Raw genomic sequence first — 435,274 nt, 5'->3', positions numbered from 1 at the left:
TGAAGCGGTGTACTCACCAAAGCATAGAACGGGTCGTTGTCTTATCATTCCGGTTCAAAGAACCGGCGCAAGGACACCGCCGCCTACGCTTCTCCTTCTTTCTTCACTTGTCAAAGAGCAACATCCGAAGATGCAGTTTCCGAAGACAACAGCGCCTCACTCCGGTTTTACCCGGCTTGAGCCGCCAGCCTGTCAGGGAAACCTCGGAACCGCCTTTTCGGCAGCGCCGCGATGAACCTGATTTAGGATCATTCGTTTTCTTTGTCAACTCCATATTTTCGAGAAACTCGAAAACCGGAGAAGACCCTCACCAGAACATGCTTCGCTTCCCGACTTGCGTCAGGCTGCTGAGCCCGCTTCTGAGGAGGTTTTGGCGCCGTCCGCAATCAGCGGCGGCGTCGATGGGCGGGTTATAGGCCCGGCCTCTCGGGACTGTCAACACGCTTGTGAAAGTTTTTTGACGCTTTCTCGAACCGCCGCGCTTCTCACATGTTTAGCCACGCCTTGCCTCACTCCGGACACAGTGACGGTTGAAGCGTCGTTTCCGCAGCGCCTCTCTTATAAGGATATGCATCGGCGGGCCCTCCCTTGTTAAGCCTGTGCCTATGCCTTCTCTTGTGCTAGAGCGCCCTCAGCCTTTATGCATGAAGCTACTCGATTACGATATTGTCCATCATGAGCCATGTTCCTCCAAATGACGGCCTGTCTAAGGCTTCCCGCCGGGAAGCCTTAAGCTTGGCGTCCGGAGTCGAGCTCGGTCATGAACCGGCCCTCACCGCCAGCGGCGCGGCCGCTCCCGAAATCGACAAGCGCGAAATCAATCTGCGATGGCTTGGCGCCAGCGTTCTGACGGGCGTGACGGGCGCCGTCCTCATCGGCGCCTCCATTCATGTCTCCATCGAGGGCGCCACCACCTCCGTCCAGGCTCCCGAGCGCGCCGCCGTGATCGCCTATCCCCGGTCCGAGCAGGATGGGGAGCGGGCCACGAACGTAGCACGCAAGAGCAACCGTCTGAACATGACGGAGCTGACGGCCTCGGCGAAGCAGAGCTTCAAGGCGCCCATGACGATCCGCAACGGCGACCGCGAGGCCATCAAGGTTCGCCAGTTCGTCAAGATCGCGACGAACCTGTCCCTCTCGGCCGGTACCTACGCCTCCGACATTCCCGCCTTCAACCCCATGCGCCTCTTCGCGGAGGACACTCAGGAGAAGATCGACCAGGTCCCCGAAATCACCGATGCGGACGTCTCGGTTCTGCGCCGGGACCTGGCCGCCATGGTCATCGAGGCGAGCGCGCCGTCCCTCACGGACAACGACGTGATGGCCATGCTCGAAGAGGAGCGCCGCGTCACCAACGAGACCGGGCGGCGCGCCGCCGTTGCGATCCCCGCCCAGCAGATGCTGTCACGTACCCTGCGCCAGCCAGACGGCCTCGGTGAAGCCCTGGGCTATGCCCGTGTCGTGGATACGCCTTTCAGCACCATCGAAGTCCGGGTCATGCCCGAGAACGTCACAGACCTGCCGAAGATCGAGCAGAAGGCCATCGCGCCCCTGATCGAGGAGCGCGACGTGGTGTTCAAGAAGGGCGAGACCCTGGAGACGGTTCTGCGCAGCTATGGCGCGACCCCGGAGCAGATCGCAGCCATCACCAACGCCCTGTCAGTGCGGATGAAGATTGCGAATATGCCTGAAGGCCAGCGCCTTCGCATCCTCATCGCTCCCGGACCGCGCCTGGGCGATCCCCGGCAGATCGTCCGTGTCATCGCCTTCGGCGAGAAGGGTATCGAGGGCATCGCCGCAACGAACGATCGGGGTGCTTTCGTCTCCGTGACGCCCCCTGACGAACCCTTGGACCACGCCACCGTCGCGGACGGGCAGGACGGGGAGGAAGAAGAGGGCGAGGAAAGCAATGGTCGTGTCAGGCTCTACGAGAGCCTTTACGAAACAGCCCTCAAAAACGACTTGCCGCCCGAGACCGTGGAGGAGCTGGTCCGCATCTTCGGCTACGACGTCGATTTCCAGCGCCGCGTTGCCCAGGGCGACAGCTTCGAACTGTTCTTCGGCTCCGACGACGACAGCGGCAATGGTACGCCGGAAATTCTCTACGCCTCCCTGACCGTGGGCGGAGAAGCGCGCCGCGTCTACCGGTTCCAGGGCGACGACGGAGCCATCGACTATTTCGACGAGACCGGACGCTCCTTGAAGAAGTTTCTGCTCCGCAAGCCGATCTCGGACGGCGTTCTGCGCTCGGGCTTCGGCTCCCGCTTCCACCCGATCCTCGGCTATTCGCGTCCGCATACGGGTATCGACTGGTCGAACAAGGTCGGAACGCCGATCATGGCCGCAGGCAACGGCACCATCCGCTTTGCCGACTGGAAGTCAGGTTACGGACGCCATATCGAGATCCAGCACGCCAACGGCTATGTGACGACCTATTCGCACATGACGGGCTTTGCCAAGAGCATGGCTCCCGGCGCTCGCGTCCGTCAGGGTCAGGTGATCGGCTATCTCGGCAGCACCGGCCTCTCGACAGGCCCTCACCTTCACTACGAAGTGCTGATCAACGGCAGCTTCGTCGATCCGCTGAAGATCCGCCTTCCGCAGGGCCGCGAGCTCGACGGCCGCAGCCTCGCCGAGTTCAAGCGCCAGCGCGAGCAGGTGGACGGCCTCATGGGCCAGGCCGGCCCAACGGCAAGCCTCTCCCAGCGCGCAGACCTTCGCTAAGTCATGCTCGACCTGTTTCTGATCGTCTTCCCGGTCTTCGGCCTGATCGGGATCGGATATCTCGCGCGCCGCACGGGCTTCGTCTCCGAGCGCATGGGAGAAGGCCTCTCGGAATTCGTCTTCAGTCTCTCCGTTCCCTGCCTGATCTTCCGCACGCTCGTGAAGGCGGAGATCCCGGCGGTGCAGCCCTGGGGCTATTGGATCTCCTATTTCGTGGGCGTCGCCGTGGTGTGGGTTCTGGCTACCACGATCGGCCGGCATTTCTTCGGGATCAAAGGTGTCTCGAGCGTCGTTGCCGGATTCTCGGCAGGCCAGGCCAACACCGTCTTCGTCGGCGTGCCGATGATCCTCAAGGCCTATGGCGACGAGGGCGCGGTTCCGCTCTTCCTGCTGCTCGCGGTGCACCTGCCTGTGACCATGACGCTTGCCACGGTGCTGGCGGAAGGACGCCAGGCCTCGCCTCTCATCATTCTTCGCCGGTTGGCGACCCATCCTATCGTGATCGGCATCCTGGCGGGCTCCGCTCTCCGTCCAATCGCTCATGCCATTCCCGCACCCCTCTGGCAGATCGTGGATCTGATCGCGAGCGCGGCCGTGCCTTGCGCCCTGATTTCCATGGGCATCGCGCTTCGGCGCTACGGCATGAAGATGGGGTGGAAGCTGCCGACACTGATTTCCGTGCTCAAGCTCGTGGTGCATCCGCTCGTGGTGCTGCTGCTCGCCACTTACGTGTTCGAGATGCCACCCGTCTGGGCGGGGGTTGCGGTGCTCTTCGCCTCGTGCCCTTCCGGCATCAATGCTTATCTGTTTGCCGAGCGATATAATGAGGGCGTTGCCCTGGCATCGAGCGCGGTGACGCTCTCCACGGCTTTGGCCTTGGGCACTACGCTGGTGTGGCTCTATGTGCTGGGCGTCGGCTGAAAGCCGAGGCGCTGCCTGATCTCGGCAGGCGTCACGCCTTGCTCCCGCAATTCATGGAGTGCTTCCGATTTCCGGCTTTTCGCGAGCTTGTCGCCGCCGGGATCGAGGATCAGGCCGTGATGATGATAGCGCGGCGTCGGAAGCTCGAGCAGCTTCTGCAGGAGCACGTGCAGATCGGTAGCAGCTTCCAGATCCTGACCGCGCACCACATGAGTGACACCTTGCAAGGCATCATCCAGCACGACGGAGAGATGATAGCTCGTCGGCACATCCTTGCGCACGATCACCGCATCGCCCCAGCGCCAGGGATCGGCTTCGGCGATCTCCTCATCACCATCGAGCGTGAAGCGTGTGAAAGTGTGCGGGCCGGGAAGGAGCTGGCGCGCAGCCTGCATATCGATGCGCCATGCATGCGGCTCGCCCGCCTCGATCCTTCTTGCGGCCTCATCGTCTGAGAGCTTTCTGCAGATGCCCGGATAGAGTGGCGCCCCATCGGGATCGCGCGGCCATTCCTTGCCGCTTTCCGCCTCGACGGCCTCGATCTTCTGCGCAATTTCTTTCCGCGAGCAGAAGCAGGGATAAGCAAGCCCCTTGCCCTTCAATGCCTGGAAAGTCTTTCGATAATCCGCGAAATACTCCGACTGCCTCCGCACAGGCTTTTCCCATTCCAGACCAAGCCAGCGAAGATCCTCATCAATCGCGCTCTCGTATTCAGGACGGCAGCGTGTGATATCGATATCCTCGATGCGCAAAAGAAAGCGGCCGTTGAGCCGGCGGGCGAGCGTATCGTTGAGCAGGGCCGAATAGGCATGGCCGAGATGAAGCCGTCCGTTGGGGCTTGGGGCAAATCGGAATACGGGCTTCGTCACGGACGGCCTTTGAAGAACGGGAATGAATGGATGGCCACCCTCCTCGAAACGGACGCGGTTCTCAAGAGGGGCCTGAAGGCGCTCGCCAAGCTTGACCCCGTGATGGCGCGGCTTTCGGCGGAGGGCATCGTCCCGCAATTGCGCAAGCGCCCGCCAGGTTTCGAGGGGCTCGCCTGGATCATCACCGGCCAGCAGGTGTCGACCGCAAGCGCCGCCGCGATCTGGGGGCGGGTAAGAGCGATCCTTGAGCCGCCTACCCCAGAACGGTTCCTGAGCCTCTCCGACGACGAGCTGCGGGCGGCGGGCCTCTCGGCCATGAAGGTGAGAACCATTCGTGCCACCGCCACCGAGATCGTGGAGGGACGGCTACCCCTCGACCAGCTGCATGAACTTCCCGCCGACGAGGCGCACAACCTTCTCACGCGGGTGAAGGGGATCGGCCCGTGGACAGCCGACATCTACCTGCTGTTCTGCCTCGGCCATCCGGATGCGTTTCCAGGCGGCGATCTCGCCGTACAGGAGGCGGCCCGGATCGCCTATGCCCTGGAGGAGCGGCCCGACGCGAAGGCGCTCACTGTTCTGGCGGAGCGTTGGCGGCCTTGGCGGGGCGTCGCCGCCAAGGTGCTCTGGGCCTATTACCGCGTGGCCAAGGCGCGGGAAGGCAGCCCCGTTACCTGAGGCTTAAAGAGCGCATCTTTTCACGCAAAACCGGTTCCCACTTTTGCGTTCGATGCTTCAGCCCTGCTGCGCAGCTGCAAGCGACGCTTGGGCTCCGGCCCGCAGCATGCTCATGTCGCTGCCGATGCAGACCATGTTGAAGCCTTTGCGGGCGAGGTCCCCTGCCCGGGCACCGGAGGGCGCGAAGATGGCGGCGATCTTGCCTGCTGCCCGAACCCGGGCGAGCACATGATCGAGCGCTTTTTCGACCTCGGCGCTGGCCGGGTCCACACCCTTGCCGCCTAAGAGCGCGATGGAGAGATCGGCCGGGCCGGCGAAGACACCGTCGATGCCCGGCACCTCGAGAATCTCGTCGATGATGGCGAGCGCCTCCCGGGTTTCCACCATGGCGAAGGACACGGTCAGATCGTTGGCGCGGCGTAAGTATTCCGCAGGCTCCAAGCCCGACAGGGCAAGCGCTCCATAGGCGCCCCAGCTGCGCTGGCCCACGGACGGAAACTTCATGAAGGAGGCAAAGCGCCTGGCATCCTCGATGGTGTTGATCATGGGCGCGATCACGCCCGAGACGCCGGCATCGAGAAAGCGGGAAGCCATGGCGAACTCACCGACGGGAATGCGAACCAGGGCTGGCTTTCCCGCCGCCGCGATCAGGGGAACAGCCCTCAGCGCGGCGGCGAAGTCCATGGAGCCGTGCTGCATGTCCATCGCCACCGCGTCGAACTCCTCCCGGGCCAGCAAGGCCGGGACGGAAGGGTCCGGAAGCCCGCACCAAGCGGTGAGCAGAGGCGTGCCCCCTTTCAGAAGGTCGGGGAAGGATGGGTTGATCAGCATGGCACTCTTTTCTGCAGTTCTTGCTGCTGTTTGGCAGAAATGGATCAATGAAAAAGGAAAAGGGCCGCTACCGGCCCCCCTTAATCTCCTGAATGGCACGCTCGGTCAGCTCGACGAGCTTTGCCTTGAGCTCCGCCTCCCCGGTCGGCTTGCCAGCGCCGTCGAGATCTTTCCCGACCTTGCGCAGGATGTCCGCATCCCCAGCTTCCTCAAAGTCGGCAAGAACGACGCTCTTGGCGTAGGCCTCAGCCTCATCGCTGGTCTTTCCCAGGCGGTCGGCGACCCAGAGACCGAACAGCTTATTGCGACGCGCCGTGGCCTTGAAGCGCAGCTCCTCGTCATGGGCGAACTGCTTCTCGTAGGCGTCTCTACGGTCATCGAATCCGGTCATTGCGTCGTTCTCCTTAAGCTTGAGCCTTCATGCGATATAAGGGCGCACTCGCGCCAGCGCCAGACGCTCCCCATCTAGAAGAGGGTGCCTGAGGGGCCAAAAAGGCCCGTTTCCTCCTCTGCGCGTTGTGCTCGTCTCCTTGATCGGATAGGTTGCCCTGAAGCGGAGCGCCGGTCTAAAGCCGCGCTTAACGCCAGCCGCGGAACAGCACCATGTCTAGCCAGGAGCCCACGGCATTATGGATTTTCTCAAACCACGGTACACGCCTATGAATCGTCGCCGTCGCGTCTATGAGGGCAAGGCGAAGGTCCTCTATGAGGGCCCCGAACCCGGAACGCTCATCCAGCACTTCAAGGATGATGCCACAGCCTTCAATGCCAAGAAGCACGAAGTGATCGACGGCAAGGGTGTGCTGAACAACCGGATCTCGGAATACGTTTTCCAGAACCTGAACGATATCGGCATCCCGACCCACTTCATCCGCCGCCTGAACATGCGCGAGCAGCTGATTCGTGAGGTGGAGATCATCCCCCTCGAGGTCGTGGTGCGAAACGTGGCGGCAGGCTCGCTCGCCAAGAGGCTCGGCCTTGAGGAAGGCACGCAGCTGCCCCGCTCGATCATCGAATTCTATTACAAGAACGATGAACTCGGCGATCCGATCGTCTCGGAAGAGCACATCACCGCCTTCGGCTGGGCCTCGCCCCAGGAGATCGACGACATCATGGCGCTCGCCATCCGCGTCAACGACTTCCTGTCCGGCCTCTTCCTCGGCGTCGGCATCCGCCTCGTGGACTTCAAGCTCGAGACGGGCCGTCTCTGGGAAGGCGAGCTGATGCGCATCGTCGTCGCCGACGAGATTTCCCCGGATTCGTGCCGTCTCTGGGACATCAAGTCCAAGGACAAGCTCGACAAGGACCGCTTCCGCCAGGACATGGGCGGGCTGGTGGAGGCCTATACGGAGGTCGCCCGCCGTCTCGGCATCCTCTCCGAGAACGAGAACATCGTCACCGGCGGTCCCCGCCTCGTGCAGTGAGTGCCTCGTCCTTCCTGCATAAGATCAGATGCCCGGCTTCGTGCCGGGCATTGTTGTTGGGCTTAGGTGTCGCCCTCAGCCTGACTGCCTGCGACTACATTCCCCGCACCGTCGCAGGCCTGCAGACCGACGCCTCCTGGGACGCTCTGCCCTTGCGCAAATGGCTCGCCGAGGATCGGGCGGAGCCCATTGCCCTCTCCTTCTGCGCCCCGCCTGCTTGCAATCCCGGCCTCGCCGTCGGCGTCATCCGCCTGAATGGTAAGGACGCGCAAGTGACGGAAGCCCTGCTCAAGGACCCCGAGCGCCTCGCCCGGGCGCTGCGCTCCCCCGTGGACCGGAAAAAGCCGGTGAAGACCGACATTGCCGTCGAGCGTTTTAAAGGCGCGCCTTATCCGGGCTTTGCCATCACCTTGAGCCCCAAGGACGGCGGCAAGCCTCCGGCTTACGGCGCAGCCATGGGACGCCGCTCCGGGGAGGGCCTGGATGTGGTTCTGGCCATCGGTGTCTCGTCCGAACTCGTGCGGCAGAGCGTTCAAGAAGCGGCCGAGCGCGAGTTCCGCTAAGCCTTCGACTGGTTATCGCAGAGGCTTGCAGGGCAGAGCAAAGTCCACATGGTAATGCTCGTCGTGCCGAACCCAGGCCTGCCGGCGCATGAAGGTCATCTCTGACTGAAGGTAGACCCCTCTTGACGTCGCAAAGAGCAAGGGGAGATAGGCGGGATCGAAGATCACGCGCTCGATCCCGATGCCACGCTTCTTCGCGGAGCGGTCGAGAGCTTCGAGATGCAGGGCCATGGCCTCGAAATCGATCCGATAATCCTTCATTCGCCCCCGGCGGTCGAATTCGAGATCGTATCCGTACCGGTTCAAGGGATGGGTCGGCAGGGCGACCGATCTTCCGGCCTTGTTCCGAACGGGGACCATGAAATCCACCGAGAGCCCATTCTGGTGGGTGCGATGAGGCGGAAAAGGGCCGCCTTTCTCGTGGCCACTCTCGCCATAGACAAAAACCAGATCCTTCTGAGCCTTGGCCAAAGCCGCGTAAGCCTCGCCGACGACATCGGCCACCTTGGAGTGGACGTAGGTCCGGTCGAGGGTGGATGCGAAGCGGCTATAGGCGGTGAAATTCGGCCCCGATTGCGGCAGGGCGACGCCGTTTTCCAGCCGTCCTTTTGCCGTTCCGCCGAAACAGACGCTCTCGGCCCCGAACGCATTGGAAGCGATCAGCATCAGGGACAAGGCGATGAAAGCGCAGGGCTTGGCTCTTAGGAAGGGGATCGGCACGAGGTCCTGCAATTTGGCTTCCTGAAACAAGGTATCATACACAGATCCTTCATAAGAGCGGGTATCTGTTCCAGCAAGGCATGGAAGGTTAAAGGGGATACCCTGTACCACTGCCCGTGAATTAGACGCCAAAGGCGTTGTTTCTTGAGGGCATTAGCTTTATGGCGTGGGGCAAATCTCAAAACCTCGAGGCCTCCCATGAAAGCTCGCGTCACCGTCACCCTGAAGAACGGCGTTCTCGACCCCCAAGGCAAGGCCATCGAAGGGGCCCTGAAGTCCCTTGGCGTGGATGGCATTGCCGGCGTCCGCCAGGGCAAGGTGTTCGATATCGAGCTGGAGACGGGCGACAAGGCCAAAGCCGAAGCCTCGCTCAAGGCAGCCTGCGAGAAGCTGCTCGCGAACACCGTCATCGAAAATTACCGCGTCGAGATCGTTTGAGGCCGACATGAAATCCGCTGTCATCGTCTTCCCCGGCTCCAATCGCGAAGGCGATATGGTGCGGGCTCTCAAGCTGGCGGGCTCCGACGCCCAGAAGGTCTGGCATGCCGAAACCGAGCTGCCCAAGGGCACGGACCTCGTGGTCCTGCCGGGCGGCTTTTCTTATGGCGATTATCTCCGCTGCGGCGCGATTGCCGGACGCGCCACCGTGATGGATGCAGTCCGCGCCCATGCAGCGCGCGGCGGCCTCGTGCTCGGCGTCTGCAACGGCTTCCAGATCCTCTGCGAAGCTGGCCTTCTGCCCGGCATTCTGATGCGCAACGCGAACCTCAAGTTCATCTGCCATCGCCAGTTCCTGAAGGTTGAGCGCAACGACACCGCCTTCACGAAGAACTACGCCAAGGGTCAGGCCATCGACGTCTGCGTGGCGCATGGCGAGGGCAATTACACGGCGGATGCGGAAACGCTGAAGCGTCTCGAAGGCGAAGGCCTCGTCGCCTTCCGCTACTCGGATGCGAACGGCCATGTGACGCCCGATTCCAACCGCAACGGCTCGATGAATTCGATTGCCGGCATCTATTCCGACAAGCTCAACGTGCTCGGCATGATGCCTCATCCGGAAAACCTGATCGAAGACCTCGTGGGCGGCACCGATGGGCGCGGCCTCTTCGAGAGCCTCGTGTCTTCTTTCTCCCGCGCAGCCTAATTTCCAACTCACGAGATAATGATGATCCGCAACGACGTCGCCATCACCCCGGAGCTGGTCAAGGAGCACGGACTGAAGCCTGACGAATACGAGCGTTTCGTGAAGCTGATCGGCCGCACGCCGACCATCACCGAGCTCGGCATCGTCTCCGCCATGTGGAACGAGCATTGCTCGTACAAATCCTCGCGCATCCATCTGCGCGGCCTGCCGACGAAAGCGCCGTGGGTCATCCAGGGCCCCGGCGAGAACGCGGGCGTGATCGATATCGGCGATGGCCTCGCCTGCATCTTCAAGATGGAAAGCCACAACCATCCGTCCTTCATCGAGCCCTATCAGGGCGCGGCGACGGGCGTGGGCGGCATTTTGCGTGACGTGTTCACCATGGGCGCGCGTCCGATTGCGGCGCTGAACTTCCTGCGCTTCGGCGAGCCGGATCATCCGAAGACTCCGCACCTCGTTTCGGGCGTGGTCGCGGGCATCGGCGGCTACGGCAATTCGTTCGGCGTGCCCACCGTCGGCGGCTCTGTTGGTTTCGACAAGCGCTACAACGGCAACATCCTCGTCAACGCGATGGCTGTCGGCCTCGCCCGCACGGATGAGATTTGGTACGCGAAGGCCACCGGCGTCGGAAATCCGATCGTCTATCTCGGCTCCAAGACCGGACGCGACGGCATTCACGGCGCGACGATGGCGTCCGCCGAATTCGACGATGCGTCGGAAGAAAAGCGTCCCACCGTGCAGGTCGGCGATCCCTTCGCCGAGAAGCTCCTGCTCGAAGCCTGCCTCGAACTCATGAAGTCCGGCGCGGTGATCGCGATTCAGGACATGGGCGCTGCCGGTCTCACCAGCTCCGCTGTGGAGATGGGCGCGAAGGGCAATCTCGGCGTCGAACTCGATCTCGACAAGGTGCCGTGCCGCGAAGAAGGCATGACCGCTTACGAGATGATGCTGTCCGAGAGCCAGGAGCGCATGCTCATGGTGCTCAAGCCCGGCATGGAAAAAGAGGCCGAAGCCATCTTCCACAAATGGGGCCTGGACTTCGCCGTGATCGGCAAGACCACTGACACGCTGCGCTTCGTCATCAAGCATCAGGGCGAGGTGAAGGCCGATCTGCCGATCAAGGAACTCGGCGACGAAGCTCCGCTCTATGATCGCCCGTGGGTCGAAAGCCCGAAGCGTCCCGTGATCGATGCTGCAAGCGTGAAGGCGCCGATGTCGGAAGCCGAAGCGCTGCTCAAACTCGTCGGCTCGCCGGACCAGTGCTCCAAGCGCTGGGTGTGGGAGCAGTATGACCACCTCATCCTCGGCAACACGGTGCAGACACCCGGCGGCGATGCCGCCATCGTGCGCGTCGAGGACGGGCCGAAGGGCCTTGCGCTCACCACCGACGTGACGCCGCGCTATTGCGAGGCCGATCCGTTCGAGGGCGGCAAGCAGGCGGTGGCGGAAGCTTGGCGCAATATCACGGCGGTCGGCGGCCTGCCGCTCGCGATCACCGACAACCTGAACTTCGCAAGCCCCGAGCGTCCTGAATCTATGGGCCAGTTCGTCGGCTGCCTGAAAGGCATCGGCGAGGCCTGCAAGGTGCTCGAATTCCCCGTCGTGTCCGGCAACGTCTCGCTCTACAATGAGACCAACGGCCAGGGCATTCTGCCCACTCCCGCCATTGGCGGCGTGGGCGTACTCGACGACGTGACGGTGAACGCATCCGTCGCCTTCAAGAACAAGGGCGAGGCGATCATTCTCGTCGGCGCAACGCAAGGCTGGCTCGGCCAGTCGATTTACCTGCGCGACGTTTGCGGCCGTGAGGAAGGCGCTCCGCCGCCGGTCGATCTCGCCACCGAGAAGCGCAACGGTGACTTCATCCGCCAGCTCATCCGCTCCGGTCAGGTGAAGACGGTGCACGATTGCTCCGATGGCGGCATCGCCCTGTCCCTTGCTGAAATGGCGATGGCGGGCAATGTCGGCGCGACGATCACTGCGGCGCCTGACAACATGCCGCTTCACGCCTTCCTCTTCGGCGAGGATCAGGCGCGTTATCTCATCGCCGTCGATGAGGACGTTGCTGCCGACATTCTCTATGAAGCCGGCGCTCTCGGTATTCCCGCCGTGACGCTGGGCGTCACCGGTGGCGATTCGTTGATTCTGCCGGGCACCCAGGTCATATCCGTGAAGCAGCTGAAAACGGCTCACGAGGCATGGCTACCCGAATACATGACCGGCAAGTCGTAAGGAGTTTGATCCATGCCCATGGATGCACGCGATATCGAGAGCATGATCAAGGCCGCCCTCCCCGACGCGGTCGTGGAGATCAAGGATCTGGCGGGCGACGGCGACCATTATGCCGCCACCGTCACGTCTTCCGCCTTCAGGGGCAAATCCCGGGTCCAGCAGCACCAGATGGTCTATGCAGCGCTGCAAGGCCGCATGGGTGGCGTGCTCCACGCCCTTGCATTGACGACGCTGGCACCCGACAATTGAGAGACGACCCCGGCGCCTTGACCGCTGGGACGCAAGGAGAATTCCATGGCTGACGCCAACCAGATCATCGACAACGAAGTGAAGTCCAACGACGTCGTGCTGTTCATGAAGGGCACGCCGCAATTCCCCATGTGCGGGTTCTCAGGGCAAGTGGTCCAGATCCTCAACTATCTCGGCGTCGACTATAAGGGCGTGAACGTCCTGGAGAACGACGCCGTCCGCCAGGGCATCAAGGATTATTCCAACTGGCCGACCATTCCTCAGCTCTACGTGAAGGGCGAGTTCATCGGCGGCTGCGACATCACCCGCGAGATGTTCCAGGCCGGCGAGCTGCAACAGCTCTTCGCCGACAAGGGCATCCAGGTTCAGCAGAGCGCCTGATCGGCACTGGCAGATGACCACAAAGGCGGGGCTCGAAGCCCCGCTTTTTTATTGCCTGAAACAGCCACGCTCCGCCCGAATGGGGAGCGTCTTATGTCGCATTCCTCAAATGGCTCAGTTTCCGGCATAATCGGTCCACGTTCTTTCCAAGAACCGCCGGCATAACAACACAACGCGGCGGTTCGAGACGGGGGCAAAATCCATGTTCGAGCCGGAGACGAATGTCGTCGCCTTCAAGCCGCGTGCGGGGGTAAGGCATCATCCCAAGACCATCCTGGAGCGGGTCTACGCTGCAGGCTCCCTGGCCGTGGGGGCCGATGACGTTGCCACTAAGACCGCTTGCCTGATCCTGCAGGCCTTCGGCTTTCTCGTGATCGAGGAAGTTCTGGCAGACGGCACGCCGCGCCTGCTTCAGAAAGGCGAAGCGCGAAAGGCCATGGACCGCCCCTGGCGTCTCTCGAAACCCGCCTTCTCCGGCGAGCTGGGCCAGCCCGACGGGGACGGAAGCTTCCGGGTTTAAGTCCGCCCCAGCGCCGTCCTGACGAAAGCCATCGCATCCGGCGAGGCCCATTCGGCGGGGCCTTTCAACAGCGCGATCTCGCAGCCCGATGCATCCACCATGAATGTCGTCGGCAATCCGACCACGTGACCGGACTTCTGCAGGACCTGAAGCAACTTGCCTCCCGGATCGGCATGATAGGCGAGGTTCCTGATGCCGTTCTCCTGCAACCACGCCTTCGGCTTGTCGGGATTGCGGGTATCCACGTTGATCGCCACCACCTCAAAATCGGAGCCGCCGAACTCCGCCTGAAGCTTGTCGAGGGCGGGCATTTCCTCGCGGCAGGGCACGCACCAGGTCGCCCAGAGATTTACGAGGATCGTCTTGCCCTTGAAATCGGCAAGGCTCATCGGTTGACCTTCGGAACCCGCGAAGGCGATCACCGGAGCGGGCTTGGGGGCTTTGCTCACGCCAAGCGCGGCAAGCTCGCCCTTCGCCAATGGATCGAGGCGCTCCGCGACGGCGGTCGAGGCACGGCACTCGCTCGCCGCCTGGGGGACGGTGCTCCCGACATGGGAAAAGCCGTACCAAGCGGCGCCTGCGCCGATCAGGAAAAGAGCGGCGAGGCCAATTGGCCAGAACCGGTTGCGGGATTTCGGTGTTTCCGATGCGTTCGACATGGGCCCGATGTGGCTCTTTTTCGGCCAAGCCTCAAGCCCTTGCGACGCAAATCCGCCATCACGATGCCGTGGAGGCTGAAAGGCCCCTGACAGCCTCACCTTGCCTCTCGCATCTCCTGTCGCTTCCCGTTATGGTGCGGCCACGTTTCGGAGCTTCTGATGTCGACCTGCGTTTCTTTCTCCCGTGCGGCCCTGGTGGCCGGCCTCATCGTTCTCGGCCTCTCGGCCTGCGGCCGCCGTGGCGCGCTGGAGCCGCCGCCGGATGGGTCCGCTCCCCAGGCGCAGCAGCAGAGCACCGCCGATCAGGCCACCCTGCCCTCGCCGGTCGGCACGCCGCGCTCGACACCTCGTCGCGGCTATACCGTTCCCAACAAGCCCTTTATTCTCGATCCGCTGCTGTAAGGCCGCCCGATGCACCATTTCGCCTATCGCGACGGCGTCCTCCACGCTGAGGACGTCAGCCTGCGCCGTCTCGCGGACGAGGTCGGAACCCCGTTCTATTGCTATTCCTCGGCGACGCTCGAGCGGCATTACCGCGTCTTCTCCGAAGCCTTCGCGGATACCGACGCCCTCGTCTGCTACGCCATGAAGGCGAACTCGAACCAAGCGGTGCTCAAGACGCTGGCGAATCTCGGCGCGGGCATGGACATCGTCTCGGAAGGCGAATTGCGCCGCGCGCTGGCCGCAGGCACGCCGGGCGAGCGTATTGTGTTCTCCGGCGTCGGCAAGACGAAGTCGGAAATGGCGTTTGCTCTCGACAGCGGCATTCTCTGCTTCAACGTGGAGTCCGAGCCGGAACTGGAAGCGCTGTCCGAAGTCGCGTTGTCGAAAGGCATGCGCGCGCCGATCTCGATCCGCATCAATCCCGACGTGGATGCGAAGACGCACCAGAAGATTTCGACCGGCAAATCCGAGAACAAGTTCGGCATTCCGATCTCGCGTGCCCGCGAGGTTTATGCGCGCGCAGCGCAATTGAAAGGCATTGAGATCACCGGCGTCGATATGCATATCGGCAGCCAGATCACGGATCTGTCGCCCTTCGACAACGCCACCGCGCTTCTCGTCGAGCTCGCCCGTGACCTGATGGCTGACGGGCACAAGCTTCATCACATCGATCTCGGCGGCGGTCTCGGCGTGCCCTATCGCGACGACAACGCGCCTCCGCCCGATCCGCAGGCCTATGCGCAGATCATCAAGCAGCACACGAAATCGCTTGGCCTCAAGCTCGTCTTCGAGATGGGCCGTTTGATCGCGGGCAATGCGGGCGTTCTCATCGCCAAGGTCATCTACGTGAAGGAAGGCGCGGGCCGCACCTTCGTGATCGTCGACGCGGCGATGAACGATCTCATCCGCCCGACGCTCTACGAGGCGTTTCACAACATCAAGCCGGTGGCTGAGCCCTCACCGAGCACGCCGCACATCGTCGCCGATGTGGTCGGGCCCGTCTGCGAGACGGGCGATTATCTTGCCCTCTCTCGCGACATGCCTGCGGTGAAGCCGGGCGATCTCATCGCCGTCATGACGGCGGGCGCCTATGGCGCGGTTCAAGCCAACACCTACAACACCCGCCTCCTCGTGCCCGAGGTTCTGGTGCGCGGTTCCGAGAGCGCCGTGGTGCGCCCGCGCCCCGCTTACGAGGACCTCATCGGGCTGGATAAAATTCCGGGCTGGCTTGCCTGACGCATCTTCCGCGAACAGGTGTCGCGCTTAGCTGTTGTCCTGACAAGGATGTGAACGCGGCACCCGTGATAATCCTCCCTTGCGGCGCTTTGTGCCCATTTGACGGCTGGTCATCCGGGGCTGGCGTGCTAGCTTCTCGAAGGGGGCTTTAGCACAGAACCGTGCTGCGGAGACTGATTGCATGAGCGAAGGCCCGAACCCGTCGCCTGCGCAAAGCAACCTGAGCAAGAGGTTCGGGCGCCTGATCACTCATGCGCGCTGGTCCCTCTGGTGGGAGGATGCCTGGCCCCGCCTGTGGCTGCCGCTCTCCATCGCCCTCATTTTTCTCACGCTATCCTGGTTCGGCCTCTGGCTCGATCTCACGCGCTTCTGGCGCATGACCGGGCTTGGCCTCTTCGCGGCTGCCTTTCTCCTCTCCCTCTGGCCCTTGCTGCGCCTGCGCATGCCGAGCCGCACGCGCGCCCTCGACCGACTCGACCGGGATACCGGCCTCACCCACGGCCCCGCGCGGGTGCTCGACGACAGCCTGGCGCTGGGTTCCAGCGATCCCGGAACGCGGGCGCTCTGGCTGCTTCACCGAAAAAAAGCGGAGGAGGCTGTCGGACGGATGCGGGTCGCCGTACCCCAGCCCGACATGCCCCGGCGCGACCGCTATGCGCTGCGGGCCGCAGGCATTCTCGCGCTCGTGACCAGCGCCTTCGTGGCCGGCCCGGAGATCGGCTTGCGTCTCAAGGCGGCCTTCGACTGGCGTGAGGCCACGGCCTCGGCGCCGTCCTTCCGCATCGACGGGTGGATCGATCCGCCGCTTTATACCCGCATGCCCCCGCTGATGATCGATCTCGCGAAGGGCCAATCATTGCGGGCGCCGATCCGCTCCACCATCGTCATTCGCGTCGCGGGCGACGGCAAGGCGGAGATTGAGGCGGGCAAGGGCCTGACCGCCCTGCCGCCTAAGAGCACCCAGCGCGCGGATCTGCGCGAGGAACGCTATACCCTCGACGGCAGCACCGAACTGACCATCAGCACGGGGTTTGCCCATAGCGCCATCCTCAAGATCGAAGCCATCCCCGACCGCATTCCGGAGATCGCCTTCACCGGGCCGCCCGAGGTCAACGAGCGCGGCACCTTCACCCTCATCTACAAGGGCAAAGACGATTACGGCATCACCTCGCTCGAAGGCCAGGTCGAGAAGGCAGACGGCAGCAAGGGCCGCTCTCTCGTGCCCGCCCCCTCTCTCACGCTCAGCCTGCCGAGCCACGAGCAGAATGCGCCCGATACGCGTTCTCCCGTCGATCTGACCAACCATCCCTGGGCAGGGGCCCCGGTGACAATCAAACTCAAGGCCAAGGACGAAGCAGGTCAGGAGGCGACCAGCGAAACCATCACCTTCACTTTGCCGCAGCGTCCTTTTACCAATCCGCTCGCCAAGGCCCTGGTTGAGCAGCGGCGCAATCTCGTGCTCGCCCCCGACGACCGCAAGCGCGTGCAGATCGCCCTCGACGCCCTTCTCATCGAGCCGGCGGAATTCACGCCGCAATGGGGCGTGTTCATGGGCCTGCGCATGGCCGCCGAGCGCTTGCGCGGCGCCCGGAACGACGAGGCTCTGACTGAAATCGCGGACTGGCTCTGGAGCATGGCGCTGCAGATCGAGGACGGGAATCTCTCCGACGCGGAGCGTGAGCTGCGTGCCGCCCAGGAGCGCCTCAAGGAGGCCATGGAGCGCGGCGCGACGGAGGACGAGATCAGGCGTCTGACGAACGAGCTGCGGCAAGCGATGGACAAGTTCCTCCGCGAGTTCGCTCAGCGCATGCAGCAGAACCGGCAGGCCGACAACCAGAACCAGCGTATGCCGGACCGGATGATCACGCAGAATGATCTCAACCGGATGCTGCAGCAGATGGAAGAGGCCATGCGCCGCGGCGACATGGCGGAGGCCCAGCGTCTCCTCGATCAGTTGCGCAATATCCTCGAGAACCTTCAAATGGCCCAGCCCAACAGCCGCATGAGCGATCCGCTCGGACGCGAGATGGGCCAGGCCATGCGCGATCTCGAGGACATGACGCGCGAACAGCAGAACCTGCGCGATGAAACCTTCCGCGAGGGTCAGAACAGGCGCATGCAGCAGGGTGACCGCAACAACGGTCAGCGGCAAGGCCGGCGCCAACAGGGCCAGCGCCAGCAGGGACAGCAAGGCCAGCAGGGAGATCAAGGCGACGGAGGCGATCAGGAAAGCCAGTACGGCAGTTCGGATCAGCAGGACCCGTTAGGCCTTCGCCAAAGACAGCAGGCTCTGCGCGAACGATTGCAGGAATTGCAACGCCGCATGGAAGGCATGGGCATGCAAGGCGAGCAAGGCTTTGGCGAAGCCGAGCAGGACATGCGCGAGGCCGAGGGCGCGATTGGCCAGGGGCAGGATGGCCCGGCCGTCGATGCCCAGGGACGCGCGCTCGAAAACCTGCGACGCGGCATGCAGGGCATGGCCCAGCAGATGCAGCAGGGCCAAGACGGCAACCAGCAGGCGGGCGACCAGCCCGGCCAAGGCGAGCCGCAGGGCGCCAACGGACAGGTCAACAGATCAAACCAAGATCCTTTAGGGCGTGAAGCCCGCAAGCCCGGCTATCAGGACAATATCGGTGATATGCTTTGCTCCGGCTGCAGTCCAACTCAACGGGCCCAGCGCATCCTGGAGGAATTGCGGCGCAAGCTCGGCGATCCGATGCGCTCGCAGGAAGAACTCGAATACTTCGAGCGCCTGCTTCGCAGAAACTAGGTTTAGGGTTAAGAGGGGACGGCTTCAGGAACGCGAGGCCCCTTTCCTCCACCGGATTCCGGATTGCCGGCTCCGGACCCATTCATGGAATCACGATGTCCAGTTTTGCCGATATCATTGTCCCCATTGCGGTTTTGGCGGTTGCCTTCGTCCTGCTCCTCGGCTTGGTCAATATGCTGCGCGGCGGCAGCGCGAGCCGGTCGCAGCACCTCATGAGGCTGCGTGTCCTTCTCCAGTTTCTCGCCATCATCGTCATCATGGGCGTAATCTGGTGGAGAGCGGCTTAGCCTTCTTGGTCTTGACACTTTTTCGCCACGGTTTGTATTAAGAGATCATTAGCCATACGGGCGTAGCCTGATGGCTTCAAAATCAATAAGCGGTGGATCTCCTTCTAATGCGCGTCAGCAAAGCCTTAGGCTTGAGCCTTCTGGTCCTGTTTGCAGGATCGACCAGCCTTTACGCCGCCGATGCGAGGAAGCCTTCCGCTCAGGGCTCGAGCCAGCCGAGCCTTCTCTCCGAATTCCGCGGCGGTTTCTCCGCCCAGGACCCCTGGGGCCCCGAGGGTGAGGACGGCTCTGCCAATCTCACCGGCGAAATTCTCTTCGCGAAGCCTTTCACCGCGTCTGACCTGTTCACGAGCTACTTCATCCCCCGCCCCCATATCGGCGGCAGCCTGAACTTCGACGACCGGACGAGCTTCGCCTATGCGGGCCTGACTTGGACGTTCGACATCACCCCGAGCTTGTTCGTGGAAGGCAGCCTCGGCGGCGCCATCCATAACGGCGAGGACAAGGTCACCGATCCCTTCGCGAATCGCCAATCCCTGGGCTGCTCGCCCCTCTTCCGCGAATCCGGCTCCGTGGGCGTGCGCCTGTCCGCCAACTGGAGCGTGATGGCCACCATCGAGCATCTCTCCAATGCCGGCGCTTGCTCCGAAAATCGGGGCTTGACGAATGTCGGCGCTCGGGTTGGGTATTCGTTCTAAACGAAACCCTTAAAACCTGGGCCTTTCATGGTCGTTCTCAATCGAATCTACACCCGCACCGGGGACAAGGGCACGACGGCGCTCGCCGCCGGCGGACGCCGCCTCAAGCATGACCTGCGCATCGAGGCCTTCGGCACCGTGGACGAGACCAATGCCTGCATCGGCATGGCTCGCCTGCACACGAAGGATCTGCCGATCGATTCGATGCTCGGCCGCATCCAGAACGACCTGTTCGATCTCGGCGCCGATCTCGCGACCGTGGAGACGGGCAAGCCGCTCCCCTATGAGCCACTCCGGATTACGCAAGGTCAGGTCGATCGTCTCGAACGGGAGATCGACGAGCTGAACGCGGACCTCCAGCCCCTGCGCTCCTTCGTCCTGCCCGGTGGCACGCCAGCCGCCGCCGCCTTGCATCTCGCCCGCACGACCTGCCGCCGGGCCGAGCGCAATGTGGTGGAGCTGATGCAGGAGCCCGATGAGAAGGTCTCCGAAGAAGTCGCGAAATATCTCAATCGTCTCTCGGATTTCCTGTTCGTGGCCTCACGCCACGTAAATGACAATGGAAACCTGGACGTTCTCTGGGTTCCCGGCCAGAACCGCTAGAGGGATCATGTTTCTCCCGCTTCACGACGGCGTTCCGCTCCAGCACATGAAAACGCCGGTCGTGGCGCGGTCGCTGATCGTGGCCTGCGTTCTCATCCATCTTTTCTATGTCTATGGGCCGCTATCCGCCGATGAGATGGTCGGCGGCCTCGGCCTCATCCCCGCCGTGCTGTTCGGCTACGAGACACTGCCCGAAGGCTATCCCTTCGTGCCGGTGTGGATGACGCTCGTCACCAATATCTTCCTGCACGGATCGTGGTTTCACCTCATCGGCAACATGCTGTTTCTGTGGGTGTTCGGCGACAATGTGGAAGACGCGATGGGGCACCTGCGCTTTCTAGCGTTCTTCCTGATCTGCGGAATCACCGCGAGCCTCGTGCATGCCGTAGCATCCTTCTCCATGGCAGGCGCAAGCATGCCGGAGAGCTTCATCCTGCCGGCGCTTGAGCGTCCGCTCATCGGCGCTTCGGGCGGCGTCTCGGGCGTGGTGGCGGCCTATGTGATCCTTTATCCGCGTGTGCGGATCTGGGCCTTGTTCCTCGGGGGAATTCCTCTGCGCCTGCCAGCCTATTGGGCCATCGGCTTCTGGTTTGCCGTGCAGTTCGTCTCGGCCTTCTTCGGCGCGGACGATGGGGTGGGATGGTTTGCCCATCTTGGCGGGTTCATCGCGGGCGCTATTCTCATCCCCATCATGCGTCATCGCTACGATCCGGTTCTCGCCCGCGCAGCAGCGCAGGAATTGCAGTCATCGCGTTGACAAATGGGACCTTAAAGCTACGGTCCCGCTCAGCCTTTTTCCTATCTGTCCGGAGAGCTTACGATGAGCCATATCCGGGCCTGATCTTCAATGAGGACAGACGAATGAAGCTTCTGGTGTGTGTGAAGCGGGTCGTTGATTACAACGTCAAGATCCGCGTGAAGGGCGATGGGTCCGGGGTCGAGCTTGCCAACGTCAAGATGTCGATGAACCCCTTCGACGAGATCGCCGTCGAGGAGGCCGTGCGCCTGAAGGAACAGGGCAAGGCCACCGAGATCGTTGCCGTTTCCATCGGCCCCGCTCAGGCCGGCGAGACCATCCGCACCGCGCTCGCCATGGGCGCCGACCGCGGCATCCTGGTCAAGACCGATGCCACCGTCGAGCCGCTGGCCGTCGCCAAGATCCTGAAAGGCGTGATCGAGCAGGAGAAGCCCGATCTGGTGATCATGGGCAAGCAGGCCATCGATGACGATTCCAACCAGACCGGACAGATGCTGGCGGCCCTCCTCGGCTGGCCGCAGGGCACGTTTGCCTTCAAGGTGAATGTGGGCGAAGGCTCGGTCGACGTGACCCGCGAGGTCGATGGCGGCCTGCAGACGGTGGGCCTGAAGCTGCCGGCCATCGTCACCACGGACCTGCGCCTCAACGAGCCGCGCTATGCGAGCCTGCCCAATATCATGAAGGCCAAGAAGAAGCCTCTCGACGAGACTTCGCCGGAGACCCTCGGCGTCGATGTCGCTCCGCGCTTGAAAGTGCTCAAGACCACCGAGCCGGGCGGCCGCAAGGCGGGCGTGAAGGTGGGTTCGGTGGCCGAACTCGTCTCGAAGCTCAAGACCGAAGCCGGCGTGCTCTAAGAAGGATCAAGAACAATGACCACATTGCTGATTGCCGAGCACGACAACGCTCACCTGAAGGACGCTACCCACAAGGCCCTTTCCGCCGCCAAGGCGCTGGGTGCTCCCGTGCACGTGCTGGTGGTGGGTTCCAACGCCAAGGCCGCAGCCGATGCCGCCGCCAAGCTCGAGGGCGTGGAGAAGGTGCTGCTGGCCGACAATGCCGCCTACGAGCACATGCTGGCCGAGCCCGTCGCCGCGCTCATCGTGTCGCTGGCAGGCGCCTATGACGCGCTGATCGCGCCCTCGACCTCGAACGGCAAGAACATCATGCCGCGGGTGGCAGCGCTCCTCGATGTGATGCAGGTCTCCGACATCACCAAGGTGGTCTCGCCCGACACCTTCGAGCGTCCGATCTATGCCGGCAACGCCATCCAGACGGTGCAGGCGACCGACGCCAAGAAGGTGATCACGGTACGCACCGCCGCCTTCCCGGCCGCCGGTGAGGGCGGCTCGGCCGCGGTCGAGAGCGTGAACGCGGCCAGCGATCCGCAGCTGTCGAGCTTCAAGGGCGAGGAGATCGCCAAAAGCGACCGTCCGGAGCTGACCTCGGCCAGGATCATCATCTCGGGCGGGCGCTCGCTGGGGTCTGCGGAGAACTTCAAGCAGTATATCGAGCCGATTGCCGACAAGCTCGGGGCGGCGATGGGAGCCTCGCGCGCGGCAGTGGATGCGGGCTATGCGCCGAACGACTGGCAGGTGGGCCAGACCGGCAAGGTGGTGGCGCCGGATCTCTACATTGCGGTGGGCATCTCAGGCGCGATCCAGCATCTGGCGGGGATGAAGGATTCCAAGGTGATCGTGGCGATCAACAAGGACGAGGAGGCCCCGATCTTCCAGGTCGCCGATTACGGCCTCGTCGGCGACCTCTTCGCAATCCTTCCTGAACTCAAGGATGAGTTGACCAAAGCCGGTTAATCGGTCCAGGAATAGGTTTCGAACATTGCATCCGGGCGGGAACGCTCGCCCGGATGCTCAAAGCATGGATGCAGGCGAAGTCAGATGGGCATTGAGATCAAGACGGTTGGCGTGATCGGCGCGGGACAAATGGGCAGCGGCATCGCTCATGTCTGTTCGCTCGCGGGCTTCACCGTCCGGCTCCACGATCTCTCGGAGGACCGCATCAACGCGGGCTTGGCCACCATCAACGGCAACATGGCCCGTCAGGTCGCCAAGGGCGCGATCACGGATGCCGACCGTCAGGCGGCGCTTGAGCGCATCAAGCCGGCCCGAGGCTACGACGATCTCTCCGTCTGCGACATCGTGATCGAGGCCGCCACCGAGAACGAGGAGGTGAAGCGCAAGATCTTCACCAACCTTTGTGCCTCGCTGCGTCCCGAGACGATGATCGCGACGAACACGTCCTCGATCTCCATCACGCGTCTGGCCGCCGCCACCGACCGCCCGGAAAAGTTCATCGGTATCCACTTCATGAATCCGGTACCGGTGATGCAGCTCGTGGAGCTGATCCGCGGCATCGCCACCGACGACCCGACTTACGAATCCTCCAAGGAATTCATCGCCAAGCTCGGCAAGACCTCTACCGTCTCGGAGGACTTCCCGGCCTTCATCGTCAACCGCATCCTGCTGCCGATGATCAACGAGGCGATCTATACGCTCTATGAGGGCGTGGGCTCGGTGGAAGCCATCGACACGGCCATGCGCCTCGGCGCGAACCATCCGATGGGCCCGCTGCAGCTCGCCGACTTCATCGGCCTCGATACCTGCCTGTCGATCATGCAGGTGCTCTACGAGGGTCTGGCCGATTCCAAGTACCGCCCCTGCCCGCTTCTGGTGAAATACGTCGAGGCCGGCTGGCTCGGTCGCAAGACCAAGCGCGGCTTTTACGATTATCGCGGCGAGCACCCTGTCCCGACCCGCTAAACCTATAAGAAGCGGCGAAATAGGTCCGCGAAGAAATAGGCGCCGAGTCCCCAGAAGCATGTCCAGAGCAGCGCTCCCAGGGCATTTGCCAGGACGAAACGCGGCCACGGCATCGCGACCGTGCCTGCCAGAATGCCGTTGAGCTGGCGCAAGCCCACGACGAAGCGCGCCGTCATGACCATGTAGAAGCCTTTCTCCCGGGCGATTTTCTCCACCTTTCCCAAGCGTTCCGGCGTCAGCCCGATGCGCGGCGCCAGCCACAGCAGCACACGCCGCCCGCCGATATGCCCGATGAGATAGCCGGTGCTGTCTCCCAGCACGGCGCCCAGCCACGCAGCCAGAATGATTTGGCCAATGGAATGATCGCTGTGGGCTGCCAGCAGCGAAACGGTGATCAGGGCGCTTTCACCGGGGAGCGGCACCCCGAAGGACTCGAAGTAGAGAATAAGGAAGAGGGCAAAGACCCCGTAAGCGGCAATGGCTGTCTCGACTGACCCGAAAATGTGCTGCAGAAGGGCCATGTTCACCTGCTTCCTCGCATAAGAAACGCCATCCTTAGACGCATTTCCTGTGTGGTGCGTCACAAACGCCTTTATCGGCGAACTTCACAACAGCGTCACAATGCCTATAGTCTACTCAGACGGGGCTACTCTTCTTTGAGAGGAGGCGATGTGACGATACACGTCCAACCTGTTGTAAGGCCGGAGGCCTGTCCGGCTCTGGTGCTCAATGCCGATTACCGGCCCTTGAGTTACTACCCCTTGTCCATCTGGTGTTGGCAGGATGCGATCAAGGCGGTGTTCCTGGACCGGGTGAACATCGTTTCCGAGTACGACAAAGTCGTGCGAAGTCCGAGCTTCGAAGTCCGCCTGCCCTCGGTCATCTCTCTCAAGACCTACGTTCAGCCCTCGCGGCATCCAGCCTTTACCCGCTTCAACGTCTTCCTGCGCGACCGTTTCAGCTGCCAATATTGCGGCACCCGCGAGGACCTTACCTTCGACCACGTCGTTCCCCGTTCCAAGGGCGGCCAGACCACCTGGGAAAACGTCGTCGCCGCCTGCGCGCCATGCAATCTCAGAAAAGGTGACAAGATGCCCCGCGAAGTGGAGATGTTCCCTCGCCAGCATCCCTTCGCCCCCACCATCCACGATCTGCACTCGAACGGGCGGCTCTTCCCGCCGAACTACCTGCATGAAAGCTGGATGGACTATCTCTACTGGGACAGCGAGCTGGAGCCTTAAGGCTTCTCGGCATCTATTGCGCGCGTGCCATGAAGGCGTGTCATGATACGCAATCCGCTCGCGAATGCGGGCGATAATGATGGCTTTCCGTTATGGACGCCTGAGCTCGAAATGCGAGCGGTCCGCATCTTTGAAACTCTGGAAATGTCCACCCCAGAGAATCGGCACTCCGAGCTCTCTGGCAGCCCGCTTCATTGCGGCGGCAATTCGGTTGTGTGCTGACGGATCAAAGACAACATGGCCCTGCGCGTCGAGCGGCCACAAGTCGACCGCGAGACCGAGCACGTGTGGCCCCCCGTTGGTTCTCGACCATCCCCAGGCGACTGCCTTGCGCTGCAGGCTGCCATCGCGCAGGCCCGAGCCTATCACGAAGGCCAAACCTGGGTTATCGGCCTGGGCCTTTTGCACCACGCGGGCAAGCAACGGATGGAGGGCCCGGAGATTAGCCTCGTGGTTTCCTACCGGATCCGGGTTCCAGGCCCTGAACATCGCGCGTTGATCGCGGCCTTGGTCATCCCGCTCAGGGATTTTGGCATAGATGCCTTCGGGTCTGAAGATCGACTGATAAGAATGGCCTGCAGCCGCTCTCTGGCCCACATCACCGTTCTGCTGGGCGACTGCGTTTGCGCCCACGCCGAGCAGCGCGGCGATGAGCACTCCGAAACGGAGGGAATGTCGAAGCAGCTTCACGGCCCAGGCGAAGGGCCGGATAGAAATGTCGCCAGCGCCCTGCAAGCCGTTCACACGGCCGCGCGGCATCGTCACTTTCCAAAGCCCTTGCCTGCCGCGCCCATGGCCGCGAAAGCTGCTAGGCCAAGCGAGATCAGCACATTCCATCCCGCGAGCGACAATCCCAGAAAGCGCCACGCCGCCTCTGTGCAACTCACCACGCGGGTCGTCTGCAGCTGATTGAGGAAATCGCCCACATTGCCGGCGCCCGCTCCCGAGCCGCCTCCGCAATCGCTTGGCCCCGCGAAGAAGCCCCATTCAACACCGGAATGATAGGCGCCGAGCCCCGCGCTCACGAGAAAGACGAGCGCGAGAAGCCACAGGCTTACCCGCGTCCAGCGCGGCGGCAGGAAGGCTGCCACGATCCCGAGCGGAATGGCGATGTAGTAGGGATTGCGCTGGATCAGGCACAGCTTGCAGGGCACGTAGCCGAACACATGCTCGAACACGAGCGCGCCGCCGACGGTCGCCGCCGCGCCGAGCGCGACGGCGAAGGCGACTTGGCGCATGGAGAGGCGGAAGCGCATCGCCATTCCTTAAAACATATACTTGAAGGCCACGAAGCCGCCGACGATGGCGATGATAGCTCCGCCGGCGACCAGATTGAAATTGTTGTCGATGATGGTCTTGATGCGGGGTCCGAACCGGCTCATCAGCAGCGCCACGAGGAAGAAGCGCGCGCCGCGGGTGATAACCGAGAGCAGGATGAACCAGCCGATGTGATAGCCCGCGAAGCCGGAGGTGATAGTCACGAGCTTATAGGGGATGGGTGTCAGCCCCTTCAACAGGATGACCCAGTGGCCATACTCGGCATAGGCATGGCGGAACGTCTCCGCCCCCTCCGTGAGGCCATAGAGCTGGAAGAGCCAGGCTCCGATGGAATCGTAGAGCGCCAGACCGATCACGTAGCCGAAGATACCGCCGATGACCGATGCGATCGTGCAGATCAGGGCGTAGGACCAGGCCTTGTCCGGCCGCGCCAGCATCATCGGCACGAGCATCACATCCGGCGGCACCGGGAAGAACGAGCTTTCCGAGAAGGACACGATAGCCAGGGCATAGGGAGCGGAAGGCTTCGAGGCGAGAGAAAGGGTCCAGTCATAAAGGCGTCTGAGCATCGGATCCCGGCAGGTATGACGTGAAACAGGACTACGTGCGCCCTTTGAGCACAATGGAGGCCCATTGGCGAGAGGCAAGCCTTGCGGCGCAGCTTCACATCTGACTGATTGACCCTGCTCACACCCTCATGCTACTTCGCAGTTCCTTGCCCCTGTGGCGGAATTGGTAGACGCGCTCGACTCAAAATCGAGTTCCGCAAGGAGTGCTGGTTCGATCCCGGCCAGGGGCACCATACCGCTTTTTAGCGATGATTCCTGCACAGCAAAAATACAGACCGCCCCTTCAGGGGAAAGTCCAAGCTGCCTTAAGGTAGCGCGAAAGCGTCAAGCTCAGCGCGACGCCGTCGAAGATGACAATTCGGTAATTTGCCCAGCTTTTATGAAATGTGATAACAACCCGGCGAATTGCGTCGGGGGAGCATACTTTGCGGCTCGGTTACAGAGCAGATATTGACGGCTTACGGGCGATTTCTGTCTTAGCCGTATTATTCTTTCATGTTGAATTTACTCAATTTTCAGGCGGCTTCGTTGGCGTTGACGTCTTCTTCGTCATCAGCGGCTATCTGATTACGAAGATCATCAAGATCGATGCCGAAAATGGCACTTTTTCATTCAAGCGCTTCTATGTTCGCCGCATCTGGCGCTTATTTCCGGCTTTGCTGACAACGATAGCTATCAGCTATGTGGCAGGGTTCTTTATCTTCTCGTCTGAAGATTTCATGAATCTGTCAGCTTCTACTATTTACGCGATCCTATCTTTATCGAACATTTATTTTTGGCTGCAGAGTGGATACTTCGATGCCGGCGCCACCCTCAAGCCTCTCCTTCATACATGGTCTTTGAGTGTCGAGGAGCAGTTCTACCTCGTCTGGCCTGCCATAATTGTCTTTCTGGCGAGAAAGCGTGCCTGGATCCTGCCACTTGTCATAGGCGCCTTGGGCATAGGCAGCTTCGTCGATGCCTTGTCGGGACTAGACACCAATCCAGTTGCGACTTTCTTTCTCTCGCCCTTCCGCATTTATGAATTCGCGCTTGGCGCTTTGGTTGTCTGGGCCGAGAGATATCGGCCCAAAGCTCCCTTGCTGAACGATGCGGCCTATCTCTTCGGCCTCGGGTTGATCATCTATGCCATCCTGAGTTTCGACGAGAAAACGGTTTTCCCAGGCACCGCTGCGCTGGTCCCAGCCCTCGGAACGGCGATGGCAATCCATGCAGGCAGAACAGCCCGGCCAGCTGCTGTCGTCGCCAACCGCGTCATGGTCGGTATCGGGCTCATCAGCTACTCACTCTATCTGGTCCATTGGCCCATCGTTGTCTTTACCAAGTATTTTCTGCTTGAGACAGAATGGACGCACTCCGTTTTCATGATCCTTGCCTCGTTTGCTGCTGCATTGATTCTATACCGTTTTGTCGAGCAGCCTTTCAGGGAAGCACGAGGAGCGAATGAACCTGCGAAGCTTCCTCCATTCCCTCTTTCGCTCTGCGCATACGCAGCGCCACTTTTGCTGATAGCGACAATGAGCTGGGCGCAGAGCGGCTGGGTGTGGCGCCTGCCGACAGAACTGAGGGAGATCAACAATTTCTCTCCCGAAGAAATGCGCCGGCACACTTGGGCGGCTCCGTATGCCCTTAGAGGGAGACGCTTCACGACACAAAAGATAAAAGTCGTCGTCGCCGGAGATTCTCAAGCGGCCGACTTGATCAACATGCTCATCAGTGGCGGCTATGAAGCTTTCGTAGAGATCAGGTATATCCGCATCGTCTCTTCATGCGGCATCGTCGATCCTGCAGGCGAGGACGCCGACAAATATTGGTACGACGGCAACTTCCGCACCGCTTCAGATCCGCGCCTCATTACGCGGTGCATCAAGGAGAACAATACTTTTCTCACGTCCAAGCTCCTTGAACGGGCAGATGCCGTCATCATCGCAAGTCACTGGTATGACTACAATCTCCCCTATATTCCCGACGTACTGGCTCGACTTGAGCAAAGCACCAAAGCTCCGGTCTATATCGCGGGTCGCAAAGACCTTCGCCGAAGCAGCGTGCAGATAGCAAACGCTCATGGACGGCTCGCCGGATTGGAAGCTTATGCCTCGAACGAACGGAATGAGGACGCTCAGAACATCAACGCGACTCTGAAGCTCATATCCAAGGATCGTTTCATAGACCTGATGGCGCTCCTTTGTCCTTCTAAGGATAAATGCGCTGTTCTATCTGAGGGACAACCAATCTTTTTCGATCACACCCATATAACGCCGGCAGGCGCGAAATACTTTGGCAAGAAGTTAATGCAGTCAGGCATTCTGAAAGAGTTCACCCGCCCTCCCAAGCTTTAGTAAACTGACGCCAGCCCTGCTGCGGCCCAGAGAGTTTGGAACTATTGAGCTACCCCTTTTGCACCTTTGCCAAATCGGGAACCTTTGGCGCAAATGACTTCTGTTGAACGGCCAAGCCTTTTCGCCGAAGTCATTTGTAAAACTGCGTTTCAAGGATGGCCGCAAGAAGCAATCACCTTGAGATCAAGGGGCATATATCATGGACCAAGAAGTCGAATACGTTGCTCGCGCACTCTATGAAGCCGAGGAAGATGCGTTTTTATGGGATGCCGAGCCTGAAATCCTGAAAGAGGAATTTCGCATTTATGCTCGCGCAGCGATCGCGTTGCTGCCACGCGACGAACCTCGGGAACGCAAGAGCGAGTTCCATTACGCAGCTTGAGCCTGTTGTCGCTTTTCCAGGAATGACGCCCGTGACACGTTTCTCGCCACGGGCGTCATCGCATCGGTTTGCTGCGAGCCTCAGCCGCGATGCTCAATGACCGTGACGATCTTGCGGGTCTTCGGTTCCACAATCACGACCTGATCGCGGATGATCACATAGCGGCATTCCGGCAGGCCGGCGAGAATACGCACAACCTCGCTTGGGCATGCATGCAGCTCGGTGACGACGGTCTGCGGAACGACCGCGCCGACGCTCACCGTGAAGTTCACGTTATTGATGGGTCGCGCGTCCACGCTCCGGAAGGCACGCGTGATTTCCGTGCGCTGCTCGCCGGTCACATTGATGCTCGTGGAGCTTGCTGTGCTGCCGGTCGTGTTAGGGGCATGGCCGGTCGTGCTGGAAGTTCCGGTCGTTGCACCGGATGTGGCCGCTCCTGCGGCGGCACCGCCCGAGGTATTACCGGTCTTACTGCCCGTCGTACCGCTCTGCATCCCGCTGGATGTGCTACCTGTCGTAGCGGATGAAGCTCCACCCGATGCGGCGTCGGGATTTACCTTGGGCACGCCACCTGATGTCGTACCAGGCATGGCGCCCGAAGCACCGCCGGACGCTCCGCCGGAAACGCTGCCGGCTGCACCACCCGAAGCTCCACCCGTGGTGCCGGAGCCGCTGCTCGTTTGAGCAATGGCTGCTACGCTGAGGGAAAAAGCAGCTGCAGCAACGGTCGTCAACAAAGCCACACGCATAGAGAGAATCCTCCAATTCACAAAAGGCAGACCTCCTGCCTCTTTCGTGATCGTACCAACGGGAAGTGTTGAAGAGTGTTCCTCCGCCCAAGCCCTCTTCATGCCCGCATTCGGCAGTCGTCTTGCAATCTACGATGCTGCTGACGAAAAGAGCGCGACCGATACGTGTGGATACTTGCGAAGCCGAGAGGCAGACGCATCAGCGAAGGTGCGGAACCCACATAGGTATTCGCCACTGATCTTAGGACGTCTTAAAATATGCCAGGATCAGGCTTGGGTTTTCTCGTCGGCTTCCTGCAGCACCAAATGGCTGAAGGCCGCAACGACATTCTCATAGACGCCGCGCTTGAAAGGGATGATCAGCTCCGGCAGGCGATGCATGTCCTCCCAGCGCCACTCGTCGAATTCGGGCTTGTGATGTCCGCCGCCAGGCTGGGTAATGTTGATCTCGCTCTCGCTGCCTTCGAAGCGGAATGCAAACCATCTCTGCGTCTGCCCACGATAACGCCCACGCCATGCGCGTCCGGCCACCATGGAAGGCAGATCGTAGGAATACCAATCGGGAGCTTCCGCGAGCAGGCTCACGGAACGGACGCTGGTTTCCTCGTAGAGCTCGCGCAGAGCCGCCCGATAGGGATCCTCCCCCGGGTCGATCCCGCCCTGAGGCATCTGCCATGCGTAACCGTCTGAGACCTTGTCGGCTTCGGAATGCCGCCGTCCGATGAAAACCTGGCCTTGCTTGTTGAGAAGCATGACGCCGACGCAGGAGCGATAGGGCAGTTCCTTCCTGCCCTGCGGGCTCTTGGCGTTTCTCATCAGAATTTCACTCCCTTACCTGCCCCCTCGCCTACCGATCATTTTAAGTATCGCCGGTCATTGTCGATGGTTCCATCGGTCACGATTCAAGAGTGCCGTTTCAAGCAGTCCGGCACAAGCCGTTCCGTGCGGTTGTCAAAGCCTGAATGAAAAAGCCTGGCGGTCGCCGGACCGCCAGGCTTGTTGTTTCGCAACGGATCGCCGTTTTAATTCGGCGTCGTGGTATTGGCCGCACCCTTGCGCACGCCATGGAGCAGGTCGTAGGCGGCGAGCAACTGCTTGTCCTTGGTCGCATCCGGCGGAATATAGGCGGAGGAACCGCCGCGCTCTTCCTTCTCGCCGCCGTTGCTCAGGTGGCCGCGCAGACCGGCCTCGCCCTTGGTCTCGTCCTTGCCCTTCAGCTCGTCGGGGATGTCCTGCAACACCTCGATATCCGGATCGATGCCCTTGGCTTGGATCGAGCGGCCCGATGGAGTGTAGTAGCGCGCCGTGGTGAGGCGCACCGCGCCGTTGCCGCCGAGCGGGATGATGGTCTGCACCGAGCCCTTGCCGAACGAACGGGTGCCGAGCACCGTCGCACGCTTGTGGTCCTGCAGGGCGCCGGCCACGATCTCGGATGCGGAGGCAGAGCCGCCATTCACGAGCACCACGAGAGGCTTGCCCTTGGCGAGGTCGCCCGTCTTGGCGGTGAAGCGCTGCGTATCCTCGGCATTGCGGCTGCGGGTCGAGACGATCTCGCCGCGGTCAAGGAAGGCGTCCGACACCATGATCGCCTGATCGAGCAGGCCACCCGGGTTGTTGCGCAGGTCGATCACGAAGCCCGCAACCTTATCGGCGCCGATATCGCTGGTAAGCTTATCGATGCCCGTGCGCAGGTTCTCGTAGGTCTGCTCGTTGAACTGCGTGACGCGCAGCACACCGATGTCACCCTCGACGCGGGCGCGTACCGGGCGGACCTTGATGGTTTCGCGGGTGAGTTTCACCTCGATTGGGTCCTTGGCTTCCTTGCGCTGAATCTTCAACGTCACCGAGGAATTGACCGGGCCGCGCATCTTATCGACGGCCTGGTTCAGGTTGAGGCCCTGAACCGGGTCGTTGTCGATCTGCGTGATGATGTCGTTCGCCAGAATACCAGCACGAGAGGCTGGCGTCTCGTCGATGGGGGTCACCACCTTCACGAGACCGTCTTCCATCGTCACCTCGATGCCGAGACCGCCGAACTCGCCGCGGGTCTGGACCTGCATGTCGCGGAAGCTCTTGGGATCCATGTAGCTCGAATGCGGATCGAGCGAGGTCAACATGCCGTTGATGGCCGATTCGACGAGCTTCGACTCATCAGGCCTTTCAACATAATCCGTACGAACTTTTTCGAAGACGTCTCCGAAAAGGCTCAGCTGCCGGTATGTATCGGCGGAAGCAGCTACTGCGCCCGAGGAGAGCAGAGCCGTCTGCGACACCATGGTCGCGCTACCCGCACCGATAGCCACACCGAGAATCAATAGGGAGAGTTTGCGCATTATCCGCGAACCTTTTCGCTTTGCGATTTCGCCCACCAGGGACCTGGGTCGATCGAACCGCCGTCTTTCCTGAACTCAACATAGAGGACGGGATTGTTCTTTTCTATGGCAGAGCCGGTCAAACTCATGAGAGGAGAGTCCCCCATGCTTGCGACTGGCTCGCCGGCGAGCACGAATTGCCCGACATCGACGTTGATTTGGTCCATACCGGCCAGAAGAACATAATATCCCCCGCCCGCGTTGATGATCAAGAGTCGACCATAGGACCGGAAGGGCCCCGCGAAGGCAACCCAGCCATCCGCCGGTGATACTACGGACGCTTTGGGACGGGTCGTGATAGAAATGCCGCGCGTCGTTCCGCCGTAGCTGTCGGTCGCCCCGAAATCCAGGGCAACGTCGCCGCTCACAGGCCGCGGAAGCAGGCCCTTGGCCTCGGAGAATGGAATTTTTGGGGCAAGACGCGCCGGGTCCCGGAAGGCGGCCTGGGCAAAGCGCTCCTTGGCCTCCCGCTCCTGGGCTTCCGCAGCTTTGCGGGCCTCTTCGGCGGCCTTCTGGGCGCCCGCGACCTCCGCCTCCATGCGGTCGATCAACTCTTTGAGAGTGCCGGCTTGGCGGGCCAGCTCCGCCGTCTTCTCCCGTTCCGCCCCGATGCTGCGCTCGACCTCGGCCATCCGGCCCTGACGGACACCCATAAGGGCGGTGAGGCGCTGCTGTTCGCCGTTCAGGGCGGCAAGCTCGGTGTTGAGGGTGGAGCGGTCGGTGGCAATCGCCTCCTTGAGCCGCACAAGCTCGGCAAGGTCGGACGCCAGAATCTCGGCCTCGGCGCGAAGCTCGGGCAGTACCGCGCCTAGGATGATAGAGGCCCTCACCGCTTCGAGCATGTCCTCGGGCCGCACCAGCACGGCGGGCGGTGGGCGACGGCCCATTCGCTGGAGGGACGCGAAGACCTCGACGATGATGCCTCGGCGGCTCTCCAGGGAGCGGCGGATCGCGGCTTCGGAGGCGGCCAAGGTCTGCAGGCGTTGCTCCAAGCCACGAATCCGGTCCTCCGTGTTTCGGACACGGGAGGCGGTTTCGATCAGGGTTGCATTGAGCTTGGCCCGGTCCGTCTTGATCTCTTCGATCTCGGTTTCGAGACGCTTCTGGGCCTCGGCGCTCGCGTTCATCGCGTCTTCCAGGACCTTGAGATCATTCTGGCGCTTCTGCTTATCATCCGCATTTTCCGGCGCGGCCTGGGCCGTCCCGCCCGCAGGCGCGGGCACAGTCTGGGCCCATGCGGAACCCAGAACGGACGTGGCCAGCCATGCGGCAAGGCCTAAAGCCTTGCTGGAGGAGAGAAATTTAAAGCGATTCATGCATTAGGAATCATCGTGCCCGACGCGATGATAAGGGTGTCCGGCAATGATTGTCAGCGCCCTATAAAGCTGCTCGGCCACGAGCGCCCGTACGATCTGGTGCGGCATAGTGAGCGCACCGAAAGAAACCACCAGTTCAGCGCGCTGGCGGATCTTGGGATCGAGCCCGTCTGGCCCACCGATGACGCAGGCCACACCGGGGCGGCCCTCATCGCGCCATTGCCTGATCCGCTCGGCGAAGGCTTCGCTGGAGGGGCTCTTGCCGCGCTCGTCGAAGACGATCAGCACGGAGGACCCGGCCTTCTCGAGAATCGCGGTCGCCTCTTCCGCTCGGCGATCATCATCCCGCCGCGCCCGGCTCTCCGGCAGCTCGACAATATCGAGCCCTGCCAGACCCATGGCCCGGCCCATGCCGTCCACACGCTGCCGATATCGTTCGACCAGCTCCCGTTCGGGGCCGCTTTTGAGACGGCCCACGGCCAGCAAGCTCAGTCGCAACGTTTCAAGCCTTTCCCATGCATCGTCAGAGAACGATGCACTCATAAGGAGTTAGCATCAGATTAATCCCAAAAGTGCCTTCCGCTTTTGGGTCCGATGCTCTAGCTCGCAGCGCGATCCTGAGGACGGTCGGCGCCCCACATCTTCTCGAGGTTGTAGAAGCCACGGACCTCGGGACGGAAAATGTGAACGAGAATGTCGCCGGCATCGATCAGCACCCAATCGCAGGCAGGCAGGCCTTCCACGCGCGGCGTGCCGAAGCCCTTGTCCTTCAGGTCTTTGACAAGACGGTCGGCAAGAGCGCCCACGTGACGGTTGGAGCGGCCCGATGTGACGATCATGGTGTCTGCAAGCGAGGTTTTGCCGGCCAGGTCGATCTCGACCGTGTTCTCGGCCTTCATATCCTCGAGAGATGCCAGGGCGACGGCCCGGATATCCTCATCCTGCGGAGCAGCCGCTCCGGAGAGAGGGGGAAGCGTATTGGTATCCGCTTCGACAGAGTTCAGTCGGTTCAGGTTCAAGCCCTTTCTAAACAGCGCTCAAATGGTAAGCGCCGATCCTTAACATAAGATCGAACGCCCCACTTTTTCAACGTCCTCCGGAAGGAGAAGTTCTCGCCCTTTGCCGCAGGAGGGTGGAGGACAGGTGCGACCGCGGTCCGTGCAGGAACACCCAGGCGGGAGGCTTCAACCTCGCCAAGGCCGGGGCCCTGCCCTCGTCGACGCGCCATTTCGACAGGGCAATCGCCGCCCGCGAGCCCATGGCTTTCAGGGTCCAGCCCGGCCGGTCGATGATGGCGATGGGCATCTGCCGGGCGATCCGCCGCCAGCCGCGCCAGCGATGGAAACCTGCGAGATTATCCGCCCCCATCACCCACACGAAATCCACGCCCGGGAAACGGCGCTTGAGATAGGAGAGCGTATCGATGGTGTAGCGAGCGCCGATCTCGGCCTCGAAGGCGGTCACATCGATGCGTGGATCGTCGGCGATCTCCTTCGCCTGTGCCATGCGCATCTCGGTGGAAGCGAGTTCGCCCGTATCCTTGAGGGGATTGCCGGGTGTGACGATCCACCAGATCCGATCAAGCCCCAATCGTTTGAGCGCCATGAGGCTCACATGGCGATGCCCCGCATGGGCCGGATTGAACGAGCCGCCATAGAGCCCGATGCGCATACCCGGTGTGGCCATCGGCAGACGCGTAAGACCCGAAGGCATAATGCGGAAACGGGAGGGCGGTGAGCTCACGGACGTGTCTGGCCCGAACCGTGGATACGGTACTTGAACGATGTCAGCTGCTCCACGCCTACAGGGCCGCGCGCATGCATGCGGCCTGTCGCGATGCCGATCTCGGCGCCGAAGCCGAACTCGCCGCCATCGGCGAATTGCGTCGAGGCGTTGTGCAGCACGATGGCGGAATCGACCTCGCGGAAGAAGCGCTCCGCTGCCGCTGCATCATCCGTCACGATGGAATCGGTGTGATGCGAGCCATGAGTTTCGATATGCGCGATGGCCTCATCCAGGCCATCCACGACGCGCACAGAGATGATCGCGTCGAGATATTCCGTGCGCCAATCTTCTTCCGTCGCAGGCGTCACACGAGGATCGACGGCTTGCGTCGCTGTATCGCCGCGCACCGCGCAATCGGCATCGAGCAGCATCGCGACCAGTGGCTTCAGATGCGTCTCAGCGCAGGTGCTGTCCACCAGCAGCGTCTCCGCCGAGCCGCAGACGCCGGTGCGGCGCATCTTGGCATTCAGCACGATCTTTTTCGCCATCTCCAGATCGGCCTTTTCATGCACATAGACATGATTGAGCCCTTCGAGATGCGCGAAGACCGGCACCCGCGCTTCATCCTGTACGCGCGCCACGAGGCTTTTGCCGCCGCGCGGCACGATGACGTCTATATTGCCGTTCAGTCCCGACAGCATCGCGCCCACCGCCGCGCGGTCGCGCGTCGGCACGAGGCGGATGGCATCCGCCGGCAAACCCGCCTTCTCCAGCCCCTCGCCCATCGCTTCCGCAATCACCACAGAAGTGCGGAAGCTGTCGGAACCCGTGCGCAGGATGGCGGCGTTGCCCGCCTTGAGGCAGAGCGCGCCTGCATCCGCCGTCACATTCGGGCGGCTCTCGAAGATCACGCCGATCACGCCGAGCGGCGTCGCCACGCGTTCGATCTTCAAGCCGTTGGGACGATCGAACTGCGCCAGCACGCGCCCGACTGGATCGGGCAGATCGGCAACGCTCTCCACCGCTTCAGCGATGGCTTCGAGGCGCTGCGGATTGAGCACAAGACGGTCAATGAAAGCCGCCGTCTGCCCCTTGGCCTTGGCCTCAGCGAGATCCTCGGCATTTGCGGCGAGAATGTCTGATGCGCGCGCGCGGATGCTGGTTGCCATCGCGCGCAAGGCGGCGTTTTTCTGCTCCGGCGAAGCCAATGCAATCCGGCGCGCCGCTTGTCGGGCGTCTCGCCCCATGCGTGCCATCAGCTCCGTTATGTTGCCGCTATCGACCAGCTTGAGAGCTTCCATGATCGGTCCGTATCTCAGGAATGCGTTGTTCCGGTATCGAGCGCCATGTCATCGCGATGCACCATCTCGGCACGTCCTGCATAACCGAGGATTGCCTCGATCTCTCGGCTCGGACGGCCGATGATGCGGGCAGCTTCCTCAGCATCGTAGGCCACGAGACCACGCCCGAGAACGCGGCTCTCGTCGCGGATGGTCACCGCATCGCCGCGATGGAACGTGCCCTCGATGCGCCGCACGCCGACGGGCAGCAAGCTTGCACCGCCTTGCAGCGCGCGCGCTGCGCCTTCATCGACAATGAGCGTGCCGCGCGGCTCGAGCGCGCCTGCGATCCATGTCTTGCGCGCAGTCGCAGGATTGGACGGGGTGAGGAACCACGTGCAGCGTCCGCCATCGGCGACGCGCTTCAGCGGGTTCTTTGCGCGCCCATCGGCGATGATCATATGCGTACCGCTGGCGGTCGCGATCTTGCCCGCTTCGATCTTCGTGCGCATGCCGCCACGCGAAAGTTCGGAAGCGGCACCTCCGGCCATCGCCTCGATGGCGGGCGTGATGCGCTCGACCACGGGAATATGCTCGGCACTCGGATCGGATGCGGGTGGCGCGGTGTACAATCCGTCGATGTCGGAGAACAGCACCAACAGATCCGCGCCGATCATGGTGGCGACGCGTGCGGCCAGGCGGTCGTTGTCGCCGTAGCGAATCTCGGAGGTCGCTACCGTGTCGTTCTCGTTGACCACGGGAACGGCGCGCATGTCGAGGAGCTTCAGCGTGGTCGCGCGCGCATTGAGATAACGCCGCCGCTCCTCCGTGTCGGAGAGCGTGACGAGAATCTGGCCGGTCGTGATGCCATGATGCGCGAGCACCTCCGACCATGTGCGCGCGAGCGCAATCTGCCCGACAGCTGCAGCGGCCTGACTCTCTTCCAGCTTCAGAGGGCCGGAGGGAAGCCCAAGAACAGTGCGCCCCATGGCAATCGCGCCCGACGACACGACGAGAACATCGGCACCCTTCGCGTGGAGATCCGCAATATCTTCAGCAAGCGCCGCAAGCCATGCGTGGTTCAAGCGACCGCGCGCGCGATCCACGAGAAGCGCGGAGCCGACTTTCAGAACGACGCGGCGGAACTGGCTGAGTTGTGGGCTCACGGACGCCACTCTTCCTGAACCTCCGCAGCCCCTTCCTCGGCCTTCGCTTCGTCGATGACCGTGAGCAGGGATTGCAGGGCTTCCTGTACGCCCTGCCCCGATGCGGAAGAGATCACGAGAGGCGTGCGCTTGCAGGCCTTCTTCAGCTTTTTCAGCTGTTCCTTCAGGGTGTCCTCGTCGAGCGCATCGGCTTTCGAGAGCGCCACCACCTCGGGCTTGTCCGCAAGGCCATGACCATAGGCCTCGATCTCGTGGCGCACGACCTTATAGGCCTCGCCCGCATCCTCGCTCGTGCCTTCGACAAGATGCAGCAGCACGCGGCAACGCTCCACGTGGCTCAAGAAACGGTCGCCAAGGCCGATACCTTCCGATGCGCCCTCGATGAGTCCCGGAATATCGGCGAGTACGAATTCACGGCTATAGGCGCGCACGACGCCTAGACCCGGGTGAAGCGTGGTGAAAGGATAGTCGGCGATCTTAGGTCTAGCCGCAGTAACGGTGGCAAGGAACGTGGACTTGCCCGCATTGGGCAATCCGACGAGGCCCGCATCGGCGATCAGCTTCAGGCGCAGGATGATCGTCATCTCCACGCCTTCCTGGCCAGGATTGGCCCGGCGCGGCGCGCGGTTGGTGGAAGTGGTGAAATAGGCATTGCCGAAGCCGCCGTTGCCGCCTTTGGCAAGCAACACCTTCTGGCCCACATGGGTCATGTCGGCGATGACGGTCTCACCGTCTTCCTCAAGGATCTCGGTGCCGGCGGGGACTTTGAGCACCATGTCGGCGCCCTTGGCGCCGGCGCGGTTCTTGCCCATGCCGTGACCGCCGGTCTTGGCCTTGAAATGCTGCTGATAGCGGTAGTCGATGAGGGTGTTGAGCCCCTCCACGCATTCGGCCCACACGTCGCCGCCACGGCCGCCATCGCCGCCGTCCGGCCCGCCGAACTCGATGAACTTTTCACGGCGGAACGATACGGCGCCACCGCCGCCATTACCGGAACGAATATAGATCTTGGCTTGGTCGAGAAATTTCATAACCCGTATCCTTTACGGGACAACATCCCCAGGAGCAACGCGTACAAAAGAGAAGCGCCCCCGAATGGTTTTACGGGAGCGCCTCAGGATTAACGGACTCCGCTCAGCTCGCGAGCGAGATGGAGCGGTCGATCTCGACCTCGACGGAGGCGGCCTCGGGGATGAAGCCGGTATGGCCCCAGGCCTTCAAGCTCTCCCAGGTCCGCCGGTCGAGGCGGAAATGGTCGACCGGATAGAGGCCGCACCGGGCGGGCAGCTCCGAGAGCCCGGCGCCCTGATAGGCAAAACCGCACTTCTCCAGCACCCGCCGCGAGGCAGGGTTGATCACCCGGGCGCAGGTCGTGATCTCATCCCCATCTCCATAAGCGAAGAAGGCATCGATCAAGGCGCGGGCCGCTTCCGTGGCATAGCCATGGCCCCAGGATGGGGTGCCGAGCCAATAGCCGAGATTGGGCTTGCCCGTCTCAGGGTCCGGGCTGATCCCGACCATACCGATGAGGCAGTTCGGCTTGCCTTTCGGGGTGATCGCCAGCTGCAGGCTCTCGCCATTCGCATTGTCCCGCCGCGCCTGGAAGATGAACCTCTCGGCTTGGTCCGGTGAGTATGGATGCGGAATTCGGGCCGTCATGTCCGCGACAGCTTTCTCACCGGCAAGGCGTACGACGGCCTGGGCATCCGCAAGGCGAGGCCAGCGCAGCCACAGGCGGCGCGTCTCGAGACGGAAAACATCGTCACGGGTGAGGTCGGGAAACATGGTCTTGCTCCGATCCGAAATTGGGCCCCCTTGGCCCGGAAAACACGAAGGGGAGGTGGACATCCCACCTCCCCTGTCGGTTTTGGATCTGAGCTGAGCTTGGCTTTTTGGGCCTAACTTGGAGCTTTTGATCCGCCGGGTCGGTGTGATGCCGGCGGGAGCTCCTTCGTTTTGCTCTCGCCGTTTATTCTGCTGCCTCTTGGGCCGGTACGACCGATACGAACGCTCGGCCTTGACGCGTAAGGAATCGGACTCGGCCATTGGCCGTGGCAAAGAGCGTGTGGTCTTTGCCCATGCCGACGTTAGCGCCGGCATGCCATTTCGTGCCGCGCTGACGAATAATGATGTTGCCGGCGATCACTTCTTGATCACCGAACCGCTTGACGCCGAGACGACGGCCTGCGGAGTCACGGCCGTTGCGAGAAGAGCCGCCTGCTTTTTTATGAGCCATGGGTGTGTACTCCCGTGTTCTGTGTCAGTTGCCGACGCTTATTCAGCGCTGGCCGGCGCAGCTTCGTCAGCCGCAGCCTTGGTGGTCTTCTTGGCCGCAGCCTTCTTGGGCTTCGCGCCACCGGCGAGGATCTCGGTGATCCGCACGACGGTGTAATCCTGGCGATGCCCGCGCTTGCGGCGCGAATTCTGGCGACGGCGCTTCTTGAAGGAGATGACCTTCTCGCCGCGGGTGTGCTCCACCACTTCGCCTGCCACGGTCACGCCCTCGATGAGGGGGGCGCCAACCTGGGTCGTGCCGTCGTTGGTGACCATGAGAACCTGGTCGAAGGTAACGGCGGTGCCCGGCTCGCCTGCGAGCGTGGCGACGGTGATGACGTCGTTGGCGGCAACGCGATACTGCTTGCCGCCGGTCTTGATCACTGCGAACATCTTGATCCTCGTGTTCAAACCCAAATCTCTACGAGAAAGCTCCCGCAGGCTTGGCTTTTTGGCAGTTTCCGGCTTCGGTTCACGGCCGTTTGCACAGCCGCATGGATACGAGCAGGCACTTGTCCCCGCTCATAGAGGAGGCTTACCTACGGGCTGCCTTAAGCTTTGTCAATCAAAAACCCCGCAAAAACATGCCCGAGGGTGCTTGAAGAGCCGCCAAGCCCATGATATCCACCCCGCCTCAACCAGCGGGCCTTAGGCCTTCGCGACCCGGAGAGGTGGCAGAGTGGTTGAATGCACCGCACTCGAAATGCGGCATACGGGCAACCGTATCGGGAGTTCGAATCTCCCCCTCTCCGCCATTATCTAAGGCCTTGATATTTCAGGCATTTTCCCTTCAGGCCAATATTCGCAAGTCTCGGTATCCTTTAGATACTCCCCGGTTAACTATTCTCTGAAGCGCCCTTATTCGGAGCAAAATGAGGCCTTCAGGACTCCAGCCTTGCCTCGTTTCTCCGCCCCAAAACTACCCAGTCCGGTTCTGGCATGATGAGCAGGTGTGGGGGTGATGATTGGACCAATGACAGCATTCTGCCCAATACCGAAACATGGGCCAATTGCGGTCGTTCATAAAGGCTGCATAACCTGTCTGTCGTTACCGTAAGCACAGGCGCCCATGAATGGGTAAGCCCAAGCCCTGAGCCTTCGAGATGGCTTTCGTAGCTGCAGTCACCAAGCTGCACGCCCTTGAGAAGCTGGTCGGTTATGTTCGGGTTGTCGGCCGCTGCAAGCAGCGCCGGGGGCCAATCCCTGCTTCAGGAACGTGGATGATTGTGGGTCAGGCCTCTGTCGCAGCTGGACGCTTGAGCCGTACAGCATAAACCGAAGTGTCATCATGGCTCCGCGTCAATCGAGCAATCCCTTCCTCGATCTCTGCTGAGATTCGTCTGATCTCAGTAATCAACTCCGAACTATCGAACCTGTTGAAGCGCGCCTGTGCAAGAACAAAGACAACGCTCCCTAAGATACGCTTTTCAGTATCTCGAACAGGGGCTGCGATACCGACCAGATCATCGAAGACCTCTGAATAGGTGACAGCATATCCATCGCTCCGCATTGCGTTCATTGCCTTGCGGAACTCGTCCCAATTCATTGCCAGACCGCTCTCACGGATCTGATCTTCATTCCACCGATAGACGTTCTTGAGCTGCGACGGTGACAAGTGCGCCAGGATGACCTTCGCCATCGCACCGCGAAAGATCGGCATTGCGCGGCCGCGCTTGTAGATCTCGCCTATGCTGCGATCAGGCCACGCAAAATCAGCGCAGAGAACTTTGTCGCCGTAATAGCTGCAAAGCATGATATTGAGACCGAGATCCTCTGCATTGCGGCGGATCAACCGACCAGCGGCCTTCAGGAGCGGATCGCTCTCACGGATCACCATCTCCAATTCGATGATCCGCGATCCGAGAACGTAGTTTCCGCCTGCCGCAGGCATCAGCAGGCCGCTTTTAGACAGCGATTGAATGTAGCGATAAGCAGTCGCCCTCGATGTTCCGGTCAGCTCCGCGGCTCGAGACACGTCAATCGACAAGTTGTCTTCGTCAAAATAGTTCATAATTTCGAGCATTTTGTCGAGACTTGTCATTGTCTTATCTCAGTCTATTGACCGCCCAGCCAAGTCGCAGGGACGGTGATGATCCCTGGAAAGAGGACGAACAGGATGAGGATTGTAATCTGAGCCAGAATGAATGGTCCGACGCCACGAATAACCTGGGGCAGGCTAACCTTTGAGACGGCAGCGACAACGTTGAGAACCGCACCGACAGGTGGAGTCAGCAGCCCGATTGCGCAGGCGAGCATGAAGACAACACCGAAATAGATGGGATCGATGCCGGCGTCCCTGACGGCGGGCAGAAGGACCGGGATAAGAATAAGAATGATCGGAACCATGTCCATGGCGCAGCCGACGACAAGCACAAGGCCGACCACGATGAACATGAGCAGGGTCGGGTTGTTCGCAAATGGGGCGACAAGGTCCGTGATCTGATCAGGAAGCCCGGCAATGGTAATCATCCAGCTGGACACGAGGGCAGCAGCAACCAGGAACATGACCATGGCGGTCGTTTTTCCAGCCGCAAGGAACACCTCGAAGAGGTCTTTAACTTTTAGCTCCCGATAGACGAACAATGCGACGAATAGAGCATAAACGGCTGCAACGACCCCTGCTTCCGTGGGCGTGAATACTCCGAAGCGCAAGCCCACGAGGATGATGACAGGCAGAAGAAGAGCCCATATTCCCTCCCGAACTTTACCCAACACCACTTCGACTGGCACGCGAGCAGGCGTGGCGATGTTCTCATGGCGGGAGACGAAGTACCATGTGGTTGCAAGAACCGCTCCCATCAGAATGCCGGGAGCAATACCAGCGATGAAGAGTTTCGTGATCGACATATTCCCGACCACGCCAATCAGAATGAAGCCGATGGAAGGCGGAATGATCAAAGCCGTGATGCCGGATGCTGCAATCAGACCGGCAGAACGTCCTTTGTCGTGGCCTGCCTTGACCATCATGGGAACGAGGATCGCAGAAAGGGCGGCTGCATCGGCTGCGGCGGAGCCGGACAAGCTTGCGAGGATACAGGCGGCCAAAACGCCAACATATCCCAGGCCGCCTTTGATATGCCCAACGGCGGCTAGTGCCAAATTGACTATGCGCCGTGAAAGGCCGCCTGCATTCATCAATTCGCCCGCGAGCATGAAGAAAGGCACAGCCATAAGCGGAAAGCTATCCGCGCCGTTCAGAAGATTCTGGGCAACGATTTGAGAATCAAAGAAATCCAACTGCCACATCAGGGCAACACCCGTCATAAGCAGGGCGTAGGCGATGGGCAGACCAATGAACATGCTGCCGAGCAAGGCACCGAGGAAGACAAGCAGCGTCATTATTATTTCTCCAGGCCTTGCGTTACGGCAGCTGTTTCCTCGTCAATCACGATCATTCGATCCATCTGGCCTGTCGCGATCAAAAATAGCCGCCAGACCAGGATGAACATTGTAGAGATACCGAATATCAGGCCGACACCGAAGAACAAGCCCATCGAGAGACCTGTCGCTGGGGCATAGGTGTGGAAATTAACGGAAGCCTGGGTCCAGCTGCCGTCGATGATGAGCCAAGTTGCGAGGATCATCAGCAAATGGCCGACGACCAAGCAGATGCGGCGCAGCGGCCTGGGAAGGCTATTGACAACGAAATCCAGTCCGAGATGGCCGTGGTCACGCAGCACAATGATTGCGCCGATGAACGTCAGCCAGACGAATAGCCAGCGTGCGAACTCTTCCGAGACGGTAATCCCCGAATTGAAGATGTACCTCATGAGCACGTTGCCGAATACAAGAACCACCATGCCCATGAGGCATAAGACGACGATTCCCTTCAAGAGGGCGAAATAAGCGTCAATCGCCTTCGTCAACATCTTCTTCCGTCCTCCTGACCAATATCATGAATACTTTTTGAACTGCATCAACCACGCTGATGTGGCGAGCGAGCCGGGATTGCCCGTTTGAGCCTACGGCCTCCGATAGCCTTCCAGCTCGCCGTCGGGAACATCTGGGAGATTCACGACGATATTGTCCGGCGTACGGCAGGTCAGCCAAGTCAGCGGCTCCGTTACGCTCATGTTCGCCTCGACATGCGGCATGTTCGGGGGCACGAACACGAAATCGCCGTCCTTCATGTCGACGTATTCCTTGTAGTCTTCTCCGAAATAGATACGCCCATGTCCCTTGAGAACGTAGCCCCCGGTTTCTGCCTCTCCATGGTGATGAGGAGGCGAACGGAAGCCGGGCTCATTAGTGACCTGTCCGAACCAAATCTTCGTCGCAGGTGTGTGTTGCGGGCTCACACCGGAACGGCGAACGCAATCCCCGGATTGACCGGTATTGAAATCGAGCTCACCAGCACGGGTTACGACTGGCACAACTTTGGCATTCACTTCATTTCTCCTCGTTAGGGTCGCTCAGCAATTTGCAGCCGGACGGCTTCGCATCAGTTCATGTGCATTCCGCCGTTCACGTCGATCGAAGATCCCGTGATATAGGCGGATTGATCCGACGCCAGGAACAGGCAGGCTCCCGCGACATCATCAGGCGTGCCAAAACGCCCAAGCGGCACCGTCGGAAGCACTTTCGCAGTCAGGTCATCGTCATAGAAATCCTTGGTCATCTGAGACATGATGACACCAGGATTGATCGCATTGACGCGAATTCCGGCGGGGCCGACATCCCGTGCCATCGCCTTAACCAGGCCCAGGACACCGCCCTTGGAGGCCGCGTAATGGGGACCTCCCATAAGGCCGCCCCCGCGCTGTGCAGCGATAGACGCGATGCAGATGATCGAGCTTCCGGTCTTCATCACACGGAGTGCCTGCTGCGACATAATCAGAGTGCCGCGCAGGTTTACGTCCATGATGGCGTCGTATTCATCGCGGGTGATATCGACGGTTTTACGCGGCTGAGTAATCCCGGCATTGTTCAGCAGAATATCGACCCTGCCATACCTCTCCATGGCGGCGGCATACACAGGCTTGGATGTCTCTTGGGATCTGACATCCGCCGCGATCCCGAGAGCATCAATTCCGATCTCGCGTGCAGCAGCTTCGACTCCGTCCTTATCGAGATCAACGAGGATCACGGATGCGCCGTTGCGCGCAAACATTCGAGCTGCGGCAAAGCCTATGCCTTGGGTGTTTCCGGCGCCGGTCACGATCGCAACCTTCTCTTTCAGCAGCATCACGGCTCACTTTCTTTTCTATTGGATTCATCCACCGTGCGCAGGAATGAATCGTTCCACTGGCCGACAGGCGCGCCTACGGAAAAGCGGCTGCACCATCGCCGGCAAACACAAGGATTAAGTGGAGCGGCTGCGCTCGCCAGTGCGAGCACAGCCGTAATCTACACGTTACTGGCTCTTCGCTTTGGCAGCTTCGCGCTCGGCATTAAAGCTCTTCACGACCTCCTGATCGAGGCCTGCTGTAACGCGCTCGATGACAGGCTTTACAGCCTCACGCACTTTCTGCATGTTTTCGTCGGAGATCTTGTTGATCTGCATGCCCTTGTCGGCCAGGAACTTGCGGGTATCGACGTCAGAGGCTTCAATAGCCTTACGGTTGAAGATTGCGGCTTCATCGCAAGCCGCACGCATAGCGTCTTGTTTCTGCGTATCGAGCTTGTCCCAGAATCGCTTGCTGACGAGAACCACGCTTGATGTCGGGAAGTGGCGCGTTTCCGTCAGGTATTTCTGAACTTCATAGAATGAGGTTGCACGCGTGACGTCGTTTGCAACCTCGTTGCCGTCGATTGCCCCGGTTTCAATGGCGGTAAAGGTCTCGGGGAACGGCAGCGGCGTGGGATTCATGCCGAGCGCCTTCAGAACATCGAGATAGACGGCATTCTGAATGGTTCGGATCCGGAGACCATTCATATCCTCCAGCTTCTCGATCGGACGCTTGTTGTTCGTGACATTACGGAAGCCGTAATCCCAATAGCACAGGCCAATCAGATTGGAGGCCGACAGCTTGTCGAGCATTGTTCGGGCGGTCTTTCCGCGCAGAACAGTATCGAGTTCCTGGTAAGTCGGGAATTGGAACGGAAGCTGGAAAAGATCGAAGTCCTTGACCGTGCTCGCAAGCGCGGCGGTGGTCGTCACCGCCATCTCCACGATCCCGCCCTGCGCTGAGGATGCGGATTGGATTTCGTTGCCGAGCTGGGCATCGGAGAAGCCACGGACTTTGAGAGCGCCATTGGTGCTCTTTTCGATCAGGCCACCGAAATGGTCGATCGTCTGACCCATCGTGCTTGTCTTCGCCACAGGGTAGCTAAACTTGATAGTCTGAGCCGATGCACCGCCCGCAAGACCAAGTGCCATGGCGGAGCCCAAGAGAGCTGCATTCAGCAACGTAGACTTCTTCATCGTTATCTCCTCCCGAGTTAATGTCCTCGATGGGCAAAATAATTCTCGCATTATGAGACAAGTCAATAGATCACTATCAGAGTCAGGCTGACTTTCCCTCTCGATAAGGCTTCCGTCTAGATACAATTTTCCCGCAGTATTTTAGGAAACTCAGCCATTTAAGCGCGCCGGTTTACCAACCCGCACGCCTTTTGAAGCAATACCAAAGTCGCATAATATGATAATTATTTGACGTTTATGAGGATGGTCTTATGGTTGGGACCAAGCGGACAAGAAGCTGGGAACAGAGATGACAATCGGGAAGAACAGCTACAGCTTGCAGAACCGCCTAGCCATTATCACGGGAGGCTGCGGACAGATTGGCAGCGCGATCGCAGATATCTTCCTGGAATCCGGCGCCAAGGTGCAGGTTTGGGACAGGCAGAGGCCCTCACAGCTTCGGGGAGATCTCACGTTCCGGGCGGTCGACGTCACGAATGCGGATGCCGTCAATCAGGCCATGGCGGATGCGGCAGGCGATCTCGGGGGCCTCGATCTTCTGGTCAATGCTGCGGGCGTCACCGGGCCGACAAAAAACGTCGCCGACTACACCGCAGCCGAATGGCAAGCAACACTCGCCGTCAATCTCACGAGCGTTTTCTACTGCTCGCATGCAGCCTTGCAGCTGATGAACCCCGCACGTAGCGGCCGGATCATCAACATCGCATCCATTGCCGGGAAAGACGGCAATCCGGGCATGGCCGCCTATTCTACAGCGAAAGCGGGCGTCATCGCCTTTTCAAAGGCGCTGGGAAAGGAATTGGCGAACACTCACATTCGCGTCCACAGCATCGCGCCTGCGCTCATCGAAACAAATCTACTGCAGCAAATGTCCTCTGAGATGGTTGCCACCAATCTGGCCAAGATCCCAATGGGACGTGCAGGTACACCTCGGGAGGTAGCCGAACTCGCCGCATGGCTCGCCTCCGATGGCTGCTCATTCTCGACTGGAGCAGTCTACGATCTCTCCGGCGGAAGGGCGACTTACTAATGGCGAATATTCCGAATGCAACCTCGGCGATGCCGGCTACTCTGGAAGGCAAGGTGGCAATCGTCACTGGCGCAAGCCGTGGTCAAGGCCTTGCTGAGGCCCGCCTCCTCGCGCAGCGCGGTGCAAACGTTGCTCTCTGCGATGTCCTCGAAGATGAAGGCCGGGAAGCCACGAAAGCATTGACCGATGCAGGACTGAATGTTCGCTTCTTCAAGCTGGATGTCAGCCGAGAGGATGAATGGACGACTCTTGTCGAGAGCGTAGTGAACTGGCGAGGTGCGATCGATATACTCGTGAACAATGCCGGCATCATCAACCGCAAATCGATCGCCCAAACTTCTCCCGATCAATGGCGCCGCCTTGTCGATATCAACCTGACTGGCGCCTTCCTTGGGGTTCGCTGCGTGAGCGCCGAGATGGCGCGCAGCAGGGGTGGCGCAATCGTCAATATATCGTCCAACTCGGCGTTCTCAGCCCATTATGACCCGGCCTATACGGCCAGCAAATGGGGATTGCGAGGACTGACCAAGGCCGCGGCCATGGAATTCGCCGGCCGTGGCATTCGCGTGAATTCAGTTTGCCCCGGTCTTGTTTTAACCAAGCTAAACAGCGAGTCGCCCCATCTTGCACCCATGATTGCGATGACGCCCATGAAACGCGCTGCCGCCGATGAGGAAGTCGCACGGCTGGTGGCATTTCTGGTCAGCGAAGAAGCCAGCTTCATCACAGGCGAGGATTTCACGATCGATGGAGGCTTCACCGCCGGCGCCGCATACCGCCGTGTATCGGAAGAAACGGGCCTGCTCGACTAGATCGCAGTGGCCGGAAGAGATCTTTCCGGCGATTCCGCAATGACTTAACAATCAGGATACGACGATGAAACTTGCGTGCGTTAAAGTCGGGGACATGGAGCGGATCGGGATTGTCCGCGGTGACCAGGTTGCCCTTCTCCCCGCATCAAGCGGCGACATGATCGACCTCATCAATCTGGGGCTCGGCATATTGTCTGAGCTGGAAGCCGCTTCCGATGAAACTTTACCGATTGAGAGCGCTCATTTCCTGCCGCCGATCCGGCGGTTCCGCCGGGATGTGTTGTGCACCGGGTGGAACTATTGGGACCACTTTGAAGAAGGCATCGGCAAACGCGACGGGCAGGAGGTCGAACGTCCAACCGCTCCCACATTCTTCAACAAAGCTCCGAACGCTTTGATCGGCGCTCGGGAGGATATCGCCTTCGATCTCCGCATCTCGCAGAAGTGGGATTACGAGGGTGAAATCGCTATCGTCATCGGCAAGGAAGGTCGCAGCATTCCGTCGGACCGTGCGGCCGATCATATTTTCGGCTACACCTTGGCCAACGACGTGTCGCAGCGCGATCTTCAACGCCGACACGGAGGCCAATGGTTCAAGGGCAAGAGCATCGATCGCAGCACGCCGCTCGGGCCATTTCTTGTCACCGCAGACGAGATCGACCTCCCCTCTGTGAGGCTTGAGACCTTTGTCAACGGCGAGAAGCGGCAGGATGCCTATGCGAAACAGATGGCTTTCAATGTTGGTCAGCTGATCGCTGAATTGTCCTTCGGAATGACACTCTATCCTGGAGATATCATCCTGACCGGGACACCCAGCGGGATCGGGATGGCACGCGATCCTCAGGTGTTCCTAAAGAACGGCGACGAAGTCATCGTTCGCGGGACAGGCCTTGGAGAACTTCGCAATCGCGTTGTCGAAACGGATTTGTATGGCAACTCCGACGTCGCACTCGCATAAAGAGCTGCACATCGCTGACTTTCGATCTTTTAGCGTTCGGCAGTATCTCTGCCGAACGTAGACGTGCAGGAGCTTCTACCTGCGCCAATTACAATCGCGTTCCACCTCATCCTCGCGTCATGATGTGTTTTGCACGCTAGCCCTTATTGGATTGGCGAGAAGGCAGTTGGAACGAGTAATCGATTCTCCATCCTCACAATCATAGGCGTGACGGCCGAGAGGTAGTTTTGCCACTCAGGCTCTGCCGCCAGAGCCTCCCGACGCGAAATGCGGTCCTCGAACGAGGTGTAACCCCAAAGATGAACAAGCGTGCTGAGTGGACCAATTTCGCTGGTAAAATAACCAAGTAGATTGCCTAGGATTCGCGTTTGCAAGTCGAGCGGGCCGTTCGTGTATAACGCGAGATAGGTTGGCAGCTTACCTGCCGCGATAGTGTAGATACGCTCTTCAATAAGCATCGTTATCTCTTTCAAATCGAAAACATTTGCCCAGCAAGAATGCGGTAGGTGCTGCACCGATTGGCTCACGCTATCTTTGCTAGACCTTGTGATCCCTACGTGAAGCGCCTGTAGTCCTGCCAGCTGCATCTGTCCAGTCCAAGCAAGCGATCACATGCCGCGCGCTCGAGGTTGAGCCGCATGCTGCAGAACGTGGCGGCAAGTTGTTGTGCGGCCTTCGCGGATATATCACGCGGTTCAGCATTCGGAGCGGATGCACACGCCTTCACTTCACGACCAGACGAAGCGCCTATTCGGTGGGAGCGAGTTACCTTCCAATCGAGATACCACGAATGATCGATGCGATCAAAGCTGAGATCTTAAACACCTCAGGAAGCGGCACAATCGATACAACGGTGCCCGTCACTACGAGGATGCAGTGTGGAAGGCGAGTTTCGCTCTCTTGCATATCACGAGCACGAAGCTAAGGCTCCCCCTCTGCCAGTGCTGTGATCAGACTGCTCCTGGCATCGGCATCCACTCGCTCAGGCTATAGTCGAAGTAGCGCGTCATGGCCTGACCTTTCCACTCGTACTGCAGGTGACGTTCCTGCTTGGGCACCCCAACGACATCCGGCCAGAACGCTGCAATGCAGTGGCCAGCTGTATGACGCACATTGGGATATAGCAGCCCGTTGCTGCCAGCCTCTCGTAAGGTGCGAGCCAGCTCCTAACTGGCTGTATATGACCCTGGATCCAGAACAGCATCGCGCTGATTGACTTGAAGCGTTTCAACCTCATGAAAGCGATTTGAGACCGCTCCCACAAGCACGCGCATGTCCTCACGCCGCGGCGGATCATTCGCATCACGCGCAAAGCTTGCAAAATGGTGGACTGTCTCAGCAATTGCGGTCTCAAGCTGGTCACCCGCGTAGTAGACCCCAAAGCTGCCATCCGCGAACCTCGAGCCCTTTGGATTTACATGCGTGAACGACGCTATCACCCATGAGGCATTGGGACCGCTGATCCGCCGCTCTGGTGGCACTAGATGAATCAAGCCCGCTTCATCCCGGACACGAAGGTTGGTCAGCATCTCAAGCTCGATAAGCGCATCCCACACAGCGGGATTCGATGAGATGCGCTCGAACAGATCAATGGGAGGGTAGCGCGAGGCAATGATGCGCCAGGCCTGCTTCCATTCGACCTTGGCTTCCTGGATCTCAAGATCAGGGAGCACGGGCAGCATCGATGTAAGACCGCACGGCAGCGAGATCGGAGGCTATGTTTTCGCCGTTTCACGCCGTCACGCGTGGGAGGGTGAACACCTTCCAGTGGGCCAGCGCGAAGCCGACGAACGCCCCTGCCCACGCACAGCCCGCCACATGCAGCAGCGTGCCGCTCCAGGCCGGATGAATCGCGGCGCAAATCCGGGCGAGCGCAGCCGCGACAAGCAACAGGTAGAATCCCTGCATGGATGCCGTTGCGATGAGCGCCCTACCCGTATGTCCGAGGCTCGCACGCGACATCACCGCCAGGGTCATGATGCCCATGGCGCCGCCAGTCCAGGCATGGATGCCCGCGCCGGGCGGCAGCACTCCCAAGGCAGCAAGACCCACCAGGACAAAGCCTAAAGGCACGAAGGCGTAGGCAACGTGCAGGATCAGAACGAGACGGTCACGCCACGTGCGCTCGCCCGCCCATCGCGCCAGCCGAACCGCCTGAAGCATGCCCGCGGCGATCAATGCCACGCCGGTGACGCGCCAGTCCGGGCCAACGATCCAGGCCAGGAGCGCGGCGCCCGCAGCAATCATGGAGACCACGTCGAAAGCGCCGAACGAGGTTGGCAGGCGACCGGGATTCTCGCGCGCGAGCCAGTTGCGAGTGAAGCTCGGGATGATGCGGCCGCCGATCAGCATGATCAGCATCATGGTGGCGGCGATTCCGAAGCGGATGCCGTAATCGGCGGCGCCCGTAACATGGGCCTCGACGTGAAAGACGATGTTGCCTGCCATCAGGACGCCGAGCGCGATCAGGACCTTGAGGTTGCGCCAGTTCCTCCCGCTGACGATCTCCCGAGCCAAGGAGACCGCGACGAGCAGCAGGAATGCGTTGTCGATGACGGCCGCGGCTCCCCAACCGATCCAGGCCGAACTCGTCACGGCGAAGCGGCCGGCTATCCAGACAAGAACGAGGACGAGCAGTGGCCGGCCTTGGAGCGGCATGCGACCGGTCCAATTCGGAACTGCGGTCAACAGGAAACCCGTGATCACGGCTGGGAGATAGCCGTAGAGCATCTCGTGAACATGCCAGTCGCGAGGCGCGAAGCCCGTCGACAGCTCCAGCTCGCCGTAGAATATCGGCAGCCACGCGAGGATGGCCAAACCGGCATAGAGTGAGCCGAACAAAAAGAACGGTCGGAAGCCGTAAGAAAGAAGCGCGGGTCCCTTGTAGTCCCGCAGGCGTGGAATTGGAGCCATCGTCGACCTCCTTTTCAGGCTCATGCGGTCGACGGCGACGGGGATCATTGCCCCGGTCTCCGCAACGACCTTGGCGCTGCCGCGACGGACATGCCGCGGCGGCGCATGAACCTCGATGAGAGCGTTACTTGGCCGCGGTCTGGGTTGCCGCGAGCTTGTCGAACAGGGTAGCGAACGTCTGCTTGGCCTTGCCGGGATGGGTGGCGGCCTTGGCTTGGTCCGTATTCGCCGGCTCGCCGACGACGACCATGCCGACCATGCCCATGCCGTAATGCGGCTTGCACTTGTAGCCGTACACGCCAGCCTTGTCGAAGGTGATTGTCAATTCCTCGTTGACCTTGCCGACGAAGGCCTTGCCGCCTTCGGGGAGCATCGTCTCGATGCTCTCGACGTTGTGGCCCTTGTCTACGGCAATGAACTTCACAGTGTCGCCCGGATTGACCTTCACCAGCGCGGGCTCGAACACCATCACACCTTCGGTGCCCTTGTTGAGCATCTTCACCTCGACCTCGGCCGCGCTGGCGGCACCTGCGAAGCCGAGGGCTGCCGCGATGGCGCCGAGCACGATGACCTTCCGCATGATAGTCTCCTGTTGCCTTGCGAAACCGAAGGGCCCTGTCCAGAACCCCTGGGTTGGTGATACGCCTTGCGGAGATTGACGTGATTGATCTTGCGCAATGAGTTGGCGCCTTTTGCGCGATAATCGTCGCTTGGCCGGGGCTTCGTTTACGCAGCGGCGAACGATGTGGAACACCACCCGTTGCCAATCAGGAGCCGTTCCATTCGAACGGAACGGAACGTTTGGCGGTTGTTCCCGTATGACGGCAGGTCCGCAGATGCCACGTCCGCGGCCGCTTCGGTAAAGGCAGGTGGATGCCCAACGTTGATCGATCCCTGGTGGCGGACCTTCCGATGTTTGCCGGTCTTGTGCCGGAACAGATCGACGAGTTGCTCCAGGAGGCGCAGTCGGTGCGCTATCCCAAAGGAACGAACGTGTTCCAGCAGGACGAGGAGGCCCACTCCTTCTTCATCCTGCTGCACGGGCACCTGCGGGTGTTCAAGCTCACCCCGGACGGACAACAGGTGGTGGTCCGCTTCGTCACGCCGGGCGAGGTGTTCGGCGTCGCCATCGCCATCGGCCGCAAGACTTATCCGGCAACTGCGACGGCGGTGGTGGACAGCATTGCCCTGGTCTGGCCCTCTGCCGCATGGCCCCGCCTCGTGGCGACCCATCCCGCCCTTGCGGTCAACACCCTCCAGACCGTGGGCAGCCGACTCCAGGATGCCCACACGCGCGTGGTCGAGATGTCGACTGAGCAGGTCGAGCGCCGCATCGCCCATGCCTTGCTCCGGCTTGCGCAACAGGCCGGGCGCAAGGTCGAGGCGGGGGTGCAGATCGATTTCCCGATCACGCGTCAGGACGTCGCCGAGATGACCGGTGCCACGCTGTTTACCGTGAGCCGCGTCCTGAGCGCCTGGGAAAGCCAGGGGCTCATCGCAGGCGGACGCCAGAAGATCATGATCCGCGAGCCGCACAAACTGCTGCTGCTCGCCGAAGGCTCGCCAAGCTGAGCGGGCCCAGTCAGGTTTGGCACGGGTAGGCGGTGCCATGTGAACGGGCAGCCATCCTGATCTCGGCCAGAAACGCATCGGGATCGACGCCGTGTTCGCGACAGGCGTCCTCGATGGTATGGAAGCAGGCGATCGGGCATCCGACGCAGTGCATCTGACGGTTCAGGAACACGCGGATCGTCGCGGGCCATCGCCGCATGACGTCGTCGACAGGCCGGGTGCATTCGATGGTCATGGGGACCTCCAAGGCTGGGATCGAGCATGAAGCCTAGGCCGAATTCCCACGTCGCTCCTTGTCCTCGCGCAACCAAGCCGCTGTCATGTTGCCGATCCCTCGGCATGCTCATCACCTGCCCTCGTCACGGATCACGGCAGGCAATGATCGTAATCCTGATCGACGACTTCGAGCAGGCGAGGCTCGAGAGCACCATCGCCATCCGGCCCCGACTTCAGTCCGGAATCCCCGCCCGTTCGTCGTGCACCTCCGGCAGGTCCGATCGCAACCAGGCCAGACGGGCGATGGCCTGTCCGGCCAGTTCCTGGACCCGCGCCAGGGACACATCGTCCTTCAAGCCGTCACCCGCTTCGAGGTAGCGGTCCGCGAGCAGCTCCGCGAGCGCAACCGGGTCGTCCGAAATCCCCTGGCCGGGAACGGCCACGGAGACTGCTGCCGGATCGGGCTCGCCGGCATGCCGCCGCGCTTCCTCCGCGAGCCCGGCAAGGCGACCGCGGTCCTGCGGCGGCGCCCTGCCCGCGAGGATCTCAAGCAGGTCGGCAAGCCGGCGTTCGAGAGCAGCGAGATCAGTCATTCCATCGGACCCTTGGGCATCCGGCTGCCACCGCTCGGCATGAAAGGCGCTCCGCCGCTCCCGCCTGAGGATGGCGACGTGACCGAGTTCCTCATGCGCCATGGCCTCAGCCGCCTGCCGGATCTCGGGGGCTTGCGCATGGGCTGCGACGTAGCTCCAGAAGGCGAAGGCGCGCTCCTCGTTGCGCACTGCCATCGAGAGCGCGCGATAGGCGCTCAGCAGCCGGGGATGGGCCGTCGCCACTCCCTCGTCGTCGAACGTTTCCGGCATCTCCCAGCGGATCGACGCCGGATCGGGCGCATGCCCCTTCCTCCTCTGCGACCAATGCATGACAATGTCGAGGTGGCCTTGTTCGTCGGCGGAGAGGCGCTCGAACACCTCCGCCAGTGCCGGATCGCCCTCCTGCCGCATGCGCGCGGCGATCTCGGCATAGCGGGTTGCCGCCTCCCGCTCCATGGCCGCCGCTATCGCGAACAGTTCGTCGAGGGATTTCACGGAATCGGCGGGCTCCCGCTTCAACAGCGACATGGTCCTCTCCTGGCAATTCTGAAACATTGACAGGTCATCTTTCCTGCGATGAGTTTGACGCAGATCAATGTTCACCTGACCATACGAAGCATGATGGTTGTGGGCCATGCGAGATCGATTTCAACGGCCCCGGAAAGATCGCAGCTTTCCATCGGAACCGATCCGATTCAAGGCCGCTGAAGTTTTTCTGTTCAGAAGCACGAACGCTATCCTGGACGGTCCCCTGTTGGCAAAAGCGCACTCGCTTAACCCCGACCGACATCTCGCGAATACCGATTTCAAGCGTCTTTGGATTGCGGCTCTGCTTGGGTTCGTGATCCTCCTTCTCTGGACGGGGCCCGGCATGGCGGCAGGCCGCGTGCAGGAATTCCTCACGAAGGCGCAGCCCGCAGACTTTTTTCCTGGGGCCGACCGCTTCGGAGCACCTCAGGGTGATCCGCCGCTCGTCCCTATCCATCAGGGCGACCGCCTGCTCGGTTACGTCTATCTGAACACTGATGTCACGAACGCCACCGGCTATTCAGGCAAACCGATCAACCTCCTGGTCGGCATCGATCCGAACGGCGTCATCACGGCGATCAAGCTCGTCGATCATAAGGAGCCAATCGTTCTCGTCGGCATCCCGGAGCGGCGCATCGTCGACGCGGTGAATACGCTCGTCGGCAAAGACATGAAGCCGGTCGCAACCGGAGCCGAGCGGCCGCCTCAGGTCGACATCGTCAGCGGCGCAACCGTGACGGTGCTTGTCATGGGCGACAGCGTCGTGCGCTCGGCCGTGCGCCTGATCCGCAGCGGCCGCCTCGGCGCCGCACAAGGCACTCCTGCCACCGCCACGGCGCCAGCCGCCGTAAAGAGCGTCGATCTGTCGAAGAGCGAGATCCGCGACTGGCAGAGCCTGCTCGGTGACGGCTCGGTCCGGCGCCTGTCCCTCACCGTCGGCGAGGTCAATGACCGCTTCGCGCAGGCGGGCAATCGGGAAGCGGCGAACAACCCCGAGACCGCCGATCCAAACGACACCTTCATCGATCTCTACGTCGCCCCCGTGAGCGTTCCTGCCATCGGGCGCAGCCTGCTTGGGGATGTGGCCTACGAGCAGCTCAAGGCGCGGCTCAAGCCGGACCAGCAGGCCGTTGTCGTGGCAGGCGAAGGCGCCTACTCGTTCAAAGGCTCCGGCTATGTCCGCGGCGGCATCTTCGACCGCATCGAACTCCTTCAGGAGGGGCAGGGCACGCGCTTCCGCGACCGCAACCACACCCGCCTCGGCGACCTCGCCGCGGCCGGTGCGCCGGCCTTGCGCGAGATCGCCCTGTTCGTCGTGCCGGAGGATTTCAGGCTCGACCTCACCGAGCCGTGGCAATTGCAGCTGCTTGTGCAGCGCAATGTCGGCGCACGCGACAAGGCCTTCCTGACATTCGATCTCGAATACATCCTGCCGGACCAGTATCTGCGGGTCGAGCAGCCCCCTGCCCGTGCAACGGCCCCGCAGGATCCCGCCCAGGCGCAAGTCCAGCCTGCTCCGTCGATATCGGCACCGGCTCCTGCAGCATCGTCTCTCAGCGACGCGAACGCACTCGCGGCGGGGGAGATCGAGGAGCCGCTCTGGCTCAAGATCTGGAAGACCAACACCGTCTCCATCGGCATCACAGCGTTTGCTCTGTTCGTCCTCACTGCGATCTTCTTCTTCCAGGACGCTTTGGTGCGTCGCCCCGCGGTTTACATCTGGGTCCGGGGCGCTTACCTCACCTTCACGTTGGTCTGGCTCGGCTGGTATGCCAACGCCCAACTCTCTGTCGTCAACGTCCTTACTTTCACCAACTCGCTCATCACCGACTTCAATTGGGAGTTCTTCCTCGCGGCGCCGCTGATTTTCATTCTGTGGGCCGCGGTCGCTGCAGGGCTGCTGTTCTGGGGCCGTGGTCCCTTCTGCGGGTGGCTCTGTCCGTTCGGTGCACTCCAGGAGCTCACCAATACTGTCGCCCGGTGGCTCAAGGTGCCGCAGATCACGGTGCCCTGGGGCCTGCATGAGCGTCTGTGGCCGATCAAGTACGTGATCTTTCTCGGCCTGTTCGGACTCTCGCTTTACGACGTCGCGCTGGCCGAGACCTTCGCCGAGGTCGAGCCGTTCAAGACATCCATCATCCTGAAGTTCGTCCGCGACTGGCCGTTCGTCATCTACGCGCTCGCGCTGCTGTCGGTCGGGCTATTCATCGAGCGTTTCTTCTGCCGCTATCTCTGCCCCCTCGGTGCTGCGCTCGCGATCCCAGGCAAGATCCGCACTTTCGAGTGGCTCAGGCGCTGGCCCGAATGCGGCTCGCCGTGCCAGCGCTGCGCCAAGGAATGCCCGGTGCAGTCGATCCATCCCGAGGGACAGATCAACGTCAACGAGTGCATCTACTGCATGCATTGCCAGGAGCTATACCACGACGATCAGCGCTGCCCGCACATGATCCAGGTGCGGCTCAAGCGCGAGAAGCGCGAGGCACTTTCGTCCCCGTCCATGCGCCAGAGCAAAGACGGCGGCCAGGGCCCTGCTAAACCGATCATCACCCATAAGGGCAAGATGATCGGAACACCCACGGACGCGCCGGGTAAGGCCGACGTCCCCACCACCGCTTCATAAGCGAGAAGGAGGCACACGTGTCACGGGAAGAGAAAACGAACGGTCTCAGCCGCCGTCAGGTAATCGCGACGACCGCAGCCGCAGCTGCGGCAGGAGCCGCCGGTGTCGCGGGCGGCGTTTCCTTGAAGGATACGGGCGTGATCACATCCGCCGAGGCGCAGACGCGTCCGGCCGCGCCTGCGGCACGCCCCGCCATCGCGAACAAGTACGAGGTCAAGCCGGGCGAGCTTGACGAATACTACGTGTTCTTCTCCAGCGGCCAGACCGGCGAGGTCCGCATCATCGGCCTGCCGTCGATGCGCGAGTTGATGCGTATCCCGGTGTTCAACCGCGACAGCGCCACCGGCTGGGGCCAGACGAACGAGAGTCTCAAGATCCTGACCGAAGGTCTCACGCCGCAGAACCGCGAGTTCCTGAAGGATCGCGGCGGCATCTACATGAACGGCGATCTCCACCATCCGCATCCGTCGTTCACCGACGGCACCTATGACGGGCGATACCTGTTCGCCAACGACAAGTCCAACACCCGCGTCTGCCGCATCCGCCTCGACGTGATGAAGTGCGACAAGATCATCCAGTTGCCGAACCAATCCACCGTGCACGGCTTGCGCGTCCAGAAGTATCCAAAGACCGGCTACGTGTTCTGCAATGGCGAGGACCGGGTGCCGATCCCGAACGACGGCAAGATTCTTGACGACCCGAAGCAATACACGTCGATGTTCACCGCTGTCGATGGCGAGACCATGAAGGTCGCCTGGCAGATCAAGGTCGATGGCAACCTCGACAACGTCGATGCCGACTACCAGGGCAAGTATTGCTTCTCGACCTGCTACAACTCCGAGGAAGGCGTCACGCTGGCCGAGATGATGGCCAAGGAGCAGGACTGGGTCGTCATCTTCAACCTCAAACGCATTGAGGAGGCGGTGAAGGCCGGTAAGGCCGAGATGATCAACGGTGTCCCCGTCCTCGACGGCAAGAAGGGCTCGCCCTACACCCGCTACGTCCCGGTCGGCAACAGCCCGCACGGCATCAACACCGCGCCGGACGGCATCCATGTCGTCGCCAACGGCAAGCTCTCGCCGACCGTCACGGTCTTCGACGTGCGCAAGTTCGACGACCTGTTCGACGACAAGATCCAGCCGCGGGATACGGTCGTCGCCGAGCCGGAAATCGGCCTCGGCCCGCTACACACCGCCTACGACGGCAAGGGCAACGCCTACACGACGCTGTTCCTCGACAGCCAGGTGTGCAAGTGGAACATCGACCTCGCGATACGGGCGTTCAAGGGCGAGAAGGTCAACCCGGTCCTACAGAAACTCGACGTCCACTACCAGCCGGGCCACAATCACACCTCCATGGGCCAGACCAAGGATGCGGACGGCAAATGGCTGATCTCGCTGAACAAGTTCTCGAAGGACCGATTCCTCAACGTCGGCCCGCTCAAGCCCGAAAACGATCAGCTCATCGACATCTCCGGCGACCAGATGGTGATCGTGCATGACGGCCCGAGCTTTGCCGAGCCGCACGACGCCACCATCGTGCATCGCTCGAAGATCAACCCGCTGCATGTGTGGAAGCGCGATGACCCGTTCTTCGCCGACGCAGTGCAGCAGGCCAAGACCGACGGCGTCGATCTGATGACGGATTCCAAGGTGATCCGCGACGGCAGCAAGGTGCGGGTCTACATGACCTCGGCTGCGCCCGCGTTCGGCTTGGAGAGTTTCCAGGTCAAGCAGAACGACGAGGTCACGGTTTACGTCACCAACATCGACGATGTGGAAGACCTGACGCACGGGTTCTGCATCGTCAATTACGGCGTCAACATGGAGGTGGCACCGCAGGCAACGGCATCCGTCACCTTCACGGCTTCGAAGCCGGGCGTGTACTGGTACTACTGCACCTGGTTCTGCCACGCCATGCACATGGAGATGCAGGGCCGCATGCTCGTCGAGCCGCAGGCGGTCTGACGCCATGGCGGGCGCTTGCACCATCGTGCGTCTCGGGCTGGCGGCGGCACTCGCCGCCGGCCTCGTCACACCTTCCAGGGCGGAGCGTGTCTCGATCGGTCTTGGAGACATCTCTCAGGACATCATCGACCTGGCGGTGGACGGAGACACTGTGGTGTTCAAGACCGGCGAACATCACGGTCCCATCCGGATCACCCGCAAGCTGATCGTGGAAGGCGAGCCCGGCGCGGTCCTGATCGGATCGGGCAAGGGGAGTGTCGTGACCATTTCGGCACCTGGAGCCATCGTGCGCGGGTTGACCGTGCGCGGCTCGGGCCGCGACCTGGAGAAGATGGATTCCGGCATCTTCATCGAAAAGAGCGCTGCGGGTGCCATCGTCGAGAACAACCGGGTCGAGGGTAATCTCTACGGAATCTATATCCACGGCTCACCCGATGCGGTCGTGCGCCGGAACGAGATCATCGGAATCAGAACAGGCCGCATGAACGAGGCCGGCAACGGCGTCTCTGTCTGGGATGCACCGGGCGCCAAGGTCCTCGACAACAGTTTCCGGTATGGGCGCGACGGGATCTTCTCGATTGCCAGCCGCAAGAACGTGTTCTCCGGCAACCGCTTCCAGGACCTGCGCTTCGCCGTCCACTACATGTACACCAACGACGGCGAGGTCACGGACAACGTGTCGACCAACAACACCGTCGGCTACGCGATCATGTACTCGCACCGGCTGACGATCCGCGGCAACGTGTCGGACGGCGACCGCGACCGCGGCTTCCTGTTCAACTTCGCCAACGGCTCGCAGATTTCCGGCAATGCCGTCGTGGGGCGCATCCAGGCCGCCGAGCGCTGGACCAGATCGGGCCTTGGAGGCAACGAGACGAGCGAGCACGGCCTACCCGAAGAAGCCGAGCCCAAGCAGACATTCGCGACGGGCGACCGCATTGGCCCGGAAAAATGCGTGTTCATCTACAACACAAACAAAAACCGCTTCCGCGAAAACTGGTTCGAAGGCTGCGAGATCGGCATCCACTTCACTGCCGGCTCCGAAGGCAACGAGATCGCGGGCAACGCCTTCATCAGGAACCAGAACCAAGTGAAATACGTCGGCACTCGCTATCTCGACTGGTCCAAGGACGGGCGCGGCAACTACTGGAGCGACAACCCGGCCTTCGATCTCGACGGCGACGGCCTGGGGGACGGCGCCTACCGTCCGAACGATCTCGTCGACCGCGTTCTCTGGACCGCGCCGCAGGCCAAGGTGCTGATGAACAGCCCGGCCGTGCAGGTGATCCGATGGGCGCAGGCGCAGTTCCCGGCACTGCTGCCGGGCGGCGTGGTCGACAGTCATCCTCTCATGCATCCCCTCATGGCCCCGCCCGCACGCCCTAAGCCCGCCGAAGGAGCAAGACCATGACCGGAACCGTTGAGATCAGGAACATCGTCAAGCGCTTCGGCAAGGTCGAGGCGGTGCGTGACGTCTCGTTCATGCTGCCCGAAGGCGAGACGGTAGCGCTTGTGGGCCACAACGGCGCCGGCAAGACGACTCTGATGAAGCTGATGCTGGGTCTGATCCGCCCGACCAGCGGCCACATCAAGGTGCTGGGCGAAGATCCGGCTGCGGGCGAATTCGCCGCCCGCCGGCGGCTCGGCTATCTGCCGGAGAACGTCTCCTTCAACGCGTCACTCACGGGCTACGAGACCCTGGCATTCTACGCCCGTCTCAAGCGCGAGCCGGCGAAGTCTGTTGCAACGCTTCTCGATCGCGTCGGCCTCACCCCTGCTGCGGACAGACGGGTCGGAACCTACTCCAAAGGCATGCGCCAGCGTCTCGGGCTCGCGCAGGCGTTGCTGGGCGAGCCGAGGGTCCTTTTGCTCGACGAGCCTACCACCGGCCTCGACCCTGCCCTGCGACTGAGCTTCTACGAGATCGTCGAGGAGCTGCGCGGGCGCGGCGCGACGCTGCTGCTGTCCTCGCACGCCCTGACTGAGCTGGAGGAACGTGCTGGACGGGTCATCATCATGAACCACGGCATCAAGGTCGCGGACGGAACGCTCGACGAGCTGCGCCGCATCGCGCGCCTGCCGACCCGTATCCGACTCAAGGTGACCGATGCAGGGCTGGCCAACGTGCCGAACTGGCTTGGTCCGGTCGACGGGTGGCGTCAGGTCAACGGCCATATGGTCGAAATCGATGCCGCACCCGAGCGCAAGATCGAGGTGCTGCGGCGCGCCACCGACGAAGGTGCGCCAGTCGAGGATCTCGACGTCATGCCGCCAACGCTCGATGAGCTCTACGCCCACTTCCTTCTGTCGCAGGAGACCGCGCGATGAGAAACATCCTGATCGTCGCGCGCAAGGAGATCCAGGAGGGTCTGCGCAACCGCTGGGTTCTCGCCACAACGCTCTTGCTGGCAGCGCTTGCCCTCTCGCTCACCTTTCTCGGCAGTGCTCCGACCGGCAATGTAGGCGCACGCGCGCTCGACGTGGTGATCGTCAGTCTGTCCAGCCTCACGATCTTCCTGCTGCCGTTGATTGCGCTGCTGATTTCGCACGACGCCATTGTCGGCGAGATGGAACGCGGCACCATGCTGCTGCTCCTGAGCTACCCGGTGGCGCGCTGGCAGGTGCTGCTCGGCAAGTTCGTGGGCCACCTGTCGATCCTGGCCTTCGCGACGCTGCTGGGTTACGGGGCTGCGGCGGGAGCGCTGATCGCAACCGGTGAAATCATCGATGGAGAGAGCTGGATGGCATTCTCATCGATGATCGGTTCTTCAATCCTGCTCGGGGCTGCGTTCATTGCAGTGGGCTATCTCGTCAGCGCGCTCGTGCGCGAGCGCGGAACCGCCGCCGGCATCGCCATCGGCATCTGGCTCGTATTCGTGCTGATCTACGACATGGCCCTGCTCGGGCTGCTCGTGGTCGATCAGGGACAGGTCCTCTCGGGAGGATTGCTGAATGCCCTGCTGTTGCTCAACCCGACCGATGCCTACCGCCTGTTCAACCTGACCGGCTCCGACAATGTCAGCGCATTCTCCGGCATGGCCGGAGTCGCGCAGACCACGACTTTGGGTCCGTCCGTCCTGCTCGCGGCGCTGGCCGCCTGGGCCCTCCTGCCGCTCGGCCTCGCGGCGCTTGCCTTCTCCAGGAGAGAACTATGAGAAAGACCATCCTCTTCGCGGCCTTCGCGGGCGCTCTCGCGCTGGCGGGCTGCAACGCCGAGAAAACCGCCGAGGCTCCGCCGCCGCCACAGGAGATGACGGACTCGGCCATCGGCCATTACTGCGGCATGAACGTGCTCGAGCATACCGGTCCGAAGGGGCAGATCATTCTGGCAAGCCGCAAGGAGCCGGTCTGGTTCTCGTCGGCGCGGGACGCGATCTCGTTCACGCTGTTGCCGGAGGAGCCGAGAGACATCCGTGCGATCTACGTCTCCGACATGGCGAAGGCTCCGAACTGGGACAAGCCCGGCGTCAACAACTGGGTCGATGCGAAACGGGCCTCGTTCGTGATCGGCAGCCGGATGCAGGGCGGCATGGGCGGCGACGAGGCGGTCCCGTTCTCCGACAAGTCTGCTGCGGAAAAGTTCGCTGCCGAGAACGGCGGACGCGTTGTGGCCTTCGCAGACGTGCCGGAAGACTATGTCCTGGGCGGCACCGCAGAAGTGACGGGTTCCGCCGGACAGGCGCCCAACTTAGCGGATCAGCATCAGGGCCATGCCGCCCCGGTCACGAAGGACGGTCACGCTCATTAGGAAAGAAACCATGTTCCCTCGTCTCTCCCGCCGACGTTTCATAGGAGTCACTGCGGCAGCGGTCGGCCTCGGCGTCGTGCCGTTCGGACGCGCGCCAAGGACTGAGGCCCATCTCGTGACGTGGCGCGGCCAGGCGATGGGGGCGGTAGCGAGCCTGCAAGTCCACCATCACGACCGTGCCGTCGCCGAACGCCTGGTCGAGCGCTCGCTTGCCGAGGTCCGGCGCCTTGAGGCGGTGTTCAGTCTCTATCGGGCTGACACCGCTCTGGCGGCGCTGAACCGCCAAGGCATCCTCATCGCCCCGCCTGCGGATCTGGTCACTGTGCTGACCGAGTGTCGCCGCTGCTGGGAGCTGACCGGAGGCGCCTTCGATCCGACGGTGCAGGCGCTGTGGACCCTCTACCGAGATCATTTCTCCAGACCCGATGCGAATTCAGATGGCCCGCCCGAATCCGCGCTGCGCGAAGCGTTGGAGCGTGTAGGCTTCGACAAGGTGACGTTCGACGCCAATCGGATCGCCCTATCCCGACGTGGCATGGGCCTGACGCTGAACGGCATCGCTCAAGGATACGTCACCGACCGGATCGTCAGTATCCTGCACGAAGGCGGGATCGCGAGCAGCCTCGTCGACATGGGTGAGCCGCGAGCCGTGGGTTCGCATCCTTCCGGCGATCCGTGGCGCGTCGGCATCGCCGATCCGGATAATCCGGACCGCGTTGGCGAGACATTGAACGTGGTCGATCAAGCCGTCGCCACCTCCGGGACCTATGGATTCCATTTCGACGTGGCCGGACACTTCAATCACCTGCTCGATCCGCGCACGGGTGCCTCGGCCCACCTGTATCGCAGCGTGACCACCGTCATGCCGAGTGCGATGACGGCGGACGCCCTCTCGACGGCCTTCAGCCTCATGCCGATCACGGCAATCGCCCGGACACTCCGGCAACTCGGAGAGGGGCAGGCCCGCCTGACGACGGAGACGGGGGAGGCCATCGCCCTTCCGTCATGAGATCCGCAAATACGCGCAAACAGGAGTCCCTTCAGCGACGATCATGATTGGCCCGATTCTACCGGCTACCTACGGGATTTCCCTGAATTGGGACGATGTCAGTGGCGGTCCATGCTCCTCATGCAGGCGAACTCCCGGTCCGAGGCGGCCTGACATGGTGAAGCGAATGACACCAACCCGGTCCCGTCGCCAGCCAACGATGCAGTGGAATCCGATGCCGCATTGCCGTTGCATGGCAGGTAGTTGACGTCGCGCCGACAGCTTCCAGTTAGTGAAGCTTAAGCAATCGGGTTCGGGGTTCCTAGCTTGAACCCGTCATGTCCATGGAGAGGGATCGACATGGTTCAGCAGCTAACCTCAGGCGAGCGCCAGAACGCCCTGGTCATTCTTGTTTGCATCTTCGTTGCCGGCCTGGCCATGGCAGCAGCCGGCGGCTCCGATCCGCTCGGTGTGCACGGTGTCATCGTCATGCTCTTCGCCGGAGGGATCGGTGCCCTCGTCATGCGCTCGTTCTACGAACCGCAACCGACCCAGGATCGCCTCTCGCACTACTATGATGATCCGATCAAGGCAGGCATTGCCCTGACGCTGGCCTGGGCCGTCTTCGGCATGTTCATGGGAGTGTGGACCGCAGCCCAGTTGGCCTGGCCGGACCTCGCCTTCGACGCTGGCTGGTCGAGCTTCGGACGCCTGAGGCCGACCCACACCACTGGGGTGATCTTCGGCTTCGGCGGCAACGCCCTGATCGCCACCTCCTTTCACGTCGTGCAGCGCACTTCCCGCGCCCGCTTGGCGGGCCAGATCAGCCCATGGTTCGTGCTTCTCGGCTACAACCTGTTCTGCATCCTCGCCGTGACCGGCTACCTCATGGGCGTGACGCAGTCGAAGGAATACGCGGAGCCGGAATGGTACGCCGACCTGTGGCTCGTCGTGGTGTGGGTTACCTTCTTCGTGCTCTACCTGCGCACACTCGCTCGACGCAAGGAGCCGCACATCTATGTCGCCAACTGGTACTTCATGGCGTTCATCGTCGTGGTGGCCATCCTCCATATCGTCAACAACCTCGCCATCCCAGTCTCGTTCGGGCACGCGAAGAGCTACACGGTCTGGGCCGGCGTGCAGGACGCCATGGTGCAGTGGTGGTACGGCCACAACGCAGTAGCGTTCTTCCTCACCGCCGGATTCCTGGGCATGCTGTACTACTATCTGCCTGTCCGTGCGCAGCGCCCGATCTTCTCCTACCGGCTATCCATACTCAGCTTCTGGGGCATCACGTTCTTCTACATGTGGGCGGGTTCCCACCACCTCCATTATACGGCGCTGCCGCACTGGGTGCAGAACCTCGGCATGACGTTCTCGGTCATGTTGCTCGTGCCTTCCTGGGCCTCGGCCGGCAATGCGCTGCTGACTCTTAACGGCGCGTGGCAGAAGGTCCGTGACGACGCGACCCTGCGCTTCATCATGGTGGCGGCGGTCTTCTATGGCCTGTCGACCTTCGAGGGCTCGTTCCTGGCGATCCGGCCTGTCAATGCGCTCTCCCACTACACCGACTGGACCATCGGTCACGTCCATGCGGGAGCGCTCGGTTGGGTCGCGTTCATCACCTTCGGCTCGATCTACACCTTGGTTCCTTCGCTCTGGAAACGCGAACGCATGTATTCGCCAGCCCTGGTCGAGGTGCATTTCTGGCTCGCGGTCGCGGGGACGCTCATCTACGTCTTCGCGATGTGGAACTCAGGCATCCTCCAGGGCCTGATGTGGCGCACCTACACGCAGGAAGGCACACTCGCCTATTCGTTCCTCGACTCGCTCGTCGCCATGTACCCGTACTACATCGCGCGCGCGTTCGGCGGCCTGCTCTTTCTGCTCGGCGCCATGATCGCTGCCTTCAACATCTGGATGACGGTACGCGCCGTTCCCGTTGCCGCCGAGAGACAGACGGATGCACCGGATACGGGGCTAGCCCCCGGCACCGCAGCGACTCCGGCGGAGTGACATCATGGCCGAACTGTTTCACCGCAAGATCGAACGCACCGCCATCGGCTTCGTGATTGCGATCATCGCCGCCGCCAGCGTCGGCGGCATCGTCGAAATCGCACCGCTCTTCACCATTGACGAGACCGTCGAGGAGGCGCCGGACATGCGCCTTTACACCCCGCTGGAGCTGGCGGGCCGCAACATCTACGTCCGCGAGGGCTGCTACGCCTGCCACAGCCAGATGATCCGCACGCTGCGCGACGAGGTCGAGCGTTACGGCCCGTATTCGCTGGCCGTGGAGTCCAAGTACGACCGCCCGATGCTGTGGGGCTCGAAGCGCACCGGTCCCGACCTCGCCCGCATCGGCGGCAAGTATTCCGACTTCTGGCATGTCGCGCACCTCACCAATCCGCGCGACGTGGTGCCGGAATCCAACATGCCGGCCTATCGTTGGCTCGCCCGGACTGCGCTCGAGACCGCGGACCTCGGGCGACATCTTCAAGCGCAACAAGCGCTCGGCGTCCCATACACCAGCGAGATGATCGCCAACGCCGCCGCCGACGCCTTCGGTCAGGCCGCGCCTGACAGTCCGTTCGCTGCGGGGGTAACCCAGCGCTATGGCGAGAAGACGCAGGTCAGCGCCTTTGACGGCGTGGTCACGCAGCTCACCGAAATGGACGCGCTGGTCGCCTATCTGCAAGTGCTCGGACAGCTCACCAATGCCGCTTATTCCAACACGGCCGCGCCGGAACAGGCGCCCAATCCCACCAACTGACGACAGAGAGGACGGCTGATGGACATCGACCATGACACTCTCGTCGGTTTCGCCAAGAGTTGGGGGCTGTTCTATCTGATCGCGTTTAGCGTCTGCGTCGTCATTTACGCATTCTGGCCGTCGAACCGGAAACGGTTCGACGACGCCAAACGGAACATTCTCGATGAGGACGACCGGCCATGGCAGTAGAGGAACGCGATCCCGTCAGCGGTCAAAAGACCACCGGGCACGAATGGAACGGCATCAAGGAGCTCGACACGGCGGTACCGCTCGGCGTGCTGATCTTCATCGTCGTCACGCACCTGTGGGCGCTGGTCTGGTGGATCCTGATGCCGACCTGGCCGCTGATCACGACCCATACCAGAGGAATCCTGAACACCGATCAGCGCAAGATCGTAGAGCAGGATCTGGTCGCGGCCCAAGCCCAGCGCGCGGCCTGGATGAAGGCCATCGAGACGGGCACGTTCGAGGAAATCCAGGCCAACGAGGACCTGATGAAGGTCGTCCGGTCAACGGGTCACCAGCTCTTCGGCGACAACTGCGCCGCATGCCACGGGGCAGACGGGAAAGGCCGCGCCAACTATCCCGACCTAACGGACGACGACTGGCTCTGGGGCGGCGGTCCGGAGAAGATCGCCGAGACCCTGCGGCTTGGCATCAACTCGCGCCATCAGAACACACGCGTCGCACAGATGCCGGCCTTCGGGCGAGATGCGATGCTCGACCGGACCCAGGTCACGAACGTAGCGACCTACGTCCAATCCCTGTCCAATCCGGCAGCGTCCACACCGCAGAATGTTGCTCAGATCCAGGCTGGGCGAGAGGTCTTCCTCACGACCTGCGCGGCCTGCCACGGCGAGGATGGCAAGGGCAACCGGGAGGTCGGAGCTCCCAACCTGACCGATCAGTTCTGGGTCTATGGCGGCGACCTTCAGACCCTGATCAACACGATCCACGGCGGTCGGCAGGGACACATGCCGACATGGGACGAGCGCCTGACCCCGGCAGAGATCAAGATCCTGTCCTTGTACGTCAATTCGCTGGGAGTCGAGAAGCCATGACGAACGTTGCCGTGACAAAGCGGTCCAGATGGCCCGTTCTGGCGTGGAGCCTGGCAGCGGCTGTACTCCTCGTCGTGGCAGCCGCCAATGTCCATCTCGTCTATGTTGCGGTGGAATCCCAACCCGAATGTGTCGCCCACCTGAAGGAGGTCGGGTCCAAGGCGGGCGCGTTCCGGGCTGCGAAACCAGCCTGCTGAGAGAGATCGACCGATGCACGATTTCGGGGAAGACATATGAGCGAAGAGGATAAATCCTACGGTCTGCTGAGCGAGGTTTCCACGATCGCGGAAACGCGCAACCCCGCGCGGCAGCGTCACTTGCCGGCGCACGCGGCGCTCGACTGGCTGAAGGCGGGCTGGCACGACCTTCTGGCCCAGCCGGGCCTCAGCATCGCCTATGGGGTCGCGGTCTTCGCCATCACTGCCATCCTCGTTTGGACGTTGATCGCATCGGGTCGTGACTACATCCTGTTTCCCGCCATTGCCGGATACATGATCGTCGCGCCCGTACTGGCCATGGGCCTCTATGAGAAGAGCCGCGTCCTGGAGGCTGGCGGGCATCCGACGCTGCGCACCATGGCGCTCGTCCAGCCGAGGGCCGGGGCGCAGATCTTCTTCACCGGGCTTCTGCTCTGCCTGCTGATGCTGCTGTGGATGCGGGCTGCTGTCCTGATCTATGCCCTGTTCTTCGGCGTCCGGCCGTTCCCGGGCTTCGATGGGGTCGTCGGCATGTTGCTGACGACGCCGACGGGCTGGGCCATGCTGCTCGTCGGCATCGCGATCGGCGGGCTGTTCGCAGCATTCGCGTTCGCAATCAGCGTGTTCTCGATTCCCATGCTGCTCGATACGCGAACGGACGCGCTGACGGCCATGGGCACGAGCATGGCAATGGTGTGGAACAATCTCATGCCGATGATCGCATGGGGTGCCATCGTGCTCGCCTTGTTCACCGCCAGTGCCGTGACCGGCTTCCTCGGTTTCATTCTCATCTTCCCGCTGCTGGGTCATGCCACATGGCATGCCTATCGGGCGATGCGCTGATGCATCCGCAACGCGCAATACCCGGCGGAGAACGGCCATGAGCTGTTGCGCGCCCGTCGACGTACAGGTCGCCCTCGGAGAGCCAACCCAGCTCGACACCTTGGCGGACGAAATCCGGCTCGCCAGCCGCGATCTCGGCGACGGTACGTATCAGACGGACCTTTCGGTGCCGGGCGTCAGGTGCGCCACCTGCATCGCAGCGGTAGAGCGGACGCTGGCGCGGCTGCCCGGCGTCGAGAGGGCGCGGGTCAACCTGTCCACCAAGCGCGTCGCAGTCTCGTGGCGCACCGCGGACGGAACTCCGCCCGACATGATCGGCGCCCTGCGCGTCATCGGCTACGAATCCCACCTGTTCACGATGGATCAGGACGCGAGGGATCCGGAGCTTGCACGCCTCGTCAAGGCGCTCGCGTTGGCGGGCTTCTGCGCGATGAATATCATGATGCTGTCGATGTCGGTCTGGTCGGGGGCCGACGCCACCTCGCGGCAGGGATTTCACCTCATCTCCGCGCTGCTCGCCCTCCCGGCCCTCGTCTATTCCGGCCGCGTTTTCTATGCCTCGGCCTGGTCGGCGTTGCGCCATGGCCGCACCAATATGGACGTGCCGATCTCCATCGGCGTATCGCTCGCCTTCGCCCTCAGCATTTATGACACGCTCCACAACGCGCCGCACGCCTACTTCGACGCGGCGACGTCACTGCTATTCTTCTTGCTCATCGGTCGCACGCTCGATCACGTGATGCGTGAGCGGGCACGTTCCGCCGTAGCCGGCCTTGCGAGGCTTGCCCCACGTGGTGCCATAGTCATCCGGAGTGACCGACCGCTCTACGTCCCCGTATCGGAGATCGAACCCGGGGCAACGGTGCTCGTCGCTGCAGGCGAGCGTGTTCCGGTCGACGGCGTGGTCGAGCATGGAATGTCAGAATTGGACTGCTCGCTGGTCTCAGGCGAGTCTGCCCTTCGGCGAATTGCCCCCGGTGAAACAGTGCGGGCGGGAGTGATGAACCTCACCGGGCCGCTGACGGTCAGGGCGACGGCAGGAGCAGAAGACTCCTTCCTGATGGAGATGGTCAGGATGATGGAGGCGGCCGAGGGCGGCCGTGCCCGCTACCGGCGGCTGGCCGACCGCGCCGCCGCGCTCTACTCGCCCCTCGTTCACACGATGGCCCTGCTGTCCTTCCTGAGCTGGCTCTATCTTACCGGGGATTGGCATGTATCCGTTACCATCGCCATCGCGGTGCTGATCATCACCTGTCCCTGCGCCTTGGGCCTGGCCGTTCCCATCGTGCAGGTCGTGGCCGCGCGCCGCCTATTCGAACGGGGCATCATGGTCAAGGACGGCTCGGCCCTCGAACGCATGGCCGAGATCGACGGCGTGGCCTTCGACAAGACCGGCACTCTGACGCTTGGCCGCCCCTCCCTCGCCAATGCGGAGGAGATCCCGCCGTCAGCCATGGGAATCGCGCTCGGGATGACCATCGGTTCCCGCCATCCGGCAGCAAGGGCGATCGCGGATGCCGCCGCGCGTGGGACGAGCCGGATCATGGCGTTCGATCACATCGAGGAGATACCCGGCCTGGGACTCGAGGCTGTCCGGGGCGGTGACAGGTATCGGCTCGGCCGGCCGGAATGGGCGCTCGAAGAAAGACATCCCGACAACGGTCTCGCCGCATCCATGTCCTATCTGGCGAGGAACGGAGAGTTACTCGCGGCATTCGTCCTGGAAGACAGCGTCCGTCCCGATGCGCAGGAGACCGTGATCGATCTGGTGCGTCAGGGGTTGTCGGTAGAGATCGTCTCCGGCGACCGGAAGGCCGTGGTCGAAGGCCTGGCATCGAAGCTCGGCATCCACGCAGTCTCATTCGGCCTGCTCCCGGGAGAGAAGGTCGCCCGGGTCGCGTTGCACGACCAAGCGAACAGAAAGATCCTGATGGTCGGCGATGGGCTGAACGATGCGCCTGCCCTCGCCGCCGCCCATGTCTCCATGGCGCCCGCCACGGCGGCGGATATCGGCCGCAACGCGGCGGACTTCGTGTTCCTGAACGAAAGCCTCTCCGCTGTCGGCGCTACCTTTAGGATCGCGCGCCGGTCCAGGACGCTGATCTTCCAGAACTTCGCCCTCGCGGTCGGCTACAATGCCCTGGCGGTGCCCGTGGCGGTGCTAGGCTACGTGACGCCCCTCATCGCGGCCGTCGCCATGTCGCTGTCCTCGATCATCGTGGTCGCCAACGCCCTGAGGCTCCCATCCATCCCGAACGATGCTGTGAGGAGGAACTGATGGGGTCAATGTGGTGGTTGATCCTCATTGGGCTGGGCATGGCGAGTGCCGGATTGGCCGCGTTCCTCTGGTCGCTGCGGAATGGTCAATACGACGATCTGGATGGGGCAGCGGAACGGGTCCTTCTCGAAGAAGATCCGGGAGACAAAGGTCAGGCCCGTCAGGAAAGGTAATGCTTCCCGCATTGCCGGAGCGCGATCGGTGCCACCGCAATCCAGACGAGAGTGATCAGGCCAGGACTAATTGAAACTATGTAGCCTCTGTTAGGCAAGGTGGAGGATCAAGGCCACCAGCGTCATGCCGAGTGCCGCGAGACTCGGCACCAGCACGGCGGCCCCCGAAGCCACAGCGAGTATCGTCACCCACTCGAACGGCTTATCAACGAAGCGAGGCACGATCCGCTCATCCTTTCCCAATGACACCCAACGGATTCCAGATCGCTTCCGTTCCAGAGGTCAACTCAAACAGTCTGATGCCTTTGGCCCAAAGAGCGCAGAAATCGAGAGCGCGATCACGCGCGCTGGCCGGCAGGTCGGGATGCAAGCATCGGCGGGTCTGAAAGGATGCCTGCACGAGGAGCAGCCTACCGCGCTCCAGCATCCTTGCACGCCTACGGGAAAATCCTGAGACGGACGACAATGGATGCTTGATGCAGATCAACTGTTGCATGGCGCGGATCGCGTAAAATTGCCATCATCACAACATCAGGCTTCACCATGCCCACGCCCATGGGACCGGTCCTTGTCGTCGATGATGACGATGCCGTCCGGCAATCGCTGAAGTTCGCCCTGGAACAGGAGGGCTTCGAGGTGCGCCTCTACGGGGATGGCACCCAACTCCTCGCGGACGGAGCGCTGCCTCCGAGCGGCTGCCTTGTCGTCGACCTCACAATGCCCGGGATGGATGGCATCGCTCTCATGGACAGGCTGCGGGAGCGTCATGTTGCGCTCCCCGCGATCCTGATCACCACATCCGCTCCCCCGCACCTGCGCGAGCTTGCCATGCGGGCGGGCTTTCGGCTGGTGCTTGAGAAGCCCTTGGAAGATGGTGCCCTGCTCGAGGGCATCACCAGCGTCATAAGCCGTTGATCCCAGTTCAGTAGCCCATGGGAGCTGCATAGCTGACTGCCAACGATATCGTTACGCCTTCGCACTCATGGAGCCCGCAGCATGAGGGCCCTGGAGGTGACGCCATCCTGCAACACAGACTCCTGCAGCAGTGCCGCGGCTTGCCGGCGACTCAAGCCGCGCCCGATGCCCGCACATGGTTGAGGAAGGCGGCATTCGCGCAGAAGGCCGGCGGGGCATCGGCTCCCCCGCTCTCAAGCCAGCGATGGCAGTCAGTCGCGTTCGGGCAGGCCAGGCATCGACGGCACGCGGCCGCGAAGCCGCCCTCGAACCCCTCCCGGGCTGTCGCGCCGGGATCAGCTCTCACCCTTTCCATCATCCGGCCGAACAGGCTGGCCTGCTGCTCCACCCATCGGCTTTTCGGCCATGACCGCGCACGCGGCATCGGCCTCTTGGGCACTCTTGATCCCATGGACGGATCCTCTCGATTGGAACATGTACCGACAGTATAATCCGCCTCCGGGCTGCACTCCTTGCTCCAGGGCAATGAGCGAGCATAAGTAAGTTTCGGTCTCACTATTGGGGACGACCCTGAAAACAAAAGCGGGAAGCCCCACTTTCAGGTCCAGGCGCCAGTCATCTGTGAACCTTCATGAACGGGGCGAATGGATGCCGGTCAGATCCATGCCAAGCCGCTCACAGGGTCTTCAAAACGCTCAAGGCTAAGGTCCGCTTATGTCCAATGCCGGAAACATACACAGATCAGCCAAGCGCGTTAGAGGGCCATATTCCAGCAATTGTCTTGTTTGCGATGCCGCAATGGGATGACGAAGATTTCAAGCTGAGCGTGTCCAGGAATGATATCCAGCGGAGGGCTCGAAGCCAGGATCTTTGCGTCAAAATCGGCTACCCTTTTCCATTCACCGGAACTCCCAGTTTGACCAAGGATATTCCCTGTTCTGTCTTACAGTGAGAATGCGTCTAAGCCGCGTGTGCTTCTTCACAATTCTGGCCAGAAGACACTCTGACTGCAATCTGATGAGGTTAGTTTCCCAGTATTTTCGTTGAAAACAGGGAACGTTGACTGGAGACAGGTTCGCAGATGACTGTCTCCACCGCCATTATTTAAGCCTCTGGAATCAAAGAATTTTTGCTACAGAATACTGCCTCCAAGCGTCAGATTTCCCGTGCCACTTCCGCGAACGTCATTCTCCAGCAGGCGTTCTTTGGGCACCGGAGAGGGCTTTTCCGACTTCAGCTTTGCCACTTTGCTCCGCCTAAAAGCCGGTCAGTCCGGTTGTGGGCGACAGGCAAGTGCGTATGCGGTCGATTTGACCAATGACCACTGAGCTTGAGACCTGAACTCCGAGTAAAGTCTGCAATGCGCCAGGAGCGGCCCTTCGCTCAAGGAGTCACCATAGGTTTCTCGGTTGAATACGGCGCAACATACCTCCCAAGGCGAGTTGCAGAGGCGCTCTAAGCCTCGTCATAGTGGCGAGGACACGCTCCAGCACTCGCTTGATATGATCTGAGGGCGCCCAGCTAGGAGAGGGTCATGGAGATAGACGGCCTCCACCATGTGGCTCTCCCATGCGCTGACTTGGAGCGCTCCCGTCGCTTCTACCAGGAGGTCCTCGGCTTGACGGAAATTCCGCGGCCTGCCTTGCCTGTGGCGGGGGCCTGGTTCCGGATCGGCGATCACCAGGAATTGCATCTGGTTGTTGGTGATGCGCAGGCCACATTTCGGAGCAGGAAAGGGATGGATGCCAACGACATCCACTTCGCCATTCGGGTCACCAGCTACACACAGGCTCTAGAAGCACTCAGAGCCAAAGGTTATCGCGAGGATGCTGACCCTGATGATCCACTGAGCATCAGGACTTCGATGCGTGTTGGATATCCGCAGATCTATATTCTCGACCCTGACCGCAATGTCATCGAGATCAACACCACGAGTGCTGACTAACAGGTCTTTAGCTGCTCCCGCTCCACCAACTCTTCCCCAAATAAGCATTGTAAGCCACAAGCCTTTGCGAGGGGCGAGAGCCCATTTTAACCCAGCACCGGGAAAACGAGTTTCCCGAGTCGACGGTTACGCTTGCGCGTGAGATGATGCTGCGGGGGTTGGCTTCCGCGGTGACGTGATGGCACGAGCACGAGCCCAATCGAACCCCGGCAAGGGACAGCGCAAGACCAGCCGGTCGGATGCCTCCTCCCGGCCGAACACGATTAGCAACGCCCCTCAATCCGCTTCCGCGGCGATACCCGACAGCCTTCCTGCCGATGCAAGCACATCGACATCGGTCCCGACGGGGATCCGCGTCGGCAACCGCGAGTTCGCCGGAGTGAGCAAGAAACTCGGCCCGCGCGTGCTCGATATCCTCCCCGACATGCCCGACATCCGGGATCGTCTCTATCTTCCCCACTTGAGATCCCTCCATCCTGGCATCTATCCGCGGATTGCCTTTCCTGTGCGGGATCAAGGCAAGGATTCCAGCTGCACAGGCTTTGCCCTGGCGCACGTGATCGACTTTCTGCGGTGCCGGGAGATCGGCTCCGACCGGCCAGAGCCTGTGAGTTCGCGCATGCTCTACGAGATGGCCAAGCGCAATGATGAGTGGGATGGCACAGCCTATGAAGGGTCGAGCCTGCGCGGAGCGATCAAGGGCTTTTACCAGAACGGAGTCTGCACCGATGCCACCGCGCCGGACGAACCTGGCATCCAGGACTGGGCGCTCACCTACATTATGGCGAAGGAAGCGCGAGAAACGCGGCTCGGTGCCTATTTCCGGCTCCAGCCGGATATCAGCGACTATCACGCGGCGCTCAATGAGATCGGCGTGATCTACGCATCGGCGCAGATCCATTCGCACTGGGAGAAACCCAAGGACGATCTCATCGAGCCCGGCGGCGATCCCGTCGGCGGCCACGCCTTTGCCATCGTGGGATATGACGACACAGGCTTCTGGGTCCTGAACTCCTGGGGACCGGACTGGGGCGTGAACGGCATTGCGAAGTGGACCTATGCGGACTGGGCGAACACGATCATGGATGCATGGGTGCTGCAGATCGGTGTCCGCGCGCCGGCCGCATTCGGAGCCGCCCCAGGGGCAACGCCCACGAGCACAACGGGTCTTTTCGGCTACAACGATCCGACACGAGGCGACATCATCGGCCACTTCATCAATATCGATGACGGGCTTCTCGTCACATCGGGCAAGTACGGCTCACCGACGGAGACGGAGATGCAGGAGACCGTCGAGCGTCTGACCAAGGCCGACGCGAACGACGATCTCGGCTACGAACACCTCATCATCTATGCCCATGGCGGCCTGAACCCGCTCGGGGCCGAGGCTCAGCGCATTGCGACATGGAAGCGGAACAACATCTATGGCCGGAACCGCCTCTACAATTTCCATCTGATGTGGGACGCAGGCTTCATCGACGAGGTGTTCGGGCAGCTGTCCCGGTCGCCGGCCGTCGGCCGCATCGGAGGCGCGCTGTCCGACTGGTTCTTCGAGGCCGGCATCGGAAAGCAGACAGGCTCATATGCCTGGAGAAACATGAAGCAGGATGCTCTGATGTCCTTCAACCGGGGATCGGAGTATGATGGCGGGTTCAAGGGATTGTCGCCGCTGCTCTCGGGTCTCGACAAGGCCCGCCGGCGCCCCAAGCTTCATCTTGTCGGGCATAGTGCCGGCGCAAACATGCTCGGCTACCTGCTCTCCTCTCTGGGACGGTTCAACCTGAGCAAGATCGAGTTGGGATCAATCCACCTGATGGCGCCTGCCTGCACGGTCGCTTTCTTCAAGGATCATTACGAGCCGTATTTAACCGGCAAAGGGGCAATGAAGCTGCAGGACCGGATCTACCTGTATAACCTGACCGATCAACTGGAACAGGACGATACCGTCTCCGCCAATGTCCCCCTGCTGCCGTCCTACGGCCGCTCCCTGCTCTATCTCGTTTCTCGCGCCTATGAGCAGATGCCGAACACGCCGATTGTCGGAATGCAGGCTTATGCGCGGGAGATGCCTTCACACTCGAAACTTGAAATCGCTTACTCGACTGGCAGCGGCGGTAAGACAGCGTCTTGCTCTCATGGCGGATTCGACAACGATGCTGAAACTCTCAAGACAATCATGTCGAGGATTTTAGGAAAACCGGTGCCGCATCCCCCGAAGGCCGACGAGCTGACCGGCTACTAGACGGTTGAGCAAGAGACTTTCGCCCCCCAGTTATTCTCGTAGGTATGGTGCCGCCCGTCAGAGTGCGCTGACCACATCTCTCACATATGGGATATCGTTTCGGGGTCAGATAGCAAGTCTGTGACCATATGCAGACATTCGATCTAGCCCGGAAAGTGCCAAGAGCCATTCTTGATCGTAACTCTCTCGAGGACACGACCTTCGCTGCGGTTTCCTAGTGAATGTTTCCAAACGTCCATGGCGGTCCGGCAGTCGCAATCTGTCAACCCAATGTCTTTCTCAGTCAAGCAGACTTCCAAGCCTCGCTTATAGTGATTCTTCAGCAGACCAAGTTGTGCGTGAAAAGGCCCGCCGAAGCGAAAGGCTTGTCGTCATGACGCTGATCGGACCAGAAATTCATCGATCTCACCGCCATGGGAGCCGTTGCATCCGGGAATGGCCTGGAACTCCCGCAACACATTGCGGAGCACCCGCTCTGCCGGGCTTGAGTGGTCTGCCATGACGGACCGCTTTTCGCCCACGGCCTCTGCGATGTGATCGGCAATGCCTGAGAGTGCGCATCCGACCTCTCCTCGCTCATGCATCGGGCCGATGCCGCCAAGCCTGCTGCATTCCCGAAAACCCGCGCGATGGACAAGAGGCTCACCCTACGTCCACGCCAACCGAAGACAGGAGCTGCGCGTAACGCTGCCAAGGAAGCTCGTCTCTTTGTGCATCGACATACTGTTAGCGCTGCCGACGGGCGGCGCATCACCCGCAGCTGCTAGACACATTGATGAACGATGTCGGGTTTTGCTGCACCATCAGAGAGGAAGATCCCATGAACAGTGATCGTGCGTCTTCACAAGCTCCTGGCGGACGTTTTCGCCTTCGGCACATGCGAGCCAAATCCGCCCTGATCGGAGCGACGGCACTGATCTCTACGGCTATGGCCGCGCCGGCCGTCGCGCAGGCCCCGCAGCAGAAGCCGAACATCCTGTTCATCATGGGTGATGATATCGGCTGGATGCAGCCGGGCATCTACCACCAGGGACTGATGGTGGGTGAGACACCCAATATCGATCGGATTGGGCGGGAAGGTGCGAAGTTCATGACGTATTACGCCGAGCAGAGCTGCACGGCGGGCCGCAATGCCTTCTTCACCGGCATGAATCCACTGCGTACCGGCATGATTCCACCGCAACTGCCCGGCAGCCCCTCCTATCTGCGGCCTGGCACGCCGACGCTGGCTAAGTTTTTGCTCGATCTTGGATACAACACCGGCGAGTTCGGCAAGAACCATCTCGGCGACCACACTGACTCGTTGCCGACGGCTCATGGGTTCCAAGAATTTTGGGGCTATCTCTACCATCTCGACGCCATGCAGGGCGTGAGCTTCCCGGACATCAACAAGACGCCAACCCAGCAGACAGTGGCGCCTGCCTGCCGCAACACGACGATCCCCGGGCTCGCCCAGGATCCCGCAGCGGTGGATCCGAGGACGACCCCGTGCCTGACGCCGCCGAGACCAGTCATCTCGTGCAGGTCGTCCGATGGCACATCCGGCAATCAAATGTGCCGAGACGAGGGCCCGCTGACACTCGAACGCTCGAAGACGGTCGACGAGGAGATCTCGGCCAAGGTCATCGATTTTCTCGACCGCAACGACCCGAAGAAAACCAACAAGCCATTCTTCGTCTGGTACAACCCTGCGCGCATGCACATCACAACCGTGCTGTCGGACAAGTACTTGGCGATGGTGGGCGAGCCCGGCGGCAAGGATTGGGGCGTCAACGAAGCCGGCATGAAGCAGATGGATGACAACATCGGCTACGTACTGAAGAAGCTCGAAGAGTTGGGACAGCTCGACAACACCATCATCGTCTTCACGACCGATAACGGAGCCGAGACGTTTACCTTCCCGGATGGCGGCACCACCCCGTTCAAGGGATCAAAGATGACCACCTGGGAAGGCGGCATGCGCGCTCCGGCGCTCATCCGCTGGCCTGGCGTCATCAGGCCCGGCACGGTCAAGGACGGTATCTTCGCATCGCTTGACTGGCTCCCCACGCTTGTCAACATCGCCGGCGGCGACAAGGGCGATGAGCTGAATAAGCGCATCATGGCCGGCACCTATCCAGGCATCGTCAAAACCAAGCTCGATGGCGTCGATCAGACCGAATACCTGAGCGGCCGTTCGGACAAGTCCGCTCGCGACACGTTCTTCTACTATGCCAGCAGCCATCCGTCGGCGGTGCGATACAAGAACTGGAAAATGTATTTCGCGATCGCTCCCGAAACCGCGTTGGGCTTCAACGTCCCGGGCGTCCAGACCCAGTTCGCAGCTGGCATGGTCAACCTGAAGCGCGATCCATTCGAGACGGCAATGGGTGAGTGGAAGAAGGCGAATTTCTGGATGGCGGGCGCGCTCGCCGCGCCGGCCACGGCCTGGGTATACGACTGGAATCTGCTGCCGATCGGGCAGGCACTATGGCTGAGGGAGCTGGAATCCTACAGGGAGTTTCCACCGCTTCAGGATCCGGCAAGCTACAACTTGGATCAGGTCATGGAACAGCTCAAGAATGCATCGACGCATCCAAGCCAGTGATACGATCCGAAACAACGCCATATGATCGATCAGCCGACGTCGGTGGGCACCCTCAGACCATGTGCCCACCGATCCACAAAAAGGAAAAGCCTGTGCCGGGATGAACCTCGTCACATGTAGCGAGCGTCCAGAGGAGAAGGTCACGATCGCCAAGCAACCAAAGCGCGTCGATCCATAGAACTCCTCAGGACATGATGAATAAGGTGTGGAGAGCAACATGACCAAAATGGGTTGGCTGAAGCTTCACTTCGCCGGCTTCTGGGCTCTGTCTCTGGTTTCGGCATGGCTTTCGATTGCCGTCGCGCAGACCGATCCGCTGCCATCATGGACCGATGGCCCGGCCAAGCAGGCGATCATCGCGTTCGTCACCGATGTGACACGGGAGGGTTCGCAGGACTTCATCCCGCAACCGGAGCGGATCGCCACATTCGACAATGACGGCACGCTTTGGATCGAACAACCGATCTATGTCCAGTTCGCCTTCGCGCTGGACCGTGTCAAGGTGCTGGCGCCACAGCATCCGGAATGGAAGGACAAGCAGCCCTTCAAAAGCGTTCTCGAAGGCGATATGGCGGCGGTGGCGGCCGCGGGCGAGCATGGCGCCGTCGAGATCGTCGCCGCAACACATGCGGGCATGACGCCAGCCGATTTCAAGCAGATTGCCATGGAGTGGCTGGCAACCGCCAAGCATCCCCGCTTCGGCCGCCGCTACGACACACTCGTTTACCAGCCGATGCTCGAAGTCCTGGCCTACATGCGCGCCAACGGTTTCAAGACATTCATCGTCTCGGGTGGCGGCATCGAGTTCATGCGAGCCTTCGCGCCGGAAAGGTACGGCATTCCTTCCGAGCAGATCGTAGGGTCCAGCATCGTCACGAGCTTCGAGCGCCGTGATGGCAAGCCGACGCTATTTCGGCTGCCGAAAGTCAACTTCGTTGATGATGGCCCTGGCAAGCCGGTCGGCATCAATCAGCATATCGGCCTGCGTCCCGTCGCTGCTTTCGGCAATTCCGATGGCGACCTTGAAATGTTGCAATGGACGACGGAGAGCGGCGGGCGGCGTCTCGGCGTTCTGGTCCATCACACCGATGCGGAACGCGAATACGCCTATGACCGCGAATCCAAGGTCGGTCGCCTCGGCAAGGCACTCGATGCAGCAGCACTAGATCGGTGGACCGTCGTCGACATGAAGCGCGATTGGAAGGTCATCTTCCCGCCTGAAGCTCGCTGATCCCGAGCAGTGCGGTACTTCTAACGGCATTCCCGACGGGCTTTTCGGATCATTGCCGTAAAGCCCTTGAGCGGAAAAGCATAAGTAGTTTTGTTGCCGCGCCTCGATGTTGCCTCGACGACCGCTACACGTCCCTTCTCCAAAGCGCGCACGAATTCGGCCTCACGTTCCGTACGACGAAGCCATGCATAATTGCCGCGAGGGATCATGGTGAATTCTTGTCCGTCGATTGAAATACGAATTGCAACCGGCGCAAATGCATAACCGGTCTGCAGGCTGGCTTCCGTACGAACTTTTCCGCTGCCGAGCTGACGGACGAACAGGGTGACCCGCCCGTGATCAAGGTTTTCCGGCTTCTTCGAAGCGGCATCGGAAAATGCATAGCAGACAGCAGCATTTCCCTCCCTGGCCTTCCAAGCACTCCAGCGTTCGTTTGCTCCAAGCAGATGGGGATTTTGCGCGAAAGCGCAGGTGCTCGAGAAGACAAGGAATGCAAAGACAGTGCTCAGAAACTTCATCTACAGGATACTCACTTTGGAAATTGCGGGGCCCGCAAACTTCCAAGGCGAGGTTACCTGAATGTAAACATTCCCTCGGATCGAGAGACAATGTCTAACGCCAAGCCGATTTCAATAGAACTTATAGGAGCTTGCGCCATCTTCAACAGATCGTGAGAAAACGGTTTATAGTCCGAAGATTCTGGGCATCATTCAAAGAGATCCCGCAGCTTTCTCGCCTTGCGCCGCCATGACCTTGGCGGACCGGACCAAGGCAAGCAGCGTTTGAGCCTGAAGCTCACCCGTGACGGGCAGCCCAACAGTGCGCTGGAACTCTTCGACCGCCTGACGCGTCGACGCGTCGATCACGCCATTCGGCTTGAGATTTCCGAAACGGAGCTGCGTCAGCGCCTCTTGAGCAGCAATCACATCCTGTTTTGTCGGGCGCGGCTTGATGGCCATCAGTTCCGGCGAACTGCCGATGCCATGGGGCAATCCATTTTGCAAAGCTGCAGCCGCCCGATTTCTCGCACTCGCAAGCTCAGCATCGATTTCCTTGTTCCTCACCGAGAGACTTTGGATTTCTGCCCTGGATGCCGTGAGCCGTTCCCGGAGGCTGGCATTCTCCTTCACCGTCTTCTCGGCCATCTTCTGCTGCGTCATATACTGTGTCTGGAAATCGCTCAGGGCTGCAGCCTGCTTCTGCAGCTCTTCTTCAATGTCTGCTGACGTGAAGGCCGCATAGCCGAACGCACCCCATCCCACGACAGTCATGAGTGTCAGAACAGGGACAGCCGCGCGATCTAACGTCCAGCCTCTTCCTCTGTGCAGCAGAGCCACGGTATTTCCTCCAACGTTCCGGTTCACGGGCGCCTGAGCCAACGTAGACCAAAACTTGTTCAAACCATGGCCGTATCTGCTCTTGCCTTAGAATATCTCTGAATCGTCATGCACTTGTATCATAGGTGCTTCGTGGACGAATCGCCTCCTCGCCACCGGCGAAGCATCGATCAGCCTCGATAGGCCACGAACACCGCGCCGGCAGCGATGAAGCCGACACCAAGCCAGTTGGACAGCGACAAGCGTTCCCCGAGGAAAGTAACTCCGAAGAGCGCAACGAGGACAACGCTCAACTTGTCAATGGGCGCGACACGCGCGGCATCACCAAGCTTGAGAGCGCGGAAGTAACAGATCCACGACGCTCCGGTCGCAAGACCTGAGAGCACAAGGAAAACATAGCTTCGGCCTGAGATCGACTCGAGCGGCTGCCATTGCCCCGTAGCGACGAGGATTGCACCAAGAGCGCACAGGATCACGCAGGTTCGAATGAAGGTTGCAGAATCCGAATTGACGTTCTCGATCCCGACTTTCGCGAAGACAGCGGTCAGGGCCGCGAAAGATGCCGAGAGAAGCGCCCAGAACTGCCAAGACAGAAGAACCGATCTCATCGGGAAACCTCATCCGTATGAACGACGTCTTCGCGGCAGAGCATTACCATTGCGTCCCTCCCAAAGCTTCCTTGCCGCTCTTTGGCACTCTACGAAACGATCCGCATCGCCGCCACTCAAGGTGAGAAGCGCTGCCGCTGCGGTGGCTGTGATTATGGCGGCGGCGCGCTCGTCATGTATGGCTCCTGTCCAGACGGCGCGCCAATATTCGAGGCTTGCCATGCCCGTCGCTGGATAGGCCGGCGGTTCCGGAACAGCGGGGATGAACAGATGATCCACTTTTCCGGCGACGAGACGAAGAAGCGTACTTGAGCGGAAAGGCGTTGCCTCGGCAGAATCACGACTTGCGCCCAGAACGGTAAGATTGCGGCTGCCGAGAAGCGCCCCCGTATCGCAATGCAGCTCGCGATAGGCCGGACGCACGACGCCCATCATGATCGACGGCGCACCGAGAGGGTTGAGAAGCGGCATCAACGAATTGACGGGCGAGCGCGTCTCGAGCAACCCATAAAGCATATGCAGGCGATGGAGCTGGGACGACATCGCGGCCAGGGGAAGATAGGCGATCCCATGCTCGGCGATGGCGTCTGCGGCTGTTGCCGTGTTTGAGCAAACCGAAATGCCGATGGCGCTTGCTGCCGTAACAAGCTTGCCTTTCGTACCGCTGCCGCCGTCCATGCCGTGGAGAAGGATTTTGTGGCCTGCCTGAGACAGGAGCAAAGCCGCCTGCAGAAACCAGGGCATTCTGCGGGATTTCGGAGAGATATAGGCCGGCCAATCCAGATCGATGCGCGATGTTTCCGGATTTGCAGCGCCTATATGGACACGTGCCGCGCGAACGAAGCCGGCGAGTTCCGCAGCCGTCTCTCCCCTGAAATTCATGATGGAGAGAAGCGCACCGATCTGGATGGGATCTGCTTCGCCATCGAGCACGATGGAGAATGCATCCTCCGCCTCATTGAGTGTGAGAGGACGACTGTGGCCGATCCCCGCTCCCATCGTCGCAATGTGCCTGGCAAGCCTTTTGCGCGTATCCTCGACCTTTCCCAGAGATACGAGCTTGCGTGCGATAGCTTCTGGAGAGGGCTCCCCTTCGATCAGCACACTGCGTCGCGACGTCAAAGGCGCCGCTTCGATGACGGGCGCGGCCGTCCAGGCCTCAAAATCGGTGAGAGCATCATTCGGAGTCTTTTCCTGCGGTTGGCACAACGCCTCGGCCTCCGCGGCCAGAGCGCGCAATCTCTGGCGCATGGCTTCCGCGAACGGTGTCGGGATCAGACGTCGGGATGAGCGTACGAAGAGCGGATCGTCGTAGATCTCACGCACCTGCCCGAGCAGCCTGCTCATCGCAGGCGCGCTCATTCCCAGTCGCTCGGCGGCGCGGTTGACGCTGCCTTCCACGAGCAAAGCGTCCAGCGCCAGGAGGAGCCGGAGACGTCCAAGTTTCAAACCAGGTGCGTGCGGATCGGAATCCAAAATAACTCTGTTTCAAAGGCTAAGCCGCAAACAGCGGACTATTGGTCAGGTTTAGTCGATGTCTTTTGCCTATCCTTATTCCGTCATGCCTTTCAACCCGCAAAAGGTGAGTTTAGAGCTTTTACAAATTGCGTTTTTCTGAACTCAGAACGACTCTCAAACATAGCCGTTGACCCTCTTCTTCCACACAACCTAGTAGCTCCTCCCATCAATGATTTTTCTAACAGGGTTGGGGCAAGCGATGGGATTTGGAGCTTCGGATCGGAAGATTACCGGCAACGGACTGGCAGAAAATAACAGAGCAAGCCGGATGCTCATGCTTCTTGCCTGCACCAGTTTGTCAGCTTCTCTCTCTTTCGTTTCTACGGAAGCTTTCGCGCAGAATGCAGCCCATGTTGCGGCCTCTGCTAACGAAGATGTGATCACGCTGGATCAAATCGTCGTCACGGCCTCGGGCTTCGAGCAAAGCGTCAAGGATGCTCCGGCGAGCATCTCCGTCATCACCCGTGAGGAACTCGAAAAGGGCTCCTTCCGCGATCTGGCGGATGCCTTGAGGGAGGTTCAAGGCGTCACGGTGACCGGGATCGCCAACGAGAAGGACATCTACATCCGTGGCCTTCCCGGCACTTACACGTTGATCCTCGTCGACGGAAAGCGCCAGAGCACGCGCGATGCTCGCACCAACGGCAATTCAGGCTTCGAGCAGAGCTTCATTCCGCCGGTCTCGGCCATTGATCGCATCGAAGTCGTGCGCGGCCCGATGTCGTCTCTTTATGGCTCCGACGCCATGGGCGGCGTGATCAATATCATCACTCGCAAAGTCTCCGACAAGTGGTCGGGCACCGTCATGGCAGACGGCACACTCCAGCAGCACGATTATTTCGGAAACTCTGCTCAAGGCTCTTTCTATACGAGCGGCCCGTTGATTCACCGGATGCTCGGCTTGCAGATGTGGGGACGCGGCTTCGCCCGCGAAGAGGACCAGATCCTGAGCGGCATTACCGGCGCGCGCGAAGGCAATGTCGGCGGACGTCTGACGTTCTCGCCCAACGAGAATCATGATCTGATGCTTGAAAGCGGCTTCACGCGCATTCGCCGCGATGCTTCGAAGTGGGGAACACTCGAAGGGGCCGCCAACGACACCTACAACTATAACGACCGGAAATACTGGTCGCTGACGCATGAAGGCCGCTGGGGACCGACGACCTTGAATTTCTCCATCCTGCAGGAGTGGGCTGACCGGCGGAACTACACGGAAAATCCACGCACCTCCGTCTTCGACAAGAATCCCCGCTCGCCGGAGATCCGCAATACAATCGTCGACGGCAAGTTCACGACGCCCTTCGAGTTGTTCGGTACCCATACGCTTGTGACTGGCGGCCAGTGGAACAACGCCACCCTGACGGATCAGAACCCCGGCTACCGCACCGGCCGCGACGAGACGTTCAGCATCAACCAATGGGCTCTCTTTGCCGAAGACGAGTGGCGCCTGACGGACACCTTCTCGATCACGAACGGCCTGCGCATGGACCACCACGAGGTCTATGGCGCCCATTACAGCCCGCGCAGTTATGCGGTGTGGCATGCGACCGACAACCTCACCGTGAAGGGTGGTGTGTCCACGGGCTTCCGCGCCCCTGAAATCCGCCAGATCGCGCCGGGCTACGCCTACACCACCGGCGGCGCGGGCTGCTCATACGGCCCGAATGGGACCTGCGGCGTGATCATTGCCGATCCGGACCTGCAGGCCGAAACCAGCACGAGCTACGAAATCGGCGCCCTATGGGACAGCCTCACAGGCTTCACTGCCAGCGCGACCTATTTCCACACGGACTTCAGGGACAAGATCACCAATGCGCTGGTGCTGGACGATGCCGGCAATCCCGTGCGGTGGTCGGAAGATCCGAATTATCGCCTCTGGTACAATTACAACATCGACGATGCGATCATCCAGGGCGTCGAGTTGGCTGCCACGTGGCGTGCGACGGACGCGATCTCGGTTCGCGGCAACTATACCTACACGGATTCCGAGCAGAAGACCGGCAACTATGCGGGCTTCCCTCTTGCCCGCACGCCGAGTCATGCCGCGAATGCCCGCGTGGATTGGATCACGCCCGTGACCGGCCTGGAGACATGGGCTGCGCTCAACTACCACGGCTCCGAAATCGTGGGCGGCGCGCGCATCGGCACCAATGGCACCCCGGTGCTCATCAATGGCATGGCGGGCCGCAAATACGACGCCTATGCCACGATGGATGTCGGCCTGTCCTACGACTTCACGGAACAACTGACCCTGAATGCCGCCGTCTACAACGTCTTCGACAAGGAGATAGAGCCTACCGACTACAACACTGTGGTCGAGGGCCGGCGTCTCTGGGTGAGCATGTCCGCCACCTTCTGATCCAGCTGACAGGCGGCCACGATTGTCTCGACGACTGACGCATCGTGCAGCGACAACCGAAACCATTTTCTGGAGAGCAATACATGATGAACTTCTCTTCCCAATTGCCCCGCACCTTTGCCGCCATTCTCGCAGGCGCCCTGTCGCTCGGCGCATTGACAGGGAATGTCAGCGCTCAGGATCTCAAGATCCAGCACGCGAAAGGTGAGACGACGGTCCCTGCAAAGCCGAAGAAGGTTCTGGCCTTCGACCTTGCCTCGCTCGACACTTTGAATGTGCTCGGCGTCGAGGTCTCCGGCGTACCCACCGCACGTTTTCCCGAGTATCTCGCGAAATACGGCTCCGATCAGTACGAGAAGGTCGGCACGCTCTTCGAGCCGGATTTTGAAGCCGTCAATGCCGCCAGGCCCGACCTGATCATTATCGGCGGCCGCTCCAGCGCCAAGTACGACGCCTTGGCTAAGATCGCTCCCACCATCGACATGACCGTCGACCCCAAGGATTACGTCGGTAGCGTCAAGCGCAACGTTCAGACCCTCGCCAAGATCTTCGACAAGCAGGCGGAAGCGGATTCGCAGCTCGCCACGCTCGAACGATCCATGGCTGCTCTTCGTCAGGAAGCCGCGAAAGCCGGCAAAGGCCTTCTCGTGCTCACCACCGGCGGCAAGATGAGCGCCTATGGTCCAGGCTCGCGCTTCGGGCTGCTGCACGGCGAATTCGGTGTCGTGCCGGCCGTCGAGGGGCTTGCCACCACCAATCATGGCCAGGCCGTGAGCGCCGAGTTCATCCTCAAGACCAATCCCGACTGGCTCTTCGTGATCGACCGCGACATGGCCACGGGCCGGGCCGAGGGCGCAGCCAAGAAGGTGCTGGACAACGATCTCGTCGCGCAAACCACGGCCTGGAAAAACAACCAGATCGTCTATCTCGACCCGGTCAACTGGTACCTGATCGGCGGCGGATTGACGGCCATTCAGGCCAGCCTCGACCAGATCTCGAAGGCCTTCGCCAAGAAATAAGGCTTGAACGGACCTGCCCTTCAGGGCATTGAGCGCGGATCGCCCCCTGGGTGATCCGCTTTGTCATGTAAAACCCCTTGAATTGGAGGTGCTCGGCACGAGCGCTCCCGGCCCACTGTGAAACTCCTCCTCGCCGCATCCGTCATCGTCATTCTGGCGTCGATCAGCCTTCTGATCGGTGCCGGCGATCTGTCGCTGACGGCGCTTCTGTGGCCGCAGGACGGGCAGCATGCGGCGCAGATCCTGCTGATCTCCCGTATTCCCCGAACTTTGGCCCTCATTCTGTCCGGCACGGCCATGGCAGTCGCGGGCACGATCATGCAGGCTCTCACCCAGAACCGCTTCGTGGAGCCTTCCACCGCCGGCACGGTGGAATCCGCCAGCCTCGGCCTGCTTGCCGTGACTTTGTTTGTCCCGGATGCTCCGGTCATCGTGAAAATGCTGGTCGCGGCAGGCTTCGCATTGGCCGGAACCACCCTGTTCCTGCGCATCCTCAGGCTCGTGCCCCTGCGCTCCGTGCTGACCGTGCCGCTCGTCGGCATCATGCTGGGCGGCATCATCGGGGCCATTACCACGTTCTTCGCCTATCGCTTCGACCTTCTGCAATCCCTCAACGCCTGGACGACGGGCGATTTCTCTGGCGTCCTGCGGGGACGCTACGAACTGCTCTGGGTTGCGTTCGCGCTGACCTTCCTGGCCTATCTCGCCGCCGACAGGCTGACCCTTGCCGGCATGGGGCAGGACTTCGCCACCAATCTCGGCCTGCGCTATCGCAGCGTCGTATCGCTCGGCCTCATCATCGTATCCATGGTGACCGCCACCATCGTCGTCACCGTTGGCATGCTGCCATTTCTCGGCTTGATCGTGCCGAACGTCGTCAGCCTGATAATGGGAGACAACATGCGCCGCTCCCTGCCCTGGATCGCGGTGCTGGGCGCAGGCCTCGTTCTGACGTGCGACATCATCGGGCGCGTCGTGTATTATCCTTATGAGATCCCCATCGGCACGATCATGGGGATCGCCGGCAGCGCCCTGTTCCTGTTCCTCCTGGTCAAAGGACGCGAACGTCTTGCGTGAGAACAGGCAGCCGATCCGCGCGCTTCTGATCCTGACTGCACTTGCAGTGGGTGTGATCGCGTTGTTCATGACCCTGAATGCCAGGGGGCAATGGGATTTCATCCTGGCTTTCCGCGGCACGAAGGTCCTGACCATGGTCCTGGTCGCCTATGCCGTCGCCGTCTCGACCGTGCTGTTTCAGACGGTGAGCCATAACCGGATCCTGACGCCCTCGATCATGGGCTTCGATCAGCTCTTCATCCTGATCCAGACGAGCCTAGTCTTCACCATCGGATCGGCCGAACTGACCGCGCTGGACACGCGCCTGATGTTCGCCTTCAACGTGACGGCCATGGTGCTGTTCTCGAGTGTGCTTTATCGCTGGCTCTTCTCCGGCAGCAGCCGCAGTCTTCATCTCCTCGTTCTCGTAGGCATCGTCTTCGGCGTTCTGTTCCGCAGCCTGTCGAGCTTCATGCAGCGCATCATCGACCCCAACGAATTCGTCCTGCTGCAGGATCGACTGTTCGCGAACTTCAATACCGTTGATAGCAACCTTCTCGCCATTTCCACGGCGACGATCCTGATCGTCTCGATCTTCGGATGGCGCCTCATGCATGTTTATGACGTGCTGGCTCTGAGCCGAGAGACCGCCGTTAATCTCGGCATCAATCACAACCGCGCGGTCACCCTCATCCTCATGATGGTGGCTGTTCTCGTAGCGGCCTCCACAGCCCTGGTTGGACCAGTCACCTTCTTCGGGTTGCTCGTTGCCAATCTCGCCTACGAGATCGCCGGCACGCACAAGCACCGCTTCGTGCTGCCTGTCGCGATCTTGCTTGCCATCATCTGCCTCATCGGCGGCCAGCTCATTCTCGAGCGCGTCTTCGCCTTCGACACCGCCCTGAGCATCGTCGTCGAGTTCGTGGGCGGGATCGTCTTCCTTGCCTTGCTGATCAGAGGAGTTGCCCGATGATCGAGATTTCCAATGTCCGCAAAAGCTATGGCGATACCTTCGTCGTGCGCGATGTATCGCTACGGATTCCGCGCAAGGGCATCACGTCCATCATCGGTCCGAACGGAGCGGGCAAATCCACGCTTCTGTCGATGATCAGCCGTCTCGTACCCATGAGCGCTGGTACGGTCACGGTAGATGGGCTCGACATCACCAGCACGCCATCCGATGTTCTGGCGAAGCGTCTGTCTATCCTCAGGCAGGACAACCGGGTCGGCTCGCGGCTGACGGTCCGTGATCTCGTTGAGTTCGGGCGCTATCCCTATTCTAAGGGCCGCCTCACCCTCGAGGATCGCGCACAGGCCGCCCGCGCTATCAGTTTTCTCGGTCTCGAAGCCCTGGCAGACCGCTTCCTCGACGAATTGTCGGGCGGACAACGCCAGCGCGCCTATGTGGCCATGGTGCTTTGCCAGGACACCGATTACGTGCTCTTCGACGAGCCGCTGAACAATCTCGATATGAAGCATGCGGTCGGCATGATGAAGCTCTTACGGGAAGCGGCCGATGCATTGGACAAGACCATCATGCTCGTGCTCCACGACATCAACTTCGCCTCCTGCTACTCGGATTACATCGTCGCCATGCGCGATGGAGCTGTCATCCGCCATGGCGCTCCCGAAGACATCATGACGAGCGAGGTGATCCGGGAGGTTTATGACATGGATGTGAAGATCCAGGAGGTTCAGGGGCGGCGGATTTCGATCTATTACGCCTGAATTGAAGTAAGGACTCGGAGGTAAGCTTCTCGGCTGGCGCATGGGCAATCTTGTATCTTGGCTTTTGCCATCATATGTCCGGGCCTGACACCGTACCTCGCCTTCCCCTCTTCCTTCTCCAAAAAATCACAGAAGACCGATGGACCATATTCACGACAAGCCCTCCCGGCCGGCTGCTCTCAAGCCCCTGCCTTCTCTCATCTTCAGCTCGCGCTGGCTTCAGCTGCCCCTGTATCTCGGCCTGATCGTCGCCCAGTGCGTGTACGTTTTCCTGTTCCTCAAGGAGCTGGTGCACCTCGTCCTTCATGCGGCCGACTTCAGCGAGATGCAGATCATGCTGGTGGTGCTGGGCCTCATCGACGTGGTGATGATTTCCAATCTGCTCGTCATGGTCATCGTGGGTGGCTACGAAACCTTCGTGTCGCGCCTGCACCTGCATGGGCATCCGGACCAGCCGGAATGGCTGAGCCATGTGAATGCCGGCGTGCTCAAGGTGAAGCTCGCCATGGCGATCATCGGCATTTCGTCGATCCATCTGCTGCGCACGTTCATCGAGGCGGGCTATGTCGGCACGGCGAAAAGCACCTATACCGAAGCCGGCATCATCCTGCAGACGGTGATTCATTCCGTCTTCATCCTATCGGCCATCGGCATCGCCTATGTCGACCGGATGACGCAGGCGAAAGACCACTAAGCGAAAGCCAAGAATGATGAAGGGCACGGGCGACATTCTCGCCCGTGCCCTTTTCTGTTCTTTCAGCTCGTGCGGAAATTCAGTGCCGTAGCCCCGGAGCCTCCTGGCCCGTACGCGCCACGTATTCGGTGTAGCCGCCGCCATATTGATGGATCCCCTCGGGCGTCAGCTCCAGTACGCGGTTGGAGAGCGCTGCCAGGAAGTGGCGATCGTGCGAGACGAAGAGCATGGTGCCTTCATATTTCGACAAGGCGTCGATTAGCATTTCCTTTGTAGCCATGTCGAGATGGTTCGTCGGCTCGTCGAGCACCAGCAGGTTCGGCGGATCGTAAAGCATCTTCGCCATCACAAGGCGCGCCTTCTCGCCGCCCGAGAGCACGCGGCATTTCTTTTCCGCATCGTCGCCTGAGAAGCCGAAGCATCCGGCAAGGGTGCGCAGCGAGCCCTGCCCGGCCTGCGGGAACGAATCCTCCAGGAACTCGAACACCGTGCGGTCGCCTTCGAGAACCTCCATGGCGTGCTGCGCGAAATAGCCCATCTTCACGCTGGCGCCGATGGTGACTGTGCCCTGGTTGGGCTCGGTAGTGCCCGCGACCAGCTTCAGCAGCGTGGACTTGCCCGCGCCGTTCACGCCCATCACGCACCAGCGCTCCTTACGGCTTACGGAGAAGTCCAGCCCCTCATAGATGCTGCGCGTGCCGTAGCTCTTGTGCACATTCTTTAAGCTGATCACATCGTCGCCGGAGCGCGGCGCAGGCAGAAAGTCGAAGGAGACCGACTGGCGTCGCTTCGGCGGTTCCACACGCTCGATCTTATCCAGCTTCTTCACGCGGCTCTGCACCTGCGCGGCATGCGAGGCGCGGGCCTTGAAGCGCTCGATGAACTTGATTTCCTTCGCGAGCATCGCCTGCTGGCGCTCGAACTGCGCCTGCTGCTGTTTCTCATTCAGCGCGCGCTGCTGCTCGTAGAACTCGTAATCGCCGGAATAGGTGGTGAGTGAACCGCCGTCGATCTCGATGATCTTGTTCACGATGCGGTTCATGAAGGCGCGGTCGTGCGAGGTCATGAGCAGCGCGCCCTCATACCCCTTGAGGAACTCCTCCAACCAGATCAGGCTCTCAAGGTCGAGGTGGTTGCTTGGTTCGTCGAGGAGCATCGCATCAGGACGCATCAGCAGAATGCGCCCGAGCGCCACGCGCATTTTCCAGCCACCGGAGAGGCCGCCCACATCGCCGTCCATCATCTCCTGGGAAAAGCCCAGACCCGCCAGCACCTCACGCGCGCGGCCTTCAAGCGAATAGCCGTCGAGTTCCTCATAGCGCGCCTGCACCTCGCCGTAGCGGGCGATGATCTCGTCGAAATTCGCGGCCTGGTCCGGGTCCGCCATGGCGGCTTCGAGCTGCTTCAGCTCGGCTGCCACTTCGCTCACGGGCCCCGCACCGTTCATCACCTCGGCAGCAGCGCTGCGGCCTTCCATCTCACCCACATCCTGGCTGAAATAGCCGATGGTCACGCCGCGATCGATGGAGACCTGGCCCTCGTCGGGCTGCTCCTCCTTGGTGATCATGCGGAAAAGCGTCGTCTTGCCCGCGCCGTTCGGACCCACGAGGCCGACCTTCTCGCCCTTCTGAAGAGTGGCGGCAGCCTCGATGAAGAGGATGCGGTGGCTGTTCTGTTTGCTGACGTTCTCGACGCGAATCATAATTCCAAGGCCTAAAGCAGTTGCGGCGGCCTTATGGCATGGGTTGCGCCCGGGGACGAGGGTCCTCGGACGGGCAAATTGTCAGGGGCTGACGAGGCCGCTCTTAACCATACCCTTCGGGAAAGAAAGGCGCTCCACTCCCGAGATAGGATCTTCATCTTACCTTCATCTCGGCAGTGGCATCTCGTGCCCCAGACCCTAAATTGGCTCTCCTGACCCATTTTCAGGGCCGCACGAGATTCACGCCCAAAGCCGTTACAAGGAAGTGGCAAGCACCGATGGCGATCACCCGCGTTCAGACCACCCCATTCTCCGATCAGCGCCCCGGCACTTCGGGCTTGCGCAAGAAGGTGAAGGTCTTCCAGCAGCCGCGCTACGTGGAGAACTTTATCCAGGCGATCTTCGACAATGTGGAAGGCGCCAAAGGCTCGACCCTGGTGATCGGCGGCGATGGGCGCTTCTATAATGAGGCCGTGGTGCAGATCGCGCTCAAGATGGCGGCCGCCCATGGCTTCAGTCGCATTCTCGTGGGGCAGAAGGGCCTCTTGTCGACGCCGGCAGCCTCCTGCGTCATCCGCAAGCACAAGGCCATCGGCGGACTCGTGCTCTCGGCGAGCCACAACCCCGGTGGGCCGGATGGCGATTTCGGTATCAAGTTCAACATGTCCCACGGCGGACCCGCGCCTGAATCCTTCACGGAAGCCGTGTTCAAGCGCGCGAGCGCCATCACCGAATACGCCATCATTGAAGGCGCAGACGTCGATCTCACGCGCATCGGCGAGAGCAGGATCGGCGACACCGTCGTCCAGGTGATCGACCCTGTGGCCGATTACGTGGAGCTGATGGAACGGCTCATCGATTTCAACGCCGTCTCCGAACTCTTCCGCTCAGGCTTCCGCATGCGCTTCGATGCGCTGAGCGCGATTACCGGCCCCTATGCCAAGGCTATCCTGGAAGGCCGCCTCGGCGCACCGGCAGGCACCGTCGTGAACGGCGAGCCGATGCCCGATTTCGGCGGTCATCATCCCGACCCGAACCCCGTTCATGCCCATGACCTCATGGAGCTGATGATGGGCCCGGACGCTCCCGATTTCGGCGCGGCATCAGATGGTGACGGCGACCGCAACATGATCGTGGCGCGCGGGCTCTTCGTGACGCCGAGCGACAGTCTCGCGATCCTCACAAACCATGCACATCTCGCACCCGGCTATGCGAAGGGCCTGTCAGGCGTCGCACGCTCCATGCCCACGAGTAGAGCTGCTGACCGCGTGGCGAAAAAGCTCGGCATCAATTTCTTCGAGACACCGACCGGCTGGAAGTTCTTCGCCAACCTGCTCGATGCAGGCCTCATCACCCTCTGCGGCGAGGAGAGCGCGGGCACGGGCTCCAACCACATCCGCGAGAAGGACGGTCTTTGGGCCGTGCTGCTGTGGCTCAACATTCTCGCCGTCACGAAGAAGCCTGCCGATCAGATCGTGCGCGAGCACTGGGCCGCTTACGGGCGCGATTATTATACGCGCCACGACTACGAAGAACTCGAGACTGCGCCTGCGAACGAGCTGATGGACAGCCTTCGCGCGAAACTTCCCACCCTTCCCGGTCAGCGCTTCGGCGGGCTGACCGTGCAGGAATGCGACGACTTCGCCTACACGGACCCGGTCGATAAGTCGGTGACGCCGAAGCAAGGCATCCGCATCCTGTTCAAGGAAGATGCCCGCGCCGTCTTCCGCCTGTCGGGCACCGGTACATCGGGCGCGACATTGCGCGTCTATCTCGAGCGCTTTGAGCCGAATGCCGACCGGCACAACCTGCCGACCGCGGACGTGCTGGCGCCGGTCACAGAAGCCGCAAACGCCATTGCCGAAATCGCTAAGCGCACAGGCCGCAACGAGCCGAGCGTCATCACCTGACGTGCTCGTTCCTATGGGCGATCAATAGGTCGCCCATAGACCGGGCGTTGCCAGTTCCATCACGTGTCCGTCGGGATCGTGAAAATAGATGCTCGTGCCGCCGCGCGACCACGTCACTCGGCTCGCAACTGGAATATCGCGCTCACGCAGTCTCTCTTCCCAAGCGGCAAGCTCATCAGGCTCGATGGCAAAACACATGTGAAGCGGTCCATGCCCATCATGGCCCGGGATAGTGCCGCTCGGCATTGCCATGTCCTCGGCGGAAGCTCCACGCAGGAAAAGCAGGAGGACGCTTCGACCACCCACATCGAAGGCGCACATGCGCTTGTTTTCCATGAGAAGCGGCAGACCAAGATCGCTTTCATAGAAGGTCTTAGCGCGGGCCAAGTCGTCTACATAAAGAGCGGTTTCGAGGATTGCGTTCAGCTTCGGCATGGCGGCTCCCGTAGCAATGTTGCATCAATTTTCATCAGCTTATCCCAAAATCTGCTCATTTCGCCTTGCTGGGCCTGCCTTTTAAAGAGGCGAAAAATTGGGCAGTTATGCTGACCTTTTAATCTTGCGGTTTTATTGGGCAATCCTTACTTATTGCAGTGCAGCACGGCGATTGGCGTCGCAGTGTTGCTGCCCTTCTTGGGCGTTTCCTCCCTAAACTTCGGGCCGCTGGTGACAGCGGCCTTTTTTCTTGTCCGAAGAATGGGTTGAGGTGCGGAGGCTCCTTCCAGGAACCTCGTGCATTCCCGGCGGTTTTCCACCCGAAGGACCCCGGGAGAGTTTAATGGCGACCCGCTCAGATAAACCGAACGATAGAGATATTCCGCGCACGTACACCATCATGCCGGTGGCCGCGCCGCCTATGACGGCAGGCTCGACCTCGGCGCAGCTGAAAGGTGACATCGATAGTGGGCGTACGGGCGACAAGAACCCGGTCCTCGACCCTGGATTGTCACCTCTCGGCACGGATGACGAGGCCGCCGGCACTTCGCCGAGTCCTGAGCAAGTCGACCTCGCGCGCCGCCAGGAGAGTGTGGATCGCTGGAAGAACGACAACGACAAGGACAGCTACGCCCACCAGAACTCTCGCAAGGCGCTTTATGCCTATGTGGGCTTCATCGCCCTTGTCCTCGTGGTCTTCGCGGGCGCCTTCTCCATGTTCTGAGGCGCAGCGACGCTGTCGCGGAACACGAGCTCCGTCTCTAGACGGATGTGCTTGGGCGAAGATCGTCCCTGCAGGAGATCGATGAGGACGGAGGCTGCCGCCTGCCCCAATTCCCGACGCGGCTGATGGATCGTGGTCAGCGCAGGCTCGGCAACGGCCGCGAATTCGATATCGTCGAAACCCGCCACCGAAATATCGTCAGGAACCCTCAGGCCTGCTGACAACAGCGTGCGCATGAGGCCGATGGCCATTTCATCGCTGGTGCAGAAAACGGCGGATGGCCGTGTCGAGCGGGCGACGAGGTTTTCCCCTGCCGCCACGCCGGCCTCGATGGTGTAGTCGCCTGGAAGCACCAATTCCGGATCGAAAGGCAGGCCTGCCGCCCTGAGGCCGTCCTGATATCCCAGGAAGCGCTCGCGCTCGAGAATGTTGCTCTCCGGCCCGCTGACATAAGCGATGCTGCGGTGCCCCAATGATGCGAGATGTTGTGTCATGCGACTGGCAGCCGACCGGTTGTCGATTTCGATCTGGGGAATGTCAGCTGAGGGAATGGCCTCGCAGAGTGCCACGAGCGGAATGCCGGCCTTGTCGGGCGGCCCCTCCCCGTCACGGATCTGGCCGAACAGGTGCCCGTTGAGAAGAATCGCGCCATCGACGCGCCCTGCGGCGATAAAGGCTGCAAAATGCGCCTCCTTCTCGGGCGAGCCGTCGAGATCACTGATGATCATGCCGTAGCCTGCCTCGAACAATCGCTCCTCGATCCCGCGCAGGATCTTGGAGAAGAACGTGTTCGACAGGTCCGGCAGGACGACGAGCACCATGTAGGTTTTCTGGGAGCGGAGGGAACGCGCTGCGGGATTGGGCACATAGCCCGTCTTGGCGATGGCCTCCAGCACCCGGGCGCGCGCTTCCGGCGAGACGCGCTCAGGGGTTGCCAGCGCGCGGCTCACCGTGGCGGTCGAAACTTCCGCAAGCCTCGCCACATCGTGAATGCGCACCGCGCGATGACCGGAAGCATAATCCTGCTCCAGCCTGCCTGAAGACCCACTTTCGTCCATGATCCTCCCCTACCTTGGTCCTGTTTGACAGAACGTGCCGTTGCGGTAAAGTGCCCATGTAATCGTTTACATGGTGGCATTGCCAATCAATGGAATGCTCCTAGTTCGATAAAAGACGCCCCACCAGAGGGCGCCCCAAAAGGCCGGAGGAAAATGAATGCCAGCACGCGCTTTATCCTGCTGACCGCCACCCCCTGATCGCTTTGAACCAACGCTGCCGCGACCGCGGCAGCGAACGGTGTCGCTTAATGTTGTGTCTACTCGGAGCCGCGCATGGATTCCGTTCTTCGCGCAGAGAACATTTCCAAATCCTTCGGACCGAACGAGGTCTTGAGCGGCATTTCGCTCGACCTGAGGCCCGGCGAGGTTCACGCCATCATCGGCGAGAACGGCGCGGGCAAGTCGACCCTCATGCGCATTCTCTCAGGCCATATCGCGCCGACCAAGGGCCAGCTGCATTTGCAGGGCCAGCCGATCACCTTTTCCGGCCCCGTTGACGCCGAAGCCCATGGCATCGTTCTCGTGCATCAGGAAATCCTGCTCGCGCCGGATCTGACGGTCGCACAGAACCTGTTTCTTGGCCGCGAGATCAAGCGCTTCGGCTTCGTGGACGACAGGGCTATGCGCGAGCGCACGCGCGGCATCTTGGCAGAGCTCGGCACGCATATCGATCCGGATATCGCGGTACACCGCCTCTCCATCGCCGACCGGCAGCTCGTGCAGATCGCCCGCGCACTTCTCGTACCGCACAAGCTCGTCGCCTTCGACGAGCCCACCGCCGTTCTCACGCCCATCGAGGCGGAAAGCCTGTTCACCATCATCCGCAAGCTGCGCGAGCACGGTGTGGCGGTGCTCTACATCTCCCACCGCCTCAATGAGGTGAAGGCGGTTGCCGACCGTGTCACGGTCCTGCGCGACGGCCGCCATATCGTGACGCGCGACATCGAAGGTCTGGAGCCGCTCGAAATGGCGCGCCTCATGGTCGGGCGCGACATGTCGAAACTCTATCCCGACAAGCCTGCCACCGCCTCCGACCAGGTCATTCTCTCGGTCAGCGACATGGTGGTGCCCGGCTATGTGGAGCATGCGTCCTTCACCTTGAAGCGCGGCGAGATCCTGGGCTTCGGCGGCCTGATCGGCGCCGGCCGCACGGAACTGTTCGAGGGCATCGTCGGCTTGCGCCCAAGCCAGGGCAAGATCTCTCTCAGAGGCGAAAGCGTTCATTTCCGCGATGCACGCGAGGCCATGGCGGCGGGCATCGTCTATCTCTCGGAAGACCGCAAGGGCAAAGGCCTGCTCTTGCAGCAGAACCTTCGCGTCAATCTCTCTCTTGCCGCCCTCGACAAGTTCACCCGCGGCTCGTTCATCGATGTAGGCGCGGAGGAGAAGGCGCTCGATGGCGCGATCAAGGATTTCGACATCCGCACCCGGGCCCGCGACCTCCTGGCGGGGCAGCTTTCCGGCGGCAACCAGCAGAAGCTGCTGCTCGCCAAGATGATGCTTCTCAACCCGCGCGTCATCATCATCGATGAGCCCACGCGCGGCGTCGATATCGGCACCAAGGAGCAGATCTACCGGTTCATCGCCGGGCTTGCGGAAAACGGTCTCTCGGTCGTCGTCATCTCGTCCGAGATGCAGGAGCTGATCGGCCTCTGCCACCGGGTCGTGGTGATGCGCAACGGGCGCATCGCGGGCGAAGTGCCCCAAGCCGATTTGTCCGAAGATTCCATCGTTTACCTCGCCACTGGCGTTCATGAAGAAAGGGCGGCGGAAATCGCCGCGGGCCACGCATGACCGAAACCGTGCTTCGCACCGGCGCCGAGAAGCGCAAGTTCAAACTCGACATGCGGGCGCTCTCGCCCTTCATCGCGCTCATTGCGCTCGCGATTGCGGGCGCGCTCATCAATCCCGACTTCTTGACCGCGTCGAACATTCTCAACGTCGTCACGCGCTCGGCTTTCATCGCCATCATCGCGGTCGGTGCCACCTTCGTGATCGCAGGCGGCGGGCTCGATCTCTCGGTCGGCTCCATGGCGGCGCTCACCGCAGGCGTGATGATCCTGACCCTGAACAATCTCGGCGGCGGGGACATGGGAACGCTGGCCCTCGGCATGCTGGCCGCCATCGCGCTCAGCGCGGCCTGCGGGCTGGCCAACGGGCTTATCGTCACCTTCGGGCGAATAGAACCCTTCATCGTGACGCTCGGCACCATGGGCATCTACCGTTCGCTCGTCATCTGGCTGGCAGCGGGCGGCACCATCACCATGCGCAATTTCGAGCTGCGCGAGCTTTATCGCCCGGTTTATTTCGGCAGCGTCTTCGGCATTCCGGTGCCGATCATCGCGTTCATCGTGGTTGCCGCCATCGGCGCGCTGATCCTCTACCGCACATCCTTCGGCCGTCATGTGGTGGCGCTCGGTTCCAACGAGGACGTGGCGCGTTATTCCGGCGTGCCGATCTGGCGCGTGCGCACCCTCACCTACATCATCCAGGGCATCTGCGTCGGCATCGCGGTGCTGGTTTACGTGCCGCGTCTCGGTTCGGCCACGCCCACCACCGGCTTGCTCTGGGAGCTCCAGGCCATCACCGCCGTGGTCATCGGCGGCACTGCGCTCAAGGGCGGCGTCGGCCGCATCTGGGGCACGGTGGTCGGCGCCATCATCCTGGAACTCGTCGCCAATATCATGGTGCTGTCGAATTTCGTCTCCGAGTTTCTCGTGGGAGCGGTTCAGGGCGCCATCATCATTATCGCCATGCTCTTGCAGCGGTCAGTCCACCGCGGGCGATGAAGCCGGAACTAAGCCCACCGGCAAGAACTCATGGGCTCAAAACAACCCTCTAGGGAGGAACGGATGAAAGCTACAGCACTGAAGATCGCTCTCGCGGCGGGCCTGATGACGGGCGTCGCCACCGGTGCGATGGCCCAGCAGAAGAATGTGACGATCGGCGTCTCGATTCCGGCCGCCACCCACGGCTGGACCGGCGGCGTCGTCTATCACGCGCAGGAAACCGCCAAGGCCCTCGAGAAGGGCTATCCCGGCCTCAAGGTGATCGTGAAGACCTCGCCGGACGGTGCAGCGCAGGCGAACGCCCTCGACGACCTCACCTCGCAGAAAGTGGACGCTCTCGTGGTTCTGCCGTTCAACTCGGACGAGCTGACGAACCCCATGCGCGAGATCAAGAAGCGCGGTACCTTCGTCACCATCGTAGATCGCGGCCTGAAGGATCCTTCGATCCAGGACATCTACGTTGCGGGCAACAACCCCGAATTCGGACGCGTGGCGGGCAAGTATTTCGTCGACAACCTGAAGCAGGGCAACGTCGTCGTCTTCCGCGGCATTCCGACCGTGATCGACGAGGAGCGCGTGTCCAATTTCGAGAAGGCCCTCGAAGGCTCCGGCGTGAAGGTGATCGACAAGCAATACGCCAACTGGAACCGTGACGACGCCTTCAAGGTGATGCAGGACTTCCTGTCCAAGCATCCGAAGATCGACGCCGTGTGGGCCTCCGACGACGACATGGCGCTCGGCATCATGGAAGCGATCCGCCAGGCCAAGCGCGAGGACATCAAGTTCGTGCTCGGCGGTGCAGGCATGAAGGACATGATCAAGAAGGTCATGGACGGCGACAAGATGATCCCCGCAGACGTATCCTATCCGCCGTCGATGATCTCCACGGCCATGGGCGTCACCGCGGCGCAGTTCTACACCAATGCGCCCATGCGCGGCACCTACGTGCTCAACGCCGAGTTGATCACGAAGGACAACGCGAAGAACCACTACTTCCCCAACTCGCCGTTCTAATCGGCTGCGAGCCCTCGCCCCTCCTCACCGAGGGGCGAGGCAACGGCAAGCCGCCTGCGAATGCGAGCGGCTTCCCCTTGCCTTCTTTCTGCAGCCGCATCTCGGGAGTTCATCCATGAAGACCATGAAGGGTCCCGGCCTCTTCCTCGCTCAATTCGCAGGCGACGAAGCGCCGTTCAACTCACTCGATTCGATCTGCCGCTGGGCAGCTTCCCTCGGCTACAAGGGCGTTCAGATTCCCACCTGGGACGCGCGCCTGATCGAATTGAAGAAAGCAGCCGAGTCAGGCGCCTATTGCGATGAGATCCAAGGCATCGTCCGCTCTCACGGTTTGGAGATCACGGAACTCTCCACGCATCTTCAAGGACAGTTGGTCGCCGTGCATCCGGCTTTCGATGAAGCCTTCGACGGCTTTGCCGCTCCCGAAGTGCGCGGCAATCCGAAAGCGCGTCAGGCCTGGGCCGTCGATCAGATGATAATGGCGGCAAAAGCCTCCAAGCGTTTGGGCCTGAAGACCAGCGTCACTTTTTCCGGCGCGCTCGCCTGGCCCTTCGTCTATCCCTGGCCGCAGCGTCCGGCAGGCCTAATCGAGACCGCATTCGAGGAACTCGGACGGCGCTGGAAGCCGATCCTCGATGCCTACGAGGATGCGGATTGCGATGTCTGCTACGAAATCCATCCCGGCGAGGACATCCATGACGGCGCCACCTTCGAGCGCTTCGTGGATGCGGTCGGCGGACACAAGCGTGCCTGCATCAATTACGACCCGAGCCACTTCCTTCTGCAGCAGCTCGACTACATCGCCTTCATCGACCTCTATCACGAGCGCATCAAGGCATTCCACGCGAAGGACGCGGAGTTCAATCCATCGGGCCGCGTCGGCGTTTACGGCGGCTACGAGAGCTGGATCAACCGCGCGGGCCGCTTCCGCTCGCTCGGCGACGGACAGGTGGATTTCAACGCCATCTTCTCCAAGCTCGCGCAATACGACTACGATTCCTGGGCCGTGCTGGAATGGGAATGCGCCCTGAAGCATCCGGAGGATGGTGCGCGGGAAGGCGCGGAGTTCATCAAGGCGCACATCATCCGCGTTACGGAAAAGGCCTTCGACGATTTCGCAGCAGGCGGAACGGATGAAGCAGCCAACCGCCGTCTGCTCGGCATCGGCTCTTGAGTGAGGGAACGCCATGACCATTGCAGGATCACGCGACCAGAAACTGAACCGCCGCCTCCGCCTCGGCATGGTCGGCGGCGGACGCGGCGCTTTCATCGGTGCCGTGCATCGCATCGCCGCCCGTATAGACGACCGCTGGGAGCTGGTGGCGGGTGCGCTCTCGTCCGAACCGGAGCGGGCGCGGCTTTCGGGCGAGGATCTCCTCCTGCCCGCCGACCGCAACTACGGCAGCCTCCAGGAGATGGCGCAGCGCGAGGCGGAGCGGGAAGACGGCATCGATGCGGTTTCCATCGTTACGCCCAACCACGCTCATGCCGCCGCCGCCGAAGCGTTCCTGAAAGCGGGCATTCATGTGATTTGCGACAAGCCGCTCACCACGACACGGCCGGAAGCCGACAGGCTGGCACAGCTCGCGAAAGAGTCGGGCCTGATCTTCGCCGTCACGCACAATTACACCGGCTATCCGCTGGTGCGGCAGGCGCGCGCCATGGTGGCGGAAGGCGAGCTCGGCGCGATCCGCGTCGTGCAGGTGGAATATGCGCAGGATTGGCTCGCCACGCGCGTCGAGGAGACCGGCAGCAAGCAGGCGGAATGGCGCACCGACCCTTCCCGCTCGGGCCCTGCGGGGGCCGTCGGCGATATCGGCACCCACGCCTTCAACCTCGCCGAGTTCATCGTCGGGGACGAGGTCGCGTCCCTCTCCGCCGAACTGCACACGTTCGTGCAGGGCCGCAGGCTCGACGACAATGCGCATATGATGCTGCGCTTCGCGTCCGGCGCGAAGGGCATGCTCTGGTGCAGCCAAGTGGCTTCGGGCCTCGAGAACGGTTTGCGCATTCGCATCTATGGCGACAAGGCCGGGCTCGAATGGCACCAGGAGAACCCGAACGCCCTGCTGTTCTCTCCGCTCGGAGAGCCGCCCCGGATCATCCGCCGCAACGGTTATGGCGCCAACGACGTATCGCGGGCGGCCTCCCGCATTCCCGGCGGGCATCCTGAAGGATATCTCGAAGGGTTCGCCCAGCTCTATGCGGACATTGCGGAGCAGATCGCCGCGCGAATCGAAGGCCGCGAGCCCAACCCCTTCTCGCTGCAGGTCCCGACTGTTGAACACGGCGTGCGCGGCGTGCGCTTCATCGATGCGGCTGTGCAGTCCTCGCAAGGAAAGGCCGCCTGGGTGGACGTGTAACGGCCATTCTTACGATCCGCTGTCCCGTCATTTGAACGGGACAGCGGGGGATATTCGGCTTTCGATGTGCCCGATCAGCACAGAGCCATGTCCGATGTCTTGAAATCATCCGTACAATCATGACGTATAGGGCTCGATCCAGCCTTCATTGGAAACCCGACCCGTCATGGCCGCACACCATCATCACCATGCCCTTGAGGAGTTGAACGACACGCAGAAGCGCGTTCACCGGATCCTGACGGCTGCTCAGAATCCCCTCTCGGCCTATGAGGTGCTGGACAAGATGCGCGCCAAGGGCGCCGTCACGCCGCCCACGGTCTACCGCTCCCTCGACAAGCTCATCGAAAAGGGGCTGGCCCACCGGCTCGAGAGCCTCAATGCCTATGTGGCCTGCAAGCACCCCCATCACCACGAGATGGCGGCTTTCGCCATCTGTGAGAATTGCGGCCTCGTCACTGAATTCAGCGATCCGAATATCAATGAGCGCCTGACCCAGTGGAGCGACGAAAATTCCTTCTGTTCCAAGAAGGTTACCGTTGAGATACGCGGTCTCTGCGAGACCTGCTCCAAGTGATGTTATAACTTGGAACCTATCCTCTCCCTAAACGTTACTACGATGCACAAGAGCTGATTTTAGGGAAGCACTCTGCCTATTCGCCAACTACCGTAACGTAATATGCGTAATTGCAAATGCTTATTGCAACGATAACACATTGTTCAGGCGGCACTTCCCCTATATGAATATGTAGGTTTTGAAATAACAGGAGCGTGGACCATGAGCACAAGAGCCCTCAGGAAAGAAGAAGAAGACAACCTCCTCCGCCGTGCAGACGACCTCTGCCGTCAGAACAACCTTCGCCTGACCCCCATCCGGGAGCGCGTTTACCGTGAGCTGGTTCAGAGCGGCGGTCCTGTCGGCGCCTACGATCTTGTCGATCGTCTCAGCAGCGACAAGAAGCGTCTGGCTCCGGTCACGATCTATCGCGCTCTCGACTTCCTGCGCGATGCCGGCCTGGTTCACCGTCTCGCCACGCAGAACTCCTACGTGGTGTCCCACGGCCAGCCGGAAGTGAACGCCATGAAGATCATGTTCGTGGATTCGAAGACCGGCGAGACCATCGAGGTCCATTCCACGGAAGTGGCCGAAGCGGTCCGCAAGGCTGCCGAGCAGGCCGGGTTCAAGTCGGTTTCGCCCTTCATGGAAGTCGAAGGCGAACTGACCCGCCAGGCCTAAAAATTATAAGAGGACCAGGAAAAAGGCGGAGGCGCCCAGCGCCTCCGCCTCTCCTTTGGGGAAGATGAAAAAGGCCGGGCATCGCTGCCCGGCCTTTTGTTTTTACTCTGCGGCAAGTGCCCGATGGTGAGCGCGTTCCTCATCCTTCTGCTCGCGGCGCACAGTCTCTTTGGAGATGAAGGTGTAGAACATCGGCACCACGAAGAGCGTGAAGATCGTGCCGATGGACATGCCCGCCGCGATCACGAGACCCATGGAGAAACGGGCCGCCGCACCTGCGCCGCTCGCATAGAGCAGGGGAGCGACGCCGAGCACCATGGCGGCCGTGGTCATGAGAATCGGACGCAGACGGACGCGGGCGGCTTCCTCGATCGCCTCGCGCCTGTTGACGCCGTTCTTCTCCTTCAGGTCGTTCGCGAACTCCACCATCAGGATGCCGTGCTTAGTGATCAGGCCCACGAGGGTGATCAGGCCCACCTGCGTATAGATGTTGAGCGTCGCCAGCCCGACATTCAGGAAGATCATCGCGCCGAACATGGAGAGCGGAACCGACATCATGATGATGAACGGATCGCGGAAGCTCTCGAACTGCGCCGCCAGCACCAGATAGATCACGATGATGGCGAGGCCGAAGGCAAGGAAGATGGAGCTTCCCTCCTGCACCTCGAGACGCGACTGACCGGCGTAATCCACATAGAAGCCCTGGGGCATGACCTCCTGCGCGATGGAGCGCAGCGTTGCCAAGCCTTCCGAGGTCGTCACGCCAGGCAGTGGAAGAGCGCTGACGGTGGCCGAGTTCAGCTGGTTGAACTGTTCGATCACCGCAGGCGCCGCATCCGTCTTGATGCTGACGAGCGCGGAGAGCGGCACCATGGAGCCGTCGGAAGCGCGCACGTAGTACTCGGCCAGACGCTCCGGATTCAGGCGGTCCTGCTGGCGCACCTGGCTCACCACGTCATAGCTGCGGTTGTCGCGGTCGAATTTCGAGATCGACGCGCCGCCCACGAGCGCACCCAGCGTGTTGCCGATCTCGGAGACCTGCACACCCAGCGCCGCTGCACGGTCGCGGTCGATGATGATGCGCGCACGCGGCGTCTCGTAGGAGATCGAGTTCTGCACCACGATGAACTTGCCGGACTTCATGGCCCGTGCGCGGATCTGCTCTGCGACCTCGTAGGCCTGCGCCGGATCGCCGATCGTGCGTAGGACGTACTGGATCGGCAGGCCGTCACCACCACCGGGCAGCGAAGGAGGCGCGAAAGCGAAAGCCTGGACGCCGGCATTCTGATTCAGGAGATTCTGGATGTCCTGCTTGGTGGCCTCGCCCTTCTTCTCGCGTTCGCTCCACTCCTTGAGCTTGAAGCCGAAGAAGCCGCCGCCGCCGCCATCGATACCGATGATCATGAAGCTGTCTTCGATCTCAGGGATCTTTTCCGCCGCGTTCGTGAACTGCTTGGAGAAAGCCTGGGTATACTCGGCCGTCGCATATTTCGGCACGTTGACGATGCCGAGATAGGCGCCCTGATCCTCTTCCGGTGCAAGCTCGGAATTGGTCTTCATGAACAGGAAGGCCGTGGTGCCCAGCAGAACCGCGACGATCACGAGCGTCACCGCGCGATAATCGAGCGAGCCCTTGAGACGGCGCGCATACCAGTTCTCGAGCTTCGTGAAGGTGCGGTCCACGAAGGAGGCGAAGCGGCTCTGCGAGCCATGCGACTTCAGGAGCTTCGAGGACATCATCGGCGAGAGCGTCACGGCGACGATACCGGAGATGATCACCGCGCCCGCCAGCGTGAAGGCGAACTCGCGGAAGAGCGAACCCGTCAGACCTTGCGTGAAGCCGATGGGAGCATACACGGCAGCAAGAGTGATGGTCATCGAGACGATGGGAAGGAAGATTTCCTTCATGCCCACGATGGCCGCGTCGACGGGCTTCAATCCTTCCTCGATATGCCGGTGAATGTTCTCCAGCACCACGATGGCGTCATCCACCACGAGACCGATGGCAAGCACCATGGCGAGCAGCGTGAGCAGGTTGATCGAATAGCCCAGTGCGTAAAGGAAGAAGCACACGCCTATCAGCGAGAGCGGAATCGTGACGACCGGGATCAGCACCGAGCGGAAGGAGCCCAGGAACAGCAGGATCACCACCACGACGATGAGAGCTGCCTCGGCAATGGTTTTGAACACCTCACCGATGGACGCCGAGATGAAGTTTGAAGCGTCGTAGACGATCTCCACCGTCATGCCCTTGGGCAGGGTCGGTCGGATCGTGTCGATGGCCTTCGTCACTTCCTCGGCCACCGTGAGCGGGTTGGCCGAAGGCGTCGGCACGATGCCGATGAAGGTGCCTTCGCTGCCGTTGAAGCTGACGATGGTGTCCGTGCTCTTGGGGCCGAGTTCCACATCCGCTACGTCGCGCAAGCGAACGACCTGATCGCCCGCGGACCGGATCGGCAGCGCGCCGAAGGTGTCAGGCGTCTGCAGGGTGGTCTGCATGTCGAGGGTGTAGGCGACGTATTCGTTCTTCGTCTTGCCGGGAGCGGCAAGGAAGTTATTGGAGTTGATCGCCTGCACCACGTCGCCCGCCGTCACGCCGCGAGCGGCAAGGCGCACGGGATCGATCCAGACGCGCATGGCGAAGTCGCGACCGCCGAGAATCTCGGCGTTGCCGACACCCTCAAGCGTCGCGAAACGCGGCTGCACGACGCGGGTCAGGAATTCCGAGACCTGCTCCGAGTTCATCTCCGTCGAGCCGAAGGTGATGTACATCAGCGCGAAGCTCTGGCCTGTGCCCTTCATGATCACCGGGTCTTCAGCCTCCTGCGGAAGCTGCGCGCGGATCTGCTGCACCTTGGCGGTCACCTCGGTGAGCGCGGCGTTCGGGTCCGTGTTCAGGCGCATGCGCACGGACACCGTGCTGACGCCCTGACGGCTCTGCGTGGTCACGTAGTCCACGCCTTCCGCGCTCGAGACGGATTTGGCGATGGGGGTGCTGATGAAGCCCTGAATCAGGTCGGCGCTGGCACCCACATAGGCCGTGGTGACCGTGATCGTGGTCTCCTTGACCTCGGGGTACTGACGCACCTGCAGGTTCATCAGTCCCTGCGCGCCAAGCAGCAGGATCAGAAGGCTCACCACCATCGACAGGACGGGGCGGCGAATGAAAAGCTCTGTGAAACTCATGGCGTTTTTGCCTACTGCCCGTTTGCGAGCTTGGTCGCGTCGAGCTTTGTCACATCAATGGTGTTATCAATCTTGACGGTCGCGCCGGACTGCAGCTTGTTCTGGCCCGAAGCCACGACCTGCTGACCCGGCTGGATGCCCGACAGGACTTCGAGCACGCCGCCGCGGCGGCGGCCGGTCTTCACGAAGACCTGCTTGGCGACCTGAACCTGATTGCCGGCCCGCTCTTCCTGATCGATCGTGTAGACGTAGTCGCCGTACAAGCTGGTGATGACGGCCGTCTGCGGCACGGTGATGACGTTAGGCTGTTCCGGCAGAACCACTTCCACATGCAGGAACTGTCCCGGCAGGATGGCCCGGCTCTTGTTGTCCTCGATGAGAGCCTGCACGGAGACGAGGCGGGTCTTGGGATCGACGCGCGGATCCTTACCGATCACGCGGCCCTTGAAGGGCAGATCGGTTTCGCTCACCCCCAAGCGGACTTCCTGGTCGAGCTTGACCTGATCGGCCATCTGCTCGGGCACGGTGAAATCGACCTTCATGGAATCGAGATCCTGGAAGCTCGCGATCACCGAACCGGGCTGCAGGTACTGACCCACATCAACGCGCGGAATGCCGATGACGCCAGAGAACGGAGCCTTCAGGGCTTTCTGCTCGATGGTGGCCTCCAGGCGCGCGAGGCGCGAGCGCGCCGCAGCGAGCAGAGCGCTTGCCTGATCGAGATTGGCTTCCGTGCCATAGCCACGAGTCGACAGGGTCCTGGCACGCTCGTAAGCGCTTTCCGCCGTCTTCACATTGGCCTGAACGTCCTGAATGTCCGCGCGTTCGACCGTATCGTCGAGCTGAACGAGCACATCGCCCTTCTGGATCTTCTGGTTCGCCTTGAACTTGATCTCCTTGACGATGCCAGGCGTCTCGAAGGCCAGCTCGACGCCGTTGGCAGCCTTGGCCGTACCGATGGCGCTGATGCTGGGCGTCCAAGTCTTCGCCTCAACCTTGGCGGCAGAGATCACCTGCGGGGGTTGCTGCATGTTCGCGAAGAACTGGGTGATCATCTTGTCCCGGAAGAAGTTGAACCAAATCAGCCCGGCACAGAGCAAAATCGCAAGAGTAAAGACGAGACCGACTACGAGGCGCCGTTTCATGGGCTTCTTCCAGAAGTTACAGGCCCGCCGGGCGGGCTACAGACATTAAAGGTGGAGGTGCGGCAATAGCTCAACTTGCTCTTGACGCCAATGCCGCGGCACCATTTATATACCGACTGGACGGTTTAGTTGCAAGAGTTGCCAATGTTAGAAAATGCCCGAGGCCGTAAGAGTTCCCGCGAGAAGATCCTCGACGCGGCGGCCGAACTCGTTGCCGAGATCGGCGCAGGGCGTCTGACGCTGGACGCGGTGGCCGAACGGGCGGGCCTCAGCAAGGGCGGTCTTCTCTACAACTTCCCCAGCAAGGATGCGCTGCTTCAGGCCATGATCCAGCGCATGATCGACCAGGTTTCGGCCTCCAAGGAGGATCTGCGCGCTCAGATCACCCCCGGCCCGAATCTGGAAGCGCGCCTCGTCGCCACAACCGTTCTCGATATGTGCTGCGGCGGCAAGATGCAGGAAATCGCGACCGGGCTGATGGTGGCGACGGCGGAGAATCCGCGCCTGCTCGACCCTGTCCGCGCCGTGATTGCCGAAACATTGGAACGCATCAAATCCGGATCGGAAGATCTCGATTCCGCGCTTCTCGGCTGGCTGGCCGTCGAGGGCTTGAGCAACCTCGAGATGCACAATCTAAGCCCCTTCTCCGATCAAGATCGTGAGCGGATCGTGCAGGCGATCAACCGCCTGCTCACGAAGGGCATTGCGTCTTAAGGCGTTAGTTCTTTAAGCCTCTTTCCACGCAAAACCGGCACCCACTTTGCGTCCGAGGCTTCCTAAGCCATCCAAGACGGATCGCTTAGCACCTCATCCGTATGCTCGCCGAGACGCGGCGACGGGCGCCTCGCCGCCATGGGCTCGCCGTTCATGACGATGGGCGAGCGCACGGAGGGAATCGCGCCGCCCTTTGCAATGGGCGAGGGAAGATCGATCTTCATGCCGCGCGCGATCACCTGCGGATCGGCGAACACATCCTCGACCGTGTTGATGGGTCCTGCCGGCACGCCTTGCTTCTCAAGCGCCGCCAACAAACCATCGCGCGTCGTCTGAAGCGTGAGCTTGGTGAGAACCGGCACGAGCTCAGCGCGATTCCGCACGCGGCCCGCATTGGTGGCGAAGCGCTCGTCCTGCGCCAGCTCCGGCTGACCGAGCACGGCGACGAAACGGGAGAACTGCCCGTCATTGCCCACCGCCACGATCACGTGACCGTCGGCCACCGGAAACACCTGATAGGGCACGATGTTGGGATGCGCATTGCCCATGCGGCGCGGCGACTTGGCGGAAGCAAGATAGTTCATCGCCTGGTTGGCGAGCACGCTCGTCTGCACATCGAGGAGCGCCATGTCGAGATGCGCGCCCTCACCCGTCTGGTCGCGCTGGCGCAAGGCGGCAAGAATGCCGACCACGGAATAAACGCCGGTGAAAATATCGACATAAGCCACGCCGATCTTCTGCGGCTCGCCTTCGGGATCTCCCGTCAGATCCATGATGCCGCCAAGGCCCTGGATCATGAAATCATAACCGGCACGCGCCGCATAAGGCCCGTTCTGGCCGAAGCCAGTGATGGAGCAATAGACGAGGCGTGGATTGACCTTCTTGAGGCTCTCGTAATCGAGGCCGTATTTCTTTAAGCCCCCGACCTTGAAGTTCTCGATCACCACATCCGCATGGGAGGCGAGCTTGCGCACAAGCTCCTGCCCCTCAGCGCTTTCGAAATCGACCGCGATGGAACGCTTGCCACGATTGCACGAGTGAAAGTAAGCCGCCGACAGATCGCCGCCATCTGCAGCCTCGACGAAGGGAGGCCCCCAACCGCGCGTGTCGTCACCCGCACCGGGACGCTCGACCTTCACCACATCGGCGCCGAGATCGGCGAGTAGCTGACCGACCCAGGGACCGGCAAGAATGCGGGCGAGTTCGAGGACTTTGAGGCCTGCGAGAGGGCGATTGTGTTGTGCAGTCAAGGCCTAATACCCCGTTTGTAGATGACTGAGTCATGCATGCTGTTCTCAAACCGAGATAGCTCTTTTCTAAGCATGCACTGCTGAGTTGTGCGGGACTTCGAAACGAGCACCTGTCGCCCGTTGATAATTTCGGGGATGCCGAATGTCTCGATGTCACAGAAGATATGCTCGGCAGTCCCACAAGCGGGCACATCTGGCCAGCAGACAGCCTTGATTGAGGTGTACGCCATTGTGAAAGGCGTCGCCTCAGTTTGAGCCGCCCCACGCTGCGAAGGAGCAACCTCTTCAGCACAGGCACTATGCCATGAGAGTTGAACCAATGTCATGAAGACAATGAGCGCAAGCGGCCTCATTCCGTCAATCCATCACGGCATCGAGGCCGCGTTTCAGGCCGGTGAACGACGAGACTCGGCGTGCGGCGAGCAGCGTGCCGGTCACATAAGGGGCTGCGGACGATCCGGCATCGTGACGGATCACGAGGCGCTCGTTGTCGGCACCGAACACGGCTTCGCATGAGAGGACGAAGGACGGCATGCGCAGCGAGTGAACCTGCACAGGCTCCTTCGCGCCGAGACCACCGCCACGCGTTTCGCGAATTCCGGTGAGTTCATCGACAGCTTTCGAGGTGGCAGGCTGACGAACATCGCTCAGGAGTTCCGCAAGCTCGCGTGCGGTGCCAGAGGGCGTGTCGGGCTTTTTCGCGGACGCGTAATCGATGACTTCCACATCCGGCACGAAGCGTGCAGCTTCAAGAGCGAAGCGGCGTAGCAGCGTTGCGGTGATCGAGAAATTACCGGCAGCGAGAACACCGCGTCCGGCCTTTTGCGCGACAGCATCGATCTCCGCGTATTCTTCCGCCGAGAGCCCCGACGTGCCGACGACCACGTGGCGGCCATGCGCCAAAGCGGTCAGCGCATGCGCCTTGACCGCGTTAGGCTTGGTGTAGTCGATCACCACGTCGGATGGTGCCTTCAAGGCCTCTTCGAGCGTTGCGCTGATCGCGACGCCAAGACGGGGAAGGCCTGCGGCCTCGCCCGCATCCTGGCCCGCAGCGCTGCGGCTGACCGCGCCTGCGAGTTCCAGATCATCGGAGGCAGCAATCGCCGCCACCAGCGCCTTGCCGACCCAACCCGTTGCTCCTGCGAGAGTGATCCGAAGAGGCATGTGACTCACCATTTCCTTTCACGAAGAACGACGGGATCGCCTCCAAGCCCTCCCCTCGTAAGGAAAAGGCTCGGGTGGCTCAAATCATAAGCTTAGAAGAACGCCTGCAGTCCTGTCTGCGCGCGGCCCAGGATGAGAGCGTGCACATCGTGCGTGCCCTCGTAGGTGTTGACCGTCTCCAGGTTCTGCGCGTGGCGCATCACGTGGTATTCTTCCTGGATGCCGTTGCCGCCGTGCATGTCGCGGGCGATGCGTGCGATCTCAAGCGCCTTGCCGCAATTGTTGCGCTTCACGAGGGAGATCATCTCAGGTGCCATGCGGCCTTCATCGAACAGACGGCCGACGCGGAGCGAAGCGTGAAGGCCGAGCGTGATCTCGGTCATCATGTCGGCAAGCTTCTTCTGCACGAGCTGGGTCGCCGCAAGCGGCCTGTCGAACTGCTTGCGGTCGAGCGTGTACTGGCGCGCGCGATGCCAGCAATCTTCCGCCGCACCCAACGCACCCCAGGAGATGCCGTAGCGCGCGCGGTTGAGGCAGCCGAACGGACCTTTCAGTCCCGACACGTTCGGGAGCAGCGCATCCTCGCCAACCTCGACACCGTCCATGACGATCTCGCCGGTGATGGAAGCGCGAAGCGAAAGCTTGCCGCCGATCTTCGGGGCGGAGAGGCCCTTCATGCCCTTATCCAGCACGAAGCCGCGGATCTCGTTGTCATGGGCCTCCGACTTCGCCCACACCACGAACACGTCGGCGATGGGGGAGTTCGAGATCCACATCTTCGTGCCGGTGAGGCGATAGCCGCCGTCGATCTTCTGCGCGCGGGTCTTCATGCCGGCGGGATCGGAGCCCGCGTCCGGCTCGGTGAGGCCGAAGCAGCCCACGAACTCACCCGAGGCGAGCTTCGGAAGGTACTTCTTACGCTGCTCCTCGGAGCCATAGGCATAGATCGGATACATGACGAGCGACGACTGCACGCTCATCATGGAGCGGTAGCCGGAATCGACGCGCTCGACCTCGCGGGCCACGAGGCCGTAGGCGACGTAAGAGGCACCGGCGCAGCCGTAATCTTCCGGCAGGGTCACGCCGAGGAGACCGAGCTCGCCCATCTCGTTGAAAATCTCGCGGTCCGTGCGCTCCTCGCGATAGGCGTCGATCACGCGCGGCAGGAGCTTGTCCTGGGCATAGGCGCGGGCCGTGTCGCGGATCATGCGCTCGTCATCGGTGAGCAGATCGTCGAGGAGGAGCGGATCTTCCCACTTGAGCTTCGCAAGTTCGTGCTTTGCACCGGCCATGATGAGTATTCCTCTTGAGTACGGCGTACAGGATCATTCTGGAGCGCCGGGTAAACCTGTTGGATTTTGCCGGAAAAATCGCGCTGGACAGAGGAGAAGTAAAGCGACATCTTCGCAGCAGGTTATTCGAAAACGGAATGAACTGGTGCTCCGTCGCGGCTTTCTGCCCAATATCGGCAATCTTCTCGCCTTCGAGGCCACGGCCAGGCATGGCAGCGTCTCCCGCGCCGCCGAGGAGCTGAACCTGACCCAGAGCGCCGTCTCGCGGCAGATTCAGCAGCTGGAGGATTCGCTCGGCGTCTCGCTCTTCAGCCGTTCCCGCCAGCGCGTGGTGCTGACCGATGTGGGCCGCCTCTATGCCTCGCAGGTGCGCGGCACCTTAAGCGAACTGTCGGATGCCACCCATCAGGCGATTGCGCTCTCGGGCACGAGCGGCGTCCTGAATCTCGCGACGCTTCCGACCTTCGGCACCCGCTGGCTCATTCCGCGCATTCCGCATTTCATGGCGAAGCACCCGGATGCGACGGTGAATTTCGGCGTGCGCCTCGTGCCCTTCGACTTCGCCGCCGAGCCCTTCGACGCCGCGATCCATTTCGGCGAGCCGCACTGGCCCGGCGCGATCTGCGAATTGCTGCGCCGGGAAGAGGCCGTGCCGGTCTGTAGCCCTACCTATCGCGAACGCGAAAAGATCAGTGCGCCGGGCGATCTTGCCCGCGCCACTCTGCTCCAGCAGAGCACGCGCCCGACTGCCTGGGCGGAATGGTTCGCGACCGTGAATGTGGATGCGGGCAATCCCATGCGCGGCCCGCGCTTCGAGCAATTCGCCATGGTGGCGCAGGCGGCAGCCGCCGACCTCGGCGTGGGGCTTATTCCGCATTTCCTGATCGCGGACGAGCTGGCCTCAGGACGCCTGGAAATCCTCTTCCCGCAAAGCATCCTGAGCGTCGGCGCCTATTACCTCGTCTATCCCGAGCACAAGTCGGAAGCGCCGCTGGTGCGCTCGTTCCGCGATTGGATCCTCGCCGAATCCAATCAGGGATAAACGCGCCGCGGCTTCAAGGTGCGCATGCTCAACGCAAAGGCCACCCAGCCGCAGAACATGATGCAGCCCACCATCGACAGGGACGTCCCGTTGTAGAGCAGGCTGGTGAGCGCGATCATGACCGCGCCCGTGCTGAGCTGCAGCGTGCCCATGAGCGCGGATGCCGTGCCTGCGATCGGGCCATGCTCTTCCAAGGCCAGCACAGCCGTCGAGGGAATGACGAAGCCGAGGCAGCCGAAGGAGAGGAACAGAAGGCCCCAGAGGACATAGGCGTTGTCGATTCCGGCGAGTGTCAGAATGAACAACAGGCTCACCAGCGCCACGAAACCGGAGATCGCCGTGCGCACGAGCTTCTCCGCGCCGAAGCGGCGCATGAACACGCTGTTGAACTGCGCGCTGCCGATGAAGGCGATCGCGTTCGACGCGAAGATCATGCTGTAATGCGACGGCGAGAGGCCGTAATGCTCGATGAAGATCACGGATGAGCCGGCAAGATAGGCAAAGAAGCTCGCCTGGCTGAAGCCGCCGGTGAAGGTGACACCGAGAAAGCGACGATCCTTCAGGAGGTTTCTGTAAGTGGTGAAGGCCTGCAGGATTCCCCGCTGCCCTACGCCCTCGGGCCGTGTTTCGGGCAAGAGGAACAGCAGCACGGCCATGCCTCCGAGGCCGATGGCGGCGATGGCCCAGAAGATGAAGCGCCAGCTGAAGAACTCGGTGAGCGTGCTGCCAGCAAGCGGCGCAAGAATGGGCGAGACGCTGAACACCAGCATCGTGGTCGCCATCAGGCGGGCGGCCTCGTGGCCCGTATGCAGATCGCGAATGATCGCCCGGGGAATCACCATGGCCGCGCAGGAGCCGACACCCTGCATGAAGCGGAACGCGATGAGCGTCTCCACATTGGGCGCGAAGCTGCAGCCGATGCTGCTTAAGGTAAAGAGAGCCAAGCCGAAATAGAGCGGCGGCTTGCGCCCGAACCGGTCCGAAAGCGGCCCATAGGCGAGCTGGCAGATGGCGACCGCCAGGAAGAAGCTCATCAGGCTCATCTGCACCGCGCCCACATCCACCTGGAACTCGCGGGCAATCGCCGGGAAAGCCGGCAGGTACATGTCGATGGCGAACGGTCCGATGGCGGACAGCATTCCGAGGACGAGCGCGTTGCGCAGAAAGGCGGATTTCATAGGAAAAGGCTTTCGTGACCCCACTCATGCGAGATGGGATTGAGAAAACGTCCGGCACGGCATGTCGGGCGAGAAACGTCTGAAAGGCGATCCTGGGTCGGCGGTCAGGGCCGCTCGGCGGAGGACGCGAGCCCTGCTTTTATGCTCCGCAGGCCGCCCGTCAAGCGCAGGCCTTCAAGTTTGAAGGGACAATAATCCCCGGCCGGGGCCGCTGCTTACTCTTCGTTAACGATGTTTGTCCATGTCTGGTTAAAGATTCATGGGATGCGACAGCCCTTCGGGGACAGCTTCATCCCAGCGACTGGCCGCTGCCGGAGATGACCCTGCCCATGCTGTTTTCCTTGCCCCATGATCGGACAGACCTCGGCGCCCCGGCGCTCGAGAGGCCTGCCGAATCGCGGGGGCGACTCGGCAAGGCCCTGAAGGCAGCGCTTCTGGCGGCACCTCTTCTGGCAACGGCCTGCACGACGAAGTCCGAGCTGGGCTTTGCCACGCTCATGAACGAGGTTCCGGCCACCCGGGCGATCATCGTCCCGCCTCCCGGCGGCCCCTCCGTCGTGGCGGTCCTGGAGCGCAAGTACCAGAACGGGGTCTCGCAGGAGATCGCCCTCTCGACGGCCTCCCTGACCCCCGGCCAGAACGCGTTCTACGTGACCCTCGCCACCGGGGGCGTGGCGCCGCAATCCCAGATCGACGACGTCCTGAGCGTTCCGTCTGCGGCCATGATGCAGGAGCGGGTCCAGGAGGAGATGGAGGAGCGTCTGCCCGGCATCGAGATGCAGACATCCCTGGTCTTCGTGCAGAACAAGTACGGCCCCTTCGGCTTCGCCACGGGCCGCTCCGCCAGCGGCGATGTCTGCCTTTATGCCTGGCAGCGGATCGAGCCCAATGAGCCGGCCGTCTTCGTGCCGGGCGGGGTGATCACCATCCGCCTGCGCCTGTGCGATGCGGCCGCGACCCAGCAGCAGCTGCTGCGCACCATGTATAACTTCACCATCTCGGCCTATTACATGTCCGGTTCCTGGAACCCCTATGGAGCGCCGCCCCGCGTGCCCGCTCATCTCGGCGAGATCGATGCCCCGATTTATCCGCTCGGCATCAACGATGCTCCGGCAACCACGACCGTGGTTCGCGAGCGGCGCGCCCGGACGAGGACCGAACCGGCCTCCCGCCTCATAGACAAGGACACGGTTGCTCCCTCCCAGCCGGCCGCTCCGACGACACAAGCCCCCACCGCCTCCCCGGAAACCGGTTACCCGGTCGTTCCACCGCCACCTTCGCAGTAAAGTTGAAGTTCTGTTTCCTGAATTGGATAACGTTACATCAAAGAATATTTACTAGCGTGACAAAAAATCCCAAACAGATAGGAACAATATTGTATCTCTGCCGATAGACCTTCAGAAGCTCTTAGCTTATGCGTGAGGTTTAACCTATAACAACCTTGACTGAGAACTTTCGCCGATGCGTAGGGGTGCACTCTTAGCCTTATGGGCGGTGGCGGCGATGCTCATCGTCCTGCTGGTCGCCCTTCCCATCAGTCTTCAGACACACTTGGTGGCCGGCCTCGTGGTCGTGGCCTGCATGATCGTGCTGAAGTTCTTCCGCGCGCAAGGGATCTGGCGGGTCATCGCCCTTTCCCTCGGCACGGCTATCGTCCTGCGCTACGTCTTCTGGCGCACCACCAGCACCATCCCCCCGATTACGGAAGTCGCCAACTTCATCCCGGCAATCCTTTTGTACATCGCCGAGATGTACAGCGTGATGATGCTCTTCTTGAGCCTCTTCGTGGTGTCGAGCCCCTTGCCTTCGCGCAAGTCGCCGCAAATCGATCCGCACAACCTGCCGACCGTCGACGTGTTCGTGCCGAGCTACAACGAGGAGACGAGCCTTCTGGCCACCACCCTCGCAGCGGCCAAGGCCATGAGCTATCCGGAGGGCAAGTTCACCGTCTGGCTGCTCGATGACGGCGGAACGGACGAGAAGTGCAATTCGTCCAACGCGCATGCGGCAGAGGCCGCCCGTGCCCGCCGCGCCGAGCTGCAGGCCCTCTGCGCCGATCTCGACGTGAAATATCTCACCCGCGCGCGCAACCTTCACGCCAAAGCGGGCAATCTCAACAACGGGCTTGAGCATTCGACCGGGGATCTCGTGGCCGTGTTCGATGCGGACCACGCGCCGACGCGCAGCTTCCTGGAGGAAACGGTCGGCTTCTTCAGCACGGACAAGAACCTGTTCCTCGTCCAGACACCGCACTTCTTCATCAATCCCGATCCGCTGGAGCGCAATCTCGGCACCTTCCAGACGATGCCATCGGAAAACGAGATGTTCTACGGCGTCATCCAGCGCGGCCTCGACAAGTGGGACGCGGCCTTCTTCTGTGGCTCGGCCGCCGTTCTCCGGCGCGAGGCCCTGCAAGAGACGAACGGATTCAGCGGCCTGAGCATCACGGAAGATTGCGAGACCGCACTCGAATTGCACTCCCGCGGCTGGAGCAGCGTGTATGTCGACAAACCGCTGATCGCGGGCCTGCAGCCGGAGAGCTTCGCGAGCTTCATCGGCCAGCGCTCGCGCTGGGCGCAAGGCATGATGCAGATCCTGCGTTTCCGCTTCCCGCCTCTGAAGCGCGGACTGAAGTTCACGCAGCGCCTGGCCTACATGTCGAGCACCCTGTTCTGGCTCTTCCCGTTCTCGCGCTTCGCGTTCCTGCTCTCGCCGCTCTGCTATCTGTTCTTCTCGCTCGAGATCTTCACCGCGTCGGGCGGCGAGTTCCTGGCTTATACGTTCACCTACATGATGGTGAACTTCATGATGCAGAACTATCTCTACGGCCGTTACCGCTGGCCGTGGATTTCGGATCTCTACGAATACATCCAGACGATCTATCTGCTTCCCGCCGTTCTGTCCGTGATCGCCAATCCGAGGAAGCCCACCTTCAAGGTGACCGCCAAAACGGAGACCATGGATCAAAGCCGCGTCTCCGAACTCGGCATGCCCTACTTCATCATTTTCGGCATCCTGCTCCTGGGCGTCGCCGCCACGGGCGTGCGCGTGTGGCTGGAACCTTACAAGGCGGACCTGACGCTGGTGACGGGCGCCTGGAATCTTCTCAATCTCATCATCGCGGGATGCGCGCTGGGCGTTGTTTCCGAGCGCGCGTCGCGGCGCATGAGCCATCGCGTGCACATGGACCGTCCCTGCCGCTTCCTGTTCGGAGATGAGACCATCGAGGCGACGGTGCGCGACATCTCTGTCGGCGGCGCACGCCTGCATGTGGCGCCCTCCAATGAGCCCAATCTCAAGAAGGGCGCGCTAGGCACCCTCGAGTTCATGCCCTACGCCAACCTGCCGACACAAAAGATGCCGATCGAGGTCCGCAAGGTCGGCATGGACGACCAGGGCCTGCTGCTGGGCTGCCGCTTCCTGATCGACAAGCCGGAACACCACAGGCTCGTGGCCGATCTCGTCTTCGCCAATGCCGATCAATGGAGCGCGTTCCAGAAGCGCCGCCACCAGGATATCGGCGTGCTGCGCGGCACACTCTGGTTCTTCATGGTCTCCCTCTACCAGACGGGACGAGGCCTTTCCTATCTCTTCGGCCTGCAGCGGATCGGCATGTCCAAGCCGCCGGTTCCGTCCGTCACACCGGCCGTCAAATAGAGGCTGTCGTGCGCTCCCTTCTGATCCCCTTCCTCATCGCTTTCGAACTGCTGGGAGCACGGATGGCAGCGGCGCAACCCGCTCCATTCAACATGGGCACGACGCCCGGCGCGCCATCAGCCGATCCGCGTCCGCCCGTGCAGCCTCAGACGCCGCAGCCCGATGCTCCGCCTGCCGCAAGCTTCGACATGCGCGGCTCCTCGCCCACACCGCAATCGACGGCTCCGCAAAGCGCGCCCGCTGCACCGATGAATGGCGCAGCGCCTTTTCAGGTAGCGCCGAATTCCGCGCCGCGTCCCGCTCCCAGGCCCACCATTGCCGCGTCACCGACGCGCCCTGGCGCAACGCGCATCGAGCGTCCGATCTTGCCGTTCGAGACCATGCGCCTCGATGGCGAGACGGACGCGCAATCCTGGACGTTCCACCTGACGCAGGACGAAGCGTCGAGCGGTACATCCATCGCCGTCGGCTACAAGAATGCCGTCGTTGTGATGCCCGAAGCCTCGCGCCTCAGGATCGTGATCAACGGCGAAACCGTGGTCGACACGCCGATCCAGTCCTCCGAGACCATTAAGAGCGTGACTGCCTCGGTCCGCCCAGGGTTGCTGCGTGCGGGATCGAACTTCATTCGCATGGAAGCCTTCCAGCGCCATCGTACGGATTGCACCATCAACGCGACTTATGAGCTCTGGACCGATGTGGATTCGGCTTCCACGAAGCTCATCTTCGCCGAGGGCGCCACAAAGACCCTGCGCAGCCTCGAAGACCTTCCCGCCATCGGCGTCGATGCGAAAGGCGTCACGACGATCCGCGTCGTCGCGCCTAAGGTCTACCGTCCCGAAATCCGTGAACGCCTGCTGCGCCTCGTGCAGCTGATCGCCTTGCGCGGACGCTATGCCCGTCCCGTGATCCAGGTGGTGGAATCCGATCCGGGGCCGTCACCCATCGGCACGATCAAGGTGGTGATGGGACCTGCCGGCGAATTGCGCGGGCTGGTTCCGGGCCTGCCGGATGCGGCCATGTCCCAACCCCTGACCATGATGATGCAGGAGGCGGGCTCCACCGGCTCCACGCTCGTCGTGTCCGGCCCCGGCTGGAACGATCTGGACTCCGCCATCGCCCTCATCGGCGCGCAGGTCACGAATTCCGCGAATGCGGAGAGCGGCATCGTCGATACGGCGTCCTGGCACTGGCCGGATGTGAACACGGCTTTCGGCCGCCACTCCTTCCGCTTCGCGGATCTCGGCATCGCGACGCAGGAATTCTCGGGCCGTCGCCTGCGAAGCCGGTTCATGCTGAATCTTCCGCCGGATTTCTATGCGACGGAATACGGCGAAGCGCTGGTCTATCTCGACGTGGCCTATACCACGGCGGTCAAGCCGGGCAGCCACGTGAATATCTTCGTCAATGACAAGATCGGCACGCAGCTCGTGATCACGGCGCAGGGCGACGTCGTCAAGCGCCACACCATCCGCTTGCCCCTGAAGAACTTCAAGTCCGGCCTCAACACGGTCTCGGTGGAAATCGGCCTCCTGACCGATGCGGATGACCGCTGCGTGCCTGGCGAGACGCTCTCGGAAACGAACCGCTTCGTTCTGTTCGACACCAGCAGCCTCGAGTTTCCGGAATTCGGACGCATGGGACGCCAGCCCGATCTCGGCGTTCTGAGCGCGGGCCATTTCCCCAATGAGGATGTGCCGACGACCGTGGTTCTCGCCCGCCCCGACACGCTGAACGTATCAGCCGCTGGCACGTTTCTGGCGCGCATGGCGCGCAGCGCCGGTCGGCCGATGCGCACACAGTTCGCCAGTGCGGTCTCCGCGGACGATGAATCCGTTCTCTTCATCGGCGCCGTCGACCAGATCCCCGCGGGCCTCCTGAATCGCGTGCGCGTCTCGGAACATCTGCGCATGGTCTGGCCCGCAACGCCGCTCCAGTCCGAGGCATCGTCTCAGAAGCTCGCCAGCACGGAATTCAGCATGAACGTGCAGCAGAACTCCGTAGACCGCAACGGCACGGCATCTACCGACGAGGTGCGCAAGCGCTGGTCGGAATCGTTCCGCAGGCAGGGCGTTCTGCAGCAGACCTTCGGCTCCATTCAGGACTGGATGGAACAGACCTTCAGCCTGTCAGTTTCGTCCCTCTCACTGAATCAGCGTCGGGACAACCCTTATGAGCCGCCGCAGCGCTCGACCCTTCTCATCGCGCAAAACCGGGCTCCGGAAGCAGGCGTCTGGACACTTGTGACGGCGCGTTCCGAAGAGGCGCTGGCGGAGGAGATGGCCCGCCTCGCGGATCCTCTTCTGTGGTCGAAAGTTTCAGGCCGCGCCGTCGCGCTCGACCCGCGCGAATTCAGGCTGCAGGTCGAACCGATTCAGGATTACGAATTCGTCCAGACACAGCCCTTCTCGCTGTGGAACCTGCGCCTTGTCGCGGCGAACTGGATGTCCGCCAACATCCTTCAATATGCCCTGCTCATGGTGGTGTTCTGCCTTTTCCTGGGAAGCGGAACATATCTGCTCCTGAAACGCCTGGGACGGCCTTCATGAGGGGCTTCGCGAAACGGGGCCTGCTTCTGTCCTGCCTTCTCGCGGGAGTGCTCTCGATCGCCTCTTCGATGTCATCAGCCCAGAACGTGAGTGTGCAGCCGTTGAACGTTGTCGGCACCCTGCCGACCGCCGAGTGGGAGGCCTACCGCTCCAAGTTCATCGAGGATAGCGGCCGCGTCGTCGACAATGCCAACGGCAATATCAGCCACAGTGAAGGGCAGGGCTACGGCCTTCTTCTGGCGCTTGCCGCCAACGACCGCGCCGGCTTCGAGAAAATCTGGACATTCACCTTCACCGAACTCCTGATCCGCGACGACGGTCTCGTGTCCTGGAAATGGGATCCCGAGGCCAAGCCCCGGGTTTCCGATCGCAACAACGCGACCGATGGCGACATCCTCATCGCCTATGCACTGGCGAAGGCGGGCACGGCCTGGAACGAGCCACGCTATACGACCGCCGCACAGAAGCTCGCGGCGGCTATCGGCAAGCATACTTTCGGCCGCAGCGGAGGAAACGTCTTTCTTCTGCCCGGGGCGGAGGGCTTCAATGCGGGAGAGCGTCCGGACGGCCCGGTGATCAATCTCTCCTATTGGGTGTTCGAGGCCTTTCCGGTGCTGGCGAATCTCGCGCCGGAATACGAATGGACCCGCGTCTGGCGGGAGGGAGTCACGCTGCTCCAGCAGGCAACGTCCGGCCGGGTTCGCCTCCCCGCGGACTGGCTCTCCATCCAGAGCAGAATGCAGACCAAGCCTGCCGACGGCTTCCCTCCGGAATTTGGTTACAACTCCTTAAGGATACCGCTTTACCTTCTCAGGGCAGGAATGACCGATTTGGAGTGGTTGCGAGCGCTTAAAGTACGCTGGTCCGCCGAGAATGAAGGGGTTGCCGTCGTCAATGTCGTGACCGGAAATGTCCGGGAGCGTCTCAACGATCAAGGCTATGCCATCCTCTCGGCCGCGCTGGCCTGCGTATTGGATGGAACACCCGTTCCGGACACGCTGAAGACGTTCGAGCCGCAGCTCTATTATCCGTCGACCCTGTATCTGATGACGAAGTCCTGGCTCGGTGAAAAACATCCGCAATGCGTCTAGCTAGCAGCGCCATAACGATTGCGGTCCTGGTACTGGGCTTCGCGGCAATCGCGCAACAAGTTGGACCCGGCGGGACACAGCCTTCTCCTGCGCCCTCCCCTGCTCCCGGCACGCCTGCCTCTCCCAATCAGCCGCAGGTGGACGAATCGGCCCTTCGCTATTTCGCATCTCAGGGCGACACCCGCCGCGTGAACGCCGAGATCGCCCGCCTGCGCGCGCTCTATCCCAACTGGACGCCGCCGAGCGACCTGTCTCAGCTGTCGTCCGGCCCTGCCGTGGCCGTCGATCCGATCATCGAGCGCCTGTGGAACCTCTATAAGGAGGACCGCATCGCGGAGGTGCGCGCGGCCATCGCCGAGCGCCAGTCCACGGACCCGAACTGGAAGCCGCCGGAGGAGTTGACGACGGCGCTCAACTCCGTCGAGGCGCGCCGCCGCCTGACCAACGCATCCGATTCCAGCCAGTGGCGCACGGTTCTCACCGTTGCGACGGAAAACCCGAATCTTCTGACCTGCGTGAACGTGGACGTGCTCTGGCGCGTCGCCGAGGCCTTCGCCAAGACCGATCAGGCCAATCGCGCACGAGACGTCTATACCTATCTCCTCACCAATTGCGGCAATCCCGGCGAGCGCCTCGCAACCTTGCAGAAGGCGCTGACCGTTCTTCCCGAAACGCAGGTGGCAGATCTGCTCCAGTTCGAGCGGAAGACGGGCGAGGCGCCCGACAATTTCGACTCGATCCGCGAGGAATTGGCCCGCCGCCGCGTGGAGCGCGCCTCGAACGACGACAAGACGACCGCTTCGGCGGAAGACCTCGCCGTCGTCGAACGGCTGATCCGCAATTCGAACGAGCCCGGCCCCGTGCTGGTTCTGGCCTGGTACAATTATCACCATGGCAATCCCGCGCGGGCGCTTGAATTGTTCAAGACCGCTCTCGACCGCAATGGCGGGAACAAGGCCGCTGAAGGATATGCCATGTCCTTACGCGCGCTGGAGCGCATCGCGGAAGCGGAAGCCTTCGCCTATGACTGGCGCGACAAGGCGCCGGAAAACATGAAGGTCTATCTCGACGTGGCGACCGCCCTGCTGACCCAGGACCCGCCGCCACGTCTCGAGCCCCGCGTGGTGTCGCGCATCGTGCCCGTCGTCACGAGCCAGCGCTTTCCGGACGGGGCCCAGGCTCTGGGCTGGTACTCCTACAACACCAGTCAGTTCGCAACCGCGCGGGATTGGTTCCGCCAAGCCCTGAACTGGCGGGCCGAGGACGAGCCTTCGGCCTATGGCCTTGCCCTGTCCACGCAGCGCCTGAACGACAAGGCCGGCTTCAATGCCATCGTCGCACAATGGCGCAACCGCTCCGAGCGCATCGCGGATCTTGCTGACGGCACCACCCCTGTCCGCCCAGGCCAACCGCGCGTCCCCCAGGCTCAGACGACGCAGCCCGCTCCCGTCCAGGCCGAGACACCGCGCGTGGTGGTCGAGCGCAGCACCGCCGTCGAGGTGGAGCCGAGGGTCCGTACAACCACTGCAACCGGCAGCACGAGCGGACGCCGCAACTGCATCATGACCCGCAGCGCCGATGGCATGGCTCCCGACGCGGCGCTAACTCTCGGCTGGTGCCTGATGGAAGCGAACCGCCCCATGGAGGCCGTGAACGCCTTCGATCAGGCCATCCGGCGCGGCAGTGCCCGCACGCGCGAGGAGGCTGCCTATGGCAAGTCCCTCGCCTATCTGCGCAAGAATCTGACCTCTGAGGCCGCCGTCGCTGCGGCCCAAGCCCCGCAGACCGGCCAGCGCCGGGTGGAGCTCGGCGCCTCCATTCTCGCGCAACGGGCGCTCGCCGCCTATCGCGACGGGCGCTACGTGGAAACGATCCTGGCCTTGAGCGAGCGGGCGCGGATCGTGCCGGAGCAGAACGATCTCATGCTGATCCGCGGCTGGTCCTACTTCAAGCTCGGTCGCCACAAGGACGCTGAGAAAGTTTTCCGAGCCGTCCAGCGCACGGGCTATTCCGAAGAAGCCAGCGTCGGCCTGAATGCCGTCCTGGAAGCGAGCATCCCCAACCGTCAGTAACGCATTCGCTTGGACGACCCTTCCGGTCATGAATCAGACCTGCGGAAGTTGGTCTTAACCTTACCGAAGCTGCATTCCGGCCTGAAACCATCCCGGTTTGCGCCGGCTGTGGATGGAATGTGGCGAAATCCTCGTCAAACACCTTGGAATCTCGGAAAATTGAAACGGTCCGGTTTTTGAAAAAAACTGCGCGAAGCGGCATGAAATGGTAAATTTCTTCTAAAAATTAGCCAAGGCCGTCGTGACAGATTGACTTTATTGGGGCTTCGCACCTTAACTTCGTCACAGAACGGCCATGTAGGCCGTCTCAGAGGACCTAGATAATGAAGAAATCAGCCCTTTTCGCAGCTATCTGCGTTCCGGCTTTCCTGGCAGCCGCCCCGCTGGCAGCCAAAACCCTCGTGTACTGCTCCGAGGGCAGCCCGGAGAACTTCTATCCCGGCATCAACACGACCGGCACCTCGTTCGACGTGAACGAGCACATCTACGACAACATCGTCGACTTCGAGCGCGGCGGCACGAAGGTCGTCCCCGGCCTCGCCGAGAAGTGGGACATCTCTGCTGACGGCACGGTCTACACCTTCCACCTCCGCAAGAACGCGAAGTTCCACTCCAACAAGAACTTCAAGCCGACCCGCAACGTGAGCGCCGACGACATCGTGTTCATGTTCGAGCGTCAGTGGAAGGAAGAGAATCCTTACTTCAAGGTCACGAGCCCGAACCACTCCTACTTCACCGACATGGGCATGCCCAAGCTGCTGAAGTCGGTCGAGAAGGTTGACGACTACACCGTCAAGATCACGCTCAACCAGCCTGAAGCTCCGTTCCTGTCGAACCTCGCCATGCAATGGGCTGGCGTGCAGTCGAAGGAATATGCCGACGCCATGCTGAAGGCCGGCTCCCCTGAGAAGATCGACCAGGATCCGATCGGCTCGGGCCCGTTCACGCTGGTTAACTACCAGAAGGACGCCATCGTCCGCTTCAAGGCCTTCCCTGATTACTGGGGCGGCAAGGCAAAGATCGACGATCTCGTGTTCGCCATCACCCCTGACGCTTCCGTCCGCTGGGCGAAGCTCCAGAAGGGCGAGTGCCACGTGATGCCGTATCCGAACCCGGCTGACCTCGAGGCCATCAAGAAGGACCCGAACGTCACCCTCATGGACCAGCCCGGCCTGAACATCGGCTACCTGGCCTACAACACCACGAAGAAGCCCTTCGACGACGTGCGCGTCCGCAAGGCGCTCAACATGGCGATCAACAAGAAGGCTCTCGTCCAGGCGATCTACCTCGACTCGGGCGTTCCGGCCACCAACCCGATCCCGCCCGCCCAGTGGTCGTACAACAAGTCCATCAAGGACGATGAGTACAACCCGGAAGCCGCCAAGAAGCTTCTTGCCGAGGCTGGCTACGCGAACGGCCTTGAGACCGACCTGTGGTCCCTGCCCGTCCAGCGCCCGTACAACCCGAACGGCAAGCGCATGGCCGAGCTGATGCAGGCCGACCTCGCCAAGATCGGCGTGAAGGCTGAGATCAAGTCCTACGAGTGGGGCGAGTATCGCAAGCGCGCCCAGGCTGGCGAACACCAGATGGTGCAGCTCGGCTGGACCGGCGACAACGGCGATCCGGACAACTTCCTGCACACCCTGCTCGGCTGCGCCTCGGCACAGACCGCTTCCGGCTCGAACGTCGCGAAGTTCTGCTACAAGCCCTTCGACGATCTCGTCACCAAGGCGAAGGTCGTGACGAACCAGGCTGAGCGCACGAAGCTCTACGAGCAGGCCCAGGTGATCTTCAAGGAGCAGGCTCCTTGGTTCACGGTGGCTCACGCCGTGCAGCTGAAGCCGGTCCGCAAGGAAGTCGTCGACTTCAAGCTCTCGCCCTTCGGTCGCCACACCTTCTACGGTGTTGACATTAAGGGTAAGTAAGGCTTTTCCATTGGCCTCCGGCGGAGCAGCTTTCTGGCTGCTCCGCCTTTTTCCGTTTTATAAGACATGATCCGCTTCATCCTGACCCGTCTGAGCCTCCTCATTCCGACCTTTATCGGAATCACCCTGGTGGCCTTCTTCCTGATCCGGCTCGTCCCCGGCGACCCGATCGAAACCATGGCTGGTGAGCGCGGCATCGATCCCGCACGCCACGAGCAATTGAAAAAAGAATTCGGCCTGGATCAGCCTTTGCTGGTTCAGTATGGAATCTATATCAACCGCGTCCTGCACGGCGACCTTGGCAAGTCGGTCGTTACGCGTGAATCCGTCCTGACCGAATTCCAAACCCTGTTTCCGGCAACGGTCGAACTGGGCGTCTGCGCCATCCTGTTTGCCCTGATATTCGGAATTCCGGCCGGCATTCTGGCGGCGGTCCGGCGAAATTCGATCTTCGATCACGGTGTGATGGGTCTATCCCTGACAGGATATTCCATGCCCATCTTCTGGTGGGGCCTCATCCTGATCCTGCTGTTCTCCGTTCAGCTCGGCTTGACGCCGGTCTCAGGCCGCATCGACGTTCTTTATTATATCGAACCGGTCACGGGCTTCCTGCTGATCGACTCGCTCATGTCGGAAGACGAGGGCGCGTTCCTCTCGACCGTTGAACATCTGATTCTGCCGACCATCGTGCTTGGCACTGTGCCGCTTGCGGTCATTGCCCGCATGACGCGCTCGGCCATGCTCGAGGTTCTGGGCGAGGACTATATCCGCACGGCGAAGGCCAAGGGTCTTTCACGCTTCCGCGTGATCGCCCTGCATGCACTGCGCAACGCCATGATCCCGGTCGTGACCGTGATCGGCCTTCAGATCGGCGTGCTCTTCACCGGCGCCATTCTGACCGAGACGATCTTCTCCTGGCCCGGCATCGGCAAATGGCTGATCGAGGCGATTTTCCGCCGCGATTACCCTGTTCTCCAGGGAGGCCTCCTGCTTGTCGGCGCCATTGTCATGAGCGTGAATCTGCTTGTCGATCTCACCTATGGCCTCATCAATCCGCGCATTAGGCATACGCGATGACCACTGAAACCATGGAAGCTCCGGCCGTCGCTGCACCGACGGCCACCCCTCCCCATCCTTTCCGCGAATTCTGGGGCTATTTCAGCGCCAATCACGGGGCCGTTGCCGGCCTTGTCGTGATCGTGATCGTGGTGTTGCTCGCTCTCCTCGCGGATGTGATTGCACCTCACTCTCCCTATATCACGGACACAACGATCGCCCTGAAGCCGCCGTTCTGGCAGGAAGGCGGCTCGATCGCCTATCCGCTCGGCACGGACCCGATCGGTCGCGACATGCTTTCGCGCCTCATCTACGGCGCGCGCCTCTCGCTGCTGATCGGTATCATCGTCGTGGCGGTCTCGATCGTTGTCGGCACGATCCTCGGTCTCATCGCCGGCTATGTGCGCGGCGTGACAGAGATCGCGATCATGCGCCTTATGGACATCATCCTCACCCTGCCGAGCCTCCTGCTCGCCATCGTGATCGTGGCGATCTTGGGCCCCGGCCTCATGAACTCGATGATGGCCGTGGCGTTGGTGATCCTGCCGCATTACGTGCGCCTTGCACGCGCGGCCGTCATCACCGAGGTCTCGAAGGATTACGTCATGGCGGCCCGCGTGAGCGGCGCCGGACCGTTGCGCCTGATGTTCAAGGAAGTGCTGCCGAACTGCACTGCACCTCTTATCGTGCAGGCCTCGCTCGGCATCTCGACTGCGATCCTCGACGCCGCCGCGCTCGGCTTCCTCGGCCTCGGCGCGCAGCCGCCGTCGCCGGAATGGGGCACCATGCTGGCCGACGCGCGTGAGTTCGTGCTCCGTGCCTGGTGGGTCGTGACCTTCCCCGGTCTCGCGATCCTCATCACGGTGCTGGCCTTCAACCTTCTGGGCGACGGCCTTCGCGACGCGCTCGATCCCAAGCTGAAGAGGTCCTGATCATGGCGCTTCTTGAAATCGAGAATCTCGTCGTCGAGTTTCAGACAACCTCCGGGATGTTCCGAGCGGTCGACGGCGTATCGCTGAAAGTGCACGAGCGCGAAGTTCTAGCCATCGTCGGCGAATCCGGCTCCGGCAAGTCCGTGTCGATGCTCGCCGTGATGGGCCTCCTGCCCTGGACAGCGAAAGTCACCGCGGACAAGATGACCTTCAACGGCCGCGATCTTCTGAAACTGTCGGATGGCGAGCGTCGCAAGATCGTCGGCAAGGACATCGCGATGATCTTCCAGGAGCCGGTGGCAAGCCTCAACCCATGCTACACCGTCGGTTTCCAGATCGAGGAAGTGTTGCGCTTCCATCTCGGCCTTGGGCGCAAGGCACGGCGCGCACGCGCCATCGAGCTTCTGACCGCGGTCGGCATCCCCAATCCCGCCGAGCGCCTGGACTCGTTCCCGCACCAGATGTCGGGCGGCCAGTGCCAGCGCGTGATGATCGCCATGGCCATCGCCTGCAACCCGAAGCTCCTGATCGCCGACGAGCCGACCACGGCGCTCGACGTGACGATCCAGAAGCAGATCCTCGACCTTCTCGTGAAGCTGCAGGCCGAGCACGGGATGGGCATGATCATGATCACCCACAACATGGGCGTGGTCGCTGAGACCGCCGACCGTGTCGTGGTGCAGTACAAGGGTCGCAAGATGGAAGAATCCGACGTGTTGTCGCTGTTCGAGAACCCGCGCAGCAACTACACCAAGGCCCTTCTCTCCGCATTGCCCGACAACGCGACGGGCGACCGCCTGCCCACCATCGCCGATTATTTCAAGGACGGAAGCGAGATCGCCGGAGCGGCCGTATCATGAGTGTTGTTCTCGAAGCCAAAAACATCGTCCGGGACTACCAACTGCCCGGAACCCTCTTCTCCAAGGGCGGCGTCGTCCACGCCGTCAAGGGCGTGAGCTTCACGGTCGAGAGGGGCAAGACCCTTGCCATCGTCGGCGAGAGCGGCTGCGGCAAGTCCACGCTTGCGCGCATTCTCACGCTGATCGACCCTGCGACGTCCGGCGATCTCTTCATTCAAGGGAAGAAGGTCGACATCACCAAAGGTGACCTGACGAAGGATCTGCGCCGCGAAGTGCAGATCGTATTCCAGAATCCTTACGGCTCGCTCAATCCGCGCCAGAAGATCGGCGATGTTCTGGGTGCGCCGCTGGTGATCCAAGGCGGCGTGCCGGCCGACGAGCGCCGTGACCGCGCCATGGCCATGCTGAAGAAGGTCGGTCTCGGCGAAGAGCATTACAACCGCTATCCGCACATGTTCTCCGGCGGTCAGCGCCAGCGCATCGCGATTGCGCGTGCTCTGATGCTCAATCCGAGCCTGCTCGTTCTCGACGAGCCGGTTTCCGCACTCGACTTGTCGGTTCAGGCACAGGTGCTGAACCTGCTGGCCGACCTGCAGGACGAGTTCAACCTCACTTATGTCTTCATCAGCCACGACCTGTCGGTGGTGCGCTACATCGCCGATGAGGTGATGGTGATGTATTTCGGCGAGGCGGTGGAATACGGCACCCGCGACGCGGTGTTCTCCGATCCGAAGCACGACTACACCAAGACGCTCTTCGCGGCGACGCCGAATGCGGATCCCGCGAGCATCAAGGCGCGTCTGGCGCGGAAGAAGGTTGCCTGAGAATTTTTAAGCAGTCATCCCGGGGCTGCGCAGCAGAACCCGGGATCGTCCACCAGATTTGCTTAATGTCATGGCCGGGCTTGTCCCGGCCATTTTTCATTTTCAGATCCTCCCACCTCATCCTGAGGAGAAGTCGTAGACTGCGTCTCGAAGGAGGATCCAGTGCGTTCTGGCACATCCTTCGAGACGGCGCTGACGCGCCTCCTCAGGATGAGAGTTTAGGATGATGAAACGAAACCTTTACGCCGGCAGCGGCAGACGCTTTCCCGCATCCGCCTCGTTCGCAGCCTGCTTCGTCGTAACGGTCTGCGGCAACTCCTCTTCGCCCGTGGCGACCTTCAGGCATCGCACCACTGCATCGCGCATCGACGAGACGTAGTAATCCGCGCCTAGGGTCGAGCGCATCGCCTCGCTCTTGAGAACGGCATCCTCCGCAGGCCAAAGCCCGACGAGAATGGGAGCCTTCGGAGCCTGCTTTCTGAGGCGGCGCAGCAAATAGCGCAGATGCGCCGGCGTGCCGCTGATTTCCAGATAGCTGATGCAGATCATCTGCACGCCGCTCATGTCGAGATTGAAGATCGCTGAGCGCGAAACCGCTTCATGGCGCACGAGGCTACTTCCGAGGCCATGCTTGTTCAACAGCTGCGCCAGCATCTCGGAGGCGGCCTCATCCAGCGGACCGCGGCCTGCGATGCACATGACGGCGCCTTCCGTCTTCCACGCCTCGGCGATCTTGTCCTCGTGCGGCATCTCGCCGATCACGGCAGGCTCCTTGATTTCCGGCTTCTCGCTTTGCGGCGACGCAACCGGTTCGTCCTGCGTCTCATGAGGCTTGGGCTCCACATCGTCATGCGAGCCGAGATCCTGCACGAGCGCCTTGATCACATCGCGCACCTGATCGAGCTGGCGATGGGTGAGCACGCCGCGCGTGGCATCGTTTGCCGCAAGCTGCAGGCCTTTGAGCGCAACCTCATCGTAATAGGAAGTGAGAGAGCGCTCCTTTAATAGAACTTCCGCCGAGTCCAGCGCCTCGTCCGGATCGCCGGCGAGCATGCGCTGATAGAGATTTTCCGCTGGCGTCAAAGCGGGCCTGTCGCCGAGCAGCACATCGAGAAATTCGAGTCGCTCTACATGGCGCCCGAGCACGACGAGGCAAAGAGTGAGCGGCGTTGCGATAAGCAGTCCGACAGGACCCCAGATCCATGTCCAGAAGATCGCCGAAATCACGACAGCGAAGGGAGACAGGCCTGTGCTCTGGCCATAGACGACGGGCTCGACCACATGCCCCATCAGCGGCTCGCCGATGACGAACAGAGCAGCCGCCATGAGCGCCATGGACCAACCGGGATCGACGGCGGCGGCAAGCAGAATGGGGGGAGCTGCCGCGAGGAAGGAGCCAATATAAGGCACGAAGCGCATGAGCGCCGCGAAAACGCCCCACAGGGCCGGGCTCGGCACGCCGATGGCCCAGAGGCCGAGGCCCGCCACCACGCCGAAGCTCGCATTCAGCGCGAGTTGTATCAGGAAGTAGCGGCTCAAGCGCCGCGCCGCGTCGTCCATGGCCACGGTGGTGCGATGCAGGTCGCTGGAGCCGAACAGGCGGATCATGCGGTCCCGCAGATCCTCCCGCTGCATGAGGATGAAGACGAGCACCACGAAGACGATGCCCATGGTCGCCAGGGGCTTGAGCAACGGGAGCAGGATATCGCGCGCCACCTGGGTCGGCGACGGAGCCGGCTCATGGACTTCGACGGGCAGAGGCTTCGGCTCCTCCGGTGCGGGCGGTGCTGCCGCGCTGGGAGCCTGGGATGCGGCTTCCTCTTCCGGCTTCTCAGCTACGGCCTTGTCGAACCGGCGTCCGAAATCCCGCATGAGACCCGGTAATTTGCCTAGCGCGCCTTCGCGCAGGGAGCCGACCTTGCTCTCGATGGTGGTCTGGTAGCGAGGGAAGTCGGAGGCCAGGCCCGCCAGCTGGAACCCGATGAGCCCGCCGAGGGACACGATGATCCCCACGGCCACGAGCACCGCAATGATGACCGAGGGAACCCGCCCCAGATACCTGCGCATCACGTCGACGAAGGGAGCGAGCACGAAGGCGAGCAGGACGGAGAGGACGACGGGCAGGAAGACCTCCCGGCCTACATAGAGCCCCGCCAGGACGACGACGCCCACGGCCAGGGTCATCAGGCCGGACAGGCCTGGGACGCCGGGAGGCTGGATCTCCGTTTCCGGGGGCGTCGCTGGGGTCGGCGGTGAGGGCATCGGCTTCGAATCTCTGCTGCGCCGCGAGAACATCTCGCCGGTAGCAAACAACGTTCGGAACCGCAAAAACGATCCTTGGCCGTTGGGCACAAAGCAAACTTGAGACCTTTTGCCATCTGGGACCGTGGCCAACGGTTCCCATCTCAAGGATACCCTCTGGCCTCTTTCCAAGGTTTCCCAAGAATTTCGCCCAAGAATTTAACCCATGTCGCTCACGAGACGCAGCCTTCTTGGCCGGCGCGGCACTCGCCGCCTCCCCTTCCTTCTTCATGCCCAAGAGGATCAAGCCCCATCCATGCCGGTTCAGGAAAAGCGCAATCGCTTCACGAGCGGCGGCAGGACCATTGCCGTCGAGACCTTTCAGACCGCCGGGGCCACGCAACGCCCCGCGTTGCTCATGCTGCATGGGGCCGACGGGTTGAGCTATAACGCGCAATATCGCAAAGGCGCGCAGGAAGTCGCCGCAGCAGGCTATCAGGTGCACCTCGTCCATTATCTCGACCGGACGGGCGAGAAACGGGCTTCCTTCGCCACCCTGTTCCAGAACTTCATGCCCTGGATGAACACGGTGCAGGACGCGTTGAGCTTCGCCGCCGACTATCCCGGCGCGGATGCGGGCCGCATCGGCATCATCGGCATTTCGCTGGGTGCGGCTCTGGGTCTTGCCGTCTCCTCGACGGATCCGCGCGTGAAGACCCTCGTGAACTATTTCGGCCCCCTGCCCCAGGGCGCGATTGCAACCGCCGCGCGCCTGCCACCCACCCTGGTGCTGCACGGTTCAGTCGATCCTATCGTGCCGGTGGCGAACGCCTATGCGGTGGAAGCGTTGCTGCGCCAGCAGAACGTGCCGCATGAGGTAAAAGTCTATCCGGGCCAGGGCCACGGCTTTCGCGGCGCGGCGGAAAAGGACGCCACCCAGACCGCCCTCGCCTTCCTGCGCCGCTATCTGGTCGGAGCTGACGCCGCACCTCTTCCGATGGGCGGCTGAGGCCGCTACAACGGCATAACGAAAACGTTCAGTGGAGCATGCTGGCAATGGCATCGAGCACGACCCTCTCAGGCAACCCTCTTCTCGTGACCTGGAACACGCCTTTCGGCCTTCCGCCGTTCGAGAGCGTTCTTCCTGAGCATTACAAGCCGGCCTTCGATCATGCCCTTGCCGAGCAGCAGGCGGAGATCGCGGCGATTGCCGACAGCACGGAGGCTCCCACCTTCGCCAACACCATCGAAGCGCTTGAGAAGAGCGGCGCTGCCATGAAGCGCGTGGGCGGCGTGTTCTTCAACCTTGCGGGCTCGCACACCAACGATGCGATCCAGGCGACTGAGCGCGAGATGGCGCCCATCCTCGCCAAGCACCGCAACAGCATCTTCATGAACGCGGCGCTCTACAAGCGCGTCGCCGCCCTCTACGACAAGCGCGACAGCCTCGGGCTGAGCGCGGAGCAGGCACGTGTTCTCGACCGCTACCATACGATCTTCGTGCGCGCGGGCGCGAAACTCGGAGCGGAACAGAAGAAGCGGCTTGCGGCCATCACAGAGCGCCTTGCAAGCCTCGGCACGCAATTCGCACAGAACGTGCTGGCCGACGAAAAGTCCTATCAGCTTGTGCTGGAATCCGGGGATGATCTTGCAGGCCTTCCCTCCTTCCTGCGCGAAGCAGCGGCGCAGGCCGCGGAAGAGCGCGGCCTGAAAGGCAAATACGTCATCACCCTGTCGCGCTCCAGCATCGAACCCTTCCTGCAATTCTCCAAGCGCCGCGATCTGCGCGAGCAGGCCTTCAAGGCCTGGGCCTCGCGCGGCGACAACAACGACGGGACCGACAACAAGGCGATCATCACCGAGATGGCGGCCTTGCGCGTCGAGCGCGCGAAGCTGTTGGGCTACGAAACCTTCGCTGATTTCAAGCTCTCCGACACCATGGCGAAAACGCCGGATGCGGTGCAGAAGCTGTTGAACGACGTCTGGACGCCCGCCCGTGCCCGCGCGCAAGAAGAGCGCGACGATCTTCAGGCGCTCGCCCAATCACAGGGCGACAACATCGTCATCGAGCCTTGGGACTGGCGCTTCTATTCGGATCAGGTGCGTCTTGCGCGCCACAATCTCGATGAAGCAACGATCAAGCCGTATTTCCAGCTCGACCGGATCATCGAAGCCTCGTTCGAGACGGCGCATCGCCTTTTCGGCCTGAGCTTCCGTGAGATGAAGGATTTTCCGAAATATCATCCCGACATCCGCGCCTGGGAAGTGCTGGATGCAGGCGGCCATCACATCGGCACTTTCATCGGCGATTACTTCGCCCGCTCCTCGAAGCGCAGCGGAGCATGGATGAGCGCCTTCCGCTCGCAGGAAAAGCTCACCGGCGACATTCGCCCGATCATCGTCAACGTGATGAACTTCGCCAAAGGCAGCCCGGGTGAGCCTTCCCTGCTGAGCTTCGACGATGCGCGCACGCTCTTCCACGAATTCGGCCACGGCCTCCATGGCCTTCTCTCCAACGTGACATATCCGCTGCTTGCAGGCACCGCCGTCTCGACGGACTTCGTGGAGTTGCCGTCGCAGCTTTACGAACATTGGCTGTCGCAACCCGACATCCTGCGCCGCTACGCGACCCATTACAGGACGGGCGAGCCGATTCCGGAGGAGTTGCTCGAACGCCTCATGGGCGCGCGCAATTTCAACCAGGGCTTTGCTACGGTGGAATATCTGGCCTCCGCCTTCGTCGATCTTGAACTCCACCGCCGCAAGGATGTGACGGGTCTCGACGTTTCGGCGTTCGAGAAGGAGACGCTGGAGAAGATCGGCATGCCGCGTGAGATCATCATGCGCCATCGCACGCCGCATTTCCTGCACGTGTTCTCGGGCGACGGCTATTCGTCAGGCTATTACAGCTATCTCTGGTCGGAGGTGCTGGACGCAGACGCCTTCGTGGCGTTCGAAGAGACGGGCGATGCCTTCAACAAGAACATGGCAGAGAAGCTGAAGAGCTTCATCTATTCCGCGGGCAATCTGCGCGACCCAGTGGAAGCCTACACCGCTTTCCGCGGTCGCTTGCCCACGGCGGACGCGCTTCTGGCCAAGCGCGGGTTGGCGGCGTGACAGCAGGGCAGGCGCGCCAAGCGCCTGCCTTTAAGCCATATGGGTTAGAAGCTGCTTCGAAGGCCTCGTCAGGCGAAAGTGAATCCGCACATTCTGCGGCAGACGCTTCGGCGGGGCTACTTCTTGAGGCTGAGACACGGCAGCGGTGGGATACGGACGCAAGACGCTTTTCAGGAAAGCCATTCCCTGAGGATCGACTTTCAAGGCTTTCGCATCGAGCACGGGCATAAAGCGCATTCCCTTCGTGTTGGTGTTTTTTCGGAACGCAACGCTTGCAGGAAAAACGGCCAACTTGTGGCAAGGTTCCCGCCTATCCCGAGAACCTGTATTCGCTGACCTGCCTTGAAACCTGCCCCGGCTCGAGAATGGACGACGGAAAATGGGCGATATTGGGGCTGTCGGGAAACCGTTGCGGCTCCAGGCACATACCCGCGTGACGCCCGTATTTCATGCCGTCCAAGCCTGAAACAGGGATGTCGATCATGTGCCCGGCATAGAACTGGACGCCGGGCTCAGTCGTCCAAAGCTCCATGGTCATACCGTTCTTCGGCGATTCAAGCACCACAGCCTGGCGGAGTACTCCATACGGGCCGCGCAGCACAAAATTCGTGTCGTAGAGCGTATCGTCGTTGATCAGCTCCGCGCCGATGGGACGCGGGCTCGTGAAATCGTAGGCCGAATCCGCCACGCGCAGGATCTCACCGGTTGGAATGAGATCGGGATGCGTCGGCGTAATGTAGTCGCCCGCGATCATCAGGCGATGAGACAGAATGTCCGCGCTGCCGTCGAGGTTGAAATAACCGTGCGTGGTCAGATTGACCGGCGTCGCTTTGTCGGTTGTCGCCGTCAGCTCTACTCGCAGGGTGCGTGAAGGCAGAAGCGTATAGGTGCATGTGGCGACGAGCCTGCCGGGATAACCCATGTCGCCGTCCTCCGACACGAGGCTCAAGGTGACGCCGGATTCTGTGTGTTCGACGATGCTCCAGATCCGCGTGCCGAAACCTTTTGTACCGCCATGGAGCTGGTTCACGCCCTCATTGGCATTGAGCTTGTAGGTCTCGCCGTTGAGAGTGAACTGCGCCTTGCCGATGCGGTTGGCGTGCCGTCCTACGATGGCGCCGAAATAGGGCGAGTGGGCAACGTAATCCTCAATCGAATTCAGCCCCAGCAGCACGCCCTGCGGACCCTTGACTGTCGGCACGATGAGTTCGCGGATCACCGCGCCCCAAGTGAGCACGCGCATTACGACGCCGTCGGGGCCGGTGAGCGTGATCTGAAAAACGTCTTGTCCTTCGACGGAGCCGAAATTCTCGATCGCCATGACATTACCCTTGGAAGAGGTTGGTCTTCAGGCCGCGAATGCCGCCCGTATCGACCTTGAAGAGATGTCCTGCCATCGGGTCCACATGCGGATCGTGTCCGATGGCGGCAGTGGTGATGTAGAGCGTCGTCAGATCCGGCCCGCCGAAAGCGCATTTCGTCACCTGCGCTGTCGGTACTGGCACGGTGCGCTCCACCGATCCGTCCGGCGCGAAGCGCGTGATGCGCGAGCCGCCCCAATGACAGACCCACACATAACCTTCCGCATCCACCGCCATGCCGTCGGGATGGCCCCAGCCCTTCTCGAACTGGACGAAGCGACGACGCTCGCCCACCTGACCGTCATTCACATCGAACGCATGGATCGTGCCGTTCACGGTGTCGGTCGCATAAAGAATCTGCCCGTCATGGCTGAAGGCAGGACCGTTGGTGACGATGAAGCCAGAATGGAACTGTGTGAGTTCCTTGCCATCCCAGCGCCAGAACGATCCGCTCTCGTCGGTCTCGTCGTCGTGCATGGTGCCGAAATAGATCGCGCCGTCTGGCCCCACGTAACCATCGTTGATGCGGTTGCCCGGCAGGTCCTTCTCCGGTGCGACGATGGGATCGACGGAGCCAGACTTCAGGTTGAAGTGGGAAAGGCCGGACTTGAAACCCGCCACCACCACATCGGGATCGGGGGTGAGCGCGATGAAGCCGATGCGCTCGGGCGCCTCGATCCGCGTGTGCTCGTTCGTGTCCGGATGATAGCGCCACACGGCAGGGTTCTTGATGTCGACCCAAAACACGGTGTTCGAACGCTCGTCCCACACAGGACCTTCGCCGAGCAGGCACGCGCTTGCTACCGCCACATGCGGCATTTGAGGGTGGACGATTGGATTGGTCATGGTGTCCCCTTTTTCATCAGGCTGCCTGCCGCGCCTTCATTGGCCGGTAACGGGCATGAGGCGCGCACGGTTCAATTCACGCAACGGCCCCATCCGCGATCCGGCGCGCGAGGGAGACCAGGCTCATATCGGACCCCGCGGGCCCCATGAGGGACAATCCGAGCGGTGCTCCCTGGCGGGAGGCGAGCGGGATCGACACCTGCGGCAGGCCGGAGAGCACCGACAAGCAGAGCAGGTTCAAGGCATTGTTGCGGTAATCGTTGAGGGCATCGTCGCTCTCGGAGAGCAGAGGCGCCACATCCGGCATGGTGGGGAGGATGAGCACCGTGTCCCGCGCCAGGAGGACATTGAACCGGGCCCGGAAGGCGCTGCGAATCACCTGCGCCTCCGTCACCTGCGAATCGGTGACCTCGCGGGAGAACGCGAACCGGTCCGCCACGCCCGGCCCCAGGGGCGGCCGGTAGCGTTCGATCATCGGCCCATCGACGCCCCAGGCCTCCCGGCTCTGGATGTAGCGCATGGTCCAATAGAGGGCAGTGAAGCCTTCGGTAGCCACGGTCACATTCTCAGGCGACCCGAGCAGAGCCTCGACCTGATGGATCGCGGGCGCCAGGACTTCCCTTACCTCCGGACTCAGAATGCCGAACGCATCCTTCGCCAGAAGAACATGGGGCTTGGGTGAGAGCGGATTGCTGTCCGTCCCTAGCAGGACCTCGCCTACCCGCACGAATGCTGCACCGTTGCGGGTGAAGTATCCGCAGGTATCGAAGGAGGGCGCGAGATCGTGGCAAAGCTCCAGGCTCACGCGGCCATGGGTCGGGCGGATGCCGAAGAGACCGCAATGGCTGGCAGGCGCGCGCACGGAGCCACCCGTATCGGTGCCGAGGGCAAAATCGCAGAGCCCGTTGGAGACGGCGGCAGCCGAACCGGACGACGAGCCGCCGGGAATGCGATCCGGCGCGCCTCCGTTCACCGGCGTTCCGAAATGGGCGTTCTTGCCGCTCATGGAAAAGGCGAGTTCATCGGTGATCGTCTTGCCGATGAGCCGCGCCCCGGCATCGAGGAGCCGCTGCACGGTTGGCGCCGTGCGGGTCTTAATGCCGGACATGGCCAGCATGTGAGGCGATCCGGCGCTCGTGGGATAGCCCGCGACATCGAACAGATCCTTGGCGGCAAAGGTCAGGCCTGAGAGCGGACCACGCTCCGCATGAGGCACGGCAACGGCCGGATAAGGCATGAAGGCGCGGGCGGGATCGGCGTCGAGGAGCATGGAACCACGGAAGGATGAGGGAACGGGGGCTGAGAATGTGTCATTCCTTCCTCAGCCTAGGCAAGGTATGAATCCGTGAACCTTGGCAGTTTGGGCTTCCTTCAGGGTGGAATTGGCCCTACATCCACGCCGATCCTTGAAACAGGAACCGCATCATGACGAAGGCTTCGATGACCCGCTGGCTCGCTCTTGGACTGGCTCTGGCCTTCTCAAGCACCGCCGCCCAGACACAGCAGGCTCCGATCAAGCTCGGCGAGCTGAACTCCTATGCCAGGCAGGCGGCCTTCACGGTGCCCTATCGCAGCGGCTGGCAGATGGCGCTCGACGAGATCAACGCCAAGGGCGGGGTTCTCGGCCGCAAGCTCGAGATCGTCTCTCGCGACGACGGCGGAACGACCAGCGATGCCACGCGCGTGGCGGACGAGCTGGTGACCCGCGAAGGCGCGGTCCTGCTGTTCGGCTCATTCCTGTCGAATGTGGGCGTGGCCATGGCCGATTACGCCAACCAGAAGAAGATCGTCTATATCGCCGCCGAGCCGCTCACCGACGCCATCACCATGGCGCAGGGCAACCGCTACACCTTCCGCATTCGCCCCAACAATTCCATGCAGGTCGGCATGCTCATGAAGCAGGCCAAGGCCTCCGGCGTGAAGCGCTGGGCGATCGTCGCGCCGAATTACGAATTCGGCCAATCGGCGGCAGGAGCCTTCAAGCGTCTTTTGAAAGAACAGATCCCCGATGCCGAAATCGTCGCCGAGCAATATCCGGCGCTCGGCAAGATCGAGGCAGGCGCCACCGTCTCGGCCATCGAACAGGCGAAGCCCGACGGCATCTTCAACGTGCTCTTCGGCCCCGATCTCACGCAGTTCGTGCGTGAAGGCAACACGCGCGGCCTCTTCGAGAAGAAGACGGTTCTCTCGCTCCTCACAGGCGAGCCCGAATGGCTTCTGCCCTTGAAGGACGAAGTGCCGGAAGGCTGGACCGTGACGGGCTATCCTTGGGACGAGATCACCGACCCCAAGCACAAAGCCTTCATCGACGCTTATCGCGCGAAGTTCAACGACACGCCGCGCCTCGGCTCGCTTCTCGGCTACATGGTCGTCTACATGATCCGCGACACCATCGAGCGCGCTGGTTCGGCCGATACCGATGCGATGATCAAGGCGCTGGAGGATGCGAAGTTCGACACCGTCATCGGCCCCGTCACCATGCGCGGCATCGACAACCAGGCGACCATGGGCGCGTGGATCGGCAAGCTGACGCTGAAAGGCGCCCATGGCGGCATGACGGATTGGACCTATCAGGACGGCACATCTTTCATGCCGACGGAAGCCGAAGTGAAAGCGGTGCGCAAGGATTGACGCCTCTTCACCCTCCCCTTGAGGGGGAGGGTCGGCGCAGGCCGGGGTGGGGTGGCACCACAACAGAAAACCAGTCATGGCGAACATCGACCGCTTCAGACGTGAAAGAGCAAAACAGCTTCGCTCGAATGCCACCGAGCCGGAGCAAGCCTTATGGCGGGCCCTGAAGAACATCCCCGTCTACGGCAGCCACTTCCGGCGGCAGGTTCCCATTGGCCCGTATGTTGCGGATTTCGCGTGCCTGAAGGCGCGTCTCGTTATTGAACTCGATGGCGGCCATCACTCGCAGGATGATATCGCTGTTAAAGACGAACGCCGTACACGATGGTTGGAAAGCGAAGGCTATCGCGTCATTCGGTTTTGGAATGCCGAGCTGAGCGAAGGCATGTCCGGTGTTCTCGATACCATTCATGCAGCCTTATATGGCTCGCCTGACTCAGACGTTGTCGCGCTTCCCACCCCACCCCGGCCTAACGGCCGACCCTCCCCCTCAAGGGGAGGGTGAGCTGTGGATTATTCCTTCCTCGCGATCCAGGCGCTCAACGGGCTCTCCAGCGCTTCGTCGCTCTTCATCGCCGCCTGCGGCCTTACTCTCGTTTTCGGCGTCACGCGGATCGTGAACTTCGCGCACGGTTCGCTCTACATGATCGGCGCGTACATCGCCGCGACGCTGGTGCCGCGGCTGCTCGAACTTCAATTCGGCCCTGTCACGTTCTGGGCCGGCATTCTCGCCTCCGCGCTCATCGTCGGCATCATAGGCATCTTGATCGAGGTTCTTCTCCTGCGCCGTATCTATGGCGCGCCGGAACTCTTTCAGCTGCTCGCCACCTTCGGAATCGTGCTCGTGGTGCAGGATCTCACGATCCTGATCTTCGGACCCGAGGACATTCTCGGACCGCGCGCGCCGGGGCTTCGTGCGCCCGTTGAAATTCTCGGACGGCGCTTTCCCTCCTACGAACTCGTGCTGATCGCCGCGGGCCCTGTCGTGCTTGGTCTCATCTGGCTTCTGCTGCGCAAGACGCGCTTCGGCGTGCTTGTGCGCGCGGCGACGCAGGACCGCGAGATGATCGCGGCGCTCGGCGTCAATCAGGCGATGCTGTTTACCGGCACGCTCTTCCTCGGCGCATTCCTTGCGGGCCTGGGCGGCGCATTGCAGATCCCGCGCGTCTCGGCTCATGCGGGCATGGATCTCTCGATCATCGCCGAAGCTTTCGTCGTCACCGTCGTCGGCGGAATGGGCAGCGTGCCCGGCGCATTCCTAGCGGCGCTCATCATCGGGCAATTGCAGGCCTTCGGCATCCTGATCTTTCCGAAGAGCACGCTCGTCGTGGTGTTCCTGCTCATGGCCGTCGTTCTTGCCATTCGCCCTTATGGTTTCTTCGGACGCCCCGAAGTGATCGGCGGATCGCATGCGATCGGTATTACAAGCAGCAAGCGCTCGCCTTATGCCGGATTGCTCGCGCTCGCAATCATCGGAGCCTTCGCGAGCCTTCCGCTCTTCGAGGACGCCTACATGCTGAAGGTGGCAACCGAGATTCTCATCTTCGCGCTCTTCGCCTTCAGCCTCCAGCTTCTCATCGGCGTGAGCGGCGTCGTGAGCTTCGGCCATGCCGCCTTCTTCGGTTTGGGCGCTTACGGCGCGGCGCTGAGCCTGAAGTGGTTTTCAATGCCGATGGAGGCAGCGCTGCCTGCGGGACTTCTTCTCGCAGCGATTGGCGCTTTGATCGTCGGCGCTTTCGTCGTGCGGCTGTCGGGCATCTATCTCGCCATGATGACGCTGGCGGCGGCGCAGATCATCTATGCCGTCGCCTTCCAATGGGTGGACGTGACGGGCGGCGACAACGGCATTGTCGGCGTGTGGCCTTCCGCCTGGGCCAGCGGGCAGGTTTCTTATTATCTCCTCACGCTCGCGCTCGTCGTGACCGCGGTGCTCCTGCTGATGCGCATCATCAATGCGCCCTTCGGCTATGCGCTGCGCGCCGCGCGCGATTCCGAGGCGCGAGCGGAGGCCATCGGCCTCCCCATTCGCCTGCATCGCTGGCTCGCCTTCACCCTTTCCGGCGCGGCGGCAGGCTTGGCGGGAGGGCTCTATGCGTTCTCGCGCGGGTCCGTCGATCCGACCCTGCTCGGCATTCCCACATCCGTCGACGCGCTGACCATGCTGCTGATCGGCGGCATCCAGACCGTCACGGGCCCGCTCGTGGGCGCAGGCGTTCTGCAGGTGCTGCGCGATCAGATCATGCCGCTCACTTCGCTGTGGCGATTGCTGCTGGGCTTGAGCATCATCGCCATCGTGCTCATCTTCCCGCGCGGTCTCGTGGGCAGTGTTCGCGCATGGATGGAGGAGCGGGCATGACGCTTCTCTCAGTTCAGTCCTTGAGCAAATCCTTCGGCGGTGTTGCGGCAGCGCGCGAGGTGAGCTTCCTGCTCGAACGCGGCGAGATGCTCGCCATGATCGGCCCGAACGGCGCGGGCAAGTCGACATTGTTCAACATGGTCGGCGGCCAACTGCGCCCCGATCAGGGCGTCGTTCTTCTCGACGGGCAGAACATCACCGCAGCCTCGCCGCAGAAGCGTTTCCGTCTCGGCGTGGGACGCACCTTCCAGGTGGCGCAGACTTTCCTCTCCATGAGCGTCGCCGAGAATGTGCAGATGGCGCTTGTCAGCCACAACCATGAGAACGGCGCGTTGTGGGCCCCCGCGCGCACGCGCCATCGCGATGAAGCGATGGCCCTGCTGGAGCAGGTCGGCATGGCTGACATGGCGGATCATCCCTGCGCGGCGCTCGCTTACGGCGACGTGAAGCGCGTGGAACTGGCCATCACGCTCGCAGGCGAACCCAAGCTCCTGCTGATGGACGAGCCCACCGCCGGCATGGCGGCCCGCGAGAGGGCCGATCTCATGGATCTCACCGCGCGGATCGCGGATGCGAAGAGCATCGGCGTTCTCTTCACCGAGCACGACATGGATGTGGTGTTCGGCCACGCGGAACGGGTGATCGTGCTCGTGCGCGGGCGGATCATCGCCACGGGCTCGCCGGAGGAGGTTCGCCGGAACGAGGACGTGCGCCGCGCCTATCTCGGCGACGAGCACGCGCTGGAGAAGCCGAAAGGGTTGAGCCCCGCATGAGCACGCCTCCGCTTCTCGAAATTTGGAATCTCACCGCTTCCTACGGCCGCGCCCAGGTGCTCTTCGGCCTCAGCTTCGCCCTGCATGCGGGCGAGGTTCTGGCGCTGGTCGGCCGCAACGGCGCGGGCAAGACCACCACCTTGAAGGCCATCATGGGCCTTGTGCCCGCAACGGCCCAGAAGGCCACGTTCAAGGGACATTCTCTCGGACGGCTTCCCACCTACAAGATCGCCCGGCTCGGTCTCGGCTACGTGCCCGAGGACCGGCGCATCTTCACGGACCTGACCGTCGAGGAAAATCTTGAGGCGGGCCGCAAGGCCGCGGGCGGCACCCGCTCTCCCTGGACGCCGGAGCGGTTGTTCAAGCTCTTCCCCAACCTCGCCGAGATGCGCGGGCGGCGCGGCAACCAGATGTCCGGCGGCGAGCAGCAGATGCTCACCATCGCGCGCACCCTCATGGGAAATCCGGATGCGATCCTGCTCGACGAGCCCTCCGAGGGCATCGCCCCCGTGATCGTGCAGATGATGGCACAAGCCATCCAGGCCATGAAGGCCGAGGGCGTGGCCGTGCTGCTCTGCGAGCAGAACTGGGCCTTTGCCGCAGGCATCAGCGACCGGGCCATCGTGATCGAGCGGGGCGAAATGCGCTTCCAGGGCTCCATGGCCGAGCTGATGGCCGATGAACGGCTCAGGGCCGAGACCCTGGGGGTCTGAAAGGCTCAGCCTTACGGGACCCGACTGGGCCGGTAAACCATTGACGCGACGGGCCGAAAGGTCGATATGCAGCCCAAAGGCGCGGGCTCCCGCGCCGTTCCCCTGACTTCACGCGAAGGAATTCCCGCTTCATGGGCGTCATCCATGTGACCGACCGGGCCGGCCAGCGCCATACCCTCGAGGCCATCGAGGGCTGGCGGGTGATGGAGATCATCCGGGATTGGGGCCTGCCCATCGAGGGCCTGTGCGGCGGAGCCTGCGAATGCGCCACCTGCCACGTCTTCGTGGACGGGGAATGGCTGGACAAGCTCTATCCGCCAACCGACGAGGAAGAGGACCAGCTCGACACGGTGGTGACGAAGCCTAATTCCCGCCTCTCCTGCCAGATCATCTGGACCCCCGACCTCGACGGCCTGGAGGTTACATTAGCCCCCACGGGCGGCTAAAACCGCTCTCCTGCCGCATTGCCAAGATCCCGAGACCGTGCTTTTCGAAAGCGGTCTCTCGAAGGAGCCTGTTCATGACCGACCATATCGAAACGGACGTCGTCATCATCGGTGCCGGGCCCGTGGGCCTGTTCGCCGTGTTCGAGCTGGGTCTCCTCGACATCAAATGCCATCTCGTCGACATCCTGCCGAAAGTGGGCGGCCAATGCGCCGAACTCTATCCGGAAAAGCCGATCTACGACATTCCGGGCTTTCCGATGGTGACGGGCCAGGGCCTCGTCGACAACCTGATGGCGCAGATCGATCCGTTCCACCCCACCTTCCATTTCAACGAGATGGTGGAGAGCCTGGAATCCATCGGCACGCCCGAGGCGCCGCGCTTCCGCGTAAAAACCTCCGAGAACGGCACGGTCTTCGAATGCAAGGCGGTAGTGATCGCCGCTGGTGGCGGCTCCTTCCTCCCCAAGAAGCCGCCGATCGACAATATCGAAGCTTATGAGGGCACGAGCGTCTTCTATGCGGTGCGCAAGATGGAGATGTTCCGCGACAAGAAGATCCTCATCGTCGGCGGCGGCGATTCCGCCCTCGACTGGACCGTGAGCCTGCAGCCCATCGCCAAGCGCCTCACGCTTCTCCACCGCCGCGACGCCTTCCGCGCAGCACCCCACACCGTTGAGAAGATGCGCTCCCTCGTTGCCGCCGGCGACATGGACCTGCATCTCGGCCAGGTGTCCTCCCTCAAGGGCGACAACCACGTTCTCCACGGTGCCGTGATCCGCAAGGACGACGGCTCGGAGCATACGGTCGATTGCGACGTGATGCTGCCCTTCTTCGGCCTCACCATGAAGCTCGGGCCCATCGCCGATTGGGGCCTGAACCTTCATGAGAACCTGATCCCCGTCGATACGGAGAAGTTCGAGACCAACGTTCCCGGCATCTTCGCCATCGGCGACATCAACACCTATCCGGGCAAGCTGAAGCTCATCCTCTCAGGCTTCCACGAGGGCGCGCTGGCAGCCCAGAAAATCCACCGCTACGTCTACCCTGAGAAGAAGCTGCTGTTCCAATACACGACGTCTTCTTCCAGCCTGCAGAAGAAGCTGGGCGTCGCGGCCTGATTCAAGAGTTCATGGTTCCGGGCCTGCTCGCCCCTTGCGAAGCAGGCCCGTTCCTGAAACTCTATCTCCATGACCGACCAGACCAATCTCCCCCTCGGCCGCCGCGTGATGGCAATGATCGAGGATCTTGCCCAGCACACGGACGACGTTGGGCGCCTGACGCGCCTCTATCTCTCCCCGGCTCATCGCGCCGCTGCCGACACGACGCTGCAATACATGCGCCATGCGGGTCTCGATGCTTATATCGACGCTCTCGGCTCCGTCGTCGGTCGCCTGGAAGGCCGCGATCCTTCGGCCCCTGCCCTTCTCATCGGCTCCCATATCGACAGCGTGGTGGATGCCGGTCGTTATGACGGCAATCTCGGTGTCGTGCTCGGCATCGTCGTCATCGAGGCGCTGAAAGCGGAAGGGATCGTTCCTTCCTGCCCCATCGAAATCATTGCCTTTGGGGATGAGGAGAATGTGCGCTTCCCCACCAATCTCTCCACGTCTTATGCGCTGGCCGGCCAATACGATGCGAACTGGCTCGACGGCCGGGATGCGGACGGCGTTTCGGTGCGCGATGCGCTGATCCAGTTCGGCGGCGATCCGAACGGCATTGCGGCGCTCGCCCGCGACCCCGCGCGCTATCGCGGCTATCTCGAAGTGCATATCGAGCAAGGGCCGCAGCTCGAAGCGCGCGATCTTCCCGTCGGTATCGTCTCCGCCATCAACGGCATCACGCGTGCGCGGGCGCATGTGATCGGCGAGGCAGGCCATGCGGGCACCGTGCCCATGAATATGCGCCGCGATGCGTTGGCCGCTGTCGCGGAGATGATCGGCATCGCGGAGCGTACAGGCTCGACGCGCACCGATACGGTGGCGACGGTCGGCGTGGCGCAGGTGCAGCCCGGCGCGATCAACGTCATTCCCGCGCGTGTCGATTTCACCCTCGACGCCCGCTCGCCAGACGATGCCGTGCGCCATGCCATGGTGCAGGACATCGTGACCGAGTGCGAAGCCGCGGCGGCGCGGCGCGGTGTGTCCTTCACCATCGAGCCCTTTATGGAATCGCCCGCGACACCCATGGACAAAGGCCTGGTGGCGCAGCTGGAGGAAGCGGTGAAGTTCATCGGCATCGAGCCGATGCACTTGGCATCCGGCGCGGGGCATGATGCTGTGGCCATGGCCAATCTCTGCCCTTCCGCCATGCTGTTCGTGCGCTGCAAGGGCGGCATCAGTCATAATCCGGCCGAGTCGATTACGCTCGAGGACGCGGACACAGCTGCCCGCGCATTGCTAGAGTCTGTCAAAAGGATCGTTGCGTGAATTTCTATCTCGAGCCTCTGGCGAAGCCGCATAACATCGTCCGCCAGATCATCAGTAATGGACTGACCGATTTCAACCGCAGCACGCTTATGCCCGATCTGCATATTGAGGATCTGGCCGTGGTGATCCGCGCCGTCGATTCGAAGACTATCGTCGGCGGCTTATGGGCTCATACCAGTTGGGAATGGCTGACGATCGAATTGATTTTCGTGCCGGAGAGTCTGCGTGGACAGGGTATTGCGCGCAACCTGATCGGCCTGGCGGAGGAAGAAGCCGTCAACCGCGGCTGCCATTCCGCCTGGCTCGATACGCTCAATCCCGAAGCAGTGGGCCTTTATGAGAAGCTGGGCTATGAGCGCTTCGGTGAGCTGAAAGATTTTCCGAAGGGCGGAAGCCGCACTTTCCTACAGAAGAAACTTGCAGCCGCCTAAGCCTTCCAATCCTCGGCAAGAATAGCCCAGCGTTCGTGATCGCGCCATTCGCCGTTGATCTTCAAGTAACGCGGCGAGTAGCCCTCCTGGCGGAAGCCGAGGCGCTTCACGAGCGCGCGTGAAGGCTCGTTGTCAGGTTGGATGTTCGCCTCGATGCGATGAAGCCCGAGATCCGTGAAGGCATGCGTGACCACGAGGCCGACGGCTTCAGCCATCAGGCCGCGTCCGTTCATTCCGGCCACCGCGTAATAACCCATATACGTGCTCTGGAAGAAGCCGCGCACGATCTCGCTTAAGTTGACGACGCCGACGATTCTGTTGCTCTCGCGCTCGCGGGCGATAAAGCCCAAAGAGCGGTCGCCATCGCATCGGGCGACGTAACCCTGGAAGCTCGCCATATCGCGGCAGGGAGACACCCATGGTTCGTGAAGCGCGATGCTGGCGAGGTTGGCGGCAACCAGCTCGACACCATCCTCAGCCTGAACGCGATTGATCGTAACGCGAGGCAACATACGGTTCATCCCTTTTTCAGGAACCATGATCCAGACATCGAAGTTGTCGTCAGTCCCCAATAACGAAGGATAGGACTATGCGAGCTTTCATCATCCCTGCCATCGCTATTGTCGCCGGTGCCGGCTTCTTCAGCTCCGCTCAAGAGGCCCAGGCCCGCTTCAGCCCGCAGAGGATCGAAGCGCCATCCCTCGTCGACAACGTAGCCTGCGTGACGCGGCGCGTTCGCACGGTGCAGCCGAATGGACGCGTCGTCTACCGCACCGTCCGCCGCTGCGGTGTCCCGGCCTGGCAGACGCGGCCCCGCAACTGCCGGATGGTGCGGGAGCGTGTCTATCGCCCCAACGGCACCGTGATTGTGCGCAACGTGCGCCGCTGCCGCTAACTCAAAGGCAACGTTGATTTCGCGGGCTCGGATCATTCCGGGCCCTTTCTTATTCCAACGACCCGATGGCGCTCTCGACCGCCTCGACGACAGCGCCGGAACGCACGAGGTCGAGAGCCTGGCGCATCTCGTTGGCATACCAGCGATCGCCATCGAGCGCGGGCGGGATGACAGCGCGGATCGCCTCGATGGCGGCACGCGAACCCTTGCCGAGCGGATAATCCTTCGCCAGTGGCTCCACGAGGGTGAGGGCCTGTGCCGCCATCAGTAACTCGCCCGCCACGATCTGCTCCACGTTCTCCACGATGGTGCGCGCCTTGCGGCCGCACCAGGTGGAGTTCGACACGTGATCTTCCGCGTTGGACTTGCCGGGAATGGAATCGACGGAGCCCGGCGTCGCAAGGCCGCGATTCTCCATCACGAGCGCCGACATGGAGCATTGCACGGTGGCAAAGCCCGTGTTCAGTCCGCGCTTGCCCGCGAGCAGGTTGCGCGGCAGCCCATAGGACATGGTGGGATCGATGAGACGCGCGAGGCGCCTCTCGGAGATCGAGCCGAGGTCAGCCATGGCGATGGCGAGGAAATCCATGGCCTGCGCCATGTACTGCCCGTGGAAATGGCCGCCGGAGATCGAGACGTAACCGCCCTGCCCGTCATCGAAGATCAGCGGGTTGTCGGTTGCGGAGTTCATCTCCGTGCCGACGACCCGCTCCACGTATTCCAACGCCTCGACGGCGGGGCCGTGAACCTGCGGCGTGCAGCGCAACGAATACACATCTTGCACGCGCGGCGCTGCAGGCGTTCCGGGCTGGCGCGGCTCGTCGGGGAAGACGACGTTACGCGCATCTTGCGAGCACCGCTTCGATCCTTCGAGAATGCGAAGCAGATTGCGCGCCACACGCGCCTGCCCCGGATGCGGACGCGCCTTGTGCACGCGCGGATCGAAGGCGGCGAGCTCGCCGCGCATCGCTTCGAGCGAGAGGCACATGGCGATGTCCGCATGCTTCAGGATGCGGCGCGCGTCGCTTGTCGCGAGAGCTGCCAGCGCAAGCGAGGTGGTCGAGCCGTTGATGAGAGCGGACGCATCCTTCGCGCCGAGTTCGAAGTCAGGATCGAAGCCTGCTTCGCGGATGGCCTCGCGCGCCGGCATCAGGCGCCCCCGATAGACCATGTGCGCTTCCTCGAAGCCGCAGACGGCACCGGCCATGTGGGCAAGCGGCGCAAGATCGCCGGAAGCGCCAACGGACCCCTTCTGCGGGATGACCGGATGCAGGCCCGCATTGAGGAAGGCGAGCAACCGCTCGACCAACTCCACGCGCGGACCGGAATAGTTCGAGGCGAAGGCATTGGCGCGCAGCAGCATCATGGCGCGCGTCACATCTTCCGCGAAAGGCTCACCGACACCTGTCGCGTGAGCGTAGACCGTCTTCTGCTGATAGGCCGCCATGTCGGCGATCAGCACGCGCTGGTCCTTGAACAGGCCGACGCCGGTGTTGAAGGCATACATGAGCGGCGCGTCGTCATGCATCCAGGTGCGGTCGATATAGGATCGCGTCGCCGCGATCTGCTCCCGCGCCTCGGGGGCCAGCTCGGCTTGCGCGAAACCGCCCTTCGCATCCGGGCGCGCCACGCGCACCACATCCTCAATCTGAAGCGTCGCCCCGTCCAGCTTGACCGTCATCGCCATCCCTCGTGTTTCCCCTAAAGGGATAATGGGACGGCCCTAAACGCGCAACAGCCGCTCCGAGGGAACCCGGAGCGGCTGTTCGTGAAAGAGCTTGGCTTGAAACACTGACCTCATCCTGAGGAGGTCGCGTGAGCGACCGTCTCGAAGGAGGTTCCAGAGTACGCCGGAGCCGCCTCGCCCTTCGAGACGCGAGCAAGCTCGCTCCTCAGGGTGAGGCTTAAAGGCGTTTACTCTCAGTCGCGGCCCAGACGCTTCGTGGTCTGCGGGTCGAAGAGGTGGACGTTCGCCGGATCGATGGAGAGCGTCAGCTTGCGGGTATCCGCCGCGATCTGGCCCGTGGAGGCCTGCACCACGAATTCCGTACCGGCGACCTTGCCGTGGAAGAGCTGGGTTGCACCAAGCTCCTCGACGAAATCCACGTCCATGGAGATGCTGCTGGAGCCCGAAGCGCCGCCCGCCTGCACGTCCTCGGGACGCAGGCCCACTTCGATGGCCGAGCCGACGCTAAGGCCTTCGCGCATGTCCGTGACCGAGATGGTCTGACCACCCACCGACACGCGGCCGGGGCCTTCCACCTTGCCGGGCAGGATGTTCATCGGCGGGGAGCCGATGAAGGTGGCGACGAAGCGGGTCTCGGGACGGCGATAAACTTCGGACGGAGTGCCGACCTGTTCGATCTGGCCGCCGGACATCACGACGAGCTTGTCGGAGAGCGTCATGGCCTCGACCTGATCGTGCGTCACGTAGACCGAGGTCACGCCGAGAGCCTTCTGCAGGCGCTTGATCTCCACGCGCATCTGCACGCGCAGCTTGGCATCGAGGTTGGAGAGCGGCTCGTCGAAGAGGAACACCTGCGGCTTGCGCACGATGGCGCGGCCCATGGCGACGCGCTGGCGCTGGCCACCGGAGAGAGCGCGCGGCTTACGCTCGAGGAAGGGCTCGATGGCGAGGATGCGGGCTGCTTCCTTTACGCGCTTGTCGATCTCGTCCTTCGGCGTCTTACGGTTCTTCAGGCCATAGGCCATGTTGTCGTAAACGCTCATGTGCGGATAGAGCGCGTAGTTCTGGAACACCATCGCGATGTCGCGATCGGCGGGTTCCACCTGGTTCACGACGCGGTCGCCGATCTTGATGTCGCCGCCGGAGATCGTCTCCAGGCCGGCGATCATGCGAAGAAGAGTGGACTTGCCGCAGCCCGACGGGCCGACCAGCACGCAGAAAGAGCCGTCCTCGATGCCGAGCGACACGCCTTTCACGGCCTCCACATTGCCCGCATAGATCTTGCGAACGGTGTCGAGCGTTACCCCTGCCATTGTTTCATTCCTTTTCCGTCAGCCGGTCCTCACGAAGGGCGCCTGGCTGAAAATTCCGTTAATCCTTGTGAGCCTCTCCCACACTTGCGGGAGAGGCGATGCGCGAGAAACGCGCGTTACTTTTCCGTCTCGACGAGGCCCTTCACGAAGAGCCGCTGCATGAAGATCACCACCAGAACCGGCGGCACCATCGCGAGCACGGCCGTCGTCATGGCGATCTGCCATTCGGTCAGCGCGTCGGTCGTCGTGATCATCTTCTTGATGCCGATGACGATGGTCTGCATGGAGCTCTTCGTCGTGATCAGCAGCGGCCAGAGATACTGGTTCCAGCCGTAGATGAACTGGATCACGAAGAGAGCGGAGATCGTCGTGATGGAGAGCGGAAGCAGCGTGTCCTTGAAGAAGCGGAACGCGCCAGCGCCGTCGATCTTGGAAGCCTCGAGAAGCTCGTCCGGGATCGTCATGAAGAACTGACGGAAGAGCAGCGTGCCGGTGGCCGAGGCGATCAGCGGCATGATGAGGCCCGTATAGGTATCGAGCAGACCGAGATCGGCGACGATCTTGTAGGTCGGATAGATACGCACTTCGACAGGCAGCATCAGCGTGATGAAGATCACCCAGAAGGCCGTCTTGCGGAACGGGAACTTGAAGTACACCACCGCATAGGCCGACAGGATCGAGATCAGGATCTTACCGAAGGCGATGCCGAGCGCCATGATCATGGAGTTCATCATCATCATGGACACGGGCTCGCGGGCGAGCTTGCCGCCGTAGAACAGGGCGCGGGTGTAGTTCTCGCCTGCCTGATCGCCCGGGGTCAACGGCATGTTGCCGTTGATGATCGTCGCGGTGTCGAAGGTCGACGCCATGATGGCCAGATAGACCGGGAAGGCCACGATGATGACGCCGATGACCAGCGTCAGATAGGCCATGAATTGCGTGAAGGGACGATTCTCGACCATCAGTACTGCACCTTGCGTTCGACATAGCGGAACTGGATGGCCGTGAGCGCGATCACGATGACCATGAGAACCACCGATTGCGCGGCCGACAGGCCGAGATCGCCGCCGGAGCGGCCGTCCGCGTAAACCTTGTAGACGAGGGTCGTCGTCGATCCGGCAGGTCCGCCGCCCGTCACGGCATCGATGATGCCGAACGTCTCGAAGAACACGTAAACGATCGTGACGACGAGAAGGAAGAAGGTGGTCGGCGAGAGCAGCGGGAACACGATGGTCCAGAAGCGGCGCATCGGCCCCGCGCCGTCGATGGCGCCGGCTTCGATCACGCTCTTCGGGATCGCCTGCAAGCCTGCGAGGAAGAAGAGGAAGTTATAGCTCACGTGCTTCCAGGTGGCGGAGAGCACGAGCAGGATCATGGCATCCGTGCCGTCGAGCATCGGGTTCCAGTTGAAGCCCATGGCGTTGATCGGGCGGCCGAGCGTGCCGAGCGTCGGGTGGAACATGAACATCCACAGCACGCCTGCGATGGCGGGAGCCACCGCATAGGGCCAGATCAGCAGCGTCTTGAAGCCGTGCCCGCCGCGGATGTTCTTGTCGGCCTGGGTGGCGAGAAGAAGCGCGATGGACATGGAGAAGAAGGCCACCAGCGTCGAGAAGATCACGGTCGTGATCATGGCCCGGTAATATTCGGGCTGCTCGAACAGAGCGGTGTAATTCTCGAAGCCGACGAATTCGGAGGCGAGGCCGAAGGCGTCTTCCCGCAGGAAGGACTGCCAGATGGCCTGAGAAGCCGGCAGGTAGAAGAAAATGACGGTGATCGCCATCTGCGGAAGGATCAGCAGAAGAGGCAGCGTCCACCCTGAGAAATGAGCTCGTTTTTCCATCGCGTTAACGCTTGTCCGGTGATGGGCAGATGACGGCATCAACCGGTCTGCAAGGTTATCTTATAAGATCATCCCGGGCAGCTTGTCGGCTGCCCGGGATGAAAAGTCTTTACTCAGTCAGGCTTAGCGAACGGTGCGCTCGAACTGACGGAGGATCTGGTTGCTGCGCGACACGCCAGCGTCCAGAGCGTCCTTGGCGGACTTCTGACCGGCGAGAGCAGCCTCGATCTCTTCCGAGATCACGTCGCGGATCTGGACCATGTTGCCGAAGCGCAGACCGCGGGAATTCTCGGTCGGCTCCTTGTTGGTCAGCTCGATCAGAGCCGTCTGGAGAGCGGGGTTCTTCTCATAGAAGCCCGACGCCTTGGTCTTCTCGTAGGCTGCCTTCGTGATCGGGAGGTAACCCGATTCCTGGTGCAGCTTTGCCTGGCGGTCCGTGTCGGACAGGAAGGTGAAGAACTTGGCAATGCCCTTGTACTCGTCAGCCTTCTTGCCGCCCATGACCCACAGCGAAGCGCCGCCGATGATGGAGTTCTGCGGAGCGCCAGCCACATCCGGATAGTACGGCATCGGAGCGTTGGCCCAATCGAACTTCGCGTTGGCCTTCACGTTGCCGTAGAAGCCCGACGAGGTGAGGAAGATCGCGCATTCGCCGGAGGTGAAGCGGCCCTCAGACTTCGAGTCGCGGCCCGAATAGTCGTAGGTCTTGTCCTTCTGCATATCGACGAGGTTCTGCAGGTGCTTCACGTGGAACGGCGAGTTGAACTTCATCTCCGTGTCGAAGCCGTCGAGACCGTTGGCCTTCGTGGCCATCGGCACGTTGTGCCAAGCGGAGAGCTGCTCGACATTGGCCCAGGAAGCCCAGGCATTCGAGAAGCCGCAGGTGTTGTGGCCAGCGGCCTTCAGCTTCTTGGCGGCGTCGAACACCTGGGGCCAGGTCTTCGGAACCTCGGCAACGCCGGCCTTCTTCAGCTCATCCTTGTTGACCCACATGACCATCGAGGAGGAGTTGAAGGGGAAGGAGAGCATCTCGCCCTTGGCGGTCGAGTAGTAACCGGTGATGGCGGGCAGGTAAGCCTTGGGGTCGAACTTCTCGCCGGCTTCCTTCATCATCTCGGCGACGGGCTTCACGGCGCCCTTCGCGCCCATCATGGTCGCGGTGCCGACTTCGAAGACCTGGAGGATGTGGGGAGCGTTGCCCGCACGGAACGCGGCGATGCCAGCGTTCAGGGTGTCGGCGTACTGGCCCTTATAGCTGACGACGACCTTGTAGTCTTTCTGCGAGTTGTTGAACTCTTCTGCGAGGCGGTTAACCACGTCGTTGTTGGCACCCGTCATGGCATGCCACCAATGGAGTTCCGTCTGAGCGAAAACGGACGTGCTCGACACGAGGCCAAGGGCCAGAGCGCCGAAGAAGGACTTCTTCATCATAATATAGTCTCTCCCGTATCATCCCCCTCGGGGACGTTCTTGTCGTTCATCATGCCGGCACGAAGGCCGGATGACGTTTTAATGACACATCCATGACAATCATAGCCGGCTCCAAAATGGAAGCCCTTTTCCTTGAAAAGACTTAACAACTGGGGATTGGAATAGGCCAAGATGCCCTTCGTTGGTGGGGTATCCCTGGGGAAGAAGCGCATGGGCCGCAGGACCGCAGCCGGATTCCAGGCTCATCCAGCCGCCCGTCGACGGATTGCCGGCAGCGAATCGTGGATGAGGCTAGAAAGGCAAGGTCTCAGCCTACCCGCCCGATATGGAATAAGGGAGGGACGGGCAGGCTCAGCTATGGTGCAGTGCACAAATTGCTGCGGTCGAAGTGGGTTAGATCACGTTGCGCTCAAGAAGCGGGCGGTTCGCCAGCACGCGCTCGTAGCCGAGCTCGGAGAGATCGAGCGTGCGGTAGCCGCCGTGCACGATCAGCTCCGAGAGGGCGCGGCCGACGGCGGGCGCCTGTTGCAGACCGTGGCCCGAGAAGCCGTTGCACAAGTAAAAATTCTCGATCACGTCCGTCTTGCCGATGATGGCATTGTGATCGAGCAGGCTCATGTCGTAGGGGCCCGACCAGGCGCGGCCCGGCTTGATCGCCTCGAAAGCGGGAATGCGCGTCGCGAGCGACGGCCAGATGAATTCCTCGAAGAAGGAATAATCGATCTCCTGGCTCGCCGGATCATCGTCGTGCCAGTCGGGATCCATATCCGCTTCCGGCGACGCGCCGCAGATGAAATGTCCCTCGCCTTCCGGACGCACATAAGCGCCCGAAATGTCGATGAGCAGCGGCAGGTTTTCCACCGGCTCCTTGCACGAGAAGGTGAACACGTAGCGGCGCTTCGCCTGCACGGGAATCTTGATGCCGGCCATCTCGGCGATGGCACGACCGCCCGAGCCCGCGCAGTTGATGAGCGTGCCGCAGGCGATGCGCGTGCCGTCCTTCAAGCGCACGGCAACGACGCGGTTGCCTTCACGCTCGACCTCTGCAACTTCGCCCTTCACGTATTCCGCGCCGAGCGAACGCGCCTTCTTGCGGAATGCCTGCAGCAGGCCCCAGCCGTCGAACCAGCCTTCGCCTGAACGGCCCCACGTGCCGGCGGCGAGATATTCCACGTTGAGCCAGGGGAAACGCTGTTTCAGTTCGTCCGGCTTGAGGAAAAGAATGTCCGCGCCTTCCGCCGCCTGCAGCGCTTGGTTCTCGCGCAGGATCTGCTCACCCGCCTCCGTCGCGCAATAGAGATAGCCACCCTCCTTCAATCCGAGCTCCGGCTTGTCGCCGTCGACGGTGAGGTAATCGGCGATGTTGCGCAGGAAATGGATTCCATGCAGCGAGATGCGGATGTTCACCGCGCTCGAGTATTGCTGGCGGATCGACGCCGCAGACAACGCGGATGCGGAGAGCTGATAGGTGTGATCCTTCTCGATGACGACGACGCGTCCCTTGAAACCGGAATCGGCGAGGAGATGATAGGCGGTGGAGGAGCCCATCACGGCGCCGCCCACGATCACGACATCGGCAATCTGAGAAGAAGAGGTCATCGTTCGAATTTCGTTGAGAGGATGATGGAGGATTGCGTGCGCTCCACGCCCTCCAGCGCGCCGATCTTGTCGATGGCCGCGTCGAGCGTCGGAACGTCTTGTGCCTCTACCACCGCCAGAAGATCAAAGACACCGGCAACGGAATGAAGCGCGCGCAACTCTGGCATGCGCTGCAGCGCCGTGGCAACGGCGGCAGATGCTTTCGGCGCGACCACGATGGTGACATGGGCGCGCACCATGCGGCGGCTGACCTCCTCCGCGAGCCTCAGCGTGTAGCCTACGATGACACCACGCCGCTCCAGGCTCTCCACCCGCGCCTGCACGGTGGTGCGGGAGAGTTTCAGGCGGCGGGCGGCCTCGGCATGGCCGATGCGGGCATTCTCCCGCAGGAGGGCGATCAGGGCGCGGTCGGTCTCGTCGAGCATCACATTGACCAGTCTTTACGGCGATATGCCGAAAACTACTCGGCTTTCCGTCGGCTTGTCTATGGCGCTTTGCAGGGTTTTGCCCTTTTTTCTTGTTCAACCCCAGGGAGATTCCACAATCATGAAGTCCATTCTCGTCATCGGCGCCGGCAAGATCGGCTCCACCATCGTCGACATGCTCAACGACACCGGCGACTACACCGTCACCGTGGCAGATTCGTCCGCCGAGGCCCTGAAGGCTGTGGCTAAGAACGGCATCAAGACGGTCCAGCTCGACTTCAGCGACGCGGTCGCCCTGCAGAACGCCCTCAAGGGCCACTACGCCGTGCTCAGCGCAGCGCCCTATCACCTGACCGGCCATGTGGCCCAGGCCGCGCGCCTTGCCGACGTGAACTATTTCGACCTGACCGAGGACGTCGCCACCACCCGCATGGTGAAGGAGCTCTCGGAAGGCGCCACCACCGCCTTCATTCCCCAGTGCGGTCTTGCCCCCGGCTTCATCTCCATCGTGGCGCACGACATCGCCAGCCGCTTCGACAAGCTCGACACGGTTCGCCTGCGCGTCGGCGCGCTGCCGCAATACCCGTCGAACGCCCTGTCCTACAACCTCACCTGGAGCACGGACGGCGTCATCAACGAGTATATCGAGCGCTGCGAGGCGGTGGTCGACGGCAAGCTGCGCGAAGTGCCCGCCATGGAAGAGCTGGAAGAGTTCTCCCTCGACGGCACGCGCTATGAGGCCTTCAACACCTCCGGCGGCCTCGGCACCCTGTGCGAGACGCTCGAAGGCAAGGTGCGCAACCTCAACTACAAGACCATCCGCTATCCGGGCCATTGCGGCCTGATGCGCGTGCTCCTCAACGATCTGGGGCTGCGCAACCGCCGCGAGGTCCTGAAGGACATCCTGGAGAACGCCGTTCCCGCCACCATGCAGGACATGGTCATCGTGTTCGTGACCGTGACCGGCGAGCGTGACGGCCGCTACGTGCAGGAGACCTATGCCCGCTCCATCTACGGCCAGAAGGTCGGCGGCACCCAGCGCACCGCGATCCAGGTGACCACCGCCGCCGGCATCTGCGCCATGCTCGACCTGCTGGTCGAGGGCAAGCTGCCAGCGAAGGGCTTCGTCCGCCAGGAGGAGATCGGCCTCGACGCCTTCCTCGCCAACCGCTTCGGCCGCGTCTATGCGGGCGTGCGTCTGGATGCGGGCGACGAGCCGGCTGCGAAGAACATCCGCCTCGACGCCGTTGCATAGCAGCTTGGTCATGATGTTTCGGAACAGGTTTCTGTCTCACCTCAGATAGGAACCTGTTCAGCTTCTTTCCGAAATCGCATGACCCTATTCGGGAAAAGCAGTTCCCACATTTCCCGATCATGCTTTAAGACGGTGGCCAGAAGGCCGCCGTCGTCTTGTTTTATAAGCACAAGCGAAGGCGGCGGGCTCAACTGACGAAGCCCAAAGCCCCGTTTCCATGGGAGAATGACAATGTCCGCCTCGCATTCCGTTTCGACCTCGTCCGCCAGCGTGGCGGAAGAAGCCCGCGCCATTCTTGCCCGTCTCGGCGTGCCGGACAGCGCGTTCGCCTCCACGGGCCGTCCCGCCACCTCCCCGATCACCGGCGAGGTGATCGCTCATGTGCGCGAGACCACGCCGGATGAGGCCAAGGCCGCCATCACCCGCGCCGACGCCGCCTTCAAGGCCTGGCGCAAGATCCCCGCTCCCAAGCGCGGCGAGTTCATCCGCCTGCTCGGCGAGGAGCTTCGCGCCGCCAAGGACGATCTCGGCCGTCTCGTAACGCTCGAAGCCGGCAAGATCGTTTCCGAGGGCCTCGGCGAGGTTCAGGAGATGATCGACATCTGCGATTTCTCCGTCGGCCTTTCCCGCCAGCTTTACGGCCTCACCATCGCCACCGAGCGCGCCGACCATCGCATGATGGAAACCTGGCACCCGGTGGGCGTGTGCGGCGTCATCTCCGCCTTCAACTTCCCCGTGGCTGTGTGGTCGTGGAACGCAGCTCTTGCCATCGTGTGCGGTGACTCGGTGGTGTGGAAGCCCTCCGAAAAGACCCTGCTGACGGCGCTTGCCACGCACGCCATCGCTCACCGCGCAGCCAAGCGCTTCGGCGGCGTGCCGGAAGGCCTGTTCGAAGTGATCCTCGGCGGCCGTGAGATCGGCGAGATCCTCGTGGACGATCACCGCGTGCCGGTTCTCTCCGCCACCGGCTCCACCGCCATGGGCCGTCAGGTCGGCCCGAAGCTCGCCGCGCGCTTCGCCCGTGCGATCCTCGAGCTCGGCGGCAACAACGCAGCCATCGTCGCTCCCTCCGCCGATCTCGATCTCGCTTTGCGCGGCATCGCCTTCGCAGCCATGGGCACTGCAGGCCAGCGCTGCACCACGCTTCGCCGCCTCTTCGTGCATGACAGCGTGTACGACCAGCTCGTGCCGCGCCTCGTGAAGGTCTATGGCAGCGTGAAGATCGGCGATCCGCGCGCCGAGGGTACGCTCGTCGGCCCGCTGATCGACAAGGCCGCTTTCGAGGGCATGGAGCGCGCACTCGATGAATCCCGCAATGCCGGCGGCAAGGTGCATGGCGGCGGCCGCTACACGGATGTGGCCGGCGACGGCGTCTATGTTCGTCCCGCTCTCGTGGAAATGCCGCAGCAGACGGGCCCTGTCCTGCGCGAGACCTTCGCTCCGATCCTCTACGTGATGCGCTACACCGATTTCGATCAGGTGATCGAGCAGCACAACGCGGTCGGCGCAGGCCTCTCCTCCTCGATCTTCACGCTCAACATCCGTGAGGCCGAAGCCTTCATCTCGGCGGCGGGTTCGGATTGCGGCATCGCCAACGTCAATATCGGCCCTTCGGGCGCTGAGATCGGCGGCGCGTTCGGCGGCGAGAAGGAAACGGGCGGCGGACGCGAATCCGGCTCCGATTCCTGGAAGGCCTACATGCGCCGCGCCACGAACACGATCAATTACGGCAACACTCTTCCGCTCGCACAGGGCGTGAAGTTCGACGTGGACGCCTGATCGTCTGAAACGACACACGGAGGGCAGAGATGCCCTCCGTTTTTTCTTGTTTTCTCTCTTACATCGCGAGCCTTCCATGACAGCGACCTCCCGCACCGGCGGCCAGATTCTTGTCGATCAACTGACCCTGCACGGAGTCGATCACATCTTCTGCGTTCCGGGCGAGAGTTACCTCGCGGCTCTGGACGCGCTCCATGATGCGAGCATCAACGTCACGATCTGCCGCCAGGAAGGCGGCGCCGCGATGATGGCGGAGGCCTACGGCAAGCTCACGGGCCGCCCCGGCATCTGCTTCGTCACGCGCGGCCCGGGTGCGACGAATGCTTCGCCCGGCATTCACATCGCGAAGCAGGATTCGACACCGATGATCCTCTTCGTGGGTCAGATCGAGCGCGGCATGCGCGAGCGCGAGGCCTTCCAGGAACTCGACTACCGCGCGGCCTTCGGACCGCTCGCCAAATGGGCGACGGAAGTGGACGACCCGGCGCGCTTCCCCGAAATCATTTCCCGCGCCTTCCATGTCGCGACTTCTGGCCGTCCCGGCCCGGTCGTGATCGCGCTGCCGGAAGATGTGCTCACCGAGATGGCCGCTGTCGCCGATGCTCCACGCTATCAGGTGATCGAGACGCATCCTTCGCTCGCGCAGATGGCCGATCTGCAGAAGCTGCTGCACGGCGCGAAGAAGCCGGTTGCGCTTCTTGGCGGCAGCCGCTGGTCCGAGGTCGCCGTGCAGCGCTTCGTGCGGTTCGCCGAGCGCTTCGAGCTGCCGGTCGCCTGCACCTTCCGCCGCCAGATGCTCTTCCCCGCCGATCATGCCTCCTATATCGGCGATCTCGGTCTTGGGGTTAATCCGAAGCTGCTCGCTCGCATCAAGGAAGCCGATCTCGTGCTGCTCGTGGGCGGCCGCCTCTCCGAAGTGCCGAGCCAGGCCTACACGCTTCTCGACATTCCGGCTCCGCAGCAAAAGCTCGTGCATATCCATCCCGATCCGAGCGAGCTGGGCCGCGTCTATTCTCCGCATCTCGCCATCAACGCCTCGCCTGTCGCTTTCACCGCGGCGTTGGAAGGCGTGCACCCGCCCGCATCCCTTCCCTGGGCCGAGAGCACCAAGACTTCGCACGCGGATTACCTGAACTGGAGCAACCCGTCGCAGATCCGCGTTCCCGGCTCCTTACAGATGGGCGAAGTGATGGCGCACCTGCGCGAGGTGATGCCGTCCGACACGATCTACTGCAACGGCGCGGGCAACTTCGCCACCTGGGTCCACCGCTTCTGGCCCTTCAAGCATTTCGGCACGCAGCTTGCCCCCACCTCCGGCTCTATGGGCTACGGCGTTCCCGCCGCTGTCGGCGCGAAGCGCGTGCAGCCCGACAGCACTGTCGTGGTGTTCGCGGGCGACGGCGACTTCCTCATGAACGGTCAGGAATTCGCGACCGCCGTGCAATACGATCTGCCGATCCTCGTGGTGCTGCTCGACAACGGCATGTACGGCACGATCCGCATGCACCAGGAGCGCGAATATCCGGGCCGCGTCTCGGCCACCGAGCTGAAGAACCCGGACTTCGCCGCCTACGCCAAAGCCTTCGGCGGCTATGGCGAGCGCGTGGAACGCACGGAAGATTTCCCCGCCGCGTTGCAGCGCGCGCTCACCTCCAGCAAGCCCGCGATCCTGCACTGCCTGCTCGACCCGGAAGCGATCACGCCGTCGATGTCGCTCTCCGCGATCCGCGACAAGGCCCGCGAGAGCAAGAAGTAATCAAAAACAAAGGGCGGTGAAATTTCACCGCCCTTTTTTCTTAGATGCCTGAAAACTCTCGTTACGCAGCCTTCGCTTCGTCAAGGTGCTTCGCGACGAGCGAACGCAAGCTGCGCAGATCCTTCACGAAGGAACGGATGCCCTCGGAGAGCTTTTCGGTCGCCATCGCATCTTCGTTCATGGCGAAACGGAAGCTCTTTTCGTCCATGCGCGGCAGAGGCGCGATCTTCTCAACCTTGTCAGCCGAGAGCTTGCGCGGCAACTCGCCTTGCGCGTTCGCCAGCTCGTCGAGAAGCGCGGGCGAGATGGTGAGGCGGTCGCAGCCGGCGAGCGCTTCGATCTCACCGATGTTGCGGAAGGATGCGCCCATCACCACGGTCTTGATGCCCTGCGCCTTGTACGACGCGTAGATATTGCGCACCGAAATCACGCCCGGATCTGTCTCGCCCGTGTAAGGACCGCCGCCCGCCTTCACGTGCCAGTCGAGAATGCGGCCCACAAACGGCGAGATGAGGAACACGCCTGCTTCCGCGCAGGCCTGCGCCTGGGCTTGCGAGAAAAGCAGCGTGAGATTGCAGTCGATGCCTTCCTTCTGAAGAACTTCCGCCGCGCGGATGCCCTCCCAGGTGGAGGCGATCTTGATCAGGATGCGGTCGCGCCCGATGCCGCGATCCTCGTAAGCCTTGATGATGGCGCGCGCCTTGGCGAGCGTCGCTTCCGTATCGAAGGAGAGATCGGCATCGACCTCCGTCGAGACGCGGCCCGGCACGATGCCGGCGAGTTCCGCGCCGAAGGCGACAGCCAGACGGTCGCAGATCGCGGCCACCACGCCCTCGCGGGAGCCGCCTTGGCTACGACCCCAGTTCAGCGCCTCCTCGACGATATGGCCATAGGCCGGATTCTCGACCGCTTTGAGCAGCAGGGTCGGGTTGGTGGTGCAGTCCTGAGGCTTCAGGCGGCGCACCGCGTCGAGATCGCCGGTATCGGCGACGACCACTGTCATGGCGCGCAATTGGTCGAGCTTGGAGGGCATTCCGGTCTCCGTGGGTTTGTGTTGAGGCCAGACTTAAGGGGTTAAGGCGCCTGAGTGAAGACGCTTTAGTGTCATTCCCGGCCGAAGAGCAGCGGAGGGGAAGGGAATCCATAGCGCCGCGCTTGTGGGTGGATCCCCTTCCCTCGCCTACGGCTCGCCGGGGATGACACCGGAATCCGATCACATGAACAACCCGCGGTTCGCCTTCACCCTATCAAGCATGAAGGCATGAACCTCGGCGATGCGGTGAAGGTTGCGAACCTCCGCGTGGGTGACGATCCAGTAGGTGCGGGTGAAGGCGATCTCCGGCAGCACCACCTTCAGCTCGGGATAAAGCCTTGCCGCGTAATCGTGCAGGATGCCGATGCCGACCCCTGCCCTCACGGCCTCCATCTGCGCCACCACGCTGGCGCATTCGAAACGCCGGGGGCCATACTTTTCGAGGCCGGAGAAATATTCGAGAGCGGGGCTGTAGATGAGGTCGGCCACATAAGTCACGAGCATCCGGCCCGCCAGATCCTCGGGCACCGCTGGAATGCCGTGCCGCGCGATGTACTCATCCGAGGCATACATCCGAAGGCGGTAATCGGTGAGCTTGCGGGAGACGAGCCGCCCCTCGGTCGGCTGCTCGACCGTGACCGCGATATCCGCCTCGCGCTTGGAGAGCGAAAAGGTGCGCGGCAGGGCCACGAGCTGGATCGTGAGATCCGGATGCTGCTCGGCAAGCGCGCCGAGCTCCGCCGCCAGGAAATACGTGCCGAGCCCGTCCGGCGCGCCCACGCGCACGGTACCTGAGAGGGCGAGATCGGAGCCACCTACCTCGCTTGCCACTGCCAACGCCTGGCTTTCCATACTTTCGGCCTTGGCGAGCAGGCGTTCGCCCTGTTCCGTGAGGGTGTATCCTTGCGGCTTGCGCTCGAACAGCTTGGCCTGGAGCGCCTTTTCGAGAGACGAGATGCGGCGGGAAACCGTGGTATGATCCGCCTCCAGGCGGCGGGCGGCGACCGTGAGGCGGCCGGCCCTTGCCACGGCGAGGAAAAAGCGGAGATCGTCCCAATCGAAAGCACTCATTCCTAGAGCTTTATCATATTGGGATTTTTGCACAACGGAAGCCTCATCTTCACCCATAGTCGTGCAGTTTCGACAATGCTAGAACAGGGCACCTAAAATCAGGAGAGAAACGCCATGCGCGAAGTCGGACATTTCATCGGCGGCAAGCACGTTCCGGGCAAGTCGGGCCGCACCACCGAATTCTTCCAGCCCATGACCGGCGAGGTGATCGGCCGCGTCGCGCTGGCCTCCAAGGACGAGCTGCGCCAGGCGGTCGAGAACGCCAAGGCCGCGCAGATCGGCTGGGGCGCCACCAACCCGCAGCGCCGCGCCCGCGTGATGATGAAGTTCCTCGAACTCATCGCCAAGGAAACCGATTCGCTGGCCGAGCTGCTGGCCCGCGAGCACGGCAAGACCATTCCCGACGCCAAGGGCGACATTCAGCGCGGCGTCGAGGTGGTGGAATTCGCCTGCGGCATCCCGCATCTCCTGAAGGGTGAATTCACGGAAGGCGCAGGTCCCGGCATCGACATGTATTCGATCCGCCAGCCGCTGGGTGTCGTTGCCGGCATCACGCCGTTCAACTTCCCCGCCATGATCCCGATGTGGAAGTTCGCGCCCGCCATCGCGTGCGGCAACGCCTTCATCCTGAAACCCTCGGAGCGCGATCCGGGCGTGCCGATGCGCCTTGCCGAGCTGATGATCGAGGCAGGACTGCCCGCCGGCGTCCTCAACGTCGTCAACGGCGACAAGGACGTGGTGGACGCGATCCTCGACGATCCGGACATCAAGGCCGTGGGCTTCGTCGGCTCTTCGCCAATCGCGCAATACGTCTATTCCCGCGCGACCGCCAACGGCAAGCGCGCGCATTGCTTCGGCGGCGCGAAGAACCACATGATCATCATGCCCGACGCCGATCTCGACCAGGCCGCAGACGCGCTCATCGGCGCAGGCTACGGCTCGGCGGGTGAGCGCTGCATGGCGATTTCGGTCGCGGTGCCGGTCGGCAAGGCCACCGCCGACGCCCTCATGGACCGTTTGATCCCGCGCGTCGAAAGCCTGAAGGTCGGCCCCTCCACTGACCCGTCCGCCGATTTCGGCCCCATGGTCACGAAGGCGCACATGGAGAAGGTGCGTTCCTACGTCGATCTCGGCGTGAAGGAAGGCGCGAAGCTCGCGGTCGATGGCCGTAACTTCAAGATGCAGGGCTACGAGAACGGCTTCTACATGGGCGGCTGCCTCTTCGACGAGGTGACCAGCGACATGCGCATCTACAAGGAAGAAATCTTCGGCCCCGTTCTCTCGGTCGTCCGCGCCAAGAACTACGACGAGGCGCTGCGCCTGCCGTCCGACCACGAATACGGCAACGGCGTCGCGATCTACACCCGCGACGGCGACGCCGCCCGCGACTTCGCCTCCAAGGTGAATGTCGGCATGGTCGGCATCAACGTGCCGATCCCGGTGCCGCTGGCCTATTACACCTTCGGGGGCTGGAAGGCCTCCGGCTTCGGCGACCTCAACCAGCACGGCCCGGATGCGGTGCGCTTCTACACCAAGACGAAGACGGTCACCTCACGCTGGCCGTCCGGCATCAAGGAAGGCGCGGAATTCTCCATTCCGACGATGAAGTAAAACACAGAAGGCCGGGTCATCGCCCGGCCTTCTTCGTTTGGAGTGGACGACGAGAAACCTTTTTGGAGTTTTGCCGATGCCCATACGCCAGACAGCTTTCCTCTTCGATCTCGACGGCACGCTCGTCGACAGCGTCTATCAGCATGTTCTGGCCTGGCATGAGGCTCTGGAGGCGGAGGGGATCGAACTCTCCGTCTGGCGCATCCATCGCCGGATCGGCATGTCGGGCGGCCTGTTCACCAACATGCTCTTGCGTGAGACGGGGCTGACCATCGAGCCGGAGCGGATCGAGCGCCTGCGCCAGCTCCATGCGCAGGCCTACAACCAGCGCTCCGGATCGATCCGCCCGCTGCCGGGCGCCCGCGAGCTGCTGGCCTATCTCACCGACGCAGGCATGCCCTGGGCCATTGCGACCAGCGGACGGATGGAAACGGCAGGTCCGGTCATCCGCAATCTCGGCGTCGATCCGCAGACAGTTCCCGTCATCACCCGCGACAAGGTGAAATACGCCAAGCCCGACCCGGATCTGTTCATCGCCGCCGCCGAGGCGCTCGGCCATCCCATCGAGAACACCTGCGTGGTCGGCGACAGCATCTGGGACATGCTGGCCGCCCGACGCGCAGGAGCGTTGGGCGTAGGGCTTTTATCGGGTGGCTATGGCGAGGACGAACTCGTCCGCGCAAGCGCCTACCGGGTTTACCAGGACCCTGCGGATCTCCTGGAGCATATCGACGAGGTAGGCCGGAAGCTTTGAGCCGAATCCTTCGGCTCTCAATCCAAAGTCGGGGTGCACGAAGCGCTCTTCTCATGACGATCTAAGGCCATGACACAGTTCTCCTTGACCGAAGACCAGATCGCCGTCCGAGACATGGCTCTTGCCTTTGCTGCGGACAACATCGCGCCCCATGCCCTCGAATGGGACGAGACAAAGCATTTTCCCGTGGATGTTCTGCGGGAGGCAGCCTCCCTCGGCATGGCCGGAATCTACACCCGCGACGATGTGGGCGGGTCGGGCATGACGCGGCTTGACGCGGCGCTCATCTTCGAGGCGCTCGCCACCGGCTGCCCCGCGATCTCGGCCTTCCTCTCCATTCACAACATGGTCGCCTGGATGATCGACCGCTACGGCTCGGAGGAGCAGCGCCAGCGTTTCCTGCCGTCTCTCTGCACCATGGAATTGATCGGCAGCTATTGCCTCACTGAGCCGGGCTCGGGATCGGACGCAGCAGCGCTGAAGACCCGCGCGGTGCGCGACGGCGATCATTACATCGTCAACGGCGTGAAGCAGTTCATCTCGGGCGCGGGCACGTCCGATCTTTACGTGACGATGGTGCGCACGGGTGAGGATGGACCGTCCGGCATCTCGACGCTGATCATCGAGAAGGACATGAAAGGCGTGTCCTTCGGTGCGCAGGAAAAGAAGATGGGCTGGAACGCGCAGCCCACCGCCGCCGTGATCTTTGAAGATGTGCGCGTGCCTGTCGCGAACCGTCTCGCGGATGAAGGCATGGGCTTCAAGATCGCCATGTCCGGCCTCGACGGCGGGCGCCTGAATATCGGCGCATGTTCGCTGGGCGGCGCGCAATCCGCGCTCGACAAGGCGCTGTCCTACGCCAACGACAGAAAAGCCTTCGGCAAGCGCATCGCGGATTTCCAGGCGCTGCAATTCAAGCTCGCCGACATGGCGACCGACCTCGAATGCGCGCGCACCTTCCTGTGGCGCGCGGCATCCGCCCTCGACGCCAAGGCGATGGATGCGACGAAGCTCTGCGCCATGGCCAAGCGCATGGCCACCGATACCGGGTTCAACGTGGCGAACGACGCGCTGCAGCTTCACGGCGGCTATGGTTATCTCGCCGATTACGGCGTCGAGAAGATCGTGCGCGATCTGCGCGTGCATCAGATTCTCGAGGGCACCAACGAGATCATGCGCCTCATCGTGGCGCGCGATCTCGTGGGGCGCGGCAACCGATGACCCTTCGCGCGCTGGGCCTCGGCCTTGGCCTCACGGCTGCGATCTTCGCGCTGTTCTCGTTCGCAGGGCATTTGTTCTTTCTGGAAGGCCGCAGGCCCTTTCAGTTGAACTTCGCGGCGGGCGCGGCCTTAGGGTTAGTTCTGGGCCTGCTCATTCATCGCATCCTGCGCGTGCCTCATCAGAAGGCTGCTTCCGCCATGGCGCTCACGGCTGTTCCCGGCATGCTGATCATGGCGGCTGTCGGCTCGCATTTCGCGGTGTTCTTTCCGGACCTGAACCCATCTCTCGACAAGGTGTTCGGCTCCCTCATGCTCTGGTTCTACGGTTTTTGCCTCGCAGGAGCGCTTTGGAGCGCGCGCCGCCCATAGCGGCGGCGCCATCCAGTTCCTGCGATCATCGCCAAACAACAACACGGGAGGATAATTATGACCAGCATCGCCTTCATCGGCCTCGGCAACATGGGTGGCCCCATGGCCGCCAATCTCGTCAAGGCGGGCCATAGCGTCACCGGGTTCGATCTGTCTCCCGCCTCCTGCGATCAGGCGCGCAACGACGGCGTAACCATTGCCGGTTCCGCGCATGATGCGGTGCGCGAGGCCGAAATCGTGATCACCATGCTGCCCGCAGGCAAGCACGTGCTCTCGGTCTATGCCGATCTTCTCTCGTCAGTGAAGGACGGCGCGCTCGTCATCGACTGCTCCACCATCGACGTGGACAGCGCACGCAAGGCGCATGGCATGGCGCAGGAGCGCAAGCTGATGAGCCTCGATGCGCCGGTCTCCGGCGGGGTCGGCGGTGCGAAGGGCGCGACGCTCACCTTCATGGCGGGCGGCGCCAAGAATGCGTTCGACCGGGCTGAGCCCATCCTCTCGAAGATGGGCAAGAAGGTCGTGCATTGCGGCGAGGCGGGCGCGGGTCAGGCGGCGAAGATCTGCAACAACATGATCCTCGGCATCTCGATGATCGGCGTCGCGGAAGCTTTCGTGCTCGGCGAAAAGCTCGGGCTTTCGCATCAGGCCTTGTTCGATGTGGCCTCCACATCCTCGGGCCAGTGCTGGTCGCTTACCACCTATTGCCCCGTGCCGGGCCCGGTGCCGACCTCGCCTGCGAACAACGGCTACAAGCCGGGCTTCGCAGCGGCTCTCATGCTCAAAGACCTCAAGCTCGCGCAGGAAGCAGCCCTCGCCTCCGGCGCATCGACGCCCTTGGGCGCGGAGGCCGCGCAGCTCTATGCGCTCTTCAACGGCGCAGGGCATGAGGGCGACGACTTCTCCGGCATCGTCAACTTCCTGCGCGGGCAGAAGGGATGACTGGGAGAACCGGCATATAGCCTGGCCAGGGAACAGGTCCGGCGGCATTTCAGGGTCGTTATGCAGCCGGCACTAAACCAAAGGTTTGGCATGTGTTGCATCGCACCTACAGCTTTTGCGCGATCCGTGCATTAGCTTGACCTTCTCCTGGTCGCTCAACCGACGATTGTCTGCCCCGCATGGTCCGCTCCGCCCTCCCCATGGCCAATCCTTCCGCCGATGCCGCCGCCCTGCTGCGGCGCCTCGGCTTTGCGATTCTGCTGTTCGCCATTCCTTTGGCCGCACTCTTCTCCCGCCGCGCCCTCGTGGTGATGGCTCCCCTGGCCGTGGCCCTCATCGTCCTGGCAGCGTTTCTCGATGGCAGCGCGAGAAACCCCGGCCAGAAGGCGATGAGCTTCGTGACCTCGCGGGCAGGGCTTGCCGGGCTCGTTCTGGTGCTCTGGGCAGCCCTGTCCCTGATCTGGACGCCTTTCGTGCCGCAGGCCTCCGAGCGGCTTCTGAACATCGTCGCCATGGGCCTGATGGGCGTTGCGGGATATCTCGCCCTGCCGGAGCGCATGCGCTCGGCGAATCTCTATCTGCTGCCGGTCGGCGTCGGCCTCGCCGCCCTGATCGGCATCGCCATGCTGTTCCGAGGCGGCGGCCATCTCGATCCCGATGGACTGGGCGTGGAGCGCGGCATGGTCGTGCTCGTCCTGCTGCTCTGGCCTGCGGTGACGTGGCTCCATTCCCGCGGCCGCAATCTGGAGGCCGTGGCGCTTGCCCTGGCTGTCGGCATCGGCGCCTTCCTCACCGCCGATATTCTGCCGCTCATCGGCCTCGTTGTCGGCGGCCTGACCTTTGCCCTGACGGCGATGAGCCCGCGAATCGGCTCCCGCCTGATCGGCTTCACGATGGCGGCTCTTCTGATTCTTGCGCCCTTGCTGCCCTTCCTGCTGAAGCCTCTCGCAGGCGGCATTTTCGGATCGGCCTCCTCCATCGTGATGGGGCTCGACGCCTGGCAGGGCCTCATTCTCAAGGAGCCCGCACGCCTTCTGACTGGCCATGGGCTGGAGACATCCTGGCGTGGGCGCATCTTCGGCCTCGTGCCCAACGAAACGCCGTTCAGCCTGCTGTTCGAGATCTGGTACGAGCTCGGGCTCGTGGGCGCCGTCTCCGGCGCGATCCTGCTCTCGCAGGCGGCTTTGAGCGCCGGAGGGCACCGTCCCATCCTCGGGCCCGGCATCATGGCCTCCTTCGCCTCGGCCTTCGCGCTCGGCTCCTGCGGCATCGGCACCGCTCAGGTCTGGTGGTTCACGGCGCTCGTCGTGCTCGTGCTGGTCTTCGTGGCGGTGGAGCGCGGACAATTCCGGACCAAGCGCCCGAAGGCCATCCTGCGCCGGCTGCGCTAAAGCATCGGAAAAGCTTTCCCTCCATAACCATTGACCCATGCCCCCTGCCTCTGGTTGGCTGGCGGCTTATCGATTCATGGAAAGGACTTCCCATGCCCATCATCAACCGCGTCGCCGACCTGGCCGACGAGATCGCCGCCTGGCGCCGGGATTTCCATGAGAATCCCGAACTCGGCTATGACGTTCACCGCACCGCAGGCATCGTGGCCGAGAAGCTGAAGGAATTCGGCTGCGACGAGGTGGTGACCGGCATCGGCCGCACGGGCGTGGTCGGCGTCATCAAGGGCCGCACAAATTCATCCGGCAAGGTGATCGGCCTGCGCGCCGACATGGACGCGCTGCCGATCCTGGAAGCGACCGACCTGCCCTACAAGTCCAAGACGCCCGGCAAGATGCATGCCTGCGGCCATGACGGCCACACGGCGATGCTCTTGGGCGCAGCGAAATACCTTGCCGAGACGCGCAATTTCGACGGCACGGCGGTCGTGATCTTCCAGCCTGCGGAAGAAGGCGGCGGTGGCGGCGACGCCATGGTGAAGGACGGGCTCATGGAGCGCTTCGGCATCCAGGAGGTCTACGGCATGCACAATTGGCCGGGCGTTCCGATCGGCCATTTCGCCATGCGTCCAGGCCCCGTCATGGCGGCGGCGGACCGCTTCACGATCACCATCGAGGGCAAGGGCGGGCACGCCGCCTATCCGCACAACTGCATCGACCCCATCGTCACGACGGCGCATGTGATCACCGCTCTGCAGAGCGTTTCCTCGCGCAGCATCGATCCGCTGGAATCGGTGGTCGTCTCCGTCTGCACCGTCAAGGCGGGCGATACGTTCAACGTCATTCCGCAGACGGCGACCCTGCTCGGCACCGTGCGCACGCTTTCGCCCAGTGTTCGCGATCTCGCGGAGGCGCGCATCCGCACTATCATTGAGAGCACCTGCGCGGCTTTCGGCGCGACGGCGACCATCGAATATAACCGCGGCTATCCGGTGACGGTGAATAATGCGGAGAAAGTCGACTTCGTCGCATCGGTTGCGAAGGATCTCGCAGGCGAGAGCGCCGTGCAGACGAATTTCCCACCGGAAATGGGCGCGGAGGATTTCTCCTACATGCTGGAGAAGCGCCCAGGCGCCTACATCTTCGTCGGCAACGGCGACTCGGCGGGCGTGCATCACCCGGCCTACGACTTCAACGATGCCGCCGCCCCTTACGGCGTGTCGCTCTGGGCAAAGATCATCGAAACCGGAATGCCGGCGCGCTGAGCGCCGGTATTCAGCTCAATCCTTGTTGGAGCAGGCGAGCAGGCCTTCCAGGTCGATGTAATGCCCGGCGCGATCCCGCTTGGCCGCGAGATAGCTCACGTTCTCCGCCGTCGGGCGGCCCAGCACGCGGTGATCGGAGATCACCTCAAGACCCGATTCAGAGAGAGCGTGGATCTTTTCCGGATTGTTGGTCATGAGGCGAACGGCACTGACGCCGAGTTTTTTCAGCATCACGGCAGCAAAGTCGAACCGGCGCTGATCCGCTTCGAAGCCCAGCATCTCATCGGCCTCGTAGGTGTCGTAGCCTTGCGACTGGAGCTTGTAGGCGCGGATCTTGTTGGCGATGCCGTTCCCGCGCCCTTCCTGATCGAGATAGAGCAGGATGCCGCCCTCGTTTTGCGCCATGAAGCGCACGGTTTCGCGCAGCTGGTCGCCGCAATCGCATTTCAGGCTGCCGAAGAGATCGCCCGTCAGGCAGGCGGAATGGAGCCGCACGGTGACGGGCTTCGCGAGATCCGGCTTGCCGACGATGATCGCCACCTGATCGCGCAGGCCCTCGCCGCCGCGAAACACCACGAACTCGCTCGTCGGCGCATGTTCCAGCGGCACCGGGGCGCGGCTGACGAGGGAAAGATCGGCTGCTTGGCTGCGACGATAATCACGGATCGCATCGCCCGAGACGCGCACTAGGGATGCATCGACCTCGATACCGGATGAAAGCGGCACCACGATCACGGCGGGCAGAACGAGAGACAGCCGCGCAAGCTCCAGCGCTTCCTCGTCGAGAGCCTCGATGGGCCTTACCGGCGCATCGATGCGCCCGTCGAGCTTGAGGGCGAGTGTCTCGATCCGCTCCCGCTCCACCACGGGCAAGGCCACGCTTCCGGGAATATCCCGCTCGAGCCCGAGACGGCGCAGGCGGGCAGCCGGAAGAACTAGATGGGCATGGCCTGCCGCCACGGCTTCGATCTCGGTGCACCGGGCCTTGTCGAGGTCTTCCACGCCAACCACGAGCGCGCTGCCGTTCGCCCCGTCGATCACGACGGGACGGGCGCTGCGAAACTCCATGATCGCCCGCTCGACCGCGGTCGTGGCAGGGTTATCGGACAGGCTTAAGGCGAGGCGCATCATCGATGAACTCTAGGGAGGCCCTTTTCGTGGCGGAAAGTGAGGGCCAACAGGCCACTGACAGCCAAGCTGCTCATGAAGGGCACCTTATCACAGGGCTCGGTCGAACTCTAATCCCACAGATAGGATGCCAGCCATGCCCTATCAACAAGCCCGCTCGACGGGATGGCGGAGCCGGGCTATCTGTGCCGCTGACTTGGCTTTAGGCAGTTTCTTCGAGGCGTTTCGATGGTCCGCACCTCCCTCCTCCCCCGGCTTCTCGCTCTTGGCGTCCTCGGCTTCGCCTACGCGGCGCAGGCCGCCACCCTCGACGGTCTGGCCGTTCATGTGACGAACACGAGCGAGCCGGTGCTCTGCGCGGAGAAGGACAACGTGGCGATCAACTTCGCCTCACCTGAGGTGAGGAACTTCCGGATCGAGGCGGTGCACCCGGCCTATATGGGCACCCTCCGCCAGGATCGCTGGGAGCCGGACTGGACGGCCTGCGAGGACATTTCCGAGGCCACGTCCACGAAGCCGCATCCCACGATGCACACGCTCTTCGAGGATGATCAGGTCAAGATCATGGGCCTGTCCTTCAGCGAGTTCTGGCGTCCCACTGAAACCACGGTCACCATCGGCGACAAGATCACGCGCAATATTCACTTGATGCAGCTTCTGAAGAAGCACAACGGCAAGGCGGAAGAGGTGATCGCCATGTATCCGGGCGACGGCTACTGGCGCATCAAGCCGCTGCCGCCGCAGCATCTCGGATGGACCGCCTATGGCTCGTCCTTCATCGTCGGCCCTATCGAGTTCGACCAGCGCCCCGTCGCGAACCTGAAGGATGTGGCTTTCGATCCGAAGACCATGACCTTCGCTCTCACGCTCGCCAAAGGCGGCAAGGCCCATGTTCAGATCACCAATCTGAACGAGGAGCGCATGACGCTCGATGTGAGCTTCGACGAGGCGATCTCAGGCACGCCCTTCGCGACGCTGCGCTCGATGTATGTGACTGAGTTCAACGCGGATGTGGCGCGCATCGCCGTTCGCGAACAGAAAGCCCACTCCTGGCGCGAGGAGATGATCATGAATTTTCGCGACGCCACGGCGACGGACGCGTGGATGGGACGGCTCGTCCCTTCACGTCACAACACCAGCGCGCCGGACATGATGTTCAATCACTTCCGTGGACCACTGGGCGCTTCTCGCTGAAGAATCGGCCGAACGCCGAGGCAGGTCTCCCGTCGATTAGCATCAGCCCTGCCGCGATCAGCGCCATGCCGGCCATGTGCCGCAGCTCCAGCGTCTCACCAAGAAGCAGCACGCCGAAGAAAACGGCGCTGACCGGAATGAGAAACGTGACCAGCCCCGCGTTCGTCGCCCCTGCTCGCGCGAGCAAGCGGAAGAAGATGAGATAGGCGAACGCCGTCGAGACGAGCGCCAGCGCAAGAAGCGACAGAACCGTGGCAAGGCTCGGCATCGTAAGCGTCCATGGCCTGTCGACGATCAGGCTGACGGGCAGAAGCATGCAGCTCGATGCCGTGACCTGCCCGGTTGCAGCCACCAGAGGCGGAATGCCGAGAGTCTTGAAGCGGCGTCCGAACACACCCGAGAAGCCATAAGACAAGGCCGCTCCCAGAATGGCGAGCTGCGCCAGCACATTGGCGTTCAGCGAGGTCAGCGCGGCGGAGCCGATCATCACCGCCACGCCGATGAAGCCGACGATGACACCGCCGAACCGCGAGCCCGTCAGCTTCTCATCGCTCGTGAAGTAATGCGCCACGATCACGGTGAAGAGCGGCGTGGTGGCATTGAGGATCGAAGCAAGCCCGCTTGCGATATGGCTCTGCCCCCAGACGATCAGGCTGAAGGGAATGACGTTGTTGAGAATGCCCATGCCGAAGAAAGTGGCCCAGGCCTGACGTTCGCGCGGCAAGCTCAAACCCATGACGCGCAACACCACCTGCAACGCAAGCGCCGCCAACGACACCCGCAGCGCCACGATGATGAGCGGCGGCAATTCCTTGACGGCTACGCCGACGAACAGGAAGGAGCCGCCCCAGATGACGGAGAGAAGGCCGAGCAGCGCCCAATCGGATGCCGAGATGGTTTTTTGAATGGGCGCCTGAATCATGAGAAGAATCCCGAACAATTGGGCCTCTTCATGCCATGGGAAGCGCGCCTCCGCGACACGATTCCTGTGATGGGGATCATAAGCGGTCCTTATCCTCGCGCTCGACCTTCGGGAATTGTTGCGGAAAGGATTGGTTTACGAAGATTGTGGGTTGTTCCGGACCTTTACCGCTCGTTCATGCCTTGAGGCGAGATTGGGGTCATCCACGCTCCTGGAAGCCTCCGGCATGACCCCGCAAAGCTCTCACCACCCGTCCTATACCGTCGGCTCGCGCAGCCAGGCCCGGTCGAGCTTTTGCATCATGCCGCATGTTCACGGGCCCGACCGCAATACCAGCTTCATCTTCGGCCGTTCGGATTCGCGCATTCGTCCGCTTCTCAATCAGGCGCAGCGGGACCGGCTGCATTGCTGGTCCATGATCGTCGCCCTCGTCTCTTCCGCTGCTGGAACCACGCTTCTCCTGACCGCGATCCTGCGCTGATCCCTTTCCTTACTGGAGAGGCCAGAACAACATGATCAGCGGCGTTCCCACGACGATCACGATGATCGAGAGCGGCAGGCCGAGCCGCCAGTAATCGCCGAAGCGATAACCGCCGGGGCCCATCACTAGCGTGTTGCACTGATGCCCGATGGGCGTGAGGAAGTCGCAGGCCGCGCCAATCGCCACCGCCATCAGGAACGCATCGGGCCTGAACCCGAGCTGGGTTGCGAAGCTCGCCGCAATCGGCGCCATCACCAGCACAGTCGCCGCATTGTTGAGGAACGGCGTCACCGCCATTGCCGCCGCCATGATAAGCACGAGCGCGCCGGTGGGAGGCAGCATCTGCGCCGCCGCCGACAACCAGCCCGCGATCAGATCCGTTCCGCCCGTGGTGCGAATGGATTCACTGACCGGAATGAGCGCGCCGAGCATGACGATGATCGGCCATTCGATGGTCTCATAGGCCTCGCGCAGGGTGAGCGAACCGAACAGAACCAGCAGCACGCCCGCACCGAAGAACGCGATGGAGACAGGCAGCACGTTGAAGGCGACCAGCACCATCGTGATGCCGAGAATCGCAATCGGCAAAAGGCTTCGTCGCGCATTGCCGAGGCGTATCTCGCGCTCCGCGAGGGGAAGGCAGCCGAGATGCCGAAGGGTATCGGGAAGCTTTTTCAGATTGCCCTGCAGCACGATCACGTCACCGGGGCGTAGGGTGATGGTGCGCAGGCGCTCCTTGAAGCGCTCGCCGCTGCGGCTGACCGCGATCAGGTTGACGCCGAACTGCTCGTAGAGGCCGATACGCTCCGCCGAGTATCCGGTCAGGGAGGAGCTGGGTCCGACGATGGCCTCGATCACGCCGATCTCATCCGTTGCTTCTTCCGTTTCCGGCAGGTGGTGCTCGCGGCTGAGTTTGAGACCGGCCCGCGCAACTGTGCTTTCCAGGGCATCGGGCTCGCCTTCCAGCATCAGTAGATCGTTCTCGCGGATCGTCACATCCGGCAACGGGCTGGAGCTGCGCGTCTCGTTGCGGATGATGGCGGCCACCTTCACCTCACCGTTGGAGAGATTGCGCAGATCCGCCACGGTCTGCCCCACCACATCGGATTCAGGGATGACGCGCGCCTCCGTGACGTAGTCCTTGATGTCGAGCGCCTCGTCCAAGGTCGCCGCGCCCTTGCGGTCTTTGGGCAGAAGGCGATAACCGAAGGCGAGGAACGCGACACCCGCCAAGGCGATCCCGATGCCAACGGGCGTGAAGTCGAACATGCCGAAAGGCTCGCCCAGCAACTCGCCTCTCACCCGCGACACGATGATGTTGGGCGAGGTGCCCACAAGCGTCACGATGCCGCCCAACAGTGAGCCGAAGGCCATCGGCATGAGAAAGCGGGAGGGCAATGTCCCGCTGCGCCGCGCGATCTGGAACGCGACCGGGATCATCATTGCGAGCGCGCCGATATTCTTCACGAAGGCGGAAAGGACCGTCACGACGGCGACCAGCACGATCACCTGGGATTGCTCGGTGCGCAAATAGGGTGCGGCCCGGTTCAGTGCCGCCTCCAGCACGCCGGACTTCGCGACCGCCGCACTGACCAGAAGCGCGCTCGCAACGATGATGACGATGTCGTCGCTGAAGCCCGAGAAGGCCTTGTCGGCAGGCACGATGCCGACCACCACAGCGGCCAGCAGCGCCAATGCGGCAACGAGATCGTACCGGAAGCGTCCCCAGACGAAGAGCGCCATCATCCCGGCGACGACGGCGAAGGAGAGCATTTGCTGATGGGTCATGGAGGGCGCGCGAAAGAGGAAACCATGTTCCTAACGCGCGACCGCCCCGCTTTGTGCCCGCCGCCTCGGCGCGGACGGAGCTGGCTTACTGGCCCAGCACGAGAGCCCAGTACCGTCCGTAGCGATTGTCGGCGTCCGCCCGGGCAAAGCCGATCTTGCGGGCCTCGGGCATCAGCAGGTTGACGTTGTGGCCGGAAGACCGCTTCCACCGCTCGATGGTGCCATCGACGTTATCCGCACCGGCCGAAAGGTTCTCGGCGGAATAGCCGATGATGCCGAACTGATCCATGCGGCTGGCGAAGTTGCCGTGGCTGAGACGGCCGGCCGCCGCCACCACGCGCGCCTGATGCTCGGCGGCCTCGTTGAGCTTCGAATCCACGATCACCGGGCTCAGGCCCTTGGAGACGCGGTAAGCGGAGATGAGCCGGGCGGCCTCGCCCGCATCCCTGGTGGAGCTGGCGAGAACGGTGTCTCTCCCCATAAGCGACGCATCGCTGGCGCAACCCGCAAGCGCCAGCGCGATCAGGGCGCAGAACGACAATACACGCATCGATATTCCCCTTTGAGCCGCTTCCACATTCGTGGAACCAGCTCCCCTTCTTGAGTTTCCGCATTTTTCGGCGAACCGGAATCCACTTCGCCGAAAAATGCTTCGGGGGCAGTGTTCAAGCACCGCTCCCCTTGCAAAAAAGTCCGTTGGTGGTCATGTGCAAGCCACGACTCGATGCGTTGAATGCCATGGCGAAGCGTGAGGGTCCATACCACCTTCTTGCCCTTGTCCCGCGTCAGCTGAGCGCATGCCCCTCACCTCCCCCACACGTCAGGCCGCTATCATCGGCGGCGGTCCAGCCGGTCTCTTTGCGGCGGAAACCCTTGCGCGTGAGGGCCTTGGCGTGACCGTCTACGAGCGCATGCCCTCGGTGGGACGCAAGTTCCTGATGGCGGGACGGGGCGGCCTGAACCTTACTCATTCGGAGGATCTCGGGCGGTTCCTCACGCGCTATTCGCAAGCCCAGCCGATCCTGACGCCTCTGATCGAGGCCTTTCGTCCGGAGGATCTGCGGGCGTGGTGCGAGGGTCTGGGGCAGGAAACCTTCGTGGGATCGAGCGGGCGGGTGTTCCCGAAAGCCTTCAAGGCCTCCCCCCTCCTGCGCGCCTGGCTTGCCCGGCTGGAAAGCATCGGTGTCCGCTTCGCCCTGCGCCACACCTGGCAGGGCTGGGACGCGGACGGCGCCTTGGCCTTCACCGATGCGACCGGCCAGCCTGTCACAACCAAGCCCGATGTCACGATCCTGGCGCTCGGCGGCGCGAGTTGGCCGAGGCTGGGCTCGGACGGTTCGTGGACATCGATTCTCGGCGCGAAAGGGATTGCTGTCGCCCCCTTACGCCCGGCCAATATGGGCTTCACCCTCCCCTGGTCGGAGGTGATGCGCAGCCGGTTCGAGGGCGAGCCCTTGAAGCGCATCGCGCTCACCTTCGAGGGCGCGACCGTGAAGGGCGAGGCCATCGTGACCGCGGACGGGATCGAAGGCGGCGCCGTCTATGCGCTCTCGGGCAAGCTCCGCAACGCCATCGAGCGCCAGGGCAGCGCCACCCTCCATCTGGATCTGCGGCCTGATCTGTCTCAGGAGGCGCTCACCAAGCGCCTGAGCGCTCCCCGCAAAGGCCAATCCGCCTCCACCTTCCTGCGCAAGGCGGCGGGCCTGAACCCCCTCGGCATCGCCCTGTTGCGCGAATCAGCCCCTCAGCTGCCCATGGAGGCCGAACCTCTGGCCCGGCTCATCAAGGCCGCGCAACTGACGCTGACGGGTACCAAGCCCCTGGAACGGGCCATCTCCACGGCGGGCGGCATTCCCTTTGCAGCTCTCAACGGCAATCTCATGCTCACGAAGCTGCCAGGGGTATTCGCCGCGGGCGAGATGCTGGATTGGGAGGCCCCGACCGGCGGCTACCTGCTCCAGGCCACCTTCGCCACCGGCTGTGCTGCGGCGAGAGGCGTGCTTTCCTTCCTTCAGATTCCCGATGCCGCATTGACCTCGAATCCGTGATCGGCCACACCCCCAACGTGATCGACCCCGCCAAGATTCTCCACGATGTGTTCGGCTTCCCCTCCTTCCGCGAAGGACAGGAGGAGATCGTGCGCGCCGTGTTGGCGGGCGAAGACGTGCTCGCCGTCATGCCCACCGGCGCCGGCAAGTCGCTCTGCTACCAGCTGCCGACCCTCGTCCGCGAGGGCCTGACCGTCGTGGTCTCGCCGCTGATCGCCCTCATGCGCGATCAGGTGGCGGCGCTCCGCCATTTCGGCGTCGAGGCGGGCAGCCTCAATTCGGCGAACGACCAGGACGAGAACCGCCGCGTGGTCGATGCGGTTCGCGACGGGCGCATGCGTATTCTCTACGCCTCGCCCGAGCGGCTCGCGAATACCGGCACTACCGAATGGCTCGGGCGCTCCGGCGTGAACCTGCTCGCCATCGACGAGGCGCATTGCGTCTCGCAATGGGGCCACGATTTCCGTCCCGAATACGCCATGCTCGGCGAAGTGCGCCGTAGACTCGGCAACGTGCAGACCATCGCGCTCACCGCCACCGCCGATGTGGCGACGCGCGGCGACATCATGCACCGCCTGTTCGAGGAGGAGCCGCGCCTCTTCATCCATGGATTCGACCGCCCGAACCTGCGGCTCGCCATGCAGGCCAAGGAGCATTCGCGGCGCCAGCTCTTCTCCTTCCTCGACAAGCACCGGCATGAGAGCGGCATCGTCTATTGCTCGTCCCGCGACGCCACCGAAAAGCTCGCGGATTCGTTGAGCCAGGCAGGCTACCGCGCCATGCCCTATCATGCGGGCATGCCTCAAGGAGAGCGCGCCAAGAACCAGGACATCTTCCTGCAGGAAGACGGCGTGGTGATGGTGGCGACCGTCGCCTTCGGCATGGGCATCGACAAGCCGGACGTGCGCTTCGTCGCGCATGCCGCCTTGCCGAAATCCATCGAAGCCTATTACCAGGAGATCGGCCGCGCGGGCCGCGACGGCGCGCCCGCCGACACGCTCACACTCTATGGCCTCGACGACATGCGCCTGCGCCGCATGCAGATCGAGCAGAGCGAGGCCTCCGACGAGCAGAAGCGCGTGGAGCGCCAGCGCTTCAACGCGCTTCTGGCCTTGTGCGAAGCGCCGCGCTGCCGCCGCCAGACCCTGCTGTCCTATTTCGGCGAGAGCACGGAACCTTGCGGCAATTGCGATCTGTGCATCGACGGCGTCATGTCCTTCGACGGCACCATCGAGGCGCAGAAGCTTCTCTCGGCCATCGTGCGTACCGGCGAACGTTTCGGCACGGAACATCTCATCAGTATCCTCGTGGGCGACGAGACGGACGCCATCCTCCGCTTCGGTCACGACAAGCTTAAAACCTTCGGCGTCGGCAAGGACCGATCCAAGAACGAGTGGCGCTCTCTTCTGCGCCAGATATACGCTGCGGGCTTGGTCAGCCTGGAACTCGCCGAATACGGCCGCTGGACGCTCACCGATGCCGGTATTGCCGTGCTGAAAGGACAAGAGCGGATCGAGCTTCGCTCCGACGTTCTCATGAAGCCCGCCGACCGCAGGCGTCGTCGCTCGCGCATCGAGGCGGAATCCGTCGTGCCCTCGGACGATCCGCTGCTTCTCGATCTCAAGGCCCTGCGCACAAAGTTGGCGAAGGAAGAAGGCGTGCCGGCCTACGTCATCTTCTCGGACCGCAGCCTGATCGACATGGCCGCCAAGCGCCCGACAACCGTCCGCGCCTTCGGCGAAGTCCACGGCGTCGGCCAGGCCAAGCTCGACCGCTATGCGGATGCTTTTTTGGATGTCCTGAAGGCGCATGCGGCTTAACAGAGCAGGCACATGCAGTCATCCCGGACGAAGCGTAGCGAAGATCCGGGATCGTTTCCAGGATAAGTCGCTATTCTCGTCACGCGATCCCGGGTTCTGCTGCGCAGCCCCGGGATGACGCCAGTTGGTCACATCTCCATCCACCGCCCCTCATGCGCGCTCTTCGCCATGGCATCGACAATGCGCTCAATGCGTATGCCGTCCTCGAAGGTGATGAGATGCGCCGCCTCTCCCGCGATGCGGCGCATCAGCTCACGGCACTCGATCACTTTCAAATCGTTGAAGCCAAGGCCGTGGCCGGGTGCGGGGATGAACTTGTCGTAGGGCGGATGCTGCGGACCGATGAGGATGGTGCGGAAACCTTGAGTCTCACGCGCGCCGTCCGCTGCATAAACCTGCACCTCGTTCATGCGTTCCTGATCGAAGACGATGGTGCCTTTCGAGCCGAAGATCTGCACGAAGATGCGGCCCTTGCGGCCCCAGGCGGAACGGTTGAGCGCGACGAGGCCCGACGCGCCGTTCTTCAGCTCGATCAGGACCGAGGCGATATCGTAGGTTTCGACTGGGCGCCGCCCGCCGCTTTTGACGGGACGATCCTTGTAAGGTTTCGCCATATGGCAGCAGACCCGGCTCACGTCGCCGAACAGAACGGAGGTGAGGCTCAAGGCATGAACGCCGAAATCGTCGAGCGCTCCATGACCGGAAGAGGCTTCGCTTTTCCAGTAGAAGAGCTCCTCCGGATCGGCCATGAAGTCCTCGTCCATCTCGATGCGGACATGGCTGACATCCCCGATTTGTCCCTTGTCGAGCAGACGCCTGATCAGGCGCATCGCCGGATTTTGGATGTAATTGTAGCCAAGTGCCGCCACCTTGCCGGAAGCCTGTGCCGCCGCCAGCATGCGCTCCGCATCCGCGAGCTTGGTCGCCATCGGCTTCTCGCACCAAACATGCTTGCCAGCCTCCAAGGCCGCAATCGCCATCTCGGGATGGAAGGCGTTGGGCGTGGTGATCGACACCACATCGATCTCAGGATCGTTCACAAGCTTTCGCCAATCGCCGGTGGCGCGCTCGAAACCAAGCTCACGCGCTTTTCGCTCGGCAAGATCCTGCGAAGCCTCTGCGAGCATGGCGAGGCGCGGACGAGGCACATCGCCGAACACGGACGCCACCGCGTTCCAGGCGAGCGCATGGCATTTGCCCATATAGCCGGTGCCGATAAGGCCGATGGCGAGACTTTTCATACTATTGCTCCCCTAATCTGGATGATCGTGGTTTTCGAAAAGTATGAAGTCATTCTCGCGCACGAGTCGGGTTGGGTTTCTATCCTTGCAAGCGACCAGCAGCTTTGGATGCCAGACGGACTAATCCACTTAAACCCAGGACAACTGACGCCACCCAAAGAAATCCAACGGGCATTAGGATTGGCACGGAGGAAAGAAAAACAATAACCTCGATTTCCTTTGTCCAATAGAGAGCTAGGCTCAGTAGATTCTCAAGAATTTCCCCGCCCCAACTAGACCCACAATCCACGTAGTCGAACCAGTCGCTCGAAAGAACGCATCCGCTAAATTCTTCGCCTCGCTGCACCCGCATTAGGCTGGTCGTGTAGAAAGCAGTAGCGCTTCCAGCCGCTATCCACCAAGACATAGAAGCCGCCTCGAAGAAGCGGAGAATGCGTCGTCCAAGCATCGGTTGGCCCTCTTATGAAGACAACCGATATATCTGTTATATTATCTCTATACCATCCCGCCCAATTCCTCCGACACTGCCTGCAATTCCTTGCCGCCTGCCATGAGGTTCTGAAGTTCCTCAATCTGAATTGCAGACTTGGCATAGGTGCCGAGCGTCTTGCCACGATTGAGCACTGTGAATCGGTCGCCCACCGCATAGGCATGGCGCACATTGTGGGTAATGAAGATGACGCCGAGGCCCTTTTGGCGCACCTGATGAATGTATTTCAGCACCATGGAGGTTTGCGCCACGCCAAGCGCCGAGGTCGGCTCGTCGAGGATCAGCACCTTCGCGCCGAAATAGACCGCGCGGGCAATCGCCACGCATTGGCGCTCACCGCCTGACAATGTACCGACCGCCTGATGCGGATCGCGCACATCGATGCCGATCTTGTGCATCTCTTCACGGGTAACCTCGTCGCAATGGTCAAAATCGACATTGCGGAAGGGCCAGAACCCCTTCACCGGCTCGCGGCCCATGAAGAAATTGCGCGTGACCGACATGAGCGGGATCATCGCGAGGTCCTGATAGACCGTGGCGATGCCCGCATCCAACGCATCGCGCGGGCTGGTGAAGGCAACGGGCTCTCCCTCCACCATGAACTCGCCGGAGGTCGGCTTGTGCACGCCCGCCAACGTCTTGATGAGGGTGGATTTTCCGGCACCGTTGTCGCCGAGCAGGCACATGACCTCGCCGCGATGAACGGAGAGCGACACACCGGAAAGTGCGATGACCGATCCGAAATGCTTGACGAGATTGCGGATCTCGATGAGCGGAGCTTCCTTAGCCATCAGCGCTCTCCCGTGACTTTGCGGCGGATGAAGTTGTTGAAGAGAACGGCGAGCAGCAGCATGGCGCCGAGGAAAACCTGGAACCAGTCGGAATCGAAGCGGGTATAGGTAAGCCCAATCGACACCATGCCGAAGATGATCGCGCCGAAGAACGCGCCGATGGCCGAGCCGTAGCCGCCGGTCAGCAGGCAACCGCCGATGACGGCTGCGATGATCGCCTCGAACTCCTTCTGGAAGCCGCGCCGTGCGTCCGTTGAACCCGCATCGAGTACTGTGAGAATGGCAACCAGCGCAGCGGCGCAGGCGGTGAGCATGAAGAGACTGGTTTTCACTCGGTCCACCGGCACGCCGGAATTGCGCGCGGCATTGGCGTCACCGCCGGAGGCGAAGATCCAGTTGCCCGCACGGGTGCGCAGCAGCAGCCACGTGGCGACGAGCGCGAGGCCGATGAACCAAAGAATGGAAACCGGAACGCCCGTGACGGTCGGCGTGCCATTGGGGAATTTCGCGATGAGATTGTTGGCGGCCAACCAGGAGAACAGGCCTTCCAAGGCGGTGCCGGAAAAGATCTCACGCACCCAATCCTCGCCCGATTGCACACCGATGCCGCGCATCTGCGTGGAGCCACCGGTCGCCCACTTGAGACCCACCAACGAGAGGCCGCGCAGGATGAAGAGGAAGGCGAGCGTGACGATGAAGGACGGCAGCCTCGTGCGGATGACGATCTGACCGTTCAGACCACCGAGAATGGCCGCCACCACGAAGGTCGCGGCAATCGCCAGCAACAAAGGCCAGCCGGTGAGCGTGATGAAGGAGCCGAAGACGAGGCCCGTGAACGCCACCATGGAGCCGATGGACAGATCGAACTCGCCGCCGATCATCAGCAAAGCGGCGGCAATGGCGAGAATGCCGAGCTGCGATGCGGGCGAGAGAATGTTCATCACACCGGCAAGCGTGAACATGGAGGAATCGGCGGTAGAGAGGAAGAAGATCGTGACCAGGACCAGGCCTGCCAGTGCGCCGAGCTCGGGGCGGCGCATGATTTTCGTCAGAAGCGAAACCTCTTTGAGGCGCTCGTCCTGAATTTTCTTGATGGCGGGCGCCGGAGACAAATCGGCGGTCGGCTGGGTGGTGTGCACCATGAAAGCCTCCCCTGAAACAATCGCATGAAAGAAGAAGCCTGCGGTCGGAATGGACCGCAGGCTTCATGAGGCTTAGCGAATGCCCTTCGCGGACAGATCGATCACCTGACTGGCCTTTTCCTTCGTGATCAGGTTCGGGCCGGACGGAACATTGCCTCCCGGCATCAAGCCGTATTTCGCGTTGAGCGCGAGGAACGTCACGGGCAGATAGCCCTGCAGATATTGCTGCTGGTCAATGGCGAACACCGCCTCGCCCGCAGCAACCGACTTCAGGAAGCCTGCGGACATATCGAAGGTCGCGACGCGAACGGCGCCGGTCTTGCCGGCATCCTTCACCGCCGCAACGCTGGGCTCGCCCGCCGTGCCCGCGCCGAGCGCGAGAATCGTGTCGATGGAGCTGTCAGACGCGAGCGCCGCCTTCACCTTGGCGCGGATATCGGTCGGGTCGTTCGTGACCGGCAGCACCGTCACCTTGCCGCCGAAACCTTCCGAGAAGCCCTTGCAGCGCAGATCGAGCGAGACGTTGCCGACCTCCTGGTTGACGCAAATGCCGGTCTTGCCGCCCATCTCTTTCAGCTTCGCGCCGGCGATGCGTCCGGCCTCGACCTCGTCCTGACCCACATGGAGCATCGCGCCGAGCTTCTTCGACACGTCGGAGCCGGAATTCATGGAGATCACAGGGATACCGGCGGCAACCGCCTTCTGGATCGACGCGGTGAGCGCCGAGGCGTCAGGGATCGACACCACGAGGCCTGCGGGCTTCTGGTTCACAGCGGCATCGATGAGCTGGCTCATGGCCACCATATCGAAGGTCTCGGGCGCGCGGTAATCGACCTGGACATTCATGTCCTTGCCCGCTTCCGCCACGCCGTTCTTCACCACGGACCAGAAGGGATCGTTGGCTTGGCCGTGGGTGACGACGATGATGCGGTTGTTTTGCTGGGCTGCGGCGGGTGCGGCGGCAGCTATGGTCAGGGCCGCTGCGGCAACGAGACCGGTCAGATAAGACTTCATGTGCTTCCTCCCAAATGGGTTCTTTGGCGCTACGCATCGGATGTCGACGCGCAGGGCGCTAGGCCCGAAGCCCCCACTTGAGAGCAGAAGGAAGCAATGTTGTTTTCAGGCCGAATCACCGGCCGTTGATGGCGCTTCCTCTGTCGATCCGGTCATTCAAAAGATAGAACGCCAGAACCTTTTTGTTTATAGAGTGGAATATTCATTCCATTTTTTACAGATCAGTGTCAAGGTCCGACCTTAGGATCAAGGTAGAGGACATGGAGACCGAGAGAAGCATCGAAGTGACAGAAGCTGCCAAAGAAGTGCCAGACGATTACGAGGGCTTGCGAGCGCTGCTGCTCAGCCGCCGCGAGGCGATGCCGAAAAGGCTCAAGCAGCTGGCAGCTTTCGCCATGGAGCACCCCGAAGAAGTGGCCTTCGGTACGGTGGCCGGCATTGCCGAGCATGCGGGCGTGCAGCCCTCGACCCTGGTCCGCTTCGCCAAAAGCCTCGGCTATGACGGCTTCTCTCATCTGCAGCAGATCTTCCGCGATCGCCTGCGCGAGCGTTTTCCGGATTACCGCGAACGGTTGAAGGGGCTGCGCGATCTCGAAGGCGACCATGTTCATGCGGCCTCCCTGCTCGAAGGCTTCGCCAATGCAGCAGTCTTTTCTCTCGAGAAGATGCGCGAATCCGTGCGGCCTGAGGAACTCTCCCGCGCTATCGAAACCTTGGCAAAGGCCGATACCATCTATCTTCTCGGCGCGCGCCGCGTGTTCCCCATCGCCGCCTATTGCGCCTATGCCTTCGGCAAACTCGGGGTGCGCGCGATTCTGATCGACCACATTGCCCAGCTCGGGCCAGAACAGCTCGCCACGGCTTCCGAGCGCGACGCGGTTCTCGCCATCAGCTTCACGCCTTATGCGCCAGTCACGGCGGATCTTGCCGCAGTCGCCGCACGGCGCAACATCCCCATAGTGGCCATCACGGATTCCGCCTTCAGTCCGCTCGTGACGAGCGCCGATGTATGGATCGAAGTCGCAGAGGCGGACTTTGGTGCGTTCCGCTCATTGTCGGCGTCCTTCGCGCTTGCGATGGCGCTTGCCGTCGGCACGGCGGAGAAGCGGGCGGAGGGCTGACAAAGCACGTCATCCCGGACGGCGGAGCCGATCCGGGATCGTGTGCAAGATAAGGCGCTATTCTCGTCTTGCGATCCCGGTTTCTGCTGCGCAGCCCCGGGATGACGCGTATGGTTAGACCTTCACCGGCTTTCCGCTCTGCGCAGATTCCGTTGCCGCATCCGCCAAACGCTGCGCCATCAGGCCGTCGCGGCCGGTCGGGTTGCACGGCTTGCCGTCGCGGATCGCGTTGAGGAACGTGGTGAGCTCGTCACGATAGGCGTCGGCATAGCGCTCCAGGAAGAAGTCCTGCACCGGATCGGCGGTAACGCCCGACGCATTCGCCACTTCCACCGTGGTGCGGTGAATGTTGCCCGCGCGGATCATGCCCTTCGAGCCATGCACCTCGATGCGCTGATCGTAGCCATAGGTGGCGCGGCGCGAGCACGAGATCTGCACGATCTTGCCCTTCGCGGTCTTCAGAAGAACGGCGGCGGTATCGACGTCGCCCGCTTCGCCGATGGCTTTGTCCACGAGGGCGGAGCCGACCGCATGCACTTCCACCGGCTCGTCGCCGAGCAGCAGGAAGCGCGCCATGTCGAGATCGTGGATCATCATGTCACGGAACAGGCCGCCCGAGGTCTTGATGTAGCTCACCGGCGGCGGGCCGGGATCGCGGGAGAGGATCGTCACGAGTTCGACGTCACCCACCTCGCCATCGGCGAGACGCTTGCGGAGCGAAGCGAAATTCGGATCGAAGCGGCGGTTGAAGCCGATCATCAGCGGCGTGCCGGCCTTCTCGACCACATTGAGGCAGCTCACAATACGCTCGCTCGACAGATCGACCGGCTTCTCGCAGAACACGGCCTTGCCCGCCTTCGCGCCGCGCTCGATCAAATCGGCATGGGTCGTGGTCGGCGTGCAGACGAGAATGGCGTCCACATCGGAGCGCTCGACGATCTCCTCCAGGGAGGCAACCTCGGCCCCTGTAGCCGCTGCCAGCTCCTGCGCGGAGGGAGCATGCGGATCGGCGACCGCCACGAGGCGGGCGTCGGGATGGCTGGCGGCGTTGCGCCCATGAATGCGGCCGATGCGGCCGGCGCCCAGAACGGCGATCCTGATCATGTTTCCCCCGGTGTTGTTTGCCGGCTACCGGCAAAATTGGAATTGATATTCCAGGATAAGATGCTAATAGAATAAACGTTCTATAACTGCAAGGGCCAGAACGGAGCCCTGACACGGTCACGTAAGACCGGCAGCGGGAGGAATAGCATGAAGCCAGCCCTGGATGTGATCACCATTGGCCGCGCCTCGGTCGATCTCTATGGTCAGCAGGTCGGTGGCCGGCTGGAGGACATGGCCTCCTTCTCGAAGGCCGTCGGCGGCTGCCCGGCCAATATTGCCATCGGCACGGCCCGGCTTGGGCTAAAGTCTGGCCTCATCACCCGCGTCGGCGACGAGGCCATGGGCCGCTTCATCCGCGAACAGATGGAGTGCGAAGGCGTCTCGACGAAAGGCATCGTCACCGACAAGCAGCGCCTCACCGCGCTCGTGATCCTGGGCGTCAGGGATGAGGATTCTTTCCCGCTGATCTTCTACCGCGACAACTGCGCCGACATGGCGCTGACTGAAGACGACATCGACGAGAGCTTCGTGGCATCCTCTGCCGCCATCGTCGTCACTGGAACGCATTTCTCCCGCGAAAGCACCGCCGCTGCGCAGAAGAAGGCGATCCGTATCGCCAAGGCGAACGGGCGCAAGGTCGTGCTCGACGTGGATTACCGCCCTAACCTTTGGGGCCTTCTCGGGCACGGCGCGGGCGAGTCGCGCTATGTGCGCTCGGATGCAGTGACCGAGCACCTGAAGCCGATTCTGGCCGATTGCGATCTCATCGTCGGCACGGAAGAAGAACTGCATATCGCAGGCGGCTCGGAGGATACGCTTCAAGCCATCCGCACCATCCGCTCGATCTCGAAAGCCACCATCGTGTGCAAGCGCGGCCCCATGGGCTGCGTGGTGTTCCCCGGCGACATTCCGGCGTCGCTCGACGACGGCGTGAAGGGGCCCGGCTTCCCGGTGGAAGTCTACAATGTGTTAGGCGCGGGCGATGCCTTCCTCTCCGGCTTCCTGCGCGGATGGCTGAAAGACGAGAAGCTTGAGACCTGCTGCGCCTATGCCAATGCAAGCGGCGCGTTTGCCGTCTCTCGCCTGCTCTGCTCGCCGGAAATTCCGACCTTCCCCGAGCTGCAGCACTTCCTGAAAGAAGGTAGCCGTCACAAGGCGCTGCGCTTCGACGAGGACATCAACCACATCCATTGGTCGACCACGCGCCGCCCTGCTTCCGACACGCTCATGGCGCTCGCCATCGATCACCGCATGCAGCTCGAGGTGATGGCGAAGGAAGTGGGCGCCCCCATCGAGCGCATTCCCGACTTCAAAGTGCTCGCCGTGAAAGCCGCCGCCAAAGTGGCGAACGGCCGCGAAGGCTTCGGCATGTTGATCGACGGCACCTATGGCCGCGAGGCTCTGTTCCGCGCAGCCGACCATCCGTTCTGGATCGGTCGCCCCGTTGAACTGCCGGGTTCGCGTCCGCTCGATTTCGAGGGACAGGGCAGCATCGGTGCGCAATTGGTCGAATGGCCCGTGGGCCACACCATCAAGTGCCTCTGCTTCTACCATCCGGACGATCCGCCGGAGCTGAAGGCGCGCCAGGAGCGTGAACTTATGCGCATCCACGACGCCGCGCGCCGCATCGGCCGCGAATTGCTGGTCGAGATCATCGCGGGCAAGCATGGGCCGCTGAAGACCGATACGGTCGCAGGCATCTTGCAGCATCTCTATGATCTCGGAATCAAGCCCGATTGGTGGAAGCTTGAGCCGCAGCAGGACAAGGCGGCCTGGAATGCCATCGGCAAGGTGATCACGAAGAACGATCCCTATTGCCGCGGCATCGTTCTGCTCGGCCTCGAGGCACCGGAGGACGAGCTGGAAATGGCCTTCGCAGCCGCCGCCAGCGAGCCGCAAGTAAAGGGCTTCGCGGTCGGGCGTACGATCTTCAGCGATGCCGCTCGCCGCTGGCTGAAGGGCGAGATGTCGGATGAAGCCGCCATCGCCGACATGGCGGGCCGTTTCCAGCGCCTTGTCGATTGCTGGCAGCGCGTATCCGGCCAGGCCAAGGCTGCCTAAGACGAAGGGCGGAGCCGATCATCGGCTTCGCCCTCTTTTCATGACCGACAAAACCTGAGAACGCTGCCGACATCGCATTCGGCGCATTTTGAGAGAAACGCCCATGAGCACGATCCGCCTCACTATGGCGCAAGCCATCGCCCGGTTCCTCACCGCGCAGAAGACGGAGATCGACGGACAGATCCTGCCGCTCTTCGGCGGCGTGTGGGCCATCTTCGGCCACGGCAACGTGGCAGGCATGGGCGAGGCGCTGCACGGCGTGCGCGATCAGCTTCCCACCTTCCGCGCCCATAACGAGCAGGGCATGGCGCATGCCGCGGTTGCCTTCGCGAAAGCCTCGCGCCGCCGCCGCATGATGGCCTGCACCACATCCATCGGCCCAGGTGCGACAAACATGGTGACGGCAGCAGCCGTGGCGCATGTGAACCGCATTCCCGTGCTGCTTCTGCCCGGCGACGTGTTTGCCAACCGCAGGCCCGATCCGGTGCTGCAGCAGATCGAGAATTTTTCCGATGGCACGGTGTCGGCGAACGACTGCTTCAAGCCTGTCTCCCGCTATTTCGATCGCATCTCGCGGCCCGAGCAGATCATTCCCGCGCTCCAGCGCGCCATGGCTGTGCTTACCGATCCCGCCGATTGCGGACCTGTGACACTGGCGCTTTGCCAGGACACGCAGGCCGAAGCTCACGATTATCCCGAGAGCTTCTTTGCGGAGAAGGTCTGGACGCCGCGCCGCATTCGTCCCGATGAAGCTGAACTTGCTGAGGCCGCCAACCTCATCCGCAATGCCAAGAAACCTTTCATCGTGGCAGGCGGCGGCGTGCTCTTCTCTGGCGCCGAGAAGGTGTTGGCAGATTTCGCGCAGAAGCACGGCCTCTTCGTCGGCGAGACGCAGGCCGGCAAGTCGAGCTTGCCCCACGACCATCAGTCTAATCTCGGCGCTGTCGGCGTGACCGGCACGGGTGCCGCGAATGCGCTTGCCGAGGATGCCGATGTGGTGATCGCGGTCGGTACGCGCCTTCAGGATTTCACCACCGGCTCCTGGGCGCTGTTCAAGAATCCGAACCGCAAGATCGTCGGCCTCAACGTGCAGCCCTTCGATGCCACGAAGCACAATGCGCTGCCGCTCGTTACCGATGCGCGCGTGGGCCTCGAAGAGCTGAGCAGAGCGCTCGGCAGCTGGAAGGCGCCGGAAGCTTGGGTGTCGAAGGGACGCGAGGAAAAGGCGCGCTGGTTCGATTCCTCCGCCCGCTTCACGGATCCGACCAATGCGGAGCTTCCCTCCGATGCGCAGGTGATCGGCGCGGTGCAACGCACCTCGTCGCCCACCGACGTGGTGGTCTGCGCGGCCGGCGGCCTGCCGGGCGAGTTGCACAAGCATTGGAAGGCGAGCGCAGCGCTCGGCTACCACATGGAATACGGCTATTCTTGCATGGGTTACGAGATTGCGGGCGGCCTCGGCGTGAAGATGGCCGATCCCAAGCGCGAGGTGATCGTGATGGTGGGCGACGGCTCCTACCTGATGATGAATTCGGAACTCGCCACCTCCGTCATGCTCGGCCAGAAACTCACTGTCGTTCTGCTCGATAATCGCGGCTATGGCTGCATCAATCGCCTGCAGCGCGCCACCGGCGGCGAGAGCTTCAACAACCTGCTGCAGCACACGAACCACGTCACACTGCCGGACATCGACTTTGCCGCACATGCCGCAAGCCTCGGCGCGCAATCGCTGAAGGTGAAGAGCATCGCGGAGCTCGAGGACGCGCTGAAGAAGGCGCGCAGCGCGGAGCGCAGCACTGTCATCGTCATCGACACCGACCCGCTCATCTCCACTAACGAGGGCGGCCATTGGTGGGATGTGGCGGTGCCGGAAGTCTCCGTGCGCGAACAGGTGAAGACCGCCCGCAAGAATTACGAAAATGCCCTCGGCGCGCAGCGCGTGGGCGACTGATTGAAACAGAAGGAATAAGAGCCATGACGATCCGCATCGGGGCGAACCCCATCGGCTGGTCCAACGACGACATGCCGGAACTCGGCGGCGAGACGCCGCTGGAGGTGTGCCTGGCCGAGGCCAAGGAAGCCGGCTTCGAAGGCATGGAACTCGGCAACAAGTTCCCGCGCGAGCCGGAAGCGCTGAAGAAGGCTCTCGCACCCTTCAACGTGGCCTGCGTCTCCGGCTGGTATTCCGCCGAGCTTCTCAAGCGCGACGCCGATGCCGAGATGAAGGCGCTGCGCCCGCATCTCGATCTCCTGAAGGCCATGGGCTCGAACGTGCTCGTGTTCGCCGAGACCTCGAACGCCATTCACGGCGATCGCTCGAAGCCGCTCTCGCAGCGTCCTGTGATGAAGGACGGCGATTGGGCCGAGTTCGGCCGTCGCCTCACGCAGGTGGCCGAGCGCACGCTGCAGGAAGGCGTGCGTGTTGTGTACCATCACCACATGGGCACCATCGTGGAATCGGAAGCCGACATCGACGCCTTCATGCGCTCCACGGGCGATGCGGTTCATCTGCTTCTCGACACGGGCCATGCCACCTGGGGCGGCGCAGACCCGGCAGCACTTGCGCGCCGCTATCGCAGCCGCATCAGTCACGTTCACACGAAGGACGTGCGCAAGAGCGTGATGGAGAAGTCGAAGGCTGAAGGCTGGAGCTTCCTCGATTCCGTCATCGAAGGCGTTTACACGGTGCCGGGCGACGGCATGGTGGATTTCGTCTCCGTGTTCAAGGAACTGCCGGGCTATAGCGGCTGGGTGGTCATCGAAGCGGAGCAGGACCCGAAGAAGGCCCATCCGCTCACCTATGCCAAGATGGGCTATGCCAATCTCACCCGCTTCCTGAAGGAAGCCGGCCTGCGGTAGTTTTTTGCTGACGCATTTTCTTTCCGGAGAACCGATCATCACTTCTCCGGAAAATGCGGTAAGGAATACACACGATGTCCAAGCTTCTCGTCAAACCGTCGAAGCCCGATTCAACCGGGCGCATCCACGCCATCACGCCGGAATCCGCCGGCTGGACCTATGTGGGTTTCGAGGTCTACCAGCTCAAAAGCGGGCAGAGCTTGAAACAGCAGACCGGAGACCGGGAAGCTTGCATCGTGATGCTTTCAGGCCGCGCGCATGTGGGCGCGGCCGGTCAGGATTTCGGCACGATCGGTGGGCGCTCCTCGCCGTTCGAGCCTGATCCGTGGTCGCTTTACGCACCGGCCAAATCCGAATGGTCGTTGAAGGCCGAAACGGATTGCGAAATCGCGGTCTGCACTGCACCGGGAGAAGGCAAGCTTCCGGCGCGCGTGATCCGTCCTGATCAGGTCGGACAAGAAACGCGCGGCAAGGGCACCAACACGCGCCACGTGCGCAACATCCTGCCGGAGACGGAGACGGCGGAAAGCCTGCTGGTGGTGGAAGTCATTACGCCTTCGGGCCATTGGTCGAGCTATCCGCCCCACAAGCACGACCGGGACATGCTGCCGAACGAGTCGCTGCTGGAAGAGACCTATTACCACCGTCTCAATCCGCCGACGGGCTTCGCGCTGCAGCGGGTCTACACGGATGACCGTTCGCTCGACGAGACGCTGGCTGCCAGCAACGGCGATGTGGTGCTGGTGCCGAAAGGCTATCATCCCGTCGGCGCGCCGCATGGCTACGAGCTGTATTACTTGAACGTCATGGCGGGCCCGAAGCGGATCTGGAAGTTCCACAACGATCCGGATCACGAGTGGATGCTGAAGACGGCCTAACAGCCGTCTTTACTTGTCGATCTCGACCTTCAGCTGAATCACATCGGCGGAGACGCCGAGCACCTGCGCGATCCGCAGGCGGGCTTCGTCCAGGATCTCAGGTACGCTCGCGCCTTCACTGGCAGGAACCAGGGGTACAGTCTTGTTCGTCGCGACAAGTCCCTCGTCGGCATCGAGAAACATGACGCCGTGGTGCCGCCCGTCATACCACATGATCTGGGCACGCCGGGTAAGCTTCCGCTTCGGGATCTGCAACTCGAATTCCCGGGGCACCTTCACCGGCTGAGAGAACACGAGACAGGCACCGGTTTCCGAAAGATCCCGTACCGTACATTCCATACGGGAAAGGCGATTGTTGTAAACAATCAGCCCCTCAAGGAGAGTGCGCGTACGCGGACTGGCGCGACGCTGCTCAACCGGATTCATGAATCCCCCATCGTTTCGTCCCGCTTCTCAACATGAGACAGGACAAACCTGTCAGCTCGACTCCCTTGATTTTCCACCAAGTCTCAGGAGCCTTCGCGGAACGAAGGCACCGAGCGAGCCGACACTATATAAGTAATATGGTAACGCGCATTTCAACAACCTAGCGTGGCATTATTTCAAAGTAATCTTGCATAATCGCCTTTACGAAAAGGAAGCTAAACCCGCAGCGGTTGAAAAGGCATGCTCCCCCTATCGTCCGACACGAAAAATCAGCGTGTCGAGGCGCAACAGTTGAATCTCTACAAGGAAGCTGTCCTTGCGAGAGGGGGCCGAAGCGAGAGCGAAAAAGGGGGGAGAATGGCGCACCCGACACGATTCGAACGTGTGACCTTTGCCTTCGGAGGGCAACGCTCTATCCAGCTGAGCTACGGGTGCGTGAGGCCTTGGGCCTGACCTCTTCCCTACCCGATCAGGGCTCTCAAGACAACCTCTGACCGGGGATCGCGGACGCCAGGTTCAAGCGTTCTTGGCGGGCGGCAGGATCAGGGCGAGGTCGGCTTCGGTGAGAAGCCTGTACTGGCCGGGCTCCAGATCTGCCGGCAGGGCGAGATCCCCGATCTTGTCGCGGTGAAGGACAGTGACATGGTTTCCCACGGCGGCGAACATGCGGCGCACCTGGTGATAGCGCCCTTCGGTCAGCGTGAGATAGGCGCTTGTCTCTGACAAGACTTCTAACTTCGCAGGCAGGAGCGGCTTCTCCTCGCCTTCCAGCATAAGCCCCCCAGCAGCGAAGATCTCGGCCTCGTCGCCGCGCAAGGGGCGATCGAGAGTCACCTGGTAGCGCTTGGAGATGTTCGCGCGGGGCGAGATCACCCGGTGCAGCAGATTGCCGTCATCTGTCATGAGCAGGAGACCGGAGGTTTCCTTGTCGAGGCGGCCGATGGTGGAGATCGCGGGGTCGCGACGGCGCCAGCGCTCGGGCAAAAGGCTATAAACCAGCGGGCCTGCCTCCTTGTGCGAGCATGTCACGCCGAGCGGCTTGTGCAACATCAGCGCCAAACCCGGCGGCGGATCGAGCGGCTTGCCGCGCACGAGCATGCGCTCCGAGAGATCGCGTGTGACGGCGATGCGATCATCCGCATCCTCGATGGTTTCGCCGTCGAGGGTGACGAGGCCTGCATAGACGAGCTGCTGCACCTCGCGGCGCGAGCCATAGCCCAGATTGGCGAGCAGCCTGTCGAGGCGGAGAGTGGGCGTCTTGCTCATTTCTGGGCCTCGTAGATCTTGTAGCCGGCCGCTTCCATCTTCGGCGTGACGCGCTTGAACAACGGCTTCAGCACACCCTCGTAAGGCAGGTGCCTGTTGGCGACGAGCCAGAGCACGCCGCCCGGACGCAAGGCTTCCGCAGCCTTGCGGATGAAGCTCTGACCCAAGCCCTGATCCTCGGCGCCACCGTCATGGAACGGCGGATTCATCACCACGAAGTCGAGCCCACTCGCATGTAGGCCTGAGCGCACATCCGCCCAGCGGATCTCCGCGCGTGTATCCTCGATGTTACGCTCCGCCATCTCGGTGGCGCGGCGATCGATATCGAGCATGAGCAGATGCGTGACGTTCGGACCTTTCAGGATCGTGCGCGCGAGAGTTCCGGTGCCGCAGCCGAAATCGGCGCCCTTGCCGCTGAAGGCAGGCAGGTTCTGTTCAAGGAGGGCGCTGCCCGGGTCGAGACGATTCCAGCTGAACACACCGGGTTGGGTCCACGCCCCTAGTGCGTCGTCGAAGCGCGGCGCGCCCTCGGCCAGGGCCTCATCGAGACCGCTGAGCTGAGCAGGTCTCTCGCAGGTGCAGATGCGGTGATGACGGCGGGAGGTTTCGCTGATCTCGCAGCCGAACCCTTTGAGTTCCTTGGCGAGCCGCGAGCCGCCCTTGTCCTTGGGCGCGAGGACGGTCAGCCTGCCGCCGGGCGCGAGTGCCTTCAGCGCCAGCGCGATGGTGTAGCGCCGCTCCACCGTGCCGGGCGGAGCCAGCACAACCATCTCCGTCAAGGACGCGTCCACCTGATCCTCCAGCTTTCCTGAGCCGGGAATCAGAGGAGAGAATTGTCGGCTGCCCGGAGGCGCCTCAGCCAGCTCAACTGGGGGCGTCCCATAGATTCCGGTCGATGTGATGTCTGGCAAGGCTGCTCGATCCACGCTGAAGGAGCCGTGTTCTTATTATGCCGAGGCCCGGAACGTAAACCTGGAAGCCCGGATCTACTTCAAAGCCTCTTTTCCGAGCATTGTCTTAATTGACCGAAAGCGGCCCTGGCTTTGCAGCAACGGCTCGGATCTCGGATTCTCCGACGGCCCGTTGGGCGCCGCTCGTGGTGTGCCGGATCCTGTAGCCTAACTCTCCATTGGTTGCCTCTGGCATGAGACGGACGATCTCGTACACGCCGTCCGTCCGATCGGCGAAGCGTGTTCCGGCAGAGTGAACCAGCTGGCCCAGTGAAAATTTGTGACTCATGTGAATCTCCTGTGTCTCGATCAGTTGAGGGACATCGGCCGGGGAAGAGTGTGAGCCTTAATCGGCAGGGTGTGCTCGACCTCGGCATCGATCTCCTGATCGAGGATTTCCGCCAGCACCATGGCATCCTCGGCGTCCATGGCGGTGGCGGGATAGATCTGAAACTCGCTGCTGCTCTCGACGACAACGGCGTCGCGGCCAAAGCGCAGAATGCAGTTGGTCTGGCGCATCAGCCATTCCGGCACCAAGTCGCCGGCCTCGAACGTCCAAGTCTTTTCATGCATCGTGGACCTCTCCCGGGCTGATGAATTCAAGCCCTGCGCCACTCAGCGGCGGCGGAATTGCGGGCGACGGGCACCTGCCGGACGGGGCGCTCCCGATCCGCTGTCCTTGTGACGGAAGATGAGCCGGCCCTTGTCGAGATCGTAAGGAGACATCTCGACGGTCACGCGGTCGCCCGCCAGCGTCTTGATGCGGTTCTTCTTCATCTTGCCGGCGGTGTAGGCGACGATCTCGTGTCCGCTCTCCAGCTTCACGCGATAGCGGGCATCCGGCAGGATCTCGATAACCTCGCCTTCGAATGTGATCAGCTCTTCCTTGGCCATGGAGAAAATCCTTTTGCTGAAAATAAAAAAGCCGCTCCCGAAGGGCGGCTTTGCCAAGCGGCGCGATATACGCGCCGCTTGGTGATGATCAGAGATCTTAGGCCGTCTGGATGTTGTTGACAGCGATCTTGCCGGAGCGGCGGTCCTCAGCCGTGTCGAAGGTGACCTTCTCGCCTTCGCGAAGGCCACGGATGCCGGCGCGCTCGAGGGCGGTGGCGTGGACGAACACGTCCTTGTCGCCGTTGTCCGGCTGAATGAAGCCGAAGCCCTTTTGGTCGTTGTAGAATTTTACGGTACCCGAAATCATGGGAATATCCTTGAGTTATGCGTCAGTGCACGTGAGCTTGACGAGCGTGCGGAAGCACGCCCTTGCTCGGGTTAGTCGATGTTTGGGAAGGCTGTCTGAACGTGCGCCTGGCATGCCAAGGCGTAACGGCCCGATTGTCCGGCCAAATGTCGATGAGAATTATCTAGTGCCCTATTAGGGCGAATACAAGGCTGAGAATGGATTTAATTGACCTTTATCCTCTCATGCGAGCGGACGAACCATAGCTTTTTCCTGAAACGACTTTTTCTGAACTTGATAAAGTTTCTTTGAAGGCCATCCTCCTCGCAGAAATAATATGCGTTTATTGGCAGATGATCCGGGCGTCGGGGCACGTGGCCACATAGGCCGGCGTCGGGCAATAGGTCTGCCGGAAGGTCTCCGTGATGGTGCAGGTCACATGCACCCGATAGCCGCGCTGCGGCACCCCGCCGATGGGCTCGTGCAGAACGGAATAACCGAGATCCTGATCAGCGAGGCGGGCAATGGCGCGCTCGGTCACGATGGGAGTCATGCGGCTCACGCGCGTGGTCCGGGTCACGGTGACATGCCCCAGATCCGCCGCGTGAGCCGTCTCCTGGGCCAGAAGGCCGGCCACGATTGCAACACCCATCAATTGAAACTTCATCTCAAACGTCCTCCGGCCGCGCGGCCAACCGCAAAGGCTCTGCGAGAATAAATGCCGAGAACGGCTTTCGGATCCGAGCCGATCTTGTCGGCGCTATCCACAGAGGGGCTTGGAAGCGCCCGGCTTTAAACAAGCGGTAGGATGTTCTGGGCGATAACCCTGTCGAAACGTCGTGAAGTGAACGGGATCACATGCATCACATCCACCTTGCCGAGGGGTTGCGGCTTCGTTTTCCGGCGCGCAGCACCGATTTCGCCCAGGGGGTCGAGGTCGGCGTATTGGCGGCGCTCATGAGCCAGGACGTCTCGGAATTCAGCCGCCGCATCTCCAAGGCCAATCTGGGCCAGATCCGCGCCGTGGCGGACCAGTTCGGCTACCGCCTGGTCGAGGGTGAAGCCACTGACGATTGCGTCGAGCTTACGTTCTACAGCCGCGCCGCGCGTCCGCGCCTGCGCGTCGTGCATTCGGGGGCCTGAGCCTTCAGGCTTCCCCACGCCTCTGCCGCATGCGTACACGTTCCCGATAGGCGGTATAGAGGCCGCTCGCTGCGATGATGCAGGCGCCGACGATGGTCCAGCCATCCGGCAGCGCCGCGAAGACCAGATAGCCGAGCGCTCCCGCCCAGATCAGCTGCACATAAGAGAACGGCGCGATCACGGATGCATTGCCGTGGCGATAGGCCAGCACGACAAGCCATTGCCCGATGGTGAAAGCCAAGCCCATCAGAAAGGCAGCGCCCCATTCGCCGGCGGAGGGCGCCACCCAATTGAAGGGAAGCGTCACGCTTAAGATAAGGCAGCCGACGATGGCGGAATAGGCCACCGTCGTCAGCGGATGATCGACGCCGCTCATCTTGCGCGTCACGACGGCACCAGCGGCCCAGCTCGTAGCGCCCATTAGCGGGAGAAGCGCGGTCGCCTGAAAGGCATCAGTCCCAGGGCGGATGACGACCAGCACACCCACGAGGCCCACCAGTGACGCGACCCAGCGCCGCCACCCCACCGATTCTCCGAGGAAGACAATCGACAGGGCCATGATCAGGATCGGCGAGACGAAATAGATCGCCGTTGATTCAGCAACTGGCAGGTAACGCAGCCCCTGCGTGAAGAACAGGGTCGATCCGATCATGCCTAAGCTTCGCAGCACCTGAAGGCCGGGACGCTTCGCGCGAAACAGCGATGTGCCGCCCATCAGCAGAACGACAGGCACGACCAGACAGGAAAAGATCGCATAACGGATCCACGCGATTTCTGACGCAGGCAGCGTGGCCGCCAGGTACTTGGTCGAAACATCGCAAACGGAAAAGAAAACCGTCGAGGCCACGAGCAGCAGAATGCCCCGCACCGGCGAATAGGCCGTGGGCGCACGCAAGGGCTGGTCGACGACTTGCGACAACGCCTCGCTCTCGGAGGGTTTGGAAACAACGGTCATGAACGACTCAAAAAAGAGGCCCGCAGGCGGATGCTGCGAGCCTGGAGGCAATGATCGTCCCACTAAAGGTTCGTTTCATCGGAATGAGAAGTGCAAAGACCACACCGGCACCATGCTCCCGATGAATGGATCTTGTTTCTATAAGGCCAAGCTTCGCTTTAACGACAACGTTTCCTCATCAAGCTTCAGGCTAATATGAACTGATCGTTACAATGTTTTGCGATGAACATGAATTACTGTTCAGTATATCTGATATTACTGAGCCAAGATGAATCATGATAGAGGTCTCATTGTTGCCTCATTAGCTTCCATTTTGCGCATCCACGTATAACAACAAGGGAATGCATTGTGGATCAACGCAAGACAACGCTCAAAGTCGCAAGCCTTTTTCTATCGGCCCTCGCTTTTCTTCCCGCCTCCATGGCGCAAGCCCAGCCGAAGGATGATGCCGGAAAGGTCATCCAGAGCGGCCGCGCTTCCTGGTACGGCCCTGGCTTCCACGGGCGCCGGACTGCGAGCGGCGAGACCTTCAACACGAATGAGCTGACTGCTGCGCACCGCACCCTGCCCTTCGGTACCAAGGTCCGTGTCGTGAATAAGAAAACCGGCAAGTCGGTGGTCGTGCGCATCAACGATCGCGGTCCTTACGCGCATGGCCGCGTGATCGATCTCTCCCGCGCCTCCGCGCAAGCCATCGGCATTACGGGCGTGGGTTCCGTCACCGTCGCGGAACTCTGATCGGACTCTTTCCCGTCACGCGTTCGATGGAACTCCAAACGGCCCCGTCCGCTTTTCCCCGGTCACCTTTTTGAATTCAGAAGGCTGTTCGGAAAGAGCATATGCAGACGGGCCGGTTGCTGACATCGACACTTTCCATCGCCGCGCTTCTGTGGGCCGGCGGCCCCATGGCCTTTGCTCAAGGAGCACGGCCATGGGTCGATCCGCCACCAGAGAATGGAGCTGCGGCACAACCCGCGCCGCCTCCGCTATCTCCGCAGCCTCTCCCCGCCGAACCGGTTCCGGAAGCGCGGCAGCCCGCGCCGGCGCCCGCGCAACAAGCGCAGCCGCAGCCGCAGCCGCAGCCGCAGCCGCAGCCGCAGCAATCTGCCGAACATCGCGCATCGCGGCCAGACGCCGCCAAGAATTTCGCCATCGATTATCTGGCGTCGTGGTCCGCGCGCAACGATATCGCGCTCGATGCCACGGCCGAGCTTTATGCGCCGCGCGTTCTCTTCCACGGCAGCACCGTAAGCCTGGATCGCCTGTATAAGGAAAAGAAGCGCTTCACACAGCGCTGGCCCGAGCGCGAATATCGTCCTCGCAAAGAATCCATCGGCACGACATGCAATCCTGCCGGAACGGTCTGCACCGTGCATGCGGTTTTCGATTACACCGCCGCCAATCCGAAGCGCCGCCGCCTCTCGCAAGGATCGGGTGCGCTCCAGCTCATTGTGGAATTCATTGGAGAGAAGCCGCTGATCGTGGCTGAGCACAGCACGTTGATTCAGCAAACACGTAAGCGCATTCTTACTTCGGAGGGTTCATCGAATGAGTGATGCCGCCTCGCGTCACGATATATCCAGAAGTCTTGGCGACACCCCGATCGGCAATGCCGTTCAGATGCGGGAGCAGATGCGCGATCTCATCCATGCCGAGATCGAGAAGCTCAATCCCACCGACGATGCGCGTCGGGCTTTGGAGCTCATCATCGAGTCGTCCTTACGTCCCTCCCGCGTCGACGGAGAGCTGAAGCTCACCGTCATCAACTCCCATGGCGAGCCCAGAGTGATGGAGCGGAACGGACAGACGGTTCCGTTGACCTTGCAGGATCTGATCGCCGAATTGCGCAGGGATCATCCATTTCTTTTCAAGGCCCATCACAAGCAAGAACAGGCTGTCGAGACGGTTGAACCGGCACCTGTCGAGAAAAAGCAGAGCCGTGATTGGCTGGACCTTGCTTCCTCCACCACACCGGAACCGAACAGAAAACTCGCGCCATCACTCGGCACGCATGCGCTCGCCCATTGGCGCAGGGGTAAGGTTCGCTTCCATGGCTGGACTCAAAACCTGTCCGGAAAGCTGAAATTGCCGGAGGCTTTGGCAGAGTCCGGCACGATGGCAGGCGTTCGAAACTCCATCGCCGAATCCAAGGAACGGGCGCAGGCCTTCTTCGACAATATTCAGGACAAGCCCGTATCCCGCCGCCCTGGCTTCGCCTTGAGCGTCGCGGCAGCCTTCCTGGTGCTGCTGGGCGTGGGCGCCTTCTTCGCGCTTCGTCCCGATGACACCACGCAAGCCGGTCTCGCGGGCCCCTCGGAGACCGGGGCTCTTGGCGCTGCAGAGGTTGCGAATGCGCGGCCCGAGACAGCGCGCGCATCCAGCAGGCAAACCTTGCGCGGCGTGCCGGATGTGATCGACACCGCCACCCTTTCCTTGAATGGGGAGGTGGTACGTCTCTTCGGCGTGGAATGGGCACCCGGGGCTGGCAAGCCGGAAGATTTGACGAATTATCTTCAGGGCCGCGAAGTTACCTGCGAACCTACCGGCGGCAACGACACCTATCGCTGCCGGGTTGGCGAGCAGGATCTGTCACGGGTCATCCTGTTCAACGGCGGCGGACAACCGAATGCGGAAGCAACGCCTGAACTGAAGGCCGCCGCCGACCAGGCGCGCGAGGCAAAGCTCGGCGTGTGGAACAAGCAGCCCTGAACGAAAAACGGCCCCCGCAATGCAGGGGCCGTTTGAATGCTTTTCACGATACCGATCAGCGCGCGCCGACGGGTGCCGGAATCTCGACTTCGATCTCGAGGGTGGAGATGTCCGAGTCGCGGTTCATCTTCACCTGAACGTTGTCGTGCTCGACCATGACGTGGCGGCGGACGACGGCAAGGATTTCCTCGCGCAGCTTCGCCACGAGGTCGGGCTGTCCGCCCACGACGCCGCGCTCGTGAGCCAAGAGGATCTGCAGGCGCTCGCGCGCTACAGGCGCCGACGTGCGGCGGTTGAAGAAGCTCATCAGGCTCATGCGGCCCTCCGTCCGAACAATTTGCCGAGCAGGCCCTTCTTGTCGCTCGGGATCGTCATCTCGAGCGTTTCGCCCTTGAGGCGGCGCGCCGCGTCGAAATAGGCGCGGCCCGGTGCACTTGCCGGATTGTTGAGGGTGACCGGCGAGCCCATGTTCGACGCCTTCAGAACCTCTTCGCTCTCGGGGATGATGCCGATGAGCGGAATGGAGAGGATTTCCAGCACGTCGTCCACTTTCAGCATCTCGCCGCGCTCGGCGCGGGCGGGATCGTAGCGGGTGAGCAGCAGGTGCTTCTCGATGCGGTCGCCTTTTTCCGCCTTCTCGGTCTTCGAGTCGAGGAGGCCGATGATGCGGTCGGAATCGCGGACCGAGGAGACTTCCGGATTGGTGACCACGACAGCCACATCCGCATGGCGCATGGCCATGGTCGCGCCGCGCTCGATGCCGGCGGGGCTGTCGCAGATGATCCAATCGAACTTCTCGCGCAGTTCGTTGAGAACGCGGGCCACGCCCTCTTCCGTCAGCGCGTCCTTATCGCGAGTCTGCGAGGCGGGAAGCAGCGACAGGTTCTCAATGCGCTTGTCGCGGATGAGAGCCTGCGAGAGCTTGGCGTCGCCCTGCACTACGTTGATGAGATCGAACACCACGCGGCGCTCGGCGCCCATGACGAGATCGAGATTGCGCAGGCCGACATCGAAGTCGATGACGACGACCTTATCGCCGCCATGCGCCAGCGCCGCGCCCAGAGCTGCCGAGGACGTTGTCTTTCCAACGCCACCTTTGCCGGATGTTACGACCAAGACTTTGGCCATTGTCGTCTCTCTTTCTCTCTATCAATCCAGGGTTTGCAGGATGATCGAATCGCCATCCAGATTCACCTGGATGGGTTGACCGTGGAACTTTGAACCGAGATCGTCGGCGGTCTTGTAGAGACCGTCGATGGCGATCAATTCTGCCTCGAACTTTCTGCAGAAGATGCGGGCGCGGGAATTGCCCGTGCAGCCGGCAATCGCACGACCGCGCAGCGCGCCGTAAACGTGAATGGAGCCGCCGGCCACGATCTCCGCGCCCGAGGCGACGGAGCCGAGAACCGTCACATCGCCCTCCGGATGCAGGATCGACTGACCCGAGCGCACGGAGCCCTCGATCATCAGCGTCTTGTCGTCGGCGGGAGAATGCGCAGCCGGGGTTGCGGCCGCAGCCGCGTTCTCGCTCCCTTCATGGATGTCGATCTCGCCCGCAGGCTTGCCCCCGGTAATCTGCGGCGGCATGTCGGGCTCGACATTTTCAGGCGCGGCGCCTTCGAGGCCGACGATGCGGATGTTGCGCATCTTGAAGGCGGCCAGAAGAAACTTCAGCTCGGATTTGGAGGGCTTGAGGTTGGAGACATCGGCAATGATCGGGCGGCCGGAGAAAAATCCGGGCGAACGCTCCGATACCGCGTCGAGATCCTCGAGCCAGTCCCTCAAGGGCACTTCAGGCGCAAGCACCAGGGCCAAAAAGGACCTGCCACGGAAGCGAAGAGCGGGACGGGGGCGAACGGCGATGGTCACGGGAGTTCAAATTCCTTTAATACCCCCTGATTTCGAACGCTTATGGTTAATGGACCGTTAAGGAGCCCCCGCTCTCGCTAACAATTTTTCAGGGAAACCCCGTAAATTTCCACTTTCCCAAGAGAGCGTGGCAGGCGATTTGATAAGAATTTCAGCTGTTCCAAGGAAAATAAAGATAATATCTATTACTTTGTGATTATCCCCTAGCACTTCTTGAGTATTAATCCGCCAGCAAAACTGAATTGACCCTATTTGCAATGGACCTACCATAACCGTTCCTTCGTTGCGCCTTCCGAAACTATCGTGATTATTTTCATATCGCGGATTCGCCAAGCAAAACGATTGAACAACAAACGGCCAATCGGCCAGTCCAGGGAGGACGAGGTATGGCGGGTCGAGTTAAGGGTTTTCTCTCAAGACGTGTTCCTTCAGCCCGGCAGGTCATGCGGATTGCCGTCTTCGCTGCAGGCCTTCTCTCCGGCATGGTTTATGCCTCGGCCCAGACTCCGGCTCCCTTGCAGGGGCAGAGCACCAGCGCCAGCCGGGCCAATAAAGGCACGCTCGGCGTAATCTCGGGCGGAGCCGACGGCACCTATATCCGCATCGCAGCCGATCTCGCGAATGTTCTCGACAACAACGACCTGCGCATCCTTCCGATGATCGGGCGCGGATCGCTCCAGAACCTCAAGGACATCATGTTCCTGCGCGGCGTGGACATCGGCATCGTGCAGATGGACGCGCGAGAGCAATTGCAGGCTGAGAACCTTCAGGATGACGCCGTGCAGCGCTTGCGCTTCATCACGCGCCTCTACAACGAGGAAGTCCACATCATCGCGAGCAACGACATTACGGATATCCGGCAGCTCGAAGGCAAGAAGGTGAATATCGACAAGGTGGGAAGCGGCACCAACCTCACCGCGCAGCTCATTTTCAACAAGCTCGGGATCAAGCCGGAGCTCACGACTTTCGATCAGGCCTCGTCTTACGCGAAGCTGAAGTCGGGCGAGATCCAGGCCGCTCTTTACGTCGCCGGGCGCCCGGTCCGCGCCATCGCGGAATTCCAGACCGACGGTCGCTTCCATCTTCTCTCGATTCCGTTCGAGGGCGAGATTGCCGAATCCTATTTCCCGGCGCGCTTCGAGAACAAGGATTATCCGCAGCTCGTCGCCTCCGACAAACCCGTGGAGACCCTGGCGGTCGGCAGCCTTCTCGTCGTGTACAACTGGCCCGAGAACTCGGATCGCTACAATCGTGTGAAGCGGTTCGTGGACGCTTTCTTCTCCCGCTTCGATGAATTCCTCCAGCCGGGCCGCCACCCGAAATGGAAGGAGGTCAATCTCGCAGCGACCGTTCCCGGCTGGGAACGCATCAGGGCCGCGCAGGATTGGCTGGATCGCGCGGCAACCGCCAGCAAGCCCTCCGCCGAGGTGCAGAGTTTCGAGAGCTTCATGCAAAGCCGGGGCATCACCGTGTCGCCGGAACAGCGCGAGGCCCTCTTCAGGGATTTCCTCGCCTGGCGCAACGACCGCCAGAGAGCGCCCCGCAGAGTCACCCGACAGGATTAAGACAACAACACACAACAATCAGGACCGAAGCCGAGGGCTCATCATCGAGCCTTCGGCGACCGCCCTAGGAGGTCCGACATGAACAAGCGGGATCATCTCCGGCTTTCGCATTCCGCCACCGAAATCCTCACGATCGCTTTGATCAGTCTCTCTCTCGCAGGCCCCGCTCTCGCCGAGAACGCTCCGGGTCAATATCCCGAGGCAACAATCGATGAGGATGCGGCAACCTGGAGGGGGAACACCAGCGATCTATCGGCCATGCTTCCCTTCCTCGTCACCTCTCCCGACCGGGAGCGGCTTGCGGTGCAGCTTCTCTCCGCCATGCAGCGAGGCGACCTGAAGGAGGCGGAAACCACACTCAACGCAGCCATCGAGGCAGGCACGCTTGCCATCGCGCTCATCGACCGCATTCGTGATCCTGATCTTCTGTCTTCCCTGCAAGGCCTTGGCCTTCAGGCCGCACAGAACTCGCCCGGCTCTCCATCGGCATGCATCGCTCCCGCCCAGTCCAGTGAAGACAACCTGGCCGATCTGCAGGAAGCGCTCGACCGGGAGCAATCCCACAGCGCGGCGATCACACGGACGCTCTCCGATCTCACGAAGCAATACAATGCCCTCACAGTGCGCCTGGAAACGGAGTCCTCCGGCGCCAACATCAAGGTTTCGGGATTGCAGCACGATCTGCAGCAGGAGAGGCAACAGCGTGAAGCCATCATGCAGCAGCTCGCCAATCTGCAGACCGATTATCGCGCACTCCAGACCGCAGGAGTAACGGGCGCAATAGCGAAGACGCAGGAGGTTTCCAAACTGGAAACGCTGCTGCAGCGCGAACGTGAGCGCGGTGACACCATCGAGCGCCAGCTCGCCGATGCGCGAGAGGAAATGCGCAACCTGCAAGCCTTGAAAGAACAGGAAGGAGAATCCGCCATCCGGATCGCGGAACTGGAGGACATTCTCTCTCAGGCGCAAGTGCGAGGCGATGACTTCGCCCAGAGGCTTGCAGACACGGCGCAGGAGCTACGCTCGCTTCAGGGGACGCAGGATCCGAACGTGGCTTCGCCAACGCCCGGATCTGCAAGGATCAAAGCGGAGACTTTCACATCCCTCGGGCAGGGAGACGGTCGCGCACCCTCACCTTCCGTCGTTCCCGTAAAGGAGGAACCGGCGCCGGGATCCGTCACATCCGCGCTGCCCGCCAAGAGCCCTGCAACAGTGGCAATCACACAATTGCCTGAGGCCGCCCGCCCCCTTTCGACGGCTCGCATCGCTCCCGCCGCGCCTCCGGCAGCTAAAGAATCTTTGCCTGAGCCTAAGGCGAGCCAGATCAGACCAGATGACCGGCTGGTGGCACGCGCGGAAGAGCTGTTTCAGAAAGGCGATGTGAGTGGAGCGCGCCTGCTTCTCGAACACGCCTTGTCGAACGGCCATGCGCGAGCGGCTTTCTTGCTCGCAGAGACGTTTGATCCTCATATTCTCTCCAAGCTCGGCGCACGCGGCATTCGCGGCGATGTGGGCAAGGCACGGGAATATTATGCGCAGGCCCAAGCGCTCGGAATGAGCCAAGCCTCCGAGCGCATGGAAGCACTGAAATGAGACGAAGAGAGAATTGTTAAGCTGGTGTCGAAGAGGCCGTTAGAACGGCACCCATTCGCCATTCTCCGTCAGGGACTCGACGGCGCGCTCGAGGGAGGTGCCGGCATCGAGGAGTTGCTGGGCCGTCTGCTGAATCTGCAGGGAAGGGCCGGTCAGGGCTGCAACGTGCTCGGTCATCTCCCGTACCCGCTCGATCAGATCGATGAGATCCGCAGCCAGAGTCGCCCGCTCCTCCGCCTCCGTGGCGGTGGACCTGGCCTGTTTCAGGCGCGGGGCGAGAGGGATGATGTTCGACATGTGTTCTAACATCCGCCCTTGCCGCCTCGAGGGCAATGGACGCCAAAGCTGCGATCCACAGGAAACCACGGGTTTTTAGAGGCAAATCTTCCTTTTTTGCCAACTTTGACCGGCTAGACGTTCGCCCAATGGGCTTGTCAGACATCTTCGTGCTATCCCGCACCTTCACTCTGTCTGCCTCTTCTCATCGAACAGAACGGATCATGGAACTCACCACTGCAGCGCTTCTCGCGGCTTCAGGCCTTGCCGCAGGTCTCGTCAATGCCATTGCAGGCGGCGGCACTTTCTTCACCTTCTCGGCTCTCGTCGCGGCGGGATTACCTCCGGTGGTAGCCAATGCCACGAGCGCGGTGGCGGTGACGCCCGCCAATCTGTCGAGCGCCTGGGCCTATCGGCGCGAACTCGCCGCCAACGCACGACGCTTCGCGGCACTCGGCGTCGTAAGCCTGATCGGCGGCCTCGGCGGCGCCTATATCCTCACCATTACGAACGAGGCTTCGTTCAGCAAGATCGTTCCGTGGCTCATCCTGTTCGCCACCGTTCTATTCGCTGCAAGCCCGCGCATCGTGGGCCTCGCGCGGCGCATCGGGAAAAGCGAGGGGCCGCATCCTTCGACGAGAGCTTGGGTTGTCGGGCTCGCTTTCCAGCTCTGCGTCGCAATTTATGGCGGTTTCTTCGGCGCCGGCATGGGCATCGTCATGCTCGCGGCGCTCGCGATCACCGAGGGCGATGATTTTCATTTGATCAACTCGGCAAAGCATCTTTGCTCCACGGTGATCCAGCTTGTGGCCGTCGTGGTGTTCGTTGCAAAGGGCATTGTCAGCTGGCCCGAGACAATCATCGTCGGCTTTGCGTCGATTGCCGGCGGTTACATCGGCGTCGTCTTCGGACGCCGCTTGCCCATTAACGTTATTCGGTGGCTGGTGATTGCAGTCGGCGCAGCTCTAACACTTATTTTCTTCATGCCTGCCCGCGCATAATCTTTTCGCGAGGAGCAGGCGCATTTCTTGTGCGTCTGCCCGATTCACGCCACAACCATCCCGCTTTCTGTCACGGTTCTAATCCAAGTGCTTTCAAAGGATGATCCCGTGGCAGAAAATCAGAAACTTGCAGAACTCAGCAGCACGCAATCGGTGAGTGCTCTCGGACTGCGCTGGGCCGCCTTACGCGGCATGCTGAACTCGCCTCTGATCACCAGCGAGGATCAGCGGGCTCTTCGCGATGAGCTTCTGGTGGAGCTCACCACCGTGGAGCAGGATTTCAGCACGTTGCAATCCCGTAACCCGATGGAAATTTCCGCGAAGGTCGACATCGCGAAATCCGCCCTGCGGGACAAGATCGATGCGAGCGAGATGTGGATGATCGACCTTCTCGACAGCATTCAGGCCGATCTTCAAAACTTCAACGCGGTCGCGAAAACCAACTCTGCCCAGCCTCCGCGTCCGCCGGTCAATCTCTCACGCACGCACACGCAGCGGCCTGAAGAGAGCGAAGCGACGGACAGCAACACCACCCCGTCCGCGGCCTGAGACCTCTCGGAACCGTCTGACGCCCGCCTCATGTCGCTATCAGGCGGGCGTCCTTATTAGGGATTGTTACACAAGGCCCGCATCAATTGTGGTCTTACGCTCCAGCCATTCAGGCACCGGCAGATTCTTCTCGCGCAGGAAGTTCGGATTGAAGAGCTTCGACTGGTAGCGTGTGCCGTAATCGCAAAGCACGGTAACGATGGTGTGCCCAGGACCGAGATGACGGGCGAGACGGATCGCGCCCGCAACATTGATGCCCGACGAGCCGCCGAGGCACAGGCCTTCATGTTCAAGCAGCTCGAAAATGACCGGCAATGCCTCCTCATCGGGAATTTGGAACGCCATATCGATAGGCGCGCCTTCCAGATTTTTCGTGATGCGGCCCTGGCCTATCCCTTCCGTGATGGATGAGCCCGTCGCCTTCAACTCACCTGCCGTATAATAATTGTAGAGCGCAGCACCCATGGGGTCGGCAAGACCGATCACGACTTTCGGATTTTTTTGCTTCAACGCTTCGCCTACACCGGCGAGCGTGCCGCCGGTTCCCACCGCGCAGATGAAGCCGTCGACATTGCCATCCGTCTGCTGCCAGATCTCGGGGCCTGTCGTTTCCACATGCCCCTGCCGGTTGGCGACATTGTCGAACTGGTTGGCCCAGATCGCTCCGTTCGGCTCGGACGCAGCAAGGCGCTCCGCAAGACGGCCGGACACCTTCACGTAGTTGTTGGGATTGGCGTAAGGCACGGCGGGCACCTCGATGAGTTCGGCGCCCGCAAGCCGCAGCATATCCTTCTTTTCTTGCGTCTGCGTCTCGGGGATCACGATCACCGTGCGATAGCCCAGCGCATTGCCCACGAGCGCAAGGCCGATGCCCGTATTGCCGGCGGTCCCCTCGACGATGACGCCGCCCGGACGAAGCTCCCCGCGCCGGACCGCATCCTGGATGATGAAGAGCGCGGCGCGATCCTTTACGGACTGCCCAGGATTCATGAACTCGGCCTTGCCCAGGATCGTACATCCCGTCATCTCGGATGCGCGATGGAGTTTGATCAACGGCGTGTTGCCGATCGCATCCACGATCCCTTGATGGATCATCGCTTGTCTCCCCTCCTGCATGCCTTGTAGCGGGCTCTAGTCCCACCGCACTCCCGAGAGAGCGTCAAGGGGGATCTTCAGGTAACGACGGCCATTTCCCTCGGGCTCGGGCAGGCGACCGGCCGCGATGTTCACCTGAAGCGCGTGCAGGATGAGCTTCGGCATCGGAAGTGTCGCGTCTCGGGCCTTGCGGAATTCCACGAAGCGCTCCTCGCTCGGAGCCTGCACGAGATGAACGTTCCGCGCCCGCTGTTCGGCCACCGTGCTCTCCCAGGCAGGCGCGCGACCGCCCGGCATGTAGTCATGCCCCATGAAAAGGCGCGTGTCGTCCGGCAGGGCGAGAATGCGCTGCATGGTATGCCACAACTGTGAGGCATCGCCGCCGGGAAAGTCGCAGCGGGCGGTGCCGTAATCCGGCATCAGCAGCGTGTCGTGCACGAAGGCCGCGTCTCCCACGACATAGGTGATCGAAGCAAGCGTGTGTCCGGGCGAGAACAGGACCGTCGCATCCAATCCGCCGATCCGAAACCTTTCCCCGTCCGCGAAAAGGCGATCCCATTGCGAACCGTCAGTCGGAAAACTGTCGGGCAGGTTGTAGATGTCCTTCCAGAGTTTTTGAACGCCGACGACCTTCTCGCCGATCCCGGTTCGCGCACCTGTCTTTCGCCTCAAGTAATCCATGGCGGACAGGTGATCCGCATGCGGATGCGTGTCCAGGATCCATGCGGGCGTCAGATTTTTCTCGGAGATGTACTGAAGAATCTCATCCGCCGAATGGGTGGCGATCGACCCCGACTTTTCGTCGTAGTCGAGAACAGGGTCGATAACGGCGCATTCGCCTGTGCCTGGGTCGGACACCACATATTGAATGCTGAAGGTGCGGCGCTCGAAGAACGCCGCAACATGCGGCGCTGCTGTCCGCGTCCCGGCACCGGAGTGCGGAGGGGCCTCTATGCTCATCTCTTAGCGCTCCTCTGAGACAATCCCCGAACGATCACCGGGAACCGGGCTGAGGGACGATGCGCATATAGGGCTTCGGAGCCTTCCAGCCACCGGGGTAGAGTTTCTTGGCCTCATCGTCCGACACGGACCCAGCGATGATGACATCCTCACCCTGTTGCCAGTTCACCGGAGTCGAAACTCTGTGGTTCGCTGTCAGCTGAAGCGAGTCGATGACGCGGATCACTTCATCGAAGTTGCGGCCCGTGGTCATGGGGTAGACGAGGATCAACTTGATCTTCTTGTCGGGACCGATGACGAAGACGTTGCGTACCGTCTGGTTGTCGGCAGGCGTGCGTCCTTCCGAGGTACCGCCGGTGCTCGCAGGGAGCATGCCATAGAGCTTTGAAATGTGCAGGTCGGAATCGCCGATCATCGGATAATTAGGCGCATGGCCTTGAGTTTCCTCAATGTCGGCAGCCCATCTGGCGTGATTGTCGACGGGATCGACGCTCAGCCCGATGATCTTCACGTTGCGCTTGTCGAACTCGGGCTTGATGCGGGCCATGTAGCCGAGTTCCGTCGTGCAGACGGGTGTGAAGTCCTTCGGATGTGAGAATAGCACGCACCACGAATTGCCGATCCAATCATGGAAGCGGATATGGCCTTCGGTCGTTTCGGCTTCGAAATCCGGTGCGACATCGCCAAGCTGGAGCGTCATGAAAACCTCCCCGACTTTTATCCTGTGCTCCTGAAGAGAGCTCGCAACATATCATAAGCGGGAATGGCTGACAGCCGTCCCTCCATACCCGAAGCTGACCTATTCGGAGTGGATCACGTGCCCGGCGCCCTCTCTGCATGACCGAGGTTCCCTCGGCCTTGTTCCTTCTGCCGAAGGTCTCTGATCAGATCGGCGAGGGCCGAAAAGTCTTGCTTGCGCCCCGATGTTTTCCGCCAGGCGAGACCGAGCGTGCGCATGGGCGGGTTCTCCGGGAACGGTATGAGCGCAACGCGATTGCGGTCCACTTCTGTCGCCGCGCACAGCTCCGGCAGAAGCGTGATACCGTGGCCCGCGGCCACCATCTGCATGATGGTGGTGAGCGAAGCGGCGGCGAGCGCCTTGCGCGCCTGCGTATTGGCGACCTGACAATAGTGCAGCGCCTGATCGCGCAGGCAATGCCCTTCTTCCAGAAGCAGCAGCCGCTCCTGCCCGATCCATTCGAGCAGATCCTTCGAGGCCCATTGATCGGCGGCTTGAGCCTGCACGGCTACGAGAAAACGGTCCTCGAAGAGAGGCGCTGCTTCCAGCTGCGGGTTCTGTACAGGCAGCGCAACCAGCACCGCATCGAGTTCGCCGCGAAGAAGTTCGTCCAGCAACGGATCCGTCTGAGTCTCGCGAATCTGCAGCTCGAGGTCGGGATAAAGCCGGTTCGCTTCTGAGAGGATCGCGGGCAGAAGATAAGGCGCCACGGATGGAATGATGCCAAGGCGCACGGGTCCGGAGAGCACGCCATGGTGCTGACGAGCCAGTTCCGACAACTCCCGCACTTGGGTGAGGATCGCTTCCGCCCGCCCGGCGATCTCCTGCCCCGCCAGGGTGAGCACGACACTGTTGCCGCGCCGCTCCACCAGCTCGATGCCAAGCTCCCGCTCGAATTCCTTGATCTGCATGGACAAGGCAGGCTGCGTCACCGCGCATTGATCGGCGGCCATGCCGAAATGGCGCGTGCGAGAAAGCGCCTCGAAATAACGTAGCTGTCTGATTGTCACCATGGCGTCGATAAGAATATCTGATCGCATTTTGTAATCAATACAATTGGACCTGATCTCCCCTCCCGGTCATGGTGCGCCCGATTCAATGGGGACGACCATGACCAAGACGACGCTGACGACCACCGCCGGTGCGCCGATCGCCGACAATCAGAACAGCCTCTCGGCCGGCGAGCGCGGCCCGCTGCTGCTTCAGGATTACCAGCTGATCGAGAAGCTGGCGCACCAGAACCGCGAGCGCATTCCGGAGCGCGTGGTGCATGCCAAGGGCTCGGCTGCTTACGGCACGCTGACCATCACCAACGACATCAGCAAGTATTCCAAAGCGAAGGTCTTCTCCGAAATCGGCAAGAAGACGGAAGTGTTCCTGCGCTTCTCGACGGTCGCCGGCGAGCGCGGTGCGGCCGATGCCGAGCGCGACGTGCGCGGTTTCGCTCTGAAGGTCTACACAGAGGAAGGCAACTGGGACATCGTCGGCAACAACACGCCGGTGTTTTTCGTCCGCGATCCCGTAAAATTCCCCGATTTCATCCGCACGCAGAAGCGCCACCCCGCGACGAACCTGCGCTCGCCCACCGCCATGTGGGATTTCTGGTCGCTCAGCCCCGAGAGCCTGCATCAGGTGACGATCCTGTTCTCGGATCGCGGCCTGCCGCAGGGCTACCGCTTCATGCACGGCTTCGGCTCGCACACCTATTCGTTCATCAACGAGGCCGGTGAGCGCTTCTGGGTGAAGTTCCACTTCAAGTCCATGCAAGGCATCAAGACCTGGACGAATGAAGAGGGCAATGCCGTCATCGCCAAGGACCGCGAGAGCGCCCAGCGCGATCTGTATGAAGCCATCGAAGGCGGCGATTTTCCGCGCTGGAAGTTCTGCGTGCAGATTATGCCGGAGACGGATGCGGAGAAGACCTCCTATAACCCGTTCGACGTGACCAAGGTGTGGCCGCATGCGGAATATCCGCTGATCGAGGTTGGTGTTCTCGAACTGAACCGCAATGCCGCTCACTACTTCGCGGAAGTGGAGCAATCCTCGTTCTCGCCGTCGAACATCGTGCCGGGCATCTGCTTCTCACCCGACAAGATGCTGCAAGGCCGCATCTTCGCCTATGCGGACGCGCACCGCTACCGCGTCGGCACGCATTACGAGGCGCTTCCCGTCAACCGTCCGCGCTGTCCGGTGCATCACTACCATGCGGATGGCTCGATGCTGTTCGATACGCCCAATCGCGGCGATGCGTATTATGAGCCGAACTCGTTCAACGGTCCGGTGCAGACGCAGCGCGCTGCGGAGCCGCCGCTGAAGATCTCGGGCAATGCGGATCGCTACGACCACCGCGCCGGCAACGATGACTACACGCAGCCCGGCAACCTCTTCCGCCTCATGACCCCGGACGAGCAGAACCGGCTCATGGACAACATCGCGGCAGCGATGCAGGGCGTGCCGGAAGAGATCGTGAAGCGCCAGATCGTGCACTTCTATCTCGCCGACAAGGCTTACGGTCTCGGCGTGGCAGATCGCATGGGCCTGAAGGGCGCCGTGATGATCCAGGCAGCGGAATAAAAAATCAAAAGCCGTAGGGGCAAAGCGAAGCGGCTCGGGAGCAATCCCGGGTCGCTGCTATTTTCAGAGGAGCCCCTCGCCTTGCAGGAACGGATTCGTCTGGCGCTCCTGACCGAAGGTGCTCATGGGGCCGTGGCCGCAGATGAAGGCGATGTCGTCGCCGAGCGGCAGCAGCTTGTCCTTGATCGAGCTGATGAGCGCCTTGCCGTCGCCTCCCGGAAGATCGACGCGGCCGACGGAGCCCTGGAAAATCACGTCGCCAACAATGGCGAAACGCTCGTCTTTCGAGACCAGCACGACGCTGCCCGGCGAATGGCCTGGGCAGTGCAGAACATCGAGCGTCAACTCGCCGACGGTCACCGTGTCGCCTTCATCAAGCCAGCGATCCGGCGTGACGGGTCGCGCAGGGATACCATAGGCCTGTCCCTGATCGGCCAAGCGCTGAAGCATGAAATCGTCCGCCTGATGCGGGCCTTCGATCTTCACGCCAAGCTCATCGCGCAGGTCTGCCGCGCCTGCGGCATGGTCGATATGGCCATGGGTGAGAATGATCTTCTCCACGCTCACGCCGCTTTGCGCAATCGCATCACGAATGCGCTCGATGTCGCCGCCGGGATCGATGACAGCCGCTTTCTTGGTTTTCTCGCACCAGAGTAACGTGCAGTTCTGCTGGAACGGCGTGACGGGAATGATGGCGGCGCGAACATTGGGCACAGGCAGATCCTTCGATTGTCGAGACGACACATATGATCGGAAGGCTCTTATGGAAAGCCCGGATAAGGAGACTGACTTCCATTGACCTAGCGTGAGACCGGTTCACATACTCCCGCACCGAATCGCATGAGGAGAGAGACCATGGAGACGCGCGCTGCTGTTGCGTGGGAGGCGGGCAAGCCGCTTTCCATCGAAACCATCCGCCTGGACGGCCCGAAAGCCGGCGAGGTGCTCGTCGAAATCATGGCCACCGGCGTCTGCCACACCGACGCCTACACCCTCTCCGGCCTCGATTCCGAGGGCAAGTTCCCGGCCATCCTCGGCCATGAGGGCGCCGGCATCGTGCGCGAGGTCGGCCCCGGCGTCACCACCCTCAAAGTGGGCGATCACGTCATCCCGCTCTACACGCCTGAGTGCCGCAACTGCAAATCCTGCCTGTCGCGCCGCACCAACCTGTGCACCGCCATCCGCGCCACCCAGGGCCAGGGCGTGATGCCCGACGGCACGAGCCGCTTCCGCTGCGACGGCGAGACCGTGTTTCACTATATGGGCTGCTCGACCTTTGCCAACTTCACCGTGCTGCCCGAGATCGCGCTCGCCAAGGTGCGTGAGGACGCGCCCTTCGACAAGATCTGCTACATCGGCTGCGGGGTCACCACCGGCATCGGCGCGGTGATCTATACCGCCAAGGTGTGGCCGGGCGCCAATGTGGTGGTGTTTGGCTTGGGCGGCATCGGGCTCAACGTGATCCAGGGCGCGCGCATGGTCGGCGCCGACAAGATCATCGGCGTCGACCTCAACCCGGCCAAGGCGGAGATGGCGAGGAAGTTCGGCATGACCGACTTCATCAACCCGAAGGAGGTCGGCTCCGACAAGGTGGTGCAGGCAATCGTCGACCTGACCGGGGGCGGAGCGGACTTTTCGTTCGATGCCACCGGCAACACGGAGGTGATGCGCCAGGCCTTGGAGTGCTGCCATCGCGGCTGGGGCGAGAGCATCATCATCGGGGTGGCGGAAGCGGGCAAGGAGATTGCGACGCGGCCGTTCCAGCTGGTGACGGGGCGGGTGTGGAAGGGCACGGCGTTTGGCGGCGCGCGCGGACGCACGGACGTGCCGAAGATCGTGGACTGGTACATGGAGGGCAAGATCAACATCGACGATCTGATCACGCACACCATGCCGCTGGAGGAGATCAACACCGCGTTCGATCTCATGCACGAGGGCAAGTCCATCCGGTCCGTCATCGTCTATTGAGCGGAGGCGCATATGAGTTTCGAGACCGTCTCGCAATCGCGCTGCTTCGGCGGCACGCAATTCGTCTATCGCCACAACTCGCAGGAAACCGGCACGCCCATGCGGCTTGCGGCTTATGTTCCGCCGCAAGCGGCCAAGGGCAAGGTGCCGGTGGTGTGGTTTCTCTCAGGACTGACCTGCACGGAGGAGAACTTCACCGTCAAAGCGGGCGCGCAGCGCATGGCTTCGGAACTCGGCCTCATTCTCATCGCGCCGGACACGAGCCCGCGTGGCGAAGGCGTGCCGGACGATTCCGAAGGAGCCTATGACTTCGGACTTGGCGCGGGTTTCTATGTAGACGCCACGCAGGAGCCATGGGCGAGGAATTATCGCATGCGCTCCTATATCGAGCGCGAGCTGCCGGCGCTGATTGCACAGAACCTGCCTGCCGACATGAACCGTCAGGGTATCACCGGCCATTCCATGGGTGGACACGGCGCACTCACCATCGCCTTGCGCAATCCGGAGCGTTTCAAGGCCGTCTCGGCCTTCGCGCCCATCGCTTCTCCCATGAACTGCCCATGGGGTGAGAAGGCGCTGTCGAACTACATCGGCTCAGACCGATCCACGTGGCGCGAATACGATTCCTGCGCGCTCATCGAGAGCGGTGCACGCGCGCCCGACATCCTTGTCGATCAGGGAACGTCAGACAGCTTCCTTGAAAGCCAGCTGAAGCCGCAGCTGCTGGAAGACGCCTGCGCCAAGGCAGGCCAGCCTCTCACCCTGCGTCGGCAGGAAGGTTACGATCACTCGTATTTCTTCATCGCAACCTTCATAGAAGATCATCTGCGCTGGCACGCCGAGCGCCTGCGCTAATCCTCGAAGGCCTGCGGATATTTCAACTGCAGCGCCTGCACGAGGATAGCCGTCTTCATGTCGGCAATTCTGTTGGAGGTGAGGTGCTTCGCCAATTCGCGAAAGCTCACCTCCAGCACCTCGATGTCCTCGTGCTCGTCGGCAAGCCCTCCGCCCTCGCCAACACGACTGGCTTGCGTATAGGGCGCGAGGAACAGATGCAGGCGCTCCGTCGTCATGCCGGGCGCGGACCAGAAATGGCCTAACGGCTCCAGGCGCTCGATGCGCAGGCCTGCCTCCTCCAAGCTCTCGCGCCGAGCACACGTCTCGGGCTCATCCTCGTCGAGCAGCCCTGCTATTGCTTCGAGAAAATCCGGATGGCCTTCGACATGCATGACAGGCGCGCGGAACTGCCGGACGAGAATGACCTTGCGCCGCTCCAGATCGTAGGGCAGCACGGCGGCAGCTTCGCCGCTGTCGAGGACCTCGCGGAACATGGTCCGCCCATCCGGCATCTGGACTGTAAGCTTCAGAAGCCTTTTCCATCCCTCATAAACGGTCTCGATCTGCTTGATCCGATAGGCTGTCACGTCGGGCCCTCCCTGCCTGAAGCCTTCATTCTCAAGACAATATCCGCAACGCTCAAGTTCCATGGCTCAAGTTATTCGTGATTTTTGAGCCCGATAGCCCTGCTCAAGCGTTATGGACGGCGAGTGACGTTGTCAGGAGCGTTGTGAAGTGCTGGACGATCTGGTCGGGGCCATCAGGAAGCGGCAAGCGATCCTGTTTGCCGGGGCCGGTGTCTCGATGACCGTGGGGCTGCCTTCCTGGAATACCTTGATCGAGCATGTGGCGCAGGAACTCCATGTCGAGCTGGCCGACTTGAAGGAGATCGAGCTGAACCACCTGACGCTCGCGGAGTTCTATCGCATCAAGCAGGGCAGCATCGGAGCCTTGCGCAGCTGGATGGACAGGAACTGGACCATTCCGGAAGACAAGCTCAAAGCCTCGAAAGTTCACGAGCTTATCTGCAAGCTCGATTTTCCCATCATCTACACGACGAATTTCGACCGCAACCTGGAAACCGCCTTCGACCTCCAGAACAAGGATTACGTGAAGATCGTCAACGCCAAGGACATCGCCCGTGTCCAGGAGGGCGTGCCGCAGATCGTGAAATACCATGGCGATTTCGACGATGACGATTCCATCGTGATCACCGAGACGGACTACTTCGACCGTCTGTCCTTCGAGTCGCCCCTCGACATCAAGTTCCGCTCTGACGCGCTCGGCAAAACCATTCTGTTCATCGGCTACAGCATGACGGATCTCAACATCCGCTTCCTCATGCATCGGCTCTGGAGAACATGGAGCGGATCCGGCTACGAGCGCGACAGGCCACCTTCATATGTTTTCATGTTACGTCCGAATCGCGTGGAGCAGACCGTTCTCGAGCAATGGGGGCTTCGCGTTCTGACAGAAAAAGATTGCCCGCCCGAGCAGGCATTGGAAGTCTTCCTGACCAAGCTCTTCGAAGAGCTTGAGAAAGCAGAAATTGACTCGAACTGTCACGCTTCGGCGAACATGAATTTTTTGTAATTCGATCCCCTCACCACCCGGTGATAGCCTGAATTCTTCATCGATGCATTCGACTGCATCCTGCCTTGCATTGCGCCGAGGCAACCCCGTCGCCGCCTTGGCGTTTCATATACCGTTAGGAATAGAAGAGCAGGTCGATGGCAGCCTTGGAGCGGAATACGACGATCGATTTTTGGCGAGGTCTCGTCCTCGTGATCATCTTCGTCAATCACATTCCAGGCAATCTCATCGAGCACATCACGCCGCGCAATTTCGGGTTCTCAGACTCGACAGAGGCGTTCATCTTCATATCGGGGCTGTCGGTTGCGCTCGTCTATGGCCCGAAACTTCCGCAGGGCGATCTGTTCGGCGTGGTGAAGCGTTGCCTGAAGCGCGCCTTCGAACTCTATCGGATTCACCTCGCCCTGACGGCGGGCGCCATCGTTCTTTTCTCCATCGGCTATGAACTGAGCGAGGAGATCGGGCTCATCGAAGAACACGGGCGCAATGCTGTGTTCGGCGATACGGCCAAGGGCATCACGGGCATCATCCTGCTCGGACACCAGCTCGGCTATTTCAACATTCTCCCGCTCTATATCGCTCTCATGCTCTGGGCGCCCGTCGCGCTCATCCTGGCGCGAATTCATGCGGGCGTCGCTCTCCTGGTGTCCGGCGGCGTCTATGCACTAGCCCGCATGGGCGTGCTGACCCTGCACAGCTGGCCCGAGCCGGGAACCTGGTTCTTCAATCCGTTTGCCTGGCAATTCCTGTTCACGCTCGGAATCCTGACGGGGCTTCTGATGCTGGAGCGGCCGGTTCCCTACAAGCGCGGCCTTTCCGTCGGCGCTGTCATTTTCCTCGTGTTCTCGGCCCTTGTCACTTCAGCCGGTCTCGGTCTGTGGCCGTGGCTTCCTGAAGTCGCTGCAGCGAAGCTCGACCTTACCAAGCACGATCTGGGCCTTGCCCGCATCCTGCACTTCCTGGCGCTCGCCTATGTGTTGGCGCAGTACAAAATTGGCGATGCGCTGAAGACCACGCGTATCGGGCCTGACCTGATCCGACTGGGGCAGAATGCGCTCACAATCTTTGCCGTTGGCTCGCTCCTGAGTGCTGCAGGGCAGGTCATCATGACGCTGGCGGCCGTTAAATCCTCCGCTAGTCCGCAATTGATCGGCATGGTATTCACCATTCTTGGTATCATTAGTCTTCTTGCACTGGCGCGATATCTCGAATGGAACAAACAAAAGGTGCCTGCCCGCAGAAAAGAGCAGGCAAAGGGGCTCGAATTGTCGCCATCACCGGGGCGGCTTTCTTCCTAAGCTTGGCTTTATTCAACGTGCCGGCCACGGCGTCTTCCGACAACATGGCCTGCGCGACGAAGCGCAATGTTTTCACGGTCAACGACACCGTGCCTTCCCTGACCCGGAAGGTCGCGCGCCATGAACCCATCCGCATTCTCGCCATCGGATCATCCTCGACGGAGGGCGCTGGCGCCTCGTCGCCCGATCACGCTTATCCGGCCCAGCTCGAAGACGAGTTGAGCGAGAGCTGGAAAGACGGCGTCACCGTCGTCAATGCCGGCAAGGGCGGCGAGACGGCTGTCGAAACCATCGAACGGCTTGAGGCTGCCCTCAAGGACCAGAGCTTCGACCTCGTGATCTGGCAGGTCGGCACGAACGACGCCGTCAAGGGCGTCGATGAAGGCGCCTTCCGTGCGCTCCTGGAGCGCGGCATCTCGGCCGTGAAGTCCTCTGGGACGAGCCTGATCCTCCTCGACCAGCAATATTTCCCGACCATCAAGGATACGAGCCGCTACGAACGCTTCGTCCAGGCGGTGAGCACCCTCGGGCAGGAGCGGAAGGTTTCCGTCTTCTCGCGTTACGCCATGATGCAGGATTGGAACAACCGGTCCGCGGAGGAGCTGCGCTCCATGCTCTCGGCCGATGGTTTTCACATGAGCGACAAGGGCTACGATTGCCTCGCCGATCATGTGGCCGATGCCATCGAGACCCTGGTGGAGCAGCCTGTGGCCCAAGCCCCGGCGGCAGGGGCAACGCAGCTCGCGACGGCGCGTTAACATCTCCGCAAGGGCTCGGGTGCCAGCTTCACGCTCGGCCCTCAGGGGCTTAAGCTGAATCATCAATCGAGCCTTTCATGGTCCAAGCCAAACGCCGCCTCACCTTCCGCGATGTCCTGACCGACGGGCGCATCGCGCTCATGCTGCCTTTGGGCTTCTCCTCGGGCCTGCCCTTCCTGCTGGTGTTCAGCACCCTCTCCACGTGGCTTCGTGAAGCCGGCATCTCGCTCACGCTCATCGGCCTGATGAGTTGGGTGGGCCTTGCCTATTCCTTCAAATTTCTCTGGGCGCCCATCGTCGACCGCTATGACGTGCCGGTGCTCGCCCGCCTTCTCGGACGGCGGCGCGGGTGGATGGCGCTGGCGCAGCTCGGCGTGATCGCGGGCCTCATCGGCATGGCCGTCACGGGGCCGCTGGTCAGTATGCCGCTCACCATCGTCTCCGCCGTGCTGATCGCCTTCTTCTCGGCCACGCAGGATGTGGCGATCGACGGCTGGCGCATCGATGCGGCACCCACCGAGCGGCAGGGCATGATGGCGGCAAGCCTCCAGCTCGGCTACCGTTTGGCGCTTCTCTGCGCGGGCGCGGGTGCGCTCTACATCGCGGAACTCGTGAACTGGCCCAGCGCCTATCTGGCGATGGCGGCGCTCATGATCGTGGGCCTTGTCGGCACCCTGCTCGCGCCGCGCATCGATGAATTCCAGGCCCGCAAGAACGTCCCGTTCGCTCAAGCCATCGTCGAACCACTCGCCGATCTCTTCCAGCGCAAAGGCATGATGCTGGTGCCGATCCTGGCGCTCGTCGCCTGCTATCGCCTGCCGGATTTCATGGCGGGCATCATGGCGAACCCGCTCTATATCGACCTCGGTTTCTCGAAGGCCGACATCGCCAATATCTCGAAGCTCTACGGCGTGTGGATCGGCATCGTCGGTGCTTTCAGCGGCGGCTTCGCGCTCACGCGCCTCGGCCTGTGGTGGACGCTTCTGATCGGCGCAAGCCTCGCCGCCGGATCGAACGTGATGTTCTCCTGGCTTGCCGCAGACAATGCCACGCTGACGGGCCTGACGCTCACCATCAGCATCGACAATTTCGCGCAAGGCTTCGCGGGCGCTGCCCTCATCGCCTACATGTCCGGCCTCACCTCACCCGGATTTGCGGCGACCCAATACGCGCTTCTCAGCTCGCTCTATGCACTGCCTGGCAAGCTGATCGGCGGCGCATCCGGCGCGGTGGTGGATGCTTACGGCTATCCGCTGCTCTTTACCGGCACGGCGGCTCTCGGCATCCCGCTCGCAATCCTCTGCCTGATCGTGCGGCGGGATACGCTGGAGACGGTGCGCAAAAAAGAAGAAGCGGAAGCCTCGGCTTCCGCTCCAGTTGTTGCAGGGTCTAGGGCTTAATTCACAGCGTCATCCCGGACGAAGCGAAGCGCAGATCCGGGATCGTGCGCAGAATAGAGCGCTAGTCTCGTCATGCGATCCCGGGTTCTGCTGCGCAGCCCCGGGATGACTGCACTTCTTAACTTGCGCCTGGTCCCGGCGTTGCGCCTGCGGGACACTTGCCGAGGATGATCATGCCGAGCACTTCGTCCTGCGTCACGTCCTGAACGTTGGCGGAGCCCACGAGCTTGCCGTTCTTCATCACGCTGACGCGGTCGGCGAGGCCGAACACGTCGTGGATGTCGTGACTGATGAGGAAGATGCCGATGCCTTCCTTCTTCAGCTGCAGCACGAGATCCGCTACCTGCTGCGTCTCGGCGGGGCCGAGTGCCGCTGTAGGCTCATCCATGATCAGCACGCGCGCGTTGAAGTAGATCGCACGCGCGATTGCCACCGATTGCCGCTGGCCGCCGGAGAGTGCTTTCACCGGCTCCTTGAAGCGCCGGAAATGCGGGTTGAGCCGCGCCATGACCTTGCGGGTCTCGGATTCCATCGTGGCGTCGTCGAGCGTGCCGTAGGGCGTCAGAACCTCGCGCCCGAGGAAGATGTTGCCCGCCGCATCGATGTTATCGGCGAGCGCCAGCGTCTGATAGATCGTCTCGATGCCGAACTTCTTGGCATCGCGCGGCGTGGAGATGTCGGCGTGCTGGCCGTTGACGTAGATCTCACCCGCATCCGGCTTGTAGGCGCCGGAGAGAATCTTGATCAGCGTCGACTTGCCGGCGCCGTTATGGCCGAGCAGACCCACCACCTCGCCGGGTCGCAGGTCGATGGACACGTCGTCCACGGCCTTGATGCCGCCGAAGGCGATGGAGATGTTGCGCATTTCGACGAGAGGCGCGGTTCCATTGTTTTGCATGATACGCGTCCTCTCTTACTTGATGCGACGGCGATAGAGGCTATCGACCCATACCGCCAGCACGAGCACTGCACCGACGACGATGTTCTGCAAGGGCGTATCGACGCCGAGCAGCACCATGCCCGATTGCAGCGACTGCATGACGAGCGCACCGAGCATTGCACCGGCAATCGTGCCGATGCCGCCCGCAAGCGACGTGCCGCCGATGACGGCGGATGCGATCACGTAAAGCTCATCGAGCGTGCCCGCTGCATTGGTGGCGGCGTTCAGGCGCGCAGTAGAGATGCACGCGGAGATACCGCAGAGCAGGCCCATGAGCCCGAACACCTTCATCAGCGCCCAGCGGGTATTGATGCCCGACAGTTCCGCCGCCTCCGGATTGCCGCCGATGGCAAACACGTAGCGTCCGAAGCGGCGGCGTGTGGCGATGAACGTCATCACGAGACCGACGATCACGGCGATCAGCACCGGCAGCGCGACGCCCTGCGAGATGAACAGGCCACCTTCGGGCCAGGTGATGCCGCGAGCCTCGGCCCAGGCGCGGGCCGTGCCCATGGGCATCGGATAGGAATTGGCGATGGCAGCCGCTCCCAGCACTGCACCGCAGGTGATGAGAGCGATCACTGCATCCGCCCAGCCGGGACGCACGGGGAAGCCGAAGCTCAATCGACGGCGGCGGGAGAGCCCGAGCCCGATGATGATGAGGCCGCAGGCAATGGCCGCGATCACCCATGTGGCGGTCGCGCCGAGCGCGCCTTCGACACCGCCGCCGAAAGCCTTGAAGCGCGTATCCATCGGCGCGACGGTCTGTCCCGTCGTGACCCACCAGGCCGCGCCGCGCCACACGAGCAGGCCGCCGAGCGTGACGATGAAGGAGGGAATCCCGAGATAGGCGATGAGCCAGCCCTGGAAGAGGCCGATGGCGCCGCCGACAGCAATCGCAAGCAGCACCGCGAGCGGCGCGGTGAGCCAATGCTCGAGGCCGAGATAGGCGGGCAGCCACTGCACCTGCGCGACGCCGATGATCATGCCGGTGACGCCGAGGATCGCGCCGACCGACAGGTCGATGTTGCGCGTGACGATGACGAGCACCATGCCCGTCGCCATGATCGCGACGGAGGCGGTCTGCACCGAGAGATTCCAGAGATTGCGCGGCGTGAGAAAAACGCCGCCGGAGAGAAGATCGAAGCCAAGCCAGATCACGGCGAGGGCAGCCAGCATGCCGAGCATGCGCACATCGATCTCGAGCTTCGACAGAAGCGAGCCGGATGTGGTGCTGGGAGGCGGCGCGGTTGTGGCAACAGGTGCGTTCATGGTGTCACGCAATTCATCAATGAAGTGTCATCCCCGGCGAGCGAAGCGAGGGAAGGGGATCCACAGGCCAGCGCGCATATGGATCCCCTTCCCCTCCAGCGGCTTTGCCGCCTCCGGCCGGGGATGACACGGAGGCGGCGTATTTTGCAAAAGTCTGCTTAGTTGCAGGCCTTCACCGAGCCTGCCTTCACGCCCTGGCAGACGACTTCCTTGGAAGCCCAGCCTGCCTTGATGACCACGTCGAGGTTGTCCTTCGTGATCGCGACGGGGGTGAGGAAGAGAGCGGTCATGTTCTGCTTCTTCGGGCCGAGGTTCCACGGCTTCGCGCCCTGGATGTCGGCGAGCTTCTTGCCGCTGGCGAGCTGCACCGCGATTTCAGCGGCGTTGCGGCCGAGTTCGCGGGCGTCCTTGAACACGGTCACGGTCTGCGTGCCGAGAGCGACGCGGTTCAGAGCGGCCTTGTCGGCGTCCTGGCCGGAGACCGGCACGGTGCCTGCGAGACCCTGTGCGCTCAGCGCTGCGATCGCGCCGCCTGCGGTGCCGTCATTGGCGGCGATCACGGCGTCGATCTTGTTGTTGTTCTTGGTGAGGAACTGCTCCATGTTCCGCTGCGCGTTGGCGGGCAGCCAGCCATCCGTGTAGGCCTCGCCGACATTCTTGATCTTGCCGGAATCGATGGCGGCTTTCAGCACTTCCATCGAGCCCTGGAACAGGAAGTTGGCGTTCGGATCGGCGCCCGATCCCTTGATGAAGGCATAATTGCCCTCGGGCTTCAGCTTCAGCACTTCACGGGCCTGGAGACGACCCACCTCGACGTTGTCGAAGGTGAGATAGAAGGCCTGCGGAATTTCGATGAGGCGGTCATAGCCCACCACCGCGATGCCTTCGGCGACCGCCTTCTCGACGGCCGGGCGAACGGCGTCCGCATCCTGCGCCAGAATGATCAGCGCCTTGGCGCCGCGGGAGATCAGGCTTTCGATATCGGTGAGCTGCTTGGCGGGCGAAGACTGGGCGTCGGCCGACACATAGGTGCCGCCGGCCTTCTCGACCGCAGCCTTGATGGCGGCCTCGTCCGTCTTCCAGCGCTCTTCCTGGAAGTTCGACCAGCTCACGCCGACCACCGGACCCTTGGCCTGCGCGAGGGCGGCGGAGGTGGAGAGAGCCAAGGCGGCAAGGCTGATGAGAGCGTGCTTCTTGAACGACATAGATTTCCTCCTGGGCCCGGAATTCCCTGCAAGGCCCTGTGCTCATGGCAGGCTGTCTCCCCTTGGCGGGTTGACGAACGTTGGCTCACGCTGCCATGCGTTATATTTCGAGCGGGGAAATAATTATCCTACTCAACCTAGCGTTCAAGCGGCTGCGATCTCATTATTTGGTCGGATAGCCTTTTTATCCCACGATGATTTATTCGTTGCGTGAATAAATAAATGCCATGACCACACCTCCCCTCTCCCCCCGCGAAACCGCCCGGCGGCGTCTTCTGGACGCTTTGCGCCGGGAAGGCCCCATGGCGCGGGTGGAAATCGGCCAGCATCTCGGCATGAGCCCGGCGAGCGTCTCTGAGCTGACGGCGAGTTTCCTGGACGAGGGAATCCTGATGGCGGACGAGGCGGCGGATCAAGGCACGGGCCTGATCCGGGGCCGCCCCAAGACGCGCCTGTTCTTTGCGGATTCGCTGGGCTGCGTCATCGGCGTATGGACCGGCTTCAACCGCATCGAGCTTCGCCTGGTGGACAGCGCAGGCCGCAACCGGGCGAGCCGCCATATCGAGAAGCCGCTGCGCAATCTCGGGGCCGAGGAGCTGATGGATGTCCTGGCCGAGACCATCACCGCCTTCGCCAAGGAAACCGGCGCAACGGATGTGAAGGCCATCGGCCTCGCCTGCCAGGGCTATGTGGATACGCGGGACGGCGTCGTGGCCTGGAGCCCGGTGCTCGGCACCCGCGATCTCCCCTTGGCGGCGGGCCTGAATGAGCGGCTCGGCAAGCCAGTGCTGATCGAGAACGACGCCAGCGCCATGGCGTTTGCCATCGCCCAGCTCAATCCCGATTTCCGCTCAGGCCGCACCGCCTGCCTGATGGTGGGCGACGGCGTTGGCATGGGCTTTCTCATCCAAGGCGAGCTGTATCGCGGCGCGCGCTTCGGCGGCAGCGAGTTCGGCCATGTGCGCCTGCGCCGGAGCGGCCCGCAATGCCGCTGCGGCGGGCGCGGCTGCATCGAGGCTTATCTCGCCGATTACGCCCTGCACCGGGACGCGCAGCTCATCGACCACCGCCCCGCCCCCACCCTGCTGCTGCCGGGCGAGGAGGCCATGGGCACCATCGTGGAGCAGGCCCGCGCGGGGGATCCCGCCCTCCTCAACCTGTTCCAGGAAGCCGGCGAGGTGCTGGGCGATGCGGTGGCGATCCTGATCCAGACGCTGGAGCCGGACCATATCGTGATCTGCGGCCCCGGTACCCGGGCCATGGGCCTTTTGCGCCCCTCCTTCGAGGCCGCCCTCGAATCGCAGACCATTCCGGAACTCAGGGCGCTTGCCGCCATCCACGTGGTGGAATCCTCCCTCGATCTTCTCACCGAGGGCGTGGTGATGCAGGCGCTGAGGGAACTCGACCTCGATTTGGCACGCCTCAAGGCTGCATAACGAAGCCGCGGACGTAGCCATCGGCCCCTGAAAACACTATCTGTAGCGGGTCGAATTCTCTCAACGTCCGAGACCCATGGCTTCCTCCCGTCCCGTCCAAGCCGGCGACCACATCTTCCTCGTCGACGGCTCCTCCTTCATCTTCCGGGCCTACTTCCAGTCCATGAACCAGGACCAGAAGTACAATACCCGCAGCTCGGACGGCATGCCGACGGGGGCCGTGCGCCTGTTCGTCACCAAGCTGCTGCAGTTCATGCGTGACGGCGCGGCGGGCCTGAAGCCCACGCATCTCGCTATCGTGCTCGACAAGTCCGAGGGCTCGTTCCGCAAGGAGCTCTACGAGGATTACAAGGGCCACCGCCCCGACGCGCCGGAAGACCTGAAGGTGCAAATGCCGCTGATGCGCGAGGCGATCCGCGCCTTCGGCCTGGAGCCCGTGGAGTTGCAGCGCTACGAGGCGGACGATCTCATCGCCACCTATACGCAGCAGGCGAAGGCGCGTGGCGCGGATGTGCTCATCATCTCCTCCGACAAGGATCTGATGCAGCTCGTCGGGCCGAAAGTGTGCTTCTACGATTTCGAATCCGGCTCCAAGGGCAAGCCGGGCTACCGCCCCGAGCGCAACCTCGATGAAGCCGCCGTCATCGAGAAATGGGAGGGCATTCCGCCGGAGAAGATCGGCGACGTTCTCGCGCTCATGGGCGACACGTCGGACAACGTGCCGGGTGTGCCCGGCATCGGCCTCAAGACTGCCGCGCAGCTGATCAAGGAATATGGCGATCTCGAAACGCTTCTGGAGCGCGCGAACGAGATCAAGCAGCCCAAGCGGCGCGAGACGCTGATCAACAACGCGGAAGCCGCACGCCTTTCCAAGAAGCTCGTGACGCTCGATTGCGAAGCGCCGGTGCCCGTGCCGCTCGACGATCTGCGCATGCCGGAGCCCGATGCCAAGACTCTCGTCGGCTTCCTGAAAGCCATGGAGTTCAGCACGCTCACGCGCCGCATCGCGGAAATCTACGATGCCGACCCCGCCGCCATCGAGCCCGATCCGCGCCTGATGCCGGGCGGCGAGGCGATCAAGTGGGAGCGCAGCGGCGGATTTGGCGGAGCGAATACCGAGCCGCCGCTGTTCGAGAAAGGCGAAGCGGCTTCCGGCGATGTCGATCCTTTCGCAGGCATGGACCTGCCGGAAACGGGCGCCGCACGCAAACCCATCGAGGGTATCGGCACGCCGTCGCAGCTTGCGGGCAAGCGCGCGACGGAAGCCTCATCCGTTCCCATCGACACGTCGTCCTACGAGACGATCACGGATCTCGCGCGCCTGAAGGAATGGGTCGCGCAGGCCACTGCACAGGGCTATGTCGCCGTCGATACGGAAACGAGCGATCTCGACGCGAACCGTGCGGACATGGTCGGTTTCTCGCTGGCGCTCGCACCGGGTAAGGCCTGCTATGTGCCGCTGCAGCACCGCGACGAATCCGATCTCTTCGGCGGCGGTCTCGTGAAGGGACAGATCCCGGTCACCGACGCGCTCGATGCGGTCCGCCCGATGCTGGAGGACGCATCGGTGCTGAAGATCGGACAGAACCTGAAATACGACTGGATCGTGTTCAAGCGCCACAACATCGATCTGCGCCCCATCGACGACACGATGCTGATCTCCTACGTGCTCGATGCGGGCAAAGGCTCGCACGGCATGGACGAGCTGTCGCGCCGTCATCTTGGACACGCGCCCATCAGCTTCTCCGAGGTCGCCGGTACGGGCCGGAACAAGGTGACCTTCGACAAGGTCGAAATCTCCAAGGCGACCGCTTATGCCGCCGAAGATGCGGATGTTACGCTGCGTCTCTGGCAGGTTCTGAAACCCCGTCTCGTCTCCGAACATCGCGCCACTGTCTACGAGACGCTGGAGCGTTCGCTCGTCGACGTGATCGCGCGCATGGAGATGCGCGGCATTCTCGTGGACCGGCAGATCTTGAGCCGCCTGTCGGGCGATTTCGCGCAGACGCTCGCGCGCCTCGAAGACGAGATCCACGAGATGGCGGGCGAGAAATTCGCCCTCGGCTCACCGAAGCAGATCGGCGATATTCTTTTCGGCAAGATGGGCCTGCCCGGCGCGAAGAAGACGCCTTCCGGCCAATGGGCGACGCCCGCGACACTGCTCGATGAATTGGCTCAAGCTGGTCACGAACTGCCCGCGAAAATCCTCGAATGGCGCCAGCTCGCGAAGCTGAAATCCACCTATACGGATACGCTGCAGGATCACATGCATCCCGAGACGAAGCGGGTGCACACCTCCTTCTCACTTGCGGCTACGACGACGGGCCGCCTCTCCTCATCCGATCCGAACCTGCAGAACATTCCGATCCGCACCGAGGCGGGCCGCAAGATCCGAAAGGCTTTCGTTGCGCCCGAAGGACACAAGATCATCTCGGCGGATTACAGCCAGATCGAGCTGCGCCTGCTTGCGCATATCGCCGACATTCCGCAGCTTCAGGAAGCGTTCGCGAATGGCATCGACATTCATGCGGCCACCGCCTCCGCCATGTTCGGCGTGCCGCTCGACCAGATGACATCCGATCTGCGCCGTCAGGCGAAGACCATTAATTTCGGCATCATCTACGGCATCTCGGCCTTCGGCCTCGCCACGCGCCTCGGCATCGGCAACTCGGAAGCCTCAGCCTTCATCAAGCAGTACTTCGAGCAGTTCCCAGGCATCCGCAACTACATGGACGAGACGAAAAAGTTCTGTAAGGAGAAGGGCTATGTGACCACGCTCTTCGGGCGCGTGTGCCACTACCCGCAGATCAAGTCGCCGAACCCATCCGAACGTGCGGGCGTGGAGCGTCAGGCCATCAACGCGCCGATCCAAGGCACCGCCGCCGACATCATCCGCCGCGCCATGATCCGCATGGAGGATGCCCTCAAGGCCGAGCGCCTCTCCGCGCGCATGCTGCTGCAGGTGCACGACGAACTGGTATTCGAAGCGCCCGACGACGAAGTGGAGGCAACGCTTCCCGTGATCTCGCGTGTGATGACGGAAGCGCCCTTCCCGGCCGTGACCCTGAAAGTCCCGCTAGCCGTTGAAGCCCGCGCCGCGCAGAACTGGGACGAGGCGCATTAGGCCAAAGGTGCTCGATGAAGAGTTCGGCGCTTCATGTGCGGAAAGCCGTGGCTGATGATGCGGAAACGATCTTCCGCCTCACCGCAGGCCTGATCGAGGATCATCTGCCAGGCCAAGCGCCTTGGGTCTCGGCAGATGACATCAAGACGAACGGCTTCGGCGCCGATCCGCTCTTCGAAGCTTTGATCGCCGAGCGCGGCGACAAACCTGTCGGTTTCATCTCGTTCTTTCGCGGCTATGCCGGATGGCGCGGCAAGCCCATGGGCATCGTCCATGCTCTTTACGTGCAGCCGGAAGAGCGCCGCTCAGGCGCTGCACAGGCGCTCATGGCTGGCGTCGCGAAGATCGCGCGTGAGCGCGGCTGGATCCGCATCGAACTCTTTGTCGAGGAAGGGCGACCCGCCATCCGCTTCTACGAGGCCATCGGCATGCGCGATCTTCACCACCGGCATTTGCGCCTCGAAGGAGAGGCCCTGAAGAGAATGGCTGAAGACAGCCTTTGACATCGGGCATGGCAGCACCATCCTTCCTCGTGGTGATGCAGATATCCGGAGCCTTCCATGTCGTACGAACTCTATTACTGGCCCACCATCCAAGGACGCGGCGAGTTCGTGCGGCTGGCGCTGGAGGAAGCGGGAGCCGATTACATCGACGTGGGGCGGGAGTCGGAAGGCATCGCCGTAATGATGCGGATGATGGACCATGCGGAGCATCCGCCTTTCGCGCCACCCTTCCTGAAGGTAGGTGAGACGATCATCGGCCAGACGGCGGCGATCCTTCTTTTTATCGGAGCGCGGCATAACCTTGCACCGAAAGACCCGGCAGGAGGTCTTTGGACACACCAGATCCAACTCACCATTGCCGACTTCGTCGCCGAGGCTCACGACACGCATCATCCCATCGGTGTCGGTCTCTACTACGAGGACCAGAAGGAAGAAGCGCTCAAGCGCTCCGCCGAATACCGCAAGGAGCGCATCCCGAAATTTCTCGACTGGTTCGAGACGATCATCACGCGCAATCCATCGGGCAGCGGGCATCTCGTCGGGAGCTCGCTCACTTATGTGGATCTCTCCTTGTTCCAGGTGGTGGAAGGCCTGCTCTATGCCTTTCCGAAAGCCGCGAAGCGCGCGCTGAAGGAAGCGCCGAAGGTTTCAGCCCAGCATGACGCCGTCGCCGAGCGTCCCCGGATCAAGGCCTATCTCGAGAGTCCGCGCCGCATCCCCTTCAACGAGGAAGGCATCTTCCGGCACTATCCGGAGCTGGATGGTTAACCTTTCTCGGCAACAATCCCTTAAGAGAGCCTGCGCGATGGAAAGCTCTGACAGAACATCACACCAGGAGCCGACGATGATGGAAGGAACGGAAACCGTTGCGAGCCGCCTCTGGCGCGACCGGGTGCAGTTACGGGAGCAGGAGCGCAACGAAGCGCAGGCCCGCCTGCGCGTCGCGGAGGAAAAGGTGGCGATCCTCATGGCCGAGAATGATCGCCTCGCCCTGGAGAATGCCCGCCTGCGCGCACTCCTCAATCCGGATGCGGACGGCCCTCAGGCGCAGGCGGAAACCCAATTGCAGATGAAAGCGCTCAAAGACGCACTCTTGCCGCTGCTCTCGGGCGGCAACGGTTCCGTGAACTGACGCCCAGCTTCCCGGGCTCAGCTTGACTCTGAAGAAAAGGGCTGTCCAAGCCCTTTCTTTTCTTCAAATAGGTTTCGTAGACCTTGATTTAATCGGAAACTGTATAACATATTGACCCTGGGTCAGTTTCCATAAGCTCGAAACCGCCGGTTTAGAGCGAGGGCTCGCTGAAAGTCCTTTCGGGAAGCAGGGTCACGGATGAGACGCAGAACGGCGACAATCCTGGCCAGCGACGTCGTGAGCTTCTCACGGCTGGTCGCTGAAGATGAAGAGGGCACGCTCCGGAGGCTGACAGCCTATCACCGGGCCTGCGAGACCTTTATTGCCCGGCATGGCGGAAAAATCTTCAACACGGCCGGCGACTCGATCATGTGCGAGTTCGAAACCCCTTTGAAGGCCGTGCGTGCCGCCATCGACATCCAGGAAGCGATCAGGGCGCGCAATCTGTCCCATCCGCCCCAGCGCTGGCTGCAGCTCCGCATCGGCATATCCATGGGCGAGGTCACCGAGCGCAACGGCGACCTCCTCGGCATGGCCGTCAATCTCGCCGCCCGCCTCGAAAATCTGGCGAAGCCCGGCGGGGTTTGCGTCTCGCAAGCCGTGCATGAGGTGGTTGCGGGCGAGGTTTCCGTGCCCTTCATCGATCTCGGTGAGCGGGCCGTGAAGAATATTCCCGCCCCGATCCATACCTTCGCCATCGCATGGCCGGGAACGGAGATCGAGGCGGAAGCGGCGCGTCCGATACCGGGCATGAATCGAAAGGCGGCTCTTTGGTTCGGAGGCGCATGCCTCGCGGCGATCCTGCTGGCCGGAGCAGGCCTGATCGGCAGACACCTTGCCTTGCCTGCCGAGCCGCAGATCGCCTCCGTGGCCAATCCCTCTCCTGCTCAACAGGTCGCACAGGGCCTTGTGCTGTCGACTAATCCAGCGGAAACCTTTTCCAAAATTTCGCAGAAAGGCGGATTGATCGAGGATTCCAAATCCGCGCCGGGTCTTTATTACAAAGCTCTGCTCTTCGAGGCGAAGGGCGAAATCTCCGGGGCTCATCGAGCCTATTACAATTTCGCCCGCATGGGTCTGGAGTTTATCGATCCTCACCTGCGCTATGCGGCTCTCGTGCGCGAGCATGAGGGCCCTGCCATGGCGCGTCAGGTCTATGCCGAACTGCATGAGGATGCGCCCACCCGCGCCACTGCCCTCTTGCATGCTCTTCAATTCGACGCCGTGGAACGGGATGCGAGACTCAAGGCCCTTGTAAAGGAACATCCCGATTTTGCGCCGGCCCATTACTTCCTTGCAGAAGAACATTCGGAGGAGCGGCTTGGCGTCTGGTATTCGCCGAGGGATCGTCGGATCGAGCTTGCGTCTCTCGCCGCGTTTCTGAAGGCGTATCAGGAAGGAAGGCTCGACGATTTCTTCCTTGATCATGCCGTGGTGACGGATTGGGTCGACCGAGCCCGCAAAAAGCGCGACCAGCTGGAAGGCCAGCAGAAGAGCGCATCGGCAGAATTATTTAAACTCTTCGAATGATGAGTTCGATCAGGCCGCGAGCTGAGCCATGGCTTCGTTGAGGCAGTGCACGGCCACCGGCTGGCCCGCCCGCGCCACGAGGCTGCAGCCCTTCGGCACCTCGCGCCAGCCGCGCGTCTTGTCGTCGATGGGCTCGGAGACCACGAGCAGGTTGCCTTTTTCCTCGCGGAAATAAAGCGTCGGCGGCTTGGCATCGCAGGCCCAGCGATAGGCCCAGAGATTCTCGCCGTCGGTAAAGGCGGCTGTGAAGCGCAAGGCCTCGTCGATGGCGGCCTCTTCCATCAGGCCACGAATCTGCTTGAGGGTCCGCGCCATCGCGCTCACCGGCTCGTCGGCCAATCCGTTGGCGAGCGCCACGAGGAAGATCGCCTCCGAATCCGTGGTGCCCTGACGGCGGTCGTAAAGCTCGTCGGGGATCATGGCCTCAAGCTTGCGCTTGATGCGGTGATAGCCGCCGATCTGGCCGTTATGCATGAAGAGATAGCGGCCGTGGGAGAAGGGATGGCAGTTCGCCCGCGTCGTCGAGGTACCGGTGGAGGCGCGCACATGGGCGAAGAAGAGGCCGGAGCGCACCTGCTCGCAGAGGCTTCTGAGATTCTCGTCGGACCAGGCGGGGCGCACCTCGCGGTAGATGCCGGGCTCGCTCCGCTCGCCGTACCAACCGATGCCGAAGCCGTCGCCGTTGGTCTCGGTCTTCGCTTCCACCGCATGAAGCGACTGGTGGACCAGCGAATGCGCGGGGGCGCAGACCAGTTCGTCAAGGAAGATCGGCTCTCCCCGGTAGGCAAGAAAGCGGCACATCGGCTCACAACCCCAGGCGCAGCAATATTTTGTAATCTTGTTGTATCTTCTTTCGTTCAAGGTGAATAGCCGGTTAACGCTCCTGCCATTGCGAGGAGAAAAACCTTCCCTTAAACCGTGTCCATAACATCACAGACACGCCGGAGACCCGGCCAAGGGGGAAACCAGATCATGCTTCGCATCTCGAGCGTGGCGCTTGCCGCCGCCCTGACCCTGCTGCCGCAGGTAGCCTTCGCGGCCGAACTCGACGGCGCGGCATTGAGCCTCCTCTGGGCCCTGCCTTTCGCGGGCATCCTTCTCTCCATCGCCCTCTTCCCGCTGCTGGCTCCCCATTTCTGGGAGCATCACCAGGGCAAGATAGCAGCTGTCTGGGGCCTGCTCGTGCTCGTGCCCATGGCCGTGATCCTGAGCCCCTCCACGGCGGTTCAGGCTCTCGCTCATACCGCCCTTCTCGAATACATCCCCTTCATCCTGCTGTTGCTCGCCCTGTTCACGGTGGCGGGCGGAATCCTGGTGCGCGGCAACCTGCATGGCTCTCCCGGCACGAACACGATTCTGCTTGCCATCGGCACCGTGCTTGCGAGCTTCATCGGCACCACCGGCGCATCCATGGTGATGATCCGCCCGGTGCTGCGCGCCAATGACGACCGCAAGCACAACGTCCACGTCATCGTGTTCTTCATTTTTCTCGTGTCGAATATCGGCGGCTCGCTGACGCCCTTGGGCGACCCGCCGCTCTTCCTCGGCTTCCTGCGCGGCGTCGACTTCTTCTGGACCACCACGCATCTCTTCCCCGAGACGCTGTTCGTGAGCGGCATTCTGCTCGCGCTGTTCTTCGTGGTCGACGCGGTGATCTACCGTAAAGAAGGACACGTGAAACCGGACCCGACGCCCGACAATCCGGTGCGCGTGACGGGCGGCATCAACTTTCTGCTCATCCTCGTCATCATCGCCGCGATCCTCATGAGCGCGACGGTGAATCTCGGACGCGTGACCGTGCTGGGCTCGGAGGTCGAAATCGCCAATGCGCTGCGCGATGTCATCATGATCGCGGTGACGGTGGTTTCCCTCATGCTCACGCCGAAAGCGAACCGCGCAGAGAACGGCTTCTCTTGGGGGCCGATCAAGGAAGTGGCGAAGCTGTTCGCGGGCATCTTCATCGCGATCATCCCCGTGCTCGCCATGTTGAAGGCAGGCGCGAACGGGGCCTTCGCGCCTCTCGTGGCCCTGGTGACGAACCCGGACGGCACAGCCAACAACGCCGCTTATTTCTGGCTCACGGGCGGCCTGTCGTCGTTCCTCGACAACGCACCGACCTATCTGGTGTTCTTCGAGCTCGCCGGCGGCAACGCACAGGCTCTCATGACCACCGGCGCGATGACGCTCGCAGCCATCTCGGCCGGTTCGGTGTTCATGGGCGCGAATTCGTACATCGGCAACGCACCCAACTTCATGGTCTATGCAATCGCCCGCGAGGGCGGCGTGAAGATGCCGAGCTTCTTCGGCTATCTCCTCTGGTCCGGCGGCATCCTGCTGCCGATCTTCCTCGTCACGACGCTGCTGTTCTTCAGGGCGTAAGCACAAACGTCATCCCGGACGGCGTAAGCCGATCCGGGATCGCTCTCAGAATGCAGCGTCCTTCTCGCCACGCGATCCCGGGTTCTGCTGCGCAGCCCCGGGATGACGTTTGACATCAAGCGTCCAACCGCTCCGCCACATCCTCCGCAATCGAGAGGCACGAGGTAAGCCCTGGGCTCTCGATGCCGAAGAGATGCACGAGACCGGCAAGCCCATGCTCCGCCGGTCCGTCGATCATGAAATCCGCCGCCTTCTCGCCGGGGCCCGTGAGCTTTGGGCGGATGCCTGAATAATCCGGCACCAATGCGCCATCCGGCAGGCCGGGCCAATAGCGGCGGATGGAGGCGTAAAAGCTCTCCGCGCGTGACGGCTCGACTTCGTAAACCTCACGCTCGACCCATTCCACATCCGGCCCGAAGCGCATGCGGCCTGCAAGGTCGAGCGTCACGTGCGTGCCCAGGCCGCCATCGACGGGTGCGGGATAGATCAGGCGCGAGAAGGCGGGCTTGCCGAGGCAGCCGAAGTAATTGCCCTTGGCGAGCACGAGCGGCGGCACCCGCTCCGGCGCGTAACCTTCCGTGGCGCTGGCAATTCCTTGTGCGCCGAGGCCCGCTGCATTGACCACCGCATCGACGGCGATCTCCGTGGGCTCAGGCCCGCCCACATGCACGTTCCATCGCGTTCCATTTTGCGCGATCCGCTCGACAGGCGCGTGAAACGCGATCATGCCGCCAGCCGCTTCGAGATCACCCTGGAGCGCCAGCATCAGCGCATGTGAGTCGATGATGCCCGTCTCACGCGACAGCACGGCTCCGGTGCAGGAGAGGTTCGGCTCGAGTGCTTTCGCTTCTTCCGCGCTCAGGAAAGACAGGCCTTCGACGCCGTTCGCGATGCCCTGCTGGTAGATGCCCTCGATCTTCGCCTGCTCGAGATCGTTCGTCGCAACGATCAGCTTGCCGCATTTTCTGTACGGCACACCATGGCTGTCGCAGAAGGCGTAAAGCATGCGCCGTCCGTTCACGCAGTGGCGCGCGCGAAGCGAGCCTTCCGGATAATACATGCCTGCATGGATCACCTCGCTGTTGCGCGAGGACACGCCGTTGCCGATGCCGCCGGTTTTCTCGGCCACGATCACACCATGGCCTTGCATGGCAACAGCGCGAGCTATCGCCAATCCGACAACCCCGGCACCGATGACGAGAACATCCATGAGAACTCTCTTGAAACGAAAACGGCGGCCCGAAAGCCGCCGTTTCTATAACTTAACAATCGCAGTTTTTAAGCCGCAATCGACATTTGCGGTGCTGCCGAGCGCACGTCGGAATCGACGTGGTTCTCGAAGCGCTTGAAGTTCTGATTGAACATGTCGATCAGGCGCTTGGCGGTCTCGGCGAACTCCGCCTTGTTCTGCCAGGTTTTCACGGGATACAGGATGTGCGGCTCGACGCCGGGCACCGAGGTCGGCACCGCGAAACCGAAGTAAGGATCGCGGCGGAAATCGGCGCGGTTCAGCGAGCCGTCGAGGGCAGCGGTGAGCAGGCGGCGCGTGACGCGGATCGGCATGCGGCGGCCGACGCCGTATTTGCCGCCGGTCCAGCCCGTGTTGACGAGCCAGCAATCCACGTGATGCTTGGCGATGAGATCGCGCAGCAGGTTGCCGTATTCCGAAGGGTGACGCGGCATGAAGGGCGCGCCGAAGCAGGTGGAGAACGTCGCCTCCGGATCCTTCACGCCCTTTTCCGTGCCAGCCACCTTGGCGGTGTAGCCGGAGAGGAAGTGATACATGGCCTCGGCCGGCGTGAGCTTGGCGATGGGAGGCAGGACACCGAAGGCATCGCAGGTGAGCATCACGATGTTCTTCGGAATGCCCGCGCGGCCCGTGGCGCTCGCATTCGGGATGAAGTCGAGCGGATAGGCGCAGCGCGTGTTCTCCGTGCGCGACGCATCGTCGAAGTTCGGAATGCGGGTGATCGGGTCGATCACCACGTTCTCCAGCACCGTGCCGAAGCGCTCGGTGGTGGAGAAGATTTCCGGCTCCGCTTCACGCGACAGGCGAATGGTCTTGGCGTAGCAGCCGCCTTCGAAGTTGAACACGCCGTTCGGGCCCCAGCCATGCTCGTCGTCGCCGAGCAGGACGCGGTTCGGATCGGCGGAAAGCGTCGTCTTGCCGGTGCCGGAGAGGCCGAAGAACACGGCGACATCGCCGTCATGGCCCACATTGGCGGAGCAATGCATGGGCATGACTTTTTGCGCGGGCAGAACGTAGTTGAGATAGGTGAAGACCGACTTCTTCATCTCGCCCGCATAGGAGGTGCCGCCGATAAGCACGATCTTGCGGGTGAAGTCGCAGGCGATCACCGTCTCGGAGCGGCAGCCGTGACGGGCCGGGTCCGCCTTGAAGGACGGCAGGTCGATGATGGTCAGCCCCGGTACGTAATCCTTCAGCTCGCCTGCCTCGGGGCGGATGAGCAGGTTGCGGATGAAGAGCGAATGCCAGGCGAATTCCGTGAACACGCGCGCCTTGACCCGGTAAGCCGGGTCCGCGCCGCCATAGAGATCCTGCGCGAACAGCTCCTTGCCCTCGGCATGAGCCAGGAAATCCTGCAGCAGGGTGTCGAAATGGCCGGGGGTGATGGAGCCGTTATTGTCCCACCAGACGGTGCTCTCGGTGGCCTCGTCGCGGACCACGAACTTGTCCTTGGGCGAACGGCCCGTATGCACGCCGGTCTCAGCCAGGAGAGCGCCGCCCTTCACGAGCTTGGTCTCGGCTCTTTGCAGGGATTGCTCGTAGAGTGCGGGGGCCTCAAAGTTCCAGTAGACTTTCTTGAGATTGCGGAAGCCGATAGCCTCCGCGCCTTGAGCGCTGTTGAAGACGCCGATGTTATCCACGGAAGACTTCTCCTGGTCGCCGATCGCCGAGCGGCCGGATGCGCCGCTCTCCGATGGCCTTATGTGATTACCTTCAGGCGGCGGCGGTCATAGTCCCGCGAAACCGCCCGAACTAAGCATGTTTAGGTCAGCGGCCCTTGCCGTCAACCGAGGCATTCCATGGCATTCTATTTTTTGCGACGCTAGGTCTAAACGCGCCGGTTGGGGCCGATTTCCCGCATTTGCCGCAATTCTTTGGGAGGATTGACGGATTGTAACGTTCCCGCGCAATGCTTTCAGGTTCCGGGCGGATGACCCCGAATGCGGCATAAAACGGTTCTCAATCCGTTCATCCCCGGTTGAACCTACACCTCTTAGACACCACTATCGGGAGGCCCCGCCCTGGAGATGGGCTGGGGGCAACCATATTTATGCCATCAGTAAGGCGCAGTTGGGCACGATTTGAGGCCGATTGCGTTATCGAACGACATGTCACGCGGGCCTCGTCCGTGTCAGCCAGGGAAGAGTTCATGCCCACGATCGCCCTTGTCGATGACGATCGCAATATCCTGACTTCCGTCTCGATCGCTCTCGAGGCGGAGGGCTACCGCATCCAGACCTATACCGACGGGGCCTCTGCCCTCGACGGCCTGAAGCATGCGCCGCCGGATCTTGCCATCTTCGACATCAAGATGCCCCGCATGGACGGCATGGAGCTTCTGCGCCGGCTTCGCCAGAAATCCGACCTGCCCGTGATCTTTCTGACCTCCAAGGATGAGGAGATCGACGAGCTGTTCGGCCTCAAGATGGGTGCGGACGACTTCATCCGGAAACCCTTCTCCCAGCGCCTGCTGGTCGAGCGCGTGAAGGCGGTTTTGCGCCGCTTCGCGCCCAAGGACCAGAGCGCCCCCAAGGAAGCCGATCCGAAGGCCCTGGAGCGCGGCCAGCTCAAGATGGACCCGGAGCGCCACGCCTGCACCTGGAAGGGCGAGCCGGTCACGCTCACCGTCACCGAGTTCCTGATCCTGCAGGCGCTCGCCACCCGTCCCGGCGTGGTGAAGAGCCGCAACGCCCTCATGGATGCGGCCTATGACGACCAGGTCTATGTGGACGACCGCACCATCGACAGCCACATCAAGCGCCTGCGCAAGAAGTTCAAATCCGTTGACCAGAGTTTCGAAATGATCGAGACCCTTTACGGCGTCGGCTATCGCTTCAAGGAAGCCTGATGCCGTGAGACTGCCTGTCGAAGGCAAAGGACAACCAGGAAAGACGGTCACGCTCCGGAAGCATCTTTCGGATCGTGCCTGAATGAGCGGCATGAAGGCTGATTTCATCCACGCCGAGGCAACCGACGATCCGCCCGAGCCTCGCGGTTTCCTGGCCCGGCTGAAGAACTTCGGCCGCATGCTGTCCCAGCGTGCCTCGTCGAGCCTGACGCGCCGGATCGTCATGCTCAACCTGGCGGGCCTCATGGCCCTGCTCGTCGGCTTTCTCTATCTCAACCAGTTCCGCGAAGGCCTCATCGAGGCGCGGGTGCAGAGTCTGCTGACGCAGGGCGAGATCATTGCCGGCGCCATCGCCAGCTCCGCGACGGTGGAGACCAACACCATCACCCTCGATCCGGACCAGCTCCTGCAGATGCAGGCGGGCGAGACCGAGCGCCTCAACGACGAGAGTCTCTCGTCGCTCGAATTCTCCATCAATCCGGAGCGCGTCGCGCCTCTGCTGCGCCGCCTCGTGACGCCGACCCAGACCCGCGCGCGCATCTTCGACCGCGACGGTCTGCTTCTGCTCGATTCCCGCAGCTTCTATTCCCGCGGCGATATCCTGCGCATGGACCTTCCGCCGGTCGCCAACGTGGAAGACACCGCAAGCTTCATCGAGCGTATTTGGAACAGTGTGCGCAAGATGTTCAGGCGCACGAAGCGTCCCGTGCTCGAAGAGGCGGGCCCCGCCAACGGCAGATCCCTCACGGAAGTTCAGCAGGCCTTCTCAGGCCAGCAATCGAGCGTGGTGCGCGTGAACACGCGCGGCGAGACCATCGTGTCCGTGGCGGTGCCGATCCAGCGGTTCCGCACGGTGCAGGGCGTGTTGCTGCTCTCGACGCAGGAAGGCGACATCGACGCCATCATCGCCTCGGAACGCTTCGCATTGCTGCAGGTCTTCCTCATCGCCGCCCTCGTGATGATCGTGCTGTCGCTGTTTCTGGCAGGCGCAATCGCCGGTCCCGTGCGCCGTCTCGCGGAAGCGGCGGAGCGTGTTCGCTGGGGCACGAAATCACGCCAGGAAATTCCGGACTTCACCAACCGCTCCGATGAGATCGGCCACCTCTCGGGCGCGCTGCGCGACATGACGAAGGCGCTCTACAACCGCATCGACGCCATCGAGAGTTTCGCGGCGGATGTGGCGCACGAGTTGAAGAACCCGCTCACCTCCCTGCGCAGCGCCGTGGAAACGATGCCGCTGGCCCGCAGCGACGATTCCCGCGCCCGGCTCATGTCTATCATTCAGCACGACGTGAGGCGTCTCGACCGTCTCATCAGCGACATCTCCGACGCCTCGCGTCTCGATGCGGAATTGGCCCGCGCCGATGCGGAACCGGTGGACATGGCGCGTCTGCTCGAAGCCGTAGTGTCGGTCGCCAACGAGCGCCGGCAGGAGCACGATCCGCATATCGAACTCAACCTTGAGAAACACGCGCGCGGCCGCGATGCCTTCCTCGTGCTCGGGCACGACAGCCGCTTGGGTCAGGTGTTCAACAATCTCATCGACAATGCCCGCTCCTTCTCGCCGCCCGATGCTGCCGTTCGCGTGACGCTGCGGCGGCGTAAAGCGGATGTGGAGATCCTGGTGGAGGACAGCGGCCCCGGCATCGAGCCCGACGCCCTCGACCGCATCTTCGAGCGCTTCTACACAGACCGGCCAGAGCAGGGCTTCGGCCAGAACTCTGGCCTCGGGCTCTCCATCTCCCGCCAGATCATCGAGGCCCATCGCGGCACGATCCGCGCCGAGAATCGTCCCGGCCCGCCGGATGAAGACGGCGAGCCGACGCGCCTGGGCGCCCGCTTCATCATCCGCCTGCCCACGGCGGAGAGCCCGAAGGGCAGGAAGGAACAGGCGAAAAAAGCTCAGGGAGCGAAAACCCCTTGAGCAAGCCGGAGACCATCCAAGCTTCCTGCCATGCCTCCTGCGTCGTTATCGGCGAGGCAGGCGTCCTGATCCGGGGACGCGCGGGCTCCGGCAAGTCGACGCTCGCCCGCGAGATGGTGCTCCACACGATCCAGGCGGGCCGGTTCGGCTGCCTCGTCAGCGACGACAGAACCTGCCTCAGGGCTGAGCACGGACGCCTTCTGGGAAGCCCGGTCGAGCCCCTGGCCGGGCATCTCGAGATCCATGGCTTAGGCATCGTCCGTCAACCTTACGAAGAATCCGCCGTCATCCGCCTCGTGATCGACCTGAGCGAAGATCCGCCTCGCCTACCGGAACCCGAAGACGGCAACATTGTTCTATGCGGCGTCATGGTCCCTCGCATCCGCATGCGTGCGGGGGCAAGTTTTGCAAGCATCGCGCTGGGCCGCCTGAGTGGTGTTTGCGACACGGTCGTGACACTGTGATGAACTTTTCCTCTCAACGCACTTGCGCTAGGCTTCGCGGTGCACAAAATAGCGGCTCCGCTCTCGGAGCGTTCGGACCTGGAACATTATGATTGGAATGGTGCTCGTCACCCACGGGCAGCTCGCGACGGAATTCAAAGCCGCGCTGGAGCATGTCGTGGGCCCTCAAGAGCAGCTCGAGACGATCACGATCGGCCCTGACGACGACATGGAAACACGGCGTAAGGACATCATGGCCGCCGTGTGCCGGGTCAATTCGGGCCACGGCGTCGTGGTTTTGACCGATATGTTCGGGGGTACGCCCTCGAATCTGGCGCTTTCCTGCATGAACGGCGGCTCCGTCGAGGTGGTCGCCGGCATCAACCTCCCCATGCTCATCAAGCTGGCTTCCGTCCGCGACGAGGAGGCCTTGGGCGACGCGGTCTCGCACGCCCAGGAAGCCGGGCGGAAATATATCAACATCGCCTCGCGCGTCCTGTCTGGAAAATAAGAACCATGGATCGGTCCCTCGACCAGGATTGTCCCCCCGCTCCTATTCCCGAGGGGGCTGAGGCCAGGGAGCTTCCCATCATCAACAAGCGCGGCCTTCATGCCCGCGCCTCGGCCAAGTTCGTGCAGACGGTCGAACGCTTCAATTCCGATGTCACCGTGACCCGATGCGGCGAGACCGTGGGCGGCCGCTCGATCATGGGTCTGCTGACGCTAGCCGCGGCCCAGGGCACCAGCATCACCGTTACCGCCAAGGGCCCGGATGCCCAGGATTGCCTCCAGGCCATCGACGACCTGCTCGCCAACCGGTTCGGCGAGGACGAGTAAGGTTTTTTCGCTTCAGCGCCTTACCCCTCTATCATCCCCGGACTTGTTCCGGGGATCCACGCCCTTACGCCTTTGCGCTTCCTTAGGGCGTGGATGGCCGGGCTTGTCCCGACCATGACGGGGAAGAACCGATCCGTCGCTCCTCCGAAAAACATATAAAGACATCTTTATATCTTGATTGCCTCTCGCGCCGCTCTCTGGTAGAGACAGCGCCAATTCAATCCCCAAGGGTAAAGACGGAGGCCAGCATGGCTCAGGATTATATCGTTAAGGACATCGGCCTCGCCGATTTCGGCCGCAAGGAAATCTCGATCGCCGAGACCGAGATGCCGGGCCTCATGGCCATTCGCGAGGAATACGGCCCGAAGCAGCCCCTGAAGGGCGCCCGCATCGCCGGCTCGCTCCACATGACCATCCAGACCGCGGTGCTGATCGAGACCCTGAAGGCTCTCGGCGCCGACATCCGCTGGGTCTCCTGCAACATCTATTCCACCCAGGACCACGCCGCTGCCGCTATCGCGGCCGCCGGCATCCCGGTCTTCGCCTATAAGGGCGAGACGCTCACCGAGTACTGGGACTACACCGCGAAGCTGTTCGACTGGCATGGCGGCGGCGTCCCGAACATGATCCTCGACGACGGCGGCGACGCCACCATGCTCGTCCACCTCGGCCTGCGCGCCGAGCAGGGCGACGTGGCCTTCCTCGAGAAGCCGGGCGCCGAGGAAGAGGAAGTTCTCTTCGCGCTCATCAAGCGCCTGCTGAAGGAAAAGCCGAAGGGCTGGTTCGCCGAGCTCGCCAAGTCCATCAAGGGCGTCTCGGAAGAGACCACCACGGGCGTCCACCGCCTCTACATCATGGCCAAGGAAGGCAAGCTGCTCTTCCCGGCGATCAACGTGAACGACTCGGTCACGAAGTCGAAGTTCGACAACCTCTACGGCTGCCGCGAGTCGCTCGTCGACGGCATCCGCCGCGGCACGGACGTGATGATGGCCGGCAAGGTCGCCATGGTCGCGGGCTTCGGCGACGTGGGCAAGGGCTCGGCCGCTTCGCTCCGCCAGGCCGGCTGCCGCGTGCTGGTGTCGGAAGTCGATCCGATCTGCGCGCTTCAGGCCGCCATGGAAGGCTATGAGGTCACGACGATGGAGGACGCTGCTCCCCGCGCCGACATCTTCGTCACCGCCACCGGCAACAAGGACGTGATCACCATCGAGCACATGCGTGCGATGAAGGACCGCGCCATCGTCTGCAACATCGGTCACTTCGACAACGAGATCCAGGTTGCTGGCCTCAAGAACCTGAAGTGGGACAACGTGAAGCCGCAGGTGGACGAGATCACCTTCCCCGACGGCCACCGCATCATCCTGCTCTCGGAAGGCCGCCTCGTGAACCTCGGCAACGCCATGGGTCACCCGTCCTTCGTGATGTCGGCTTCCTTCGCCAACCAGACGCTCGCCCAGATCGAGCTCTGGAACAACGCCGGCAAGTACGAGAAGACGGTCTACACCCTGCCGAAGCACCTCGACGAGAAGGTCGCCTCGCTGCACCTGGAGAAGATCGGCGTGAAGCTCACCAAGCTGCGCCCCGATCAGGCTTCTTATATCGGCGTGTCGGAGAAGGGTCCCTTCAAGCCGGACCACTACCGCTACTGATCTTCGCTTCCATTGCGGAAGATTTCAGAAAAGCCCGGCGCAATGCCGGGCTTTTTTCATGGTCTCAGGCCCCGAATCGAGAACATTCCGCAACGTCATGCATGTGTCGAAAATGCAATAGGTTTCCACCAATTGCGCACAGCTTCTCCAAAGGAAGATTAAGCCGGTGTTAACCCTCTTCCTGGCGGAGTCAGGGGTAGTCTAAAGTGGGCGCGATTCGACCGGCAATACCGTGGTTTCTTCACAAACCATGCCGGCAGTTCCGTTCATGCGTAGGCGGTATCTCCTCTGAGCAGACACAGCACCAGAGGCGTGAACATATTGGCCTGATCACACCAGGAGGACCGCACGGCATGGCCGGGCAAAGCGAGCTCAAGAACGGCGACCCGGACAAGGCCAGCACCCTCGCAGGCCTCATTCGCGTGCCCTTGAGCCTGACGCTGCTGTCCGGAACGTCCCAGGCGGCGCTCGCTGCCGACGTACCTACCGACCTGCTGAAGCAAACCTCCGACGTGCTTGACTATCTCTACAGCTTCAACCTGCACAGCGCCGCCGCCTTCGGCCTCTTCATGGGGCTTGTGTCTCTCACCACCATCACCTCTCTCCTGCTGATGATCGAGCGCCGCCGCTCCGGGCGCGCGGAGCGAGCCTTGCGCAAGGAGCTTGCAGCCCTTCGCGGCTCAGACGATCTCGCGGCTTTGCTCATGGGTTCCGAGCGGCAATTGCTGGTGAGCTGGCAGGGCCGGGACAGCGAGCCGCGATTCCAGGGCGATCCGTCCATCATCGGCGAAGGCGCGCCCGCGCAGCGCGCGCTGGCCTTCGGCACATGGATGCAGCCGGGCGATACCGCCGCTGTTGAAGCCTCGCTCGAACAATTGAAGCAGCGCGGCGAAGCCTTCCGCCAGGTTGCTCAAACGCTGTTCAACCGTTTCATCGACGTGGAAGGCCGCACCATCGGCGGCCGCGCGATCTTGCGCCTGCGCGATGTCACCGGCGACCGTGCGGATCTTCTGAAAACCCGCGCTGAACTCGCCACCGCACGCAGCGATCTGCGCTCCATGACCATGCTGCTCGACGATGTCGCCTATCCGCTTTGGATTCGAGATGACGACGGCAAGCTTCTTTGGGCGAACCAAGCTTATCTGCGCGCCGTCGAGGCACCGAACCTCGACGATGCGATTGCACGTTCCGTTGAACTTCTGAGCGAACGCGCACGCGAGGATGCGAGCCGCAAGCGCAGGAATGGCGCAACCTATGCCGCGCGCGTGACCGCCGTGGTTGCCGGCCAGCGCGCCGTGCTCGATGTGATCGAGCGTCCCACATCCGGCGGCAGCGCCGGCATCGCGGTGGACGTATCCGAGCTGGAGGCCGTGCGCGCCGATCTGCAGCGCCAGATGGATGCGCATGTGCGCACTCTCGATCAATTGCCGACCGCGGTTGCGATCTTCGATGCCGCGCAAAACCTGATCTTCAGCAATGCCGCCTATCAGCAGCTCTGGAATCTCGATGCTGCCTTCCTCTCCTCGCGTCCGACGGACAGTGAAGTGCTCGACCGTCTGCGCGCCGCGCGCAAATTGCCGGAGCAGGCGGATTTCCGCGCATGGAAGGCGGATTTCCTCACCGGCTACCGCTCCGTCGAGCAGCAGGAAACCTGGTGGCACCTGCCGGACCGGCGCACCTTGCGCGTGGTGATCAACCCCAATCCGCAAGGCGGCGTGACCTATCTCTTCGACGACGTGAGCGAGCGCTTCGAGCTCGCCTCGCAGGTCAACTCGCTGACGCAGGTGCAGGACGAGACGCTCAACACGCTGAAAGAAGGCGTGGCCGTGTTCGGCTCGGACGGACGCCTCAAGCTGCACAACCGCGCCTTCGCCGACATGTGGAACCTGCCCGCCGACGTGCTGGAGCAGCATCCGCATGCGGATGCGATCATCAAGATATGCCGTCTGCTCGCGCCGCAGGACGAGCCGTGGATCGATATTCGCGGCGCCGTGCTCGGTCTTGCCGACATGCGCATGGGCCATTCCTGCCGCATCGAACGTCCCGACGGTTCGGCACTCGATTGCACCGCGCAGCCCCTGCCCGATGGCGCGACGCTTCTCAGCTTCACCGATGTGACCGCGAGCGTGAACGTGGAGCGTGCCCTCACCGAGCGCAACGACGCGCTGGAGCGCGCCTCGCGCCTGCGTGACGAGTTCGTGCATCACGTGTCCTACGAGCTGCGCTCGCCGCTCACCAACATCATCGGCTTCACGCAGCTTCTCGGCGACGAGACGGTGGGCGCGCTCAATCCGCGCCAGCGCGATTATGCGGATCACATCATGCGCTCCTCGGCGGCGCTGCTCGCGATCCTCAACGACATTCTGGATCTCGCCTCCATCGATACCGGCTCGCTGGAGCTGATGCCGGAGATCGTGGATATCCGCTCCACCATCGAAGCCGCCATGCGCGGGCTGGAGGACAGGCTCGCGGAATCCTCGCTCCATCTCGTCATCGACACGCCGGACGACATCGGCACCTTCGTTGCTGACGGCAAGCGCGTGCGGCAGATCCTGTTCAACCTGCTCTCCAACGCGGTGGGCTTCTCCTCGCCCGGCCAGACCATCACGGTGGCGGCGCGCAAGCGCGGCGGCGAGGTGATCTTTGACGTGAAGGACCAGGGACGCGGCATTCCGCCGGAGATCAAGGCGCGCATCTTCGAGCGTTTCGAGAGCCATACACTCGGCACCCGCCACCGGGGCGTGGGACTGGGCCTGTCCATCGTCCGCTCCTTCGTGGAGCTTCACGGTGGGCGCATCGAGCTCAATTCCATGCCGGGCGAGGGCACCATTGTCACCTGCATCTTCCCCAGTGACCGGCAGGAATTTCCTTCCAATGGCCGTACCGGCTCATCTGCGCTAACTCCTATAGCTGCCGAGTAGGATGACCGATGGTGAATGGATTAGCCCGCATGTCCGAGTTGGATGTCTCCCAAGCCGCATGGATCGTGTCGCTTCCCGACCACGAGTCCACGGAAGATTTCGCGCGCAAGCTCGCTGAGGAGCTGAAGGCCGGCGATCTCGTGACCCTCTCGGGCGGCTTAGGAGCCGGCAAGACCACCTTCGCCCGCGCCCTCGTGCGCACGCTCGCGAACGAGCCGGAGCTGGAGGTGCCGAGCCCCACCTTCACGCTCATGCAGGTCTATGACGGGCCGCTCTGCCCTATCGTTCATGCCGACTTCTATCGCCTCTCCGGCGGCTACGAGCTTGTGGAGCTGGGCTGGGAGGAGATGACGGAAAGCGCCATCGCGCTCGTGGAATGGCCCGAGCGCGCCGAGGATGCGCTGAACCCCGACCATCTCGACATCCGCCTCGATTTCGCGCCCGGAGGCCAGGGCCGCATTGCCATGCTCACCGGCACCGGCGCCTTCGCCTCGCGCCTGCAGCGCATCAAGGCCTTTCGCAATCTGGTGGATCGCTGCGGCTGGTCGGAGGCCGTGCGCCTGCCGATGTCGAGCGATGCCTCCGTAATCCGTTCCTATGAGCGGCTGATCAAGATGAACGGCGAGACCGCGCTGCTCATGATCTCGCCGCCCCGGCCCGTCGGCCCGCCCGTGCGGCGCGGCAAGCCCTACACGACCATCGCGAAGCTCGCGGAAACCGTTCATGCCTTCGTCGCCATGGACAAGGGCCTGCGCGCCTTGGGATTCAGCGCGCCTTACATCTACGGCGAGGATCTCGACGCGGGCCTTCTGCTGATCGAGGATCTCGGCGCCGATCCCGTGGTCGACGAGAACGGCCCGATTCCCGAACGCTATGCGGAAGCTACGCGCCTTCTCGTGAAGCTGCACAGCACCGAGCTGCCGCAGGTGCTGCCGGTGGCAGACGGCGTCGAGCACGAGATTCCGCCCTACGATCTCGAAGCCATGCTCATCGAGGTGGAGCTGCTCGCCGATTGGTATGTACCGCACATCATCGGCACGCAGCTCTCGGGCTCCGCGCGCGCGGAATTCGTCAATCTCTGGACGGAAGCGCTGGGCGAAATTCTCGCAGGCCCGGTGACATGGACATTGCGCGACTATCATTCGCCCAACCTGATCTGGATGGGCGAGCGTGAGGGCCTGCAGCGTGTGGGCCTCATCGACTTCCAGGATGCGACCCTCGGCTCGCCTGCTTACGACGTCGCATCGCTTCTGCAGGATGCGCGCGTGACCGTGCCTGCCGAACTCGAACTGAAACTCATCGGCCTTTACGCCCGTGAGCGTAAAGCCGCCGATCCCGCCTTCGATGTTGCTGGCTTTGCCCGTGCCTATGCGATCATGGCGGCGCAGCGCGCCACCAAGATCCTCGGCATTTTCGCGCGCCTCGACCGTCGCGACGGCAAGCCACATTACCTCAAGCACCTGCCGCGCATCGAGGCTTATCTCACCCGCAATCTCGCGCATCCCGCCTTGGCGAAGCTCAAGGTCTGGTATGAAAATTACCTGCCGCGTCTCATCCCGCTCGAGGATGACACGCCGCCATCGTCTTGAGTCATTTCAGTGTCCCAGTTTTCCCAGCGCAAGCCTCACACGGCCATCGTTCTCGCAGCGGGCCTCGGCACGCGCATGCTGCCGATCACGGCCACCATGCCGAAGCCCCTCGTGAAAGTCGCCGGGCAAAGCCTCATCGATTTCGCGCTCGATAAGCTGCATGAGGCCGGCATTGGCACGGTGGTTGTGAATGTGCACCATTTCGCGGACATGCTGGAAGCGCATCTGCGCACGCGTACTGCTCCGGAGATCGTGGTGTCCGACGAGCGCGCGGAGCTGCTCGAAACCGGCGGCGGCGTGAAGAAAGCTTTGCCGTTGTTAGGACAGGATCCCTTCATCACCTTCAATTCCGATTCCATGTGGATTGAAGGCGAGACTCCGAATCTCAAGCGCCTCGTGGGGGCCTGGGATGCGGAACGCATGGACATCCTGATGCTCGTCGCCCCGTTATCCACAAGTGTTGGCTACGAAGGAAAAGGCGATTTTCACCGCGATGCGGATGGAGCTTTACGCCGTCGCGGCGAGGACCCGAGTTCGGATTTCGTCTATGCGGGCGTGGCGATCGTGAAGCCTGAGATGGTGACGGGATCGTCTGACGGCGCCTTCTCGGCCAATGCCTTCTACAACCGCGCCATCGCCAATGGCCGCCTCTACGGCTTGCCTCTGGAAGGCCAATGGCTGCATGTTGGAGAGCCTCACACGATCGGAGAGGCAGAAAAGTGCCTTGCCGCCAGCAAGCGATGAGGTTTTGTCTTGTCGAGCACGCCGCGCGTCTTTTCCATTCCTCCGGGTTGCGCCTTCCTGCCGACCCTGGTGGACGCGCTGCTTGACGGACGCCTTGTCGGCCCGCTCGAAGACGATCCCGCGGCGTTAGCCGACATCACCATCTATGTCCCGACCCGCCGCGCCACCCGCGCGCTGATCGCGCTTCTGGCCGAGCGCGGTGCAGGCCGCGCGCAACTCCTGCCGCGCATCGTGCCACTTGGCGAAACGGATGAAGCCGAGTTCGAGCTGACGGGTCTCGAAGGCACGCCGTTTGCGGAGACCGCCAGCCTCAAGCCGCCCATTCCGCCGCTGGAGCGCCGTCTCATCCTCACGCGCCTCGTGCAGCGCTGGTCGGCGGAAGTGGACCGCGCATTGTTGCAGCTCGGCCCCGAAGTGCCCTTCATGGTGCCAGCCTCTCCTGCGGATGCAGTGAACCTCGCAGGCGATCTCGAAACGCTGATGGATGCCTTCACCACGGAGGGCATCGATTGGCACGCGCTCGAACTGGCGGTGGATGCCGATTACTCGAAGTATTTCGAGATCACGCGCCATTTCGTGCAGATCGCGAGCGAGAACTGGCCGAAAATTCTGGCCGAGCGCGCCGCCAGCGATCCGGCGCAGCGGCGCACAGCCTTGATCGAGGCGGAAGCGCGTCGTCTCACCCGCGAGCGCCCGAGCCATCCCATGATCGTTGCGGGCTCCACCGGCTCGGTGCCGGCGACCGCTCATCTCATGGCGACCATCGCGCGCCTGCCGCGCGGCGCCATCGTGCTGCCCGGCCTCGATACGGATCTCGACGAGGAAAGCTGGTCGACTATCGGTGCAGGAGGCGATGACGAGAGCGACCCGGTGCACAGCCACCCGCAGGCCTCGCTCCGCCGTCTGATCGACAAGAACCTGCGCATCAAGCGCTCCGAGGTCGCCATCCTCGGCGAACCGTCGGAACAGGCGCGTGCGCGCAATCACCTGCTCTCGGAAACCCTGCGCCCCGCCGACACCACGGACCGCTGGGCTCTGATCTCGTCGGAAGAGCGCCTCGCGATGAGCGGCAAGGGCTGCGAGGGCCTGACCATCATCGAGGCCATGGACGAGCGCGAGGAAGCATTCTCCATCGCCATCGCCCTGCGCGAGACGCTGCAGCATCCCGACAAGACAGCAGCGCTCGTGACACCCGACCGCGCCTTGGCCGCGCGCGTGACAGCGGAACTCGCGCGCTGGGGATTGGGTGTCGAAGACTCTGCGGGCATACCGCTTGCCGACACGCCCGCAGGCCGCCTCGCACGATTGACGGCGGAGGCCGCTGCCGACGATTTGAGCCCCGTGCGCCTGCTCTCGCTGCTTGCGCATCCGCTGGTGCGTCTGGGCTTTCCGCGCGCCACCGTCGAACAGGCGGCAAGCATTCTCGAAATCGGCGTGCTGCGCGGTCCCGCGCCTGCTCCCGGCATTGCGGGCATGCGCGCAGCCCTCGCCACGCGCCGCGCGGAGAAAGACCATCGCACGCCGCGTCCCCGCGCGCGCCTTTCGGAAGCGGATTGGGACCTCGCCGACGAATTGCTGCGGCGGCTCGATCTTGCGTTCCAGACCTTCACGCCTGCCGCGCATGGCGAGGAGCGCATCGATCTGATGGCCTTGGTGGAGCATCACCGGCGCGCTTTCGATTTGCTCTGTGCGGCACCGGAAGACGACGAAGGCGAGAGCGAGCCCACCCTCGAACCGCTCGCCGCCCTTTTCGACGATCTCGAGAATTCCGACATCCGCGAGGAGGAAGGCCATCCGCTTCTCGGCCGCTTCGTCGATTATCCCGCTTTCTTCACGGCGCTCGCCAAGCAGCGTAGTTTAAGCCCCTCGCCGCGCTCCACCCATCGCCGCCTGAAGATTCTCGGCCTTCTCGAAGCGCGCCTTCTCTCCGTGGATCGTGTCGTGCTCGGCGGGTTGGACGAGGGCACATGGCCGCCGCGCACGGTGACGGACGCGTTCCTCAACCGCCCCATGCGCGCCCGCGTCGGCCTGATGCCGCCGGAGCGGCGCATCGGTCAGACGGCGCACGATTTCGTGCAGGCCCTCGGCACGCATGATGTGGTGATCACCCGCGCGCACAAGCGCGACGGCTCGCCTATGGTGCCCTCGCGCTTCCTGCAACGCCTCAAGGCTTTCACCGGCAAGGATGTGTGGGAGCGGATGGTGAAGGCGGGCGAGACTTATCGCCGCCTTGCGCGCACACTCGATACGCCGGAGCCCGCGCCGCCCTTGCCGCGCCCGCGCCCGAAGCCCGATCCTGCGCTCTTCCCGCGCTCGCTCAGTGTCACGGAAGTCGAGACGCTGGTGCGCGATCCCTATTCGATCTTCGCGCGCCACGTGCTGAAGCTCGATGCGCTGGAGGCGATTGCGGTTGCGCCGAGCGCCGCCAATCGCGGCACGATCATTCACGATGTGGTCGGCCAGTTCGCAGAGCGTTTTCCGAGAGAGATTCCGGCGCACGCGGACGAAATCCTGCTTGGGCTCGGAGAGGAAGCTTTCGGCGAAATCCGGGAAGCCTATCCCGAACTCTATGCCGAATGGTGGCCGCGTTTCGAGCGGCTCGCCATCGCCTTCCTCGATTGGGAGCGGGAACGCCGCCCCAGCATCGCGGAGGTTTATGCCGAGCGTTCCGGCAGGCTTTCGATCCCGATGCCCGACGGCTCGATCTTCAATCTGCGCGCCCGCGCCGACCGCATCGAGTATCGCCGTGACGGCGGCTTCTCCATCATCGACTTCAAGACCGGTCAGCCGCCCGGCGTGCGCGAGGTCTATGCGGGCTTCTCGCCGCAGCTGACCCTTGAAGCGGTGATGCTGATGAAAGGTGCGTTCAAGGGCCTGCCGATGGCGAAGGAGACGCCGGAACTCGTCTATGTTCACACCACGGGCGGACGCGAGCCGATCAAGCCGCGCACAATCGAGCCGGGACGCAACGAGGAGCGCTCGGTGCCCGAGATCGTGGAAGAGCATCGCCGCCGCTTCGAGGGCATGATCGCGCGTTTCGTGAAGGGCGAAGCAGCCTACGTGTCGCGGCCCTTCCCGAAATATGCGCGGCGCTTCTCCGAATACGATCACTTGGCGCGGGTGAAGGAATGGTCGCTGGCGAGCGCGGGCGGGGTCGAGGGCGGCGAATGAGCAACGATCTCGTCATTCCCGATTACACCAAGGACGCGCAGCGCCGCGCCGCGAACCCGAGCGCGTCGGCCTGGGTGTCCGCCAATGCGGGCGCAGGCAAGACGAAGGTGCTCACCGACCGCGTGGTGCGCCTGCTGCTGGCGGGTTCGCTGCCGGGACGCATTCTCTGCCTCACCTTCACCAAGGCTGCCGCCGCCAACATGGCGATCCGCGTGTTCGAGCGCCTGGGAAAATGGGTGACGATGGACGAGGACAGCCTCGTTGCCGAACTCACCGAACTCGAAGGCCGCAAGCCCACGCGCCAGCAGGTGAAGCTCGCCCGCACGCTTTTCGCGCGCGCCGTGGAAACGCCGGGCGGCTTGAAGATCGACACCATCCACGCCTTCTGCGAGCGCCTGCTGCACCTCGTGCCCTTCGAGGCCAACGTGCCCGCGCGCTTCGCGGTGTTGGACGAGAGCCAGACCGACGAGATGCTGGCGCAGGCCGTGAAGAACGTGCTCGCCGATGCCTCCAACGGCAATTTCCCGCAGCTGAAGGATGCGCTCGACATCATCAGTGTCGATGCGGTGGGCGATGCGCTCACCTCCGCTCTCAACGCGGCGCTGCGTTGCAAGGACTTTTTGCACGATACCACCGGCATCGCGCGCCTGATCCAGGAGCTTGGGCTGAACCCTGATGAGACGCTCGAGAGCATCGAACAGGCGATGCTGGAAGGCGGTTTCAAACCGGAAAGCTGGCCTGCCATCGCGCAGGACCTGATGACGGGCAAGGCCACCGATCAGGAGCGAGCAGAAGCCTTCATCGCCGCTGCGAATGCCTCTGAACCCTCCGAGAAGCTCAAGCACTACCTGTCGGTCTTCCTGAAGGAATCCGATGGCTTGCCGCGCGCAGAATCGCGCCTCGTCACCAAGTCCGTCGATCCTTCGTTGAAGGAGCGGCTGCTCGACGAACAAGGCCGCATCTGGCGTCTCATGGACAAGCGCAAGGCTGCACGCGCGGTCGAGCGCACGCAAGCGCTGTTCCTGCTGGCCGCCGAGATTCACGACCGTGTCGAGCAGGCGAAGATGCGTCTCGGCGCGCTCGACTTCCAGGACCTCATCGACAAGACGCTTGCGCTTCTCTCACGCGGCGACACGGCCTGGGTTCTCTACAAGCTCGACCGCGGCATCGATCACGTGCTGATCGATGAGGCGCAGGACACGAACCCGCAGCAATGGGAGATCCTACGCAAGATCACCGAGGACTTCACCTCTGGTGAAGGCGCAGGCGGGAAGCGCATCCGCACGCTTTTTGCCGTGGGCGATCCCAAGCAATCGATCTACGGCTTCCAGGGCGCAGCGCCGCAGGAATTCGAATCCACCCGCCGCGACTGGTCGAAGAAGGTGCGCGAAGCCGAGCTTCTGTTCGAGGACGTGTCGCTCACCATGTCCTTCCGCTCCGCCAAAGCCGTGCTCTCGGCGGTGGATGCGACCTTCGCGGTGGAGAAGAACTTCAAGGGCCTCTCTTTCGAAGACAAAGCCATCGGCACCGTGCATGAGAGCGCGCGCCCGCATGCGCCGGGGCTCGTGGAAATGTGGCCGACAGAGACGCCCGCCGACGAGGAGGAGCCCGAGGCCTGGGTGCTTCCCGTCGACGAGCCGGAGCAGCAATCGCCGCCTGTCGTCGTCGCGCGGCGCATCGCGCAGGCCGTGAAATGCTGGACCACCAAGGGCGACGAGCACGGACGCACCTGGACCGCCGGAGACGTGCTCGTTCTCGTGCGCAAGCGCGGTGCTGCCTTCGAGGCCGTGATCCGCGCGCTGAAGGAAGCGGGCGTGCCGGTCGCAGGCGCGGATCGGCTCAATATCGGCGAGCACATCGCCGTGCTCGATCTCGTGGCGGCGGGACGCGCGGCGCTGCTGCCGGATGATGACCTGACCCTTGCAACCGCACTGAAATCACCCCTCGTCGGCCTTAACGACGACGACCTCATCCGCATCGCAACCGACCGCGCCGACGACGAGTCGCTGCATGCCGCGCTGACACGACACGCGGAAGCAGGCGATGCGAAGTCGCAGCGCGGCTGCGAGGCCCTTCAGGCCTGGCGCGAGCTCGCCGCACAGCACGGGCCCTTCGGCTTCTTCGCCACCTTGCTCGGACCGCGTGGCGGGCGTTCGCAGCTTGTCGCGCGTCTGGGCAGCGAAGCGGGTGATGCCATCGACGCGTTCTTGTGCTTCGCGCATCAATCGGAGATGACGGAGACGCCTTCTCTCACCGTCTTCCTCAATCGTTTCGAATCCGCATCGCACACCATCAAGCGCGATCTCGACTCGGTAAACAACGAAGTGCGCGTGATGACGGTGCACGGCGCGAAAGGTCTCGAAGCGCCCGTCGTCATTCTCATCGACGGCTGCGAGGTGCTGGGCCGCGATCCGCCGCTCTTGCAGCTCAAGACCAAGACAGGCCGCACGATCCCCGTCTGGTCCCCGGGCAAGAGCGCCGATTGCAGCGTCATGGAAGAGGCGCGCGATCTCCTGCACGCCAAGGGCTATGAAGAGCACAACCGCCTTCTCTATGTGGCGATGACTCGCGCCAAGGACCGGCTGGTGATTGCGCCCTACAGGACCAGCGGCAAGGAATCGCCGCAGGAGGCCTGGTGCGAGATGATCCGCCACGGCCTCGTCGAAAAGGCGAACGGCCTGGAGCGGTCGGAAGCGCCTTACGGCCCCATCGAGCTTTGGCGCGAGGGCTCGCCGCTCGCACGCACGCTTGCCGCCGAATCGGATGTCGCGCCGCTTGAGCCCTTCGAGGTTCCGGCTTGGCTCACCCTACCCGCCCGGCCCGAGCCGGAGCCCTTGCCCCCGATCCGTCCGTCGAGTGCGCTCGGCGCCGCCGAGCGCATGACCCGTCCCGGCGATGGCCCCTATGCGCCCGACGCACGGCTTCGCGGCACCTTGGTGCACGCCCTGCTGGAACGCCTGCCCGCCTTGGATGCGGAACACCGGGAGAGCATGGCGCGCGCCTATGTGCGGGCCCGCGCGCCGCGCCTTCCCGCAGAGATTCGCGAATCGGTGATCGCCAACGCTCTCGACGTTCTGGGGCACGAGGCGCTCAAAGCCCTGTTCGGCCCCGGCTCCCGCGCAGAGGCCCCGATTGCGGGCAAGGTGCTGACGGCTCAGGGAGAACTCCTGGTTTCGGGCCAGATCGACCGCCTCGCCGTGCTCGGCAGCGAGGTGCTGGTGGCGGATTTCAAGACCACCGCCCGTGCCCCGAGGCCCGGCCAGCCTCCACCCCCATCCTATGTCGCACAGTTGGCGCTCTACCGGATGCTGCTGTCCGAGATCTATCCGGACAAGCGCATCCGCACCTTCCTGGTCTGGACGGCGGGGCCTGTGATCCACGAGCTGATGGAACCGGAGCTGGAGCAGGCTCTTACCCTCATCAAAGCGGCGTGAGGGAAAATAGCCCTTGCTTGATTCCCCAAACCGCCGTTCTTACCTTGACCCTATCGTCGAGCGGCTCGGGTGAGTCGCTGTATCAAAAGTTCAAAGGTGATGTGATGGCGACCGTTAAGGTGACCGACGCAAGCTTCGCGCAGGACGTCCTGCAATCCTCCGAGCCCGTCGTGGTCGATTTCTGGGCCGAATGGTGCGGCCCCTGCCGCATGATCGGCCCGGCTCTGGAAGAGATTTCCAACGAGATGGACGGCAAGGTGAAGATCGCGAAGGTCAATGTGGACGAGAATCCGCAGATCGCCTCGCAGTTCGGCATCCGCTCGATCCCGGCCCTCATGATGTTCAAGGGCGGCCAGGTCGTGGCCCAGAAGATCGGCGCCGCCCCCAAGGGCGACCTGACCAAGTGGATCCAGGCTTCGGCCTGACAGACGTCAAAAGCTGAAGACATGAAAAGGGGCCGAAAGGCCCCTTTTTGCTGTTCCGTTATTCGGCCGTTGTGGGATCGATCGTGGTGCGGACGCGCGAAATGCGATCCGCCGGGAATCCCCCGCGCTTGGCATGCTCACGGATGATGTCCTCATCCGGCGCACGATAGACGCAGTACATCTTGTCGTCCGTGACGTAGCTGTGGACCCATTGGATGTCGGGCCCGAGATCGTGCAGGACATTGCATGAAGTCTGCGATGCGCCCTTCAGCTCCTCGGCAGTCTTGCTGCCTAGACCTGGCATGTTTCGCTCGATCACGAATTGCGGCATGCGTGCTTCGCCGGACGTGCCGGCGCCTCCTGATGGGGCCGGATTAACTCCAGAAGCCGGAGAGGGTCTGCCTCCGCTACGCGAATGGCAAATGCGCAAATGGGTTATCGGCCCTTGGCTGCATCCGGTGCCATGTAGATGATCTCCCAGACATGCCCGTCGAGATCGCTGAAGCTGCGCCCGAACATGAAGCCGTGATCCTCGGGCTCCCGCACTTCGTGCGCGCCTTGCCCCAAGGCTCTGTCGACCAGACGGTTCACGCGCGCCCTGCTTTCGACCGAAAGCGACATCGACATCCCGGTCATTGCATCAGTATTCGCGCTGGGCCTGCGTGCGGTTTCCTTGAACTTCGCTTCCGTGAGCAGCATGGCGAAGATGTCGTCGGAGATTGCCATGCAGGCGGTGCTCTCATCGGTGAAGTCCGGATTGAGACCAAAACCCATCGCCTTGAAGAAGCGCACCGACCGCTGAAGATCTTTCACCGGCAGGTTGACGAAGATTTTGGTGGCCATGGCCGCTGTCCTTATTCAGGCAGCGTTCCGTTGGCTGCCAATACCTCACCTGCCAGATAGAGCGATCCGCAGATCAGGACACGGGGCGGGCGATCCCAAACGTATTTATGCAGCGAAGCGAGTGCGGATTCGACGCTTGCTGCAACAGTTGTCGTCAGCCCCACGCTTCCTGCAATCGCCGCCACCTCTTCCGCAGGGCGCGCGGCGATCTGGCCGGAAATCGGCACCGCGATCACCTCGCGCGCGAGGCCGGAAAAGTTCTTGAAGAAGGCTTGAGCATCCTTGGTGCCGAGCATGCCGGCGATCAGCACGAGCGGCGTGTCGCTGCGCTCGCTCTGGTCGGCCATGGCGGCGGCGAGCACGCGGCCGCCATCGGCATTGTGCCCGCCATCGAGCCACAGCTCGCAGCCGGGAGGTGCGATCTCCGGCAACCGTCCCTTCGAGAGACGCTGCAAGCGGCCGGGCCATTCGGCGCGGCTGAGCCCGGCTTCGAAGGCCGATGTCTCGAATTTCTCGAACCCTGCCGCGCGCAGGGCCGCAATCGCGGTGCCTGCATTCGTGAACTGATGCCGTCCGATGAGCTTCGGGCGCGGCAGATCGAGCAGGCCCTTCTCATCTTGATAGACGAGGCGGCCGCCTTCCTCATGCACGGAGAAATCCTGCTGGCCCACGTGGATCGGCGACGCGCCGATGCGCTCGGCCTCGCTGACGAGCGTCTGATCCGCTTCCACATAATCCTGCGGCGCGATGATCGCCGGGCATCCGCGCTTGAAGATGCCCGCCTTCTCCTTCGCAATCGCCTGCAAGGTTGTGCCGAGATATTCCGCGTGATCGTGGCCGATGGGCGTGACGACGGCGGCGGCCGGCTTGTCGATGACGTTGGTCGCGTCGAAACGTCCGCCCAATCCCACTTCGAGCAGCAGCACGTCGGCGGGCTCTTCCGCGAAGAGAAGAATCGCGGCGGCAGTCGTGATCTCGAACACGGTGATCGGCTCAGCATTATTCACCGCCTCACAGCGGCGGAAGGCTTCGACGAGACGGTCTTCCGTTACATACTGCCCGCCGCCGAACTTGCCGAGGCGGATGCGCTCATGAAAGCGCACGAGATGCGGCGAGGTATAGACGTGAACGGCAAGCCCCGCGCTTTCCAGGATCGCCCGCATGAAGGCGATTGTGGAGCCCTTGCCGTTGGTGCCCGCAACATGGATCACGGGCGGCAGGCGGCGCTCGGGATTTCCGAGCTGCGTCAGCAGCCGCTGAATGCGCCCGAGCGACAGATCGATGGTCTTCGGGTGCAGGGCGAGAAAGCGCGCGATCAGCGCATCGGAGGATTCCATCGCCCTGCTCCCAGCATGATCCGAAAAAGTGGATACCGGTTTTTCGACAAGATCATGCGACAAGAAAATACTTACGCAGCGACCGCGGGCGCCTTCGTGAACAGGCGCGACAGGCGGGCAATGGTCGATTTCAACTCATGGCGGTGCACCACCATGTCCACCATGCCGTGCTCCTTCAGGTATTCGGAGCGCTGGAAGCCATCGGGCAGCTTCTCGCGGATGGTCTGCTCGATCACGCGCGGGCCAGCAAAGCCGATGAGCGCGCCGGGCTCGGCGAGATGCACGTCGCCCAGCATCGCGTAAGATGCGGTGACGCCGCCGGTGGTGGGGTTCGTCAACACGACGATATAGGGCAGCTTCGCGTCGCGCAGGCGGCGGATAGCGATGGTCGTGCGCGGCATCTGCATGAGCGAGAGAATGCCCTCCTGCATGCGCGCGCCGCCGGATGCGGTGAAGACCACGTAAGGCGTCTTCTTCTCGATGGCGGTTTCCGCGCCCTTGATGAAGGCCTCACCTGCCGCCGTTCCCAGCGAGCCGGTGATGAAGCCGAGATCCTGCACGGCAATCGTCATCGGTAGCTCTTCGACGCGGCCATAGCCGATCTTGAAGGCATCCTGCAGGCCCGTCTGGGTGCGGGCATCCTTCAGGCGGTCGATATAGCGTTTGCTGTCCTTGAACTTGAGCGGATCGGGCGCCACTTCGGGCAGCGCCACATCGAGCCACGTGCCGCCGTCGAACATCAGGCCCAAGCGCTGCGTCGCCGAGATGCGCCAGTGATGGTTGGAGCCGGGGATCACCCACTGGTTCGCTTCCACGTCCTTGTGGAACACGACCTGTCCCGTATCCGGGCACTTGATCCAGAGATTGTCCGGCGTCTCGCGCTTGAAGAGCGTCTTGATCTTCGGACGGACGACTTCGGAAATCCAGTTCATCGCTTTATCCTCTCGCCGCGCCTGCCAGGCAGGTCACGGCGCTTTCGAATTCAACTTCAAGCAGCCGCGCGCTTCGATACCGAGCGCACGCCTTCGCTCAATTCCTTCACCAATGTGGTGACGGCCTCGACCGAGCGCGAGGTGGCGCGGCCTTCCGCATCGAGCGTACCTTTCAGCGCGTCGATGAGGGCCGAGCCCACCACCACGCCGTCGGCGCCTTTGGCCACCGCCGCCGCATGAGCGCCGCTCTTCACGCCGAAGCCCACCACGACGGGCAGAGGCGTGTGATGCTTGATGCGCTCCACCGCCGAGGCGACCTTGCCGAAATCGGGGGTCGCAGCGCCGGTGATGCCGGTGATGGAAACGTAATAAACGAACCCTGCCGTATTGGCGAGCACCGCCGGAAGGCGCCGATCGTCCGTGGTCGGGGTGGCGAGGCGGATGAAGGCAAGGCCCGCCTTGAGCGCCGGAAGACACAGCTCGTCGTCCTCTTCAGGCGGAAGATCCACCACGATGAGGCCGTCGACACCGGCTTCCTTAGCGTCAGCGAGGAAGCGGTCGACGCCGTAGACGAAGATCGGGTTGAAATAGCCCATCAGGATCACAGGCGTGTCCTGATCTTCCGCGCGGAAGCGGCGGATGAGGTCGAGGGTCTTGACCGTATCCTGGCCGACCTTCAGCGCGCGCAGGCCCGCCGCCTGGATCGCCGGGCCGTCGGCCATGGGATCGGTGAAGGGCAGGCCGAATTCCACGATATCCGCGCCCGCTTTCGGCAGGCTTTTGAGGATCGCGAGCGAGGTCTCCGGGTCCGGGTCTCCCGCCATCACATAGGTGACGAGAGCGGCGCGGCCTTCCGCACGGCATTGTTCAAAACGGGCTTCGATGCGCTGGGTCATGGGCGGGGTGTTTAGCATGGGACGATGAGAATGACACGTGTGTCATTCCCGGCCGGAGCGTAGCGGAGGGGAAGGGAATCCACCCACGAACGCTGCGCTATGGATCCCCTTCCCGGTCCTACGGACCGCCGGGGATGACACGGGGATCTCAGGCGATCTTGTTCCCCAGATGCTCCGCGATCTGGAACAGATCCTTGTCGCCGCGGCCTGAGATGTTGACCACCATCAGGTGATCCTTCGGCTTCTTGGGCGCGATCTCGATGACCTTGGCGAGAGCATGGCTGGGCTCCAGCGCGGGCAGGATGCCCTCCAGCCGCGAGCAGACCTGGAAAGCCTCCAGCGCCTCGTCATCGGTGGCGGAAATGTAAGTGACGCGGCCCATTTCGTGCAGCCAAGCGTGCTCGGGACCGATGCCGGGATAATCGAGACCCGCCGAGATCGAATGCGCGTCCGCGATCTGCCCGTCCTCGTTCATCAGCAGGTAGGTGCGATTGCCGTGCAGCACGCCGGGACGTCCGCCCGTGAGCGAGGCCGCATGCAGGCCCGACAGGCCGTGGCCCGCGGCCTCCACGCCATAGATCTCGACGCTCTTGTCGTCGAGGAACGGATGGAACAGGCCAATCGCATTGGAGCCGCCGCCGATGCAGGCGACGAGCGAATCCGGCAGGCGGCCTTCCGCCTCCATCATCTGCACGCGGGTTTCGTCACCGATGACGCATTGGAAATCGCGCACCATGGCGGGATAGGGATGCGGGCCCGCCACCGTACCGATGCAGTAGAAAGTGTCGGCAACGTTGGTGACCCAATCGCGCAGGGCCTCGTTCATGGCGTCTTTGAGCGTCTTCGTGCCGGACTGTACCGGCACCACCTTGGCGCCCAGCATGTTCATGCGGAACACGTTCGGCTTCTGCCGCTCCACGTCCACCGCGCCCATATAGACGATGCACTCCAACCCGAAGCGCGCGCAGAGGGTGGCTGTCGCAACGCCGTGCTGGCCGGCACCCGTTTCGGCGATGATGCGCTTCTTGCCCATGCGGCGGGCGAGAAGGATCTGGCCCAGCACGTTGTTCACCTTGTGCGCGCCGGTGTGGTTCAGCTCTTCGCGCTTGAAGTAGATCTTCGCGCCGCCGAGATGCTCGGTCATGCGCTCCGCGTAATAGAGCGGGCTCGGACGGCCGATATAATGCGTCGAGAAATACGCCATGTCGGCATGGAAGGCCGGATCGTTCTTGGCTTCCTCGTAGGCCTTCTGCAGCTCCAGGATGTTCGGCATCAGCGTCTCGGCGACGAAGCGTCCGCCGAACTGGCCGAAATGCCCGCGCTCGTCGGGACCGTTGCGGAAGGAATTGGGCTGAGCTTGAGCTGACACGGGCTGTCCTAAGTTTGAGCATTTCCCGGAAAAGTGGTTGCCGGTTTTCCGAAAGGAAATGCGTCTTTTTCTCTAATGCTGCGCGGCGAATGCCGTTCGGGCTGCCTGAACGAAGGCCTTGATCTTGGCTGCGTCCTTCAGACCCGGCGAGCTTTCAACTCCCGACGATACGTCGACGGCCTTCGGGTGGGTGAGCCTGATAGCCTCCGCCACGTTGTCGGGGTTGAGGCCTCCTGACAACATGATGGGAAGAGCCGGGTCAAGCCCGTTCAGGAGCTTCCAGTCGAAGGACACGCCGTTGCCGCCGGGTAAGGCATCCGCTGTGCGCGGCGGCTTGGCGTCGAGCAGAATGTGCTCGGAGCCCTCGGCATAAGGCGCGAGAGCCTCTAGATCGCTCTTCTCGGCAATGCCGACGGCCTTCATGACCGGACGTTTGACCATAGAGCGGATCTCCGCGACGCGCTCCGGGCTCTCATGTCCATGCAGCTGGATCAGGTCAGGGTTGATGGCCTCGACGGCCTGGGCGATCTCCTCGTCGCCGGGATCGACCAGCAGCACGACGCGAAGCGCACGGCCCTTCGCCTGCAGCGACAGGCGATGGCCGAGATCGAGGGTCACGTGGCGGGGGCTCTTCGGATAACGCACGAATCCCACCATGTCCGCGCCGGCATCCAGCGCAGCCTCCAGGGTTTCGGGGGTCGAGAGCCCGCAGATCTTAATCAGGTTGTTCATTGTTGCATTTTACGACGGATTGGCCTGCAAACGCCATACCAGCATTGCCGCAGCCAAATCCTCCAGCGCCGTGCCCACCGATTTGAACACGGTGATCGCCTTGTCGTTCCGCTGAGGCGGGTTGCGGCAGAGGTCGAACAGCGTGCCGCGCACGTGGCCCTCCGAGATCGCACCCTTCTGGATCGATACGGCCACGTCTCCGCCCTCGGTCTTGGCGGCGTCGGTGTCCACATAGACCTGGGCGCGGCGAAGCGCCTCGTCATCGGCCTCGCGCATCTTCAGGTTGAACGCGCCCACGAGATCGAGATGTGCGCCCTCCTTCAGCCATGCGCCCTTCACGATGGGCGCGGTGGACAGCGTGGCGCAGGAGACGAGATCGGCCTCGCGCACCGCCGCTTCGAGATCCGTGACGGCTGTCACGGGCAGTCCCTCGCCGCGAAGCTCGGCCGCCAGACTTTCAGCCTTCTCCGGCCGATGATTCCACAAGTGGATTTCACGGATCGGCCTCTGGCTCATATGGGCGCGAATGAGGAACGGCGCGAGCGCGCCCGAGCCCACCATTACCATGCGGCTGGCATCCTCACGGACGAGATGGCGCGCCGCGAGCGCGGAGGCCGCAGCCGTGCGCCACACGGTGAGGCGCGTGCCGTCGAGCACGGCGACGGGCTGTCCCGTCTCGCCGTTCATGAGCAGGTACGAGCCCATGACGCTCGGGAGATTCCTGGCTCCGTTCTCCGGAAACACCGAGACCACCTTCACGCCGACGAAGCCGTCCTTCGTGGCGGGCCCCGTCCATGCGGGCATCAGCAGCAGCGTTCCGTGAGAACCACTGCGCTCGATTTCATGATGGTGCCGGACCGGCGTGACCATGTCGCTGCGAAAGGCCTCGGCCAGAGCATCGACCAGAGCAGGAAAGGTGAGAGCCCGATCGATCTCGGCGGAGGATATGACGCGCATGGGAAACAGGAAAACCTGGACGGGCTAGAAGCCCGACGATTGCGGGGACGGCAGGGTGGCCGGCACGTTGGCGGTGTTCTGGCTGCGCAGGCGCTCGGTCTCGCTGCGCAGCTGGTCCGCCTCGCGGCGATAGCGGCGGCGGGCCTTGCGGGTCTTGCCTTGCGCGAGCCAGCTCGCCGTGCCGCCGATAATGACGCCCACGGCGACGGCGGCGAAGATCACGGCGAAGAGCGGCACTTGCGTCGCGAATTCAGGCGCATCCTGCGAGAACGGATCAAGCGACAGGGTCACCGGAGCGCGGTTTGCCACCGCCAGCAGGACCACCAGAACCGCAATCGGCAGTAGAATGAGCGCCTTCAAAAAGCGAATCACGAGCACCTCTCAAAAATTATTGGGCAGCCGCCGCCTTCATCACCTTGGAGGCGGGAGCGTTGAGCCGCTGACGCATTTCCTTGCCCGTCTTGAACACGGGCACGACCTTCTCGGAGATCGAAACGGATGCACCCGTGCGCGGGTTGCGTCCCGTGCGGGCATCGCGCTTCTTCACGGAGAAGGCTCCGAAGCCGCGCAGCTCCACCCGGTCTCCCCGAGCCAGGGCATCGGCGATGGTGTCGAGGATCGCGTTGACGATCTTCTCCACGTCGCGCTGATACAAATGCGGGTTCTGCTCAGCGATTTTGAGCACCAGTTCTGATTTGATCATGGAAAGCTATATCTTTGACGATGCTTTATTTTTCGGAAGGTTGCCAGACGACCAGCAGACCGTCAAGCCGTGCTGCCTCTGCGTGAGCCTCGGTGCGGCGCAAGGCTTCGGCCGCGCTCTCGAAACCGAGCAGGTCGACAGCCGTCGCCGCCATGGCGAAAATGGAAATGTCCCGGTCGGAGCGCGGCTTCCAGTCGCGAATCGGCAGATCCTTGGAAACGCCCTTCTCAGCCTCCAGCCAGGCCACCGCATCGCGCTCGCCGCCGAGCTTGTCCACGAGCTTCATGGGCACGCCCTGGCGGCCACTGAAAACCTGGCCCGTCGAGACCGAGGTCAATTCGCCTTCGTTGAGACGGCGACGCTCGCGCACGAGGGCCTTGAACCAGTCATAGGTATCGTTGACCACCAGTTGCGTCGCGGCGCGCGCCTCCGGCGAGGTCGGCGTGAAGGGATTGGGCTCCGCCTTGAGCGGCGCCGATTTGATCGCCTCCATCTTCACGCCGACATTGCCGAGAAGGCCTGACAGATCGGGATACTGGAACAGCACGCCGATGGAGCCGACGAGCGAAGTCTCGCGGGCGACGATATAATCGGAGGCAATCGCCGTGATGTAGCCGCCGGACGCCGCCGTGCCGTCGACGAAGGTCACCACCGGCTTCTTCTCCGCGAGGCGGCGGATGTTGCGGTAGAGCTCTTCGGAACCCGTCGTGGTGCCGCCGGGGCTGTTGATGGAGATCACGACGCCCGAGACGAGACTGGAATCACCCACTCGCTGCATGAGATCCGCGAGGCGCTGATTGCCGGTGATCACCCCGTCGATGGAGATGCGGGCGATCTGGTGCTGCACGCCGCCATAGCCCATGCGGTCGGCAGTGGCATAGCCGATGGCGGCAACGGCGGCGATCAGCCCTGAGAACCCGGCGATGCGCCAGAATGACAGCTTGCGGCGCAAACGGCGGCGGTCGGCAATGGCTTCGGCATCGATGGACATCGGTTCGTCTCTTAACTCGGTTCACTGATGGAGAGGCTGCACCCTATTGCGAAGGCAGATAGGGCGGCAAGGGAGGCGACCAATAAAAAAGCCGCACGCTCATATCGTTATCGCGTTTGTTCGCCCTCGAGTGCATCGTGTTATATTGGATCGTCGCCCTCGGAGCTTGCCATGAAATTTTACGCAACCGCCCTTTGGCTCGGCCTTCTGCTCATTCCTGAAGCCGGATGGGCGCAAGACGCCAATACGACGAGCGCCACCAAGCTCAACGTGGCCTGTCAGATCGCTCCGGAGCGACGGGGAGCGCCGACTTCATGCTCGGACGTGAGCGACATCCTGCCCGATGCCACCACCGCTTACACTGTCGGAATGGCGATCCTCAAAGAGCGCTACGGCGCGGGGGCCGTGGAATATCCTGAGCCTTATGAAGCGACGTTCGATAGCCGCAATGAGGAATGGTGCGTTGATCGTGCTCTCTTTCCGCCTGGGGTATCGGCTAAGGATCGACTGCCGCGGAAAGGTGGAGGACACCCTTACGTGTGCCTCTCGAAGAAAGATGGGCGGGTGACACTCATCAGCAGAAGCCTTTGAATTTTTCGAATGCCCACACCCGGACAAAAAAATCCCCGGGCCGGAGCCCGGGGATCCATCAGGTCTGAAAAATCAGAGCCCGATTACTTCTTGCCGGCCTTGTTGAGGGCGGCGCCCAGGATGTCGCCGAGCGACGCTCCCGAGTCGGCCGAGCCGTACTGAGCCATGGCTTCCTTCTCCTCAGCGACCTCAAGGGCCTTGATGGAGACGGTGACGCGGCGGGCCTTGCGGTCGAACTGCGTGACGCGGGCGTCGAGCTTCTCACCGGCAGCGAAACGCTCCGGACGCTGGTCGCCGCGATCGCGAGCAAGCTCGGAACGCTTGATGAAGGTGGTGAGGTCGGTATCGACGATCTTCACCTCCAGGCCGCCGTCCTTCACCTCGAGAACCTCGCAGGTGACGATCTGGCCCTTCTTGAACTCGCCAGCTTCGGCGAAGGGGTCGCCAGCCATCTGCTTGATGCCGAGCGAGATGCGCTCCTTCTCCACGTCGACGTCGAGAACCTGAGCGCGAACCATGTCGCCCTTCTTGAACTCGTCGATGACCTGCTCGCCCGGACGGTTCCAGTCGAGATCCGAGAGGTGGACCATGCCGTCGACGTCGTTCTCGAGACCGATGAAGAGACCGAACTCGGTCTTGTTCTTCACTTCGCCCTCGACTTCGGAGCCGACAGGGTGCTTCTCGGCGAAGGCTTCCCACGGATTCTGCAGCGTCTGCTTCAGACCCAGCGAGATGCGGCGCTTCACCTGATCGACCTCGAGGATCACGACCTCAACTTCCTGCGAAGTGGAGATGATCTTGCCGGGGTGAACGTTCTTCTTCGTCCAGGACATCTCGGAGACGTGGATCAGGCCTTCAATGCCCGGCTCCAGCTCGACGAACGCACCGTAATCGGTGATGTTCGTGACGCGGCCCTTCAGCTTGGCGTCGACCGGGTAGCGGGCGGCGATGCCCTCCCACGGATCGGCGAGCAGCTGCTTGATGCCGAGCGAGATGCGGTGCGTCTCGTGGTTGATCTTGATGATCTTCACCTTCACCGTCTGGCCGATGGTTACGACCTCGGACGGGTGGTTCACGCGGCGCCATGCCATGTCGGTGACGTGCAGCAGGCCGTCGATGCCGCCGAGATCAACGAACGCACCGTACTCGGTGATGTTCTTGACCACGCCGTCGATGACCTGACCCTCTTCGAGGTTGGCCACGAGCTCGGAGCGCTGCTCGGCGCGGCTCTCTTCGAGAACCGTGCGGCGCGACACGACGATGTTGCCGCGGCGGCGGTCCATCTTGAGGATCTGGAACGGCTGAGCCACGCCCATGAGCGGGGTGACGTCGCGCACGGGGCGGATATCGACCTGGGAGCGGGGCAGGAACGCCACGGCGCCGTCGAGGTCGACGGTGTAGCCGCCCTTCACCTGGTTGAAGATGGTGCCGTTGACGCGCTCCTGGGCCTCGAAGGCCTTCTCGAGCTTCACCCACGACTCTTCGCGGCGAGCCTTGTCGCGCGAGATGACGGCTTCGCCCAGCGCATTCTCGATGCGCTCGACATAAACTTCGACCTCATCGCCGACGTTCAGTTCACGCTCGCGATTGGGGCCGGTGAATTCTTTCAGAGCGACGCGACCTTCGGTCTTGGCGCCGATATCGATGACCGCGACATCCTTCTCGATGGCGACCACCTTACCCTTCACAACCGAGCCTTCGCTGATCTCGTTCGTGAGGAAGGATTCTTCGAGCAGAGCGGCGAAATCTTCACGGCTCGGCTGCTGGAAAGCTGCAGACATAGGTTCTCCTGAATGGCCCTCGTTTAAGGGGCGACACCGGCGGCTCGTGTGAACGGGCCGTTCCCAGCCGCCGCTGCCAGGGACGCCCCTCCAGGGCCATGTCCAAGGCATACCGCTCGAAAGCGGGCCGGTGCATCACCGGCGGATGGAAACGTTATTATCGTCAAGACCTTAGCGGAACGCTGACACGATGCGGATGAGACATCCTGCATCGGGTAAGACCGTCAATATCTGTCGGATGGGCGTTCCTTTATCCCAAATGGCCTTGGATCACAAGGCTTTCAAGGATTTACCTCCGGCTCGCATCTCCAGCCTTTTTCAGCGGCCGGGATTGTGTGCGACAAAGCCATTGCGGCACCCACCTTTCGGTTGATATAAAGTTTCATGCGCCTACCCGTCTCCTGGAATATCCCTGTGCGTGATTTCATCCTGTCTCAGTTCTCAATTGCCGGTCGCACAAGCCGAAAGGACTTCCTGAGGCGATGGTTGCAGATCAGCTACATCGGCCTCTTCCTTATGGTCGCCGGTATTTTTCTGGCCTCGCAGGGTTTCAGATTTGCAGGCTATGCCACCGCTGGCCTGATCTTGATCATCGTGATCGCCAATTACGCCATGGTCATCCGGCGCTATCATGATCGAAACCGCTCGGGCTGGTGGCTCATTGCATCCTTCGGAATCAACTTGGGCGGCTATTTTGCAGAGCAGTTGGAAAGAACCCATCCGACTGTGTTCCTCCTTCTTGCTCTTGCCCTGCTCATCGCGAATCTCTGGTTCCTGATCGAGCTTTTCTTCCGGCGCGGCACGATAGGCCCCAATCGCTTCGGTGAGGATCCATCCGGCGCTCATCCCCTCGCCCACGAAGCGACCGCTTCTGCGTAATGCCAAGAAGGAACGGTCAGCGGAAATAAAACACCCCCGCTGCCGGAGCAGCGAGGGTGCGACGCGGGACACAACTTGAATGGGGACTTTTAGTCCTCGTGAATGAGGCTGTGCGTGCGGGTGTCCTTCATGCGCAGGTACACGATGAGGGACAGGGCGATCATGATCGTCACGTAGATGAAGAAGCCGTATTCGTGGCCGGCCTGCTTGAACCAGAGCGCCACGTATTCCGCCGTTCCGCCGAACACCGTGTTGGCGATGGCATAGGGCAATGCCACGCCGAGCGCGCGGATATGGGCCGGAAACATCTCCGCCTTCACCACCGCGTTGATGGAGGTGTAGCCGGTGACGATCACCAGCGCGCCCAGCACCAGCGCGAAGGCGGTGTAGGGGTTGGTGGTGCCGGCGAGCGTCGAGAAGATCAGGTAGGTGAACAGCACGCCGAGCACGCCGAAGCCCACCATCAGGGGCTTGCGGCCGATGCGGTCGGACAGCGCGCCCGCCAAAGGCTGGATCGCCATGAACACGAACAGCGCCGCAGCTGTGATCTGGCTGGCGGATTCGCGGCTGAAGCCCGACGTGTTGACCAGGAACTTCTGCAGGTAGGTGGTGTAGGCATAGAAGGCGAGCGTGCCGCCTGCGGTGAGCGCAATGACGGTAAAAGCCTCGCGCGGATATTTGGTGAACAGTGCGAGACCGCTGGAGCGCGGAGCCTTCCCGTCCTTGTTCTGGGCCCCTTGCGCGTTCTTGTAGGACTGCGTCTCCGAGAGGCCGCGGCGGAGATAGAACACCAGAACCGCGAGCACGCCGCCGATGAAGAACGGAATGCGCCAGCCCCAGCTTTCCAGATCCTGCTCGGGCATCGCCTGCTGTAGGATCAGCAGGACTCCGAGCGCCAGAAGCTGACCGGAGATGAGCGTGACGTACTGGAAGCTGGAGAAGAATCCGCGACGGCTCTTGCCGGCCATCTCGCTCAAATAGGTGGCGCTGGCGCCGTATTCGCCGCCGACGCTGATGCCCTGAATCAGGCGCGCGAAAACCAGGATGACGGGAGCAAACACGCCGATGCTGTCATAGCCGGGCGTCACCGCGATCATCAGCGAGCCCGTACACATGAGCGTAACGGAAAGAGTGAGGCCAGCCTTGCGGCCCTTGCGATCCGCGTAGATGCCCATGATCCACGCGCCGATGGGGCGCATGAGGAAGCCCACCGCGAAAACGGCCGCCGCGTTCAGGAGCTGGGCGGTCTGGTCGCCCTTGGGGAAGAAGATCGGGGCGAAATAGAGAGTGAAGGCGGAATAGACGTACCAGTCGTACCATTCGACCATGTTGCCGGCGGAGCCGCCGATGATCGATTTCAACCGCTGCCTGCGATCCGCAAGGCTATTCTGCATCAGCATGAAACAGGACTTTCCAATAATGCATGCATTCCCCGCGCCGGGAGAGCGCATGGCCTGAAAGGCTTTCGATTTTGGAGGGATGCGGCAGCGTTGGCGTTCCGCTGCGGCTTTATGATGCCTGGGGCATACGCCCCGCATGACGTTTGGTCAAATACCCTGACCTAAACAGGGTGCCTCAGCCAATGCCCGGCGAGGCATAAGATCTTGATTTTATTGCAAATTTATCGACATATCCGCATTCACGGAAAAGAAGGCAGCGCCTCTCAGAGAGGAATCTCCGAGCGTCGGGCCTGCGTGACGGCCCATTCGAGCGCCTGCTCCAGCCGGTCGTTGCCCCAGAACATCTCCCCGTCCTCGGCGAAGAAGGTGGGCGCTCCGAAGACGCCACGGGATTGGGCCTCCTCGCTCATCCGGCGCAGGCGCATCTTGTTGGCGTCGGACTGAGCCTCGGCGATGATGCCTTCAGGGTCGAGCCCGAGGCCGTCGAGGATGCCGACAAGAATCTCCCGATCGGAAATATCCCGTCCTTCGCCGAACTCGGCCATGTAGACGGCCTTGGTGAAAATCGGTGTCCAGCCGGTCTCCGTGCCGAGGGCGGCGATGCGGGCGGCCAGCAGGCTGTTCTGGGGAAAGCTCTTTGGCCGGTAGAACGGCAGCCCGACGCGCACGGCCTCACGCTCCATGTCGCGCCACATGTAGCGGCCCTTGTCGGGGTAGACGTTGAAAGGCGAGTTATCCAAGCCCTGCGCCTGGAAGATGGGGCCCAGCAGGAACGGCCGCCACACGACCTCCACGCCCACCTCCTCCGCCAGCCGCTCGATGCGCATGGCGGCAAGATAGGAATAGGTGGACGCGAATTCGTACCAGAACTCGAAAATCGGGCGACGCTGCATGAACCTCTCCTGCTGACAAGGGAGCTAAAGCATCCCCCCGCCCTTGGACAGGCATCCCTTTGGATGGGCAGGGATGCCTGGCGAGCATATCGCGCGCTTTAAGCTTTTGCCGTTGCACTCGAAGGGCTTCCCCGCTAATTCGCGAGCACCCTATCATTGGAACATCGACCATGGCTGAGAAGCGCGTGAACAAGGTCGTGCTCGCCTATTCCGGCGGCCTCGACACCTCCATCATCCTCAAGTGGCTGCAGACCACCTATGGCTGCGAGGTGGTGACCTTTACCGCCGACCTCGGCCAGGGCGAGGAGCTGGAGCCTGCCCGCAAGAAGGCGGAACTGCTCGGCATCAAGCCGGAGAACATCTTCATCGAGGACCTGCGCGACGAGTTCGTGCGCGATTACGTGTTCCCGATGTTCCGCGCCAACGCGCAATACGAGGGCCTGTATCTGCTCGGCACCTCCATCGCCCGCCCGCTGATCGCCAAGAAGCAGATCGAGATCGCCGAGAAGGTCGGCGCCGACGCCGTCTCTCACGGCGCGACTGGCAAGGGCAACGACCAGGTGCGCTTCGAGCTGGGCTACTACGCCCTCAAGCCCGACGTCACCGTGATCGCCCCCTGGCGCGAATGGGACCTGCGCTCCCGCGAGCAGCTCATTGCCTTCGCCGAGCAGCATCAGATCCCGATCGCCAAGGACAAGCGCGGCGAGGCTCCGTTCTCCGTCGACGCCAACCTCCTGCACGCCTCCTCCGAGGGTAAGGTGCTGGAAGATCCCGCGCTCGACGTGCCGGATTACGTCTATTCGCGCACCAACGACCCCGAATCTGCTCCCGACAAGCCGACCGTGATCAAGATCGAGTTCCTCAAGGGCGACCCCGTCGCCATCGACGGCAAGAAGATGGGCCCCGCCGATCTGCTCGCGAAGCTCAACGAGCTGGGCAAGATCAACGGCATCGGCCGCCTCGACCTCGTCGAGAACCGCTTCGTCGGCATGAAGAGCCGCGGCATGTACGAGACGCCCGGCGGCACGATCCTTCATCTCGCCCATCGCGGCATCGAGTCGATCACCCTCGACCGTGGTGCCGCGCATCTGAAGGACGAGCTGATGCCGAAATATGCAGAGCTCATCTATAACGGCTTCTGGTTCTCGCCGGAGCGCGAGATGCTGCAGGCGATGATCGACAAGTCCCAGGAATTCGTGACCGGCGAAGTGACGCTGAAGCTCTACAAGGGCGGCGTCCACATCATCGGCCGCCAGAGCCCCTACACGCTCTACGACCAGGACCTCGTGACCTTCGAGGAAGGCGCCGTCGCCTACGACCACCGCGACGCCGCAGGCTTCATCAAGCTCAACGCCCTGCGCCTGCGCACGCTGGCTCAACGTAAGAAGAAGCTGGGTCTCTAAGGTTCATCAAAAACGATTGCGGAATGGCCGGGCTCGTCCCGGCCATTTTCGTTTCAGAAACTCCCGCCCCCTCTCATCTAGTTGCGCAATGTTGCAGCGTTGAAGGCGTGTGCGCTACCGTAAGTGCCTGTCGAGTTCAGCAAAGAGAACATCATGCAGCCCATTCTCACGATAGACGGAGAGACCAGCCATTATTTCCGCACGCCGGAAGGGATCGTTCTTCGTGGAATGGGCGATAAGCTGTGGCCCCTCACCATCCGCGATCTCGATGCGTTCGAGGCTATCGACAAGAATGTCGGGCGCGATAAAGAAGCGATCTATATGTATGACGAGCCGGTCGCGGGCGCCGATCCGGCGAGTTTCAAGTGGATCGGCTACTCGGAAAGCGACGATCCTTGGCTGCGCCCTCGCTACGCTGTCGACAATACAGCGGTTTGGGCGCTGCGCATGAATTTGCGGGCAAAGACCTGGGAGCTGGTGAAGGTCGCGCGTCTTAATCCGGACACGACGCGTCTTCTCGGCGGCGCTTACGCCTGCGACGGCAAGCGCATCGCCTTCAACGGCACATTGCTCCAGGGCGCGGATGTCGCGAGCTTCGAAATCGTCATCGCCTCACGCTGCATCGCGAGGGACAATAAACGCGTCTACTACACGGGCGTGCCGATCAAGGGCGCTGATCCCGCAACATGGCGGCCTGCAACAGTCCTCGGCCCGGAGGTTCCGGTATCCTACAGCTGCGACAAGCGCGCGGCTTATTTCGAGGAAATAGAACTGCAGGATTCCGATCCGGCAACCTTCGTCGTCCTGAGCGACAATCAATACGTCGCAGCCGATGTCACAGGCCTTTACTGGCGGAACTCGCGGAGTTCGGCCAAGGATCGCGAAAGGTTCCTGACGATTGCGCACCACGAGGCGGCACGCAACGCGCTCCGCCGGCATGATCCGAACCCTGAGCGGTGGTGGAACAAACCACATGCGGAAGAGCCCGATCCTCGCCCTGACGTCGCGCCCGAGATCACATGGGGACATGTGATCGTCGAGGGCCAGCCGTGCTGGCGCGAAACTGGCAACGACAAGACGCGGACGAAGGATGTTCCCATCAAAGCCGATGCAGCGAACTTCGTCGTGCTCAGCAAGATTTATGCACGCGATAAGAACACCATCTTCTGTCGAGGCACCAAGCTGAGTAAGGCTGACCCCGAGACCTTTCGCGTGCTGGAGGGCTATCGCGACAGCACCGGGGCACACACGGCGGGGGTCTGGGCGCGCGACAAGATGCACATCTATCGTTTCAACGAGGTGATGAAGATGGATGCCGCCAGTTTCGAGCAACTCGGCATCTGCTACGCCCGCGACAAGGATCGCGTTTATGCCTATGGCACGGTCGTTCGTGGCGCCGATCCGGCGAAATTCGAGGTCATCGAAGGACCGTTCGGGCGCTGCGGCGCGAAATATTACTATGAGGGATATTCCGTCACCGCGAAGGAATTCGAGGAGGATTACGCGGAATGGAAAATGAGGGATCCAGCTTGAACGCAGTCGAATTCCGGCAGACCATCTGACGAGAAAGCAAGCATGAACGCATCCGTCCTTGCCGTCAGCCGCAGCGCGACGCATTCCTTTTCGAAAGCGAACAGGGAGAGCATCCGGCTCATTGCCGGGCTCGGCATCGAGGGCGATGCGCATGCGGGCGAGACGGTGAAGCACCGCTCCCGCGTGAAGGTCGATCCCACGCAACCGAACTTGCGCCAGGTTCATCTCATTCACGCCGAACTCTTCGACGAACTGGCAGAAAAAGGCTTCTCCGTCGCTGCCGGAGAACTGGGCGAGAACGTCACCACGCGCGGCATCAACCTGCTGTCACTCCCGGCGGGCACGATATTGCACATCGGCTCATTTGCCGTGGTTGCGCTGACGGGCTTGCGCAATCCTTGCGTCCAGATCGACCGTTTCCGGAAGGGTCTCATGAAGGCCGTGCTCGACCGCGACAGCGAGGGGCAGATTGTTCGCAAGGCCGGCGTGATGGGGATCGTTCTGGCAAGCGGTGAGGTGCGCGCGGGCGATGCGATTGCCGTCACCTTGCCGCCGGAGCCACGTCGGCGGCTTGAGCGGGTGTGACGGCTCATTGCGCAAGGCGATACAAAGTTATATCGCTGGCGAAAATTCCTAATCGAGGATGCCGCCGTTGCCTTGCCGCCTGTCTCTCCCTCGCCTGTTCGCTCTCGCCATTTGCGGCACACTCAGCGGCTGCGTCACCGCTCCGGCGCTTCGCCCGACCGCGGCGGATTTGAAGCCTGAAAATATCCGCACCCTGATTGCCAAGCAGCTGCTGCAGACCGGGGCCTTCGGGTCGATGTCCGTTTTCAAAGCCAAGATCATCGATGCCCGGATCAGCGCTCCCTCCGAGAAGCGCACCTTCTCGGGAGAGCCCTACACCTATTATTGCGTGACGGGATTCATCGAAAACCCCCTCTACCCGATTCACCAGACAGCCTTCGGTGAAGTGGAGGTGACGGACAGCAAAGGACAGCGCAATATTCGCGTCCGTTCCCGGATCCATGGTTCCTGCTCCGAAACCAGCTTCGAGCCATTTCCGGAAATCGAGAAGCTGAGCGTGGAGCGCTACGAGAAGGCGCAGTGATCCGATGGGCGGCTATGACGGCAAACGAGTGGCGTCATCCCGGGGCCGCGCAGCGGAACCCGGGATCGTGTGACGAGAATGGCGCAGATCCCCTCTCCCGGGTGGGAGAGGGGCAGGGGTGAGGGAGCGCCCTTGCCGGAGAAGGCATGCCCTCACCCGCCGCGCTGACGCGCGTCGACCTCTCCCGCTCGGGAGAGGTTTCCCGTGCCTTATCCTGCTGACGATCCCGGCTCGGCTTTGCCGTCCGGGATGACGCCCTCCGATCAATGTTCCGCTTTTGTTCTTGACTTTGGTCCTAACCTTGGCTATAGCTGTGGGTGTCCCGGCTCAGAGAGGGGCGCGCTCGCGAGGCGTCGTGATTGTCGGAGCCGGGAGCGGTCCTGTGTCAGGCCTCGCAAGCCTGTCGGCGGGAGGCCCATCGTTGAAAGACACGGTGTACGCCTAAAAGAACCGTGCGCGAGGAGCCGTCGGGTTCTTCACACACTCCACAATCGAGCCGGACGCCTCCTCGCGCCTCCCTCGACCCCAAACCTCGGAGCCACAAGCTCGCAAGGCCGTTCCCGCATGCCTTCGCCCGCGCTCTTTGACAGGCCTGCCTAGAAAGGCGTCAAGACGCCCTATTGCCGCCGCACCTTAATCATTATATTGCAGCGCATCAGATTTATCGCCCGGTACGAGCCAGGGGCGCGGGGACATCCGCCGCGTGCCGGGCCGCTTTGACTTGAAAGACCCCTATGAAACTTCGCAACATCGCCATCATCGCTCACGTCGACCACGGCAAGACCACCCTCGTCGACAAGCTTCTCCAGCAATCCGGCAGCTTCCGCGAGAACCAGCGCGTGGAAGAGCGCGCCATGGACTCGAACGACCTCGAGAAGGAGCGCGGCATCACCATCCTCGCCAAGGCCACCTCGGTGGTCTGGAAGGACACCCGCATCAACATCGTGGACACCCCCGGCCACGCCGATTTCGGCGGCGAGGTGGAGCGCATTCTCAGCATGGTGGACGGCGCCATCGTTCTCGTGGATGCTGCCGAAGGCCCGATGCCCCAGACCAAGTTCGTGGTGTCCAAGGCTCTCAAGATCGGCCTCAAGCCCATCGTTGCCATCAACAAGATCGACCGTCCCGATGGCCGCCATGTGGAAGTCATCAACGAGGTGTTCGACCTCTTCGCGGCGCTTGACGCCACCGACGAGCAGCTCGACTTCCCGATCCTCTACGGTTCGGGCCGCAACGGCTGGATGGCCAAGTCGCCGGAAGGCCCGCAGGACCAGGGCCTCGGCCCCCTGTTCGACCTCGTGCTCGAGCACGTGCCCCCGGCCAAGGTCGAGGAAGGCCCGTTCCGCATGCTCGGCACCCTGCTCGAATCCAATCCCTTCCTGGGTCGCATCGTCACGGGCCGTATCGCATCCGGTACGGTAAAGCCGAACCAGTCGATCAAGGTGCTCGACCGTGAGGGCAACGTGGTCGAGACCGGCCGCGTGTCCAAGATCCTCGCCTTCCGTGGCCTCGAGCGCCAGCCCATCGACGTGGGCGAGGCAGGCGACATCGTCTCCATCGCGGGCCTCGTGAAGGGCTCGGTGGCCGATACCTTCTGCGCGCCGGAAAACGACATTCCGATCCAGGCCCAGCCCATCGATCCGCCGACCGTGACCATGTCCTTCATCGTCAATGACAGCCCGCTCGCGGGCACCGAGGGCGACAAGGTGACGAGCCGCATGATCCGCGACCGCCTGTTCAAGGAAGCGGAAGGCAACGTGACCCTGAAGATCGAAGAAGCCTCCGACAAGGATTCGTTCTTCGTCTCGGGCCGTGGCGAATTGCAGCTCGCGATCCTCATCGAGACCATGCGCCGCGAGGGCTTCGAGCTTGCCGTGTCGCGTCCCCGCGTCGTCTTCGAGAAGGACGAGGCCGGCAACCTCCTCGAGCCCATCGAGGAAGTGGTGATCGACGTGGACGAGGAGCATTCCGGCGTTGTCGTGCAGAAGATGTCCGAGCGCCGCGCCGAGATGGTCGAGATGAAGCCGTCGGGCGGCAACCGTCAGCGCCTCGTGTTCTACGCTCCGACCCGTGGCCTCATCGGCTACCAGAGCGAGCTTCTCACCGACACGCGCGGCACGGCGATCATGAACCGCCTGTTCCACGCCTATCAGCCCTACAAGGGCGAGATCGCCGGCCGCCGCAACGGCGTGCTGATCTCCAACGACGCAGGCGAGGCTGTCGCTTACGCGCTGTGGAACCTGGAAGATCGCGGCCCGATGATGATCGAGCCCGGCTGGAAGGTCTATCAGGGCATGATCATCGGCGAGCACAACCGCGAGAACGATCTCGAGGTGAACGTGCTGAAGGGCAAGAAGCTTACCAACATCCGCACGACCTCGAAGGACGAAGCGGTGCGCCTGACGCCGCCGATCCGCATGACCCTCGAGCGCTCGCTCGCATGGATCGAGGACGACGAGCTCGTGGAAGTGACGCCGAAGTCCATCCGCATCCGCAAGGCGATCCTCGACCCGAACGACCGCAAGCGCGCCGACAAGCAGAAGGAAGCGCTGAGCGCTTAACCCGATCAAAAGGCCGCCCACTGGGCGGCCTTTTTCATATGGAAATTCACCATGCTGAAGATCTACGGCCAGCCGAAATCCATCAACGTTCGCAAGGTTCTCTGGACCTGCACGGAACTCGGCCTGCCCTTCGAGCGCATCGATTGGGGTGGCGAGACCCGTCCCGTCACCGACCCCGAGTTTCAAAAGCTCAATCCCGTCGGCATGATCCCGGTGCTGGAAGACGCGGGCCAGATCTTCTGGGAATCGAACAGCATCGTTCGCTATCTCGCGGCCCGCGAAGGCCGTCATGATTTATTGCCCGACACGCCCGCCGAGCGCGCGCAGGTCGAGAAGTGGATGGACTGGCAGGTCTCAGACTTCAACAACACCTGGCGCTACGCATTCATGGGACTCGTACGCAAGCACCCGAACTTTCAGGACGAGAAGCAGATCGCGGAATCCTGGAACAGGTTCTGCTCTGCCGTTGGCATCGTCGCGCAGGAGCTGACGCGTACGGGCGCTTACATCGCCGGTGCGCAATTCACCTGCGCCGATATCGTCATTGGCCTGTCGATTCATCGCTGGAAGAGCATTCCGCTGGAGCGGCCCAACCTGCCGGAGATCGAGCGCTATTACGAGCGCCTTTGCGAGCGTGAGGGTTTTCGGTTGTATGGACGTGATGGTGGCGTGTGATGGAGACTGCGCTTTCCTTCAAACGTCGTCATCCCGGGGCTGCGGAGCAGAACCCGGGATCGCAAGGCAAGAATAGCGCTTTATCCTGAAACGATCCCGGATCTTCGCTGCGCTTCGTCCGGGATGACGCTTGAATCAACCTTCAGCCTTGCTGCTCTGCCCCTTCTTCGCGCCTTCACCCATCGGATTGGTGGAGTCTTGACCCGAAGCGTTCGGATTTTCACGGCCCTGCGCAGTCAGACGCGGCGCGTCGATGTCCTTGTCGGTCGCCTGATTGGATTTCTTACCGGAAGACTTCATCGCGTTTCCTTTTATATCCTGTCATCGATGCGGCTCAGCCGCTGGATGAATCCGCGTCGCCGCCCTGCTTGTTGTCGGGAAGCGTGCCCGCACCGGGCGTGGAATCGGGGTTCGTCAGTTTGGGATCCGCATGCGGGCCAGCCGGATGCATGCCGGAAGGCGCAGGCTTGTCGTTCGCCGGTTTCTTGGGATCGGATTTCTTGGGATCGGAGCGCTTCGTATCGTCGGTGTGATTGCCGTAGCCTGCATTGCCCATGATGCTCTCCTAGCCTTTGTCCTTGCCGTTGACGGCGGTGGCGCGCTCGATGGCTTCTTGCGTCGCGTCCTTGTCCTTCGGCGAGAGACTGGCATCGCTCAGGTGTTTCGTCGTCTCTGGCGTCTCGGCGGCAGTCAGTTCGGAATGGTCTTCGTCACGGTTGCCGGCACCGCCCATCGATTGCCGATAGGCGTAAGCCTCGCCTCCCGCCTCATCCCACACCTTGCGCAAGGTGGCGTTACCTTCGGGCCCGCCGTCGCGGTTCGGGTCGACGGGGCTGTCAACTCCTCCGCGCTGCTCGTTGCGGATCTGATCCGCGGATTGCTCTTTCAATGAATGCGGCGCTTTGCGCTCAGCCATGATGAACTCCTGAAACATCATCGAATATGTGTCTCAGGAGAACCCGACGATGTCGGGTAAGTTCTTGCCAAGCTTCGAGGCCTTCAAACAAAAAGGGCGGCTCGAAAGCCGCCCTTGCAACATCGATCTTAAAGACTCTCAGAGCCCTTCGAAAAGGGCCGTCGAGAGATAACGCTCGGCGAAGGACGGCGCGACGGTGACGATGCGCTTGCCCTTGAACTCGGGACGAGAAGCGATCTCAAGCGCTGCTGCCACGTTCGCGCCCGTGGAGATGCCGCCCGGAATGCCTTCGAGCTTCGCGAGCTTGCGCGCCGTGTCGAACGCGGTCTGGTTGCCGATGGTCACGATACCGTCGATCTGCGAGCGGTCGAGCACGTCCGGCACGAAGCCTGCGCCGATGCCCTGGATCTTGTGCGGGCCGGGCTGACCGCCGGAGAGCACCGGAGAATCCTCCGGCTCCACGGCGAAGACCTTCATGTTCGGCAGACGCGGCTTGATGACCTGCGCCACGCCCGTGATCGTGCCGCCGGTGCCGACGCCCGCCACGAAAGCATCGAAATGACCGTCGGTGTCGTTCCAGATTTCCTCAGCCGTCGTCTTGCGGTGGATCTCGGGGTTGGCCGGGTTCTGGAACTGCTGCGGAATGACAGAATTCGGAATTTCCTTCAGCAGTTCTTCAGCGCGGGCAATCGCACCCTTCATGCCTTGGGGGCCGGGAGTCAGCTCGAGTTCCGCGCCGAGGAAGGCCAGCATCTTGCGGCGCTCGAGAGACATGGTCTCGGGCATGACAAGGATCAGGCGATAGCCCCGTGCGGCGGCCACGAAGGCGAGCGCAATGCCCGTGTTGCCGGAGGTGGGCTCGATCAGCGTGGTGCCGGGCTTGATCTGGCCCGCCGCTTCCATGGCATCGACCATGTTGACGCCGATGCGGTCCTTTACGCTGGAGATCGGGTTGAAGAATTCAAGCTTGAGGAGGATCTCCGCCTCGATCCCGAGTTCCTTCGGCAGCCGGTTGAGGCGCACGAGCGGGGTGTTGCCGATGGTTTCCGTAATCGAGCCGTAGATACGGCCGCGGCCGGGCTTGGTGCCCGAGGCTTTGAGGGTGTCAGCCATAAGATCCTCCATGAGAATGGAAGGACCTTAATCCTTTTCGCAACGACTGTCGATAATTGATAAAATTTACAAATTTAAATCGTGAAATCGACAGGTTTGGTCGATCCCATGACGGCTTCGTCCTGAGCCCGATTGCACAAATCCTCCACCGTCACCTTGTCGAGCTCGGCCAGAAAGGCCTCTGTACCCTTCGCGACCAAAGGAGCGACCACCGCCTCGGCAAGGCGCGATTCCGGCACAGGCGCGTTCGTCTCGTCGTCCTGCGCTGCCATGGCGATGCGCACGATGTCGCCTGCCGTGATGCGCCGCCGCTCGCGGGCCAATTCATAGCCGCCGCGCGGGCCGCGTACGCCCTTGAGAATACCCTGCCGCACCAGTGCCTGCAGCACGGGCTCGAGATAGCGCGGGGGAAGATTGTGCCGGGCGGCGAGCGCCTTCGCCGAGACCGGCATGGGGCGTGCGTGAAGGGCAATATCCGTGACGGCGGAAATGGCGAGAAGCGAACGGCGAGAGAGAAAATTCATCGCGTGCCCTCAGCTCATCCCCGTCGATCCGAACCCGCCTGCCGCGCGCGACGTATCGTTGACGGCACCGACCTCTACAAGCTCGACCGTGGTCACGGGCGCGACGATCATCTGCGCGATGCGCATGCCGCGCGTGATGGTGAAAGGCTCCGCTCCGAGATTGACGAGCAGCACCTGCACCTCGCCGCGATAATCCGCATCGATGGTGCCCGGCGCATTGAGCACCGTCACGCCATTCTTGAAGGCCAAGCCGGAGCGAGGCCGCACCTGGGCCTCGTAACCCTGCTCCAGCTGGATGATAAGGCCGGTCGGAACGAGCTTGCGCTCCATGGGCGCCAACACAACCGGCGTATCCCCCGGATTGGCGGCAATCAGATCCATGCCCGCAGCGCCCGCCGTTTCATAGCGCGGCAACGGCAGATCCGCGCCGTGGGACAAGCGCTGAACGCGCAGCAAGTGGCTCATGGTTTCACGCCTCCGATCAAAGCGCCCACATGCGCGATCAGCTTTTCGGCCACTTCCGATTTCGAGAGCGTCGGCCAGGTCTCGACACCCGATTTCGTCACGAGATGCACCGTATTGCTCTCGCCGCCCATCACGCCGGTCGCAGGCGACACGTCGTTGGCGACGATGAGATCGCAACCCTTCTTCGCGAGCTTCTGCTTCGCGTGCTCGATCACGTTCTCCGTCTCGGCGGCAAAGCCAACCATGAGCGCCGGTCGATTCTTCGTGAGCTGAGACACGGTCGCGAGAATGTCGGGGTTCTCGGTGAGAGACAGGTTCGGCAACGCGCCGTCCTTCTTCTTGATCTTCTGCTCGCCCGCATTGACTACCCGCCAATCGGCGACGGCGGCGGCGAAGATGCCGATATCGGCGGGCAACGCGCCTTGCACGGCCTCCAGCATCTCGCGCGCGCTTTCAACCCGCACAACCGCGACGCCCTTCGGATCGGGCAGATCGACGGGGCCGGAGATCAGCGTCACGCGCGCGCCTGCCGCGGCAGCCGCTTTCGCGATGGCATGGCCCTGCTTGCCGGAGGAACGGTTGGCGATGTAACGCACCGGATCGATGGGCTCGTGCGTCGGGCCCGACGTCACGATCACATGCTTGCCGGCCAATACACCGGACGGCGCGAGCAGGCGCTCGACCTCGGCTGCGATCTCCAGCGGCTCCGCCATGCGGCCAGGGCCGAACTCGGCTTCCGCCATCGCGCCGTCATTGGGGCCGATGGTGTGAACACCGTCGGCCTGAAGCGCCTTCAGATTGCGCTGCGTTGCCGGATGCAGCCACATGCGCACGTTCATGGCGGGCGCGATCAGGATAGGGAGCATGGTGGCAAGAAGCACCGTGGAGGCGAGATCGTCCGCATGGCCGCCTGCCATCTTCGCCATGAGGTTGGCGGTAGCGGGTGCCACGACCACGAGATCGGCGTCTCGCGCGAGCTTGATATGGCCGATATCCGCCTCGTCCTCACGGTCGAAGAGATCGGTATGGGCGCGTTGACCCGTGAGAGCGGACGCAGCAAGCGGCGTGATGAATTGCTGCGCGCCGTTGGTGAGAACGCAGCGCACGGACGCGCCGCGCTCGCGCAGGCGCCGGATCAGGTCGAGGGATTTATAGGCCGCGATCCCGCCGCCGATGACGAGGAGGATGCGTTTGCCGGAAAGCGCCGTCATGCAAAACCTCTCACCAGCATGATCATCAGCGAGACGGCGATAATCCACAAGGCCGCCACGCCCCAGCGGTTGCCCCGCGCCTCGGCACGGCCAATGGCGGCGACGCTCTCCTGGTTGAGGGAAACGCCTCGCGCCGTCACCTCTTCCATCTGGTTAAGCACCCGCTCGGCGCGAAGGGCCAGTTCCGGCAGGTCGCCGATCACGCCGGCAAGAGTCCACAAGCCACGGCCCGCCTGCTCGACGCGGCCGAGGGGTCCGAGATTGCGCTCGATCCATTCTCGTACCACCGGGTCGGAGGTGGTCCACATGTCGAGCTTCGGATCGAGATTGCGGGCCACGCCCTCCACGACGACCATGGTCTTCTGCAGCATCACGAGTTCGGTGCGCGTCGCCATGTCGAAGAGCGATGTGATCTCGAAGAGCAGCGTGAGCAGCTTCGCCATGGAGATCTCGTCCGCGCGGCGGTCGTGGATCGGCTCGCCGATGGCGCGGATGGCCTGCGCGAAATCTTCCACCGAGTGATGCGGCGGAACATACCCCGCCTCGAAATGCACCTGCGCCACGCGCAGGTAATCGCGGCGGATGAAGCCGAGAAGGATCTCGGCGAGAAAACGCCGCTCCTTCATGCCGAGACGGCCCATGATGCCGAAATCGACCGCAACGAGGCGGCCTTCCGCATCGATGAACAGGTTGCCGGGATGCATGTCCGCGTGGAAATAGCCGTCGCGGATCGCGTGGCGCAGGAAGGACTGGATCACCGTGCGCCCCAGCGCCGCTCGGTCGAAGCCCGCGCGCTCGATGGCCTCGATATCGTTGAGGCGAATGCCGTCGATCCAGGTGGTGGTAAGCACGTCGCGGGCGGTCAGATCCCATTCCGGTTTCGGCACGCGAAAATCGGGGTCGTCCTTGGTGTTCTCGGCAAGCTCGGAGACGGCTGCCGCCTCAAGGCGCAGGTCCATCTCGACGGCGACGGAACGCGCGAGCGTTTCCACCACTTCCAGGGCTTTGAGACGCCGCGCATCGGGCACCATGCGCTCGAACAGGCGGGCTGCGGCGCGCATGGCCTGAAGATCGCGGGCAAAGCCCTCGCGCACGCCGGGGCGCACCACTTTGACGGCAACCGTCTCTTCGCCTTCGGGCGTGCGGATGCGTGCCTTGTGCACCTGCGCGATGGAGGCTGCCGCCAGCGGCTCGCTGAATTCGATGAAGAGATCGTCAATGGGACGGCCCAACGCCGCCTCGATGGTGGCCACCGCCTGCGCGCGCGGGAACGGAGGCATCCGGTCCTGAAGGCGCTCCAGATCGCGTGCAGCCGCAGCGCCGACGATGTCGGGGCGGGTTGCGAGAAATTGGCCGAACTTCACGTAAGAAGGACCAAGCCGCGTGAGCGCCTTCGAGAGACGCGCCGCGCCGTCCTCACTCTGTCGCCGCTCGATGACGCGCGCGATGCGCAAGCCCAGGCGTGCCGACGGCGGCAGGGCGCTCGGATCGAAGAGACCCAATGCGCCTTCGCGGGCGAGGATGAAACCGGCGCGCAGGTTTCGCGCGAGATGGACGATGCTGCCGATCACGCTTAGATTTTCCAGCCCGAGTGAATGGCGACCACGCCCGCGGAGAGCGGACGATAGGTGACACGCTTGAAGCCTGCCTCCTCGATCATGCGCGCGAACGCAGCGGGCGGCGGGAACTTGCGGATCGACTCCACGAGATACTGATAGGACTCCGCATCGCCCGTCACCATCTGGCCCATGCGCGGAATGACGTTGAAGGAATAAGCGTCGTAGATCTTGTCGATAAGCGGCACGTCCACCTTCGAGAATTCGAGGCAGAGGAAACGCCCGCCGGGCTTCAGCACCCGGTGCGCCTCGCGCAACGCCGCATCGATGCGCGGCACGTTGCGGATGCCGAAAGCGATGGTGTAGGCGTCATAGGTGCTGGATTCGAGCGGCAGCTCTTCCGCATTGGCCTCGACGAAATCGATGCGGTCGCCGTAGCGGTCGCCCGCGCGCTCGGCGCCGACCTTCAGCATCTCGCCGTTGATGTCGAGCACGGTCACCTTCGTCTGCGGCCCGCCCGCTTCGAGAATGCGGAAGGCGATGTCGCCCGTGCCGCCGGCCACGTCCAGATGGCGGAAAGGCCGGTCCTTTGGGGGGCGTAGGGTGGAGACGAAATCGCCCTTCCAGAGCCGGTGGAGGCCTGCGGACATGAGGTCGTTCATGAGGTCGTAGCGGCTCGCCACGGAGCGGAAGACCTCGTTCACGCGGTCCTGCTTCTCGCCCAGGGGCACGGACTGAAACCCGAAATGGGTGTTCTCGTCGGTCATACTCTATCACCCTCATGTCGCATCTTGACCGCGATCCATAGCGGAAGCGGGGGCTGATGGCTATGTAAGGAAGCTCAAGAACCAAAGAGATGGTTGATGCCTGAACTGCCCGAAGTCGAAACCGTGCGCCGGGGCCTGGAGCCCGCCATGGTGGGAGCCCGCTTCACCAAGGTGATGCAGCGCCGCCCCGACCTGCGCTTCCCGTTCCCCGAGAGGTTCACGGAGCGCCTGGAAGGCCAGGAGGTTAGGGCTCTGGGCCGCCGGGCCAAGTATCTGCTCGCCGATCTCTCCTCCGGCGAGGTGCTGATCATGCATCTCGGCATGTCCGGGCGTTTCCTGGTGACCAAGGGAGGCGAGACCCGGATGCCGGGGGAGTTTCACCACGAGCACGGGGGCCTGGGTGCCCATGACCACGTGGTCTTCCAGCTCTCCAACGGAGCGAGCGTCACCTATAACGACGCCCGCCGCTTCGGCTTCATGGATCTGGTGTCCCGCTCGGAGATCGAGACCTGCAGGCATTTCGCAGACATGGGCATCGAGCCCCTAGGCAACGAACTATCGGGCGAGACCATCGCCGCCCTGTTTTCGGGCAAGCGTACGCCGTTGAAGGCCGCCCTCCTCGACCAGCGCCTGATCGCGGGCCTCGGCAACATCTATGTGTGCGAGGCCCTGTTCCGCACCGGCCTGCACCCGGAGGCCGCGGCGGGATCGCTCGTCACCAAGGCGGGCAAGCCAACGGAGAAGGCGCATCAGCTCGCGGACGTGATCCGGGACGTGCTGTCGGAGGCCGTCACGGCGGGCGGTTCGACCTTGCGCGACCATGCGCAGGTCGACGGCTCGCTCGGCTATTTCCAGCATTCCTTCCGCGTCTACGACCGGGAGGGGGAGGCCTGCGTGACGCCCCAATGCACCGGAACGGTCTCGCGGCTCGTGCAATCCGGTCGCTCCACCTTCTATTGCCCAATCTGCCAGAAACGGGCACGTGCTCGATAAAGTGATCCGGCTATTTTCTTGGACCTCCTCGAAAAAACCTGAAAGGGCGACAAGTCTTTCCTTATGCAGGTTGCGACCTTCCCGTCGGCATCCTCTCGCATGACAGGCTCGCGACCGCTTGAACTCGAGGTTCAGGAGGGACCGCCATGGCCAGACTCGATGCCTTCTCTCACATTCAAAGAGACCCGGTTTCGGAGCATCTCACCATCCGCCGGATCGGCATGCACGATCTTACCGATGCCTTGAGGCAGGGCGCGGCGGATTTCTGGGCTGCTCCGACGCATATCTTCTTCATCTGCCTGATGTACCCGGTCCTCGGCGTGTTCTTTGCAGGCCTCGCCTTCGGCTACAACATGCTGCCGATCCTCTTCCCGCTCATGTCGGGCTTCGCGCTCATCGGCCCGCTCGCGGCCGTGGGCCTCTACGAGATCAGCCGCGAGCGCGAGCGCGGGCAGGACGTGTCCGTCAGCAGCGTCGCCAACGTCTTCCGCTCGCATTCCTTAAGCTCCATCGCGGCGCTCGGCGTCCTGCTGATGGTGATCTTCATCGCCTGGCTCCTCACGGCTCAGACGCTCTATCAATCCCTGTTCGGCTGGCACGCGCCCACCTCCTTGGGCGGCTTCCTCCATGAGGTGTTCACCACGCAGCATGGCTGGGCTCTCATCATCATGGGCAATGCACTGGGCTTCGTCTTCAGCGCCGTCGTGTTCGCCCTGAGCGTGATCTCCTTCCCGCTCCTGGTCGACCGGGACGTGGGCGCGATCCCCGCGATCCTCACCTCCTTCCGGGCGGTCGCCGCCAATCCCGGCCCGATGATCGTGTGGGCCTTCATCGTCGCCGCCATGCTCGCCATCGGCTTCATCCCGCTCTTCATCGGCCTCGCCGTCGTGCTGCCGATCCTGGGACACGCTACCTGGCACCTTTATCGCAAGGTGGTGGAGTGATCTGACCGAAAAGCGTCATCCCGGACGGCGTAGCCGATCCGGGATCGTGTGCAGAATAAAGCGCCATTCTCGTCATGCGATCCCGGGTTCTGCTCACGCAGCCCCGGGATGACGATAGGCGTAGGCACTTTGATCTTGCCGAGCCCCGCCGCCTCCCGTAACCCAGGGAAGAGAACAGCGGAGGTGGCGCCATGGCCTATGAAACGATCCTCATTGAAACGCGCGGCAAGGTGGGGCTCATCACCCTCAACCGGCCCCAGGCTCTCAACGCTCTCAATTCGCAGCTTCTGAACGAGGTGAACCTCGCCCTCGACGGCTTCGAGGCCGACCCGAAGATCGGCTGCATCGTGATCACCGGCTCCGAGAAGGCCTTCGCCGCCGGCGCCGACATCAAGGAAATGGCCTCGCTCGCCTATCCGCAGATCTACCTCGACAACCAGTTTTCCGGCTGGGAGAAGGTGGCGGGACGGCGCAAGCCCATGATCGCGGCGGTGGCGGGCTTTGCGCTGGGCGGCGGCTGCGAATTCGCCATGATGTGCGATTTCATCATCGCCGCAGACAATGCCAAGTTCGGCCAGCCCGAGATCAAGCTCGGCGTCATGCCCGGCATGGGCGGCACCCAGCGCCTCACCCGCCTCATCGGCAAGGCCAAGGCCATGGAGATGTGCCTCACGGGCCGCATGATGGGCGCGGAGGAGGCTGAGCGTTCGGGCCTTGCCGCCCGCGTGGTGCCGCTCGCCGATCTCATGGCGGAAGCCATGAAGACGGCGGACACCATCGCCTCCATGTCGCTGCCGATCGCCATGATGACCAAGGAAACCATCAACCGCGCCGACGAGATCTCCCTCTCCGAGGGCATCCGCTTCGAGCGGCGCGTGTTCCACGCCATGTTCGCCACCGCCGACCAGAAGGAAGGCATGGCCGCCTTCGTGGAGAAGCGCGCGGCGGAGTTCAAAGACCAGTAAATTGCCCGATATCGGTTTCGACATGATCGCGGCGCTCGCCGCGATCTCTTTTTTCGCAGGGTTCGTGGATTCCATCGCCGGAGGCGGCGGGCTGCTCACCGTGCCGGCTCTCCTGCTTGCGGGCCTCGGTCCTGCGGAGGCGATCGCCACCAACAAGGTCCAGGGCGCATTTGCTGCGGCTTCCGCCACCTATACCTTCGGGCGCCGGGAGCTGATCGAATGGCGCAAGGCCTGGGGCTTTGCCGCCATTGCCTTCGCCAGCGGCATCGTGGGCGCGCTCTGTGCGCGCTTTCTGCCGCCCACCGTGCTCCAGACCCTGATCCCGGTGCTGCTGATCGCGATTGCCGTCTATTTCGCCCTGTCGCGAAAGCTTAAAGATCAGGACGCTCATGCCCGCATGACCACCCTGACCTTCGGGCTCACCGCGCCCGTCGCGGTCGGTTTCTATGACGGCATCTTCGGGCCGGGCGCCGGCTCCTTCTATATGCTCGCCTTCGTGAGCCTGCTCGGCTACGGGGTGCTGCGGGCGACCGCCCATACCAAGCTCCTGAATCTCGCGAGCAACCTCGGCTCCCTCCTGCTCTATGCGGCAACCGGGGCCGTACTCTGGCCCCTGGGCCTCGTTATGGCGGGAGCCTCGTTCCTCGGTGCTCAGGTAGGCTCGCGGCTTGCCATGCGGCTGGGGGTCAAGCTTATCCGTCCGCTCCTGGTCCTGGTCTCGGCCGCGATGGCCCTCAGGCTCCTCCTGGACCCCGCCAATCCCTGGCGCCAGCTGCTCTCCTCAAGCGTCGAAAAAAGCCTCGCGGCGCTTTTTTGACGCGCAAAGGCTGACTCTCGTTGACGATCTGAAGGATCACGTCTATAAGCCGCCTCACACGAGCCCGCGCGTCCCGCGGGCTCTTCGGTTTCCATTCATCATCCGATTGCTGACAGGGCTCTAGCCGCTTCGTCGCGTCGGGATTTAAAAGAACGAGGCTTTGGCCATGGCCAATACCGTTTCCGCCAAGAAGATGACCCGCAAGATTGCGACGCGCACCGCAGTCAACAAGTCGCGTCGCAGCCGCATGCGGACCTTCGTGCGCAAGGTCGAGGAGGCTATCGCCTCCGGCAACCAGAACGAGGCTCTGGCCGCCCTCCGCGCCGCCGAGCCCGAGATGATGCGCGCTGCCCAGAAGGGCATCGTTCACAAGAACACCGCTTCCCGCAAGGTTTCGCGCCTCACCAGCCGCATCAAGGCTCTGAGCGCTTAATCTGCCTCCAGGCACTACAAGATCATCAAACCCGGCTTTGCGGCCGGGTTTTTTGTTGCCCGAAGCCATCGGCTTCCCGTGGCAGGAGGTGAGTTCCGGAGCCGGAACCTGCCAACCTCCACCCTTCGTGAGAGAGATGCCTCGCATCGCGCGCTTTATCGCGCAGGGCCGGGTTGCAAACCCGCCCGGAAAAAGCCGCCAGTGCGAACTGAAGACCTTCTTCTCTTCCCTGCCATCGAGCGATCCATAGGCGATGGAGATGGGGGCTGAAGCGGCCTTTCGATAGGCGGCTCTAGTACCTTGCTCACCCCCTCTCCAAAACAAGGGGAAATCCTTCATTTTGTAAGGAATCTTTGCTGCCTTTTTATCCACACAACAGCTTGACTTTAAGGTGCAAAGACGGGGTGGAATGGGCCGCAACAGAGATTCAAAACGCACATAAAATGCCAAGCTCTTTCAAGCGTTTAGCAGGCAAAGGTTCGCGAAGCTTCGGAATCACACTCCGATTCACGCCGAATCGATCCTGAATCAAGGTTGCGAGAAAAGCTTTTTTCGCGCGCTGAAACCGGCGCTGGCGACACTGTGAATCAGTTGAAGAGTCAGGACTTTATCGTCGCAGCCTGAAACCTGTGGACGGGTCTGTGGACCCCTTTTGGGGATTTGGGCGGGGCGCCTGTTGACTCGACCATGTTGCGCACCCCTCCCCCGCCTGTATATGGTCAACTTACTTCAACGGTTTGCCGTTAAGTCATCCACTCAAGTCACAAGCCATACAACAAAAAAACGGGGTTCGAGCTTTGTTTCAGCCTAACAAGAAGCAAGCGAAAGCGCGCCCCTTACCTAGGGGTAGACTTGATAGAGCTTGATGGGATGCAAAAGAGGCGACGTTTTCGGATCGTCTCACCTTAAAAACGGTTTGATAATCTTCTGTACAATTGGGGGCGCCACGTCTTGAACAACCTGTGAAGCAGGTCTGCTTTTCTTGTTCATGACGGGTCATGCGTGGGGGTTTCCGGCCATTTCCGGCGGAACCTCGTGGAGGGAATTTGATGTATCGCAGCGAGGACCACCGAGCCTTTGCCGCCGCCAACGAAAGCGGCATGGAGGCTTCCGGCGAACAAACGGCAGCGGATGTGTGGGCGCGGGTGAAGCGCCGCCTGCGGGCCGAGCTGGGCGAGGACATCTTCGCCAGCTGGTTCGGACGCCTGGAGGTGGACACGGTGGTGGATGGCTGCGCCTATCTGACGGTGCCGACCCGCTTCCTGAAAAGCTGGATCGAATCCCATTACGCCGACCGGGTTCTGTCGGTTTACCGTTCCGAGACCAAGGATGTGGAGCGCGTGTCGATCGGCGTGCGCAACAGTCTTGGCCGCGAGGCTTCCCCCCAGCGCCGTCCCAACGAAGCGCCCCGCCCGAACGCGGCCCCCATGCCCGCGACGACCCAGATCAGCGAGCCGAAGATGCCGTCCATGGCGCTCCCGGCTGAGGAGCGCAGCGAGAATTCCGACCTCGGCGGCGCGCCGCTCGATCCGCGCCTGACCTTCGAGAGCTTCATCGTCGGCCGTTCCAACGCGCTAGCGCATGCCGCCGCCGACCGCGTGGCGCACGCCCCGAACGGCCAGGTGATCTACAACCCGCTTTATCTCCATGCGGGCGTGGGCCTCGGCAAGACGCACCTTCTTCACGCCATCGGCCATGAGATGCGCGCGCAAGGCCGCCGCGTCATCTATCTCACCGCCGACCGTTTCATGTACGGCTTCGTGGCCTCGCTCAAAGCCCAGACTTCGCTTGCCTTCAAGGAGCGCCTGCGTGGCATCGACCTGCTCATCATCGACGACGTGCAGTTCATCCAGGGCAAGCAGATCCAGCAGGAATTCGGCCACACGCTCAACGCCCTCATCGATGCGGGCCGCCAGATCGTGATCGCTGCCGACCGTCCTCCGGCCGATCTCGAAAACCTCGACGAGCGCGTGCGCTCGCGTCTCGCCGGCGGCCTCGTGGTCGAGGTGACGGCGCTGGACGAGGCGCTGCGCACCTCGATCCTCTCCACCCGCATCGAGGCCCTGAAGACCATTCACCCGACCTTCGAGGTGGGGCCGAACGTGATCTCCTACGTGGCCCGCTCGATCACGGCGAATGGCCGCGATCTCGAAGGCGCGGTGAACCGTTTGCTGGCCCATGCCACGCTGACCGGCTCCGCCATCACGCTCGAGACCGCCGAGACCGCGATCCGCGACCTGGTGCGCAACCGCGAGCCCAAGCGCGTGAAGATCGAGGACATCCAGAAGCTGGTGGCCTCGCGCTACAACGTCTCCCGTTCGGACATCCTCTCCGAGCGCCGCACCGCCGCCGTGGTACGCCCGCGCCAGATCGCCATGTACCTGTCCAAGGTGCTCACCTTACGCTCCCTGCCGGAGATCGGCCGCCGCTTCGGCGGGCGCGATCACACCACCGTGCTCCATGCGGTGCGCAAGATCGAGAAGGCTCTGGGCGAGGATCATGCGCTGTCCGACGAGGTCGAGCTCCTCAAGCGGATGCTGCAGGAATAATCCCCTTATCCAGGTGGTGAGAGGCATGTTCAGGAGCTAGCAGGCCGCATGGCTTGCTTTCTCCGGCAACAAACGCCAATCTTGCCGCCTCGCTTGTCGCGTCAGTGACAGGCCAAAGGTTTCCGTGAGAACAAGAATTTCACCGACAATAGGTGTCGCGTTATGAGAGTTACTGTTGAGCGCGCCGCTCTTCTGAAGGCGTTGGGGCACGTGCACCGCGTCGTCGAGCGCCGCAACACCATTCCGATCCTGTCGAACGTGCTTCTGCGCGCCGAGGACGGAGCCTTGCGCCTGCGCGCGACCGACCTCGACATCGAGGTGACGGAGACGATCCCCGCCGAGATCACGGAGGCAGGTTCCACCACGGTTCCGGCCTACATGATCTACGACATCGTGCGGAAGCTGCCCGACGGCGCGCAGGTCTCGCTGGAGATGACCGCCGATCTGGGCCAGATGCAGATCCGCTCGGGCCGCTCGCGCTTCATGCTGCAGGCCCTGCCGGAAAGCGATTTCCCGGATCTCGCCGCCGGCGACCTGCCGCACAGCTTCACGCTGGCCGCCGCCGATCTCAAGAAACTGATCGAGAAGACGCAGTTCGCGATCTCGACGGAAGAGACGCGCTATTATCTCAACGGCATCTATCTTCACACCATCGATGCCGGCGGATCGCTCGTCATCCGCGCGGTTGCCACCGACGGCCACCGCCTCGCCCGCGTGGAGCTTCCCGCTCCCAACGGCTCCGAGGGCATGCCCGGCGTGATCATTCCGCGCAAAGCCGTGGCCGAGATCGTCAAGCTCGTCGAGGACGGTTCGGAGAACATCACCGTCGAATTGTCGCCCGCCAAGGTGCGCCTGACTTTCGATGGCGTGGTGCTGACCTCCAAGCTCATCGACGGCACCTTCCCGGATTACCAGCGCGTCATCCCCGCCGGCAACGACAAGGTGCTCGTGGTCGAGCGCGGTGATTTCGCCAAGGCCGTGGACCGCGTCTCCACCATCTCCTCGGAGCGTGGCCGCGCGGTGAAGCTCGCGCTGGCCGACGGCCGCCTGACGCTCACCGTCAACAACCCGGATTCGGGCAGTGCTACGGAAGAGATCGAAGTCGATTACGACAACGCGCCCATCGATATCGGCTTCAACGCCCGCTATCTCCTCGACATCACGTCCCAGCTCGACGGCGACACGGCCCTGTTCAAGCTCGCCGATCCCGGCTCGCCCACTGTCATCCAGGACCGCGAGGGTGCGCCTGCGCTCTACGTCCTGATGCCGATGCGTGTGTAAGAAGTACCAACCAACGTCATCCCGGGGCTGCGCAGCAGAACCCGGGATCGCAAGACGAGAATGGTGCCTTATTCTGAGGACGATCCCGGATCGGCTACGCCGTCCGGGATGACGGAATAAGCCTGGCGACACTGCCAACGCTTGATCTTTCGCGTCCGCTCCTGAATGAAGGGAGCGCATGTCCTCCGCCCCCGTCGCCGCTTCCCGAATCGCCCGTCTAATCCTTCAGGACTTTCGCACCTATGCGAGCCTGGATCTCCCCGTGTCACGCCCGCTCGTGGCGCTCGTGGGCGAGAACGGCGCTGGCAAGACCAATGTGCTGGAGGCAATCTCCCTCTTCATGCCGGGACGGGGCCTGCGCCGTGCGGAGCTCGGCGACATGGCGCGCCAGAGTGGCCCCGGCTCCTTCGCCATCTCGCTCACCCTCGATGCGCCCTTCGGCGAGCATCGCCTCGGCACCGGCCTTGAGCCGGTGACGGAGAACGGCAGGGCCTCGCGCGTCTGCCGCATCGACGGCGCAACCGCATCCTCGCCGACGGCCTTCGCGGAATTCCTGCGCGTCGTGTGGCTGACCCCCGATCTCGATGCCCTGTTCCGCGGCCCTGCCGGTGACCGCCGCCGCTTTCTCGACCGTCTCGTTCTCGCGGTCGATGCGGAGCACGGCACGCGGGTGAATGCGCTGGAGCGCGCGCTGCGTTCGCGCAACCGCGTGCTGGAGGAAAATCCCGACGACCGCCTCTGGCTCGACGCGCTTGAGCGCGAGGTGGCGGAGCTTGCCATCGCGGTCGCCGCCGCGCGCCGTGAAACGGTTGAACGCCTCGCGGCTCTCATCCTCGAAACGCGTGCGGAAGACTCACCCTTCCCCTTCGCCACGATGGGCCTGGAAGGCGAACTCGATACGCTCGTCGCCACCCTTCCCGCCGTCGATGCGGAGGACCGCTACCGCGCGATCTTGCGCGATCACCGCGCCCGCGACCGCGCGGCGGGACGCACGCTCGTCGGACCACAAGCTTCCGACCTTCTCGTGCGCCACGGGCCGAAGGATATTCCCGCCAACACCGCCTCCACGGGCGAGCAGAAGGCGCTTCTCATCGGCCTCGTTCTCGCTCATGCGCAGCTCGTTGCCAGCATGAGCGGCATCGCGCCTTTCGTGCTCCTCGACGAGGTCGCCGCCCATCTCGACCCGCGCCGCCGCGCAGGCCTGTTCGCGGCACTGGAATCGCTCGGCGGACAAGTCTGGATGACGGGCGCCGATCCGAGCCTCTTTGCCGAACTCGAAGGCCGGGCGGATGTGCTGCAGGTGTCGCCCGGTGTGATCGAGCCGGTCTCCTGAACAGCAACCTCTCCGTTCATGGAGTTTGCTGGCCGCTTGAACCCAATAAGGATGCTGCCCGTCTCAACGAGGCCGTTTCCTTGCGTACTGCTCTTGCCATCCTGATCGCCTGCGCCGCATTCGCGGCATCGCTGATATGCCTTGTCGTTCTGGATGAAACGTTCGGGAGCGGCGAGATCGAGGCTTCAATTGTAGCCGCCGTCCTTGCGGCTCTCCTCGCCCCCTCTTTTCTCGTGATTGCAGCAGGAGTGATTGCAGCGCCGAAAGCCGGCCTTCGCAGTCATGTTCTCGATAGCGTGCGTGGCAACGTCCCGCACATCGCAGGAAAATGGGCAAGCACCGCTTTCATCGGCTTTTCGGCCTGCCTCTTGGCAGTCCTCGTCTCGGCAACCATTCGGTTCCTGTCGCCTGTCTCATTTACAGCGGAGTATCAATGGCGCGACTTGACCATGACGGATGGCGTCGAACTGGTTGCAGAGTTCTTCATCGCCGCGATTTTCTGCTGGGTCGGGTTGCTGAGCATCCTTGCCTGGATCTGCCTCAAGATCTTCGGAACGGCACGGAGAACTTTCGCTTTGGCGGTGGCGATTGCCGTCCTGGAAGGCCTCGGCCTGGGATTGGTCGCTCTTGTGTCCCTCTATCTCGATTATCCGCTCGATCTTGCCGTGATGGCTGAAAGTTTGGCCTGGTGCATCGCAACGGTCACATGTGCGTGGCTCTATGTGACGCGCACCCTGGAGCATGGCCTTCTAGCCCTCGCATGGTTCCCGGCTTTGATCCTGACCTTGCAGCCGCTCTGGGTTTATCTCGGTGTTTAGCAGGCCTTTTCTCACTCTCCTCGGCCTAGGCCTTCTGGGAGCGATTCCTGTCTTTCTGTTTCCAACCAATCCGCAGCACGCATCGTCGGGGATAGGCACAGGACTTGTTCTTCTCATAACCCTTGCCGCAGCGGTCGCCATCGGTGTCGCGCTTGCGGAGCGTGTGGGCGCCGTTTCCCTGATCCTGCGCCGCGTGCGGAATGAACCGCAAACGTCCGAACCGCAGCATTGGCTGCGCACAATCGATCTCGCCTGCATCGTCGGCGTGTGCCTGATTGAGCTTTCCCTGCTGACATGGTGGCTCTTTCCCGAAGCATATGGGGAGATCGCGAAATACGCAGATCGCCTGGATCCATCCCGAACCTTCTGGTCCGATTCCGTGCTCGGCCTCACATTTTATGCGATCACGTGCGAGCTGATCTTGCGGTTCGGACTGGTGACATTGATCTTGTGGCTGGGCGGCTCCACGGCGGAGAGCCGCGGTCCCGCCTCACTGACCTGGGCTGCCCTTCTGATCCCTCCATTGTTGATGGCCCTCGTATCGTTGATCCTGGGCAGCCCTGTCTCATGGCCGATCCTGTTTTATGAAGGGATCGGCGTCGCCGTGAGCCTCTTCCTTGGTTGGCTCTATGTGTCCAAGGCACTGGAGCATGCAATCCTGGCGAGCATGGTCATAAGCGCGGTCTATGCAGGGCTCGCGCTCTTCCTGGCGATTTTTTCCTTGTCATAGAAATGCTGAACCACTGTGCCGCAGGTTTCAGCCGGTGTGATCGAACACATCAAAACTCGTTGATGGTCTGAGACGCTGCTCCGGCCTATAAGGGAGCCGTAACATCAGTTCTTTGCAGGTCATCGCCATGGAACCCGCAGGCCTCATCCTGTTCTCGTCCGCCCTCTTCATCGCCGCCGCCTCGCCGGGGCCGGGGATTGCGGCCATCGTGGCGCGGGTGCTGGGGCGCGGCCCAGGAGAAGCGATCCCCTTCAGCATCGGCATCGCCCTCGGCGACGTGGTGTGGCTCACCTTCGCGGTGTTGGGCCTTGCTGCCCTGGCGCAGGCTTTCCACGAGGTCTTCCTGGTCGTGAAATACGCAGGCGCGGCCTATCTGCTCTACATCGCCTACAAGCTCTGGACGACGCCCGTCGAAGCACGGGACGTTGCGGCGGAGGAGAAGACAGAGCATCCGTTGAAGCTGCTGCTGGGTGGGCTGGCGCTGACCTTGGGCAATCCCAAGACGATCGTGTTCTACCTGGCCCTGCTGCCCACCTTCCTCGATCTGACGAAGATCACGGTGCTGGGCTATCTGGAACTGGCTGTGGCGACCTTGGCCGTGCTGGCGGTGGTATTCGGCGGCTATATCGTGCTCGCCGCCCGTGCGCGGAGTCTCTTCACCAGCCCTAAGGCGATCCGCATCCTCAACCGCACCACCGGAACGGTCATGGCGGGCGCCGCGGCGGCCGTGGCGGCCCGCTGAGGAGCCGCCTGACGCGCCTTCGCTCAGTACCGGTCGAGACGGCCCTCGCCGCCGGAGAGGTCCTGGAACAGCGGAACCAGCTGCCAGAGCGCCGACAGGCCGACGAGAACGTAGACGATGCGCGAAAGCGCCGAGTCCGGACCGCCGAACAGGGTGGCGACGAGGTCGAACTGAGCCAGGCCCATAAGGCCCCAATTGATTCCGCCGATAATCAGCAGAATGAGGGTGATGATATTGATCGCTCGCATGTTACTCTCCAAGGTTGCAGTGTTCTGTTCGCAACCCGGGAGCTTGAGCAAAGGTTCCTGCCCACTCGGCCTATAAAAGGATGCCCGACAGCGCCCCTTAGCCGGGCCCGAGGATCCTGAGGCAAAGAACCGCCCCCTGAAGGCCCCGAATCGGCACTTTTCCGTGGATTTTGCCCCCCTTTCTCACGCGCGCGTAGGCGCGCGGGGGTGAAATCTCAACCAATCGTCACTAAATATCTGATCTGACGAATCAAAACCCTGGCGCGCGCCTGCCCCTTCCGCTGCGCCTTGCAAGGATCCCAAATGGCCGAACCTGCTATCAACGCGAATGCCGATGCCTACGGCGCCGACTCGATCAAGGTGCTCAAGGGCCTTGATGCGGTCCGCAAGCGGCCGGGCATGTATATCGGCGATACCGATGACGGCTCGGGCCTGCACCACATGGTCTACGAGGTGGTGGACAACGCCATCGACGAGGCCCTTGCCGGTCACGCCACCGAAGTCACGGTCACGCTCAATGCCGACGGCTCCGTCACCGTTACCGATAACGGGCGCGGCATCCCCACCGATATCCACTCCGGTGAAGGCATCTCGGCCGCCGAGGTCATCATGACCCAGCTGCACGCAGGCGGTAAGTTCGACCAGAACTCCTACAAGGTCTCGGGCGGCCTGCATGGCGTGGGCGTGTCCGTCGTGAACGCGCTGTCCAGCTGGCTCAAGCTGCGCATCTTCCGCAATGGCAAGGAACACTTCATCGAGTTCCACCATGGCGATTCCGTGGCTCCGCTGGCTGTTGTCGGCGACGCCAACGGTCGCCAGGGCACGGAAGTGACCTTCCTGGCCTCCACGGAAACCTTCACCATGGTGGAGTACGATTACTCCACCCTCGAGCACCGCCTGCGCGAGCTCGCGTTCCTGAATTCGGGCGTGCGCATCATTCTCACCGACAAGCGCCATGCGGAACATAAGCGCGAGGAGCTGATGTACGAGGGCGGCGTCGAAGCCTTCGTGCGCTATCTCGACCGCGCCAAGTCGCCTTTGATCCAGCAGCCGATCATGATCCGCTCCGAGAAGGACAGCATCGGCGTGGAAGTGGCGCTCTGGTGGAACGACTCGTACCACGAGAACGTGCTCTGCTTCACCAACAACATCCCGCAGCGCGACGGCGGCACGCACCTCGCGGGCTTCCGCGCGGCGCTCACCCGCCAAGTGAACGGCTATGCGGAATCCTCCGGCCTCACGAAGAAGGAAAAGGTTTCGCTGACCGGCGACGATTGCCGCGAAGGCCTGACCGCCGTCGTCTCCGTAAAGGTGCCGGACCCGAAATTCTCGTCGCAGACGAAGGACAAGCTCGTCTCCTCCGAGGTTCGCCCCGTCGTCGAGAACGTGATGAACGAGGCTCTCAACAACTGGCTCGAAGAGCATCCGACGGAAGCTCGCACCCTCGTCGGCAAGGTGGTGGAAGCAGCCGCTGCCCGTGAAGCCGCCCGCAAGGCACGCGAGCTCACCCGCCGCAAAGGCGCGCTCGACATCGCGTCGCTGCCCGGCAAGCTCGCCGATTGCCAGGAGCGCGATCCGTCGAAATGCGAACTCATCCTCGTGGAGGGTGACTCGGCCGGCGGCTCGGCCAAGCAGGGCCGCGACCGCGCCTTCCAGGCCGTTCTCCCCTTGCGCGGAAAAATCCTCAACGTCGAGCGCGCTCGCTTCGACAAGATGCTCTCGTCGCAGGAGATCGGCACGCTGATCACCGCGCTCGGCACGGGCATCGGCCGCGAGGAATTCAACCTCGACAAGCTGCGCTACCACCGCATCATCATCATGACGGACGCGGACGTCGACGGCTCGCACATCCGTACGCTGCTGCTCACGTTCTTCTTCCGCCAGATGCCAGAGCTGATCGAGCGCGGGCACCTCTACATCGCGCAGCCGCCGCTCTACAAGGCGACCCGCGGCAAATCTTCGATCTACCTCAAGGACGAGCGCGCGCTGGAAGATTACCTGATCGATGCAGGCATCGAGAGCGCATCCTTGCGTCTCGAAACCGGCGTCGAGTTCCAGGGCGATCAGCTCAAAGGTCTGATCGACGAAGCCCGCCTCGTGCGCCAGGTGCTGAACAACCTGCATACGCGCTACAACCGCAAGGCCGTGGAGCAGGCAGCCATTGCCGATGCGCTGCGTCCCGACGTGGTCGAAGATGCGGAGCGCGGCCCCAAGGCCGCCGCTTACATCGCCACGCGCCTCGATGCGATTTCGGAAGAACTCGAACGCGGCTGGACGGGTGAAGTGCGCGATGGCGGCTATGTCTTCTCGCGCACCGTGCGCGGCGTGACGCAGACGACCGTTCTCGATCAGGCGCTGATCGCCAGCCAGGAAGCCAAGAAGCTCGACGAGCGCGCCAAGTCGCTGCAGGACGTCTATGCCAAGCCTGCAAAGCTCGTGCGCAAGAACGACGAAGTTCAGATCGACGGCCCGCTCTCACTGTTCGACGCGGTGATCGCCTCCGGCCGCAAGGGTCTGCAGCTGCAGCGCTACAAAGGCCTTGGCGAGATGACCGCGCAGCAGCTCTGGGAAACGACGCTCGACCGCGACATCCGCTCGCTGCTGCAGGTGAAGGTGAAGGACACCACCGACGCCGACGACCTGTTCGTGAAGCTCATGGGCGACGTGGTGGAACCCCGCCGCGAGTTCATCCAGGAGAACGCACTCTCGGTGGCAAATCTCGACGTGTAAGGCTGGAAGCCGTCATCAAAAACGAAAACCCCGCCTCTTCAGGCGGGGTTTTTTCTTGCACGGATGAAACCCAAACAGATGAACTTCAAGCGGCCTTGAGCAGGTCGCTCTTGCGGCGCTCGACGCCTCTATAGGCAACTACTTCGTTCTGCTGGCGCTCCATGGGGCCTCGGCGCAGGGACACTAGGAACTTGCGGACCACATCGGCCAGGTGATCGCCCTGACCGGCGACCTGCCGCGAGGTCTCGAGCACCGAGCCTGCGAGATGCTTCGTCTCCGCCGTGTTCTGGCTTACGCTCTGAATGTTGTCGGTCACGCCCTGCGTTCCAACGGACGTCTGCTCGACGCTGTGCGCGATCTCGGCGGTGGCGGCGGTCTGGCCGGAGATGCTCTGCGCGATGCGCGAGGTGGCATGGTCGATATCCGCCACGATAGTGGAAATCTCCGACACGGCGGAAACGGCGGCCTCTGAGGCGGACCGCAGTTCCGCGATCTCGCTGGTGATCTCTTCCGTTGCCTTGGCGGTCTGGGTCGCCAGAGCCTTCACCTCCTGCGCCACCACGGCAAAGCCGCGCCCGGCTTCGCCCGCGCGTGCGGCTTCGATGGTGGCGTTGAGCGCCAGAAGATTGGTCTGCGAGGCGATGGTGGTGATGAGGCCGACGACGGCGCTGATGCGCTCGACCGCGTTGTTGAGGCTGTCGACAAGAGCCGCCGTGGATTGTGCTTCCTGCGCCGCCTGCCGGGCACGCGTTGCGGAATGATCGGCTTCCGTTCCGATCTCCTGCGCGGAGGCGGCGAGCTGCGTCACGGCGGCGGCGACGGTCTGTACATTGGAGGCCATGTCGGACGCCGTCGAGGCCACAAGGCTCGTGCGGTCGTCGGTAAGGGTCGCGCCCTCCTGCAGCACTGAGGCCATGGTACTCATGTTGGCGGACGATTCCGAGAGCGTCTGCACGATTGTGTTGATCGCCTGCTCGAACTCCGCCGTCGAGTGGTTGAAGGCCGCAAGGCGCCCTTCGATGACCTGCGACGCCTCGTTGATGATGATCGCGCCGTTGAGCATCGAGCCATGCAGCCCATCCGGCAGGATGCGGCGGAAATACTGATTGTTGCGGATGGCGTTCATGGCCGCCGAGGACTCGCGGATATAGGCGTCGATCCGGTCCGTGGCGTCATTGATGGTGCCGTGCAGCTTTCCGAGAGCGCCGCCCTCCCCGCTGCCGACGATTCTCGCCTCGAAATCGCCATGCCCGACCCGGTCGAGAATATCGGTCGCAACCGCCAGCGCGCGATAGCTGCGCAGCAGCATCAACCCGCCGAAGATGAACCCGGCATCGGCGACGAGCACGATGAGCGACGGCATCGCACCATTGACGAGAGAGGCGATGGCCTGCCCCGTCACCGCAAGAGCGGCAACGGCAAAGCCGATGCTCGCCTTAGAGAGAGAAGACAAATTCATCATAGCTGGCCTTGCTCGCCGTCGCGGTTTTCAGGAGATGCTGGTAGGAGGCGCCAAGGCCCTCCTTCGCATTGCGGAAGGAGGCTTCGACGCGGATGAGATCGGCGTAGAGAGGCGTGATGACCTTCTCCACCACGTCTCGCTTCGGCACGCGGCGGTTGGAATGAAAACCGCAGACCTGCATGGCGTTGTCGTAGGAGGGCGTCACATGGGCGAAGACCCAGTAATGGTCGCCGTTGCGCGCCATGTTCTTCACATAGGCGAAGACCTCGCGCCCGTCCTGGATCGAGTCCCACAGAAGCTTGAAGACCGCGCGCGGCATGTCCGGATGACGGATCGTGCTGTGCGGCTGGCCGATCAGCTCCTTCTCCGTATAGCCGGCGATGTCGCAGAAGATCTTGTTCGTATAGGTCAGCCGGCCCTTTAGATCCGTTTTCGAGACGATGAAGGAATCGGGATCGAAGAAGATCTCGCGCTGAGTGGGAGTGACGGCTTGGGACATCGAGCGGCTTCTTGAGAATGGTGCAGCCTGCTTGTCGCAAAGCTTGCTTGCGCGAGCCTGATCGCACCCCAGGGTTGATCTCGCGCCAAGGATGCGCGAAGCAGGAAGGCGCGTTCATCCAAAAGGCTCCTCCATGTCCGCATCCTCCCCCTGGCGTCACCCCGTTTCCCCGATTTCCGATGCCGAGAGGCTGCAACGCCTCGCGCGCCTGAGGGAGCGCATGGAGGCTGCCGGAATCGGCGGGCTGCTTCTCGGGTCCACGGAGAGCCTGCGGTATTTCACCGGCCTCGTCTGGCATGCGAGCGAACGCCTTTGCGGCGCTCTCGTGACGAAGGATCGCCTCGTCTATGTGGTGCCCGGTTTCGAGCGCTCGCGGGTGGAAACATTGCCGCGCCTCGATGCGGAGATCGCTACCTGGGAGGAGGACGAGGAGCCAACAGCCCTTGTCGCGAAGCTGCTCGGACCAAAGGGCACGCTTGCCCTCGACGGCCAGTTGCCGCTCTTCCTCTATCACCGGCTCGCGCAGTCGCTCGGCGCTGAGCGGCTTCTGGATGGCGCACCTCTGATCGCCTCGCTGCGCATGCGCAAATCCGCTGCCGAGGTCGCGCTCATTCAATATGCGATGGACCTCACGCTCGACGTGCACCGGGTTGCTCATGCGGCGATGAAACCGGGTGTGCGTGCGTCCGAGATCGTGTCCCTCATCGATTCCGAGCATCGCAAGCGCGGCGCGGATGATGGCTCGTCCTTCTGCATCGTCTCCTTCGGTGTCGCCACCTCCCTGCCCCATGGTGCGGATGGAGATCAGGTGCTGAAAGCGGGCGACCTCATCCTGGTCGATACCGGCTGCCATATCGGCGGCTACTGCTCCGACCTCACGCGCACCTACACGCTGGAAGAACCCTCAAGCGAGATCGCGCGCATCTGGAATATCGAGCGCGAGGCGCAGCAGGCGGTGTTCGAGGCGGCGCGCATCGGCGCGCCTTGCGAAGCGCTCGACGCGGCAGCACGCCGCGTGATCGAGGCCCATGGCCTCGGGCCCGATTACCGCGTCCCCGGCCTGCCGCATCGCGCAGGGCATGGCCTTGGCCTCAACATCCATGAGGAGCCCTACATCGTGCGCGGCAACCGCACCTTGCTGGAGCCGGGCATGTGCTTCTCCAACGAGCCGATGATCCTCGTTCCCGATGCTTTCGGCGTCAGGCTCGAGGACCACATCGTCATGACGGAGAGCGGTCCCCGCTGGTTCACCCAGCCGTCCACATCGCCCACGAAGCCTTTCGGCTAGAAGCCATCAACGCGGCAGGAGAGCCTGCAGGTCGTCATAGAGCGCCTTGGGAATCCGCACCCCGTTCGCCTTGCTGCGTTCCCGCGCCTCGTAGCGGCGCTGCGAGGGGAGACGCGCGCCTTGCCCGACGATGGAATCGAACATCTTTTCAGCACGCGCCACGTGCTGCGTGGCATCCGCGCCGAGAAACACCTTGGGATCGAAGGCGAGGATCAGCTCACCGTGACAGGGCGCTGCGCCGACGCCCTCGTCGAAGGCCATGGATTCCGCGCTCGTCATGTCGCCGATGAGCGGTCCCGCCATCAGCTCGATCATGGCGGAGAGCGCCGAGCCCTTGTGCCCGCCGAAGGTGAGCATCGCGCCCGCGAGCGCCGCCGTCGCATCGTTCGTCGGGTTGCCTTCGCCGTCGATGGCCCAACCGTCGGGAATGGGCTTGCCCGCGCGCCGATGCAGCTCGATCTCGCCGCGCGCAATCGCACTGGTGGCGAAGTCGAACACGAAGGGCGGCCCGTCGGGACGCGGCCATGCGAAGGCGATGGGGTTGGTGCCGAAGACGGGCTTCTTGCCGCCCGCAGGCGCCACCCAGCTGTGGCTCGGCGTCATGGCAAGCGCCACGAGGCCTTCCGCGGCAATCGCTTCCACCTCCGGCCAGAGAGCGGAGAAATGATAGCAATTGTTGATGGCCATAGCGGCCAGTCCCGTGCGACGCGCCTTCTCGACGAGCAGCGGCCTGCCGCGCTCGAAGGCCAAGGGCGAGAAACCGTAATGGGCGTTGACGCGCACCACCGCCAATGCGTGATCCACCACATCCGGCACCGCGTTCGGATCGACCTTCCCTTCCTTCACCGAGCGCACGCAGCCGAGCAGCCGGTATAGCCCGTGGGAATGGCATTCGTCTCGCTGGCCCGCATAGACGACGGCGGCAATGGCTTTTGCATGCTCCGGCGAAAGGCCGCCTGCTTCGAGCACATCGATGCTGATCCGCCGGACCTCGTCCAGCGAGAGGGCAATGTCTTCACTCATAATGTTACCATCCGTGAATTAAAAACGCTGAGCCGAGAACGGCTTCATATCGAGCAATGTCGGCGTGCCTTCGATCAACTCAGACACGAGGCGCGCCGTGATCGCCGCTTGCGTCAGGCCGTAATGGCCGTGGCCGAAGGCATAAATCACGCGTTTGTCGCAGGTAGCCTGCCCGATCACCGGCAGGGAATCCGGAATCGACGGGCGGAAGCCCATCCAGCGCTTCGCCGGTTGGCTCTCGTCGAGATGCGGCAGGAAGCGTTTCAAGCGCGTGATCATCGCGGCGGTGCGCTCGTGATTGGGCGGAGCCTGCGTTCCAGCGAACTCCACCGCGCCGCCGACCCGGTCTCCCGTATCAAGGGTAGAGGCAACGAAGCCCTCGCCCTCGAACATGATCGGGCGGTTGAGGCCGAACGCACCCTTCGCATAGGTCGCGTTGTAGCCGCGCTCCGTATCGAGCGGAATGTTGTCGCCGAGCTGCTTCGCAAGCGCGCGCGACCAAATTCCGGCGGAGATCAGAACGCGATCCGCCACGACGGACTTCACCGCACCATCCGTGTGGATGTGAACCGCGTCATCCTGAGGCTGAACGGCAAGGGCACGGCCTGCGACGTGCACGGCGCCGCGCTCCACGGCAAGCCGCAGCAGATCGGAGGCGAGATTCGCGGGATCGGATACGTGGCAGCCGTCAGGATAAAGAAGCCCCGCCTCCACATTGCGGAGCGCGGGCTCGATCTCGGCAATCCCACGCGGATCGAGAACCTCCATCGCAATGCCGAAATTTCTCTGCCGCGCCATGATGTCTTCCGCGCGCAGGAAATGGTTGCGGTCGCGCCAAACCGACAGGATGCCCTTTTCGCGAAGATGGCCTTCCAGGCCCAAGGCGGAGAGGCGCTCCTTCCAGGCCGGAAGGGACTGCTCGTTGATGGCGCGGATGGCGCTGATGCTCGACTTGATGCGCGCCGGAGACGAGGCCAGCACGAAACGTGCGAGCCATGGAGCGAGCGCTGGAAGATAGGACGGCCTGATGGTCAGCGGCCCAAGCGGGTCCATGAGCCAGCGGGGAAGATTGCGCCACGCCTTGGGAGATGCCAGCGGCATGATGTCCGTATGCGCGATCCAGCCCGCATTGCCGTCGGTCGGCCGCTGATGATCGGTGCCGGGATCGACGAGGGTCACCTGATGACCCTTGTCGAGAAGAGCATGGGCGGCGTTGAGACCGACGATCCCTGCGCCAACAATCACAATCCGCATCATGAACCCTGTCGTGAAGGTTTGCTCTCAGCGAGCCTGGTCGACCACCTGGAAACCCATGGCGAAGGGATCGCGGTCGTCGATGAAGATGGTGTTGAAGCCCGTCACCCGCGCCCAGCCCTCGATGGAGGGAATGATCGCATCGCGGTCGCCCACTTTCGCGCGGCCTTCGATGCGGCCCGTGAAGGTGGAGCCGATGATGCTCTCATGCACAAAGGCATCGCCCTCCTTCAGCGCGCCCCGCGCGGCGAGATGCGCCATGCGCGCCGAGGTGCCGGTGCCGCAGGGCGAGCGGTCGATGGCCTTGTCGCCGTAGAACACCGCATTGCGCGCGGTGCCTTCCGGCGTCTGTGCCTTGCCGGTCCAGAGCACGTGCGTCAGGCGGTTGATGCTCGGATTCTCAGGGTGAGCGATCTGGTAGCGCGCATTGAACGCCTCGCGCAGCTTCGGGCTCCAGCGCAGCACGTCGGACGGATTGATGTCCGCGAGATCCGAGTAGAGTTTCTGCGGCTCGACAATGGCGTAGAAATTGCCGCCATAGGCCACGTCGACGGTGAGATGACCAAGGCCTTCGACCTCGACTTCATAACCTGTGCCATAGAGGAACGAGGGAATGTTGGTGATGCGCACGCGCTCGATGAACGGGCCGTTCTGCTCGTAGCGTGCTTCGACCACGCCTGCGGGCGTATCGAGCCGCAAGAGGCCGGGCGTCTTCGGATGGATGAGGCCGTTCTCAAGCGCTATCGTCACCGTGCCGATGGTGCCGTGTCCGCACATGGGCAGGCAGCCCGACGTTTCGATGAAGAGAATGCCCACATCGCAATCGGGGCGTGTCGGGGGATAGAGGATCGAGCCCGACATCATGTCGTGTCCGCGCGGCTCGAACATGAGGCCGGTGCGGATCCAATCGTATTCCGCCAGGAAGTGCTGGCGCCGCTCGAACATCGTGTCCCCCTTGAGCTGGGGAATGCTGCCGCCGCCGACCACGCGGACCGGATTGCCGCAGGTGTGACCGTCGATGCAGAAGAAAGTGTGGCGCGCCATGGCTTCGCTCTTCAAAACGAAATGTCGTGAATCGAAAGAGGCGGAGAAGCGAGCGCCTCTCCGCCGTCGTCATTAAGCGGCATTACGCGGCGGGCTTCAATCCCACATCGGGAAGCTTCGGCCGGTTCTTCAACGCCTTGGCCATGACCTCCTCCACATGAGCGCGATCCTTGCCTTCCAGCGCGAGGCGCGGCGGGCGGGTGAGCGCGGAGCCGCGTCCCATGATCTCCTCGCAGAGCTTGATGCATTGCACGAGATCGGGGCGCGCATCGAGATGCAGCAGCGGCATGAACCAATCGTAGAGCGCCTGCGCCTCCTGATAGCGGCCTGCCTTCGCCAGACGGAACAGGGTCTCGCCTTCCTGCGGGAAGGCGTTCGACATGCCGGAGATCCAGCCTGCCGCGCCGAGCATCACGCTCTCCACCACCACGTCGTCGAGACCGGCGAACAGCACGAAACGGTCGCCCACCATGTTGCGCGTGTCGGTGAAGCGGCGCGTATCGCCGGAGGAATCCTTGAAGCAGACGATGGTTTCGCAATCGGCGAGCGAGGCGAGAATGTCGGGCGTCACGTCGTTCTTGTAGATCGGCGGGTTGTTGTAGACCATCACCGGCAGGTCGGTGGCCTTGGCGACGCCACGGAAGTGAGCGGCGGTCTCGTGCGGCTTCGAGGAATAGACGAGAGCGGGCATCACCATCACACCGTCGAGGCCCACGCGCGCGGCTTCCTTGGCCACTTCCGAGGCGAACTGGGTGGTGAATTCGGCAATGCCCGCGATCACCGGCACGCGGCCCTTGGACACTGCCTTGGCGGTCTCCATGACCGCGACCTTCTCGGAGCGGGAGAGTGAGGTGTTCTCGCCCACCGTGCCGCAGACGATGAGCCCGGACACGCCGTCCCGGATCAGGCCGTCCAGAACCTTGGCGGTGGCATCGAGATCAAGCTCGTAATTGGGCTTGAATTGGGTGGTGACTGCGGGAAAGACGCCTTCCCAGCCGATTTTCTTCGCCATTGATCCTGAGCTCCCGGAATCGGTGTTGAATGCGCTTATTGTAGATTGTATAAAATCTGCAGAGTCAAGCCATTCTCCCGCAAGCCTGCTATAGGGATATAAAGTTCAGCACCCAATGATCCCGACGACCATGCCCCCGGCCAAACCTGCCCGCAAATCTCTCCAGCACCGGACGATCTCCTCCGCCGTCGCCGAGGAACTGCGCCGCCGGATCGTGGACGGGGAGTTCAAGTCGGGCTTCCAGCTTCGCCAGGATGCGCTGGCCGCCGAGTTCGGGGTGAGCCGCATCCCCGTGCGTGAGGCGCTGATGCAGCTGGAGGCGGAGGGACTCGTCAAGATTCACCCGCACCGGGGCGCCATCGTCTCGGAGCTGTCGACGGACGAGATCGAGGAGCTGTTCGAGCTGCGCGCCCTGCTCGAGCCGCGCCTGCTCAAGGCCTCCGCCCCGCGCCTGACGCAAGCCGATTACACGCGGCTGAACGAAATCCTGCAGGAATATGCATCCGAGCTTCAGGCCATGCATATCGGCCGCTGGGGCGAGCTGAACACCGAATTCCATAGAGTGCTCTATCAGCACGCGAAGCAGCCGCGCTCGCTTTCCATCGTCGCGAACCTGTTGCAGGAAAGCGACCGCCACACGCGCCTTCAGCTCTCGCTCACGCAAGGCATGGAGCGCGCGGCGGCGGAGCATGCGGAACTTCTCAAGCTGTGCGCGGAAGGAAAGATCACGGCGGCCTGCACGCTTCTGAAGGCGCATATCGAAGGCGCGGGAGAGTCGTTGCGGCGCTATCTCGAAGAGCACCAGAAGGGGAATAGCAGCGGTTAGAGCACGACGCCTTTTACCGCACATCCCCTCTCCCACACGGGAGAGGTATTCCAGCGCGTCACTCGTCAGCCGTTCACATTTTCCGCAAGAAGGAAGAGCAAGCTCTCACGCCGCCGTTTCACCGCGATACGCTTTCTCGAGCGCCGCGAGATCGAGCTTCACCATCGTCATCATCTCTTCCATCACGCGGCGGACTTTCGCGGAATCCTTGTCCTTGATCATGCGGGTCATCGCTTCCGGCACGATCTGCCAGGAGATGTCGTAGCGGTCCGTGATCCAGCCGCAGGCCATGGGCGTTCCGCCATCCAGCAGCGTGTTCCACAACCGGTCGACTTCCGCCTGATCGGCGCAAGGGACGAAGAGCGAGATGGCGGGCGTGAACTGGAAGTTCGGTCCGCCGTTCAGCGCCAGATAGGGTGAGCCCGCCAATGTGAATTCCACCAGCATCACGTCGCCGGGCTTACCGCCGGGCGTCTCGACCGTGTAGGGCAGAACGGCATCGATGCGGGAATCGGGCAGCAGCGAGACGTAGAATTTCGCGGCTTCTTCGGCATTGCCGTCAAACCACAGGCAAGGGGCGATCTTGGACATGATGCTTCTCCTCGATGAAACGATCAAAGGCTTGGGATCAGCAGGCGGCGCAGGTGAGGATTGCGCAGCCACAGGCTGCCCCAGACCGCAAGACCGACATAGACGCCGAAGAAAGTATGAGTGAGCAGAGGGCTCCCGATCCGCGCATGCGTGGCAACCGCACCGCCGAGATAGGCGGTGAGCAGCACGGCACCGAGAACGGCGGTGCGCGGATAAACATAGAGCAGCGTGCAGGCGAGAAGGATGATTCCTAACAGCCGCAAGCTGAGATCATCCGTCGGCCAGCCGAGCTGTGCCGTCGTATCGGCCACGACTTGAAGCGGCACCAGCTTGATGGCGCTGTCGAAGACCAGGAACAGGATGACGAGCCCACTGAGCATTCTGCCGGTCCAGAGACCGGCAGAGCTGATGGCAGGAGCAGCCATGGTGTTTGAAGCGGTACTCTGCATGATGCCGTTCCTCAGTCCTGTTTTTCATTGGTATCAATGAGCGTCGTGAATCCGCCCCAGAACATGCGCTTGGTATCGAACGGCATGTCGCTCATGGCAAGGCGCGGATCTTCCATGACCTTCTTGTTGCCCGCATCGCGCGCTTCTTTCGAGGGCCAGACGATCCAGGAGAACACGACGTTCTCTCCGGCCTGTGCCTTCACCGCTTTCCTGAAATCGGTGACTTCGCCATCCGGAATGTCGTCGCCCCAGCATTCGACGATATGCAGCGCGCCGTGCTCCTTGAAGATCGGTGCCGCGTGTGCTGCGACCTTGCGATAGGCCTCGCGGTTGCCGGCGGGAACGGGAATGACGAAACCGTCTACATAGGTCATGGGAATCTCCTTGCTGATCGTGCTTTAGTGACCGGCCAGTTTCTCGCGGTTGCTCTCGTGCAGCTCGGCGACCTCCGACGTCAGCACCTCGGCAAAGTCCGCCATTTCATAGAGCGGACGAATCTCGATCTCGCTTGGTCCCGGCATGGGGTTGGGACAGCGCTTCACCCATTCCACTGCCTCCGCCATGTCCTTGACCTCCCAGAGCCAGAAACCGGCGACCAGCTCGCTGGTGGCAGAGAACGGCCCGTCGATCACCGTGCGGCTTGCGCCGTCGAAGGCGACGCGCTTGCCATGCGACGACGGCTTCAATCCATCGCCCGCCTGCATGATGCCGGCCTTGACCAGCTCCTCGTTGAATTGGCCCATGGCCTCGAACAGTTCGGTCGAGGGCATGAGGCCCGCTTCGCTGTCCTTCGTCGCCTTCACGAGAACCATCACACGCATCGTCTCTCTCCCCTCAGGCGTTGGCTGTGTCGCACATCGCGGCCTTCGCCGCTTCGAGATCCATCCACATCACTTCCCAGATGTGCCCGTCCGGGTCCTCGAAGCTGCGGCCATACATGAAGCCGTAATCCTGCTGCGGGCCGGGATCGGCGCGTCCACCGGCGCCTGCGGCCTTCGCGACCGTTGCATCCACCTCCTCGCGGCTGCCCGCCGAGAGGCAGATCAGCACCTCGGTCGTCTCGCGCGCATCGGCGATCTTCTTGGGCGTGAACTGGCGGAACTTGTCGTGGGTCAGCAGCATCACGTGGATGGTCTCGGAGATGACCATGCAGGCGGCGGTGTGGTCGCTGAATTGCGGGTTTCTGGTGGCCCCGATGGCCTCGTAGAACGCATTGGCGCGGTCGAGGTCGGAGACCGGCAGATTGATGAACACGAGCTTCGACATGGGCTTCCTCCGTTTGGTTTTGACATTGATTCCAGAGAAAGTTATAAATAGCAACTATGAAGTTAGAAAAAATAACTGAACAGAAGGAAGCCCGGGCGAAGCGTCACTATGACGACGCCTGCGCGACTGCTCACGCCCTCGATCTCGTGGGCGAACGCTGGGCGCTTCTGGTCATCCGCGAGCTGATGCTCGGCCCCAAGCGCTTTAGCGACCTGCGCGAGAGCCTGCCCGGCATCAGCGCGAACGTTCTCACCCAGCGTCTCGAAGGTCTCGAATCTGCAGGCGTTCTCACCCGCCGCAAGCTGCCGCCGCCTGCGGCAGCCCAGGTTTATGAGCTGACGGAGTGGGGTTATGAGAGCGAGCCGATCTTCCAGGCGCTGGGCCGCTGGGCCGCCCGCTCGCCCCAGCACGATCCGACCCTGCCGTTCAGCACCGCCTCCTTCATCCTTTCCATGCGCACCATGTTCGATGCGAAGCGGGCCGAGGGCCTCGATGCCCGGATCGGCTTTCGCCTGAACGAGGGCGACACCTTCCTCGCGCATCTGGCCGAGGGCCGGATCGAGATCGCGCGCAGTCCCCTGGACGACGCCGATCTGGTCTTTACCGGTACGCCGCCGGTGATGGCGGGCGCGATCTATGGCGGCCAGCCGCTTGAGGCATTGGAGAGCGCGGGCGTTCTGAAGATCGAGGGAGACAGGGCGCTGGCGAAGCGTTTCGTGAGCCTGTTCCCGCTGCCGCCGAAGGCGTCACTCGGGTAAGCCGGATTTCACTTTAAGCGCACGAAACTCTTGTGCATCCATGACGCCGCGCTGGTTGTTGCAGGCCTGACAGGCGAGCACAAGATTGGCGGCGTTCAGCGGCCCGCCCTGGGAGCGCGGCAGCACATGGTCGAGGGTGGCGAGAGCGGGCGAGCGGCTCAATCCCTTCGCCAGGCGATGCGTTGCGACACCGCAATAGACGCAGCATCCGCCGTCGCGCGCAAAGATCGTCTCGAACAATTTGATGCGCTGCGCTGCTTTCATGGATGGGAACCTGGGAAGGGCCGGAAGGTTGCTCCTGTCACGAGAGACAGGAGCAAAGCCATGGTAGACACCCGCCGCAGGAATCGAAACCCCTTGAAGGATGACAACGGCTACGGCGATGCACCGAAGGGTACCACGGGCTTCCGTCGCGAACGCAGCTATGCCGACGAGTTTGGCGGCGGCGTGATTGATGATGGACACAGAAGCTCTCTCCCCGACGAAGGCTTCGCACCCGATCACGCACGCCACCGCTCGGGCCTCGGCGCTCTTGGCGACCGCGATCCGAACGATCCTGAGCTTCGCGATGACCGCGACAGCTCGGGCCCGCATCGCGGCCGTGGGCCGAAAGGCTACAAGCGTTCCGACGAGCGTATTCACGAGGATGTCTGCGAGCGACTGACTGAAGACCGCTTCATCGATGCCTCGAATGTGGAAGTGACGGTGAAGGACGGCGAGGTGACACTCTCCGGCAGCGTGGCGAGCCGGGGTCTCAAGCACCGGGCCGAGGATCTCGCCGAACTCGCCTCGGGCGTTCGGCATGTGCAGAACAATTTGCGCATCGAGAGTGGAGCTTAGAGGCCTCCGGCACCCGACGAAGGACTCCTTGCCTTCATGCGCCAAACATCCCATGACCGTGAAACCGGCGCCCGTCGCCTGAAATTCCGGTGGTCTTCTCATGTTCGGCATTCCGCTTTTCGATCTCGCCTGGCTCGTTATCGCGCTTCTTGCGGCGGGCGCCATCACCGGCCTGCTCGCCGGCGTGTTCGGGGTCGGCGGCGGCGCGGTCGCGGTGCCGATCCTCTACGAACTCTTCCGCTTCCTCGAGGTGCCGGACGAGGTGCGCATGCCGCTTTGCGTCGGCACGTCGCTCGCCATCATCGTGCCCACCTCGATCCGCTCCTTCAATGCGCACCGGGCCAAGGGTGCGGTCGACATGTCGATCCTGAAGGTATGGGCCGTGCCGGTGGTGCTCGGCGTCGTGGTTGGCAGCGTGATCGCGCGCTACGCTCCCGCCGATCTGTTCAAGGGCGTGTTCGTGGTGGTGGCGGGCTTCTCCGCCATCCGCCTGCTCTTCGGCAAGGATACCTGGCGGCTCGGCCTCGACATGCCGAAGAAGTCCATCATGGTCGCCTATGGCTGGCTGATCGGCATTCTCTCCGCGCTCATGGGCATCGGCGGCGGACAGCTCTCGAACCTGTTCATGACCTTCTACAGCCGCCCGATCCACCAGGCGGTCGCGACCTCCTCGGGGCTCGGCATCCTGATCTCGGTTCCCGGCGCGCTCGGCTACATCTATGCCGGCTGGCCGCACATGGCGGATTATCCAACCGTCACGGCCTTCCAGCCGCCGCTGGCGCTGGGCTACGTGTCGCTTCTCGGCTTCATCCTGTTCATTCCCACCAGCACCTGGATGGCGCCCATCGGCGCGCGGCTGGCGCACCGGCTCTCGAAGCGGCGCCTGGAAGTCGCCTTCGGTATCTTCCTGCTTCTCGTCTGCGCGCGCTTCGCCGCAAGTCTCTTGACTTAAGGCACCTCGGGCTGCGGCGTCGGATGGAGAACGGGCTTCTCCGGTTCCGGCGGCTGCTCGGGCAAGGACGAGGGAACGCTCGGCGTGATCGGCGGCACGGGGGACTCGGGCGGAACCGGCATGGATGGTACCGGCTCCGTCGGAGGCGGCTTCGGAAAGAACTCATCGGGCTGCGGGCGGCTGCTGGCGCTTAACGTCAAGACCATCGTCTCCTGGGGCTTCGTTCATTAACCGTCCGAAACGATAAAAAGTTCTGCGTTGCAGCGTTCACTCTGCCTTGACCTAAATCGCATCGACGCTCCTGTCATAGCTTGACCTTCCCGGCGTTTACCGTCAGGACGGAATGACCCGATCACACTGACCCGGTGACAACCCATGCGCTTTCCGAAATCCCTCGCACTTGCCACATTGTTGCTTACGGGCACGGCGGCGGTTTCGGCTCACGCGGCGGATCTGACCTTCGCCTCGCCCGAAGTCCTTCCCTCGGGCTGGATCGTGACCGTGAAAGGCAACCTGCGCGCGGGGCCATCCTATCCCGGTTCGGATGATCTGAGCTTTATCGGCTATCCTTCTTTAAGCTTCCGCCGCGCGGGAACGGTCGAGCGCTTCAGCGCTCCCGATGACGGATTGAGCTTCTCGTTTCTCGACGATTCCGCCTTCCGCTTCGGCGCGGTCGGCCGCTTCCAGGGCGGCCGCTACTACGAGGACAACGAGGAGCTGTTCGGCCTCAAAAAGATCGACTGGGCCGTCGAGCCCGGCGTGTTCGTGGAATACTGGATCACGGATTTCCTGCGCGCCCGCGCCGAACTGCGCCACGGCATCAACGGACATCACGGCTTCGTGGCCGATCTCGGCCTCGACGTGGTGCAGAGCTTCGGTGCGTTCACCCTCTCGGCGGGCCCGCGACTGTCGCTTGGCGATGGCGACTTCACCCGCACCTATTTCGGCGTGACGCCGGAGGAGGCCGCCCTCAACGGACAGGTTACGGCTTATGACCCGTCCGGCGGCATCACCTCCGTCGGCGCCACGTTGGGCGCGACTTACACGTGGTCTCCGCAATGGTCGACGACAGCCTTCGTGACCTACAAGCATCTCGTGGGCGATGCGGCGGACAGCCCGATCGTCAAGGAATTCGGCTCGGAGAACCAGGTCGGCGTCGGACTGACATTGTCGTATTCCTTCAGCACCGGCCGATAAGAACCATCATTCAAAAAAAGCGCCTGGAGATATTCCGTCTCCAGGCGCTTTTTTCATTCAGGCCGCGAGATTCTGCAGATCCTCGCCGCGATAGATGCATCCTTCCGTCGAGCCCATCATGCCGCGCTTCAGCTCGACCTCTTCGAGATTCGGGAAGCGCTCCTTCACCTGGCGCCAGATATAGATCGTGATGTTCTCGAGGGATGCGAGGCCGATCTCGTTCTGCTTGAGATCGAGATTGGTGTGGTCGAGGCCCGTGCCGTGGCTGCCCTTCAGCTCATCGATGTAATTCTCGACGTCGTAGAGATTGACCGGCCAGTTATAAACCTCGTCGACTGGGCCGCCGAAAGTCAGTTTCGCAATGAAGGTATGCCCATGCAGCCCCGAATAGGGCTCAACAGAATGGGCCGCCTCGAACGTAAACTCGCAATAGGTCTTCATCGGTCCTGCTCCAATCCAAAGGGGTGAGGTGATCCGGCGTCAGGCGAATTCCACTTTTCGCCTGTCGGTCCTGAGCGTGTGAACGAGTTCGGAAGCGGGCTTCGGCATTCCGAAGAGAAAGCCCTGCACCTCGGTGCATCCGGCTGCGGTGATCTGAAGGAACTGATCCTCCGTCTCGACGCCCTCCGCCACCGTGGCCATGCCGAGGCTCGCGCCGAGGCTTGCGATGGAACGCACGATGGCCAGGCAATCCGCACGGGAGGACAATTCGCGCACGAAGCTCTGGTCGATCTTGATCTTGTCGAACGGAAAGCTGCGTAAGTAGCTGAGAGAAGAATAGCCCGTGCCGAAATCGTCCATGGCGATGCGCACGCCCATGCGGCGCAGCTGATGCAAGGTCGCGACGGTGAGCTCGTTGTCATGCAGCAGCACCGATTCCGTCACTTCCAGCTCCAGGCGATCTGATGCCAGGCCGGAGCGCGCTAAGGCGCGGCTCACACTCTGCACGAGAGTCTTGTTGCGGAACTGCACAGGCGAGAGATTGACCGCGACCTTGATGGTCTTCGGCCACGCGGTCGCCGCCATGCAGGCCTGTTCCAGAACCCAGTCGCCGAGGGACGAGATGAGGCCGATGTCTTCGGCCACCGGAATGAAATCGCCGGGCGAGATCGTTCCGCGCTCGGGATGCTGCCAGCGCAGCAGCGCCTCATAGCCGCCGATCTCGTTGGCGCGCACATTGACCTGCGGCTGGAAGAACAGCTCGAACTCGCGGTTGGGGAGCGCCTTGCGCAGATCCGTTTCGAGCGAGCGGCGCGCCTGCAGCTCCGCATCCATCTCCGGCTCGAAGAAGCGATAGGTTGCGCGCCCGTCGGCCTTGGCGCGGTAGAGGGCCAGATCCGCCTGCTTGAGAAGCTGGTCGGGGGACAGGTTGCCCTCAGCGGCAATCGCGATGCCGATGCTGGTGCCGATGACGATCTCCTGGCCTTCGAGATCGTAGGGCTTGCTGATGGTTTCGACGATGCGCACGGCGAGTGCCGCGCAATCCTCCGGATCGTCGATGGCAAGCTGCAGGATGGCGAACTCGTCGCCCCCGAGCCGGGCGACCACATCCTGCTGCCGGATGCAGCTGCGCAGTCGCTCGGCCACGAGCTTGAGAAGGGAGTCGCCCATCTCATGACCGAGGGAATCGTTCACGTCCTTGAAGCGGTCGAGATCGAGGCACAGCACTGCCATCTTCAGGCGCTCACGCTCCGCCTCTTCGAGAGCATGCTCCAGCTGCTGCCGGAAGAGCACGCGGTTGGCGAGATCGGTCAGCGCGTCGTGATGGGCCATATAGGCGATCTGAGACTCGGCCTGCCTGCGCTCCGTGATGTCCTCGTAGGTCGCGACCCATCCGCCGTCCGACATGGGCTGGTGGGAGATGGCGAAGGTCTGCCCATCGGCCGCCTCATGAATGAAGGCGAATTGCTGCCGCTTGCGCATGAGCTCCTGCTGCTCGGACAGGATTTTCCGCAACGGCTCTATTCCCTTGAGGTGCGGCACTTCCTTCTGCGCCATCAGTCCGCTCAGGGTCACGCCGGGTTTGACGTTCCTGTCGATGCTGAAGAGTTCCGCGAAGCGGTCGTTGAAGACGATGATGTGCTCGGAACCGTCCACCATGCACAGGCCGTGCGACATGTTGTTGAGCGCGGCGTCGAAACGTTCGTTCTGCGTTCTGAGCTCATGCTCCTGGTTCTGCAAAGCCTCGTTGCGCAGCTGCAGCTCCTCATAGGCGCTGCTGAGGGCCTTGTTCGTCTTTTCCAGCTTCAGGGAGATATTCTCGAAATTGTTGGCATAGAGACGCAGCTCCGTATGCGCCCTTTCCAAGAGCCTGTTGTGCCATCCCAGCAGCGCGAGAAGGAACAGGCCGAACACGATCAGACCCGCGGCGAGGCTCGAGAACATCCAATGCAGGCGGATCAGCTCCTGCTGGTCCTGCTCGGCCCGCTGACCGCCATAGTGAAGAGCCGCCGCAGCCAGGCCGGCGAGCTTGGCATCGAATTTCTCTACCACCCTGACAATGCTCAGGGCAGCTTCGGGCGTGTCCAGGTTTTCGATGGCAGGCTGGATCTCGGCAAGCGTTTCAGCCAGCTCATCGACAGTCGCCTGCCATTCGGGAGCAATGCGGAGAAATTCCCTGAAGTCGCCGGACCGCAGAAGATCGGACCGGCTGACCATGATCTCATAGCGGAGGGAAACCTCATCCTTGTCGACGGTCGGGTCGTTCGCCGCATAGGCGCTGAGGCGCTGCTCAAAACGCGCGAATTCCTGCATGGCGGCGCTGGCATGCCAAGGCATGTTGTAGCGCGCGACATGCTTGAGGACTTCCTGACGCTCGACAATCAGAATCGAAATGTAAGCGGCGGAGAGGATGAAGCCCGCAATGACGGCGGCAAGCACAATTTTGAGCGTGCGAAGCGACAAGCGATTTTTCTCCGAAGCACGATGCCTGAAGCCCGACTACTTCACGGTGATCTTGGAGACCTGCCACACTGATCGACCGTAATAGGTCTGGTGCTTCAACTCAGGGTCGCTGTCGAAGGGATAGACGACGAAGAGAGGCCCCTTGTCGCGAACGGACATGTACTGGCCGTTCTGCTTCGTCGCGAGAATGACGTTGTACTTCGTGATGTCCGTGAACGGGATGTCGCTGCTGTAATCGTTCAGCGCCGTAACCACGATATGCTCGCCCTTGGCGCCCAGGTGCTGCATGAGCTTGGACAAGGGCACCCCTTCGAACTTCACCCGCTCGGAATACCAGGGGGTTTCCGTTTCAAACGAAACCGTGCCCACCGCCTCGAGCATGGCGCGGTCGAACACCGCCGTGTTGCCTTGGTTGGTCACCGAGATGTTGCCTGAGACCGTCAGGATCGGCCTTTGTTTCGGCGCGGGCAGCGTCTCCGCCTCCGCCGTGCCGCTTCCGGACAAGCCGATGAACGCAATGAATGCAGCTAGAACAATGTTTCGCATCTGTAACCAGGCAAGCCCGCCCCTATTAGCAATTGGTAGTTACTCTTAAAGCATGAAGCGGGTAAAACCATATTTACACAATGTATTAAATATTTTTCTTATGTAATTATATTATATATCGCATCTTATTATTTGTTCACCTCAGCACGGATTGCGCCTTTTACAAAATCTTGGCGCCTGAGGATAATCCTATGAGACTCTGCGAGAGTACTTACATCATCGATTGAAATCGCCAAGACGGATTAAAGGCGCCTTGCCGCAATGTCATATCATGTAAAATTATAAACGTGTCTTGTGGTCTACACGGATCGACCGTTATTTATTCTCACCCATTCTTCGCGTTGCTTGTTCTGCCCCCACAAGCCTGGACAAAAGCCAGTGTACGCGCGCAGAGCCAGTGAGAGAAAAGATGAAAGATACCTACCCGCAGAAAGACATAAACCAGCAGACATACAAGATTCAAAACGGCGAATTATCGAGCCGCACCGAGCACGACATGTTGCTGGACACGCGCCTTCTCTCACTGTCGAGAGAGCTGCTTCCTCAATACGGAGGAAACTGGAATTTTCATAATATGGTCACGCTCAAGCAAAAAGCGCTGAGCCGCATCATCTATTATCACGAGCTTTATCAAAAGATTCTCGACGTGCCGGGCGTGATCTGCGAGTTCGGCGTTCAATGGGGCGCCAGCCTGGCCCTGCTGCAGAATTTCCGCGGAATGTACGAGCCGCATAACGTTTCCAGAACGATCTTCGGCTTCGATACCTTCGAGGGATTTTCAACGGTCGACAGCAAGGATGGCGGCTTTGCCGAAATCGGCGATTACAGCTCGCTGCCAAATTATGAGGACACTCTCGACGAGATCCTGAGCATCCACGAAGGCCTGCACGCGATCAACCACATCAAGAAGTTCGAGCTGATCAAGGGTGATGCCTCCCGGACCATCGACGCCTGGCTGGAGAACAATCCGCATGCGATCGTGTCGATGGCGATCTTCGATATGGACGTCTACAAGCCGACCAAGGATGTTCTCGAAAAGATCATGCCGCGCCTTGTCAAAGGCTCCTTGCTTGTTTTCGACGAGCTGAACTGCCCGCAGCTTCCTGGCGAGACAATCGCCGTTCAGGAAGTCTTGGGCCTGAACAACATCAAGCTCAAGCGCCATCCGCTTCAAAGCTATTGTGCCTGGGGCGTGTTCGGCGAATGAGCCTGTTCCCGAGCCGCCTCACAGTCATGCGAAGCGGCTCGGGGAATGCATTTAAAGCGGCTTCAAGCCCGCCTCGATCTCGGCCCGGCGCGGCTCGAGGAAAGGCGGCAGCGCGAGGCGCTCGCCGAGCTTGTCCATGGGCTCGTCGGTGGCGAAGCCCGGCCCGTCGGTGGCGATCTCGAACAGGATGCCGTTGGGCTCGCGGAAATACAGGCTCTGGAAATAGTAGCGATCCACCGGCCCGCTCGACGGCGCGCGCAAGGATTGCAGACGCTCCCAGCATTCCTGATAGGTCTTCTCGTTCGGCGTGCGGAAGGCCACGTGATGCACGCCGCCCGCGCCCTGCTGTGCGAAGGGCAGGTCCGGCTCGACAGCCACATGCAGCTCCGCCGCAGGACCGCCCTCGCCCATCGCGAACACATGCACGGGCGTGTCGCCGATGCGGTATTCTTTCGCCAAGCGCATATCCATCGCGTCCGTGAGCACGCGCGCGGTGCGCTCCAGCTTCGGCACGCTAATGGTGATGGGGCCAAGCCCGCGGATCTGATACTCCGCCGGCACGGGGCTGCGCTCCCACGGATGCGCTTCGCCTGCGCCGTTATCATCGACGAGGCTCAGGCGCTGGCCCTCGAAATCCTCGAAGTCGAGAACGAGGCGTCCATTGCGCTCGACAACGTTCTGATGCGCGATGTCGAGGGACGCGAGGCGATCCTTCCACCAGCCCAGAGCCTTCTCGCCGTTCACGCGCAGAGCCGTCTGCGAGATGCTGTGCGTGCCGCGCCGCTCGCGCGTCACAGGCCAGTCGAAGAAGGTGATGTCGGAGCCGGGCGACGCCTTCCCGTCCGCGTAGAACAGGTGATAGGCGCTCACATCGTCCTGATTCACGGTCTTCTTCACGAGGCGCATGCCGAGCGCCTGCGTGTAAAAGGCATGATTGCGGGGCGCGTCGGCCGTGACGGCGGTGAGGTGATGAATTCCAGTCAGTTTCATGGGGATGCTCCATGTGTGTTGACCGGAAGATAGGACTGGGCGCCGCAAGCCGCGAGCCCACCACGCGCCAAGACGACCTTGTCGAAATGCAAGAACCCTGCCGGTTGAGGACAGGGTTCTTGCATGAGTGAAAACTAAGGATTACGCCGCCGAGCGCAGATCGTCCGGCGTCACATCCGGCGGAATGGGGCAGACATATTTGCGCCCGCCGGTACGCTCCTTCAGCTCCGCCTTGGCGCGGGCGACGAGATCGGGGTTGCGTAAGACATCGGCGGCCGTTGCCGCCATGGCTTTGGCCGCAAGCACCATGCCCTTGTGAGCGGCGGGCAGATTGCCCTGCGTGACGAGCTGCCAGGTGTGGAACGGGGTGCCGATGGCAAAGCACGCCGTGTGGCATTGCACGGTGGGCACGATCCAGCTCACATCGCCCACATCGGTGGAGCCCATCATCACGTCCTCGCGCGTGGGCAGCGCGAGAACGCCGTCGTGCAGCACTTCCGTTTTCAGCGACATGTCGTGGCGTTTGACGCTCGCCACGATGTCCTCCGGCGTAATCGCATCCTTCTGGATCTTCTGAGCGAAAGCCCGATCCTGCGCGTCGAAGTCCGGCCCGCCGAGACGCTTCATGTTTTCGAACATGGCCTCCTGCAGCGCCCTGTTGAGCACCACGTTGGAGGTCGCGTCCGTGATCTGAACCTTCACGGAGGTTTCGGTCATCAGGCCTGCGCCCTCCGCGATCTTCTTCACGCGCTCGAAGAGACGCTCCGCATCCGGCAGATGCGGCGAGCGCACGAGATAGAGCGATTCTGCAAAACCTTGCACCACGTTCGGCGCATTGCCGCCGGAATTGGTGATGGCGTAATGCACCCGCGCATCAGAGGGCATGTGCTCGCGCATGTAGTTCACGCCCACATTCATCAGCTCCACCGCGTCGAGCGCGCTGCGCCCGAGTTCCGGCGAGGCTGCTGCATGCGACGGACGGCCTGTGAAACGGAAATAAGCCTGGATGCAGGCGAGAGAGGATGAGCTCTGCACCTCGTTCACCACTTCCGGATGCCAGCAGAAGGCGGCGTCGAGATCGTCAAACAACCCTTCGCGCGCCATGAAGGTCTTTCCCGAGCCGCTCTCCTCCGCGGGGCAGCCGTAATAGCGCACGGTGCCTGCAATCCCTTCAGTTTCCAGCGCATCCTTCAACGCCACCGCCGCGAGCGCGGAGCCCGCGCCCAAAAGATTATGCCCGCAGCCATGCCCTGGCGTGCCCTTCTGCGTCGGCTGGTGCTCGGTCACGCCCGACACCTGCGCGAGATCGGGAAGCGCATCGAACTCGCCGAGGATGCCGACGATGGGACCGCCCTTACCGTATTCCGCCACGAACGCGGTCGCCATGCCGCCCGCATTCTTCGTGATGCGAAACCCCTCGCGCTCCAGCGTCGCAATCTGCTCCGCCACCGAGCGATGCTCCTCAAACGCCAATTCCGGCATCGCCCAGATACGGTCGCTCAAAGCAGTGTAATCGGCAGCCTTCGCGTCGACGCGACGGGCAATTTCATTGAGGCTGAGGGGGTCGTTTTGCATGGATTGGTTCTCTAATTAGGGCTCACCGAAAGCTGCCGGCTCTTCTCACTTATTTAAGTTGAACTTACACGCATGTAGGATGTTTAGATCTGCCTCTAAAAGAGGATCAAGGTTCTATGGCTGGAACCGTCAAGAGCGGATGAGATTCAACTAAAGTCCGTCCGGTCTTTCTATAAAGCGCAAACCTTTTTATCATATCTCTAACAATCTGGACTGCTTGTGCGCGTTCATCTCCGCTAATCCATACGGGATGTGCATGTCGAACTTCACTAGCTAGCTCCATGAGTCTCTTTCCACAATCTGGATGAACGTGAAGAGTTTCTTCTAGCTTTTTTATACCCGCAAGCTTGTCCTTAAGAGAGAATGAAACTCTGAAATCATTAACAAGGGCTTCAAAGGCTCGATAGCAGAAGAAGCCTGTGTCTGGGGGGATTTTCAAAGCATACTTAAGATCTGTAACAGCCTTTTGGAAATACCGGCTTTGTGAAGCTATGCTAAAATAGAAATCCAAATCTACAGCAGTTTGTTCTGTGGGACTTAGCCCGGGAAAATCTATTCCAAAAACGTGTGTGATTCCCCTTCTTACGTCATATGCTGTTTTTATATCGATATCCCTGAAAAACAGCGTATCGATGGACATTAGATCCACAATGCTATGTGCAAGCTCTTCAACTGTATTACGAAGCGTATAGAGGTTATCTATCTCGCTCGACGACTCGAATGTCGCAACAAGCTGGTTAAAAATGATATTGAACGTAAAATAGCCAACCAGGCCAGCATGCGGCGAATTAATGTTGCGCGCAATTGTCTGAGGAATATTAAGCATTGCGCGCTCTGGGTAAATTAGGCCGGTAAAAACATACTTCCATGATGCCTCAGAGGATGAGCCCTGAGGGTCCTTAGAACTTTCAGATGAAATCACTTCTGGTTCCATCACACGCGGCTCTCTGTTGAATTTATTTGTTTGTCTGCCTACCCCGCCGCAAACAAATCCCCGCTAGCCGCTGAACTCACCGGCTCCTCGAATGCGTTCGGGTCGCCCGGGCCTGTTTCCCAGCCCAGATCCGGCAGCGCAATGATGCGCAGGCCGCGGGGGTCGTTGCGGGTGACGACGATGTTGCGGGTTTCCATATAGGCGATGAGGCGGCGTGCGCGGCCCGGTGAGCGGCTGCCGCAGGCGCGGGCGATTTCGCCGTCGGGCGGGCAGGCGGAATTCTCCATCGCGGCGCGGGCGAGGAGCAGATAGACGCCCTGGATGTCCTCTTCGAGATCGTTCGCGAACGCCACCGCGCGATCCCACTCCGTGCCCTCGGCGGTCGCGGTGTCGACGCCCGCGCGCGCCACTGCGAGACGGCGGCGGAAGGCGTTGAGGTTCAGCGGCTCGCCCGACACGCGGCGGATGCGGCAGCGCACGAGAAAATCCTGATACAGAACGGCGACCGAGCGGAACGCGGCTTCGGGATCGTCGAGAATTTCGCGCAAGATCGCATCGAGCGCAGCCTCGCGCTCGGCCTTGGTTTCTTCCGTCGCTTCAACCGGTGCTTCGGGCGTGGCCGCGGCGCGGGTGCGGGCGAGCTGCGCCAGAAGATCGTTGGTGGAGGGTGCTGGCGGCGGAGGCGGCGCGCGGCGCGGCATGACGGGACGCGCCACCGCTTCGTCCTCGCCCGGCGTGAAGATGAGATCGCGCGCGTCTTCCTTCGGTTGTTCCGGCAGCGGCATGAGCTTGAAGGAGCCGGAGCGCGTGGAGGTTTCCACCTCGCCGATGCGGATGGGAAGCGGACGGCGCGACAGCGCGGGGCCCAATGCCACGAAATGTCCGCGTTCGAGATCGCGGAACATCTCGGCCTGTCGGCGCTCCATGCCGAGAAGGTCGGCGGCGCGGGCCATGTCGATGTCGAGGAAGGTGCGGCCCATGAGGAAGTTGGAGGCTTCCGCCGCCACGTTCTTCGCGAGCTTCGCGAGGCGCTGCGTCGCGATGATGCCCGCCAATCCACGCTTGCGGCCACGGCACATGAGGTTCGTCATCGCGCCGAGCGAGACTTTACGCGCCTCGTCTGAGACTTCGCCTGCGGCGGCGGGCGCGAACAACTGCGCCTCGTCCACCACCACGAGCATGGGATACCAGAAATCGCGGTCCGCATCGAAGAGGCCGCCGAGGAAGGCGGCGGCGCAGCGCATCTGCGCCTCGGCGTCGAGGCCTTCGAGCGAAAGCACGACCGAGACGCGGTGCTGACGCACGCGCGCCGCGATGCGCTGGATGTCGCCCTCGGAGCGGGAAGCATCGACAACGACGTGGCCGAACTTGTCGGCGAGCGTGACGAAATCGCCCTCGGGGTCGATCACGGCCTGCTGCACGAGGTTGGCGCTCTGCTCGAGAAGGCGGCGCAGGAGGTGCGACTTGCCGGAGCCGGAATTGCCCTGGACGAGCAGACGCGTCGCCAGAAGCTCTTCCAGATTGAGCTCGGCCCTCGAGCCTCCGGGTGCGGAGGAGAGCACTCCCATGTCGATGCCGACCTTCATCAGCCTCCCTCTTCAAGGCGCTAAAACTGCCCTGCTCCTACCATGCCAAAGCCCGTGGAAGGCCGGGATTTACGGATTCCTCCACAATCTTGCCAAGCTATCCCCAGGCATGAGGCCGCAGGTTTGATGAAACAACCTTTGGCCCCGGCCATTGACGGAGCGAAGCCACGATCTTCCTCGGCCAAGCCCGCAGGAGAGAGCGATGCCGCCGAATCCCCTGCTTCCCGGCGTTCTTCAGCCTCCAGCTCTCCCGGAATGGGGTTCGCCCCTGCCGGTTCAACAGGCGCTCGGCGAGCGCTCGATCCTGGAAGAGGACACATCAACCCGCCCTCACCCGGCCGCCACGGAGCGGGCGGAGAAGATCTTCGAGATCACCGGCCTCTTCCTGATTCTCGTGATCGCCTTGGCCGCCGCCTGGGTTTTGATCAAAGGGCGGCTCTAGAAAGCCGATCAATCGGCGATGGCCGCTTCCGCCGCTTTTACGGCGCTGCCGCGCAGGGGCAGTTCCTTCATGGCAACGAGGAAGACAAGCGCGAGCCCGAAGCCGATGCTTGCGGCCACGAACACATAGGAGAAGATATCGCCCAGATCGACGCCGCTCTGCGCCGCCGTATGCCCGAGCGTCTCGAAGCTCGTAGCTCCCGAGAGCCCCGCGCCGCTGAGCACGATGGCGCCGAACACGGCGACAATGAGCGCGCCGCCGAGCGAGCGGAAGAAGTTGGCTGTGCCCGTAGCAGTCCCGAGTTCGTGCGGTTTCACCGCATTCTGAATCGCGACCGTGGACACCGGCAGAAGCGTGCCAAGGCCCACGCTGATGATGGCGAGCAGCACTTCGATCATCGTGATGGAGATGGTGTGCGCAGAGGCCGCCAGCACGCCTGTCGCCACCATGGCAACGAGGAGGCCGCCCATCGGCAGGCGCTTGTAGTGTTTCGCCTTCGCCATGCTGCGCCCAGAAATGGTCGCGCCGCAGACGGTGCCTGCCATCAGGGGAATGAGCGCAAGGCCGGAGAGAGACGCGGACAACCCGCGCACGGCCTCGAAATAAACCGGCAGATAGATGGTGAGGCCGATATAGGTGCCCATGCCGAAACAGGCCGAGAGCACGCCCATGCGCACCACGGAATTGTTGAGCACGCCCGGTGGAATGAGCGGTTCCGGCGCAAGCCGCATGCGGATCGCGAACAGGCCCCACAGAACCACTGAACCTGCGACGAGCCCGAGAATCGGCAGCGAGAACCACGGAAAGCGCAGGCCGCCCCAACTCAAGGCGAGCAGCAGCGACACGGTCGCCGTGACCATCAGCATGGCGCCGAGCAGATCGAGCTGATGCGGCCTGTCGTGACGCGGCAGCTTCTTCAGCGTGTGGAACGTGATGAACAGCGCGATGAGGCCGAGCGGCAGGTTGATCCAGAAGATCACCGACCAATGCAGATGCTCCGCGAAGAACCCGCCGAGCACCGGGCCGAGAAGGCTCGACGACATGAACACGCTGGCGAAGTAGACCTGATATTTTCCGCGCTCCTTCGGCGGCACGAGATCGGCCACGATGGTCTGCGCGAGCGCGATCAATCCGCCGCCACCGACGCCCTGCAACCCGCGCGCCAGGATGAGAGCGAACATGGTGGGCGCAACCGCGCAGGCGATGGAGCCCACGATGAAGACGACGATGCCGATGAGCATGGTGACGCGCCGGCCGTGACTGTCGCTGAACTTGCCGTAGAGCGGCGTGACCGCCGTCGAGGTGAGCAGATACACCGTCACCACCCAGGGCAGATGCTCCAAATCGCCGAGTTCGCGTCCGATGGTGGGAAGCGCGGTCGCGATGATGGTCTGATCGAGGGCCGCCAGCAGCATGGCCAGCATGATGCCGATGATGATCGTGCGGATCTCGGCATGGCTGAGAGCGGGCGTGGCGGGAGGTTTCGGCTGATCCATCTCAGGTCCTTCGAGAATCCGGAAGCCGCCCTTTTAAAGAAACGGGAGCGGCTTGTCCCTCGCCAGCCATGCTGAGCGAACATGCGTCGGGCCATGAGACGAAGCCTAACGCATAAGTGTCCGGTTGTTTCCAGGGCATCGGGAGGGTGGGGCTTTGCCTATCCAGGATTCGACAGGAGCCTGACATTCACCGGCCGAGATTGCAGGAGGGCTGTCACCGCCCCTTCCCCTGAGTGGGAAAGCGTCCTCCCGGGGCTGCGCAGCAGAACCCGGGATCGCATGACGAGCATGGCGCGGGTTCCCTCTCCCGGGCGGGAGAGGTTTTCCTGCGCCATCTCCTGAGCGCGATCCCGGCTCGGCTGCGCCGTCCGGGATGACGAGAGGCGGAAAGGGATGACGCCTTGGCAGTCGATACCGCAATAATGTTCCTCTTTTGTTCTTGACAAAATGCCTAAGCTGGGCCATATCCGTGGGGTCCATTTCTCCCGAGGGACGCGCCCGAGGCGTCGGTCGTGGAGAGCGGATGCGGTTCTGATGCGCCGGCGGTCTCGCACCCGCCGGCCTCAGGAATCCGAGCGGGGAGGAAGAGGCGCTGAGCTTGTCCGGGCAGGCTGCGCACACGCTCCCCCAGCCTCGCCAGTGCTGGAACACGATTCCAGGGCTGCGCGCAAAGCCGTGCATAAGGCGTCTCTGAGGGTTCGTCCCTGATGGCGCCGGAGCGCCGAGGCCGGGTTCACAACAAGCCGCGCGCGGGAGGCTGATGCTTTCCGAGCCCGGGCGGGTTTCCCGTCCCGCCCCCCTTTCGCGCGCTCCGCTGCGGGTTCGCGAAGCATGAATGCCTCCCGCGCTTTCCCTCTCGAATGCGACGGATAAGGCCAGCGCAAGCCTAAAGCCACCTGCCCGAAACGGCGGGGCAGCAGAGGCGCATCTCTGAGAAACCGTTAGTGGTCAGGAGAGGGAGGAGCCTCGATAGGAGGGGAGAGAATCAGCAACGGGTTGTCGAACCGTTCGAATTGTCCTTACCTGTCCGCTCATCACATCCCTTCGCTCATGGCCCCCCGCACCAAAATCTCCCTCCCCCAAGCCCGCCGCATCGCGCTCGCCGCTCAAGGCTTTCACGAAGCGCGGCCCGACGACGCCAGTCTGCGTCATGTGAAGCGCCACTTGCAGCGCGCGCATCTGTTGCAGATCGATTCGGTGAACGTGCTGGTGCGGGCGCATTACATGCCCCTCTTCTCGCGGCTCGGATCATACGACCGCGATCTGCTCGAGACGATCGCCTATCATCCGAAGAAGCGGGAGACGTTCGAGTATTGGGGCCACGAGGCGTCGCTGATCTCCCTCGACCTGCACCCTCACTTCCGCTGGCGCATGGCGCGGGCAGCCAGAGGCGAAGGCACCTATGGCGGCCTTGCCCGCTTCGGCAAGGAGAAGCGCGCCTTCATCGAACAGGTGCGCCGTGAGATCGAGACGCGCGGCCCCATCGGCGCGGGCGAATTGTCCATCGGCGGCAAGAGCCAGGGAGCCTGGTGGGGTTGGAGCGACGGCAAGCGCGCGCTCGAATGGCTGTTCTGGGCCGGGGAAGTCACCACCGCCACGCGGCGCGGTTTCGAGCGCCTCTACGACTTGCCGGAGCGCGTGCTGCCCTCCGATGTGCTGAACACGCCGACGCCCGACGAGAACGAGGCGCAGCGCGAATTGCTGCGCCGCTCCATCCGCGCGCTCGGCATCGCCTCCGAGCGCTGCCTGCGCGATTACTTCCGCTTGAGTCCGCAGGATGCGAAGGCGCGTATTCCCGAACTCGTGGAAGCGGGCGATCTCGTTCCCGTCACCGTCGAGGGATGGAGCGGGCCGGTCTATCTCGACCGCCAAGCGAAGATGCCGCGTCGCGTCGAGGCGCGCGCCTTGGTCTCGCCTTTCGATCCCATCGTCTGGGAGCGCACGCGCACGGAGCGCCTGTTCGATTTCCACTACCGCATCGAAATCTACACGCCCGCCGAGAAGCGCGAATTCGGCTATTACTGCCTGCCCTTCGTGCTCGGAGAAAAGATCGTCGCCCGCGTGGATCTGAAGGCGGACCGCGTGAAGGGAAATCTCATCGTGCACTCGATCCATCCGGAAGCATCCGTGACGCCGGACGAGATCGCGCCCGCGCTCGGCGACGAGCTGCGTCTCATGGCCGAATGGCTCGGCCTGGGAAGCATCACCGCGCCGAAAGCGTGGCGCAAAAGACTGGAGCTTTGAGATGCCCTCGCCGGATCGCCCCTTGCTCCTATCTCAAGCAGGCATGAACAAATATCTCGCGCCCATCGCCAATGTCTGGCTCCGCCTGCGGCTGAACGAGATCGGCCCTCTCGTGTCTCTCTTTGCCTGCGGCTTGTTCGCCTGGGCCTTCATCGCCATCGCCGATGAGGTGACCGAGGGCGAGACGCATGAGCTCGACAGCGCGATCCTGCTTGCCCTGCGCGACCCCCAGAACCTCGCCGATCCCTTGGGCCCGAGCTGGCTGGAGGAGGCTGCGCGGGATTTCACCGGCCTCGGGGGCTACGCGATCCTTACCCTGCTGACCGCGGCAACGATCATCTATCTGCTCATGGCGGGAAAGCGTGCTGCTGCGCTGCTCGTCTTCGTCTCCATCGTCGGCGGCACGCTGATCTCGACAGGTCTCAAGTTTGGCTTCGAGCGCCCCCGTCCCGATCTCGTGCCCCATGCGACGCGCGTCTACACCGCGAGCTTTCCGAGCGGTCATGCCATGCTCTCGGCCATCACCTATCTGACGTTGGGCGCATTGCTCGCCCGCATCGAGAAGAGCCGGCGCATCAGCGCGTTCATCATGAGCCTTGCCATCATCATGACGCTGCTGGTCGGCGCAAGCCGCGTCTATCTCGGCGTGCATTGGCCGAGCGACGTTCTCGCCGGATGGTCCGTGGGCGCGGCCTGGGCTGCGTTGTGCTGGTTCGTCGCCCTGCAATTGCAGCGTAAGGGTCAGGTGGAAAAACCGGGCGAGACATCGCTTCCGCCCAAGACGAATTCCGCATGAGCGACGACGAAAAGCCGGTCAAGAAACCTCCGCGAAAAGTCACGCCTGCTTATCTGCAGCGGGCGGCGCTCGCTTATCTCGAACGCTATGCCTCATCGGCCGAGAACCTGCGGCGCGTGCTCAAGCGCAAGGTCGACAAGCGCTGTCGCCTGCGCGGCGAGGACCCTGCCGAGTTTTCCGAGATGATCGACGAGGTGGTGGCGAAAAGCCTGCGCACCGGCCTTATCGACGATACGCGTTATGCGGAGGCGCGCGTCGCCACCTTGCGCCGCCGGGGCGGATCGGCGCGCGCGATCCAGGCGAAGCTCTCGGCCAAGGGCGTCGACCGCACCACCATCACTGCCGCTCTCGAAGGCGGCGAGGAGGATGACGAGGAAAAGGCCGCTCATGCCCTCGCCCGCCGCCGCAAGCTCGGGCCTTATCGCCCCGGTGACCGGACACCCTATCGCGGCAAGGATCTCGCCGCCCTCGCCCGCGCCGGTTTCCGGTTCGACGTGGCGCGGCAGGTCGTAGATGGAGAACGTGAGGACGGTCTATCTTGAATATTACCCGGACAATATTGACATCTAAATTTTACCCGGATAAAAGCCTGCTCAACGATTCAGGAGCAAGCAATCATGAACAACGACAAGCCTCAGCACTACACCGCCTTTGCCGGTTCCAGACGCATCGCGTCCGGAGCCTTGGCGGATGTGGCCTTGAAGACGAAAGAGGTGATGGAGACCGGCGAGCTGGAGCCCATCCTCATCCTCGACGACGAGAACTCCCGCGTCGTCGACGTGGATTTTCGCGGCAGCGCGGAGGATGTGGTGCAGCGGTTGAAAGCCCAGCATCCGCAGGCCGAGGCCGAAAACCAGCCACGCGGCCGGGGCAGGCCGAAGCTCGGAGTCGTGGCCCGTGAGGTCACCCTCCTGCCCCGCCATTGGGATTGGCTCAATGCTCAGCCGGGCGGCGCTTCGGTCGCGCTACGCAAGCTCGTCGAGGATGCGCGACGCGCCAACGAGGCCAAGGACAACCGGCGGGAAGGCCAGGAATCGCTCTATCGCTTCATGTCGATCATGGCGGGCAATCTTCCGGGCTTCGAGGAAGCCTCCCGTTGCCTCTTCGCCGGCAAGCGGGCCGAATTCATGGCCCTCATCCAGCCATGGCCGAACGACCTGCGCAACCATGCCGAGACATTGGCGCTGTGCGCTTTCGAGGAGACGGATGGCCGATCGGGCTAAAGCTTGCGCGTCAGCGCACGAACATGATCGTCGGGTTGTCCTTGTAGGTCGTGCGCTGCAATTCCCGGTATCCTGCCTTCTCGGCGACGCGGATCGATGCGGCGTTCTCCGGCGCGATGATGCAGGCCGTGCGGGCGGCTCCGAAACGGCCCTCGCCCCAGGCGATGACCGCACGCACGGCCTCCGTCGCATAACCCTTGCCATGGACCCGCGGAGACAGCGCCCAACCGATCTCCGGGATGCCCTCAAGCGACGGCTCGATCTCGCGCTTGCCTTCGGCGAAACCCGTCTCGCCGATGAAGCGTCCGGTGGCCTTCTCCTCGACGGCCCAATAGCCGAAACCAAGCAGCGACCAATGACCAATGTAGCGCAGCAAGCGGCCCCAGGCTTCTTCCCGCGTCGAAGGCCTGCCGCCGATGAAGCGCGTCACATCCGGATCGGACCAGAGGGCAAAGGAATCCTCGAAATCATCGAGCCTGTGGCCGCGTAAGGTGAGGCGCTCCGTTTCGAGCACGGGAACGATTGCAGGCGAGGGAGAGAGCATGTCTTTGAGCCGGATCGTTAGAGAAGCCCCGCGCCGACATTCACGGCGAGCGCCAGGATGGTGGTGTTGAACAGAAAGGCCAGGACCGTATGGGCGAGCGCTAGGCGACGCATGCGCTTGGAAACGATCACCACGTCGGAAGTCTGGGCGGCGGCGCCCAGATTGAAGGAGAAGTACAGAAAGTCCCAGTAATCGGGCTTGTCCTTGTGCGGAAAGGTCAGCCCCTGCCGCTCGCCTTTGTCGCCGTAATACTCGTGGGCGTAGTGAATGGCGTAGATCGTGTGCACGAAAAACCAGGAACACAGGATCGTGACACCGGCAATGGCGAGCCGGAAGCTCTGCTGCCCATCCACGTTCTTGATCCCCGACAACTCGATGCCGATGGCAACGATGCTGGCCACGGCAGCGGACAGGGTCAGGATCAGGAACACCAGGGATGTCTCGTCCTCTTGAGCTGCGCGGTGCTGCATCTGAGCGGTGGTGGAACGCGCCGCCATCGCCAGGGCCACAGCCAGATAGCATGCGATGCCTATGTCCCAGGCCACCAGAAGTCGTGAAACCTTATCCCAGTTCTGCGGCAACGCGGCATAGACGAGGAGCGCCAGAAGAGCCGAGCCTAAAAGCCGGGGACGCAGACGAGGATTGAGATGAACCATGCACATATCTCGTTAGACGGGCGCAGCGGCAAAGCTGATTTGCGCAGCCTTGGACTGGAGCCCGGTGACCCTTGTCCTACATCACCCAACCTCAACTGTCACAAGGAGACAACGATGAACCGCAAGGCAAGAGCCGTCTGGCAGGGGACTGGCAAGGATGGAACCGGCCACCTCACCTCCGATTCCGGGGTACTGTCTTCCACACCCTATTCCTTCAAGACCCGCTTCGAGAACGAGAAGGGCACGAATCCCGAGGAGCTGATCGCGGCGGCGCATGCGGGCTGCTTCACCATGGCCCTTGCCTTCCAGCTCCAGAACGCAGGCTTCACGCCGACTGAGCTTACCACCGAGGCGGTGGTTTCCCTCGAGCAGGAAGGCGGCGGCTTCGCGATTAAGAAATCGGCGCTCACGCTGAACGCTAATGTTCCCGGCATCGACCGCGCCAAATTCGAGGAACTCGCCCGCGCGGCGGAAAAGAACTGCCCGGTCTCGAAAGTACTCAACGCCGAGATCACGATGGATTTCACTTTGGCCTGAGGTACGGCCAAGTTCGTTGCGATGGCCGGGCTCGACCCGGCCATTCTTTTTTGAAATGCGCAACCGCGACTCTGTGAAGACAAATCACAGAACCAATTCCCACCTCGCCCGTTGAGTGACCAAGCGGCTCCTGATGCCGTACTCACCAATTGGAGGATTACATGGTTGCAAAACATCTCGCTATGGCTCTTCTCGGCTCGGCTCTGATTGCTGCTCCGGCTCTCGCACAGACGTCGTCTGGCTCCGGTTCAACCACCAGCCCTTCGACCAACGCTCCGGCGATGAACAACACCACTGGTTCGTCCAGCATGGGCAGCTCGAGCACGAGCAGCAGCTCCATGAACCAGATGCATTCCGGTCAGTGGCGCTCTTCGAAGATCGAAGGCCTGAACGTCTATAACCAGAACAACGAGAAGATCGGCGACATCAGCGAAATGCTGATCGATCAAAACGGCAAGGTTCAGGCCGTCGTGGTCGGTGTCGGCGGCTTCCTCGGCATCGGTGAGCGCGACGTGGCCATTGCGTTCGATCAGGTCAAGTTCATGAACGAGCCGCGTGCCAACACCACGACGTCGAACAACATGAACACCGGCGCTCCGGGTACCGCCACGACGACGGCGCCGAGCACCACGGGCTCGACCGCTACCGGCACCGCCGGTTCTACCTCTGGCACCATGGCCTCGAACAATGCGGCCGACAACGCCGACCGCATGTCTCCCGATCACGCCGTGGTCAACATGACCAAGGAGCAGCTTCAGGGCATGCCCGAGTTCAAGATGAACCGCTAAGCTCGGAAGAAGCCAATATGAGAAAGGGGCCCTCACAGGCCCCTTTCCTTTTATCCATAAACGTTGAGATCTCTCACATCGCCGCCTTCTTATAGCTGTCGATGATCGCCTGCCCGTCGGCACCTGCCTTCTTGGACCAATCCTGCGTCAGCTGCTCGCCAACCTTCTGCAGTCCGCTTTTGAGTTCCGGACTCGGCGGCAGGACCTTCATGCCCTTCGCAGCCATCTGCTCCGTGTACCACTTGGTCTTTTCCTGAGCCGTCTTCCAGCCGCGCTCTTCCGCCGTCTTGGCGGCCTTGAGCAGGGCTTCCTGCGTCGGCTTGTCGAGCGCATCGAACGCCGCCTTGTTCACGAAGGTGATGTTCTTCGGAATCCAGGCCTGCGTGTCGTAGAAGTGAGAAAGCGATTCCCAAACCTTCGAGTCATAACCCGTCGCACCCGATGTCATGAAGGTGTTGACGACGCCGGTTGCCAGCGCCTGCGGCAGGTCTGCCGCCTGCACCGTCACCGGCTGCGCGCCGACGAGTTCCGCAATGCGTGCGGTGCCCGCATTGTAGGAGCGCCACTTCACGCCCTTCAGGTCTTCGACGGTGTTGATGTCCTTCTTGGCGAAGATTCCCTGCGGCGGCCATGGCACCGCATAGAGCAGCATCAGGCCCTGGCTTGCGAGCTTCTTCTCGATGGCAGGCTTCTGTACGTCCCACAGTTTCTTCGACTGGTCGAAGGAGGTGGCGAGGAAGGGCACCACGTCGAGGCCGTAGACCGGATCTTCGTTCTCATGCAGCGACATCAGCACTTCACCGGCCTGCGCCTGACCCGTCTGCACCGCGCGCTTGATCTCCGGCGCCTTGAACAGCGAGGCGTTGCCATGCACCGTGATCTGCAGCTTGTTGCCGGTCGCATCCGCCACGTCCTTGGCGAAGGCATTGAGGTTCTCCGTGTGGAAATTGTCCGGTGGATAGGCGGCGGGCAGGTTCCACTTGGTCTGCGCGAAAGCAGGAGCGCTCAGGAGCATGGCGCCTGCCAAGCTCAGGGAAAGGCGAGTCCAGGTCTTCATAATGGTTCTCCTCTGGTGTTTTGCTCTTATGAATCCGGGAAGGCGATTTGCGGCAGAAACATCACGATTTCCGGGAACACCGTGATGATCGCCACCGCGACGACGAGCAGGAAGAAAAACGGCAGGGCTGCGAGCGCCACCGTGTTCGAATCCTTGCCCGACATGGTTTGAAGCACGAAGAGATTGAAGCCGACAGGCGGCGAGACTTCCGCCATCTCGACCACGAGAATGAGGAAGATGCCGAACCAGATGAGATCGAAGCCTGCCGTCTTCACCATGGGAATCACCACCGCCGTGGTCAGCACGATCATCGAGATGCCATCGAGCGCCGTGCCGAGCAGAATATACATGATCGTGAGAGCGGCGATGAGCGCGTAGGGCGAGAGGTTCAGCCCATCGACCCAGGTGGCGAGCGCCTGCGGAATACCCGTATAGGCCATCGATGTCGACATGAAGGACGCGCCGGCCAGAATCAGCATGATCATACAGGTGATGCGTGTGGTGCCCATCACGCTCGCCCAGAACGATTCCCACGACAGCGAACCCGACCACCAGGCGATGGCGAGCGAGCCGAGCACGCCCCAGGCCGCGCATTCCGTCGCCGTCGCCCAGCCGAGAAGCAGCGTGAGGAACACGAGCAGGATAAGGAGCGCCACGGGAATGAGATTGGTCGATTCCTTGAGCTTCTCGCGAAACGACATCTTCGGTTCGGGCGGAGGAGATTTCGATGGATTGAGCATCGACCACACGGCGATGTAGCCCGAATAGAGCGCCATCACGAGAAGGCCCGGCAGGAAGCCCGCCAGAAAAATCTGAATGATCGAGACGTTCGCCGCCACCGCATAGACCACCATGGTGATCGAGGGCGGAATGAGAATGCCGAGCGTGCCCGCGCCTGCAAGCGAACCGAGGCTCACCGTCTCGTTGTAGCCGCGCTTCTTCAGTTCCGGCAAAGCGATCTTCGCTACCGTCGCGCAGGTGGCGGCGGACGAGCCGGACACGGAACCGAAGATGCCGCAGGCGAGCACGTTCACATGCATCAAGCGACCGGGAAGCCAGTTGAGCCAGGGCGCGAGGCCGCGGAACATCTCTTCCGACAAGCGTGTACGGAACAGGATCTCGCCCATCCAGATGAAAAGCGGCAGTGCCGCTAATGTCCACGACGCGGAATTGCCCCAGATCGTGGTGGCAAGCACCGGACCTGCTGGGATGCCGCCGCCCACGAATTGCATGCCGACCCAACCGCAAGCCATGAGCGCAATCGCGATCCACACGCCGCCCGCGAGAAGCACCGCGAGAAGCAGCAGCAACAGGCCCGAAATCTCGATGAGTTCCATAGGCCTTACACTCCGCTCTGGATGGCGCGCTCCACCACCTCTTCGGCGGTGGTGGCAGGCGGCTTCTCGTAACGTGGATCGCCGCCGCGCAGCACATGGATGAACTCGTCAACAAAGGCGATGAAGAGAATGACGAGGCCCGTCGCGTAGCCGATCTGCGGAATCCAAAGCGGCACGGCCAGCACGCCCTGCGCCATGTCGTTGAAGCGATAGCTGTCATAGGTGAGCTGCACCGCATGCCATGCGAAGAAGCCGACAAAGCCGAGGCCGATCACGAGAGAGAACATCTCAGCCCACCAGCGCGCTCTGCCATGCAGCCGATCCGTGAGCAGACCGACCCGGATCATCTCTCCGGAGCGGAAGGTATGGGCGAGCCCTAGGAAGGCCATGGCCGCCATGGACCAGGACGCGAAATCATCGCCTGCGGGGATGTTGAACCCGATACCGCGACCCAAGGAAAGGCCCATCATCAGCAGGAAGATCACGAGGAGAAACAGGCCCGCGAGGTAGCCGGCGAAGAGATAAAGGCCGTCGAGAACGGAACGGATCATGCAGGATGTTTTCTTTCACACGTCAGGCGCGTTACGAAATTACCGCTGCGGAAGCATAGGACAAGGGTCCGGATGATTTCCAGTGCAAAAGCCTAAGGCTTTAGTGCATGTATATTCGGCAATTGCCTGCGGAAAATGTCCATTTGGCTCTGGTCATTCCGGACGGAGTGCAACGCAGATCGGGGATCGCAATTCGGAAATGGTGTGGGTTCTCCCTCTCCCTGAGGGAGAGGGTGGGGGTGAGGGGTTACAGGCCCCTTCGGAAAGCGCGCATCCCTCACCCGCCGCGCTCACGCGCGTCGACCTCTCCCGCACGGGAGAGGTAGTCAGCGCTGAGCCCAGGATGACGCTTTGGCCTGGAGCCTCTCCTGTGCGACCTCCCGCCCCGCCTCCATCTCTCGCCTTCTTTCCACGTTCATGCTAGAACAAAACAAGAACAATTCAGCGGAAGGCCCTTGATTCCATGGACGAGAAGCTGAGCCGCAAGCTCCGAATCCTCGCCGACGCGGCGAAATACGACGCCTCGTGCTCTTCTTCGGGCGCGGGCGGACGCAAGGCCGATATCGACGGTCTGGGCTCAACCACGGCATCGGGCATCTGCCACGCCTATACGCCGGACGGACGCTGCGTCTCCCTGCTCAAAATCCTTCTGACCAATTACTGCCTGTTCGTTCTATGAAGTCCCAGCAGTGTTCAGGGTACTCACCTCTCAAAGGGTAAGATCGACTGCTTCTTAGGCTTCAAGCGAGTGAGACACTAGGAGCTGTGCATAGGGGCGAAGCGGCGCGCTTCCCCATAGCGCCGAAGCCGTTTCGCCCCTGTGTGCAGGTCCGGCTTTCAGTTCGCGTTTTCAGTCAACTCAACTGCGATTAAGTGAAATACAACTGATGGGATAAGTAGCTTGTAACTTATACACATAAGTACACATAAGAAGTCTGCGACTGTTCAATAATGATTTGCGTGCGCCGGAAAACTTCTTCTTTTCTGCTGCAAATCTGTCCATGGCTTGGAACGAAGCGGCGCACATCAGTGAACACTTCTCTCAATGTGTACTTTGTTGAACGGCACGACCTTCCTGAGGTTCGTTTGCACGAGCCGTACATCGTGGAAGAGCCGACGATGCGGATCGTCGAGGCACCATCCATATTTTTGCGTGAGGACTTTGTCGAAAGCTCTTCCCGAGCATCCGTCCAGACGTGGCGCTCAGCCGCGTATGAGCTCAAGTATTGGCTGGAGTTCCTAAGGGCGATCGATCTCGACTGGACAATTGCCACGGTGGAGGACTTGAAGACCTGGCGCGATCTCATGATCCGGGGGATTTCACCTCATACGGGCGAGGTCTATGCTCCCAACACTATCAGGACCCGGATGCTCACGGTTCTGGCCTTCTATCGGTTCGCCGGCGGGCAAGGTTGGTACAGCGGTAACCTGGCAACACATGGACAGGACCTCACGGACGATCGGCCGGGAGCAAGTGCAGGCAGGCCCTGCAAGCGCACGAGGCTCCTTCCCAGATCGAAACCCAAGCGCGCCGCCATAAGACCGTTCTCCGTGCAGGAATGGAGAAAGTTCGAGACGTATCTCGGGCCTCTTCCGCGTGAGCGCGAGGCGATGGACCTGCGATCGAGCCGCAACCGTCTTATCGCCGAGATCTCTCTTTGGGGAGGATTGCGGGTCGCGGAAACCGCAAAGCTGGAAATTCATCCGTTTTTGGCAATGACGCCCAATCCGCTGGCCCCCCATGCCCACCAGCGTCTTTGGATTGAGGACGGCAAGGGCGGGAAGTCGGGTTGGGTCACCATCCCGAATTATCTGGTCGAGGAGATTGTCCTGTTCATCCAGGGTGAACGAGAAGATCTTTTGACCGATCTTCGGACTCCAAAAAGCAAACGTCCGAAGGCTCTCTTTCTGTCAGGCCGCGAAAGCAATGATCCGGGTAAACCGCTCACCAAGCGCCGCTATCAGCAGATCATCTCGGAGACGTGCATTCAGGCCGGCCTCTGTACAACCCGCGAGAAAATCAATCCCGAAGACGGCTCAACTTTCACCACGACTGTGCCCAACCACACCTTTCATGACCTTCGGCATACCTATGCCACTTGGACCTACTGGGCGGAGAGAAATCTGGGAAATCCCGAGCCTTGGGTGAAGATCAAGACCCAGCTCCGGCACGCGTATGTGCAAACGACGATCGATACGTACATCCACCTGGTGGAAATCTTCAAAGGCATGATGGTGCCCGTGAATATCAGAGACATGCTCGGATTGGGAAAGCAACGTGAGTAGGCGCCGAAACATTTCCGAGTCGCTGGTCGCCCAATCGAAGCGCCAGTCCGCCATGAACCAAAACGTTGTCAGCCTGAATGAGCGTACCCAAGTCCCTGTAGAGATGGCCGAGGGAATCGATTCGAAGACCGGGCTGCCGACTCTTCGAGTGTTCTTCCCACGCGTCAAAAAAGATGACTCTGTCGACCTGAGTTTTCTGTTCGCACTGCCAAATCTCAAGGCCCCTCTCGCGGAAGGCTTTCGAGAATGGGGGCGCAATGCCGCGCCGACCTCACGGCATCAGCTCGCGGGCGAGCTGAGACGCGGCTTGGTATCCTATCTCATCGAGACCGGACGTCAGGATGCCCGCCTTGAGGATTTCGACTCAACCTTGCTGAACGGTTTCGTTAACTGGCTCAATCAGGTCGATCCAGAGACAGGATCCGCACTGTGGGAGAGACACACTCGTGCTGGTCGCTACTACAGTCTGATCCCGATCCTGAAAGGCCTTTCTTCGAAGGATCGATGGCGCGCCGTTGCTGAAGCCGTGTTTGACAATATGCCGAAGAAGGTATGGAAGAACCTCGAAAACAAGAAGAAGCCGACCGAACGTCTGACAATGGAGGAACTCGACGCGCTTCTTGCCGCGATCAGTAAGGAAATCATAGCGACATCGACGCTGTTGGCGGAGGGACAGGAACTTCTCGAACGAGGCCGCAGCGCAATCCCGCCTGTACCCGCCCTGGCGTCTGCATACCGTGAGAAGGCTGTCTGCCTGGCCACTCTTGCCGCCCTTCCGTTGATGCCGAGCCGGGAGACACTGAAGGACTTAGGTCTCTCGACACTCTACAATGCGTGCCGGCCTCACGGTGGGCTGTTGGACCTCATTCGATATCTTTGTCCGACCAGCAGGACGCTTGTTCCGTTTGTTTTGAACCTGGCCATTGCGACGGCTTACAACCCGGGAACTCTTTTCGGACTCAAGCTCTCCGACATTCAGAGAGATTCTCGGTTGGGTGAAGAGATCATTCGGCTCCCAGGTTCGAAGAAACGAGCCGCTGAAGATCCAATTGTAACCATAGGCGCAGGCTCGGCTCGGCCAAGCTCCACAATATCGACGGGGCCGGACTTAATGAAAGAGGTCGAGGACGATTCGATCGTCCTCTCCGCAGCGTCCGTAGACGGCATTGGGATTGGCCTCACCATCGATTTGATCACCCAGTGGACCGCCTTATTCCGCAACGACCTCGAGGGTGAGGATCGGGATCGGCTCTTCCTCCATCGGAGCGCAACCCGTAGAATAAGGCTAGCCCCACTCAATAATGGTGCAGGTTGGCAGGATGCTCTGGCCAAATTCTGCAAAGATCACAATCTACGCCCATTCAATCTCAAGCAAATTCGGGCAACGATCCTGGACGAGATTCAATATCGGACCGGAGATATTCGAGTTGCGAAAGCCCTAGGCCGTCATCGAAAAATTGCAACCACCTGGAGCCACTACACCTCTGATGGGACAAAGCAGCGTCAAAGAGAAAGACTGGGACTGACCTTTGTTCAGCGTGAGCGGTGGTTTTTGTCCGATGGAACTATCGACCCACGTAGGCGCACCCATGGAATGGATCAAGCTGCGGCAACGCCCGGCTTCCTGTGTCTCGACCCATATGATGGCGTAATCCCCGGGCAACGAAGAGGCTATCCCTGTCTGGCTTACGGGAAATGCGTAGACTGCCCGATGGCAGCTGCAAGACCGAACGATCCTGTTTCCGTAGCTCACTACATTGCACTCGAGCGGGCAATCCTTCAGGCACGGGAGGTCATGGATCCGAAAACATGGATGATGCAATGGGGGGCGCGCCTTCTTGCAGTCCAGGAACTCAATGCATTGGCACCAGACAAGATCCGGCGGCAAGCGGCTGCCTATCCCGTAACTTTGCCTACCGTCGGCTAATCCTGACGTACGGCCATCTGCTTATCGAACCTAAGATCCAAACTCACTGGTACCAGGAATGCTTATCCGGATATGGAGTTCAGTTGCGTGACTGCGAATACCGCCGATATCATACGGAAGACAGCTCCTGTTCCGCTTCACCTTCGCAAAGATGATGGTCTCGCTTCCGAGCATGTCTCCAGTGTGAGTCAATGGAGCTCTCCTCAATGGTGGCTCGATGGACCGACTAAGGGACAGGAGGCGGGAGTCCGGATGATTCCCTGGGACTTCAGGATGCCCGGAGGCACCAATTTCCAGGACGCAGTTTATGCGCCCCTTTTGGATGCAGCACGACGTTTGGTCTGGTCGCTGTTCACGGCTCCAGGGGACGGTGCAAATTGTCTCGCTCCGGGTTCGGCGAGCAATCTCTCGACCGGGCTGAAGCACATGATCACGTGGATGGTCAAGAATGCTTACTCGAGTTTCTCTGAACTTACCCCCGAGGCCCTCGCTCAGTACCTTGATGACCTCGCGTTCGAGGTTGCGGATACGGATAGCGATCTGGAAAGCGAGGCACAAATCTCAGGGCGGCTGCGGATCATTTTCTGGCTGTGGCAGCAGAGGAGAGAGCTAGAAAAGGCTGGGATCGGGTCGCTCCCGTCGCGGCCGTGGCCCGGATATCGCCCGCCTGAGCTTGCGAGGAGGATTGGTGTCAGAGCAGCCAGACAGATTCCGCCCCTCCCGGATGAAGTCGCGCTCCCGGTCCTCAACGCGGCCTATCGTATGATAGGAGCTCCTGCGGACGATATTATTCAGTTATCACGAGCTTTCTTTGATGCTTCGAAAAGTGCGATGTCACGGTATGCCGTGAACGCTCTCACGCGCCAAGTTGTCGAAGCGTTCCGCTTTTCCGACGCGGACGCTTCAGGCAATCCTTGGCACGAACCTTTGCGGGCTACCGCAAAAGGCTCAAGTCCCATAACCGATCTCCGCCGTCTCTTCATTGACGTCTATGGCGCAGCCGTCATCATCATCCAGGCTACGACGGGAATGCGCATCTCCGAGGTTGCGGGTCTGCCCGCCGGCTTGGATAGGAAGACAGGACTGCCGACATGTGTCCGAATTCAACCTTCGGCAAGTGGCCTGCATGAGCTATTTATCCTGAAGAGCGACATGTCGAAAGGCAATGACGTGCCGGACGATGCTGAATGGGTGTTGGGGATGAGGTTGCGTGGGACCAACGATATCCCAGTCCCTGTACGCGCCATTCAAGTCCTTCACGAACTCCTGGAGCCATTGAGATCGTTATCCGGATCGCGAGATCTCCTGCTCACGCTCTCGACAACTCATAGTTTTCCAAGGGACGCAAACGGCGTCGGCCGCGTGCAAACTTACTTTCTTCGAAAGGGGATGCGCCTGTTTATTACGCGGCACGTAGACCTCTCGCAGCTGCCTGACACGTCAAGTCGTGCGATTCTTCCGAACGATCTCGTGCCGTACCGCGTGAGCAGAGGGGGATGCATCAAGACCCACCAATGGCGGAAGACGCTGGCGCATTTCGTCTTCAATACAGACAGCTCGATGATTCCCGCCCTGGCGCAGCAGTTTCAGCATATCAGTACCGCCATTACTGAGTATGGATATCTCGGCCGAAACCAAGCTCTCTTCGAAACGTTCGATAGCGTCCGGGTACAGGAGACGACCGCGTTCATCTATGAGCACATGCTTGGTCGATCCGTTCTGGCCGGGCGCATGGGCGCGACCATCGAGGATCATATCGCCGAGATCCAGGAGGCAACGCAAGGACTTGACCCAGTTCAAGCCTGGCGGAAAGTCTACAAGATCGTCGTCGACGACGGCATTCGTCTCTGGTTTGCGCCTCACGGCAAATGCATGCCGCTCAACCCTGCAAAAATGCGGTGCCATGAGGCAGCCGGAACCGCCTCATGGCGAAACAAGGAACCCAATTACGAAGCGCGTGAGCCTACGTTATGCGCCGGCTGCGGCTGCTTCGTCCTGGACGGCAAGCACGTGCCCTACTGGGAACGGCGATATGTGGAGAATTGGGCGGCGTGGCGCCGGGCCGAGCGAAATGGCACCGAAGGGCAATTCCGCGTCGTCCGTCATCGCGCCGAGCAGGCCCGGAATTTGCTCGCTAAGCTTCAGGTCGATACCGCGACTTTAGATCGGATTGTCGAGCGGAAGCTAACCGATGGCTAGAAAGGTTGCCGAACCGCCGATGTCCTCTCTTGAAAGGGATTTCCACGATGCCCTGGATCGTCTGATCGCCCAGCAGCCGAGGCACAAGGATCTGATCGCCCTCAAGAGCAGGGGAAAGCTCAAGATTAGCCCCACGAGCGTTGCCAAAGAGGCAGGGCATTCCCGCACTCACATCGGGACGAAGAAATGCAAATTTCCAAGAGTACGAGACAGGATCGAGGAGCTTTCTCAGCGCGTTCAAAGCCCAAGTGACTCTAACGATGTCATCAAGGAATTGCGTCGGCAAGTTGCCGAGTTGCGGGACAAGCTTCATCGGCAGCAAGACGAGATGAAGGCCCATTTCAACGCCAGACGCAGGCTTGAGAAGGATTCCGCCCGTTACAAAAGAGAGTATGAACGATACAAGGCGATCTATGACCGCTCGTTGAAAGAGGCCGCCGCCGATGGCCGGAAGATTATCCAGCTCGTGCCGCCCGATCTTGATCTTCCGCCCAGTGCTTAGACATTGCCAATAGGAGGGGCACGCAAGCATTTTACCGAGCAATGCCGCGCTGGACTGCCACGAGATAATCGGCATCTCCGGAATTGCACGGGACGGGTGCACCCATCGTTGGCCTAAGTCAGTTACGAGCCTCGTAGCGCCCCTCGCCGTTATAGTTGGGCGATCCATGTCGGCCGAAGGCATTCCACAGCAGATCGAAGAGCGGACGCAGAAGAGTAGCGATACCCTGCGCGGAATGATCGTCGGCGTCCTCGACCAGAAGCTCTGGAAGCAGCAAATTGGGCCGCCGATAGGGATAGGCGATGGCCTCCCATTGCCTTGACCCGACTCTCGTTCCCCGCACATCGAGCAGGGACACAATAATGTAGAGCGGCATCGGGATGCTCCGCCGTTTCAGGTCAGGTAATGTCCGCGCCATAGCATGGATGAGGGTGTCCTCGATCCCATTGATGGAAATGCGAGCGCTTCCATTCTCTTCATAGGAAGGGATGCGAGCGACAGATTCGACGATCCCATTATGGAATAGTGTCGTGAAAGCTCTGACGCTTTCAAACTTCTCCTCAGGACCGGAGTAGGTCACGAAGCCGTCCATGGACCGCAACGAATTGTACCCGCTTGCATCGAAGGGGGGCACACCGACGTCATGGTGGGCAAAGGCAATCCGCAGCCCGTCCGTAAAGGATGCCTCGGGCACGACGTGGCAGATCAAGCGGGGACCGTCCTCGGCTACGGCAAGGGGACCTTCATTGGCGGCAAGAAGCTCCAATCGCTCTGCCCGAAAACCTCGGATTCTCTGCTCGACCTCCGCAGCGAGCAGGAAGGCTCGTCTGAGTTCGCTGACGTTCATCGGGTGCTTTCCGTTTTCATCACGTGCAAAGAAGCGGTTGTCTCGGGCTGCCGTGACCCTGTGAGGAGCACCGCGACTGCGGGGGACACGAATGAGGATGACACCCTTTCCATCGCCCACGGCGATCCAGCGAATACGAATTCCGATGATCGGCGGCTCGAATGAAGCGCTCAGGGCCTGTTCGATGCCGCGGACGAGCGCATCTGGATCGGATGCCTCGACGCCTGGGATCGACGAGGCAACACCCTTGGATTCCTCGATGCCGATCAGAAGATCTCCACCGACACTGTTGGCCAAAGCCGAAACGTCAGCGGCGAATTCCCGCCTGGCTTCATCGGTACGTCCGTAGTGGTCGCGCTTGAACTCCATTTGCCGGCCTTCCGCGATCCCAATGAGATCATGCAGGTCCGATAGATCGATGTCGTCGATAGGCTTGGCGAGCATGGAGATCCTTGAGACATAGTCACAGATTCAAGCTGGACTTTAGCAACCTTGGATCCAGCGCCAAGCCCTCGAAGCATCCCCACTGACTTCTAATATTGCGGAGATTGGATATCGCCAGCGTCTTAAATCGACCTTATGCGACTGGAACGGACAAATATCAGATTTATGCAACTTTGGCGGACCAATGGCTTGTTCTTTGCGACATTATGAGAAATTATTTATTAGAGCGTGGCGGACAGATCGGCATTTTAAGAGATTTGTACGGACATTTTGGGTCGAGACCCGTCTCTTAGGAGAGGTTTTATGGCAGGTATTCTCTTTACGCCGTCCGGCGACGAGGCCGTTGACCGGAGGATCCGGAGAGATTCTACAGCTGGGAAGCTGACACGGGTTGCGCATGGGGTTTACGTCGAGAATTCGGCTGAACCGCTCGAAACGACCCTTCAGCGGAACTGGTATACAATCTTGGGCAAGCTCGTCCCTGATGGAGTCGCCACCGACCGTACGGGCATGGACAACCAACCTTGGCGCGATCGGTCTTCGGGCTCCCCTGTTGGCGATGCCTACGTATTTGTCAGCGCACCCCGCGCTCGCGATGTGATCCGTTTGCCGGGTCTCGTGATCAACATCAGAGACGGAGTAGGCCCGATCGACAGCGATCCGCCTTATCTCGGGACCAGATTGGCAGGACCGATTCGGAAGCTCCTCGATAACCTCACGCCATCCCGGGCCCGAGGTGGGCCGTCGCGAACGGTCGGTGCCGCCGAGATCGAAAAATATTTGGAAACTGTTTGCTCCAGCCATGGCGAGGAGCATCTCAATCATATCCGCGATCAAGCACGCCTCATCGCGCCGCAGATCGGGAAGGAGGAGGAGTTCGACGAACTCAATGGGATCATCAGTGCGCTCTTGCGCACGCGAGAGGCCAAGATGCGTACTCTTCAAGGCAAGGCTCGCACAATGGGATCACCCCTCGATCCAAATTGTATCACCCGCCTCGTCAAACTGGCCGATTATCTCAATATGCGTGCCCCTCACGTCGTGCCTGATCGGGACTTAACCCCGGGCAGGAAAACGTCTGGGGCATTCATAGAGGCCTATTTTTCGAATTTTATTGAGGGGACTGAGTTCCCCGTCGATGAAGCGGCAGAAATCGTCTTCGAAGGCAAGATCCCCGATGCGCGCCCCGAAGATGGGCATGACGTCTTGGGCGCGTATCTTCAACTGCTGGATCTGGGGACCCGGCCGTCCACGTCTTTAAGCGCCGACGAATTCCTCGATGAAATCAAGGCGCGCCATCATGAGATGATGAAGGCACGTCCCTCTGTGCGTCCGGGGCAGTTCAAGACAAGGGCGAACCAAGCAGGGGATACGACCTTCGTCCATCCCGATCTCGTCGAAGGGACGATCCGGGAGGGGATGGCGGTTCTGCAAAGCCTGAAGGACTCGTTCTCTCGAGCCTTGTTCATACATTTCATGCTCTCGGACGTTCACCCCTTCAACGATGGTAATGGCCGCCTCAGCCGCATCATGATGACGAAGGAACTCATCCAGGGTGGATTGTCGCGAATTGTCATACCGACCGTATTCCGCAACGACTATCTTGATGCCCTACGGGTGCTGACCCGTCGGGGAGACCCATCGATCTTTGTTCGCTCTCTGGAGTTCTGCCAGAAGGTGAGCGCCGCGTGCTCGGAAGAGACGACGGCCTCTGCCGTTGAGACTTGGGCCCGTGCCTATGCATTCTGTGAGAACGCCCGTCATGCCCGGTTGACCATGCCGAACCCCGCTCTCGATGTAGAGTTTCAGGGTGGCACTCCGGCCCCGACAGATTATTGGCAAGCGATCAACCAGGACAGCGATCAAATCTTCAAAATCTAAGCCTCGGGCGCTTGCAATAAGCGTAAGCCTCTTGGCCCAGGACAGCATCGACCTTTGGAAAGCGGCCATGCTATTGCAGTCCCGGACGGAAACTATGTCAAGGCGGTTCAAGGCGCCGGATTCCTGTTCGTCACTAAGGATATGGCAGTTCCGATAAATCGGCACCGTTCTCAAGTGGCCGTACCCAATCAGGCAGGCATCCCAAATAGGTCATTTGCTCCCGAACTCTTGTATCGAACACCTCCGGGATAAGATCGGCGAGAACCGCCCATTCAGCTTCCCACTCGCGACAAAGATTTCCCTCCTTCGCCGCAAATGCCCGTTCCAGATGCTCACCAACGGATTTCGGAAGTCTCCCATTCAGAGTCGTATTCTCGATGAGGTACTGAATGATCAGGGCATATTGCTGCATGCCCAAGTCCTCGCGCTGCATGATCAGGTTGATAAGCTGTGCGGTCGGCACTGGCCGGGTGACATAGCTTAATCGGGTATCGGGTTTTGCTGCATGGGCAGCGATCGATAGAGCGAAGGCGACGAGAAGGCACAAGAGGAAGTCGCTGTCGTCCTCATGGTAGGTCGACATCATGCCATGCTGCTTCTTCAAGGCCTCGATTTCACCTTGTAATGGGTCCGGGATGCGCCTTAATCGGCGCCAATCTCCATCCGGATATCCTTTGAAGACGTTATGCCAACGCCGTCGCATCTCCCGGGACCGTTCAGTCAGTGCCGCTGAAATCCGATCCTCCAGAAACGGTAGCCCTCGTGCGGGATATGTCAGGTCATCCAGATTCACTAGTCTGGGAGGGTCAAACTTACCGTCTGATCCTTTGAGGTAGCAGGACAGAACGACAGTCCCCTGTTCGTTCGATGCCTCAAGGGAACTCTGGTCCATCACGAACGCATTGCCCCTGTGGCGCCGTATAATGTCGTTAAAAGACTGCGGCAACTGCTCGGCGTTGAGATCGAGGCCGTGCAAAACCCAGATCAGGTCCACCTGTTCCTTACTGTAATGATCCTCCCGAGCCGTGATTTCCGGCTGCTGTGCCCTTGAAAGCTGGACCTCGAACGCAGTTTCCGGACGATGGAGCCATTTGACAAGAACATCCGGATAGCGGCCTCTTTCCCCCGTATCTGGTCTCCGATAGGTATCAATCGCACTACTGATGTACCGTTGATCTGACCTCGCGGCATTCTGAAGTGCGCGACATAATCGGGCGTGTAGTTCCGACTCTTGCCGTCCATCATATTGCAGCGCTCGGACCTGATCAGGCGTCCAAGCCTGACTGCCATTCCACGAGCACGGAGTCCTGGCGCCTGAATGATGGGAGAAGAGAGGTAAGTTGCGGACGCCATGCCGGCGTGTACTGATGTACAGCGCCTCACCGCACTGAAGGCACCTGATACTCAGGCCTAGCTTAGGATTCTTCCTGTGCTCAGATGCTCTATCACGAACATGCCCCCATTCTTCGGGAGACATCGACAGCAATTTTCTGGAGGACAGGGTGTAAAGTAGCTCCCTTGTACCTTCAGACGTCAATCTTTCAACGAGCGCTGTTTCAACGGTTCGTTCCGGTTGTCTCATACCTTGCCCGTCTCAGTCTCGTTGGAGCTCTCGCTCAATGGACGCCTCGTTTCGATGACAGGCTGTGGGCGAGGGAGGTTGATATGTCGGTCCTTTTCATGACGTGGTCACCCTCCATGTTGAGAGCTTCAAAAACATAAAAGCCAATAATCGAGCTAGTCGTAAGACCATCTCTCCCCTCGTTCGTATAAAGCCGTTATAGAGCAATGCCTCGCTTAATTCCCTCAAATATTCCGCGTCCATCAAACAAGTCTTCAGACCAATCGTAGTGCAGCGACTTCGTAGCACAGCGACCATCCATACTGATCAGACGCTCAAGAAGCCTTTTGCGAGTGGAATCTCTGTACATGATGCGGGGCTTCGACGACTCGATAAAGAAGCTCTGACGCCAGCGATCGTCCTCGACCAGGTCATTTACGAGCCATCGGAATAAGAGCCATAGTGCCCCAAAAACTTCATTGGGTTTACGGGAGCCGTTGCCGATGGTTGCGTTGAACTTCTCAAAATCCAGGTCCCGGAAGATGCAATCGAGATCTGTTTGCCGGAGAATCTTTCCCGCCTTTTCATAGAAATCAGCCCCATAGCACCGGAGCAGGACGAACCCGCACAATTCAGTGAATAGGAACGGCCCCGAGGCCATCGCAAGCCCAGAGATATACTCCGTTTTGGATGCCAGTGCCTCATCCTGTTCGCGGGGACTTTTACCAGCAAGCCCAAACTTCTCGATCATCGCCTTCTTATGAGTGATGGCGCTGGGAACCAGATTTTTGGCGACCCTATAGGTCAGATTGGCGAGAAGCAGGGCCTCGGGCGTCGGAGAGCTCGGAATGGTCTCTTCCTCAATTCGCTCATTCGAAAACTTATAATCGTAGTCGAAGGCATGCCGCACCATGCGCTCGTTGAAGATCCGGTTGTAGTGGGTCTTCTTGTCGTCGAAGATGAGCCGACGGCGCTGAGCCGCATCATCGACATAACCGACGAATGACAACCACGTCTGGCCGGCCTCCTCATTTCCGATTTTTCGAACCACTGGTCGCCCGGCTTTACCTCTTACTTTGAAGCTACTGGCCGCATATCCCTTCAATGTTGCCCATTGCCGCTCCTCGCGCTCGAATGCCTGCCAGGCAAAATCCTTGCGCTCGTAGAACCAGCTGAGCTTCGCAAAGAGCTGCTCGAACAGAATTTGGTCCTTGTTATTCGAGTGAAGATTGCGGGGCTCCATTTTGTTCTGATTATTCGTGGCTGTGACCAGCTTCGCGACGTCAGAGATGGCTTTCTGGTCGTAGACACGCACGATCAAATAGCAGTTGTCGTCGAAGTACGCCCTCATCTTGGGAGGGAGTGACTCGTAAGCCTCATGGAGCGAAGTCACTGTTTGGAGGCCGTTGACGATCTGGGGGCGGTGAATGCTGACCTTGCCGCCTCTTGGGGCGCTTTTCGACAAACAGGTGATCGTCAGTCCATTGTTCAGGAACAAGAACTCGTCGATGCCCTTTTCCGTCGTAACCTGCTTACGGATGGCATCGTTTACACTGGATTTCGTAATCTCACAGCGGACATTGGCTTCAAAGATCTGGTATCCGAGTCGCCTGTAGGCATCGATGAAATCTTTGGCGCGGCCAAAGAAGATCAGAGCCTTGTTCTCATTGATGAAGCTGGTGGCCGACGACTGGAGAATCATGATCTGGACATGCTCGGTGGTCTTGCCCGTCGCGTCCTGCCATTTGTCGTTCGATGTATGCCATTTCTCCGCCAACAGAGTGTTCAGGTCGATGAAATGGAGCTTGCAAGTGGCAACCTCGCCAAAGATTTCCACCATCTCCGTATTGGCGGCCAGATTGTCGAACTCGGACTTGGCACTGGCCGTCAGGCCATCGTACATCGCCACCACATAGATCTCGACATTGAAGAGCTCCTCCTTATTCGGCTCCGCTCGGTAGGCAGCCGTCACCGCTTGCAGTCGCGACATCAACTGCTTGACTTTGGGATTGGCTACCTCCTTAGCGATATCCTTTGTTTGCAGGATCCCAAGAATGCGAGACACATCCGCGATGATGTCCGCACTCGCTCGGGCCTCAGCGTCGAAGGACTTTGTGAAGTCCTGCGCCTTGAACTGGAAAATCTTGATATTGTCTTCCGACAGAATGTAAGCATCCAGCCCCCGATCGTTGCTTCCATCAACGAAGACGATCCTTTCGTCGTCGTCATACCCCAGCCAATCCAAGGCTACCGATGCGAAAGACTGAGCGAACTTCTCAGTTTCGTTGAATTCCTCCTGCAAGTCGGAGGTGAAATCGGCGATCAGGTTCTTGCGGGCGGCTTGGGGAAAGGCGGAAAACGACATTGGGAGCGGATCCGTCAACTGAAACTCTCATTGAGGCAATGCCACTCTACTGTAAGTTTTTCGAATTTAAACTTGGCAGTTTGCTGTCGTCCCCGACTTTGAGGTTCAACTTGCGTCTAATCATCTAATCGTTGGGGCTTCATGTCTTTTAGCAATAGCCCCCTTGGGCCCAAGGTGAGATGCTGTCCAATCGTCGCCGACGTCAAAGATGTTCATCAAAGCGATCCTCGGCAGGCTCCAAGGGCGTATCAGCACGAACGTCGGTCATGCGCATGACACGGCGGTATCCTCCATGAAGAGGACCCCATTCCGCCGAGAAATCGCAAAGCTCTTCTCCAAGCCGCTGTCGAGCATGATCGTGACCGTACCATCATGGATGCGATAGTGGCCGTGGTCCGTCCACAATCCATCGTAGGCATAATGCCCGTCTTGCCCGAATGCGAAGGTAGCGCCCACCCTGGACGTACAGACCTTTCCCTTGAGGGTGCGGGTGATTTCAGGGGCACGGACCAAGCTGTCGGGCGAGCGCGCTTGGGCGCCCATGACGGATCCGGCCAGCATCATGGCCGCCGCGCTGACTAATCCAGCAAGAGAGGGGTGCTTCATTGCTTCCTCCCGAAAACCGATGCTCCCGACGCGACGGCTTGCCTACCTTCGAGGATGCGTACCACCTCAGGAGTGCCGGCATTGTACCATGGATCGACCGCCACAAGCTTGCCATTCGTGGGGTTGGCCGTTGGCTCGGGGTTCAGGGCCGGCATCACCGCCGACGGTCTGAGCGGCATCGCAATCATGCCGCTCACGTCACGAAAGGATTCCTGACAATCAGGGTGAAAAGCTCGATGCGCGGCATGGATCGGATCGTTGGCTTCCGGGGCCAGCGGTCCGGGCAAGATTCCCCTTGACCTTGCCACCATTGGAAGCCGCAGGCTCCGAATCCTCACCATCGCATAGGAGCGACAAGACATGTGCGGATGCTCGACCCACAACACCGGAAACGCCGGACAGACCGCGATCCCACAGGATGGAAGCCTGATCCTGCGCGTCGAGGATATGACCTGCGGACACTGCGCCGGCACGATCAAGAAGGCCGTCGAGTCGACGCTGCCCGGAACTCAGGTCGATGCGGATCCTGCCTCGAAACTGGTGACCATCCGAGGCCAGGCAGACCTGTCGGCGGTAAAAGCCATCGTCACGGAGGCCGGGTACACACCGTCGGAGGCGGCCTGACCGCCCGATCACGGACAAGGCGGACTATCCGCCTTGTCGAACCAGTAATTTCATGACACATATGCGATTCTGACGAACGGAGAATTCCTTTGCGGCTGATGGGCCTCATCATCGCTATGCTGCTTGCGATCACGGCGGGGATCATCACGATCTCCATGCCGCGTGCGGCTGCGTCGGAGGTTCAGACCGCACTCTCCGCTTCCGTCGATGGCCCTGGAGACCATGCGCACCCGGGCGCGGACCTCGTCCATGAAGGCCAATCGCACGACCACGCTTCCGCCCAGGCGGATTGCGATGACCCGGTTTCGGGATCTCACAATGGCCCCGGCGGCGACTGCTGCAACATGGGTGCCTGTCATGCCGTTCAGATCCTCGCTGCACCCATGATCCATTCGCCTTTCGGCTCCGCCGTTTCCATCACCATGGATGGCGACGAGCAGGTCGAGGGCATCGTCCCCGGCGGCCTCGACAGGCCACCGCGAACCGTCTGATCCAGGCGCGGGCGATCTCCGCCCGCATGCATCGGCATGCCTGCGCTGCAATGCCAGCCATGCCCGACCTGAAGCTCAAGCCGGACATCTTCCCAAGCCAGTGATCGCAACGCCAAGCGCGTGAAGAGAGGCCATGTGCCGCTCTCGCCACCGCTGTTCACGCGCCGATCATGCAGGGGAGGTCCGCTTGGAGACGGATCTCATGATGAAACTCATTTCTCTCGCGGCGCTCGGACTCGGCCTGGCGGCCTGCGTGCCGACCCAACATCCCTCCTATCTCGTTTCGGCGGCAGATCCTGCCGTTGGTACACGTCCCCCCACCTACTCGCCTGTGACAGCGGGCGTTCGCGGGTACGACGTGGTCGAGCCCCTCGACTGGCGCGAGCTGAACCGACGCGTCGGGCCAGGGGGCGATGTGGAGCGGGGCGACTCGGACGATGCCGCACGGCGGGGACGCTAGGCGATGGTCCACACATTCAATTCAATCGCCGCCATGGCAGCAGCACGGCATAGCACGTGCAAGGAAAACAATCAGATGGAAAATAACGGGTGCAGCGGCGGGGCACGGCCGCGAATGGGGTTGCTGGCTAGCGTGGCAGCCACGCTCTTTCTGGGCGGGTGCGTGTCCTTTTCGCAGGACGGAGGCATATCCGTCGCACGAAACATCGCATACGCGGAACTCAACAAGGATGTGTCCAAGATCACGAACGAGGCTGAGGCTCTTGCAGCCCAGCAGCGGGTCACCGAGCTTCTGCGGCGTCCCCTGACTCCGGATACGGCTGTCCAGATCGCCTTGCTGAAGAACAGAGGCCTACAGGCAGCCTTCAACGATCTGGGCATATCCGAGGCGACTTATGTTCAGGCGAGCCTGCCGCCTTCCCCGCGCGTGGTCCTCGGTCGCAGCGGCCTTTTGGGCGGCGCCTCTTTCGAGATCGAGCGGCAGCTCATGATCGGCCTCTTCGAGCTTGCGACCCTGCCGCAGCGCGCGGCTGTCGCCCAGCAGGAATTCCAGGCTGCCCAGTTTCGCACCGCCGAGGCTGTGCTGAGCCTCGGAGCCGAAGCACGCCGGCAATACTACCGGGCCATCGCCGCCAACCAGCAGGTCGCCTTCCTTCAGCAAGCCCTCGCCACGGCGGAGACAGCTTCGGAACTGGCCAAGCAACTCGGCGAGACTGGCTCGCTCAACAAGCTGGAGCAGGCCCGCGAGCATGCATTCTATCAGGAGCTGGGTGCTCAGCTCGCTCAGGCCCGCATCGACCAGAAGGTTGAGCGCGAGCGCCTCATTCGCCAGCTTGGACTTTGGGGACGCGACATCGACTTCAGCTTGCCCAGCAGCCTGCCGCCATTGCCGGCCCGGCTTGCGAGCCAGAAGGATGTCGAGAGTGAAGCCCTGGCCCGCCGTGTCGATCTGCATGCCCTGCGCAATGACCTGAACGCGGTCGCAGGGCAATACAGCCTCGATGTCGTGACAAGCGTGATCAGCGACATCGAACTGGTCGAGGGATCGAGCTTCGGCAAGAACAAGGTCATCTCCGAGGAAGGTGTCGAGATCGAGAAGGAGAAGAGCCGGATCCGCGGCATCGAAGCCTCCTTCACGATCCCGATCTTCGACTTCGGCGAGACAACGCGCCGAGGCGCACAGGAAGCTTACATGGCGGCCGCGAATCGGCTGGCCGAGCGCGCGGTGAACGTGCGCTCCGAGTCCCGCGAGGCTTACGCGGTCTACCGCGGCAAGTACGACCTCGCCCGCCATTACCAGAGCCGTGTCCTGCCGCTCCAGAAGCGCATCCAGGACGAGGCCTTGCTTCAGTACAGCGGCATGCTCGTCGACGTGAGCCAGCTCATCATCGACGCCCGCACCCGCATTCTCAGCAACATCGACGCCATCAATGCCCGCCGCGACTTCTGGATTGCTGCCACCGACCTCAAGGCCGCCCTCGTCGGCGGCGGAGCCGGCAGCGGAAGCAGCGGAGGCGAAACCACCACAGCCGCAGCGGGCGGAGAAGCCGCCGGCGGCGGACACTGAACCTTTGAGGAGAAACCCAATGACCGTATCGCGAAGAGGCTTTCTCGGCGCCGGGGGCTTGGCCCTTGCCGGCGCTTCCATGATCAGCGGACGCACGCAGGCCGCAAGCCTGCCGGAAGCGCCGATCATGACCGAGGCCACCATGCAGCCGCCGCTCTACCCAAAGAGCGGACCGGATTACCAACCCGTGGTCACCCTCAACGGCTGGTCACTGCCGTGGCGCCAGAACGGCGACTGGAAGGAGTTCCATCTCATCGCCGAGCCCGTCGTGCGTGAGATGGCACCCGGCATGAAGGCGCATCTGTGGGGCTACAACGGCCAGTCGCCCGGACCGACCATCGAAGCGGTCGAGGGCGACAAGGTACGCATTTTCGTCACCAACAAGTTGCCCGAGAACACGGCGGTGCACTGGCACGGCCAGCTCCTGCCCAACGGCATGGACGGTGTCGGTGGCTTGACCCAGCCGCACATCCCACCGGGCAAGACCTTCGTGTACGAGTTCGTGTGTCAGAAGTCCGGCACCTTCATGTACCACCCGCATTCGGATGAGATGGTGCAGATGGCGATGGGCATGATGGGCTTTTTCGTCGTGCATCCGCGCGATCCGGCCGAGCGCCGCGTCGACCGCGACTTCGTGTTTCTGCTCAACGCCTTCGACATCGAGCCGGGCTCGTATGTTCCTCGCGTCAACGAGATGACGGACTTCAATCTCTGGTGCTGGAACACGCGTGTGTTCCCCGGCATCGATCCGCTTGTGGTGCGCCAGGGCGACAAAGTGCGGATCCGATTCGGCAATCTCACGATGACCAACCACCCAATCCACATGCACGGCTATGACTTCAAGGTCACGGGCACGGACGGCGGCTGGGTGCCGGAGACGGCGCAATGGCCCGAGGTCTCTGTCGACGTGGCGGTCGGGCAGATGCGCGCCTTCGAGTTCGTGGCCGATGCGCCGGGCGATTGGGCAATCCATTGCCACAAGTCGCACCACACCATGAACGCCATGGGTCATGACGTGAAGACCTATATCGGCGTGAACATGAACAAGACCGCGCCGGCGCTCAAGAAAATCGCGCCGGGCTACATGCCGATGGGCGGGAATGGGATGGGCGAGATGGGCTCGATGGAAATGCCTCTGCCCGACAATACGCTGCCGATGATGACGGGCTATGCCCAATTCGGCCCCGTCGAGATGGGCGGAATGTTCTCGGTCGTGAAGGTGCGCCCCGGCCTCGATCACAACGATTACAAGGATCCGGGTTGGTACAAGCACCCGGAGGGCACGGTCGCCTACGAATGGACCGGCGAAAAGCTCGCCGAGCCTGCCCGCGCGACCCCGCCCGACAGCGGCGTCAAGGCGACGGAGTTCCGCGCCATCGATCCGCGCAAGCGCCCCGTCCGCGCAGCCAATGCTGGCGGGCACAACAATCACTGACCTTTCGTAATACAAGGAACATCCAACGATGAAATACATCCTGACCTTTGGTGCCGGCCTCACAGCCATTGCCCTCTCAGCCGGCCTTGCACTGGCAAGCCCTGGAGCATCTGGGCACGGCCACGATAAGGAAGCCGTATACGGCAAGCCGGGCGATTCGAAGAAAGCCGCTCGCGTCGTTCCTATAAGCATGAAGGAAACCGACGACGGCAAGATGGTCTACTTCCCCAATAAGGTGGAGGTGCGCCAGGGCGAGCAGATCAAGTTTGTTCTGAAAAACAACGGCAAAGTTGATCACGAATTTGTCCTCGATACGGTCGAGAACAACGCCAAGCACAAGATCGCGATGCAGAAGAACCCCGACATGGAGCACGATGATCCGAATGCCCGTCGGCTGGCCGTCAGCAAGGGTGGTGAAATGGTTTGGCAGTTCACCAATCCGGGCACCTTCGAGTTCGCTTGCCTGATCCCGGGCCACTATGAATCCGGCATGCACGGCACCGTCATCGTCAAGTGACGGCGCAATTCCTCCATTCCTGAAAATCCAAAGGAGCTTTCCATGAAACGCATCAACTTCGCCGCTGCTGTCCTGACTGCCGCGCTGACACTCTCAGGCGCCGCTCTCGCGCAGGGCCTTCCGACCGTCTCCGGCACCGTCGAGAAGGTCGACACTGCACAGAGCAAGATCACCATCGACCATGGCGCGATTCCGAACCTCAACATGGATGCCATGACGATGGTGTTCCGTGCTCAGGATCCCGCCCTGATCAAGGACGTGAAAGCCGGCGACAAGGTTCAGTTCACGGCCGATCGCGTGAACGGCCAGATCTCCGTCACCTCCATCAAGAAGAGCAAGTAAGATTGAAGCCGCCCCGTGCGAGATATTGTCCGCGCGGGGCGGTCCCTCTGTCTTTGGAGAGACCCCATGAAACTCTTGACTGCCACTCTCACGGCTGCTGCGTTGACGCTTGTTGGCGCTGTCGTTTCTGCACAGGCTCAGCCCTCCAAGGGAGCGCCCGCTGCCTATGAACGCGTTCGCGAGGTCATGAACGACCGCTTCAAGGACATGAAGCTCGCAGGCGCCCCCGACAAGGATTTCGCCGCGCTGCTCATCGCCCATCATGAAGACCTGATCTTCCTTGCGCGGACCCAGTTGGAGCACGGTGCCGACGAGCAGCTTCGCCGGGTCGCACAGAAGATCCTCGACGAGCAGCAGAAGCAGATTTCCGAACTGAAGGAATGGCAGGTCCGCAATCGGCAGGCAGATTATCGCGCCCGCCTGGACCAGCCTCCTCACGGATCCGGGCCACTGGATCAGCGCGGGACGCAAACGGCGCAAGCCGCTCCGGCTCCGACTGCGCCGGCTCCCGCAGCCACACCCGCGCAGCCCGCGTCACCTGCAAGCCAGGCCCCGATGGTTTCGGGAACCGTCGAGAAAGTCGACACGGCCCAGAACAAGATCACGCTCGATCATGGTGCGATCCCGAACCTGAACATGGATGCGATGACCATGGTGTTTCGCGTCCAGGATCCGGCGCTCCTGAAAGGTGTGAAAGCCGGCGACAAGGTTCAGTTTCAGGCCGACCGGGTGAACGGCCAGATCTCCGTCGTCAGCATCCGAAAGGCACGCTAGCCCCGTTGTTCCGCCTGCCCACAATGGGCGGAGCGTCGCCGGCTGCTGCTGTTCTTCCAGGTCCACAGCAGCGGCCGGCGACAAATGACAGCAAAAACAGGATGTGTTTAGTGTTTACATTGCGAAATCTCATTGTTGGTGTTGCGGCCACTGCCGCCGTCTCCGTCTTTTCATTTTTTCTGCCTTGCTCCGCCATTGCCGATGACGAAGGAGCCGTTTTCGGAGAGGTCACCGTTTCGAACATTGCGGCCACGCCAGCCCGCGTCGGTGAGACGACGATCATTACTTTCTCGATCGAGAACACAGGGAGCGACGGCATTCTCATCACCGGATTGCAGCTGCCGGGTGGAGAGCCTTCAAAAGTCATGGGAGCCTTCGGACAAGGGCAGAGAGGCGAGATCGGCACTCTGCCCGTCCAAGCTGGCGCCACCGAGCATCTCGATGGCACAAAGGTTTGGATCGAGGTCGGTCCCCTTGCCCAGGATCTCCATCCCGACACAACTGCGCCCGCGCTCCTTGTGCTTGGCTCCTATGAGAGCCCGCTGACGCTCCACGTGGGACCAGTCGCCACAGGATCGATCCGGAGCACAGGCCTCGGCCCCACGAAGATCGCCGACCACGCTCCGGCGCCACACGGCTCACGCTCCAGATGCTGATGCTTGCCAACCCTCCGGATCCGCACACGCGCGCAACCGCCGTCCGGGGGAGAACTAGAACTGTCGGACTTCCGGAGCATCTGGAGCAAGACTTCGACCGTCGGGCTTTAGTGCCGCGGCTTCTGGTTCTGACCATGCTTGGCGTCGGCGCTTTCCTCGAATACGGCCATGGCCACCGGGAGGGCCACTGGATCGTCCTGATGGTCTATGGGCTGACAACAATCGTTCTGGCGTTGGCATCGCGCCCTGGCGCAGGATGGGCATGGTTGCCATGGGCCGCCACGGTGACCGACGCCGCCCTGGCAGTCTACGTCATCGCCGACCATCTGCCACGCGATGCGCACGATCTCTTCCTCGCGACGGATGCGGTCAGTCTCCTGCCGGCCATTCTCCTGCTGGTTCAAACCGGAATGAGATTAAGGCGCGATCTTGTGGCCACCTTTGCCGGAATTGTCACTGGCGGCTGGCTCGCCTCGCTTGCGCTGCTCCAGTACTCCGCAACACTGCCTGCAAACGGCATCACGCCCGCCTTCACGTTCCGGCAGACGATGGGGCTCATTTCATTCGCGGTCACCGCGGGATTCGTTCTCTATGCCGTGCATCGAACGCGGCTGGCCTGGGCGGCGGTTCTGAAGGCGCGATGGGACCGGATGCTCTTGTCGCGGTTTCTGCCGGAGGGGATCGCCGCGGAGGTTGTGTCGAGCGAGGACATGACCGAAATCACCGAGCGTCATGCATGCCTGCTGGCCGTCGACATCCGCGGCTTCTCCGCGCTCACCCGGGATCGATCGGCGCGCGATATCATCGACGATCTCATGGCGTTCCGGCGCTTTGTGCACGACGCCGTCTCGCGTCAAGGCGGCATCGTCGACAAATATCTAGGAGATGGAGTGCTTGCGGTTTTCCTCAGCGGAACGCCCGAGGAGCAAGCGGCCCAGGCATTCGACGCGGCCGAGGAAATCCTGCGCCCCCTGAACACATGGCAAAGCCACGACGAAATGCCCTCGGGCACCCATGTCATCGCCACGCTCCATTGCGGCTTGGTCCTGGCCGGCGTCTTCGATGACGGGCGGCGCGCCGAGTTCACGGTGCTCGGCCCTGCGATGAACGCACTGCCACGAATGGAGCGGCGGTCCAAGGAAGCCAATCTAGGGGTCGTCGCGTCAAAGAAATTCCTTCACCTACTCGCACCCTTCAGACGCGAGCGGCTCGACGCTCGCCCGGTCCCACGGCGGCTTGGGGATGAGGACCTGCCGGACCTGTTGTCGGTCCGTTTCGTTGGGAGCAAGGCAGCCTGCCATGAAGGATCCACCCGTTGAACCACATCCTCGAATATGCCGGACTGTTCGCGGCGGCGTTCCTGTCCGCGACGGTTCTGCCGTTCCAGTCCGAGGTCGTGCTGTTCGGGCTCCTGGTCTCGGAGCACTACACGAGGTGGCTGCTCGTGCTCGTGGCGAGCATCGGCAACACCCTCGGTTCGGCCGCGAACTGGCTGCTGGGCCGCCTGCTGGCTCGCTTCGAGGACCGTCCCTGGTTCCCGGTCAAGCGCGAGGCGATCAAGCGCGCCGAGGCTTGGTATCGCCGCTACGGCCGCTGGTCGCTGCTATTGAGCTGGCTGCCCTTCATCGGCGATCCGCTCACGATTGTCGCCGGCGTGCTGCGGGAGCCATTTCCAGTCTTTTTCGCCATCGTCGCGGTAGCGAAGACAGCCCGGTACTTCGCCGTGGTGGCCCTGACGTTTGGATGGTTCTGAAGACGACACCGATTGAGATGCTTGACCTTCCCATCGTGGGAAGCCCCAGTCTTCCCGTATCGCAATGAAGCATAAGCGAGAGCTGCCATGACCCACAGCCCGACCACGAGCGAGCAAGGCCACGAGGGCCACGCCCATCACCATGAGCCTGCGGCGGATACCGGGAAGGTGAAGGATCCGGTCTGCGGGATGCTGGTCGACCCACATACGACCTCGCATCGGGCGCAGTACGAGGGCAAGCCGTATTACTTCTGCTCCTCGGGCTGCCAGTCGAAGTTCATGGCCGAGCCTGCCAAGTATGTTGCGCAGAAACCCGAGAGGAAAGCCGAAGCCGTTCCCGAGGGCACGATCTACACCTGCCCGATGCACCCTCAGATCCGCCAGGTGGGCCCCGGATCCTGCCCAATCTGCGGCATGGGGCTCGAACCCGTCCTGGCGACGGCGGAGGCGGGTCCCAGCCACGAACTCGTCGACATGACGCGCCGCTTCTGGATCGGTCTCGTTCTGTCCTTGCCCGTCGTGGCGCTGGAGATGGGTGGCCATCTGACGGGACTGAGCCACTACGTCAGCCAGCAGCAGTCAAACTGGATCCAGATGCTGTTGGGCACTCCGGTCGTGCTGTGGGCCGGCTGGCCCTTCTTCGTGCGTGGCTGGCAGTCGCTCGTCACGCGCAACCTGAACATGTTCACCTTGATCGCCATGGGCACAGGCGTGGCCTGGATCTACAGCATGGTTGCGACGCTCGCGCCGGATGTGTTCCCGGCAGCGTTCCGCGGCCAGAGCGGCGCAGTGGCGGTCTATTTCGAGGCGGCCTCCGTCATCACAGTGCTGGTTCTCCTTGGGCAGGTGCTCGAGCTGCGCGCCCGTGAAACCACCAGCGGGGCGATCCGCGCCTTGCTCGATCTCGCGCCCAAGACGGCCCGCAAGATCCTCTCCGACGGTACGGAGCAGGAGGTGCAGCTCGACACGGTGCAGGCGGGCGATCGCCTGCGGGTGCGCCCGGGCGAGAAGGTTCCGGTGGACGGCGCGGTGCTGGAGGGGCGCAGCTCGGTCGACGAGTCGATGGTGACGGGCGAGTCGATGCCCGTCACCAAGGAGGTCGGTGCCAAGGTGATCGGCGGCACCATGAACCAGTCCGGCGGCCTCGTGATCGAAGCGCAGAAGGTTGGCCGCGACACCATGCTGTCGCAGATCGTCCAGCTCGTAGCGGAGGCGCAGCGCAGCCGTGCACCGATCCAGCGTCTGGCGGACCAAGTCTCCGGCTACTTCGTGCCGGCTGTGATCGGCGTGGCGGTGCTCGCCTTCATCGCCTGGGCAATCTGGGGACCTGAGCCGCAATTCTCCTACGGCCTCGTGGCGGCTGTCGCGGTGCTGATCATCGCCTGCCCCTGCGCGCTGGGACTTGCCACGCCGATGTCGATCATGGTCGGCGTCGGGCGTGGCGCCGGAGCCGGCGTGCTGATCAAGAATGCGGAAGCACTGGAGCACATGGAAAAGGTCGACACGCTTGTCGTCGACAAGACCGGGACGCTCACGGAGGGCAAGCCGGCTGTGACGGCGATCGTCCCAGCGGAGGGCTTCGCGGAGACCGAGATTCTGCGCCTGTCGGCCAGCGTCGAACGGGCAAGCGAGCATCCGTTGGCAGTGGCTATCGTGGCCGCCGCCGAGAAGGAAGGCATCGCCACCGCACCCGTCGCGGACTTCGACTCCCCGACGGGCAAGGGCGCGCTCGGCACCGTCGAGGGCCGCCGCATCGTGCTCGGCAACAAAGCCTTCCTGGCAGAGCATGGCATCGACGTCGCGCCCTTGGCCGAGCAGGCCGACAGATTGCGGGAGGACGGTGCGACGGCAATCTTCGCCGGCGTCGACGGTAAGGTTGCGGGTGCCATCGCCATCGCCGATCCGGTCAAGGCCTCAACGCCCGAGGCTTTGGCGGGCCTGAAGGCGGAGGGCGTGCGCGTTGTGATGCTCACCGGAGACAACTGGACGACCGCGAAGGCCGTTGCCCGCCGGCTCGGGATCGACGACGTGGAGGCAGAGGTTCTGCCCGACCAGAAGAGTGCAGTCGTTCAACGCTACAAGTCCGCCGGCCGTGTGGTTGCCATGGCAGGCGATGGCGTAAACGACGCCCCTGCACTGGCCGCGGCGGATGTCGGCATCGCCATGGGCACGGGCACCGACGTGGCCATGGAGAGCGCAGGCGTGACCCTGCTTAAGGGCGACCTGACGGGGATCGTGCGGGCCCGGCGGCTGTCGCGAGCCACCATGCGTAACATTCGCCAGAACCTGTTCTTCGCCTTCATCTACAATGTGCTCGGCGTGCCTGTGGCCGCAGGCGTGCTCTACCCGTTCTTCGGCATCCTGCTCTCACCGATCATCGCGGCGGCCGCGATGGCGCTGTCGTCGGTCAGCGTGATCGGCAATGCGATCCGGCTGAGGACCGTGAGGTTGTAGCGCGTTCGTTCAGGCGAGGGGAAACGGCAAGGGTCCGGCCGAACCCTCGCGCTTGGAAGCACATTGGGGCCTGTGTCGGTACCCAAAGGTGTCGGCAGAAGGAATTCGGGGCGGCGGAGGCCGATCAGGGCTGGTGGGCAGATCCCTGCGGCAGGTAGGCCGGCTCCTCGCCGGCGGCGCGGCGGCGCGGCGGCGGGGGCTCGCGGCGGACCAGATCGGCAGCGAGACCCGCGAATGGCCTGATGTCGTGTTGAAGGCTCGCCGCGTCGAGAGACTGCATGTAGCGCTGACGCTCGTCGATCGGGATGACCGTCCACGGATAGCCCCCGGAGGCCAGCTGCGAGTTCATGATGAAGCGGCCGATGCGCCCGTTGCCGTCCGGCAGCGGGTGGATGTAGGTGAACACGAAGTGCCCCAGGACGGCCCGGACCCGCGGATCCTCCTCCGCCTCGAAGCTGTCGAAGAACGCGTCCATGGCATCCTGGACGGAAGCATGGGCAACAGGGACATAGCGCGAGCCGTCGAGATAGATGAAGTGCTGGCGATAGCCGGCGAGACGCTCCGGAAGGAACAGGCCGGCGGCGACCGAAGGCTGGAACATGGCCCGGAACCACTGCATATGACGCTCGGACACGACGGCAGCCGGGTTCGCACCGCCCAGAATGTCGGCGACGGCGCCCCGCACCAGCTTGAAGCAGTCGGCATAGCCCTTGGCAGCCAGCGCATTGCGCTGATCGCGGTCGCTCTGGGACCGTTCGGGACTCCATTCGCCGCGCCGGATCTTGTCGATGAGCTCGGGCGTGACCTGATAGCCCTCGATAGACAGCGAGTGGTAGGCATCCGAAACGTAGCGCTCGTCGAGAGCACTCAGGTAGGAGGCAGTGTCGTCGACCTCGGTCGGCTCGTCCTCGAAGGTCTCCAGGACGCCCGTGCGCATCTGCGCCCAGAGCGCGGTGATCCTGGCGGCGACAGGGGAAACGCGACGGCGGAACGAGAGCCCAGGAGGCACGTCCTGAAGCGGGTTTTCGCCCTCGGTTACCCGATGGCCCGCCGCCGTCATGGCGGCGACGATCTCGTCCGCGACCCCGATCCTGCCGATCGAGCGGAACGCCGTGGCGAGCCGCCCGGCGATCACCGAGTGGCCGCCGCGGATCAGCGGGTCTAGAACCTCCGCGGATGAACCAAGCGACGCCAGCGCCGCAAGGGCGGCAGGTCTCTCCTGCGCGAAGAAGGACGGCGAGGCCTTCACCAGCGCCTCGCCCAAGGGCATCACCCGCATGCCGTCCTTCACTTCGCTCGGCGGAACCTCGCCTCGGGAGCTGAACAGGGAGGTGTTGAAGGGAAATGCCTGATTAAGGTTGTTCCCCTTGGGGCTGACCACGATCACCTGGCGCGGCACCGTGTTCTCCCCGGCATGGAGCCGGAGAGAGGTCTGGGCATCGGCGGCCCACTCCGGTCCGAAGCGGTCCTCGCAATAGAGGGAAAGAAAGCGCCAGAAGTTGGCGAAGAACGGCGTGCTGTCGCCCATCCGGGCGGAGGGATCGACGACCATGACCCAGCCGGGCATGATCTGGCGCAGGTAGCCATGCTGGAGAAGGCGCTCGAGATGGGTACGGGACAGATCCTTAGACCGGAGGACGCCCGCCTGGCCTGTACCAAGCTCCCGGAGGCGCTCCAGCGATGCGGCAATCTTCTCGTTCAGGGTTGGCATGGGACCTCGGCGGCTTAACCTGGGGCGGGATAGGGATTATTATCCGACGCTGCATCAATCTTATTGAATGGCGCTTCATGATTTTTATTAAATAGTGTTTTTCTGAATTTATCAAACGATGTAGCGACAGGCCGGATCGGGGGTTCCCTCGACCGACAGCGAACGGGTCCAGAGTTGAAGCATCCTGACATGGACGCCCACCATGGACGTCACACTCAATCTCCCCCCACGCCGAAGACCTGGCGAACCGTCCTGATCGGCACTCAGTGAGAAACAGGCCATGCCCGCATGGCGACGCGTTCCAAAATGTAGTAGCTTTGCAGGGTGGGACGCACGCCTTGCTTCGGAGGGAAAGCCGTGACACCCTCGATGCACCCGTTGGCACCGCACGCGCTGCCAGTCTTCATCCCGTCTCCTGGCGGCACCGACTTTCTCCTGGTCGCGATGGCGATTTTTCTGATCGCGTTCGTGCTCGCGATCGGGCTCCTCTACATGAGGCTGCACCACCTTCCCGATCACATTGCTCATAAGTCCCAGAAGATTCAGTACGAGATCGTGGCCGTGTTGGGCTTGCTTGCCATGTTCACCCACATCCATGCCTTTTGGATCGCGGGACTGTTGCTGGCGCTGATCGACATACCGGATTTCGGCACTCCGTTGCGTCGCATTTCCGGTGCGCTCGATAAAATTGCCGCTGATCGCCGACGAAGGGTGGCAGGTGACGTGGACGGAAAGCGGCCAGGAGCACTGGAGCCGATTTTCGTGCCTCGGTCCGCTGCCCCGCCAAGCCGTGACAGAGAGCGATCCACCGAGACCGCGGAGACGAACGAACATGGCCCTGTCGATGGCGACATCCGCGCTGAAAGACTCTGAGCATGCCCGTCACCGGGATGCCCATGCCCTGATCGGTGTGATCGAGGTTTGAGCAAGATCAAAGCTGGTGATCCGCAAAGGGTTCAGAGTTATCCCTGTCCTGATTGGGAGGCCGCGCATGAATACCCCCAACACCACGCCGAACAATTCGTTGCCACCGACAAAGAACTGGCGGACCTCTTTGGTCGGCACCCCCTTGGGCTGGGCTGTCACGCTCGTCCTGGCCGTCCTCGGGCTCTACCTGTTCGCGACCCACACGGGCCATATGCTGAGCGCTTTACCTTACCTCCTCCTGATGGCCTGCCCACTGATGCACGTGTTCATGCATGGGGGCCATGGCCATCACGGAAAGCGCGAGTAACCACGCTCAAGCCTGACCGCCTGCGGTTGTCCTCAGCATTGGACTTGGGGTGCCGGCTGTCACCCACATTCTAGCGACCCTTCAGCTCCTGCTCATCGTTGTGGCGGCTCATGTCTTGAGTACATACGATAAGCATTGTCTGGAGGCTGTGATTTACTGCGTGTGCTGGGGACTCCTGACCCTGCTCGCAGCCCGTCTCATGGCATGCCTGTTCGGCATCACATGGTCGGCGTGTCAGCGCCCGATCATTCGGTTGTAGACAGGCACGAAGAGAACCGCCGCGAGCCATGCGGCCGCGGTGCTGCCCACAACGCCCTCAACGAAGGTCCGGACGAAGTTGTCGGGCTGTGTCGCTAACAGACTGACCCAACCGTGAGCCAGGCCCGAGGTCGGCCATACGAACGACAGCAGGTAGCAGATCACGAACAGACCCACGAGGGCGCTTGTCAACGCCCATCCGGTAGCCACGAGATTCATCGATGTCCCACGCGTCTGGGACGAGGACGGCATTGTCTCGATTGTTGAAACTGGCATGATCGCCTCCGCGATATTCCACCCCCACCGTTCATCGAACGCTCAATGGGGTCCCGGGTCATTGATCAGGATCAACCCGGTTTGCCGACGAGGCAGCGTGGCAAGCCCCCGCCGGATTACGGCGAGGGCTTTAGAGGGCTTTATTGAGAACCTTCTTTCTTTGCGTTTTTCTTCAGCCAGTCCTTCATCTCGGCGATTTCCTGCTCCTGCGCCTTGATCACCTTCTCCGCCATCTTCTTGGCCTCGGCATTGTCGCCCGTCTTCAGGACGACGCGGGCCATGTCGATGGCACCCTGATGGTGGGGGATCATCCCGCAGATGAAGGCGACGTCGGAGTCCTTGATCATGTGAGCCGCCATCATCGGGCCGTGCATCTTCATCATGGTTTCCATGTAGCCCTTCTGGGCCTCGTTCATGTTGGCCATCATGCCCTGCATGCCTTGCATCATGCCTGACATGTCCATGCCCTGCATGTTCTGCATCTGCCCGCTGGCCTGCACGGCCGTGCGGCATTCCTCCGGCAGGCTGTCAGCCGACATCGCCATCTGGCCTCCCGCAGGGTGCTGCATCTGTTGCTGCGGCTGGTTCTGTTGGGCCAGCGCCCCAATAGCGCCGGCGGAAACGAAGGTGGCCGCAAGGGCGATCATTCGGATGGTCATGTTGGGATCCTTTCGACAGTGTTTGATGGGCAGTAGGTTCAGGCCGCCATCTTGCGGCAGCTTTCCGCGCAACGGCGGCATTGGTCGACGCATTCCTGCATGCCGCCGACCTGCTCGCAGGACTTCGCGCATTCCTCGCAGATTTCCGCGCACTCGCGGCAGGTGTGCTTGTGATGGGGCGTGCCGATCAGCATGAAATGGGCCGAGGTCCGGCAGATCTCGGCACAGGCCATCATGAGGCGGAAGTGACCGGGCTCCACGTGCTTGCCGCCTTGCTCCAGGCAATGGCTCATCGCCATGCCGAGGCAGGTCTGGTAGCAGCGCAGGCATTCGTCGATGCAGGACTGCATCTCTTTCGACATGTGGTGCATGGTGGTCTCCTGAATTCCAGGCGCAGTGAGTTCACGGCCCGCAAAAGCACGGCGCCTGTCGCGCCGGCGGGCCAGGTTTCATGGCGAACGGGGAGCCACGTCGAGGCGTGCGGCCCCGTCTCTGGCTCAAATGGATTTCGGAGGGCGGTCGAGACCTGAGGGCGTGATGGGAACTGTTCCCCGGTCCCGCGGGATCGCTAGAGTGGTCCATGGCATCGGAGCAGTCGCCAGGCTGGCAAAGCCAGGCACGACGGCCATGACGCAACCGGGATGACAGCAGGACTGCCCCAACGTGTGGATCTTGCCGGCAGTCATATGGTCATGATCCGAGGAAGCCTGGCCGACCTGGGTCTTGTGTCCATGATGGGGCTGGACGACCATCGGCCCGCTCGCAGCTTGGGCGGCCGCATATAGCGGTGCGCTTGCGAGGCCTACTGCCAGCATCGCGACCGTCAAGAGACGGAGCATGAAGCGAAAGTGCGCCACGGCATCATCCTAGGGACATCTCGCCAACGGTCGCACCCCCGCTTAGTTCCGGACATATCCAGTCATCACATGGGTGATGGGCAGCGGACCTGGGACCATCTGTCTCTCGACATATAGGATACCCCCCTATATTACCTGCCGCAGGAGAAGAGGTGCCATGTCCCACACAGTCAAAGAGAAAGCCAAGCTTCTTGCCCGCGTCCGCCGCATCAAAGGACAGGTCGAGGCCATCGAGCGGGCTGTGGAGGAGGAGATCGGCTGCGCTGACGTGCTGCAGCTCGTCGCCTCCGTGCGTGGGGCCATGAACGGCCTGACCGCTGAGCTGATCGAAGATCACATTCACAACCACGTCCTGGAGGCCGCCGACGGCGCCGAACGGGCCCGCGGGGCGGGCGAACTCATTGAGGTGGTGCGAACCTACCTAAAGTAGCCATTGCCCCATCGCTGAACCCTTGAGGCCGCGCGCTTCCGTTCATTCATTCATTGCGAGACCATTCGATGCACACCCATTCCGTTGTCCCCTGGCAGCATGACCACGTCTTCCTGGGCAAGAAGCATGATCGCCACGAGCGCCGGACGTGGTTCGTGGTCGCCTTGACCGCAGTCATGATGGTTGCGGAGATCATTGCTGGCACGATCTTCGGCTCGATGGCTCTGGTGGCCGATGGCTGGCACATGTCGACCCATGCCGCCGCCCTTGCCATCGCGGCCCTGGCCTACCGCTTTGCCCGCAGACACGCTCACAACCCTCGCTTCACCTTCGGCACTGGCAAGATGGGCGAGCTTGCCGGGTTCTCCAGCGCCGTCATCCTGGCGCTGATCGCGCTGTTCATCGGCTATGAGAGCATCATGCGACTGCTGTCCCCGGTGGCGATCGACTTCGGCGAGGCAACGGCCGTGGCCGTCGTCGGTCTGCTGGTGAACCTGGGCAGTGCCTGGCTGCTCTTCGACGAGGATCACCATCATCACGGTCACCATCATCACCATGACCATGGTCATGGACACGAAGCAGATCATCACCACGCTCAAGATGATCATGATGACCACCATGGCCACGATACGAACATCCGAGCGGCTTACATGCACGTCCTGGCCGACGCATTGACCTCCGTGCTGGCCATCGTGGCGCTGCTGGCGGGCTGGTTCTATGGCTGGACCTGGCTCGACCCGGTCATGGGGATCGTCGGTGCTCTGGTGATCGCCCAGTGGTCCTGGGGCCTGATCCGGTCGGCCGGGGCCGTGCTGCTCGACACCGTGCCCAACCAGAAGCTCGCGGCTACGATCCGCGAGCGCCTTGAGACCGATGGGGACCGCGTGACCGATCTCCATTTGTGGCGCCTCGGCCCCGGGCATAGCGGACTGATCGCGGCGCTGGTTTCGAGCGATCCCCGCTCTCCGAGGGAGTACAAGGCGCAGCTCGCCGGGATCGAGGGCCTGTCGCATGTCACGATTGAAGTGAACGCCGAGGATCATAGGTCACATCAGACGGTCTGAGGGGACGTGGCGACGCCGCTTGACCTTGCCATCATGGAAAGGTGCAGGATGCATGTATCGATACTCGAATCGGAGACCATATCATGTGCGGATGCAGCACCCACCAGTCCCAATCGAGCCAGCCCTTGGAGCGCCATTCGGATGCCCTGACCCTGCGGGTCGAGGACATGACCTGCGGCCACTGTGCCGGCACGATCAGGAAGGCCATCGAGACGGGCCTGCCGGGCACCCAGGTTGAGGCGGACCCAGCCTCCAAACTTGTCTCGGTCCGCGGCAGCACCGATTTGACATCCATCAAGGCCCTCGTGACTGCGGCCGGCTACACCCCGACCGAAGCCTGAAGGAGGTTCCCATGCTACACCGCCGTCGTTTCCTGACCTTCCTCGGAGCCGCAAGCGTCGGCCTTGTCGCCCGGGCGGCCATTGCGCAGGAGCCCCTGCCGAAAGTTGTCGTGACCAAGGATCCATCCTGCGGATGTTGCTCCGGCTGGGTCGACCACCTGCGCCAGGCTGGCTTCTCCGCGGACGTAATCGAGACTTCCGAGATCAACCGCATCAAGGTGCGATTGGGCGTCCCGCAGGACCTTGCCTCCTGCCACACGGCGGAAGTCGGCGGTTACGTCCTCGAGGGCCATGTCCCCGCGGATGCCATCAAGCGACTTCTGATGGAGAAGCCGCAGGCCAAGGGCCTCGCGGTTCCGGGCATGCCCGTCGGCTCGCCGGGAATGGAGGTCGAAGGCGTCGAGAACGACACCTATGATGTCGTCCTGTTCGGGCCTGCGGGCCAGAAGACCTTTGCCCGGTATCGCGGGGTACAGCAGGTCTGACGGTGTTTGTCTAACCGGACGTAGATATCCTTAAGGTAGCACCAACATGGGCGGAGCTTGACTCACACTCCGCCCATCCCGTTTTGCGTTACTTCGTGGAGCCTGTCGGCTCGTTCTTGCTCTCGCTTTGGGCATGTTTCTCAACGACAGCGACCAGCTCCTTCATGCTCTTCTCGTTCTCAATGATGGTCTTCTCGGCGAGCTGCTTCGACGCTGCGTTATCGGCCCCTTTCAGGCCGGCCCGAGCCATGTCGATAGCACCTTGATGGTGCGGGATCATGGAGCATGACCTAGGCGACGTCGGCGTCCTTGGCCATCATGCCCGTCACCATCGGGCCATTCATCTTCATCATGGCCTCATGCAGACCCTTCTGAGTCTCATTCATTTGAGCCATCATCCCTTCCATGCCGCTCTGCATGGTTTGAGACATGTTGCCCTGCATGCTTTGCATCTGCTGCATCATCTGGCCCCCGCTGCCGGCCTGAGCTGCTGTGCGGCACACCTCGGGTAAATTCATCGCGTTCTGCTGCTGCCCTGCCATGGAGCTTCCCTGGCTCTGCTGGGCGATGGCGCTTGATGCGGCGATGGTAGCAACGGTGCTCGCGAGGAGTAGGACACGGATCTTCATGACAGTTCTCCATTTTGGGTAAGGAGTTAGGCTGCCATCCTGCGGCAGCTTTCGGCGCAACGACGGCAGGTGTCGACGCAATCCTGCATGTCGCCGACCTGTTCACAGGACTGGGCACATTCCTCGCAGATTTCCGCGCATTCGCGGCAGGTGTGCTTGTGGTGAGGCGTGCCGATCAGCATGAAGTGGGCGGAGGTCCGGCAGATCTCGGCACAGGCCATCATGAGGCGGAAATGGCCGGGCTCCACATGCTTGCCGCCCTGCTCCAGGCAATGGGTCATCGCCATGTTGCACCCGGGATGGCAGCAGACTTTACCCATAGCGTGGGGCTTGGATGAGGCACCGTGCCGATGGTCAGGTTGGCTGCTGCTCGCATGCATGGCATGCGCCTCCTGGGTAGAGATCCCAGGGCCACACGCCATCATTTGAGCGGACGCGGAAAGCGGGGCACTCCCGAGGCCGAAGGCGACCATCAAGCGGCCGATCACCACGCGAAGCAGAGAGGTCACTGCATCCCAAAGAGGTCAACGCGCCAACGGTGCACTGATCGTTCGGTTCCCCGGCATGCCCCGATGATGACACCGGATTCGGGAAACGCCTCTTGACCTTGCCATCGTGGCAAGGCGCAGAGTTCCGGCATCGTCAAGGCCAATTGGAGTTCACATCATGTGCGGATGCAGCACTTCCCAAGCGCAGGAGAACCTCGTGCTCGCCCCGCCGTACGGCTCCCGCGATGAGGATGAGACATGTCGGCCTACCGCCCCCTCAGTGAGACAATCCTGGCCGCTCTGAAGCAGGCCTGCGCGGAAGGTCACATGGATGTGGCCGACGATCTCCTCCGCGCGCTCGAAAAGCTGGACGGGAAACAAGGGGGCAGTACTCCCCTAGGGGAAGACCGCTCGGGACCTCCCAGACTGGTACCCTGCACCAAAAGCCTGAAGCGGGCCCATTGATGAAGCCTAGCCGCGAGGGCAGCTCTGGATGGCCGTCTTCGGGGAAGGTCAGCCCATGTGACGAGCACGTGATCTGAAACGCCTATTAAAATTCGCCAACTTGTGAAACTTTAAGGCATGTCACTCTGGTCAGCCCTTTCCCGGTTTCTCGCGATCCTTGCGGTCGTGAGCCTTGTCGTCAGCGGTGCATCCGCCGCGTCGGCAGGCGCTGGGCTCAAGGATTCCGCACCGATGGTCACAATGGCTGACGACATGTCCTGTTGTGACCAGCAGCCGCCTGACTGCAACGACATCAAAGCCTGCCCCTTCGCCGTGCTCTGCGTTGCCAAGTGCTCCCAGAGCGTACCGATGGCCGGCTCGGTGCTGGTCCGTGCCGCGCACGTAGCGCAGCACGTTCCCTACTTGGCGCGACTTGTCGACGGCCTGCCGGCGCCGCCTCCGGACCATCCTCCCAAAGCCTAGTCCTGCGCTGGTCCGGACCAGCGCCACATCCACGTGACCGCGCGTCGCGCGGCGGATCTTGCATCGTACGGTGTCGGCCTGCCGAACCCGCGATGTTCTCAATGCACATGACTAGGTTGCAGACAGATGTTTACCTTCACCAAAGGCCGTGCCCGCGCGGCGGCCTTCGCGGGACTTGTCCTGATCGGCGCAGCCGTGGTCGGCCTCACGACAACAGACTGGGCGGTCCAATCAGGTTGGAGCCCAGCCTCATGGGCGAAGGCAGCGGCAGGATGGGGACTGGCAAGCCCCGCCACGCTACCCCCGGTTTCGACCGCTGCTCTCAAAGACCATGCCTTCGAGCTCGTCCAAAGTGAGATCAAGCAGGGTGAGGCAATGGTGGACGTGCGCCTCACCGACAAGCGCTCCGGAAAGCCTGTCCCGGGAGCGGTGATTTTCGCGCGACGGATCGACATGACGCCGGACGGCATGCCCACGATGACAGCACCCATCGATTTGATGCCCTCGCCCGAGCCCGGGATTTATCGGTTCAAGACCAACCTGACGATGGAGGGCGGTTGGCAACTTTCATTGGCCGCGAAGATGCAGGGCAAAAGCGGCACGGTTCAGAGCCGGCTTGTGCTCAAGGCGGTGCCATGATGGATCGGATGACCCCATCCCACAACGTCGAGCCATCCGAGCGCCGGCCCTTGGACCGCCCGCAGACCTCCAGGCGCATTCGGACCGCTGCCTTGGTACTCCTGGCTCTTGGAGCCGGCATCTGGCTTGGCCTCCGTGCGGGCCAGGGCGACCTCTCCCTGCCGGGCGGCATTGCGCTCCCGAGCTGGCTTGTTTCCGTCCCGGGAAATAACGGTTCCTCCCCCGCAGCGAACGGCTCGATCGCCTATTACCGGGACCCCGACGGCAAGCCCTTCTACTCCGCCGAACCGACGAGGACGGAGGATGGCCGGGATTACGTCGCCGTGCGGGCCAGCGAGGACGTGAGCTTCGAGGACAAGCCCAAGGACACGCCAACCGCTCCCAGTGCAGCCAATCAGGAGGGTGGGAAGAGGCTTCTCTACTACCGCAATCCCATGGGTTTGCCGGATACCTCGCCGACCCCTAAGAAAGACTCGATGGGAATGGATTACCTGCCCGTCTATGAGGGCGAGGCGGAGGATGGTTCGACCGTCACGGTCTCGCCCGGCAGGCTCCAGCGCACCGGGGTCCGGTCAGAGCCGGCAGAGCGCCGTGTCGTCACCCGTCCGGTCCGGGCCCCCGGCACGCTCAAGCTCGACGAGCGCCGCGTGGCCGTCATCTCCCTGCGCACCGAGGGCTTCATTGAGAAGGTCGAGAACGTTACGACGGGCGAGCGGGTACGCGCGGGTCAGCCTCTCCTGCGGCTCTACTCGCCGGAGATCTCCGCTGCCAGCGCCCAGTATTTGAGCGTCCTCAACGACGGAAGTGGAGCCGCCGGCCGTGCTGCGGTTCTCGAAGGAGCCCGCCGACGTCTCGAGAACCTCGACGTTCCACCCGAGGCGCTGACCGAGATCGAACGTGGGCGCAAGGTGCCGACCACGATCACCTGGTCGGCTCCACGGGACGGCCTCGTCCTGGAGCGTAATGCGACGGACGGAATGCGGGCCATGCCGGGGGACGTCCTGTTCCGGATTGCCGACCTCTCAATCCTCTGGGTGCTCGCGGACGTGCCGGAGCATGATCTGGGGGCTGTGCGTCTTGGGCAGGCCGTCACGATCCGGGTGCGCAGCCTGCCGGGCCAAACCTTCTCCGGCAAGATCAGCTTGATCTATCCGCAGGTGAACCTGCAAACCCGAACGGCCCGGGTTCGGATCGAAATCCCAAACCCGGATGGTCTCCTGCTCCCCGACATGTACGCCGACGTCGAGATCGCGTCCGGCGCCGCCAACCCTGTTGTGGCCGTGCCCGACAGCGCGCTGATCGATACCGGGACGCGCCAGGTCGTGATCGTCGACAAGGGCGAGGGCCGCTTCGAGCCCCGCCAAGTCAGGGTGGGTGCCAGCGGAAACGGCTATGTCGAGATCCGCGAGGGCGTGGCGGCGGGCGATCGGGTGGTCGTGTCGGCCAATTTCCTCATCGACGCCGAAAGCAACCTGAAGGCCGCACTCCACAGCATGACGGCTCCGACTGAGGAGAAAGTCCAATGATCGCCCGCCTCATCGCGTGGTCATCCCGCAACCTCACGCTCGTGCTGATCGGAACGGTGTTCGCCGTCGCGGCGGGGCTGTACTCCCTGCGCAGCCTGCCGCTCGACGCCATTCCCGACCTCTCGGACGTGCAGGTCATCGTCTACACGGAGTATCCGGGCCAAGCCCCGCAGGTCGTGGAGGATCAGGTCACCTATCCGCTCACCACGGCCATGCTGACGGTGCCGCAATCGAAAGTGGTGCGGGGCTTCTCGTTCTTCGGCGTCTCGTTCGTCTACATCATCTTCGAGGACGGCACCGACGCATACTGGGCCCGCTCGCGGGTGCTGGAGTACCTGAACGCGGCCGCACGGCGTTTGCCCGTCGGAGTCACCCCCAGCCTGGGCCCGGACGCCACGGGCGTGGGCTGGGTCTACCAGTATGCCGTGATGGCCAAGAACATGACCTTGGCCGAGTTGCGGTCGCTTCAGGACTGGGTGGTCCGGTTCGCGGCCGCAAAGGGCGAAGGCGTCGCGGAGGTCGCGAGCGTCGGCGGCTTCGTCAAGCAGTACAATGTCATCGTCGATCCGCGGCGGCTGCGTGCCCAGGGCATCTCGCTCCCGGCCTTGCGGGAGGCGATCCGTACCAGCAACGCCGATGTCGGCGGTCGCACGGTTGAACTCTCCGAGTTCGAGTTCATGGTCCGTGGCCGTGGCTATCTGAAAAGCGTCCAGGACATCGAAAGCATCGTCCTGAAGACGGACGCCGGCACACCGCTCCGCCTTGGTGACGTCGCGCGTGTCGAAATCGGGCCCGACGAGCGGCGCGGCATCACCGAGCTCAACGGCGAAGGCGAGGTCGCAAGCGGCATCGTCCTGCAACGGTTCGGAGCCAACGCGCTCAATGTGATCGAGAGCGTGAAGGCGCGGCTGACCGAGGTCGCTTCGAGTTTGCCGAAAGGTACAGAGATCGTTCCCGTCTACGACCGCTCGCAACTGATCGAGGCCGCCATCGAGACGCTCAAGGGCACGCTCATCGAGGAGAGCGTCATCGTTGCGCTCGTCTGCGTCGTGTTCCTGCTTCACCTGCGCAGCGCCCTGGTTGCCATCCTTATGCTCCCCGTCGGCATCCTGATGGCGTTTGGCGCCATGAAGCTCCTCGGGCTTGGGTCCAACATCATGAGCCTGGGCGGCATCGCCATCGCGGTCGGCGCGATGATCGATGCCGCCATCGTGATGATCGAGAACGCCCACAAGCACCTGGAGCGGGCGCCGCCGGACCAGCCACGTGTCGAAATCCTGATCAAGGCAGCGAGCGAGGTTGGGCCCGCACTGTTCTTCAGCCTGTTGATCATCACGGTCTCGTTCCTGCCGATCTTCACGCTGGAGGCGCAGGAGGGACGCCTGTTTGGTCCGCTCGCCTTCACCAAGACCTTCGCGATGGCGGCGGCGGCCGTCCTGTCCGTGACGCTGGTCCCCGCACTGATGGTACTTTTCGTGCGCGGGCGGATCGTCCCGGAGCACCGCAACCCGATCAATCGGTTCCTGATCTGGATCTACAGGCCCGTGATCCAGGGCGTGCTCAAGGCCAAAGGCCTCACCATCGTGCTCGCTCTCGTGGCGCTCGGCGTGACGGTCTGGCCGGCCCGCCAGCTCGGCTCCGAGTTCATGCCGGCCCTGAACGAGGGCACGTTGATGTACATGCCCACCACCTTGCCGGGCCTGTCCATCACCAAGGCGGCCGAACTCATGCAAACCCAGGACCGGATCATCAAGTCCTTTCCGGAGGTCGCTTCCGTCTACGGCAAGGCGGGACGGGCGCTGACCGCCACCGATCCGGCGCCGACGGAGATGTTCGAGACAATCATCACCCTAAAGCCGAAGAGCGAGTGGCGGCCTGGCATGACCATCGACAGCCTCAAGGCCGAGATGGACAAGGCGCTACAGTTCCCGGGTGTGTCGAATGCCTGGACGATGCCGATCCAGGCGCGCATCGACATGCTCTCGACGGGCATCCGCACGCCTGTCGGCATCAAGGTGTTCGGTACCGACCTCGCGGAGATGGAGCAGATCGCGCGCCAGGTCGAGGCTGTGGTCAAGGCGGTACCCGGCACATCGAGCGCCTATGCCGAACGGGTGATCGGAGGCTACTTCCTCGACATCGTGCCGGACCGGATGGCGCTCGGACGCTATGGCCTGACCGTCGGCGACGTGCAGGATGTGATCGCTACGGCTCTCGGCGGCGAAATGGTGACCAACACGGTCGAGGGCCGCGAGCGCTATAGCGTCAACGTGCGCTATCCGCGCGAGCTGCGCTCGAACCCGCAGGCCATCGCCACCGAAGTGCAGGTGCCGATGCCAAACGGAGGCGCCGTGCCCCTGGGCGAAGTCGCGAGCGTCAAGCTCACCCGCGGCGCGACCTCGATCCGCACGGAGAACGGCCAACTCGCGGTCTACATCTTTGTTGACATCACCGGACGCGATCTCGGCGGCTACGTCGCCGAGGCGCGGCAGGCGGTTGCGAACGAGGTCACGTTCCCACCGGGCTACTATGCCCAATGGAGCGGGCAGTTCGAGTACCTTGAACGCGCCAAGGCCCGCCTCATGACCGTTGTACCACTCACGTTGCTGATCATCTTCCTGCTGCTCTACCTCAACTTCAAGACGCTGACAGAAACGCTCATCGTCATGCTGTCATTGCCGTTCGCGTTGGTGGGCGGCATCTGGCTGATGTGGTGGCTCGGCTTCAACATGTCGGTTGCCGTCGCCGTCGGATTCATTGCGCTTGCCGGCGTCGCTGCCGAGACTGGCGTCATCATGCTGATCTACCTCGATCACGCACGTCAGGAAGTTCAGGCGGAGCGGGAGCACCAAGGCCGCCCATTCACTCGGGCTGACCTTTACGCGTCGATCATGATCGGCGCAGTGGAGCGTGTACGGCCCAAGATGATGACGGTGATCGCCATCATAGCAGGCTTGGTTCCGATCCTGTGGAGCAGCGGAACCGGATCCGAGATCATGCAGCGCATCGCCGTGCCGATGATCGGCGGCATGATTTCCTCGACCGTGCTGACGCTCGTGGTCATCCCGGCCATTTACGCGCTGATCAAGGGTTACCGCCTGCCTTACACCGTCAGCGTTGTCGACGGGATCCCGGATGTCAAAGGCCAGAAGTCTACACCAGCATGGTCGCGTGCAGTGGAATAAGGGTGAAACGGTGCCGCCGATCTTCGTCTCCAATCCAGTACCAAGCCAATCCGCATGGAATGCAGCAAAGTGGCTTCATATCCATGATGAGCATGATGGAGCCAGTGCACGGCGGCACCGGGCCACTCGAATCCAGGAATTTTGGAGATGAGAAAGCGGGCGGTGTTGGGAGGTCTCTTGATCGCCGGCGTTGTCGCGGCAGCTGCATTCGGCTGGCTCGGTGGCGGACGATCTTCGGATCAGATTGACCCGGACCAAATCAAGTTGGGCACCCGGCTTTACGCCGAACGCTGCGCGTCCTGTCATGGTGCGAAACTTGAAGGCCAACCGAATTGGCAGGAGCCACTGTCCGACGGACGCATGCCCGCACCGCCGCATGATGCAAGTGGGCACACCTGGCACCACAGTGATGCGGAGCTATTTACGATCACGAAGAAGGGTTTGGGGGCATTTGTGCCCGGATATCGAAGCGACATGCCGGCTTTCGAGGGCACGCTGTCGGACGAGGAGATCCGGGCAATTATCGCCTTCATCAGAAGCACCTGGCCACGGACGGAACGCGAATACCAGCGTGCTCGCAGCACAGCTAGATCATAGTGCGACCGGGAAGGATCCGGCCCCGGATCAGGTACGGCCTACCCCCTTCTCGCATATGTTCGATACGGCATGCCAAAACGTCAGCGATGACGCGAACGGCTTGGTTGCGTCTGTTTACGGGAGGGTTGCTCCGGGAACGGCAGCCACATTGAATTGGATGGCGCGCTCAATCTGGCTGTTTTTCATAGCAGGGCTGATCGCCCGGAAGTCGGCGGAGGTCATCCCGACGCTTGCTCCGATTTGACGCCATTCATCTCGGATCGTGGTTGCCATCGCAGCGGCTAGCGTACGTCCTTCGTCCTCATTCAGTCCGAAATACGGTGCCACATCGACTACCTTCTCGATATCGAGGGCATTTCCATGTATCTCGGAGATTGCGGTCTTCAAGGTTGTGCCCTCCTCCGGAACGGGATTGATGTCAAAGGCTGGAGAGAGCCCCCATTTGCCATTTCCTCGGTAGAGGAAACCGAGATTTCGCAGATGGTCGTCGGTGTTCTGGATGAGAACGTTGAACATCAGCCGACGATAGAGCTCTTGCCTGTCTCCCTCTGGATCATCGGAATGCACGAGCATCAGGTGGGCGACATCGACGTAGTTCCCTGGATCGGTTCCCGGCAGGCCCATAAAGGTCTGGGCCGAGATAAATGGAATGCGGATCTTGCCGGAACGGTCGAAGCGCTTGACCTTCGCGATCGGAAAGAGCTGGCCGCTCTCCAGGACATCCGCAGTGGAGGCTGAGATGCCGACGCGCTCGGCAAGCCTCAATGCCATGACCTCTGCACGCGCAATCGCGTACTGGTCATCGATCTTGGCGAGCTTGACGATCCACAGCGATCCATCGTCAGCAAGGGCATTCACCTTCGGGCGAGCGCCCCCCAGCGAGCCAACTGCGTTCTTCAACAGCCCGCCGCCCATCATCTCTGCGCGGCGCTCGCGATAACGGACGGGATCGGCCTCGAACGCTCGGGCTTCCGCGATCACCTGATTTAGATCGAGCAGTCTTGGAACCGATACGCCGCCTAGTCCTTCACGTGGAGGTGCGAGAGCCATCGCCTCGGCTTCGGGACCGTCAAAGTAGCGCAGTGCGCCGGATCGGAGGAAATCGTCCGACTCCAGAAGATAATCGAGATCAGACGTCACCCGTCCGCCCAAGGCGGCTTTGATGATGGCTCTCCCCCAAGAGTCCGGTGAGCCGTCGGCTATCGGTGACGGCAAAGATGAGCCGCCGACAGCCTTGTTCATGTAGAAAGGGGTCTCAGTGAGCGGCATGTGCGGTGCCAGCGGGAAGGCATTCCTCGACTTGAGCCAAGTTGGATCATAGGAGAACGCCGAGGTTTCTCGGTTCCCTGCTACGTCGACGATCAATTCGCCAACGGGAGCCGCCGCAGCACCGATGCGGACATAAATCTTGCGCGTCGGCATCACCACCCCACGTAGCCCTCGTTGGTCGACACTGGTTCGGATTCATCGGCATCGTCCGGAATCTCGGATTGCGATCCGCCTCGTCTGGAAATCTGCTTCGGAGCCCCTTGGCGCGTAAGCCCGCCGCGTCGCCTGGAGATCCGCTTCGGCGCGTCTTGGCGCATGAGCATGAGGCCAACCTCGTCCTTGGGTTGGTCGACGAGATTGCTGAGAAGATCGAGCCGTCCGAGCGCGAACAGAGCCATAGCGAGCGTATTCAGCGAAACGCCCGGGTCACCGATCTCAAGGCGGTACAATGTAGCCCGCGAGATCCCCATCTGCGCGGCGAATTCCTCGGCCGGGATACGCCGTGTGCGCCTCGCCAAGGAAATATCGTGACCGAGCTTTTTGATCGCCCGCGCCACGGCAGGAAAGATCGGCGAACCCTTTGTTGTCGGAATTCCGCTTTCAGGCCTCATGTTTCACATCCACGACGCTATCCGGTAATAAGTCTCATATATGAGACATAAAGGATTTTGTCGCAAGAGTCCAGAGAAGCGCACTTATGTCTTATATATGAGACAAAACAGCGTCCCCGGTATCATATATAAGACAAATCTGCCCGAACGACGCCGTCGGCGCCTATCGCTGGGAAAACTACCGTTCTTCGCCGGGAAGTACGTATGACAGGGTGATGCCGTGGACATCTGTCATGCCAGGATCGTTCGCAATGGCTGGGTCAATGAAGAGCATCACCGTCGCCTCCATGGTATCGCACGCCTTGAGGATGTTCTCCTGGAAGCAGAAGCATCCATCTTCATGAAGTGGCAGCCGGCCAGCTCGGGCAGGACGTTGAAGGTTTCTTACGATGCCGAGAAAACAGGGGCAGTGAGTTCCGACAGTTCGAATCCTGAAGACGCTCCTGGAAGATCTCCGAGATCCAACGGGAGCGTCCCCACTTTTGCTTGCCGATAAACTTTGGTTGTTGTCACATGCAGGCCGCGAAGGAGTAGGCACCTCCCTCCCACGCGCCCGGGCGAATGTTGGCCAATCAGGATCCCCCGCGCACCTGCTTCACCTCTTGCCCCACCAGATCATAGAGTTGCTGCGGACCGAAATCGGTCAGCGGCTTGCCGTTCACGAAGAAGGTCGGCGTCTGCCGCACATCGGCAACCTTCACGTCGGCGATGTCCAGCTCCAGCACGCGGTCGATGGCGTCGGAGGTCGCGTCGGCCTGCGCGCGCTGCACGTCGAGACCTGCCGCCCGCGCGAACTCCCACGCCTTATTCAGATCGGGTGTCCCGTGCATGGCCCATTGCGGTTGGTTGGCCAGCAAGGCTTCGAGAACAGGCTGGTATTTTCCCTGGATGCGTGCCGCCTCAAGGATCCTGACGGCAACGTCCGAACCTTCATGGAAAGGGGCATATCGCAGGACGAGCCGCACCTCGTTCGGAAAGGTGCCCATGATCTGTTTGACGATGGGATAGAAGGCCCGGCATGCCTCGCAGGACGGATCGAAGAACTCCACGATGGTGACCGGAGCCTGTGCTGGACCGATGATTGGTGAATGCGGCCGCACCAGGGTTTCGGACACGCGGGCGATCGCAGGCGGCGTGACCTTGCTGTAGCGATCGTAAAGGAATGCTCCGCCCACGAAGGCAATGACGACGACCAGAGCCGACAGGGCAATAAGGACACGCTTAGACATTGGATTTCCTCCGGCTGGCGGGAATGAGAAGGACGGCAATGGCGGTGAAGGCGACGAGCGACAGGTAGGGAAGCGGCAGGCCAAGGATGGTCATGTCGGCACTCGAGCAGGAAGGTCCCTGACCGCAGGGCTTGATCGTCTCGGGAACGACGCCGCCATAGAGCAGGGAGTGGAATGCGGCGATGAGCCAGCCGATCACGGCAACGGGCAAGGCATAGCGCCAGACGCTACCGTCCTCGCGGAAGGCCGCCACGCCCAGGATGATGGCAAGCGGGAACATGAAGACGCGCTGATACCAGCAGAGATGACACGGTGTCTGTCCCATGACCTCGCCGATGAACAACGCTCCGAAGGTAGCCACGAGCGCGATTGTCCAAGCGGCAAACAAGTAGGCCCACCCGTACCGAGCGGGTGTCGCAGGCTCTGCGGTCGGTACGGACCTGAGATGGCTGATGGTTGTCCGATTCATGTTCTATCCCTGAATGGCCCGGCGCAACTTGGCGAGCGCGGAAGCCTCATCCTCGTGGTAGTCGATCAGGCTGAGGAGTTCCCCGTTGGCATCGGTGACGATCACCGACGAGGAGTGATCCATCGTGTAGTTGTCGCCCTCGGTCGGCACCTTGCGGTAGGAAATGCGGAAGGCTTTTGCTGCCGACGCAACCTCCTCGGGCGTGCCTGTAAGCGCGACGATCCGAGGGTCGAAGCTCTCAAGATACGTTTTCAGGAGATCAGGCGTGTCCCTTTCCGGATCGACGGTCACGAAGACGACATTGAGACGCTCCGCATCGGGCCCGAGAGTCTTGAGATGTTGCGTCATCTCGAACAGGGTCGTCGGGCACACCTCCGGACAATGCGTGAAGCCGAAGAAGTAAGCCGTTGGCTTGCCCTTGAAGGTATCCTGGCTCACGCGTTCGCCGTGATGATTCACGAGCGAGAACGGGCCACCGATGGCGGGCACACCGGAGGTAGTGACCACGGGTTGCCTATTGCCACGTCCGAGCTTTTCCACCTGAATCCAACCAAGCGCAATGGCCCCGAACCCGAAGAGTGCGACGACCACCAGCGCCCAGGCCGCCCAGCGAATGATCTTGAGAGCCGACATGCTGATCCTCAGTGATTTCCGTGTGCGGAGGGCGCTTCGGGAGACGCCTGCGCTCCAATCCCGGCGACGTGGTATTTGATCTTGAGCACGCCTGCTTTCTCGAACACGAGCATGCCTGCGACCGTGTCACCCTGCTTCAGTCCCTGCCGCAGATTGACGAGCATGGCGTGCATGGTGCCCGGCTTCAGCTCCACCGTCTGACCGGGGCGGATCTCCAGCCCTCCTGTGACAGGCTCCATGCGGGCAACGCCATCGACGACCGTGGACCGATGCACCTCAAAGCGCTCCGCAATGACGGAAGATCCGGCGACCAAGCGGTCAGGCTCCGAGCCTGTGTTCGTAATCCGCATATAACCGCCGGCGACGGTCGCACCGCCGGGCGTGGCGCGAGCCCACGGCGTCTCCACCACGATGGAGCCTGCACGATAGGATTCGGAAGGTTGCGCCATCGCACCCGGCATGATGCCGATGGCAAGGGTGGAAATCAGGGCCGCAAGAAATGGTTTGGTCATTCGGGTGTCTTTCGCCCCTCGGTGGGGTCAGTCGTCAATGTGCGGTCAGGTGTCAGAGCTGACCTTGTCGCGAAGGTTCGCTGTCGGCCGCCATGCACAGGGAGACGGCGGGATCGGCCGATCTAAAATCGGCCATGGCCATGACATCAGCGGCCAGCCTCCACGCATAGCGATGGGTGGAGGCTTTTCGGCGTTTGCGCCGACAGTGGTCTTAAGCTTGTGGGGGTCGCGAAGGGGGAGCCTGAGCCAGCGTCTCCAGAGCGGCATCGTTCCCCGGGACCGGGGCATGCGCAGGGCTGGACCAGCGCAAACCCGCACTGGTCACCGAAACGTCCTGAACGACTTTGACATGGCACAGGGCGGCAAGCGGGCATGCCTTCGGGCTTTCCGGCATCGACGGCTGCGCCGGCATGCAGCACGGCACCTCGGCCGGCGCCCCATCATAGGAAGCTGAAGTACGAGCCAGTCCGGCATCGGTCGCCGCCACGAACGCAATCATCCCGCGGGCTTCCGCAGATGCGGCGAATGACGCAAACACGAATGTAGCGATCGCGAAGATCGAGAGCAGACGTGTGATGGCGGGCCAAGACTTCATGCCGGGAACCTCTCACATGCCTCTTAAGTTGGGAAGTTCGGCATCATCACGAGCTTGTGAACAAGAGCGTGGCAATTGGAAGCCGCCTCTCCATAGCATAGGCAGCCTTCCCGGTTCGGATGAGATAGCATCGGAGAATGCTACGCCACTTTCGGAGGAGCCATGCGATTTGCCGTCGTCTTTTTCCTCTCGACCCTCGTCGGTGTCCCTCTAGCAGTCGCCGAGCCGTTCGACGCCTCTCCGCAGAAATATGCAGGTACGGTCAACACGGCACTGCAACAGGTCGGCACTGATCTGCGCGTTCGGCCCATTTCATGCACGGACGCTGCGCGTTGCCGCTTCGCCGCACGGCGAGTCCAAGTCGAGGCGATCAGTCCGGCAGGACGCTCCGGTACGGAACGGATCACGCTCGCGGTCACGTTTCACCAGGGAGGCGAAAGCGCCGCAAAGCAGTTGATGAGGGATGCCTTGCTCGTTCTCGGAGCAACCATGGTCGCCTATGATCCTACGATGCCAGCTGATCGCCGCAGGGATTTTTTGCTCGAACTGGGAGATGCGGCTCTCACCGTCGGCGAGGCCCATCGCGACAGCGCCAATGTGCACTACGCTCTTTCCTTCGATGACGTCAGCGGCCGCCTTGAGATCATCGCTGCGACATTACGCGCAAGTCACAGCTGACATGAGCGCCGGAACGAAACAGGGTGCGACCTGTTAACTCTCGTTTAACTTTTGCCTTGTGATCGCCCAGATCGCTGTGTCAGGTTTGATGAACAAAACCTTAACGACATGGCGGTGGGGGCAATGCGGCAACCTTACTTCGGGCTTCTGAACGTTCGGCCTTTTTCTACGGCAGTCGTTCATCTCGGTATATTTGCCCTGACATTGACCGTGATCGGCACGAGCGCGCAGGCGCAACCCGTGGCCGCGCTGCCGAAGATCACACAGCCTGTTGAGCAAGTCGGCGCCGCCAAGCCCATGGCTGCCTGGATCCGGTTCTGCGAGCAGAAGCCGGCTGAATGCGCCGTCGATCCGTCAGAGCCCGCTACCATCGAACTGACAGCGCAGAACTGGCAGACGATCCTGCGGGTCAATCGACAGGTAAACACCGACATCACAGCCAAGACCGACAAGGATCATTGGGGCATCGAGGATCGCTGGGACTTCGCCGAGGACGGATACGGTGACTGCGAAGACTACCAGCTCGTCAAGCGCAAGCGCCTTGTCGAGGCTGGCTTTCCTCGCCGCGCGCTGCGCATGACGGTGGTGATCGATGAGGAAGGCGCAGGCCACGCCGTCATGATGGTCCGCACCAACCGCGGCGACTTCATCCTCGACAACAAGAAGAACGCTGTTCTGCCCTGGCATCAGACGGGCTACACATACATCAAGCGCGAGGGCGATCAGGGCGCGATCTGGGCCTCGCTCGGCGGTTTGACATCCCCGACCATGACGGCGAACCAATAGACCGCATTCGGAACGCAGACTTCAGCGTTTCTGGAGCCGTTCGCGGTCGTGATGCGCGCGCAATGAAAAGCTCGGACTTATGCGTCGCGCTCTCATAGCGAGCGACGATCAGCTTCGAAAAGACTGCATGACCTATCGATGGAAAATTCGCTTGAACCTCTAGCCGCTTGAGGTGGTAGCCCGGCAACGGTAATCCGGGAGGTAGAAATGGATGATTGGCAGAAACGAAGACGCCGCAAGAATCTTGCGCTGGCGCTTACGCTGACAACGCTGGTTGCCATCTTTTACGCGATCTCGTTCGTGAAGACCCGCGACCTCGAAACCCTCCGCCATCAAGAGGATCCGCAAGCGCATGCTCCCAACAGCGTGAAGCCCTAAGGTCCACGCCGCTCGATGACAGATTGCCTTTGGTGCGGGCCTAAGGTTCAGCCGCCGAAGAGCGAACGCACGCGGTCAAGCACCGAGCGCTGTGCCCCGCCTGCCGTTTGAGGAGTCTGCTCCGGTCTTTCATTCGCGGCTGGCTCGGCGCCCTGCGGTGCAGCCTGTGCGACCTGCGCCGGAACCCCCGATCTCTGCGACGCATAGGCGAGCGGCGGCGGCGTTTCCTTCGGCCTTCCGTTCGCAGCGAGAATGACCTCCTGCGGTCCCGCAGCCAGCGCCTCGGGTCGGCTTACATCGCCGAGACGGTTGCGTGTGCCGGCATTCACGGCAAGCGAGCCGCCCTCGCTGCCACCGCCTCCAGTCAGGGCCTGCCGGAAGGACTCGTGCCCTCCACCATCATCGTAGACCAGCTTGATCGGCTGCACGCCCTTGGCCACGAGCTCGGCGACTTTCTGTTCGTCGGCTTGGCGTTTTTGAGCCACCGCCGCGATCATCGAAGCATCGCCGCTGAAGGCGTATTGACGGTTGACCACGGAAATCCGCGGCTCCTCGTTCGCGATCTCGAAGTAGTCCGAGCCGTCCTTCAGGTTCTTCCAGAAGGCGATGTTCGGATCGTACCGGTGCTTGGCCAGGTTTTCCGCCGTCATCCGGAACGGATAGGACTGAAACTGGAAACCGCGCTGACCTGCGGCAAACGCTTCCCGGGCGAGCGCGTAGACCTCGGAGATAGCCTCATCCGTCATGGCAAAGCAGCCTTGCGACGAGCAGGAGCCATGCACCATCAGGTGCGATCCGGTCCGGCCATGGGCGCGGTCGTATTCGTTCGGGTAGCCGAGGTTGAACGAGAGATAAAGCTGCGAGTTCGGGTTCATCTGGCCCGGGGTGACCGTGTAGAAGCCCTCGGGCGCCTGACGGTCGCCCTCACGGACCTTCGGACCGAGCTGGCCCGACCAGCGGCACATCGGGTAGGTCTTGAGAAGCGCGTATTTGCCGTCGCGGCCGCGCTTCCAGACCTCGATCTCGGATTCCTTCTTGAAGGACCGCATCAGGATCGGGTCGTTCTGCGACATCCCCTTGGTCGCCATCAGTGACATGGTGGCCGCCGGGATCGGCGCGAGATGCTTCGTGGAACTTGTCGAGCCACCGCCCTGGCAGGCGGCCAGGGCGAGCACGAGGCCCGCAGCCATTGCGATACGCTTCATCATGAGACTTCCCGCGTTCTGATCCATCCGCGTGTTGCTGCCGGATGGTTCCCCGATTTCTTAGTCCTTCAACTTTAACCCCGTCTTACCGCCAGACTCTGCTTTACCCGCAATCAAGGCGTATCCGAGGCGATTGGCGCTTCCTCGCAGAGGACCGGAAGCATTCCCCAAGTTTTGTTCTCGCAAGCGGGTGCACGTTCATGAGCAGTGTCCGCTATCCCAGTCGCGCAAGAGACGGGAAGGTCTCGATGAACCAGATCGCAATCAGGGACATCTGCCCGGTAAGCATGAGCACACCCATGAGCGCCATCGTCGTGCCGGCAACGAGCCGAAGGACGACACCCGCGCGCTTCAATGTCGTCATCCGGCGGCTGAAGCGGCTCATTAGAAGCGCGGCGACCAGGAACGGGAGTCCGAGCCCGAAGGAATAGACGGCCAGCAGGAGCGCTCCCTGTCCCGGATTGGCCGCCGCAAGGGCGAGGATCGCCCCCAGGATCGGCCCGATGCACGGTGTCCAACCGAGGGCGAACGCAACGCCGACGAGATAGGCCGTGCCAGGTCCTCCTGCCCGGCTCGGTCCATGCCAGCGCATCTCGCGCTCAAGGAACGGCAGCCGCACCAGCCCGGTCATGACGATGCCCAGCAGGATCAGCAGAGTTCCAGCCACCATCGTAGCTTCCCACTGGAAACGCAGAAGCAACCCTCCAAAGGCCGAAACCCCAAGGCCGAGAGCAACGAAGACCGTGGTGAACCCCAGGACGAACAGGCTGTGCGTGCCGAGTTCCCTAACCGAGTATCCGCTGCTCGCCTGGGTCACCCCACCGAACTCGCGGCCGGCCACGAAGGACAGGTATCCAGGCACGAGAGGCAGAACGCAGGGCGAGAGAAAGGAGACCGCACCCGCGGCGAAAGCCGTTGCGAGAGCGAGAGGCGAGAGATCCATCGAAACACATTCCTTGTTGGTTCATGCATCCGCATCGGCTGCAACGCACGAGGCCTTGACCGAGCGGCCGATCCAGCGCGGAGCGGCGGCGCGATATGCATCATAATCGCTGCCGTGCATGCGCAGCAGATGCTCCTCCTCCATCCGGATCTGTACCGAGAACGCGACCCAACATGCGGCAAGCACTGCGCTCGTGACGGTTGTCGGAACCATCAAAAATGCGCCGAGCACGACAGCCATCATGCCGAGGAATGTCGGATTGCGCGACCATGCGAACAGGCCCGTCGTCACAAGCCCCGTCCGATCCTGATCGAGACCGATGCGCCAGGACGCTCCCATCTGGACCTGGGCAACGACAATGACAGCGCTGCCCATCACCATGACCATGAAACCGGACCAGGCAACGGCGGGGCGCGACAGGATGGAAATCAATCCGGCCGCGGCATCGACATTCGGAACGATGCTGCGCATGAGCAGGAACACGAACAGGCCCGCTCCGCCGATGCGATAGACACGCCCGACGAAGTCGTGAGCGCTGTCGGTGGTGCCGAAATGATCCGGCGAGCGGCCGATGCGTCGCGCAACACGTCGCGTGAGCATCATGAAGGCGATCCCGAGTGCCACGAGGAGCAGGATGGGCAGGATGGCTGGCGGCATCAAGCGGCCTCCCGGCGGCGCCGGGCTCCAATGCCGAAACTATCCGCGACGAGCCAGGTTGCCCCGACCGTGATGGCGATGTCCGCCACGTTGAACGTCGGCCAGTGATAGTCGGCCACATGGAGATCGATGAAGTCGGTCACCATCCTGTCCTTCACGCGGTCGATCAGGTTGCCGACGGCACCGCTGACGATCAGCGAGAGGGCCGCGCCCTCATGCCTGTTACGTGTCCTGACGCTCCAGATAGCCAATCCGACGGCAATGAGCGCGGTGATGCCGATGAGCGCGCGCACACCCCATTCTCCGTCAGCCGGGAGAAAACCGAAGCTGATCCCCCGATTGAAGCTGAGCCTCAGGTTCATGAAGGGCAGGACCACGATGGCGTCGCCCGAAGACAGAAAGGCACGGGCGAGTGCCTTCGTCACCTGGTCGAGCACCATGATCGGCAGCGTGACGACCAGCAGGAGACCGATCCGGGAAGCGACCGTCATCACACTCGCCCTCCGGCGCCGAGCAGGCGCATGGCGTTGGCGGTCACCAGCACCGTCGCGCCTGTATCCGCCAGGATCGCAGGCCAAAGGCCCGTGATGCCGAGAATGGTGGTCACCAGGAACACGGCCTTGAGGCCGAGCGAGATGGTGATGTTCTGGCGGATGTTGGCCATGGTGTCGCGGGACAGGCGCACCATGCGCGCCACGTCCGTCACGCGCCCATGCAGAACAGCGGCGTCGGCGGTCTCGAGCGCCACGTCGGTGCCCCCGCCCATGGCGATACCAACATCGGCGGCAGCAAGGCCTGGAGCGTCGTTGATGCCGTCGCCGATCTTGGCGACCACCTGTCCTTTGGCCTGAAGATCGCGGACGATGGCCTGCTTGTCTTGCGGCAGCAGTTCAGCGCGTGGCTCGATGCCGAGTCCGGCGGCAATGGCTTCGGCCGTGCGGCGGTTGTCGCCGGTGACCATCAGGGACTTCACCCCGGCATTGTTCAGGGCCTCAAGCCCTTCCTTGGCATCGGCGCGCGGTTCGTCGCGCATGGCGATCAGCCCGGCTACCTGATCGTTGGCGAGAAGCACCGATACGGTCTTGCCCTCGTCGTTGAGCGCGGCGATGCGCGCCGTCTGCTCCGGATCGAGCGCAACCTTCTCGCTTGCCGCCTTAGGCGAGCCGAGGAACAGCGACACGCCGCCGACGTTGCCCGTCACACCCTTACCGCCGACGGCGGCGCCGTTCGCGGCGGGCGGAACCGGAACATTGATCTCGGCGGCCTTCGCCAGAATGGCGGTGGCCAGCGGATGGCTCGATCCCGTTTCCAGCGCAGCAGCCAAAGACAGCACCTCACGCTCGGACCGTCCGACGGGGATCACGTCGGTAACCTTGGGCTTGCCTTCGGTGAGCGTGCCCGTCTTGTCGAAGGCCGCCATGGTGATCTTGCCGAGGCTCTCCAGCACGGCGCCACCCTTCATCAACAGGCCACGCCGGGCGCCGGCCGACAGGCCGGCGGCAATGGCGGCGGGCGTCGAGATGACGAGCGCGCATGGGCAGCCGATCAACAGGATCGCCAAGCCCTTGTAAACCCACTCGCCCCAGGAGGCGCCGACGACGAGCGGCGGCACGACGGCGACGAGAGCGCCGACGACGAGGACGGCGGGCGTGTAGTAGCGCGAGAAGCGGTCGATGAAGCGTTCCGTCGGCGCCTTGCTCTCCTGCGCTTCCTCGACGAGGCGCACGATGCGCGCGATGGTGTTGTCCTGCGCAGCTGCGGTAACGCGCACGCGCAGCGCGCCGTCGCCGTTGATCGTGCCGGCGAAGACCGTGTCGTCGACGCCTTTGCGCTTGGGCGTGCTCTCGCCGGTCACAGGCGCTTCGTCGACGGCGCTCTCGCCGGATACGATTTCGCCGTCGGCGGGCACCCGGTCGCCCGGGCGGATCAGGATGATCGCACCGATCGCGAGAGTTTCGGCTTGAACCTCCTCGGTCTTGCCGTCGCGCTCGAGCAGCGCGGTCTTGGGCACGAGCTTGATCAATCCCTGGATGCTGGCGCGCGCACGCCCGGCAGCGACGCCTTCCAGAAGCTCGCCGACGAGGAACAGGAAGACGACCGCAGCCGCTTCCTCGGTGGCGCCGATGATGACGGCGCCGACGGCGGCGATGCTCATGAGCATCTCGATGGAGAACGGTGTGCCGAAGCGGGCTGCGATGAGCGCGCGCCGGGCAATCGGCACCAGGCCGACCGCCATCGCGAGCAGGAAGGCCCAGCGCTCGGTCGCGGGCGCCATCTGGCCGATGGCATAGGCCGCCACGAGCGCCACGCCACAAGCGATGGTCAGGAGACCACGCTGGCTTCGCCACCACGGCCCTTCGCTCGGACCGTGATCATGCAGATGGCCATGCAGGCCGGCGGAAGCCTCGGCACCATGGTCATGCTTGTCGCCATCCTTGTGATGTTCATGACCGCAGCCTGGTCCGTGCTGATGATCATGAGCGTGTTCGGTCTTCGGCGCAGATGCCTGGGAGCCTGCGGGTTCCTGCCCCGTCACCTTGAAGCCGAGAGTTCCGATCTGCTTGGCGAGGGTATCGAGAATGACCGTGTCATCGTGAATGACGGTCACGGTGCCCGCCGGAACCGAGACGTTGACCTCCGACACGCCGGGCACACGCTTCAAGGCATTGTCGATCTTGGCCGCGCACGATGCACAATCCATTCCGGAGACCCGGTAACGGGTGCGCTGCGTCTTGGCAGGTACGGATTCCGGCTCGCCTTCCGGGGCGCCGGGCAGATTGCAGGCCTCACACATGACAAAACCTCTTCACATCGATTCGTCCGGAGGCTACATCCTCTAGCGGCTAGAGGTTCAAGAGGTTTTTTCGATGTCCCTGACGATTGGCGAGCTGTCGCGGCAGACCCAGGTGAAAATACCCACCATCCGGTACTACGAGCAGATCGGCCTCCTGGCCGAGCCGATCCGGACCGAAGGCCAGCAACGACGGTACAGACCTGAGGACGTTCGGAGGCTCAACTTCATCCGCCATGCCCGCGAGCTGGGTTTTGAGGTCGAGGCGATCCGGCAACTCCTGGACCTCGCGGGCGATCCCGACCGTTCCTGCGGCGAAGTCCATGGCATCACCAAGACTCATCTTGCCGAGATCAACGATAAGATCGCCCGTCTGACGGCCTTGCGCGATGAGCTTGAGGCCATGGTGGCCTGTGATCACCGACGCATCTCCGAATGCCGAATCATCGAGGTCCTGGCCGATCATGGTCAATGTCAGCATCATCAGCATTAGCGAAACCATGCGCTGGGTCTGAGGACTACTCTGGGTCTGAGGACTACTTACGATGGACCGAACTGCTCTTTTTGTCGCCATGCGCCACATAAGGGCCGATTATGTCGCCACAAAAACCTTAACGGAAATTGCTTGGCCTCTCAGGTGTTATGGAGAATGGCTTGAGTTCCTGGTCGATTTCCGAAACTCGGCCACATTGTGGGCCTTCCACCGAAGAGCCGGAAAGGCCTCTATCTGGCGTTTGATATTGTCGTCGACAGGAAGCGTCGATGTATCGATCCGCCCCTCCTCGTAGACAGCATCCAGGAACGCGCGCTCCCCGTCGGAGAAAGTAAACAGGCCAGCGAGCCTATCCTTACATGTTTCAAGAATGGTCTGGGCCCACTGCCGAGGCTCCTCGAAGCCCGTAAGTGCGTCTTGCCGTATAACGCTGATCAACTTCGCTTGCAGTTCCTGATAATCGAGTTCGTAGGTATCCAGCGATGCATTACGCCAATCGTAATCGCGGGATGCCGCGCCGATCGCGAGGGTTCCGGCCTTGATCTTATCCCAATCGAGATCATTTCGGTCGAGCAGCCGCCAGGTATCATATAGGTCTCGTGACGCTCGTCGGGTCACGAGGGCGACAAGCTTACCGGCGGCGATCTCGTTGAGATCCACGATCTTGATGTCCGTAGCCCGATATCCTCCAAGTTCCGCGCTGGCCATTTGCTGGGTGCCGAAGAAAGGCGCGCGGTAGAGATAGTTCGTGTCAATCTCGAGCGTTCCGCGCTGACCAAAGGCGGATCCGTACCTGAAGATCCACTTGCCGCCGGCATGGTCCTGGTCCGGAACCCGCTGTTCCGAGTAGCCGAGACGCCGCATCAGGCTCGTGATCGCCTGCTCTGCTTTCTTCTTGTCTTCAAGCATCTGCTCCCGATCCAATGAGCCGACGTAGTTCAGGTCGATGTCGACGGACAGGCGATCAAGCGCGAGGTAGAAAAGATTGAGGGCGGTACCGCCCTTCAGGGCAAACCGCGAGCCGAGAAACGGATCACGGTTGATGCGATCCAATGCATCGATCAACCGGATCACCCGCTCGACCGTGGCCGGCTGGAACGAGGTTTCGGCTGCGATTTTTTCGAGGCGTTCAATGGATATCATCAGAAGGCAGGTCCCTGTGGAACGTCTTCGAATCTGGGATTGGCGATCAGCTCGGGAAGCAAGATGCGCCATGATGGCACGGCGTATCCATTTTCAGCTGACGTGCCTAGGACGGGTCTCATGCTGCTCGGCATCTCTGCGCGGAGGCGGTCCAGAAGCCTAGGGTCCACCAGGAAGTCCTGCGACCGAGTTTCAAGCCACCAGCCCACCATTCCTGCGAGGACACGGCTTCGTCGCCTCAGAGTCATCTCGACCAGGAACTCGCTGTCTATGGCTTCGACTGCATTGAGGGCATGGGCCAGCTCCTCGATTCCGCCAGCGTAATCAGGATATTCCAGACAATCGACGAGAGTGCGTTCAAGACCCGTTATCGCCACGTCAAGGCCGCGCCGGTCAAGCGTTGTTACTCCGTCCCTTTCGCTGTGCTGCCGCCTCAGAGCCGCTGGGTACATGACGAAGCGAACGGTACCGATTTCCGTTTTGACTGCGCCGGGACGGCTATGGCTGAGGACGAGGATCTCGCTCGCGTCAGAATAGGCCAGGCCGTGAAGATCGAGAGCCGAGTGGAACGCAATAACCCCGTCGGCCCTGATCATCGAAGCGACCAGATACCTATCAGGCTGGAAAGACATATGTCTCAGATGAGCAGGCACGACGGCGTAAACGCCGGGAGCCACGTGTTTGAATCGCCCACTGGCCGTGTGATACCGCAGCAGAGAATCGGCAGAAGATAAGGGCTGTTCAGGGAACAGATCCGATCGAAACATCTCGCGCGTAAACACAGGATGCGCTGCTGCGAAGCGTTCTACCTTTCCCTTGGAGCCAACCATTTCATTGCCCTTTCTGGGGTATAAAATGCCCTAATTTTTGCAATGTCAAGATTATCTCTCTCGAATTATTCCGTCGAATGTTCTGACTAGGGTATTTTTTACCCCAGATCACGCAATGACTTGGAGAACCACCGCTCGGTCACCGCTACCCATTCTAAACGCCACCAGCAATCCATTCTTGACCTCAACCCAATAATTCCATAAGTCTCGATATATGGAATCAGAGAACGTCATCCTTGCTCTCGCAGCCCTGGCCCAGGCGACCCGCCTGGACGTGTTCCGCCTCCTGGTGAAGCATGAGCCCGACGGTCTTCCTGCCGGCGACATCGCCCGGGAGCTGGCCGTGCCGCAAAACACCATGTCCTCGCACTTGGGCATCCTTTCGCGTGCGGAATTGGTCCAATCGGAGCGCCGGAGCCGCTCGATCATCTATCGTGCCAATCTCGATCAGGTCCGGAAGGTTGTGACCTTCCTGCTTCAGGATTGCTGCGGCGGGCGCGCCGAAGTGTGCGCACCGCTGGTCGAAGCCCTCATGCCCTGCTGTACGCCTAAGAAGGAAGCTGCCCATGGCTGACCGTCCCTACAACGTCCTGTTCCTCTGCACGGGCAACACCGCTCGCTCGATCCTGGCCGAGGGGATCCTGCGCAAGGACGGCGCCGGCCGCTTCAACGCGTTCTCGGCCGGCAGCCAGCCGAAGGGCACGGTCAATCCGCTAGCGCTGAAGGTCCTCGGCAGCTTCGACTACCCGACCGATGGCTACCGTTCGAAAAGCTGGGACGAATTCACCGGGCCCAACGCGCCCGTAATGGATTTCATCTTCACCGTCTGCGACAGCGCCGCCGGCGAGGCTTGCCCTATATGGCCCGGCCACCCTGCTTCCGCGCATTGGGGTATCGAGGATCCCGCAGCCGTCGTCGGCACCGACATCGAACGGGAGCGGGCCTTTGTCCAAGCCTTCAAGTTTCTCAAGAACCGGATCTCCGCCCTCCTCGCTCTGCCGATGGCAAGCCTCGACGGGATCGCCCTGACCCATCAGCTGCGGGAGATCGGCCGCCTCGAGGGCGCAACCTCCAGCGCCGTGCTCCCTTTTGACCGCCGCTCCGCCTGAGGCTCAATATGTCCGTCTTCGAACGCTACCTGACCGTTTGGGTTGCCCTGTGCATCGTGGCCGGCATTGCTCTCGGCCATGCCTTCCCGGGGCTATTCCATGCTATCGGTGCGCTGGAGATCGCGAAGGTCAATCTGCCTGTCGCCGCCCTGATCTGGCTCATGATCATTCCGATGCTGATCAAGATCGACTTCGCATCGCTCGGACGGGTACGCGAACATTGGCGCGGCATCGGCGTGACGCTGTTCATCAACTGGGCCGTCAAGCCGTTCTCGATGGCGGCGCTCGGTTGGTTCTTCATCGGCTACGTGTTCAAGCCCTATCTGCCCGCCGACCAGATCAACTCCTACATCGCAGGCCTCATCATTCTCGCGGCGGCGCCCTGTACGGCGATGGTGTTCGTGTGGAGTCATCTGACGAAGGGAGAGCCACATTTCACGCTGTCACAGGTGGCGCTCAACGATATCATCATGGTCGTGGCCTTCGCGCCCATCGTCGGCTTGCTGCTCGGACTGTCCGCGATCACGGTACCATGGGACACGCTCCTGCTTTCGGTCGTGCTCTACATCGTCATCCCGGTGATCCTCGCCCAGGTTCTGCGCGGGCGCCTGCTCGCACAGGGTAGCGAAGCGGCTCTTTTGCGCTTGCTGCGAATTCTTCAGCCACTGTCGTTGGTGTCTCTGCTCGCAACACTCGTACTGCTGTTCGGCTTCCAGGGTGAGCAGATCCTCGCGCAGCCCCTCGTCATCGCCATGCTGGCTGTACCGATCCTGATCCAGGTCTATTTCAATTCGGGGCTCGCTTACCTCCTGAACCGGATTGCAGGCGAGCAGCATTGTGTGGCTGGTCCTTCCGCCCTGATCGGCGCCAGCAACTTCTTCGAACTCGCGGTCGCAGCAGCCATCAGCCTGTTCGGATTCAACTCGGGGGCGGCATTGGCGACGGTCGTCGGCGTCCTGATCGAGGTGCCCGTGATGCTCTCGGTCGTGTGGATCGTGAATCGCAGCCAGGGCTGGTACGAGCGAAGTGAACAGTTGCCGAAGGTCGCAACAGCGGGTCGCGGAACCATCAAAGGGAATTTCTAGGTTTGCTTCCGCGAGGGCTTCACCCTGAAGTCGATGTAGAAATTGTCGTCGATTGGCGCGACCAGGAATTCTCGCTCCCGCTTTCGGGAGGATTGGTCGCTCTTCTCGCCCACGGCACTGCTCCGCCGTCCCGCAAGAGTGGAACGTCTTACATACCTGCTCGGATCGTTCTTGATCTTGACCATCAGTAAGAACCTAAGAGCTTCTGCACATCCTTATGCGACAGCGACTGCTTGCATCCTTCCATGATACGCCGCCGCTGACCACCGTTAACGCTTCTATAGAACTCGGAAGTTCCATCGAGCTTAAGGGTTAGCTCGTATTTTGTTCCGTTTTCGTTCTTCACCCATGTGCTTGTATCAGGGGTTTCGACAAAGTGCCAGTCCAGGATCTGGCCGCTGATGTCGGCCAGGGCATTGGACACCTCAAGGGCCGATCCGTAGCGATCCTTTGGGTTCGGCTCCAGGCAGGTCTTGATGATGTTCTTTAGCTTGGCTGGAATGTGCGGCGGGAAGATTTTCCGATCCGGGAAGCGACCGTTATGCAAGTCGAACCGGAAGCTATCGCGATCGAAGGTGTTGTAAGGACCGTATTTCGCCAGTTGTCGGTAGAAGGCGTTGTTTCCATTGCACATGCGGTAGAGCGTCAGCCCGAATTGGTAGATGTCGAAGGTGACGTCGAAATGGTCGGTCTTCGTTGCTTCCGGCGGAATCATCGGGGTGTAGTGACGATCTTGAGCCGCTTTACCGACGAAGTTCATTTGCTTCGCCTGCCCGAAGTCTGACAGGAGCGCCTCTTCACGCTCCGACAGCAGAATGTTGTCCGGCTTGACATCGAAGTGGATCAACTTCTTCGAATGGATGTTGTGAAGGCCCGTCAGAACTTGGCAGCCCAGCGTCACGATCCTGCGCACACTGAGATGGCGATCGGTGATCAATCCCTTGACTGAGCCCTTTCGATAGTACGGCATTGCCAGATAGATCGCGTCGACATCCTCGCATGCATAATGGATCGGCACGACGTTGGGATGAGCGCTTGCATACAGCGCCTTCGACTCGTCAAAGAAATTTCCGGGTGAGGCTAGCGTCTTCTTGTCGATCTTCTTGATTACGATCTCGGCATCGAGCTGATGATCCCGGGACACGAAGGTCTTGGAGTTGCGGCCATCGGCGCCGATCTCCTTGATCAGGTCGAAAGTGACCTGACCTGTCTGGTACGGTTTAAGCATTCGTCGCCCCTACGGCGCAGAGCACGGCTTCGCGTTGCTCTTTCGTCATTTTGTCCCAGTTCTCGATGTCGTATGCATTCTCGCCATCGACTAGCGGCTTAAAGCGGGCGCGATCAATGCCGAGGCGGGACGAAATCGACGAGATTTGCCCGACGTAATACTTCGCCAAATTGCTACTGGCGAAGGCCTCTTGGATCACCCCTTCGATCTGGATCCGCTCGACACTGGGAGACTGCGCGCTCGGCTCGGTTACTCGCACGCCAGCCTGCCCGACCTCGTACTCGCGCAAGACATCCAGAAGATTGCTGCGAAGATACTTCAAACCGTCCGGCATAGAGAAGGCAGCAGGGATTTTGATTTCTTCGACATTGATGATCCGCTCAGCCTCCGAGTCATAGACTGCAAAGGTGACCACCCGTGGCGCCGCGCGTATGCCGATGGTTATCATTCATGCCCCCAGTTGGCTCCATTTAGCATATTCTGAATAGGTGCGGATTCCTCCTTTAGCATTGCAGAGCATTATTTCGACAAACATCGAAATAGCTGTTGACCAGCGCCTGGGATCGGCTCTACCTTATTTCCATGAAAGTCGAACAAGCAGCCAAGCAGCTCGAAGCGCTCGGGAATGTCACCCGTCTCCAAATCTACCGCTTGCTGGTGCGTGCCGGGGAAGCCGGCCTGCCTGTCGGGCAAATCCAAGAGCGCCTTGGGATTCCGCCTTCGACGCTGTCGCACCATATCCAGCGGCTTCTGCTGACCGGGCTGGTCACACAGGAGCGGCAATCCACGACCCTGATCTGCCGAGCGAGTTACCCGGCAATGAATGGCCTCATCGGCTATCTCGCCGACGAGTGCTGCGCCGACGCAGGATGCGCAACTCAGACGGACAATGCCGCCTGATTATTTTTTGTGCGCTACTTCGATAATTCTAGAAGTAGCGACGAAGAGAGAGGCCGATGCCATTCCGTGCCGCCGATCGACCCCAGGAGAACTGTCCCATGACCTCGCTTGAGAGCCTCCCCGTCGCCGTCGTCGGCGCCGGTCCCGTCGGCCTTGCCGCCGCCGCCCATCTGATCCAACGCGGGATGTCCGTGAAGGTCTACGAAGCGGGAGCAACGGTCGGCGCCAATGTCCGAGACTGGGGTCATGTGCGCCTGTTCTCGCCCTGGGAGTACAACACCGACACGGCGGCCCGCGCGCTTCTCCAATCCCATGGCTGGCAGGAGCCCTCCGGCAAGGCGATGCCAACGGGATCGGATCTGTACGACGCCTATCTAAAGCCGCTAGCCGCCACACCTGAGATGGCAGCCGTGATCGAGACGGGCGTTCAAGTCAAAGCGATCACTCGCCTCGGCGCCGACAAGGTGCTCAGCAAGGGTCGCGAGACCAAGCCATTTGTCCTTGCGGTTTCCAACGGTAGCGGCATGATCCGGCGCGACCTTGCGCGAGCGGTGATCGATGCCTCCGGCACATGGACAGCTCCGAACCCGCTCGGCGCAGGCGGCATCCTTGCTGAGGGCGAGGCCGAGAATGCCGGGAGTATCGCATACGGAATTCCGGATGTGCTCGGGCGCGACCGCCCGGCTTACGAGGGCAAGACAATCCTCGTCGTCGGCGCCGGGCATTCGGCGGCGAACGTGTTGCTCGATCTGGCCCGCTTGGCTGAGAGAAGCCCCGAAACGTCCATTATCTGGACAACCCGTGGCGAGAATCTCATGCGGGTCTATGGCGGCGGGCGCGCTGACCAGTTGCCGGCGCGCGGCGAACTCGGCTCCAGCCTCAAAGCACTCGTCGACAGCGGGCGTATCGCTCTGGTTTCCGGCTTCTCCGCAACCCGCGTGACGGCTATCGGCAATCAGGTCATGCTCGAGGGCGAGACCGCCGGCGGCATCCGCGAACTCGGTCCGATCGACAGGATCGTTGTGTCGACCGGACAGCGTCCCGATCTCAACTTGACCCGGGAGCTGCGGCTCGATCTCGACCCTTGGCTGGAAAGCGCGAAGGCGCTTGGCCCGCTGATCGATCCCAATCTGCATTCCTGCGGATCCGTGCCACCGCACGGTCATCGTGAGCTTGCCCATCCGGAACCAGGCTTCTACACGGTCGGCATCAAAAGCTATGGCCGCGCTCCGACATTCCTGATGCTGACGGGCTACGAGCAAGTCCGCTCCGTCGTTGCGGCCATCGCCGGCGACCTCGCAGGGGCCGACGACGTTCACCTCGTCCTGCCGGAGACAGGTGTGTGTTCGACCAACATTGTCCCGAATGCAGGGCCATCATTGGAGTGCTGCGGAGGACCTGCTCCCTCACAGAGCGACGCCTGCTGCGTCGCGGATGCCGAGGCCAAGGCTGAGGGCAAGTCCGGCTGCGGATGCAGCCCCTCCGACGTCGAGCTGATCCAGCCCGCTGGGAAAGTTGCGGAACCTGCGGGCTGCTGCTGAGATCCGCACATGTCGAATTCGGGGGCCTTAGCCCACCCGCATTGCGGACACTTGAAGATAACAGTATTGAGGTCCGCGTCGGGTCATGAGCAGAATTTCCCTGCACCCGATGAAGGTCCGTTTACCTCTTTATCTCGGGAGTGTATCGGGATCACCTCTGATTTCCACATCTAGCGGATCAACCGACCTCGCCTCTCTCGAAGCCCTCATGAGGTCGTGTAAGGGTGTTATTACCATTTTCGCAAGCTGGTCATAACATATGGGGAAGCTCCCTGATGAGGAGCAATCTCAAGATTACGCTCGGTCCTTTTGCAGCGCGTGACTCAGCCAGCGTCCGGTTCTTGGACCAACTGCGCCACCGTCACCCCAAGCGCCTTCGCGATACACGCCACCGTGATCAGCGTCGGGTTCTTTCGGCCGTTTTCGAGATGCGAAAGATAGGCCTGATCTACCCCTAGGTCAGCATCCAGCGCCTCCAGTCTCTCCACAAGCTGCCATTGCGACAGGTCTGCGGCGAGGCGGTGGCGGCGCACATTCTGGGCAAGGATTCGCTGGATATCCATCCGGCCACTCGAACCGGATCTTGCCAACCGCACATATGGATAATAATCCATATTCGTACATGCAACGTTACATTGAGTCGTCTCCCCCTCCGGCTGAGACCCCACTGCATCGCCTGCATGCAACAAAGGCGCGGCAAGGACTCAATCCCAATGAGACCCGGAGCGCTCCTTCTCCGACGCTCTCATAGGACCCGGTCATGGCCATTCTCAACGTCACCGCCCCCGCAGCCTCCAACTTCGAGTTCTACGCCGACGCCCTCTTCTATGGGGCCGGCATCTCAACCCTCGTCTCGAACAGCGGGACCAAGATCGTACTCACGACCGGGGATGGGTTCAGGCTCGAACTCATCGGAATCGGCTTCATGATCGACGCCGCAGCTACCGCGCCATGGATTGCCGGCACCGTCACCGGAATTCGCCTGCTCGACGCAGCCGGCGCCGTCGGCCTCGTGGAGATGTCAGGTCTCTCCTCCAGCCTCAGTGAGTTCGGCAGCTTTCTCGAGAGCGGGAATGTCGCCGATCTGATGGCCTCCCTCATGTCCGGTAACGACACCCTATCCGGCGGCTTCGGTTTCGACGATCTCCGAGGCGGCGACGGGAACGATCACTTCAGCATGGGCGTCGGACCGGATGCAATTTGGGGCGGCGACGGCTTCGACACCGCCTCATTCGAAGTCTTGCCGGCAGGGGCCCCGGCACCGACGCAGGGTGTCACCGTATCCCTGGCAAGCAACACCGGGTCCAACCAGTGGGGCGAATTCTTCCTCATCACGGAAGTCGAGAAAGTCGTCGGCTCCTCCCTTGCGGACTCCGTCGAGGGCAGCGACGTCGACGACCATCTCTACGGCATGGACGGCAATGACATCCTCGACGGCGGATATGGCGGCAAGGACGTCATCGACGGCGGTAAGGGCAATGACATCATCGTCGGCGGCGACGGCGATGACCTGCTTTTCGGCGGGGAAGGCGACGACACCATCTTCGGCGGCTCTACCAATGGAAGCTGGGGCAGCGAAGGGCCGGGCAACAACGTGGTCGACGGCGGCGTCGGCGCCGATACCTTCATGCTCTTCGGCCTCCGCAATGACTTCACCCTCGTCCGCCTCGCCGACGGTTCAGTCAAAGTGACGGAGAAGTCTTCCGGCCGATACGACCTGCTGTCCGGCATCGAGAGGATTTCGTTCAACGGCACGACCATGTCGCTCGACGATGCGCTCATGGCGACCAATACCCTTCCCGAACAGATCGCCGACGAAGATAGCCCGTGGACGATGACCCTGCCGTCCGGCGTCCTCGATCCTACCGCCACCCGCCTTCAGGCAGCTCTGGCGAATGGCTCGGCGCTGCCGGCCTGGATCCGCTTCGACGCGGCGACCAAGACCTTCTCGGGTACTCCTCCGCTCAATTTCAGCGGCACCATTGACCTGAAGGTCGTCACTCTCGATGGCTCGGCCCCGTCCTCAGTAACCTTCACGCTTTGGGTCCGTGACGTGAACGACGCCCCCGGAGCGATTTCGATCACCTCGACCCAGGTGGCCGAGAACTCCGCGAACGGCACGGTCGTAGGCACTCTGAGCGCCTATGACGTGGATGGCCGGCCGACCTTCAGCCTCCTGGATGACGCGGCCGGCATCTTCGAGATCGTGGGCGACAAGATCATGGTCCGCAATGGCGCTAAGCTCGATTTCGAGCAGGTGAAGATCCACCAGATCAAGGTCAAGGCCACCGACGAGTTCGGCGCCTCGTCCGTCAATACCTTCAATATCACGGTGGCGGATGTCTATAATGAGGTCGTGTACGGCACAACCGGGAACGACAAGCTCGTGGGCGGTGCCGGAGCCGACAAGTTCTTCGGGGGACTGGGCAACGACACCCTGACGGGCGGCAAGGGCAAGGACGCCTTCGTGTTCAATACGAAGTTGAACAAGTCCACCAACGTCGACACCGTCACCGACTTCTCGGTGAAGGACGACACGTTCCACCTCGAGAATGCGATTTTCAAGAAAGTCGGTTCGAAGGCAGGGACGCTCAAGAAGGACTTCTTCACCATCGGCCCGAAGGCCAAGGACAAGAACGACTACGTCGTCTACGACAACAAGAAGGGCTATCTGTACTACGACGCCGACGGCTCCGGGAAGGGCGCCGCCGTGCTGATCGCCAAGGTCGGCAAAGGGCACAAGATGACCCACAAGGACTTCTTCGTGATCTGATGAACGGATCCATGGGCGTTGCTTAGGTCGCGCGCGAAGTTCAGGCTTGCTCCATAAGTTCAACATGGTGGTCGCAGTTCGCACGAACGCTGCGATCATTCGCTCCTTCGGCGCAGGCCTCCCCATTGAGGTGATGGGCGGCCGGCGCGAGGCGGAGTGATCGCATTGGCGGCAAGAGCGTGATAGAGCTTGAAATCAATCCTTTGGTGACGAAACTCTCTTAAAGGGGTTGTTCGGGGCGTTATCCTTGCAGGGAGATGCGCCACCGAGGGTGAACACGGGAGACCGGGAATGTCGAAGAGCTCCACCATCCACACTGATGACGGAATGGTTCGAAGAGCCGTCAGACAGCTCCTGGCCGAAAGGCACGCTGATGATGATGCTGTCGTCGTCGAGGAACTTCGTGCAGCGCGAGGGTCCGCCCGTATGGATCTTGCCGTCGTGAACGGACGACTGTCGGGCGTGGAGATCAAGAGCGATCGAGACCGTCTGGGACGCTTGAAGAGGCAGGCAGACCTCTTCAGCCTTGCTGCCGACCGAATGACTCTTGTCGTCGGTCGTGTCCATCATGCTGCGGCTGTCGCGATGGTTCCGGATTGGTGGGGAATCATGCTCGCCACGGCCGGAGAGAACGGCAATGTCCGGCTCAAAACCGTTAGGCCGGGGCGGCTCAATCGAGCCACGGATTCCGGTGCCTTGGTCAGGCTGCTCGAAAGGGAGGAGTTGGTGGCTTTGTTGGAATGGCATGGATTGGATCGAGGATTCCGAACCGCTCCATATGCTCACCTAGTCGAGAAGCTCGTTTCTTCCCTCTCGCGCCCAACGATCTCCGACGGGGTTCGCAGGCTTATCAAAGCCCGCGCTCGAATTGAGAAGGCTCAAAATCTAACTGCGTTTGGAAAGTCCGCAATCATCTGCCGCCCGCCATCCGTGTGATATGCTGATTGACGCGAACTGAAATCCATGGAGCCGGCGCGCCGAATTTCGCGCCGTTCACGCGTAGGTCTCCCTGCGCCACCTGTTCGATGACCGACGTTCCCCAGCAATCCGTTCTCCGACTCCACTCAGGAGATTTAAAGGTCGTGGCCGCGCAGCGAATGTAGGCGCCAGGGTCTGAATTGCTCTCTTCAAGTTCGATCCGCCAGCTCGTTCCCAGTACGAGATCTACATGAGGGAACCATCCGTTCCCACCTGCCCGCGGCTCACGGCGGGGGAGAGATGCATGATCTCCGTAGCGGACATCCCACGTCCCATTCACGGATGCGAACACATCATGTTCGTCCATCGCGAGCATGCGTGGAAAGTCGCGCAATGATGTCGTCGGAAAGCTTCCTGATACCACGACTTTATCGATCGTGTGGAACGCTTCACCTAACTGGGCCTGCATGGAACGCAGCGCCTGATCGATCCGGTTCGCGGCGTCGCGAATGGAACTCCGGACGTATCCTCCATCGACGATGAGCACCGATCCTGACGGGTCGGTCATTTGCGCGATACCCCTTGCTGCGAGCTGGAGCGTGCGCTCGTCATCGGCCGCGACTCGGAAGGCCAAGGGAGAGGATGAGCGGGCCGCCGCACGGATCTGGACTGCTACGGATTCCTGCGACCCAAGCCGGACGATCGGGATCATGCCCTGCCATTTCAGAGCCAAGCTGATCCACGACGCAGATCCTTCCAGTCCCCCGATGTGAGCGTTGAAAGCCTCCGTCGCGCGTCGCCCCTCCTCGTCGCGTGCCAGCTCGCGTTCGCTTCGAGGGCGGGTCGGCTTGAGCCCGAGTTCCTCTCGGGCCCTAGCCCGCTGACGGCGTCGTTCCGCCGCCTCGGCAGCGGTTGCGACCGTCTTCGGAGCGGCATCGAAGTCCACGATCATGCGGCGCCCACCCGCGGCATTACCAAGTACCTCAAACGAATCCTCGATCGTCGCGGCTCCGCGCTGACGGGTGAGTGTCACTATCGGGGTCATCGAATCCTTGACCTGATCGCTGCATTCCAGATAGGCGCGCAGTTCGAACGGGCTCGTGCTGAAGCAGGGAAAATAGGATCGGCTCTGGGAGTTCATGGGGACTCGGCTGGGCAGAATTGTTTCCTTTTTCATCCTAGCATTGCAACTCACTGCCAATGCAACGAAAAACTGCGATACTGCCGGGACTTTCCCATAGGATCTTGCGTCCACCTGTTTATCGACCGCCCGAAACCATGCAGTGATGCGCTGCCGGCTACTGCCGAGACATGCTCGGCAATCTGAAGCAGGATCCCGGACCCGGCGACGAAAACCCACCGTCGGCCAACCCGACAGGCGTCATCGGAATATGACTGTTTCCGTAAACTCAAATGTGAGGTTTGCCGCACTGGTCGGGGACATCATCCCATGGCGTATCGGGCCATCATCTGACGGGGCCATACCGGGTCTTAAAGAAGAGCTGATCAGGAATTCCCCGTGATCGGCTTCGTGCTATTGAAATCTGTTATAAATGCCATTATATTGGCATTTATCATTAAATATCCGAGTAAGTGCCAATATGCTAACATTTAGCATGACAAGCCCCGCTGATGTGATCAAGGGCATTTCGGAAAGGATACGACGTCGACGGCTTGATCTCGAACTGACTCAGAGAGAACTGGCTGCCAGGGCGGGTGTCTCCTATGGATCTTTAAGGCTGTTCGAGGAGACGGGGAAGATTTCGCTCGAAGCCCTCGTGAAGCTCGCGTTTGTTCTCGAAGGAGAAGCTGAGTTCGAGCACTTGTTTCCACCTCGGCCGCCTAAGACAATCGACGATGTCGTCGACCGTCCGGTCAGGCAGAGGGGGCGAAGGAAATGAAGTTCAATCCAATCCGGAAAATGAGCGTCGTCCTCGATCTCGAGGGGAAACAGACCAATTTAGGGACCCTCGCATGGAGCAACAGCGAACGTAGGGCCTATTTTGAGTACTCGGCGGAATTCCTCGCTGCGCCGTTACTGGTCTCTCCCTTCTATGTGAAAACAAATCCAGGCTTGATCGAAGCGCCGCGTGTTCCGTTCGACGGGCTCCATGGCTTGTTTAACGACAGTCTCCCTGACGGATGGGGTCGTCTCCTTCTTGATCGACGGCTTCAAAGGCTCGGGATCGATTATCACCAGCTCACTCCGCTGGATCGCCTCTCTGCGGTCGGAACGACGGGAATGGGTGCGCTGGCGTATATTCCAGAATTACCTGATGGCGATAAGAAACTCGATGATGACATCGATTTGGATTGGTTCATTGAGCAGGTCGACCTGATCCAAGCTGAGTTGGACGTTGCCGATATCGACACTCTTCAGGGCGCACAGGGCGGATCCGCGGGCGCGCGTCCAAAAATAATGATCGGCTTCAATCAGGTCCAAAATACATTTGTTCTCGATTACGGGCAGAGCATGGAGCCCGGTTTCGAACGATGGATGGTCAAGGCCCGTAGCGCTGATGACCCCGCTGAAATCGGCGTCGAGGAAGCGGCGTATGCTTTGATGGCGCGCGCTGCGGGAGTGGAAATGGCGGAGACGCGAGTCCTCAATACAAAGAAGGGCAATCGTCTCTTCGCCACGAAGCGGTTCGACCGAACGCTCGACGGCCGACTCCATATGCATACTGCCAGTGGCATTCTGAATGCCAGCCATCGCGAGGCGTCGTTGAACTACGAACAGCTTCATAAGCTGACGTTTCTGATGACCCGCGACAGTTCCGAAGTCCTTCGGATGTTCCGGCATATGGTTTTCAACGTATATGCGCGGAACCGAGACGACCACGCCAAGAACCACGCCTTTCTCATGAAAGGGGACGGGCGATGGACTCTTTCTCCTGCTTACGACCTAACATTCTCTTCGGGGCCGGGAGGAGAACACAGCGCGGATGTCGCGGGTGAAGGAAAAAATCCGGACATGCAACACTTGCTGACCATCTCCAAGAAAGCATCGATCCCGGAGCAGGATGCGAAGGATGTCATCGATCAGGTGCGAACGGCGATTGACCGCTGGCCGGAGTTTGCCGAGGAGGCGGGGCTTGCTAAATCCCGCACAACCGAGCTTGATCGAATTCTGAATGCCAGGAAACCTACTCAGGCAATGCGCCGGCCTGCCATTTGAGCCTGCTTGAAGCCACGTCGGCCGCACCGCCTACGGTAGACAAAACAAGCGATGCCCAGCTAGCGACGGTCGTGTCGGGCGGTCATGGCCCTCGATCGAAGTGTTCAGGCGATAAGAGGCAAGAACTGTCCTTTTGTAGCCCATGATTTCAATTAAGAGGCTGAATTCGACCTCTTAACGAGCGGTGCTTCTCGCCGGATAAGAACGGTAGGATCATTTGTCTCTTCGGAGACAAGAGTTCACGGATGGTGTGGGGGGGGCGAGGTCACGAAACTCGCAACACTTCATCGACGCTTCACGGTTACCCGCCTGGTACTCGGCTTCTCAGAAGGTTCGAGTACGACTTCACGACCTTCTGTTCGAAGAAGCCTGTCGTACCAGTGCTCATCGCCCAAAAGGGTGCGCTCAGCAAACTGCGTGAACCATTTCCTGGTGTCGCGGCGTCCTTGGCCTGGACCAAGGAACTCCTGGACTAAATGGAACTGACCATCCTGAAGAAGTTGGGCGATCGTCCGACCTCCAGGCGGGACCTGGGTCAGAAGTGACTGGTTCGCTTCAGCGTCGCCCCGGTCAGTGTAGCGGAGCGTCTCAAGCAGCCCACGGAGACGCTGAAGGCTTGTTGGGTCCGGCTCTTGTCCAAGGGTCCAGCCGTGCAGCACCGAGCGTGGTCTGCCGAGATGGTAGGCAACTTGGTCCCAATTCCAGGCCATCAGTCTTCTGATATGCGCCAGCATGGACGGAACGTAGTCTTCGCCTGAAACCATGGCTTTAGCCCTTTTATGGTTCACTGCTTCACGTGACGGCTTGCCAATGCAATCTCGATCATGCGTCTCAGCGTTCGGAGCGACCCGCCTGTCCAAACGTCCAGAATGGCCTCCATCTCCGTTCCATCGAGGGGCACCAGCCAACGCTCATCGAGGCCCTGCTCGGCAAGCATCTCGCTCATGATCTGTCGGCTCAGTGTCGACAGATCCTCCGGGCGTGGCGCGGGAAACTCAATGACCCGGCAACGGTCGCGTAGCGGACCCGAGACGCCATCGAGCGAATTGGCCGTCATCAGCCAGGACACGTACGAGATATCGCAGGCCGCCTGCACGTAAGGATCGTGATAGCGGCACGACGTCTCGCGCTCGAGGAAGGAAAGCAAAGCGTCATGGACGTTTCCATTATACCGGGAGTTTCCGACTTTCTCGATCTCATCCAGCACAATGCCCGGCCCGGCATTCTTGTATAGGCCAATCAGTGCAACGGGTAGCGATGGCTCGCCTGTGCTCCAGCGTCGAGGCGTTCCAGCAAATGTGCCATCTGACAGACCGCCGCAAGAAATGACGTCGTGCGGCATGCCAATCAATGTCAGCAGTCTACGAGCGAAGCGCGACTTTCCACATCCAGGCGAGCCCACGAGGATCGTTGGGCGAAGTTGAACATAGGGCTGAATCGCAACATCTCCGAGAATGCGATCAATCGTGGCTTTCGCATATGGAAACTCAGACTTTAAAGCCGTCCGTACGCCGACGAGGTCCGGCATCGGCACAAGCGGAAGCGACTTGCCGAGAAGGTCCTTGTAGTGCTCGGCAACTCTCGTGCCTGCTTCAGTGTTTCGATTTCCGGTCTGCTCAAATACGACAACCCCAGGGCGGCTCGCCGACGGTGCCGTCAGGACTGGCGGCATTCCTTGCTCTTTTGGAGCCGACAGTGGATTACGCTCCACCATACCCAGCAGGATGTGGCCCCTGCTCAAAGTTCCATTGAGAATGGAAGCCCAGAAAACGCCACGCGGAACAGCGGCAAGGTAGTTGAATGCCGGATTTGCAGCGGCGAACGATAACCAGCCAAGTGCTGCGCCGATGAGTTCTACGGCTTCTTCTGGCGACCTATCGATGATCTCAGATGCCGTTGCCATCGTGATCGCATCCTGAGCCAACGCCAGAGCGGCATGGTGATCAAGCATGTGTGCCAGATAGATCCGGCATCGAAGCTGCCAGGACTTGGCCTCGGATGGCAGATTGTCCGAGGCTGCTGCAAACGCGCTCGCTAGTTCCTGGATATCCTCAATGTCGGCATTGCCCACAAGACGCTCCAGAGCTCGGACGACGCGCGCCTTGGCCCGATAGCCCGGCTTCTCCCGCATTCGCGGCAGCAAATGTTCGGCAAAGCATTGCATGTCCTGCTGGATGCTATCGGCAAAGAACGGCATTCCTTGGAGGAGCTCGTCCGCGGTTGGCAAACAACGCGCCTCCACAACGGCGCAGGACCGCCGTTCGAAATGGCGGCGGCGTGCTCCAGTCCGCGGCGATTTTTCCCCCTGAGATGACATTGGGTGTCATCCAGCAATCAGGATGCAGGCGTGTCGGACGCTCGCTGTCCGAGGCGGTACCAGCGGGAGATTGTCCGAGCCCATCCCTCTTCTTCATTCAGCACCCATAGGTCAGAGGTTACGATCAGCTGACCCGCTTTTGTCAGGCGTGGGTGTCCGACGACGTGGCCCGCGAGGCAAAATGCCGGCCGCAGCTCGCGGCTCCAGCTTGCGAGGAACGGCGCCTCTGCAAGGTCCGCCTCAGTTGGCCCGCATCCATCCCGGAGTTTCGTTAGATCGACGGCCAGGCGTTGGAGCCGTTCGATTTCGAGCGTGGCATCCGCCAGGTTTAAGGGTCGTGCTGCGGTGATCGTGAACATGGGCTTCTCGGAGGTTATGGTGAGCTGTGGTCGAAGGCGTTGAGCAAATTGATGCAAATGAAGCGTCAGGCAGGGAGGCGCCTTCCGGAATGCATGTGAAAATTCAGGAGGGGTGAAGGATGGTCTCCGTTTCACTCCGATTTCAGTCCGGTGAACCAACTATCAGGCGTCCGTATCGATGCCGCTTCGCCGTTGGCACGCAGAACCGCTTCCGCGAGTCTAATGGCGGCATCCTGCTGCTGCTCGGTCAGAGTGAAGCGGTTCTCATCGTCCCGGAATTCAAGGTCGAGCGGGTCGAGATAGGGAACTCCCGGATGGATGATGGACAGAGCCAATAGAGGTTCTCGCTTAAGGCCTCGGCGCGACAGGATATCGAAGTAGTCCTTGGGCTTCAGGCTTGACGGCCAACCGACGGGAAGGAGCCAGACCTTCGGCAGGAGACCGTCGGATACACTCGCCTCTTCCTGAATTTCATGTACGTCGTGAAGGACTCGCCCAATCTCCTGTAGTCCGTCGCGCATCGGAAGAAGGATTCGCATTCGGGTGTCCGTAGCGTAGGCAAGGACCTTCCGGATGGGCAGCGCAGGGTTGTCGAGAATGATGTGAGAATGCGAGGCACCACAATGCGAACTCGCCTCCAAGACGGCCTCGACCAGCTTCAAATCTCCGCTGCGCGTATAGGAGACCGCGAACGGAAGCTCATCGATCCTGCCGAGAGATGGCGGCATACCCTCCGCGACGAGCTGTGCGTGAACCGGGGAGAAGCCGAGCTCGCGAAGTCCAGCAGCGAGGAGGATGCTTGAGACCGTACGGGCGCTTCCACCCTTGGATCCAGCGAAGATAAAGACACTCATGACGTTCCAGGATGCGTGCGCGGCGGGCCGCTGATTCGCACCAGAGTTACCGCATCCAAGGATTCGATGCCAGCAATTTGGCGTATAGAACGCCAATATTGGCGTATGATACGCCAAATGTTGACAAGCTAGCTTTCTCCGATGGTGCATGCACATTCGGGCCATGAACCCAGCCCCGGATCTCCTGAAAGCGGCGCGAATTGCGCTTAGACTCAGCCAAAAGGACTTGGCTGAGGCAGCAGGAATTGGGGAGCGCTCGCTATCCCGGATGGAGGCGGAACCGTCCGATCAGACCGTCCGCACTCAAATAGCTGTACAGCGGGCCCTTGAAGCGATCGGAGTGGAATTCCTGAGCCAGGACGGTGATCGAGGGCCAGGGTTCAGACTTCCCGCAGGGTGGTACCAGTCAGATTCCTGATACCGGACAGTCTATTGACTCTCAGGTGTACGATCTTATGAGAACATAAAAGGAACATCATTTGCGGGCAACGATTCAGGATGCCTGGAAAGCGTTCCCGCCCCACGTCCGATTGGACACTTCCATTTCATGTAATGGCTTACTGCGCCTATTGCGTGAACCGGCGCTCATCGAATGTGAAGCGGGCTAAGTTCACGGTCGACGAGGTGGTGACGCTCACCATCGAGTTCTACAAGCGCAACTATATCGAAGGCCTGTTTCTCTCCTCGGGCATCATCCGCTCGCCCGACTACACCATGGAACAGATGCTGCTGGTCGCGAAGAAGCTTCGCCGCGATCACGGCTTTCGCGGCTATATCCATCTGAAGACGATCCCTGAGGCGAGTCCTTGGCTCATCGAGGAAGCGGGGCTTTGGGCGGACCGCCTGTCCATCAATTTGGAACTGCCGACGGAGCACAGCCTGGAGCGCCTCGCGCCGGAGAAGGACGGCGCGTCCATCGAGGGCGCCATGGCGCAGATGTTCGAGCGTATCGAGGAAGCACGAGAAGAGCGCCGCCATTTCTCGCCCGCGGGCCAGACCACGCAGATGATCGTGGGCGCGGACGACACGACGGATGCCGATGTGTTGCGTACATCCGCCAAGCTCTATGGGAATTACGCCATGAAGCGCGTGTATTATTCAGCCTTCAGCCCGATCCCGGATTCGAGCGCCATCCTACCGCTGAAATCGCCACCGCTCATGCGCGAAAGCAGACTTTATCAAGCCGATTGGCTGCTGCGCTATTACGGCTTCCAGGTCGAGGAGATCGCGGAGAGTTCCGAGCAGGGCATGCTCGATCTCGATGTGGATCCCAAACTCGCCTGGGCGCTCAAGAACCGCCACCTGTTCCCGGTCGATGTGAACCATGCCGAACGCGAGATGCTGCTGCGCGTGCCGGGCCTCGGCGCGCGTGCAGTCGACAAGCTCGTGGCCGCGCGCCGGCATACGACCTTGCGGCTGGAGGATGTGGCGCGCCTCACCTCCGGCCTCAAGCGCGCCAAGCCCTTTCTGGTCACCACCGATTATCACCCGAAGGCCAGGCTCGACCGGCAGGATTTGCGTGAGCGCCTGATCGAAAAGCCGCAGCAGCTGAGCTTGTTCGCATGAGCTCGGACATTCCGTGTCATCCCCGGCGGCCCATAGGGCCGGGAAGGGGATCCACGATCAAGCACCGAGCTATGGATTCCCTTCCCCTCCGCTGCGCTCCGGCCGGGAATGACAGAAGAGATCAAGCATGAGCCTGCACCGCATCACCTTGAAGAACGGCGCTGATCTCGACGGCTTTCGTCGGGCCGTGCGCTGGCTGATGGCGGAGGAGCTCGCTCCGCAGCACATCCTCTGGTCCCTCGATGAAGCACCCAGCCTGTTCGGTGACGATGATTTGCACGATGCGCCGCCGGTCTCGCTGCCGAAAAGCGTGGCGCGGCTCATCGAGCTGTGCGTGTGCCACAGCGACCCGGAACGTTTCGCCCTGCTCTATCAGCTCGCCTGGCGCGTTTTGAACGGCGAGCGCGACCTTCTGGAAATCGCGAGCGATCCGCTGGTGCATCGCATCGACATGATGGCACGCGCGGTCAGACGCGATCTTCACAAGATGTATGCCTTCGTGCGCTTCCGGCGCATGCACGGTGAGCTTGAGCGCTTCGCCGCCTGGTTCGAGCCTGACCATTTCATTCTCGAAGCCTCAGCCACGTTTTTCATCGACCGTTTCCGCTCCCTCGACTGGACGATCCTCACCCCCATCGGTTCCATGCGCTGGGACCGGCATGCCCTTACCTTCGGCCCGTCCGCGCAGCGCGAGGATGCACCGGACGAGGACAGCTTCGAGGAAGGCTGGCGCGGCTATTACGAGAGCGTGTTCAATCCGGCACGCGTGAACCCCACTGCCATGCGCGCTGAGATGCCGAAGAAATATTGGCGCAACCTGCCTGAGACCGCTTCCATTCCCGGGCTGATCCAAACCGCCTCTCAGCGCGTTGACGCGATGATCGAACAGGAGGCGACCATGCCCACCAAACGCACGCCTGAACGCGCCATCGAGGCGATGTGGGATCAGGAGCCGAAAACACTCGAAGAGCTCAACGCCATCATCGCAAAGGCTGGACCGCTGGTGCCCGGCGCAACGCAGGCCGTGTTCGGCGAAGGGCCGAAGCACGCGGATATCGTTTTCGTGGGCGAGCAGCCCGGCGATCAGGAGGATCTGCAGGGCCGGCCCTTCGTGGGGCCTGCCGGCAAGCTCTTCACCAAGGCCATGAACGAGATCGGCATCGACCGAAGCCAAGTCTATCTCACCAATGCGGTAAAGCATTTCAAATTCGAGCAGCGCGGCCATCGCCGGATCCACTCGAAGCCCACGGCGGGCGAAGTGAAGCACTACCGGCCCTGGCTGATGAAAGAGCTTGAGCTGGTGCGTCCGAAGCTCGTGGTGGCGCTCGGTGGAACGGCTCTTCTGGCGCTCACTGGAAAGTCGACGCCGATCTCGCGCTCGCGTGGTCTCGCGCAGTTCGGCCCCTATCGCGGCTATATCACCGTGCATCCGAGCTATCTGCTGCGCCTGCCCGACGAGGCGACGAAGCGTGAGGCCTACGAGGCTTTCCTCAACGATTTGCGCCGCATCCACGATCTGGCCGAGGCCGACCCCGATACGGGAGAGCTGCCCCTGGCCGCCGAATAGTTTTTCGGCCCGACCACTCAAGGTCTCGTGTTCTTAGATTTGCGGATGCTGTGTAAGCTTGGCTTTTTCCTGGGAATTCCGAGGCTTCTACCGCTTAACCGCCCCTTAAACCGCCACAATTAAGGTGCTCCAGAACGTAAAAGGCCGGAATCACCGGCAGGCAATGCGGGGTTTCTAGGATCGTGGCGAACGGACGTGGCCGGCGGGAGCCGGTTTTCGATGCGCCCGCTGCGGAGGCGGGGGAGCTGGATTTTCACCTCTCGGCCGAAGACCGGGCGGGAGGATCCATGACAAGGCGGCGCGCTTCCAGGCAGGATGACGAGGACAGGCGGCCGCGTCGCGGATCACGTCCCAAGAAGGCCAAGCGCAAGGGCCGCTCTCTCCTCGGCAAGCTGATCTATGCGGGCGTCGTGCTCGGCCTCTGGGGCATCATCGCCGTCGGCGGTATCGTCGCCTATTACGCCTCGCAGCTGCCTCCCATCGACCAGCTTAGCGTGCCGAAGCGCCCGCCGAACATCGCCATCATGGCCAATGACGGCTCGCTGATCACCAATCGCGGCGAGACGGGCGGACGCACGGTGACCCTGAAGGAGCTGCCGCCCTATCTGCCCAAGGCCTTCGTCGCCATCGAGGATAGGCGTTTCTACAGCCATTTCGGCATCGACCCGCAGGGCATTGCCCGCGCGGTCTATCGCAATATCACCAGCTCGGGCGGGCTGCAGGGCGGCTCATCGCTGACACAGCAGCTCGCCAAGAACCTGTTCCTCACGCAGGAGCGCACCGCCTCCCGTAAGATCCAGGAGGCGATCCTGGCGCTCTGGCTGGAGCGCAATTACTCGAAGGACCAGATCCTCGAGCTCTATCTCAACCGCGTCTATTTCGGTGCCGGCGCTTACGGCGTCGAAGCCGCCGCCCAGCGCTATTACGGCAAGTCCGCGCGCCATGTGTCGCTCTCCGAAGCCGCCGTGCTCGCGGGCCTCGTGCAATCGCCCTCGCGCCTTGCGCCCAACCGCAATCCGAAGGCGGCACAGGCCCGCGCGGAACTGGTGATGTCGGCGATGAAGGAACTGGGCTTCATCACGCCGGACATGACGAAGACTGCCCTCGGGCAGCCGGCCGAGTCGGTGAAGCCGAACGGTGCGGGCTCGGCCAATTACGCGGCCGATTACGTCATGGACGTGCTCGACGATTTCGTCGGTACCATCGATACGGACATCGCCGTTTTCACCACCATCGACCCGACGCTGCAGGGCGCCGCCGAGCGCGTGCTCGTGGACGAGCTCAACGCCAAGGGCCAGAAGTTCAACGTGAGCCAGGGTGCCGTCGTCGCCATGAAGCCGGATGGCGGCGTGCAGGCGCTTGTCGGCGGGCGCAATTACGAGACGAGTCAGTTCAACCGGGCCACCTCCGCCCGCCGTCAGCCGGGCTCGTCGTTCAAACCCTTCGTCTATCTCACCGCAATCGAGCGGGGCTACACGCCCGACATGGTGATGGAAGACGGGCCCGTGAACTACAAAGGCTGGGCGCCGCAGAACTACGACCGCAAATATCGCGGGCCCATCGCCCTGCGCGACGCGCTGGCGCTGTCGCTCAACACCATCGCCGTGAAGCTCAACATGGAAGTCGGGCCGAAAAACGTGGCGCAGACCGCGCAGCGGCTCGGCATCACCTCGCCGATCCAGGCAAACGGCTCGCTCGCGCTCGGCACCTCGGAGGTGACGCCACTCGAGCTCGTCTCGGCTTATGCGGCTTTCGCCAATGGCGGCATCGGCGTGACGCCTTATGTGATCTCTGAGGTGAAGACGCTCGACGGCAAGATCGTCTACAAGCGTCCGTCATCCGCGGGCAGTCTCGGCCGCGTCATAGATCCTTCAGCGGTCGCGATGATGAACGAGATGATGCACAACACCTTCGTCATCGGCACTGCGCAGAAGGCGCAGATTCCGGGCTGGCCCATGGCCGGCAAGACCGGCACGACCGACGATTACAAGGATGCCTGGTTCATGGGCTTCACGGGCAATCTCGTGGCGGGAGTGTGGCTCGGCAACGACGACGGCACGCTCACCAAGCGCGTGACCGGCGGCAATCTGCCAACGGAGGTCTGGCACAACTTCATGAAGCTCGCCCTGAAGGACAAGCAGCCCGTCGGACTGCCCGGAGGCGAGCGGTTCCGCAATGACGTGCCCGTGGCCGGTGGCGGTGGCGATCCGCGCTATGCCAATGCCGGCAACGGCGAGAATGCCTGGATCCCGCCCCAGCCGCAGCGCCGCGCCAATTCACGCGAGAAGAACTTCTTCGAGAAGCTGTTCGGGCTTTGAGCCCGAACACTTTACCTGAGATGTAATCGCCACGCCTCCTTGAACACGGCATGCTCGCTTCATCATCAAACGAAGGAGCATGCCATGTCCGCTTACGCCGTTGCCCGTCTCACCGATGCCGTCATGGGTCCTGGGATCGTCGAGTATCTGAAAAGGATCGACGCGACCCTGGAGCCGTTCAACGGCCATTTTCTCATTCACGGCGGCCCGATTAATCGGCTCGAAGGCGCGTGGTCGGGCGACCTGATCATGATCGGGTTTCCCACGATGGAGAGCGCCCGTGCCTGGTATGAGTCGCCCGCCTATCGGGAGATCCTGCCTCTCCGCACCATGAATTCCAAAGGCGATGTCATCCTCATCGAAGGCGTCTCGCCCGACCATCGGGCTTCAGACATCCTGGAAGCCGTGACGGCATAAGCCTCAAGCCGATTTTGTCCGCGCTTTGCCCGTTGCCATAAACACCAGAAGCGCCAGTACGCCCGTGCCTGCGATGGCTGTCGGCAACGGCAGCGCGGAGGCGCCGAGGTTCTGACCGAGCACGATGCCGAGAATGGCGGCAAAGGTCATCTGGCAGATGCCGAGCAGCGACGAGGCGGCACCTGCGCGATCGGGAAACGGCATCAACGCGGACGCCATGGATTGCGGCATGGTGAGGCCGACGCCCATCGCATAGATCGCCATCGGCCCCGTGATCGCGAAAGAGGACGGAACGCCGATGGCCACGAGCGCGAGCATCAGCACGCCGCCGAAGGCCAGGCTCATCACGCCGAAGCGGATCGTGCCATCGAGCCCACGCTTGCCGACAAGAAACTGCGCCAGGAACGTGCCGCCGATATAGCCGATAACCATGAAGGCGAAGGAAAACGCAAAAGCCAATTCGTCGAGACGGTAGACGCCCTGCAAGACGAAGGATGAGCCGGATATGAAGGCGAACAATCCGCCATAAGCGAGCAAGGAGAAGCTTACATAGGTGCGGTAGCCCGGATGCCGCAGCAGCACACCAAAACCGCGCAGGATTGAACCGAAGGAAATCCGGTTGGGGGATTTGACGCGGATGCTCTCGGGCAATCGCAGCAGAACGGTTGCCGCGAGCGCGATGCTGCAGAACACCATCACGACGAAGGTTGCGCGCCACTCATAGAATTGTGCGATCAATCCGCCAAAGACCGGCGCGATGGCGGGCACGACTCCCATGATCGAACCCATGCGCGACAATTCCTTGCCGGCGCGCGGCCCTTCATAGAAGTCGCGCACGATGGCGCGCCCGAGAACGATGGGACCGGAAGCGCCGAGCGCCTGCAGGAAGCGCGCCGCGATCAGTATCTCTATATTGGGCGCAAGCGCGCAGACGAGGCTTGCCAGCGTGAACAGCCCGAGCCCGAAGAGCAGCACGGGCTTTCGCCCGATCCGGTCGGAGACCGGCCCGTAGAAGAACTGACCTGCCGCGAAACCGAAGAGGAAAACCGAGAGCGTGAGCTGCACCTGCCCCGTGCTGGCCTGCAAGCCTGTCGCAATCGCCGGAAGCGACGGCAGATACATGTCGGTCGACAGCGGACCGAGCGCCGTCAGCAGGGCGAGGACGATGGTGAGAGCCAGGGTATCGGGCTTGAGCATGATTGAGATCGGCCAATGGCAAAGGACAGGTTGGGACTAAGCGCAAAAGCCCAGCCTGTCATCTGCCGATCTCTGGATCGGTCAACCGATCCGATGCAGCGCGCTGCCATAGGTTTTCAGCCACGCCTCCGCATCGTCCGTGCGGGAGCAGAGCTGGTAGGTGATTTTCCAGAATCGCTGGGAATGGTTGAGCTCGCGCAAATGCGCGACCTCGTGGGCGGCCAGATAGTCCAGCACGAAGGGCGGAGCCATGATGAGCCGCCAGGAGAAATTGAGAGCCCCATTGGCGGAGCAGGAGCCCCAGCGGCTCTTGGTGTCGCGCACGGTGATCCGCTTGGCGGGGATGCCGAGCTGAGCCGTATGTTTCTTCACGGCTGCCGCGAAATCGCGCTTGGCCTCGGCCTCGAGGAAATCGCGCACGCGGCGGGCCACATGGGCGGCCTCGCCCGTCACGGCGATGATCGGATGGCCCGAATTGTCGTGGGTCGCCTGCGTGACGCCCCGAATCGATGACCAATGGACGATGCGGTGCGGCACGCCGCGCAGAGGCACCAGCTCGCCCGACTCGAAGGGCACCCGGTCGGGTACCTTAGCGAGGCGGCTGGCGATCCATTGACTGTGGCCGTCGGCAAATTTCTGGGCCAAGCCGACATCGGTGCGCTCAGGAATCGTGAGCACGACCTCGCCGGTCGCGTGGGAGACGCGCAGCGTGATCCGTTTGGCGGTCGGACGACGCTTGAGGGCCACCTTAAATGCTTGACCCTCAAAGGAAACTTTCAAATGTGGTGGGTCCGCGGGAACGCGGCGAAACAGAGCGGATTTCATGTCCGCAATCTGCCCGTTTACGTCGATTCTGTCAGCGCAGCCGTTTGCCGCTCCCCAGAACGCATCAAGAACAGACTTGGGCTCTTGACGCGCCCCGGAAGGCTCGTTCTCAGGCGTGCTTCTGTATGAATTCAACGATTCGAGGAGCGATCTGAGCCCTGAAACGAGAACCGTTGAAGACGCCATAGTGCCCGACCCCGGCCTGGAGGTGATAGAGTTTCTTGTCCGAGGGAAGGTTCGGGGTCAAGTCGAGCGTGGCCAAAGTCTGGCCCACGCCTGAAATGTCATCCTTCTCGCCCTCGATGGCCATGATGGCGCAGCGGCGAATGTCCATGAGGTCCACCGGCTCGTCCCGGTGCATCATCTCGCCCTTCGGCAGCTCGTGCTTCACGAACACCTTCTCGACCGTCTGCAGGTAGAAATCGGCGGTCAGGTCCATGACGGCGAGATATTCGTCGTAGAAATCACGATGCTTCTCGGCCGAATCACCGTCGCCCTCGACGAGATGGTTGAACATCTCCCAATGGGCGGAAAGATGCCGGTCGATGTTCATAGCCATGAAGCCGGAGAGCTGCAGGAAGCCCGGATAGACATCGCGCCAGAAGCCCGGATGGGATGGGGGCACCTTCATGATGCAATGCTGCTTGAACCATTCGATGCCGCGCTCCTCCGCCAGCCGGTTCACGGCGGTGGGCGAGCGGCGGGTGTCGATGGGACCGCCCATGAGAATCATCGAGCGCGGAATCGCGGGATCGTTCTCGGCCTCCAGACGGGCGATCGCGGCCGCTACCGGCACCGCCGGCTGGCACACGGCCATTACGTGGAGATCGGGACCGAACTCCCGGAACATGGCCTTGAGGTAATCGATGTAGTCGTCGAGATCGAAGCGACCCTCAGCGAGGGGCACCATGCTCGCATCGGCCCAATCAGTGATCATCACCTGATGGGTCGACAGGAAAGTTTCCACTGTGCCGCGCAGGAGCGTGGCGTAGTGGCCGGACATGGGCGCGACGATGAGAAGCTTGGGCTGATTCGCCGCCAGTGCATGATCGCGCTCGAAGGAGACGACCCGGCAGAAAGGCCGCTCCCACACGATCTCTTCGGTAACAGCGACCTCCTCGTTGCCGATGGTGGTTGTGCCGAGGCCGAAGGCGGGTTTTGTGTAGCGGCGGGTGGTGCGCTCGAAGAGCTCGCAGGCGGCGGAAACAGTGCGCCCGTAGGGCGTATTGGTCAGCGGATTATCGGGATTGTCGAAGACAAGTTTTGTGAAATCGGAAGCTGCGCGGGCGGGACTCAAAAGCCAATGCGCGGTATCGTACCAGTAATAAGAAAAATTCATTACACGTCCCCAAGGGCTGGGTGCCTGATTTCTCCCATGCTGTGGAGTAGGCTTTATCCTCAACCGTAATTTTAAGATTAAAGTTCCCCCTGAATATTGCAACAAGCTTATCGGTATAACCGCCTTTCCTTGCGCTCTACCCCGTCCGGAACATCCTTTCGATGACGATTTAGGATTCTTAACCTTTGCCCAACTGTCGAATGGACTGAACTGCACATTGCTTGGCGAACGGCAGGAAGGCCCTATTCTGTTCGTGCATGGTCGCCATTCCTGCCCATCATCTGAAACCGTCTCCCCGCCAGCTGCGTCTCGACACCCTGGTCCGGCTTCGCTGGCTGGCCGTTGCCGGACAATCGGCGGCCGTGGCGAGCGTACGTTTCGGGTTGGGTTTCCCGCTGCCCTTCGAGCTGTGCTTTCTCGTCATCGCCGCATCGGTCTGGACCAACCTTCTGCTGCGCATCCAATACCCGGCAAGCCACCGACTTAGCGACAATGCCGCGACCGCCCTACTCGCCTTCGACATCCTGCAGCTTGCGGCCCTTCTGTATCTGACCGGTGGATTGGAAAATCCGTTCGCCATGCTGTTTCTCGCACCGGTGCTGATTTCGGCGACGGCACTGACGCCTGAGCGAACGCTCGCTCTCGGCCTCCTGGCAGTGGGCTGCGCCACATGCCTCGTGCTCACGCACAGGCCCCTGCCCTGGTTTCCGGGACAGTCTTTCAGTCTCCCCTTCCTCTATGTATCGGGGATCTGGACGGCGATCCTTCTCGGAACGGTGTTCACCGGCATCTATGCCTGGCGCGTGGCGGAGGAAGCGCGCCAGCTCGCGCAAGCGCTCGCCGCGACCGAACTCGTTCTGGCGCGTGAGCAGCATCTCTCGCAGCTTGATGGCCTCGCCGCAGCCGCAGCCCATGAACTCGGAACGCCGCTCGCCACCATCGCGCTCGTGTCCAAGGAGCTTGGCCATAGCATGCCGAAGGACGGGCCCGTGGGAGACGACCTGCGGCTTCTCCAGGAACAGGTGGATCGCTGCCGCTCGATCCTCACCAAGCTCACCTCCATGGGCGAGGAAGACGAAGAAGGGTTTCTGGAGACCGTCTCTCTCAGCCATCTGGTGGAGGAAATCGTCGAGCTTCAGAGGGCTGTCGGATACGACGTGCGGGTGAATGCTCACGGTGAAGGGCCAGAACCCATGGGTCGCCGCAATCCCGGCGTGGTCTACGGCCTGACCAACATCGTCGACAACGCGACAGATTTTGCCGAGAGCCAGGTCACCATCGAGGCCGGCTGGTCGCCTCACGAGGTTTTCATCGAGATCCGTGATGACGGGCCGGGATATGCGCCCGATATTCTTCTGCATGTGGGCGAGCCGTATGTCACGACACGCAGCGCGGCGGAACGCACGGAAGCCAATTTAGACGAAGGTGGAGGATTGGGCCTGGGACTCTTCATAGCCAAGACTTTGATCGAACGGTCCGGGGCGGAATTGACCCTTACGAACGCCGCTCCGCCTGCAACCGGAGCCATTGCTCGGATCGTTTGGCCTCGTCGCGCGTTTGAACAGGGTGCGGCAATTTCGCCGCAGGGAGATTCCAAGGGGACTCTCAAAGAACAGAGGAAGAATTCCCATATCTAGAACAGGCCGTTCGGCCTGCTTTCAGGAAGGAATTTTTCCCAATGCAAGGAGATGTTCTGATGGCCGATGCGCCTGTTGCGTTCGAGGATCGGGCAGACAAGAGCCTCTTGATCGTGGATGACGACCGGCCCTTCTCGACCCGTCTCGCCCGCGCCATGGAAGGCCGCGGCTACGAGGTGCGCGTGGCCGAAAGCGTAGCCGATGGAATCGCCGCCATCGACAGCGAGCCCCCTGCCTTTGCCGTGATCGACATGCGGCTCGGCGACGGCAATGGCCTCGATGTCATCGAGCGCCTGAAGAACCGCCGTCCCGATGCGCGCGGCGTCATTCTTACCGGATACGGCAACATCGCCACCGCCGTCACGGCGGTGAAGATGGGTGCGTTCGACTATCTCGCAAAGCCCGCCGATGCGGACGAGATCCATGCCGCGCTCATGGCGCAGCCCGGCGAGCGTGCCCTGCCGCCGGAAAACCCGATGTCGGCGGACCGCGTGCGCTGGGAGCACATTCAACGGGTTTACGAATTGTGCGGGCGCAACGTCTCGGAAACCGCGCGCCGCCTCAACATGCATCGCCGCACCCTGCAGCGAATTCTCGCCAAGCGCGCGCCGCGCTGAACCTTACAGGCGTCCGTCCGCGATCCTATCCGGGTCAGCTAATGCGTGCAGGGCGGATGCCGCCGCATGGGCGAAGCGCAGCGTCACCGCCTTGCGGCGAGCACCGGCGAGGGGATGATGCAACGATTCCCGCATCACCGCTGCGCCGAAATTATCGGCGATGATGAGCCCGCGGTCCTCGGGCAGGATGTCGAAGGGCACCGTCTCCGGAATCGCGAAATAGAACCGGTCGCAGAAATCTTCGTAATCGGGCCATTTCCGGTCGGCCCGGAAATCCGCAACGCTCGACTTGATCTCGACGATGGTGAGCGAACCGTCGGGCGCGAGCGCGATGAGATCGGCGCGCCTTCCATTGGCGAGCGTGAATTCCGGCAGCGTCACGTGACCGAGTTCGGCGAACAGGCGCCGCACGCCGCGCTGGATACCGGCGGCCATGGGCGATTGCCGCCCGTCGATGGGAAGGATGATGCTGGAGCGGAGAGCAGCTGACGAATCGGACATGCGGGCAGAGTACCCGCTCCGTTCGCGCCTGCAACGGCAGGAATGTCGCGCATAAGTCTACATCTCTATGGAGCGGGTGTCGGCCAGAACGCCCAGAGAAGAAACCCGGCAGACGCGATCCAGAGAGCGACGATGACGGCTGCTGCCGCGCGGCTGGCAGGCCGTTCGGATCGGTGCTGCGCCTGCTCGCGGAATTCCGCCATGAGCGGGCTTGGAATCATCTTGATCACGAGGGCCATGGCCAAGGGCAGAATGATGACATCGTCGAGATAGCCCAGCACGGGGATGAAATCCGGAATGAGATCGATGGGGCTGAGCGCATAGGCGGCAATCACGATTGCCGCCGCCTTCACGTACCATGGAACGCGCGGATCGCGGGCTGCGATGGACAGCGCGATCACATCCTTCTTGATTGCACGCGCCCAATCCTTCAGACGCGACCCGATTTTTGTCATTCCGCAAATCCCGATCGGTTCAATGCAGCATCAGATTATGCGGCGACAGGTTCTCCAGCATGTCGCGCAGCTCGTCCATATGCGGATTGATGGAGAGCGCGATCTGAAAGGCGGCGCGGGCCTCGTTGAGATGGCCGTTGCGCAGGCACACATTGCCGAAGCCGGAGATGGCGCCGAAATGGCGGGGTTCCAGCCTTAAAGTTTGGGCGATGTCGAGCAGGCTGTCCGCATCGCGCTTCTCGATATAGGCGAGCGTCGCGCGCTTGTTCCAGGCTTCCGCCCAATCGGGATGCTTGGCGACGAGGTGATCGAGCAGGGGCTTGGCCTTCTGCAGTTCGCCCGATGCGATGGCCTCCACAGCCGCCGCCAGAGTCTCCTCCGCCACCCGGTCCTCGTGAGCGCTCCAGAGCGTCCAGATCTGGTCCTCAACCTCCTCCACCGGATGCGCGGGATCGGGTTCGGCCAGCTGCTTGAAGAGCCCTTTCAGGCGGCTCGGCAGGGCGGGAGACGGCGCTCTGTCGGGAACTTCGAGGATGAGCTGGAAAACCGGATCGACCGGCAGGGACGACGACATAATGGAGCCCGGCACCCTCTCTGAAAAGATAGCCTGGAAAGGTGACATAGGGGCGAGAGCCGGGGCGGCGAGGGGCGAATTGCAGAGTTTGGACTGGTCGGAGAGGCCGTGCTTCGCTAGTTTCACTCCCAAACCCGGTTCATGAGACCACAAACGAGGGAGATGTCATGGAGCGCGACCCGTTGCGCCTGGCTTGGAAGGTCTCTCCATATCGTCATATCCTCGGCTTCGGGCTTCTGGTTCTCGCAGGGATTCTCCTGATCGTCGGCCTCGAGCTGATCCGCACCGTCGTGGATCGGGCCGTTGCAGGCGGAAGCGCTGCTCCAGGCACTCTGCTGCGCATCGCCGTCACGCCACCCGCCAGCCTCTGGCAGGAGCCGCTCGTTCTGTTTCCGGGCATCCCCCTTGCGCCTGAGACCTTCGTGATCGCCTCCATCGGCGGCATCCTGCTCGTTCCCATTCTCATTGCGCTGCTGCTGATCCCCCTCGATGGGATCGCCGTCAGCATCGGCTCGCGGGCACTGGCGAAACTGCGCGCCCTGGCGCTGGACGCCATCCTCAAGGCCCCGCCCTCTCTGCAGGACGATCTCTCGACCGCAACCGCGCTGGCCGCCCACGGGCTTGCCCGCGAGAATTCCGTGCTGGGCCTGAGCCTGTTCGTCCCGGTGAAACTTGGCGGCATGATCGGCCTCTGCTTTGCCTATGTGCTCGTGATGGATTGGTCCCTCGGCGCCGCCCTCGCCGTGGTCTTGAGCTTGGGCGCTATCCTCAATGCGCGCCGCGCGCTGCTGCGCTTCGATGCCACCACCGCACGGCACAAGGAAGGCCAGGTCGCCGAAGGCATTCTCGCCGGTCTCGAACACCGCATCCCGGCCATGCGCGCTCATGGCACGGGCTTCTACGAGCGGGACCGGGTGCGCAATCTCCTCATCGAAGGCCACCGGCCGGTCGCTCGGCGCGAGTACCGCCTTGCGCTCGTGGATTCCACCGCCGCCATCGTGCTGATGCTGGCCCCCGTCGTCGTGCTGGCGCTCGGCGCGTGGTTCGCGCAAGCGCGCCCGCTGACGGCGGGCATGGTCGCGTCCTGTGCCCTCGCCTCGGCGCTTGCAGCCTATGGCGTGCGTGAGATCGTGCAATGGCAGCGCATGGCCCTGCGCGCACGGGCGCTTCTGTCCGATGTGGCCAGAACCCTTGCCGCCCTGAAGCCGCGCGACGTCAAGAAAGGCAAGGCCTCGCTGCCCGACAACGGCGCGCTCGTGGCGCAGGGCGTCTCGGCCTATGACACCGCGAGCGGCGCGCGGATCACGGGCGTCAACCTGAATCTCACCTTCCCGTCTCACGTGGCTCTCGTTGGCGACGGCGATTCAGGCCCGCGCCTGCTCGCGGCCCTCATGAGCGGCCAGCTTCATCCGTCGGTCGGGCGCATCACCTATGGCGGCGTCGATCTCGTGGAGGCCAATCCCTTCGAGCGCAGCCAGCGCATCGCGCTCGCAGGCGACACGGTTCTCATCGAGGGAAGCCTGCGGGAGAACCTGCTCTATGGCTGTCATGCGCCGGCCGAGGAACGCGAGCATCGTCTCTGGGATGCCATCACCGTTGCCGGTCTCGACCGACTGACCCATGCGCGCGGCCTGTCGGGCACGCTCGATCCCAAGCGCGAGCCCGAGATTGCCGCAGCCATCGTGGAGGCGCGGCGCTTCGTACAGGCGACCCTGCGCGAAGAGAACCTCGACCGCTTCGTCGATCCCTTCGACGCCGCGCGCTACAACCGCTACGCCACGATCGGCGAGAATCTGCTGTTCGGACAGCCGGTGGGCGACACGTTCCAGCAGGACAGACTCTCCGCCCATCCTTTCGTGCGCGCCATCCTGGAAGCGAACGACCTCAACAAGACCTTGAGCCAGATCGGCCTGTCCATCGCCACCAGCATGGTGGAAATCTTCACGGACATCCCGGACGGGCATCCGCTGTTCGAGCGCTTCTCGTTCTTCTCCGCATCCGATCGTCCTTACTTTCAGGATCTGGTGGAACGGCAGAGCGGCCTGCGGCGGCCCGGGCGCGATCAGGAGCGCCTGATCGGCCTGGCTTTGCGCTACAACGAGAGCCGACATCGCTTGGGGCTGCTCAATGAGGCGCTCGAAGCGCGCATTCTCACAGCCCGCAGCGATTTCTCCCGCATGCTGCCGCTGAGCCTCAGGCCAGCCATCGAGTTCTACGATCAGGCGCAGTTCTGCACTGCGGCGAGCGTGCAGGACAATCTGCTCTTCGGCCGCATCGCAGCGGATCAGGCGGGCGCCCCGGAGGCCGTGCAGGGCGTCATCCGTCGTGTGCTCACCGAGCGCGGCCTCGATGGGGAGGTTTCCCGTATCGGCCTCGATCTTCCCATCGACGTGCAGGGCGACGACCTGAGCCTGACCGAAATCGCCGCCGTCGATCTGGTGCGCTGCCTCGTGCGGCGTCCGAGCATCCTTGTGGTCCAGCGGGCCCTCGACGGCCTGCCAAGTCTCGCCGCCGACAGGCTGGTGGCAGCCCTTCGCCGCTCCATGGTCGGACGCGGGCTGGTCATCGTCACACCCACGATTTCCTCTGCCATGGATCAACCGTCCTTCGACGCCGTTATCCGTTTCGAGCGGGGCGAACCTGTGCTGGTTCCCAGCATGCGTCAACCGGAGGCGCTGAGCGCATGACAGCTCTGACTTGCTATCCGGAATTTCCTGGGGTCATCTTGTTGTCATGTGCGATGCCGCACAGAATTCGAGGTTTTCGCCTGGGCATGATCCGATAATGGTAAGCCGTGTTGCATCTCCTGATGAGCTTCAGGTCCGCTTTTGGGGCATCCGCGGCTCCACCTGCGCATCTGGGCCTCAGTTTGTGGAATTCGGCGGCCATACGGCCTGCGTCGAGATCCGCTGCGGCGAGCGCCTCTTCATCGTGGATGCCGGAACCGGCATTTCCGCTCTCGGCAATGCCCTCGGCGAGGATGTTCCCGATATTGTCGACATTCTCCTCAGCCACCTGCATCTCGACCATGTGGGCGGCCTGCCCTTCTTCAAGCCCGCGCTCACCAAGGAGCGCCTGGTCCGTACCTATTGCGGCAATCTCGATGGCGACAGCGCCATGGAATCCCTCGACAAGCTGTTCTCGCCCCCGCTCTTTCCCGTGCGCCTCAGCCAGTTCCCGGCCCGCTTCGAGCATGTGGGGTTCAAGGCGGGCGAAACCTTGACCTTCGACGACGGCGCCGTCGTCACGACCCATTCCCTGAACCATCCGGGCGGCGCGACAGGCTATCGTTTCAAGCATGGCCATCGCAGCGTCTGCTACATCAGCGACGTGGAACACAGCGAAGCCTGGCCGGACAAAGGGCTCACCGAGTTCGTGCGCGACGCGGACCTGATGATCTATGACGGCATGTTCTCAGAGGCCGAATATCCGCGCTGCCGGGGCTGGGGTCATTCCACATGGGAAAAAGGCGTGGAACTTGCCCAATCCGCAGGCGTGAAATCGCTCGCCATCTTCCACATCTATCCGGGCCACGACGATGCCTTCATCCGCGCCCTAGAAGCCGACATGCAGCGCGTGATGCCCACGGCCTTCGTAGCCCGGGAGAGGCAATCCATCATTCTGGACACATCGGGCCAGCAGGGTGTTGCGGATTGGCCCAAGGCCGTTAAGGTGCCCGCCATCTAGCGACGCGGGTTTTTTCATGTCCTCCCCCATTCTCGTAACCGGAGCCGCCGGTTTCATTGGCTTTCACGTGGTCGAGCGCCTTCTGGCGCTGGGCCATCAGGTGGTCGGCGTGGACTGCTTCACCCCCTATTACGACGTGAGCCTGAAAGAAGCCCGCTTCGGCAGGCTCTCTCCCCGCAACAGCTTCCATGGCGAGCGCGTGGATCTCTCCGATCCGCAGGCCACCCGCGATCTCTTCCAGCGCCACCGCTTCGAGCGCGTGATCCATCTCGCCGCCCAGCCCGGCGTGCGTTTCGTCGATCCGATGCCCTATGCCTCGTCGAACCTCATGGGCTTCATGAACATGCTGGAAGCCTGCCGCCATGGCGGTATCCAACACCTCGTCTATGCCTCGTCGAGCTCGGTCTACGGCGCCAATCGGAAGCTGCCCTTCTCCGAGCACGACACCACGGATCATCCGATCAGTCTTTACGCCGCCACCAAGAAGGCCAACGAGATGATGGCGCATTCCTACGCCTCGCTCTTCGGCCTGCCCTCGACGGGCCTGCGCTTCTTCACCGTGTACGGCCCCTGGGGACGCCCCGACATGGCGGTCTACAAGTTTACCCATGCCATTGCTCAAGGACGCGAGATCCAGGTGGCCAATGCCGGCAAGGTGTGGCGCGACTTCACCTACGTGGACGATATCGTGGAAGGCATCGTGCGGCTCGTCGACAAGGCCCCTGTCGCGAACCCGGACTGGAACGCGGAAGACCCCGATCCAGCCACGAGTGCTGCCCCGCACCGGGTCTACAATATCGGCAACGACAACCCGGAAGAGGTCAACGACCTCATCGCCATCATCGAGGACGCGCTGGGCAAAAAGGCCAACCGCGTGAACGTGCCCCTCCCGCCCGGCGACGTGCTGGAGACCCGCGCCGACGTGACGGACCTGCGCCGCGACGTGGGCTTCGCGCCCTCGACTTCTCTGAAGGATGGCGTCAACCGTTTCGTGCAGTGGTACCGCGAGTACCACGGGGCTTGAGATGATGGTCCGCGATTATCTCAAGCTGCTAATTGGATGGATCGCCATCTTCGTTTCAGGCTTCCTGCTGCTCGCATCCTTCGATGCATTCGCCTTCGTCGGAGCCGCCATCATGGTAGGCGTCCTGCTCGTGGCAAGCTCCCTTTCGGCAGCCCTCATCCTCATCTTGAAACCGCTTCTCCTGCGCTATGCGCTGGCCCGACCCAATGCCCGTTCCAGCCATAAAATTCCGACGCCCCAAGGCGGCGGCATCGCCGTGGTCGGCGCTGCCTTGATTACCGTCCTCATTCTCGCATCTGTTTTGAAATCCTCATACGGAGGGTTGCAGCCATTCCTGGTCCTCGCTGGTGCTTCGATCGCCCTGGCGGCGCTCGGCGCCGTCGACGACATTCGCCCGCTTCCCGCGGGCATGCGCCTTCTGCTGCAGGCTGCGGCCGTAACGGCCGTCATCATCACGAGCGGCATCCGAATTCTGCCGGACTGGATTCCCCCGAGCCTGGAGCAGGCATTGTTGATCTTCGGCGGTGTCTGGTTTGTAAACCTCGTCAATTTCATGGATGGTCTCGACTGGATAACCGTCGCCGAGATGGTGCCCGTGACGGCGTCCGTCGCCATCCTCTCGGAAATGACGTACCAGCCGTTCCCGGTCGCCATCGTTGCTATTGCCCTTTCAGGCGCTCTTCTCGGCTTCGCACCCTTCAACAAACCCGCCGCTCGTCTTTTTCTCGGCGACGTCGGCTCCCTCCCCATCGGCCTGATCGTGGGCTGGCTGCTGCTGCAATTTGCCGGAAAGGGCGCGCTCATCGCAGCCCTCCTGCTGCCGCTCTATTACCTGATGGATGCGACGATCACGCTCTTCCGCCGTCTCGCGAAGCGTGAGCGGGTGTGGGAGGCGCATCGCAGTCATTTCTATCAGCGCGCCACCGATAACGGCTTTTCCGTCATGTCCGTCGTCACGCATGTGTTCGTGCTCAATCTCGCGCTCGCAGCCCTTGCGGCAGTGACGCTCGTCTGGCCGTCGGCGCCTGTGCAGATCTCAGCGCTGCTCGCGGGGGTTCTCCTCGTAGGCTTCGTTCTGCGGCGCTTTTCCCATCCCCGCGTCACCGCATCCCTGGAGGCTTCCCGATGAGCGCACCTCTGATCGCGCTGACCGGCTCGACGGGCTTCATCGGCCGTCATCTTCTCAGTGAGTTGCCGAGGCGCGGGTATCGCGTGCGTGTTTTGCTGCGCCGTCCCTCGGAGGTGCCTGCGGGCGCATCGAGCGCCGTGATCGGCGACATCGCCTCGCCGCACAACATGGCGGCGGCGTTGCGCGACGTGGACATGGTGATCCATTCCGCAGGGCTCGCGCATGCCATGTCGGGAAAGCCCGAGGACGATTACCGCACCATCAACACGGAAGCGACGATCAAGCTCGCGCAGGCCGCCGAGCGCGCGGGCGTGAAGCGTTTCATCTTCCTCTCGTCCATCCGCGCGCAGAGCGGGCCGGTGGCGGAGGGCGTTCTCACCGAGGAGATGGAGCCGAAGCCCACCGACGCTTATGGACGCTCCAAGCTGGAAGCGGAAAAGGGCCTCGCTGAACTCGGGCTGGACTGGGCGGCGCTTCGCCCGGTGCTCGTCTATGGGCCGGGCGTGAAGGGCAACATGGCGGCGCTTCTTACGCTTGCCCAATCGCAATGGCCGCTGCCCTTCGGCGGCCTGAAAGCGCGCCGCTCGCTTCTGTCCCTCGACAACCTGACGGCTGCCCTCGACACGCTCCTGAAGACGCAAGGTCCGTTGCGGCGGCCCTTCATCGCCGCCGATCCGGAACCGGTGAGCGTGCCTGAGATCATCGCCGCCTTGCGAAAAGGTTTTGGGCGCGGCCCGGGGCTCATTCCCGTGCCGGCTTTCGCATTAGGCGCAGCGGCTGGTCTGATGGGGAAGACAGAGGCCTATGAGCGGCTGGCGGGCTCGCTGGTCGCGAGCCCCGCGGCGCTGAAGGCGCTCGGCTGGCAGCCTGTCAATGCGACGCCAGACGGGCTGGCTCAGCTGGCACGGCAGGCTGCAGCGACATCTGCCGGCGCTTGAATTCGGGAATCGCATCCTCGAACACCCGCTCCGCCGCCGCGCGGTCTCCGTCCGCGATGGCTTTGGAGAGAGCTTTCAGCCACTGATCGACCTTCGCGCGATCGGCGAAGATGGGCTTTGCGGCCATGACGCCGTCGATGCCGATCTCGGCCATGGGCTCGTCGCGGGCAAAGAGAATCTCATGCAGGCGCTCGCCGGGGCGCGTGCCCATGACGGCGATCTCGATATCCTCGCCGGGCTCGTAGCCGGCCAATCGGATCATGCGCTCGGCAAGCTCGTAGATACGGACCGGCTGGCCCATCTTCAGCACGTAGACGGAGGCGCGCTCCTGGCCGTTGGTGGCCTCGACGCGAACGCGGTCCTGGTCCGCATGCGATGCGGAGGTGAGCACGAGATCGGCTGCCTCGCGCGTCGTCATGAAGTAGCGCACCATGTCGGGATGCGTGACGGTGATCGGGCCGCCACGGGCGATCTGCGCCTTGAACTTCGGCACCACGGAGCCGACCGATCCCAGCACGTTGCCGAAGCGCACGGCGATGATGCGCGTGGTGCCGTTGAGGCCCATGAATTCCGCATCGAGCGCCTGACCGTACATCTCGGCCAGACGCTTGGTCGCGCCCAGCATGGAGACGGGATCGATGGCCTTGTCGGTGGAGATGATCACGATCTCGGAAGCGCCCGCCTCCACCGCCGCATCGGCCACGTTCACGGAGCCGAACACGTTGGTCTTGATGCCTTCCATCCAGTTCCGTTCGAGATAGGGAACATGCTTGAGGGCGGCGGCATGGAAGACCACGTCGGGACGGAAATCGTTCATCACCTCCTGCACGCGCACGCGGTCGCGCACATCGGCGATGACGCCGTCAACATTGGTATCGCTCTGCTGCAGAGTCGGATTTTCCAGGATGTGATGCAGGGATGGCTCGGAGCTTTCCACGATCATGAGATCGCTGGCGCCGAAGGCCACCACGCGGGTGCAGATTTCAGAACCGATGGAGCCACCGCCGCCGGTGACGAGCACGCGCTTGCCGCGAATGAAGTTCTCAAGACGCTGACGGTCGATCTGCACCGTGGGGCGCAGCAGAAGATCCTCAATCTCCAGCGGCGCCAGCTCGGCATTGCGCATGCCTTCGCCGAGGCTCGTCACGCGCACGAGCGGCAGGCCGAGGCGGCGCGCGCGGGCGAGCAGCCTGTCAGGATTGGCCTCGGGCGCAAGCGCGCTCGGGGTTGCCACGAGACGGCGGATCGGCTCGCCACGCTCCTGGAAATCCTGCACCACCTGATCGAGATCGTTGAAATTGCCGAGAACCGGCACGCCGCGGATCGCCTGTCCGAGATCGTCAGCGCGGTAGGAGAGAACACCCTTCGGGCGCATCTTCTTGACCGTCCCGGTCTCGATGGCGCGCAGGATCACCTCGATGTCGCTGCCACGGCCGAGCAGCAGGGTCGGCGTGTTGGTGTCGCGGTCGAGGGTATTGCGCGAGCGGGCGTATTTCACATAGCGGAAGGCAAGGCGCGGCCCGCCCAGCAGGAACATCTGGATCAGCCAGTAGAGGGCGATGGTGATCTTGCCGAAGAAGAACGACCCGAAGAATTGCGGCGAGAGCAGAACGTAGTCGATCACCAGAAGCGTCAGCGCCAGCACTGTGGAGGCGCGGAAGATGTTGAAGAGATCGGGCAGCGAGGCGAACCGCCACTTGGAGCGGTAGAGGTGGAACACCCAGTAGATGATGCCCGCGAAAGCGATGTAGGGCGGCAGGAAGACCGGCATGTCGCCCAGGCGCGCATGCAGAAGCGGACCCTCGAAGCGCACGGCGAAGGTCGCAACAACGGCCACGCCCGTCATCACGAGATCATGGGCGACGATCAACGCCTTCTTGAAATTCTGCCGATTCATTGCCTTGCCATCTTTTGAACCGGGGGTATCGGCCCGGCTCACCCCTTTGTCAATGTAAGGTTGTCACTCAGTTCCGGGCCTGACGCTTTCATATCCCGGTGCCGGCAGCGGACGGTCCGCCACCACGACGAGGTGTCCGTCCTCGTGCGACACGTGGGCCTGGATGCCGAAATTCGCCGCCAGCTTCTCTTCCGTCAGAACCGCCTCGGGAGCGCCGGAGGCGGCCACAAGGCCATGATTTAAAAGGACGATCTCGTCCGCAAAGCGCGCAGCCAGGGTCAGATCGTGCATGATGACCGCGACCGTCCGGCCCGCACGGGCTTGGGCCCTCAGCACATCGAGCACCACGAGCTGATGGCGCGGATCGAGGGCCGCCACGGGCTCGTCTGCCAGCAGCACCGGGGCCTGCGTCGCCAGGGCGCGGGCGAGGAGTACCCGCGCCCGCTCGCCGCCGGACAGCTCCGTCGCGGGCCTGCTCTCGAACTCCTCGAGCCCCACCGCATGGATGGCCTGCGCCACCGCTTCCTGTCCGCGCGGGGGAAGATTGTCGGGCTTCTCACCATGGGGGAGGCGGCCCAGCGCGATCACCTCGGATACCGGCAGCGGCCAGGCGATGGCGCCTCCTTGCGGCAGGTAGGCGATGCAGCGCGACCGCTCTCCGGCCTGCATGCGCGAGACCGGATGCCCATCGAGAGTCACTTGGCCTGCGGTAGGCTCCAGGAGGCCCGCAAGCGTGCGCATCAAGGTCGTCTTGCCCGCCCCGTTGGGTCCGACGATCACCGTGAGGCGACCGGAGGACAGGGTGAGGTCGACCCTGGAGAGGGCATGGCGCTGACCCAGATCGACGGCAAGGTTATGGGCTTGAAGCGCGCTCATACGGGCATCTCCGAAAGCTCAGCCTTGCGGCGGGCGATCACCCACAGGAAGAACGGCACGCCGAGAATTGCAGTCAGCACGCCGATCTTGATCTCCGTCTGCGAAGGGATGAGACGCACGGCGCAATCGGCGGCGAGCAGCAGAGCCGCTCCCCCCAAGCCTGACGGCACGAGGGTGCGCGCCGGATCGTAGCCCGCGAAAGGCCGCACCAGATGGGGGGCAACGAGGCCCACGAAGCCGATGGAGCCCGCCACCGCCACCGCGGCGCCAGTGCCGACGGCAGCGCCCGCGACGAGCAGCACCCGCAGGCGCATCACGTTCACGCCAAGGCTGCGCGCTGTCTCCTCGCCGAGAGCTAAGGCCCGCAATCCCGTCGAGGAGGCAAGGACGAGCGCGGAGGCCATCACGATGAAGGGCGCGGCAAGCAGCACATGGACGATCGAGCGGTCCTCGAAGGACCCTAGGAGCCAGAACACGATCTCGGTAACCGCGAAGGGATTGGGCGAGAGGGTAATGGCAAGCGAGGTGCCTGCCCCCGCAAGACTGCCGATGGCGAGGCCCGAGAGCACGAGCACCACCACCGTGGCCCTACGCCCGGCAACCGCGACCACGAGCGCGATCGAAGCGAGCGCCCCGAGGATCGCCGCGAAGGGCAAAGCCCAGGAGAGCGCGCCCACGAGACCGGAATAAAGCACCAGGACCGCCCCGAAGGCGGCGGCCTGGGGCGCGCCGAACACCGCCGTATCGGCGAGCGGATTGCGCAAGAGCCCCTGCAGGCCCGCGCCCGTGAGCCCGAAGATCCAGCCGATGAGGATGGCCAGCAGCGTTCGCGGCAGGCGGATGTCCCGCACCACGACGCTCGTGCTGCCCTGATCCGACACGAGCGCCGCGAGCGCGCGCAGAGGCGGGATCGGGGCAGGCCCGATCACGAGGGAGGCGACGCTCAACCCTCCGACAAGAAGGACGAGGCCGAGAATGAGGGGCAGCCGGGGCGAGTGCATGAAGGATTTCGGTGTTGTCGCCTCCCGCGATAGCAATCCTATGCTCACCTGTCATCCATGGTCTGACGCAATGTCATCCCCTTCGCTGCGCTCGCCGGGGACGGCACCTCTTCACGTATCGGAAAACAGGTTCAATCCCGGCGCTTTTCCATGATACGAAGCGCATCGACCAATGCGATTGCTTGAGGATCCGGCATGAACCGTCTGTTCGCGAACCTGCCCACCACCGTCTTCGAGGTCATGTCGAGCTTGGCCCGGGAGACCGGCGCGATCAATCTCGGCCAGGGCTTCCCGGACGATCCGGGGCCGGAGGACGTGAGGCGCGCTGCCGCCGATGCGGTGCTGAACGGCTACAACCAATATCCCTCGATGATGGGCCTACCTGAGCTGCGCTCCGCCATCGCCGCCCATTACAAGCATTGGCAGGGTCTCGATCTCGATGCGAATACCGAAGTGATGGTGACCTCAGGCGCGACGGAAGCGCTCGCGGGCGCGATCCTCGGCATCGTGGAGCCGGGCGACGAGGTGGTTTTGTTCGAGCCCATGTACGACGCCTATCTGCCGCTGGTGCGGCTTGCAGGCGGCGTTCCGAAATTCGTGAGCCTCCAGCCGCCGCATTTCCGGCTGACCGAAGAGGCGCTTGCAAAAGCCTTCTCGCCCAAGACCAAAGCGGTGGTGTTCAACAACCCGCTCAATCCGACCGCGACCATCTTTTCGAACGAAGACCTCATGCTTCTCGCCGAGTTCTGCCGCAAGTTCGATGCCATCGCGATCTCCGATGAGGTCTGGGAACACGTAGTGTTCGACGGCGCCAAGCATCAGCCGGTGCTGGGCCTTCCCGGCATGCGCGACCGCTCGGTGAAGATCGGCTCGGCCGGAAAGATCTTCAGCCTCACGGGCTGGAAAGTGGGCTTCGTGGCGGCTGCCCCGCACATCATGAAAGTGCTGGCGAAATCGCACCAGTTCCTCACCTTCACCACGCCGCCCAACCTTCAAACAGCGGTCGCCTACGGGCTTGCCAAGGACGACGCCTATTTCGAGGACATGCGCAAAAGCTTCGCCCGCAGCCGCGACCGCTTCACGGATGGCTTGCGCACCCTCGGCTTTAACGTGATCCCGAGCCAGGGCACCTACTTCCTCAACATCGACATCACGCCCTTGGGTGAAACCGATGACGTCGCCTTCTGCCGCCGCCTCGTCACCGAGCACGGCGTCGCCGCGATCCCCGTCTCCGCCTTCTACGCGGAAGGCGCGGTAAAGAACGTGGTGCGCTTCTGCTTCGCGAAGAAGGATGCGACACTGGATGCAGGCCTGGAGCGGCTGGCGGACGTGGTGAAGCGGGCTGTCTGAGGAACGGACAGGAATGGGCCCAAAGCAGCCTTGACGCGGCGGCCAAGAGGACTTCAAGTAAGCGCCTAGCCGCTCACGGCTTTTTCTCACTTTCTCTAGGAGTTCCCTCCCCTGATGATCCGTCTTCTCGCTTCGGTTGCTTTGGGCCTTGGCCTTGTCACCGCCGCCGCCGCTCAAGAGCGTGTGGTCAACGTCTATAACTGGTCCGATTACGTGGACCCCAAGGCGCTGGACGAGTTTACGAAACAGACCGGCATCAAGGTGGTCTACGACACCTACGACAACAACGAGATCGTCGAGACCAAGCTTCTGGCCGGCAAGTCTGGCTACGACATCGTGGCTCCGTCCGGCCCCTTCGTGCAGCGCCTGATCGGCGCCAAGGTGTTCCAGAAGCTCGACAAGTCGAAGCTGCCGAACCTCGCCAACCAATGGCCCGAGGTGACGCAGCGCCTCGCCGTGTTCGATCCGGGCAACGAATATGCCGTGAACTACATGTGGGGCACCACCGGCATCGGCGTGAACACGAAGAAGGTGAAGGAAATTCTTGGCGATATGCCGCTCAACACCTGGGACCTCGTGTTGAAGCCCGAGATCGCCTCGAAGCTGAAGGCCTGCGGCATCTACATGCTCGATAGCCCTGAGGATCTCTTCCCCGGCGTTCTGGCCTATCTCGGCCTCAACCCGGATTCCAAGAAGAACGAGGATCTGACCAAGGCGGGCGACGCCCTGTTCCGCGTTCGCGGCAACATCCAGAAGTTCCACTCCTCCGAATACATCAACGCGCTCGCCAACGGCGATATCTGCGTGGCGGTGGGCTATTCGGGCGACATGATCCAGGCCCGGAAGCGCGCCGAGGAAGCCAAGAACAACGTCGAGGTCGCTTACGTGATTCCGCGCGAGGGCGCGCTCATGTGGTTCGACAGCTTCGTGATTCCGGCGGATGCCAAGAACGTGAAGGAAGCGCACGAGTTCATCAACTTCATGATGAAGCCCGAAATCGCCGCCATGAACACGAACTACGTGTCCTACGCTTCCGGCAACCTCGCTGCCAAGAAGGATATTGATCCGGCGATCATCAACGATCCCGGCATCTATCCGGACGAGGCCACCATGAAACGCCTGTTCACCAACACGGCCTATGACGAGCGCTCCCAGCGCACCGTCACCCGCCTCTGGACCCGGGTGAAGACGGGCCGTTAATCGCCCGCTCAGGTTTCATCCGGCAAAGATGCAACGCCCTTTCAACTCCGCCTCCGGGCGGAGTTGTCGTTTAAGCAGGCATCGGACCTAAAAGTGGATTTGCACTTTTGGGATCAATCCGGTGCCCTAGGAAGGACGTTTCATCATGCGCCTCGCTCTCGCCGCCGCTCTTGCGCTTGCCCTCGCCGCTCCGGCCCTCGCCCAGACACCCGCTCCGCGCCAGCCGACGATCAGCGTCATGGGAACGGGCGAGGCCGAGCTGAAGCCGGATTTCGCCACTATTTTCGTCAGCGTGGAAACCAAGGGCGATACGGTCGCCCAGGCGTCTTCCGCGAATAGCGCGGGAACGGAGCGCGTGCTCGCCCGCATCCAGAACCTCGGCATCAAGAAGGAAGACATCCAGACCGCCAATTTCCAGGTCTTCCAGACGCCGATGCAGGTCGGCCCCGACGGCAAGGAGATCAAGCAGCCCAAATTCTCCGCCAATCATCAGCTGCGCATCAAGACCCGCAACATCGATGGGGTCGGGCAGCTCGCGGGCGAGATTCTCGCCAGCGGCGACATGACCTTCCAATCCGTCTCGTTTGGCCTCGACCGCCAGGAGGAAGGCGGCGACAAGGCCCGCGAAGCCGCCGTGCGCGACGCCAAGCGCCAGGCCGATGTCTATGCTGCCGCTGCGGGCGTCGCTCTGGGCCGTCTCGTGGAGATCCGCGACGGTTCCGCCCAGCCTGTCGAGCCTTATGCGAACATGCGGATGGAAATGAGAGCAGCAAAGAGCCCCGAATCCGTCCCGCTCGTGCCGCCCGCCACGATCCGCTACACGGCCAACGTGCAGCTCGTCTGGGAGCTGGCGCAGAAGCCCTGATCGAGTTGGCTCTTCGCTCGGGCAATGGTGAGGTGAGCCGCATCGTGGTACATTGACGGCTCGTCCCTTGAGCCGATCGATCCGGTCGCCTCGTCCATGCCCCGGTGACGCCTGCCGTCGCGCAGGATCGGCTCCTCTCTTCGCAAAGCGGGTCAGCCCGCACGAGCCTGCAGGAGATCGACCCGATGACGAAGACCGTCACCTCTCTTTTTCACAGCGAGCGGCACGCGATCATTGCTGCAAGCCGTCTCGAGCAGGCCGGCATCCCAAAAGCCGAGATCGACATCTGGACCGCTCCGATCAACCTCGCCCCTCTCCTGGAGGATGAGGGCGTGTCACGGGCCGACGCCCATGCCTATTCGGAGGGCGTGATGCGCGGCGGCTCCGTGATCATCGTAAGCTGCGCCGATCACGATGTCGGCAAGGTCGTCCAGATCCTCGATGACGAGGGCGTGCTGGACCTCGACGAGCAGCGGGCCTCCTGGC

420 protein-coding genes, 3 tRNA genes and 3 pseudogenes (1 of these 426 only partly in view) are annotated in these 435,274 nt (G+C 62.0%); 234 read left to right on the top strand and 192 right to left on the bottom strand.

From position 1 onward, the window contains the following. Positions 1-735 precede the first annotated feature (735 nt). Positions 736-2,724: a M23 family metallopeptidase gene (locus MHY87_RS10220; protein WP_239351476.1), complete on the top strand. Its 1,989-nt coding sequence runs from the start codon at positions 736-738 to the stop codon at positions 2,722-2,724. A 3-nt stretch (positions 2,725-2,727) separates the two neighbouring features. Further along, complete coding sequence (locus tag MHY87_RS10215) at positions 2,728-3,645, top strand: AEC family transporter (RefSeq protein WP_239351474.1); 918 nt, start codon at positions 2,728-2,730, stop codon at positions 3,643-3,645. Here MHY87_RS10215 and gluQRS read toward each other — a convergent pair. Continuing rightward, the gene (gene gluQRS, locus MHY87_RS10210; protein ID WP_239351472.1) at positions 3,624-4,514 is read right to left on the bottom strand and encodes a tRNA glutamyl-Q(34) synthetase GluQRS; all 891 of its coding nucleotides are present in this window, start codon (positions 4,512-4,514) and stop codon (positions 3,624-3,626) included. The two genes, MHY87_RS10215 and gluQRS, sit on opposite strands and share 22 nt — an antisense overlap. Before the next feature lie 30 nt (positions 4,515-4,544). Here gluQRS and MHY87_RS10205 point away from each other — a divergent pair, with 30 nt between their 5' ends. Further along, positions 4,545-5,192 (top strand): DNA-3-methyladenine glycosylase, encoded by a 648-nt coding sequence (locus tag MHY87_RS10205; RefSeq protein WP_239351470.1) that lies wholly within the window; start codon positions 4,545-4,547, stop codon positions 5,190-5,192. Positions 5,193-5,249: 57 nt separating this feature from the next. Here MHY87_RS10205 and MHY87_RS10200 read toward each other — a convergent pair whose 3' ends face one another. Together MHY87_RS10200 and MHY87_RS10195 are read right to left on the bottom strand one after the other, a co-directional pair. Further along, positions 5,250-6,023, bottom strand: coding sequence for an HpcH/HpaI aldolase/citrate lyase family protein (locus MHY87_RS10200; RefSeq protein WP_239351468.1), 774 nt, complete (start codon positions 6,021-6,023; stop codon positions 5,250-5,252). Positions 6,024-6,090: 67 nt separating this feature from the next. Then, on the bottom strand, positions 6,091-6,414 hold the full coding sequence (locus MHY87_RS10195) for a DUF1476 domain-containing protein (protein WP_239351466.1): 324 nt from the start codon (positions 6,412-6,414) through the stop codon (positions 6,091-6,093). A gap of 238 nt (positions 6,415-6,652) precedes the next feature. On the opposite strand from MHY87_RS10195, the gene purC reads away from it, so the two are divergent. Continuing rightward, entirely contained in the window at positions 6,653-7,447 is a 795-nt protein-coding gene (purC, locus tag MHY87_RS10190) for a phosphoribosylaminoimidazolesuccinocarboxamide synthase (RefSeq protein WP_239351464.1), read from the top strand. Positions 7,448-7,503: 56 nt separating this feature from the next. Next, a complete protein-coding gene (locus MHY87_RS10185) occupies positions 7,504-8,010 on the top strand; it encodes a hypothetical protein (protein ID WP_239351462.1) in 507 nt (168 codons plus the stop codon). A gap of 12 nt (positions 8,011-8,022) precedes the next feature. Here the strand turns inward: MHY87_RS10185 and MHY87_RS10180 are convergent, their stop codons facing one another. Beyond that, positions 8,023-8,742: a penicillin-insensitive murein endopeptidase gene (locus MHY87_RS10180; RefSeq protein ID WP_239351460.1), complete on the bottom strand. Its 720-nt coding sequence runs from the start codon at positions 8,740-8,742 to the stop codon at positions 8,023-8,025. A gap of 186 nt (positions 8,743-8,928) precedes the next feature. Here MHY87_RS10180 and purS point away from each other — a divergent pair, with 186 nt between their 5' ends. From purS to MHY87_RS10150, 6 genes are all read left to right on the top strand, one after another. After that, the gene (gene purS, locus MHY87_RS10175; RefSeq protein WP_239351458.1) at positions 8,929-9,168 is read left to right on the top strand and encodes a phosphoribosylformylglycinamidine synthase subunit PurS; all 240 of its coding nucleotides are present in this window, start codon (positions 8,929-8,931) and stop codon (positions 9,166-9,168) included. A 7-nt stretch (positions 9,169-9,175) separates the two neighbouring features. Then, complete coding sequence (gene purQ / locus MHY87_RS10170; protein ID WP_239351457.1) at positions 9,176-9,874, top strand: phosphoribosylformylglycinamidine synthase subunit PurQ; 699 nt, start codon at positions 9,176-9,178, stop codon at positions 9,872-9,874. A gap of 21 nt (positions 9,875-9,895) precedes the next feature. Beyond that, positions 9,896-12,106, top strand: coding sequence for a phosphoribosylformylglycinamidine synthase subunit PurL (gene purL, locus MHY87_RS10165; RefSeq protein WP_239351456.1), 2,211 nt, complete (start codon positions 9,896-9,898; stop codon positions 12,104-12,106). A 12-nt stretch (positions 12,107-12,118) separates the two neighbouring features. Further along, a complete protein-coding gene (locus MHY87_RS10160; RefSeq protein ID WP_239351454.1) occupies positions 12,119-12,355 on the top strand; it encodes a BolA family protein in 237 nt (78 codons plus the stop codon). Between the two features lie 45 nt (positions 12,356-12,400). Continuing rightward, complete coding sequence (gene grxD / locus MHY87_RS10155) at positions 12,401-12,736, top strand: Grx4 family monothiol glutaredoxin (protein WP_239351452.1); 336 nt, start codon at positions 12,401-12,403, stop codon at positions 12,734-12,736. A 202-nt stretch (positions 12,737-12,938) separates the two neighbouring features. Further along, positions 12,939-13,256 (top strand): hypothetical protein, encoded by a 318-nt coding sequence (locus MHY87_RS10150; protein WP_239351450.1) that lies wholly within the window; start codon positions 12,939-12,941, stop codon positions 13,254-13,256. Here MHY87_RS10150 and MHY87_RS10145 read toward each other — a convergent pair. Continuing rightward, a complete protein-coding gene (locus tag MHY87_RS10145) occupies positions 13,253-13,915 on the bottom strand; it encodes a TlpA family protein disulfide reductase (protein ID WP_239351448.1) in 663 nt (220 codons plus the stop codon). The genes MHY87_RS10150 and MHY87_RS10145 overlap by 4 nt on opposite strands. 159 nt (positions 13,916-14,074) lie before the next feature. Between MHY87_RS10145 and MHY87_RS10140 the strand changes: the two genes are divergently transcribed. The 10 genes from MHY87_RS10140 (at position 14,075) to MHY87_RS10095 (ending at position 23,487) form a co-directional block, all read left to right on the top strand. Then, positions 14,075-14,317 carry a lipoprotein gene (locus tag MHY87_RS10140; protein WP_239351446.1) on the top strand — a complete coding sequence of 81 codons (243 nt, stop codon included), beginning with the start codon at positions 14,075-14,077 and terminating at the stop codon, positions 14,315-14,317. Positions 14,318-14,326: 9 nt separating this feature from the next. After that, on the top strand, positions 14,327-15,595 hold the full coding sequence (gene lysA / locus MHY87_RS10135; protein WP_239351444.1) for a diaminopimelate decarboxylase: 1,269 nt from the start codon (positions 14,327-14,329) through the stop codon (positions 15,593-15,595). Between the two features lie 181 nt (positions 15,596-15,776). Next, positions 15,777-18,365, top strand: a complete 2,589-nt coding sequence (locus MHY87_RS10130; protein ID WP_239351443.1) for a TIGR02302 family protein — start codon at positions 15,777-15,779, stop codon at positions 18,363-18,365. A 95-nt stretch (positions 18,366-18,460) separates the two neighbouring features. Beyond that, complete coding sequence (locus tag MHY87_RS10125; RefSeq protein ID WP_239351442.1) at positions 18,461-18,652, top strand: twin transmembrane helix small protein; 192 nt, start codon at positions 18,461-18,463, stop codon at positions 18,650-18,652. 107 nt (positions 18,653-18,759) lie between these two features. Beyond that, complete coding sequence (locus MHY87_RS10120) at positions 18,760-19,350, top strand: acyloxyacyl hydrolase (protein WP_239351441.1); 591 nt, start codon at positions 18,760-18,762, stop codon at positions 19,348-19,350. Positions 19,351-19,377: 27 nt separating this feature from the next. Further along, the gene (locus MHY87_RS10115) at positions 19,378-19,953 is read left to right on the top strand and encodes a cob(I)yrinic acid a,c-diamide adenosyltransferase (protein ID WP_239351440.1); all 576 of its coding nucleotides are present in this window, start codon (positions 19,378-19,380) and stop codon (positions 19,951-19,953) included. Between the two features lie 7 nt (positions 19,954-19,960). Further along, positions 19,961-20,710 (top strand): rhomboid family intramembrane serine protease, encoded by a 750-nt coding sequence (locus tag MHY87_RS10110; protein ID WP_239351439.1) that lies wholly within the window; start codon positions 19,961-19,963, stop codon positions 20,708-20,710. A 104-nt stretch (positions 20,711-20,814) separates the two neighbouring features. Beyond that, entirely contained in the window at positions 20,815-21,564 is a 750-nt protein-coding gene (locus MHY87_RS10105) for an electron transfer flavoprotein subunit beta/FixA family protein (protein WP_239351438.1), read from the top strand. Positions 21,565-21,579: 15 nt separating this feature from the next. Continuing rightward, on the top strand, positions 21,580-22,521 hold the full coding sequence (locus tag MHY87_RS10100; protein ID WP_239351437.1) for an electron transfer flavoprotein subunit alpha/FixB family protein: 942 nt from the start codon (positions 21,580-21,582) through the stop codon (positions 22,519-22,521). Positions 22,522-22,605: 84 nt separating this feature from the next. Beyond that, complete coding sequence (locus tag MHY87_RS10095) at positions 22,606-23,487, top strand: 3-hydroxybutyryl-CoA dehydrogenase (RefSeq protein WP_239351436.1); 882 nt, start codon at positions 22,606-22,608, stop codon at positions 23,485-23,487. A gap of 2 nt (positions 23,488-23,489) precedes the next feature. On the opposite strand, the gene MHY87_RS10090 is transcribed toward MHY87_RS10095, so the two are convergent. Continuing rightward, a complete protein-coding gene (locus tag MHY87_RS10090) occupies positions 23,490-24,008 on the bottom strand; it encodes a DedA family protein (protein ID WP_239351434.1) in 519 nt (172 codons plus the stop codon). A 150-nt stretch (positions 24,009-24,158) separates the two neighbouring features. Here MHY87_RS10090 and MHY87_RS10085 point away from each other — a divergent pair, with 150 nt between their 5' ends. Beyond that, a complete protein-coding gene (locus tag MHY87_RS10085) occupies positions 24,159-24,728 on the top strand; it encodes an HNH endonuclease (RefSeq protein ID WP_239351432.1) in 570 nt (189 codons plus the stop codon). Positions 24,729-24,818: 90 nt separating this feature from the next. Here the strand turns inward: MHY87_RS10085 and MHY87_RS10080 are convergent, their stop codons facing one another. The 3 genes from MHY87_RS10080 to MHY87_RS10070 are packed head-to-tail and all read right to left on the bottom strand — an operon-like array spanning position 24,819 to position 26,575. Beyond that, positions 24,819-25,487: a M15 family metallopeptidase gene (locus tag MHY87_RS10080; protein ID WP_239351431.1), complete on the bottom strand. Its 669-nt coding sequence runs from the start codon at positions 25,485-25,487 to the stop codon at positions 24,819-24,821. 2 nt (positions 25,488-25,489) lie between these two features. After that, the gene (locus MHY87_RS10075) at positions 25,490-25,984 is read right to left on the bottom strand and encodes a disulfide bond formation protein B (RefSeq protein WP_239351430.1); all 495 of its coding nucleotides are present in this window, start codon (positions 25,982-25,984) and stop codon (positions 25,490-25,492) included. Positions 25,985-25,993: 9 nt separating this feature from the next. Further along, complete coding sequence (locus tag MHY87_RS10070; protein WP_239351429.1) at positions 25,994-26,575, bottom strand: YqaA family protein; 582 nt, start codon at positions 26,573-26,575, stop codon at positions 25,994-25,996. Positions 26,576-26,723: 148 nt separating this feature from the next. Between MHY87_RS10070 and MHY87_RS10065 the strand changes: the two genes are divergently transcribed. The 3 genes from MHY87_RS10065 (at position 26,724) to MHY87_RS10055 (ending at position 29,296) form a co-directional block, all read left to right on the top strand. After that, positions 26,724-26,808: transfer RNA gene (locus MHY87_RS10065), tRNA-Leu, on the top strand. 192 nt (positions 26,809-27,000) lie between these two features. Then, positions 27,001-28,914 (top strand): acyltransferase family protein, encoded by a 1,914-nt coding sequence (locus tag MHY87_RS10060; protein WP_239351428.1) that lies wholly within the window; start codon positions 27,001-27,003, stop codon positions 28,912-28,914. 199 nt (positions 28,915-29,113) lie between these two features. Further along, on the top strand, positions 29,114-29,296 hold the full coding sequence (locus MHY87_RS10055) for a hypothetical protein (protein ID WP_239351427.1): 183 nt from the start codon (positions 29,114-29,116) through the stop codon (positions 29,294-29,296). Positions 29,297-29,376: 80 nt separating this feature from the next. On the opposite strand, the gene MHY87_RS10050 is transcribed toward MHY87_RS10055, so the two are convergent. From MHY87_RS10050 to rplU, 13 genes are all read right to left on the bottom strand, one after another. Next, the gene (locus tag MHY87_RS10050) at positions 29,377-30,045 is read right to left on the bottom strand and encodes a DUF1236 domain-containing protein (protein ID WP_239351426.1); all 669 of its coding nucleotides are present in this window, start codon (positions 30,043-30,045) and stop codon (positions 29,377-29,379) included. Between the two features lie 267 nt (positions 30,046-30,312). Beyond that, positions 30,313-30,861 (bottom strand): RNA pyrophosphohydrolase, encoded by a 549-nt coding sequence (locus MHY87_RS10045; protein ID WP_239351425.1) that lies wholly within the window; start codon positions 30,859-30,861, stop codon positions 30,313-30,315. A 206-nt stretch (positions 30,862-31,067) separates the two neighbouring features. After that, positions 31,068-32,378: a S41 family peptidase gene (locus MHY87_RS10040; protein WP_239351424.1), complete on the bottom strand. Its 1,311-nt coding sequence runs from the start codon at positions 32,376-32,378 to the stop codon at positions 31,068-31,070. Then, positions 32,378-33,733, bottom strand: coding sequence for a murein hydrolase activator EnvC (locus MHY87_RS10035; RefSeq protein WP_239351422.1), 1,356 nt, complete (start codon positions 33,731-33,733; stop codon positions 32,378-32,380). The genes MHY87_RS10040 and MHY87_RS10035 overlap by 1 nt, the downstream gene beginning before the upstream one ends. Before the next feature lie 3 nt (positions 33,734-33,736). Further along, positions 33,737-34,231, bottom strand: coding sequence for a 23S rRNA (pseudouridine(1915)-N(3))-methyltransferase RlmH (gene rlmH / locus MHY87_RS10030; RefSeq protein WP_239351420.1), 495 nt, complete (start codon positions 34,229-34,231; stop codon positions 33,737-33,739). A gap of 101 nt (positions 34,232-34,332) precedes the next feature. Then, complete coding sequence (gene rsfS, locus MHY87_RS10025) at positions 34,333-34,752, bottom strand: ribosome silencing factor (protein WP_370644881.1); 420 nt, start codon at positions 34,750-34,752, stop codon at positions 34,333-34,335. A gap of 67 nt (positions 34,753-34,819) precedes the next feature. After that, positions 34,820-35,419 carry a nicotinate-nucleotide adenylyltransferase gene (locus tag MHY87_RS10020; RefSeq protein ID WP_239351418.1) on the bottom strand — a complete coding sequence of 200 codons (600 nt, stop codon included), beginning with the start codon at positions 35,417-35,419 and terminating at the stop codon, positions 34,820-34,822. A 53-nt stretch (positions 35,420-35,472) separates the two neighbouring features. After that, positions 35,473-36,759, bottom strand: coding sequence for a glutamate-5-semialdehyde dehydrogenase (locus tag MHY87_RS10015; RefSeq protein WP_239351416.1), 1,287 nt, complete (start codon positions 36,757-36,759; stop codon positions 35,473-35,475). Between the two features lie 14 nt (positions 36,760-36,773). Next, entirely contained in the window at positions 36,774-37,904 is a 1,131-nt protein-coding gene (gene proB / locus MHY87_RS10010; protein WP_239351414.1) for a glutamate 5-kinase, read from the bottom strand. Further along, complete coding sequence (obgE, locus tag MHY87_RS10005; RefSeq protein WP_239351412.1) at positions 37,901-38,935, bottom strand: GTPase ObgE; 1,035 nt, start codon at positions 38,933-38,935, stop codon at positions 37,901-37,903. Before obgE ends, proB begins: the two co-directional genes overlap by 4 nt. 103 nt (positions 38,936-39,038) lie before the next feature. Beyond that, positions 39,039-39,689 carry a GNAT family N-acetyltransferase gene (locus MHY87_RS10000; RefSeq protein ID WP_239351410.1) on the bottom strand — a complete coding sequence of 217 codons (651 nt, stop codon included), beginning with the start codon at positions 39,687-39,689 and terminating at the stop codon, positions 39,039-39,041. Positions 39,690-39,873: 184 nt separating this feature from the next. Further along, positions 39,874-40,140, bottom strand: coding sequence for a 50S ribosomal protein L27 (gene rpmA, locus MHY87_RS09995; protein ID WP_239351408.1), 267 nt, complete (start codon positions 40,138-40,140; stop codon positions 39,874-39,876). A gap of 38 nt (positions 40,141-40,178) precedes the next feature. Beyond that, positions 40,179-40,571 carry a 50S ribosomal protein L21 gene (rplU, locus tag MHY87_RS09990; RefSeq protein WP_239351406.1) on the bottom strand — a complete coding sequence of 131 codons (393 nt, stop codon included), beginning with the start codon at positions 40,569-40,571 and terminating at the stop codon, positions 40,179-40,181. Positions 40,572-40,843: 272 nt separating this feature from the next. Here rplU and MHY87_RS09985 point away from each other — a divergent pair. Then, positions 40,844-40,933, top strand: a tRNA-Ser gene (locus tag MHY87_RS09985). A 476-nt stretch (positions 40,934-41,409) separates the two neighbouring features. Here MHY87_RS09985 and MHY87_RS09980 read toward each other — a convergent pair. The 6 genes from MHY87_RS09980 to dctP all read right to left on the bottom strand — a co-directional run bounded on the left by MHY87_RS09980 (position 41,410) and on the right by dctP (position 46,542). Then, the gene (locus tag MHY87_RS09980) at positions 41,410-42,219 is read right to left on the bottom strand and encodes an IclR family transcriptional regulator (RefSeq protein ID WP_239351405.1); all 810 of its coding nucleotides are present in this window, start codon (positions 42,217-42,219) and stop codon (positions 41,410-41,412) included. 14 nt (positions 42,220-42,233) lie between these two features. Further along, positions 42,234-43,517 (bottom strand): TRAP transporter large permease subunit, encoded by a 1,284-nt coding sequence (locus MHY87_RS09975; RefSeq protein ID WP_239351404.1) that lies wholly within the window; start codon positions 43,515-43,517, stop codon positions 42,234-42,236. Between the two features lie 2 nt (positions 43,518-43,519). Continuing rightward, a complete protein-coding gene (locus tag MHY87_RS09970; RefSeq protein WP_239351403.1) occupies positions 43,520-44,047 on the bottom strand; it encodes a TRAP transporter small permease in 528 nt (175 codons plus the stop codon). A gap of 93 nt (positions 44,048-44,140) precedes the next feature. After that, the gene (locus MHY87_RS09965) at positions 44,141-44,566 is read right to left on the bottom strand and encodes a cupin domain-containing protein (protein WP_239351402.1); all 426 of its coding nucleotides are present in this window, start codon (positions 44,564-44,566) and stop codon (positions 44,141-44,143) included. A 53-nt stretch (positions 44,567-44,619) separates the two neighbouring features. Beyond that, a complete protein-coding gene (locus MHY87_RS09960; RefSeq protein ID WP_239351523.1) occupies positions 44,620-45,363 on the bottom strand; it encodes an SDR family NAD(P)-dependent oxidoreductase in 744 nt (247 codons plus the stop codon). Positions 45,364-45,531: 168 nt separating this feature from the next. Then, positions 45,532-46,542: a TRAP transporter substrate-binding protein DctP gene (gene dctP, locus MHY87_RS09955; protein WP_239351401.1), complete on the bottom strand. Its 1,011-nt coding sequence runs from the start codon at positions 46,540-46,542 to the stop codon at positions 45,532-45,534. Between the two features lie 289 nt (positions 46,543-46,831). Here dctP and MHY87_RS09950 point away from each other — a divergent pair, with 289 nt between their 5' ends. The 3 genes from MHY87_RS09950 (at position 46,832) to MHY87_RS09940 (ending at position 49,342) form a co-directional block, all read left to right on the top strand. Then, the gene (locus MHY87_RS09950; protein ID WP_239351400.1) at positions 46,832-47,572 is read left to right on the top strand and encodes an SDR family NAD(P)-dependent oxidoreductase; all 741 of its coding nucleotides are present in this window, start codon (positions 46,832-46,834) and stop codon (positions 47,570-47,572) included. Further along, on the top strand, positions 47,572-48,384 hold the full coding sequence (locus MHY87_RS09945; protein WP_239351399.1) for an SDR family NAD(P)-dependent oxidoreductase: 813 nt from the start codon (positions 47,572-47,574) through the stop codon (positions 48,382-48,384). Before MHY87_RS09950 ends, MHY87_RS09945 begins: the two co-directional genes overlap by 1 nt. Before the next feature lie 64 nt (positions 48,385-48,448). Continuing rightward, positions 48,449-49,342, top strand: coding sequence for a fumarylacetoacetate hydrolase family protein (locus MHY87_RS09940; RefSeq protein ID WP_239351397.1), 894 nt, complete (start codon positions 48,449-48,451; stop codon positions 49,340-49,342). 143 nt (positions 49,343-49,485) lie between these two features. Here MHY87_RS09940 and MHY87_RS09935 read toward each other — a convergent pair whose 3' ends face one another. The 4 genes and pseudogenes from MHY87_RS09935 to MHY87_RS09920 form a co-directional block, all read right to left on the bottom strand. Then, positions 49,486-49,800, bottom strand: coding sequence for an NIPSNAP family protein (locus tag MHY87_RS09935; RefSeq protein ID WP_239351396.1), 315 nt, complete (start codon positions 49,798-49,800; stop codon positions 49,486-49,488). A 492-nt stretch (positions 49,801-50,292) separates the two neighbouring features. After that, positions 50,293-50,871, bottom strand: a pseudogene (locus MHY87_RS09930) (RES family NAD+ phosphorylase). A gap of 202 nt (positions 50,872-51,073) precedes the next feature. After that, positions 51,074-52,255 (bottom strand): NnrS family protein, encoded by a 1,182-nt coding sequence (locus MHY87_RS09925; RefSeq protein WP_239351395.1) that lies wholly within the window; start codon positions 52,253-52,255, stop codon positions 51,074-51,076. 124 nt (positions 52,256-52,379) lie between these two features. Next, complete coding sequence (locus tag MHY87_RS09920) at positions 52,380-52,835, bottom strand: pseudoazurin (protein WP_239351394.1); 456 nt, start codon at positions 52,833-52,835, stop codon at positions 52,380-52,382. Positions 52,836-53,128: 293 nt separating this feature from the next. Here MHY87_RS09920 and MHY87_RS09915 point away from each other — a divergent pair, with 293 nt between their 5' ends. Next, the gene (locus MHY87_RS09915; RefSeq protein ID WP_239351393.1) at positions 53,129-53,827 is read left to right on the top strand and encodes a Crp/Fnr family transcriptional regulator; all 699 of its coding nucleotides are present in this window, start codon (positions 53,129-53,131) and stop codon (positions 53,825-53,827) included. Between the two features lie 10 nt (positions 53,828-53,837). On the opposite strand, the gene MHY87_RS09910 is transcribed toward MHY87_RS09915, so the two are convergent. Next, positions 53,838-54,062: a DUF1858 domain-containing protein gene (locus MHY87_RS09910; RefSeq protein WP_239351392.1), complete on the bottom strand. Its 225-nt coding sequence runs from the start codon at positions 54,060-54,062 to the stop codon at positions 53,838-53,840. 214 nt (positions 54,063-54,276) lie between these two features. Next, positions 54,277-55,164: a ferritin family protein gene (locus tag MHY87_RS09905; protein WP_239351391.1), complete on the bottom strand. Its 888-nt coding sequence runs from the start codon at positions 55,162-55,164 to the stop codon at positions 54,277-54,279. Positions 55,165-55,507: 343 nt separating this feature from the next. Between MHY87_RS09905 and MHY87_RS09900 the strand changes: the two genes are divergently transcribed. The 15 genes from MHY87_RS09900 to ccoS all read left to right on the top strand — a co-directional run bounded on the left by MHY87_RS09900 (position 55,508) and on the right by ccoS (position 71,812). Beyond that, positions 55,508-57,784, top strand: a complete 2,277-nt coding sequence (locus MHY87_RS09900; protein WP_239351522.1) for a NosR/NirI family protein — start codon at positions 55,508-55,510, stop codon at positions 57,782-57,784. A 17-nt stretch (positions 57,785-57,801) separates the two neighbouring features. Further along, positions 57,802-59,751 carry a TAT-dependent nitrous-oxide reductase gene (gene nosZ / locus MHY87_RS09895; RefSeq protein WP_239351390.1) on the top strand — a complete coding sequence of 650 codons (1,950 nt, stop codon included), beginning with the start codon at positions 57,802-57,804 and terminating at the stop codon, positions 59,749-59,751. A 4-nt stretch (positions 59,752-59,755) separates the two neighbouring features. Continuing rightward, positions 59,756-61,162 carry a nitrous oxide reductase family maturation protein NosD gene (locus MHY87_RS09890; RefSeq protein WP_239351388.1) on the top strand — a complete coding sequence of 469 codons (1,407 nt, stop codon included), beginning with the start codon at positions 59,756-59,758 and terminating at the stop codon, positions 61,160-61,162. Next, on the top strand, positions 61,159-62,079 hold the full coding sequence (locus tag MHY87_RS09885; RefSeq protein ID WP_239351386.1) for an ABC transporter ATP-binding protein: 921 nt from the start codon (positions 61,159-61,161) through the stop codon (positions 62,077-62,079). The genes MHY87_RS09890 and MHY87_RS09885 overlap by 4 nt, the downstream gene beginning before the upstream one ends. Further along, a complete protein-coding gene (locus MHY87_RS09880) occupies positions 62,076-62,906 on the top strand; it encodes an ABC transporter permease (RefSeq protein WP_239351384.1) in 831 nt (276 codons plus the stop codon). Before MHY87_RS09885 ends, MHY87_RS09880 begins: the two co-directional genes overlap by 4 nt. Next, positions 62,903-63,499 (top strand): nitrous oxide reductase accessory protein NosL, encoded by a 597-nt coding sequence (locus MHY87_RS09875; RefSeq protein WP_239351382.1) that lies wholly within the window; start codon positions 62,903-62,905, stop codon positions 63,497-63,499. Before MHY87_RS09880 ends, MHY87_RS09875 begins: the two co-directional genes overlap by 4 nt. A 10-nt stretch (positions 63,500-63,509) precedes the next feature. Continuing rightward, positions 63,510-64,508: an FAD:protein FMN transferase gene (locus tag MHY87_RS09870; protein WP_239351381.1), complete on the top strand. Its 999-nt coding sequence runs from the start codon at positions 63,510-63,512 to the stop codon at positions 64,506-64,508. A 339-nt stretch (positions 64,509-64,847) separates the two neighbouring features. Next, entirely contained in the window at positions 64,848-66,503 is a 1,656-nt protein-coding gene (ccoN, locus tag MHY87_RS09865) for a cytochrome-c oxidase, cbb3-type subunit I (protein ID WP_239351380.1), read from the top strand. Between the two features lie 4 nt (positions 66,504-66,507). After that, positions 66,508-67,260 (top strand): cytochrome-c oxidase, cbb3-type subunit II, encoded by a 753-nt coding sequence (ccoO, locus tag MHY87_RS09860; protein ID WP_239351379.1) that lies wholly within the window; start codon positions 66,508-66,510, stop codon positions 67,258-67,260. Positions 67,261-67,278: 18 nt separating this feature from the next. Further along, complete coding sequence (locus MHY87_RS09855) at positions 67,279-67,449, top strand: cbb3-type cytochrome c oxidase subunit 3 (protein ID WP_239351378.1); 171 nt, start codon at positions 67,279-67,281, stop codon at positions 67,447-67,449. Next, complete coding sequence (ccoP, locus tag MHY87_RS09850) at positions 67,440-68,321, top strand: cytochrome-c oxidase, cbb3-type subunit III (protein ID WP_239351377.1); 882 nt, start codon at positions 67,440-67,442, stop codon at positions 68,319-68,321. The genes MHY87_RS09855 and ccoP overlap by 10 nt, the downstream gene beginning before the upstream one ends. Then, the gene (locus MHY87_RS09845; protein ID WP_239351376.1) at positions 68,318-68,518 is read left to right on the top strand and encodes a hypothetical protein; all 201 of its coding nucleotides are present in this window, start codon (positions 68,318-68,320) and stop codon (positions 68,516-68,518) included. Before ccoP ends, MHY87_RS09845 begins: the two co-directional genes overlap by 4 nt. 36 nt (positions 68,519-68,554) lie before the next feature. Beyond that, positions 68,555-69,361, top strand: a complete 807-nt coding sequence (locus tag MHY87_RS09840) for a DUF2189 domain-containing protein (protein ID WP_239351375.1) — start codon at positions 68,555-68,557, stop codon at positions 69,359-69,361. Between the two features lie 37 nt (positions 69,362-69,398). After that, positions 69,399-71,639, top strand: a complete 2,241-nt coding sequence (locus tag MHY87_RS09835) for a heavy metal translocating P-type ATPase (protein ID WP_239351373.1) — start codon at positions 69,399-69,401, stop codon at positions 71,637-71,639. Further along, positions 71,639-71,812, top strand: coding sequence for a cbb3-type cytochrome oxidase assembly protein CcoS (ccoS, locus tag MHY87_RS09830; protein WP_239351371.1), 174 nt, complete (start codon positions 71,639-71,641; stop codon positions 71,810-71,812). Before MHY87_RS09835 ends, ccoS begins: the two co-directional genes overlap by 1 nt. A gap of 90 nt (positions 71,813-71,902) precedes the next feature. Here the strand turns inward: ccoS and MHY87_RS18740 are convergent, their stop codons facing one another. Next, positions 71,903-72,034, bottom strand: a complete 132-nt coding sequence (locus MHY87_RS18740; protein ID WP_255726489.1) for a hypothetical protein — start codon at positions 72,032-72,034, stop codon at positions 71,903-71,905. A gap of 321 nt (positions 72,035-72,355) precedes the next feature. On the opposite strand from MHY87_RS18740, the gene MHY87_RS09825 reads away from it, so the two are divergent. Further along, the gene (locus tag MHY87_RS09825; RefSeq protein WP_239351369.1) at positions 72,356-72,727 is read left to right on the top strand and encodes a response regulator transcription factor; all 372 of its coding nucleotides are present in this window, start codon (positions 72,356-72,358) and stop codon (positions 72,725-72,727) included. A 151-nt stretch (positions 72,728-72,878) separates the two neighbouring features. Here MHY87_RS09825 and MHY87_RS09820 read toward each other — a convergent pair whose 3' ends face one another. Further along, on the bottom strand, positions 72,879-73,178 hold the full coding sequence (locus MHY87_RS09820) for a DUF6455 family protein (protein WP_239351367.1): 300 nt from the start codon (positions 73,176-73,178) through the stop codon (positions 72,879-72,881). Positions 73,179-74,261: 1,083 nt separating this feature from the next. Between MHY87_RS09820 and MHY87_RS09815 the strand changes: the two genes are divergently transcribed. From MHY87_RS09815 to MHY87_RS09800, 4 genes are all read left to right on the top strand, one after another. Continuing rightward, on the top strand, positions 74,262-74,672 hold the full coding sequence (locus tag MHY87_RS09815) for a VOC family protein (RefSeq protein ID WP_239351366.1): 411 nt from the start codon (positions 74,262-74,264) through the stop codon (positions 74,670-74,672). 178 nt (positions 74,673-74,850) lie between these two features. Next, a complete protein-coding gene (locus MHY87_RS09810) occupies positions 74,851-76,914 on the top strand; it encodes a C1 family peptidase (protein WP_239351365.1) in 2,064 nt (687 codons plus the stop codon). Positions 76,915-77,842: 928 nt separating this feature from the next. Next, on the top strand, positions 77,843-79,501 hold the full coding sequence (locus tag MHY87_RS09805; RefSeq protein ID WP_239351521.1) for an arylsulfatase: 1,659 nt from the start codon (positions 77,843-77,845) through the stop codon (positions 79,499-79,501). 217 nt (positions 79,502-79,718) lie between these two features. Beyond that, the gene (locus MHY87_RS09800) at positions 79,719-80,732 is read left to right on the top strand and encodes an HAD family hydrolase (RefSeq protein WP_370644879.1); all 1,014 of its coding nucleotides are present in this window, start codon (positions 79,719-79,721) and stop codon (positions 80,730-80,732) included. 20 nt (positions 80,733-80,752) lie between these two features. Here MHY87_RS09800 and MHY87_RS09795 read toward each other — a convergent pair whose 3' ends face one another. The 4 genes from MHY87_RS09795 to MHY87_RS09780 all read right to left on the bottom strand — a co-directional run bounded on the left by MHY87_RS09795 (position 80,753) and on the right by MHY87_RS09780 (position 84,126). After that, positions 80,753-81,250 (bottom strand): invasion associated locus B family protein, encoded by a 498-nt coding sequence (locus MHY87_RS09795; protein ID WP_239351364.1) that lies wholly within the window; start codon positions 81,248-81,250, stop codon positions 80,753-80,755. Positions 81,251-81,442: 192 nt separating this feature from the next. After that, positions 81,443-82,069 (bottom strand): peptidoglycan-binding domain-containing protein, encoded by a 627-nt coding sequence (locus tag MHY87_RS09790; RefSeq protein ID WP_239351363.1) that lies wholly within the window; start codon positions 82,067-82,069, stop codon positions 81,443-81,445. A 170-nt stretch (positions 82,070-82,239) separates the two neighbouring features. Next, the gene (locus MHY87_RS09785; RefSeq protein ID WP_239351362.1) at positions 82,240-82,677 is read right to left on the bottom strand and encodes an EamA family transporter; all 438 of its coding nucleotides are present in this window, start codon (positions 82,675-82,677) and stop codon (positions 82,240-82,242) included. Positions 82,678-82,686: 9 nt separating this feature from the next. Then, on the bottom strand, positions 82,687-84,126 hold the full coding sequence (locus tag MHY87_RS09780; RefSeq protein ID WP_239351361.1) for a glycosyl transferase family protein: 1,440 nt from the start codon (positions 84,124-84,126) through the stop codon (positions 82,687-82,689). Between the two features lie 337 nt (positions 84,127-84,463). Between MHY87_RS09780 and MHY87_RS09775 the strand changes: the two genes are divergently transcribed. The 6 genes from MHY87_RS09775 to MHY87_RS09750 all read left to right on the top strand — a co-directional run bounded on the left by MHY87_RS09775 (position 84,464) and on the right by MHY87_RS09750 (position 91,051). Further along, positions 84,464-86,554: a TonB-dependent receptor domain-containing protein gene (locus MHY87_RS09775; RefSeq protein WP_239351360.1), complete on the top strand. Its 2,091-nt coding sequence runs from the start codon at positions 84,464-84,466 to the stop codon at positions 86,552-86,554. An 83-nt stretch (positions 86,555-86,637) separates the two neighbouring features. Further along, entirely contained in the window at positions 86,638-87,573 is a 936-nt protein-coding gene (locus MHY87_RS09770) for a siderophore ABC transporter substrate-binding protein (protein ID WP_370644878.1), read from the top strand. Between the two features lie 117 nt (positions 87,574-87,690). Then, positions 87,691-88,650, top strand: a complete 960-nt coding sequence (locus MHY87_RS09765; protein ID WP_239351359.1) for an ABC transporter permease — start codon at positions 87,691-87,693, stop codon at positions 88,648-88,650. After that, the gene (locus tag MHY87_RS09760; protein WP_255726487.1) at positions 88,643-89,602 is read left to right on the top strand and encodes an iron chelate uptake ABC transporter family permease subunit; all 960 of its coding nucleotides are present in this window, start codon (positions 88,643-88,645) and stop codon (positions 89,600-89,602) included. The genes MHY87_RS09765 and MHY87_RS09760 overlap by 8 nt, the downstream gene beginning before the upstream one ends. Beyond that, the gene (locus MHY87_RS09755) at positions 89,599-90,357 is read left to right on the top strand and encodes an ABC transporter ATP-binding protein (RefSeq protein ID WP_239351357.1); all 759 of its coding nucleotides are present in this window, start codon (positions 89,599-89,601) and stop codon (positions 90,355-90,357) included. The genes MHY87_RS09760 and MHY87_RS09755 overlap by 4 nt, the downstream gene beginning before the upstream one ends. A gap of 139 nt (positions 90,358-90,496) precedes the next feature. Next, positions 90,497-91,051: a TIGR00645 family protein gene (locus tag MHY87_RS09750; protein ID WP_239351355.1), complete on the top strand. Its 555-nt coding sequence runs from the start codon at positions 90,497-90,499 to the stop codon at positions 91,049-91,051. 79 nt (positions 91,052-91,130) lie between these two features. Here MHY87_RS09750 and MHY87_RS09745 read toward each other — a convergent pair whose 3' ends face one another. Beyond that, positions 91,131-92,753, bottom strand: a complete 1,623-nt coding sequence (locus tag MHY87_RS09745; protein ID WP_239351353.1) for an ABC-F family ATP-binding cassette domain-containing protein — start codon at positions 92,751-92,753, stop codon at positions 91,131-91,133. A 278-nt stretch (positions 92,754-93,031) separates the two neighbouring features. Between MHY87_RS09745 and MHY87_RS09740 the strand changes: the two genes are divergently transcribed. Then, on the top strand, positions 93,032-94,663 hold the full coding sequence (locus MHY87_RS09740; protein ID WP_239351351.1) for an alpha-D-glucose phosphate-specific phosphoglucomutase: 1,632 nt from the start codon (positions 93,032-93,034) through the stop codon (positions 94,661-94,663). A gap of 21 nt (positions 94,664-94,684) precedes the next feature. Here the strand turns inward: MHY87_RS09740 and MHY87_RS09735 are convergent, their stop codons facing one another. Continuing rightward, the gene (locus MHY87_RS09735; RefSeq protein WP_239351349.1) at positions 94,685-95,098 is read right to left on the bottom strand and encodes a VOC family protein; all 414 of its coding nucleotides are present in this window, start codon (positions 95,096-95,098) and stop codon (positions 94,685-94,687) included. Positions 95,099-95,441: 343 nt separating this feature from the next. Here MHY87_RS09735 and MHY87_RS09730 point away from each other — a divergent pair, with 343 nt between their 5' ends. Then, entirely contained in the window at positions 95,442-95,822 is a 381-nt protein-coding gene (locus MHY87_RS09730; protein WP_239351348.1) for a hypothetical protein, read from the top strand. On the opposite strand, the gene MHY87_RS09725 is transcribed toward MHY87_RS09730, so the two are convergent. Next, positions 95,762-96,880: a LacI family DNA-binding transcriptional regulator gene (locus MHY87_RS09725; RefSeq protein ID WP_239351347.1), complete on the bottom strand. Its 1,119-nt coding sequence runs from the start codon at positions 96,878-96,880 to the stop codon at positions 95,762-95,764. The two genes, MHY87_RS09730 and MHY87_RS09725, sit on opposite strands and share 61 nt — an antisense overlap. Before the next feature lie 273 nt (positions 96,881-97,153). Between MHY87_RS09725 and MHY87_RS09720 the strand changes: the two genes are divergently transcribed. The 7 genes from MHY87_RS09720 (at position 97,154) to MHY87_RS09690 (ending at position 104,280) form a co-directional block, all read left to right on the top strand. Further along, complete coding sequence (locus MHY87_RS09720; protein WP_239351346.1) at positions 97,154-98,674, top strand: sugar ABC transporter ATP-binding protein; 1,521 nt, start codon at positions 97,154-97,156, stop codon at positions 98,672-98,674. Then, positions 98,671-99,669: an ABC transporter permease gene (locus MHY87_RS09715; RefSeq protein WP_239351345.1), complete on the top strand. Its 999-nt coding sequence runs from the start codon at positions 98,671-98,673 to the stop codon at positions 99,667-99,669. Before MHY87_RS09720 ends, MHY87_RS09715 begins: the two co-directional genes overlap by 4 nt. Positions 99,670-99,732: 63 nt before the next feature. After that, positions 99,733-100,683: a substrate-binding domain-containing protein gene (locus MHY87_RS09710; RefSeq protein WP_239351344.1), complete on the top strand. Its 951-nt coding sequence runs from the start codon at positions 99,733-99,735 to the stop codon at positions 100,681-100,683. Positions 100,684-100,798: 115 nt separating this feature from the next. Next, complete coding sequence (locus MHY87_RS09705; protein ID WP_239351343.1) at positions 100,799-101,857, top strand: sugar phosphate isomerase/epimerase; 1,059 nt, start codon at positions 100,799-100,801, stop codon at positions 101,855-101,857. A gap of 13 nt (positions 101,858-101,870) precedes the next feature. Then, on the top strand, positions 101,871-103,046 hold the full coding sequence (locus tag MHY87_RS09700) for a Gfo/Idh/MocA family protein (protein ID WP_239351342.1): 1,176 nt from the start codon (positions 101,871-101,873) through the stop codon (positions 103,044-103,046). Positions 103,047-103,212: 166 nt separating this feature from the next. Further along, on the top strand, positions 103,213-103,620 hold the full coding sequence (locus tag MHY87_RS09695) for a Fur family transcriptional regulator (RefSeq protein ID WP_239351341.1): 408 nt from the start codon (positions 103,213-103,215) through the stop codon (positions 103,618-103,620). A 201-nt stretch (positions 103,621-103,821) separates the two neighbouring features. Next, entirely contained in the window at positions 103,822-104,280 is a 459-nt protein-coding gene (locus MHY87_RS09690) for a Fur family transcriptional regulator (RefSeq protein WP_239351339.1), read from the top strand. A gap of 102 nt (positions 104,281-104,382) precedes the next feature. On the opposite strand, the gene MHY87_RS09685 is transcribed toward MHY87_RS09690, so the two are convergent. Together MHY87_RS09685 and MHY87_RS09680 are read right to left on the bottom strand one after the other, a co-directional pair. Next, positions 104,383-107,466, bottom strand: a complete 3,084-nt coding sequence (locus MHY87_RS09685; protein WP_239351337.1) for an efflux RND transporter permease subunit — start codon at positions 107,464-107,466, stop codon at positions 104,383-104,385. Between the two features lie 11 nt (positions 107,467-107,477). Next, entirely contained in the window at positions 107,478-108,611 is a 1,134-nt protein-coding gene (locus tag MHY87_RS09680) for an efflux RND transporter periplasmic adaptor subunit (protein WP_239351335.1), read from the bottom strand. 144 nt (positions 108,612-108,755) lie between these two features. On the opposite strand from MHY87_RS09680, the gene MHY87_RS09675 reads away from it, so the two are divergent. Next, on the top strand, positions 108,756-109,325 hold the full coding sequence (locus MHY87_RS09675) for a TetR/AcrR family transcriptional regulator (protein WP_239351333.1): 570 nt from the start codon (positions 108,756-108,758) through the stop codon (positions 109,323-109,325). Positions 109,326-109,387: 62 nt separating this feature from the next. Here the strand turns inward: MHY87_RS09675 and MHY87_RS09670 are convergent, their stop codons facing one another. The 3 genes from MHY87_RS09670 to MHY87_RS09660 all read right to left on the bottom strand — a co-directional run bounded on the left by MHY87_RS09670 (position 109,388) and on the right by MHY87_RS09660 (position 113,031). After that, positions 109,388-110,575, bottom strand: a complete 1,188-nt coding sequence (locus MHY87_RS09670; protein ID WP_239351331.1) for a CaiB/BaiF CoA-transferase family protein — start codon at positions 110,573-110,575, stop codon at positions 109,388-109,390. A gap of 357 nt (positions 110,576-110,932) precedes the next feature. Then, positions 110,933-111,739: a 4-hydroxy-tetrahydrodipicolinate reductase gene (dapB, locus tag MHY87_RS09665; RefSeq protein WP_239351329.1), complete on the bottom strand. Its 807-nt coding sequence runs from the start codon at positions 111,737-111,739 to the stop codon at positions 110,933-110,935. 92 nt (positions 111,740-111,831) lie between these two features. Continuing rightward, entirely contained in the window at positions 111,832-113,031 is a 1,200-nt protein-coding gene (locus MHY87_RS09660) for an acyl-CoA dehydrogenase (RefSeq protein ID WP_239351327.1), read from the bottom strand. Between the two features lie 145 nt (positions 113,032-113,176). Between MHY87_RS09660 and MHY87_RS09655 the strand changes: the two genes are divergently transcribed. Beyond that, entirely contained in the window at positions 113,177-114,073 is an 897-nt protein-coding gene (locus MHY87_RS09655) for a LysR family transcriptional regulator (RefSeq protein ID WP_370644877.1), read from the top strand. Here the strand turns inward: MHY87_RS09655 and MHY87_RS09650 are convergent. Next, positions 114,064-115,251: a multidrug effflux MFS transporter gene (locus MHY87_RS09650; protein ID WP_239351325.1), complete on the bottom strand. Its 1,188-nt coding sequence runs from the start codon at positions 115,249-115,251 to the stop codon at positions 114,064-114,066. The two genes, MHY87_RS09655 and MHY87_RS09650, sit on opposite strands and share 10 nt — an antisense overlap. Positions 115,252-115,580: 329 nt before the next feature. On the opposite strand from MHY87_RS09650, the gene bcsN reads away from it, so the two are divergent. The 10 genes from bcsN (at position 115,581) to MHY87_RS09600 (ending at position 130,217) form a co-directional block, all read left to right on the top strand. Continuing rightward, a complete protein-coding gene (gene bcsN / locus MHY87_RS09645; RefSeq protein WP_239351323.1) occupies positions 115,581-116,537 on the top strand; it encodes a cellulose biosynthesis protein BcsN in 957 nt (318 codons plus the stop codon). A gap of 175 nt (positions 116,538-116,712) precedes the next feature. Next, the gene (gene bcsA / locus MHY87_RS09640) at positions 116,713-118,908 is read left to right on the top strand and encodes a UDP-forming cellulose synthase catalytic subunit (RefSeq protein ID WP_239351321.1); all 2,196 of its coding nucleotides are present in this window, start codon (positions 116,713-116,715) and stop codon (positions 118,906-118,908) included. A gap of 8 nt (positions 118,909-118,916) precedes the next feature. Beyond that, entirely contained in the window at positions 118,917-121,457 is a 2,541-nt protein-coding gene (locus MHY87_RS09635) for a cellulose biosynthesis cyclic di-GMP-binding regulatory protein BcsB (RefSeq protein WP_239351320.1), read from the top strand. Next, positions 121,454-122,548 (top strand): glycosyl hydrolase family 8, encoded by a 1,095-nt coding sequence (locus MHY87_RS09630; RefSeq protein WP_239351319.1) that lies wholly within the window; start codon positions 121,454-121,456, stop codon positions 122,546-122,548. The genes MHY87_RS09635 and MHY87_RS09630 overlap by 4 nt, the downstream gene beginning before the upstream one ends. Next, positions 122,539-124,620 carry a tetratricopeptide repeat protein gene (locus MHY87_RS09625; RefSeq protein WP_239351318.1) on the top strand — a complete coding sequence of 694 codons (2,082 nt, stop codon included), beginning with the start codon at positions 122,539-122,541 and terminating at the stop codon, positions 124,618-124,620. Before MHY87_RS09630 ends, MHY87_RS09625 begins: the two co-directional genes overlap by 10 nt. A 323-nt stretch (positions 124,621-124,943) precedes the next feature. Continuing rightward, on the top strand, positions 124,944-126,545 hold the full coding sequence (locus MHY87_RS09620) for an ABC transporter substrate-binding protein (RefSeq protein ID WP_239351317.1): 1,602 nt from the start codon (positions 124,944-124,946) through the stop codon (positions 126,543-126,545). Positions 126,546-126,611: 66 nt separating this feature from the next. Continuing rightward, entirely contained in the window at positions 126,612-127,622 is a 1,011-nt protein-coding gene (locus tag MHY87_RS09615; RefSeq protein WP_239351316.1) for an ABC transporter permease subunit, read from the top strand. Continuing rightward, complete coding sequence (locus MHY87_RS09610) at positions 127,619-128,533, top strand: ABC transporter permease subunit (protein ID WP_239351315.1); 915 nt, start codon at positions 127,619-127,621, stop codon at positions 128,531-128,533. Before MHY87_RS09615 ends, MHY87_RS09610 begins: the two co-directional genes overlap by 4 nt. Before the next feature lie 2 nt (positions 128,534-128,535). After that, a complete protein-coding gene (locus tag MHY87_RS09605) occupies positions 128,536-129,393 on the top strand; it encodes an ABC transporter ATP-binding protein (RefSeq protein ID WP_239351314.1) in 858 nt (285 codons plus the stop codon). Further along, positions 129,390-130,217, top strand: a complete 828-nt coding sequence (locus tag MHY87_RS09600; RefSeq protein ID WP_239351312.1) for an ABC transporter ATP-binding protein — start codon at positions 129,390-129,392, stop codon at positions 130,215-130,217. Before MHY87_RS09605 ends, MHY87_RS09600 begins: the two co-directional genes overlap by 4 nt. 240 nt (positions 130,218-130,457) lie before the next feature. On the opposite strand, the gene MHY87_RS09595 is transcribed toward MHY87_RS09600, so the two are convergent. Beyond that, positions 130,458-132,479 (bottom strand): AI-2E family transporter, encoded by a 2,022-nt coding sequence (locus MHY87_RS09595; protein WP_239351310.1) that lies wholly within the window; start codon positions 132,477-132,479, stop codon positions 130,458-130,460. 295 nt (positions 132,480-132,774) lie between these two features. Between MHY87_RS09595 and MHY87_RS09590 the strand changes: the two genes are divergently transcribed. Then, a complete protein-coding gene (locus MHY87_RS09590) occupies positions 132,775-133,467 on the top strand; it encodes a dienelactone hydrolase family protein (RefSeq protein WP_239351308.1) in 693 nt (230 codons plus the stop codon). A gap of 47 nt (positions 133,468-133,514) precedes the next feature. Next, positions 133,515-135,575, top strand: coding sequence for a M3 family metallopeptidase (locus MHY87_RS09585; RefSeq protein ID WP_239351306.1), 2,061 nt, complete (start codon positions 133,515-133,517; stop codon positions 135,573-135,575). A 310-nt stretch (positions 135,576-135,885) separates the two neighbouring features. Here MHY87_RS09585 and MHY87_RS09580 read toward each other — a convergent pair whose 3' ends face one another. From MHY87_RS09580 to MHY87_RS09570, 3 genes are all read right to left on the bottom strand, one after another. Further along, positions 135,886-136,896, bottom strand: coding sequence for an aldose epimerase family protein (locus MHY87_RS09580; protein ID WP_239351304.1), 1,011 nt, complete (start codon positions 136,894-136,896; stop codon positions 135,886-135,888). A 4-nt stretch (positions 136,897-136,900) separates the two neighbouring features. After that, positions 136,901-137,782 (bottom strand): SMP-30/gluconolactonase/LRE family protein, encoded by an 882-nt coding sequence (locus MHY87_RS09575; protein ID WP_239351303.1) that lies wholly within the window; start codon positions 137,780-137,782, stop codon positions 136,901-136,903. A gap of 76 nt (positions 137,783-137,858) precedes the next feature. Then, entirely contained in the window at positions 137,859-139,052 is a 1,194-nt protein-coding gene (locus MHY87_RS09570; protein ID WP_239351302.1) for an amidase, read from the bottom strand. 155 nt (positions 139,053-139,207) lie between these two features. Here MHY87_RS09570 and MHY87_RS09565 point away from each other — a divergent pair, with 155 nt between their 5' ends. The 9 genes from MHY87_RS09565 (at position 139,208) to MHY87_RS09525 (ending at position 147,558) form a co-directional block, all read left to right on the top strand. After that, complete coding sequence (locus MHY87_RS09565) at positions 139,208-140,413, top strand: ABC transporter substrate-binding protein (RefSeq protein ID WP_239351301.1); 1,206 nt, start codon at positions 139,208-139,210, stop codon at positions 140,411-140,413. 76 nt (positions 140,414-140,489) lie between these two features. Continuing rightward, positions 140,490-140,918, top strand: coding sequence for an endonuclease domain-containing protein (locus MHY87_RS09560; RefSeq protein WP_239351300.1), 429 nt, complete (start codon positions 140,490-140,492; stop codon positions 140,916-140,918). Positions 140,919-140,921: 3 nt separating this feature from the next. After that, on the top strand, positions 140,922-142,769 hold the full coding sequence (locus MHY87_RS18975; RefSeq protein ID WP_239351299.1) for an ABC transporter permease: 1,848 nt from the start codon (positions 140,922-140,924) through the stop codon (positions 142,767-142,769). Then, positions 142,766-143,542, top strand: coding sequence for an ABC transporter ATP-binding protein (locus MHY87_RS09550; protein ID WP_239351298.1), 777 nt, complete (start codon positions 142,766-142,768; stop codon positions 143,540-143,542). Before MHY87_RS18975 ends, MHY87_RS09550 begins: the two co-directional genes overlap by 4 nt. Further along, positions 143,539-144,255, top strand: a complete 717-nt coding sequence (locus MHY87_RS09545) for an ABC transporter ATP-binding protein (RefSeq protein ID WP_239351297.1) — start codon at positions 143,539-143,541, stop codon at positions 144,253-144,255. The genes MHY87_RS09550 and MHY87_RS09545 overlap by 4 nt, the downstream gene beginning before the upstream one ends. A gap of 131 nt (positions 144,256-144,386) precedes the next feature. Continuing rightward, on the top strand, positions 144,387-144,701 hold the full coding sequence (locus MHY87_RS09540; protein WP_239351296.1) for a 2Fe-2S iron-sulfur cluster-binding protein: 315 nt from the start codon (positions 144,387-144,389) through the stop codon (positions 144,699-144,701). A gap of 74 nt (positions 144,702-144,775) precedes the next feature. Continuing rightward, complete coding sequence (locus MHY87_RS09535) at positions 144,776-145,819, top strand: NAD(P)/FAD-dependent oxidoreductase (RefSeq protein ID WP_239351295.1); 1,044 nt, start codon at positions 144,776-144,778, stop codon at positions 145,817-145,819. Positions 145,820-145,888: 69 nt separating this feature from the next. Then, positions 145,889-147,127 carry an allantoate amidohydrolase gene (locus MHY87_RS09530; protein WP_239351293.1) on the top strand — a complete coding sequence of 413 codons (1,239 nt, stop codon included), beginning with the start codon at positions 145,889-145,891 and terminating at the stop codon, positions 147,125-147,127. After that, on the top strand, positions 147,124-147,558 hold the full coding sequence (locus tag MHY87_RS09525; protein WP_239351291.1) for a GNAT family N-acetyltransferase: 435 nt from the start codon (positions 147,124-147,126) through the stop codon (positions 147,556-147,558). Before MHY87_RS09530 ends, MHY87_RS09525 begins: the two co-directional genes overlap by 4 nt. Here the strand turns inward: MHY87_RS09525 and MHY87_RS09520 are convergent. Beyond that, the gene (locus MHY87_RS09520) at positions 147,555-148,070 is read right to left on the bottom strand and encodes a GNAT family N-acetyltransferase (protein ID WP_239351289.1); all 516 of its coding nucleotides are present in this window, start codon (positions 148,068-148,070) and stop codon (positions 147,555-147,557) included. The genes MHY87_RS09525 and MHY87_RS09520 overlap by 4 nt on opposite strands. 77 nt (positions 148,071-148,147) lie before the next feature. Between MHY87_RS09520 and MHY87_RS09515 the strand changes: the two genes are divergently transcribed. Then, positions 148,148-148,453 carry a hypothetical protein gene (locus tag MHY87_RS09515; protein WP_239351288.1) on the top strand — a complete coding sequence of 102 codons (306 nt, stop codon included), beginning with the start codon at positions 148,148-148,150 and terminating at the stop codon, positions 148,451-148,453. A 49-nt stretch (positions 148,454-148,502) separates the two neighbouring features. Here the strand turns inward: MHY87_RS09515 and hutH are convergent, their stop codons facing one another. The 7 genes from hutH to MHY87_RS09480 all read right to left on the bottom strand — a co-directional run bounded on the left by hutH (position 148,503) and on the right by MHY87_RS09480 (position 156,751). After that, positions 148,503-150,140: a histidine ammonia-lyase gene (hutH, locus tag MHY87_RS09510; RefSeq protein ID WP_239351287.1), complete on the bottom strand. Its 1,638-nt coding sequence runs from the start codon at positions 150,138-150,140 to the stop codon at positions 148,503-148,505. A gap of 233 nt (positions 150,141-150,373) precedes the next feature. Then, positions 150,374-151,453, bottom strand: a complete 1,080-nt coding sequence (locus MHY87_RS09505; protein WP_239351286.1) for a sn-glycerol-3-phosphate import ATP-binding protein UgpC — start codon at positions 151,451-151,453, stop codon at positions 150,374-150,376. A gap of 116 nt (positions 151,454-151,569) precedes the next feature. Beyond that, on the bottom strand, positions 151,570-152,415 hold the full coding sequence (gene ugpE / locus MHY87_RS09500; protein WP_239351285.1) for a sn-glycerol-3-phosphate ABC transporter permease UgpE: 846 nt from the start codon (positions 152,413-152,415) through the stop codon (positions 151,570-151,572). Continuing rightward, positions 152,415-153,296, bottom strand: coding sequence for a sn-glycerol-3-phosphate ABC transporter permease UgpA (gene ugpA / locus MHY87_RS09495; RefSeq protein ID WP_239351284.1), 882 nt, complete (start codon positions 153,294-153,296; stop codon positions 152,415-152,417). The genes ugpE and ugpA overlap by 1 nt, the downstream gene beginning before the upstream one ends. Positions 153,297-153,419: 123 nt before the next feature. Then, positions 153,420-154,724: a sn-glycerol-3-phosphate ABC transporter substrate-binding protein UgpB gene (gene ugpB, locus MHY87_RS09490; protein WP_239351516.1), complete on the bottom strand. Its 1,305-nt coding sequence runs from the start codon at positions 154,722-154,724 to the stop codon at positions 153,420-153,422. A gap of 396 nt (positions 154,725-155,120) precedes the next feature. Then, positions 155,121-156,326 (bottom strand): FAD-binding oxidoreductase, encoded by a 1,206-nt coding sequence (locus tag MHY87_RS09485; protein WP_239351283.1) that lies wholly within the window; start codon positions 156,324-156,326, stop codon positions 155,121-155,123. Beyond that, positions 156,323-156,751, bottom strand: coding sequence for an Lrp/AsnC family transcriptional regulator (locus tag MHY87_RS09480; protein WP_239351282.1), 429 nt, complete (start codon positions 156,749-156,751; stop codon positions 156,323-156,325). Before MHY87_RS09480 ends, MHY87_RS09485 begins: the two co-directional genes overlap by 4 nt. Before the next feature lie 121 nt (positions 156,752-156,872). Between MHY87_RS09480 and MHY87_RS09475 the strand changes: the two genes are divergently transcribed. From MHY87_RS09475 to MHY87_RS09465, 3 genes are all read left to right on the top strand, one after another. After that, complete coding sequence (locus MHY87_RS09475) at positions 156,873-158,006, top strand: saccharopine dehydrogenase family protein (protein WP_239351281.1); 1,134 nt, start codon at positions 156,873-156,875, stop codon at positions 158,004-158,006. 231 nt (positions 158,007-158,237) lie between these two features. After that, positions 158,238-159,785 (top strand): aldehyde dehydrogenase family protein, encoded by a 1,548-nt coding sequence (locus tag MHY87_RS09470; RefSeq protein WP_239351280.1) that lies wholly within the window; start codon positions 158,238-158,240, stop codon positions 159,783-159,785. A gap of 76 nt (positions 159,786-159,861) precedes the next feature. Then, positions 159,862-161,541 (top strand): thiamine pyrophosphate-binding protein, encoded by a 1,680-nt coding sequence (locus MHY87_RS09465; RefSeq protein ID WP_239351279.1) that lies wholly within the window; start codon positions 159,862-159,864, stop codon positions 161,539-161,541. A 61-nt stretch (positions 161,542-161,602) separates the two neighbouring features. On the opposite strand, the gene tal is transcribed toward MHY87_RS09465, so the two are convergent. Further along, on the bottom strand, positions 161,603-162,574 hold the full coding sequence (gene tal / locus MHY87_RS09460; RefSeq protein WP_239351278.1) for a transaldolase: 972 nt from the start codon (positions 162,572-162,574) through the stop codon (positions 161,603-161,605). Between the two features lie 180 nt (positions 162,575-162,754). Beyond that, on the bottom strand, positions 162,755-163,645 hold the full coding sequence (locus tag MHY87_RS09455) for a LysR family transcriptional regulator (RefSeq protein WP_239351277.1): 891 nt from the start codon (positions 163,643-163,645) through the stop codon (positions 162,755-162,757). Between the two features lie 114 nt (positions 163,646-163,759). Between MHY87_RS09455 and MHY87_RS09450 the strand changes: the two genes are divergently transcribed. From MHY87_RS09450 to MHY87_RS09420, 7 genes are all read left to right on the top strand, one after another. Further along, on the top strand, positions 163,760-165,256 hold the full coding sequence (locus MHY87_RS09450) for a CoA-acylating methylmalonate-semialdehyde dehydrogenase (RefSeq protein ID WP_239351276.1): 1,497 nt from the start codon (positions 163,760-163,762) through the stop codon (positions 165,254-165,256). A gap of 76 nt (positions 165,257-165,332) precedes the next feature. Further along, entirely contained in the window at positions 165,333-166,010 is a 678-nt protein-coding gene (locus tag MHY87_RS09445; protein ID WP_239351275.1) for an HAD family hydrolase, read from the top strand. Positions 166,011-166,079: 69 nt separating this feature from the next. After that, a complete protein-coding gene (locus MHY87_RS09440) occupies positions 166,080-167,231 on the top strand; it encodes an isobutyryl-CoA dehydrogenase (protein WP_239351274.1) in 1,152 nt (383 codons plus the stop codon). Further along, complete coding sequence (locus tag MHY87_RS09435) at positions 167,228-167,599, top strand: DUF5367 family protein (RefSeq protein WP_239351273.1); 372 nt, start codon at positions 167,228-167,230, stop codon at positions 167,597-167,599. The genes MHY87_RS09440 and MHY87_RS09435 overlap by 4 nt, the downstream gene beginning before the upstream one ends. Before the next feature lie 57 nt (positions 167,600-167,656). Then, positions 167,657-168,541, top strand: a complete 885-nt coding sequence (mmsB, locus tag MHY87_RS09430; protein ID WP_239351271.1) for a 3-hydroxyisobutyrate dehydrogenase — start codon at positions 167,657-167,659, stop codon at positions 168,539-168,541. 179 nt (positions 168,542-168,720) lie between these two features. Then, positions 168,721-169,932: a peptide ABC transporter permease gene (locus MHY87_RS09425; RefSeq protein ID WP_239351270.1), complete on the top strand. Its 1,212-nt coding sequence runs from the start codon at positions 168,721-168,723 to the stop codon at positions 169,930-169,932. Positions 169,933-170,024: 92 nt separating this feature from the next. Beyond that, positions 170,025-171,194, top strand: a complete 1,170-nt coding sequence (locus tag MHY87_RS09420; protein ID WP_239351269.1) for a M20 aminoacylase family protein — start codon at positions 170,025-170,027, stop codon at positions 171,192-171,194. Positions 171,195-171,209: 15 nt separating this feature from the next. On the opposite strand, the gene ribA is transcribed toward MHY87_RS09420, so the two are convergent. After that, positions 171,210-172,322 carry a GTP cyclohydrolase II RibA gene (ribA, locus tag MHY87_RS09415; RefSeq protein ID WP_239351515.1) on the bottom strand — a complete coding sequence of 371 codons (1,113 nt, stop codon included), beginning with the start codon at positions 172,320-172,322 and terminating at the stop codon, positions 171,210-171,212. 228 nt (positions 172,323-172,550) lie between these two features. Here ribA and MHY87_RS09410 point away from each other — a divergent pair, with 228 nt between their 5' ends. Next, on the top strand, positions 172,551-173,516 hold the full coding sequence (locus MHY87_RS09410; RefSeq protein WP_239351268.1) for a hypothetical protein: 966 nt from the start codon (positions 172,551-172,553) through the stop codon (positions 173,514-173,516). Here the strand turns inward: MHY87_RS09410 and MHY87_RS09405 are convergent. Next, complete coding sequence (locus tag MHY87_RS09405; RefSeq protein ID WP_239351267.1) at positions 173,479-174,438, bottom strand: DMT family transporter; 960 nt, start codon at positions 174,436-174,438, stop codon at positions 173,479-173,481. The genes MHY87_RS09410 and MHY87_RS09405 overlap by 38 nt on opposite strands. A gap of 226 nt (positions 174,439-174,664) precedes the next feature. On the opposite strand from MHY87_RS09405, the gene MHY87_RS09400 reads away from it, so the two are divergent. Continuing rightward, complete coding sequence (locus MHY87_RS09400) at positions 174,665-174,919, top strand: hypothetical protein (RefSeq protein ID WP_239351266.1); 255 nt, start codon at positions 174,665-174,667, stop codon at positions 174,917-174,919. Between the two features lie 9 nt (positions 174,920-174,928). Here the strand turns inward: MHY87_RS09400 and MHY87_RS09395 are convergent, their stop codons facing one another. Next, complete coding sequence (locus tag MHY87_RS09395; protein ID WP_239351265.1) at positions 174,929-176,707, bottom strand: SLC13 family permease; 1,779 nt, start codon at positions 176,705-176,707, stop codon at positions 174,929-174,931. 85 nt (positions 176,708-176,792) lie between these two features. Beyond that, positions 176,793-177,257, bottom strand: a complete 465-nt coding sequence (locus tag MHY87_RS09390; protein ID WP_239351264.1) for a CAP domain-containing protein — start codon at positions 177,255-177,257, stop codon at positions 176,793-176,795. Positions 177,258-177,504: 247 nt separating this feature from the next. On the opposite strand from MHY87_RS09390, the gene MHY87_RS09385 reads away from it, so the two are divergent. Together MHY87_RS09385 and recQ are read left to right on the top strand one after the other, a co-directional pair. Then, a complete protein-coding gene (locus MHY87_RS09385) occupies positions 177,505-178,755 on the top strand; it encodes a TIGR03862 family flavoprotein (protein WP_239351263.1) in 1,251 nt (416 codons plus the stop codon). Then, positions 178,752-180,575 (top strand): DNA helicase RecQ, encoded by a 1,824-nt coding sequence (recQ, locus tag MHY87_RS09380; protein WP_239351261.1) that lies wholly within the window; start codon positions 178,752-178,754, stop codon positions 180,573-180,575. The genes MHY87_RS09385 and recQ overlap by 4 nt, the downstream gene beginning before the upstream one ends. A gap of 128 nt (positions 180,576-180,703) precedes the next feature. Here the strand turns inward: recQ and MHY87_RS09375 are convergent, their stop codons facing one another. The 4 genes from MHY87_RS09375 to MHY87_RS09360 form a co-directional block, all read right to left on the bottom strand. Next, positions 180,704-181,816 carry a Gfo/Idh/MocA family protein gene (locus MHY87_RS09375; RefSeq protein ID WP_239351259.1) on the bottom strand — a complete coding sequence of 371 codons (1,113 nt, stop codon included), beginning with the start codon at positions 181,814-181,816 and terminating at the stop codon, positions 180,704-180,706. A gap of 495 nt (positions 181,817-182,311) precedes the next feature. Continuing rightward, positions 182,312-183,097, bottom strand: a complete 786-nt coding sequence (locus tag MHY87_RS09370; protein WP_239351257.1) for an ATP-binding cassette domain-containing protein — start codon at positions 183,095-183,097, stop codon at positions 182,312-182,314. After that, positions 183,097-184,239: an ABC transporter permease gene (locus MHY87_RS09365; protein WP_239351255.1), complete on the bottom strand. Its 1,143-nt coding sequence runs from the start codon at positions 184,237-184,239 to the stop codon at positions 183,097-183,099. Before MHY87_RS09365 ends, MHY87_RS09370 begins: the two co-directional genes overlap by 1 nt. Positions 184,240-184,311: 72 nt before the next feature. Beyond that, the gene (locus tag MHY87_RS09360; RefSeq protein WP_239351253.1) at positions 184,312-185,253 is read right to left on the bottom strand and encodes a sugar ABC transporter substrate-binding protein; all 942 of its coding nucleotides are present in this window, start codon (positions 185,251-185,253) and stop codon (positions 184,312-184,314) included. Between the two features lie 260 nt (positions 185,254-185,513). Between MHY87_RS09360 and MHY87_RS09355 the strand changes: the two genes are divergently transcribed. Next, positions 185,514-186,374: a MurR/RpiR family transcriptional regulator gene (locus MHY87_RS09355; protein WP_239351251.1), complete on the top strand. Its 861-nt coding sequence runs from the start codon at positions 185,514-185,516 to the stop codon at positions 186,372-186,374. A gap of 114 nt (positions 186,375-186,488) precedes the next feature. Here the strand turns inward: MHY87_RS09355 and iolG are convergent, their stop codons facing one another. Then, positions 186,489-187,478, bottom strand: a complete 990-nt coding sequence (iolG, locus tag MHY87_RS09350) for an inositol 2-dehydrogenase (protein ID WP_239351250.1) — start codon at positions 187,476-187,478, stop codon at positions 186,489-186,491. A gap of 147 nt (positions 187,479-187,625) precedes the next feature. Here iolG and iolC point away from each other — a divergent pair, with 147 nt between their 5' ends. The 4 genes from iolC to iolB all read left to right on the top strand — a co-directional run bounded on the left by iolC (position 187,626) and on the right by iolB (position 193,276). Further along, positions 187,626-189,539, top strand: coding sequence for a 5-dehydro-2-deoxygluconokinase (gene iolC, locus MHY87_RS09345; protein ID WP_239351249.1), 1,914 nt, complete (start codon positions 187,626-187,628; stop codon positions 189,537-189,539). 103 nt (positions 189,540-189,642) lie between these two features. After that, complete coding sequence (gene iolD / locus MHY87_RS09340; protein ID WP_239351248.1) at positions 189,643-191,490, top strand: 3D-(3,5/4)-trihydroxycyclohexane-1,2-dione acylhydrolase (decyclizing); 1,848 nt, start codon at positions 189,643-189,645, stop codon at positions 191,488-191,490. A gap of 23 nt (positions 191,491-191,513) precedes the next feature. Beyond that, positions 191,514-192,398, top strand: coding sequence for a myo-inosose-2 dehydratase (gene iolE / locus MHY87_RS09335; protein WP_239351247.1), 885 nt, complete (start codon positions 191,514-191,516; stop codon positions 192,396-192,398). A 74-nt stretch (positions 192,399-192,472) separates the two neighbouring features. Continuing rightward, positions 192,473-193,276 carry a 5-deoxy-glucuronate isomerase gene (iolB, locus tag MHY87_RS09330; protein WP_239351246.1) on the top strand — a complete coding sequence of 268 codons (804 nt, stop codon included), beginning with the start codon at positions 192,473-192,475 and terminating at the stop codon, positions 193,274-193,276. Between the two features lie 9 nt (positions 193,277-193,285). Here iolB and MHY87_RS09325 read toward each other — a convergent pair whose 3' ends face one another. The 9 genes from MHY87_RS09325 to MHY87_RS09285 all read right to left on the bottom strand — a co-directional run bounded on the left by MHY87_RS09325 (position 193,286) and on the right by MHY87_RS09285 (position 197,765). Then, positions 193,286-193,702, bottom strand: coding sequence for a PilZ domain-containing protein (locus MHY87_RS09325; protein WP_239351245.1), 417 nt, complete (start codon positions 193,700-193,702; stop codon positions 193,286-193,288). A gap of 358 nt (positions 193,703-194,060) precedes the next feature. Beyond that, a tRNA-Arg gene (locus MHY87_RS09320) sits at positions 194,061-194,137 on the bottom strand. A gap of 81 nt (positions 194,138-194,218) precedes the next feature. Then, entirely contained in the window at positions 194,219-194,968 is a 750-nt protein-coding gene (locus MHY87_RS09315; RefSeq protein ID WP_239351244.1) for a pseudouridine synthase, read from the bottom strand. Further along, positions 194,965-195,759 (bottom strand): class I SAM-dependent methyltransferase, encoded by a 795-nt coding sequence (locus tag MHY87_RS09310; protein WP_239351242.1) that lies wholly within the window; start codon positions 195,757-195,759, stop codon positions 194,965-194,967. The genes MHY87_RS09315 and MHY87_RS09310 overlap by 4 nt, the downstream gene beginning before the upstream one ends. A gap of 226 nt (positions 195,760-195,985) precedes the next feature. Next, the gene (locus MHY87_RS09305) at positions 195,986-196,207 is read right to left on the bottom strand and encodes a hypothetical protein (RefSeq protein WP_239351240.1); all 222 of its coding nucleotides are present in this window, start codon (positions 196,205-196,207) and stop codon (positions 195,986-195,988) included. 20 nt (positions 196,208-196,227) lie between these two features. After that, positions 196,228-196,491, bottom strand: a complete 264-nt coding sequence (locus tag MHY87_RS09300; protein WP_239351238.1) for a hypothetical protein — start codon at positions 196,489-196,491, stop codon at positions 196,228-196,230. 42 nt (positions 196,492-196,533) lie between these two features. Continuing rightward, positions 196,534-196,812, bottom strand: coding sequence for a translation initiation factor IF-1 (gene infA, locus MHY87_RS09295; protein WP_047187074.1), 279 nt, complete (start codon positions 196,810-196,812; stop codon positions 196,534-196,536). A 97-nt stretch (positions 196,813-196,909) separates the two neighbouring features. After that, complete coding sequence (locus tag MHY87_RS09290) at positions 196,910-197,119, bottom strand: cold-shock protein (protein WP_239351237.1); 210 nt, start codon at positions 197,117-197,119, stop codon at positions 196,910-196,912. 322 nt (positions 197,120-197,441) lie between these two features. Beyond that, positions 197,442-197,765 carry a hypothetical protein gene (locus tag MHY87_RS09285; protein ID WP_239351236.1) on the bottom strand — a complete coding sequence of 108 codons (324 nt, stop codon included), beginning with the start codon at positions 197,763-197,765 and terminating at the stop codon, positions 197,442-197,444. Between the two features lie 191 nt (positions 197,766-197,956). Between MHY87_RS09285 and MHY87_RS09280 the strand changes: the two genes are divergently transcribed. Further along, positions 197,957-198,241 carry a hypothetical protein gene (locus MHY87_RS09280; protein ID WP_239351235.1) on the top strand — a complete coding sequence of 95 codons (285 nt, stop codon included), beginning with the start codon at positions 197,957-197,959 and terminating at the stop codon, positions 198,239-198,241. Between the two features lie 4 nt (positions 198,242-198,245). On the opposite strand, the gene MHY87_RS09275 is transcribed toward MHY87_RS09280, so the two are convergent. After that, a complete protein-coding gene (locus MHY87_RS09275; RefSeq protein WP_239351234.1) occupies positions 198,246-199,196 on the bottom strand; it encodes a DMT family transporter in 951 nt (316 codons plus the stop codon). A gap of 420 nt (positions 199,197-199,616) precedes the next feature. On the opposite strand from MHY87_RS09275, the gene MHY87_RS09270 reads away from it, so the two are divergent. The 3 genes from MHY87_RS09270 to MHY87_RS09260 all read left to right on the top strand — a co-directional run bounded on the left by MHY87_RS09270 (position 199,617) and on the right by MHY87_RS09260 (position 201,905). Further along, positions 199,617-199,934: a septal ring lytic transglycosylase RlpA family protein gene (locus MHY87_RS09270; protein ID WP_239351513.1), complete on the top strand. Its 318-nt coding sequence runs from the start codon at positions 199,617-199,619 to the stop codon at positions 199,932-199,934. Positions 199,935-200,035: 101 nt separating this feature from the next. After that, a complete protein-coding gene (locus tag MHY87_RS09265) occupies positions 200,036-200,752 on the top strand; it encodes a hypothetical protein (RefSeq protein ID WP_239351233.1) in 717 nt (238 codons plus the stop codon). Further along, positions 200,745-201,905 carry a thermonuclease family protein gene (locus MHY87_RS09260; protein WP_239351232.1) on the top strand — a complete coding sequence of 387 codons (1,161 nt, stop codon included), beginning with the start codon at positions 200,745-200,747 and terminating at the stop codon, positions 201,903-201,905. The genes MHY87_RS09265 and MHY87_RS09260 overlap by 8 nt, the downstream gene beginning before the upstream one ends. A gap of 55 nt (positions 201,906-201,960) precedes the next feature. Here MHY87_RS09260 and minE read toward each other — a convergent pair whose 3' ends face one another. Genes minE through minC form a run of 3 tightly spaced genes read right to left on the bottom strand, consistent with a single transcriptional unit; the run spans position 201,961 to position 203,774 of the window. Continuing rightward, on the bottom strand, positions 201,961-202,221 hold the full coding sequence (minE, locus tag MHY87_RS09255) for a cell division topological specificity factor MinE (RefSeq protein WP_239351231.1): 261 nt from the start codon (positions 202,219-202,221) through the stop codon (positions 201,961-201,963). Continuing rightward, on the bottom strand, positions 202,218-203,033 hold the full coding sequence (gene minD / locus MHY87_RS09250; RefSeq protein WP_239351230.1) for a septum site-determining protein MinD: 816 nt from the start codon (positions 203,031-203,033) through the stop codon (positions 202,218-202,220). The genes minE and minD overlap by 4 nt, the downstream gene beginning before the upstream one ends. Before the next feature lie 21 nt (positions 203,034-203,054). Continuing rightward, positions 203,055-203,774, bottom strand: a complete 720-nt coding sequence (minC, locus tag MHY87_RS09245; protein WP_239351228.1) for a septum site-determining protein MinC — start codon at positions 203,772-203,774, stop codon at positions 203,055-203,057. Between the two features lie 386 nt (positions 203,775-204,160). Between minC and MHY87_RS09240 the strand changes: the two genes are divergently transcribed. Then, positions 204,161-205,339, top strand: coding sequence for a TAXI family TRAP transporter solute-binding subunit (locus MHY87_RS09240; RefSeq protein ID WP_239351226.1), 1,179 nt, complete (start codon positions 204,161-204,163; stop codon positions 205,337-205,339). A 78-nt stretch (positions 205,340-205,417) separates the two neighbouring features. After that, positions 205,418-206,932 (top strand): hypothetical protein, encoded by a 1,515-nt coding sequence (locus MHY87_RS09235; protein ID WP_239351224.1) that lies wholly within the window; start codon positions 205,418-205,420, stop codon positions 206,930-206,932. A gap of 39 nt (positions 206,933-206,971) precedes the next feature. On the opposite strand, the gene MHY87_RS09230 is transcribed toward MHY87_RS09235, so the two are convergent. Next, a complete protein-coding gene (locus MHY87_RS09230; protein WP_239351223.1) occupies positions 206,972-207,229 on the bottom strand; it encodes a hypothetical protein in 258 nt (85 codons plus the stop codon). A 203-nt stretch (positions 207,230-207,432) separates the two neighbouring features. On the opposite strand from MHY87_RS09230, the gene MHY87_RS09225 reads away from it, so the two are divergent. Both MHY87_RS09225 and MHY87_RS09220 read left to right on the top strand, forming a co-directional pair. Further along, positions 207,433-208,209, top strand: coding sequence for a sulfite exporter TauE/SafE family protein (locus tag MHY87_RS09225; protein ID WP_239351222.1), 777 nt, complete (start codon positions 207,433-207,435; stop codon positions 208,207-208,209). A 108-nt stretch (positions 208,210-208,317) separates the two neighbouring features. Beyond that, positions 208,318-208,758 (top strand): hypothetical protein, encoded by a 441-nt coding sequence (locus tag MHY87_RS09220; RefSeq protein WP_239351221.1) that lies wholly within the window; start codon positions 208,318-208,320, stop codon positions 208,756-208,758. A 66-nt stretch (positions 208,759-208,824) separates the two neighbouring features. Here MHY87_RS09220 and MHY87_RS09215 read toward each other — a convergent pair whose 3' ends face one another. From MHY87_RS09215 to MHY87_RS09200, 4 genes are all read right to left on the bottom strand, one after another. After that, positions 208,825-209,853 (bottom strand): cysteine synthase A, encoded by a 1,029-nt coding sequence (locus MHY87_RS09215; protein WP_239351220.1) that lies wholly within the window; start codon positions 209,851-209,853, stop codon positions 208,825-208,827. 36 nt (positions 209,854-209,889) lie between these two features. Further along, the gene (locus tag MHY87_RS09210) at positions 209,890-210,813 is read right to left on the bottom strand and encodes an MBL fold metallo-hydrolase (RefSeq protein ID WP_239351219.1); all 924 of its coding nucleotides are present in this window, start codon (positions 210,811-210,813) and stop codon (positions 209,890-209,892) included. 34 nt (positions 210,814-210,847) lie between these two features. Continuing rightward, positions 210,848-211,513, bottom strand: coding sequence for a peroxiredoxin (locus tag MHY87_RS09205; protein ID WP_239351218.1), 666 nt, complete (start codon positions 211,511-211,513; stop codon positions 210,848-210,850). Positions 211,514-211,626: 113 nt separating this feature from the next. Then, on the bottom strand, positions 211,627-212,592 hold the full coding sequence (locus MHY87_RS09200) for a LysR substrate-binding domain-containing protein (RefSeq protein WP_239351217.1): 966 nt from the start codon (positions 212,590-212,592) through the stop codon (positions 211,627-211,629). A gap of 70 nt (positions 212,593-212,662) precedes the next feature. Between MHY87_RS09200 and MHY87_RS09195 the strand changes: the two genes are divergently transcribed. After that, complete coding sequence (locus tag MHY87_RS09195; protein WP_239351216.1) at positions 212,663-214,126, top strand: catalase; 1,464 nt, start codon at positions 212,663-212,665, stop codon at positions 214,124-214,126. A gap of 63 nt (positions 214,127-214,189) precedes the next feature. Here the strand turns inward: MHY87_RS09195 and MHY87_RS09190 are convergent, their stop codons facing one another. After that, entirely contained in the window at positions 214,190-214,840 is a 651-nt protein-coding gene (locus tag MHY87_RS09190; RefSeq protein ID WP_239351214.1) for an MBL fold metallo-hydrolase, read from the bottom strand. A 141-nt stretch (positions 214,841-214,981) separates the two neighbouring features. Between MHY87_RS09190 and MHY87_RS09185 the strand changes: the two genes are divergently transcribed. Further along, the gene (locus MHY87_RS09185; RefSeq protein WP_239351212.1) at positions 214,982-216,094 is read left to right on the top strand and encodes an S-(hydroxymethyl)glutathione dehydrogenase/class III alcohol dehydrogenase; all 1,113 of its coding nucleotides are present in this window, start codon (positions 214,982-214,984) and stop codon (positions 216,092-216,094) included. A 12-nt stretch (positions 216,095-216,106) separates the two neighbouring features. Next, entirely contained in the window at positions 216,107-216,949 is an 843-nt protein-coding gene (gene fghA, locus MHY87_RS09180) for an S-formylglutathione hydrolase (protein ID WP_239351210.1), read from the top strand. Here the strand turns inward: fghA and MHY87_RS09175 are convergent. Then, positions 216,946-217,518 carry an NUDIX domain-containing protein gene (locus tag MHY87_RS09175; protein WP_239351208.1) on the bottom strand — a complete coding sequence of 191 codons (573 nt, stop codon included), beginning with the start codon at positions 217,516-217,518 and terminating at the stop codon, positions 216,946-216,948. The two genes, fghA and MHY87_RS09175, sit on opposite strands and share 4 nt — an antisense overlap. Before the next feature lie 148 nt (positions 217,519-217,666). On the opposite strand from MHY87_RS09175, the gene MHY87_RS09170 reads away from it, so the two are divergent. From MHY87_RS09170 to MHY87_RS09155, 4 genes are all read left to right on the top strand, one after another. Further along, positions 217,667-218,524: an SIR2 family protein gene (locus tag MHY87_RS09170; RefSeq protein ID WP_239351206.1), complete on the top strand. Its 858-nt coding sequence runs from the start codon at positions 217,667-217,669 to the stop codon at positions 218,522-218,524. Positions 218,525-218,661: 137 nt separating this feature from the next. After that, positions 218,662-219,822, top strand: coding sequence for an OpgC family protein (locus MHY87_RS09165; RefSeq protein ID WP_239351204.1), 1,161 nt, complete (start codon positions 218,662-218,664; stop codon positions 219,820-219,822). Positions 219,823-219,824: 2 nt separating this feature from the next. After that, entirely contained in the window at positions 219,825-220,580 is a 756-nt protein-coding gene (locus MHY87_RS09160; protein ID WP_239351203.1) for an SGNH/GDSL hydrolase family protein, read from the top strand. Positions 220,581-220,657: 77 nt separating this feature from the next. Further along, the gene (locus MHY87_RS09155; RefSeq protein ID WP_239351202.1) at positions 220,658-221,980 is read left to right on the top strand and encodes an MFS transporter; all 1,323 of its coding nucleotides are present in this window, start codon (positions 220,658-220,660) and stop codon (positions 221,978-221,980) included. Between the two features lie 118 nt (positions 221,981-222,098). On the opposite strand, the gene MHY87_RS09150 is transcribed toward MHY87_RS09155, so the two are convergent. The 3 genes from MHY87_RS09150 to xylF all read right to left on the bottom strand — a co-directional run bounded on the left by MHY87_RS09150 (position 222,099) and on the right by xylF (position 225,397). Beyond that, positions 222,099-222,878, bottom strand: coding sequence for an ATP-binding cassette domain-containing protein (locus tag MHY87_RS09150; RefSeq protein WP_239351201.1), 780 nt, complete (start codon positions 222,876-222,878; stop codon positions 222,099-222,101). A gap of 15 nt (positions 222,879-222,893) precedes the next feature. Beyond that, positions 222,894-224,192, bottom strand: coding sequence for a sugar ABC transporter permease (locus tag MHY87_RS09145; protein WP_239351200.1), 1,299 nt, complete (start codon positions 224,190-224,192; stop codon positions 222,894-222,896). A 158-nt stretch (positions 224,193-224,350) separates the two neighbouring features. Beyond that, positions 224,351-225,397: a D-xylose ABC transporter substrate-binding protein gene (xylF, locus tag MHY87_RS09140; protein WP_239351199.1), complete on the bottom strand. Its 1,047-nt coding sequence runs from the start codon at positions 225,395-225,397 to the stop codon at positions 224,351-224,353. 227 nt (positions 225,398-225,624) lie between these two features. Here xylF and MHY87_RS09135 point away from each other — a divergent pair, with 227 nt between their 5' ends. The 6 genes from MHY87_RS09135 to MHY87_RS09110 all read left to right on the top strand — a co-directional run bounded on the left by MHY87_RS09135 (position 225,625) and on the right by MHY87_RS09110 (position 233,122). After that, complete coding sequence (locus MHY87_RS09135) at positions 225,625-226,833, top strand: ROK family protein (RefSeq protein ID WP_239351198.1); 1,209 nt, start codon at positions 225,625-225,627, stop codon at positions 226,831-226,833. A gap of 76 nt (positions 226,834-226,909) precedes the next feature. Further along, positions 226,910-229,957 (top strand): DNA polymerase I, encoded by a 3,048-nt coding sequence (gene polA, locus MHY87_RS09130; RefSeq protein WP_239351197.1) that lies wholly within the window; start codon positions 226,910-226,912, stop codon positions 229,955-229,957. Between the two features lie 14 nt (positions 229,958-229,971). Next, positions 229,972-230,460 (top strand): GNAT family N-acetyltransferase, encoded by a 489-nt coding sequence (locus MHY87_RS09125; RefSeq protein ID WP_239351195.1) that lies wholly within the window; start codon positions 229,972-229,974, stop codon positions 230,458-230,460. Positions 230,461-230,517: 57 nt separating this feature from the next. Beyond that, positions 230,518-231,228: a glutathione S-transferase gene (locus MHY87_RS09120; RefSeq protein ID WP_239351193.1), complete on the top strand. Its 711-nt coding sequence runs from the start codon at positions 230,518-230,520 to the stop codon at positions 231,226-231,228. 76 nt (positions 231,229-231,304) lie between these two features. Then, positions 231,305-231,592, top strand: coding sequence for a hypothetical protein (locus MHY87_RS09115; RefSeq protein WP_239351192.1), 288 nt, complete (start codon positions 231,305-231,307; stop codon positions 231,590-231,592). Positions 231,593-231,790: 198 nt separating this feature from the next. Next, the gene (locus MHY87_RS09110) at positions 231,791-233,122 is read left to right on the top strand and encodes an adenylate/guanylate cyclase domain-containing protein (protein WP_239351191.1); all 1,332 of its coding nucleotides are present in this window, start codon (positions 231,791-231,793) and stop codon (positions 233,120-233,122) included. 9 nt (positions 233,123-233,131) lie between these two features. Here the strand turns inward: MHY87_RS09110 and MHY87_RS09105 are convergent, their stop codons facing one another. Beyond that, the gene (locus MHY87_RS09105) at positions 233,132-233,923 is read right to left on the bottom strand and encodes a class II glutamine amidotransferase (protein WP_239351190.1); all 792 of its coding nucleotides are present in this window, start codon (positions 233,921-233,923) and stop codon (positions 233,132-233,134) included. A gap of 171 nt (positions 233,924-234,094) precedes the next feature. On the opposite strand from MHY87_RS09105, the gene MHY87_RS09100 reads away from it, so the two are divergent. Next, positions 234,095-235,501, top strand: a complete 1,407-nt coding sequence (locus MHY87_RS09100; protein WP_239351189.1) for a sodium:proton antiporter — start codon at positions 234,095-234,097, stop codon at positions 235,499-235,501. A 115-nt stretch (positions 235,502-235,616) separates the two neighbouring features. Here the strand turns inward: MHY87_RS09100 and MHY87_RS09095 are convergent, their stop codons facing one another. Together MHY87_RS09095 and MHY87_RS09090 are read right to left on the bottom strand one after the other, a co-directional pair. Continuing rightward, the gene (locus MHY87_RS09095) at positions 235,617-236,711 is read right to left on the bottom strand and encodes an NAD(P)/FAD-dependent oxidoreductase (RefSeq protein ID WP_239351188.1); all 1,095 of its coding nucleotides are present in this window, start codon (positions 236,709-236,711) and stop codon (positions 235,617-235,619) included. Between the two features lie 68 nt (positions 236,712-236,779). Next, entirely contained in the window at positions 236,780-238,390 is a 1,611-nt protein-coding gene (locus tag MHY87_RS09090) for a phosphoenolpyruvate carboxykinase (protein ID WP_239351187.1), read from the bottom strand. Positions 238,391-238,899: 509 nt separating this feature from the next. Between MHY87_RS09090 and MHY87_RS09085 the strand changes: the two genes are divergently transcribed. From MHY87_RS09085 to trxA, 12 genes are all read left to right on the top strand, one after another. Continuing rightward, on the top strand, positions 238,900-239,598 hold the full coding sequence (locus tag MHY87_RS09085; RefSeq protein WP_036354150.1) for a response regulator transcription factor: 699 nt from the start codon (positions 238,900-238,902) through the stop codon (positions 239,596-239,598). A 91-nt stretch (positions 239,599-239,689) separates the two neighbouring features. Beyond that, entirely contained in the window at positions 239,690-241,522 is a 1,833-nt protein-coding gene (locus tag MHY87_RS09080) for a sensor histidine kinase (protein WP_239351186.1), read from the top strand. Continuing rightward, the gene (locus MHY87_RS09075) at positions 241,519-241,986 is read left to right on the top strand and encodes an HPr kinase/phosphorylase (RefSeq protein WP_239351185.1); all 468 of its coding nucleotides are present in this window, start codon (positions 241,519-241,521) and stop codon (positions 241,984-241,986) included. The genes MHY87_RS09080 and MHY87_RS09075 overlap by 4 nt, the downstream gene beginning before the upstream one ends. Positions 241,987-242,074: 88 nt before the next feature. Further along, on the top strand, positions 242,075-242,476 hold the full coding sequence (locus tag MHY87_RS09070; protein WP_239351183.1) for a PTS sugar transporter subunit IIA: 402 nt from the start codon (positions 242,075-242,077) through the stop codon (positions 242,474-242,476). Between the two features lie 5 nt (positions 242,477-242,481). Then, the gene (locus MHY87_RS09065) at positions 242,482-242,802 is read left to right on the top strand and encodes an HPr family phosphocarrier protein (RefSeq protein ID WP_239351182.1); all 321 of its coding nucleotides are present in this window, start codon (positions 242,482-242,484) and stop codon (positions 242,800-242,802) included. A gap of 248 nt (positions 242,803-243,050) precedes the next feature. Continuing rightward, positions 243,051-244,451, top strand: coding sequence for an adenosylhomocysteinase (ahcY, locus tag MHY87_RS09060; RefSeq protein ID WP_239351181.1), 1,401 nt, complete (start codon positions 243,051-243,053; stop codon positions 244,449-244,451). 353 nt (positions 244,452-244,804) lie between these two features. Continuing rightward, positions 244,805-247,372: a PAS-domain containing protein gene (locus MHY87_RS09055; RefSeq protein WP_239351180.1), complete on the top strand. Its 2,568-nt coding sequence runs from the start codon at positions 244,805-244,807 to the stop codon at positions 247,370-247,372. 29 nt (positions 247,373-247,401) lie between these two features. After that, positions 247,402-248,961, top strand: coding sequence for a tRNA (adenosine(37)-N6)-threonylcarbamoyltransferase complex ATPase subunit type 1 TsaE (tsaE, locus tag MHY87_RS09050; RefSeq protein ID WP_239351179.1), 1,560 nt, complete (start codon positions 247,402-247,404; stop codon positions 248,959-248,961). A gap of 9 nt (positions 248,962-248,970) precedes the next feature. Continuing rightward, positions 248,971-249,705 (top strand): nucleotidyltransferase family protein, encoded by a 735-nt coding sequence (locus MHY87_RS09045; RefSeq protein ID WP_370644875.1) that lies wholly within the window; start codon positions 248,971-248,973, stop codon positions 249,703-249,705. A 9-nt stretch (positions 249,706-249,714) separates the two neighbouring features. Further along, positions 249,715-252,876: a double-strand break repair protein AddB gene (gene addB / locus MHY87_RS09040; RefSeq protein WP_239351178.1), complete on the top strand. Its 3,162-nt coding sequence runs from the start codon at positions 249,715-249,717 to the stop codon at positions 252,874-252,876. Continuing rightward, positions 252,873-256,310: a double-strand break repair helicase AddA gene (addA, locus tag MHY87_RS09035; RefSeq protein ID WP_239351177.1), complete on the top strand. Its 3,438-nt coding sequence runs from the start codon at positions 252,873-252,875 to the stop codon at positions 256,308-256,310. The genes addB and addA overlap by 4 nt, the downstream gene beginning before the upstream one ends. Before the next feature lie 104 nt (positions 256,311-256,414). Further along, positions 256,415-256,735, top strand: a complete 321-nt coding sequence (gene trxA / locus MHY87_RS09030) for a thioredoxin (RefSeq protein WP_091132963.1) — start codon at positions 256,415-256,417, stop codon at positions 256,733-256,735. Positions 256,736-256,793: 58 nt separating this feature from the next. Here trxA and MHY87_RS09025 read toward each other — a convergent pair whose 3' ends face one another. The 11 genes from MHY87_RS09025 to sppA all read right to left on the bottom strand — a co-directional run bounded on the left by MHY87_RS09025 (position 256,794) and on the right by sppA (position 265,495). After that, on the bottom strand, positions 256,794-257,066 hold the full coding sequence (locus tag MHY87_RS09025; RefSeq protein WP_239351176.1) for a DUF4242 domain-containing protein: 273 nt from the start codon (positions 257,064-257,066) through the stop codon (positions 256,794-256,796). Between the two features lie 104 nt (positions 257,067-257,170). Next, complete coding sequence (locus tag MHY87_RS09020) at positions 257,171-257,578, bottom strand: VOC family protein (RefSeq protein WP_239351175.1); 408 nt, start codon at positions 257,576-257,578, stop codon at positions 257,171-257,173. A gap of 11 nt (positions 257,579-257,589) precedes the next feature. Further along, on the bottom strand, positions 257,590-258,915 hold the full coding sequence (locus tag MHY87_RS09015; protein WP_239351173.1) for a folylpolyglutamate synthase/dihydrofolate synthase family protein: 1,326 nt from the start codon (positions 258,913-258,915) through the stop codon (positions 257,590-257,592). A 71-nt stretch (positions 258,916-258,986) separates the two neighbouring features. Next, complete coding sequence (gene accD / locus MHY87_RS09010; RefSeq protein WP_239351171.1) at positions 258,987-259,847, bottom strand: acetyl-CoA carboxylase, carboxyltransferase subunit beta; 861 nt, start codon at positions 259,845-259,847, stop codon at positions 258,987-258,989. Between the two features lie 56 nt (positions 259,848-259,903). After that, positions 259,904-260,743 (bottom strand): tryptophan synthase subunit alpha, encoded by an 840-nt coding sequence (gene trpA, locus MHY87_RS09005; RefSeq protein WP_239351169.1) that lies wholly within the window; start codon positions 260,741-260,743, stop codon positions 259,904-259,906. 148 nt (positions 260,744-260,891) lie between these two features. Continuing rightward, complete coding sequence (trpB, locus tag MHY87_RS09000; protein ID WP_239351167.1) at positions 260,892-262,112, bottom strand: tryptophan synthase subunit beta; 1,221 nt, start codon at positions 262,110-262,112, stop codon at positions 260,892-260,894. A 72-nt stretch (positions 262,113-262,184) separates the two neighbouring features. Next, positions 262,185-262,844 carry a phosphoribosylanthranilate isomerase gene (locus MHY87_RS08995; RefSeq protein ID WP_239351166.1) on the bottom strand — a complete coding sequence of 220 codons (660 nt, stop codon included), beginning with the start codon at positions 262,842-262,844 and terminating at the stop codon, positions 262,185-262,187. A 9-nt stretch (positions 262,845-262,853) separates the two neighbouring features. Then, positions 262,854-263,801 (bottom strand): ornithine cyclodeaminase family protein, encoded by a 948-nt coding sequence (locus tag MHY87_RS08990; RefSeq protein ID WP_239351164.1) that lies wholly within the window; start codon positions 263,799-263,801, stop codon positions 262,854-262,856. 24 nt (positions 263,802-263,825) lie between these two features. Then, entirely contained in the window at positions 263,826-264,173 is a 348-nt protein-coding gene (locus tag MHY87_RS08985; RefSeq protein ID WP_239351162.1) for a LapA family protein, read from the bottom strand. Positions 264,174-264,189: 16 nt separating this feature from the next. Continuing rightward, entirely contained in the window at positions 264,190-264,504 is a 315-nt protein-coding gene (ihfB, locus tag MHY87_RS08980; protein WP_239351160.1) for an integration host factor subunit beta, read from the bottom strand. Between the two features lie 25 nt (positions 264,505-264,529). Continuing rightward, a complete protein-coding gene (gene sppA / locus MHY87_RS08975) occupies positions 264,530-265,495 on the bottom strand; it encodes a signal peptide peptidase SppA (protein WP_239351158.1) in 966 nt (321 codons plus the stop codon). Positions 265,496-265,666: 171 nt separating this feature from the next. On the opposite strand from sppA, the gene MHY87_RS08970 reads away from it, so the two are divergent. Further along, positions 265,667-266,086, top strand: a complete 420-nt coding sequence (locus MHY87_RS08970) for an NTF2 fold immunity protein (RefSeq protein WP_239351156.1) — start codon at positions 265,667-265,669, stop codon at positions 266,084-266,086. Between the two features lie 83 nt (positions 266,087-266,169). Here MHY87_RS08970 and rpsA read toward each other — a convergent pair whose 3' ends face one another. Continuing rightward, positions 266,170-267,867 (bottom strand): 30S ribosomal protein S1, encoded by a 1,698-nt coding sequence (gene rpsA / locus MHY87_RS08965; protein ID WP_239351154.1) that lies wholly within the window; start codon positions 267,865-267,867, stop codon positions 266,170-266,172. 414 nt (positions 267,868-268,281) lie between these two features. On the opposite strand from rpsA, the gene MHY87_RS08960 reads away from it, so the two are divergent. Continuing rightward, a complete protein-coding gene (locus MHY87_RS08960; RefSeq protein WP_239351152.1) occupies positions 268,282-268,746 on the top strand; it encodes a DUF805 domain-containing protein in 465 nt (154 codons plus the stop codon). 89 nt (positions 268,747-268,835) lie between these two features. On the opposite strand, the gene MHY87_RS08955 is transcribed toward MHY87_RS08960, so the two are convergent. Together MHY87_RS08955 and MHY87_RS08950 are read right to left on the bottom strand one after the other, a co-directional pair. Then, positions 268,836-270,146 carry an MFS transporter gene (locus tag MHY87_RS08955; RefSeq protein WP_239351150.1) on the bottom strand — a complete coding sequence of 437 codons (1,311 nt, stop codon included), beginning with the start codon at positions 270,144-270,146 and terminating at the stop codon, positions 268,836-268,838. A 263-nt stretch (positions 270,147-270,409) separates the two neighbouring features. Continuing rightward, a complete protein-coding gene (locus MHY87_RS08950; protein WP_239351148.1) occupies positions 270,410-271,039 on the bottom strand; it encodes a 2-hydroxychromene-2-carboxylate isomerase in 630 nt (209 codons plus the stop codon). A 170-nt stretch (positions 271,040-271,209) separates the two neighbouring features. On the opposite strand from MHY87_RS08950, the gene MHY87_RS08945 reads away from it, so the two are divergent. The 6 genes from MHY87_RS08945 (at position 271,210) to MHY87_RS08920 (ending at position 278,319) form a co-directional block, all read left to right on the top strand. After that, positions 271,210-272,442, top strand: coding sequence for an argininosuccinate synthase (locus tag MHY87_RS08945; protein WP_239351146.1), 1,233 nt, complete (start codon positions 271,210-271,212; stop codon positions 272,440-272,442). A gap of 153 nt (positions 272,443-272,595) precedes the next feature. Beyond that, positions 272,596-273,975 (top strand): DKNYY domain-containing protein, encoded by a 1,380-nt coding sequence (locus MHY87_RS08940; protein ID WP_239351144.1) that lies wholly within the window; start codon positions 272,596-272,598, stop codon positions 273,973-273,975. 42 nt (positions 273,976-274,017) lie between these two features. Continuing rightward, complete coding sequence (locus MHY87_RS08935) at positions 274,018-274,560, top strand: MOSC domain-containing protein (RefSeq protein ID WP_239351142.1); 543 nt, start codon at positions 274,018-274,020, stop codon at positions 274,558-274,560. Positions 274,561-274,627: 67 nt separating this feature from the next. Then, entirely contained in the window at positions 274,628-275,083 is a 456-nt protein-coding gene (locus MHY87_RS08930) for a hypothetical protein (RefSeq protein WP_239351140.1), read from the top strand. A 734-nt stretch (positions 275,084-275,817) separates the two neighbouring features. Next, positions 275,818-277,644: a translational GTPase TypA gene (typA, locus tag MHY87_RS08925; RefSeq protein ID WP_239351138.1), complete on the top strand. Its 1,827-nt coding sequence runs from the start codon at positions 275,818-275,820 to the stop codon at positions 277,642-277,644. A 51-nt stretch (positions 277,645-277,695) separates the two neighbouring features. Continuing rightward, the gene (locus MHY87_RS08920; RefSeq protein WP_239351136.1) at positions 277,696-278,319 is read left to right on the top strand and encodes a glutathione S-transferase family protein; all 624 of its coding nucleotides are present in this window, start codon (positions 277,696-277,698) and stop codon (positions 278,317-278,319) included. Between the two features lie 135 nt (positions 278,320-278,454). Here the strand turns inward: MHY87_RS08920 and MHY87_RS08915 are convergent, their stop codons facing one another. The 9 genes from MHY87_RS08915 to ubiE form a co-directional block, all read right to left on the bottom strand. Continuing rightward, positions 278,455-278,619: a hypothetical protein gene (locus MHY87_RS08915; RefSeq protein ID WP_239351134.1), complete on the bottom strand. Its 165-nt coding sequence runs from the start codon at positions 278,617-278,619 to the stop codon at positions 278,455-278,457. Positions 278,620-278,653: 34 nt separating this feature from the next. After that, complete coding sequence (locus MHY87_RS08910; protein WP_239351133.1) at positions 278,654-278,875, bottom strand: hypothetical protein; 222 nt, start codon at positions 278,873-278,875, stop codon at positions 278,654-278,656. A gap of 9 nt (positions 278,876-278,884) precedes the next feature. Next, complete coding sequence (locus MHY87_RS08905) at positions 278,885-279,235, bottom strand: hypothetical protein (RefSeq protein ID WP_239351132.1); 351 nt, start codon at positions 279,233-279,235, stop codon at positions 278,885-278,887. A gap of 138 nt (positions 279,236-279,373) precedes the next feature. Next, positions 279,374-280,348, bottom strand: coding sequence for a cysteine synthase A (gene cysK / locus MHY87_RS08900; protein WP_239351131.1), 975 nt, complete (start codon positions 280,346-280,348; stop codon positions 279,374-279,376). 74 nt (positions 280,349-280,422) lie between these two features. Further along, complete coding sequence (locus MHY87_RS08895; protein WP_239351130.1) at positions 280,423-280,872, bottom strand: Rrf2 family transcriptional regulator; 450 nt, start codon at positions 280,870-280,872, stop codon at positions 280,423-280,425. Positions 280,873-280,881: 9 nt separating this feature from the next. After that, positions 280,882-281,337: a dUTP diphosphatase gene (gene dut / locus MHY87_RS08890; RefSeq protein ID WP_239351129.1), complete on the bottom strand. Its 456-nt coding sequence runs from the start codon at positions 281,335-281,337 to the stop codon at positions 280,882-280,884. Beyond that, the gene (coaBC, locus tag MHY87_RS08885; protein ID WP_239351128.1) at positions 281,334-282,548 is read right to left on the bottom strand and encodes a bifunctional phosphopantothenoylcysteine decarboxylase/phosphopantothenate--cysteine ligase CoaBC; all 1,215 of its coding nucleotides are present in this window, start codon (positions 282,546-282,548) and stop codon (positions 281,334-281,336) included. Before coaBC ends, dut begins: the two co-directional genes overlap by 4 nt. Next, a complete protein-coding gene (gene ubiB / locus MHY87_RS08880; RefSeq protein WP_239351127.1) occupies positions 282,545-284,119 on the bottom strand; it encodes a 2-polyprenylphenol 6-hydroxylase in 1,575 nt (524 codons plus the stop codon). Before ubiB ends, coaBC begins: the two co-directional genes overlap by 4 nt. A gap of 2 nt (positions 284,120-284,121) precedes the next feature. Further along, entirely contained in the window at positions 284,122-284,871 is a 750-nt protein-coding gene (gene ubiE, locus MHY87_RS08875; protein WP_239351125.1) for a bifunctional demethylmenaquinone methyltransferase/2-methoxy-6-polyprenyl-1,4-benzoquinol methylase UbiE, read from the bottom strand. 96 nt (positions 284,872-284,967) lie between these two features. Here ubiE and mutM point away from each other — a divergent pair, with 96 nt between their 5' ends. The 11 genes from mutM to MHY87_RS08820 all read left to right on the top strand — a co-directional run bounded on the left by mutM (position 284,968) and on the right by MHY87_RS08820 (position 296,476). Further along, positions 284,968-285,864 (top strand): bifunctional DNA-formamidopyrimidine glycosylase/DNA-(apurinic or apyrimidinic site) lyase, encoded by an 897-nt coding sequence (gene mutM / locus MHY87_RS08870; protein WP_239351123.1) that lies wholly within the window; start codon positions 284,968-284,970, stop codon positions 285,862-285,864. Positions 285,865-286,010: 146 nt separating this feature from the next. Beyond that, positions 286,011-286,808, top strand: a complete 798-nt coding sequence (locus MHY87_RS08865) for a DUF2189 domain-containing protein (RefSeq protein WP_239351121.1) — start codon at positions 286,011-286,013, stop codon at positions 286,806-286,808. Positions 286,809-286,999: 191 nt separating this feature from the next. After that, complete coding sequence (locus MHY87_RS08860) at positions 287,000-287,773, top strand: enoyl-CoA hydratase (RefSeq protein ID WP_239351119.1); 774 nt, start codon at positions 287,000-287,002, stop codon at positions 287,771-287,773. A gap of 1 nt (position 287,774) precedes the next feature. Continuing rightward, the gene (locus MHY87_RS08855; RefSeq protein WP_239351117.1) at positions 287,775-288,590 is read left to right on the top strand and encodes a TSUP family transporter; all 816 of its coding nucleotides are present in this window, start codon (positions 287,775-287,777) and stop codon (positions 288,588-288,590) included. 166 nt (positions 288,591-288,756) lie between these two features. Then, complete coding sequence (gene rpsT / locus MHY87_RS08850; protein ID WP_239351115.1) at positions 288,757-289,023, top strand: 30S ribosomal protein S20; 267 nt, start codon at positions 288,757-288,759, stop codon at positions 289,021-289,023. A gap of 1,100 nt (positions 289,024-290,123) precedes the next feature. Beyond that, positions 290,124-291,572, top strand: a complete 1,449-nt coding sequence (dnaA, locus tag MHY87_RS08845; protein WP_239351509.1) for a chromosomal replication initiator protein DnaA — start codon at positions 290,124-290,126, stop codon at positions 291,570-291,572. 162 nt (positions 291,573-291,734) lie between these two features. Beyond that, positions 291,735-292,853: a DNA polymerase III subunit beta gene (gene dnaN / locus MHY87_RS08840; RefSeq protein WP_239351113.1), complete on the top strand. Its 1,119-nt coding sequence runs from the start codon at positions 291,735-291,737 to the stop codon at positions 292,851-292,853. A 178-nt stretch (positions 292,854-293,031) separates the two neighbouring features. Then, the gene (gene recF, locus MHY87_RS08835; RefSeq protein WP_239351111.1) at positions 293,032-294,186 is read left to right on the top strand and encodes a DNA replication/repair protein RecF; all 1,155 of its coding nucleotides are present in this window, start codon (positions 293,032-293,034) and stop codon (positions 294,184-294,186) included. An 80-nt stretch (positions 294,187-294,266) separates the two neighbouring features. Further along, a complete protein-coding gene (locus MHY87_RS08830; protein WP_239351109.1) occupies positions 294,267-295,004 on the top strand; it encodes a hypothetical protein in 738 nt (245 codons plus the stop codon). Next, positions 294,997-295,734 (top strand): hypothetical protein, encoded by a 738-nt coding sequence (locus MHY87_RS08825; protein ID WP_239351107.1) that lies wholly within the window; start codon positions 294,997-294,999, stop codon positions 295,732-295,734. Before MHY87_RS08830 ends, MHY87_RS08825 begins: the two co-directional genes overlap by 8 nt. A 127-nt stretch (positions 295,735-295,861) precedes the next feature. After that, complete coding sequence (locus MHY87_RS08820; protein WP_239351105.1) at positions 295,862-296,476, top strand: LysE family translocator; 615 nt, start codon at positions 295,862-295,864, stop codon at positions 296,474-296,476. Positions 296,477-296,499: 23 nt separating this feature from the next. Here MHY87_RS08820 and MHY87_RS08815 read toward each other — a convergent pair whose 3' ends face one another. Then, on the bottom strand, positions 296,500-296,724 hold the full coding sequence (locus MHY87_RS08815) for a DUF378 domain-containing protein (protein ID WP_239351103.1): 225 nt from the start codon (positions 296,722-296,724) through the stop codon (positions 296,500-296,502). 303 nt (positions 296,725-297,027) lie between these two features. On the opposite strand from MHY87_RS08815, the gene gyrB reads away from it, so the two are divergent. Next, positions 297,028-299,454, top strand: a complete 2,427-nt coding sequence (gene gyrB, locus MHY87_RS08810) for a DNA topoisomerase (ATP-hydrolyzing) subunit B (protein WP_239351101.1) — start codon at positions 297,028-297,030, stop codon at positions 299,452-299,454. 85 nt (positions 299,455-299,539) lie between these two features. Here gyrB and MHY87_RS08805 read toward each other — a convergent pair whose 3' ends face one another. Together MHY87_RS08805 and MHY87_RS08800 are read right to left on the bottom strand one after the other, a co-directional pair. Next, a complete protein-coding gene (locus MHY87_RS08805; protein ID WP_239351099.1) occupies positions 299,540-300,916 on the bottom strand; it encodes a methyl-accepting chemotaxis protein in 1,377 nt (458 codons plus the stop codon). Next, a complete protein-coding gene (locus MHY87_RS08800) occupies positions 300,891-301,415 on the bottom strand; it encodes a PAS domain-containing protein (protein ID WP_239351097.1) in 525 nt (174 codons plus the stop codon). The genes MHY87_RS08805 and MHY87_RS08800 overlap by 26 nt, the downstream gene beginning before the upstream one ends. 133 nt (positions 301,416-301,548) lie before the next feature. Between MHY87_RS08800 and MHY87_RS08795 the strand changes: the two genes are divergently transcribed. Further along, positions 301,549-302,703, top strand: coding sequence for a Xaa-Pro peptidase family protein (locus MHY87_RS08795; protein WP_239351095.1), 1,155 nt, complete (start codon positions 301,549-301,551; stop codon positions 302,701-302,703). A 6-nt stretch (positions 302,704-302,709) separates the two neighbouring features. On the opposite strand, the gene MHY87_RS08790 is transcribed toward MHY87_RS08795, so the two are convergent. The 4 genes from MHY87_RS08790 to MHY87_RS08775 all read right to left on the bottom strand — a co-directional run bounded on the left by MHY87_RS08790 (position 302,710) and on the right by MHY87_RS08775 (position 307,036). Continuing rightward, on the bottom strand, positions 302,710-303,726 hold the full coding sequence (locus MHY87_RS08790; protein WP_239351093.1) for an Ldh family oxidoreductase: 1,017 nt from the start codon (positions 303,724-303,726) through the stop codon (positions 302,710-302,712). 18 nt (positions 303,727-303,744) lie between these two features. Next, positions 303,745-304,983 (bottom strand): FAD-binding oxidoreductase, encoded by a 1,239-nt coding sequence (locus MHY87_RS08785; protein ID WP_239351091.1) that lies wholly within the window; start codon positions 304,981-304,983, stop codon positions 303,745-303,747. 24 nt (positions 304,984-305,007) lie between these two features. Further along, the gene (locus tag MHY87_RS08780; RefSeq protein WP_239351089.1) at positions 305,008-306,024 is read right to left on the bottom strand and encodes a 4-hydroxyproline epimerase; all 1,017 of its coding nucleotides are present in this window, start codon (positions 306,022-306,024) and stop codon (positions 305,008-305,010) included. Positions 306,025-306,106: 82 nt separating this feature from the next. Continuing rightward, the gene (locus MHY87_RS08775; protein ID WP_239351087.1) at positions 306,107-307,036 is read right to left on the bottom strand and encodes a dihydrodipicolinate synthase family protein; all 930 of its coding nucleotides are present in this window, start codon (positions 307,034-307,036) and stop codon (positions 306,107-306,109) included. Positions 307,037-307,151: 115 nt separating this feature from the next. On the opposite strand from MHY87_RS08775, the gene MHY87_RS08770 reads away from it, so the two are divergent. Next, complete coding sequence (locus tag MHY87_RS08770; RefSeq protein WP_239351085.1) at positions 307,152-307,862, top strand: GntR family transcriptional regulator; 711 nt, start codon at positions 307,152-307,154, stop codon at positions 307,860-307,862. A 105-nt stretch (positions 307,863-307,967) separates the two neighbouring features. Here MHY87_RS08770 and MHY87_RS08765 read toward each other — a convergent pair whose 3' ends face one another. From MHY87_RS08765 to MHY87_RS08745, 5 genes are read right to left on the bottom strand one after another with little or no spacing between them, the layout of a single operon-like run. Further along, complete coding sequence (locus MHY87_RS08765) at positions 307,968-308,453, bottom strand: VOC family protein (RefSeq protein WP_239351083.1); 486 nt, start codon at positions 308,451-308,453, stop codon at positions 307,968-307,970. A gap of 23 nt (positions 308,454-308,476) precedes the next feature. Beyond that, entirely contained in the window at positions 308,477-308,902 is a 426-nt protein-coding gene (locus MHY87_RS08760) for a DoxX family protein (protein ID WP_239351081.1), read from the bottom strand. An 11-nt stretch (positions 308,903-308,913) separates the two neighbouring features. Further along, complete coding sequence (locus tag MHY87_RS08755; protein WP_239351079.1) at positions 308,914-309,276, bottom strand: DUF1428 domain-containing protein; 363 nt, start codon at positions 309,274-309,276, stop codon at positions 308,914-308,916. 24 nt (positions 309,277-309,300) lie between these two features. Next, positions 309,301-309,723 carry a YciI family protein gene (locus tag MHY87_RS08750; protein ID WP_239351077.1) on the bottom strand — a complete coding sequence of 141 codons (423 nt, stop codon included), beginning with the start codon at positions 309,721-309,723 and terminating at the stop codon, positions 309,301-309,303. Between the two features lie 13 nt (positions 309,724-309,736). Then, on the bottom strand, positions 309,737-310,168 hold the full coding sequence (locus MHY87_RS08745; RefSeq protein WP_239351075.1) for a VOC family protein: 432 nt from the start codon (positions 310,166-310,168) through the stop codon (positions 309,737-309,739). 56 nt (positions 310,169-310,224) lie between these two features. Here MHY87_RS08745 and MHY87_RS08740 point away from each other — a divergent pair, with 56 nt between their 5' ends. Further along, a complete protein-coding gene (locus tag MHY87_RS08740) occupies positions 310,225-310,926 on the top strand; it encodes a helix-turn-helix domain-containing protein (RefSeq protein WP_239351073.1) in 702 nt (233 codons plus the stop codon). On the opposite strand, the gene MHY87_RS08735 is transcribed toward MHY87_RS08740, so the two are convergent. Beyond that, positions 310,915-311,190 (bottom strand): HNH endonuclease, encoded by a 276-nt coding sequence (locus MHY87_RS08735; RefSeq protein ID WP_239351072.1) that lies wholly within the window; start codon positions 311,188-311,190, stop codon positions 310,915-310,917. The two genes, MHY87_RS08740 and MHY87_RS08735, sit on opposite strands and share 12 nt — an antisense overlap. 60 nt (positions 311,191-311,250) lie before the next feature. On the opposite strand from MHY87_RS08735, the gene MHY87_RS08730 reads away from it, so the two are divergent. Both MHY87_RS08730 and MHY87_RS08725 read left to right on the top strand, forming a co-directional pair. Further along, positions 311,251-311,766 (top strand): BON domain-containing protein, encoded by a 516-nt coding sequence (locus MHY87_RS08730; RefSeq protein WP_239351071.1) that lies wholly within the window; start codon positions 311,251-311,253, stop codon positions 311,764-311,766. Between the two features lie 100 nt (positions 311,767-311,866). Continuing rightward, complete coding sequence (locus MHY87_RS08725) at positions 311,867-312,718, top strand: sulfite exporter TauE/SafE family protein (protein ID WP_239351070.1); 852 nt, start codon at positions 311,867-311,869, stop codon at positions 312,716-312,718. On the opposite strand, the gene MHY87_RS08720 is transcribed toward MHY87_RS08725, so the two are convergent. Continuing rightward, positions 312,715-312,924, bottom strand: a complete 210-nt coding sequence (locus MHY87_RS08720; RefSeq protein ID WP_239351069.1) for a hypothetical protein — start codon at positions 312,922-312,924, stop codon at positions 312,715-312,717. The two genes, MHY87_RS08725 and MHY87_RS08720, sit on opposite strands and share 4 nt — an antisense overlap. Positions 312,925-313,093: 169 nt before the next feature. Between MHY87_RS08720 and MHY87_RS08715 the strand changes: the two genes are divergently transcribed. After that, a complete protein-coding gene (locus tag MHY87_RS08715; protein WP_239351068.1) occupies positions 313,094-313,915 on the top strand; it encodes a MipA/OmpV family protein in 822 nt (273 codons plus the stop codon). 57 nt (positions 313,916-313,972) lie between these two features. On the opposite strand, the gene MHY87_RS08710 is transcribed toward MHY87_RS08715, so the two are convergent. Genes MHY87_RS08710 through MHY87_RS08700 form a run of 3 tightly spaced genes read right to left on the bottom strand, consistent with a single transcriptional unit; the run spans position 313,973 to position 317,365 of the window. Next, on the bottom strand, positions 313,973-314,356 hold the full coding sequence (locus tag MHY87_RS08710; protein ID WP_239351067.1) for a 6-carboxytetrahydropterin synthase: 384 nt from the start codon (positions 314,354-314,356) through the stop codon (positions 313,973-313,975). 39 nt (positions 314,357-314,395) lie between these two features. Further along, complete coding sequence (locus MHY87_RS08705) at positions 314,396-316,819, bottom strand: bifunctional diguanylate cyclase/phosphodiesterase (RefSeq protein WP_239351066.1); 2,424 nt, start codon at positions 316,817-316,819, stop codon at positions 314,396-314,398. Between the two features lie 36 nt (positions 316,820-316,855). After that, positions 316,856-317,365 carry a molybdopterin-dependent oxidoreductase gene (locus MHY87_RS08700; RefSeq protein WP_239351065.1) on the bottom strand — a complete coding sequence of 170 codons (510 nt, stop codon included), beginning with the start codon at positions 317,363-317,365 and terminating at the stop codon, positions 316,856-316,858. A 292-nt stretch (positions 317,366-317,657) separates the two neighbouring features. Between MHY87_RS08700 and MHY87_RS08695 the strand changes: the two genes are divergently transcribed. After that, positions 317,658-318,572 carry a TylF/MycF family methyltransferase gene (locus MHY87_RS08695; RefSeq protein ID WP_239351063.1) on the top strand — a complete coding sequence of 305 codons (915 nt, stop codon included), beginning with the start codon at positions 317,658-317,660 and terminating at the stop codon, positions 318,570-318,572. A 51-nt stretch (positions 318,573-318,623) separates the two neighbouring features. Here the strand turns inward: MHY87_RS08695 and MHY87_RS08690 are convergent, their stop codons facing one another. From MHY87_RS08690 to MHY87_RS08675, 4 genes are all read right to left on the bottom strand, one after another. After that, on the bottom strand, positions 318,624-319,562 hold the full coding sequence (locus MHY87_RS08690; RefSeq protein ID WP_255726479.1) for a ring-cleaving dioxygenase: 939 nt from the start codon (positions 319,560-319,562) through the stop codon (positions 318,624-318,626). 141 nt (positions 319,563-319,703) lie between these two features. After that, entirely contained in the window at positions 319,704-321,137 is a 1,434-nt protein-coding gene (locus tag MHY87_RS08685; protein ID WP_239351062.1) for a M20 family metallopeptidase, read from the bottom strand. 106 nt (positions 321,138-321,243) lie between these two features. Next, positions 321,244-322,071 (bottom strand): hypothetical protein, encoded by an 828-nt coding sequence (locus MHY87_RS08680; protein ID WP_239351061.1) that lies wholly within the window; start codon positions 322,069-322,071, stop codon positions 321,244-321,246. Between the two features lie 38 nt (positions 322,072-322,109). After that, positions 322,110-323,657, bottom strand: a complete 1,548-nt coding sequence (locus tag MHY87_RS08675) for an ATP-binding protein (protein ID WP_239351060.1) — start codon at positions 323,655-323,657, stop codon at positions 322,110-322,112. Positions 323,658-323,859: 202 nt separating this feature from the next. On the opposite strand from MHY87_RS08675, the gene MHY87_RS08670 reads away from it, so the two are divergent. Next, complete coding sequence (locus MHY87_RS08670) at positions 323,860-324,099, top strand: hypothetical protein (protein ID WP_239351059.1); 240 nt, start codon at positions 323,860-323,862, stop codon at positions 324,097-324,099. A gap of 8 nt (positions 324,100-324,107) precedes the next feature. On the opposite strand, the gene MHY87_RS08665 is transcribed toward MHY87_RS08670, so the two are convergent. Next, complete coding sequence (locus MHY87_RS08665; protein ID WP_239351058.1) at positions 324,108-325,595, bottom strand: MDR family MFS transporter; 1,488 nt, start codon at positions 325,593-325,595, stop codon at positions 324,108-324,110. A 1,050-nt stretch (positions 325,596-326,645) separates the two neighbouring features. Here MHY87_RS08665 and MHY87_RS08660 point away from each other — a divergent pair. The 4 genes from MHY87_RS08660 (at position 326,646) to MHY87_RS08645 (ending at position 329,858) form a co-directional block, all read left to right on the top strand. Then, entirely contained in the window at positions 326,646-327,839 is a 1,194-nt protein-coding gene (locus MHY87_RS08660; RefSeq protein ID WP_239351505.1) for a winged helix-turn-helix domain-containing protein, read from the top strand. Positions 327,840-327,882: 43 nt separating this feature from the next. Then, complete coding sequence (locus MHY87_RS08655; protein WP_239351503.1) at positions 327,883-328,635, top strand: phosphatase PAP2 family protein; 753 nt, start codon at positions 327,883-327,885, stop codon at positions 328,633-328,635. Continuing rightward, positions 328,632-329,177 carry a regulatory protein RecX gene (locus tag MHY87_RS08650; RefSeq protein WP_239351057.1) on the top strand — a complete coding sequence of 182 codons (546 nt, stop codon included), beginning with the start codon at positions 328,632-328,634 and terminating at the stop codon, positions 329,175-329,177. Before MHY87_RS08655 ends, MHY87_RS08650 begins: the two co-directional genes overlap by 4 nt. 75 nt (positions 329,178-329,252) lie before the next feature. Further along, the gene (locus MHY87_RS08645; protein ID WP_239351056.1) at positions 329,253-329,858 is read left to right on the top strand and encodes a DUF2239 family protein; all 606 of its coding nucleotides are present in this window, start codon (positions 329,253-329,255) and stop codon (positions 329,856-329,858) included. A gap of 10 nt (positions 329,859-329,868) precedes the next feature. Here the strand turns inward: MHY87_RS08645 and MHY87_RS08640 are convergent, their stop codons facing one another. Continuing rightward, positions 329,869-330,402: a GNAT family N-acetyltransferase gene (locus tag MHY87_RS08640; RefSeq protein WP_239351055.1), complete on the bottom strand. Its 534-nt coding sequence runs from the start codon at positions 330,400-330,402 to the stop codon at positions 329,869-329,871. Positions 330,403-330,419: 17 nt separating this feature from the next. After that, positions 330,420-331,058, bottom strand: a complete 639-nt coding sequence (locus MHY87_RS08635) for a DUF1345 domain-containing protein (RefSeq protein ID WP_239351054.1) — start codon at positions 331,056-331,058, stop codon at positions 330,420-330,422. Between the two features lie 114 nt (positions 331,059-331,172). Here MHY87_RS08635 and MHY87_RS08630 point away from each other — a divergent pair, with 114 nt between their 5' ends. Beyond that, positions 331,173-331,595: an OsmC family protein gene (locus MHY87_RS08630; RefSeq protein WP_239351052.1), complete on the top strand. Its 423-nt coding sequence runs from the start codon at positions 331,173-331,175 to the stop codon at positions 331,593-331,595. Between the two features lie 161 nt (positions 331,596-331,756). Next, the gene (locus tag MHY87_RS08625; RefSeq protein ID WP_239351050.1) at positions 331,757-332,383 is read left to right on the top strand and encodes a PRC-barrel domain-containing protein; all 627 of its coding nucleotides are present in this window, start codon (positions 331,757-331,759) and stop codon (positions 332,381-332,383) included. A gap of 73 nt (positions 332,384-332,456) precedes the next feature. On the opposite strand, the gene MHY87_RS08620 is transcribed toward MHY87_RS08625, so the two are convergent. The 3 genes from MHY87_RS08620 to MHY87_RS08610 are packed head-to-tail and all read right to left on the bottom strand — an operon-like array spanning position 332,457 to position 335,328. Beyond that, positions 332,457-333,440, bottom strand: coding sequence for a TRAP transporter substrate-binding protein (locus MHY87_RS08620; RefSeq protein WP_239351048.1), 984 nt, complete (start codon positions 333,438-333,440; stop codon positions 332,457-332,459). A gap of 26 nt (positions 333,441-333,466) precedes the next feature. Continuing rightward, a complete protein-coding gene (locus tag MHY87_RS08615; protein WP_239351046.1) occupies positions 333,467-334,777 on the bottom strand; it encodes a TRAP transporter large permease in 1,311 nt (436 codons plus the stop codon). 5 nt (positions 334,778-334,782) lie between these two features. Continuing rightward, entirely contained in the window at positions 334,783-335,328 is a 546-nt protein-coding gene (locus MHY87_RS08610) for a TRAP transporter small permease (RefSeq protein ID WP_239351044.1), read from the bottom strand. 463 nt (positions 335,329-335,791) lie between these two features. Between MHY87_RS08610 and MHY87_RS08605 the strand changes: the two are divergent. The 5 genes and pseudogenes from MHY87_RS08605 to MHY87_RS08585 form a co-directional block, all read left to right on the top strand. Then, positions 335,792-335,998, top strand: a pseudogene (locus MHY87_RS08605) (radical SAM protein); the annotation flags it as partial. Positions 335,999-336,357: 359 nt separating this feature from the next. Next, positions 336,358-337,614, top strand: a complete 1,257-nt coding sequence (locus MHY87_RS18970; RefSeq protein WP_239351043.1) for a site-specific integrase — start codon at positions 336,358-336,360, stop codon at positions 337,612-337,614. A 52-nt stretch (positions 337,615-337,666) separates the two neighbouring features. Then, positions 337,667-339,541, top strand: coding sequence for a hypothetical protein (locus MHY87_RS08595; protein ID WP_239351041.1), 1,875 nt, complete (start codon positions 337,667-337,669; stop codon positions 339,539-339,541). A 252-nt stretch (positions 339,542-339,793) separates the two neighbouring features. Then, positions 339,794-341,740, top strand: coding sequence for a hypothetical protein (locus MHY87_RS08590; protein ID WP_239351040.1), 1,947 nt, complete (start codon positions 339,794-339,796; stop codon positions 341,738-341,740). Beyond that, positions 341,733-342,242 (top strand): hypothetical protein, encoded by a 510-nt coding sequence (locus tag MHY87_RS08585; protein ID WP_239351039.1) that lies wholly within the window; start codon positions 341,733-341,735, stop codon positions 342,240-342,242. Before MHY87_RS08590 ends, MHY87_RS08585 begins: the two co-directional genes overlap by 8 nt. A 118-nt stretch (positions 342,243-342,360) precedes the next feature. On the opposite strand, the gene MHY87_RS08580 is transcribed toward MHY87_RS08585, so the two are convergent. Next, a complete protein-coding gene (locus MHY87_RS08580; protein WP_239351038.1) occupies positions 342,361-343,533 on the bottom strand; it encodes a helix-turn-helix domain-containing protein in 1,173 nt (390 codons plus the stop codon). A 303-nt stretch (positions 343,534-343,836) separates the two neighbouring features. Here MHY87_RS08580 and MHY87_RS08575 point away from each other — a divergent pair, with 303 nt between their 5' ends. Continuing rightward, complete coding sequence (locus MHY87_RS08575; protein ID WP_239351037.1) at positions 343,837-345,414, top strand: Fic family protein; 1,578 nt, start codon at positions 343,837-343,839, stop codon at positions 345,412-345,414. A gap of 133 nt (positions 345,415-345,547) precedes the next feature. Here the strand turns inward: MHY87_RS08575 and MHY87_RS18720 are convergent, their stop codons facing one another. From MHY87_RS18720 to MHY87_RS08560, 3 genes are all read right to left on the bottom strand, one after another. Further along, positions 345,548-346,891: a DUF6035 family protein gene (locus tag MHY87_RS18720; protein ID WP_255726503.1), complete on the bottom strand. Its 1,344-nt coding sequence runs from the start codon at positions 346,889-346,891 to the stop codon at positions 345,548-345,550. A gap of 301 nt (positions 346,892-347,192) precedes the next feature. Beyond that, positions 347,193-349,340, bottom strand: coding sequence for an AIPR family protein (locus MHY87_RS08565; protein WP_239351035.1), 2,148 nt, complete (start codon positions 349,338-349,340; stop codon positions 347,193-347,195). Between the two features lie 264 nt (positions 349,341-349,604). After that, entirely contained in the window at positions 349,605-349,946 is a 342-nt protein-coding gene (locus tag MHY87_RS08560; RefSeq protein WP_239351034.1) for a hypothetical protein, read from the bottom strand. Between the two features lie 360 nt (positions 349,947-350,306). Between MHY87_RS08560 and MHY87_RS08555 the strand changes: the two genes are divergently transcribed. The 12 genes from MHY87_RS08555 (at position 350,307) to MHY87_RS08500 (ending at position 361,018) form a co-directional block, all read left to right on the top strand. Further along, positions 350,307-350,570: a heavy-metal-associated domain-containing protein gene (locus MHY87_RS08555; RefSeq protein ID WP_239351033.1), complete on the top strand. Its 264-nt coding sequence runs from the start codon at positions 350,307-350,309 to the stop codon at positions 350,568-350,570. Positions 350,571-350,659: 89 nt separating this feature from the next. Beyond that, a complete protein-coding gene (locus MHY87_RS08550) occupies positions 350,660-351,061 on the top strand; it encodes a hypothetical protein (protein ID WP_239351032.1) in 402 nt (133 codons plus the stop codon). 202 nt (positions 351,062-351,263) lie between these two features. Then, entirely contained in the window at positions 351,264-351,521 is a 258-nt protein-coding gene (locus tag MHY87_RS08545; protein WP_239351030.1) for a hypothetical protein, read from the top strand. 132 nt (positions 351,522-351,653) lie between these two features. Then, complete coding sequence (locus tag MHY87_RS08540) at positions 351,654-353,087, top strand: TolC family protein (protein WP_239351028.1); 1,434 nt, start codon at positions 351,654-351,656, stop codon at positions 353,085-353,087. 19 nt (positions 353,088-353,106) lie between these two features. After that, positions 353,107-354,522: a multicopper oxidase family protein gene (locus tag MHY87_RS08535; protein ID WP_239351026.1), complete on the top strand. Its 1,416-nt coding sequence runs from the start codon at positions 353,107-353,109 to the stop codon at positions 354,520-354,522. A gap of 28 nt (positions 354,523-354,550) precedes the next feature. Continuing rightward, a complete protein-coding gene (locus MHY87_RS08530) occupies positions 354,551-355,039 on the top strand; it encodes a plastocyanin/azurin family copper-binding protein (RefSeq protein ID WP_239351024.1) in 489 nt (162 codons plus the stop codon). Positions 355,040-355,081: 42 nt separating this feature from the next. After that, a complete protein-coding gene (locus MHY87_RS08525; protein WP_239351022.1) occupies positions 355,082-355,381 on the top strand; it encodes a copper-binding protein in 300 nt (99 codons plus the stop codon). A 66-nt stretch (positions 355,382-355,447) separates the two neighbouring features. Further along, positions 355,448-356,155, top strand: coding sequence for a copper-binding protein (locus MHY87_RS08520; protein ID WP_239351020.1), 708 nt, complete (start codon positions 355,448-355,450; stop codon positions 356,153-356,155). A gap of 110 nt (positions 356,156-356,265) precedes the next feature. Next, positions 356,266-356,811, top strand: coding sequence for a hypothetical protein (locus MHY87_RS08515; RefSeq protein ID WP_239351018.1), 546 nt, complete (start codon positions 356,266-356,268; stop codon positions 356,809-356,811). A 134-nt stretch (positions 356,812-356,945) separates the two neighbouring features. Next, positions 356,946-358,130: an adenylate/guanylate cyclase domain-containing protein gene (locus MHY87_RS08510; protein WP_239351016.1), complete on the top strand. Its 1,185-nt coding sequence runs from the start codon at positions 356,946-356,948 to the stop codon at positions 358,128-358,130. After that, positions 358,127-358,564 carry a YqaA family protein gene (locus MHY87_RS08505; protein WP_239351015.1) on the top strand — a complete coding sequence of 146 codons (438 nt, stop codon included), beginning with the start codon at positions 358,127-358,129 and terminating at the stop codon, positions 358,562-358,564. Before MHY87_RS08510 ends, MHY87_RS08505 begins: the two co-directional genes overlap by 4 nt. Positions 358,565-358,651: 87 nt before the next feature. After that, on the top strand, positions 358,652-361,018 hold the full coding sequence (locus tag MHY87_RS08500; protein ID WP_255726476.1) for a heavy metal translocating P-type ATPase: 2,367 nt from the start codon (positions 358,652-358,654) through the stop codon (positions 361,016-361,018). Between the two features lie 124 nt (positions 361,019-361,142). On the opposite strand, the gene MHY87_RS08495 is transcribed toward MHY87_RS08500, so the two are convergent. Next, on the bottom strand, positions 361,143-362,729 hold the full coding sequence (locus MHY87_RS08495; RefSeq protein ID WP_239351014.1) for a Fic family protein: 1,587 nt from the start codon (positions 362,727-362,729) through the stop codon (positions 361,143-361,145). A gap of 357 nt (positions 362,730-363,086) precedes the next feature. On the opposite strand from MHY87_RS08495, the gene MHY87_RS08490 reads away from it, so the two are divergent. Both MHY87_RS08490 and MHY87_RS08485 read left to right on the top strand, forming a co-directional pair. Beyond that, positions 363,087-363,602, top strand: a complete 516-nt coding sequence (locus MHY87_RS08490) for a hypothetical protein (protein ID WP_239351013.1) — start codon at positions 363,087-363,089, stop codon at positions 363,600-363,602. A 118-nt stretch (positions 363,603-363,720) separates the two neighbouring features. Then, positions 363,721-363,963 carry a DUF2933 domain-containing protein gene (locus tag MHY87_RS08485; protein WP_239351012.1) on the top strand — a complete coding sequence of 81 codons (243 nt, stop codon included), beginning with the start codon at positions 363,721-363,723 and terminating at the stop codon, positions 363,961-363,963. 234 nt (positions 363,964-364,197) lie between these two features. Here the strand turns inward: MHY87_RS08485 and MHY87_RS08480 are convergent, their stop codons facing one another. The 4 genes from MHY87_RS08480 to MHY87_RS08465 form a co-directional block, all read right to left on the bottom strand. Further along, positions 364,198-364,497 carry a DUF5676 family membrane protein gene (locus MHY87_RS08480; protein ID WP_239351011.1) on the bottom strand — a complete coding sequence of 100 codons (300 nt, stop codon included), beginning with the start codon at positions 364,495-364,497 and terminating at the stop codon, positions 364,198-364,200. A 140-nt stretch (positions 364,498-364,637) separates the two neighbouring features. After that, on the bottom strand, positions 364,638-365,288 hold the full coding sequence (locus tag MHY87_RS08475) for a DUF305 domain-containing protein (protein ID WP_239351010.1): 651 nt from the start codon (positions 365,286-365,288) through the stop codon (positions 364,638-364,640). Beyond that, positions 365,195-365,527: a four-helix bundle copper-binding protein gene (locus MHY87_RS08470; protein ID WP_239351009.1), complete on the bottom strand. Its 333-nt coding sequence runs from the start codon at positions 365,525-365,527 to the stop codon at positions 365,195-365,197. Before MHY87_RS08470 ends, MHY87_RS08475 begins: the two co-directional genes overlap by 94 nt. 126 nt (positions 365,528-365,653) lie before the next feature. Continuing rightward, positions 365,654-366,013 carry a hypothetical protein gene (locus MHY87_RS08465; protein ID WP_239351007.1) on the bottom strand — a complete coding sequence of 120 codons (360 nt, stop codon included), beginning with the start codon at positions 366,011-366,013 and terminating at the stop codon, positions 365,654-365,656. A gap of 157 nt (positions 366,014-366,170) precedes the next feature. On the opposite strand from MHY87_RS08465, the gene MHY87_RS08460 reads away from it, so the two are divergent. From MHY87_RS08460 to MHY87_RS08445, 4 genes are all read left to right on the top strand, one after another. Next, positions 366,171-366,443 (top strand): metal/formaldehyde-sensitive transcriptional repressor, encoded by a 273-nt coding sequence (locus MHY87_RS08460; protein ID WP_239351005.1) that lies wholly within the window; start codon positions 366,171-366,173, stop codon positions 366,441-366,443. Positions 366,444-366,511: 68 nt separating this feature from the next. Then, positions 366,512-367,507 carry a CDF family Co(II)/Ni(II) efflux transporter DmeF gene (gene dmeF, locus MHY87_RS08455; RefSeq protein ID WP_239351003.1) on the top strand — a complete coding sequence of 332 codons (996 nt, stop codon included), beginning with the start codon at positions 366,512-366,514 and terminating at the stop codon, positions 367,505-367,507. A gap of 83 nt (positions 367,508-367,590) precedes the next feature. Next, entirely contained in the window at positions 367,591-367,848 is a 258-nt protein-coding gene (locus tag MHY87_RS08450; protein ID WP_239351001.1) for a heavy-metal-associated domain-containing protein, read from the top strand. Between the two features lie 11 nt (positions 367,849-367,859). Further along, positions 367,860-368,333, top strand: coding sequence for a DUF411 domain-containing protein (locus tag MHY87_RS08445; RefSeq protein WP_239350999.1), 474 nt, complete (start codon positions 367,860-367,862; stop codon positions 368,331-368,333). Positions 368,334-368,421: 88 nt separating this feature from the next. Here the strand turns inward: MHY87_RS08445 and MHY87_RS08440 are convergent, their stop codons facing one another. Genes MHY87_RS08440 through MHY87_RS08430 form a run of 3 tightly spaced genes read right to left on the bottom strand, consistent with a single transcriptional unit; the run spans position 368,422 to position 369,282 of the window. After that, a complete protein-coding gene (locus MHY87_RS08440) occupies positions 368,422-368,583 on the bottom strand; it encodes a hypothetical protein (RefSeq protein ID WP_239350997.1) in 162 nt (53 codons plus the stop codon). Positions 368,584-368,623: 40 nt separating this feature from the next. Beyond that, entirely contained in the window at positions 368,624-368,962 is a 339-nt protein-coding gene (locus MHY87_RS08435; RefSeq protein WP_239350995.1) for a hypothetical protein, read from the bottom strand. Positions 368,963-368,988: 26 nt separating this feature from the next. Next, positions 368,989-369,282 (bottom strand): four-helix bundle copper-binding protein, encoded by a 294-nt coding sequence (locus MHY87_RS08430; RefSeq protein WP_239351499.1) that lies wholly within the window; start codon positions 369,280-369,282, stop codon positions 368,989-368,991. A gap of 750 nt (positions 369,283-370,032) precedes the next feature. Here MHY87_RS08430 and MHY87_RS08425 point away from each other — a divergent pair. The 5 genes from MHY87_RS08425 to MHY87_RS08405 all read left to right on the top strand — a co-directional run bounded on the left by MHY87_RS08425 (position 370,033) and on the right by MHY87_RS08405 (position 376,324). Beyond that, a complete protein-coding gene (locus MHY87_RS08425; protein ID WP_239350993.1) occupies positions 370,033-370,377 on the top strand; it encodes a hypothetical protein in 345 nt (114 codons plus the stop codon). Between the two features lie 279 nt (positions 370,378-370,656). Next, positions 370,657-371,016: a FixH family protein gene (locus MHY87_RS08420; RefSeq protein ID WP_239351497.1), complete on the top strand. Its 360-nt coding sequence runs from the start codon at positions 370,657-370,659 to the stop codon at positions 371,014-371,016. Beyond that, on the top strand, positions 371,016-372,542 hold the full coding sequence (locus MHY87_RS08415) for an efflux RND transporter periplasmic adaptor subunit (RefSeq protein WP_370644884.1): 1,527 nt from the start codon (positions 371,016-371,018) through the stop codon (positions 372,540-372,542). Before MHY87_RS08420 ends, MHY87_RS08415 begins: the two co-directional genes overlap by 1 nt. Beyond that, complete coding sequence (locus MHY87_RS08410; protein WP_239350991.1) at positions 372,539-375,727, top strand: efflux RND transporter permease subunit; 3,189 nt, start codon at positions 372,539-372,541, stop codon at positions 375,725-375,727. Before MHY87_RS08415 ends, MHY87_RS08410 begins: the two co-directional genes overlap by 4 nt. A gap of 177 nt (positions 375,728-375,904) precedes the next feature. Further along, a complete protein-coding gene (locus MHY87_RS08405; RefSeq protein WP_239350990.1) occupies positions 375,905-376,324 on the top strand; it encodes a cytochrome c in 420 nt (139 codons plus the stop codon). A gap of 114 nt (positions 376,325-376,438) precedes the next feature. Here MHY87_RS08405 and MHY87_RS08400 read toward each other — a convergent pair whose 3' ends face one another. From MHY87_RS08400 to MHY87_RS08370, 8 genes are all read right to left on the bottom strand, one after another. Beyond that, on the bottom strand, positions 376,439-377,746 hold the full coding sequence (locus MHY87_RS08400; RefSeq protein ID WP_239350989.1) for a type II toxin-antitoxin system HipA family toxin: 1,308 nt from the start codon (positions 377,744-377,746) through the stop codon (positions 376,439-376,441). After that, positions 377,746-378,204, bottom strand: coding sequence for a helix-turn-helix domain-containing protein (locus MHY87_RS08395; protein WP_239350988.1), 459 nt, complete (start codon positions 378,202-378,204; stop codon positions 377,746-377,748). The genes MHY87_RS08400 and MHY87_RS08395 overlap by 1 nt, the downstream gene beginning before the upstream one ends. Positions 378,205-378,382: 178 nt before the next feature. Further along, positions 378,383-378,742 carry a cytochrome c oxidase assembly protein gene (locus MHY87_RS18965; protein WP_370644874.1) on the bottom strand — a complete coding sequence of 120 codons (360 nt, stop codon included), beginning with the start codon at positions 378,740-378,742 and terminating at the stop codon, positions 378,383-378,385. A 34-nt stretch (positions 378,743-378,776) separates the two neighbouring features. Next, positions 378,777-379,433 carry a thioredoxin domain-containing protein gene (locus MHY87_RS08390; RefSeq protein WP_239350987.1) on the bottom strand — a complete coding sequence of 219 codons (657 nt, stop codon included), beginning with the start codon at positions 379,431-379,433 and terminating at the stop codon, positions 378,777-378,779. Further along, on the bottom strand, positions 379,426-379,902 hold the full coding sequence (locus MHY87_RS08385; RefSeq protein WP_239350986.1) for a disulfide bond formation protein B: 477 nt from the start codon (positions 379,900-379,902) through the stop codon (positions 379,426-379,428). Before MHY87_RS08385 ends, MHY87_RS08390 begins: the two co-directional genes overlap by 8 nt. Before the next feature lie 3 nt (positions 379,903-379,905). Then, positions 379,906-380,535, bottom strand: a complete 630-nt coding sequence (locus MHY87_RS08380) for an SCO family protein (RefSeq protein ID WP_239350985.1) — start codon at positions 380,533-380,535, stop codon at positions 379,906-379,908. Between the two features lie 8 nt (positions 380,536-380,543). Continuing rightward, positions 380,544-381,047: a copper chaperone PCu(A)C gene (locus MHY87_RS08375; RefSeq protein WP_239350983.1), complete on the bottom strand. Its 504-nt coding sequence runs from the start codon at positions 381,045-381,047 to the stop codon at positions 380,544-380,546. A 211-nt stretch (positions 381,048-381,258) separates the two neighbouring features. Then, positions 381,259-381,642 carry a hypothetical protein gene (locus MHY87_RS08370; RefSeq protein WP_239350981.1) on the bottom strand — a complete coding sequence of 128 codons (384 nt, stop codon included), beginning with the start codon at positions 381,640-381,642 and terminating at the stop codon, positions 381,259-381,261. 162 nt (positions 381,643-381,804) lie between these two features. Between MHY87_RS08370 and MHY87_RS08365 the strand changes: the two genes are divergently transcribed. The 3 genes from MHY87_RS08365 to MHY87_RS08355 all read left to right on the top strand — a co-directional run bounded on the left by MHY87_RS08365 (position 381,805) and on the right by MHY87_RS08355 (position 383,484). Further along, positions 381,805-382,320, top strand: coding sequence for a hypothetical protein (locus MHY87_RS08365; RefSeq protein ID WP_239350979.1), 516 nt, complete (start codon positions 381,805-381,807; stop codon positions 382,318-382,320). 123 nt (positions 382,321-382,443) lie between these two features. After that, positions 382,444-383,106: a transglutaminase-like cysteine peptidase gene (locus MHY87_RS08360; protein WP_239350977.1), complete on the top strand. Its 663-nt coding sequence runs from the start codon at positions 382,444-382,446 to the stop codon at positions 383,104-383,106. A 207-nt stretch (positions 383,107-383,313) separates the two neighbouring features. After that, positions 383,314-383,484, top strand: a complete 171-nt coding sequence (locus MHY87_RS08355; protein WP_239350975.1) for a hypothetical protein — start codon at positions 383,314-383,316, stop codon at positions 383,482-383,484. A gap of 47 nt (positions 383,485-383,531) precedes the next feature. On the opposite strand, the gene MHY87_RS08350 is transcribed toward MHY87_RS08355, so the two are convergent. The 5 genes from MHY87_RS08350 to MHY87_RS08330 form a co-directional block, all read right to left on the bottom strand. After that, positions 383,532-384,692 carry a L,D-transpeptidase family protein gene (locus MHY87_RS08350; RefSeq protein ID WP_370644873.1) on the bottom strand — a complete coding sequence of 387 codons (1,161 nt, stop codon included), beginning with the start codon at positions 384,690-384,692 and terminating at the stop codon, positions 383,532-383,534. Between the two features lie 211 nt (positions 384,693-384,903). Then, positions 384,904-385,632 carry a cytochrome c biogenesis CcdA family protein gene (locus MHY87_RS08345; RefSeq protein WP_239350973.1) on the bottom strand — a complete coding sequence of 243 codons (729 nt, stop codon included), beginning with the start codon at positions 385,630-385,632 and terminating at the stop codon, positions 384,904-384,906. Between the two features lie 21 nt (positions 385,633-385,653). Next, positions 385,654-386,289: an isoprenylcysteine carboxylmethyltransferase family protein gene (locus tag MHY87_RS08340; protein ID WP_239350972.1), complete on the bottom strand. Its 636-nt coding sequence runs from the start codon at positions 386,287-386,289 to the stop codon at positions 385,654-385,656. Then, complete coding sequence (gene lspA / locus MHY87_RS08335; RefSeq protein ID WP_239350970.1) at positions 386,289-386,780, bottom strand: signal peptidase II; 492 nt, start codon at positions 386,778-386,780, stop codon at positions 386,289-386,291. Before lspA ends, MHY87_RS08340 begins: the two co-directional genes overlap by 1 nt. Next, positions 386,780-389,083 (bottom strand): heavy metal translocating P-type ATPase, encoded by a 2,304-nt coding sequence (locus tag MHY87_RS08330; protein WP_239350968.1) that lies wholly within the window; start codon positions 389,081-389,083, stop codon positions 386,780-386,782. Before MHY87_RS08330 ends, lspA begins: the two co-directional genes overlap by 1 nt. A 73-nt stretch (positions 389,084-389,156) precedes the next feature. Here MHY87_RS08330 and MHY87_RS08325 point away from each other — a divergent pair, with 73 nt between their 5' ends. Next, positions 389,157-389,573 carry a helix-turn-helix domain-containing protein gene (locus MHY87_RS08325; protein ID WP_239350966.1) on the top strand — a complete coding sequence of 139 codons (417 nt, stop codon included), beginning with the start codon at positions 389,157-389,159 and terminating at the stop codon, positions 389,571-389,573. 147 nt (positions 389,574-389,720) lie between these two features. On the opposite strand, the gene MHY87_RS08320 is transcribed toward MHY87_RS08325, so the two are convergent. Both MHY87_RS08320 and MHY87_RS08315 read right to left on the bottom strand, forming a co-directional pair. Beyond that, complete coding sequence (locus tag MHY87_RS08320; protein WP_239350964.1) at positions 389,721-390,788, bottom strand: nucleotidyl transferase AbiEii/AbiGii toxin family protein; 1,068 nt, start codon at positions 390,786-390,788, stop codon at positions 389,721-389,723. Continuing rightward, positions 390,716-391,546, bottom strand: coding sequence for a transcriptional regulator (locus MHY87_RS08315; RefSeq protein ID WP_239350963.1), 831 nt, complete (start codon positions 391,544-391,546; stop codon positions 390,716-390,718). Before MHY87_RS08315 ends, MHY87_RS08320 begins: the two co-directional genes overlap by 73 nt. Before the next feature lie 214 nt (positions 391,547-391,760). Between MHY87_RS08315 and MHY87_RS08310 the strand changes: the two genes are divergently transcribed. From MHY87_RS08310 to arsB, 3 genes are read left to right on the top strand one after another with little or no spacing between them, the layout of a single operon-like run. Next, on the top strand, positions 391,761-392,120 hold the full coding sequence (locus MHY87_RS08310; protein ID WP_239350962.1) for a helix-turn-helix transcriptional regulator: 360 nt from the start codon (positions 391,761-391,763) through the stop codon (positions 392,118-392,120). Next, positions 392,113-392,655 carry an arsenate reductase ArsC gene (locus MHY87_RS08305; RefSeq protein ID WP_239350961.1) on the top strand — a complete coding sequence of 181 codons (543 nt, stop codon included), beginning with the start codon at positions 392,113-392,115 and terminating at the stop codon, positions 392,653-392,655. Before MHY87_RS08310 ends, MHY87_RS08305 begins: the two co-directional genes overlap by 8 nt. An 8-nt stretch (positions 392,656-392,663) precedes the next feature. Further along, positions 392,664-393,740 carry an ACR3 family arsenite efflux transporter gene (gene arsB, locus MHY87_RS08300; protein WP_239350960.1) on the top strand — a complete coding sequence of 359 codons (1,077 nt, stop codon included), beginning with the start codon at positions 392,664-392,666 and terminating at the stop codon, positions 393,738-393,740. On the opposite strand, the gene MHY87_RS08295 is transcribed toward arsB, so the two are convergent. From MHY87_RS08295 to MHY87_RS08285, 3 genes are read right to left on the bottom strand one after another with little or no spacing between them, the layout of a single operon-like run. Then, positions 393,737-393,925, bottom strand: a complete 189-nt coding sequence (locus tag MHY87_RS08295; RefSeq protein ID WP_239350959.1) for a hypothetical protein — start codon at positions 393,923-393,925, stop codon at positions 393,737-393,739. The two genes, arsB and MHY87_RS08295, sit on opposite strands and share 4 nt — an antisense overlap. Continuing rightward, positions 393,925-394,968 (bottom strand): serine/threonine-protein kinase, encoded by a 1,044-nt coding sequence (locus tag MHY87_RS08290; RefSeq protein WP_239350958.1) that lies wholly within the window; start codon positions 394,966-394,968, stop codon positions 393,925-393,927. The genes MHY87_RS08295 and MHY87_RS08290 overlap by 1 nt, the downstream gene beginning before the upstream one ends. Then, positions 394,961-395,416: a hypothetical protein gene (locus MHY87_RS08285; protein ID WP_239350957.1), complete on the bottom strand. Its 456-nt coding sequence runs from the start codon at positions 395,414-395,416 to the stop codon at positions 394,961-394,963. The genes MHY87_RS08290 and MHY87_RS08285 overlap by 8 nt, the downstream gene beginning before the upstream one ends. Before the next feature lie 134 nt (positions 395,417-395,550). On the opposite strand from MHY87_RS08285, the gene MHY87_RS08280 reads away from it, so the two are divergent. Next, entirely contained in the window at positions 395,551-395,868 is a 318-nt protein-coding gene (locus tag MHY87_RS08280; RefSeq protein WP_239351495.1) for a helix-turn-helix transcriptional regulator, read from the top strand. Positions 395,869-395,966: 98 nt separating this feature from the next. Then, complete coding sequence (locus MHY87_RS08275; RefSeq protein ID WP_239350955.1) at positions 395,967-397,409, top strand: FAD-dependent oxidoreductase; 1,443 nt, start codon at positions 395,967-395,969, stop codon at positions 397,407-397,409. 323 nt (positions 397,410-397,732) lie between these two features. Here the strand turns inward: MHY87_RS08275 and MHY87_RS08270 are convergent, their stop codons facing one another. After that, positions 397,733-397,972 carry a helix-turn-helix domain-containing protein gene (locus MHY87_RS08270; RefSeq protein WP_239350954.1) on the bottom strand — a complete coding sequence of 80 codons (240 nt, stop codon included), beginning with the start codon at positions 397,970-397,972 and terminating at the stop codon, positions 397,733-397,735. Positions 397,973-398,169: 197 nt separating this feature from the next. On the opposite strand from MHY87_RS08270, the gene MHY87_RS08265 reads away from it, so the two are divergent. Continuing rightward, positions 398,170-400,182 carry a putative Ig domain-containing protein gene (locus tag MHY87_RS08265; RefSeq protein ID WP_239350953.1) on the top strand — a complete coding sequence of 671 codons (2,013 nt, stop codon included), beginning with the start codon at positions 398,170-398,172 and terminating at the stop codon, positions 400,180-400,182. Between the two features lie 291 nt (positions 400,183-400,473). Further along, positions 400,474-401,118 (top strand): sce7726 family protein, encoded by a 645-nt coding sequence (locus tag MHY87_RS18960; protein ID WP_370644872.1) that lies wholly within the window; start codon positions 400,474-400,476, stop codon positions 401,116-401,118. On the opposite strand, the gene MHY87_RS08255 is transcribed toward MHY87_RS18960, so the two are convergent. After that, on the bottom strand, positions 401,093-402,241 hold the full coding sequence (locus MHY87_RS08255; RefSeq protein ID WP_239350951.1) for a beta family protein: 1,149 nt from the start codon (positions 402,239-402,241) through the stop codon (positions 401,093-401,095). The two genes, MHY87_RS18960 and MHY87_RS08255, sit on opposite strands and share 26 nt — an antisense overlap. 475 nt (positions 402,242-402,716) lie before the next feature. Between MHY87_RS08255 and MHY87_RS08250 the strand changes: the two genes are divergently transcribed. Both MHY87_RS08250 and MHY87_RS08245 read left to right on the top strand, forming a co-directional pair. Further along, complete coding sequence (locus MHY87_RS08250) at positions 402,717-403,001, top strand: helix-turn-helix domain-containing protein (protein WP_239350950.1); 285 nt, start codon at positions 402,717-402,719, stop codon at positions 402,999-403,001. Beyond that, positions 402,998-404,278, top strand: coding sequence for a type II toxin-antitoxin system HipA family toxin (locus tag MHY87_RS08245; protein WP_239350949.1), 1,281 nt, complete (start codon positions 402,998-403,000; stop codon positions 404,276-404,278). Before MHY87_RS08250 ends, MHY87_RS08245 begins: the two co-directional genes overlap by 4 nt. 784 nt (positions 404,279-405,062) lie before the next feature. On the opposite strand, the gene MHY87_RS08240 is transcribed toward MHY87_RS08245, so the two are convergent. From MHY87_RS08240 to MHY87_RS08235, 3 genes are all read right to left on the bottom strand, one after another. Further along, a complete protein-coding gene (locus tag MHY87_RS08240; protein ID WP_239350948.1) occupies positions 405,063-406,475 on the bottom strand; it encodes an AAA family ATPase in 1,413 nt (470 codons plus the stop codon). Between the two features lie 137 nt (positions 406,476-406,612). After that, a complete protein-coding gene (locus MHY87_RS18955; RefSeq protein ID WP_370644871.1) occupies positions 406,613-406,954 on the bottom strand; it encodes a DUF6634 family protein in 342 nt (113 codons plus the stop codon). A 131-nt stretch (positions 406,955-407,085) separates the two neighbouring features. Then, complete coding sequence (locus MHY87_RS08235) at positions 407,086-407,808, bottom strand: hypothetical protein (RefSeq protein WP_239350947.1); 723 nt, start codon at positions 407,806-407,808, stop codon at positions 407,086-407,088. Positions 407,809-407,956: 148 nt separating this feature from the next. Here MHY87_RS08235 and MHY87_RS08230 point away from each other — a divergent pair, with 148 nt between their 5' ends. From MHY87_RS08230 to MHY87_RS08210, 5 genes and pseudogenes are all read left to right on the top strand, one after another. Then, positions 407,957-408,226, top strand: coding sequence for a helix-turn-helix domain-containing protein (locus MHY87_RS08230; RefSeq protein WP_370644870.1), 270 nt, complete (start codon positions 407,957-407,959; stop codon positions 408,224-408,226). 143 nt (positions 408,227-408,369) lie between these two features. Then, positions 408,370-409,374 (top strand): annotated as a pseudogene (locus tag MHY87_RS08225) (putative DNA modification/repair radical SAM protein); the annotation flags it as partial. 127 nt (positions 409,375-409,501) lie between these two features. Beyond that, entirely contained in the window at positions 409,502-410,941 is a 1,440-nt protein-coding gene (locus MHY87_RS08220) for a UdgX family uracil-DNA binding protein (protein WP_239350943.1), read from the top strand. Positions 410,942-411,123: 182 nt separating this feature from the next. Further along, a complete protein-coding gene (locus MHY87_RS08215) occupies positions 411,124-413,259 on the top strand; it encodes a PBP1A family penicillin-binding protein (RefSeq protein WP_239350942.1) in 2,136 nt (711 codons plus the stop codon). Between the two features lie 84 nt (positions 413,260-413,343). Continuing rightward, positions 413,344-413,676 carry a DUF1330 domain-containing protein gene (locus MHY87_RS08210; RefSeq protein ID WP_239350941.1) on the top strand — a complete coding sequence of 111 codons (333 nt, stop codon included), beginning with the start codon at positions 413,344-413,346 and terminating at the stop codon, positions 413,674-413,676. Between the two features lie 3 nt (positions 413,677-413,679). Here the strand turns inward: MHY87_RS08210 and MHY87_RS08205 are convergent, their stop codons facing one another. From MHY87_RS08205 to MHY87_RS08195, 3 genes are all read right to left on the bottom strand, one after another. Beyond that, on the bottom strand, positions 413,680-414,873 hold the full coding sequence (locus MHY87_RS08205) for a multidrug effflux MFS transporter (protein WP_239350940.1): 1,194 nt from the start codon (positions 414,871-414,873) through the stop codon (positions 413,680-413,682). 81 nt (positions 414,874-414,954) lie between these two features. Next, positions 414,955-415,698 carry a M48 family metallopeptidase gene (locus MHY87_RS08200; protein ID WP_239350939.1) on the bottom strand — a complete coding sequence of 248 codons (744 nt, stop codon included), beginning with the start codon at positions 415,696-415,698 and terminating at the stop codon, positions 414,955-414,957. Between the two features lie 109 nt (positions 415,699-415,807). Continuing rightward, positions 415,808-417,037, bottom strand: coding sequence for a polyhydroxyalkanoate depolymerase (locus MHY87_RS08195; protein WP_239350938.1), 1,230 nt, complete (start codon positions 417,035-417,037; stop codon positions 415,808-415,810). A gap of 257 nt (positions 417,038-417,294) precedes the next feature. On the opposite strand from MHY87_RS08195, the gene MHY87_RS08190 reads away from it, so the two are divergent. Beyond that, the gene (locus MHY87_RS08190) at positions 417,295-418,674 is read left to right on the top strand and encodes an ActS/PrrB/RegB family redox-sensitive histidine kinase (RefSeq protein WP_239350937.1); all 1,380 of its coding nucleotides are present in this window, start codon (positions 417,295-417,297) and stop codon (positions 418,672-418,674) included. 59 nt (positions 418,675-418,733) lie between these two features. Then, on the top strand, positions 418,734-419,291 hold the full coding sequence (locus tag MHY87_RS08185; RefSeq protein ID WP_239350936.1) for an ActR/PrrA/RegA family redox response regulator transcription factor: 558 nt from the start codon (positions 418,734-418,736) through the stop codon (positions 419,289-419,291). 3 nt (positions 419,292-419,294) lie between these two features. On the opposite strand, the gene MHY87_RS08180 is transcribed toward MHY87_RS08185, so the two are convergent. The 3 genes from MHY87_RS08180 to MHY87_RS08170 all read right to left on the bottom strand — a co-directional run bounded on the left by MHY87_RS08180 (position 419,295) and on the right by MHY87_RS08170 (position 420,821). Continuing rightward, the gene (locus MHY87_RS08180) at positions 419,295-419,792 is read right to left on the bottom strand and encodes an MmcB family DNA repair protein (RefSeq protein ID WP_255726473.1); all 498 of its coding nucleotides are present in this window, start codon (positions 419,790-419,792) and stop codon (positions 419,295-419,297) included. A 65-nt stretch (positions 419,793-419,857) separates the two neighbouring features. Then, positions 419,858-420,247, bottom strand: a complete 390-nt coding sequence (locus MHY87_RS08175; RefSeq protein ID WP_239350934.1) for a YkvA family protein — start codon at positions 420,245-420,247, stop codon at positions 419,858-419,860. A gap of 19 nt (positions 420,248-420,266) precedes the next feature. Next, positions 420,267-420,821: a hypothetical protein gene (locus MHY87_RS08170; protein ID WP_239350932.1), complete on the bottom strand. Its 555-nt coding sequence runs from the start codon at positions 420,819-420,821 to the stop codon at positions 420,267-420,269. 167 nt (positions 420,822-420,988) lie between these two features. Between MHY87_RS08170 and MHY87_RS08165 the strand changes: the two genes are divergently transcribed. The 5 genes from MHY87_RS08165 (at position 420,989) to MHY87_RS08145 (ending at position 427,599) form a co-directional block, all read left to right on the top strand. Beyond that, positions 420,989-423,508: an ABC transporter ATP-binding protein gene (locus MHY87_RS08165; protein WP_239350931.1), complete on the top strand. Its 2,520-nt coding sequence runs from the start codon at positions 420,989-420,991 to the stop codon at positions 423,506-423,508. Positions 423,509-423,605: 97 nt separating this feature from the next. Next, complete coding sequence (locus MHY87_RS08160; protein ID WP_239350930.1) at positions 423,606-424,508, top strand: MBL fold metallo-hydrolase; 903 nt, start codon at positions 423,606-423,608, stop codon at positions 424,506-424,508. A gap of 16 nt (positions 424,509-424,524) precedes the next feature. After that, positions 424,525-425,532 carry an NAD-dependent epimerase gene (locus MHY87_RS08155; protein ID WP_239350929.1) on the top strand — a complete coding sequence of 336 codons (1,008 nt, stop codon included), beginning with the start codon at positions 424,525-424,527 and terminating at the stop codon, positions 425,530-425,532. A gap of 112 nt (positions 425,533-425,644) precedes the next feature. Then, positions 425,645-426,661: a glycosyltransferase family 4 protein gene (locus MHY87_RS08150; RefSeq protein ID WP_239351491.1), complete on the top strand. Its 1,017-nt coding sequence runs from the start codon at positions 425,645-425,647 to the stop codon at positions 426,659-426,661. Beyond that, complete coding sequence (locus MHY87_RS08145; protein WP_239350928.1) at positions 426,658-427,599, top strand: NAD-dependent epimerase/dehydratase family protein; 942 nt, start codon at positions 426,658-426,660, stop codon at positions 427,597-427,599. Before MHY87_RS08150 ends, MHY87_RS08145 begins: the two co-directional genes overlap by 4 nt. Here the strand turns inward: MHY87_RS08145 and MHY87_RS08140 are convergent. From MHY87_RS08140 to MHY87_RS08130, 3 genes are all read right to left on the bottom strand, one after another. Continuing rightward, positions 427,532-429,496 carry a nucleoside-diphosphate sugar epimerase/dehydratase gene (locus tag MHY87_RS08140; RefSeq protein ID WP_239350927.1) on the bottom strand — a complete coding sequence of 655 codons (1,965 nt, stop codon included), beginning with the start codon at positions 429,494-429,496 and terminating at the stop codon, positions 427,532-427,534. The two genes, MHY87_RS08145 and MHY87_RS08140, sit on opposite strands and share 68 nt — an antisense overlap. A gap of 63 nt (positions 429,497-429,559) precedes the next feature. Continuing rightward, positions 429,560-430,372 carry an ABC transporter ATP-binding protein gene (locus tag MHY87_RS08135; protein WP_239350926.1) on the bottom strand — a complete coding sequence of 271 codons (813 nt, stop codon included), beginning with the start codon at positions 430,370-430,372 and terminating at the stop codon, positions 429,560-429,562. After that, positions 430,369-431,373 (bottom strand): iron ABC transporter permease, encoded by a 1,005-nt coding sequence (locus MHY87_RS08130; RefSeq protein WP_239350925.1) that lies wholly within the window; start codon positions 431,371-431,373, stop codon positions 430,369-430,371. The genes MHY87_RS08135 and MHY87_RS08130 overlap by 4 nt, the downstream gene beginning before the upstream one ends. 195 nt (positions 431,374-431,568) lie before the next feature. Here MHY87_RS08130 and MHY87_RS08125 point away from each other — a divergent pair, with 195 nt between their 5' ends. The 4 genes from MHY87_RS08125 to MHY87_RS08110 form a co-directional block, all read left to right on the top strand. Then, positions 431,569-432,723: an aminotransferase gene (locus MHY87_RS08125; RefSeq protein WP_239350924.1), complete on the top strand. Its 1,155-nt coding sequence runs from the start codon at positions 431,569-431,571 to the stop codon at positions 432,721-432,723. Positions 432,724-432,837: 114 nt separating this feature from the next. Beyond that, positions 432,838-433,923, top strand: a complete 1,086-nt coding sequence (locus MHY87_RS08120; protein WP_239350923.1) for a polyamine ABC transporter substrate-binding protein — start codon at positions 432,838-432,840, stop codon at positions 433,921-433,923. 145 nt (positions 433,924-434,068) lie between these two features. After that, positions 434,069-434,788, top strand: coding sequence for an SIMPL domain-containing protein (locus tag MHY87_RS08115; protein WP_239350921.1), 720 nt, complete (start codon positions 434,069-434,071; stop codon positions 434,786-434,788). A gap of 185 nt (positions 434,789-434,973) precedes the next feature. Further along, positions 434,974-435,274: the 5' portion of a hypothetical protein gene (locus MHY87_RS08110; protein ID WP_239350920.1), read on the top strand. 104 nt of this gene lie beyond the right edge of the window; 301 of the gene's 405 nt are visible here — the first part of the coding sequence; it begins with the start codon at positions 434,974-434,976; its stop codon lies beyond the right edge, outside the window.

The sequence above is a fragment of the Microvirga sp. ACRRW genome, assembly GCF_022346925.1.
Classification (GTDB): Bacteria; Pseudomonadota; Alphaproteobacteria; order Rhizobiales; family Beijerinckiaceae; genus Microvirga.
This window is presented reverse-complemented; position numbering and strand designations above follow the sequence as displayed.

Coding starts and splice junctions, on each gene's coding strand:
- MHY87_RS10215 (WP_239351474.1), top strand. CDS start 2,728: ATGCTCGACCTGTTTCTGATCGTCTTCCCGGTCTTCGGCCTGATCGGG.
- MHY87_RS10205 (WP_239351470.1), top strand. CDS start 4,545: ATGGCCACCCTCCTCGAAACGGACGCGGTTCTCAAGAGGGGCCTGAAG.
- MHY87_RS10200 (WP_239351468.1), bottom strand. CDS start 6,023: ATGCTGATCAACCCATCCTTCCCCGACCTTCTGAAAGGGGGCACGCCT.
- MHY87_RS10195 (WP_239351466.1), bottom strand. CDS start 6,414: ATGACCGGATTCGATGACCGTAGAGACGCCTACGAGAAGCAGTTCGCC.
- purC (WP_239351464.1), top strand. CDS start 6,653: ATGGATTTTCTCAAACCACGGTACACGCCTATGAATCGTCGCCGTCGC.
- purS (WP_239351458.1), top strand. CDS start 8,929: ATGAAAGCTCGCGTCACCGTCACCCTGAAGAACGGCGTTCTCGACCCC.
- purQ (WP_239351457.1), top strand. CDS start 9,176: ATGAAATCCGCTGTCATCGTCTTCCCCGGCTCCAATCGCGAAGGCGAT.
- purL (WP_239351456.1), top strand. CDS start 9,896: ATGATCCGCAACGACGTCGCCATCACCCCGGAGCTGGTCAAGGAGCAC.
- MHY87_RS10160 (WP_239351454.1), top strand. CDS start 12,119: ATGCCCATGGATGCACGCGATATCGAGAGCATGATCAAGGCCGCCCTC.
- grxD (WP_239351452.1), top strand. CDS start 12,401: ATGGCTGACGCCAACCAGATCATCGACAACGAAGTGAAGTCCAACGAC.
- MHY87_RS10150 (WP_239351450.1), top strand. CDS start 12,939: ATGTTCGAGCCGGAGACGAATGTCGTCGCCTTCAAGCCGCGTGCGGGG.
- MHY87_RS10145 (WP_239351448.1), bottom strand. CDS start 13,915: ATGTCGAACGCATCGGAAACACCGAAATCCCGCAACCGGTTCTGGCCA.
- MHY87_RS10140 (WP_239351446.1), top strand. CDS start 14,075: ATGTCGACCTGCGTTTCTTTCTCCCGTGCGGCCCTGGTGGCCGGCCTC.
- lysA (WP_239351444.1), top strand. CDS start 14,327: ATGCACCATTTCGCCTATCGCGACGGCGTCCTCCACGCTGAGGACGTC.
- MHY87_RS10130 (WP_239351443.1), top strand. CDS start 15,777: ATGAGCGAAGGCCCGAACCCGTCGCCTGCGCAAAGCAACCTGAGCAAG.
- MHY87_RS10125 (WP_239351442.1), top strand. CDS start 18,461: ATGTCCAGTTTTGCCGATATCATTGTCCCCATTGCGGTTTTGGCGGTT.
- MHY87_RS10120 (WP_239351441.1), top strand. CDS start 18,760: ATGCGCGTCAGCAAAGCCTTAGGCTTGAGCCTTCTGGTCCTGTTTGCA.
- MHY87_RS10115 (WP_239351440.1), top strand. CDS start 19,378: ATGGTCGTTCTCAATCGAATCTACACCCGCACCGGGGACAAGGGCACG.
- MHY87_RS10110 (WP_239351439.1), top strand. CDS start 19,961: ATGTTTCTCCCGCTTCACGACGGCGTTCCGCTCCAGCACATGAAAACG.
- MHY87_RS10105 (WP_239351438.1), top strand. CDS start 20,815: ATGAAGCTTCTGGTGTGTGTGAAGCGGGTCGTTGATTACAACGTCAAG.
- MHY87_RS10100 (WP_239351437.1), top strand. CDS start 21,580: ATGACCACATTGCTGATTGCCGAGCACGACAACGCTCACCTGAAGGAC.
- MHY87_RS10095 (WP_239351436.1), top strand. CDS start 22,606: ATGGGCATTGAGATCAAGACGGTTGGCGTGATCGGCGCGGGACAAATG.
- MHY87_RS10090 (WP_239351434.1), bottom strand. CDS start 24,008: ATGGCCCTTCTGCAGCACATTTTCGGGTCAGTCGAGACAGCCATTGCC.
- MHY87_RS10080 (WP_239351431.1), bottom strand. CDS start 25,487: ATGCCGCGCGGCCGTGTGAACGGCTTGCAGGGCGCTGGCGACATTTCT.
- MHY87_RS10075 (WP_239351430.1), bottom strand. CDS start 25,984: ATGCGCTTCCGCCTCTCCATGCGCCAAGTCGCCTTCGCCGTCGCGCTC.
- MHY87_RS10070 (WP_239351429.1), bottom strand. CDS start 26,575: ATGCTCAGACGCCTTTATGACTGGACCCTTTCTCTCGCCTCGAAGCCT.
- MHY87_RS10055 (WP_239351427.1), top strand. CDS start 29,114: ATGGACCAAGAAGTCGAATACGTTGCTCGCGCACTCTATGAAGCCGAG.
- MHY87_RS10050 (WP_239351426.1), bottom strand. CDS start 30,045: ATGCGTGTGGCTTTGTTGACGACCGTTGCTGCAGCTGCTTTTTCCCTC.
- MHY87_RS10045 (WP_239351425.1), bottom strand. CDS start 30,861: ATGAGAAACGCCAAGAGCCCGCAGGGCAGGAAGGAACTGCCCTATCGC.
- MHY87_RS10040 (WP_239351424.1), bottom strand. CDS start 32,378: ATGCGCAAACTCTCCCTATTGATTCTCGGTGTGGCTATCGGTGCGGGT.
- MHY87_RS10035 (WP_239351422.1), bottom strand. CDS start 33,733: ATGAATCGCTTTAAATTTCTCTCCTCCAGCAAGGCTTTAGGCCTTGCC.
- MHY87_RS10020 (WP_239351418.1), bottom strand. CDS start 35,419: ATGGCCACACCGGGTATGCGCATCGGGCTCTATGGCGGCTCGTTCAAT.
- MHY87_RS10015 (WP_239351416.1), bottom strand. CDS start 36,759: ATGGAAGCTCTCAAGCTGGTCGATAGCGGCAACATAACGGAGCTGATG.
- obgE (WP_239351412.1), bottom strand. CDS start 38,935: ATGAAATTTCTCGACCAAGCCAAGATCTATATTCGTTCCGGTAATGGC.
- MHY87_RS10000 (WP_239351410.1), bottom strand. CDS start 39,689: ATGTTTCCCGACCTCACCCGTGACGATGTTTTCCGTCTCGAGACGCGC.
- rpmA (WP_239351408.1), bottom strand. CDS start 40,140: ATGGCTCATAAAAAAGCAGGCGGCTCTTCTCGCAACGGCCGTGACTCC.
- rplU (WP_239351406.1), bottom strand. CDS start 40,571: ATGTTCGCAGTGATCAAGACCGGCGGCAAGCAGTATCGCGTTGCCGCC.
- MHY87_RS09980 (WP_239351405.1), bottom strand. CDS start 42,219: ATGACAAGTCTCGACAAAATGCTCGAAATTATGAACTATTTTGACGAA.
- MHY87_RS09975 (WP_239351404.1), bottom strand. CDS start 43,517: ATGACGCTGCTTGTCTTCCTCGGTGCCTTGCTCGGCAGCATGTTCATT.
- MHY87_RS09970 (WP_239351403.1), bottom strand. CDS start 44,047: ATGTTGACGAAGGCGATTGACGCTTATTTCGCCCTCTTGAAGGGAATC.
- MHY87_RS09960 (WP_239351523.1), bottom strand. CDS start 45,363: ATGCTGCTGAAAGAGAAGGTTGCGATCGTGACCGGCGCCGGAAACACC.
- dctP (WP_239351401.1), bottom strand. CDS start 46,542: ATGAAGAAGTCTACGTTGCTGAATGCAGCTCTCTTGGGCTCCGCCATG.
- MHY87_RS09950 (WP_239351400.1), top strand. CDS start 46,832: ATGACAATCGGGAAGAACAGCTACAGCTTGCAGAACCGCCTAGCCATT.
- MHY87_RS09945 (WP_239351399.1), top strand. CDS start 47,572: ATGGCGAATATTCCGAATGCAACCTCGGCGATGCCGGCTACTCTGGAA.
- MHY87_RS09940 (WP_239351397.1), top strand. CDS start 48,449: ATGAAACTTGCGTGCGTTAAAGTCGGGGACATGGAGCGGATCGGGATT.
- MHY87_RS09935 (WP_239351396.1), bottom strand. CDS start 49,800: ATGCTTATTGAAGAGCGTATCTACACTATCGCGGCAGGTAAGCTGCCA.
- MHY87_RS09925 (WP_239351395.1), bottom strand. CDS start 52,255: ATGGCTCCAATTCCACGCCTGCGGGACTACAAGGGACCCGCGCTTCTT.
- MHY87_RS09920 (WP_239351394.1), bottom strand. CDS start 52,835: ATGCGGAAGGTCATCGTGCTCGGCGCCATCGCGGCAGCCCTCGGCTTC.
- MHY87_RS09915 (WP_239351393.1), top strand. CDS start 53,129: ATGCCCAACGTTGATCGATCCCTGGTGGCGGACCTTCCGATGTTTGCC.
- MHY87_RS09910 (WP_239351392.1), bottom strand. CDS start 54,062: ATGACCATCGAATGCACCCGGCCTGTCGACGACGTCATGCGGCGATGG.
- MHY87_RS09905 (WP_239351391.1), bottom strand. CDS start 55,164: ATGTCGCTGTTGAAGCGGGAGCCCGCCGATTCCGTGAAATCCCTCGAC.
- MHY87_RS09900 (WP_239351522.1), top strand. CDS start 55,508: ATGGCGGCAGGCCGCGTGCAGGAATTCCTCACGAAGGCGCAGCCCGCA.
- MHY87_RS09890 (WP_239351388.1), top strand. CDS start 59,756: ATGGCGGGCGCTTGCACCATCGTGCGTCTCGGGCTGGCGGCGGCACTC.
- MHY87_RS09885 (WP_239351386.1), top strand. CDS start 61,159: ATGACCGGAACCGTTGAGATCAGGAACATCGTCAAGCGCTTCGGCAAG.
- MHY87_RS09880 (WP_239351384.1), top strand. CDS start 62,076: ATGAGAAACATCCTGATCGTCGCGCGCAAGGAGATCCAGGAGGGTCTG.
- MHY87_RS09875 (WP_239351382.1), top strand. CDS start 62,903: ATGAGAAAGACCATCCTCTTCGCGGCCTTCGCGGGCGCTCTCGCGCTG.
- MHY87_RS09870 (WP_239351381.1), top strand. CDS start 63,510: ATGTTCCCTCGTCTCTCCCGCCGACGTTTCATAGGAGTCACTGCGGCA.
- ccoN (WP_239351380.1), top strand. CDS start 64,848: ATGGTTCAGCAGCTAACCTCAGGCGAGCGCCAGAACGCCCTGGTCATT.
- ccoO (WP_239351379.1), top strand. CDS start 66,508: ATGGCCGAACTGTTTCACCGCAAGATCGAACGCACCGCCATCGGCTTC.
- MHY87_RS09855 (WP_239351378.1), top strand. CDS start 67,279: ATGGACATCGACCATGACACTCTCGTCGGTTTCGCCAAGAGTTGGGGG.
- ccoP (WP_239351377.1), top strand. CDS start 67,440: ATGGCAGTAGAGGAACGCGATCCCGTCAGCGGTCAAAAGACCACCGGG.
- MHY87_RS09845 (WP_239351376.1), top strand. CDS start 68,318: ATGACGAACGTTGCCGTGACAAAGCGGTCCAGATGGCCCGTTCTGGCG.
- MHY87_RS09840 (WP_239351375.1), top strand. CDS start 68,555: ATGAGCGAAGAGGATAAATCCTACGGTCTGCTGAGCGAGGTTTCCACG.
- MHY87_RS09835 (WP_239351373.1), top strand. CDS start 69,399: ATGAGCTGTTGCGCGCCCGTCGACGTACAGGTCGCCCTCGGAGAGCCA.
- ccoS (WP_239351371.1), top strand. CDS start 71,639: ATGGGGTCAATGTGGTGGTTGATCCTCATTGGGCTGGGCATGGCGAGT.
- MHY87_RS09825 (WP_239351369.1), top strand. CDS start 72,356: ATGCCCACGCCCATGGGACCGGTCCTTGTCGTCGATGATGACGATGCC.
- MHY87_RS09820 (WP_239351367.1), bottom strand. CDS start 73,178: ATGGGATCAAGAGTGCCCAAGAGGCCGATGCCGCGTGCGCGGTCATGG.
- MHY87_RS09815 (WP_239351366.1), top strand. CDS start 74,262: ATGGAGATAGACGGCCTCCACCATGTGGCTCTCCCATGCGCTGACTTG.
- MHY87_RS09810 (WP_239351365.1), top strand. CDS start 74,851: ATGGCACGAGCACGAGCCCAATCGAACCCCGGCAAGGGACAGCGCAAG.
- MHY87_RS09805 (WP_239351521.1), top strand. CDS start 77,843: ATGGCCGCGCCGGCCGTCGCGCAGGCCCCGCAGCAGAAGCCGAACATC.
- MHY87_RS09800 (WP_370644879.1), top strand. CDS start 79,719: ATGACCAAAATGGGTTGGCTGAAGCTTCACTTCGCCGGCTTCTGGGCT.
- MHY87_RS09795 (WP_239351364.1), bottom strand. CDS start 81,250: ATGAAGTTTCTGAGCACTGTCTTTGCATTCCTTGTCTTCTCGAGCACC.
- MHY87_RS09785 (WP_239351362.1), bottom strand. CDS start 82,677: ATGAGATCGGTTCTTCTGTCTTGGCAGTTCTGGGCGCTTCTCTCGGCA.
- MHY87_RS09775 (WP_239351360.1), top strand. CDS start 84,464: ATGCTCATGCTTCTTGCCTGCACCAGTTTGTCAGCTTCTCTCTCTTTC.
- MHY87_RS09770 (WP_370644878.1), top strand. CDS start 86,638: ATGATGAACTTCTCTTCCCAATTGCCCCGCACCTTTGCCGCCATTCTC.
- MHY87_RS09755 (WP_239351357.1), top strand. CDS start 89,599: ATGATCGAGATTTCCAATGTCCGCAAAAGCTATGGCGATACCTTCGTC.
- MHY87_RS09750 (WP_239351355.1), top strand. CDS start 90,497: ATGGACCATATTCACGACAAGCCCTCCCGGCCGGCTGCTCTCAAGCCC.
- MHY87_RS09745 (WP_239351353.1), bottom strand. CDS start 92,753: ATGATTCGCGTCGAGAACGTCAGCAAACAGAACAGCCACCGCATCCTC.
- MHY87_RS09740 (WP_239351351.1), top strand. CDS start 93,032: ATGGCGATCACCCGCGTTCAGACCACCCCATTCTCCGATCAGCGCCCC.
- MHY87_RS09735 (WP_239351349.1), bottom strand. CDS start 95,098: ATGCCGAAGCTGAACGCAATCCTCGAAACCGCTCTTTATGTAGACGAC.
- MHY87_RS09730 (WP_239351348.1), top strand. CDS start 95,442: ATGGCGACCCGCTCAGATAAACCGAACGATAGAGATATTCCGCGCACG.
- MHY87_RS09725 (WP_239351347.1), bottom strand. CDS start 96,880: ATGGACGAAAGTGGGTCTTCAGGCAGGCTGGAGCAGGATTATGCTTCC.
- MHY87_RS09720 (WP_239351346.1), top strand. CDS start 97,154: ATGGATTCCGTTCTTCGCGCAGAGAACATTTCCAAATCCTTCGGACCG.
- MHY87_RS09715 (WP_239351345.1), top strand. CDS start 98,671: ATGACCGAAACCGTGCTTCGCACCGGCGCCGAGAAGCGCAAGTTCAAA.
- MHY87_RS09710 (WP_239351344.1), top strand. CDS start 99,733: ATGAAAGCTACAGCACTGAAGATCGCTCTCGCGGCGGGCCTGATGACG.
- MHY87_RS09705 (WP_239351343.1), top strand. CDS start 100,799: ATGAAGACCATGAAGGGTCCCGGCCTCTTCCTCGCTCAATTCGCAGGC.
- MHY87_RS09700 (WP_239351342.1), top strand. CDS start 101,871: ATGACCATTGCAGGATCACGCGACCAGAAACTGAACCGCCGCCTCCGC.
- MHY87_RS09695 (WP_239351341.1), top strand. CDS start 103,213: ATGGCCGCACACCATCATCACCATGCCCTTGAGGAGTTGAACGACACG.
- MHY87_RS09690 (WP_239351339.1), top strand. CDS start 103,822: ATGAGCACAAGAGCCCTCAGGAAAGAAGAAGAAGACAACCTCCTCCGC.
- MHY87_RS09685 (WP_239351337.1), bottom strand. CDS start 107,466: ATGAGTTTCACAGAGCTTTTCATTCGCCGCCCCGTCCTGTCGATGGTG.
- MHY87_RS09680 (WP_239351335.1), bottom strand. CDS start 108,611: ATGAAACGGCGCCTCGTAGTCGGTCTCGTCTTTACTCTTGCGATTTTG.
- MHY87_RS09675 (WP_239351333.1), top strand. CDS start 108,756: ATGTTAGAAAATGCCCGAGGCCGTAAGAGTTCCCGCGAGAAGATCCTC.
- dapB (WP_239351329.1), bottom strand. CDS start 111,739: ATGCCTCTTCGGATCACTCTCGCAGGAGCAACGGGTTGGGTCGGCAAG.
- MHY87_RS09660 (WP_239351327.1), bottom strand. CDS start 113,031: ATGGCCGGTGCAAAGCACGAACTTGCGAAGCTCAAGTGGGAAGATCCG.
- MHY87_RS09650 (WP_239351325.1), bottom strand. CDS start 115,251: ATGAAATCCGCCTTTCTGCGCAACGCGCTCGTCCTCGGAATGCTGTCC.
- bcsN (WP_239351323.1), top strand. CDS start 115,581: ATGCTGTTTTCCTTGCCCCATGATCGGACAGACCTCGGCGCCCCGGCG.
- bcsA (WP_239351321.1), top strand. CDS start 116,713: ATGCGTAGGGGTGCACTCTTAGCCTTATGGGCGGTGGCGGCGATGCTC.
- MHY87_RS09630 (WP_239351319.1), top strand. CDS start 121,454: ATGAGGGGCTTCGCGAAACGGGGCCTGCTTCTGTCCTGCCTTCTCGCG.
- MHY87_RS09625 (WP_239351318.1), top strand. CDS start 122,539: ATGCGTCTAGCTAGCAGCGCCATAACGATTGCGGTCCTGGTACTGGGC.
- MHY87_RS09620 (WP_239351317.1), top strand. CDS start 124,944: ATGAAGAAATCAGCCCTTTTCGCAGCTATCTGCGTTCCGGCTTTCCTG.
- MHY87_RS09615 (WP_239351316.1), top strand. CDS start 126,612: ATGATCCGCTTCATCCTGACCCGTCTGAGCCTCCTCATTCCGACCTTT.
- MHY87_RS09610 (WP_239351315.1), top strand. CDS start 127,619: ATGACCACTGAAACCATGGAAGCTCCGGCCGTCGCTGCACCGACGGCC.
- MHY87_RS09605 (WP_239351314.1), top strand. CDS start 128,536: ATGGCGCTTCTTGAAATCGAGAATCTCGTCGTCGAGTTTCAGACAACC.
- MHY87_RS09600 (WP_239351312.1), top strand. CDS start 129,390: ATGAGTGTTGTTCTCGAAGCCAAAAACATCGTCCGGGACTACCAACTG.
- MHY87_RS09595 (WP_239351310.1), bottom strand. CDS start 132,479: ATGCCCTCACCGCCGACCCCAGCGACGCCCCCGGAAACGGAGATCCAG.
- MHY87_RS09590 (WP_239351308.1), top strand. CDS start 132,775: ATGCCGGTTCAGGAAAAGCGCAATCGCTTCACGAGCGGCGGCAGGACC.
- MHY87_RS09585 (WP_239351306.1), top strand. CDS start 133,515: ATGGCATCGAGCACGACCCTCTCAGGCAACCCTCTTCTCGTGACCTGG.
- MHY87_RS09580 (WP_239351304.1), bottom strand. CDS start 136,896: ATGGCGATCGAGAATTTCGGCTCCGTCGAAGGACAAGACGTTTTTCAG.
- MHY87_RS09575 (WP_239351303.1), bottom strand. CDS start 137,782: ATGACCAATCCAATCGTCCACCCTCAAATGCCGCATGTGGCGGTAGCA.
- MHY87_RS09570 (WP_239351302.1), bottom strand. CDS start 139,052: ATGCTCCTCGACGCCGATCCCGCCCGCGCCTTCATGCCTTATCCGGCC.
- MHY87_RS09565 (WP_239351301.1), top strand. CDS start 139,208: ATGACGAAGGCTTCGATGACCCGCTGGCTCGCTCTTGGACTGGCTCTG.
- MHY87_RS09560 (WP_239351300.1), top strand. CDS start 140,490: ATGGCGAACATCGACCGCTTCAGACGTGAAAGAGCAAAACAGCTTCGC.
- MHY87_RS09550 (WP_239351298.1), top strand. CDS start 142,766: ATGACGCTTCTCTCAGTTCAGTCCTTGAGCAAATCCTTCGGCGGTGTT.
- MHY87_RS09545 (WP_239351297.1), top strand. CDS start 143,539: ATGAGCACGCCTCCGCTTCTCGAAATTTGGAATCTCACCGCTTCCTAC.
- MHY87_RS09540 (WP_239351296.1), top strand. CDS start 144,387: ATGGGCGTCATCCATGTGACCGACCGGGCCGGCCAGCGCCATACCCTC.
- MHY87_RS09535 (WP_239351295.1), top strand. CDS start 144,776: ATGACCGACCATATCGAAACGGACGTCGTCATCATCGGTGCCGGGCCC.
- MHY87_RS09530 (WP_239351293.1), top strand. CDS start 145,889: ATGACCGACCAGACCAATCTCCCCCTCGGCCGCCGCGTGATGGCAATG.
- MHY87_RS09520 (WP_239351289.1), bottom strand. CDS start 148,070: ATGTTGCCTCGCGTTACGATCAATCGCGTTCAGGCTGAGGATGGTGTC.
- MHY87_RS09515 (WP_239351288.1), top strand. CDS start 148,148: ATGCGAGCTTTCATCATCCCTGCCATCGCTATTGTCGCCGGTGCCGGC.
- hutH (WP_239351287.1), bottom strand. CDS start 150,140: ATGGCGATGACGGTCAAGCTGGACGGGGCGACGCTTCAGATTGAGGAT.
- MHY87_RS09505 (WP_239351286.1), bottom strand. CDS start 151,453: ATGGCAGGGGTAACGCTCGACACCGTTCGCAAGATCTATGCGGGCAAT.
- ugpE (WP_239351285.1), bottom strand. CDS start 152,415: ATGGTCGAGAATCGTCCCTTCACGCAATTCATGGCCTATCTGACGCTG.
- ugpA (WP_239351284.1), bottom strand. CDS start 153,296: ATGGAAAAACGAGCTCATTTCTCAGGGTGGACGCTGCCTCTTCTGCTG.
- ugpB (WP_239351516.1), bottom strand. CDS start 154,724: ATGAAGAAGTCCTTCTTCGGCGCTCTGGCCCTTGGCCTCGTGTCGAGC.
- MHY87_RS09485 (WP_239351283.1), bottom strand. CDS start 156,326: ATGACCTCTTCTTCTCAGATTGCCGATGTCGTGATCGTGGGCGGCGCC.
- MHY87_RS09480 (WP_239351282.1), bottom strand. CDS start 156,751: ATGCTCGACGAGACCGACCGCGCCCTGATCGCCCTCCTGCGGGAGAAT.
- MHY87_RS09475 (WP_239351281.1), top strand. CDS start 156,873: ATGAAGTCCATTCTCGTCATCGGCGCCGGCAAGATCGGCTCCACCATC.
- MHY87_RS09470 (WP_239351280.1), top strand. CDS start 158,238: ATGTCCGCCTCGCATTCCGTTTCGACCTCGTCCGCCAGCGTGGCGGAA.
- MHY87_RS09465 (WP_239351279.1), top strand. CDS start 159,862: ATGACAGCGACCTCCCGCACCGGCGGCCAGATTCTTGTCGATCAACTG.
- tal (WP_239351278.1), bottom strand. CDS start 162,574: ATGCCCTCCAAGCTCGACCAATTGCGCGCCATGACAGTGGTCGTCGCC.
- MHY87_RS09455 (WP_239351277.1), bottom strand. CDS start 163,645: ATGAGTGCTTTCGATTGGGACGATCTCCGCTTTTTCCTCGCCGTGGCA.
- MHY87_RS09450 (WP_239351276.1), top strand. CDS start 163,760: ATGCGCGAAGTCGGACATTTCATCGGCGGCAAGCACGTTCCGGGCAAG.
- MHY87_RS09445 (WP_239351275.1), top strand. CDS start 165,333: ATGCCCATACGCCAGACAGCTTTCCTCTTCGATCTCGACGGCACGCTC.
- MHY87_RS09440 (WP_239351274.1), top strand. CDS start 166,080: ATGACACAGTTCTCCTTGACCGAAGACCAGATCGCCGTCCGAGACATG.
- MHY87_RS09435 (WP_239351273.1), top strand. CDS start 167,228: ATGACCCTTCGCGCGCTGGGCCTCGGCCTTGGCCTCACGGCTGCGATC.
- mmsB (WP_239351271.1), top strand. CDS start 167,657: ATGACCAGCATCGCCTTCATCGGCCTCGGCAACATGGGTGGCCCCATG.
- MHY87_RS09425 (WP_239351270.1), top strand. CDS start 168,721: ATGGTCCGCTCCGCCCTCCCCATGGCCAATCCTTCCGCCGATGCCGCC.
- MHY87_RS09420 (WP_239351269.1), top strand. CDS start 170,025: ATGCCCATCATCAACCGCGTCGCCGACCTGGCCGACGAGATCGCCGCC.
- ribA (WP_239351515.1), bottom strand. CDS start 172,322: ATGCGCCTCGCCTTAAGCCTGTCCGATAACCCTGCCACGACCGCGGTC.
- MHY87_RS09410 (WP_239351268.1), top strand. CDS start 172,551: ATGGTCCGCACCTCCCTCCTCCCCCGGCTTCTCGCTCTTGGCGTCCTC.
- MHY87_RS09405 (WP_239351267.1), bottom strand. CDS start 174,438: ATGATTCAGGCGCCCATTCAAAAAACCATCTCGGCATCCGATTGGGCG.
- MHY87_RS09400 (WP_239351266.1), top strand. CDS start 174,665: ATGACCCCGCAAAGCTCTCACCACCCGTCCTATACCGTCGGCTCGCGC.
- MHY87_RS09395 (WP_239351265.1), bottom strand. CDS start 176,707: ATGACCCATCAGCAAATGCTCTCCTTCGCCGTCGTCGCCGGGATGATG.
- MHY87_RS09390 (WP_239351264.1), bottom strand. CDS start 177,257: ATGCGTGTATTGTCGTTCTGCGCCCTGATCGCGCTGGCGCTTGCGGGT.
- MHY87_RS09385 (WP_239351263.1), top strand. CDS start 177,505: ATGCCCCTCACCTCCCCCACACGTCAGGCCGCTATCATCGGCGGCGGT.
- MHY87_RS09375 (WP_239351259.1), bottom strand. CDS start 181,816: ATGAAAAGTCTCGCCATCGGCCTTATCGGCACCGGCTATATGGGCAAA.
- MHY87_RS09370 (WP_239351257.1), bottom strand. CDS start 183,097: ATGGCTAAGGAAGCTCCGCTCATCGAGATCCGCAATCTCGTCAAGCAT.
- MHY87_RS09365 (WP_239351255.1), bottom strand. CDS start 184,239: ATGGTGCACACCACCCAGCCGACCGCCGATTTGTCTCCGGCGCCCGCC.
- MHY87_RS09360 (WP_239351253.1), bottom strand. CDS start 185,253: ATGAAGTCTTATCTGACCGGTCTCGTTGCCGCAGCGGCCCTGACCATA.
- MHY87_RS09355 (WP_239351251.1), top strand. CDS start 185,514: ATGGAGACCGAGAGAAGCATCGAAGTGACAGAAGCTGCCAAAGAAGTG.
- iolG (WP_239351250.1), bottom strand. CDS start 187,478: ATGATCAGGATCGCCGTTCTGGGCGCCGGCCGCATCGGCCGCATTCAT.
- iolC (WP_239351249.1), top strand. CDS start 187,626: ATGAAGCCAGCCCTGGATGTGATCACCATTGGCCGCGCCTCGGTCGAT.
- iolD (WP_239351248.1), top strand. CDS start 189,643: ATGAGCACGATCCGCCTCACTATGGCGCAAGCCATCGCCCGGTTCCTC.
- iolE (WP_239351247.1), top strand. CDS start 191,514: ATGACGATCCGCATCGGGGCGAACCCCATCGGCTGGTCCAACGACGAC.
- iolB (WP_239351246.1), top strand. CDS start 192,473: ATGTCCAAGCTTCTCGTCAAACCGTCGAAGCCCGATTCAACCGGGCGC.
- MHY87_RS09325 (WP_239351245.1), bottom strand. CDS start 193,702: ATGAATCCGGTTGAGCAGCGTCGCGCCAGTCCGCGTACGCGCACTCTC.
- MHY87_RS09315 (WP_239351244.1), bottom strand. CDS start 194,968: ATGAGCAAGACGCCCACTCTCCGCCTCGACAGGCTGCTCGCCAATCTG.
- MHY87_RS09305 (WP_239351240.1), bottom strand. CDS start 196,207: ATGAGTCACAAATTTTCACTGGGCCAGCTGGTTCACTCTGCCGGAACA.
- MHY87_RS09300 (WP_239351238.1), bottom strand. CDS start 196,491: ATGCATGAAAAGACTTGGACGTTCGAGGCCGGCGACTTGGTGCCGGAA.
- infA (WP_047187074.1), bottom strand. CDS start 196,812: ATGGCCAAGGAAGAGCTGATCACATTCGAAGGCGAGGTTATCGAGATC.
- MHY87_RS09290 (WP_239351237.1), bottom strand. CDS start 197,119: ATGATTTCGGGTACCGTAAAATTCTACAACGACCAAAAGGGCTTCGGC.
- MHY87_RS09285 (WP_239351236.1), bottom strand. CDS start 197,765: ATGAAGTTTCAATTGATGGGTGTTGCAATCGTGGCCGGCCTTCTGGCC.
- MHY87_RS09280 (WP_239351235.1), top strand. CDS start 197,957: ATGCATCACATCCACCTTGCCGAGGGGTTGCGGCTTCGTTTTCCGGCG.
- MHY87_RS09275 (WP_239351234.1), bottom strand. CDS start 199,196: ATGACCGTTGTTTCCAAACCCTCCGAGAGCGAGGCGTTGTCGCAAGTC.
- MHY87_RS09270 (WP_239351513.1), top strand. CDS start 199,617: ATGGCGCAAGCCCAGCCGAAGGATGATGCCGGAAAGGTCATCCAGAGC.
- MHY87_RS09265 (WP_239351233.1), top strand. CDS start 200,036: ATGCAGACGGGCCGGTTGCTGACATCGACACTTTCCATCGCCGCGCTT.
- MHY87_RS09260 (WP_239351232.1), top strand. CDS start 200,745: ATGAGTGATGCCGCCTCGCGTCACGATATATCCAGAAGTCTTGGCGAC.
- minE (WP_239351231.1), bottom strand. CDS start 202,221: ATGAGCCTGATGAGCTTCTTCAACCGCCGCACGTCGGCGCCTGTAGCG.
- minD (WP_239351230.1), bottom strand. CDS start 203,033: ATGGCCAAAGTCTTGGTCGTAACATCCGGCAAAGGTGGCGTTGGAAAG.
- MHY87_RS09240 (WP_239351226.1), top strand. CDS start 204,161: ATGGCGGGTCGAGTTAAGGGTTTTCTCTCAAGACGTGTTCCTTCAGCC.
- MHY87_RS09235 (WP_239351224.1), top strand. CDS start 205,418: ATGAACAAGCGGGATCATCTCCGGCTTTCGCATTCCGCCACCGAAATC.
- MHY87_RS09230 (WP_239351223.1), bottom strand. CDS start 207,229: ATGTCGAACATCATCCCTCTCGCCCCGCGCCTGAAACAGGCCAGGTCC.
- MHY87_RS09225 (WP_239351222.1), top strand. CDS start 207,433: ATGGAACTCACCACTGCAGCGCTTCTCGCGGCTTCAGGCCTTGCCGCA.
- MHY87_RS09215 (WP_239351220.1), bottom strand. CDS start 209,853: ATGATCCATCAAGGGATCGTGGATGCGATCGGCAACACGCCGTTGATC.
- MHY87_RS09210 (WP_239351219.1), bottom strand. CDS start 210,813: ATGAGCATAGAGGCCCCTCCGCACTCCGGTGCCGGGACGCGGACAGCA.
- MHY87_RS09205 (WP_239351218.1), bottom strand. CDS start 211,513: ATGACGCTCCAGCTTGGCGATGTCGCACCGGATTTCGAAGCCGAAACG.
- MHY87_RS09200 (WP_239351217.1), bottom strand. CDS start 212,592: ATGCGATCAGATATTCTTATCGACGCCATGGTGACAATCAGACAGCTA.
- MHY87_RS09195 (WP_239351216.1), top strand. CDS start 212,663: ATGACCAAGACGACGCTGACGACCACCGCCGGTGCGCCGATCGCCGAC.
- MHY87_RS09185 (WP_239351212.1), top strand. CDS start 214,982: ATGGAGACGCGCGCTGCTGTTGCGTGGGAGGCGGGCAAGCCGCTTTCC.
- fghA (WP_239351210.1), top strand. CDS start 216,107: ATGAGTTTCGAGACCGTCTCGCAATCGCGCTGCTTCGGCGGCACGCAA.
- MHY87_RS09165 (WP_239351204.1), top strand. CDS start 218,662: ATGGCAGCCTTGGAGCGGAATACGACGATCGATTTTTGGCGAGGTCTC.
- MHY87_RS09155 (WP_239351202.1), top strand. CDS start 220,658: ATGGTCCAAGCCAAACGCCGCCTCACCTTCCGCGATGTCCTGACCGAC.
- MHY87_RS09150 (WP_239351201.1), bottom strand. CDS start 222,878: ATGCAAAACAATGGAACCGCGCCTCTCGTCGAAATGCGCAACATCTCC.
- MHY87_RS09145 (WP_239351200.1), bottom strand. CDS start 224,192: ATGAACGCACCTGTTGCCACAACCGCGCCGCCTCCCAGCACCACATCC.
- xylF (WP_239351199.1), bottom strand. CDS start 225,397: ATGTCGTTCAAGAAGCACGCTCTCATCAGCCTTGCCGCCTTGGCTCTC.
- MHY87_RS09135 (WP_239351198.1), top strand. CDS start 225,625: ATGACCACACCTCCCCTCTCCCCCCGCGAAACCGCCCGGCGGCGTCTT.
- polA (WP_239351197.1), top strand. CDS start 226,910: ATGGCTTCCTCCCGTCCCGTCCAAGCCGGCGACCACATCTTCCTCGTC.
- MHY87_RS09125 (WP_239351195.1), top strand. CDS start 229,972: ATGAAGAGTTCGGCGCTTCATGTGCGGAAAGCCGTGGCTGATGATGCG.
- MHY87_RS09120 (WP_239351193.1), top strand. CDS start 230,518: ATGTCGTACGAACTCTATTACTGGCCCACCATCCAAGGACGCGGCGAG.
- MHY87_RS09115 (WP_239351192.1), top strand. CDS start 231,305: ATGATGGAAGGAACGGAAACCGTTGCGAGCCGCCTCTGGCGCGACCGG.
- MHY87_RS09110 (WP_239351191.1), top strand. CDS start 231,791: ATGAGACGCAGAACGGCGACAATCCTGGCCAGCGACGTCGTGAGCTTC.
- MHY87_RS09105 (WP_239351190.1), bottom strand. CDS start 233,923: ATGTGCCGCTTTCTTGCCTACCGGGGAGAGCCGATCTTCCTTGACGAA.
- MHY87_RS09100 (WP_239351189.1), top strand. CDS start 234,095: ATGCTTCGCATCTCGAGCGTGGCGCTTGCCGCCGCCCTGACCCTGCTG.
- MHY87_RS09095 (WP_239351188.1), bottom strand. CDS start 236,711: ATGGATGTTCTCGTCATCGGTGCCGGGGTTGTCGGATTGGCGATAGCT.
- MHY87_RS09085 (WP_036354150.1), top strand. CDS start 238,900: ATGCCCACGATCGCCCTTGTCGATGACGATCGCAATATCCTGACTTCC.
- MHY87_RS09080 (WP_239351186.1), top strand. CDS start 239,690: ATGAAGGCTGATTTCATCCACGCCGAGGCAACCGACGATCCGCCCGAG.
- MHY87_RS09070 (WP_239351183.1), top strand. CDS start 242,075: ATGATTGGAATGGTGCTCGTCACCCACGGGCAGCTCGCGACGGAATTC.
- MHY87_RS09065 (WP_239351182.1), top strand. CDS start 242,482: ATGGATCGGTCCCTCGACCAGGATTGTCCCCCCGCTCCTATTCCCGAG.
- ahcY (WP_239351181.1), top strand. CDS start 243,051: ATGGCTCAGGATTATATCGTTAAGGACATCGGCCTCGCCGATTTCGGC.
- MHY87_RS09055 (WP_239351180.1), top strand. CDS start 244,805: ATGGCCGGGCAAAGCGAGCTCAAGAACGGCGACCCGGACAAGGCCAGC.
- tsaE (WP_239351179.1), top strand. CDS start 247,402: ATGTCCGAGTTGGATGTCTCCCAAGCCGCATGGATCGTGTCGCTTCCC.
- addA (WP_239351177.1), top strand. CDS start 252,873: ATGAGCAACGATCTCGTCATTCCCGATTACACCAAGGACGCGCAGCGC.
- trxA (WP_091132963.1), top strand. CDS start 256,415: ATGGCGACCGTTAAGGTGACCGACGCAAGCTTCGCGCAGGACGTCCTG.
- MHY87_RS09025 (WP_239351176.1), bottom strand. CDS start 257,066: ATGCCGCAATTCGTGATCGAGCGAAACATGCCAGGTCTAGGCAGCAAG.
- MHY87_RS09020 (WP_239351175.1), bottom strand. CDS start 257,578: ATGGCCACCAAAATCTTCGTCAACCTGCCGGTGAAAGATCTTCAGCGG.
- MHY87_RS09015 (WP_239351173.1), bottom strand. CDS start 258,915: ATGGAATCCTCCGATGCGCTGATCGCGCGCTTTCTCGCCCTGCACCCG.
- accD (WP_239351171.1), bottom strand. CDS start 259,847: ATGAACTGGATTTCCGAAGTCGTCCGTCCGAAGATCAAGACGCTCTTC.
- trpA (WP_239351169.1), bottom strand. CDS start 260,743: ATGACCCAGCGCATCGAAGCCCGTTTTGAACAATGCCGTGCGGAAGGC.
- MHY87_RS08995 (WP_239351166.1), bottom strand. CDS start 262,844: ATGAACAACCTGATTAAGATCTGCGGGCTCTCGACCCCCGAAACCCTG.
- MHY87_RS08990 (WP_239351164.1), bottom strand. CDS start 263,801: ATGCGCGTCATATCCTCCGCCGAGATCGATCGGGCTCTCACCTTTCCT.
- ihfB (WP_239351160.1), bottom strand. CDS start 264,504: ATGATCAAATCAGAACTGGTGCTCAAAATCGCTGAGCAGAACCCGCAT.
- sppA (WP_239351158.1), bottom strand. CDS start 265,495: ATGTCCATCGATGCCGAAGCCATTGCCGACCGCCGCCGTTTGCGCCGC.
- MHY87_RS08970 (WP_239351156.1), top strand. CDS start 265,667: ATGAAATTTTACGCAACCGCCCTTTGGCTCGGCCTTCTGCTCATTCCT.
- rpsA (WP_239351154.1), bottom strand. CDS start 267,867: ATGTCTGCAGCTTTCCAGCAGCCGAGCCGTGAAGATTTCGCCGCTCTG.
- MHY87_RS08955 (WP_239351150.1), bottom strand. CDS start 270,146: ATGCTGATGCAGAATAGCCTTGCGGATCGCAGGCAGCGGTTGAAATCG.
- MHY87_RS08950 (WP_239351148.1), bottom strand. CDS start 271,039: ATGCAGCGTCGCCCGATTTTCGAGTTCTGGTACGAATTCGCGTCCACC.
- MHY87_RS08945 (WP_239351146.1), top strand. CDS start 271,210: ATGGCTGAGAAGCGCGTGAACAAGGTCGTGCTCGCCTATTCCGGCGGC.
- MHY87_RS08940 (WP_239351144.1), top strand. CDS start 272,596: ATGCAGCCCATTCTCACGATAGACGGAGAGACCAGCCATTATTTCCGC.
- MHY87_RS08935 (WP_239351142.1), top strand. CDS start 274,018: ATGAACGCATCCGTCCTTGCCGTCAGCCGCAGCGCGACGCATTCCTTT.
- typA (WP_239351138.1), top strand. CDS start 275,818: ATGAAACTTCGCAACATCGCCATCATCGCTCACGTCGACCACGGCAAG.
- MHY87_RS08920 (WP_239351136.1), top strand. CDS start 277,696: ATGCTGAAGATCTACGGCCAGCCGAAATCCATCAACGTTCGCAAGGTT.
- MHY87_RS08915 (WP_239351134.1), bottom strand. CDS start 278,619: ATGAAGTCTTCCGGTAAGAAATCCAATCAGGCGACCGACAAGGACATC.
- MHY87_RS08910 (WP_239351133.1), bottom strand. CDS start 278,875: ATGGGCAATGCAGGCTACGGCAATCACACCGACGATACGAAGCGCTCC.
- MHY87_RS08905 (WP_239351132.1), bottom strand. CDS start 279,235: ATGGCTGAGCGCAAAGCGCCGCATTCATTGAAAGAGCAATCCGCGGAT.
- cysK (WP_239351131.1), bottom strand. CDS start 280,348: ATGGCTGACACCCTCAAAGCCTCGGGCACCAAGCCCGGCCGCGGCCGT.
- MHY87_RS08895 (WP_239351130.1), bottom strand. CDS start 280,872: ATGAATTTTCTCTCTCGCCGTTCGCTTCTCGCCATTTCCGCCGTCACG.
- dut (WP_239351129.1), bottom strand. CDS start 281,337: ATGAGCCACTTGCTGCGCGTTCAGCGCTTGTCCCACGGCGCGGATCTG.
- coaBC (WP_239351128.1), bottom strand. CDS start 282,548: ATGACGGCGCTTTCCGGCAAACGCATCCTCCTCGTCATCGGCGGCGGG.
- ubiE (WP_239351125.1), bottom strand. CDS start 284,871: ATGACCGACGAGAACACCCATTTCGGGTTTCAGTCCGTGCCCCTGGGC.
- mutM (WP_239351123.1), top strand. CDS start 284,968: ATGCCTGAACTGCCCGAAGTCGAAACCGTGCGCCGGGGCCTGGAGCCC.
- MHY87_RS08865 (WP_239351121.1), top strand. CDS start 286,011: ATGGCCAGACTCGATGCCTTCTCTCACATTCAAAGAGACCCGGTTTCG.
- MHY87_RS08860 (WP_239351119.1), top strand. CDS start 287,000: ATGGCCTATGAAACGATCCTCATTGAAACGCGCGGCAAGGTGGGGCTC.
- rpsT (WP_239351115.1), top strand. CDS start 288,757: ATGGCCAATACCGTTTCCGCCAAGAAGATGACCCGCAAGATTGCGACG.
- dnaA (WP_239351509.1), top strand. CDS start 290,124: ATGGAGGCTTCCGGCGAACAAACGGCAGCGGATGTGTGGGCGCGGGTG.
- dnaN (WP_239351113.1), top strand. CDS start 291,735: ATGAGAGTTACTGTTGAGCGCGCCGCTCTTCTGAAGGCGTTGGGGCAC.
- recF (WP_239351111.1), top strand. CDS start 293,032: ATGTCCTCCGCCCCCGTCGCCGCTTCCCGAATCGCCCGTCTAATCCTT.
- MHY87_RS08820 (WP_239351105.1), top strand. CDS start 295,862: ATGGAACCCGCAGGCCTCATCCTGTTCTCGTCCGCCCTCTTCATCGCC.
- MHY87_RS08815 (WP_239351103.1), bottom strand. CDS start 296,724: ATGCGAGCGATCAATATCATCACCCTCATTCTGCTGATTATCGGCGGA.
- gyrB (WP_239351101.1), top strand. CDS start 297,028: ATGGCCGAACCTGCTATCAACGCGAATGCCGATGCCTACGGCGCCGAC.
- MHY87_RS08805 (WP_239351099.1), bottom strand. CDS start 300,916: ATGATGAATTTGTCTTCTCTCTCTAAGGCGAGCATCGGCTTTGCCGTT.
- MHY87_RS08800 (WP_239351097.1), bottom strand. CDS start 301,415: ATGTCCCAAGCCGTCACTCCCACTCAGCGCGAGATCTTCTTCGATCCC.
- MHY87_RS08795 (WP_239351095.1), top strand. CDS start 301,549: ATGTCCGCATCCTCCCCCTGGCGTCACCCCGTTTCCCCGATTTCCGAT.
- MHY87_RS08790 (WP_239351093.1), bottom strand. CDS start 303,726: ATGAGTGAAGACATTGCCCTCTCGCTGGACGAGGTCCGGCGGATCAGC.
- MHY87_RS08785 (WP_239351091.1), bottom strand. CDS start 304,983: ATGATGCGGATTGTGATTGTTGGCGCAGGGATCGTCGGTCTCAACGCC.
- MHY87_RS08780 (WP_239351089.1), bottom strand. CDS start 306,024: ATGGCGCGCCACACTTTCTTCTGCATCGACGGTCACACCTGCGGCAAT.
- MHY87_RS08775 (WP_239351087.1), bottom strand. CDS start 307,036: ATGGCGAAGAAAATCGGCTGGGAAGGCGTCTTTCCCGCAGTCACCACC.
- MHY87_RS08770 (WP_239351085.1), top strand. CDS start 307,152: ATGATCCCGACGACCATGCCCCCGGCCAAACCTGCCCGCAAATCTCTC.
- MHY87_RS08765 (WP_239351083.1), bottom strand. CDS start 308,453: ATGTCCAAGATCGCCCCTTGCCTGTGGTTTGACGGCAATGCCGAAGAA.
- MHY87_RS08760 (WP_239351081.1), bottom strand. CDS start 308,902: ATGCAGAGTACCGCTTCAAACACCATGGCTGCTCCTGCCATCAGCTCT.
- MHY87_RS08755 (WP_239351079.1), bottom strand. CDS start 309,276: ATGACCTATGTAGACGGTTTCGTCATTCCCGTTCCCGCCGGCAACCGC.
- MHY87_RS08750 (WP_239351077.1), bottom strand. CDS start 309,723: ATGCGTGTGATGGTTCTCGTGAAGGCGACGAAGGACAGCGAAGCGGGC.
- MHY87_RS08745 (WP_239351075.1), bottom strand. CDS start 310,168: ATGTCGAAGCTCGTGTTCATCAATCTGCCGGTCTCCGACCTCGACCGC.
- MHY87_RS08740 (WP_239351073.1), top strand. CDS start 310,225: ATGAAGTTAGAAAAAATAACTGAACAGAAGGAAGCCCGGGCGAAGCGT.
- MHY87_RS08735 (WP_239351072.1), bottom strand. CDS start 311,190: ATGAAAGCAGCGCAGCGCATCAAATTGTTCGAGACGATCTTTGCGCGC.
- MHY87_RS08730 (WP_239351071.1), top strand. CDS start 311,251: ATGGTAGACACCCGCCGCAGGAATCGAAACCCCTTGAAGGATGACAAC.
- MHY87_RS08725 (WP_239351070.1), top strand. CDS start 311,867: ATGTTCGGCATTCCGCTTTTCGATCTCGCCTGGCTCGTTATCGCGCTT.
- MHY87_RS08720 (WP_239351069.1), bottom strand. CDS start 312,924: ATGGTCTTGACGTTAAGCGCCAGCAGCCGCCCGCAGCCCGATGAGTTC.
- MHY87_RS08715 (WP_239351068.1), top strand. CDS start 313,094: ATGCGCTTTCCGAAATCCCTCGCACTTGCCACATTGTTGCTTACGGGC.
- MHY87_RS08710 (WP_239351067.1), bottom strand. CDS start 314,356: ATGAAGACCTATTGCGAGTTTACGTTCGAGGCGGCCCATTCTGTTGAG.
- MHY87_RS08700 (WP_239351065.1), bottom strand. CDS start 317,365: ATGCGAAACATTGTTCTAGCTGCATTCATTGCGTTCATCGGCTTGTCC.
- MHY87_RS08690 (WP_255726479.1), bottom strand. CDS start 319,562: ATGAAACTGACTGGAATTCATCACCTCACCGCCGTCACGGCCGACGCG.
- MHY87_RS08685 (WP_239351062.1), bottom strand. CDS start 321,137: ATGCAAAACGACCCCCTCAGCCTCAATGAAATTGCCCGTCGCGTCGAC.
- MHY87_RS08680 (WP_239351061.1), bottom strand. CDS start 322,071: ATGGAACCAGAAGTGATTTCATCTGAAAGTTCTAAGGACCCTCAGGGC.
- MHY87_RS08675 (WP_239351060.1), bottom strand. CDS start 323,657: ATGAAGGTCGGCATCGACATGGGAGTGCTCTCCTCCGCACCCGGAGGC.
- MHY87_RS08670 (WP_239351059.1), top strand. CDS start 323,860: ATGCCGCCGAATCCCCTGCTTCCCGGCGTTCTTCAGCCTCCAGCTCTC.
- MHY87_RS08665 (WP_239351058.1), bottom strand. CDS start 325,595: ATGGATCAGCCGAAACCTCCCGCCACGCCCGCTCTCAGCCATGCCGAG.
- MHY87_RS08660 (WP_239351505.1), top strand. CDS start 326,646: ATGGCCCCCCGCACCAAAATCTCCCTCCCCCAAGCCCGCCGCATCGCG.
- MHY87_RS08655 (WP_239351503.1), top strand. CDS start 327,883: ATGAACAAATATCTCGCGCCCATCGCCAATGTCTGGCTCCGCCTGCGG.
- MHY87_RS08650 (WP_239351057.1), top strand. CDS start 328,632: ATGAGCGACGACGAAAAGCCGGTCAAGAAACCTCCGCGAAAAGTCACG.
- MHY87_RS08645 (WP_239351056.1), top strand. CDS start 329,253: ATGAACAACGACAAGCCTCAGCACTACACCGCCTTTGCCGGTTCCAGA.
- MHY87_RS08640 (WP_239351055.1), bottom strand. CDS start 330,402: ATGCTCTCTCCCTCGCCTGCAATCGTTCCCGTGCTCGAAACGGAGCGC.
- MHY87_RS08635 (WP_239351054.1), bottom strand. CDS start 331,058: ATGGTTCATCTCAATCCTCGTCTGCGTCCCCGGCTTTTAGGCTCGGCT.
- MHY87_RS08630 (WP_239351052.1), top strand. CDS start 331,173: ATGAACCGCAAGGCAAGAGCCGTCTGGCAGGGGACTGGCAAGGATGGA.
- MHY87_RS08625 (WP_239351050.1), top strand. CDS start 331,757: ATGGTTGCAAAACATCTCGCTATGGCTCTTCTCGGCTCGGCTCTGATT.
- MHY87_RS08620 (WP_239351048.1), bottom strand. CDS start 333,440: ATGAAGACCTGGACTCGCCTTTCCCTGAGCTTGGCAGGCGCCATGCTC.
- MHY87_RS08615 (WP_239351046.1), bottom strand. CDS start 334,777: ATGGAACTCATCGAGATTTCGGGCCTGTTGCTGCTGCTTCTCGCGGTG.
- MHY87_RS08610 (WP_239351044.1), bottom strand. CDS start 335,328: ATGATCCGTTCCGTTCTCGACGGCCTTTATCTCTTCGCCGGCTACCTC.
- MHY87_RS08595 (WP_239351041.1), top strand. CDS start 337,667: ATGAACCAAAACGTTGTCAGCCTGAATGAGCGTACCCAAGTCCCTGTA.
- MHY87_RS08590 (WP_239351040.1), top strand. CDS start 339,794: ATGATTCCCTGGGACTTCAGGATGCCCGGAGGCACCAATTTCCAGGAC.
- MHY87_RS08585 (WP_239351039.1), top strand. CDS start 341,733: ATGGCTAGAAAGGTTGCCGAACCGCCGATGTCCTCTCTTGAAAGGGAT.
- MHY87_RS08580 (WP_239351038.1), bottom strand. CDS start 343,533: ATGCTCGCCAAGCCTATCGACGACATCGATCTATCGGACCTGCATGAT.
- MHY87_RS08575 (WP_239351037.1), top strand. CDS start 343,837: ATGGCAGGTATTCTCTTTACGCCGTCCGGCGACGAGGCCGTTGACCGG.
- MHY87_RS18720 (WP_255726503.1), bottom strand. CDS start 346,891: ATGTCTCCCGAAGAATGGGGGCATGTTCGTGATAGAGCATCTGAGCAC.
- MHY87_RS08565 (WP_239351035.1), bottom strand. CDS start 349,340: ATGTCGTTTTCCGCCTTTCCCCAAGCCGCCCGCAAGAACCTGATCGCC.
- MHY87_RS08560 (WP_239351034.1), bottom strand. CDS start 349,946: ATGAAGCACCCCTCTCTTGCTGGATTAGTCAGCGCGGCGGCCATGATG.
- MHY87_RS08555 (WP_239351033.1), top strand. CDS start 350,307: ATGTGCGGATGCTCGACCCACAACACCGGAAACGCCGGACAGACCGCG.
- MHY87_RS08545 (WP_239351030.1), top strand. CDS start 351,264: ATGATGAAACTCATTTCTCTCGCGGCGCTCGGACTCGGCCTGGCGGCC.
- MHY87_RS08535 (WP_239351026.1), top strand. CDS start 353,107: ATGACCGTATCGCGAAGAGGCTTTCTCGGCGCCGGGGGCTTGGCCCTT.
- MHY87_RS08530 (WP_239351024.1), top strand. CDS start 354,551: ATGAAATACATCCTGACCTTTGGTGCCGGCCTCACAGCCATTGCCCTC.
- MHY87_RS08525 (WP_239351022.1), top strand. CDS start 355,082: ATGAAACGCATCAACTTCGCCGCTGCTGTCCTGACTGCCGCGCTGACA.
- MHY87_RS08520 (WP_239351020.1), top strand. CDS start 355,448: ATGAAACTCTTGACTGCCACTCTCACGGCTGCTGCGTTGACGCTTGTT.
- MHY87_RS08510 (WP_239351016.1), top strand. CDS start 356,946: ATGCTTGGCGTCGGCGCTTTCCTCGAATACGGCCATGGCCACCGGGAG.
- MHY87_RS08500 (WP_255726476.1), top strand. CDS start 358,652: ATGACCCACAGCCCGACCACGAGCGAGCAAGGCCACGAGGGCCACGCC.
- MHY87_RS08495 (WP_239351014.1), bottom strand. CDS start 362,729: ATGCCAACCCTGAACGAGAAGATTGCCGCATCGCTGGAGCGCCTCCGG.
- MHY87_RS08485 (WP_239351012.1), top strand. CDS start 363,721: ATGAATACCCCCAACACCACGCCGAACAATTCGTTGCCACCGACAAAG.
- MHY87_RS08480 (WP_239351011.1), bottom strand. CDS start 364,497: ATGCCAGTTTCAACAATCGAGACAATGCCGTCCTCGTCCCAGACGCGT.
- MHY87_RS08475 (WP_239351010.1), bottom strand. CDS start 365,288: ATGCGCGAAGTCCTGCGAGCAGGTCGGCGGCATGCAGGAATGCGTCGA.
- MHY87_RS08470 (WP_239351009.1), bottom strand. CDS start 365,527: ATGCACCACATGTCGAAAGAGATGCAGTCCTGCATCGACGAATGCCTG.
- MHY87_RS08460 (WP_239351005.1), top strand. CDS start 366,171: ATGTCCCACACAGTCAAAGAGAAAGCCAAGCTTCTTGCCCGCGTCCGC.
- dmeF (WP_239351003.1), top strand. CDS start 366,512: ATGCACACCCATTCCGTTGTCCCCTGGCAGCATGACCACGTCTTCCTG.
- MHY87_RS08450 (WP_239351001.1), top strand. CDS start 367,591: ATGTGCGGATGCAGCACCCACCAGTCCCAATCGAGCCAGCCCTTGGAG.
- MHY87_RS08445 (WP_239350999.1), top strand. CDS start 367,860: ATGCTACACCGCCGTCGTTTCCTGACCTTCCTCGGAGCCGCAAGCGTC.
- MHY87_RS08440 (WP_239350997.1), bottom strand. CDS start 368,583: ATGGCTCGGGCCGGCCTGAAAGGGGCCGATAACGCAGCGTCGAAGCAG.
- MHY87_RS08435 (WP_239350995.1), bottom strand. CDS start 368,962: ATGAAGATCCGTGTCCTACTCCTCGCGAGCACCGTTGCTACCATCGCC.
- MHY87_RS08430 (WP_239351499.1), bottom strand. CDS start 369,282: ATGGGTAAAGTCTGCTGCCATCCCGGGTGCAACATGGCGATGACCCAT.
- MHY87_RS08425 (WP_239350993.1), top strand. CDS start 370,033: ATGTCACTCTGGTCAGCCCTTTCCCGGTTTCTCGCGATCCTTGCGGTC.
- MHY87_RS08415 (WP_370644884.1), top strand. CDS start 371,016: ATGGATCGGATGACCCCATCCCACAACGTCGAGCCATCCGAGCGCCGG.
- MHY87_RS08410 (WP_239350991.1), top strand. CDS start 372,539: ATGATCGCCCGCCTCATCGCGTGGTCATCCCGCAACCTCACGCTCGTG.
- MHY87_RS08400 (WP_239350989.1), bottom strand. CDS start 377,746: ATGCCGACGCGCAAGATTTATGTCCGCATCGGTGCTGCGGCGGCTCCC.
- MHY87_RS08395 (WP_239350988.1), bottom strand. CDS start 378,204: ATGAGGCCTGAAAGCGGAATTCCGACAACAAAGGGTTCGCCGATCTTT.
- MHY87_RS08390 (WP_239350987.1), bottom strand. CDS start 379,433: ATGTCTAAGCGTGTCCTTATTGCCCTGTCGGCTCTGGTCGTCGTCATT.
- MHY87_RS08385 (WP_239350986.1), bottom strand. CDS start 379,902: ATGAATCGGACAACCATCAGCCATCTCAGGTCCGTACCGACCGCAGAG.
- MHY87_RS08380 (WP_239350985.1), bottom strand. CDS start 380,535: ATGTCGGCTCTCAAGATCATTCGCTGGGCGGCCTGGGCGCTGGTGGTC.
- MHY87_RS08375 (WP_239350983.1), bottom strand. CDS start 381,047: ATGACCAAACCATTTCTTGCGGCCCTGATTTCCACCCTTGCCATCGGC.
- MHY87_RS08370 (WP_239350981.1), bottom strand. CDS start 381,642: ATGAAGTCTTGGCCCGCCATCACACGTCTGCTCTCGATCTTCGCGATC.
- MHY87_RS08365 (WP_239350979.1), top strand. CDS start 381,805: ATGCGATTTGCCGTCGTCTTTTTCCTCTCGACCCTCGTCGGTGTCCCT.
- MHY87_RS08360 (WP_239350977.1), top strand. CDS start 382,444: ATGCGGCAACCTTACTTCGGGCTTCTGAACGTTCGGCCTTTTTCTACG.
- MHY87_RS08355 (WP_239350975.1), top strand. CDS start 383,314: ATGGATGATTGGCAGAAACGAAGACGCCGCAAGAATCTTGCGCTGGCG.
- MHY87_RS08350 (WP_370644873.1), bottom strand. CDS start 384,692: ATGATGAAGCGTATCGCAATGGCTGCGGGCCTCGTGCTCGCCCTGGCC.
- MHY87_RS08345 (WP_239350973.1), bottom strand. CDS start 385,632: ATGGATCTCTCGCCTCTCGCTCTCGCAACGGCTTTCGCCGCGGGTGCG.
- MHY87_RS08340 (WP_239350972.1), bottom strand. CDS start 386,289: ATGCCGCCAGCCATCCTGCCCATCCTGCTCCTCGTGGCACTCGGGATC.
- lspA (WP_239350970.1), bottom strand. CDS start 386,780: ATGACGGTCGCTTCCCGGATCGGTCTCCTGCTGGTCGTCACGCTGCCG.
- MHY87_RS08330 (WP_239350968.1), bottom strand. CDS start 389,083: ATGTGTGAGGCCTGCAATCTGCCCGGCGCCCCGGAAGGCGAGCCGGAA.
- MHY87_RS08325 (WP_239350966.1), top strand. CDS start 389,157: ATGTCCCTGACGATTGGCGAGCTGTCGCGGCAGACCCAGGTGAAAATA.
- MHY87_RS08320 (WP_239350964.1), bottom strand. CDS start 390,788: ATGGCGCATCTTGCTTCCCGAGCTGATCGCCAATCCCAGATTCGAAGA.
- MHY87_RS08315 (WP_239350963.1), bottom strand. CDS start 391,546: ATGGTTGGCTCCAAGGGAAAGGTAGAACGCTTCGCAGCAGCGCATCCT.
- MHY87_RS08310 (WP_239350962.1), top strand. CDS start 391,761: ATGGAATCAGAGAACGTCATCCTTGCTCTCGCAGCCCTGGCCCAGGCG.
- MHY87_RS08305 (WP_239350961.1), top strand. CDS start 392,113: ATGGCTGACCGTCCCTACAACGTCCTGTTCCTCTGCACGGGCAACACC.
- arsB (WP_239350960.1), top strand. CDS start 392,664: ATGTCCGTCTTCGAACGCTACCTGACCGTTTGGGTTGCCCTGTGCATC.
- MHY87_RS08295 (WP_239350959.1), bottom strand. CDS start 393,925: ATGGTCAAGATCAAGAACGATCCGAGCAGGTATGTAAGACGTTCCACT.
- MHY87_RS08290 (WP_239350958.1), bottom strand. CDS start 394,968: ATGCTTAAACCGTACCAGACAGGTCAGGTCACTTTCGACCTGATCAAG.
- MHY87_RS08285 (WP_239350957.1), bottom strand. CDS start 395,416: ATGATAACCATCGGCATACGCGCGGCGCCACGGGTGGTCACCTTTGCA.
- MHY87_RS08280 (WP_239351495.1), top strand. CDS start 395,551: ATGAAAGTCGAACAAGCAGCCAAGCAGCTCGAAGCGCTCGGGAATGTC.
- MHY87_RS08275 (WP_239350955.1), top strand. CDS start 395,967: ATGACCTCGCTTGAGAGCCTCCCCGTCGCCGTCGTCGGCGCCGGTCCC.
- MHY87_RS08270 (WP_239350954.1), bottom strand. CDS start 397,972: ATGGATATCCAGCGAATCCTTGCCCAGAATGTGCGCCGCCACCGCCTC.
- MHY87_RS08265 (WP_239350953.1), top strand. CDS start 398,170: ATGGCCATTCTCAACGTCACCGCCCCCGCAGCCTCCAACTTCGAGTTC.
- MHY87_RS18960 (WP_370644872.1), top strand. CDS start 400,474: ATGTCGAAGAGCTCCACCATCCACACTGATGACGGAATGGTTCGAAGA.
- MHY87_RS08255 (WP_239350951.1), bottom strand. CDS start 402,241: ATGAACTCCCAGAGCCGATCCTATTTTCCCTGCTTCAGCACGAGCCCG.
- MHY87_RS08250 (WP_239350950.1), top strand. CDS start 402,717: ATGACAAGCCCCGCTGATGTGATCAAGGGCATTTCGGAAAGGATACGA.
- MHY87_RS08245 (WP_239350949.1), top strand. CDS start 402,998: ATGAAGTTCAATCCAATCCGGAAAATGAGCGTCGTCCTCGATCTCGAG.
- MHY87_RS08240 (WP_239350948.1), bottom strand. CDS start 406,475: ATGCCGTTCTTTGCCGATAGCATCCAGCAGGACATGCAATGCTTTGCC.
- MHY87_RS18955 (WP_370644871.1), bottom strand. CDS start 406,954: ATGTTCACGATCACCGCAGCACGACCCTTAAACCTGGCGGATGCCACG.
- MHY87_RS08235 (WP_239350947.1), bottom strand. CDS start 407,808: ATGAGTGTCTTTATCTTCGCTGGATCCAAGGGTGGAAGCGCCCGTACG.
- MHY87_RS08230 (WP_370644870.1), top strand. CDS start 407,957: ATGCACATTCGGGCCATGAACCCAGCCCCGGATCTCCTGAAAGCGGCG.
- MHY87_RS08220 (WP_239350943.1), top strand. CDS start 409,502: ATGAGCCTGCACCGCATCACCTTGAAGAACGGCGCTGATCTCGACGGC.
- MHY87_RS08210 (WP_239350941.1), top strand. CDS start 413,344: ATGTCCGCTTACGCCGTTGCCCGTCTCACCGATGCCGTCATGGGTCCT.
- MHY87_RS08205 (WP_239350940.1), bottom strand. CDS start 414,873: ATGCTCAAGCCCGATACCCTGGCTCTCACCATCGTCCTCGCCCTGCTG.
- MHY87_RS08200 (WP_239350939.1), bottom strand. CDS start 415,698: ATGAAATCCGCTCTGTTTCGCCGCGTTCCCGCGGACCCACCACATTTG.
- MHY87_RS08195 (WP_239350938.1), bottom strand. CDS start 417,037: ATGAATTTTTCTTATTACTGGTACGATACCGCGCATTGGCTTTTGAGT.
- MHY87_RS08190 (WP_239350937.1), top strand. CDS start 417,295: ATGGTCGCCATTCCTGCCCATCATCTGAAACCGTCTCCCCGCCAGCTG.
- MHY87_RS08185 (WP_239350936.1), top strand. CDS start 418,734: ATGGCCGATGCGCCTGTTGCGTTCGAGGATCGGGCAGACAAGAGCCTC.
- MHY87_RS08180 (WP_255726473.1), bottom strand. CDS start 419,792: ATGTCCGATTCGTCAGCTGCTCTCCGCTCCAGCATCATCCTTCCCATC.
- MHY87_RS08175 (WP_239350934.1), bottom strand. CDS start 420,247: ATGACAAAAATCGGGTCGCGTCTGAAGGATTGGGCGCGTGCAATCAAG.
- MHY87_RS08170 (WP_239350932.1), bottom strand. CDS start 420,821: ATGTCGTCGTCCCTGCCGGTCGATCCGGTTTTCCAGCTCATCCTCGAA.
- MHY87_RS08165 (WP_239350931.1), top strand. CDS start 420,989: ATGGAGCGCGACCCGTTGCGCCTGGCTTGGAAGGTCTCTCCATATCGT.
- MHY87_RS08160 (WP_239350930.1), top strand. CDS start 423,606: ATGGTAAGCCGTGTTGCATCTCCTGATGAGCTTCAGGTCCGCTTTTGG.
- MHY87_RS08155 (WP_239350929.1), top strand. CDS start 424,525: ATGTCCTCCCCCATTCTCGTAACCGGAGCCGCCGGTTTCATTGGCTTT.
- MHY87_RS08150 (WP_239351491.1), top strand. CDS start 425,645: ATGGTAGGCGTCCTGCTCGTGGCAAGCTCCCTTTCGGCAGCCCTCATC.
- MHY87_RS08145 (WP_239350928.1), top strand. CDS start 426,658: ATGAGCGCACCTCTGATCGCGCTGACCGGCTCGACGGGCTTCATCGGC.
- MHY87_RS08140 (WP_239350927.1), bottom strand. CDS start 429,496: ATGAATCGGCAGAATTTCAAGAAGGCGTTGATCGTCGCCCATGATCTC.
- MHY87_RS08135 (WP_239350926.1), bottom strand. CDS start 430,372: ATGAGCGCGCTTCAAGCCCATAACCTTGCCGTCGATCTGGGTCAGCGC.
- MHY87_RS08130 (WP_239350925.1), bottom strand. CDS start 431,373: ATGCACTCGCCCCGGCTGCCCCTCATTCTCGGCCTCGTCCTTCTTGTC.
- MHY87_RS08125 (WP_239350924.1), top strand. CDS start 431,569: ATGAACCGTCTGTTCGCGAACCTGCCCACCACCGTCTTCGAGGTCATG.
- MHY87_RS08120 (WP_239350923.1), top strand. CDS start 432,838: ATGATCCGTCTTCTCGCTTCGGTTGCTTTGGGCCTTGGCCTTGTCACC.
- MHY87_RS08115 (WP_239350921.1), top strand. CDS start 434,069: ATGCGCCTCGCTCTCGCCGCCGCTCTTGCGCTTGCCCTCGCCGCTCCG.